The organism is Lysobacter capsici (assembly GCF_018732085.1).
Classification (GTDB): domain Bacteria; phylum Pseudomonadota; class Gammaproteobacteria; order Xanthomonadales; family Xanthomonadaceae; genus Lysobacter; species Lysobacter capsici_A.
This window is the reverse complement of record NZ_CP076103.1, coordinates 2,182,933-2,644,305: the sequence shown is the minus strand read 5'-3', so window position 1 is coordinate 2,644,305 and position 461,373 is coordinate 2,182,933. Positions and strand designations below refer to the sequence as shown.

The window sequence follows — 461,373 nt, the reverse complement described above, 5'->3', positions numbered from 1 at the left end:
CTGCTGGGCCAGGGCGTCGGTGAACAATTGCGCGGCATGCAGCGGCTGCATCAGATCATGGCCGACCGCGGCGAGGAAGCGGCTCTTGGCCTCGTTGGCGCGCTCGGCCTCGCGGGTGGCGACCTGCAGATCGGCGGTGCGTTCGACCACGCGTTGTTCTAGAGTTTCGTTGGCCTGGATCAATCCGGCTTCGGCGCGACGGAACGCGGTGACGTCGGTGAAGGTCGCGACGAACCCGCCGCCGGGCATCGGGTTGCCGCGGATTTCGATGATGCTGCCGTCGGCGAACACACGTTCGGACAAGTGCGCGGTGCCGGCGCGCATGAACGCCAGGCGCCGCTGCAAGGCGTGTTCGAGATCCTCGACCGGCGGCAGACGCTGCATCGCCCAGCGCGCGAGATCGGCGATCGGCCGGCCCACCTGCAACAACTCGGGCGGATAGCCGAACAGTTCGGCGTAGCGGCGATTCCACGCGACCAGGCGCAATTGCGCGTCGACCACGCTGATGCCCTGGCTCATGTTCTGCAACGCCGCTTCCAGCACGCGCTGGTTGAAGCGCAGGTCGGCCGAGGCTTCGCCGACGATCGCCGCGACCGTGTCCAGATCGCGCCCGGCCTCGCGCCGCGCCGCGTCCAGCAGCACCCGCGCCGAGGACGAGCCCAGCACCGCGGCGAGTTCGCGCTCGAGTTCGGCCTCGATCGCCGCCGCGACCGGATGCCCGGCCGGCGCGTCGTGCAGCAACTGGGCGACGCGTTCGCGCGGCAGGAAACGCAGGCCGGCATCGCGCAGGGTCTGCGCATCGAGCCCGCGCCGCGCGCTGCGCGGCAGTTCGCGCCGCCACATCGCCGCGAGCACGGTCGCCAGCGCGCCGAGAAACAGGCTGGCGCCGACCGCGCGGCCGAGCCGGCTCCAGCCGGTCAGACCGAACAGGCTTTCCGGCGCGAGCCACGACCAACCCAGCGGCCCCTCAAACAGCCACGCCGGCGCCAGGCCGCGCGCTTCGTACAGCATCGGCAGCAGCAACACCCAGGCCCAGGCGGCGAACCCGACGGCGATACCGACGATCGCCGCGCGCGGCGGCGTGTGCGGGCGCCACACCGCGAACGCCAGCGCCGGGGCCAAGGTCGCCAAGGCCGAGAACGACACCGCGCCGACATCGGCCAGCGCCTCGCTGCCGGCGATCAGGCGGCTGTAGCCCCACGCGAGCAGCATGATCGCGACGATGCCGGCGCGCCGCAGCGCCAGCACGCGCCCGCGCAGGTCGCGGTTGCGCGCCCACGAACCGCGCAGCAGATTCGGCGCGAACCAGTGGTTGCCGATCATCAGGCTCAAGGTCAGGGTGCTGACCACGACCATGCCGGTGGCCGCGCTGAGCCCGCCGAGGAAGGCGAACAAGGCCAGGCCCTCGTGCCCTTGCGACAGCGGCAACGCGAGCACGTACAGATCCGACGGCACCTGCGCGCCGAGCAACGACTGCCCGACCTTGGCCAGCGGCAATACCGGCAAGGCGATCAGCAGCAGGTACAGCGGGAACTGCCAGCGCGCGGTGCGCACGTCGTCTTCGTCGCGGCATTCGACCACGGCGACATGGAACTGATGCGGCAGGATGAACATCGCCAACCCGCCGAGCAGCACCAGCGGCGCGAACCCGCCGGCCGGCGGCGTCGGCGCGGCTTCGATCGCGGCCTTGGGCAGATCGTCGAGACCGAACCAGACGAACGCGCCGAGCGCGAGCATCGCGGCGAGCTTGAACACCGACTCGAACGCCATCGCCAGCACCAGGCCGCGATTGTGCTCGGCCGCGCTGGCGCGGCGGGTGCCGAACAGCATCGCGAACAAGGCCATCGCCAGCGCGACGTACAACGCGCTGTCGCGCCACGCCGGCGAGGCGACGCCGTCGGTGGCCTGGGTGGTGAGCATCGCGAAACTCATCGCCACCGCTTTCAATTGCAGCGCGATGTAGGGAATCAGGCCGAGCGCGGCGACCAGGGTGACGATCGCGGCCAGCCACGCATCCTTGCCCAGGCGCGTGGCGATCAGGTCGGCGAGCGAGGTCGCATTAGTCTCGCGCGCCAGCTTGACCAGCTTGACCATGAAGCTCAGCGCGAGCGCGTAGAACAGGATCGAACCGAGGAAGGTCGGCGGCAGCGGCCAACCGTAGCGCGCGGCCTGGGTGACGGTGCCGTAGAAGGTCCACGAGGTGCAATGCACCGCGAGCGACAGCGCATAGATATGCCGCCAATGTTTGGCCAGCACCGCCGGCCGGCGTTCGGCGAACAACGCCGTGCCGAACATCAGCGCCAGCCAGGCCAGGCTGGCCAGGGCGACGGTGGTGAGGCTCAGCATGGCGGGGTGCGGGGGCGCATCGGCGGAGGATAGCGCGGGGAGTGGCCTTGGGTGCTGTGTGGGTGCTGTGGGTTTGGGTGCTGATGCGGGAGGAGATTACGTAGTGGCTTGAGCGGAAAGCGAATCCCCCCTGCCCCCCTTTTCCAAAGGGGGGAAAAGCACGGGCTGAACCAGGGCGCTAGGTACTGCAATCGCCTTCGCCGTCGCAGTCGCAGTCGCAGTCGCAGTCGCCGTTGGTATTGCCATCGCTATTCCGGTTGCTACTGCAGTTGCTATTGCCGTTGCTATTGCCGTTGCTACTGCTATTGCCGTTGCTATTGATCTCGTTATTGCTATTGCCATCGCAACGAAACACCACATCCCACCGAACCCACCTACCGGGTTCCCCCCTTTGGAAAAGGGGGGCCAGGGGGGATTTGCTTTTGCTTTTGCTGTTACCTCGCAAACGACAACCACCCAAAAAGCAAAACCCCCGCTCTTCCAAGCGGAGGTTCGCCCAACCCGATGATCGTCACCCCACGACCGCGAACACCGCGGCCGCCTCAGCCGATCAGAAGTCGTACTTCATGGACAAGGAATACTGCCGCGGCGCACCGTAGAACCCGGTGTAGACGCCCAAAGCCGAATTCAGGCTGTAACCGGTGGTCCGGTATTCCTTGTCGGCCAGATTGCTGCCCTGCAGGGACAGGCTCCACGGCCCCTTGCTCTTCCAGGTCACGCCGGCATTGATCAGGCCGTAACCGTCCTGGGTGATCGGCAAGGCGCCGGTGCGCACGATCTCGGTGGTGGCGACCACGTCGCTTTGATAGCTGTAACCCACCCGCGCCGACAGGTTGCTGCCGTCGGACAGCTCGGTGCGGTATTCCACGTTCAAGGCGCCGGAGAACTCGGGCGCGTTGGTGAACTCCTGCTCGTTGGCGATGTTGACGCCGGCGTACAGGAATTCGTCGTACTTGGCGTCGAGCCAGGCGAGGTTGCCCGAGATCAGCCAATGCTCGTTCGGCAGCCATTGGTACTCGACTTCCAGGCCCTGCACGGTGCCGGAACCGGCGTTGGTGAAATCGCCGAAGAACGCGTCGTTGGTGCCGTCGCCGTTGCTGTCGTAAGAGGTGAACACCGACAGCTGGATGTCCTTGTACTTGTTGTGGAAGTACGACAGGTTCAGGAACAGGCGCTGGTCGAAGAACGCCATCTTGCTGCCGACTTCAAAGCTGTCGACGACCTCGTCGTCGAACGGCTCGGCCGAACGCGGCACCGCCGTGGCCTGGGCGCGGATGTTGTAACCGCCGGACTTGAAGCCGCGCGTGGCCAGGCCGTACAGCAGGATGTCGGGCGCGATCTGGTAATCGAGCGAGACCTTCGGCGAGGTGTTCTTGAAGTTGATCTTGCGGTCGAAGTTGGCCGCGACCGCGCCGTTGGGAATGGTGAAGCTGGCATCGCGATAACCGCGGTTGAGCACCTTGGCGCGCTTGTCCTCGTCGGTGTAGCGCGCGCCGACGTCGAGCTTGAGCTTGTCGGTCAGGTCGAAGGTCCAGTCGGCGTAGGCGGCGATGGATTCGGTATAGACCGTGCCCTGGGTGTCGCCGAAGCTGAGGTTGAAGAAGTTGTTGAGCACCTGGCCGCCGGCTTCGCCGTCGAAGGCATAGATGCCCATCACGCCGCGGGCGCGGCCGCCGCCATCAAAGTTCGCCTGCAGTTCGTGGCTGACCTGCTGATCGCTGTAGAACGCCTTCACGTCGGCGATCTTGTTCTGCAGGGTGTCGAAGTCGATGTTGGTCTCGGTGTCGGACTCGCGCTTGGCCAGCACGTACTTGAAGCTCCAGTCCTCGCTGGCGCGCCAGTTGACCGTCGCCGAGGCGCCCTTGATCGTGGTGTCGTTGACGTTGGGCATGCCGCTGCGGATGTCGTAGCGCGAATCCAGCGGCGCGGTGCCCGGGGCGAAGCGGTTGGGCGCGAGCATCTTGGCGCCGCGCACGCCGGACTGGTCGTCCATCCAGTCGAACGCGAATTGAATGTCGAGCGCATCGCTGACGTAGGCGCCGAGGTTGCCGCGCAACGCCAGCACTTCCTTGTCGCTGACGTCCTGCTTGGTGACCACGTTCTCGCCGAAGCCGTCGCGGTTGAGGCTGGCGACCGAGATGCGGCCGCGCAAGGTCGCGTCGCCGCCCTGGGTGCTGCCGCCGATCGGGCCGGCGACCGCGGCCTTGACGTCGAGCTGGCCGTAGTTGCCGACCGTGACCGAGGCGAAGCCGTCGAGCGAGGTCGGCAGGCCGCGCGAGATGTACTTGATCGCGCCGCCGATGGTGTTCTTGCCGTACAGCGTGCCCTGCGGGCCGCGCAGCACTTCGATGCGCTCCACGTCGAACACGTCGAGCAATGCGCCCTGCGGACGGGCGATGTAGACATCGTCCATGTAGATGCCCACGCCCGGGTCCACGCCCCACAGCGGATCGGACTGGCCGACGCCGCGGATGTAGGCGGTGATGGTGCTGCTCGATCCGCGTGCGGCGTAGATGGTCAGGTTAGGCACCTGCGCGTCGAGGTCGCTGATGTCCTCGATATTCATCCGGTCCAGCGACTCGGCCGTGAACGCGGTGATCGCGACCGGCACTTCCTGCAGGGTTTCCTCGCGTTTGCGCGCGGTCACGGTGACCCCGCCGAGGGTCTTGGCCTGCGCCGGCTCCGGCGCGGCGTCCTGGGCCCAGGCGGCCGGCGCCAGCAACACCGCGGCGATGGCCAGGCACAAGCCCTGACGTTGGATCTGCTTGCGCGCTTTCAGCTTGCTCGTACTCACGTATGTCCTCTCCCCTAACCCAAATGGCGCCAAAGCGCGCGGCTTGAAGCCTGCGCGCGAGCGGTCGCATCGCCGCCACCGCCGTCGTTGTCGCGTGCATCGCCCTGCGACACAAGCCGCGACGTTCGCGCCTGCCACGCGATCGGCGACCCGCATCCGTGCGCGGCCTCCATGCCGGTCCTGCAACGACGGTGGTGGAGGCGAGCTCCCCCGTTACCGGGCAAAGCCTAGGAGTCCGCCGCCGCCACCGGCAGCTGTACCTTCGGACAATGCCCCGCCCGGCCGCGCATGCCGACACTGCGCGCAGCGTTGGGCGCCGCAGCCCGCGGTGTCCGCTGGGGAATCGAATCGATGGCGTTTTTGATCGTGCTGGCCGCTCTGTGCTTCCTGATGTACGTCGCCTACCGCGGCCACAGCGTGATTCTGTTCGCCCCGGTGGCCGCGCTCGGCGCGGTGCTGCTGACCGACCCGACCCTGGTCGCGCCGATGTTCACCGGCCTGTTCATGGACAAGATGGTCGGCTTCCTCAAGCTGTATTTCCCGGTGTTCCTGCTCGGCGCGATCTTCGGCAAGCTGATCGAGCTGTCCGGGTTCTCCAAGTCGATCGTGGCCGCGACCATCCGCATGCTCGGCCGCGAACGCGCGATGCTGTCGATCGTCGCGGTGTGCGCGCTGCTGACCTACGGCGGGGTGTCGCTGTTCGTGGTGGTGTTCGCGGTGTATCCGTTCGCCGCCGAGCTGTTCCGTCAGAGCGACATCCCCAAGCGCCTGATCCCCGGCACCATCGCCCTGGGCGCGTTCACCTTCACCATGGACGCGCTGCCGGGCACGCCGCAGATCCAGAACATCATCCCGACCTCGTTCTTCGGCACCGACACCTGGGCCGCGCCGTGGCTGGGCGTGATCGGCGGCGTGTTCATCCTGATCGTCGGCCTGTCGTACTTGAACTGGCGGCGGCGCGCGGCGCTCAAGGCCGGCGAAGGCTATGGCGAGAACCTGCTTAACGAGCCGGCGCCGTTCGAAGGCGGCAAGCTCGCGCATCCGCTGCTTGCGATCCTGCCGCTGGTGCTGGTCGGCGTGGCCAACAAATGCTTCAGCGTGTGGCTGCCGCAGGCCTACGGCAAACAGCACAGCTTCGATCCGGCGGTGATCGGCGACGCCGCGCCGGTGGTGCAGGACGTGTCCAAGATCGCCGCGATCTGGGCGGTCGAGGGCGCGTTGCTGATCGGCATCGCCGCGGTGATCGTGTTCGCCTGGACACCGGTGATGACCCGCTTCGCCGAAGGCAGCAAGGCGGCGATCGGCGGCGCGCTGCTGGCGGCGATGAACACCGCCAGCGAATACGGTTTCGGCGCGGTGATCGCGGCGCTGCCGGGGTTCCTGGTGGTCGCCAACGCGCTCGGCGCGATTCCCAACCCGCTGGTCAACGAAGCGGTGACGGTGACCGCGCTGGCCGGCATCACCGGCTCGGCCTCCGGCGGCATGAGCATCGCCCTGGCGGCGATGGCCGACACCTTCATCGCCAACGCCAACGCCGCCGGCATCCCGATGGAGGTGCTGCACCGCGTCGCCGCGATGGCGTCGGGCGGCATGGACACCCTGCCGCACAACGGCGCGGTGATCACCCTGCTGGCGGTGACCGGGCTGAGCCATCGCCAGGCCTACAAGGACGTGTTCGCGATCACCTTGATCAAGACCGCGGCGGTGTTCGTGGTGATCGGGGTGTTCTACGCGACCGGGTTGGTCTGACCACGCTTTTTGCGCAACACGAACTCTTTGCCGGAGGGGCTTGAGCCCCGACGCTGTTCAATCAGACGCTGCTTAGCCCGCGGCTGTCTGAGAGAACGGCGTCGGGGCTCAAGCCCCACCCACAAAAACTATGCGCCTTCCGCTTGCCTGAGAAAAATCCCGCGCCCGCATCGCCCCGCGCTTACGCCCGACACCCGACCTTGGTTATGCTGGCGCCCTCTTCGGCAGTTCAGGCAAGGAGCCCTACGTGACCATCGGCGAATACTCGCAGATCTTCCGCGGCAAACGCGTCGTCAACTTCAGCATGGGCGACAAGCCCGCCGGCGGCGATGTGGTGTATCGCCTCACCCAGGATTACGACAGCGCCGAAAGCCAGCGCGACTTGCTCGACAGTTTCCTGGCGCAGATCGATCCGTCCACCCTGGAAGCGCTGATCATCGGCGCGTGGAGCGAAGCGCAGGAGCAAAGCCCGCAAGGCTATCTCGACGCGCTGATCGAATACCGCGACCGACTGCCCGCGCTCAAGGCGCTGTTCGTCGGCGACATGACCTTCGAGGACTGCGAGATCTCCTGGATCATCCAGACCTCCTACAACCCGCTGCTGGCCGCGTTCCCGCAACTGCAGTCGCTGCGCATCCGCGGCTCGAGCGACCTGGAGCTGCAGGCGTTCCAGCACGACGCGCTGGAAGAACTGGCGATCGAGTGCGGCGGCCTGCCCAAGACCATCGTCGAGGCGATCGCAGCCTCGACCCTGCCGGCGCTCAATCATCTGGAACTGTGGCTGGGCAGCGACAACTACGGTTTCGACGGCGGCCTGGAAACCTACCAGCACCTGCTCGCGCAGATCGGCCCCGAGCGTCTGCGTTACCTGGGCCTGCGCGATTCGGAAATCAGCGACGAACTCGCGGTATGGCTGGCGCAACAACCGTGGCTGGGGACCTTGCGCACGCTCGACCTGTCGCTGGGCACCATCGGCGATCTGGGCGCACAGGCGCTGGCCGAAAGCCCGAACCTGGGCACGATCGAACGCATCGACCTGAGCCATCACTACATCTCGCCGGCATGGCAGCAGCAGCTGCTGGCCCTGCCCTGCGCGGTGGTGCTCGACGACCCCGAAGAGCCCGACGACGATGGCGACCGCTACGTGGCGGTTTCCGAGTAGTTCATGCCCGCCACGCCCTGGCTGCTGATCGGTCCGCGCGGCAGCCGCCGGATCGACGGCCTGCAGCAGGCGTTGCGCGCGCGTGGCCTGGCCGACGCGCAGGTCGTCGACTACGCGAGCTTGCTCGACGAACCGGCGCGCGCGCTCGAGGCGATCGCGCGTCATCCGCAGGCCATGGTCAAGATCGAATCGCCGGGCGAAGCCCCGGCCCTGCACGCCGCGCTGATCGAGCGCGGCTGGCGGCGGCTCGGCGAGCCGGGGCCGAAACCGCATGAGCTCGAACATGGCGAGCTGGCGCATCAGCACTATTGGTATGCCGGTTTTTCCGAACTGCTCGAACGCCTGCCGGCCGATGCGCACTACCTCAATCCGCCCGACAACATCGCCGGCATGAGCGACAAGCTCGCCTGCCAGCAGCGTTTTCAGGCCCACGCCGTCGCGATCCCGCCGCTGCTCGGCGCGATCGGCGGCTACGACGACTTGCACGAACGCCTGCGCGAACACGCCTGCAGCCAGGTCTTCATCAAGGCGCGTTACGGTTCCTCGGGCGCGGGCGTGCTGGCGTACCGGCGCAACCGCCAGGGCCGCGAAGCGCTGTACGGCTCGGCCGAAGCGGTCGAACAGGCCGGTCGCCTGCGCATATTCAACTCGCTGCGTCCGCGCCGCTGCAGCGACGGCCGGCAGATCGCCACGCTGATCGACGCGGTGGCCGCGCAAGGCGCCTACCTGGAACGCTGGATCGCCAAGCCGCGCGCACCCGATGCGGCCGGCGGCCATTACGACCTGCGCGTGATCGCGCTCGACGGCCGCCCGCGCCAGCGCATCGCGCGCGCCAGCCGCAGCCCGCTGACCAACCTGCACCTGGGCAACCGTCGCTTCGCGCCGGAGCAATGGCTCGACCACGCGGCCATGCACAGCCTGGAAACCGCGACCGAACACGCCGCGCAAGCGTTCGCGCGCAGCCGCATGATCGGTTTCGACCTGATCGTGCGCGACGGCCGCAGTTGGGTGCTGGAAGCCAACGCCTTCGGCGACCTGTTGCTCAACCTGCACTGGCAGGGCCGCACGCCTTACCAGGATCAAGCCCAGTTGCAGACGCGGCGCAGTCCGCAACCCGCGAAGGCATCGCCCCTGTCCGAGCCGGCCCATGTCTGAGCACGAGCATCCAGACATGCGCGCGATCGTCGGCGATCACGACCTGCTGCTGATCACCCTCGACACCCTGCGCTTCGACGCCGCGCAGCGCTGCTTCGAACGCGGCGAACTGCCGGTGCTGGGCGCCCATCTTCCGGCCAGCGGCTGGGAACGCCGGCATACCCCGGGCAGCTTCACCTACGCCGCGCACGCGGCGTTCTTCGCCGGTTTCCTGCCCACGCCGGCGCGGCCGGGCCCGCACCCGCGCCTGTTCGCGCTCGATTTCGAAGGCAGCGAAACCACCGCGCCGGGCACGTATGTGTTCCGCGATCGCGCCGATATCGTCTCGGGCCTGCGCGATGCGGGCTATCACACCATCTGCATCGGCGGGGTCGGCTTCTTCAACAAGCGCAACCCGCTGGGCTCGCAATTCCCCGATCTGTTCGACGAAAGCCACTGGCAGCCGGCGTTCGGCGTCACCGCGGCGGATTCGACCCAACGCCAGATCGCGCTCGCCTGCGAACGGCTGCGCAGCGACGAACTGCGCGAGCGGCGCAGCTTCGTGTTCATCAACGTGTCGGCCCTGCACCAGCCCAACCGGCATTATCTGGCCGGCGCCGAGCACGACAGCTTCGAAAGCCATTGCGCCGCATTGCGTTACGTCGACGCCGCGCTCGCGCCGCTGTTCGCCGCCTTGCGCGAACGCGGCCGCGCCTTCGCGATCGTCTGTTCCGACCACGGCACCGCCTACGGCGAAGACGGCTACCACGGCCACCGTCTGGCGCATGATGTCGTGATGACCGTGCCGTACGCGCACTTCCTGATTTCACCGTGAGCGCCGCCCCGATGAACCCTGCCGTCTCCGCGAGCGCCCTGTCCAGTCACACGAGTGATCCGATGCCGCGCCTGGCCGACCTGCTGCGCCTGCCGCCGTATCAGGCGTATTCGTATTCCTACCCGCACAAGACCGCGTACCGGCCGATCGAACCGCCGCGGCCGCTGTCGCAGTTGTGGGCCGGCGAACGCCGCGACGCCTTGTTCCTTTACTTGCACGTGCCGTTTTGTTCGTACCGCTGCGGCTTCTGCAATCTGTTCGCGCTGGCGCGACCCGACCCGGCCAAGGTCGAACGCTATCTGCAGCAGATGGAACAGCAATTGCGCGCGACCGCCGCCGCCTTGGGCGAACACCGCTTCGTGCGCTTCGCCCTCGGCGGCGGCACTCCGACCTATCTGGACGCCGAGCAATTGCGCCAAGTGTTCGCGATGGTCGAGCGCCACGCCAATATCGACCTGCGCGCCACCCCGGCCGGGATCGAGGTGTCGCCGGAAACCGTCGATGCCGAAAAACTGCGCGTATGCCGCGAGGCCGGCATCGACCGGGTCAGCATGGGCATCCAGAGTTTCAGCGAAGCCGAGGTGCGCGCGCTGGTGCGGCCGCAGCAGCGCGAGGTGGTCGAACGCGCGATCGCCGCGATTCGCGAAGCCGGCTTTCCCACGCTCAATCTCGACCTGATCTACGGCATCGCCGGGCAGACCGTCGCCAGTTTCCTGGCTTCGATCGACAGCGCGCTGAGCCATGCGCCCGAGGAGTTGTATCTGTATCCGCTGTACGTGCGGCCGCTGACCGGGCTGGGCCGGATCGAGGCCAAGAACGGCGGCAAGACCGGTTTCGTGTTGCAACCCGAACCGCTCGACGAACGCCTGGCGTTGTATGAGGCCGGACGCGACCGCCTGCTGCGGGCCGGCTACACCCAAGTGTCGATGCGCATGTTCCGCGCGCCGCACGCGCCCGACCTGGCCGCGCCGGTGTATTGCTGCCAGAGCGACGGCATGGTCGGCATCGGCTGCGGCGCACGCTCGTACACCGGCCGGGTGCATTACTCCAGCGAATACGGCGTGGCCCGGCGCAGCGTCGCCGAGATCCTCGATCACTATCTCGCCCGCGACGAAGCCTCGTTCGCCTGCGCCGATTACGGCATCGAACTCGACGACGACGAGCAACGCCGCCGCTACGTGATCCAGTCGCTGCTGATCCGGCCCGGGCTGGAGCACGCCGGCTACCGCGACCGCTTCGGCGTCGACTGCCTCGACGACTTACCGCAACTGCGCGAGCTGATCGAACTCGGCCTGGCCGACGACGACGGCGCGCTGTTGTCGCTCAACGACGCCGGCCTCGCCCGCGCCGACACCCTCGGCCCGTGGCTGACCTCGGCCGCGATCGCGCAACGCATGCGCGATTACCGGCTGGGCTGAGCATGCATCTGTCCGTGCTTTATCGCGGTCGCCTGAGCAGTTGCAATTACGACTGCGGCTATTGCCCGTTCGCGAAAACCTACGACAGCCGCGCGGCGCTGCGCCGCGACGCCGCCGACCTGGCGCGTTTCGTCGACTGGGCGGCCGCGCAGAGCATGCCGTTGTCGATCCTGTTCACGCCCTGGGGTGAAGGCCTGGTGCGCCGCCATTACCGCGACGCGATCGCGCGCCTGAGTCATTTGCCGCATCTGCGCCGGGTCGCGATCCAGACCAATCTGTGCGTCGGCATGCGCTGGCTCGACGAAGTCGATCGCGACAAGCTCGCGCTGTGGTGCACCTATCACCCCAGCCAGGTCGCGCGCGACGCGTTCGTGGCGCGCTGCCGCGAACTCGACCGGCGCGGCGTGCGCCACAGCGTGGGCATGGTCGCGATGCACGAACACCTGGACGAAATCGAGGCCCTGCGCGCGCAATTGCCCGCCGCCACGCCGCTGTGGCTCAACGCCTACGACGAGCGCCCGGCGGATTATTACGACGACGCGCAGATCGAACGGCTGCAGGCGATCGACCCGCATTTTCGCTACAACCTCGACCCCGCGCCGAGCCTGGGCGCGCCGTGCCTCACCGGCGAGAGCGTGATCTCGGTCAACGGCGACGGCGACGTGCGCCGCTGCCATTTCGTCGCCGCGCCGCTGGGCAACCTCTACGACGGCAGCTTCGCCGCGCACCTGCGCGCGCGCGCCTGCCCGAACGCGCGCTGCGACTGCTACATCGGCTACGCGCATCGCAGCGATCTGCCGTTTCAGCGCGACTATGCAGGCGGCGTGCTCGAGCGGATTCCCGCGATGCTCGGCGCGGGCGCTGTCGCCGGCGCGGATTCGGCGCGAATCGCGACCGCGCTCTAACTCGCCGATCGCCGAGTTCGCCAGCCCTTGCATCGCCCGATCGCCGGCCAATCTGTACGATGACGGCTCGGCCGCGCGCGCCGGCGCGCGTACCCGCGACGACTGCATCGACCCGTGCCATCGCGAGCGACGGCCGTCGCAAGCACCCGCCGCGGTACGGCAACCGTCGCCTTCGTCCGTCATCACCCTGGTGACGGGCATCGCGGCCACTACCGCCGCGCGCGCCACGCCTGCGAGACCAACACTCCCTTCTGCCAAGGAACGCACCATGCTTCGACACTGGACCCGCCCCACCGCCCTGGCCGCCGCGCTGTGCTCGGCCGCGATCGGCCTGAACGCCGCGCCCGCCTTCGCCGCGCCGGCTGCGACCGCGCTGACGCCCGAACAGGTGGTCGAGCTCTACATCCGCGTCGCGCTGAACCAGGACGTCGCCGCCACCAAGACCCTCAACGAGTACCTCAAGCCCGCCTACAACGGCGAGGACGCGCTCGACGTGCAGGCCGTGACCGATGCGCCGGCCAACCTGGACAAGCAGCTCGAGGAAATCGCCACCGGCCTGATGCAGGAACTGCCCAAGGTCGATCCCAAGCAGGCCAAGGCCGGCCTGATCGCGGCGATGAAGCGCCAGAACCAGGCCACCGGTTCGGCCAAGTGCCGCAGCCTGTCGAGCAGCGAACGCGCCAACGACGTCGCCGAAGGCCAGCGCATCACCCAAGTCACCTACGAATGCGTGGTGCCCGTGCCCGGCGCCGGACTGCAGGAGCTGCTGGCCGACAAGGGCCCGCCCGCTTCGCTCACCACCGAGGTCTTCCTCGCCCAGCTCGACAAGTTCCAGCACTCCTTCGACAAGGCCGGCACCCGCACCGTGCAAGGCACGATGGACCTCTACGGCGAAGGCAAGGGCAAGCCGTGGTTCACCGGCAACTTCAGCAGCGTGATCGACGTGGTCAACAACGGCATGTTGACGCAGAAGTCCGGCGAGTGATCGCACAGGCGAGCACGGCCCGCGGGCCGGCGCGCTTGCACGCATGCGGGCGAGCGGCCAAGGCTCGCCTTATCCAACCGATCGTTTCGGTCACTGCTCACCGCTGACAGCGCGGCGCCGCGCGCCCGCTCACTTGCGCACTGGCAACGCCCAACGCACCGCCTCGGCCTCGACGCTGCGATAAATGGTGCCGTGGCGCAGGTCCGGCCGGGGCCGGTAATCCCAGCGCAAACCCTCGGGCGCATGCGCCTTCAGCATGTCCGCCAGTTGTTGGGTTTCCGGCGCGATATTGTCCTCGTTGGCCGAATACAGCAGCAGCGCCGATTTGCGCTTGCTGGGCATCGCGTCCAGCCGCGCCGTGGCCGTATGCAGCAGCGCGCGATCGTTCCACCACAGGCTGGGACTGATCGCCACCCAGGTGTCGAACAGATCCGGCTCAAGCAAAAAAGTCTCGACCACGAACAACCCCGCCAGCGATTCGGCGATCACGCCGCGCCGGCCGTTGATGCGGAACCTGCGTTCGAACTGCGGGATCAGCTCGTCGCGGATAAACGCGCGGAACTGCGCCGACCCGCCCACCTCCGGCACGATCTTGCGATCCTGGGCGACCTGCGTCGGCCCGGTCATGTCGCGCCCACGCCGGGTGTTCTCGATCCCGACCACGAACACCGGCTCGAGCTGTCCGGCGGCGATCGCCTGATCGACCGCGTTGCTCAGATGCGGGAAATCCTCCTTCACGCCACCGTCGAGCATATACAGCACCGCGTACTTGCGCTTGGCCTTCGCATCGAAGCCCGGCGGCGCATAGACGTTGATCCGTCGGGTTTCGCCGAGCGTTTTGGATTCGATGGTGAAGGTTTCGTAGAGCTTGTGCGGCTCGGGCTCGGCGGCGTACGCAGTGCCTGCACAGAGCCATATCGCCACCATCAAGCACGCGGCGCGACACATCCATTCGATTGATTTCATCGTGTTTCGATCCTTGCTCGCGCGCGGTGGTGGTATCTGCGCAAACGATGCTAGCAAGCGGGTTCGATCCGAACACGCTGCGTCGCAACGATCGCAGGCGACAACGCGGCGAATACGCGCATTTGCCTAATCGGGCGAAATGGATCTGGCGCTGTACGGCGCGCCGTTGCGAAGGCATCGCATTGGTCCGATTCTTGTCGTAGTTACACTGATGCAGCCGATGCATCGGATCGCTATCGCGCGAGAAGCGAGAAGCATCGCGGTCCTGCGGACCAGATGCATGCAAATCGTTTCTTGAAGCGCGATGCACTTTCAGGCGCGCAAACTCCGACGCACAAACCAGAAACGCAAAAATCAGGGCCCGGTTTCCCGAGCCCTGATTCTATTTGGCGTCCCCACGGGGATCCCTCGTTAAGTCCCGAATTGAATTGCGTTACAAATCAACTATTTGCATTCTCCGGGTAAAAAAGGGCGCCCGAATCGCATCCGGCGCAACTTAAGGACGATGCCGCCGACCTGATCCAGCCGCCTATCCGTGCAAAACGAACATCCGGGCTGGTGGCGTCTCGTCACTTAAGTACGGAACTGATCGCCTTAAACAGATTCGCGAATCGCTTCAGTGTTTGGTCGTCCAAAGCAGGCGGCGAGGCGGCGAAGGTTGACGCTACCAAGTAGTGATTAAAGCCACCCGAGGGTCGAACCTTTTCACCTCGCTTCTGCAGCGCACGTTCGATTCGTTGGACGATTCGACTTCCCGACTCAAGTTCGCTCTCAAGCAATGGACTACTGAGCTCCTTCGCGTATGCCTTGTTAAAGCAGCCCAAATAGATCGAGGGAGAGAATAGATCCTCTATATCGCTTGGCACTGTGTCCTGGCCCGGATTCTCAGCCTCCCGGAACTGCGATGCATTAAAGACAGCCTTCTTTTCAAGAAGCTTGTTACGGATAAGCGATTCCAACTTCTGCTCCGGCCCCCCGGAATAATCGTGCAGAACGGCAAACTGCAAGCCATTCGCTCCGAGCAGGAGGATAAAGGTGGCAACGTTGGTAAGTCCGTCCGCCGGGACGATCGTGATCTTGTCAGACAGCCCTTTCCCGCCTGATGCCTCCACGAACGCAGACATTGCCTTCAAGTAGGCCAGCTCAGAAGGTCCCTCGACTAGCAAGTTGTATTTGCCTATGAAGAGATTCTGAGCAAGGGTCCATCCGAGTGCTGCCTGAAGCGGAAATATTGTTCGATCGTCATATCCAGCCATGTTCTTGGATATGACGGTTCCAACGGTCGCTCGATCCTCCACAACTCGCACCTGCTCCAAGCGATCCGAATGCACCATGAAGGGCGAGTGCGTTGTGTAGATAACTTGGTGCTGGTTAGACAGCGAATCGATATAGCGCAGGAAATCGGCCTGCGCCAACGCATGGAGGGCTAGTCCTGGTTCATCCAAGAGCAGAATCAGCGGAGCACTTTCAGGTTCACCCGCCGCATTGAGCTGGTGTTGGACGCTATCAAACCAGACGAGGAAACTAAAAAACCAAATAAAACCGCGGCTTCGCTGGTCGAACGGGGTAGTTACTCCACGATGGCGCCGATTCTTTATTCGCAAATAGAGGTTAGGACCATCATTGAATGGTGGTTCGTCCGTCGGGTCGGACCTGATGTCGACCTCAACCTCTAAGTCTTCGTTCTGCTTCCAAAACTCCAGAACCTGATCCGTGAGACTGATTGAAACCGCCTCTACTTTGGACTTGAGCACTTCGTAGCTGGTATTCCCCGAGAACTCAGAAACCTCAACATCAGCCATCCTCAACAAAGCAAGAACAGCCTTATGCTGAGGCTTCACTTGGTGTTTTTGCGCGGCATCAGCTTTCGCAGCGGCCGTTCGATTAGCCAAATCCTTCAAATTCAGCTTGCCAGGGAGGAGGTCGTAGTCGCTGAAGTAAAGGAAACTTGGCACCTTCTTTGACAGCAGGCGCCAAACTTCCAATGAAAGAACATCTGTCCAATTGGTTTTAGCCAGCTTCGCTGCTCTCGTATTGAGCTGCTGAAGCAAGGATTCGTCTGCTTCGTTCCGCGTCTCTACCGCAGCCAATTTCGCCGTTGCGGCTGACACGGTTTTCGCGGTCTTCACGGCAGAGGCTGCCGGGTCGCTCAATCCAGGAAACTTCGCAAGGGCAGCAACGGCAGGCGCCTGATCGATCTGCGAATCGATCGTCAAATCGATCATCTTCCCATTGTCGTACTTATGATCGATGGCAAACTTCCAACCGTGCGGTATCCGAATGCCCAACTGTTGGTTGATGTCATCAACCTCCGCATTGGTCAGTTGGTATACCAATTTGACCGCTAAATCCGGCGTGCTGGCATGTCGCTTTAGGTAGGCGGTTAGATCCTTTCTCGGATAATCTTCCGTCGGCTCAAAGTCCTCAGCGCCCAAAGCATCGCGCGCCTTCTCAAGAGCTTTCAGAAAGACCGTCTTGCCAGCTTCGTTCATGCCGACGAGCACAGTCACCTTCTCGTCGATCTCAATTTCCTGCCGTGAATTGATAGAGCGGAACGGCCCAACAAATGCAGTTACAAGAATCACGACTTCCCCCTTCCGTGATCGCGATAGTCGCGTAGAGATGTCTGGACGTGTCCGCCCGCCTTACTCACCCTAGGCTTGCGGAAACGTTTCTAGCCTATCACTGCGGCCCGGTTGCGCGCATGAGCCCCCTCTTGCCCCCCTGGGCGAGCACCGCGGTTCCCCGATAGAGTCCATGCACTAGGCAGACCGGGGGGGCTTATGAGCTTACTTAACGTGGTAGTTGGAGACGGCATCGCCTGGCTTTGCGTCGACACCAACAGTCGATCCGTTGCGGGTGACCACAGTTTCCAACAAAGCAAGATGGTGTCCCTTGCACACCACAGCGCGGTTATCGCCTGTCGTGGTGAACTCAGCTTTCTAGCGCATGTGTTTTTGAACTGCTTCCTGACACCCGAACAAGATTTCGACTCGCTCTTGGAGTCTTGGCGCCGCCGGTTGGCCGAGGCAACGGCGGGCTACCTACAGATGGCCGAAGCAAACAAATGGGAAGCGGCCGCAGTAGGACATGAAGTTGTTTTGCTCGGATGGTCCAACACGCGCGGGCAACCCGTCTGCTTGGCCGCTCGACGCCAATCGGCGAAGGACGAGTTTGAAACGACGGAAGTGACGTGCCGAATTGCGCCTGACCCGGGCCGCAAGGTATCGAACCTCTCCAATCTGTCAGAGATAGAGGCCCTAGCACGGGATCAGGTACACGCTGTTAGACGCGACAATCCCGGTGAGCCGACGGTGGGAAGTTGTTGCTGGCCGAAGTGTCGCGCGGCAAGGTGGCGTTTCGAGAATTGGCGACGCTGGACTGAGGGCAACAGAAGAAGCAAAGCAAATCGCCGGAAGGCGAAAACAATTTTCGCTGGAACCGATCCGAAAAAAATCCCGAATTAAAAAAGAAAAAAGCCCTGAAAAATCAGGGCTTTATCTTTACATCTGGCGTCCCCACGGGGACACCTGCTTAACCCCCGAATTACGCTGCAGCACAGGCGGCCGTTCAGAGTCCTAGTTGGTCGCCGGGCAAGATCGCCACGTGTGGCTTATGAATCAGTGACTTAGCGGGACACATCCACAGTGATTGAGGCCGGTCTGAGCCCGGATCCACGTTAGTATTCACGCGTCCAGGGCAAGGCTAGGCATGCCAGCGTTCAAAAATCAGCATTTCGTCCCGAGAGTCCACCTGAAGCCTTTCTCGGTTCAAGGTGAAGGGCTGGCGATCAGCCTTTACAACTCCGGCAGCCAGCGCATCATTCACAACGCACCTACGAAACATCAGTGCTCCCGCGACTATTTCTACGGCGAAGCCGGCGACGTAGCCTTAGAGGACAACCTCAAAGAGCTTGAGGGTCGCTATGGCACCTTAGTCCAGGAACTGGTCGGCGCTTCCGCCAGCCGGGAGTCTGTGTCACGCCAAACCGTTGCTTGGCTCAGACTCTTCTGGGCGGTCCAGTGGGCTCGGACCGAAGCAGCCGAAGAAGAAGCAAAGCAGCTCAGCTTGCGCGCAGCGAGCATCTTCGAAATACCTCAGCTTGCTGAAGCCCCACCCGGTAACAAGTGGGTCCTGATTCCTCTCAGTCTCTTCGCCAAGGCCTACGAGCACGCGACGGATCTGCAGCATGTATTTGTACGCAATCAAACCCAAACCCCCTTCATTACCTCCGACAATCCGGCCGCGGTCACCAGTAAGCTCCATATTCTGGACAAACGCGCACAGCACGTGGCGTTTGGAATCGGATCCGCCGGAGCCATTTTGTTCCTTCCGCTAACCCCTCATATAGCGTTGATCTTCTATGATGCCGACGTTTACAAAGTGGACGATCGAAATGGTTGGGTGGACGTCACTCGGGCATGCGACATCGATGCGATCAATGAGCATCAGATTCTAAATTGTCGATCAAACGTTTACTTTTCGTCGCACCACAGTTTTGATTGGATTCCTTTAGCGTTTGATCGCTTCGCGGAGCAACGCGCTCAAGAGTTATGGAAGTATGAGTACGCGGTTCTACACAGCGAAAAGAATGGGACGAAAACCTATAAGGTCGTGCCAGCTCGCGACGCGGAAAACGATCGCGAAGCGCTAATCAAATATTCAGCCATTCAGCGTCACCCAGCCGGGTGGCCAAGCTTTCTGCGGTGGCGGCCGAGAGGTAGAGCGTTCGATACGGGCACCGGCGCTGGGATCGTCCGAGCTAAATACGTGCGAGAGAACCCTCTTGTTCGCTGCCGGCCCTTTCGAATCGACAAATAGCGCAGCGCCGGCGCTGTTGGCGCGATCGTAGCGGCGGGCTACACGGCCGCAGCTCTCAGCCTTCCCGACCGTCTGCGCTGACCAGCGCAGCCCGGTGAATCGCCCGGCATAGTGGACATCTCTTAGCTGTAAAACAGCCGACGACTGTCTACAGATGCCTGGGCGATTCATCTCGATCACTCGTCTTCGTCAAATATAAGCTTACCGATTAGCCAGAGTGTGCTGCCAAAGTTGTAGATGAGTTGTTGCCCTTGCCCGAGGAAGGACTGACTTGTATCGATCCGAGCCAAGGCCAAAGCATCGGCAATCGTGTCGCTAGTCGGATGCGCATCCGCTACCCTCATGTCATACACCCCAGCGATCACGCCAAATACACTGCGAGCCTTATCGACGCCGACCTTCTGAGCAAGCAAGTCTTGAAGAAGTTTGTTAGACCCAAGCTTCTCTTTTTCAGCATGAGTGGAAATCTTACGGAGCTCACGCACATTAAGCCTGTCTGAAAACACGCGAATCAGCTCCTTTGCAAGGCGGAGCAGCGTTGCTCGATCAGCACTGACAAATCTTGAGACAATCTTCGTTGCCTCTTCCTCATCTAACTCATGAGTAAAGAGAGCGAAGCCATACTTGCTCTTGAAGCTATGCTCAAGCAGTCGCATCGTTTTGAATAGCAGCTCCTCGAATGCGTCTGTTGAGGCAGGCTTCGCCTCGACTTGGGACATTAAGAGTTCGGCAGAAACCTTCCCATCCGGTGCAACGTTATGAGATGCCCAGACGTGCTGCTCCCAAGTAGGCAACTTGGCAATGTCGTAAGCGTACACAGTGATTAAGTCTGCTGAATTGACTCCGAAATGCGTCTGATAACCGGATGTAGAAATGATCGCCCCCGTCTGCTCGGTGTACCATTTTAAAGTAAAGCCTCGACGCGCCAGTAGCTGATTCACGACGCCTGGACGGAACCAGAGCCATCGACCGATATCCTCGTGGTTCAGATCACGGGAAGCTATGCGAGTTCCGTCAGTTTCCGCAATGAAATGGGGACGTGCTGAATCCTCGTCCCCTCTGACGCGCACGCTACGCTCTTGGTGATCGATCCATTCGTCCCGCCAAAACTCTCCCTCGACTCTGACGCCGGCGTATCCGCTTCGATGGCCCTCCCGCTGCTCGGACTCTGTATTGTCATCACGCTCAGGCCCCATCACCGGCGCATCTTCGTCGGGGTCAACGTCCGTCCTCCAAAAACGAAATAAAGCCCAGCTCCCTCCAAAGACGTTGTCTAGCTCGCGAATCCTGAGCTCGAACCTCCCCCCGTCCCTTTGATCCTCAATGTCGGCGAGCCCTTCATAGTCGCTTCCCATTAGTGATGGGATGTTCTCGACGCGCTGGCGGTAATACGAAAGTTTTAATGCCAAGCCCCTGGCAGCCAAATAGTCCAAGAGAAACTCGCGCTTTATCTCGATGGACGTGTGGCTTCCGTCCTTATCTACCTTTTCTCGAACCACCTCAACAAAGTCCTCCTCAGGCCGAACCCAACTATTACCAATCCTCACCAGGCGAAGGGCGATAATCAGGTCTGGACTGAGCATCCACTGTCTGCCACCAATCACAGGTTGATCGTGCTCGTACACGAGCTCGACCCCTAAAGGCTGCTTATCGTTGTACTGGAACTCCTCCACGGGGGAGTAGTGCCCATCTTCGTAGGCGTTCGGACGCGCGCTATGACTAATCCCTATTTCACCCCACCGGAAGCGCTCTGCCTCCTCACGGTTCTGCGGAGGAAATGCGACAGATCCGCAGCCAAAGTATTCGCTCACGTAGCCGACATCTTTCACGTCGCCGCGCCCCTCCTCACGCGTCTCCGACGCTCGCAACGGAACCCATGTGGAATTGTCAAACCGGCGGCGCGTGTCCCGGCTCTGAAGTATCCATTCTCTGTTCAAGATCTAGGTCCTATCAGTAGGTAAAAAACAGAAAATCGTTGCCACAATTGAGATTAGCACTCACGTAACGACCTCTCGAATTGCCCTGATTGTGCGATGTCCTCTCGATTGAAAATATTCGAATGATCGACGCGCGTTAGCGTCCCTACTCTTAACGCAATACGGGTCACCAATCGGGCACTCACCGCTAATCCGATCCGCGGTTACGAACGGCACGTCCGAACGCGGCCAAGATGCTGATCGACGAAGCTGCAGCGACTCCTTCGCCAATGCCGGCGCTGGCCAGCGCAGCCGCGCTGCGGCCGTGCCTGGCGCCTAACGCGGCCAGGAACGCGCCGGTGGGTCGTACGTTGGCGGCGAGAAGCGCCGGCCGCGGTCCGAGTGGGTCATTCAACGCGACACCCACCCTGCCCTTATCTCCGACACCGACGCGCAGTTGCTGCTCGATCGTCTTGAGAAAGCGTCAAGCGCAAAAGACGAATCATCGTACGGAGCAGCGCGATCGCGACTCGGCCGCCTTGCTCGGCGGCATCCTTTTCGTACCGGATGGCACTAAGTGGTGGTCGGAATCAGACCGTTATCGGTACGAACACAAAGGCCAAGCGCGCTCGGTCTCGCGCTCGATGATCGAGGCGCAGTTCGGTGAGCAGGTAATGGCGGATCTAAATTCGCCCGACTTTGCACCTGCAATCCTGGCCGGCACGAAGGCCTCGCTTGCGGCGGAAACAGATCTGGCCGAGATACGCAAAGTGGCTGCTGCAGCGCCGAGCTGAGCGAGCGCATCAGCAAGACCCTAGACATGGCGGCGCAACTCGCCGACCCGTCGCCAGCGCTACGCAAGATAGAAGTCATTGAAAAAGCAAGAGCCGAAAAGGCCCTGAGCCTGCTGGTACTCGAAGCGGAAGCTGAGCGTGCGAGTTGCATCAACGAGATCAGCGTGACGGACGTCGTGCGAATGATCACTCGCATCGGCCGCGAAGCAAAAGAAACGGGCCGGAGCGATTTGCTCTGGTCCGTCATTGCTTCCCTCGTTGAACGCGTAGACATGGATCCTCTAACGCTGTGCGGTGGCATCTGCTACCGCATCAACTTCCCCGATTTTCGACGCGATCACTACATGGCAAGCATAGAAAAGCAGAAGGCCGCCTTTCGGCGGCCTTCTGCTTTGCTTGGCGTCCCCACGGGGATTCGAACCCCGGTCGCTACCGTGAAAGGGTAATGTCCTAGGCCTCTAGACGATGGGGACAAAACCGATTTGTTCTTGCAGCTAACTCTTTCGAAAACCCTTTCAATTCCGAAGAGTGGTGGAGCCAGCCGGGATCGAACCGGCGACCTCTACAATGCCATTGTAGCGCTCTCCCAGCTGAGCTATGGCCCCACGTGCTGGAAAGACGAACATCTTAGCGGGCGTTCAGCGATGTCGTCAAGCATTCATCGCTAGATTTTTTCCCGCTCCCCCGTCACCGCTTCCCGAAGGATTCGACCCTTCCGGGTCCGGTTGCGAGGGGCCTTGTTCGACCGGGCGCAATGTTGCCATGCCATGACCACGTTCGGCTAGATACTCGAGCCACTTTCCTAAAAAAGTATTCATCCGCATGCGGTGGCCGATCACTTCGGCCGGCGGCGGGTACAGGCCGATCACGTCCTGCCAGCGGCGGCCGACGTAGCAGTGGGTGGCCTCGACCTGCTCGGTGTCGTGGTACAGGCGCAGATACGCCGAAGGATCGGGCTCGCCAGTAAGCGGATCGAGCACGGCGTAGGTCAGGCGCAGTTCGGTGGTGTAGCGATGTTGCTCGATCACGTCCAGGCGCAGGTCCAGGCCGTCGCCGATGTCGGACAGGTAGGTGCCGGGGGTGAGTTGGGCCGGCGCGAACAGGCGCGAAAAACGTCCGTGATTCTCCGCGTACAAGCCCATCAGCCAGCCGAAACGGCTGAGCTTGGGCAGACGTGCGAAACGCGATGCGGTATGGGTCATGCAGGCGATCCTACACGCCTGCAGCGGATCGCGGCAGGATTGACGAAATCGCGAAAAAGGCCTAATTTATAGGCTCTTTCGCGATGATCTTCGCAGCCGCCTCGGGCGTTTCCCGCCAGCCGCCGTTCAGTATCCGCGGCGCCCCACCCCACCGTATATGAATCTGCCGATCTGCATCGGTGTCTGCGACGTGGGTGTGGATTCGCGGTCGCGGCTCGCGCCGCTCCTACAGTCGCAAGCCAGCCCCACGCGGCGAACATGAAAAAACCCGCTGAAAAGCGGGTTTTTCATTACTGCAGCCTCGGCCCTTCCCGATTCCCGATTCCCGATTCCCGATTCCCGAATCCCGAATCCCGAATCCCGAATCCCGAACATCAAAACATCTCGCGATGAATCCCCAGCGTCGTCAGCACCTTGCTGGCGATCTCCTCGATCGAGGTGTGGGTGGTGCTCAGGGTCGAGATGCGTTCGGCGCGGAACATCATTTCGGCCGCTGCGACCTCGCGCTTGCAGGTCTCGAACTGGGCGTAGCGCGAGTTGGGCCGGCGTTCCTGGCGGATCTGCTGCAGCCGGACCGGGTCGATGGTCAGGCCGAACAGCTTGTTGCGGTACGGGCGCAGCCGCGGCGGCAGGCGGTCGTGTTCGAGGTCTTCCTCGGTCAGCGGGTAGTTGGCCGCGCGGACCCCGTAATGCAGGGCCAGGTAGACGCAGGTCGGGGTCTTGCCGGCGCGCGACACCGCCACCAGGATCAGGTCGGCCTCGTTGTAGTCCACGCTCTGGCCGTCGTCGTGGGTCAGGGCGAAGTTCATCGCGTTGATGCGGCGGTGATACGTGTCGAAATCGGCGATGCCGTGGGCCTGGCCGATCCGGCGCTGGCGCAGTTCCTGCAGTTCGCGCTCCAGCGGCTCGATGAACGGCGCGAATACGTCCAGCATCAGCGCCCCGCTCTCGGCCAGGGCCGCGCCGACCTCGCCGTCCATGCACGAGTTGATCACCACCGGGCGTACACCGTAGGACACGGCGGCCTCGCGGATCTTGGCCGCGACCTCCTGCGCCCGCTCGACGCTGTCGACGAACGAGATGCGATCGGTCACGAAACGCGTTTCGGTGAACTGGGTGAGCAAGCTGTGGCCGATCGTCTCGGCGGTGATGCCGGTGCCGTCGGAAACGTAGAAAACCGGTCGGGTCCCTGCCATCGATAACCTCGTCAGAAAGCTGCACCAATACGAAAAACCTCGCCGGATCAAGCTTGTATGCACCCGACACCCGGGCGATCATATCCGCTTGGCCGCGCCGGACGCGTCCTCGCCCCCCTCGGAGATAGTGTGCCTTGAACGAGAACATCCTCTGGCTGCACGCGCTGCGCCTCAACGATCTGGCCCGCGTAGGCGGCAAGAACTCCTCGCTCGGCGAGATGATCGGCAACCTCGCCAACCTCGGCGTCTCGGTCCCGGGCGGCTACGCCACCACCTCCGAGGCCTTCAAGGCTTTCATCGCCCATAACAACCTGCACCAGCGCATCTTCGACAAACTGGCCACGCTGGACGTGGAAGACGTCCCGGCGCTGACCCAGGCCGGCGGCGAGATCCGCGGCTGGGTGATCGAGGCCCCGCTGCAGCCCGACCTGGACCAGGACATCCGCACCGCCTACCGCCAGTTGTGCGCCGAAAACGGCGGCGGCGACGTGGCGGTCGCGGTGCGCTCCTCGGCCACCGCCGAAGACCTGCCCGACGCGTCGTTCGCCGGCCAGCAGGAAACCTTCCTGAACGTCACCGGCGAAGACGACGTGGTGCGCAAGGTCAAGGAAGTCTTCGCCAGCCTCTACAACGACCGCGCCATCGCCTACCGCGTCCACCACGGCTTCAAGCACGAAGACGTGTTCCTGTCGGCCGGCGTGCAGTTGATGGTGCGTTCCAACGTCGGTTCCTCCGGCGTGCTGTTCACCCTGGACACCGAGTCGGGCTTCCGCGACGTGGTGTTCATCACCTCCAGCTACGGCCTGGGCGAAATGGTCGTGCAAGGCGCGGTCAACCCGGACGAGTTCTACGTCTACAAGCCCACCCTGGCCCAGGGCAAGCCGGCGATCCTGCGCCGCAGCGTCGGCGCCAAGCAGTTGCGCATGGTGTATTCGGATACGCCCGGCGAGCGCGTGCGCACCGAAGATACGCCGGCGGAATTGCGTTCCAGGTTCTCGATCAACGATGCCGACGTGCATGAGCTTGCGAAGCAGGCCTTGGTGATCGAAAAGCATTACGGCCGTCCGATGGACGTCGAGTGGGCGAAGGACGGCGTCAGCGGCAAGCTGTTCATCGTGCAGGCGCGCCCGGAAACGGTGAAGTCGCGCGGCAAGGCGACCCAGATCGAGCGTTACCAGCTGGAAAAGCGCGGCGAAGTGATCTGCGAAGGGCGCGCGATCGGGCAGCGGATCGGTTCGGGCGTGGCGCGCATCGTGCGCAACCTCGACGACATGAGCCGGGTCCAGCCCGGCGACGTGCTGGTCGCCGACATGACCGATCCCGATTGGGAGCCGGTGATGAAGCGCTCGGCCGCGATCGTCACCAACCGCGGCGGCCGCACCTGCCACGCGGCGATCATCGCGCGCGAACTCGGCGTGCCGGCGGTCGTCGGCACCGGCAATGCGCTGGACACGATCAAGGACGGCGAAGTCATCACCGTCAGCTGCGCCGAAGGCGATACCGGTTTCATCTACAACGGCGAACTGCCGTTCGAGCGCCACGTCGCCGACCTGGAAAAAATGCCGCCGGCGCCGCTCAAGGTGATGATGAACGTCGCCAACCCCGAGCGCGCGTTCGACTTCGCGATGCTGCCGCACGCCGGCGTGGGCCTGGCGCGTCTGGAGATGATCATCGCCAGCCACATCGGCATCCACCCCAAGGCGCTGCTCGAATACGCCTCGCAGGATGCGGCGACCAAGAAGAAGATCGACGAGAAGATCGCCGGTTACGACGTCGATCCGGTGCAGTTCTACGTCGATCGCCTGGCCGAGGGCATCGCCACCATCACCGCCGCGTTCGCGCCGCATCCGGTGATCGTGCGGCTGTCGGACTTCAAGTCCAACGAATACGCCAACCTGATCGGCGGCTCGCGCTACGAGCCGCATGAAGAAAACCCGATGATCGGCTTCCGCGGCGCCAGCCGTTACGTCGATCCGAGCTTCACCGACGCGTTCGCGCTGGAATGCCAGGCGGTGCTGAAGGTGCGCGAGCAGATGGGCCTGACCAATTGCTGGGTCATGATCCCGTTCGTGCGCACGCTCGACGAAGGCCGCCGCGTGGTCGAGGTGCTGGAGAAGAACGGCCTCAAGCAGGGCCAGAACGGCCTGAAGATCATCATGATGTGCGAAGTGCCGTCGAACGCGTTGCTGGCCGACGAATTCCTCGACATCTTCGACGGCTTCTCGATCGGCTCCAACGACCTGACCCAGCTCAGCCTGGGCCTGGACCGCGACTCGGCGATCGTCGCCCACCTGTTCGACGAGCGCGATCCGGCGGTCAAGAAGTTGCTGGCGATGGCGATCTCGGCCGCGCGCGCCAAGGGCAAGTACGTCGGCATCTGCGGCCAGGGCCCGAGCGATCACCCCGATCTGGCCGAGTGGCTGATGGATCAGGGCATCGAGTCGGTATCGCTGAATCCCGACACGGTGGTCGACACCTGGCTGCGCCTGGCGAAGGCCAAGGCCAAGCAGACCTGAGCGCGGCATGGCGGGCGACACGGCAAAACAGGAGATCGCGCAGGCCATCGTGCCCAAGTCCCTGCTGGGACTTGAGGCCGGCTTCGACATCGACAAGCTGACCGCCTGGGCGCAGACCAAGGGCCTGACCCTGCTCGGCGCGCTGGCGATCCTGCTGATCGGCCTGTGGGTGGCCAAGTGGCTGTCGCGGGCGCTGGAGCGGGTCATGACCCGCGCCAACATGGAAGTCACCCTGCGCGGCTTCCTGCGCAACATCGCCTATGCGGCGATGGTGGTGATCGTCGCGGTCGCCGCGTTGCAGCAGGTCGGCGTGCCGATGACCTCGGTGCTCGCGGTGCTCGGCGCCGCGGGCCTGGCGATCGGCCTGGCGCTGAAGGACTCGCTGTCCAACATCGCCTCGGGCGTGATGCTGATCGTGCTGCGTCCGTTCCGCGCCGGCGACTACGTGCAGGCCGCGGGCGTGGAAGGCACGGTCGAGCAGATCCGGGTGTTCCAGACCCGCCTGCGCACCATCGACAACCGAGTGATCGTGCTGCCCAACAGCCTGATCACCACCGCGGTCATCGTCAATTTCACCGCCAACCCGAAGCGCCGGATCGACCTCACCGTCGGCGTGGGCTACGACGACGACCTCAAGACCGCCAAGGAAACCCTGCTGGCCCTGGCCAATGCGCACGCGAACGTGTTGCCCGACCCGGCGCCGGAAGTGCTGGTCACCGCGCTGGCCGAAAGCAGCGTCAATCTGGAACTGCGCGCCTGGGTCAAGACCGCGAACCTGATGCGGACCAAGAGCGATCTCACCGAAGGCATCCGCAACGAACTGATCGGCAAGGGCCTCAACATCCCGTATCCGCAGCGCGATCTGCACGTGTATCACCACGACGCGGATGGGCGGCCGATCGCCGAGTTGCTGACCAAGTCGATCGCCGACGACGGCGACGTGCCGAAGCCGGCGCCACCGGCAAAGAAGTAAGCGCATGTCCATCGCCCTGCCCGGGCCGGCCGACGTCGCCGAATTGCTGACGTTTTTGCCGCGTTTCCGCGAAGCGGGATTCCAGGCGTGGCTCGGATCGAATTCGACCACCGATCCGGTTACCGGGCGCTATATCTGGATCGGCCCCCTCTATCATCCGGCGGTCGTAGAGTTTTTCAAGGTTCTGAATCGACCGTGCTGGCTGGATAAGCGCTACCAGCCCGAGCAATGCGAGGTGTGGATTCGCGATCGGCAGATCATCGCCACCGCCGACCTCGCCGCGATCCGCGCGATGCTCACCTACTGCAATCGTCTGGAGCGCGTCAGCGAGGGCACCTGGGGCACGAGCGTGCAGGAAGGCTATATCGACGCCTTGCTGGTGCGGCTGGAGCAGTTGGCCGCCGAATCGCGCAACCAAGTCGCGACACGGCGAAGCTGACGATTTCCACGCACCAGAACGACGAAACCCGCCGAGGCGGGTTTCGTCGTTCTGGTCAGCGCAATAGTCGTGTTACCAAGCGGGAACACACACCGCACGCGACTGATCGGCGCCCAACCGCGGCTTGTCCTGCTGCAGACTCCGCGCCGAGGCAGGCGTCGATTCCTGCCCTGCCGCAGCGATTACAAGCCCGCGCGATCTCAGCCCAGGCCGCCGAGCTTTCCCATCGCCGCGCGGTAATGCTTGAGCTCGGCGATCGAATCCATCACATCGCTCAGCGCGGTGTGCTTGCTGTCCTTGCTCATCCCGGCCAGCACCTCCGGCGCCCAGCGGCGCGCGAGTTCCTTGATCGTGCTGACGTCGAGGTTGCGGTAGTGGAAGTAGCGCTCCAGGCGCGGCATGCAGCGATGCAGGAAACGGCGGTCCTGGCAGATCGAATTGCCGCAGATCGGCGAGGTGTTCGGCGACACCCAGCGGGCCAGGAAATCCACGGTCCGGCTCTCGGCCTGCGCCATCGGCACGCCGGCTTCGAGCACCCGCTTCCACAGCCCGGACTTGCCGTGCTGGTTGCGGTTCCACTCGTCCATCGCCTGCAGGCGTTCGAGCGGATGGGCGATCGCCAGCTCCGGCCCTTCGGCCAGCACGTTGAGCTGCGCGTCGGTCACCACGGTGGCGATTTCCAGGATGGAATCGCGGTCGGTGTCCAGCCCGGTCATCTCCAGATCGATCCAGATCAGCCGGTGCTCGGGTCCATTTTTCTCGGTCATAGCCTCGCCGTCGTGCCCAGGTCGCGGCATCATAGCCCACGCCCCCGCCCGACGACCCCACCGCGATGAGCCAGAACGCCACCCTCGCCCACTACGCGATCCTGACCGCGATGCTGGCTCCCGCGTTCTTCCTGACCGCGACCGCCTCGCTGCTGCTGTCGGCCAACAACCGCCTGGCGCGGGTGATCGACCGCGCCCGCGTGCTGCTCAAGGAACTGGCCGACAGCGACGACGCCGAGGAGCGCGACCTGATCGAGCGCCACATCCTGCGCCAGAAGAAGCGCAGCCGGATCATCCTGCGCGGCAGCCAGCTGCTGTACACCGCGATCAGCTTCTTCGTCGGCACCAGCCTGACCGTCGCCGGCGACGCGGTGCTCGGCTATCGCCTCGGCCTGGTGCCGACCGTGCTCGCCGCGTTCGGCGTGCTGTCGATGTTCGCCGCGAGTCTGCTGCTGGCGCGCGAATCCTCGCTCGCGGTCGAGGCGGTCAACGAGGAAATGGACCACGGCCACGCCAGCGCGATGAAGCGCTGGGCCGCGCGGCCGCCGCAGCCGTGATCCGTCGATCCGCACCCGTCACCCGCGTTCGCACACGGCGCCGTTGCCTCATCATGCCGATCCGGACGCACCGAACGCTCGCAATACGGACCCCGCCATGGCCGATCCCCTGCAACTGAGCACCCACTACACCGTGGTCTCGGCGATGATCACGCCGGCCTTCTTCCTGACCGCGACCGCCTCGCTGCTGGTGTCGTCCAACAACCGGCTCGCGCGCGTGGTCGACCGCATGCGCCAGCAGTTGGCCTTGCTGGAGGACACGATCGACGAGCATGCACGCGACTACCTGGAAGCGCGGATAATCCTGCACCGTCGCCGGGTGCGGCTGATCCTGATCTGCCTGCAGTTGCTGTACGGCGCGATGACCGCCTTCGTCGCCACCAGTTTGTCGATCGGCATCGACCAGTTCACCGACTACCGCATCACCGGCGTGCCCACCGGCCTGGCGATGTGCGGCGTGCTGCTGGTGCTGGCGGCATCGATCAACCTGGGCCGCGAGGCGCGCATGAGCGTGAGCATGCTCGACGCCGAAGTGAAGCGCGAGTTCGATCGGGACAACCCGCGCAAGCAAAAGAGCTGAGCGATCGCGCGGCTCGCGTTGGCCGTCGTGCATACCCGCCGTCGCGTCTGCACGGCCGCTATCGCCGCGAGCGCATGTGCATGAGCGGTTGTGTCCGATGCGACGGAATACTCGCTGCAACGCAATGCGCGGCGAACACCGCATCCCTCGCGCGCTTCCACTTCGCCACGCAACAAACGAGCGCCGCCTCGATCGCCAACACCGCTTCGCAGAAGCGCGCGACCGCCCGCACTGGCGCATGGCGATAACGCAAAACCGTGCATCGGTCACGATTCACCCCTGACTGGCGAGCCGGTGCGCCGTCCGGCGCGGCCGATCTTCGCCGAACGACAGGTGGCCGACAGCCAAATCACCACAATGGCAAACAAACGCCACATAGATTGCATCGGGATTTTCGGCCGAACCCTTGCAGTACGGCGCGACGCCATCAGCTCGCAAACTTTCGTCGTATATGCGGATCGCACACTGGAAATTGCATGCGCGTTTGATGCCGGCACCTCGCTTGCACCATCAACGCACAAATAAAAAACCACGCCGTTTCGGCCGCGAAAATCGCCCGTGACAACCCGAATCGATCGGCTATCGTACGGTCGAAAATCGCATCCGTTCGAGCACGATTCGAAGCAACGGCAGCGCTCGCGGCGCGATGAAACACGCTCATGCGGCAACGCATAGACCCTCTTCATCACTATTGCGTTCGGGGAGAATGCGATGATCAGTCACTCGTTGCGGGTACGCCTGCTGCTGCCCATTCTGGCCCTGGTCCTTGTCGTGGTGGTCGCGCTCACCGTGGTGCTGGCGATGGTCGAAGCCAACCGCGTGCGGGCCAACGCCGACCAATCCATCGACCGCCAGACCAGCGCGTTGCAGAGCCTGTTCGCGGTCACCCACTCGATCATGCTCGAACGCGTGCAGGGCTCGATGCGCCTGCTGCGCCATGAAGCCGACCGCGTCGGCAACCCGAGCATCGGTCCGCAAACCCGCGTCGATACCCGTTCCACCAACGATCTGTTGCTGGGCGGCACGCCGCAAGCCAACAACTTCGCGCTGGTCGACACCGTGACCTCGATCGCCCAGGGCACGGCGACGATTTTCTCGCGCAGCGGCGACGATTTCGTGCGCATCGCCACCAACGTCAAGAAAGACGACGGCAACCGCGCGATCGGCACCGTGCTCGATCCGCAGGGCAAGGCGATCGCGCAAATCCGCAAGGGCCAGAGCTTCTACGGCGTGGTCGACATCCTCGGCAATCCCTACGTGACCGGGTATGAGCCGGTGTTCGCCGGTTCCGACACCTCGCGCGCGATCGGCATCTGGTACGTGGGCTACAAGACCGACTTGCAGGCGCTCACCCGCGTGATCGACGACAGCCGGGTGCTGGAGTCGGGTTTCATCGCGGTATTCGACGGCAAGGGCAAGCTGCGTTTCCAGTCCAAGACCGGCGCCAGCCTGGATCCGGCCAAGATCAACAGCATCGTCACCGATCTGCCGCCGGACTGGGTCGTGACCAAGCAGGACGTCGCCGACTGGGGGTTCACCCTGGTCGCGGCCTATCCCAAGAGCGACGTGAACCGGGTGATCGTCAAGCAGTCGTTGTGGATCTCCAGCATCGGCCTGCTGGTCTGCGCGTTGCTGCTGGGCCTGCAATGGAGCCTGATCCAGAACCGGGTGCTGCGTCCGATCCAACGCCTGACCGCGGTCGCCGAGGAACTCAGCGTCGGCAAGTGGAACCACACCATCGCCGAGGCCGACCTCAAGGACGAAATCGGCAAGCTCGCCCGGGCGATTTCGCGCCTGTCGTACAGCGTGCGCGTGGCGATGGAAAAACTCAGCAAGCAGCGCTGAGACGACCGGTCCCGATCCCATTGCGCGATGCGAGGTAGACGACGTCATGAGCCATGAGTTCCGACCGCTGATCGAAGTGCTGCGCGAGCTCAATGCGCTGGTGCAGATAGAGGCTTCCGGCTTTGTGTTCCTGGTCACCGAGGAACTGCACTCGGGCATCATCCGCCTGCACAACGGGCAGGTGAAGGAAGTGACGTTCCGCATGCTGCGCAACGACGAGGCCGTGCAGGGGCTGTCGATGGTCTCGACCGCGAAGCTGCGTTTCCAGCCCAACGACATTCCGTCCTACGGCAACAAGATGGCCTTGAACCCCGCATCGATGAAGTGGCTGCTCGGCGGATTCGAACAGGAATTGGCCGGGCGTTCGGAAACCACCGCGGCGATCGCCGCGGCCACCGCGCGCGCGCCCGCCGCCCCGACGGACGCGGCGCCGGCGTGGGTGGACAAGCGGGTGCGCGAAACGATCGAACAGGTGGCGCTGAACTACCTCGGACCGATCGCCGGCATGCTCTGCCAGGAGGCCTTCGAGACCCGCCACGATCCCAAACAGGTCGTGGCGCACCTGGCGACGTATCTGAACTCTCCGCAGGAGTCGCGCCGATTCATCGACGACGCGCACAAGGCGCTCGGCGCGCTGCGTTGAATGATCCCGTTCGCGGGGAACGAGCGGATGCGACAGACCCCGGACGGTCGCCGGTACGCCTTGAACCAGCACGTCTTCACCTCGAACCCGCATAAGCGAGCGACGCCGCACAATCTCCTACGGGAGGCGCTTGAGCCCCGACGCCTTCCGCTCCGGCGCGGCGACCCATCGATCGCACCGCGCCTGAAACCACGCCCCAAGCACCCACGCCGGATTCTCATCCCACGACGCTTCGAATCAAACCGGCTTGCCGCGCTTACGCCGGAAATACGTAGTCAACCGCGTACCCGCCTCATCGCCCAGCACCCCGCCGTGCACCACGACGCGATGGTTATGACGCGGATCGGTCAGCAGATCGAACACGCTGCCGGCCGCGCCGGTCTTGGGATCGCTCGCACCAAAGACCACCCGCGCGACCCGCGCATGCACCATCGCCATCGCGCACATCGCGCACGGCTCCAGGGTCACGTACAAGGTCGTGCCGATCAGGCGGTGATTGCCGATCCGGCCGCCGGCTTCGCGCAAGGCGACGATCTCGGCGTGCGCGCTGGGATCGTGACTGCGGATGTTGCGGTTCCAGCCTTCGCCGAGCACCGCGCCGTCGGCCGACACCAGCACCGCGCCGACCGGAATCTCGTCGTCCTCGCGCTCGGCGCGATCGGCCAGCGCCAGCGCGTGGCGCATCCAGCGCTCGTCGATGGATGCCTGCTCGCTCACGCCATCCTCGCTCATTCTTCGACCCAGGCGGTCGAGTTGGAGCGCTCGCTGAAGACCCGGCCGTTGCGGCGGATCAGCCGCTCGGTCCACTTGGTCACGCCCAGATCGCGCGCGCCGACCGTCATCCGGCCTTCGGCCTGTACGGTCGCGCTGTGGCGGTCGTCGGCCACTTCGATGTTCTTCACTTCGATGGTCCACGACGGCAACGGCAGGCCGATCTTGGCGTCGCGGATTTCGACCAGCTCGGCGACCGTCTCGCGCGTGCGCTTGCACGACTCGGCCTTGTTCAGCCGCTCGTCCTTGCGCTGCTTGCCGGTGTAGGTGATTTCGACGACTTCGTAGTCGTCGGTCATGCTGCTGCAGAACCAGTCGCCGTCGAAGCGGTAGTAGGCCTGCATCTGTTCGTTGTAATAGTCGCGCACGGCGGCCTCGTCGATGCGGCGCGCCAGTTCGAAGTACCAGAACGCCAGACCGGCCAGCAGCAGCGGCACCAGCATCAGCAGTCTTTTCACGTCACGTCCTCTGTGCAGATCGCCCGGGCGGCGCCGGACCCGTTCCGGCGCGCCAAGGGCGACATGCTAAATCAGAAGACGCCGCGAACCCGAACCCGGGTCGCCGTTCCGGCCGATCGGCGGCCGCGCTGGCGGTACGGGCGCGCCGATCGGAGCCTTCGCCGGCCCCGGCCGGCAGCGCTCAGGCCGGCGACGCCGCGCCGCGCAGGTAGTCGAGCTTGCCGAGCGGTACGCCTTGGTGGCGCAGGATTCCGTAGGCCGTGGTCAGGTGAAAATAGAAGTTCGGCAGGACGAAGCCGCGGATGTAGTCGCGGGCGACGAACTTGAGTTCGCGGCCGCCCGGGCGGATCACGATCTCGCGTTCCTCTTGGCCGTCCATGCTCTCGGGGCTGACGCTGCGCAGGAATTCCTGGGTCTTGGCGATGCGCGCGCGCAGTTCGTCCAGGGTGGTTTCATTGTCGGGGAAACTCGGCGGCGCGATGCCGGCCAGGCGCGCGGCGCCGAACTTGGCCGCGTCGCTGGCCGACTGCACCTGGCCGATCAGGGTGTACATGTCGGGCGCCAGACGCCCGCCGATCAGCTGCGAAGGGTCGATGCCCTGCTCGTCGGCGTAGGCGGCGCCCTTGTCGAGCAGGTGGGACAGCGTGTCGAGGCCGCGGCTGAAGGCCGGCACCGAGATGTCGTAGAGCGAAAAGCTCATGGGGAAAGTCCTGTTTGCGTGGCGGGGAAACAGACGGGGTCGCGGGCGCACGGGCCGCGGCGGCATGGCGAACGCAGCCGGCGGCGAGGGCCGCGGCCGAGTCTGAGCGCTTGTCCGGGGCCGGTCAATGAATTTAGTATCGATCGCTATGGAAATCAGCGATGCATCTCCGGCACCGGCCGACAGCGCCGACGCGGGCAGCGAAACGCCCCCGCGCCGACCGCGCGGGCGACCGCGCGCGTTCGACCGCGAGCAGGCGCTGGAAACCGCGATGCAGCTGTTCTGGCGCCAGGGCTTCGAAGCGACCTCGCTGAGCGATCTGACCGCGGCCATGGGCATCGCCCCGCCCAGCCTGTATTCGGCGTTCGGCAGCAAGGAGCAGTTGTTCCGCGAGGCGCTGCAACGCTACCTGCAGCAGTTCCGCGCGCGCCACGCCGCCACCGTGCAGGCGCCCGGGCTGAGCGCGCGCGCAGCGTTCGAGCGCCTGTTCGACACTATCGCCGACGGCTTCGCCGGCTGCGGGCAGCGCAGCGGCTGCATGCTGGTCGCGGCCGAGGTCGGCAGCGTCGGCGCGTCGGCGCCCTTGCGCGAGGAAATCGCCGCGCATCGCCGATCGATCGAAACCGGTTTTCGCGCCCGCATCGAACGCGGCCAGCGCGAAGGCGATGTCGCCGCCGATTGCGACGCCGCAGGGCTGGCCAAATTCCTGGCCACCGTGATCCAGGGCCTGTCGATCCAGGCCCGCGACGGCGCGACCGCGGCCGAGTTACGCGACGTGCTGCGCGCCGCGCTGCGGGCCTGGCCCGAGAGCTGAGCCTCGCGCGGCTCAGGCGCTCAACGCTGCGAGTAGTAGCGCACCGCGAGGCCGGCGCCGCGCGCACCGTCGCGGCCGACATCGACGCACCGACAGCGCTCGAACGCAGTGACGTGCTGCTGCGCCCGCGCCGAGCAGGCGCCGTCGGCGCGAACCGCCGCGTCGTTGCGCGACGCCGCCACCGCCAGCAGGTGCGGCAGGGCCAACAAGGCGGCGGCGATCGGCAGAGTTCTCGACATGGGCGTTCTCCTGGGCGAGGTCGGACGGCGCAGGTTCCGCGCGCGCAGCGCACGGATTCGGCCGCCCTTGTCTGGAACGACGAACCGGGCGGGCGCGAATCGACATGCGGATCGCGGTTGGGGGATATCGGCGTCGGACGCCGCGGCGGGGCGCGGCCGTCGGCCGGTTCGAGCGCAGATTACGCCGCCTTGCGGACAGTAACGGTCCTAATGACGAGCGCCCGAGATGGGACGCGACACCCACCTTTCGGCCGCCAGCGTGTCGCCGCGCGGGCTCGCGCAGTCGCTGCGGATGGCGTGGCCAAGTCGCTTCGCTGAGCGCGCGGCGCCGGGCGCTGCATCGAGCACCCACTGATGCGAATGCATGCGGCGAGCAGCGGACTGGAGCTCAAGCGCCGCCACCCCGCGGCAAACTGGCGAACGGATCGTATACGCAATATCGACACCGGCCCGGCGATCGGCCGGGTGGACACGGAAAGAGGCGGTCGCCCGCCCCTTTCCGCATTACCGCAATCAGCAGCCGGGCGAGCAGATCGCCCAGCAACGCGAATCCGGATCGTCCGGATCGCAACTGCTGCAGCACGGGCGCGCGACCGCGCTGAGGCTGACGCTGAGACCCAGTCCGAACGCGAAGCACGCAAGGATCAACTTGGCACGAGACTTCCTGATCATCGTTCTCTCCAACGTGGCGAGGCGGCCGAGGCACTCCTTCCTCCAGTCGCCGAGGACGCCGACGGCGAATGCCGTCGCGCGTGGGTTGCCGCGGCTCCTTCCGCGGCCAATGCGGGTTCGCGAGCCGGGCACCGAACCCGCGGGCTCATGCGAACGACCTCGGAGGCGCCGCGCTCGCGCGGCGGCGATGCGACACCCTCGCCGGCATTCGCCACCCGAGCGTGATCGAACGCAATGGATAAACGTGGCGGGCGCGGTCTATGCACCTCTGCAAGACGATCCGGGCTATCGCCGATCACGGCACCGGCGCGGACGCGCCATTGCTCGACCCACGCATCGCGCGGATGCGAATCGCAGTCGAACAAGCTACCGATCCCTTCCGTGGCGGACATGCTGCGTTCTTGACGGCGGCGCCCGACACGGGCGCGGGCGAGTGAGTCGAACCCTAGCCCGGTCGACGCGCGCGAACCGCGTCAGTTGTCACAGCCCGGCGCATACGTCGCCACGACGGCGCGGACACGTCGGCTTCAACCGAGCAACGCTTCGACCTGCCCATCGGCGAGCACGACGAGAATCTTGCTGAAGTCGCTGGCAATGCGCAGTTGCGAATAGACGTGCCGATACGTCTCGATCCGCGCGGAGCCTTGTTCATCGGCGATCACGAGCCAGCGATCGCCGCTGAACGCCACCGGCGGGCGTTGCTCGGCCGCCGCGCCGATGCGCTTGAGCAAGCCCGTGGTCAGATCGAAAAGAACCCGCGGATCGGTATCGGGGTTATGCACGAAAACGATCACTTTCGACGCCGGCCCCGCGATGCCTTTCGCGAATCGAACCCGGGTCTGATTCGCGCAGATCGTGTCGTTGATCTCGCCATTCATGGCGCCGCGCCGAAGACATTCGCCGATATGGCGTTCCAGCTCGGCGGCCGTCTTCGCGGGCAAACGGATGGGCGCGGTGACGGTGAGTATCACCACCTTCCCATCCGGGACACGCGGCGAGAGCGCGGCCTGCAAACGCGAAATCAAGCGCAGTGCGACCTTGTCGAAGCGCAGGCGAGGCGCGGTGGCGGCATGTTCCGCGACGACAGGATCGATCGCCGCGACGTCGACGGCGATACGTCTTGCGTCAAGCGTCAGATAGGCATCGGGCGACGTCGCCCCGCCGTCCTCCCAGGTCGCACCGAAGTGTCTGGCGACCTGCTCGATCGCCGCCGTCTCGCGTTTGCCTGACCTGGACATACGCCGTACCTCTCACAGGGCCGAACTCACTCCCACTCGATCGTCGCCGGCGGCTTGCCGCTGATGTCGTAAACCACCCGCGACACGCCGCGCAGTTCGTTGATGATGCGGTTCGACACCGTGCCGAGGAAGTCGTACGGCAGATGCGCCCAGTGCGCGGTCATGAAATCGATGGTCTCCACCGCGCGCAGCGCGATCACCCATTCGTAGGCGCGCGCGTCGCCGACCACGCCGACCGATTTCACCGGCAGGAACACCGCGAAGGCCTGGCTGGTCTTGTCGTACAGGCCGGCCTTGCGCAGTTCGTCGATGTAGATGTGATCGGCCTGCGCGAGCAGGTCGGCGTATTCGCGCTTCACTTCGCCGAGGATGCGCACACCCAGGCCCGGGCCGGGGAACGGATGGCGGTAGACCATCTCGCGCGGCAGGCCGAGTTCGACGCCCAGGCGCCGCACTTCGTCCTTGAACAATTCGCGCAGCGGTTCGACCAGGCCGAGCTTCATGTGCTCGGGCAGGCCGCCGACGTTGTGATGGCTCTTGATGACGTGGGCCTTGCCGGTCTTGCTGCCGGCGGACTCGATCACGTCCGGGTAGATCGTGCCCTGCGCCAGCCATTTGGCGTTGGCGAGTTTCTGCGATTCTTCGTCGAAGATCTCGACGAACAGGTTGCCGATGATCTTGCGCTTGGCTTCCGGGTCGCTGACGCCGGCGAGCTTGTCGAAGTAACGGTCGGCGGCGTTGACGCGCACGACCTTGACGCCCATGTGCTCGGCGAACATCGCCATCACCTGGTCGCCTTCGTTGAAGCGCAGCAGGCCGGTGTCGACGAACACGCAGGTCAGCTGATCGCCGATCGCCTTGTGCAGCAGCGCGGCCACCACCGAGGAATCGACGCCGCCGGACAGGCCGAGGATCACCTCATCTTGGCCGACCTGCTCGCGCACGCGCGCGATCTGGTCGTCGATGATGTGCGCGGCGGTCCACAAGGTCTGGCAACCGCAGATGTCGACCACGAAGCGGCGCAGCAAAGTCTGGCCCTGCTTGGTGTGGGTGACTTCGGGATGGAACTGCACGCCGTACCAGCGGCGCGCGTCGTCGGCGAACGCCGCGACGGGAATGCGGTCGGTCTTGGCGGTGACGACGAAACCGTCGGGCGCCTTCGACACGTGATCGCCGTGGCTCATCCACACGTCCAGGCGCGGCGGCGAGCCGGGATGATCCTTCAAACCATCGAACAAGCGATCGTGCGCGACCAGCGACACTTCGGCATGACCGAACTCGCGCTGATCGGCCGCTTCGGTTTCGCCGCCGAGCTGCTTGGCCATGGTCTGCATGCCGTAGCAGATGCCCAGGATCGGCAGGCCGGCGTCGAACACCTGCTGCGGCGCGCGCGGCGAACCGTGCTCGGTGGTCGACTCGGGGCCGCCCGACAAAATGATGCCCTTGGCGCCGTACGCTTCGATTTCGGCCGGATCGTGATCCCAGGCCCATATCTCGCAGTACACGCCCAGTTCGCGGATGCGTCGCGCGATCAGCTGCGTGTATTGCGCGCCGAAGTCGAGGATCAGGATCTTGTCGCTGTGAATATCAGTCATTGAGCCGGGAATCGGGAATGGGGAGTCGGGAATGGGTAAAGCTGCGCGGTCATCGATTCCCGATTCTCGATTCCCGAGCGCCGGCATCAGCCGGCGCGATAGTTCGGCGGTTCCTTGGTGATCTGCACGTCATGTACATGGCTTTCGCGCGCGCCGGCGTTGGTGATGCGCACGAAGCTGGGCTTCTTGCGCATTTCCTCGATGGTCGCGCAGCCCACGTAGCCCATCGTCGCGCGCAGGCCGCCGGCGAGTTGGTGGACCACGCCGCCGAGCGAACCGCGGTACGGCACGCGGCCTTCGATGCCTTCGGGCACGAGCTTGTCGGCGTCGGAGGCGTCCTGGAAATAGCGGTCTTTGGAGCCCTGCTCCATCGCGCCCAGGCTGCCCATGCCGCGGTAGCTCTTGTAGCTGCGGCCCTGGAACAGTTCGATTTCGCCCGGCGCTTCCTCGGTGCCGGCGAACAGGCCACCGACCATCACCGTCGATGCGCCCGCGACCAGCGCCTTGCCGATGTCGCCCGAGTAGCGGATGCCGCCGTCGGCGATCAGCGGAATACGATCCTTCAACGCCTCGGCGACCATCGCCACCGCGGTCACCTGCGGCACGCCGACACCGGCGACCACGCGCGTGGTGCAGATCGACCCCGGACCGACGCCGACCTTGACCGCGTCCGCGCCGTGATCCATCAACGCCAAGGCCGCCTCGCCGGTGACGATGTTGCCGCCGATCACCTGCAATTGCGGGAAGCGCTTCTTGACCCATTGCACGCGGTCGAGCACGCCCTGCGAATGGCCGTGCGCGGTATCGACCACGACCACGTCCACGCCGGCCGCGGCCAGTGCTTCCACGCGCGCCTCGGTGTCGCCGCCGACGCCGACCGCCGCGCCCACCAGCAAGCGCTCGGCGCTGTCCTTGGCGGCGTTGGGGTTGTCGGTCTTCTTCTGGATGTCCTTGACCGTGATCAGGCCGCGCAGCTCGAAGCCGTCGTTGACCACCAGGATCTTTTCGATGCGGTGCTTGTGCAGCAGCTGCAGGACTTCCTCGTCGCTGGCGCCTTCGTGCACGGTGATCAGGCGATCGCGCTTGGTCATGATGTGGCGGACCGGATCATCGAGCTTGGTCTCGAAGCGCATGTCGCGGCTGGTGACGATGCCGACCAGCTGGCCGCCGTCGACCACCGGCACGCCGGAGATGTTGCGCGCGCGGGTCAGCTTGAGCACTTCGCCGATGGTGGTTTCCGGCCCCACGGTGAACGGTTCGCGGATCACCCCGGCCTCGAACTTCTTGACCTTGGCGACCTGCGCGGCCTGGGCTTCCAGGCTCATGTTCTTGTGGATGATGCTGATGCCGCCGAGCTGGGCCAGTGCGATCGCAAGGCGGGCCTCGCTGACGGTGTCCATCGCGGCCGACAGGATCGGCAGACGGATCGACAGGTCGCGGGTCAGGCGGGTGGAGAGGTTTACGTCCTTAGGCAGGACGATCGAATGCGCGGGGACGAGAGACACATCGTCGTAAGTAAGCGCTTCAGCCTGGATGCGCAGCATGGGCGGGCCCGGGAGGATGAAGCGCGCCATTCTAACCCGAACCGGGGGTCCGGCGCTGGGGTTGCGGGCGGAAAGGGGCGTTCTGCTGGCGGGGTTTGGTGGGGGGTTTAGCGGGGCTTTGGCTGGGGGGCGGTGAGCAGCTGGCGCCTCACACGCGTGCTTTTTTGCTCGTCATTCCCGCGTTCGCGGGAATGACGGCCCCGGGAAGATGACGCTGAAGTCTCTGGATTCCCGCGTTCGCGGGAATGACGGTCTGGGAAGATGACGCTGAAAGTCTCTGGATATTCGGCTTCGCCGAAGTAAAGCAGAGCCCGCGTTCGCGGGAATGACGAGCAAAAGCAGAGGTGGCCGGGTCAAAGGTCCCTTAACCCCGATCCCCCGCCTCCGCGGCTTCCAACGTGTTCTGCATCAACGTCGCCACCGTCATCGGCCCCACCCCGCCCGGGACCGGGGTGATCCAGCTGGCGCGCTGGGCGGCGGCGTCGAAGCCGATGTCGCCGACCAGGCGGCCGTCGTCCAGGCGGTTGATGCCCACGTCGATCACCACCGCGCCGGGCTTGACCCATTCACCCGGAATCAGGCTCGGGCGGCCGGCCGCGACGACCAGGATGTCGGCGCCGCGTACCGAGGCTTCCAGCACCGCCGGCGGGGTGAATTTGTGGCAGCTGGTGACGGTGCAGCCGGCGATCAGCAGTTCCAGCGCCATCGGCCGGCCGACGTGGTTGCTGACCCCGACCACGGTCGCGCTCTGCCCGCGCACCGGCCGGTCGGTGTAGCCCAGCAAGGTGGTGATGCCGCGCGGCGTACACGGACGCAGGCCGAACTGGCGCAGCACCAGATGGCCGACGTTCTCGGGATGGAAACCGTCGACGTCCTTCCGCGGGTCGATGCGGTGGATCAGCGCGGTGGCGTCGCGGCGATCGGGCAGCGGCAGTTGCACCAGGATGCCGTGGACCTGCGGATCGGCGTTGAGCCGGTCGATCAGCGCCAGCAGTTGCTCGTCGCCGGTATCGGCCGGCAGGTCGTAATCGATCGCGCGGATGCCGACCTTCTGCGCTGCGCGGCGCTTGTTGCGCACGTAGACGCTGGAGGCCGGATCGTTGCCGACCAGCACCACCGCCAGACCGGGCCGCGACAGGCCGGCGGCGACGCGCGCGTCGACCTGGGCCTTGAGGTTGTCGAGCAGGTCCTCGGCAATGCGTTTGCCGTCGAGGATGCGGGCCGGGTGCGAGGGAGGCGTCATGCGGGGTCGTCGGCGCTGCGCTAGAGTCGGAGCCGCGCATTATCCCCCATTCTTTCGCGCGATTTTCGCCACCTGCGCCGCCGAATCGGCGCGAGCCGGCCTTGATCGCAGTCGCTGCGCCGCCATCGCGCCCTTCCAAGTCCGAACGAGACACCGCCATGACCCACCCCGCCCCGCCCGTCGATCCCACGCCGCAGGACCACGACACCATCGCGATCCAGGCCGCCGCGTTCAGGCGCCTGCTCGCCCACCTCATGCACGAGCGCAGCGACGTGCAGAACATCGACCTGATGATCCTGGCCGGCTTCTGCCGCAATTGCCTGGGCGACTGGTACCGCGACGCGGCGCAGGCGCGCGGCATCGACATGAGCAAGGACGAGGCGCGCGAAGCGATCTACGGCATGCCGTTCGCGCAATGGAAGGCGCAGTTCCAGCGCGAGGCGACGCCGGAACAGCTGGCGGCGTTCGAGGCGGCGCAGAAAAAACACGGCTGAGCGGCGGTGGGTATCTTCCTGTAGGAGCGGCGCGAGCCGCGACTGCGACATCGCAACTACGGCGTTAGTTTCGTCGTAGCCATGATGTCGCAGTCGCGGCTCGCGCCGCTCCTACAGGGGGCTATCGATACCGCCGGCTCAGTTCTGCTCCGGCCGGATCCCCGGCGTATTGGGATTCGGACAACGCGGCACGCCCGAGCCCACCACGCACTGCACGCAGCAACCCGACGGCTGCAACGGCGCCGGCGCGACCTGCGGGGCGAACAACGGCGTCGGCGGCGCGAGCTGGGCCAGGGCCGATTCGGACTTGAGCTTGAGCAGCACCGCCCAGTCGAGCTTGCTCATGTCGCAGGCCGAGGCGGTGTCGGGCGAACACTCGACCTGGGTTTCGCTGCGCAGCGGCAGCGGCCAGAACTGGCCGTTGCGGTTGACCGCCATCAGCCGCATGGTCGCGCCCTGCTGCACATTGCCGCCGATCAGATACGCCTTGCCGTCGTTGCCGGGATTGACCGCGACGACCACGTCGCAATGCATGTTGAGCGAACCGTTGTTGGCGTCGAGCGCGGCCATCAGGCCCGAATAGCCGTACACCCGGTTGCTCGAACGCACCGCGCACAGCAGGTCGCCGGGCGAGGCGGTCGCGCTGGCCGGATCGAGGAACTGGAACGGGCTCTGGTCGGCGCCGCGGTAGGCGTCGCGCACGTAGTCGTAATGGCTGGCCGACGGCCGGAACCCGGGCACCGCCGCCTTCATCATCACGTAGGAAATGAACGCCGCCGACCACGGGTTGTCGATCAGGAAGGCGCGGCAGGACACCGCCGAATAGCCGCTGCCGTAGGGGTCGAAGCATTGCTGCGCGCCGGCGAAACCGCTCATGCGCTGGAGCAGGCCGGTGTCGCGCCAATAACTGGCGGTGCGGCGCCAGGTCTCGGTGGCGCCGTCCTGCAGGCGCGAGGTTTCCGCTTCGCTGACCACCGCGCTGGCGAGCCGGCCCTGGGTGTCGATGAAGGGCCGGAACCACAGCAGGTTCTCGGTGCAGGCCGCGGCCGCGATTCGGGTGGCCGCATCCGCGGCCGCGCCCTGATCGCGCAAGGCGGGACAGGCGTCGGCGGCGAACGCGGGTCGCAGCGGCCACAACGTTGCCGACAGACTCAGCAAAACCAACAAGGCGCAGCGGTACATCGGCGATCTCCGGGTGGCGATGCGGCCGCGATGCTGGGCGGCCACAGGGTTTCTCGGCACGACCCCAACGAGCCCGCCTGTTTCCAGCCTAGTCATCTTCCGTGCAAACGGCGTGATCGCGCCAGCGCTGGCGAGACGGCACCGTCGCGGGTTATCGTCGCGGCAACGCATCGCGGCACACGGTTTGTGCGGCCGCAGTCGGCGCTCCCCCGCCCCGCAAGGAAGGCTCTCGCATCGATGGCTCGCAACCCCCGTCTGCTCCAATCCGTCACCGTGCTCGCCGGCGTCGCCGCGGCCGGTTATCTCAGCATCTGCGGCTGGCTGTACTTCAAGCAGCGCGAGCTGATGTATTTCCCGCAGAACACCCGGCTCGGCTCGGACATGACCGATTACGCGGTCGATCGCGGCGACGTGGTGCTGCGCGGCTGGCGGCTCAATCCGGGCCGCGAAAAAGCCCTGATCTATTTCGGCGGTAACGCCGAACGCATCGAGAACATGCGCGAATCGCTGGCGCAGTGGTTCCCCGATCGCACCATCTACCTGGTGTCCTACCGCGGCTTCGGCGCCAGCGAGGGCCAGCCCGAGGAAGCCAAGCTGTTCGCCGACGCGCTGGCGATGTTCGACCAGGTCGCGCGCGAGCATCCCAAGCAGCCCATCGCGGTGATCGGGCGCAGCCTCGGCAGCGGCGTGGCCAGTTATGTCGCCGGCCAGCGACCGGTCGAACGTCTCGCCCTGGTGACCCCGTTCGACAGCCTCAGCGAAACCGCGCAGGCGCACTACAACTGGCTGCCGACGCGTTGGCTGGTCCGCGACCGTTACGACTCGGTCGCGCATCTGCGCGGTTATTTCGGCCCGATCCTGGTCGTGCGCGCGAGCGCCGACGACGTGATCCCGCCGGCCAACACCCAGCGTCTGATCCACTCGTTGCAAACGCGTCCGCAGGGATTGGACGTGGTGCAGTTGAACGGCGCCGATCATCACAACATCGGCCAGTACCCGCAGTACGGTCAGGCTTTGAGGGATTTCATCCACTGATCCATCAACCCGAGGTGCGACATGGAACGCCAAGTGATCCATCCCACCCAAGTGTCTTACTCGCAGGCGCACCAGATCACCGGTTTCAAGCGCCTGCTGTTCATCAGCGGCCAGTTGCCGCAGTGCGATGCCTGCATCCTGCCCAAGGACTTCGACGGCCAATGCCGCCGCGCCTGGGCCAACGTCGAACGCCAGCTCGAAGCGGCCGGGATGGATTTCAGCAACCTGGTCAAGGTCACCACCTTCCTCACCGACCGGCGCATGCGCAAGCGCAATTACGAAATCCGCCATGAAGTGCTGGGCGAGCATTCGCCGGCGCTGACGGTGGTGATCGCCGAGTTGTACGAGGAAGGCTGGATGGTCGAGATCGAGGCGATCGCGGCCGATTGAGCAAGCGTCGTGCAGCGACCGGTTGCGGCCATCGCCGGCGACCGGTCGCCGAACATGCAAGTCGACCGAATGGATCGGTCCCACCGATCACATGGGTTGCTGCGCGCGAAGGATTGGCGCGAACGATCTCGACATCGCCATCTGACCTACGGCTTTCGCCGCTCACGGCAAGCGGCAGATATCCCCGAACGAACGCGCCAATGCGGTGCGATGCAAGGCATCCAGACGATGCCGGCGCGCGGCTTGTTCCTGTTCCTGATACGCGCGCAGCACGCAGTCCTCGGCGCGCGCCTCGCGCAACGCCGGCGCCAACGCGTCGAGCATGGCCTGATTGATCTCGTCCAGGCGCGCGCGCACCGGTTCCAGATCGATCGCTCCGATCGCCGCCTGCCGCCGACGCGAGGGCTGCGCCAGCAGGCGGTACTGCACCAGCTTGTTGGCTTCGATCTGGGCCTTGAAGAATGCATCGGATTGATCGCGCGACACGCCGCGCGACGCGGCTTGAGCGCCCAGGCGATCGAGCTGCGAATGCTCGCGTGCCGCGTCCTCGACCGGCTTGCCCGATGCGCGCTTGCTGGCCGCGACCGTATCGGCCAGTAGCAAGCGCTGCGCGCTCAATTCGGCCACCCGCGCCATCGCCGAGGTTGCCGGTTCCGCGGCGACGGCGGTCACGGCAAACGTCAACGCGAGCAGCATGCCCGCACAGGCGCGCGCCACGGAAACCATGACCGATGCCCGCGCTTCGGTCTCACTGCGCATTGCAGAACGCCTGGTAATCGATGTATCCGGGGAACGCGCGACCGGCCGCGCACACCGGGCAGTCGGGGTCGGGCCGCAGCCGGGTTTCGCGAAAGCGCATCGCCAGCGCGTCGAAATGCAGCAGGCGGCCGGCCAGCGATTCGCCCAGGCCGAGGATCAGCTTGACCACTTCGGTCGCCTGGATCAGTCCGACCACGCCCGGCAACACGCCGAGTACGCCGGCCTCGGCGCAGTTGGGCGCGGCTTCCGGCGGCGGCGGCTCGGGAAACAGGCAGCGATAGCACGGGCATCGGCCGCGATGGCGGCCGGCATCGAACACGCTGACCTGGCCTTCGAACCGGTGGATCGCGCCGTACACCAGCGGCTTGGCCAGTTTCACGCAGGCATCGTTGAGCAGATAGCGCACCGGGAAATTATCGGCGCCGTCGAACACCACGTCGGCCTGTCCGATCAGGCGCTCGACATTGTCGGAACTGATCCGTTCGGCGAAGGTTTCCACCCGCACCCGCGGGTTGAGCGCGTTCAACGCGATCCGCGCCGACTCGACCTTGGCCACGCCGATCCGGTCCTCGGTGTGCAGGATCTGCCGCTGCAGATTGCTGCGATCGACCACGTCGTCGTCGGCCAGCACCAGGGTGCCGATCCCGGCCGCGGCCAGGTAGAACGCGGCCGGCGAACCCAGCCCGCCCGCGCCGACCATCGCCACGCGCGCGGCCTGCAGCTTGCGCTGGCCGGCTTCGCCGACTTCGGGCAGGCGCAGGTGGCGCGAGTAGCGATCGTAGAAGTCGCGTTGTTCGTCGGACTGCTCCAGCACCGCCAGCGGCAGGCCTTCGGCGATCCAGCGCGTGGTGCCGCCTTCGACCGAGGCGACCTGCGCGTAACCGGCATCGAGCAGAGTCTGCGCGGCGCGCAGCGAACGCGCGCCGGTTTGGCAGATCAGCACGATCTCGGCTTGATGATCGGGCAGACTCGCACCGGGATCGGCCTCCAGCGCGTCCTTGGCGATGCCGAGCGCGTGCTCGGCGTAACCGCTTGCCCGCTCGTGCGGCTCGCGCACGTCGATCAGGATCGCGCCGGCTTGCTGCCGTGCGCGCGCTTGCTCGGGGGAAATTTGTTCGATGCTCATGTGGGGATTATCGCCGGTTGCGGTGGGGCTGGCGGGCGCGGGGCGCGATGCTGTGTTGCGTCGCGGGCCCTCACCCCAACCGCTCTCCCGCAGGCGGGAGAGGGGCTTCAAACGTCGGCGCGAACAAACGCCTGGAGAGAGGCTTCAAACGACTGCGCCAGCGAGCTCCCTCTCCCGCTTGCGGGAGAGGGCTGGGGTGAGGGCACCCGCCACCCCACTCACCCAAACGAATAAGGCATAACCTCCATCACCGTCCCCTCCTCCAGTCGCTGCGGCCCTTCCGGCACCACCATCAGCGCATCGGAATCGGCCGCCGCGCGCAGGCGATGCGAGCCGGTGGCCGGATTGGGATCGACCCGCAACACGCCGCCGTCGTCGCTGAGCAGGCGCGCGCGGATGAATTCGCGCCGCGGATGGGTTTTCTCGATCGATCCGACCAGCCGCGCGCGCCACACCGGACGCGGTTCGGCGCGGCCCTGCAAGCCATCGATCAGGGCGCGGCCGAAGCTGAGATAAGTCGCCATCACCGACACCGGATTGCCCGGCAAACCCAGCATGCGCGCCTGATCCATGCTGCCGAACAGCAGCGGCATGCCCGGGCGCATCTTCACTTTCCAAAAATGGATCGCGCCGAATTCGCCGAGCACCGCGGGGATGTGGTCCTTCTCGCCGGCCGACACCGCGCCGCAGGTGAACACCAGGTCGAACGCGCAGGCCGCGTCGCGCAACGCGATTTCGACTTGCCTGGGATCGTCGGGCAAACGCGGCCACGCGGTCGGCTCCAGACCATCGGCGCGCAACAGGCCCATCAGCAGATCGCGATTGCTGTCGTAGATCTGACCCGGCGCCAGCGGCATGCCCGGTTCGACCAGTTCATCGCCGCTGGTGAACACCGCGACCGTGGGCTTGCGCCGCACCTCCAGCGACGCCAGGCCCAGCGAAGCCGCCAGCGACACCCGCGCGGGCGTGAGCACCTGCCCGGCGCGCAGCACGCGCTCGCCTTCGCGCACGTCCTCGCCGGCGTAGCGCACGTTCTGGCCGAGCGCGGTCGCCGGCACCCATACGCGATCGCCGTCGATGCGCACGTTTTCCTTGATCGCCACGGTGTCGGCCCCGGCCGGCAGCGGCGCGCCGGTGGTGATGCGCACGCATTGCCCGGCGCCCAGGCTCAAGCCCGCGGCGAGGCCGGCGAATTGTTCGCCGACCAGGGCCAGCGCGGTGTCGTCGTCGCCGAGATCCGCCTGACGCAGGGCGAACCCGTCCATCGCGCTGTTGTCGAACGGCGGCAGCGACAGCGGCGCGTCGATGTCGCGCGCCAGCACCCGGCCGTGGCAACGCGGCAGCGACAGGGATTCGGTGGCGAGCCGATGCGCGGCGGCGACTTCGGCGACGATCGCCATGGCGTCGTCGAACAGCAGGCCGGTGGGGAAATCGCTCATGGCTGGGGACTCATCTAAAACGCGTGGATGGACGGGAGTGATGGAGCGCGCGCCGCCGGCAACGAGGGCATCGCACGGATGCCGCGCTAATCCGGCTGCGGATCGCAGCGCGCCGGATCGGCCTGAAACCTGGCCACGGCCAGATCCTGCGGCGTATTGAGATTGCCGAAGCGTAGGCCATCCAGGCGCAGCGCGGCCATGCCCAGTTCGGCCTGCAATGCGCGCACGGCCAGGCGCCGCTGTGGCAAGGCCTCGCTCAACCCACGCCGCAACGGCGCCACCGGCCACAGTGCGAACAGCGGCTGCACGCCGTCGTCGTCGATCGCGTAGGCGCCCTGCCCGCGCTGCGCGGCGATCAGCGCCGGCAACAGACGGTCGTCGACGGTGACCGCGTCCACCGGCATGGTGAACAGCCACGGCGTGGCGCAGGCCGCGGCCAGCGCGTCGAGGCCGCCGAGCGGCCCGAGGTCGGGCGTCGCATCGGCGAACGCCTGCAATCCGGCGGCGGCATAGCGCGGCAGATCGCGATTGGCGCTGACCAGCACCTGCGCGACCCGCGGCGCGCACAGGCGCGACAGACGCAGCACCTGGGCGACACCGTCGCGCTGCAACCAGGCCTTGTCGAGACCGCCCAGTCGCGATGCGCGGCCGCCGGCCAACAGGCCCAGGGTCAGCTCGGAGGCGGCGATGCTCATGAGGGGCGCGGTCGGGGCTTGCGGGAGTCGGCTCGTATTGTGCCCGTTGGCTCGTACCGGCGCGGTGGAAGGGCATTGCACGACGGGATGCGATCAATCCCGAGGCGATTGAAGATCGGCCGGACTTGACGCCCGTGTCGCAGGCGAGATTTCTCGTCGGGGCTCAAGCCCCTCCCACAAAAGACTTCGGTGCTTCGCGATCGCGAAAAACAAGAACCCCGCAAGCCGCGAGATTTTTTTGTGCGAGGGAATTTTTGTGGGAGGGCTTTCAAGCCCGACGCTCTTGTTTCAGATAGCGCTGATCTGATCGAAAAGCGTCGGGGCTCAAGCCCCTCCCACAAAAGACTTCGATGCTTCTCGATCGCGAAAAACAAAAAACCGTGCAAGCCGCGAGTTTTTTGTGGAAGCGTTTTTTGTGGGAGGGCTTTCAAGCCCGACGCTCTTGTTTCAGATGGCGATGACCTGATCGAAAAGCGTCGGGGCTCAAGCCCCTCCCACAAAAGACTTCGGTGCTTCCCGATCGCGAAAAACAAAAAACCCCGCAAGCCACGAGGTTTTTTGTGGGAGGGGCTTCAGCCCCGACACGAAACTCGACCCAACGTCGAGCGAGAACGCACCCGCCGAAGCCGCCAGCCTTACTTGCCGCGCTTCACATGCCGGATCAAGCGCTTCTTCTTCGCCACCTGCCGCTCGGTCAGCACGTTCTTCTTGCCTTCGTACGGGTTGCTGCTGTCCTTGAAGATGAAGCGCACCGGCGTGCCGACCAGCTTGAAACGCTTGCGGAAGAAGTTTTCCAGATAGCGCTTGTAGCTGTCGCTGAGCGTGCGCAAGCGCGTGCCGTGGACGACGAAGGTCGGCGGGTTCAGGCCGGCCGGATGGGCGAAGCGCAGCTTGGCCACGTGCCCGCGCACCACTGGCGGCGGGTTGGTTTCGTAGGCGACTTCCATCGCCTTGGTGACTTCGCTGGTGCCGATCTCGGTGGTCGCCGAGGCATGCGCACGATGGATCGCGGAGAACAGCTCGCGCAGGCCGGAGCCGTGCTTGGCGCTGATCCGCACCGGTTCGGCCCACTCGACGAAGGCGAGCTTGCGCTTGAGCAGGTTTTCGGTCTGCTGACGCTGGTATTCGGTCTGCCCGTCCCACTTGTTGACCGCCACCACCAGGGCGCGGCCGGAGTCGAGCGCGTAACCGAGCACGCTGGCGTCCTGATCGGTCACGCCTTCGCCGGCGTCGAGCATGACCACCGCGACCTGGCAGTTCTCGATCGCCTGCAGGGTCTTGATGATCGAGAACTTCTCCACCGCTTCCTCGACCCGCGCCTTGCGCCGCACGCCGGCGGTATCGACCAGCCGGTACAGGCGGCCATCGCGTTCCATGTCGATCGCGACCGAATCGCGGGTGGTGCCCGGCACTTCGGAGGCGATCATGCGCTCCTCGCCGAGCAGGCGATTGACCAGGGTCGACTTGCCCACGTTCGGGCGGCCGATGAAGGCCACGCGCATGCGCTTGGGGTCGTTGTCGAGCTCGGTGGTCGTGCCCTCTTCGGGCAGACGGCCGTAGACCTCGGCGAGCAGTTCGTCGATGCCCTGGCGATGCGCCGAGGACACCGCGATCGCGTCGCGGATGCCGTAGCGGGCGAAATCGTTGATCGCCTGGCGCGCGTCGAGGCCGTCGGTCTTGTTGACCACCAGCAGGGTCGGCCGCGCGGTCTTGCGCAGCCAGGCGAGGATTTCGTCGTCGAGCGCGGACGCGCCTTCGCGGCCGTCGACCACGAACAGGACCAGATCGGCTTCCTCGGCGGCCGAACGCGCCTGGCGCGCGGTCGCGCCGGCCAGGCCTTCGTCCACGCCAGCCATGCCGCCGGTGTCCACGATCGCGAACGGGCGCTGGCCTTCGGGCCGGCACACGCCGTAGTGGCGATCGCGGGTGACGCCGGGCTCGTCATGGACGAGCGCGTCGCGGGTACGCGTGAGCGCGTTGAACAATGTGGATTTTCCGACGTTGGGGCGGCCAACGAGGGCGACTAGGGGGAGCATGTGTTTGGAGCCGGGAATGGGGAATGGGGAGTCGGGAATCGCAGGCAACGCGGCCGCCTGATGCGGCGCCGGCCTTCGGATTGCCTCGGGACGAGCCTTTCGACAAGCCGTCAGAGGGCGCCATAGTGCCAGACCGGCCGCCGCGACGCTTTGGCGACGCAAAAAGGGGCGGTTGACGGCCCGGCCGGACGCCGGATCAGGCACGCAAATACGCAAGAGCATTCAAACAAACGGCCCGGGACGGCTGATCGCCACCCGGGCCGCGAAACATCATGAAACAAGGAGCGCGAACCGAACCGGAGACTGCGCATCGACAAGCCGCGCCGAACCACCGATTCCCTATTCCCGACTCCCCATTCCCGGCCTCACTGCAACTTGAACGCCGTCAGCTCGCCCTTGATGTTCTGCACGATCAGCACGCCGTCGGCGACCACCGGGGCGGCCCGCAGCGACTTGCCGCCGACACGCGCGCGCGCGGCGAACTCGCCGGTATCGAGCTTCATCCAGTGGACGTAGCCGTCGTAATCGCCGACCACCGCGTAATCGCCCTGCACGGCCGCGCCGGTCAGGTTGCGGCGCGCCAGCGAGGGCTGCGACCACAGCGCGCTGCCGCTGGAGCGGTCCAGGCCGTAGACGGTGCCGGCCGGGTCGCTGACGATCAGGCGATCGCTGGCCAGGCCGACGCGGCCCGCGCCGCCGTGTTCGCTGACCCAGATCGGACGGCCGCTCGGGGCGTCGATGGCGACGGTCTGCTTCTTGAAGCTGCTCGCGTACAGCACGGTGCCGTCCAGCACCGGGGTGCCGTCGACGTCGGCCATGCGGTCGAGTTCGCTGCGGCCCTCGGGCTGCGCGACCGGCTGGTCCCAGGTCGGGCGGCCGTCGCTGGCGGCCAGCGCGCTGAGCGTGCCGTCGTCGTTGCCGACGAACACGAAGCCCGGGCCGATCGCCGGCGAACCGTTGCCGCGCAGCGACAGCATCGGCACTTCATGGGTCCAGAACCAGCGACGCTCGCCGCTGGCGGCGTCGAACGCGGTGACCCGGCCGTCGTTGGAACGCACGAACACCAGGCCCAGGCCGATCGCCGGCGCGGCGATTACTTCGTTGGTGACCTTGGCGGTCCACTTCTCGGCGCCGGTGGCGGCATCGAGCGCGATCACTTCGCCATCCAGGCCGCCGATCACGACCAGGCCGTCGCCCGCGCCGGGGCCGCCGGACAGGCTGATGTCCTTGTCCTTCTTGTCCTTGTCCTTGCGCTTGGGGATGTATTCCCAGACCTGCTTGCCGGTCTGCAGGTCGTAGGCATGCACGCCGCCCTTGATCGCCGCGGCGTAGACGCGGCCGTCGGCCACGACCGGGCCCTGGCGCACGCCGATGCGGTCCTCGCCCTTGCCGGCGTTGACCGACCAGATCTTGTCGACTTTGACGCTGGCGGTGAAATCGGTGAGTTCGGCCGGCTCGTTGGGCTTGCTGTCGTCCTTCTTCTTGCCGCCGAACCAACCCTTGACCGTGGAGCAGCCGGCCAGCGCGAACGCGCACAGCACCACCGCGGCGACGCGAACGGCCGGACGCAGGTTGCGACCGGTCTTCTGAGCTTGCTTCATCTTCAAGATTTGGCCTCGGGCTTGGCCGGCGTGCCGCCGGCTTCAATGAGCTTGAGTTCGAGCAGACGGCGACGCTGCGAAGCCTCGTCGAGCTTGCCGAGCGCGGCGCTGTAGTCGTTGCGGGCCAGCTCGCTCTTGCCGAGCGCGAACTGCGCGTCGCCGCGCACTTCGATCGCCATCGGCGAGGTCGATTTGTCGAGCAGCTTGACCGCTTCGGCCGGCTGCTTGGCGTCGATCAGCAGACGCGCCAGACGCTGGTTGACGATCTCGGCGATCGCGGCGTCTTCGGTCTTGATGCTGCGCAGGGTCGCGATCGCGGCGTCGCGCTGGTCGCTGTCGACCTGCGACTTGGCCAGGTCGAGCTGGGCCAGGGTCTGGTAGGTTCCGGCCGGCAGCGCCTTGACCTTGGCCGCGGCGGTCTTGTCCTTGGCTTCGACCGCATCGGCGGCGGCCTGGAACTGCGCGGCGGCCTTGCCGTGTTCTTCGAGCTGGTGGTTGCCCCACCATTTCCAGCCGCCGATCGCGGCCAGGCCCAGGGCGATGCCGCCGATCAGGCCGGCGCCGTTGGCGCGCAACCACGCCAGTACGCGTTCGCTTTGTTCGTGTTCGTCGAGCAGGTCGTCTATCGCCATGATGCGCCGTCGCTAAGCTGCTTGAACGCCCCAACGCCGCGCAGCGCGCGAGGATGGGCCGTAATGGACCGGCCCGATGCCGCACTCAATGCAGCGTCGGGCCGATGAAGGTGTTCGCGGACCCGCAGCGCGGGTCAGTCGGAGACTGGCGCGAGGGAACCGTCAGAGGATAGCGTAAAGCGCGCGACGTTCGCGCGGCTGAACGGCGCCAGATCGAGCGGTTGGCCGGCGGCGCTGACTTCCACCGCGGCGGTGTTGCCCAGACGCACGCTGGCGACTTCGCCCGGGCCGTAACTGCGCTCCTGGCCTGCGCCGAGGATGCCTTCTTCGAGCTTGCTGCCGTCGACGCCGACGATCTGCACCCAGCTGTCGCCGCTGAATTTCAGCACCAGGGTCTTGGCCGGGGCGGCGGCGGCCGACGACGGCATGATCGAGGCGGTGACCGGGGTACGCTGCGGCGGCGTGGCCGACGACGGCCGTGCGGCCGGCAAGGCGCTATTGGCCGCGCCCGGCGCGACCGCCGCCATGTCCAGCGACTGCACGGTGGAATTGCTGGCCGGATGGCGGGTCGCGATCCAGATCGGCACCGCGATGGCCGCGGTCATGACGATGTAGACGGCGCGGCGCGTGGTCTGTTCGAACACGCGGCGATAGCGCGGGGTGTGGGTGTGGCTGATGAGTTCCGACGGCGCGGTCGAGGCGACCGAGGTGCCGCTGAGCTGGCTTTCCAGATCGATGCCGACCAGCCGCGCATAGCTGCGCAACTGCCCGCGCACGAACACCGGCGCGCCCATGCTGGCGATGTCGTCGTTTTCCAGGGAATACACGACGCGCGCCGGCATTTTCAGCCGCGCGGCCACGTCTTCCACGGACAGCCCCGCGGCTTCGCGGGCCTGCTTGAGACGCGCGCCGCAGCTTCCGCTGCCTTCAGGCGCGAATTCGTTCGACTGCATCATCACTTACCGCCATCCCCTATTCCGGAGCCCTGCGTGTCAGGGAACTCCGCCCTCATTCGCTGAACGTATCTCGCGGCGGCAGCCGTGTCGCCGAGTTTTTGTTCGATTTGTGACGCAGTCATCAGCGCTTCAGCTGAAATAGGCTCAATGGCCAGTCGCCGTTCAGAAAACGCCCTCGCCTCGAAGGCATTGCCCAGGCGCAACTGACGCTTGGCCATCGCGCTCAGCGCGAGTGTGGATTTGGGATCGAGCGACAGCGCCAGGCGCAGGTCGCTGTCGGCGCGGTCGTTCTGGCCCAGCTTGTCGGCGCAGGCGCCGCTGTTGGCCAGCGCCACCGCCGGGCTGCCGTAGCGCGGATCGGCCAGGGTGCGGTCGAAATAGCCCATCGCCTCGGCGGCGCGGTTGTTGTCGCACAGCCACACGCCGTAGTTGTTGAGCGCCGCGCCGCGATCGGGCGCGTACTCGGCGGCCTTGCGGTAATAGCCGCCGGCCTCGCTGGTCTTGCCGTCCATCTCGGCCATCACCGCCATCAGGCTGTAGGCCTCGGCCGACTTGGAATCGATCTGCAGCGCCTGCTTGAGCTCGGAGCGGGCCTTGTCGCGGTCGCCCGATTCCAGGTAACGCTGCGCCGACTGGACCCGGCCCTGGGCGGCGGCCGCGCCGTCGGGCCCCTTGCGCCGGTCGCCGACGTCGTACTCCACCGCGGTCTGCTTGAAGCCCTTGCGGTCCATCTTCGGCCGGATGAAGCTCAGCCGGTTGCAGGCGACGGTGGCGAACACGATCAGCGTCAGCAGGCCCAGCAGGCGCAGGACGCGTCCGCGGGCCGGAGCGTTGCGGAGGGTCAGACCGGACAGCACGGAATCAAGCCGCGGCATCGCCGACGCTCCCGTCGGGCTGGCTCAGGCCCTGGGCCTGCAGTTGCTTGCGGAATTCGGCCTGGCGCCGGGTGCGGTCCATGACCTGGCCCTTGAGTTGCCCGCAGGCCGCGTCGATGTCGTCGCCGCGGGTGCGGCGCACCGGCGCGATCATGCCGGCGTCGTTGAGCAGTTTCTGGAACGCGCGGATCGCGACTTCGTCGGGTCGCTCGAAGCGCGTGCCCGGGAACGGGTTGAACGGAATCAGGTTGACCTTGGCCGCGTCCTTCATCTGCACCGCGTTGTCGAACTGGCGCAGCAGCCGCACCAGTTGCCGCGCGTGGGTCGGCTGGTCGTTGACGCCCTTCATCAGGGTGTATTCGAACGTCACCGAGGTGCCGCGCTTGCGCAGTGCGTAGCGCACGCACGCGTCCATCAATTGTTCGATCGGGTATTTCTTGTTGAGCGGCACCAGCTGGCTGCGCAACTCGTCGTTGGCCGCGTGCAGCGACACCGCCAGCGACACGTCGCTGACTTCGCCGAGCTTGTCGATCATCGGCACCATGCCGGCGGTCGACAGGGTCACGCGCTTGTTGGCCAGGCCGTAGCCCAGGTCGTCGCGCATGATGCTCATGGCGCGCACGACGTTGTCGAAATTCATCAGCGGCTCGCCCATGCCCATCATCACCACGTTGGTGAGCTTGCGCTGCTGGTGCGGGACGTTGCCGAGGTGACGCGCCGCGACCCAGACCTGGCCGATGATCTCGGCAGTCGACAGGTTGCGGTTGAAGCCCTGGGTCGCGGTCGAACAGAACTGGCAGTTCAGCGCGCAACCCACCTGCGAGGACACACACAAGGTGCCGCGGCCCTTGTCGGGAATGAACACCGCCTCGATCGCGTTCTTGGCGTCCATGCCGAGCAGCCACTTGTGGGTGCCGTCGGTGGAGGGTTTGTCGAAGATGACCATCGGCGCGCGCACTTGCGCGTGCTCTTCGAGCTTGGCGCGCAGCACCTTGCCCAGGTCGGTCATGTCGTGGAAATCGGTGACGTAGCGGTGATGGATCCACTTCATCACCTGGTGCGCGCGGTAGCGCTTCTCGCCCAGGGTCTGCTCGAAGAAGTCCTCGAGCTGGGTGCGGTCGAGATCGAACAGATTGGTCTTGCCGTTGTCGGGCACGAAGACGCCGGCCGAAGCCGGCGCCTTCGCGCTTTCAACGTTCGTGCCTTGAGCACTCGCGCCGTCGACGCTGAAACTGTCGACTTGGGTGATCGCGATCGCCGCGCGCGTACCGGCCTCCGTCGTGGGCGTGTCGCCGGGCAGCGGAAGGTCGTTGGCGTTGTCGCGGATATCGTTCACTGCGTTACTCGATGTGCTTGCGGCTTAGCGCGCGTACACGTCGGTGGCCGGGAAGAAGTACGCGATCTCGATCGCGGCGTTCTCCAGGCTGTCCGAACCGTGCACGGCGTTGGCGTCGATGCTGTCGGCGAAGTCGGCGCGGATGGTGCCCGGCGCGGCGTCCTTCGGATTGGTGGCGCCCATCAGGTCGCGGTGCTTGAGCACGGCGTTCTCGCCCTGCAGCGCCTGGATCACCACCGGACCGCTGATCATGAATTCGACCAGCGCGGCGAAGAACGGGCGCTCGCGGTGAACGGCGTAGAAACCTTCGGCTTCCTGCTTCGACAGCTGCTTCATCTTGGAAGCGACGACCTTCAGGCCGGCCTTTTCGAAACGCGAATAGATCTCGCCGATGACGTTCTTGGCGACAGCGTCGGGCTTGATGATGGACAGGGTGCGCTCCAGCGCCATGGAAAGTCTCCGGGTAGGCGGGCCGCTTACGGTCGGCCCTGAGAATAACAGAAAACCCGCGACGAAACGCGGGTTTAGCCGATATGGCTCCCGTAATTCTACATGTAAAGGGCGGGAGTCGGGAATGGGGAATCGGGAATCGGAAGGCCTCGTCGGGGAGATTTTGGCGCCTTCGGGACTTTGCCGGTTAGCGCAATTTCGCGAAAACCGGATTCGAGATTAGGAACGCGGAAGGCAGCGAATGGGGCCGATCGCCACGCCTGCGCTTTTCCGATTCTCCATTCCCCATTCCCGATTCCCGCCCCCACCGATTGACGCACCCGCACCCTGCGGACTAGCATCAAACAAGCGTTTGATTCATGCCGCCGCTTCAAGACCGGCGCCCCGGCCGGTCCCAAGGCCATCCCCTGCTCCCGGAGTCCGCCCGACCGCATGTCCACTACCGCTCATTTCTCGACCAAGGACCGCATCCTCGGCGCCGCCGAGGAACTGTTCGCCCAGTTCGGCTTCACCGGCACCTCGCTGCGCCAGGTCACCAGCCGCGCCGACGTCAACATCGCCGCGGTCAACTATCACTTCGGCAGCAAGGAAAACCTGGTCAACGAGGTCTTCCGCCGGCGCATGGACGAGATGACCGAGCAGCGCATGAGCGCGCTCAAGGCCGCGGTGCAGGCGCATCCGGGCGAGCTCGAGCCGATCCTGGCCGCGTTCGTCCAGCCCGCCCTGGCCCTGGCCCAGGACCGCAACGGCGGCGGCGCCTTCGTGCGGGTCATCGCCCGCGCCTACGCCGAAAAGAACGACAGTCTGCGCAAGTTCCTGTCCGACCACTACGGCCACGTGCTGCGCGAGTTCGCCAAGGCGATCGCCGTGGCGGTGCCGGGCCTGAGCAAGGAAGAACTGTACTGGCGCCTGGATTTCCTGGCCGGTTCGCTGACCTACGCCATGGCCGACTTCGGCCTGATCAAGCGTCCCGCCGGTGTCACCGAGGCGGCGCATCGTGAACGCGCCGCCCGCGAACTGATCCGTTTCGCCGCCGCCGGCTTCAAGAGCTGAGCGGCGCGGGCGCCGGTCCCGGCGGGGACCGGCGCCGCCGGAGTGCCCAGTGCCCCGGTCCGGTACACCCGCCCGCTCTCACCGAGCACGCCCCTCCCCTCGCCACGTCCCAAGATTCTCGAATTCCTTCAAGGAGTTGTAGACGATGTCCAACCAATTGCTAGTCCGTCGCGCCGCGGTCCTCGGGGCCGGCGTCATGGGCGCCCAGATCGCCGCGCACCTCACCAATGCCGGCGTCGACACGGTCCTGTTCGACCTGGCCGCCAAGGAAGGCGCGCCCAACGGCATCGTCGACAAGGCCATCGCCAACCTGGCCAAGCTCAGCCCGGCGCCGCTGGCCAGCAAGGCCCTGGCCGAGCGCCTGACCGCGGCCAACTACGACACCGGCCTGGAACTGCTGCGCGACTGCGACCTGGTGATCGAAGCGATCGCCGAACGCATGGACTGGAAGCAGGACCTGTACAAGAAGATCGCCGACCACGTGCCCGACCACGCCGTGCTGGCCTCCAACACCTCGGGCCTGGGCATCAACAAGCTCGCCGAAGTGCTGCCGGAAAAACTGCGCCATCGCTTCCTGGGCGTGCATTTCTTCAACCCGCCGCGCTACATGCACCTGGCCGAGCTGATCCCGGCCAAGACCACCGACGCGGCGGTGCTCGAAGGCCTGGAAACCTTCCTGACCACCACCCTGGGCAAGGGCGTGGTGATCGCCAAGGACACCCCGAACTTCATCGGCAACCGCGTCGGCGTGTTCTCGATGCTGGCCGCGATGCACCACACCGAACAGTTCGGCCTGGGCTTCGACACCGTCGATGCGCTGACCGGTCCGGCGATCGGCCGTCCGAAGTCGGCGACCTACCGCACCGCCGACGTGGTCGGCCTGGACACGATGGCCCACGTCATCAAGACCATGGGCGATACCCTGCCCGACGACCCGTGGCATCAGTACTTCAAGTCGCCCAAGTGGCTCACCGCGCTGGTCGAGAAAGGCGCGCTGGGCCAGAAGGCCGGCGCCGGCTTCTACACCAAGAAGGGCAAGGACATCCTGGTGCTCGACCTGAAGGCGCAGGATTATCGCGTCTCGGCCGGCGAACTCGATGCCGACATCGCCGCGCTGCTGAAAGAAAAAGACCCGGCCAAGAAGTTCGCCGCGCTGCGCGCCAGCACCAACCCGCAGGCGCAGTTTCTGTGGGCGGTGTTCCGCGACAGCTTCCACTACAGCGCCTTCCACCTGGAATCGATCGCCGACACCGCGCGCGACGTCGATTTCGCGATGCGCTGGGGCTACGGCTGGTCGCTCGGCCCGTTCGAAACCTGGCAGGCCGCGGGCTGGAAGCAGGTCGCCGACTGGATCGCCGAAGACATCGTCGCCGGCAAGGCCATGGCCAACGCGCCGCTGCCGAACTGGGTGTTCGACGGCCGCGACAGCGTGCACAACAAGGACGGCAGCTACAGCCCGGGCCGCAACGCCCAGGTGCCGCGTTCGTCCAACCCGGTGTATGCGCGCCAGCGCTTCCCCGACGCGCTGATCGGCGAGAAGTTCTCGCAGGGCCAGACCGTGTTCGAGAACGACGGCATCCGCCTGTGGGCCGACGACGGCGACGACATCGCGGTGATCAGCTTCAAGACCAAGATGCACACGGTCAACGACCATGTGCTCAACGGCATCCAGGAAGCCATCGCCATCGCCGAGAAGAAGTTCAAGGGCGTGGTGATCTGGCAGCCGAAGGAACCGTTCTCGGCCGGCGCGGATCTGTCCGGCGCGCTGGGCCTGCTGCAGGCCGGCGATCTCAAGGGCTTCGACGCGATGGTCGCCAACTTCCAGGCCACCAGCCAGCGCATCAAGTACTCGCTGGTGCCCGTGGTTTCGGCGGTGCGCGGTCTCGCGCTGGGCGGCGGTTGCGAATTCCAGATGCATTCGGCGCGCACGGTGTTCGCGCTGGAAAGCTACATCGGTCTGGTCGAGGCCGGCGTCGGCCTGCTGCCGGCCGGCGGCGGACTGAAGGAATTCGCGGTGCGCGCCTCCGAAGCCGCCGGTCCGGGCGGCGACGTGTTCGCCGAACTCAAGACCGCGTTCGAGAGCGTGGCGATGGGCAAGGTCTCGACCTCGGCGTTCGAAGCGCGCGAACTCAAGCTCGCCCGCGACGGCGACCGGGTCGTGTTCAACGCCTTCGAACTGCTGCACGTGGCCAAGGCCCAGGCGCGCGCGTTGGCCGAAAGCGGCTACCGCCCGCCGCTGCCGGCGCGCCGCATCCAGGTCGCCGGCGATGTCGGCATCGCGACGTTCAAGATGATGCTGGTCAACATGCTCGAAGGCCGCTTCATCTCCCCGCACGACTATGAGATCGCGACCCGCATCGCCACCGTGATCTGCGGCGGCGAAGTCGATCGCAACGCGCTGGTCGACGAAGAATGGCTGCTCAAGCTCGAGCGCGAGCACTTCGTAGCCTTGGCGCAGATGCCCAAGACCCAGGAGCGCATCGCGCACATGCTCAAGACCGGCAAGCCGCTGCGCAACTGAGCGCAGGCGGGAATCGGGAATTGAGAATCGAGAATCGTTAAAGCGGGATACGGCGATCGGGCGGGAATCGATGAGCGCAGGCTCTTACGACTCCCGATTCCCGATTCCCGATTCCCGCCCTTGGAGAATCTAATGAGCAAGCAAGTTCAAGAAGCTTATATCGTCGCCGCCACCCGCACCCCGGTCGGCAAGGCCCCGCGCGGCGTGTTCCGCAATACCCGTCCCGACGACATGCTCGCGCATGTGCTCAAGTCGGTCATCGCGCAGGCGCCGGGCATCGACGTCAACCGCATCGACGACGCGATCATCGGCTGCGCCATGCCCGAGGGCGAGCAAGGCATGAACGTGGCGCGCATCGGCGTGCTGCTGGCCGGCCTGCCGAACACCATCGCCGCGCAGACCATCAACCGCTTCTGTTCGTCGGGCCTGCAGGCCGTGGCGCTGGCGGCCAACGAGATCCGCCTGGGCAATTCCGACCTGATGCTGGCCGGCGGCACCGAGTCGATGTCGATGGTGCCGATGATGGGCAACAAGGTCGCGCTGTCGCCGTCGGTGTTCAACGACGACCACGTCGCCATCGCCTACGGCATGGGTATCACCGCCGAGAAGGTCGCCGAGGAATGGAAGATCTCGCGCGAGGATCAGGATGCGTTCGCGCTGGCTTCGCACCAGAAGGCCATCGCCGCGCAGCAGGCTGGCGAGTTCAAGAGCGAAATCAGCCCGTACGAAGTGATCTCGCACCAGCCCGATCTGTCCGGCAACCTGATCAAGCTGCGCAAGACCCTGGTCGAACTCGACGAAGGCCCGCGTCCGGATGCGTCGCTGGAAGCGCTGGCCAAGCTCAAGCCGGTGTTCCGCAACGGCCAGTTCGGCGGCAGCGTCACCGCCGGCACCAGCTCGCAGATGAGCGACGGCGCCGCCGCCGTGTTGCTGGCCTCTGGCCAGGCGGTCAAGGACTACGGCCTGACCCCGCTCGCGCGTTTCGTCAGCTTCTCGGTCGCCGGCGTGCGTCCGGAAGTGATGGGCATCGGCCCGATCGCGGCGATTCCCAAGGCGCTCAAGCAGGCCGGCCTGACCAAGGACCAGATCGACTGGATCGAACTCAACGAAGCCTTCGCCGCGCAGGCGCTGGCGGTGATCCGCGACAGCGAACTCGACCCGTCCAAGGTCAACCCGCTCGGCGGCGCGATCGCGCTGGGCCACCCGCTCGGTGCGACCGGCGCGATCCGCACCGCGACGATCGTGCATGGTCTGCAACGCCGTAAGCAGAAGTACGGCCTGGTGACGATGTGCATCGGCACCGGCATGGGCGCGGCGGGCGTGTTCGAGTCGCTGTAAGCTCACGCCATCCGATCACGCAACGGCCAGGGAGGCCGTGGCCATGACCTTCAAACCCGGCGCGTTCGCTGTGGCCGTTGCGTTGATCCTGGCTTATTGCACCGTGCCCGTATTCGCCGGGCACGGGATGGGCGTGATGGGCTTGCTGCTGCTCGGCGGCGGCCCCGGTGCGACGATGGCCTGGTTCGGCATCTTCGCCAGCCTGGGCGCCAGCTTCCTGCGTTGGGAGCTGGCGTCGTTGCTTGGACCGGTGGTGCTTGCGGCTGCGCTATGGTCGGGCTTCGTCGATCTGTACGGCGAGGACAAAATCCTGAGCGCCAAAGGCATAGGGTCCTGCCTGGTGTGGAGCGTGCTGTTCCACTTGATGCTGTTGATCTCGATCGTCCGCACCGTGCTGGTCTGGCTGGAGCGACGCGAATACGAACGACAGCGGTGATCCGCGACGCACCTGCGGCCGCATCCGCCGCTTGCTCGATGCAGGCGTCGTGATGGGATGTTCCGCACTCGCACTGATGCCGTTCGGAGAAGCGCCCGTATGAGCCAATCGGCCGTGCCCACCGCAGCGCCCGCCTGGGCCGTCGCGATGCGACGCCTGACCACCTACCTGTCGCAGGATTTCCTCGGTGGCCCGCGGCCCTGGAAACTCGCCTGGGTGGTCAATTTCCAGAAGGCCGGCACCTTCGTGTTTCTCGGCGCGTTGATCGCCTGGTACCACAACACCTCGACGGCGGCGTGGATCTATCTGGCGATGCACGGCAGCTACGGCCTGGTCTGGATCATCAAGGACCTGGCGTTTCCCGATCCGAGCTGGCAGGTCAAGGTGACGATCGGCGGCGGGATCAACGCGTTCGCAAGCGTGCTGGCCTGGTACTGGGTGTTCGGGTGGTTGCTGATTTCAGGCGCGTCGCAACCGGACTATCCGCTGCCCGACGCGGCCTGGTTTTGTCTGTGCATCAGTCTGTGCATTCTCGGCTGCGCGATCATGATCGCCGCCGACGCGCAGAAATATTTCACCTTGCGCCTGCGCGGCGGCCTGATCACCGACGGCATGTTCCGCTACGTGCGCCATCCGAACTATCTGGGCGAGATCATGATCTACGGCAGCTTCGCGCTGATGGTCTGGCATTGGCTGCCGGTGGTGGTGCTGGCCTGGGTCTGGCTGGGCCTGTTCGCGGTCAACATGGCGATGAAGGAAGCGAGCATGTCGCGCTATCCGCAGTGGCCGGAATACAAGCGGCGCAGTTGGTGGCTCATTCCAGGGCTGTTCTGATCCGGGCCGAATCGGCGAGGAATCCAGCAAGCATCGCTTACGCAGAAGTTGGCGCGGATGCGCGCGCACGACGATCAGGCGCGGCCGTGCCGCGCGGATCGTCGCTGTCGTGAAAGCGCGGCTGTCGTGGAGCGCGGTCCGGTGAAGCAAAACTACCGGGCCCGCGCGCAAGCGCACGGACCCGGCCGTGAAAGCTTACTTCGGGCAGGCCGTGAACTTGCCCTTGGCATCGCGGCAACGCTTGGTCTCGGCCTTCTTCGCGCAGGCGATGAACTTGCCCTTGTCATCGCGGCAACGTTCGGTGGCGGCCTTGGCGGGCGCGGCCTTCGGCGTGGGCGCGGCGGCGGGCTTGGCGGACGGCATCGGGGCCGGGGTCGGCTTGGTCGTCGGCGTCGGCTGGGTGGCGGGAGCGGGCTGCGGCGCGGCGATCGCGCCCAGGCTCAGGGACAGCAGGACGGTGGCGAGCGAAACGGCGAGCGTACGGCGCATGGCGAGGTCTCCCGAGAACGCGACCGCAAGGTCGATCGCAGCGCGATGCTAGCAATCCCGATGCCGCCGCTGTGTGTTGGCGGGATTAAATTTACTTAATCTGCCCCGCCCTGCCCGCCGGGTTCGACCCCGGCGGTTGGTGGCTCAGGCCATCCGGGTGCCGTTCGCCACTGGCCGCTCGATCGTGGTGATGACCACGCCCTCGTCGGTCGGAAAGCCGGTCAGCAGGAACTCCGACACGAACGGCCCGATCTGCTTGGGCGGGAAATTGATCACCCCGACGATCTGGCGCCCGACCAGATCTTCGGCGGCGTACAGATGGCGGATCTGCGCGCTGGTCTTGCGGATGCCGTACGGGCCGAAATCGACCCACAGTTTCCACGCCGGCTTGCGCGCCTGCGGAAACTCCTCGACCTGGGTCACGGTGCCGGCGCAGAGCACGACTTTTTCGAAATCGCTCCACTCGATCGTCGCGGTGGGTTCCGGGGGTGCCTGGCTCATCGTCTGATTCCTTCGCTCATGTCTTTCCACGCGTCCTTCCATTGCGCCCAGCTGTAACTCAGCTGCGCCGCCAGCAGACCGGCGGGTTTCATCGCCGAGACCAAGCCGTAATCGGACAGCTCGCGCCAGCGCTCATCGCCCTCGGCGATCGCCGAGGCGAGCAGTTCGCCGGCGAAGGTGGTCGGCGCGACGCCGTGTCCGCCGAACGCCTGCGCCAGCCACAGGCCGGGCTCGACCTGGCCGATCTGCGGCATCTGGTGCCGCGCGTAACTCATCAATCCCGACCAGGCGTAATCGATGCGCGCGCCGCCCAGTTGCGGAAACACCTTGAGCAGATCGCGATACAGCAGCCGCTTTACCTCGCCCGGCGAGCGATCGCGCACCGAGATGCGGCCGCCCCACAGCAGGCGCGTATCGGGCAGCGGCCGATAATAGTCGAAGGCGAAACGGGTGTCGTAAACCGCCGCGTTGGTATGCAGGGCTTCGTGCAAGCGCGCGCCGAGCGGCTCGGTCACCATCACATAGGTCGCGATCGGCATCACCGCCGCGTCGACCCGGCGCCGCAGCCCGGCCAGATACCCGCCGCAGGCCAGCACCACCTGCTCGGCATGAATCTCGCCATGTTCGGTGCGCACCCGCCAGCCGGCGCCGTCGCGCTCCAGCGCGAGCGCCGGGCTGCGCTCGTGCACGCGTACGCCCAGGCGCGCGGCCAGCGCCGCCAGGCCGTGCGCGTACTTCAACGGATGAAAATGCAGCGCCTGCGGTTCGAACAAGGCCTCGTGATAACGCTCGCTGCGCACCCGTTCGCGCACGCGCTCGCGCGACCACCACTGCCAGTTGACCCCAAAATGCTCGGCGAGCAACTGCTGGCGCGAGCGCAGCACCTGCGGATCGCGGAACCAGTTGGCCCAGATGATCCCCGCCTGGACCGCATCGCATTCGATGGCGTGGCGATGGATGCGGCTGCGGATCAGTTCGACCGCATCGGTCGTGCCCGCGTACAGCGCGCGCGCGCGTTGCGGCCCCAGTTCGCGCAGCAACGCATCCTCGCCGCGCGAGAAACCGCCGAACACGAACCCGCCGTTGCGCCCGGACGCGCCGAAGCCGATCTGCTGCGCGTCGAGCAGCAGCACATCGGACAGCCCGCGCTCGGCCAGGCCGAGCGCGGTGTTGAGGCCGGCGAAGCCGCCGCCGATCACGCACACGCGGGTCTGCGCCCGGCCCTCCAACATCGGCCATTGCGGGCGGTGTTCGAGGCTGGCGCGATAGTAATTTTCGGCGGGTATGGACATGGACGAAGCGCAGCGGTTTGATGAGGGCGGCCGAGCGCGTGCAATGCGCGGACCCGCCGCGCCGACGCCGACCACCTGCCTTGAACGATCGCAGCGAACCATGCAGCCAAGCTGCGAAATCCACCGCGCCGACCTAGCCTACCGCAGACGCAGCCTGTGGCTGCTCGCCGCGACCGTGCTGGTCTGCGCGATCGGCCTGTGGCATTGGCACGAGTGGCTGCTGACGGTGCGCGGCCAGATCGTCGCCGGCCCGCCCGAACACGCGCGGCGCTGGTTGGCCCGGGCGATCGTGCTGATGCTGCTGGCGCCGGTGTTGCCCTTGCTGGGATGGGGTCGCGGCCTGCGCCGACTGGGCCGGGCCGCGCGCGCGCAAGGCCGGTTTCCGCCGCGCGACTGGAAGACCTATCGCGATGTGAGCGTGCTGCGCGAACGCGCCGCACTCGACTGGTCGCGGCGCAGCGAACGGCTGGGCCGTCTAGCGCAGAACGCCGCCGGACTGTTGGTCGCGGCGGCGTTGGCGGTATGGCTGTGGTTGAACTGAGCCGACTGGCTCAGCCGAGACCAGCGAACACGATGGCGAGGCCCGGGCGTTACCCGATTCTCCGCGTAGCGTCCGACCTCAGGCCAGGTCTTCCACGCCCAGTTCGTTCAACGCGTTCTGCATCAACTGGCGGGCCGCATCGCTGAGCTTTTCGTGATCGAGCGCATAGCGGATGGTCGCCTCGATCAGCCCCAGGTGGGTGCCGCAGTCGAAGCGGGTGCCCTGGAACCGATACGCGTTGACGGTTTCGCGTTCGAGCAGGGTCGCGATCGCATCGGTCAGCTGGATCTCGCCACCGGCGCCCGGCGTGGTCGTTTCCAGCAGTTCGAAAATGCCCGGATTGAGCACGTAGCGGCCGACCACGGCCAGATTGCTCGGCGCGACGTCCGGCGCGGGTTTCTCGACGATCGCGCGGATGCGGCCTTGGCGCGCATCGAAGCCGTCGGTCGCGACGATGCCGTAACTGGCGGTCTGCGAGCGCGGAACGTCCTGCACCGCGATCACGCTGGCGCCGGTGGTTTCGGCCGCGTCGGCCATCTGCTTGAGCGCACCGGGGCCGCGGTTCCAGATCACGTCGTCGGGCAGCAGCACCGCGAACGGTTCGTTGCCGATCACGTCCTTGGCGCACAGCACCGCATGGCCCAGACCGAGCGCTTCGGCCTGGGTCACGAACACCGCGCGCACGCCCGGCGGCAGCACGTTGCGGATCAGTTCGAGCTGTTCCAGCTTGCCGGAGCGTTCGAGCTTTTGTTCCAGCTCGTAGGCCTTGTCGAAGTAATCGGCGACCGCGTGCTTGTAGCGATTGGTGATGAACACCAGGGTGTCGCACCCGGCTTCGATGGCCTCATCGACCGCGTACTGGATCAGCGGCCGATCGATGATCGGCAGCATTTCCTTGGGAACGGTCTTGGTCGCGGGGAGAAAGCGGGTGCCCAGACCGGCAACCGGGAAGACGGCCTTGCGGATACGTGGCGGCATCAAATCTTCCTGGCGTTACGGGCGGGGAATGCGACGACAGTACCCGACTCTTTGTAATCGGGATGTTCACCCACCGGGTGGAACTCCGGCACGGCGATGCGCAGCAACACCGCGAGCGCATCGCGGTCGTAGCGGATCGAGGCTTCGCGCAGCTGTTGCAGCGAGTGCTCCAGCGCGCTGGTCGACACGTCGCGCGGCTCGGCCTGCAGGATCTTGGGATGCACGGTCGGGCGATAGCGCTCGTCGGCGTGGAACAGCGTCTCGTGCAGCTTCTCGCCCGGGCGCAGGCCGGTGTAGACGATCGCCACGTCGCGGCCGGGCTGCTTGCCGGCCAGGCGGATCATCTGCTCGGCGAGCAGGCGGATCGGCACCGGCTCGCCCATGTCGAGGGTGTAGATCGCCTCGTGGGTGCCGATCGCCGAGGCCTGCAGGATCAGCTGGCAGGCTTCGGGAATGGTCATGAAGAAACGGGTGACTTCCGGATCGGTGACCGTGACCGGGCCGCCGCTGCGGATCTGTTCGCGGAACAGCGGCACCACACTGCCGGCCGAGTCGAGCACGTTGCCGAAGCGCACGGTGACGAAGCGGGTCTTGCGCTGGTCGGCCAGCGAGGTGCAGGTCATCTCGGCCAGGCGCTTGGTCGCGCCGAGCACGTTGACCGGATCGACCGCCTTGTCGGTGGAGATCAGCACGAAGGTGCCCACGCCGGCGGCGCGGCAGGCGCGCGCGACGGTTTCGGTCGCCAGCACGTTGTTGCGCACCGCTTCGCGCAGTTGCGCTTCCAGCAGCGGCACCTGCTTGTAGGCGGCGGCGTGGAAGGCGGCGTCGGGTTCGGCCAGCTTGAGCGCGTATTCGATCACGGCCTTGTCGCCGCAGTCGCCGAGGATCGGAATGAATTCGACGTCGGGGAAATCGCGGCGCAACGCGGTTTCGGTGGTGACCAGGGCGAGTTCGTCGATTTCGATCAGGGCGATGCGGCCGGCGCCGTGGCGCGCGCACTGGCGGCACAACTCCGAACCGATCGAGCCGCCGGCGCCGGTGACCAAGACAGACCGCGCGCCCAACCAGCCACGGATCGCTTTCCAATCCGGCAGTACGGGTTTACGGCCGAGCAGATCCTCGATCGCGACTTCCTTCAACTCACCCGGCAGCGAACGGCCTTCGAGCACGTCCTGCAGGCGCGGCACCATCCGGAACGGCACACCGGTGCGTTCGCAGGCCATGACGATGCGCTGCATCGCATTGGCGTCGGCCGACGGCATCGCGATCACCAGCAGCTTGGCCGCGGTCTCGCGGGCGATCTCGGCCACGTCGTCGACCCGGCCCAGCACCGGCACGCCCTGCACCTTGCTGCCGCGCAGGCGCGCGGCGTCGTCGAGGAAACCGACCGGGTGATAGGTGCCGAAGCGGCGCAGATCGCGGACCAGCGCCTCGCCGGCGCGGCCGGCGCCGAGGATCAGGATGCGCACCGACACCGCGTTGGCGCTGTCGATCCGGCTGTCCTTCCAGGCGCGATACAGCAGACGCGGCGCGCCGAGCATGCCCATCAGCACCAGCGGATACAGCACCAGCACGGTACGCGGGACCTGTTCGACGCGGTTGTACAGGAACAAGCCGAGCACGATCGCGAACAAACCGAGCATGCAGGCTTTGAAGATATTCCAAAGGTCGGGAACACCGGCGAAGCGCCACAGGCCGCGGTACAGGCCGACCTGCCAGAACACCAGCCCCTGCGCGAGCAGGACGAGGGCGATCTCGGTCGACCACAGCGGCAGCGGCGGCGGCGTGGCGGTGATGCCGAAGCGCAGCTTGTGCAGCGCCTGCCAGACCAGCCAGACCATCGCGAGATCGTGCGCGACCACCGCCATGCGCGGCAGTCCGCTTTTGAGACGATCACGCCATGAGCTCATTCTTGCCTCGCCTGATGACTGGTACTGATTGGGGTCGCGTCAGTGGCTCCGACCGTCGGATCGGGTTCCGGTCTTCTGGATCAGCCACCAAAAAAAAGCGCCGGATATATACCATCCGGCCCCCATACACAGCATGAAACCGATTCGGACTTCGGTCACAAGCCGCATGGAGAGTAAGGCCAGCAATGTGAAAAGCGCATAGGCAAGGGTGACGCGTGTGTGTCCGATGTGCCTCGCCCAGACCTGATAAGCATGCTGAGTGTGCGGAGTCCACCAACGCTCACCGCGCCTCACCCGCCGCAGCAGGGTCAGCGAGGAATCGACCATGAATGCGGCCAGCGGAATCATCGCCATGGCCAGGCCGGTCGCCAGTCCGCCCTGTGAACGCAGCCCCAGCAGGCCGGCGCTGACCACGGTCAAGGCGGCCACGGCGTAGCCGATCGCGCCGCTGCCGACATCGCCCATGAAGATCCGCGCGCGCGGGAAATTGAACGGAACAAAGCCCAGGCAGGCCGCCATCAAGGCCAGCGCCAGCCAGTTCCAGACCGTGCCGCCGAGCCCGACCAGGGCGAACCCGACCAGCGCCGCCTGCGAAGCGGCCAGGCCGTTGATCCCGTCCATGAAGTTCCACACGTTGGTCAGCCCGACCGCGAGCACGAACGCGGCCAGCCCTAGCCACGGGTCGCCGAGTACGTACCAAAGCGCGAAACCGAACACCGCCGCGGCCGCCACATGCACGCCCAGCCGCAGCCACGGCGACAACGGCCGGTGGTCGTCGACCCAGCCGATCGCCGCGACCATCAGCAGGCCCAGCGCGAACGCCCACAGTACCGGCGCATGCGAGGGAAAACGCAGGCCCAGCGCGACCGCGGCGATCAATACCGCCGCGACGATGGCGATGCCGCCGCCGCGCGGGGTCGCCTCGCTGTGGCTGCGGCGCTCGCCGGGCTGGTCGATCATGTTGCTGCGCACCGCGTACATGCGCGCCAGCCAAGTCCCTGCCGCGCCCAGCGCGGCATAGATCGCGATCCACTGCCACATGGTTCAGACCACCGCGTAGTTCAACAGCGGCTTGATCGTGCCCCACTCCTTGCAGCTCGGGCATTGCCAGTGGTGGCTGCGCGCGCCGAAGCCGCAGCTCTTGCAGCGGTAGCTCGGGTTGCGCACCAGCAGTTGGTCGGTGATGTGCTTGAGATCGTGCAGGGTCGCCAGCGGGTCGGCGTTTTCGGCGATGGTCAGGTCGATCAGCGCCGCTTCGCCGCGCACCGACGGGCGGTCCTTGAGCTGCCGCGCCAGGTAGGCGCGCGCGGCCGGCACGCCGTCTTCGGCCTCGACCATCCGGGTCAGCGCCAGCACCGGGGCGATGCCGCGGTAGTGTTCGCACATCTCGGCCAGGAACGCGCGCGCGCCGGTGGCGTCGCCGTCGCGTTCGTAGCAGCTGAGCAGGGACGGCAGCACTTCGGGCAGGTAGTCCGGATCGGCGCGGGCGACCCGCTCGAACGCGCGGATCGCGGCGGGATCGTTGCCGGCCTCGACCTCGATCCGGCCTTCGAGCATGCCGGCCCGCACCGAGTTGGCGTCGGCCTCGTAGGCGCGCTTGACCGCGGCGCGCGCGGCCTCGCTGTCGCCGGCGGCGCGGTGGCGGTCGGCCAGTTCGCATTCGAACTGGGCGATCAGCTTGCCCATCGGCTCGCCGGTCGCCGCTTCATAGCGCCGGGCGTTCTCGATCGCCTTGTCCCAGTCGCGCTCGGACTGGTAGATGCCGATCAGGTGGCGCAGCGCCAGCGGCGCCAGGTCCAGCGCGACCAGATCGCTGAATACGGTCTCGGCGCGGTCGAGCAGGCCCGAGCGCATGTAGTCCTCGCCCAGCGCCAGCAGCGCCTGCACCTTCTGCTGATCGCTCAGCCCCGGCCGCTGCACCAGCGCCTGGTGCAGCCGGATCGCCCGGTCGACCTCGCCGCGGCGGCGGAACAGATGGCCCAGTGCGACCTGGGTCTCGAAGGTGTCCTTGTCGAGTTCGGCGATATGCAGGAACAGCTCGATCGCCTTGTCGGGCTGTTCGTTGAGCAGGTAGTTGAGGCCGCGAAAGTAAGTGGTCGACAGGCGGCTGACCTGGTTGTCGCTGTGGCGCTCGCCGCCGCGCCGGCCGACCACCCAGCCGCTGACTGCGGCGATCGGCAGCAACAGGAAGAACCAGAACCACTGGCTGATGAATTCCATGCTCAGACCTCGGGGCCGGCGATCGTGGGCGGCGCCACGGTGACGCGCTGGGCGCGGGCGAGCCGGCGGCGCAGCGGCAGGACCACGCTGGCGCTGATCGCCAGGCCGCCGATCAGCGCGCCGATCAGCAGCGCCACGATCAGGGCGATGCCGAGCGAAGTCGCCGGGATGAAGCCCACGCCCAGATCGATGCTGACGATCTGGCGGTTGAGGGCGCCGAGAATCGCCCCTGCCGCGAGGCAGACCAGGGCGATGAGAAGGCGGATCACGCGCATGGGGAGGGTTCCAACGGTCTTGCACGGTCTCGTGCGTGTCGCGCCTAGCTTAACGGACGCGCATGCGCGCGGCGTGTGGGCGTGGCAGGAACGAGTTTAGAAGTGTGAGGCGTGAGTCAGGGCGCGGGCGCCTGCTCCTCGGCCGGTGCGGCCAGTGCCGGAAACACGAGTTTGAAGAAGTGAGGCGTGAGTCGGGGCGTGATCGCCCTGCCCCTCGGCCAGCGCGGCCGGTACATACAGAACAAGGAATCGGGAGCGGACCGGCGGCGATGCCGCTCGTTCCTCACTCCTCAAGGCGACGCAGCCGCCACGCATTCCCAGGCTTTCAGCTTTCCTCGTCCAACGGCGTAACGCCGCTGACGCGCTCGCGCAATTCCTTGCCGGGCTTGAAATGCGGGACATGCTTGCCGGGCAGCGCGACCGATTCGCCGGTCTTGGGGTTGCGGCCCAGGCGCGGCGGACGGTAATGCAGCGAAAAACTGCCGAAGCCGCGGATCTCGATCCGCTCGCCGGCCGACAAGGCGCCGCCCATCATTTCCAGCAATGCCTTCACCGCCAGATCCACATCGTCGCCCTTGAGATGGGCCTGACGCTGCGAAAGGATCTCGATGAGCTCGGACTTGGTCATGCGGAGTGTTGCCTGGCCTTATGAAGGTCGTTGAAGAGTGCCTGCGACATCGCGGAACGCCGCGATCCCCTGCCGCAGACCGAAGACGGCCGGCATGGCCGGACCGTCCCGGTGTCGCATCGCGGCCGGCACTGGGCCGGACCGCGACGCGGATACCGCCGGCCGGGACGAATCCCGGCCGTATTGCGATAGAACGTAAAGCCTGCGATTACTCGGACTTGCCGCCCAGACGCTCGCGCAGCAACGCGCCGAGGCTGGTGGTGCCGCTGGAGGCTTCCGAAGCGCGGTGGTTGTAGTCCGACAGCGCTTCCTGCTGCTCGGCTTCGTCCTTGGCCTTGATCGACAGCTGCATGCTGCGACCCTTGCGGTCGGTGCCGATGATCTTGGCTTCGACTTCCTGGCCGACCTTGAGGTACGTGGAGGCGTCTTCGACGCGTTCCTTGGCGATGTCGCGCGCAGCGACGTAGCCCTCGATACCATCGGCCAGTTCGATCGTGGCGCCCTTGGCGTCGACTTCCTTGACCACGCCCTTGACGATCGAGCCCTTGGCGTTGGAAGCGACGTACTGACCCATCGGGTCCTGCTCGAGCTGCTTGACGCCGAGCGAGATGCGCTCGCGCTCCGGATCCACGGCCAAAACCACGGCTTCCAGCGTGTCGCCCTTCTTGAAGTTGCGCACGATGTCTTCGCCGGTGGTGTTCCAGCTGATGTCCGACAGGTGCACCAGGCCGTCGATACCGCCGTCCAGGCCGATGAAGATGCCGAAGTCGGTGATCGACTTGATCTGGCCTTCGACCTTGTCGCCCTTCTTGTGGATGGCCGCGAAGGTCTCCCACGGGTTCGAGGTGACCTGCTTCATGCCCAGCGAGATACGACGACGCTCTTCATCGACGTCGAGCACCATGACCTGAACCTCATCGCCGACCTGCACGATCTTGGACGGGTTGACGTTCTTGTTGGTCCAGTCCATTTCGGACACGTGGACCAGGCCTTCCACGCCCGGCTCGATCTCGACGAACGCGCCGTAATCGGTGACGTTGCTGACCTTGCCGAACACGCGGGTGTTGGCCGGGTAGCGACGGGCGATGTTGTCCCACGGATCCTCGCCCAGCTGCTTGAGGCCGAGGCTGACGCGGTTGCGCTCGCGGTCGTACTTGAGCACGCGCACATCGAGTTCCTGGCCGACTTCGACCACTTCCGACGGGTGACGCACGCGCTTCCACGCCATGTCGGTGATGTGCAGCAGACCGTCGATACCGCCCAGGTCCACGAACGCGCCGTAATCGGTGAGGTTCTTGACCACGCCCTTGAGGATCGCGCCTTCCTGCAGCTTCTCCATCAGCTGTTCGCGCTCGACGCTGTACTCGCTCTCGACCACCGCGCGGCGGGAGACGACGATGTTATTGCGCTTGCGGTCCAGCTTGATCAGCTTGAACTCGAGTTCCTTGCCTTCCAGGTAGGCGGAGTCGCGCACCGGGCGCACGTCCACCAGCGAACCGGGCAGGAAGCCGCGGACATCCTTGATGTCGACGGTGAAACCACCCTTGACCTTGCCGCTGATGCGGCCGGTGATGGTCTCGTTCTTTTCGAGCGCCTCTTCGAGCTCGTCCCACACCATCGCGCGCTTGGCCTTCTCGCGCGACAACACGGTTTCGCCAAAGCCGTTCTCGATCGAGTCGAGTGCGACCTTGACCTCGTCGCCCACGGCAACGTCGATCTCGCCGGCGTCGTTACGGAACTGTTCGATCGGCACAATGCCTTCGGACTTCAGGCCGGCGTTGATCACCACCACGTCGCTGCGGACTTCCACAACGGTACCGGTGACGATCGCGCCCGGCTTCAGCTTGGCCAGGTATTGCTGGCTGGCTTCGAACAGTTCGGCAAATGATTCGGTCATTGGATTGAATATCTCGGTTGAACACACGGGCCGCACCGTTTGACATCGTTGCCGTCGTGGCAACGCAAGCAGAACGTGGTCGACCCACCCGTTATGTGGCGCGATGGAACTGCACCATGTGTTGTTGGTTGATCCGCCGCAGGATTGCGACGGGGTTTTTGTTGCTGAGATTTTTTGTGAAACGTTTGTTGCGTATCTCTGCCGCGGACGATCGGCTCGCGCCGTGCTCGATGGCCGTTCAGCGCGCAGGCAACAAAGCCAGCACCTGTTCGACTACCGTGTCGATTCCCAGACCGGTGGTATCGATGCGGACGGCGTCTTCAGCCGGTCGCAAAGGAGCCACCGCGCGCTGGGCATCGCGGGCGTCGCGGGCCAAAATCTCCCGCAGCAGACCGTCCAAGGTAACGCAAACTCCTTTGTCTTTCAACTGCTTATAGCGCCTGTCCGCGCGCTCGTCGGCGCTGGCGGTCAGGAAGACCTTGAACGGGGCGTCCGGGAAGATCACCGTGCCCATGTCCCGTCCGTCGGCGACGAGGCCGGGTGCCTGCCTGAATGCGCGTTGGCGATCCTTGAGCGCGGCCCGGACCTCCGGAATCGCGGCGATCGCCGAGGCGGCCGCGCCGGCGGTCTCGGTACGCAGCTCGTCGGTGGCGTCCTGCTCGTTGACCAGCACCCGCAATTCGCCGGACGGGTCGTCGCGAAAGCCGATGCGGGTGTCGAAGGCGCAGCGGACCAAGGCCGCCGGGTCGGCCAGATCCAGGTCGGCCCAGCCGGCGGCCACGCCGACCGCGCGGTACAGGGCGCCGGAGTCCAGGTAATGCCAGCCCAGGCGCTGGGCGACCAGGCGGCTGATGGTGCCCTTGCCCGAGCCCGAAGGCCCGTCGATGGTCAGGACGGGGATGGTGGTGCTGTCAGAGGGTGCATTATTCATGCCGCCTATTATGCGGCGGCTGGAAGCGGTTTCGGTTCGGCCGGTGCCGACGCGCGAGCCGGCGAACCGGTCCACGCGTCCACTGCGCCGACCCGGCCCGCCGGCCAGCAGCAGGCGGCCGCCCGACCGCGGGCCCGCGAGCCGATTCGCCCATGAATTTGGCCGTATCGCCCCGCCCGACCCACGCCGAGTGAATTTTTTCCCTGCAAGCGCTTGATCGGACGAAGATTTATCCGGTACAATCGCGGGCTAACTTTTCCACCCCGTTTCTTTCACCTATTTTTTGCCGAGGTCTGTCATGAAGGTCCTGTCCTCCCTGAAGTCGGCGAAGGCCCGTCACCGCGACTGCAAAGTCGTCCGCCGCCGCGGCAAGGTCTTCGTGATTTGCAAGTCGAACCCGCGTTTCAAGGCGCGTCAGCGCTGAGACCCGCCTGCGGCCCAACCGGCCGCATGAGGTTCAAGTCGAAAGCCGCCGCAAGGCGGCTTTCTTCGTTCTCCCACCCCTCGCGCCCAACCGCTTCGCAAAAACGTGACGGCCGCACGCTGCCGTTAAGCGTCACCTTGTGCCTAGAATCCCGCGTCCTTTGACGAGGTGGATTTGCCATGAAACTGCGCATTGCCGTTGCACCCCTGCTTGCCCTGCTCGCCCTGTCCGGCGCCGCCTCGGCCGAGACCCTGTTGATCGAGCGCGTGCAGCACGAGGGCAAGGCCCTGCTGCCGGTGCGCGGTCAAGGCATGGACCAGGTCAAGGCCCGCTACGGCGAGCCGACCCAGCGCCTGGAAGCGCGCGGCGGTCAGAAACGGCAGTGGCCGCAGATCAACCGCTGGGTCTATCCGGCCTTCACCGTGTATTTCGAGAAGAGCCGGGTGATCGACGTGGTGGCGAACAAGGCCGACGCGAACGAAGTCGGGCCGAAACCGCCTATCCTTTGAGGTTATGACTAACAACGCATTGCGCTTCCCCGCGGAGTGGGAACCCCAATCCGCGGTCCTGATCGCGTGGCCGAACGCCGACACCGACTGGGCCGATCGCCTGGGCGAGGTCGAGGAAACCTACATCGCCCTGGTCGCGGCCATCACCCGCTTCCAGCCCGTGCTGATCTGCGTGGCCGACGACGACGTGCAGGCGTATGCCCGCGCGCGCCTGTCCTCGGCGCGGATCGACATGGGCGCGGTGCGTTTCATCGACGCGCCCTACGACGACACCTGGCTGCGCGACTCCGGACCGATCACCCTGCAACGCGGCGACGGCGGCTTCCGCCTGCTCGATTTCCGCTTCACCGGCTGGGGCGGCAAGTTCGACGCCAGCCAGGACGATCTGCTGGTGGAACGGCTCAGCGATCAGGGAATCTTCGCGAACAGCGAGCGCCAAAGCATTGATTTCGCTTTGGAAGGCGGCGGCATCGAGACCGACGGCGCGGGCACCTTGCTGAGCACCTGGCAGTGCCTGCACGAACGCCACCCCGACGCCAGCCGCGAAGACCTCACCGCCAAGCTGTCGGCCTGGCTGCGGCAGGACCGGGTGCTGTGGCTGGACCACGGCTACCTGGAAGGCGACGACACCGACGCCCATATCGACACCCTGGCCCGCTTCGCCGCGGTCGACGCCATCGTCTACCAAGGCTGCGACGATCCGTCGGATTCGCACTACGAAGAACTGCAGGCCATGGCCGCCGAACTGGCCGCTCTGCGCACCCGCGACGGCCAGCCGTACCGCCTGTTCGCGCTGCCGTGGGCGCAGCCGATCATCGACGAAAACCGAAGGCTGGCCGCCAGTTACGCCAACTTCCTCATCGTCAACGGCGCCGTGCTGATGCCGGCCTACGGCGACGCCCGCGACGGCGAAGCTCAGGCGGTGTTGGCGCAGGCCTTCCCGGATCGCGAAATCGTCGCGGTGCCGTGCCGGCCCTTGATCTGGCAGAACGGCAGCCTGCATTGCGTGACCATGCAGTTGCCGCGGGGCGTGGTGGCGGGCTAGGTCTCGCTTCGTCCTGAGCCAACGCAGACATCGGCCGCCGCTTCGGCGGCCGATTTGTCTGTAACGGGCCACGGGCCATTTGGCTCCAGGCCATCCACGGCCCTAGGCGCCGCGAGGCTTGCCGAACGGATACCACTGCGACAATCTCCGGCCTCTATGCGCCACCCTCCATTCGCGCGCGACTCAGGGGATCTCATGCGTCGAACCATCCTTGCTACCGGTCTGGCTCTCGCCGCGGTCGGCCTGCTCAGCGGCTGCGGCCCGCGCTACTACAAGCCGCAATCGCCGGGCTCCGGCACCGCCACCTTGAACATGAGCCGGGGCGCCATGCACCTGGGCGGCCGTTCGTTGCAGGTGTATGCCGGTTATCGCGACAGTCGATGCTCGCGATCTGCGGGAACCGGACGCCTGGGCTGGATGCTCACCTACGCGACCGTCGACAAAACCGCCGTGGTCGACGCAGGCCAACGGCTCTACCTGATCGCCGGATTGCACGAATACAGCGTCGGCGGCCCGCCTGATCAATCCAGCGAGCCGGGCATGTACATGACCCACGGCACTTGCCGCAATCTGGCCAGCTTCATTCCACAGGCCGGCCACAGCTACGAAATCATCCAGGAGCAACACCGGCCGCACACCTGCGAGCTGCGGGTGCTGGACCAGGGCACCGACGCAGCGCCGTCGGACCTGACCGTCGAGAATCCCCGCAACTGTCCGCTCGAAGCCGCCGGCTGATCCGGCGCCCGTCGCGCGAGGCCGATCGCGCGACGGAGCAGTCGCGGTCTTCGGCTTTACAATGATCGGCCCCACGCTCGTGATTGCGACCCGACGATGAAGCCCACCACCCTCCCCGTCGCCCTGATCCAGGACCGCGACCACGGCTCGCGCGAGGCCAATCTGGCCAATATCGAAAGCCGCGTCGCCGAAGCCGCGAAGCAAGGCGCCAAGCTGGTGCTGCTGCAGGAACTGCACAACGGGCCGTATTTCTGCCAGCATGAATCGGTGGCCGAGTTCGACCTGGCCGAGCCGATCCCGGGCCCCAGCACGCAGCGCCTGGGCGCGTTGGCCAAGCAGCACGGCGTGGTCCTGGTCAGCTCGCTGTTCGAGCGCCGCGCGGCCGGGCTGTACCACAACACCGCGGTGGTCTACGAAACCGACGGTTCCATCGCCGGCAAGTACCGCAAGATGCACATCCCGGACGATCCGGGCTTCTACGAAAAGTTCTATTTCACCCCGGGCGATATCGGCTTCGAGCCGATCGACACCTCGGTCGGCCGCCTGGGCGTGCTGGTGTGCTGGGACCAGTGGTACCCGGAAGGCGCGCGGCTGATGGCGCTGGCCGGCGCCGACCTGCTGCTGTACCCGACCGCGATCGGCTGGGACCCGGACGATCAGCAGGACGAAAAGGATCGCCAGCGCATGGCCTGGATCCTCAGCCACCGCGGCCACGCGGTCGCCAACGGCTTGCCGGTGCTCAGCGTCAATCGCGTGGGGCACGAGCCTTCGCCGATCGGTGCTTCGGGCATCCAGTTCTGGGGGTCGAGCCACGTGCTCGGGCCGCAGGGCGAGTACCTGGCCGAAGCCAAGACCGCCGAGCCGGAGATCGTGATGGCCAACGTCGACCTGGGCCGCAGCGAGCACGTGCGGCGGATCTGGCCGTTCCTGCGCGACCGCCGCATCGACGCCTACGCCGACCTGCTCAAGCGGTACCGCGATTGAGCCCCGCCGCGCCCGCGTCGTTGCAGCTGCGCCCGGCGGTCGAAAGCGACCTCGCTGCGATCCACGCGTTGTACGCGGTCGAGGTGCGCGAGCACCTGGCGACTTACGAATACGACGTGCCCGACCTGGCCGAGATGCGCCGCCGCTGGCGCGCGATCGTCGACGCCGGCTATCCCTATCTGGTCGCCGAATGCGAAGGCGCATTCGCCGGTTACGCCTACGCGACCAGTTATCGCACCCGCATCGGCTATCGCTGGACGGTGGAGAACTCGGTCTACATCGAACCGGCCTTCCACGGCCGCGGCATCGGCCGCGCGCTGATGCTGCGCCTGATCGACGATTGCACCGCGCTGGGGTTCCGGCAGATGGTCGCGGTGATCGGCGACGGCAGCAACGCCGCGTCGGTGGCGCTGCACGAACGCCTGGGCTTCAAGCTCGCCGGCGTGTTCCACGGCCTGGGCCGCAAACACGGGCGCTGGCTGGACACGGTGCAGATGGTGCGCCCGCTGGGCGACGGCAATCTCGGCGAGCCCGATGAGAACGTGCCCGGGCTGAAATAGCCTCGCTCAAGCCCGAAGTGCCTTGAACTCCGCTGAGGGACGTCCCTGTCGGAATTCTTTATGGGAGGCTTTTTGTGAGAGGTCTTTTGTGGGAGGGGCTTCAGCCCCGACGCCTTCCGTTCCGATCGCCTCGATGCTTCATCGCAAACCGATCGAAAATCGATGCTGCATCGTGAACTGATCGAACAGCGTCGGGGCTGAAGAAGCCCCTCCCACAAAAGACCTCCCGCAACACTTCGGGCCGCACTGTCACGGCCCGAAGCAGTTCGCCCACACCCCATCAAACCTCGGCGACGCGCACCACCAGCTTGCCGAAGTTGCGCCCCTCGAGCAGACCGATGAACGCCTCCGGCGCGTTCTCCAGCCCGTCGATCACATCCTCGCGCACGATCACGCGACCGGCGTCGATCCACTCGCCCATGTCGCGGCGGAACGCGTCGAAACGATCGGCATAGTGGTCGAGGATGATGAAACCCTGCATGCGGATGCGCTGCTGCAGCACCGTCGCCATCAGCAGCGGCAGCCGGTTCGGTCCGGCCGGCAGATTCTGGCGGTTGTAGTCGGCGATGTGTCCGCACACCGGCACGCGGGCACCTTGGTTGAGCAACGGCAGCACCGCATCGAACACCGCGCCGCCGACGTTCTCGAAATACACGTCGATGCCGTCGGCGCAGGCCGCGGCGAGTTGCTCGGTCCACTGCGGATCGTGGCGGTCGAGGCAGACATCAAACCCCAGCGTTTCGACCGCATACCGGCATTTGTCGGCGCCGCCGGCGATGCCGACCACGCGCGCACCCTTGAGTTTGGCGATCTGCCCGACCACCGAACCGACCGCGCCGGTCGCCGCGGCCACCACCACGGTCTCGCCCGGGCGGGGCTGGCCGATATCGAGCAGGCCGACGTAGGCGGTAAACGCCGGCATGCCGAGCCCGCCCAAGGCGCGCGACGGCTGCGCCATCTCGCCGAGCGCGGTCAGGTCCTGGCCGTCGGACAAGGCGTAGTCCTGCCAGCCGGCGTTGCCGAGCACCAGCTCGCCGACCTGGAACCGCGGATGCCGGGACGCGACCACGCGGCTGACCGTGCCGCCGATCATCGGCGCGTCCAGGGCCACGCCGGGCGCATACGAGGTGCCGCCTTCTTCCATCAAGGTGCGCATGTAGGGATCGAGCGACAGGTACACGGTGCGCAGCAGCACCTGCCCGTCGGCCGGCACCGGCACGGCGGCCTGATCGAGGCGGAAGTCCTGCGCGGTCGGCAGGCCCTGCGGGCGGGCGGCGAGGAGGAAGCGGCGATTGACGGTGTCGCTTTGCGGCATGGGATGAGGTCCTGTCGGGGGTGGGAGTCGGGTGAATCGCGGTGGGTGTATCGACGGACGGCGGCTTCAGGCAGCGCCCAGTTCGCTGACCGGCGCAAGCTTGAATAGACCAGTCGTCTACTAAACAGGCGAAGAAAAAGCGGGAAGGCCTGCGCCTGCCCGCTTCAAGCGGTCGCGAGCAGACCCAGCGCTTGCCGGGTGCTGGCCATGGCGGTGTCCAACGGCGCCCGGTCGCGGGTGATCTTGGCCAGCAGGCTGGCGCCGAGCCAGTTCTGGTAAAGCTCCGCTCCGGCCAGGCAGGCATCCCGCGTGGCCGCCAGGGAACCGTCCACCCGCCCCGCTTCGATGCAGCGGGCGAGCCGGTCGGTGATCCCGCGGGTGCCGCGCGCCAGGGCCGCGCGCATGCTTTCGGACAGATCGCAGACCTCGGCCCCGAGCTTGACCACCAGGCAGCGGCTCTGCGCCTCGTCGCCGGTCTGCGAATCGAGCCAGTCGCGGAAGTAGGCGGTCAGCCGCTGCGCCGCGGTGCCCGGTTGCGCCAGCAGTTCGTCCATCCGGCCCAGGTAGTCGGCGAAGTAGGCTTCGAGCACCGCCTCGCCGAACGCTTCCTTGGAGCCGAAGTAGTGATAGAACGAGCCCTTGGGCACCTGCGCCGCGCTCAGGATCTCGGCCAGGCCGACCGCGGTGAAGCCCCGGCGCAGCAGCAAGGGATGGGCGATGTCGAGGATGTGCTGGCGGACGTCGGTTGCGGCGGGGGTGGCGTTCATGGGGTTAGATTAGCGGCCATTAGACCGGTCGTCTAGGCGCGAATGAGCAGATCGATATGCGCTTTTCTGGTTATTGGCTGGGCTGGGCTTGATCGCGATCTGATCGAACAGCGTCGGGGCTTAAGCCCCTCCCACAAAAGACCTCGCGGCCTTGGAGGTCGGTCGCAGGTTGATCGCGCCGTTATCGGTTGCGCGACGTGGGGCGGCCGTTGCCGATGCATCGGCGGCGGGTTTGTTGCACCGTTCCGCGCCCTAGCTGCGGTCTGTCCTTTCACGAAACATGCGCTCCACGGCACATGCTCTGGCGCGATACCCCCTGCATTCCTGCGGCCGTCGCGCCCACTGCCTGCGCCTAAAGACCGATGGCCCGGCCACACGAATAACGCACTCTCGACACCAAGCCAGTGCTCGGCTTTACTCGATCCGTGCCCTTGCGGCCGACGAACGGTGACAATAAAACGAACGGACGTGCTATTTTTCATCCCATGTCGACCCTGACCGCCACCAACAAAGGCGCCGCCACCCGCGACGCGATCCTCGAGCAGGCCTACGGCATCGCCTGCTCGGCCGGGTTGGAAGGGCTGTCGATCGGTCCGCTCGCGGCCGCGGTCGGCATGTCCAAGAGCGGCGTGTTCGCCCACTTCGGCTCGCGCGAGGATCTCCAGCTCGCTGTGCTCGACATGGCCGGACAGCGTTTCGTCGGCTATGTGCTGCTGCCGGCCTTGCAGCAACCGCGCGGCCTGGTGCGCTTGCGCGCCATCGTGAATGCCTGGTTCGACTGGTCGCGGCACACCGACGGTGGCTGCGTGCTGCTCGGCGCGGTCAGCGAGTACGACGACCGGCCCGGCTCCCTGCGCGACTGGGTGGTCGAACAGCAGAAGCGCTGGCGCCAGGTCCTGGGCCAGGCCGTGCAACTGGCCATCGACAGCGGCGAACTCGGCGCCGACACCGATACCGAGCAACTTGCGTTCGAAATCTACGGACTGGCGCTGATCGTCCATCACGACGCCGGCTTGTTCGGTTTCGACGCCGCCACCGAACGCGGCCGGCGCGCCTTCGAGCGCCTGATCCGCTCCTACGCGTCCTCCCCCACCGCCTGAGCGCCCGACGAGGTCCGTCATGTACCCGCTTATCGCCAAAATTAGCACGACCGTTCGTAACGCAATCAAGCTATACGGCCTGCGCCTGGGCTTCGTTTTCGGCGGTTGGTTCGCGCCCGAGGCGACCATGCGCCGCGCCGCCGACCTGTTCTGCACCCCGTTCGCCTCCTCGCGGCGGCGCGCGCTGGCCGCGCCGACCTTCGATGCGCGCCAGGACACGCTCGACATCGACGGCCACGCCATCGCCGCCTATGTCTGGGGCGATCCGCAGCGTCAGCCGTATGTGCTGTTCGCGCACGGCTGGTCCAGTCATGGCACCCGCGTGGCCAAGTGGCTGCCGCAGTTGCGGGCCGAAGGCTATGCGGTGGTCGCGTTCGACCAGCCCGGTCACGGCCGCAGCGGCGGACGCCTGGCCACCCTGCCCGACTTCACCCGCCATCTGTACAAGGTCGGCGAACACTACGGCCCGGCCGCGGCGGTGATCGGCCATTCGCTCGGCGGCGCCGCGGCGCTGCTGGCGATGGCGCGCGGCCTGCGCGCCGACCGCGCGGTGCTGATCGCGCCGGCGGCCGACCCGGTCGCCGCGGTCAAGCGCTTCGCCCGGTTCCTGTGGGTGGGCGAGGATCTGTGCCGGCGCATGTTCGCGTACTTCGAGGCGCGCATCGGCATCAGCTTCGATTCGCAGCAGGCGCATCGCAACGCGCCGACCATCGCCCGCCCGGCCCTGATCGTGCACGACCTGGACGATCGCGAAGTACCGTGGGCCGAAGGCGAGCGTTATGCGCGCTACTGGCCCGATTCGCGCCTGCTCAGCACCAAGGGCCTGGGCCACAACCGTATTGCCGACGACGGCGGCGTGATCGTCGCGGCGCTGCGTTTCCTGCACGGCGAACAGGTCGGCGAGAAAGTGGTGTCCAGCGAGAACCTGCCTTATGGCTTTGCGTGAGTAAGGCCGTTCGGTCGATCGAAAACGAATAGAGAGCCGTGAGTAACGAGTAACAGCCGGTGCAACACGCGACCGGTCTGGCCGGGGCTCCACCCCTCCGGCTTCGGCCAGACCGTTCGCTTTGCGGTTTATGCCGATCGCGAATGCAAGCGTCCGTCGTCAAGCGCCCGCTGGCAGCATCGTCCCGCCGCGCGCCAGATATCGCCCACGCGGCTCATCGTCCCGATGCGCCGCAATCGCCGCGCCCGCATTCGCCGCCACGCCGCCAAGCCCATCGGGCCCGCGCGCCGCGCCGGTTCGCCGTTCCCCGAGCGCCGTCGCGGGTTTGCCGGCACCCCCGCCCGACCTCTATGCTGCGGGCCTTTCTGTGCTCCGGCACAGCTCCTCGCCGCGCGAGCCAGAAGCCCCCATCCGAATGAATGAACCGCTGAACGACGGCCTGCAAGGCCAACCGCACGCCATCGTCGAACGCGACGGCGTCCGCTACACCCTGCTGGGCACCGCGCACGTGTCGCAGGCCAGCGTCGATGCGGTCCGCGATGCGGTCGGCAGCGGTCGCTACGACGCGGTCGCGGTCGAGCTCGACGCGCAGCGCCTGCAGGCGCTCACCGACCCCGACGCACTGGCCAAGCTCGACCTGATCCAGGTGATCCGCTCGGGCAAGACCGCGCTGTTCGCCGCCAACCTGGCCCTGGCCGCGTACCAGCGCCGGCTCGCCGAGCAACTCGGCATCGAGCCGGGCGCCGAACTCAAGCGCGCGGTGCTCGAAGCGCGCCAGCGCGAGCTGCCGGTGCATCTGATCGACCGCGAAGTCGGCCTGACCTTCAAGCGCGCGTCCAGCAAACTGGGGTTCTGGGGCCGGGCCAAGCTCGGCGTCGGCCTGATCAGCGGCCTGTTCGCCGCCGACGAGGTCGGCGAGGAAGAAATCGAGAAGCTCAAGCAGGGCGACATGCTCGAATCGAGCTTCGGCGAATTCGCCGCCGAAAGCCCGCAACTGTACGAAACCGTGATCGCCGAGCGCGACCGCTACATGGCCGCGCGCCTGCGCGAGACCCACGGCGACGCGCGCGAAGTGCTGGCGGTGGTCGGCGCCGGCCATCTGCAAGGCCTGGCCAAGCATCTGCGTGAGGACACCCAGGATCCGGTCGAACAACGCACCGAACTCGAACAGGTGCAGACCAAGAGCAAGGTGCCGTGGGTGATGATCGTGATCACCAGCCTGATCCTGGCCGGCATCGCCTGGGGCTTCTGGAAAGGCGGCGTGGCGATGGGCGCGGACCTGCTGTTGCAGTGGGTGCTGTACACCGGCGGCCTGGCCGCGCTGGGCTGTCTGCTGGCCGGCGGTCATCCTTTCAGCGTCATCACCGCCGCGGTGGTCGCGCCGCTCAAGCCATTCCGCCCCGGCGTGCCGACCGGCGCGCTGAGCGCCCTGGTCGAGGTGCATCAGCGCAAGCCGGCCTATGGCGACTTCATGGCGCTGCGCGACGATGCGCAAACGCTGAAAGGCTGGTATCGCAATCGCGTGGCGCGGGTGGTGTTGAACTTCATGCTGACCAACATCGGCACCGGCGTGGGGGTTTGGATCGCCGGGTTTCGGATTGCGAGCAAGTTGGTTGGGTGATTCGGACGCGCTCGGGTGAGGTGAGTTGAGTTGAGCGGCTTGCCGGGCTGTAGCGCCGCGAACCATGGCCCACTTTGAAAAAGGGGGCGGCGCCCGGCGCAGGATTCGTTTCAATCCGATCTGCGCAGCGCGGGGGATTTGCTTTTGCTTTTGCTTGAGCGTTCGCCCGGCGCTTGCGGGTAAAAGCAAATCCCCCCTAGCCCCCCTTTTTCAAAGGGGGGAAGCGCTAGGTGGGTTCGCGGATAGGTGGGTTCGCGGATCGGCGTGATCGTTGTCGGTACGATCGTTGAGCGAACGCCTGCGAGCGAATGCCACGTCACAACAACCGCCAACGCATCCACACCGATCGCGCATCGCCGCGAACAATGCCCACTTTCCCAATCGCGCATCGCCGCGAACCATGGCCCACTTTCCGATCGCGCATCGCCACGAACCATGGCCCATTTTCCCGATCGTGCATCGCCGCGAACCATGGCCCACTTTGAAAAAGGGGGCGGCGCCCGGCGCAAGATTCGTTTCAATCCGATCTGCGCAGCGCGGGGGGTTTGCTTTTGCTTTGGGGCTGTCCTAGATAAGGGTTATAGCCCAACCCAGTCCCGCAGCGTGTTGAGCTGCTGACGGGGCGTCCCATAGTTGAAACGGAACTCGCACTCTTTCAGGAACAAGAAGAAATTCTTGCGCGGAATGCCGTTGTACTTACGCAAGATCCGCTTGGACTGATTCCAGAAGTTCTCGATGCCATTGATGTGGTTCCCACGACGGGTCACGAACTCATGTCGGTGATTCACCCGGCGATGCTTGAAGCCCGACACATCCAGTATGTTGTAGCTGGCCAGGTGATCGGTGTAGACCACCGAATGGGCCAAAACCCGGGTTTTTAAGGCCGTCAGCAAGGTCTGGCTGCGGGTGTCGGCAATCGGCAAGGCATACACCTTGCCGTCGCGCTTGAGGATGCCGAACACGCAGACCTTGCCCGCGGCGCCTCGTCCTCGCTTGCCTTTACGCGCTCCGCCGAAGTAACTCTCGTCGCACTCGAAGACCGCCATTTCCGGCTCGACTTCGGCCATCTGAGCGGCCATGCATTGGCGCAGCTTGTGGAAGTACAGCGCCGCGGAGTTGCGATGAATTCCCACCAGATCGGCCGCGGTACGGGCGGTCGCTTGGGCCACGAACAGCTCGACCAGCCTGAGTTGGTCTTTTTTCCTTATCCGACAGCGACTTATCGCCATTTCTCATCCTAGATCGAATTCTTATCTAGGACAGCCCCTTTGCTTTTGCTTGAACGTTCGCCCGGCGCTTGCGGGTAAAAGCAAATCCCCCCTAGCCCCCCTTTTTCAAAGGGGGAAGCGGTAGGAGGGTTGCGCAAGGCGGCTGGGAAACGATCGTTGGGTACCGTGTGAGTCCGCGACGCACAGCCCCACACCCAACGCACGCCGATCAGGCGTGCGCGGGTGCCGCAGGCTCATCGCCGGCCGAAGCATCGCCCGACGCGTTCGCAGTGCCCGGCGCGGTCTTGCCCCGCGCCCGCAACACCAACCGCCCGGTGGCCGAACGCAGGTCGTCGAGAATCGCGTAGATGGTCGGCAGGAACAGCAGGCTGACCACGGTCGAGAACGCCAGGCCGCCGGCCACCGCGCGCGCCATCGGCGAGTACGCCAGGCCGCCGAGCACCACGGTGTCGCTGAGCGAAATCGGGATCATCGCCAGGATCGCCGTGCCCATGGTCATCATGATCGGCCGCAACCGCTCGCGGCTGCCTTCGACCAGCGCCTCGGTGCGCGACAAGCCGCGCCGTCGCAGGTTGTTGATGTGCTCGACCATGACGATGCCGTTGTTCACCACCACGCCCATCAGCACCAGGATGCCGATGAAGGCCATCACGGTGAACGAGCTGCCGGTCAGCCAGAACAGCCAGAACACGCCGAAGATCGAGAACACCACGCAGCTCATGATCGCCGCCGGGAACAGCAACGATTCGAACACCGCCGCCATCACCACGTAGATCATCACCAGCGCCAGCACCAGGTTGATCATCATCTGCTTGCCGGCGTCGTCGTCGCGTTCGAACGAGCTGCCGTCGAAGCTGTAGCTGTAACCGGCCGGGAACGAGACCTTCTTGAGTGTTTCCTCCATCGCCTTGCGCGCGTCGGGCGTGGTGACCTTCGCGCCGAGGTTGGCCAGGATGGTCAGCGTGGTCTGGCGATTGTTGCGGTTGATCTGGCTCGCGGTCGGGCGCACGTCGACGTTGACCATGGCCAGCAGCGGCACGCTGCGGCCGTCGGCGGCGCGCACGGTGAACTCCGACAGGTTCTCGATGCTGTAGCTCTCCGCGCCGGCGAACCGCGCCCACACCGGCACTTCGGTTTCGCCGCGCTTGAAGTCGCGCAACTGCGCGCCGCGCAGCGCCAGGCCGACGAAGCGCGAGACTTCCTCGACGCTGAAGCCGAACGCCGCCGCGCGTTCGCGGTCGACGCGCACGTTGAGCTCGGTGTTGCGGTCGCCCGAATCCACCCGCACGTCGCGCAGTTCGGCCCGCCGCGACAGCATCGGCACGATGTCGCGGCCGAGCTCGGCCAGGGTCTCGGTGGAATCGCCGATCAGCTGCACCTGCACGCTCTGGCCGCCCTGGCCGCCACCACCGCCGCCGCCACCGCCACCGTTGTTCTGGCCCATGGTGATATCGGCCTTGGCCGATTTCGGCAGCGCCTTGCTGATCGTGTCGACCAGGGCCTTGGTGTTCTTGACCTCGTCTTCCTTGAACTGCAGCCGGGTGCCGGCACCGCCGCCGCCCTGCTCGCTGAAGAACGAGTAGATCTGCTTGATGTGGTACTCCTTGCGCCGCGCTTCCAGGAACTGCTCGACCTTGAGGATCTCCACCGACATCTGGTCGCGGGTGTAGTTGCCCTTCCACTGGTAATCGATCGACGCTTCCTTGCCGCCCTCGTTGCCGAACATGTCGAACTTGGTCTGGGTCATCGGCACCAGGCTCAGCGCCACCACCAGGACGATGCCGAGCACGCTCAGGCCGCGATGCTCCAGGGTCCAGCGCAGGAAACGCGCGTAGGCGCGCTGCAGCCGCGGGATCAGGCCGGTGGTGGTGTTGACCGCCGGCGGTGTCTTCAGGCGCGCGGAAATCATCGGGATCAGGCTGACCGCGACCAGCCACGAGGCCAGCAGCGACACCGAGATGGTGATCGCGATCTGCGACATGAAGATGCTGATGTCGTTGGTTTCGCCGATCAGGTTGGGCAGGAACACGATGCAGTGGCACAAGGTGCCGGCCGACAGCGCGATGGCGACGTGGCGGGTGCCGATGATCGATGCCAGCTGCGGCTGGTCGGGCATCTTCTCGCGTTCCTGATAGATGCTCTCGACCACCACCACCGCGTTGTCGACCAGCATGCCGACCGCGAGCAGCAGGCCCATCAGCGACAGCACGTTGAGGGTCACGCCGATGAAGTGCATGAAGCCCAGGGTCATCACGAAACAGATCGGGATCGCCAGGGTCACCATCAGCGTCGACGGCCAGTGGCGCAGGAAGAAGAACAGCACCGCGATCGACAGCAGCAGGCCGATCGCGCCGGCCTCGCCGAGTTCGAGCAGCGAGCTGGTCACGTCCTTGCCCTGGTTCTGCACCACCTTGATTTCGATGTTGCGCAAGGACGGCTGGGCGCGGATCGCCTCGACCTCAGCCAGGGCCAGGCGCGAGACTTCCACCAGGTTCGCGTTGCGTTCCTTGAAGATGTCCAGACCGATCGCCGGCCGGCCGTCCAGACGCCGTCCGGTGTTCAGGCGCGCCTGCTTCAGGCGCACGTCGGCGATGTCGCGCAGCTTCAGGCCGCTGGTGTTGATGACCAGATTGCGGAACTGCTCCAGGTCGGTGACCTGGCCGGCCGGCTGCACTCGCAGGCGGCGTCCGCCGTCCTCGATTTCACCGGCGGAAATCGAGAAATTCAGCGCCTGCAGGCTCTTGGTCAGGGTATTGAGTTCGACCCCGTGGGCGAGCATGCGATCTGGCAGGATCGCGATCTCGACCTCGTTCGGCGCGGCGCCGCCGATCTCGACCTTGGCCACGCCGGGAATGCGTTCCAGGCGGCGCTTGAATTCGCGATCGATCAGGTCGTATTCGCGGCTGAGGTCCATGTCGCCGGCCAGCCGCACCTGCAACACCGCTTCATCGGAACTGGACCACTTGAACACGAAGTAGCGCTGAAAGCCCTCGGGCATGTCGTCCATGATCGCGTCGATGCGCTCGCGCGCATCGGACGCGGCGATCGAGATGTCGCGGTCCCAGTCCTTGAACTCCAGGAACACCGACGCGCCGGTCGCGGTCGCGTTGCCGCGCATGCTCTTGATCCCGGTCATCGTCGCCAGCGCTTCCTCGGACGGACGCAGGATGGTGCGCTCGACTTCCTCCGGCGTGGAGCCGTCGTACGGCAGCGAAATGAACAGGAACGGCGCGGTGATGTCGGGCAGCGATTCCAGCGGCAGCCGCACCGCCGCGATCAAACCGATCACGAACATCGACACGAACAGCATGATGGTCGTGATCGGCCGCTTGATGCTGATCTCGGCGACGCTCATCTCAGTGGGCCTCGCCGGTCAGCGGATCGTTGTCGTGGCGGATGTGCTCGGCCGCGACCGCGGCATCGCGACGCACCTTGCGGGTGCGGTTGCGGTAGTACTCGTCGCCGCGGCGATCGAGCAGGTCGTACACCACCGGGATCACCACCAGGGTCAGCAGGGTCGACACCAGCAGGCCGCCGATCACCGTGATCGCCATCGGCGAACGCACTTCCGCGCCCTCGCCCACCGCGACCGCGAGCGGCAGGAAGCCGAACAGCGTACACAGCGTGGTCATGATGATCGGACGCAGGCGCGAACGCGCGCCTTCGATCAACGCCTGCTGCTTGGGCACGCCTTCCTCGCGCAACTGGTTGACCTTGTCGATCAGGATGATCGCGTTCTTGACCACCAGGCCGACCAGCAGGATCAGGCCGATGAACACCACCACCGACACCGCCGAACGGGTCAGCAACAGCGCCAGCACCGCGCCGACCAGGGCCAGCGGGATGGTGAACAGGATCACGAACGGATGCAGCAGCGATTCGAACTGCGAAGCCATCACCAAGTAAACGAGGAAGATCGCCAGACCAAATGCGAACAACAGCGAATTGATCGACTGCTGCAACTCCTCGCCCTGGCCGCCGATGTGCATGCGCACCTCGGGGTTCAACGGCTGCTCGTGCACCATCTTCTCGACTTCGGCGACCGCGCCGCCCAGGTCGATGTCGCGCAGGTTCGACGACACGATCGCCACGCGCACCTGATCGGCGCGGTGGATTTCGCTGGGGCCGCTGGTGGCGACCACGTCGGCCACCGACTCCAGCGTCACCGGACGGCTGCTGTTGGGATTGACGATCAGGCGGCGGATGTTCTCGATCGAGGCGCGATCGGATTCGCGCGCGCGCACCAGCACGTCGATCTTGCGATCGCGGAAGCTGTAGCGGGTGGCGACGTCGCCGCGCACCTTCTTGACCACGATATCGGCGATGTCGCGCGTGGCCAGGCCGAGCGCGCCGGCGCGGTCCTGGTCGAAGCGGATCTGGATCTCGGGGAAGCCCTGCTCCACGGTGGATTTGACGTCGGCGAAATGCGGATTGGCGCGCAGCATCGCCGCCATCTTCTGGCCGGCGCGCTGGATGGTTTCCAGGTCCTGCCCGCGCAGCTCGATTTCCAGCGGCGTGGAGAAGCTGAAAAGCTGCGGACGGGCGAAGTCGACCTGGGCGCCGGGATGCGCCTGCATGGTCTGGCGCAGTTTTTCGGTTTCGGCCGCCTCGACTTCCTTGCTGCCGCCGTCGGCCATCACCACGGTGATCTTGCCGATGTTCTCGCCGCTCTCGGTCGGATTCGCATCCAGCCGCGTGCCGCTGCCGCTCACGCCGAACCAGGCATGGATGCCCGGGTCCTTGGCGTGCTTTTCCTGGATCTCGCGCACCAGCTTGTCGGTTTCGCGCAGCGGCGTGCCCGGCGGCAGCTTGACCGTCATGTCGAAGCGATCCTGCGCCAGCTGCGGGATCAGGTCGGCGCCGAGCAGCGGCACCGCCGCCAAGGTCAGCGCGAATGCCACCGTGGCCGCGCCGAGCACCAGCCAACGGCGACGCATCGCCGCCGGCAGCAGTTTCAGATAGCCGCGTTCGGCGCTCGCATACGGCGCCATCGCCAGATCGCTGGCCTTGCCCATGACCGGGCCGACCACCTTGCCCAGGCCGCGCCAGATCCGCACCACCAGCCAGGCCAGGCCGAAGAATCCGCCGCGCGCGCCGGCGCCGACGCCGCGACCGACCGCCGCGACCGGCTTGGCGAGCTTGGAGTCCGGGTGCCATTGCGGATGCGGCGCTTCTTCCTCGAAACCGAGCGCCGGGCGGCCCTTGAGCGCGCTGAGCATCGGGATCAGGGTCATCGACACGATCAGCGAAATACCGATCGCCAGCGCCACGGTCAGCGCCTGGTCGCGGAACAACTGGCCGGCGATGCCTTCGACGAACACCAGCGGCAGGAACACCGCGATGGTGGTCAGGGTCGAGGCGACCACCGCCATGCTCACCTCGCGGGTGCCGGTGACCGCGGCGTCGAGAATGCCGAGCCCGCGTTCGCGCGCCTTGGCGATCGATTCGAGCACCACGATCGAGTCGTCCACCACCAGGCCGGTGGCCAGCGCCAGGCCGCCGAGCGACATCACGTTGAGGCTAAGCCCCAGGCGGTCCATGAAGAAGAACGTGGCGATGATCGACACCGGCAGCGACAGGCCGATCACGAACGTGCTCCAGCCGTCGCGCAGGAACAGGAAGATGATCAGGATCGCCAGCAGGCCGCCGATCACCGCGTCCTTCTTGACGTCGCTGATGGCGTGGCGGATGAACTGCGATTGATCGTCGATCGTGGTCAGTTCCACGTCCGGCGGGATCTGCGACTTGATCTGATCCAGCCGCGCCTGGATCGCGTCGGCGGTGGCGACGGTGTTGGCGTCGCCTTCCTTGTAGATCGCCAGCTCGACCGCTTCGGTGCCGGCCAGGCGGATGATCGCTTCGCGTTCCTTGAAGCCCTGGCGGATTTCGGCGATGTCCTTCAAGCGCACCGGCTTGCCGCCGGCCGGCGTGGTCTGCTCGCCGGTGTTCGCGCTCTGCACCGAGGCCGCGGCGGCCATCGCGTCGGCCGAACCCGAGGCCGCGGCGACCCGCGCCATTTCCGCCGCCGCATCGGCCGCGGCGTTGCCGCCGGCCTTCTGCGCGGTGACCAGCATCTCTCGGATTTCCGCCACGCTGGAAAATTCGTTGACCGTGCGCACCAGATAGCGCTGCGCGCCTTCTTCCAGGCGACCGCCGGAGACGTTGATGTTCTCGGCCTTGAGCCGCTGGATCACGGTGTCGATCGGCAGGTTGAGCTGCGAGAGCTTCTGCTGGTCGATGTCGACCTGGATTTCGTCCTCCAGGCCGCCGCCGACCTTGACCGCGGCGACGCCTTCGACCGGTTCGAGTTTCTTCTTCAGATCGTCGTCGGCGTAGCGGCGCAGCGCGGTCAGCTGGCGGATCGCCTCGCTGTCGCTGGCCTTGTCGCCGCCCTTGGTCGACAGCGCGATGCGCAGGATCGGCTCGGTCGAGGGATTGAAGCGCAGCAGCACGGGCTTCTTGGCCTCCAGCGGCAGCTGCACGATCTCCATCTTGTCGCGCACCTCCAGGCTGGCCTGGTCCATGTCGGTGCCCCAGGCGAACTCGAGCACCACGTCGCTCTGGCCGGTGCGCGACACCGACTTGAGTTTGCGCAGGCCCTTGACCACGCCGACCGCTTCTTCCAGCGGTTCGGAGATCAAGGTCTCGATCTCGGTCGGCGCCGCGCCGGCGTACTCGGTACGCACGGTCAGGGTCGGATAACTCAAATCGGGCAATAGATTGACCTTCAGGCTGTTCAGCGCGATCAGGCCGAACAACAGGAAGGTGATCGTCACCATCGCCACGGTCACGCGGCGACGGGTGGAAAACTCCACCAGGTTAAAGGACGTCGCGTCCGGAAGCTGAGCCACAGTCAGTCCCCACGTTCAATAAGTAGTGCGAAGGACGCGGCCGTGTGCGGCCGCGTCGGGGGCGTGATCGCCGGTTTACTGCTTCAGCGGAGCGGTCGCGTTCGCGCTCGCGGCCACTTCCTTGGGCTTGGCGGCGTTGATCGGCAACACTTCGGTGCCTTCGCGCAGCGCGGTCTTGCCGGCCACCACGACCTGGTCGCCGAGCTTGATGCCGTCGCGGACCTCGGCCCAGGCGCCGTCGAGGTAGCCCAGCTTGACCGCGACGCGCGCGACCTTCTTGCCGCGCACCACGAACACCGCCGGATCGCCTTCGTCGTCGAGCAGCGCCGCGCGCGGCACCACCAGCGCATCGGCGCGGTTGTCGTAGTCGATGCGCAGGCGGCCGAACATGCCCGGCTGCAACACCCCGGCGCCTTCGAAGCTGCAGATCACCCGGAAGGTGCCGCTGCCCGAATCGACCACCGGGGCGACCCGGTCGACCTTGCCGGTGAAGCTCTTGCCGGGCATCGCGTCGACCAGCATCTGCACCGGCAGGCCGGCCTTCAAAGTCGCCAGCTCGCGCTCGGGCACGTTGAGGGTGGCCTCCAGCTTGGAGGTGTCGACGATGCGGATGATCGGCGAATTGATCTGGACGAAGTTGCCGGTCTTGATCGAACGCGAGGCGACCACGCCGGAAATCGGCGCTTCGACCTTGGCGTAGGACAGTTCCAGGCTCGCCATGCGGTTGGCCGCGCGCGCGCTTTCCAGGTCGTAACGCAACTGGTCGGCGTCGTTGGCGCTGAGCAGGCGCTGCTCGGCCATCTGCCGGGCGCGCGCGTAGTTGGCCTCGAGCTTGCGCATGGTCGCGTTGGTCTGCGCGGCCTGCTGCTCGGCGCGGGCCGAGTCCAGCCGCACCAGCACCTGCCCGGCCTTGACGAACTGGCCTTCCTCGACCATCACGTCGAGGGCGACGCCGGAGGTCTTGGCGACCACCTGCGATTCGGCACGCGCTTCCAGCGGTGCGGTACCGGTATAACTGGCGGCGATCGCGCGGCGGCTGGCCGCGGCGACCTCGACCGGCACCGCTTCCGACGCCTTGTCCTTGGCCTCCTTGGCCTGCGCCTCGGCGGCGCCCGCTCCGCCCTTGCAGGCCGACAGTCCCATGAGGCAGGCCAGGGCCAGGGCGGCGATAGCCACCGTGCCGCGCACTGCCGGACCGCCCTTGCGGTTGTTGGTGAGTTGACGCATTCGAGACGACCCCAAGCTACTAAAGTTTTTTCGTCGGTTTCCGGTCGTATGCCGGTGTTGTATATAGGTATATCACCAGCCCCCAAAGCCAACATCCGCCGAAGGTCATGATGACTGGAGCCATGGATTTATTCTGAGGCACGGTGCGCGCGGACGAGGTGCGTCGCGCGCGCCGCCGTGTCGTGCGGCGCAAATCCACGCCGGGCCCGGAGCGTCCGGAAACCGGCGCAAGTATGGATGCGCTCAAGGACGGCTTCGTTGCAGTCGTCTGCCCAGCTATACTCGGCGGCTTGTGCGCGGCTCCGGCCCCGCAGAGCCAGCCACCACCTTTCGCTAGCCATTCGAGATTGCGGACTACGACATGATGCGACCGCTGACGATCGCCGCCTGCTTTGCCCTGACCCTGGCCGCCCTGAGCGCACATGCTCAGCCCCAGGATCCCGCCAAGGCGCCGGCTTCCACCCCGACTGCCCCCACTCCGACGGCTCCGGCCGCCGCCCCGGCCGCCGCGCCGTCTTCCAAGGGCAACGCCGAAACCGGCCGCCAGCTCACCTACACCTGCCAAGGCTGCCACGGCGTGCAAGGCTACAAGAACGCCTACCCGAACTATCACGTTCCTAAGATCGTCGGCCAGTCGCCCGAGTACCTGGTCAGCGCGCTGACCGAATACAAGAAGGGCACGCGCAAGCACCCCACGATGCAGGCCCAGGCGCAGAGCTTCTCTGACCAGGACATCGCCGACATCGCCGCCTTCCTTTCCAGCGCCAAGTGAGCCGCCTCATGACGAATCCCAGCTTCTTCAAGCGCGGCCTCGCCATCGCCTCGCTCGCCCTGGCCCTGGCCGCCTGCTCCAGCGGCGAAGTGCCCGCCGGCCATTCCTCGGCCGACCGCAACGAAGGCCACACCAAGTCGTCCTCGGGCCTGCCGGCCGGCAACATCGCCGCGGGCGACAAATTCGCCAACGCCAAGCGCCCGCCGACCAATCAGGCCTGCGTGGAATGCCACGGCACCAACGAAGACGACAGTCACCCGATCGACCCGGTGACGCCGCGCCTGGCCGGCCAGTACCACGACTACCTGGCCCACTCGCTGCAGATGTACCGCGACGGCGACCGCGCGCACCCGCTGATGTCGTTGCAGGCGAAGGATCTGACCGACCAGCAGATCGCCGACGTGACCGCCTACTTCGGCTCGCTGCAGAGCGACAAGCTGCGCGATCTGCACGGCGTGCATTGATCCATCGGTGGATCGGGCGCGCGGCTGGATCGCGCGTTTGGATCGCGCTGCTGAAAACGGCCCGCATTGCGGGCCGTTTTTGTTTATGCGGTTATTGAATGGCTCAACCCAGACGTGGGACCCGCTGCTAGGTCCAGTCGTCACAGCATTTTTCACGTGCGACGCTCCCCTCTCCTACCGTCATGTCGGCGAACGCGGAAACGACGAGCAAAGGCCATTCAACCTGCAAGCCCAGGCTTCATATATCGACATTTCGCCATCGAATCGTCCAGCAACCACGTCCTCCCCTACCGTCATTCCCGCGAACGCGGGAATCCAGTGACTTTGACGGAGCAATGGAAACGACGTGACCTGCATGCCCGCGCAAAAGCCACTGGACTCCCGCCTTCGCGGGAATGACGATCCAAAGCGGCTCAGTCGACTTACAGGCAAGCACCCAAACGCGGGAATGACGAGCAAATGCGGTTCGCTCGACTACTGGCAAGTACGCAGAAGTGGCGACACGCGCGAAATTCAAGGCCCCGACTTCAGCGGCGCTCTCCTAACCGCCCCTCAAGCTCAACCCCTCACCCACCCGGCGGCGGCCTGACGCTGCCGTTGTCTTCCTGCAGATGCGGCTTGAACGGGATATCCGGCGGCGGGCGCGCTTCGGCCGGCTGGTCGTTGAGGTTGGGATCGTCGATGCCGCAGCCGCCTCCGGCCATCAGCAGCACCACCGAGCACTGGATGCGCTTGCCGGTGCCCGGGATCGGAATCAGCACCGTCTGCACGCTGCGCCGCACCCACTCGGCCAGCAGGGTTTCGTTCGGCCGCCAGTATTTGTCGAGCGCGGTCGCTTCGTAGTCGGTGGGCTTGCGCCGCAGCCAGGTGCCGGCGCGGTCGAGGTCCTTGATCTCGGCGGTGATCGTACCCGGCGGCTTGCCCGGCGAGGCCGAACCCGGCGCGTCGGCGATGCGCGGGCTGCCGTCGCTGTTGTACAGGCCCGGGCTGTCGCCGCGTTGCGCGCCGGGACGATTGCGGTTGGAGCCGCCCCAGTCGTCGTCGGTCTTCAGATTCGACCAGGTGCCGGGCGCGCGAGTTTTCGCCCGGCCCCCCGGCGCCGCTGCGTCGTCGGCCGCGAGCGGCGCGACGCGGGCGCTGGAGCGCTAGCACTGGGATTGGCGCTGGGTTTTGTCGCCGCGGCGCTGGCTGAGCGGCGGCCGGCGAACGCGACGGCGTCGATTGAACTGGCTGGCACGAGGCGTCGCAGCGGGCCGCGGAAGGGCGAAGACGTGCCCGCGCGGGGCGCGCGCGGCGTCGCGACCTGCGGCGTGGGAATCTCGGCGATGCGCACCTGCGGGGTCGTGGTGCGCAATTGCGGCGCCGCGATCGGTTGCGTCGGCAGTTCGCGCACCTGCAATTGCGGCAGCGGCGCCGGCACTTCGCGCACCGCGACCTCGCGCGGCTGCGCGTTCACCGTCGGCGCGGCGATCTGCGGCCGCGGCAGTTCGCGCGACAGCGGCTGCACCGGGGTCGGCACGTCCTGGGTCGGCACCGGCCGGGTCGCGATCTCGATCTGCGGCACCCGCGGCGTGTCGTCCAGGCGCTTGCGCGTGGGCGGCAGCACGAAGATCTGCGGCGAATCGGGCACGTCCTTGCTGACCATCACCGGTTGTTCGACCGTCGGCGGCGGCAGTTGCGGCTCGGGCACGTCGCGTTGCGGCACGTCGGGCACGCTCGCCTGCAGTTCCGGCACCGGCGGTGCGCTGACCGCGACCTGCGACGGCGGTTGCGCCGGTTGTGGCGGCGCCGGGGTGGAGGGCGGCTGCGGCGGGGTCGGTTCGGTCTGCGGCTGATCGGAGGGTTGCTGCGCGCCGCCGCCGGGGTCCTTGGGCGTGCCGTCGCCGATGTATTCGATCATCGTCACGTCCTCGCCCTGCGGCGGCGGACGGGTGGCGAAGAACTGCAGGTACATCAGCCAGATCAGCGCGGCCGCGACGAAGATATGCCACAGCACCGAAAACGTGGCGGCCACCCAGCGCAGGCGACGGTCCTCGCGTTCCGGAGGCTGCCATTGCTGGCGCCATAGGGTGGCAAAGGCCTGCCAGCGCGTGAGATTCGCCGCGCGCCGCGGCGGCGAGGCCAGCGGTCGCTGCGAGAGCGTGGCGACCATCGCCTCGGAGGTCGCGCCGACCACCGCGCCGGGGCGCTCGCCCAACGAGTCGAACCACTGCTGCCAGCCCGGCGGAAATTCACCCGGGGCGGGCGACTCACGACGCAGCGACAGCCGCAACCGGCGTTGCAGGGCCTCGATGAGCGATGCGGCGGTGGGCATGGGCGCTGCGCCGCGCGGGCGTCAGGCCGCGGTGTCGCGGGGAATGTACGGCGCGTCGCCGGTCTCGTGATCGGTCGCGTCGCGCACCGCGGTCACACCCGGCACCTTGGTCATCAAGGTGGTTTCGATGCCCTGCTTGAGGGTCACGTCGGCCATGCCGCAGCCCTGGCAACCGCCGCCGAAGCGCAGCACGACCACGCCGTCGGCGGTCACTTCCTGCACCGACACGTTGCCGCGGTGCTGGGCGAGCTGCGGATTGACCTCGTGCTCGACCACCCAGCGCACGCGTTCGACCAGCGAGGCCGAATCGGCCGGCGCTTCGCCCTTGATCTTGGGCGCGCGGATCTGCAACTGGCCGCCGGTGGCCTTGTTTTCGTAATCGATCTGCGCCCCGTCGAGGTACTTCACGCTGTCGGCGTGCAGCCACAGGGTGAAGCCTTCGCAATCGATCGCCCATTCGTCGCCGACCAGATCGGCCGGTTCGGCGAACTCCAGGCGCACGTCGGCGCGCGGCGTCCCGGCATGCACCGCCGACAGCCGCACGCCCAGGCCCGGCAGGGCCTCGCGCTCGATCAGTTTGCGGAAGTGCGTTTGCGCGGATTCGGAAATATTGATCATCGGGCTATTCTAGCGGGGTCAGTGCGGCGCGTAGCTGTGCCTGCATCCTACGACCGTCGGCGATACGATTCCGTTCATATGGAGCCGCGCCGGCGCAAACGCAACGCCGCCGCGCTCGCTGCAGGCCGCCAGGAGTCATCGCATGAACGATCTGATCCCCCTTTCGCAGGCCCACTGCATCGCCCGCCGCGGCAGCGAGCACCGGCTCAGCGAAGCGCGCGTGCGCGAACTGCTGCCGGAAGTCCCCGGCTGGGAGCTGGCCGAGGACGGCCACGCCCTCACCAGAACCTTCCGCTTCGACGATTACTATCGGACCATGGCGTTCGTGAACGCGCTGGCCTTCATGGCCAACCGTGAAGACCACCATCCCGATCTGGGCGTCCATTACGACCGCTGCGTGGTGCGTTACTCGACCCACGACGTCGGCGGACTGAGCGAAAACGACTTCATCTGCGCGGCGAAGGCCGACGCTCTGACAGGTTGATCGCCATGAACCTACTACCCCGCAGTCTTTTCATCGTCTCCCCGCGCCTGGGCGCGCTGCTCGCCACCGGACTGCTCGCGGCGCTGGCCGCCGGTTGCGGTCCGCGCGACGCCGACCAACCGATCATTCCGTCCACCCCGCTGCGCGCGGTCGACACGCCGCCGCCGGAGTACCCGATCGAAATCGGCTGCGATCAGATCGGCGGCAAGGTCGTGCTGCAACTCACCGTCGGCCCGGAAGGCAAGCCGACCAAGGCCACGGTGCTGACCAGCAGCAAGACCCAGGCGCTCGACGATGCCGCGCTCAAGGGCGTGCAGCGCTGGCGGTTCGAAGCGGCCACCCGCAACGGCAAGCCGGTCGCCACCGACATCCAGGTGCCGGTGACCTTCAACGCGCCCGCGTCGCGTCCGGAGCATTGCGGGCCGGCCTGAGGCGACGCGCGCCGTCCGCACGCCGGCTTGGGGGAGCTATCGGAATGCAGGGTTTTCGTCGTCTGAGCGGCTTGGCCTTGCTGCTGCCGCTCTCGATCGCCTGCTCTGTGGACGCCTATGGCCAGGTCGCCGAGGATCCGGTGCCGATAACGCCGTCCTACTACGACGACCTGCCCCGCCCGCCGCCGTCAACCACCTATCCGAACAACCTCCAGCGCCGCTCGAAAGCGCATCGCGACCGGCCACCGAAGTATCCCGAGGCCGCCGCCTGCGCGGGCGTGGAAGGCACCGTCGTGTTGATCCTGACCGTCGACATGCAAGGCAAGCTCGTCGACAAGCAGATCGAACGCAGCAGCCGCCATCCCGAACTCGACCGCGCCGCGATCGAGGCCGCGGGCCAGTGGCGTTTCGACTATGAAATCCGCAACGGCGAGCCGGTCATGTCGAGGCTTCGGATAGCGGTGGACTTCGTCAAGGGCCCGACGCCACCGAGTTACTGCGCGCCGCGCATCGAGTTGCGCAAGCTCGGCAGCGACAAGACGAGCGGGCAATTCGCCTCCAGCGATGCCATCGAGGCCGACCTCACCCAGTACGCGTTTGCTCCCACTCCGGTCGTGGCGAGTTGGCGACGCGTGGCCGCGAACGGCCAGGCCGGCGTCACCATCCACCAGCAACGCCTCAGCCTGAAACCTTCCAAGGCGCGCCAGCATTCGCGTTTGCGGTTGCCCGCCGGAACCGTCGCCGGCAGCTACCTGCTGGAGGTCGCGATCGACGGCCAGCCGATGCCGCCGACGCGCTTCGAGATCAAATGAACCGCCGCATCGCGACACTCACCCCAGGCGGTCCAGCACCTCGACCAGCTCCGGCGCCAGCGGCGCATTGAGCGAATACGGCTCGCGTCCGCCGTCCAGCGCGAACTCCAAAGTCGAGGCATGCAGGAACAGGCGACGCAGGCCGAACTGGTCGCGCAGCTTCTTGTTGACCTCGGGCTCGCCGTATTTGTCGTCGCCGGCGACCGGATGGCCGATGTGCTGGGCATGCACGCGGATCTGGTGGGTGCGGCCGGTTTCGATCCGCACCTCGCAATACGACTGCCCGCCGCGCCGTTCCAAGGTCCTGAAATGACTCAGCGACGGCTTGCCCTCGCGATGGACTTGGACGTGGCGCTCGCCGCCCTGGCGCAGGCCGATGTGCAGCGGCGCGTCGACGCTCATCACGCCCTCGGGCATGCGTCCGGTCACCAGCGCCAGGTAGCGCTTGGCGATGCCGCCGTCCTCGCGCATCAGCGCCTGCATTTCGGTCAGGGCCGAACGCTTCTTGGCCACGATCAGCAGCCCGGAGGTGTCGCGGTCGAGCCGATGCACCAGTTCCAGGGTGTGGCCCGGACGCGAGGCGCGCAGGGTCTCGATCGCGCCGAAACTGATCCCGCTGCCGCCATGGCTGGCGACCCCGGACGGCTTGTTCAGGGCGAGCAGGCGCGCGTCCTCGAACACGATCGCCGCGTCCAGCGCGTCCATGAAGCCCTTGGGCGGGGTCGGCTTTTCTCCGGTCTCGTTGAGACGAACCGGCGGGATCCGCACCTCGTCGCCGGCCTCGAGCTTGCGCTCGGCCTTGGCCCGGCCCCCGTTCACGCGCACCTGACCGGAGCGCACCAGCTTGTAGATCAAGGACCTGGGCGCACCTTTGAGTTGGCCCAATAGAAAGTTGTCGAGCCGCTGGCCATCGCGGTCTTCGGGCACGCGCACGGTGTGGGCACCGGCATTACTGGAGTTTGCTGACTGGGTCATCCCGAAGCGTTATCTGTTACACTCGCGACGCGAGATAAGGTTTTGATTTCGCTGGGAGTTGTGCCAGTCGTCCGCCTCAACAGCGTGCGGCCCGGTACGGGGCCGAAAGCCCCTCCCGCGATTCCGGTCCGCGTCTAACCACTGCCCACGGGGTAGCCATGTTAGCAGCGACGGACCGGCGGAACCGGCCTTCGCCCGATGGGTCAAACCATCGCGATGAACAACCGTGCGGCGCCAAGGCCCCTCAAAGAAGAGTTGGCTCGAAGCTGCCGCCGCCCGCCCCGAGCGACGTTCGCGTCGCCGGCCCCGATAGTTTTTGCATAGGTAAGAAGCGCTCCCGCGGCGTGCCGTGGTGATGTAGCGCTGGTAGTGGAGGCTCGCCGGCGCGCGGGCGGCCCGCACACGATGCGGCCGACGATCGCGACGGCGTGGCCTCAGTTCCCAGATAGCGAAACGCCATGGCGTTCCGCGCGGTAGAGCGCGCGAGGAACGCAACAATGAAGCGCATGCTGATCAACGCGACGCAGGCAGAAGAACTGCGCGTCGCCATCGTCGACGGGCAGAACCTGTACGACATCGATATCGAACAGCCCTCCAAGGAACAAAAGAAGTCCAACATCTACAAGGGCCGCATCACCCGGCTCGAGCCTTCCCTGGAAGCGGCCTTCGTCGAATACGGCGGCGACCGTCACGGCTTCCTGCCGCTGAAGGAAATCTCCCGCGACTACTTCCAGCCCGGCGTCGACCATAACAAGGCCGGCCTGCGCGAAGTCCTGCGCGAAGGCCAGGAGATCGTGGTCCAGGTCGACAAGGAAGAACGCGGCAACAAGGGCGCCGCCCTGACCAGCTTCATCTCGCTGGCCGGCCGCTACATGGTGCTGATGCCCAACTCGCCGACCGCCGGCGGCGTCTCGCGCCGGATCGAAGGCGACGACCGCGCCGCGCTCAAGGAGGCGATGGACAAGCTGCAGATCCCCGACGACATGGGCGTGATCATCCGCACCGCCGGCGTGGGCCGCGACGCGGAAGAGCTGCAGTGGGACCTCGACTACCTGCTGAGCATCTGGAAGGCGGTCACCGACGAGGCGCTGAAGAAGCCCGCGCCGTTCCTGCTGTACCAGGAGTCGCGCCTGATCATCCGCGCCCTGCGCGACTACATGCGCCCGGACATCGGCGAGATCCTGGTCGACACCGACGAGATGTACGCCGAAGCGCGCGAGTTCGTCGAGCAGGTGATGCCGCACAACCTGCGCAAGCTCAAGAAGTACGCCGACGAAACCCCGCTGTTCAACCGCTTCCAGATCGAATCGCAGATCGAGAACGCGTACGAGCGCACCGTGCGCCTGCCCTCCGGCGGCGCCCTGGTCATCGACCAGACCGAAGCGCTGACCGCGATCGACGTCAACTCCGCGCGCGCCACCAAGGGCGGCGATATCGAAGAAACCGCGTTCAACACCAATCTGGAAGCGGCCGAGGAAGTGGCCCGCCAGATGCGCCTGCGCGACCTCGGCGGCCTGGTGGTGATCGACTTCATCGACATGTCGTCCAACCGCCACCAGCGCGAAGTCGAGAACAAGCTGCAGAACGCGCTCAAGCAAGATCGCGCGCGCGTGCAGATCGGCCGCATCTCGCGCTTCGGCCTGCTCGAACTCAGCCGCCAGCGCCTGCGCCCGTCGCTGGGCGAATCCAGCCAGCTGGTGTGCCCGCGTTGCGACGGCCACGGCCGCATGCGCAGCGTCGAATCGCTGTCGCTGTCGATCCTGCGCGTGGCCGAAGAGCACGCGATGAAGGAAAACACCGGACAGGTGCTGGTGCAGGCCCCGGTCGAGATCGCCAACTTCCTGCTCAACGAAAAGCGCCGCGCGCTGACCGAGATCGAGCTGCGCCACGATTCGCCGATCGTGATCGTCGCCGACGACCAGCTCGAAACCCCGCACTACGAAGTCACCCGGGTGCGCGAGAACGAAATCGGCGAAGAGACCACCAAGCCCAGCTACCAGCGCGGCACCCCGCGCAAGCTGCCGGTGCATGCGCTGACCAAGGCGCATCTGAACATTCCGGACGCGCCGGCGGTCACCAACGTCAAACCCCTCCAGCCCGCGCCGCTTCGCGAACCCCGCGAGCCGTCCGTGGCGGTGGCGCCCGTCGCCGCCCCGGCGCCCGCCCCGGTCGCCGCGCCGACCCATTCGGTCGGCCTGGTCGAGCGCATCCTGCGCATCTTCCGCGGCACCCCGCAGCCGACCGTGGCCCAGCCCGAACCGGCCGCGCGCAGCAGCGAAGGCCGTGGCGGACGCAACGATCGCAGCGACCGCAACGGCCAGCGCCGCGGCGAGAACCGCAACGGCAAGGGCGGCCGCGACGGCGCCCGCCGCGACGAGCCGCGTCGCGACGAGGCCCGTCAGGAGTCGCGCCGCGACAAGCCGCAGCAGGCCAACGCGCCGGTGCAGGTCCCCGCGGCCGCGCAGGCGCAGCAGCCCAAGCAGAAGCAGCCGCAACCGCAGCAGCCCAAGCAGGCCCAGCAGCCCAAGCCGCAGCCGCAAGGCAAGCCCGAGCGCGAGGAACGCGCCGCGCAGCAGGCCAATGGCAACAACGGCCAGACCCCGCGTCCGCCGCGCGAGCCGCGTCCGCCGCGTCAGGACGCCGCCGCGAGCGACAGCGTCGCCGCAGCGGTGGTGCCGGCCGCGATCGCCGCCGCCTCGGCCAACGCCGGTGCGCCGGTCGCGCCGCCGGTCGTGAGCGACGACGCCGCGATCAAGCTCGATACCACCGCTACCGAAGCCACCGTGGCCGAAAACGCGCACGCCGAAACCCATGACGGCGATGCCGGCACGGCGGCGGGCGATACCGGCGAAGGCAGCGGCCGTCGCCGTCGCGGCCGTCGCGGCGGTCGCCGCCGTCGTCGTGGCAACGGCGAAGCCGGCGCCGCGGGCGAAGGCGAAGGCCAGAGCCAGGACGAGAACGGTTTCGACGACGAAGACGAAGCCTCCGGCGAGCCGGGTTCGGCTCCGGCGGCCGCGAACCGCTCGCAGCCGGAGTTCGATTTCGACGACGAGTCCGGCGCGCAGCCCGCCCCGGCCGCCACGCCCGCCGCCGCGGCCGCGGTGGTCGCCGCCACGGTGAGCACCGCCGCGAGCAGCGTGTTCGCGCCGTCGAACCCGAGCGAAACCCGCAGCGAGCCCAAGCCCTCGTTCGAGAACTTCGACCACGCCAAGCCTGCGGACGTTAAGCCCGCGCCGGCCAAGGCTCACGCCGAAGTCGAACGTAGCGACGCCGAACCGGCCGACACCAAGCCGGCCAGTGCGTTCGCGGCACCGTCGACCTCGTTCGTGGCGCCGCAGTCCGCGTTCGCCACGCCGGCGACTTCGTACGCCACGCCGGCGTCCGAGCCGGTGGCGCAGATCACGCCGGCCCAGGCCGCGGTCGAGTCGATCGAACACGCCCAGCCCGAACCGATCGTGGTTACCGGGCAGGCCGTCGCGGCGCAGACCGCGGCGCCGGTGCAGGCACAGGTCGTCGACAACGACGAGCCGGCCTCGGTGGTGGTCGAGCCCGAAGTGGTCGAACCGACCCGCATCGCGCCGCCCGCGGCGATCGAGCCGACCGTGGTCGAGCCGGTCGTGGTCGAACCCGTGGCGGTTGCACCGGTCGCGGTTGAGCCCGTGCCGGTCGAACCGGCCCGTCCGGCGCCGTTCGCGGCCGAACCGTCGGCAAACCATGTGGCCGAGCCCGTCGTGTCGGCGCCCGAGCCGGTCGTCGCGGACGAGGTCGTGACCTCCGCTCCCGCGGCGGTCGAACCGGTCGTGGCAGCGGTCGAACCGGCCAGCTCGGTCGAAACCGCGGCCGTCATCGAGACCGCACCTGCGGCCGCGAGCACCGAGTCGATCGAACCGGCCTCGCCGCTGACCCCGCGCACCGGCGGTCTGTTCGACACCCTGCCCCACCCGGCCGAACCGGCGCAGGCCGATGCGGCGCAGGCCGCGGTCGAAGGCGAGCAAGGCGCCGAAGGCGATTCGAACGACGCCGGTCCGGACGACCACCACGAGCGTCGCGCCTGATCGCGCCGTTCGCGGATCGAACGCAGTAGACGGAAAACCGGCCGCGCGAGCGGCCGGTTTTCTTTTGGGACGAACGCGGCGACGAATGCGCGCATCGCGAAGATCGAACTGCCGCCGCATGCTTGCGCCGGCCTGTGCGATCACACGGTCGCAGCTTGCGCAGCTCCTACAGGGGGCTTCGGGTCACAACGCCTGATCGGGTCAGACTGTAGGAGCGGCGCAAGCCGCGACCGCGGAACTCCCGGCCACGACGCAATTCCTGGCCACGACGCAACGACACGCCGCCGGCGCCGGTACAAATCGCAACCGCCAGCGCTCATCGCGAAGATTCGACTACTGCAAGATTCGGCTACTGCACGCTTACGCCGGCTCACGCGATTTCGCGGTCGCAGCTTGCGCAGCTCCTACAGGGGGCTTCGGGGTCACAACGCCTGATCGGGTCAGACTGTAGGAGCGGCGCAAGCCGCGACCGCGCAACTCCCGGCCACGACGCAATTCCTGGCCACGACGCAACGACACGCCGCCGGCGCCGGTACAAATCGCAACCGCCAGCGCTCATCGCGAAGATTCGACTACTGCAAGATTCGGCTACTGCACGCTTACGGCGGCTCACGCGATTTCGCGGTCGCAGCTTGCGCAGCTCCTACAGGTGGCTTCGGGGTCACAACGCCTGATCGGGCCAGACTGTAGGAGCGGCGCAAGCCGCGACCGCGCAACTTCCGGCCACGACGCAATTCCTGGCCACTACGCAACGACACGCAGCCCGCACCGGTACAAATCGCAACCGCCAGCGCTCATCGCGAAGATTCGACTACTGCAAGATTCGGCTACTGCACACTTACGCCGGCTCACGCGATTTCGCGGTCGCAGCTTGCGCAGCTCCTACAAGGGGCTTCGGGGTCACAACGCCTGATCGGGCCAGACTGTAGGAGCGGCGCAAGCCGCGACCGCGCAACTTACGGCCACGACGCAACTTCCGGCCACGGCGCAACTCCTGGCCGCGACGCAACGACACGCAGCCGGTGCAGGCACGAACCGCGGCGGCACTTTTTTGCCACAACCCAACGCGCATCCCCGCGCAAACCCTCAAAGCGAATGCGCCGGATCCGCCAGCCCGTACTGCGCCGCCAGACGCGCCAGCGCGATGCTGTCGTTGATCGCGAGTTTCTCGAACAAGCGCGTCTTGTGGGTGTTGACCGTCTTCGCGCTCAGGCTCAGGCGCTTGGCGATCTCTTCCTGGCGGAAGCCCTGCACCAGCAACAAGGCGATTTCCAGCTCGCGCGAGGACAATTCGTCGAACGGCGACGCGCCGCCGTCGAGGTTCGACAAGGCCAGGTTCTGGGCGATATTGCTCGCCAGGTAGCGCTTGCCGCGGGCCACGTCGCGGATCGCGCGCAGCAGTTCGCTGGCATCGCCGCCCTTGCCGACATAACCCGATGCGCCGGCTTCGAGCAGACGCTTGGGCATCGGCCCGTCTTCGAGCACCGAGACGATGATCACCCGGGTGCCGTGATCGCCCTTGACGATGCGCTCGGTGACTTCCAGACCGCTGACGCCGGGCAGGTGCAGATCGCACAGCACCACGTCGGGCTTGAGCTTGCGGATCTGCGGCAAGGCTTCTTCACCGCTCTCGACATCGCCGAGTACTTCGATATCCGTCTCCGCCGACAGGATCATGCGCATGCCGGTTCGCACCAGAGCATGGTCGTCCACGATGAATACACGGATGGTCATACGGTCCCCAGAAAACACGTTCAGCCAACGTAAGCGAGGCTACGCGGCAGTATGAAACCGCGCAAGGCGTTGATATTTATTGACTCAACGGCGCTGCCCCGATGCCGCATAAACTCCGGCTTCGCCTACGCGAAAAAGCATCCGTGCCGTGCAAAGTCGATCGCCTCGAATGATCTGCGTCACAACCCGGCATAGGCATGCCGCAGTTGCCAGCGCTGACACGCGGTAATGGTATCCGAGTCGCGCCGTTCAAACCCGACTACAGCCGAGAATGGCGGAAAACCGGTGCTTCGTGTCGGTTACGCGGCAATCGGCCGATATCGGAAAACCAAACGCGCGCCGCGTGAAGATGCGATGCGCGTCGCTTTTTATCGAGACGCAGGCGACGCTTTCTCAGGTAAGTTCACGACCGAAAACGGCCGGCAGCTCGATGGCACGCATGCCATGCTGGCCGCACGCCCCTGACCCGTATCCGGAAATCCATCCATGAGCCGTCCGCAAACCGAACTCGCCCGCCAGTTCCATGGCCTGCACCACGACGGCCTGCTGCTGCTCGCCAACGCCTGGGACGCCGGCAGCGCGCGCATGATCGAAAGCCTCGGCGCCAAGGCGATGGCGACCACCAGCGCCGGCGTGGCCTGGTCGCACGGTTATCCCGACGGCGACCTGCTGCCGGTGCGGCGGCTGGTCGCGACGGTCGCCGACATCGTGCGCGCGATCCAGATACCGCTCACCGTCGATGCCGAAGGCGGCTATTCGGACGATCCGACCGCGGTCGCCGAAACCGTGTCGGGCCTGATCGACGTCGGCGCGGTCGGCATCAACCTGGAAGACGGCGACCAGGACCCCGATCTGCTGTGCGCCAAGATCGAACACATCAAGCGCGCGAGCGCGCGCCTGGGCATCGCGCTGTACCTCAATGCGCGCACCGACGTGTACCTGCGCGGCCTGGTGCCGCCGGAACAGCGCGTCGAGGCGACCCTCGCCCGCGCCGCTCGCTATCGCGCCGCCGGCGCCGACGGCCTGTTCGTGCCCGGCCTGACCGACGAAGCGCAGACCCGCGCGATCGCCGGCGACGCCGGCCTGCCGCTCAACCTGCTCGCGCGTGCGGCGCTGCCGTCGGCCGAGGTCCTGCGCAGTTGGGGCGTGCGCCGCCTCAGCGCGGGTTCGGATATCGCCCAGTCGATGTACGCGCGCATGTCGACGCTGGCCAGCGGTTTCCTGCGCGACGGCGATTCGCGGCCGCTCGCGGCCGAGGCCACCGCCTACTCGCAACTCAATGCCTTGTTCGAAGGCCGTTGAGGCGATAGGCGCGGATACGTTGCGACGATGGCATTCGCATCTGCCCGCCAGCGTTGAGGAAAGCACCGGCAACGAATGCGTCGCATCGCGATGAGGCGATGCATTCGTTGATTTTTCGCCGTGCATGCGGCGGCATGTCTAGCTACATCCGACTATTTCGCCGCGATCGGCGCCCACGTACCGTGCCGCCCAAGCTGGCGCGGCGACGGATCGCACGGTACGCCGTACAGTGAAGACACCACGGTTCAATGGATGGACTTGCGGAGGATTGTCATGAGCGATCCGGACACTGCGGCGACGGACGCCGCGCAATGGACGAAGCAACAAAAAGACTTGTGGGAACGCTTGCGCGAGCATCGTTTCGACGAACCCGGTTCCGACGAATTCGCGCTGCGCGTGGCCAAGGACGCGCGCTTGCACCTCGACGATGCGAAGGCCGCGATCGAGGAATACCGGCGCTTTTGCTTTCTCGCGGTGGCCGCCGGCCATCCGGTCACGCCGAGCCAGCGGGTCGATCAGGTCTGGCATACCCACATCACCGACACCCGCGGCTATCAGGCGTTCTGCCAGCAGGTGCTCAAGCAGCCGCTGCACCACGTGCCTTCGCGTGGCGGGGTCGCCGAAGACCGGCGCCATGAAGCGCAATACGCCGACACCCTGGACAGCTACCGACGCTATTTCGGCCCGCTGCCCGAACGCATCTGGCCGGACGCGCGCATCGCCCAGAAAGTCCGCGCGCTCGGCGCGGGATCGCAGCGCGAACCGTCCAACAGCCTGCGCTGGCTGGTGCGCATGGGGTCGATCACCGCCATCGCCTACATCCTGCTGGCCTCGTATTGCGAACGCCTCAATCCATTGCACTGGACCGGCGGCGCGTTCCTGCTGTGGTATCTGACCTTGATGTTCGCCTCGCTGCGCCTGAGCGGCTGGCTGCTGCGACAAGGCGGCGATCACGGCGACCGCGCCGCGCGCAAGGCCGAACCCTGGGAACTGGCCTACCTGGCCGGCGGCGCCAGTCGCGTCGCCGACGCGGTCGTGGCCGAGTTGCTGGCGCGCGATCTGGTCGTGCTCGAATTCGACCGCAAGGACCTCAACGCGGCGCGCTACAACGACCAGGTGTGGCTGCGGCCGCAACCGCCGATACCGGCGCAGATGGACGCGCTGCCGCCGATCCTGCGCGAAGCGATGGATACCATCATCGCCTCGCGCAAGAACCTGTCGCACATCCTCGGCCTGCTGCGCCAGAAATACGAACACATGGACGAAGAACTGCAGCGCGTCGGCCTGGCCAACACCACCGAGCAGCGCTTCAAGGCCAAGCTGTGGTCGCTGGTGCCGCCGGTGGCGGTGATCGTAGTGGGCCTGAGCAAGATCATCATCGGCCTGCAGGGCGATCATCCGGTCGCGTTCCTGGTGGTGCTGACCGTGCTGATGATGCTGATCACCCTGGTGCGCATGGCGATCCCGGCCGAGGCGATCAGCCGCGCCGGCGAATGGGAGCTGTTCCGCGCCCGCCGCCGGGCGAACGAAGCGCCCGGCGATGCGATGACCTACGTCGCGCTGATCGGCCCCGCGGCGCTGATGGGCACGCCGCTGGACAGCTACAACCTCGTGCGCGAGCCCGGCGGTCATGGCGGCGTGGGCGGCGGCGATGGGGGTGGTGGTGGCGGCGACGGCGGGGGTGGCGATGGCGGCGGCGGGGGTTGCGGCGGCGGCTGTGGGGGTTGCGGCGGCAGTTGATACCGCTGTTTGGCTCTCTGCAGCTCGGTCCAAGCCCGTCCGGCCCGAGCCGTCGAACCCTCGGTCATCCCGACGCCGGCAGCCTGTCCCCACGGCATCGCGGGGACAGGCTGCTTTTGACTCTTCCGATCATGCCGCCGGATTGATGGCGAGCGGTTGCGAGCGGCTCATGTTCGAGCAAGCGCGCACTCGTTCCAGGAGGCTTCGATCCACTCGCGCCGAGCCGCCGGATCAGAACGTCCCCGCCGTCGGCCGCACGATCACTTCGCTGACATCGACATCGGCCGGCTGTTCGATCGCGAACGCGATCGCGCGCGCGATCGCATCGGGCTGGATCGCGATGCGGCGGAATTCCTTCATGCCCTGCGCGGTGGCCGGGTCGGTGATGGTGTCGGCCAGTTCCGACTCGACCACGCCGGGCGAAATCGTGGTTACCCGGATCGTGTCGTGCTCCTGGCGCAGGCCGTCGGAGATCGCCCACACCGCGAACTTGGTCGCGCAGTACACCGCCCCGGTCGGCACCACGTAATGCGCGCCCAGGGACGCTACGTTGATCACCTGACCCGATCCCTGCGCCTGCATCACCGGCAAGATCGCGGCGATCCCGTGCAGCACGCCGCGGATGTTCACGTCGATCATGCGATTCCATTCGTCCAGCTTGAGCGCGCTCAGCGGCGACAGCGGCATCACTCCGGCGTTGTTGACCAGCACGTCGACGCGGCCGAATTGCTGCTGGGCGTAGGCGACGAACGCGGCGACATCGGCCGCATCGGTGACGTCGAGCAGGCGATGGCGGACCGAGCCGCCGGCGGCGGCGATGGCCTGCTCCAGCGCCTGCAGGCGTTCGCCGCGGCGCGCGCCGATCACCACGTTGGCGCCGCGCTGCGCCAGCAGCGTCGCGGTCGCTTCGCCGATGCCGCTGCTGGCGCCGGTGATCAGTACGGTCTTGCCGTGCAACGAGTTGGAAGTAGTCGTGCTCATGTCGGTGTCCTCGGTTCGGATGGCGGACGCGGGTCGTCCGGCCTGCGGCGAACTTTGGGGACCCGCGGCCTCGCGGCGATAGCACGATCGCCGCGCACTCTTGCACGATCCTCCAGACCCACCCGCGAAGGCTTGTCCGGCCATCGCCGCGCGCGGATCATCGCCGCATCGGGCCGATCGGCAGAATTTGCTGAGAACCAGGGCCCGCACCCCACCGAGGCGATGTTTCCGTCATGAATCCCGCACACCTGCTCGCCCGCACGATTGACCGATACTCCGACGGCGACGGCCTGCACCCGACCGCGTTGCCGCGGGTGCAGCTGATCCGTTGCAGCCGCCCGGTCGATGCGCTGCACGAACTGCACCGGCCGGCGGTCTGCATCGTCGCCCAGGGCCGCAAGCGGGTGATCCTCGGCGACCGCATCTACGAATACGATCGCCAGCGCTACCTGGTGGTGTCGGTCGACGTGCCGATCATCGGCGAGATCGTTCACGCGAGCGACGACGAACCCTACCTGTGCCTGCGCATCGACCTCGACCCGGCGCTGCTGAGCGCGCTGTGGATCGAATCGGGCCTGCCGCCGGCGATCGAGACCGCGCCCGGCCCCAGCCTGATGCTCAGCGATGCCACCTCGGATCTGCTCGACGCCGCGGTGCGGCTGTTGAACCTGCTCGACACGCCCGCCGACATTGCGATGCTGGCGCCGCTGATCGAACGCGAAATCCTGTATCGCCTGATCAAGGGCGAACAGGCCGCGCGCCTGTACGACATCGCCCACGGCGAAAGCCGCAGCCGCCAGGTGCATCGCGCGATCGACTGGATCAAGCGCAATTTCCGCGAACCCTTCGACATGGCCGAACTCGCCGCGCACGCGCGCATGAGCCCCTCGGCCCTGCATGCGCATTTCAAGACCGTCACCCGCATGAGCCCGCTGCAGTATCAGAAGCAACTGCGTTTGCAGCAGGCGCGCGGCCTGATGCTGGGTCAGGCGATGGACGCGGCCAGCGCCGGCCACGCGGTCGGTTACGACAGCCCCTCGCAGTTCAGCCGCGAATACGCGCGCCTATTCGGCGCGCCGCCGCTGCGCGACGTGGCGCGACTGCGCGAGATGCCGGCGAGTTTTCGCGGCGCTTGAACCGCCTCGCCGCGCGCGGCGCGCGGCTCAGTCCACGCGCAGCGCCTGCATCGGGTCCGAGCGCGCCACCCGCAACGCCGGCAGCGCGGTGGCCACGGCCGCGGCGAGCGCCAACACCAGCGCCACCGCCAGCATCGCCAGCGGATCGGCCGCGCCGACGCCGAACAGGAAACGCCGGATCACCCGCGCCGCCAGCAGCGCGGCGATCAAGCCCGCACCCAGGCCAATCGCGACCTGCAGCGCGCTGTCGCGGAACACCAGCGCCAGCAGACGGCGCGCACTGGCGCCGAGCGCGGCACGCACGCCGTACTCGTGACGGCGCGCGGCCACGTTGACCGACAGCACCGCGTACAGCCCGATGCAGGCCAGCGACAGCGCGAGCAGCGAGAACAACCCGACCAGCAGCAACTGCAGCCGGCTCTCGCCCATCGTTTCATCGACCACCGAGCGCATCGAACGGATATCGCCGATGGGTTGCAGCAGCGCGGCCTCGGCCACCGCCTTGCGCAGCATCGGCTCCAGGTTCGCCACCTGTCCGTGGGTGCGCACCGCGTAGTTCAACGGGCCGAACTCGCGCATCGTGTTCCACAGCTTGGGCGGCATCTGCGCCAGCGGCACGTACACGATCGGCGGCGCCGGTTCGGCCGGCCCGAACTGGCGCACATCGCCGACCACGCCGACCACGCGCATCGTCGGCATCGCGTTGCCGTCGCCGCGGCCCATGCGCAGGGTCTGCCCTAACGGATCGCCCTTGAGATACGCGCTGGCGAACGCGGCGCTGACCACGCACACCGGTTCGGCGCCGTGGCTGTCGCGCGCGTCGAACACGCGTCCGGCGCTGCTGGCGATGGCGAACAACGCGAAGTAATCGCCGTCGACCGGGCGGTACTGCGGCTGGATCGAACGTCCGTCGGCCAAGGTCGCCGGCAGATTGAGCTGCGAGCCCAGCGGCAGGTTGCCGGTCACCGCGACCCGCTGCACGCCCGGCAACGCGCGCAGGCGATCGAGCACCGCGCGCGTCTGCGCGTTGACCGCGTCGATGTCGGTGTAGATGCGCCGCACCGGCGCCAGCTTGAAGGTCTCCACCGAAGTCGCGTCGAACCCCAGCGGCACCGAATTCAATTCGTACAGGCTGCGCATGAACAAGCTGGCGATCACCAACAGCAAGGCCGCCAGCGCCACCTGCACGATCACCAACACCCGCCCCAGGCGCCCGGCATGCCGGCTCAATCCGGAGCGGCCGCCGCCGACCAGTTCGGCGCTGAGGCTGCGCACGCGGCCGCGCCACACGCCCAGCGCGGCCGCGAGCAAGGCCACCAGCACACCGATCGCCAACGCGAACCAGCCGCCGGCCGCGACCAGCGCGATGCGTCCGCCCGGCAACCACTGCGGCGGCACCGAGCCGGCCAGCAGCCGCAAGCCGGCCCAGGCCAACGCGATCCCGGCCACGCTGCCGCAGGCGCCGATCAACAACGCTTCGGCGAACGCCGGCATCGCCAGGCGCAGGCCCGTCGCGCCCAGCGCCGCGCGCACCGCGCTGTCGTGGGTGCGCACGATCGAACGCTGGATCACCAGGTTGGTCAAGTTGATCGCGGCGATCGCCAGCACGCACAGGGCCGCGGCGAAGAACAGCCACAAGGTCGCGCCGGTGGCGCCGGTGTAGAACTCGCGCAGCGGCATGGCGATGTAGCGCTGGCGCGACAGATGCTGGTACGCCTCGGGCGGCATGCCCGAGCGCAGATCGCCGATCAGAGCATGGATGCGCGCGTCGATGCGCGCATTCAAACCCGCGGCCGGGCCGCGCAGGCGCGCGATCGCGTACTGGTTGGTGTCCATGTCCTGGCTCGCGGGCGCGAGCCGCATCGGCACCAGCAGATCGAAGTCCTCGACCCAGGCGAAATCCTTCGGCAGCACGCCGATGATCCGCGCCGGCTTGCCTTCCAGCACGATCGAGCGGCCGAGCACGTTCGCATCGCCGCCGAACTGGGCGATCCAGAAACCATGGCCGATCACCACCACCCGATCGCCTTCGGGGCGATCCTCGGCATCGCTGAAATTGCGGCCCAGCGCCATGCGCACGCCGAGCGTTTCGAGAAATCCGTGGTCGGCCAGCAACAACGGGCTGACCAGCAGCGCATCGTCGCGCACGACATTGACGTTGCGCACGAACGAGGACGCGATGCCGCTGGCGGAGAATTCCGGCAGTTCGCGCAGGCTGCGCTGGATCGCCGGCGCGGCGACCACGCTGCCTTCGTAGTCCATGCCGATCGCCAGCAACTGCTGCGGCTGGGCGAACGGCAGCGGCCGCAGTAAACCTTGATAGAGCAGCGAGAATACCGCGCAACTGGCGGCCACGCCCAAGGCCAGGGTCAGCGCCGCGACCAGCAGATAGCCCGGCTTGCGCAGCAGATTGCGCCACGCGCGCAGCCATTCGCCCAGGATCAGCATCGCGGCCATGCTCAAAGCGCTTCCGCGTTGTCGGACTGGATGCGGCCGTCGAGCATGCGCACCACGCGCCCGGCGCGCGCGGCGAAACTCGGATCGTGGCTGACCATGCACAAGGTCGAACCGCCGCGATGCAGGTCTTCGAGCAGGCCCATGACTGCCTCGCCGTTGTGGCTGTCGAGGTTGCCGGTGGGTTCGTCGGCGAGCAGGATCGCCGGCTCGCCGACCAGCGCGCGCGCCACCGCCACGCGCTGCTGCTGGCCGCCGGACAACTGCCCCGGGTAATGCCGCGCGCGATGCGCCATGCCGACGCGTTCGAGCGCCTCGCTCACGCGGCGGCGACGCTCGTCGCGGCCGATCGCGCTGCGGTAGGTCAACGGCAGTTCGACGTTTTCCTCCACGCTCAGATCGGCGATCAGGTTGAACGACTGGAAGATGAAACCGATCTCGTCGTTGCGGATCTGTGCGCGCGCCGCGCGACCGAGCCCGGCGACATCGCGGCCGTTGAGCCAGTATTCGCCGCCGCTGGGCGCATCGAGCAGGCCGAGGATCGACAGTAGGGTCGATTTGCCGCAGCCCGACGGCCCGGTGATGGCGACGAAATCGCCGCGCGCGATCTCCAGCGACACCGCCGCCAAGGCATGGGTGCGCACTTCGTCGGTGTCGAAAACCTTGTCCAGGCCGCGCAGCCGGATCAGCGGCGCGGCGACCGCGGCGGCGTGTACGGCCGATGCCTCGCCGGCCGCGGCGGCGCCGTCGCCTTGAAGCGTCTGGAAACTGGCTGCTGCGTTCATGCGCGCTCCGTAGTGATCAACGCACCTTGAGGGTGTCGTAGCGGTCCCACTGGCTGGTTTCGGAAAGAATCACCTGATCGCCCGGGCGCAGGCCCGAACGCACTTCGATGCGATCGCCCGACGCGCGGCCGTAGGCGACCTGCACGCGCCGCGCCACGTCGCTGCCGGCCGCCAGCACGAACACGCGCGAGCCGGACTGCGGCGTCGCGCTCGCGGCCCGGCCGATGCTCAGCACGTCGTGCAGGCGCGCCAGCACGATGCGGCCGTCGACCGACAAGTCCGGCCGCGCGCCCGAGGGCAGCGGCCGCGCGAAACCGACGTCGACGGTGACCCGGCCTTCCTTCACCGCCGGGTCGATGCGGGTGATCCGGCCCTCGGCCACGCCGTTGTGGGTATCGACCTGCACCGGCAGGTCCAGGCTCAGGTCCTTGGCCTGCACCTCCGGCACCTGCAGGCGCGCGATCAACACTTCCTGCCGCGCCACCCGCGCCAGGCTGGTGCCGAGCGGAACCTGCTGCCCGGGTTCGACATCCATCTGCTGCAGGATGCCGTCGATGCCGGCGCGCACTTCCAGCGCGGCCACGTCCTGTCGCGCCAGTTCGAACGCGCTGGCGACTTCGTCGCGCTTGGCCTGCGCGGCGCGCATCTGCGCATCGAAGTTCTGCCGCGCCGCGGCGGCGCGGCGTTTTTCCACCGCGACCAGATTGCCGTCCTGGACCAGGGTGATCTGGCTCTGCCGCAGTTCCATTTTCGACGAAGCCCCGGCGGCCTCGGCGCGAGCCTGCGCTTCGGTCTTGGCCTTGCTGATCTGATAGACCGACTCGGCCTTGGTCAGGGTCGCTTCCTGATCGAGCAACTGCGACTGCAAGGCGGTGCGCTGGGCGGCGACATCGGCGTCGGCGCCGGCCAGCGACGCGCGGGCTTTTTCCAGCGCGGCCATCGCGGCCGGATTGCCGAGCCGCAGGATCAAGGTGTCCACGCCCACTCGCGCGCCGGGAAGCACCAGCACTTCCTGCACGGTTCCGGCGGTCGCCGCGGTGATCCAGCGCACGTCGCGCGGCACCAGGGTGCCGGTGGCGCGGATCTCATGGACCATGTCGCCGCGCGTGGCCGCGTCGATCCACAGGTCCGAACGCTGCGCGCTCGGCATCGCTTCGCCCAGGCCCATCAGCGCCGCGCTGACCGCGACCAGGGCCACGCTGCCGCCGGCCAGCCACCAGCCGCTGCGTTTGCGCATGAATCCGGCTTTTTTCGGTTTGATCACATCCATGACGCTTACTCCACCATGGTCGAGCGGGGAATCGGGAGTCGGGAATCGGGAATCGAAAAAGCAGTTCGCGTCGGGGCCGGCTGTTCCGACTCCCGATTCCCCATTCCCGATTCCCGGCCCGTCGAGGCCACCGGCTCGGCCACCGGCTGCGGGTTCTGACGTGTATGCAACGCGACCGCCAGGCCATGGTCGCGAGCGATGAATTCGGCGTAGCTGGGACGTTCGACGATGCGTCCGTGCTCCAGCACCAGGATCACGTCGGCATTGCGCACGGTGGCCTGGCGGTGCGCGACCACGAAGGTCGTGCGCTCGCGCTTGAGCCGTTCGATCGCCTGCTGGATCAGCGCCTCGGCCGCGCCGTCGACCGCCGAGGTGGCCTCGTCCAGCAACAGGATCGGCGCGTCCTTGAGCAGCGCGCGGGCGATCGAGATGCGTTGGCGCTGACCGCCGCTGAGCTGCAGCCCGCGTTCGCCGATCTGGGTGTCGTAGCCCTCGCGCAGACGCTCGATGAACTCGTGCGCGTGCGCGGCGCGCGCGGCGGCCTCGACCTCCTCGTCGCTGGCGTCGAGGCGGCCGTAGCGGATGTTCTCGCGCACGCTGGTGCCGAACAGGAACACGTCCTGCGAGACCATCGCCACCGACTGGCGCAATGATTCGAGCGTGTAGTCGCGCACGTCGCGGCCGTTGATCCGCACCGCGCCCGCGCCGACGTCGTACAGGCGCGGAATCAACCGCACCAGGGTCGACTTGCCGGCGCCGCTGTGGCCGACCAGGGCCACGGTCTGGCCGGGCTCGGCGCGCAACTCGATGCCGTGCAGCACCGGTTCCTCGGCGCGGTAGGCGAAGTCGACGCCGTCGAACTCGACCACCGCGCTGTGCGTGCGCAGTTCCACCGCATCGGCGCGTTCGCGCAGGCTCGGTTCGATGTCGAGGATCTCGAACACCCGCTTGGACGCGCCGGCCGCCTGGCTGAAGCTGGAATACTGCTGCGACAAGGTGACGATGCTTTGGGTGATGTTCTGCGAATACAGCAAGAACGCGACCAGGCTGCCGGCGCTGAGCTCTCCGGCCATCACCTGCAGGCCGCCGTACCAGAAGATGGCGATGGTCGAGCTCGCGGTGAGCAGGGAAATCAGCGCATTGAAGAAGGCATCGGTGCGGCGCGCGCTCAGCACCACCGCCAGGTAGCGATTCATGCCGCTGCGATAGCGCTGGGCCTCGCGCGGCGCGCGCGCGTAGGCCTTGATCAGCTCGATCCCGGTCAGCGATTCCTGGGCGATGGTGGTCGAATGGGCCAGCTCGTCCTGGATCTTCGCCGACAACCGGCGCAGCACCGGACCGAAACTGCGCGTGACCACGGTGGTGAGCGGCGTCACCGCCAGCACCAGCAGGCCCATGCGCCAGTTCATGCCCAGCATCACCACCGCCGCGCCGATGAACTGGAACAGGTTGATGACCACGTACACCGACAGATTGGCGACGATGTTGCGCACCGCGGCGACATCGTTGCCCAGCCGCGACAGCAGATCGCCGATGCGCTGCTGGATGTGATAGTCCAGGCCCAGCGTATGCAGGTGCTCGAACACCTGGACGCGCAGCGCGGCGACCACCTGGTCGCCGACCAGTTGCAGGCGGAACTGGCCGATGAAGCTGAACACCGCGCGCAACACGAAGATGCCGAGCAAGGCCAGCGTGACCAGGTGGATGGTCGTGGTGTCGCGCTCAGCCAGCATCTGGTCGAACAATCGCTTGATCCCCAGCGGCAGCAGCAGCCCGATCGCGGTGGCGAGCATGATCAGCACCAGCGACAGCGCGATCGGCCCGGCGTACGGCCGGGCGAAGGCGTAGATTCGCCTCGCCTGCGCGCTCAGCTCCAGCCCGTCCTCGCCCGCCTTTGCGCTCATCGGTACGCGCACCCCGCGGTTCGTGCCATCGGCGCCGGCCTCACGACAAGGCCTCGTACGCCGGCTCCGGACGATCCTGCGGCGACCAGTCCGGCAGCAGGTCGTCGAGCATGAACGAGGCGCCGTCGCGCTTGCGATAGCGGTCCATCACCAACGCCACACCCGCGCCGCCGGTGCCGAAGTCGCAACTGATCCGGGTCAGCGATTCGCCCGGAAACGCCAGCCCGCCCTCGCGTTCGACCGGGAACAGCATCGCGCCGGCCAGCAACCGCCGCGTCGCCGCCATCGCCATCGCTTCCCAGCGCGGGAAGCGCGCCATGTCCAGGTACATTTCCGCGATTCCGGCGATGCCGAAGAAATACCCGGGAAAGATCGTGTACTTGCGGTCGCATTCGATATGGATGTGCTCCATCGGCTCGGCATAGTCCGCCTCGCCGGTCGCATGCCAGTAGCGCAGCAACACCCGGCCGATGCCGGAACTGCCCCAGCGCCAGTACGGGGTGAAGGTCGCGGTGCGGTCGCGCGCGCGCCAGGTCAGGCCGCCTTCGACGTTGCGCACGGATTTGTGCATGACCCATTCCATGGCCTGCCGCCCGGTCGCCAGGAAGCGCTCCTCGCCGGTGGCGTAATGCAGATACAGCAGGAACAGCGCGATCCCCGCCGCGCCGTGCGCCAGGCTCGACGACACGCCCTCGGGCGCATTCCAGAAACAACCGGGAAACAGTTCGGGATCGACCTCGCGGCTTTCGATCAGGAAATTGCCGACCTTGCGCGCCGCCTCCAGATACGCCTGGTCGCCGGTCTCGCGGAAGAACCGCAGTTGCGCCATGCCCCACCCCGATGCGCCGTCGAACAACGTCGGCGAATTCCACAGCAAACGATGATCGCGGGTGTGTTCCATGGCCTCGATCGCTTCCTCGCGCAGCCCCAGTTCCAGCATCGACCAGGCGATGCCGGCCAGCCCGGTGTACAGGCCCGGCGAATAGGTGCGCCCCTTGAGGTTGAGGTTCTGCGTGCGGATCCATTCGATCACCCGCGGGTCCAAGGTGCCGCGCGCGCGCTGCATCACATAGGCCACGCCGCAGGCGCCGTGGGCGATGCTGAGCGGATTGGTGTCGAACACCATCGCATCGGCCGGATACAACCGGTCGCTGCGTTCGAAATCGGCGACCGAGTCGGCGTAGCCCAGGATGCGCTCGATGGTCTGGTCCAGGTCGATCCGGTCCAGTTCGTAGGTGCCGATGTTGGGTTCGCGCGGCTCGTGATCGACCGACAGCACCTCGATCACATGCTCCATGCCCGGCCGCTGTTCTTCATCGGGATGCAGCAGCGCCAGGATCAGTTCGGCCAGATCGTCGGGCAGATCGAAATCGCGGCGGCACGCGTCGATGTAGCGCCGGTGCGCATCGCGATCGAGCACCAGCAGCGAATTCATCGGGAACAGGCCGGCCATCATCAGCCCGCCGATCGAATAATAATCGTCGCGCTTGGTCGACATGCCGCGATCGGCCGCCTGCTGGGTCGAAAAGCCCGGGGTCATCAGATGGGTGGGCAGATCGATGCCTTCCTCGTAAGCGCCCTCGAAGTCGATCAGCTTCAGCGTCGGATACTGGTCGTCGCCGTCGCGCATGAACACCATCACGTTGGCCATCGACAGATCGCTGAAGACGATGTTGCGGTCGTGCAGCGCCTTGACCATCTTCGCCAGCTCGATGAACAGATGGCGATAACGGCGGTAGTACTCGCGCGCGTACTCGGCGGTGGGCCGGGTGCGCAACAGCAGGCCGATCTGCAGCAGATGGCCGCGCAAGGTGTGGCTGCCCTCCAGGTATTCCTCGACCAGGTAGGCGTGTTCCCAGTCGAGGAAGAAATCCAGCGGCTTGGGCGCGATCTCCAGATCCGCGATCAGGCCGAGCAGACGGTGCTCCTTCTTGAGCAACTGCATCGCATCCAGGCCGCGCGCGGAGACGTTGGTGTAGGGCCGGCCTTCCTTGATCACGACCTGGCGCTCGCCGTGGCGGTCCCAAGCCAGGTACACACTGCCCGGATTGCTCGAGGCCAGCACCTCGCGCACTTCATAGCGTCCCTTGCACAAGGTGCCGTCCTCGCCTTCGTCGGCGGTCGCCGCGGCGGGCTCCTCGAACGGGTCCTGCACGCCGTCGGGCAGATGGAAGAACGGCGTGCGCTCGTCGTCGATGTAATTGCCGTCCTGATCCTGGATCACATGCACGGTGCGGCCGCTGACGTCCAGGCGCTTGACCGGCAACAGACCGCCATAGCGGTAATGCACGATCCGGCTGTCCTTGTAGCGACGATCCGACAGGATGTACGGCCCCCAGTAACCGATGGTCGCCCGGTGCAGATCCTCCAGCAGTTCGGCGCAGTGCTCGGTGCTGGTGGGATAGACGGTGATGAACTTTCCGGCCGCGCCGCGCGACCAGCGCTTGCCGTTGGACAGGTGCAGCAAGGTGCGGTCGACCAGGAATTTGAAGGTGACCCGGCGCTCGATCATCATCCGGGCCACGGTCATCAGGATCGCCGGCGAATGCGCGGGCGTGGCCGACAGATGGATCTTCCAGCCCTGCGCCGGAATCTGCGCGCCTTCGTAGTTGCAGCCCCACCAGACATTGTGCTGGTCGATCCGCCAGTCGGACGGAAGCAGACGCTGCACCTGCGCGTGGTAGTCGCCCATCAGGGGTTGATAGCGCGACATGGGTTCGTAGAACTCCTTGCTCGCCATCGAGAACAGCTGTTTGTCCTGTATCAGCAGCTCGCCCATGCCCCATCCCCTGGTTGATTGATTGTCCGCGCGCGCTGTCGCGATCCATCATCGCGACGAGCGATATTGGTTGCCTGCTCGAAAACCACGCGCTGCCCGAACACGCGACAGATCGCGCGACGCTGTTCGCCTCGTCAGCGGCATTGCATCAATTGGAGCCCGGGGAGGCGTTACCTCCCCGGGGCTCCGACCACGACTCAGACCGCGATGGTCACTTCACCGCTGCACAGGCAGCCGCCGTTGCTGCTGGTCGAACAGTTGCAGCCGGCGAAGCTGCTGGTGCTGTCGGCGGCGGCGCCGTCGCTCGGATCGGCGCTGACGGCGAGTTTCTGCAGGTTCAAGATGCGGTTCATGGGTCTATCCTCCTTGAGATCATCGATTGAAGGACGCAGCGATTGCGTCCCCGCGTGATCCCGCCCGCCTCCGTCCTGGAAGCGTGCAGGCGTGCCGGCTCCGGCGCGCGCTCAGTCCCGGCGTGCGTTGCATCAAGCGCCGGAGCGCTCGACTTCTCCCCCGGCTGTCCATGGCCGGCGAATTTCATGCACGTGGATCCACACGAGTCTCTTCGCTCGGCCGCCTTATCCGGCCGGAGCGAGGAAACCGCATAAAAAAGCCCCGATTTCAGACCCGGGGCCGCGTTCGTTGGGACACAGGGGACATGACGCAGAGCGCACGACAGCACGCGCGGCGCGAAAGCGCGCACGCACACTGCAGGCTCGGCGGAATCGCCGGTTCAGGCGCATCGAGCGCGATAGAAAAAGAAACGAGCGCGTCCATAGAACGAGTGATCCCTACTCGCCGTCCTTATCGACGCCGCATCACGGCGCCGCCCCTGTAGCGAGTCGCTCTGATCGCTGCATCGCACAAACAAACGCGGCCTTCGGCCTGTTTGCATGTGCGAGCGAATCACCTCGCCGTGAAGCATTCAAGCACGCACAAACACACGCATCTGCGACATCGGCAACAATTTCGGCAATGAATCGAGAACTGGCCTGCACATTGCAAAACGCATTCGAGCGCGAACGGCGCGAACGGCGAAACCTCATCGCATCGCAGGCGGTGTCGCGCGAAAGTTAAATACGCTGACTGACGCGAACCACGGATCGAACATCGCGACACCGACACCATTTCTATAGAGAGCGCACGATAAGGACGCGTGTTCATTCAGCGCCAGTCGATCCGCGAGCGTGACGTGCCGCAGCTGATCGTGTTGCGTGCACGCAACGCCAGCGGCAACGAGATCGACCGCCATCCCGCGCGGACCGCATACACGGCCACCCTCGCGTCCCGCATGCCCGCGCCGCCTCGGCGCGCTCAGGCCTGCGAACGCAGCCAATCGAGCAACTGCGCGGCGTCGGACTCCGGCGCGATCGGCGCCGGCGACAGCAGGTGATACGCGCTGCCGTCGGCGACGAAACCGAACGGCGCGTCGAGCAGGCCGGCATCGATCTCGTCGCGCACCAACTGCCACGGCCCGATCGCCACGCCGACTCCGGCCGAGGCCGCCTGCAAACTGAAGTAGAAATGTTCGAAGCGCTGCGAAGGCGCTTCGGGCAGGCCGCGGCCGCTCGCGCGCGCCCAGTCGCTCCATGCGCTCGGCCGCGTCGCGCTGTGCAATCGCGTCGCATGCGCGCGCAGGCGCAGGCGCGAGCCGGCGCCGCTCACGGCCTGGGCGCGCGCGCGCGGGCTGCATACCGGGCCGATGCGTTCTTCGAACAGGAACTGCGCATGCACCCGCGCATCGCGTTCGAAATCGTCGCGCCGGATCGCCAGATCGACCTCGCCGAAACCGACCGGCCCGCCGCCGGCCACCAGTTGCAGCGCGATCCGCGGATGCAGGGCATGAAACGACGGCAGCCGCGGGATCAGCCAACGCATCAGCAAGGTCGGCTCGCACGACAGCACCAGCACCGGCGAGCGCGACGTGCTGCGCAGCTCCTGCACGGCCGCGGCGAGTCCATCGAAGGCCGACGCCGCCGCATCGCGCAACCTCGCCCCGGCCGCGGTCAGATGCACGCGCTGGTTGCGACGTTCGAACAAGGCCACGCCGAGCGTGTCTTCGAGCGAACGCACCGCGCGGCTGATCGCGCCGTGGGTCAGGTGCAGTTCTTCGGCGGCGCGGGTGAAGCTGCCCAGGCGCGCGGCAGCCTCGAAGCAGCGCAAGCCGCCCAGCGGCGGCAACGCAGCCCGGATCGATCGTGAATTTTGCTCACCATTGTCGTGACTATTCATCGTTTGCCGCCCTGCCCGCAGGCAACTAATTTAGCGCTTATCCTCCGATCCGCGACGAACCGCCCATGCAGGAACTGTTAGCCGTATTCACCATCACCGTACTGGCCGTGATCAGCCCCGGGCCGGACTTCGCGATGGTGTCGCGCAACAGCCTGCTGCGTTCGCGCCGCGCCGGCCTGTTGACCGCGCTCGGCATCGGCCTGGGCGTGTGGGTGCATGTGGCCTACACCCTGCTCGGGGTCGGGCTGGTGATCCAGCAATCGCTGCGCCTGTACGCAGCGCTCAAGATCGTCGGCGCGCTGTACCTGATCTACCTGGGCTGGAAAATGCTGCGCGCGCCGGCGGCCGACGCGGCGGCGACCGATGCCGACACCGCGGAGCTGTCGGATTTCGCCGCATTGCGCACCGGTTTCCTGACCAACGCCTTGAACCCGAAATGCACGGTGTTCATCGTCAGCCTGTTCCTGCAGGTGGTGCAGCCGAGCACGCCGCTGGCGGTGCGAATCGGCTACGGCGCGTTCGTATCCGCGACCCACGTGTTTTGGTTCGGCCTGGTGGCCTTGCTGTTCTCGGGCGGCCCGCTGAAGACGCGATTGCTGGGCGCGCGCCGCTGGATCGACCGCGCGTTCGGCGCGGTGCTGATCGGGTTCGGCGGGTTGTTGGCGGGGTCTGCGCTCAAACGCTGAGATCGGTACTGTGGCGATGGTCGTCGGCGCTTGCATCGCGATCGCCGACCATCGGATGGCGCAACGCCATCAGGCCAAAAAGCCACGCACGTACTCGCCATACGCCTCGCCGAGCGGCAATTCGAGATTACGGCTCAGCCGCCTTCGTTGCGCGGTGACCGCTTCACCGGTCCTGGGATGCAACGCAGGCTTGTTGTAATCCTCCCAATGGATCGCCGTACCGCGCTTCTGCCAGGCCGGCAGGTCGTTGAACTGGATGCCGTGCTGAAACAGCAGCTCGTTCTTGCCGGCGGTGGACAGGCCGAGCAAGGCCTGGGTCGCGGCCTGCGCGCTGTCGCCGCGCTTGCGCAGCAGCCAATAGCAATGCGCGCTGAGCGCATTGCGATGGGCGTCCTCATGGCGCCAACGAAAATACTCGACCACGCTCGCCGCTGAAGGCAATTGCGACACCCGCGCATCGAACACGCCCACGCCGCCCAGACCTAGACTAAATTTGGCGCTGGCCTCGCCGGCCAATACCGAGATCAGCTTGCGGGTCTTACGGCCAAAGCTGTTGTCGTCCTGGCGCAGCAGCAGCGAGATTTCATCGCTCTGGGTATAGCCGTACACCGCGTTGACGCCGCCGCACTCCATCAGGTGGGTCACGGTGTCGAGCATCAGGTCGCGAAAACGTGGGTCGAACGGTGCTTCGAACGGCCAGGTTTCCTTGGTCAGACGGGTGAAGTTCTTGCCGTCCAGGCGCACCACGATATGCAGGCCCGGCAGTACGCAGTGATCGTGAGCGGTTTCGTAGATACGCATGCGCGCATCGAGATTTTCGAACTTCATCGCGCGCCTTCACTTTCAGATTCATAGTCGGTCACGATACAGCCGCCATCGCGTACCCGCACTGTGTGGAGCTGTTCGAAACCTTCCGCCCAGGCGGGCGGTTGCAATCGTTTCAAGGTCGCGCGTATCGCGACCTCCGACACCCTCGCCTTGCCCTCGCGCTGCGCGTTGCGCGACAGCAACTCGTCGTAGGGCACGTCGAAGTAATAACCTCGCACCGCGAAACCATGCTCGCGGGCCTGGGCGATGTAGGCGGCGCGTTCGTCGCAGGTCGGGTTGGTGTTGTCGACCACGAAGCGCTGCTTCATCTCGAAACAGGCGCGCAGCAACAGCCGTTCGCGATGACGGGTCTTGAGCATGTCCAGATTGACCCGCAGATGGGTGGCGAAGAATCGGTCGAGATAAAAACGCGACTTACCCGCGCCCTGGGCGCCGATGAACAGAACTATTTCCATGTCGCACCCGCCCGCCCCTGATCGTGTGACGACTGTAGCCGAGCCTGGCCGGGTGGCGCGACCGCCTAATCCGCCTCGGCCGCCGCCTCGCGCCCCTGCTGCCGGATCAGCGCTTCCTCGCGCGCGTCGTTGATCGCGTGGCGCACGCTGTCGAGGTCCACCGCCGATTCGTCATGCGCGAACACGCCGGTCAATTCGCTGTCCGGGTGCAGATCGCCGGCGACGAACAATGCCCACATTTCCTCGCCGTACCAGGTATCGAGCAGTTCCGGCGCCCATGCGCCCAGGCTGGCGGTGAGGTTGTTGACGTCGCGCAGCAGCATCGTGCGCGCGGCGTTGTTGCCGGCCGCGCTGACCACCTGCGGGAAATCGATGATGACCGGGCCGTCCGGCGCGACCAGCACGTTGTATTCGGACAGATCGCCGTGGATCAGGCCCACGCACAGCATCTTGACCACCTGGCGCACCAGGAAACGGTGGAAGCCGCGCGCCTGGTCCGGCGCCAGCTCGACCTCGCCCAGGCGCGGCGCGGAATGGCCGTCGGCGTCGGTGACCAGTTCCATCACCAGCACGCCGTGGAAATAGCCGTGCGGCTCGGGCACGCGCACGCCGGCCTCGCGCAACTGGTACAGCGCGTCGACCTCGGTGTTCTTCCACGCGGTTTCCTGCTGCTTGCGTCCGTACTTGGTGGCCTTGCCGATCGCGCGCGCCTCGCGGCTGCCGCGCACCTTGCGCCCTTCCTGGTACTGCACGCGCTGCTGGAAGCTGCGCTGGGCCATGTCCTTGTAAACCTTGGCGCAGCGGATCTCGTCGCCGCAGCGCACGACATACACCGCGGCTTCCTTGCCGCTCTTGAGCGGGCGCATCACTTCGTCGATCACGCCGTCGTCGATCAGCGCCTGCAAACCGGGTGGAGTCTTCATATCGTCCTGTGAGTGAAGCCGTCGCCGGTTGCGGGGGATTTCCGGCGCGACAGGCGTATATCTTTACACTTGCCGCTTCCCACATCGACTTTCCTCATGTCCGAACCCGCCCGACTCGACAAATGCCTGGCCGAATTGATCGGTTGTTCACGCGCGCAGGCCCAGCAATACATCGAGGGCGGCTGGGTCCGGGTCGACGGCAAGGTGGTCGAGGAGCCGCAGGCGCCGATCGTGGCCCAGCGGGTCGAATTGGACCCGGATGCGCGGGCCGAGCCCGCCGAGCCGGCCACCATGCTGCTACACAAGCCGGCCGGATTGCCGCTGAATGAGAGCGCACGGCTGGTCGTTCCGGTCAACCACACGCAAGGCGATATGTCCGAGGTGCGCCTGCTCAAGCGCCATTTCCAGCACCTGGCCCCGCTGATGGCGCTCGATGCCGACGCCAGCGGGCTGGTGGTGCTGACCCAGGACCCGCGCGTCCGGCGCAGGCTGAACGAGGATTACGCCCAGCTCGAACAGGAGTTCGTGGTCGAGATCAGCGGTCAGCTCGCGCCGTACGGGCTCAAGAAGCTCGCCCACGGCCTGAGCTATCGCGGCCGCCCGCTGCCGCCGTGCAAGGTCAGCTGGCAGAACGAGACGCGGCTGCGGTTCGCGGTCAAGAACGTGCAGCCGGGCCAGTTGCGGCATGTCTGCGCCGAGGTCGGGCTGGAGGTGACCTCGACCAGACGCCTGCGTATCGGCCGCATCCCACTAAGCAAGATGCCGGTCGGCGAATGGCGCTATCTGCCGGTCGGTGAACGTTTCTGACGCCGATCCGCCGGGGCCGTCGCGCCCCGCCCCTCGCGCCTTGTGCGTCCGCGCGCGCATTCGCCGGTGGCAGGCACTAAACTGCCGGCCATCGCCCAGTGACGAGGTAATCGAGTTGATCATTCAGCCCAAGGTTCGCGGCTTCATTTGCACCACCACGCATCCGCTCGGCTGCGAACTCAATGTGCGCGATCAGATCAACGCCACGGTCGCCCGCGGCGTGCGCGCCGACGGCCCGAAGAAGGTGCTGGTGATCGGCGCGTCCAGCGGCTACGGCCTGGCCGCGCGCATCAGCGCCGCGTTCGGTTTCGGCGCCGACACCCTGGGCGTGTTCTTCGAAAAGCCCGGCACCGACAAGAAACCCGGCACCGCCGGCTGGTACAACTCGGCCGCGTTCGACAAGTTCGCCAAGGCCAAGGGTCTTTACAGCAAGTCGATCAACGGCGATGCGTTCTCCGATGAAGCGCGCGCCCAGGTGATCGAACTGATCAAGAACGAAATGGGCGGCCAGGTCGACCTGATCGTCTACTCGCTGGCCTCGCCGGTACGCAAGCTGCCCGGCGGCGGCGAACTCAAGCGCTCGGCGCTCAAGACCATCGGCGAGCCCTACACCTCGACCGCGATCGATACCAACAAGGACACCATCATCCAGGCCACGGTCGAACCGGCGACGCAGCAGGAAATCGAAGACACCGTCACGGTGATGGGCGGCCAGGACTGGGAGCTGTGGATCGATGCGCTCGAACGCGCCGACGCGCTCGCGCCGGGCGCGCGCACGGTCGCCTTCAGCTACATCGGCACCGAAATCACCTGGCCGATCTACTGGCACGGCGCGCTCGGCAAGGCCAAGGTCGATCTTGACCAGACCGCGCAGCGGCTCGATGCGCGTCTGGGCCAGAAGCTCGGCGGCGGCGCCAATGTCGCGGTGCTCAAGTCGGTGGTCACCCAGGCCAGCTCGGCGATTCCGGTGATGCCGCTGTACATCTCGCTGGTGTTCAAGGTGATGAAGGAAAAAGGCCTGCACGAAGGTCCGATCGACCAACTCGATCGCCTATTGCGCGAGCGCATGTACCGCCAGGACGGCCAGTCGCCGGAAACCGATTCGGAAAATCGCCTGCGCCTGGACGACTGGGAACTGCGCGAGGACGTGCAGAGCGAATGCAAGGCGCTGTGGCCGCAGGTCACCACCGAGACCTTGTTCCAGCTCACCGACTACGCGAGCTACAAGCACGAGTTCCTCAAGCTGTTCGGCTTCGAGCGCGACGATGTCGATTACAGCGCCGAGGTCGATCCCGAGGTCACGTTCGACTGCATCGAGCTGTAAGCCGCGCATCGACCTTCCGGCACCCTGCTACCGCGGGGTGCCGGAGTTGGTTTGGCGGCGCCTTTTTCGTCCGCCACTTCTCTACGTGCTGCTACACGCCGCGACCGCCAGTCGCCGCCGCATCGCCGCGACGACTCGCGCACGGATCGCGCGCGCCTCACGCCATCGAATGCACGCCGATCAGGTTGCCCTCGGTGTCGGTCAGCAAGGCCGCGAAGCCGTACTCGCCGAGCGCGAACTTGTCCTTGCTCACCTTGCCGCCGTGCGCGACCGCGCGGCCGGCCTCGACCGCGCAATCGGCGGACATGAAATACACGATCGTGCCGCTGCCGCCGACCGGCGCGCCCTGCATGTGCACCAGCGCGCCCGAGGCGCCGTGGCTCTGGTCCATCGCGCCGGGGAACGCCCACAGTTCCGAGTCCGGATCGGGACTTTCGAGCTTCTCCAGCTTGAGCGCGAATACGCCCTCGTAGAACGCACGGGCGCGCGCGATGTCGTGGACGTAAATCTCGAACCAGCCTACCGGCTTGACCTGCATGGCCTTTCTCCTTGACGGGTGGGAATCGGGGAAACCGCGTGGTCTCCATCAATACGACGATCGAGGGGCGACCGAATCGACACGACTGCGAAAAAACTTCGCGTCGACACGGCGGTCAGAACCCGCACCACGCCAGGCCCCGCTCATTGCAAGCAGGCGATTGCACGATTGGGCGGCGGTGCATTCGAAGCCGATTCGAAGCCGAGCCGACGCCGCGCCAGCCCGCCGGGACGCCGAATCCGGGCGCTACAAGGCATCGACGATCCGCTGCCGGCCGCTTACCTCAGCGACGCCAAGCAACGGCAACCCAAACTCAGCTCGTGAACGTCGGACTCATCCCGAGACTCGCGACACGTCCTGCACCGCCGCTCGACCCAACTCACCAATATTCACTCTACAACGCGAGTCACGTCGCGCGATCCAGCCGCTTCCTAAGCTGGCGACGGCGATGCGCAGCGCAGTCGCGCACCGCACGCAACTCGGGCGCGTCGCCCGCACGGCCGTCGCCCCGCGATCGCCGCGCGGACCGTGCGCGCAGGAAGATCCATCCCTTCGTCAAGGAGACCTCGCATGAACCGCATCATCGCCACCGTGTGCCTGTTCGTTCTGACCGCGGTTTGCAGCACCGGTGCACTGAGCAAGCAGGAGTTTGTCCGCCAGCAGGGCGGCGCCTGCGGCGAGGACTCGAAGATCATCGCCACCTGCGCCGCGGGCCTGACCTGCAAGAACGGTTATTGCGAGCAGAAAAGCTACCTGTCCCCGGCCTCGGCGAGTTGCCGCGAGATCATGATCAAGGCCGGCGTCATCGGCGCGCGCGAGACCGTCCCGGTGCATGACGGCTTTTGCTACAAGCACTGCGACGGCATGTACGAACGCGCGATGGCCGCCAGCGAAGTCACCACCCGCCTGCTGCTGCGCGCCTCGGCCGGCTCGCAGGCGTTCGCGGACGAATTCGCGAAACTGTCCGACTCCGAAAAAGCCGTGTTCAAGGCCGCCGAAGACAAATGCGACTCGTGCGGCAAGCAATGCACGATTGGGGCGGGGTTCCTGGGGCGTGGCGGCTATTGAACGAAGCGTGGAATACGGATCTGCACAAGATCACGATCCAGGCGCCGCATTACGATGACGCTGGAAGTCTGAGAATTGGCGGAGAGAGTGGCCGAACGGGCCAGCCCATGTTGATCCGCAACGTTCCGCAAAACCGCTGAAAAAGCCAAAAAAACTTACAATTTCGCTCAGATTGTTCCGCAACGTTCCGCTACAATCCGCCATCAATACATGGGTGGAGACATGGGTGGCTAGAGTCATAAATCGTCTAACGGCACGCCAAGTAGCGACCGCTAAACCGGGACATCATGCCGACGGCGGCGGGCTGTATCTCCAGGTAACTGACAGCCTGGCCAAGTCATGGGTCTTCCGCTATGAACGATTGGGTAGACGGCGGGAAATGGGGCTGGGATCGGTCCAAGTCGTCACCCTCCAGGAAGCGCGCCAGAAAGCCATGGAGCAAAGGCGCCTGCTCGCTCGTGGAGAGGACCCTCTCGCATTGCGCGTGTCTTCGCGTGCTAGTGGTTTGCGCACTTGGGGCGAATGCGTCGATGAATACATCGCCAAATGCCAGCCCGAATGGAAGAACGATGCTCAGGCGCATCAGTGGGAGCAATCGCTGCGGGATTACGGCCCAGACCGAAAATTGCCGGTCACAGCGATCGACACTCCAACAGTAGTCGCTTGCCTGAACAAAATTTGGACTACAAAAACCGAAACGGCGACGCGCGTGCGAAATCGAATCGAGCGCGTTTGGGATTGGGCGAAGTATTCAAATCTAGTCGCGGGTGAGAATCCGGCCAGATGGAAGGGCCACCTAATCCATGTGTTTCCCAAAGCCTCGAAGGTGAAGAAGGTTAAGCATCACGCCGCGATGCCTTACGCGGAAGTCCCCGCACTTATGCGCCAGTTGCGCAAATCCGACATCAAGACCTGCAACGCGCTGCGCTTCACCATCCTGACAGCCGCTCGTACCGAGGAAACCGTCGGAGCGCGCTGGGAAGAATTCAATTTCGCCAAAGCCCGGTGGGTGATACCCGCGGAGCGCATGAAAGGTGGAGAGGCTCATGTCGTCCCCTTGTGTACAGAAGCACTCGCTATCCTGAACTCCCTTCCCAGAGATCGTCCGCCGTTCTCACTCTCCGAAAACACGATGCTCTTCTATCTGCAGAAGCCCAAAAATCTAGGCTTGCCGTACACGGTGCACGGGTTCCGATCGACCTTTCGCGATTGGGCCGCGGAGGAAACGGACGTCGAGAACCATATCGTCGAAATGGCGCTCGCTCACAAGATCAAGGACAAGACTGAAGCGGCCTATCGACGTGGACAGCTAATCGCCAAGCGCCGAGAGCTGATGCAGGCTTGGGAGGCCTACCTCTCTACCGGTTGATCAGCTCGAACCTTGTTACTACCCTGGTTACCGGAAATTACCGCAGCACGGTAACGTCAAAAATTATTATAAATCAATGTCTTAAGCAGAGTTTTCGATACAGGTTACCGATGTTACCGTTTTCCGATGACCTGCCAAATTGGCTGCGCGCGGACTTGCGACTGTGAATGAGCGATACACACTCGGTCCTGGATGACGCCACTGCGTGGATGAGAAGAATAGGAAGCCGCTAGACACCTCCTGAACTCCAGGGGTGTTCCGTTCTCCTCACCCCGCAACCACACAGGCGGCCATGCTCGACACGTCCTCTTCCGATCACTCACAGTCCAATCGCACCAGCGCGCCCCATCACAGCACCTCGCCTCGTCATCTAATGTCTCAACCGCAGGAACGCTTTCTCCGGCTGCCGGAGGTCATGCGTATCGCGGGCATCTCCCGCACGCAGATCCATCGGCTAGTGGTCGCTGGTTCGTTCCCGAAGCCAATCCCGCTCGGTGTGCGCACGTCCGCATGGATCGCGAGCGAGGTCGATGCGTGGGTGCAAGCACGAATCTCGGCTGCACGGGGGCGTCGAGCATGAGCCGGGTACGGTCGATGGCCTGCCCTCACTGCTCAGGTCCAGCTGCAGCGCGATCAAGCCGTGAGCTTTCGCGCCTTTATCGTGAAGCCTCGTTCCAATGTAAAATCTGTCTTGCGGATTCACCTGGGTTGCGGGCATCGAAGCACTTCGAGAACTCAGCCCAAGCGCGGACCCTCACCCGGACATCGACCTTCCCTCTCGTCGCGCATACGGAACGCAGCCGGACTTTGCACCAAGCGCGGGTTAACGACTTCGCTGAAGAGTGCTGACACGAAAAAAGCCGAGCCTCTTGAGAGCTCGGCTTTTTTCATTCTAAGAGAACGCATGTAGCGTAGAGCAAAAGATTAAAAGTTTGATCTACTATGCTTATCTTTCAGGCGCTTACGCCCGATAATTTTACCGGCGATGCGTTGAACGAGAGCAATTTGCAAGGGAACTGGCCGCTAATTTTACCGGTACTTTTGGTCAGTCTGCCGCGCAGTCCGCGGGCGCCCACAACACCGGCCCGTCAATCTTCGCCCCCGCATCTAGAGCGCTTGTGGAGCGCGATGCACTGACAGAATCGAAGGCTTCGCTACTTCATTACCGCAAGAAAAAAAGCCCCTGCTGTCTCCAGCAGGGGCTTTCTACTTTCATTATCAAAAACTTATCGCTATACGACAGAGATAACCAATTGCTTCCCCATCGCGCTCAACGCCTGAGCGATGGTATCTATTTTTGTTGCGTGATGAAGATCGACAATTCGATTAATAACCTGCGGGCTGGTCTGCATCCTTCTAGCCAATTGGGCTGGGGTCACGCTGTTTTCCAGCATCTGATTCAACAGCAAGACCTTAGCAGACACGCTCGCCGACAAGGCCACCAGGACCTCATCTTTCTTAGGTTTAGACGGTATGGGAACCGTCCTTCGATCTTCAAAATAAAAATCCATTGCCGTGGCCAGTGCATCGCTGGCCATTTCTAGCGCCTCATTTTGGGTGCTACCAGACGTTAGCGCCTCCGGGATATCCCGAAAGGTCACCAAAAACCCTGCACCGTCTGGTTCAATGCGGGCGGGATACTTCAACATTACTGGCCTGATTTCCGTTTGTGTGGGTTGTCTGTTGGGGTGGGTTGTATTGCTTCGCTTCTGGGGTGATTGTGGTCACTACTTACTTGGGATGATCAACTACTGAGTTACCGCAGGCGCTTACCTGCGCGGTATTGCGGGATATCGCCGCCCCAATTTGGGGCGGCCTATTCAATTCCGACAGCGTCCTTAGACACCTAATTGCTTCTTAATGGCCTTGACTAGACCCTCGCCCAGCTCCTTTGTTTTGTGCCGGGGGAGTGTGGATTGCTTTCCGTTCAGGTAAACCTTGGTATGCCGCTTCCCGTCCTTAAACACCGCGCCTTGGTCCTGCAGCCAACGCCGAAACTCACTCGTTTTCATAGCTCTCCTATTTGGGTGAGCCGTGACTATAAGCATTTTTGTTTACAAAGTCAACCCCCAACGGGACCGACCTTCCCGGGGCAGACCCAAGCGCAGCAACGCTTGCAAGCTCATTGAGCCGGGCATCAGGCCCCGCTCATGCGCCATAAGGGCGAGCGGCCCTGCAAGTCGAGGTAGCCCCCGCCCTCGCCCTACGCAGCTCAATCACGACGCTACGCCGCACGCAGCGACAAGGGTTCCCCATTTCATCGGGCTCACATTCCTCATCGACCAGGGCACTGCCGGCGACGCCCGTGCGCGGAATCGGCGCCCCCCAACCCGGCCCAGGCGATCCCCGACCAAGCGGTTAGAGCAATATCTAAAAGGGCAGCTTGACTCGAACGAAGTGCTTCTCAACTAGGCTCAATCGACTGTTATCCCAGTCCAGAAGCAGTGGGATAGCTTCCGATGTCACCAACTCCGATTCCTCTGGCGATGATCTCGTGAGGCGGGCAGAAATCACCCCTGCTCCCGTGACAGATACTTTCGAGGGCTCTTTCTGGGCCGCGCGGTAATCGAGGATCGCCGCTTCAATGAGTTTTCGACAACGGTCAACTTCCTCGTTCACCAGTTTCCGAAGTGCGAGGTGTATGCCGCTGAGCTCGCGCATATAGCCGCGAAGTGTCGTGTTGAGAAAAATCTTATCGGGAAGATCGGTCAGCTTTTGCTGATCTACCCTTGTGTCCTTGGAGAGCATCTCCTTTGTTGTGTAGAACCAAGTGCAATCCCTATCTTCGTTAGCCGGGCCAGGCCCATAGCCAGTGATGGGCATTGCAAAGTGCTGGCTGGAGTTTCTTAGTTGCTCAGCCGCACGATAGTGGATCGACCTATCGCTAGCTTCTTTGGTCTGCTTTTTCACTTGCTCCATAAACCAACGCTTCTCACCAATGTCTTTGAAGTCGGACAACGCGTGGTCGACGTAGGCCTTGGCACTCGTGAAGAAATTAATGGCATGACGGTTCCCCTCCATAAGCACTAGATCACTTCCCTCGTAGCTGAAATTCAAGGTCGCCATATCCCGAAGGAACGAGACGGCCGCATACTCCTCGAACGCAAGGAAGTTCCCTAGCAGCAGTGCATAACGGCGCTCGAAGTCGCCCGCATCAACTAAGCAACGCCTGGCACGAGCCAGGTTGTCATGGCGTTCCGCGTCAATCGTTACAGGATTGTGCGGGTCTAAGTAAGCGACCTTGAGCTGATAGATGTCCATTCATTCCCCTCTCTGGAAGAGGAATGATTAACCGTCCAGCTTGTCAAGCCAAGCTTGGCAATCGTGTAGGCTCGGGTTGGGCCAGGATCATTCCCAAACCCGGCGCGGCCCCGTACGCGGTCGAGGTAGCACCCGCCATCATCTCCGCGCAGTTCCAACAGAGCGCGACGCCGCACGCAGCGGCCAGGGTCGCCCCAGTCGTCGGGCTCCCATTCCTTATCGACCAGGGCGGTGCCGGCGACGCCATGCGCAGGATCGGCGCCAAGAGGGCCGCGCGACGCGATCACGACCTGGTATCGAACAAGACAGGAAGACATGGCGCCATCGTAGCCGCCAGCGTCTTACAGCCTGAGATTGTGCGGACTTTGGCCGGAGCTATTGGGGCCTAGAACATTTGGGGGGCCATCGGAAATCGGTAACATCGGTAACGTGGACTAAGAACCGCCACTTTCCATAGCAGTTACAATGACTTACAGCGATGGGCGGCGGTAACCATTAAGGTAACTAGAAGGTAATTAATTACCTTTATATATAGGTAATGTCTTGGCCTTAGCCCCCCCCTTTAAAATCAATTACTTACGCATTAGTTACCGGCCGGGTTACCGAAAATTACCGCTCTGCGGTAACCTGAAAACTCTTTTTTAAATCAGATGCTTATGGGCGAAAAACGCGCCTTTCCGATGAGGTTACCGTTTTCCGATGCCCCCTCCCCTCGCCTGGGAAAGCGCCACGAATTCCGCTCATTTCATCGACCGATCGAGCGTGCGAAACCAGCACCCCCCGCAGCCCTAAAAAACCGCCTTGCGTGCGTCTATTCGCGTCGAAAAAGTGCTCCCGTTGATCGCAGCTATCGCCATTACGGGCGGGGCTCCCGGCCGGCTCTACGATTTGAGTCGAAAGGCGCACAAGTAGCGGGAAGGCGTGGCGGGGTCTCGACCGCGCGCCAGCGTCCTAAATCGACGCTCCTCACTATCGGGCGCCGGCCGCCGCCCCTCGCATCGCCCCTAGTCAAGGGTTACGCGGAGAAGTAACGTCGCAGTCACTGAGGCAATGGACCCTCAGAGTTCAATGGACCGCCGCTCATGGCCCGCAATGGAGATGCCACCGCCCCTGACGTTGATTGAACCTGTTTGAAGAGACGGGGGCATTGCTGTGCGCCACGGAGGCCGCAGCCAGCCCCCATTCGGGCGCCTGATCGCCCATCAAGGAGACTGGAATGTCGAGAAGAAAAGGATGTTCATCCGCTGGCCTGCACCGACAGGTCCACATGGCGACGCTGGCCGTCGCGGTTGGCCTGGCGTTGTCCACAAACGCCATGGCCCAGGAAAGCGGCAACAAATGGAAGATCAGCGATCCCGCGCAACCCACCGAATACGGCACGCAGCAAGAGGCCGTCGCCGGCATGAGCACCCTCCCGGCACCGTTCCCCGGCATCTGGGAGACGGCCAACAAGATCAAGGATCGCCAGGTCGACGCCAACGGCAACATCACCTTGACCTACTGGATGGGCAAAGAGCAGCCCAATGATCCGGACTGGTCCTACTACCCCAATGCGAACCTGGGCAGCCCGACCGTCACAGAGCAGGACGCTTACGACCTGATCCTTGCGGAAATCGAAGCGGTCAATCCGGTGTGCCCGGGGGCGACGCTGACGCAGACGGTGGATTGGGAGCCTTTGATTCCTGGCTATGAGGGTCGCTTTGAGCAAAAGAAATTCCTTGGCACGTATATGCGTGGCGACAACACGCCCGACTTCCCTTGTGTCACCGAGGAATACGGTGAACAAGTGATTGTTCGCAAGCGCCGCACGGAATGCCCCAATCAGTTCGCCGAATGGAAGGATGAATACGCCGCGTGTGTGAACACCGACTTCGTCGCCAAGATCACCGGCAAGGGCGAAGAATGCGATGCGCAAGCTGGAACGGGTAGCGGGAAAACCAGTGGTCTGGTCGGCAATCCGTGCAACGTCAAAACCGGTGAGAAATTCGAGACCGAGTCCGACATTGAGTTGGGTTGGATCAGTCTCGCGCGTTACTACCATTCGGGTGTTGCCAACGAAACTGGTGGTTTCGGCCCCGGCTGGACCCACTCCCACGGCATCAAACTTGCGATCACAGGCGCATCCATTGCTCTTATCGATGGCAGCGGTTATCAGCTGCGCTTCCGCCAAGACGGTTCCAACTACTGGGCCACCGATAACAGTGGCGAGCGCTTGGTGGCCAATAGCAGCCAGTGGGTGCTTTATCGCGCGTCCAGCGTGATGACCTTCGACGGCGATGGCTTATTGCTCTCCCAGCAGGGCGAAGACGGCACCAGCCTGACTTACGCTTACAACAGCATCGGCCGGTTGGACAGCATCACCCATTCCACTGGGCGGGCGTTGACTTTCCATTACAACGGTGAGGCAGCGGACGACACGATCGCGTCGGTGTCTTCGGCTGGCATTACCCTGGCTAGCTACGGCTACGCTGCCCCAGGCCAGGTGTCATCGGTCACGTATCCCGACAGTGGCACGCGGATGTATCACTACGAAGACACGCGTTTTCCGCTGCATCTGACCGGAATCACGGCAGAAGACAACGTGCGGTTCAGCACCTTCGCTTACGACGCCAAAGGCCGGGTCACGTCCAGCCAGCACGCCGGCGGTGCAGATGGTGTGACCCTGGCGTACACCACGCAGGGCGGGGCGGTGGTCACCGATGCACTCGGCCATCAAACCAATTACGGACTGACCGCAGCACCGGTGGGTGATGGCGTGCCGCGTAAGGTGGGCGACATTGCCGACAGCCGCGGCACGCTCAAACAGTCCTACTACGACGAAACGACCGATTTCCGCCGCCGCCTGAGTTTGGTGGAGGACCGACGCGGCATCAAAACCGAGCACACATATGCGGAAGCAGCCGACGCGGTGACCGGGCAGCCAGCTCGCACGCACAGCATCAAAGAGGCACAGGGCTTGGCGCAAGAGCGCACCACGCAAGAGCGCCACGACATCGCGAGCAACCGTTTAATCTTTACCAAGCTAGGGAATCGCGAGACCCGCATCACACGCAATGCGCGCCTGCAACCCCTCACCGTTTCTGTCAAAGACACCGCGACCAGCGAAACCCGCACCACCACTTACGCTTACTGCGAGGCGGCGGATGTGTCCGCACCAAGCAGCACGTGCCCGACACTGGGCTTGGTCAAGAGCATTGACGGCCCGCGATCGGACGTCAGTGATGTGGTGACGTTCAGCTACTACGGATCGGATGATCCGGTGTGCGTAACCACGCCTGCCGCGTGTTCACATCGCAAGGGAGATTTGTGGAAGGTCACCGATGCGCTGGGCCGATCGGTCGAAACGTTGGGTTATGACGCATTGGGCCGCCCACTCTCGCGCCTTGACATAAACGGTGTGGCAACGGACGCCAGCTATCACATTCGCGGATGGCAGTTGTCCAGCAAAGTCCGGGGGCCCAACAACGCCAGCGAAACGGACGATCAAGTCAACGCCTTTGAGTACTGGCCCACCGGTCTGGTGAAAAAAGTGACGCTGCCGGATGGATCGTTTACGAGTTATGTCTACGATGCGGCCCAGCGGTTGACCGATGTTTCCGACAGCACGGGTGCCTCAATCCATTACACCCTGGACAACGCGGGCAACCGCCTTGTGGAAGACAGCAAAACCTCGGGTGGCACGGTCAAGCGCACCTTATCTCGCGTCTACAACACGCTGGGCCAACTGGAAGCAGACAAGGACGCGGCATTGCACGCCACCAGCTATGGCTACGATGCAGACGACAACGTCAGCAGTGTGACTGATCCCTTGCTGCGCCAGACCACGCGCCAGCATGATCCGTTGAACCGTCTGAGCGCCACCTTGCAGGATGTGGGTGGAATCGAAGCCGCCACCGCTTTGGCTTACAACGAGTTCGATCAAGTCACCAAGGTGACCGATCCCAAGTTGCTGGAAACGGTTTACACCTACAATGCTTTCGGCGAGCGCACACAGCTGACCAGCCCGGACACCGGCATCACCGCCTACACCTTTGATGCGGCCAGCAATGTCAAAACGGCCACCGATGCGCGTGGAGTCACCCGGCAATACAACTACGACGCTTTGAACCGTCTGACTGCTGTCACTTACCCGGACACCAGCCTCAATGTGGCGTTCACCTATGACACCGCGCCCGGTGCGTGTCCCGCTGGTGAGCAATTCGCCTTAGGCCGTCGCGCAACGATGACCGATGGCAGCGGGAGCACTGCGTATTGCTACGACCGGTTTGGTCACTTGGTGCGCAAGGTCCAGACCACCAATGGCGTGGGCTTGACGGTCAAATACGCCTACAACCTCGCAGGCCAGCTCACGGCGTTGACCTACCCGGACGGCTCGGTGGCGGACTACACCCGCGATGCGCAGGGCCGGGTGGCCACCATGGGCGTGACCCCGCCTGGTGGCGCCAGGGAGTTGTTGCTCACCGTCACCGGCTACAACCCGTTCGGGCCGGAACAGGGGTGGACCTATGGCAATGGGCGGACCTTGACCCGGACCTATGACCTGAACTACGCGGTGCAATCGCTCCGCGATACGGCATCAGGTGGCCTTGACCTGGGCTTTGCCAGGGATGAACTGCTGCAAATCACCGCGATCCACAACGCAACCTTTTCAACACCAGCGCGGGTCAAATTCGGCTACGACGCGCTCAGCCGCCTCACCCAGTTCCGCGACGGACCAAGCAACACGGTGTTGGAGAGCTACGACTACGACAAGACCGGCAACCGCGAGGCTTTCACCAACTCCGGCGGCTTGCAGGACTATGTCTATGCGTCCACCAACCACAAGCTCAGCTCAGTTGCCGGCATTGCCCGTGGTTACGACGCAGCAGGCAACACCACATCGATTGGAGGCACCGCAAAGGAGCTTGTCTACGGCAACCACGACCGGATGACGCAAGCGAAGCAGTTGGGGGTGCCAGTGATGAACTACGCCTACAACGGCGCGGGAGAGCGGGTCAGGCGCTACGCCGGCTCGTCCGACACTTATACGGTGTATGACGAGTCAGGGCACTGGCTGGGGGACTACGGCACGGATGGCGCGGCGATCCAGCAAGCGATTTGGTTGGGCGACCAGCCAGTAGGATTACAGGTCGGCCCCACCACCGCGATTGCGCGATTGCATTACATCCAACCGGACCATTTGGGCACGCCGCGCTCCGTAATCGATCCCGTCCGAAACGTGGCCGTGTGGACCTGGGATCTGGCCGGGGAAGCATTCGGCAACAGTGTGCCCAATCAGGACCCCGACCTCGATGCCGTTCCGTTCGTGTTGAATATGAGATTCCCCGGCCAACTTTTCGATCCAGTCACAGGTCTGAGCTACAACTACTATCGTGACTATGAAGCGGCGACGGGTCGCTATGTTCAAAGCGACCCGATCGGGCTAGGCGGCGGAACCAGCACTTACGGTTACGCCGATGGCAATAGTCTTACTGGCAAAGATTCTTTGGGCCTTCAAACCGCTTCCGCCGCCGCAGCCACGGCCACATCCACTTGGAACCTTCTGCGTCCGCCATCTGGCCCCATGTCTCCGGTGGGCAACCAATCACAAGACACATATGGTCCTGCGCCGACGAGCGCCAGTTGCCGAACTCCACAATTGAGCCCCCGTGTTCATTCGTTTTTAGCGGAACTGGTCGGAGGGCCACTGTTTGCCTGGGCGGTGTCCAGGCGATATTCTGCGGAGTGCCAGAAGGCAGATGACGATTGCAGCGATGAGTGCGAGCCCAATCTCGGTATATCAAGAACGAGTCAAGGGATTCCATTCCGCGTTTGCTGGATGCAGTGCATGGCCGACAAAGGCTGCTATGACGGAGATGGAAATGTCGACAGAAAACGCTGAGTTGTTTTTGGCCGCTCTCAATAGAGCTTGCGGAGAGGTTGACGAAGCTGCAAAGCTCAGCAAGACGATCTTTGCAGATGAAGAGGAAATCAGGGAAGTGCGTCGCGAGCTAGGAAGACTGATGACGCAAATCGACTCGCGAATCATCCCTGTTCTTCGTAAGCATTACCCAGATATTCCTGGGTACTTGCCTCTTCCGGAGTGAATCTCGCAAATCGAAAAGGGGCGAGCCCCGCCCTTTTTCGCTTGCCGCCTCACAATACGAAGCGAAGTTCGAGCAACTTTTCAACGGCAGCTCTTAAATTTTTTATTACAGAACTGCGCTGATGAATTCCCAGAGAAAGCAGGAAGCTCAGGAATATGATTACGGATAAACGCGTCGCGCAGGAAGTCAGCGAAAAGTTGCTTAAAGCAAGTTTCCTGATGAATCAATCTATGCTGCTTGTGCAGGAGAAATGCTCCGAAGGTGAACTACATGTTTTGCGAGAAGGGTTGAGCAAGGCAATGGCGGAGCTCCTGTTAGAGGTGTTAAATCCACTCTACCAAGAGCACCCCGATCTGGCGCCCGAGGGGCTCAGAGTTCCTCCGAAGGCGTCTTTTCAACAACGTCCCAACAACACCTGACCACCAAAGGGCGCCCTTTTTTATGCCAACGAAAGATCATAAGGAAGAAACTTCACTACTTCATCGCCGATCCATTCATTGATTCGTCGGAATCGTGTTTGCAATGGCAGCAGTTCATTTCGCGCGAAGACCCGAGCTGCTTTCTCCACGTCACCAAAGCCGCCCGTGTTGTTCGGCACGATTCCCAGCAACTGTGGCGGCACGCGATGTGCGGCGAGCACGTCATCGCGCGTCGCGCCCTTTATGTCTAGAAATTCATCCTTCGCCGCGACTTCGCTAATCGGGATGACCTGCACACCGTCCTTTTTTCCGTTCGGCGAGTACAGGAACAGGTTTCGGAAGTTTCCGACACCTTTTGCATCCCGCAGCGCATTTCGCATCGCATCGATGTCGGCCTGATCCTGCGCCGCGTCGTTGACGTACATGATGAATCCGGCATGGCTGCCGTTGAGGTAATATTTACGCCTGAACAGCGTCGCCGATTCGTTCAACAGCGCCGATTGCAGCGCGCTCACGTACTGCGGAACGCCGTAAATCTCTTGATTGATATCCGGTTCCATGACGTGAAAACGCTGTCGGCCGCGAATTCATGCTCATCTTCCCAGCCGCGCACGAAGAAGTATCGGCCATCGTCAACGCCCCGCCGAACGAATTTTGCCAATGCATGTTTGAGCGCAAGGGGCTTGCGGCTCCGGGCGTCCCGCCGCTCTAGGTAGCCATTGCCGAGAGCAATTGTGTCAAGCGCTAGCTTTTCGAACTGATCGCTACTAAGCAAACGATGCGGGACGAAGGTGGACACTAAGATGTTGCACTTCGTATACATGGCGGACGCGTGGTGCGGGCTCGACCGAAACGCCCGCGCGAGTCCGTCCAGCGACACCGGGGGTTCGTACCACTTGCCGGCGCGCACGCATTCTAGATGCTCCAGCAAACCGCGCTTGTCCAGCACGGGCACCGGCTCGCCGAAGCTGAAGGCTTGCGCCTTGGCCTTCGTAGTGATTTCCGTTTCCGCAGGCGCAACAGCAGTCATTAAATAATCTCCACAATGGAACGATGGCGGGCGGTCATGCCCTCTAAGGGTTCGTTGTCCAGCGCGTGCATCACGGCCCACGCCAAATCGGCGTGACCTATGTCGTCGCTGCGGCTGGCTTCGTAGGTGGCCTGCCGGCCGGTCGCGGTCAGGGTCTTGCGGATCGACATGAACGCCTGCGCGATATCCGTCCACGCCGCATCGAACTCCAAACGTCCGCTGGAAATCACGTCTTTGGCTTTCAACACCATCCGGGGTTTGGTCTCCACCGAATACGTGATGTTGCGAACGGTGGGGAAGAAGTCGCGCACCAGCGGGAACACGCCTGCACCGACGCCGGTTGCGTCCACGCCGATATAAGTCACGTTGTATTGCTGCGTAATCTTGCGGATGCGTTCGGCCTGGGTCTTGAAATCCATGCCGCGCCACTGGTGTTTTTCCAACAGCCGGAACTTACCGCCCGGCACAAGTGGCGGCGCGACCACGACGAGCCCGGCGCTGTCGCCGGTCAACGCCGGGTCGTAGCCGACCCATACCTCACGATGACCGAGCGGGCGCGGCGCAAACGGCTTGAAGTCGTCCCATACGCTCCACGAATCGACAAAACAGCGTTGCATCTCCGCGAGCGGAAACACCGAAAGCGTGTCGTCCACGAACTCGCACATAAGCAAGTTCGCCCATTCGGCCGGGCTATACTCCAAGCGCAGTTGATCGAGATCGAACAGGTTGCAGCCTTGGCGTAGCGCGTCCTCAATCGTGACGATCTGCCGCCACTGACCATCCGCACACATGCGACCGTCGCGCAGCGCTTCGTGCGATACGTCAACCTTCACCCGGTCCTCTTTCCTGCGCCCCTTATTGAAGTGGGCGCCCGTCCAGAACGCATAGGCTTGATGCGTGACGCTAGACGGCGTAGAGAAATACGTTTGTCGCCAGTGTTTGTGCAGCGCCATACCGGCCGCGACCTTTCGCAATTCTTCGAACTGATGCGTCCAAAAGTATTCGTCAAAGTACAAGTTGCCGTGATAGCTCTGCGCCGTCCGCACGTTGGTGCCGAGGAAATACAGCGTCGCACCGTTCGGCAGAATGATGGGGTCGCCGGTCAGGTCTACATCGACGGTCTGCGCGAACTGCGCAATGTACTGTTTGAACACGTGCGCCTGCGCCTTTCTGGCCGACAGGAAGATTTGATTCCGCCCGGTCTCAAATGCATCGACCAACGCCTCACGCGCGAAATAAAACGTCGCGCCGATCTGGCGCGACTTGAGGATGTTTCGGATGCGCTCGCCGAATGCGTTCTTGCGCCAGTACCGTTGATAGCCGAATAGCTGATCGTCAAACGACGAAATCAGCTTGGCTTGCTGTTCCTCGCTGAACGCGTTACGCACCGGCTTACGCTTCGGCTTTGCGTTTCGGTTCGCGATGTTCGGATTCAAGTCACCTTCATGCCCGCCCGGCTCGCTGTAACGGCGCACCCGCGCCGCGCGCTCGATCTGGCGGCATAGGAGGTCTATTTCTTTGTAGTCAGCGCCGGTCTTCGGGTCTTTGTGGACGAGCTGCACCAACACCGACGACAAGGACCGCGAGACCGCCGACCCGACCGGCATCGATGCTACCGGCTACGAATGCACCCAGACTAACAGCGACACCCACATCAAGTATTCCAAGCTGGACGCGTGGGCGAAGTTCAAGGACTTCCAAGCCCGTGTGCGCAATAGCCTGCTCCAACGGCAGGCCCTGGATCGCATCATCATCGGCTTCAACGGTACGAGTCGCGCCGCGAACTCGGATCGCGTGAAAAACCCGCTCTTGCAGGACGTGAACAAGGGTTGGTTGCAGAAGTACCGCGAGAACGCTTCCGCCCGCGTCTTGAACAAGGGCAAGGCAGGCGGCCCGATCCTGGTCGGCGGCGAGAATGCCGATTACGGCAACCTGGACGCACTGGTATTCGATGCGGTCAACAACCTGACTGCGCCGTGGTGGCAGGAAGACGCCGGGCTGGTGGCGATCTGCGGCCGTCGCCTGCTGGCCGACAAGCTGTTTCCGCTGCTCAACCAGAACGTGCCGACCGAGAAGCTGGCCGCCGACATGATCGTGAGTCAGAAGCGCATCGGCGATCACGGCGCGGTGCGCGTGCCGTACTTCCCTGCGAACTCGATCTTTATCACCCGCTTGGACAATCTGTCGATCTACTGGCAGGAAGGTTCGCGCCGCCGAACCATCACCGACAACGCAAAGCGCGACCGCATCGAGAATTACGAATCGTCTAACGACGCGTATGTGGTCGAGGACTATGCGGCCGGTTGCCTGATCGAAAACATTCAGATTGCACCGGTCAAGTAAGCGATGACGCTCGCACGCCATCACTTCGAACGCGTGTCGGCCGCCGAGGCTTCGGCGGCGGCCGATCCCGGCGAGCCAATCAACGCCAACGCTTACGAACTCATGTTGATGAAGCTCGCCGAGGATCGGCGCCGCCTAAAGCTGGTGCAGTCGATCGAACGCAAGATTGAAGTCAAACGCAAGCTGCTGCCCGAGTATGCGCCGTGGGTCGATGGCGTGCTGAGTAGCGGGCGCGGCGGTCAAGATGCGGTGTTGATGTTCGTCATGGTTTGGCACATCGATGCCGGCAACTACGCCGACGCGTTGCGTATCGCCGACTATGCGTTGCGCTTCGATCTGGCGATGCCCGACGCGTACCAACGCACGCCCGCGACCCTGATCGCCGAGCAAATCGCCGGAGCGGCGTTCATCGCGCAGGACACCGGCGAACCGTTCTCGCTCGGCGTGCTGTCGCACACCGAGGAATTGACCCGCGCCAAGGACATGCCCGACGAAGTGCGCGCCAAGCTGCATAAGGCGCTGGGTATTGGCTACATGGCGAAGGCCGGCGAGGCGCCGTTTTCCGGCGCCCCGCGTGGCTGGGCCGAAATCGCCCGCGACCATCTGCGCCGCGCCTTGCAGTTGCACGACCGCGCAGGCGTCAAGAAGGAAATCGAACGTCTCGACCGCGCTTTGAACAAGCCCGCTCCCGCTTTGCGCCAAGCCGAGAGCGGCGGGCCGGAAACCGCACCCGCGTAATCCGCCCGCCGTCTCGGCCCTTCCCTGGCTCTACCGAGTCGCCCACCCGCGCGCACGGCGGCGGGGCGAGCGTGCGGGCCTCTCTCCCCAATCGCTCGCCCCCCACCGCCGTTTTACCTGGACCCCGCATGAGCGCTTTTATCGCTGTCGCCCCGGACACCACCGCACCCGAGCGCGACACCTTGATCAACGAGGATTGGTTCCCCGATCTGTCGCTTTCGAACCTGCGCTAGATCGGCCGCATAGACGGCACCGTGACCGGCGAACGCTTGCGCGAACTGGCGCTCTACGCCGCCATGTCGATCAATGCGCGCCTGCGCGAGTTTCGCGCAGGCAATGAAGGCGCCGGCTATCGCTCGCTTGCTGCGGTGCCAGCGAGGCGCATCAACGGCGAATCGCGGCTGTTGGTGCTGTATCGCCGCGCCGTCGCATGCCTGCTTAAAGCCGACGTGATGGAGCGCTACCCGGATTTCGACAGCACCGGCAGCGGCGAGCGTCGCACCGAGGACGCGCACGACCACGCCGGCACATGGCGCCGCAATGCATCCTGGGCCGTGAGCGATATCACGGGCGCGACGCGTTCGGTCGTGGAACTCATCTGATGCGCGTCTACGCCGCGCAGGGCGAAACCCTGGATGCGCTGTGTTGGCGCGTCCTGGGGCGCACGGCGGGCGTTATAGAGGCCGCGCTCATCGCGAACCCGGGGCTTGCCGACCTGGGGCCAATCCTGCCGCACGGCACGGCCGTGGATCTGTTGCCACCCGTCGCCACCGCGCCGGCCCACCAAACCCTCATCCAACTTTGGGACTGATCGACCGCATGACGCCACCGACCGAACCCCTGTTGTCCATTCCCGCACTGACCGGCACGGCCGCCGCGTCTTCATCGCTGGGCGTCATCGCCTGGACTTCGCCACTCGCCCACGTCGGCGTGCCGGCTGCGGTGCTGTGCATGGCGTTTACCGGCGTCGCCTGCGGCTTGCTCGCCAGCCGTCCCGGAGGCACCCGTAAGCGGCTGTACGGCCTGGCACTCGCCTATGCCGCCGTATCGGCGTGCATTGCCATTGTTGTGCCGACATTCCCCGGCCTGGACTTCCTGCAATCCGTCGCGCCGGCGCTCGCGCTGCTGATCGCGTTTTTTTCGCAATCCCTGATCCCGGTCATTGGCGAGGCATTGGCCGAACGGTTGAAACGCGTCATCGGAGGCAAGCCGGAATGATCCTTTTCGATTGGCTGTGCGCCCTGGTCGCTCTGTTGACCGCCCTGGCGATGCTCAAGGACACCCCGACCGGCGCCGATCTGCGCGACGAACTGCGAATGATCGTCGCCCAAAACCTCGCCGCCTACGGCGCGGGCGGTTGGCGCTCGATCGATCGCGCCGACATTGGTGCGGTCCTGCGTTTCGCCCTGCGACTGTTCGCCCTGGTCGCGGTCGTGTCCTGCGCGGGCGCCGCGGTCATGTGGCCGCCGTGGCTGGCGATTGCCTTTCCGTCTGAGCGCGTACTGCGCTGCGCCCTGTGCATTTTCCTGGCGCTGCAAGCGCCGTGCCCATGGTGGCGCTACATCGCCCACGGACACCCCCGCGCGTCCCGTCTGTCGATTCGGAGTCCCCGCCGTCATGTTTACTGAAACCCAATTGGCCGCCGCCGTTCAATGCCCGCCCGCCCGCGCCGTGCGCTGGTTGTCGCCGCTGCTGCGCGCCATGCACCGCCAAGGCATCACCACGCCGCGCCGGGCCGCGCACTTCCTGGCCCAACTCGGGCATGAAAGCGCCGGCCTGTCGCGCCTGGAAGAAAACCTCAATTACTCGGCTTCGCGTCTGCTGGAAGTCTTCGAAGACCATTTCAACCCAGCCACGGCCGCGCAGTACGCCGGCCAGCCCGAACGCATCGGCAATCGCGTGTATGCGTCGAGCAATGGCAACGGCAACGAGTCCAGCGGCGACGGCTATCGTTTCCGAGGCCGTAGCCCGGTGCATCTGACCGGCCGCGCAAATTACCGCTGGATCGGCGAATTGCTGGGCCTGCCGTTGGAAGCGCAACCCGACCTTGCAACCGGCGTGGAAGTCGGCGCCGACATTGCGGCGGCCTACTGGCGCGGACGTGGCCTCAACACCCTGGCCGACGAAAACGACACGCTCGGCGTGAGCCGCAAACTCAACCTGGGCCGCACCGACACGCGCCGTCTGCCGAACGGCTGGGTAGACCGCGCGGCGCGCACCAAACGCGCCCTGGCGGCGTTCGGGCTGGCCGCATGACCCGTGCGCTTGCGCTGCTGCTGGTGCTAGTCGCCCTGGTCGGCGGTTTCGTCCTGATCGAGAACGGACGCCGCCACGCGGCCGAGGAACGCGCCAGCCGCGCCGAGGACGCCCGCCGCGAGGCCGAGGCCACCCGCGATCTGGCGTTGGCTTCTGAGCGCGTTGTGGTGCGTTACGTGGACCGCGTGCAGGTCGTGCGCGCCAACGCCCAAATCATCACCAAGGAAATCCCCATCTATGTCACTCCGACTGCCGACGCTGCTTGCACTGTGCCTGTTGGGTTTGTGCGCCTGCATGACGCCGCCGCAGCGAACCAACCCACCGGCACAAGCCCCGGAAATCTTGATGCGCCCGCCGCTGGCGTTGCGCTCTCTGACGTTGCCGGCGCCGTCGCCGACAACTACGCCACCTGTCACGCCAACGCCGAACAAGTGATCGGCTTGCAAGACTACGTGCGCGAACTGCTGCGCCTTCGCAATCCATGAACAAGCCGGCCAGTTTGCGCGCTCATCTCGCCAAGGCGATTCCCGAACTGCAACGCAACCCCGAAAGCCTGCTGGTGTTCGTGGAAGAAGGAAGCCTGATTAGCACCGCGCAAACGAGCGAGTCATTCGAACTGCGTTATCGGCTGTCGCTGGTTCTGGTGGATTTCGTCGGCGACGCCAACCGGCTATTTTTGTCGGTGCTGCGCTGGGTCGCGCTGCATCAAAACGAACTGCTCGCCAATCCCGACCGGCGCAGCGATATCGCGTTTGAAGTGGACGTGATCGACCACGAACGCGCGGACGTGGAAATTCGGCTACCGCTGACCGAGCGCATCGGCGTTGAAACGCTACCGAATGGCGAGGACCGCATTACGCCCTGGCCCGAGCCGAGGTTCGACGCCGAGTCGTGGACGAACTTCGGCATGGTGCCATGAACGATCTTGAGCAATTGGAAACGTGGGCGGCGCCGCTGATTGCGGCGCTCGCCCCGTCTGCGCGCCGCAGACTGCTACAAGCGCTGGCGATCGATCTGCGGCGGTCGCAACAGAAGCGCATCGCGCAACAACGCAACCCGGACGGCAGCGCCTACGCGCCGCGCAAGCCGCAGCGCGAGGATCGCGCCGGCCGCATCCGTCGCGGCGTCATGTTCCGTCGCATCCGACAGGCCCGCCATCTGCGCGCGACCAGCGACGCGAACGGTCTGCGCGTCGGCTACGCCGGCCGGGTCGCGCGGATCGCCCGTGTCCACCAAGACGGCGGCATAGACAGCGCGAAGCGCGGCGGCGCCCTGGTCCGGTACGCCCGGCGCCAGTTGCTGGGATTCAGCGACGCCGGCCGCGAGCGGGTGCGGGAGCTGTTGGTGGCGCATCTGACAGGCGGCGCGATTTAGCGACGCCCCGCACAGTTCAGCCGAAAAAGCGTGACCCCGGCCGCCGACGCCCCGTAAACCAGGCGGTATTCTCGCTGGGTGAGACAGGGGCATAAACATGGATCGTTTCGGGCGTCGGTCAATTCAAATTGTGGCGTTGCTGCTGGCGTCGTTCTTTACCGCCTGGGCGGCGCCTTCAAGCGTGTTCACATTGGCGGAGTACCGGGCGGATGCGAAAGACCAGTCCCCCGCATTCGTGCGCTCTGCTAGCGCACGCGACCTGTTCAAAACGATACCCGGACATTCGGTCCTGCCGCGCGACCAGCGGTCGCGCTGGTGGCGGCTCACAGCGACGCAGGATATTAGCGACGCCGAATCGCCGCAGTTCGTTATGTCCCAGCCCTTCGCAAAAGAACTAGAAGTGTGGCGCCCTGGCGATGCTTCGCCCGTTCGTAGATCGCTGTACGGCGCCGACAGCGATCTGAGTCATTCCGCCGTCGCGCATGTTGTTCCGCTCCCCGATGGCCTGCGGGCGGGCCAATCGATCTATGTCCGCGTGTTCTCTAACGCGAACTTCGCATCCGAATTCTCAATCCTTCCGCTCCGCGCGGTGTACGAACAAGACAACGCATACAACCGCGTCCGCACTTTCGTATTGACCGCGCTGGCAGCGGTGGCGTTGCTTGCGATTGGCTTTGCCGTTGCACTTCGGCAACGTGGCTATGCCTATCTCGCCGCAACATTGGTCGCGCAGATAATCAGCCTCGCAATCGAGGGCGGCGATTTCCGGGGAAATGCCTGGCTGGCGGCCTTCGCGATGGATCGCCGCACCAACATCCTATTGAACACCGCCGCGGTTCTCGCGAGCGTGCGATTCCTGATGTTCTTCCTGAACTTGCCGATGACCCAGCCACGGGCCGCGCGTATCCTCAATCTCTGTAGCGCCGCCCTCGGCGTTGTGCTTGCGATATCCACGTTTCAGGTTTGGCGCGAATCGGCCATCGCCGGCAATCTCGTTTTGCTGACGATCATCGCCACGATTATTCCCGCCTGCCTTTACGCCATGCGCCACCGGCAACACGAGGCATTCATTCTGTTGGCCGCGTGGACGCCTCTAATGCTGGTGCTGGTGATCAAAATCGGCAGCCTGCAACATTGGTGGCAGACCTACGAATGGCTGCAATACGGCTACCCCGCAGCACTGGCCTTCGGTGGGCTTAGCCTGCTGTTGGGATTGACCTACAAAATCCGACTGCTGAATCACGCTTGGGACTCAGCGCGCCAACGCGCGGACTACGACGGATTGACGGGCGTACTTGCTCGACCGGCGTTAGAAGAAGCGCTAGAACTGGCAGGCGCACAGGCCCGAGCGGGTGGAAATCCGCTCTCCATCGCGTTCGTCGACGTTGATCGATTCAAAACGATCAACGACACCTACGGTCATGCGATAGGCGATGACGTCCTTCGCATCATCGCAAGACGGGTACGCAATCGTCTGCGCACCGCCGATATTCTCGGCCGATACGGCGGCGATGAAATGGTATTGATTTTCCCCAATACGCCACTTGCGGACGCCGTGAGGCTTTCGGAATACTTGCGTCGGTCGGTCGCCGACAGTCCACTTTCCATTGACGGAAAAATAGTCGAAGCGAACCTAAGCGTGGGCGTAGCGCAGCTACGCAATCACGAACCTGTATCCGAGCTACTGAAGCGGGCTGACAACGCGCTCTATGAGAGCAAGCGGGACGGCCGAGGCCGGGTTACTGGGCATGGAGAGCACGCCGAAGCCATGCCCTAAGCGTGTGTAGTGCGCTGTACATCGCATACACATCGGCGATTCTCAAGCAGTCTCAATCAACACAACGGAGAATCGCACCATGAAAACGACCCGCCACGTTCTGTTCGCCCTCGCCATGCTCGCAGCTCTGTCTTTGACGGCCTGCACGCTGCCGACTGATCCGACCTTCGCCAACCGCGCACCCGACACCCACACGGCGCCCGCTACCGCGACGGTTGCGGCGGAGCAAGCCGAGTCCTGACAGAAACGCACCGCGCCCGCCCACAATGGGCGGGCGCTGGTCGTTCAAAGGTAAACCGTCGGCGGGGTCTTTAGCGCCGCAAGCGCATTGCGTATGAGCGTGAATCGATACTGCTTAATCGCTGGGATTTGAATCCGCAACTCGTTTACGTAGTCCGTCAAGCTGCTGTGCTGGCTATCGAGATTGTTCTTGATGATCGTGTTCAGAGACGGCGCAGTAGTCGGCAGCACGCGCGACGGGTTAGCGGTGATCGTTTCAAGCACTGCCGATAGCGTCGAACCGGGTTTCAACTTCATCGCCAAGAACGTCAGATTGATCGCATGGAACAACTCGCGATTCAACGGCGCCCATGCCGCTGTTGATCCGCCAGGACCCGTACCACCACCCCCAGAGGCACTAGATTGTCCGGTGATCGGATCGAAGTGCGGCAAGTCCGTAATCGTCGTATCCGTGGAAGTCGAAAAGGCCATAAGCGTCCGTCCGCAATGTTCCCCCGCGTACAGGAACGTTTGCGCTCCCGTCGCCCGATTGGTGGCTTCGAACATATAGAAATCCGTCCCAACCGACTGAGGGCAACCACAACAAGGGTACTTTCTCCCATCGAGCAAGACCGTGTGCTGTACGGTCTTCAATTTGTAATCGCGCAACAGTTCCTGCTTGCGAGGATCGTTTCGACTTCCTGTTGACTGCGTGGCCATCTGGCTCCCTTTGAGTTGACGCGTGGTGTTGCCCCTACTAAACCCGACGCATGTCGTCTATGCAAGAAACGAAAATCCGGACGCCCCCGGAATCAGGTATTTCATCGAACAAAACAATAGTTTCGCGACCTCAAAACCCCACTTTCGGGGACGCAAAATCGACGTTTCGCTGCCGCGAAATGGGTGTTTCACAATTCGTTCATCCTCGCCGCCGGTAGCCCCAGCGTGGCAGCTTCGTCAGTTCATCCAACACCATGCGCAACCCTTCGTCGCTTTTAGTTGCGAGGTCGTCGGGTTTCTTTCCGTCAATACGGATATCGATCCGCCACGCCTCGCGATTCTTGCCGGCCGCTATGTCGAGCGCACGAAGGTACGTCCGATAGCGTGAGTTATGGACATGGCGCAAATGCCATTGCATGAATTCGTTGACTGATATGCGCCCCTCACCCTTTGCAGAGTATTCGGGATTTCCCGGCATGTACTCGCTCAAATCTAGCGCGGACCCCGCAGCGGTCAACAAATAAGCCGTATCCAGTGCAAGCGCACCGCGTTGCTCGGGCGTTCGCTGAACGCCGCGCTCGCTCAGCTCACGCGCGCGCGCGCGTCATGCACCGCTCGGCAAGCTTGATCAAATCGTGGTCGAGGTAGGAATTTCTCGGCGCGTTGCGCATGGTGGCACCCTCAAGACTCGACGCCCGCAGTCTACGTCCGCTCGTCGCACCCGATGAGACGGTAAATCCCGCATACACACAGCCCATTCGTAGGCCCATCGGCGCGCACGCGCGAGTCTGACCCGAGTTCATACCGGGTCCGCTATGTCCACCTTTACCGCCGTCGATCTGTCGCGACTGCCGCCGCCTGCTCTGGTCGAGCCGCTGGACTTCGAAACCATCCTGGCGAAGCGCATCGCGAAATTCCGCGAACTGTTCCCGGAGTTCGACGCGCTCACCGAGTCCGATCCGTCGATGATCCATTTGCAGGAAAGCGCCTATCGCGAATTGGTGTTCCGCCAGCGCGTCAACGATGCCGCAAAAGGCGGAATGTTGGCCTATGCCGTGGGGAGCGATCTGGATCATATCGGCGCACGCGACAACATCACGCGTTACATGCTCGATCCCGGTGGCCAACGCGATCACCGCCTGCGTGAGCGAAGACTCATCGCTGCGTGGCTGCGAAACATAGCGAACCGACGAGCGGGTGACGTGCAATGCCCGACAAATCCGTCGCTGTGCGTAGCCCAGATGCGCGTGCACATGGGCCACCGCTTGACGACGACGCATCGGGCTTAGAAGTTTCCCTTGCTGACCTCGCGCAGAATCTGATTATCGATCACCGCGTCCGACAAGGCTCGGCGTAGCCGCGCATTCTCCGTCTCCAGATCCTTCAGACGCTTGGCCTGGTCTACCTTCAAACCTCCGTATTCCTTGCGCCAACGGAAGTAGGTCTGCTCGGTCACACCCAACTGACCGACTGATCTCCGCGATCGTGCGGCCTTGCGCCGACAGAACTTTGGCCTCTCGCAGCTTGTGGATGACCTCTTCGGAACTAAAGCGCTTCTTGGGCATGGTCCAAATCTCCTTGGTCATAGTTTATGAACAATCGATCTGGATCAGTTTTTTCAGGTCAGGTCATCACCTACGATGGACTTGACAATCCCGACCGCACCACCGACGCCTTGGGCCGCGTAACCGACCAGGATTACGACCCGCTGCAGCGCTTGGTGCGCTCCATGCAAGATGCCAACGGCCTGAAAGCGCAGACCGATGTGAAGTACAACGCACGGGATCAAATTACCCAGGTCACCGATCCCAATCGATTGAATACGTTCTACCGCTACAACGGCTTCGGCGAGCAGATCCAGTTGGAGAGCCCGGACACCGGCATCACCGACTACGGCTATGACGCTGCTGGCTTGCTGGCGACCAAGAAGGACGCTAACGACGCGACAGCGCATCGTTACACCTATGACGCTTTAAACCGCCCGAAGGCGATCTTCTACACCGCCAGCGGTCCGGCCGATGTCGAGTACGACTACGACACCGTTAACAGCCTCTGTGCGAGCGGCGAAACGTTCGCTCTGGGCCGCGTCACCGCAATGCGTACCGATGGCACTGAGCTGAAATATTGCTACAACCGTTTCGGCCAGGTGGCACGTAAAGTTCAGACGGTCGGCGCGCGAAGCCTGATGTTGCAGTACGCCTACACCTTAGGCGGCCAACTGCGAGCTATGACCTATCCCGATGGCGCTGTGGGCGATTACATCCGCGATCCCCAGGGCCGAATCCAAGAGATCGGCGTCCAACCGGCTAGTGGCGTTCGCACGGTGCTGCTCAGTAACGCCACGTACGAACCGTTTGGTCCGGTCATCAGGACGACACCGTGAGCCGAACACGGCGGCTCCCAGGATCAGCCGCTACGAGCGAGGCCTGTCCGAGCCCAATCTCGAAGTCGTCCGTCAACTGGCCAAAGCGCTCGATCTGCCTGAGGCTTACTTTTTTGCGACCTCGGATGTGCTTGCTAAGGCCATCCTGGTGATCGCCTCGCTCCCCGTTAAAGGGCAAGCCAAGAAAAGTTTCGCCCCCGCCCGCCTGCCCAGTACATTGCGGCTGCTGCATGTGAGTGATCCTACCTAAACTGTGCATCGGATAACATGCCCAGTATGGGGCGACCGGGGTCAATTGTAGCCCGCAGGAATAGGCGGACGAACCCTTGCGCCGCGCTTCGAGCTCGGGGCCCCCCTCGCGCTGCTAGTGGTTCAGCAGTTGGTATTCTTCCGATATTTGCAGAGGCATTCATGGGCTCGAAGCGGTGAGCAGGACTTCAGGCGGGGAAACCAAGCGATCCCCAGCCAAGCCTTCGGCCCCATCCAAGAAGCCAACCGTAGCGGGTCTCTTCGCGGGGGTGGGGGGCCTGGAAGCAGGCTTCCATGAGGCCGGCTATGAGGCAGCCCTCCTCTGCGAGATCGACGCCGCGGCGCGAAAGGTTCTGGAGTCGCGGTTCGCGGGGACTGATGTCGTAGGCGATGTCAGGACGATCAAGCGTCTTCCTCCGTGCACCGTGCTCACTGCTGGCTTTCCTTGCCAAGATCTCAGCCAGGTTGGGCGTCGTAAGGGCATCACCGGGCCCAATTCAGGACTCGTCCATGTCCTTCTCGACCTCCTCAAGATAAGGCGTGATGCGCCGGAGTGGGTGGTCATCGAAAACGTGCCCTTCATGCTGAATCTGCATGGGGGGCGCGCGATTCGATTCATAGCCGATGAGCTGGAGTCCATGGGCTATTCGTGGGCATATCGCACCATTGACGCACAAGCATTTGGCCTGCCCCAACGGCGCCGACGCGTTGTTCTCATCGCCTCGCGAGACCACGACCCCCGTCCTGCCCTCCTCGGTCAGGACGCGGGCGCTCCCGAAAAGAAGCCGAGGGGATCGCATGCGTGCGGCTTCTATTGGACTGAGGGCAACACTGGTTTGGGCTGGGCCATCGATGCAGTTCCTCCGCTCAAGGGCGGGTCTGCGCTGCACATCCCATCGCCACCCGCCGTCTGGTTTCCGCAGCGCAGGTTAATTGCCATGCCGTCCATCGAGGATGCGGAAAGACTCCAAGGATTCAAGGCCGGATGGACATTGTCCACAGGCGACGCAACTCGTGAATCGAGGGGACAGCGGTGGCGCATGGTCGGCAATGCCGTGAGTGTTCCAATGGCGAAATGGATCGCTGGACGCCTTTCCAAGTCTCACGGCACCTACGACGATTGCGGAGCAATGCTTGCAGAAACCGGAGGCTGGCCCAGCGCGGCTTGGTCCGTCGGCAAAAAGCGTCGCTCAGCCGATGTGTCCGAATGGCCGGTTTCGGTTCAGCGAAAACATCTCGCGGGATTCCTTGAGCATCAAGTGATTCCATTGTCGAAGCGAGCTACGACGGGTTTCCTTTTCCGACTGAAGAGGAGCAGCCTGCGTTACGAGGAGCAGTTCGCAAACGACCTCGCCCACCATGCCAAGAACGCCGACTAAGCACCTCACGGGCGTTGCAGTCGCGACATCCGCGCGGATGGCAAGGGTCGCGCAGCGGGACAACATCAACGAACGAAAGCTTCGGAGTGAACTACACAGACGAGGATTTCAATCTGCCCCTTTTCCGGAGATTGATCACCCGATTGGGGTCGATTTTGCGCGCCGCCGCGAAACGCACGGACCCGTACCCACGCCCTGAGTCCTGACCATTCCGTCAGGGGCCGAGTACTCGACAGGTCACAAAAATGTGTCCGCCTGCCATCACTCTTCAACTCCCCACAGAGCTTCTCGTATTCCGAGTCGAACAGAGCGTCTACGTCAACACAGGGCTTCCCCAGGCTCGCTCAAGCACGCGATGCACCAGGATTCCGACAGCAGCTTCAGGTCCGGCGGCGAGCCGATCCATTCGGCTGGACCCCAATGTAACCTTGAGCTTGCACGCCCCCGCCGTGATCAGCGAAGTCGGCGAGAACATCGCCGGCACTGCGACCGAATCAAACGACGCGGGCAACGCTCAATTTCCCTCAAGAACCGCAAGACGAATGGTTCCTGCCCGCCGAGAGAAATTGAACGAGTCGGCGATCACGAAGGCTCCATCCATCTGTTGGATGGCTTCGAGCAGGACACCCGACGGCTGAGTGGGGTCCCAAAGCGGATGAGCAATAACCACCCATTTCGATGTGCCGTCGAACTTCACAGCCCAAATGGGCCCCACCTGTCGCGTTTGTAGCCGCGAAAACTGCCGCTTGACGCGCATAACGTCAGCTGCGACGAGCCCAGGCCACGTTTTGAGTGCGGGTGAATCGAATTGCCCATCGAGACCGCAGTGATACGCTGCGTCATGCAACGCGCTCAAGAATGAGAGCCCTAAGCGCCAATCCAGCAGTCCGTGATATGGCTGATTGCGGTATCGCATCAGACACCGATAACAAGCATGCTCGCACGAACTCTCGTGGTCGGCGCGAAGGAACTCATTTAGTGGATACGATGCTTCGTCTTTCAGGATCGAGCCGAGAATGCCATTGATGCGCGGGTTTTCTGGCGGCGATCCGAGCGCAACGCAGAAGCCCGCGCCGTTGACGAGATGATCGACGAACTGAAGAACTGGCTTCGCTTGGCCTCCCGCAGGACGCATCAATCTTGGCTCGATGACGTCGAACTCTTCGGGATCGACATCCAACTCGAGCGCAGCGCGATTTACGAGAATAAACGTGGCCGACATGGCAGCGGCTCGCACGGCCGTTCGTCCCAAGACGTCGAGCGTATTCGCGCCATTTCCGAGTGATCGGGGCCCAACAACTCTTTCAATACTGAGTCCGGGTGGGGAAACTGATGGCGCTAGATAGAGCGCGTCAGTTGTTTTCGGGGCAGCCAACCATACCTGCTGGACTCCTCCCTGACCCGAACCAGATTGAGTGAAGTCCCACGGCTGACGGCCCTGTCCCTGAGCCAGGATGTCTGTCGAGATCACTTGTCGCTCAAGCGTCGCTACCCCCTTCCCGCGGTTGAGCTTTTGTTCGCCAACCACACCTGTAAACCCAAGATTTCCACCGGGCCGGCCAGGGTCCGTCGCGCCTCGATTCAAACGATAGGTTCGAATGCTCTTTGAAAAGACCTCAAGGTTGGATTCCGCGCAGGGCCGAAAGGCAAGCGCCCGTGCTTCCGACTGAATCGAGCGATGACGCCCGCTTGGAGAATCACTGTCCACGTCGGACGAGGGTCGGAAGTTCGTTCGGAACCCAAGTGGTTCTCGGCACTCTTTCGACCGTTCTCGGGCCAGAGGATCGCCGCAGGAAACACAATCGCCCACGTTTTCGTCAGGTTTGATGTCGTGCCGGAACCAAGAACCGCACCGGGCGCACTCCAGCATCCAGAATGGGTCACCGAACGCTGCAGACATTGGCGTCACCGTAGTGCCTGGGCTCTTGGAATACCGAAAATCCGGAAGTGGCCCGCTGAAACCTACGCACAGGTGCTCCAGTTTGTCTTTGACGATTACTGAACCTGGAGCAAATTCGTAAATAGCAAGATCGAGATCTCGATCGACGACATTCCATTCGGTCGCACGTCCGCGGGGACCGCTCACTGGCTTCGTTCCTGTATACAAATTACGGACCCGTGTGGGCATCCCATACATGGGGAGGCTTCCCTGCTCCGCTAGCGAATGGGCGAGCCCGTATCGCTTTGACTCCTCGCGCTCATTGATCTGCCTGATCTCTTCAAGTAGCCCGTCTGCGCTCAGCCAAACCTCCTCGAACGGGAGCGATGACTCATCGCAAAGCAGGCGCGCAAACTCGCGCGCCGAAGCCTCCGTTTCGGTTAATGCCAATTGGAGGCGTTCCTCCCACGCTTCGCCAAAGTACTGATCCGTCACGAGGAATTCGCCATGGATGTCGGGTGGACGCATGTCATCGCCCGGCCACGGCACGTTCGCGTCACGAAGCACAGCGAACGCCGAGTTCAACCACCTCTTGCGAAGGAATCGACGAGCGATGCTCGGCATGTGCTTCGTTAAAAATGGGGGCGGCGGAACGTCGCCCGTGATCTTGTGAGGCTCTCTGAAGTAATAGAGATCGTGGCTCTTGGTTCTGCACACGGTCAGCACGAACGAAAAGGCCTGCTTCCTCCGACCTGCTCGGCCGACGCGCTGCTGATAGTTGAAACGCTGTGGCGGCATATTTGCCTGCAAGACGGCCTGAAGCGGACCAATGTCGATACCCACTTCCATGGTCGTAGTGACCGCTAGCAAATCGATCTCTTCTCGCGCAGGAAGAAAGAATGGATCGGGCTCGAAAAGTGGCTCGTCGTCTTCGTCATAGACGGCCTTTCCGTCCGCATCGAACTTCTGCGTGAAGTCTGGAAGCATGATTCCGCGAAACTTTCGTTGCCGAACTGCACCGTCGTCCGTTTGACCCGTGAGCTCCTCGCAATGGAGTCGAAATGCCCCACTACCAATTCGATTTAGCCTCTTCGAAAGGAAATTGGTCGCTACTACCTCGCGCACGCATCCGTTCGCATTCTGGGGAAGTGGAGCCAAACAGCGCGTGCAGATTCCCGCCCCCCTGTGCAAATGCACGCGAGCACACCTTTCACAGCGCCACAACGGGTCGTCTACCTTCGCCAACTGAACTCGGAGCGCGGCGGTCGACAAGAATCCGTCCTTGTGTCCAGCCCTAGAAAAGGCCTGCAGGACTTCATCAAGCTTCTGCCTCCAGGCGGAGCCCCATAGCTTCTCTGCGAAACGATAGACGCGAGTCCTGGTCGAAACACTGTTGGCGTTTGGCCATGGCGCTGGCTTGTCATAGTCCGTATCCAAAAGACGATACGAATCACCGAATACACGGACGAACGCCGAGGCGAGGTTGAAGTCGAGGTTCTGCCCAAGGTCTGACTTCGATAGGCACAGAAAACCGAGTCCGGATTCTTCCAGTGAAAAATATGTGCGGCTTAATAGGATCTCGGTGACAAGGCTCTGCATTCGCTCTACGACATGACCTCTAGCCTTGTCCAACCAGTCCTGTTCCGCAACGTTGTCGCGCCAGTCGAACTGACCGTCCTTTGACTCAAAGAGCTGTGGCCATTCGAACGCGCGCCAGACGTTCTTTACCTCTACGCGGATCGATCCGGCACCAGTTGGATTGATTGGGTGAATCCCGCGCTCCACGAACGCACGAATCACAGGCTTTAGAGGTTGCCGTTCCTCCGACGCGCCCACGTAGGCGCTCGCGTTTCGACTGTCCTCCACTACAGTCCCGATCCGCACCGTTCGCTCTTTCGCGCTGTCTTCGAGCGCGAGAATCTTGTCTAGCTCCTCGCTGAGCCTCCGTTCTTCGGCACGATCGTTCCTATCCCCTGCTTCGTTACGGTATTTGCGAAGCGTGGAGGCTCTCTCTGCGATCTGCTCCACCGTGGGCAAGTCCGCCTGAGCACGTCGAAGTTCGCCAATCAACACATCTCGCCTCAGGTCCTCATGGTGTCGCTTCTCGATATCGAGCGACGCCTTGGCGGCATCCTGTCGACTGTCTGAAAACGAGACCAACTTCGGAGACTTGGTTGAAAGCTTCAGCAGATGAAAGAGTTCACTCGCGAGCAGCTGGGTGGTCTTGGCAAAGCCCGTACGAAAGTGGCGAATCGGTGAGAGTCGGAGTCCGCTGCCTGATTGCCTGGGCGCGTAGTCCGTTGCGCACGCTGGGCAGGCGTATGCAACATTGGTTCCCCCGTCTTTGCTGGTCCGCTTGTGCCGGTCTTGACCGTGCGCTCGTGTGTACAAATACCCAGCTACGTGGTCGGGCGGAAACGTCGCCGTCAGGGACACGCTAACGTTCGCGGTCGCGGGATCGAGAGCAGCGCGGCCCCAGCCGTCGATGACGCCCGCTCCACTCAAGGAAAGTTGTGGATCGTTACGATCCGTTGGCCAGAAGACCGCATATTCTTCGAACGAAAGGTCCTCGAACCTACGCCCGGTGGCAGCGTCCGGCAGACCATCAAGCTCCGCCTCTGTGGGAAGCAATTCCCACGCTGTCGAGCTTCGTTTGCGGCGCATCCCGCCGACAAATAGTTCACCGCAGCATTCGCAGTAGAGAAGCTCAAGCAGTCGCATTGGAGGGCCTGAGGCACCCGCAATCAAGCCCGTACTAACGGCCCGCTCCAGCGTTAGCTTGCCTACCTTTCTCGCGCCGTCTCGAAATGCTTCCTCTGCGCTTGCGCCTTGATCTACGGGAACGAAGAGTCCCTCGATGCTCCGAAAGAACGTGTGCACACGAAACGATGGGGCATCCAGCGGCGAGTTGGCTGCCTCCTCCGCAAACCAAACCGAAAATGCATCACCCAAGCCACGCGCCAACAACAACCCTCTAAGCGCTGTCGTATTCTGCGCAGACTCTCCGAAGATTGACTTAGCCAAGTCATTGATAGCAGTTGCGCGCGGCCGGCCTTCGGCGGCCGACCAGCACGCCGTAGCGACGTGGCGCCCTGCTTCTTCGATTGCATCTCTAACTATGCGTTCGAGAGACCCTTGTCTATCTAGTCCAAGTGCAGCCCCCAGAGCACGCCAAGCGTCCGGCAGGAGAGTTGGCGTTTCAAGCTCAGTAGCACATGCAGGCTCTGTTTCGCCGCCTCCATGCTGTGCAAGGAAGTCAATGAATGGTTGGGTATCAAGCACGGGGGTGACAACCTTGCGCTCCGCCTCCGGCTCTCCAGGGACGATGGCGTCTCGCCAGTCCGCAGGACCGCTCGCCCCTTTACCCTGCGCAGTCCAATGTCCAAAGCTCCCAAACATGTCCCACAAGTAGTCTTGGCTCCTAACTCCTTCTTCCCCATCCACAGGCAATGACGCGCTCGATGCCAGGATTCTCAATTTGTGGCGATGTGAAGGCTCGCTCAAGCCAAGCCGATCGAGAAGCAGGCGAAGCAAGTAGGCTACTTCAGTCCCCGCTGCGCCCCTTTGAAGGTGTAGCTCATCTAGAACCAGATAGAAGTAGGCATCATCGTTTTCCATCAGCCACTTGCGGGTCGTCGAGAACAGAGGGGCGTCAACCTCGCGATTGAGCATCGCACCGAGCATGCTCACGTTCGTGATGAGTATGTCTGGCGGCTGTCGTTGCATATCCCAACGCGACAACATTTCAGCGCCATCCACGCTCGGGAACAGAAAGCGGTCGTCCGGTTTCAGCGATGGCGGGACCTCGTGGCTTCGCTTTTCAATTTCCTTTTGCGTACGTTCGACTTCCACCATGTTGTCGAACAATTTTCGAAGCTGCTTTGTTCGACGTTCGCGGTCGTCCTCCGCGGACGTGCGAGGATGCGCGTTGAACCCCGTTACTGGCGTCGCACTCGTGTATCTGCCGAAAAATATTCGGTTTCCCAGAATTTCTTCATCCAAGACGGTTCTGGCAGCCTCAGAGTCCAGAGCTTTGCGTAGCCGAGTGAGCTGATCTTCGACGAGCGCGTTCATCGGGTAGAGCACGAGACACCGAACGGCTGCGGGACGGCGCTCTCCGTCTCGATGAGGCACGAAGGGATCGGCACCGGGGTTTTGCTTCAGGGGGCGCCTGGCCTTTGGAATGGCCGTAAACGATTCGAATGCACGCCCCGAGCTGTCATGCCACCAGCGCCTCTTTAGATAGTGGCTTGCCGGAGCCGCCCATCCAGACGCCTCTTGTATGATTGCCGCCAGCACCGGCAGCAGAAAGGACTCCGTTTTGCCCGAACCGGTGCCGGAGGTGACGATGCCCGGCTTTCCGCTCACCGTGCCGCGCTCCAGCATCTGAAGCTGGTGCTTGAAAAGACGAACGTTCACGTCGTCGAATAGACCGGAAGCGGCGAGACGAAGGAACGACGCGCGCGTCTTTCGTTCGAACTGCGCGAGGGCGCTGCTCTCATCTGATCCGAGGTCACTCAGCAGAAACTCGCTTCGAACGTATCGAGGCACAGGCTCAACGAGTGGAATTGTGCATAGCGCGCCAGGAGTCTCAAGCAGTGAGCGGCGTTCCTTGCTTACCGCCCCATTCCCGATGCGAAACGCGGTCTCGAGATATGTGATGTAGAGCTCTCGAATTCTGAGAAATCCGCCGATCGGATCGAACATCCTTCCTTCTCCTTAGCAATACTTGGCTACTCGGCAGCCTGGAGTCATGTGAGCGCGGCTACCACTCTTCCTCTCAGCTGAGCACCGGCTGGGTAACGATACTCTCCCCCGCCAGTCGGACCTGATAAGCCTTGACCTAGGACGTTGACGAAGCGGGCCACTGGCAGCGGCAGATATCCATGAAATGCAGTCACGTCATCCACTCCGCTTAACGACACCAATGGCTCCCGCAAGCGCCGGGCCGACCAGGCTCGAATTGGATTGAGCTCGTAGGACCAAAAAGAGGCGCCTTCGTGATGCGCGACCCAGTAGTCAGGGCGATCGGCGCGAAAATAGTGCTCAACCCGAATGTCGCTTCTCGGTTCACGAAGAAGCGACCAGAATCGCCACTCACCCCCAAATTCGTATTGGGTCGGCGCATCTCCCTGCGTAACATGCGTGCAGTCCACTTGTTTCATCGTGTCGACGGACAGCCAAGCGATGGGGAACCCGAACTCCTTCGCAAGAGTAGTCACCGCTTCCTCGTCATGACCGACGACCCTCAGAACTGGAGGCACTAACCCGGACACAGATCCACAATCCAACTGTAGAAGATCCTCCTTGTGCGCTGCCTCTCGAATCGAGTCCTGGGTTACTGGAAGAATCAATCCAGAAACTACCGCGTTGACCATGCCACCCGTACGAAATGCCAATAGCCTTGGGGATCTCACGAATACAGCGCGGTTTCGCCAGCGTGCGGAGGACGCGACATCAATGAATCCTGCTTCCATCCAGGCCCGGGTGAGATGACCCAGCTGCTGCGCGTCGATTCGTAAAATCGATGGTACCAGTTCCATCCACTCACGCCAGGGAAGTCCTGCACGACTAGCAGCTCTACCTGCGATCACGCGCACCAGGCGATCAACGGATGCTCTAGGTGACTCAAATCTTCGCGGCGCGATATTTGGCACTATCTGGGAGAGACTACGGCTCGGAAGGAGGACACCCGAGGCAACGATTCCCTTGACCCGACGCCTAACGACACCGAACTCTGGGTCGCTGGGATCGACCTCCGACTTCAACACCAGATTTAGCCACCGACGGCGGGCATTCTTGCTATCGACTCGAAAAGTCGGCAGCGCGGCCTCTTCGCGCAAGGCTCCTCGCCGACCCGTGATCTTTTTCCCAATTGCTCGAACGGACCAGGCTGCGCTGGCCGGATCGCTTACGAACTCGCCAATTCCCGCTCCTAGCAAGATCGGCTCATCCAAGCTGATTTCCGCGCCGCCGTCTCTAGATGCGTGCTCCTCGGCAAGAGTCGAATCGAGGGTCGCTGAAGCACACATGCTTTCAACTAGCCACGCGCAAGGTTCTCGCGGCGACTTGAATGACTCGCTAGAAGTGGTCGAGTTGAATCGAATCGTACGCCTGATCTCAAAATGGTCAGATTTGGCGACGATCTCGAATTGACCATCCCAATCTTGAATCGGAAAGCGCCATGACCCCTCGGCGTCGCGTACCAAGTCAACCCTGCCAGTCTCCGTATACAGCCAAACGGATGAGCAGGAATCGACCACGACAGCAGGCAACACCTCTGAAACCCCCAGCCACCCCTCTTCGGTACGCACCCCTCCTCGAAGGCCAATCGTTGGCTGCGAAAGCGACTCTTGAAGAATCCATGATCTCTCTAGGTTTGAATTCTGGAAAACCGACGACGGCAATGCATGCAGCCTAGGCTCACTTATTTCCCTCCACCCCTCGTACGACGACGACCGAACACGCCCCTTAGGATAGTGTTTGAGCAGATCGCTCACCTTGTCTTGGTGAACGAGAACTGTTGTCGCTGCTGCGAGCTGGTCTCTGTCCACGAGTTCCAGAATTCCATGCGAACCAAGTGCAAATGGCAAGATCCCCTGGTCAATGAAATTTGAGATGCGCGGCAATTTCGTTCGACCCGCGAGAGTCGAGGTGACGATGGACTGCAACCCACCGCTCTCGAAAGTCTGCCCCTGGGGGACTAGCCCAAATTGCCACCGGCCGCATGGAGCAAGGAGCGGCACTGCTTCGCGACCAAGCGACGATTCCGCTCGGTCGCTGACGGCAAACAGGCTTAGCGCATCATCGGACTCTTCAGCGAGAATTGAAAACCGAGTCCACGAAGCCGAGCTTTCAACACCTCGCCCGCGAAGAGCGGCATCGACTACCGCGGCCCAAAATCTGTGGATGGAAAGTTCAGCGGAATTCGAACGATGCGACTCGAATTGGCGTTTGAAGTCATCGAAGGCGAGCTGAAATGCAGGCCCGAAGCGTCCTCTCTCTGCGCCAACGACGGATAACGCGCGCCCCGTCGGCGGAACCATTCCGGCGATCCCAGCGTCATCCAGCAGCTGGGATAGGCGCTGTTGATCTCGACGATCCGGGAATGTCAGCTTCACCGTGTAGCCAATCCGAGTAAGGCCACCGGGGTCAGGAAGGACCAGGCGCCTATACGACCTATCGTGCTGAGACAGCCATTTGGCAAGCTGAACCCAAAGAGTGGGCAGCATTGAAAGCGAATTCGGGGGAACCTCGACAAGCCTGCAGAGCCTCGCAATAAAAGAACCTTCGTCGGCCAATTCCTCGGACGATTCCGATGCGGCCAAGCAGGTCAATACGAGGTGCGCAATGAATTTGGGGCGCCCTACCGGCGGCTGGGTAGGCCATCCCCGATAGTTGGATGCATCCTCAAGCAAACCTTTCGCTTGCACTGCCCGCCTGACGGAATCGACGAAGCACAAGCGGGCAAGGTCAGCGGTTGCCAAGCTGTCTCCAGTCGCTCTTGCAATCTCATCTGACGTGACGAGCATTACCACGACGGGAGGATCGTCATCGCAGTTCGAGAAGAAATACTCCAAAAGGTGATCGTTCCACTGTTCGACCCCCCAAGTCTTCCAGTCGTGGGTCACCACCCATGCACCCTCTTCTCAAGGAACAAGGAAAACATTCCTTCTATGGAATGCCAAGAATTCGCGCGTTGCTTCCGAGAAACTTGCAACCACGTCTGAGCAAGCTTGCGCCAATCCCAACTTCTCAAGCTCTGCGGGAGACAGCGCCAAAGAAACCTTAGCCGCGCCATCGTCGGCAAATGTAAGGAGACCTCGATCGAAAAGCCGATCGGCGTTAGGCGTCAGAAGGAGTCCGTTTTCAGCACTCAAGCGCTCGCCTGAGTCGGAACATGCGCGCCAAGGCTTGATGTGGCTGGCGACCAACAGCTCGGGAGACTCAACCCCGGTGAGTACGCATTTCTTGTAACGGCCTATCACTCGCGAGCGAAAACTGCCTTGTCCATGCCGAGCAAGAATGAGCTGCTGCTTCGTCGTAGCGTCGAGGCTTTGATCCGTGGCAATTGAGTCCTGCAATGCGTCGTCAACCCTTACGAGCGCATCCATACCATGCACAGGATTTGGAATCGGGGGCGCTTCGATGACCGGAATGAGCAGCTCAAAAGTCTCCGAGCTTATTTCGGCGAAATACGCCTTCTGATTTCCGTCGCCGGTCACAGGATTGAACGGGGAGTACTTCTTTGGCAGCAAAGGGCCCAGCTGTTCGACTAGCTCTCGCGGATGGACGGGCTGAGGGAGCACCTTCCATTCAACTGGCAATAACCAACCGATCTCGCCCCAATGTTTTCCCAGCTCGTGAAACCCGGGCGGCCTCGGCGCCAGTCGCGCGAAGTCCTGTACAACGCCGACGTACTTGATTAGCCGGTTTGCGTAAGAGACAACCCTATCGCCAGGGGCTGCGACTCGCATGTTGTCGTAGAACTGACTGCGCTTCCCACCAGACTCCGTCTGAGGCGACCACAAATAACCATCAGCGATCTCCTGCTTGACGGTCTGCTTGTGATTAACCCACCAAAAGCGAGTCACCTTATTTTGGTCCGAGCCCTGGCCAGAGAGATTGTGCACGTCCCAGGTTAAACGAAACGGAAGGCGAATTCAGGCCACGGGTTCCGGGCGCTTTGCGTCGATCCGCCCCGCAGGGGCTGAGCAGAGGTTTCGGGCAAATTGGCCGCCACAGGTCGTTCAGCCAAAGCCGATGCCTGCTTCGGCACTGATCAGCGAACCGCTGCCCGCACCGCCGGCCGTGCTGCTGATCGCTAAATCCCTCGGATCTCATTGGAAATGTCGCGCGACACTGCGCTGAATCCTTCCCTCTTCACGCACGTCAATACCCCACATCTCGAAGGAGCTGCGATGGCTCGGCGCCCAGTCCATTGGCGACTCTAAGTAGCGTCATTAGGGTTAGATTTCGCTCCCCTTGGAGTTACCAGGATTTCGTGGACACCCCCCCTGATATCCGCACTGTTAGCTGAAGTAATTCCGATGTGTGCGCACAAGGCGCAAGACCAAGCTAGGTCAGCATGTGAGCGGGCTGACGCGCATCAGGTTGGGGGTGGCGTCCAATTAATGCTCGAAATACTGTGCATTGCTCGCGTGAACCATCGCGTACGACTTCCCGTTCGATGCTAAATCGAGCTAAGTAGATCTAGCTCGATGATGTCAGCGCGAATGTGTTCGGAACGATGGACCGAGCGCGCTGAGCAACTGTCCACGAAATCCTGGTAACTCCAGTTCTAGAACTACGTCTCCTGAGTCCTAACCGCCTGCAGCCCGACCACGGACACTAAAGCCAGCAAGCCCAGCGATGCTTTGCGTGGACAACGGCGGCCAGCTCGCCTTCGTTGGAACATGTGGTTTGGCGAGGGCAGCCAAGACATGGGTGAAAACATTGGTCCACAGAAAATTTGAATTTTTAACCAAAAAAATCAATAACTTGCAATATCAGTGGCGGAGAGAGTGGGATTCGAACCCACGGAAGGTTTGACCCTTCGGCGGTTTTCAAGACCGCTGCCTTAAACCACTCGGCCATCTCTCCGTAACTACAGCTCCCCGGATACCCGCGAAAGCGGTACGCGGCGATCGATCATCGCGCGTTCGGCGGCCATGCCGAACGCCGGATCGATCGGGGACGGCCCATTGCGGTGCCGTCCCCTGCGCCCGGCCTGCACCGGGCGCGGGGCATTCTCTCATGCCGAAGCGGAAATCTTCACCGGCTTGTCGTGCTTCTTGCCGTCGCGGCCGGCGATGCTGTCGGGGCACGGCACGCCCTTGATGTCGCTGCATTGCAGGCGCGCGGATTCCACCAACGACGGGGCCTTCTCGGCCAGGAAGTCGATGAACACCCGCACCGCCGGCAGCAGGCCGCGGCGCGAGGCGAACACGGCGTGGAAGATGCCCTGCGGCAGGCGCCAGTTCGGCAGCACCACTTCCAGTTCGCCGCGGCGCACGGCCTCGGCGCAGACGGTCTCGGGCAGCAGGGTGATGCCCACGCCCTGCTCGGCCAGCGCCATCAGCATCGGGAAATCGAAACCCATCACCCGCGGCTTGAGTTCGACCTTGCGCACCTCGCCGTCCGGGCCGTGCAGTTCCCAGCGCTGGCGGGCGTCGTCTTCGCTGATGCTCAGGGTGACGTGATCGGACAGTTCGTCGGGATTGGTCGGGCGGCCCATGCGGGTCAGGTACTTCGGGCTGGCGACCAGCAGCTCCTGGATCTGGCCGAAGCTGCGCATCACCAGGCTGCCGTCGTCGTCGAGCTTGGAACGCACGCGCAAGGCGACGTCGATGCCTTCGTTGATGATGTCGACCCGGCGGTTGCTGACATGCAGCTGCACGCGCACCTGCGGGTACTTGGCCAGGAACTCGGGCAGCAGCTTGGGAATCTGCTGCTGCGCAAGGCCGACCGGCACGCTGACCCGGATCACCCCGCGCGGCTCGGCGCTGAGGCGGTCGACCACTTCGCGCGCGGCCTGGGCCTCGGCCAGCATCGACTGGGCGTGGCGATAGACGCTGTTGCCGACTTCGGTGACGGCGAAACGGCGGGTCGACCGTTGCAGCAGGCGCACGCCCAGGTCGGTTTCCAGCTGGCTGATGCGGCGGCTCAGGCGCGACTTGGGAATGCCCAGCGCACGTTCCGCGGCGGCGAACCCGGCGTGGTCGACGACCATGGCGAAGTAGTACAGGTCATTCAGATCGTGCATGACGAAAGTTCCAATAATAGAACAATTAGTGATATTGAAGCAGCTTTATCCCACTGACGCAACGACGCAGACTTTGCTCCAACGCGGCGAGGCCCGCATCAGACGACCCATCGAGGTCATAGACATGAAGCTCCTGCACATCGATTCAAGCGCCCTGGGCGCAAATTCCGTGACTCGCGAGCTGTCGGCCGCGGTGGCGACGCGCTGGCTGGACGCCCTGCCCGGTCTGAGCATCGATTACCGCGACCTCGATGCCGACCCGATCCCGCATCTTACCGGTCGTTCCCTGGCCGGGACCGATCCGGCCGAAACCGAGGCTTCCGCTCATATCCTGCAACAATTCCTGGACGCCGACGTGATTGTTTTGGGCGTGCCGATGTACAACTTCGGCATTCCTTCCACGCTCAAGGCGTGGATCGATCGGGTCGCGGTCGCGGGCAAGACTTTCCGCTACACCGCCGACGGCCCGGAAGGCCTGGCCAAGGGCAAGCGCGCGATCATCGTCAGCGGTCGCGGCGGCCTGCACAGCGGTCAGCCCAGCGATTTCCAGGAGACCTACCTGCGTCACGTCCTCGGCTTCATTGGCGTGACCGATGTCGAGTTCGTGCGTGCCGAAGGTGTGGCTTACTCGCCACAGCATCGTGCCGACGCGCTCGCTGCGGCGCACGCTTCCATCCCGCTGCCGCAACGACAGGCGGCGTGAGGCTCTCCGCGTTTGTCCCGCGAGTCCCGTGTCCCACCGTGTAAGTGCAAGGCCGGCGTTCCCTCCCCCATGCCGGCATTGGCCGGGTCCTGACGGGCCCGGCTTTTTTGTGGGCGGCGATAAGGCAGGAAGTCGCGCTGAAATCGCAGGTGGCCGGAACTCGAATCGCTGCACCGGATCGACGCGGCGTGCCGATCGATCTGCTGTCTGAGTCACGCGCTGCGAGGCGATCGGAAAAGAAAGCGCCGGGGCTGAAGCCCCTCCCACACGAAACCTCGCGGCAGCGAAATCTTTTGTGGGAGGGGCTTCGGCCCCGACGCTGTTGGCTCAGATCGCCGCGCTTCAACCATGCGGCGCTGGAATGCGGGAATCGTGGCAATCAATCGCCGCAGTCGAAGCCCGACCGCGGCTTAAGCCAGGGTCTCAACCCCACCCATATACCGCCGCAGCACCTCAGGCACCGTGATCGAACCATCGGCGTTCTGATAGTTCTCCATCACTGCGATCATCGCGCGGCCGATGGCGACGCCGGAGCCGTTGAGGGTATGCACCGGTTCGGGCTTGCCGGTCGCCGGGTTGCGCCAGCGCGCCTGCATGCGCCGGGCCTGGAAGGCCTCGCAGTTGGAGCACGAGGAAATCTCGCGGTAGCTGCCCTGGCTCGGCAGCCACACTTCCAGGTCGTAGGTCTTGGTCGCGGAGAAGCCCATGTCGCCGGTGCACAGCAGCATGCGCCGGTACGGCAGGCCGAGGCTTTCGAGCACCACCTCGGCGCAACGGGTCATGCGCTCGTGTTCTTCGTAGCTCTGGTCGGGTCGGGCGATGGTGACTAGCTCAACCTTCTCGAACTGATGCTGGCGAATCATGCCGCGGGTGTCGCGGCCGGCGCTGCCGGCCTCGGCGCGAAAACACATCGAGTGCGCGGTCATGCGCAGCGGCAACGCGGACTCCTCGAGAATTTCGTCGCGGACGATATTGGTCAGCGGCACTTCCGAGGTCGGGATCAGGTAACGCTTGCTCGCCGACTCGCCTTCGCCGACGTGGGTCGCGAACAGATCGTCCTCGAACTTCGGCAACTGGCCGGTGCCGCGCATCGCATCGGCGTTGACCAGCAGCGGCACGTTGGTTTCCTGGTACTCGTGCTGCTCGGTGTGCAGGTCGAGCATGAACTGGGCCAGCGCGCGATGCAGCCGCGCCAGGCCGCCGCGCAGCACGGTGAAACGCGCGCCCGACAGCTTCGCCGCGGTCTCGCCGTCGAGCCAGCCGTTGCGCGCGCCGAGTTCGACGTGGTCCTTGACCTGGAAATCGAATTCGCGCGGGTTGCCCCAGCGGTGCTGTTCGACGTTGCCGGTTTCGTCCGGGCCGAGCGGCACCGAGTCGTTGGGCAGGTTCGGGATGCCCAGCGCGATCGCCTCGATCTCGGCCTTGATTTCATCCAGACGTGCTTCGCCGCGCTTCTGCTCGTCGCCGAAGCTCGACACCTGCGCCATCAGATCGGCGACGTCCTCGCCCTTGCTCTTGCGCTTGCCGATCTCGCCCGACAGCTTGTTGCGCGAGGCCTGCAGTTCCTGGGTCCGCACCTGGACCATCTTGCGTTCGCTTTCCAGCGAAGCCAGCGCCGCCGGATCGAGCAGGTAGCCGCGGGTGGCGTGCAGGCGGGCGGCGAGTTCGGCGGGCTGTTGGCGCAGCAGGGTCGGATCGAGCATGGCGGTGCCGGAGGACGTGGCGGGAGAACCGCAGATTATCGCGGCTGGCGGTCTTTTTAGCGAACTTCATGGCGCCGCGCCGCGAATCGGCGCCACGCGCGCTCGGCGCGGCGCGGCGTTTCGATGCAGAATGCGGAGCATCACGAATCAGATCCACGAGCAGCCGGCCCCATGTCGACACCGTCCCCCGCACCTCGCCGTTCCTTCAATTTCGCCGCCTGGCTGCCGTCGGGCAAGGCATGGCTGTGGGTCGTGGGCGCGTTCGCCATCGGCCTGGCCTTGTTCGCCTGGGTCTGGTCGAGCAACCGCAATCGCGGCGATGGCTTCTATCGCAGCGGCGACACCCCGCCGACCAGCGCGCAGCCGTTCTATGCGCCGCTGCCCGCGCCGGCCTCGGCCGATGGCGAGGGCGTGGCGCCGGCCCCGTCGCCGCAGCCCTCGCCCGCCGCGGCCGGCGGCGAGCCGCAGGAAACCCCGCAACTGGTCGAAAACCCGAACCCGCCGGCACCGCCGCAGAGCATGCCGAGCGCTCCGCAAGCGCCGGCCGCGCCGAACGCGGCCTCGGGCGCGCAGACCGCCGCCTCGCCGCTGCCCGGCAACCGGCCGCCGCAGTATCCGGCGGCCTCGCTGCGCCGCGGCGAAGGCGGCACGGTGCGCATTCGCGTCGAGGTCACCGAGCAAGGCGGCGTCGACGGCGTGGACGTGGTCGAAGGCAGCGGCTCGCGCGCGCTCGATCGCGCGGCGCTGAGCGCGGTGCGTTCCTGGCGTTTCAAGCCGGCGATGCGCGGCGGCCAGCCGGTGGCGGGCGCGGTGATCGTGCCGATCACGTTCAATCCCAATCAGTGAGGCTCGGGACGGGAATCGGGAATCGGGAATCGGGATTTGGGAATCGGAGAAGCATTGCGTCCTCGTCTCGATGCCGCCTCTACGTTTTTGTGAAGCCCCAAGTCGCGGATCGCGCATATCTGCATTTGCACAAGCCTGTCGCGCGACTGAACCGCATGCACGCGCTGTTCACCACCCGCTAACGACGCCGCTAAGAAGCTCGGCCTCCGATCCCATCCCCCGGGGACGGTCAGAAGGAGGCCGACATGAGCACCACATCACATTCCATCGATCCCAACGCGTCCGATCGCGACACCCCGGCGCCTGAAGCCGCCGCGATCCAGGCCGCGCCCAGCCGCACCGGCCTGTGGCTGCTGATGATCCTGCTCGCCGCGACCTTCCTGGGTTGGTATCTGTACGGCAAACGCGCCCCGATCGCGCCGCCCGCGCCGTTGCCGCCGATCGTGGCGCTGCCGCCGCTCGATCGCGGCGCGAACGATGCCGGCGCGATCGCCAACGCCGCGAACACCGCGAACAAGCCGAACGCCGCGAAGCCCGCATCGGCCACCAAGCCGGTCGCTGCCAAACCGCGTGCGACCCAGGCCCGCCCGATCGCCAACCGCAGCCCGGAACCTCGCTACCCGGCCGCGGCGCTGCGTCGCGGCGAAGGCGGCACGGTGGTGCTGCGGGTGAACGTCGGCGCCGACGGCGTGCCCGACGATATCGCAGTGAGCCGCCGCAGCGGTTCGCGCGATCTCGACCGCGCCGCGATGACCGCCGTGCGCGACTGGCGCTTCAAGCCGGCCACGCGCAACGGCCGCGAAGTGGCCTCGGTGGTGGAACAGCCGGTGGAGTTTCGGCCGATGCAGTGAGGCTTGATCGGCGTCGTTTCGGGTCAACGAGCGAGGCGACGGATCGAAAGTGAGGTCGAAGCACGGAACGGCGGCCATGGGTCGCCGTTCTTCGTTTGGGTGTTCGCTTGGCAGACCCGGATCTATTCGCTGCGATCAAAGACAGCGCAACGATGCAACCTTTTGTGGGAGGGAGCTTTAGCCCCGACGCTTTTGTTTCCGGTCGCCGCGCAGCAATCCGCAGGAGTTCGCAACGACTCGACAGCCAAGCGACGCCGCGCCGCGATTTCACCGAAAAGCGTCGGGGCTAAAGCTCCCTCCCACAAAAGACTTCGATGCCGCCGCCGTAATTGCTGTTGCTCGAATGCCTCTACCGATGCTGCCCTCGCAACTGGCACACCCCACGCAAGCCACGGAATCTTTTGTGGGAAGGGCTCGAGCCCCGACGCTTTTGTCTCCGATTGCGCCGCACCACTTCGTTCGCCTTGCAAGAGGCTTGCCTGACTGAGAACGGCAAAGCGACGGCGGCCGAAGCCGCCGCCGGATCGCCGAATCGCCGGATATTCCAACTCAGCCCCGAGCAGCGCTATCGCGCCGCGTCGACCCGCATCCCCGCCTTCGCCGCCAAGGCTTCGAACCCCGGAAACGAGGTCGCGACATTGGCCACGTCGCCGATACGCACTTCGCCGCTCGCCAGCTGCGCGGCGATCGCGAAACTCATCGCGATACGGTGATCGCCATGGCTGTCGATCGCGCCGCCGTGCAAGGCGCCACCGTCGATGATCGCGCCGTCGGGGGTTTCCTCGATCCTCGCGCCGAGCGCGCGCAGGCCGGTCGCCATGCTCGCGATGCGGTCGGATTCCTTGACCCGCAGCTCGGCCGCACCGCGAATGACGGTGCGTCCTTGCGCCACGGCGGCGGCGACGAACAAGGCAGGGAACTCATCGATCATGTCCGGCACCAGCGCTTCGGGCACGTCGACGCCCTGCAGCGGCGCGTAACGCACGCGCAGATCGGCGACCGGTTCGCCGCCTTCGGCGCGTGGATTTTCTTCGACGATGTCCGCGCCCATCAGTCGCAGCGCGGACAACAAGCCGGTGCGGCGCGGGTTCATGCCGACCGCTTCGAGCAGCAGCTCAGAGCCCGGCACCACGCTCGCCGCGACCAGGAAGAACGCGGCCGAGGAGAAATCCGCCGGCACCGCGACATCTGCCGCGCGCAGCACGTGGCCGCCGCTGAGCCGGGCGTATCCGGGCGAGAACTCGATCGGCCAGGCGAACGCGGCGAGCATGCGTTCGGTGTAGTCGCGGGTTGGATGCGGCTCAAAGACGACGGTATCGCCCTGCGCGTACAGACCGGCCAGCAACAGCGCCGACTTCACCTGCGCACTGGCGACCGGCAAGGTGTATTCGATGCCCTGCAGGGCGCGACCGCCGCGGATGCGCAACGGCGGCAGGCCGCCTTCGTCGGTGTCGATGTGCGCGCCCATCGCCGCGAGCGGCTCGGTGACGCGGCGCATCGGCCGCTTCGACAAGGACGCGTCGCCGATCAGCACGCTGTCGAACGCCTGCCCCGCCAGCGCGCCCGCAAGCAGGCGCATGCCGGTGCCGGCGTTGCCGCAATCCAGCGGTTCGGCGATGCCGCGCAGGCCGTGCAGGCCGACGCCGTGGACGATGCGTTCGCTCGCGCTGGGCGTTTCGATGCGCACGCCCAGGCGTTCGAACACGCGCGCGGTGGCGCGGGTGTCCTCGCCTTCGAGAAAGCCGGTGACACGAGTGACGCCTTCGGCCAGAGCGCCGAGCATGACCGCGCGATGCGACACCGACTTGTCGCCGGGCACGCGCAGCGAGCCGCGCAGTGGCGTGCCGGTGCCGGCGGTCCAGGCTTGCTGCGCTTGCGCCTGGGTGTGCTGCGTATCCGCCGAACCACTCATGCCAACACCCGATCCAATGCGCTCAACAAACGACGATTGTCATCGGGCGAGCCGACGCTGATGCGCAGGCAATCGGGCAGACCGTAGCCGCCCATCGGCCGCAGGATCACCCCGAGTTCGACCAGGGTCGCTTCGATCTGCGGCGTGCGCGCGCCGAATTCGACCAGCACGAAATTGGTCTGCGACGGAAACACCCGCAGCCCGCGCCGCGTCAGCGCATCGGCCAGGGCCGCACGTTGCTCGGCGTTGCGCGCGCAGGCCCAGTCCAGATGCGCGACGTCGCCGAGCGCGGCCTCGCACGCGGCCAGCGCCGGGCCGTTGACGTTGAAGCTTTCGCGCGCGCGATCCATCACCGCGATCAAACCCGGTTGCGCGATCAGATAACCGACCCGCAAGCCGGCCAGCCCGTAGGCCTTGCTGAACGTGCGGGTGACGGCGAGATTGCGATAGCGATCGAGCAAGGACACCGCGCTGGCGTAATCGGGCGCGTCGGCCATTTCCGCATAGGCTTCGTCCATCACCACGATGACCTGCGGCGGGACGCGTTCGAGGAAGGCGATCATCGCCTCGCGGCCGAACCAGGTGCCGGTGGGATTGTTCGGATTGGCCAGATACACCAATCGCGTCTGCGGCCCGATCGCCGCGGCGATCGCATCGAGATCGTGGCCGCAGGGCATCGCCGCATCGCGCGGCAGCGCCTCGACCACGCGCATGCTTGCGCCGGCGCATTGCGTCGCCAGGGCGAATACGGCGAAGCCGTAACGCGAGAACACCACCTCGTCGCCGGGGCCGGCGAACACCTGCGCCAGTTGCATAAGCAGTTCGTGCGAACCGTTGCCGAGCTGCAACTGCGCAACGTCTACCCCATGCCGCGCCGCCAGCGCGCGCTTGAGGTCGGCGCCGAGCGGATCGGGATAGCGGTGCAGCGCATGCAGCGATTCGAGGATCGCTTCGCGCGCGGCCGGCGACGGGCCGTAGGGGTTTTCGTTGGAGCCCAGTTCGGCGAGATTCGCCTCGCCGAAACGGCGCCGCAACGCGACCAGATCGTGACCGGGGTCGTAAGCCTTCAGGCGTTGCACGCCGGGCTGCGCGCGCGCGGCGAACCAGGCTTCGTCGAAGGCCGGGGTCGACGACGACGGCGACGCCTGCTGCGATTGCGCGGCCGCCTGGCTCATGCGATCGCCACCGGGTAGGAGCCGAGCACCTTCACTTCATGGGCGAGGTCCTGCAGCTCGTCGAGCGCTTCGCGCATCGCCGGTTCCTGCACGTGCCCGCCGATATCGACGAAGAACGCGTACTGCCAGCGGCCGGTGTGGCCGGGACGCGACTCGATCCGGTTCATGCTCAGGCCGCGCTTGGCGAACGGCGACAGCACGTTGTACAGCGCGCCCGGCTCGTCCTTGATGAAGATCAGCAGCGAGGTGCGGTCGTTGCCCGAGGGCGTGAACAGTTCGCGACCGATCACCAAGAATCGCGTCGTGTTGTCGGGACGATCCTCGATCGGCCCGGCGACGGTACGCAGGCCATACACATTGCCCGCGCTGGCCCCGGCGATCGCCGCCGCATCGTCGGCATTGCGCGCGCGGCGCGCCGCCTCGGCGTTGCTCGACACCGCGATCTTCTCGGCCTTGGGCAGGTATTCGCGCAGCCACGCCTTGCACTGGGCGAACGACTGCGGATGCGAGTAGACCCGTTCGATGTCCTCGATCCGGCCGCTGCGCGACAGCAGGTGCTGATGCACGCGCAGTTCGACTTCGCCGCTGATCTTGAGCTTGGAGGTCAGGAACATGTCGAGCGTGGACTGGATCGTGCCCTGGGTCGAATTCTCGACCGGCACCACGCCGAAGTCGGCGTTGCCGGCTTCGACTTCCTGGAACACTTCTTCGATGCTCGCCAGCGGCAGGCCGTGGATCGAATGGCCGAAGTGCTTGAACACCGCCTGCTGCGAATGGGTGCCTTCCGGGCCGAGGAAGCCGATCTTCAGCGGCTCCTGCTGGGCCAGGCAGGCCGACATGATTTCGCGGAACAGGCGCACCAGCACTTCGTCGTGCAGCGGGCCGTCGTTTCGGTCGACGACCCGGCGCAGCACCTGCGCCTCGCGTTCGGGACGGTAGTAATCCACCGCCGCGGCGAGCTTGCCCTTGGCCTTGCCGACTTGATTGGCGAACTGCGCGCGTTCGCCGATCAACTGCTGGATATGCAGGTCGATGCCGTCGATGCGCTCGCGCAAGGTGGCCAGGTCCGGGCCGGCGACGACCGGCGCGACGTCCTCGACCTTGGCGGCCTTGGATTTGCCTGCGGCCTTCTTGTCGGTCGCGCTCTTCGCAGCGGCGGCGGGCTTGTTCTTGCCGGGCTTGGCCGGCTTCTTCGTGTCTTTGGTCGCCATCTCAGCCGTGTCGCTTCTGGAAGTCTTGCATGAAGGTGGCCAACGCCTGCACGCCGGCTTCCGGCATCGCGTTGTAGATCGAAGCGCGCATGCCGCCCAGCGCGCGATGGCCCTTGAGCGAGATCAGCCCGGCCGCTTCGGCTTCCTTGAGGAACGGCTTGTCGAGCGCTTCGTCCTTGAGGAAGAACGGCACGTTCATGCGCGAACGCGCGGCCGCGGCGACTTCGTTGCGGTAGAAGCCGCCGGAGTTGTCGATCACCCCGTACAGCAGCGCCGACTTGCGCGCATTGCGCTTGGCGAATTCCTCGACGCCGCCTTCGGCCAGCATCCACTTGAACACCAGCCCGGCCAGATACCAGTTATAGGTCGGCGGCGTGTTGAGCATCGACTCGCCCTTGACGTGGGCGCGGTAGTCGAAGATTTCCGCGCGCGGCTGGCCGGCGCGTTCGAGCAGTTCGCGCTTGACGATGACCACGCTGACGCCGACCGGACCGAGGTTCTTCTGCGCGCCGGCATAGATCACGCCGAACTTGGACACGTCCAGCGGCTCGGACACGATCGAGGAACTGAAATCGGCGACGAGCGGGACATCGCCGACATCGGGAATGTCGCGGAACTCGACGCCGTGGATGGTCTCGTTGGCGGTGTAGTGGACATAGGCCGCGTCCTTGGACAGGTTCCATTCGCCGCGCGGCGGCAGGTCGCGGAAGCCGCCGGGCTCGCCGTTGGCGGCCACGTTCGCATTGACGTAAGGCTTGACCTGTTTCAATGCGGTCTTGCCCCAGTGGCCGCTTGACGATGGTAGGGGGGGGGTCTGGCCCGGGAGTTGGCCCGGACGAAGTTCAGGTTGGCCCCCCCGGGTCCGGCGATCAGCGCGAATCAAGCGGCCCCCCCTGCTGCGGCGGGTCCGCGGGCCGCCTTGCAGGGAACAGCCAAAAAACCGCGTAATCGTCCGGAATCGACATCAGCGTGCGCAGGTTGCGCTCGGCCTCGGCGGCGAGACCTGGATTGAAAAACTCCGGGGCCGCGGTTGGGCTGAGTTTTCCGACGATTTCGAGGGGCCCCGGGCGTTGTTTTTTTCCCACTCCAAGCAGTTTCCGACTGCCGGCCTGCAGCAAAGAACCGATTTCGGGGCAGGGTTCGCGTTCGCGGGAACCGGCAACTAAAGTTGAAGGCGCGGGACATCGGGAGGCTCCGGGGTGTGGGGTGGACCCCAAGTATGCCGCAGTGCAACACCGTGTGTACCTGTCGTTACGCGCGCAACTTTTACCCCGGCAGCTGCCTCTATGTGGGTATGCGGTCTCGTATCACTCAAGCCACGTCCCGTTCTCGAAGTCCGTTCGCAGATCCTCGCTCGTCCCCCGCCCCGGAGCCGTCCCATGTCGCTGCGCCAAGTGCTCAACCTTCCCGCTTCTCAAATCACCGATGAAGCGATCTACCGCGACCGGCGTCGCCTGCTGACCGCGCTGGCCCTGGCCCCGGCGCTGGGTCTGTCCGGCTGCGCCGAGGCCGAGGCTCCGCCGCCGGCCGGCAAACCGGTCAGCCCCGAGCAGGCCAAGGCCGGATTCCGCACCGACGAAGTGCTCACCCGCTTCGAGGACGTCACCAGTTACAACAACTTCTACGAGTTCGGCACCAACAAGGGCGATCCCTCGGCCGCGGCCAAGACCCTGCGCACCAGCCCGTGGACGGTGGCGGTCGGCGGCGCCTGCGCCAAACCCGGCAAACTGTCGCTGGAGGACCTGATCAAGGGCCTGGCGCCGCAGGAACGCATCTACCGGCTGCGCTGCGTGGAGGGCTGGTCGATGGTGATCCCGTGGCTCGGCGTGCCGCTGGCCGACGTGCTCAAGCGCTTCGAGCCCACGTCCAAGGCCAAGTACGTCGCCTTCACCACCCTGTCCGACCGCAAGCAGATGCCCGGCACCGCCTACGACTCGATCAACTGGCCCTACCGCGAAGGCCTGCGCATCGACGAGGCCATGCACCCGCTGACCCTGCTCGCCACCGGCCTGTACGGCAAATCGCTGCCGCAACAGAACGGCGCGCCGCTGCGGCTGGTGGTGCCGTGGAAATACGGCTTCAAGAGCATCAAGTCGATCATCGCGATCACCTTCGTCGAAAAAATGCCGGTGACCAGTTGGAACCAGCTGCAGCCCAGCGAATATGGGTTCTTCTCCAACGTGAACCCCAACGTTGACCACCCGCGCTGGAGCCAGAAGACCGAACGCCGCATCGCCGGCACCGGCAGCAAGCTGTTCGCCGACCGCATCGCGACCCGGCTGTACAACGGCTACGCCGATCAGGTCGCCGGGCTATACACCGGCATGAACCTCAAGACCTGGTTCTGAGATGAGCGATTTGACGAATACCGCAACCGGGGATGCCGACGCGGCCCGGTCGCCGGCCGCCGCACGCGCGTCGCGGCCGCTGCCCAAGCGCAAGGCCCCCGCGGGCGTGATCGCCGCCAAGGCGCTGGTGCATGCGCTCGCGCTGACGCCCGCGGCGATCCTGGCCTGGCAGATCCGCGAGGAATTCCTCACCGGCAGCGGCGGCCTGGGCGCCGATCCGATCGCCGCGATCGAGCACCGCCTGGGGCTGTGGGCGCTGCGCCTGCTGCTGATCACCCTGGCGATCACCCCGCTGCGCCAGCTGACCGGCCACAGCGTGCTGCTGCGGTTCCGGCGCATGCTCGGGCTGTACGCGTTCTTCTACGCCAGCGCCCATCTGGCCGCGTACCTGCTGCTCGACCTGAAAGGCTATTGGACCCAGATCTTCGAAGAGATCGCCAAGCGGCCGTACATCACCGTGGGTTTTCTGGCCTGGCTGCTGCTGATCCCGCTGGCGGTGACCTCGACCCAGGGCATGATGCGCCGGCTCGGCCGGCTGTGGGGCAAGCTGCATCGGCTGATCTATGCGATCGCGGTGCTGGCGGTGCTGCACTTCTGGTGGCTGGTGAAGTCGGACATCCGCGAGCCGCTGCTGTATGCGGCGATTGTGGCGGTGTTGCTGGGATGGCGGCTGTACAAACGAGTAGCCGACACACGAAGCCGCACCAACCCGGCCACAGCGCGGCCGCCGAAGCCCCTGTAGGAGCGGCGCGAGCCGCGACCAACCGAAGCGACGTACGCAAGCGATCCAACCGAAGCCCGGCAGCCTCATCGCCAAACGCGGATCGCCGTCAGAAGTTTTCGCTTCGGCGAGATGAGTGGTATTCGGCCTCTTCGGTTGGTCGCGGCTCGCGCCGCTCCTACACGCACCCACCTGACGTTGACGCTCAACGCACTCCGTAGAGCAGCAATAACCCCAGCAACCCCGCCATCACCACCGCGGCCAGCAGCAGCCACGGCATGCGTCGCACCGACGCCGGCAAGGCCGACGGCGGCGGCGGACGGTCTTCGTTCGCGGCCGCTTCCTGGGCCAGTTGCGCCTGCAAGGCTTCGGCCGCGCTGAACTGACGGGTCGGCGCTTCGATCACGAACCGATGCTGGCCGTCGAGCAGCAACTGATCGCCCGGCTTGAGCAAGGCATGCCGCACCGGCTGGCCGTTGACCACGCTGCCGTCGACCGAGCCCACGTCGCGCAGCACCACGCCGTCGGCATGCGCCTCCAGGCGGGCGTGGCGGTCGGCGAAGGCCGGCTCGTTGATGCGGATATCGCAGTCGCCGGCGCGGCCGATCACCCGCGGCTGCTCCAGCGTGTAGCAACGCCCGTGATGGATGCCGCCGACGCCGCGCACGACCATGCGCGAATCGGCCGGGATCTCGACCCCGAACGGCGGCGCCGCTTCGGGCTTGTCCGACACCAAGAGCAGCTCGACACCATCCAGAAAGATCGCATCGCCCGGCCGCAGCATCGCCATGCGCTTCACCGGCCGGCCGTTGACGTGCAGCCCGCGCAGGCCTTCGCGCACCTGCAGCCACACGCCGCGCCGGTCGACGCTGAACTGCGCGATCGCCGCGCCGGCGTCCTCGACCAGGACGGTGCGGCCGGCGGGATCGCGGCCGATCGCATGCACGCCGGGTTTCAGCGGCAGGTCGGCATGTTCGCGGTTGGGGTATCGAAGTTTGAGTGCGCTCACCCGGCAGGAATCTAGCAGGTTGTGAGGATAGGCACATCCGGGGTGCGGCAACGGACTGAACGGATACGCGCGCGCGCCGCCGAGCGGCTTCCCTGTCGGACGCGATGGGCACGCGTGCGTCGCGAACAGCAGGCCGAAGCTCGAAAACGCCGCCCTGGCATGAGCACGGGACGCATCGATCCGGCGGCCGCCTGGGCGGGCGGATGCGTCGTGCCCGGGCGAGGCTTGGATGCGCCCGCCCCTGCCCGCACAATAGTCGGTTCCAGGGAAACCCAGACTTCGACGAGCCGACCATGTCCAGTATCGATATCCAACATCCGCACTCGCTGGCTCCGGCCAAGGCCCGCAAGGCCGTCGAAGAAGTCGCCAAGAAGCTCGCCGAACGTTTCGACGTCGAATACGGCTGGGTCGGCGACACCCTCAACTTCAGCCGCAGCGGCGTGGACGGCAAGATCGCGCTGCAGCCCAATCAGCTGCACGTGTCGGCCCAGTTGGGCTTCCTGCTCGGCGCGCTGAAGGGGCCGATCGAGTCGGAGATCCGGCGGGTGCTGGAGGAGCGGTTTAAGTAAGGCCGGGATTGGGGAATCGGGAATCGGGAATCGGGAATCGGGAATCGAAGCCTAAGCTCTTGAAGACTCGACGTTCTCTCCAATACGACGTCTTCTCTCAGACCGTCATTCCCGCGTTCGCGGGAATGACGGTCCGGAGGAATGGCGCTAAGGCCTCTGGATTCCCGCCTTCGCGGGAATGACGATCTGAAAGGATGTCGCGTAAGGCCCTGGATGTTCTGAGAGAACACGAACGCACCAAAGACGCCAGCGTCAGGCGCGCTCCGCAACGGCCCATCACCCCGCCCCGCATCACTCCAAATGCGGAAACGGATCGCCATCCTCCTCGAACAAGCGCCGCGCCACCTCGCGCTCGTCTTCTTCGATCTCGGCGATGAATTCGCGCACGTCGCCCAGTTGCGAGAACGCGGCGAAGCCGCGCTCCAGGAACCCCTGCAGTTCCGACAGGCCCGCGGCCTTGGCCGGGCCGCGCGAGAGTTTGAGCAAGGTCATGATGCCCGGCATCCGCAGCGCCTTGCCCAGGCCCAGGCCGACCCGGGCGATCAGGTCGATCTGATGGTCGCGCAGCCGAGGCAGGCCGCAAGCGCGATACGCCTGCGCGTACAGGCGGCCGTCGAGCTTGCGCCGGCGCGGCGCGATCTCGTGCAGGCACTGGCTGATGCGCAAGTCGAAGGCATGGGTCAGCAGGCCCAGTTCGATCGCATCGGCGACGGTGCTCAGCAGCGCGCCCGGCAACAGCCGCTGCATCATCGGCAGGACCTTGGCGATGTCGGCGTCGCGACGGCTGAAGTCGCGATCGTTGTAGACGTCGCTGAGGAAGAACTGCGCCGCCGGGCGCCGGCGCGGATCGCGCAGGAAGCGGTCGAAGCTGGCTTCCAGCCGCCGCGCCTGCCAACTGCGCAGTTCCGGCAGCCAGCGCAATTGGTTGCGCGGCTCGCGGCGCGGGTCGTGCAGGGCCTGGTGGCGGGCCAGCAGGCAGCCCAGTCGTTGGCTGAGGTCGGTCGTCCTGGACATCGTCGAGGATGATCGCGGCGACGGCGCCGTACCGCAAGCGCCGCGCTCCCGGCGTGCGGCGCTGACCCCGACATACAGCCAACAAGCACATCGAAGGTGCCTGATCGCACAGGATCGAATCACCTTCCCGCCCCTGCGACCTTGGTCCTAGCCCGCTGGACGCTTGCCCCAGCTGGGCTACACTCGGCCGATTCCGCCCAGGACGTGCTGCCGATCACATGCTGTCACTTCATGCCGCCCAGCATCGGGCGAACCGCAAACGCACGGCCAACGGCTCCTCCCACCCGACAGCGCCCGAAACCGGCAAATACAAGGCCGGCGCGACCAAAACCGGCGCCTCCAAAGCGAGCGCTGCCAAAGCCACCGCGCCCACTGCCAAGCCGCGGATCGGCCTGGCCATCGCCGGCGGCGGCCCGATCGGCGGCATGTACGAACTCGGCGCCTTGCGCGCGCTCGACGAAGCCATCGAAGGCCTCGACCTGACCCGGCTGGATTGCTACGTCGGCGTCAGCAGCGGCGCGTTTCTCGCCGCCGGCCTGGCCAATCGCATGGACACCGCCGAGATGTGCCGGATCTTCGTCACCGGCGACAGCGCCGACGTCGAGTTCCGTCCCGAGACCTTCATGCGTCCGGCCTTCCTCGAATACATCAAGCGCGCCGCGAGTTTCCCGCGCCTGGCGACCGAATGGTGGCGCGAACTGCTGTTCTCGCCGCTGGAAGCGCGCTGGTCGGACCTGATCACCCGCTTCGGCGGGCTGATCCCCAACGGCCTGTTCGACAACGCCCAGGTCGAGCTGTTCCTGCGCGAAGTATTCACCCGCCGCGGCCGCAGCAACGATTTCCGCGAACTCGACGCCGACCTGTACGTGGTCGCGGTCGACATCGACAGCGGCGACGCGGTGCGCTTCGGCGGCGACAACTGGAAGGACGTGCCGATCTCGCAGGCGGTCCAGGCCAGCGCCGCGCTGCCGGGCCTGTACCCGCCGGTGCAGATCCGCGGCCGCCACTTCGTCGACGGCGCGCTGCGTCGGACCATGCACGCCTCGGTGGTGCTCGAACGCGGCATCGACCTGCTGATCGGGATCAACCCGCTGGTGCCGTTCAATCACGCCCAGGGCGTGCCGGTGGCCGAGGACAACAGCCTCGCCGCGGGCGGCCTGCCGGCGGTGTTGTCCCAGACCTTCCGCACCCTGCTGCAATCGCGCATGCAGGTCGGTCTGGCGCGTTACGCCCAGCAATACCCGGACGTCGACCAACTGGTGTTCGAACCCAACGCCGAGGACCGCGAGCTGTTCTTCACCAACGCCTTCAGTTTCTCGGCGCGCAAGCGCATCTGCGAGATCGCCTACCGCAACACCCTGGCCGACCTGCGCCTGCGCGCGGACACGCTGGGGCCGATGCTGGCCGCGCACGGCCTGCGCCTGCGCGAAGACGTGCTGGCCGACACCGAGCGGTCGATCCTCGACGGGATCGAGCCGCCGCAGCGCGATACCGAGACCACCGCGCGGCTGCGGCGGGCGCTGGACGATGTGGATCATCTGGTGGCCGGGCGCGGCAAGGCGCCGCGCGCGGCACGGGCGAAATCTGGAGCTCGCGCTTAATCGCCGATGGTTGGATTCGCCGATTCACGAGGATCGGCCGGCACTCGAGAGCAAACGGCCCGACAGCACCGTCGACCATCGCCATGCGACCTACCCATGCAGGTTCAACCTTCGAGGGGTGGTGGTGTGAATACTCTAGACAGCAACGCCATGGTGGGGGCACAGCACTAACCCCAACTACAGGATGTCCATGGCCGCCAAGTTCAAGAAGACCGCGAAGAAGACTTCCGGCAAGACCAGCAACACCGCCGGCAAGGGCAGCGCGCAGGAACAGGCCGAGCGCCTGTCCAAGACGCTGAGCGAGTCCGCGCAGCAGATCTGGCTGGCCGGCGTCGGCGCGTTCGGTCGCGCCCAGGCCGAGGGCACCAAGCTGTTCGAAGGCCTGGTCAAGGAAGGTCTCAATCTCGAGCAGACCGCGCGCAAGTTCACCGGCGGCCAGGCCAGCGTGTTGCGCGATGCGGTCGAGTCCAAGGTCGGCCAGGCGCGCGAACGCGCCACCGATACCTGGGACCGTCTGGAAAAGGTGTTCGAAGAACGCGTCCAGCGCGCGCTGGTCAAGCTCGGCGTGCCGGGCCGCGATGATCTGGCCGGTTTGAGCGATCGCGTCGATGCGCTGACCGCCGAGCTGCGTCGCCAGGGCGGCGCCCCGGCCGCTCGCAAGGCCGCCAAGGCTCCGACGGCGAAGGCGCCGGCCAAGAAGGCCGCCGCGCCGCGCAAGGCTGCGGCCAAGTCGGCCGCCAAGCCGGTCAAGGCCGCGCGCAAGTCAATCGCGCGTCCGAAGCCGCCGGTCGCACCGTAAGCGATTCACATCGGGTATTGGTAAACGCTCTAGCGTTGCAGCAATACGGCAGTCGCAGTACCGCCCGATCGCAGTTCCTCGCAGCCAAGCATCGGCTGCGAACCGGTTTCAACGCGTCGCCGCGCATCGGCGATGCGACGTTTAAGCCCGCCAGTCCGCGCTTCCGTATGCTCCCCTCCCCTTACGGTTTCGGACTGGCGGGCTTTCTTATTCCCGCCGCGGTGCGCGGACACGCCTCGCAAAGGCACTTCGCCCTGAGTTTCAGCGCCCTGGCCGTGACTTCCCGGCCGTCGCGGGCGCGGCTTCACAGCCCCGCATCTGGGACGTTGAATCAATAACGGCTGATGACGGACACATCGGATTCGCGAAACACGTCTCAATTTTCGTGAATTTCATGTGTCTGAAGCCGTATATCCTCAGCGTCTTTTATGGGCTTCGTGCTGCATGTCGAGTTTCTCCCTGTGGTCCGCCGCCGCCGTCGCACTGACGATCGGCCTGGCGTCCACCGCCTACCTTTGGTCGTACCGCCGTCATCGCACCGAGGTCAGCACCGGCATCGCCGGTCTGTCCAAGATGCGCTGGCGCGAATTCGCGCGCCTGATCGTCGAGGCCTTGCGCGAGCGCGGTTTCGAGGCCGAATCGGTGGAGGAATCGCTGGCCCGCGGCACCCAGGCCGAACTGCGCCTGCTGCGCGCCGGCAAGCCCTGGCTGCTGGCGTGCAAGCTCGGCGACGCGGATTACAAGGTCTCCGCCGCGACCGTGGCCGAACTGGCCGACGCGGTGCGCTTCAATGGCGCCTCCGGCGGCCTGCTGGTCACCACCGGCCGTTTCGACAGCCACTCCGAACGCGTCGCCGACGGCCTGGACCTGTACAGCGGCGAGACGCTGTGGGAACTGGTCGAACCGCTGCTGCCGGCCTCGACCCGGCATGAAGTCATCGCCGCGGCGCAGAAACGCAGCATCCAGACCATCGTCGCGGCGTGGGCGGCGGCGATCGCGCTGGGCCTGATCGTCGGCTTCGTGGTGCCGCTGCTGAGCTCGGGCGCTCCCGCCGAACCGGCGCCAGCCGCGACCCACACCGCAGCGGCTCCGGCCGCGCCGAACGACACCGCGCCGACGCAGGCACCGGTGAACCCGGCCGCTGCAACGCCGGCACCCGCGCCGGCCGCCACCGCGCCCGCCACCGAAGAAACCGCCACGCCCGCGGCCAACGCCGGCGAGCCCGTTCCCGCCGCGACCGCGGCGACTCCGGCGGATGCCGCATCGGGCAATCCTTCGGCCGATCGCGCCCATGTCATCCGCGCGATCGCGACCCTGGACGGCGTCGAACGCGCGCTGTGGTCGACGCCGTCGAATCTGCTGATCTACCGCTTGACCGAGGCCAGCAAGCAGGACGTCGACCGCATCTGCCAGGTGCTCGACGGCTATCCGGAATTGCGCTCCTCGCGCGTGCAACTGCAGCCGCCGCCGGGCAGCACGACGCGGGTGCGGTTCTTCCAGTGCCGGGCGTACTGAGCCCCGCGTACTGAGGTCGGCCGATTCTGCGGATTCGGCCGACTCCGCGCCTCGATGCCGCACTCGCTCGGCGATCCGAAATCGCTTCGACCGTCTGTAGCAACATTTGTCGGACGCCCGAACCGCTCGATGTAGGAGTGGCGCAAGCCGCGACGCGAAACCCGCTTGCGACGCATGTCCTGGGTGAGATACGCGGCTTGGGCTGCGGCGCTCGTGCCTGCGCGAATGCGGCATGTGCGCGCCGACCGTCCACGCAAACGCGCTTGTGCATTTGTGCATTTGCGTACTTGCGTACTTGCAAGACCAATCGCCGCACCCGAAGTCTTCCCCCCTTTGAAAAGGGGGGCTGGGGGGATTTGCTCTTTGCGGGGAGTCGAGTGAAGGCAAGAGCAAAAGCAAATCCCCCCTAGCCCCCCCTTTTCAAAGGGGGGAACGTCTTGGGGATTCGTAGGGTCGGATCGTTGCGTGGCGTCGGCCACCCACTGCGTGGCGTCGGCCACTCGTTGCACGGCGCCGATCACTCACTGCGCGACGTCGGCCACCCGCTGCCTAGTGTCAGCCACGTGAGGCCAAGTGGCTTCGACCGCATGAACTACACCGCCGAAACTTCGGGGCATGCACCGTCCGGCTTCCATCACGGAAGCCGGACCTAGCCCTGAGGCACCGGCCTCACCAGCCCGCCTGACTCACCAATGCACACCACGCATCAACGCCGCGAACGCGATCTGCTCGTTGCTCGCGTGTTCGTCCTTGAGCCCCTTGCGATCGCCCTTGGCGGCGGCCGAATCGGGGAACAGTTCGAACGCGGTGCTCATCACCACTTCGTAGGCCTTCGGCGCCACCGCATTGACCACCGAGGCGAAGATGCCCAGGCGGGTGGCGATGCGGCTCGGCCGTTCGATGATGCCCTTGACCACCAGGTCGGCGGCCTCGTCCGGGCTCAGGGTCGGGATGCTGTCGTACATCTTGGTCGGCGCGATCATCGGCGTCTTCACCAACGGCATGTTGATCGTGGTGAAGCTGATGCCCTTGCCCGACAACTCGCCCTGGGCGCAGCGGCTGAACGCGTCCAGCGCCGCCTTCGAGGCCACGTAGGCCGAGAACCGCGGCGAATTGGCCAGCACGCCGATCGAGCTGATGTTGATGATGTGGCCCTTGCGGCGCTCGGTCATCTTCGGCATGAAACCCATGATCAGGCGCAGGCTGCCGAAATAATTCAGCTGCATGGTGCGTTCGAAATCGTGGAAGCGGTCGTAGCTCAGTTCGATCGAACGGCGGATCGAGCGGCCGGCGTTGTTGACCAGGATGTCGACATGGCCGTGCTCGGCCAGGATCTGCTTGACCAGGCGGTCGCAGTCGGCCATGTCGGCCAGGTCGGCGGTGTAGGCGAAGACCTTGCCGCCCTGCGCCTTCATCGCATCGCGCGCCTTGAACAGTTCGTCCTCGCCGCGCGCGACGATGACGGTGACCGCGCCGGCCGCGGCGACCTTCTCCGCGGTCGCCAGGCCAATGCCCGAGGAACCGCCGGTGATCACCACGACCTTGTTGCGGACCTTGCCCTTGAGGGTGCGGTCGATGAACAGGTCCGGGTCCAGATGGCGTTCCCAGTAATCCCACAAGCGCCAGGCGTAGCTGTCCAGGTTCGGCACCTTGATCCCGCTGCCGCGCAGCGCGCGTTCGGTCTCGCGGTTGTCGAAGCGGGTCGGATAGGTGATGAACTTCATGACCTCCTTGGGGATCTTGAAGTCGCGCAGCAGCATGCCGATGAAACGCTTGACCGGCGGCAGGTTGGTCACCGCGCCGCGGATGCCGGCCGGCACGAAGGCGAACATGCGCGCATCGATGCGCATGGTCATCTCCGGGGTGTGGCCGGCGCGGGCGAAGGTGTTGAGCACCTCGCCGACGCGCTGCGGCTCCGGATCGGTCAGGTGGAAGCAGTGGCCGTCGAGCTTGGGCTTGTGCGCGATGTGGTCCATCGCGTCGACCACGTAGTCGACCGGGATGATGTTGATGCGGCCGCCTTCCAGGCCGAGCATCGGCATCCACGGCGGCAGCATCTCGCGCAACTTCTTGAGGAAGGTGAAGAAGTAGTACGGGCCGTCGATCTTGTCCATCTCGCCGGTCTGCGAATGGCCGACCACCATGCCGGGCCGGTAGATCCGCCACTTGATCCGCTTCTCGTTGCGCACCAGCCCCTCGGAATCGTGCTTGGTGCGCAGGTAGGGATCGTCCAGGCCCTCGGCCTCGTCGAACATGTCCTCGCGGAACACGCCCGAGTACAGGCCGGCGGCGGCGATCGAACTGGTGTGGTGGAACACGAGATTGGACCCCGGGCCGGCGCTGAGCGCGGCGGCCAGGTCCAGCGCGTGCTGGGTGCCGTCGATGTTGGACTCGCGCTGCGCGGCGGCGCTGGCGGTGAGGTCGTAGATCGCGGCCAGATGGAAGAAATGCTTGATTTTTCCACTCAATGCGCGGACCTGCGCGACGGTGAGGCCGCACTTGGGCTGGGTCATGTCGCCCGCGACCGGAATCACGCGCTTGAGATCCCAGCCCATCTTCTTGGCTGTGGCGTCGAACTTCTTTTGCGAATCCTTGCGCACCAGCACGTGGATCGTGCCCTTGCGTTTCAGGAGATTACTGACAAGGAAGCGACCGATGAAACCTGTCGCGCCGGTGACGAAATAGCTCATACCCCTCTCCTGGATGGCCGATCGGCCGCCACGTGCGGCGGCGAGCCTCTACGGTGCCAGAGCCCACGCCGAGTAACAATTCCTTTCCGTATTGACCGCTCGTCAGGGCGCATGCTGTGATGCCGCCTCAGCCCGGCGCCAGGAGAAGCCCGTGTCCGATATTCAATCCGCATTCGAACAAGCCGCAAAAGACGTCCAGGCCCTGCCCGAGCGCCCGGACAACGACACCCTGCTGCGCCTGTACGCGCTGTACAAGCAGGGCGCCGACGGCGACGTCAGCGGCCCCAAGCCGGGGTTCTTCGATTTCGTCGGCACCGCCAAGTACGAGGCCTGGGAAAAGCTCAAGGGCACCAGCCAGGACGAGGCGAAGAAGAAGTACGTCGACATGGTCAAGAAGCTGCGCGGCTAAGCCGCGCCGCCTCCGGCCCCGGCCCGCTCAATGGCGAAACAGACCCGCCAGCGCATCCTCGATGCCGCGTTGACCATGTTCAACGCGCAAGGCGAGCCCAATGTAACCACCAACCATATCGCCGACGAGCTGGAGATCAGCCCGGGCAATCTGTACTACCACTTCCGCAACAAGGACGACATCATCGAGCAGTTGTTCGCGCGCTACGAAGAGCGCATGGACACCGCGCTCGCCGCGCCGCAGGGCCGCCTGCCGGGGCTCGAGGACATCTGGCTGCAACTGCACCTGGTGTTCGAGTGCATCTGGGACTACCGCTTCCTGTACCGCGATCTGGTCGAGATCCTCAGCCGCAACCGCCGCCTGCGCCTGCGCTTCGCGCGCATCCTCAAGCGCGCCGACGAACAGGCGCACATGGTCATGCGCGGGCTGTCGCAGGCCGGAGTCATGCGTGCGTCCGGGGACGAACTGGCCGCGACCGCGACCAACGTGCTGGTGATCGCGACCTTCTGGCTCAACTACGCCGCCGCGCGCGGCGACAAGGACGAGCACGCCGCGATCCGCGACGGCATCGTCCAGGTGATGATGCTGCTGGCGCCGTTCCTGCGCGACGCCGAGCGGCTGCATCTCAACACGCTGATCCGGGCTTATCTGGATTGAAGCCGCCGCTGCGCACGCGCGCATGACGCGCCTGCCGCGGGCGCATGCAAGGCCCGTTCCAGCCCCCTTCGAAAGGTGTCGCCCCAGCCCGTGGCGTCGCGCGGTTGCGCGACCTGGGTCACGAACGGCCGCCCCGGCTCCGACCCGCGGCCGCTTCGATCGACGCCGCCCGCGCTAGCCTGGAAGCGCCCGTCGCGCCGCGGCGGGCCGCCAACCACACAAGGAAGCGACCCATGCGCGCCATCGCCGACAAACTGCCGTTGTTCGCCGTTCTCGCCGTCTGCCTGTCCTACGCCTCGATCGCCGACGCCGCCGGCTGCGACGTCAATCAATGCAAGCGGGTCTACGACTATTGCATCAGCACGCTCGGCGATGTGCCGATCTGCGAGGTGCGCCGCAAGCGCTGCGAGGACATCTGCGGTTTCAGCAAGTAAGCCACGGCCCGACCTGACCGGCCGCGCAGCGATCGCCACCGTAGCCATCACGGCGCGGCGCACCGACTGCATCGGCCGAGCTCACCACCGACGAAAAGGAGTTCCGCATGAACATCGCCCGTACCCGCACCGCCCTGCTCGCCGCGCTCGCCCTGCTGGCCTGTTCCAGCGTCGTCTACGCACAATGTCGACCGAACGACTGCATCAACGTGCGCGACCAGTGCCGCGCCAGCGGCGGCAGCCATTGCGAGCTTGCGTACTACGACTGCCTGTACGCCAACGGCTGCGACATCCCGTGAGTGTGTAGATCGCTGCCGGCAAGTAATGCCTGGCGGCGGTGCTCATCGCCATAGAGGCGTAAACGACAAGGGGCGCCATCGGCGCCCCTTGTTTCGATCTGCTGCCGCGGTCGCGAGGACCGGACCGCTCAGGCCTTGCGCGCCCGACGCGCAACCGGCTTGCGCACCGTGCGGCGCGATTGCGGCTTGGCCTTAGCCGCCGGCTTGCGCGACTTGCGCTGGCCGCGACCCTTGCCGTCCTTCTTCAGGCCCAGCTTGTCGAGCACCGGCGCCAGGCGCGCTTCCACGTCGGCGCTGAACTTCACCACCTTGGGCTCGACCTGGTCGCGCACGGTCTCGATGCCGCCGCGCACATTGCTGCGCGCATCCACGGCCAGATCGCGTACCCGCTGCTGCAGCGACTGCACGCTGCCGGCGGCGCGGCCGGCCGAGGCGATCGCCTCGCGGCGCGCGATCACGGCCAGGCCCAGGCCGGCCAGCCAAAAATGACGCAGCGTGGTTTCGCTCGCCGCCGCCTGCTTCTTGCGTTTCACAGCTGCCATCGTTTGCTCCGCTGACCGCCCGGGACTGGGCGGTTTCACCAGGCCACTGTGGCCGCGCCCCATCGAGCAATCACACTAAGCGCTTCAGCCGGGCAACAGCTTCGCGCTGCCCCTTGCCATCGCGCGGCCACGGCGGGATGCTGCCTTCCCGACCTGTCGACAAGGACCGCAGATGGCCGCCAAAACCGCTTGGGCCACCTTTCCCCACGATGCCAAGGGCTACGCCTACGCCGGCGACGCCCTCAAGAAAGCCTGGCCCAAGCTGCACGCGGGCGACGCCGAGCCGTATCCCGACGCCAAGCGCGCCGCCGCGCTGATCAAGGCCGCCGGCAAGGCCGCGCCCAAGGGCCTGGACGCCGACGCGCTCGCCACCGCGCTGCAGGACGCCTGGCGCGCGTTCCACCGCGGCGACTTCAAGGCCGCGTTCGACGCCGGCCAGGCGCTCGGTCCGGCCGGCGCCTCGGTCGCGGTCAAGGCCCTGGGCATCCACGCGACCTACCTGGTCGACGACGAAGACGAACAACTCAAGCGCTACGAACAAGCCGCCAAGCTCGCCGAAGCCGCGGTCGCGGCGCTGCCCGACGAAGCCAACAGCCACTATCGCCATGCGTTCGCGCTGGGCCGCTACAGCCAGGGCATCAGCATCGCCAAGGCGCTCAAGGCCGGCATCGCCGGCAAGGTGCGCAGCGCGCTCGACACCACCTTGGAACTCGAACCCAAGCACGCCGAAGCGCATACCGCGATGGCGCTGTACCACGCCGAGATCATCAACAAGATCGGCGGCATGATCGGCGGACTGACCTACGGCGCAAAAGCCGCCGAAGCGGAAAAGCACATCAAGAACGCGGTCAAGCTGACGCCCGATTCGCCGATCGCCCACATCGAACACGGCAACGTGCTGATGCTGTTGCACGGCGACAAGCAGGAAGCCGCCGCGGCCGGCGCGTACGAAAAAGCCGCCAAGCTCAAGCCGCTCGATGCGATGGAAGCCCTCGACGCGGCATACGCGAAGGAACAACTGGAATAATCGCGTTGCACTGAACGCGGTCGCGAATAAATGCGCGTTCGTATACGAGCCATGCACTGAAAACCGGCGAACCGCGCTCGACGCGGTTCGCCGGTAATCCGGCTCGATCGCGCCAACGCAGTCACCCGGCCCACGCGAAAGACAGCGCTGTCATCGCCGTCGTGATGCGCATCACGCGCCTGTGCGCGTTTCTCGGGTTTTCCCCAGATGCACCCGGCCCCTGCCGCAGGCACCGTCGTTACATCGACCGTGCCCACACAGGAGTCGCTCACCATGGCGATCGAAGCCACCTCCCGCGCCGTGCTGGCGACCTTGGCCGAATTGCAGCGCAAGGACGAAGCCCCACCGGTCGCCAAGTCCAACGGTCCGACCAGCGGTCCCGGCCACGAGCCCTACCAGGGCCCGCCGAATCCGGTGACCCAGGGCAAGGAAATCCACGAACGGGTGACCGAAGGCGGTTACGAATTGGTCCCGCGCGACGCGCAGATCACCTACGAGGACATCCGTTCGGTCGACATTCCCGGCGAGATCCAGCCCGGCTACATCCGCTTCACCACCAACGACGGCGCCAAGCACGTGGCCGCGCAGATCGGCAATCCGTCGGTGTTCGCCGCGGCCGAGCAGAAATACCTCGACATCGGCGCGCCCACCGTCGATCTCGCGCGCGACAAGGCCGGCTTGCCGCCGAAGGGCGAGACCGATGCGTTCTCGCTCAAGACCGACATCGAAAGCGGCGACGAAAAACTCACCATCGGCCAGGCCGCATACAAGGAACTGGTCGACCAGTACAAGGACGCCGACCTGGAGCCCGACAGCAACGAGGCCAAGCTGGTGCGCTTGCTCGAAGCGCGCGACGCGGTCAGCAACGGCAAGTTCATCAAGCCGACCTACGAAGCGCTCAAGCCCTGGACCGGCACCAAGACCGAGGTCGAAAGCCTGACCCAGCTCGAACCGGCCGACATGAAGGACATCTTCGACAGCGCCGCGATCAATCGCGAGATCGAGTACCTGATGCGCCAGGAACCGATCGCGACCGACTTCGCCGCCAAGCTCGACGAAGCGGTCAAGGCCGTGCCGGAGGCCGATCGCAAGGCGATGGTCGACAAGCTCGCCGGCGTGGTCGAGAGCGCCGACTACGTCGACCAGATTTCCAAGCTGCCGGCCTGGGACGCGCCGCGCGCGCGCGCCGACGTCGAGGACGCGATCAGCCAGTTGTCGCTGCTCGACCCCGACCGCGCCCGCAGCGCCGGCCAGACCTTCACCGCCAATGCGCTGGCCCGCGATTTCGACAGCGCCTTCGCCGATCCGACCAAGGTCAGCGACGAAGCCAAGGGCGGCGGCGTGGCCGACGTGCTGGAAACCGTCAAGGGCACGCTCGACACCGTCACCGGCCTGCCCGGCGACATCGGCGAACAGATCGACGTGCTGCTCGGCAAGGACGGCGCCGATGCGCGCGTGGATGTCGCCAACGTCGCCGCCGAATTGCGCGCCAACGGTTATAAATCCGAGGACATCGACAAGGCGTTTTCCAAGATCGATTTCAGCAGCGGCGACAAGGATTCGATCCGCAAGTTGTTCGACCAGCTCGACTCGCAAGGGCTGCTGCCGGCCGTGTCCGGCGCGTTCGGCCTGGCCGGCGCGGTGCATTCGCTGAGCACCGGCGAGTTCGGCACCGCCGAGGAAAATCTCGCCGTGGCCGGTGGCCTGATCGGATTCGTCGGCTCGCTGCCCGACGCGGCGAAGGTGCTGCCGAACCTGGTCGGCATCGACGCCTCGGCGCTGAACCTGCTCGGCGTCGACGGCAAGACCCAAAGCGCGCTGGGCGTGGGCTCGGCCGAACCGAACAGCATCGTCAGCAAGGTCGGCGAACGCGTCGCCGCCACCGACGTGCCGGCGCCGACCGGCTTGAGCAATGCCGATACGATCACCGACGGCTTCCGCGGCCTGATCTCCGGCGGCGACGCGGGCGCCGATCCCTCGCGCCTGAGCCGTTCGGCCAACGCGGCGGTCGATGTGGTGTCCAAATTCACCGGCGTGGCCGGCGGCGTGCTCGATGTGGTCACCGGCGGCATGGCGGTCAAGGAAGCCTTCGGCGAGGACGGCAGCCCCGGCGACCGCGCCGAAGCGGTGCTGAGCCTGATCTCGGGCTCCAGCGAGCTTGCCTCGGCCGGCGCCAACGCGCTCAGCACCTTCGCCAGCGCCGCCCAGGGCGGCCAGGCCAGCACCGCCTCGCGGGTGCTGTCGACGCTCTCGCGCGGCCTGTCGGCGGTCGGCGTGGCCGCGGGCGTGGTCAGCCTGCTGATCGGCACCTGGGTGCAGAGCGCGAAGGACAAGAGTTTCGTCAAAGACCAGTACGAGTGGTTCAAGACCCTGGCCGAGGACGGCATCGCGCGCCCGGACTGGAACCTCAAGTACGACTACGCGGTGACCACCCTGGCCGAGTTCCGCAACGCCGGCAGCAAGAGCGAGGCGATCGCCTCGCTGCGCGACGACGACTGGGGCGGCCGGCAGGCGCCGGGCGACCGCAGTATCTTCGACTTCCATCGCGAGGAGTTCGCCGACTTCCGCGAGAAGTGGGAAAAGGATCGCGGCGCCGACAGCTATGCCCCGTTCCTCGACAAGAGCAAGCGCGAAGCCGACTTCAAGCGCGAAAAGGACCAGATGGACGAGGTCAAGGCATACCGCGAGGCCCACCCCACCCATTTCGCCGGCCACAACGACTGGGTGCTGGACCTGTAGGCGACGCCCGGGCCGATTCCCGATTCCCGATTCCCGATTCCCGATTCCCGAATCCCGAATCCCGAATCCCGAATCCCGAATCCCGAATCCCGAATCCCGGGCGAGGCTTGCCTGTTCCGCAAAGGCCCATTAGAATCTGCGGCCCGATTCAACATCGGGCGGTTAGCTCAGCGGTAGAGCATCGCCTTCACACGGCGAGGGTCGCAGGTTCGAACCCTGCACCGCCCACCAGTTTCACGGAAAGGCCGGCGAAAGCCGGCTTTTTTCGTTTTGGACGGGCACCGCCCGAGGCGGTTGCGCGGCCGGCGACGCGCACGCCGCGGACGCATTGCCGGCGGTTGCGCCGTCGCGACCGGATCGACGCGAGCCAGGCCCCGACCGAATGCGCCGGCCCGCCCAAGTCGACTCGGCCAGGACCGCGAACCCTCATCGGCCGCGCCCTGCGCCACCGAAACCGCACAGGAGATCGCTGGATGAACGACGCCCACCTCGCCCCGACCCGGCTGTACCACAACCCGCGCTGCTCCAAGTCGCGCGGCGCGCTGGAGCTGTTGCACGAACGCGGCGTGCAGCCGACGATCGTCGCCTACCTGGACACACCGCCCGACGCCGCCCAATTGCGCGCCCTGCTCGCGCTGCTGGGCCTGCCCGCGCGCGACCTGCTGCGCAGCGGCGAGGATGAGTACCGCCAGCTGGGCCTGGATGATGCGTCCCTCGATGAGGAAGCGCTGATCGCGGCGATGGCCGAGCATCCACGCCTGATCGAGCGGCCGATCTTCGTACACGGCGGACGCGCGGTAATCGGCCGGCCGCCGGAGCGGGTGCTGGAGTTGCTCTGAAGCCCGCAAATGGCGTTCGCTCGCGACAGCGGCGACAAAGGGCCGCAGTGATAGCAACAGATCGCGGTCCCGCCCGAGGTCTTTTGTGGGAGGGAGCTTCAGCCCCGACGCTTTTCGATCAAGTCACCTGGATTATCGGACGACGAAGCGGCTTGCTTGAACAGTTGTCGCGATCGGAGCGAAGAGCGTCGGGGCTCAAGCCCCTCCCACAAACGACCTCGGGGCCTCGCGAAAGCTCGTAATAACTCACGCTTCCTGATCTGAAGGCAGCAAACGACGTTGGATCGCCACGAAGATAGCGACAGCACCAGATCGCGATCCAGCCCGAAATCTTTTGTGGGAGGGAGCTTCAGCCCCGACGCTTTTCGATCCAGTCACCTGGATTATCGGACGACGAAGCGTCTTGCTTGAACAACTGTCGCGATCGGAGCGAAAAGCGTCGGGGCTCAAGCCCCTCCCACAAACGACCTCGGGGCCTCGCGAAAGCTTGCGCGAAGTCGAGCCTCAATCCAGGCCGCAACTCACGCCTGATCCAGACCGCGATCGGCAGCGATCAAAACGACTTGCTCGCCCGCATCGCCAGCAACCGCTCCGGCGCGGCGAACGAATCGCTGCGCGCGTTCGCCCAGAACGATTTGAATACCGCGTGGTCGGGCACCTTGCCGAGCAGGTCGCCGGGCGCGAGGAAGTTGTACAGCGCGCCGAGCGAGCGCACTTCGGTCGGCGACACCCGGCGCAGGATGTGCTCGGGGCCGATTTCGCCCGGATGGCTCAGGCCGGCGGCGCACAGCAGATCGCGCAGGGCCTTGAGCGTGTTGTCGTGGAAATGGAACACGCGGGTCGACTTGTCCGGCACGTCGAGCTTGCGCCAGCGGCTCGGGTCCTGGGTGGCGATGCCGGTCGGGCAGCGGTCGGTGTGGCAGCTCTGCGCCTGGATGCAGCCCAGCGCGAACATGTAGCCGCGTCCGGCGTTGCACCAGTCCGCGCCCATCGCCAGGGTGCGGGCAATGTCGAAGGCGCTGGTCACCCGGCCGGCCGCGCCGATGCGGATCCTGTCGCGCAGTTCCAGCCCGACCAGGGTGTTGTGGACCAGCATCAGCGCCTCGTGCATCGGCACGCCGACGTGGTCGATGAACTCCGCCGGCGCCGCGCCGGTGCCGCCTTCGGCGCCGTCGACGACGATGAAATCCGGCAGCACGCCGGTTTCCTGCATCGCCTTGGCGATGCCGAACCACTCCCAGGGATGGCCGATCGCGAGCTTGAACCCGGTCGGCTTGCCGCCGGACAACGCGCGCAGCCTGGCGACGAACTGCAGCAACCCTTGCGGCGAATTGAACGCAGTGTGCGCGGCCGGCGACACGCAGTCCTGGCCCATCGGCACGCCGCGGGTGACCGAGATCTCGGCGCTGACCTTGGCCGCGGGCAACACCCCGCCGTGGCCGGGCTTGGCGCCTTGCGACAGCTTGATCTCGATCATCTTGACCTGCTCATCGCGCGCGTTGGCGATGAAGCGTTCCTCGCTGAACATGCCCTTGTCGTCGCGGCAACCGAAGTAGCCCGAGCCGATTTCCCAGACCAGATCGCCGCCGTTTTCGCGGTGGTACGGCGAAATCGAACCTTCGCCGGTATCGTGATAGAAGTTGCCGAGCTTGGCGCCCTTGTTCAAGGCGCGGATCGCGTTGGCCGAGAGCGAACCGAAACTCATCGCCGAGATGTTGAACACGCTGGCCGAGTACGGCTGCGCGCTGTTCTCGCCGATCACCACGCGGAAGTCGTGCGAGATGTGCGCGGTCGGCGCGAGCGAATGGTTGATCCATTCGTAGTCCAGGCTGTAGACATCGGCCTGGCTGCCGAACGGGCGCACGTCGTTGACCGACTTGGAGCGCTGATAGACCAGCGCGCGCTGCTGGCGCGAGAACGGCACCTCGGCGGTATCGGCTTCGATGAAGTACTGGCGCATCTCCGGGCCGATCGATTCCAGGCCGTAGCGGAAATGCGCGAGCACCGGATAGTTGCGGCGCAGGGTGCTGCGGGTCTGCAGCAGGTCGACCGTGCCCAGGGCGGCGATGGCGCCGAACACGGCCACGCCCCACCACCAATCGACGTGGTGGGTGAACACCAGCACGATGGAAATCAGGGTCAGGATCAGGCTGGCAAGGTAAGCGGCATAGCGCATGGCGATCGGATGGGTTCACGAGCTGAGGCCGAGCATACCCTTGCGCGGGTGGATTGGCTGTACGGAGGTGGGTGGCTGGTCCCGTAAGGGCGAGCGATGAGGCCATCGCCTACCGTCATTCCCGCGAAGGCGGGCTCCGCCCTGCTCCGGCGTAGGCGAATATCCATTGCCTTTCGTGCGAGAACGGTTGAAGTCGCTGGATAGTCGGCTGCGCCGAAGTGAAGCAGAGCCCGCGTTCGCGGGAATGACGATCTGAAAGATGGCGCTGAAGCCTCTGGATTCCCGCCTTCGCGGGAATGACGATCCGAAAGATCGCGCTGAAGGTTCTGGATATTCGGCTGCGACGAAGCAAAGTGGTTCGTGACAACAACTACCGGCGCCCTCTCCTACCGTCATTCCCGCGCAGGCGGGAATCCAGTGCCTTTCGTGCGAGAACGCTTGAAGTCGCTGGATACTCGGCTGCGCCGAAGTGAAGCAGAACCCGCGTTGGTGGGAATGACAATCTGAAAGATGGCGCTGAAGCCTCTGGATTCCCGCCTTCGCGGGAATGACGATCCGAAAGATCGCGCTGAAGGTTCTGGATATTCGGCTGCGACCAAGCGACGTGGTTCGTAACAACAACTACCGGCGCCTTCTCCTACCGTCATTCCCGCGCAGGCGGGAATCCAGGGCCTTTCGTGCGAGAACGCTTGAAGTGGCTGGATTCCCGCCTTCGCGGGAATGACGGCTTGAAAGATGACGCTGAAGTCTCTGGGTTCCCGCCTTCGCGGGAATGACATTCTGCAAAGATGCCAGCTAAAGCCGCGCATCCACCTCATCGCGCGGATACAGACTCTTGATGTCGTACAACAGCGCGCCCGGTTTGCCGTAGGCGCGCGCGCCGCCCGCGCCGAGCGCGCGGAACTGTTCGTGCGCCACCGCCAGCACGATCGCGTCGTAGGCGCCGGCCTGCGGGTGTTCGACCATGCTCACGCCGTATTCGCGTCGCGCTTCTTCGTGATTGGCCCAGGGGTCGTGGATGTCGACCTGCGCGCGGTACTCGCCGAACTCGCGCGCCAGATCGACCACGCGGGTGTTGCGCAGGTCGGCGCAGTTTTCCTTGAAGGTGATGCCCAGGATCAGGATCCGCGCGCCGGCCACCGCGGTGCCGCGCTGGATCATCCGCTTGACCACTTCACCGGCGACGTGACTGCCCATCGAATCGTTGATGCGCCGGCAGGCGAGCAGGATGTCGGGGTAGTACCCGGCGCTCTGCGCTTTCTGGATCAGGTAATACGGGTCCACGCCGATGCAATGGCCGCCGACCAGGCCAGGCCGGAACGGCAGGAAATTCCATTTGCTGCCGGCCGCTTCCAGCACTTCGGTGGTGTCGATGCCGAGCCTTTGGAAGATCAGCGCGAACTCGTTGATCAAGGCGATATTGGCGTCGCGCTGGGTGTTTTCGATGACCTTGGCCGCCTCGGCCACGCGCAGGCTGGAAGCCTTGTGGGTGCCGGCCGGAATGATGCTGCGGTACAGGGCGTCGACCCGCTCGGCGGTCGCGGGATTGGAGCCGGAGGTCACCTTCGGAATATCGACCAGACGACGCTTGCGATCGCCCGGATTGATCCGCTCGGGGCTGTAGCCGACGAAGAAATTCTCGTTGCAACGCAGGCCCGAGACGCGCTCGAGTTCGGGAATGCAGATTTCCTCGGTCGCGCCGGGATACACGGTGGACTCGTAGATCACCGTGTCGCCGGGTTCGAGCAGCGCGGCCAGCGCGCGGCTGGCTTCGATCAGCGGGGTGAAGTCCGGTCGCTTGTGTTCGTCGATCGGGGTCGGCACGGTGATCACGTACACGTCGCGATCGGCCAGGTCGTCGATGCTCGCGCTGAAACGCAGCCGGGTCGCGGCGGCGATCTCCTCGGGATCGTTCTCGCGATGATGATCCTCGCCGACGCTGAGCTGGGCCACGCGCACGGCATTGATGTCGTAGCCGACCGTGTCGTACTGCTTGCCGAACTCCAGCGCCAGCGGCAGGCCGACATAGCCCAGGCCGATCACGCCGATGCGCGCTTGCGCGATGCCCGCTTGCGAGGTGGTGCCGCCGTGCTGTGTCATGCCCTGCCCTGATGTCGGGATCGGGCGCCGGGGCGGCCGGACCCCCGGTGCGGGGATTCTAGGCAGCCGCGTCGCGCACTGGCAAATACCGGCGGCGCAGTTCGCTCACGCTCGCGCCGATCGAGGCGAACGCAGCCTCAGGCCGGCCCGTCGTCCGGCGCCGACGGATCGGCGTGCGCCGAGGCGATCAACCGCAAGCGCGGTCAGCGCCAGGAAATGCCGCTGCGCGATGCCGCCGCTGGTCTGCAGGGCGACGATGCGGTCGTCACGGTATTCGATCACGATCGCGCTGCCGTCCTCGCGCGCTTCCCAGATCGACAGGCCGCCGGCCGGATTGAGGTAATGCCATTCGGGCTCGGACACGCTGTCCCAGATCGCATCGGACAATACCCGGTGCGCGTCGAACTCGGCCCACGGCTTCGCGGGCGTCCACTGCGTCCAGATCACCGGCCGCTCCGGTTCCCCGCTCATCAATCCTCCGCCACCGCCACCGTGTTGCGTCCGAGTTGCTTGGCCCGATACAGCGCGGCGTCGGCATGACGCATCCACATCGCCGCGCTGATGGTCTTCGGCCCCATGCTCGCCACGCCGATACTGACCGTGCAGCGCAGCGCCGGCGCTTCCTCGAACCGTGCGTCCTCGACCGCGCAGCGGATGCGCTCGGCGATCGCCAGCGCGCCGTCGAGGTCGATGTCCATCAGGATCAGCACGAATTCGTCGCCGCCCAGGCGGCTGGCGGTATCGGTCATCCGGGTCGCGGTGCGCAGGGTACCGGCGACCCGGCGCAGCACCGCATCGCCGACCAGATGGCCGTGGAAATCGTTGATCTCCTTGAACCGGTCCACGTCGATCACGATCAGCGCCGCGTCCTTGGACGAACGCGCGCAATAGGTCATGGTCGCGGTCGCCGAATCGTCCCAGTGCAGGCGATTGTGCAGGCCGGTCAGCGGGTCGGTGCGGCTGATGTGGGCGAGTTGCTTGTTCTGGCGCACCACCTTGCGCGCCAGGCCGTAGGCGGCGCTGCTGATCGCCATCGGGTAGACGAACATGAAAGGCAGGCTGGCGAGGATCACCGGCATCGAGCTGTGCGGCCGGAACCCGAAGCCCAGCAACGCCCAGGTCGCAAGGCAAGTCACGGCCTGGGCGATCGCGGTGCGGGCGAAAAAACGCCAACCGCCGACCCCGATCTTGTCGGCCGACAGCATCACCGCGAGCAGCGCGCTGGGCACCGCGTTGAATTGCATCACCGCGATCCACACCCCGCCGGCGGCCGAATCGATCAGCAGATTGCGGTATTCGGCGTATTCGGGATCGCGGCTGCGCCGGGCCAGCAGATAGGCCAGCGGCGGCCACCCGAAGCCGTTGAACACCAGCGCCGCCCACAGCCACGGCGAGGCGCCCTGCTCGTGCAACACGCCGGCCACGGCGAAGAATCCGACCCCGAGCCCCAGGGTGCGCATCTGGTAGATGCGGCGCACGAAGCGCAAATGCTCGCCGGCCAGATGATCGGGCTGGAGCGGGCTGTCGGCGATTCCCGTCACGCGCACTCCCCACGGGCTGGATCAACGATGCAAGTGCCGCAGCGCCTGCGGCGCGCACAGCATACCCCGCCTCCGCCTGGCCGGCCGGAGCCTGTCGAGCCGCGCGCCTACGACCTGCATCGCAGTTTTTTGGAGCGCCCCGCCAACCGCCCGAGTCGGCATGCGCCGGCGCGGCGCGCATAGCGGGACTTGAACATTCCCTACACAAATCGCTAACGCCAAAATTTGGCACCATTCAGGCACAGGGGGTTCCCGAGTGGAGCCTGTGTGATGACGACCAGCCTGCAAGGCCGCCCCGCCCCGACCACGCCCGGATTGAGCTACTGGGCCAGTCATTTCCGCGATGCCGAGTTCTACCGCGACGGACTGCGTTTCAGCGATTACGCACCGGCGTTCTACGTCGGCATCTCCGCGCAACTCGAACACCCCGACCGCGATTTCGACGACCCGCGCCTGGACCTGCGCGACCGCTACCAGCGCATCCGCCTGGGCTCGGCGCTGGACTGGGAACACGCCGAACACGCGGCCCGCTCGGCCTGGCGGCGCGCGCGCGAAAACGCCGAAGCCGCGCACATGCGCATCCAGCGCCACATGGCCGAACTGGCCGCGCAGCCCTGATCACGCGCGCTACAGCCGACGCCCGCGGCGCAATACCGCGGGCATGATGCATCTCGATCGTGGGTTTCGTTGGTTCGCCGGTCGACTGCCGCGACGCCTGAGCTGCCGAATCAACCGTTGAACTCGACCAAGGTGTGATCCTCGCCGGCCAGCGCCGCGTCGATGATCGCCGATATCCGGCTCCAGTCGCCGCCGGCGAGGCCCGCGCCGATCAAGGGATAACCGATTCGCTTGCCATGGAATTGCCTGGCGATCGATGCCATCGCCCGCTCGATCGCATCGTACTCGGCGCGCACGCCGGGGCCACGCCAGTGAAACTGGGTGTAGGCGTTGACGACGACGAACGCGTGCCCGTTCTCGCTCACCTCGGCCTGGCTGTAAGTGCCCAGCTTGTCGCGCGAGGCTTTTTCAGTCTGCAGGTCGGCCCGATACGCCGCGGGGAACCGGCGCTTGATGCTCAAGGCAATGCCCTTGCCCATCTGGCACTGGCAATTGCAGCCGTGCACGATCACGTCGAAACGGCCGTCGGCCGCCAATTGCAGCAAGTCGCCCTGGATGATCTTCATCTGCGCCCTGTAAATGATTCAACCGGTGAATTCGACCAAGGTGTGATCCTCGCCGGCCAGCGCCGCTTCGATGATCGCCGATATCCGCGCCCAATCGCCGCGCGCCAGCCCGGCGCCGATCAGCGGATAGCCGATGCGACGTCCGTGGAACTCACGCGCGATCGCGCGCATCGCCCGCTCGATCGCATCGTAGTCGGCGAGCACGCCCTCGCCTTGCCAGTCGAACTGGGTGTAGGCGTTGACCACCACGAATTCGTGGCCGTTCTCGCGCACTGTCGCCTGGCTGTAGCTGCCGAGCTTGGCGCGCGAACCCGGTTCGGTGCGCAGGTCGGCGTCGCGCGCGGCCGGGAAGCGTTCGCTGATGCTCAGGGCGATGCCGCGGCGCATCCGGCACTGGCAGTTGCAGCCCTGCACGATCACGTCGAAATGCCCGTCGGCCGCCAGTTGCAGCAAGTCGCCCTTGACGATCTTCATGTGCGTCCTTGTCGTTGAATGCGATGCGCGCCGCTCAGAGTTTGAAGCGCCCGCCGTCGACCCGCAGGATCTCGCCGGTGATATACGTCGCGTCGCGCAGGTACAGCACCGCCTGCACCACGTCGTCGACCGAGCCCATGCGGCCGAGCACGGTGCGCGCGGCGATCGCTTCCTCCTGCTCGGCGCGCTCGGCGGGATCGCGCACCGACGGCAGCACCGTGCCGGGCGCGACCGCGTTGACGCAGGCCGGCGCCAGTTCGGCGGCGAGCGCGCGGACCATGCCGGCGCCGGCGGCGCGGCTGACCTGGTAGGCCGCATGCCCGGCGAAGGAGCGGTCGAGATACGTATCGAGCAGCATCACCACCGAGCGCAGCGGCGACTGCGCATGCAGGCGCACCACCAGTTCCCAGGGCGCGAGCAGATTGACCCGCAGATGGCGCTCCAGGCGCTCGCGCTCGTCACCGACCTCGGCCGCGCCGAGCGCACCCCAGGCATAACCGCGTTCGAACAGCGAGGCGTTGAGCACCACGTCGGTGACCGGCGCCGACGGCAAGGCCGGCAGCGCCTGAGTCATGTCCCAGCACCAGTCGATCACCGGCGCCGAATACGGCGCGCATTCGCTGGTCGCGCTGCGCCGATGGGCCACCACGGTTTCGCCGCGGGCCAGGCAGGCTTCGGCGATCGCGCGTCCGATGCGGCGCGAGGCGCCGGTCACCAGGGTCGTGCGTTGGGTCATCGCTGCATCTCCGTTTGCATGGACGGCCGCGTCGCCGATGCGGCCAGATAGCGTTCGACGAACGCCGCGCTCGCCAGTCCGTAGAACCCGCTCGCGTTTTGTTCCGCCGCGAATCCGCGCTGCGCGACGACACGATCGAGTTCGCGCTGCAAGACCGGCAGCGGCAGCTGGTGCAGGCCGTGGTAGAGGTACGCCCGGCCCGGATCGTAGCGCGGCTGCCATTGCACGCCGTCGCCGATGCGACCGAGCAGATCGATGTCCAGCGGCACCGGCATCGCCCGGCGCGGATCGCGTTGTCGGCCGAATGCGGCTTCGATGCGTTTGAACTCGTGTTCCAGGGCCTCGATCGTCAGCCCCGCCTCGACCTCCAGCGCCAGCATCAGATTGACCGTCGCGCCGCCGCGATGCGGACGATGGCGATCGCCGAACAGTTCCGAGCAAGCACGCAGCGCGCGCGCCTGCGGCAACGCGAGCAAGCGCGTCGCCGATTCCAGCAGATTCTCGACCCGCGCGCCGTCGCTGGCGCCCAGGCAGATCAGCGCGATCCAGTTCATGCGCCGCCCGCCGCGCGGACGGGCGCGGCGCAGACGCCGCCATGCATGCTCGTGTCGGTCCTGATCGTCAACGCTACGCCTCTGCTAGCTCGTCTACCGCGCCGTTGCGGCCGCGGTCGCCGTGGGGATGGGCGCATTCTAGCCGGCAAACCGACGATCGCCCGTGACCTGCACGTCGCGACGCGAGCGCCGTCAGTGCCGATCCGACGCCGGCCGCCGCGCCGCCTGCCGCTGCGCCAGCTCAAAGGCTTCGGCCAGCAGCGGCTGCAGGCGTTCGAAGGTGAGCCGGCTCGGGTTGAGCACGCTGACCCAATGCATGCGCGCATACATCGGATGCGGCATCAACCGGTCGAGCGCGGTGTAGTCCCAGGCCTCGTCCTGCGCGGTCTCAAACACGGCCGCGAAGCCGGGCTTGCTCAGGCCGAGGTTCAGGCGGAACACGCCGTCGCGGTCGAGCCGGGACAGGTGATCGAAGTCGTTGTCGCGGGTGACCACGGTGGCGAACGGAAAATGGCGTTCCGCGCCGAAGAAAAAGAACCAGTCGCCGCCCTCGCCCTCGACCGCCTGGACCGCTTCGACCGCATCGAAGGCCGCGACGATGCCGTCGATCACCTGCTGCTGGGTCATCGATTCGGCGCCGGGATCGATCGGGTGCATGGCATTACCTGCGGGTGAAAACGGGGCCGATACCTTAGCGCAAGGCCGCGGCGGCGAACGTAACGCGGCGCCGGCGCGAACGCCTACTCCACCGGATACGGAATGCCTTCGAACGCGGTGGCGTGATAGCCCTTGATGCCGACCTCGTGCGCGAGCGGGCTGCGGAAATCCAGGCCCGCGCTCAGGCAGTCGAGCACGTAGCTAAAACCGTAGCGCGGCTCCCAGCGCAGATCGCGCCGGGCCGCCTCGTTGACGTAGACCCGGTCCAATCGTGGAAACAGGCGCCAGCCCTTGGCCGCGTACAGATCGCGGCACTGCGGGAACAAGCGCTCGACCACGCCGGCGGCATCGTCGTGCAGCGCCTGCAGATCGGCCTGCGCGAACGGCGTGGTCGCCGAGACGATGTAGCGGCCGAAGCCCAGCGCGGGCGCGCGTTCGATCGCGCACAGATGCGCCTGGACCACATCGTCGAGGTCGGCGCGACGGTACAGCAGCTCGTTGGCCTGGACGTTGGCCGGCGCATACACGCTGCGCACCGCGGCATCGTCGTCGTCCTCGGGAAAGAAGCGCGAGGTACGCAGCACCAGCAGCGGCAGCCCGTGCTTGCGATGGAACAGCTCGCACAAACCTTCGGCGGCGATCTTGGTGGCGCCGTAGATGTTCTTGGGGATGGGCGCGACCTGCTCGGTGATCCAGGTCGCCGGCCCGTCCGGCGGCGGCTTCAACGCCGCGCCGAACGCGCTGGTGGTGCTGGTGAACACGAACGATTCGACCCCGGCCTTCAATGCCGCCTCAAGCAGGTTCAAGGTGCCCGAGACGTTGGTGTCGACGAAGTCCTGGTAGCTGTGGGTCGCCACATGCGGCTTGTGCAGGGTCGCCGAATGGATCACGCAGCGCACGCCGTGCATCGCCTCCTCGACGAAGCCGCGATCGGCGATCGAACCGACCCGGTCGGTGAATGCGGACGGCTTGATGTCGACGCCGCGCGCCGCGCGCGACTGCGCGCGCAGGCGGCGCATCAGCCCTTCGCCGAGGTGGCCGGCGCTGCCGGTAACGAGGACGGTCATTCGAAGGCTCCGCAAAGAGTGACGCGCCGAGGTCGGCGGACCTCGGCGATAGCGTGCGTGGATGGCGCGCAGATTAACAAGCGTGCGGGCGTGGCGTCATCCCTGCTGGCGCGATGGCGCGCTGACGCGGGTGATGCGAGCGACTGCGCATGCGAACGCGCTGCGCGCAGCGTGGTCATCCGGCGATGGGCTGTGCTGCTTTGATGAGTGCTCGATGCGTGTCGATTGAGTTTCCATTTCGTAAACGGGGCCAGCAAGGGGTTCGCTTGTGCTTTTTCTTGGTTGCTTGGGCGCGGGTGAAAAGCGAATCCCCCGCGCTGAGGGTTCGATCCGACTTCGTACCGGCGCCGGGCGCTCGCCCCTTTTACAAAGTGGGCGACGGTTGACGCGATGGCCTGCTTCGCCAATGGCGTCATGCCGGGAGCCCGGGAGCCGTCGATGCCTCGCCTGCAACGACGCCACGACTGCCACGGTCGCCCCGCCCCGAAAGCGTCTTGACGCACCGCCAGATCACCTGGAGCCAGGCATGGCGCTCCCATTGACTACCCGCCCAATCGTCTCGTATAAAAGACGAAATGAGTACATTACCAGACGAAACCAGCCACCGCCTCGCCCGCCGCATCCGCCACGAGCGCGAATCGCGCGGCTGGTCGCTGGCCCAACTCGCCGATCGCTCCGGCGTGTCCAAGGCCGCGATCAGCAAGATCGAACGCGGCGAAACCAGCCCGACCGCGGCGCTGCTGGTGCGCCTGGCCGCGGCCTTCGACCTGACCCTCGCCGGCCTGCTGCTGCGCGCCGAAGCCGCCGACGCCAGCCGCGTATCGCGCGCCGCCGAGCAACCGCTGTGGCGCGATCCCGACAGCGGTTATCTGCGCCGGCAGGTGTTCCTGCGCGCCGATCACCCGGTCGAGATCGTCGAAGTCGAGATGCCGCCCGGGCAGCGCGTCGCCCTGCCCGCCGCGTCGTACGCGCGCATCCGCCAGGCGATCCGCGTGGTGTCGGGTGAACTGGCGATCGACGAAGGCGGCGAGCGCCATGTCCTGGCCGCGGGCGATTGCCTCGGCTTCGGGCCGCCGTGCGACGTGGTCCTCGCCAATACGGGCAAGGTCGCCTGCACCTACCTCGTCGTGCTGGCGCGCAGCTGAGCCATGTCGTCCATCCTCATCGCCCCGTTGTCGTCGTCGCCGCAGCGCAGCGACGACCTCGCCCGCCTGCTGATCGAGGTCGTCGCCGACGGCGGCTCGGTCGGCTTCATGCATCCGCTCGCCTACGACAGCGCGCAGCGGTTCTGGCGCGACGCCCTGGCCGCGGCCGACCGCGGCGCGCGCATCGTGCTGGCCGCGTTCGAGAGCGACACCCTGGTCGGCACCGTGAGCCTGTTGCTCGATTGCCCGCCCAATCAGCCGCATCGCGCCGAGCTGGCCAAGATGATGACCCACCCGAGTCATCGTGGTCGCGGCATCGCCGCCGCACTGGTCGGCGAGGCCGAGCGCCTGGCCGCGCGGCATCGGCGCAGCCTGCTCGTGCTCGACACCGCATCCGAGCAAGGCGCGGCCGGCTTCTACGAAAAACTCGGCTACACCCGCGCCGGCGAAATCCCCGACTACGCGCTCAAGCCGCATGGCGGGCTGACCGGCACGGTGCTGTTTTGGAAACGCCTCGGGGCCCTTGCCGATGCGACGGCGTTCCCGCCTCGCGCCGGCCATGACCGGGACGATCGCGCGCAAGCGCAAGCCTGACGCGCGCTACGCGCCGCGCTCGCGTCGCTGCGAAAGTCGCACCGCGACTGCGCGCAGCCTCCTTCTACACGCCGCGACAACACGCTTGTTACGAAGCCCACACAAAGCCGAACGGCGGCTCGCGCGATGACGCTCGTCCCCGCGGATCAGACGTCGCCGTCACGCCGCGCACCGCAACGTCGGCCTGCCGCAACGACGCGGCGCATCGCGGAGACCCGCTCATGATGGGCATCATCATCTGGCTGGTCGTCGGCGGCATCATCGGCTGGATCGCCAGCTTGCTGATGCGCACCGACGGACAGCAAGGCATCTTCCTCAATATCGTCGTCGGCATCGTCGGCGCCTTCATCGGCGGCTGGCTCGGTTCGATCCTGGGCATGGGCGGTTCGGACATCAACGACGGCAATTTCAGCCTCGGCGGCCTGATCGTGTCGCTGCTCGGCGCCATCGTGCTGCTCGGCGTCGTCAACCTGTTCCGCCACGGGCGCGTGCGCTGATACGCGAACGCACGCCGCCCGACGGCTCGCACCCCGTGCGCGCACCCGCTTTCCGGAGAACGTAATGCATACACCGCAAGAGCTCGAAACCAAGCTGTGGAAGTCGCTGCAGTCCGACCGGACCTTGATGCTCGGCCTGCACGGCGTCGACGAAGGCCACACCCGGCCGATGACGGCCAACGTCGAGGACGGCAGCCGCATCGTCTGGTTCTTTACCTCCACCGACAACGCCCTGGTGCAGGCGGTGCAGCCCGGCAGTCGCGCGATCGCCGCGTTCGCATCCAAGAACCACGACCTGTTCGCCAGCCTGTCCGGACGCCTGACCGTCGACACCGACCGCGCGGTGATCGAGCGCCTGTGGAACCCGTTCATCGCGGCCTGGTACGAAGGCGGCAAGACCGATCCGAAACTCGCGCTGTTGCGCCTGGACGCCGAGCACGCGGAGATCTGGCTCAACGAGAACAATCTGCTGGCCGGGGTCAAGATGCTGCTCGGCATCGACCCGAAGAAAAGCTACGAAGACAAGGTCGCGAACGTCGACCTTCGCTGAGTTCGCACGCTTACCCCGCAGCAACGACACCCGCCGACACGGCGGGTGTCGCGCATGAGCGCCTACTGCGCCTGCAGCTTGTTGACCATGCGCTGATAATCGCGCCGGTATTGCTTGCCCAGCTTGAGCTTGTCGCCCGCGCCGATCAGCCTGCCCGAGACCTGGAAGAACTTGGTTTCCTCTTCCTTGAGGTGATGGTGGACCTTCTTCGACAGCTTGCGCATGGTGTTCATCCAGCCGCGATCGCCCGGCGCGCGCTCGCGCAGGTCCTCGACCAGTTCGTCCAGTTCGTGATGCTCGTGCAGCGCATGCCGCGACGAATCCAGGCCGGCATCGTTCATCAGCATCGGCACGTACAGATAGCGTTCTTCGGCCGCCTCGTGCGCGGCCAGTTCGATGCGCAGCGCGGTGAACAATTCCTGCCGTCCCTCGCCTGGCTTGGAACGCAGCAGTTTCCTGCACAGCGAGCGCTGCACCTCGTGGCTTTCACGTAGCGCGTCGTAAAGGGTGTCGGGCATGGCAGGCTCCTTGGCTGGCTCACGCGAGCATCGCCTGGCGGACGTGGCGACGCCGTGAGCCCGCGCGCGACCTCAAGCCCGGCGCCATCGCCGCGACACGTGGCGGCGCTCGGCGTCAGCTGTATTCGTAGCCCGCTCGCCGCTGCGCCGCGCGGCCCCGCAGGATCGCGCGGAACAACGGTCCAGTCAGCACGGTCGAAAGCACCGCCAGGGTGACCAGCGCGGCGAACGCGTACTCCGACAACAGGCCCTTGTCGCGAAGAATGGTGGCCGCGACGATTTCCATCAGCCCCTTGCATTGCAGCAGCGCGCCGATCGCCAGCGCCTGCCTGCGGCTGAACCGCGGCGACGGCGGACACAGCACCAGCGCGGCCAGCTTGGCCAATACCGACAAGGCCAACAACGCGAACGCCGCCTGCAGCGAGGCCCAACCGAGCGCATCACCGTCGATGCGCAAACCGCTGTGGCCGAAGAACAGCGGCGCCAGGCCGATCAGCGCGAACTGGCCCATGCCGTGCAACGGCAACCGCCGCGTCCAGCTGGGCGGAATGATCGCGCCGGCGAAATACGCACCGAGCAAGGCGTGCAGCCCCAATTGCGAACTCGCCCAGGCGCAGGCGGCCAGCGCGACCGGCAAGGCCAGCCACACCAGCGCGATCGGCGGCGTTGCGCCGCGACGCTCGGCCACCACGCCGAATGCGGCGAGCAACAACGGCAACGCGATGGCCACGCCGTCCAGGCCCGACCAGCCCGCCAAGCCGGCGCCGCCGTCGGCGAGCAACAACAAGGCCGCCAGACCGATCCACAACACCGCGTCGTCGACCACGGCGATGGCGACCGCGGTCTGGGTCAACGACCGATGCAGCGAGCCGAGTTCGCGCACGATCCCGATCAACACCGGCAAGGCGCTGACCGCCACGCACAGGCCGATCGCGACCGCGCCGAGCCAGCCCGGCGCGCGCGGCGCGGCCCAGCCCGGCAGGCCGATGAAATGCCAGTACGCGGCGAGCGTGCCGACCAGGAACGGCAGCACCAGCGCGAGCGCGGCGCTGAGGGTGAAACGCGACAGCGACAGCGCGCCGCGCGGGTGTGGCGGTTCGCTCCCGGATTCGGATTCGGATTCGGGCGCGGCCGGGCTGTGGCGCGTCTCCAGTCCGGCGGTGAAGGCGAGCAGCAGCACGCCGACCCAGCCGACCTGATCACCGATCTTCGACGGCACGCCCAGGCCCGCGGGCAGCCAGCCGGTCGCGGCCAGCACCAGGCCGATCACGATCGGCACCACCGCCAACGGGATCGAGCGCCCGAGCGCGCGCCAGAGGCCCCACGACAGGAGAATGAAGATCAGGGCATCGGTCAGGGCGGCGAGGATGGGCTGCATGCGCGGCATGATATCGGCGTTGACGCCGCGCGGGAGCCGTCGCGCGGTCGGAGCGTGCGAAGTCGCCGCTGCCTCGGACCTGCCTCGCGCCATGGCCGAACCCATCGACTCACTCAAACTCACCGCCGTGCCGGCGCCCGAGCGGCCGTTGCGATCGGCACAGATGCAGATTCGATTCGAGCCAACCGCAAAGCGTCGCGGTCGAGGCTGCTCTCACCCAGACCACGTGGATTTGCGCGCGACGACCGGCGAGCGCCCGTCGTGTTTTTTGTCGGCTAGGTCGTGTTTCAGTTTGGTTACTCCCGAGTAGGCTGAAGCCGCAGGGACGACTGCGCGACGAAGGGACGACCATGACCCGCGACGATCGCGTCATTACCTGGGCGATAGCCATCACCTTCGTCCTGTCCGCGCTGGCCATGGCCGGCATCGTGGTGAAGAGCCAGGCCCTCCACGATCGTTTTTTCATGGCGGACGAGCCCGCCGCGGCGTCGGTCCGCGCAGCGGATGGATCGACGGCTGTCTCGCCGGGTCCCCGGTCGCGGCATCGGCCGATCGATGCCGCGGCGATGACGCCGTTCGTACATTACTGGTCGAGCGCACAGCGCTCCCACCATCGGGTCGTACCCGATTCGGCCGTAATCGAGCTTGCGAACGACGAGCGGGCGCTCTCGTTCGAAGCCGATCACCGACGCCGCGACGAACGTTGATTCGACAGCGGCCGTCATCGAGATGGAATAAACCCATCGCCGCGATCCACGCACCGCAAGACACGCATCCCAAGCCACGCGCTGCACAAAGCCCAAAGCGTTTTCGCACGTCGTGTAAACGCAAGACCGTTTTCTGCGCACCGACATTTCGGCGTGCATACGCAATGCATGACGGGCCGAACACCGCCTTTCCCGCTCGGCCTTCCATCGAATCGCCCATCGCCCTGGCATCGACGAAAACCATCGGCAACAGCGCCGAGTGCTCAGAAAAACAGCGGCGCAACAAGACTGTTCTTATCGGTTTTCGACCCACACAATCCGGCTCCCCGTACGGAGCGAAACATCATGAAATCGTTGATTTTCCTGGGTATTGCAATTATCGCAGAAGTAGTGGCAACGTCCGCGCTCAAGGCGAGCGACGGATTCACCAGGCCGGTGCCGTCGCTGATCGTGGCGGCCGGCTATATCGTGGCCTTCTACTTTCTCTCGCTCGCGTTGCGATCGATTCCGGTCGGCGTGGCGTACGCGGTCTGGGCCGGCCTGGGCGTGGTGCTCGTAAGCGTTTTCGCCTGGTTCCACTACGGCCAGAAACTCGACGCCGCCGCCGGCATCGGCATGGCCTTGATCGTGTCCGGAGTGGTGGTCATGAATCTGTTCTCGAAGTCCATCGCGCATTGAAGGCGCGATCGCCGATACCGCCATCGCGTTTCCGCCCCGTGCAGGAGGCATCGCCATGCTAGCCACCGCGGCCGCCATCCATTGCACGGTGCTCGGTTCGCGGACGGTCGCGAACGCGCCCGCCGCGCACCTCATCGAAGGCTCAGGCGCGAAGCAGGCAAGCTCCGACGACGACATCGCCGCGCCGTCGCCGATTGCGACAGCGACGACGGTCACAGCGGTGGATCGTTGACGACCTTCCAACCCGCCGACTTGAGGTTTACGCTCTGTACAAGCGAACGGTCGCCGCCGATTCCTTCGGCGACCGGGCGCCGCCGAAGGAATCGGAACGCGCCGCATCGCGCACCTGCCGGGCAACGTGCATCGTCACAAGGAGCTTCACCATGAACACGCGAAACACGATCGTCAGCGCCGTGGTCGCGTTGCTCTCGGCGGGATGGCTGTTTCCGATGTGGCTGGGAGTTTCGACCTGTCTTTCGTTCTGGTCGCTGGAAGGCGGGCCGATGCTGCCCGGCCGTCAAACCGGCAATTCGTTTCCTTTCCTCGCGTTCGCCGGCGATTGCTTCGCCTGGGGTTTCGCCTGGCTCGGCGTGGTCGTCGTGTTCTGGTCGTATGTCGGCTTCTCGGCGGTCCTGCGGCTGGGCGAAGTTCGCGCCTAGCCTTCCAACAACTGCACAGCTGCATCCCGGAGGCCCATGGCCATCAGGAACTCAGGCTGGACCATCTCGGCGGTGAACTCGAACGGCTGGCCGTGCCAGCTCACCTGCATACGCCAGGTCGACGTCACCACCCTGCCCGACGGCTCCGAACAGGTCCGGCAGTTGTCGCTGCAGATCCGCGACACCCGCGGCGTGGTGCTGCGGCCCAAATCGACCGGCGTGTACGTCAACGATTTCGAAGCGGTGACCTATTGGTCGGTGGACGTGCATGCGCCCTAGCGGCAGCGACCGGCGAAGGTGAAGATCCGATCGCCGCGCTCGCGCGTCGGATGCTTTGAATCAGGCAGCGGAAAGACCAGTTCAACCGGCCTTGCGTTGCGATAGAGTTCACCGCGCGGCGGCCGCTCGCCGCCGCGCGAGGCCGCGCGAGGCCGCATGCAGTTTTTCTCGCGGCGATCGAACTCTCATCGAGGTGGCATGTCGTTCAAACGCTTCGTCTGGCTGATCCTGGGCTCGTTGCTGGCCATGAGCGCGGCCGTGTTCGCGCTAGTGGCGATCAACCTCGTCGGCGGCACGCTGGCGCCATGGCTGGGATTTTCGCCGGGCGGCGCCGTCCGCCTGGTTTGGGACCTGGCCTGGGCGATCGCCGGCGGGATCGCCGCGATCGCGACTGCGAGCTGGTGCGCGCCGGCGGCGCCGCGTCGCCATGCGCTGGTCGGTTTCGCCGCCTTGCTGATCGCCGCCGTCTACGCGGTGCTGCAACTGGGCGGCGACTTTCCGCCATGGTTCTGCGCCGGCCTGCTGCTGAGCCTGCCGCTGCAAGGCTGGCTCGGAGCGAGCTGGGCGCTGAAGCTGAAAAATCAAGCGCTCTTGCCTGCGCGTCCACGGCGTCCTCAGCAAGACAACGCATAAGCGCTTCGCCGCAATCCGCCACAACCGCTAGGGCAACGGCGCCTGGTCCATGCCGTGTTCGACTTCGACGATGCGCTTGCGCCGCTTGATCTTTTCCAGTTGCAGCGACTTGTCGTCGAGGCAGGCATGGATCCGGTCGAACTCCGCCTGCTCCACTTCGCGGCACCTGCCCGAACGCAGGATCACATTGGCGATCAATCCATCGAAGTTCGCCTTTGTGACGATGCGATGGTGAATCGTATTGTTGACGGTGCGGCCCAAGCTCATGCTGAAATCGAACAGGATGCGACGGGCCTGCAAACCGTGTTCGACCGGCTCGATCTTCCACATCACGAATACGTCGTTTCGGTCCAGTTGGATCGATCCTTCGTCGAGGATGGCGCTGTCGAGAAAATGACGGTTCATCGCTGAAGTATGGGCATTTGCGCCAACCCGGCAAGCGATCGGGCATTCGGGCCGGCGACCTCGCGGTGTCGCTTCGCCCGAATGCCCATGCCGGCGGCGCGGATGGCCGCCGCACTCACCCCCACGCCGCCCGCGCCGCGGCTCAGCTCTGGTGGATCTCGATCCCGCCATCGAAACCGTTGCCTTGTGCGCCCGGGAAATTGATCGGCAACGCACCGAGCACCGGGCCGCCGGCAACGTTGCCGGCCGGCAGCGCCTGGCGGCCGTTCATGGCTTGCGGCAGCGCGGGCCGCACGAAACCCTGCGGGAACGCCCCGACCGCCGTGCGCGGGTAATTGCCGATGTTCGCCGCGGCGACCTGAGGCGACACATTCACCGGCTTGGCGATCCGCACCGCGCGCCACAGGATGCGGATGAATTCCGGCGCGTAGGAATACAGGTTCTGGTTGTTGGTCGTCGCCGGATGCGAGAACGGACTCGCCGAGGCCTGCACGCAGTAATAGACGCCGTACCACGCATCGCGCTGACCTCCCGTCTCGTATTGGTAACTCGCTGCGAGATAAGCGTCGATATAGCTTTCGACCGTCGCATGGTTGGAGTTGGCCACGCCGGTGAGCGGCACCAGGTTGTTCCACGAGCCGCCCGGGCCGCCCCAGCGCCCGTTGACGAGATGGCCGCGAATCCATGCGTAGGTGCCGTCCTGTATGAACGTCACCGGCGGTCCGCCATTGAGCAAGCGATCCCATGGCGCACCCGTGGCGGTCGGGACGTTGCTGCCCTGCTGCCCGGGCATGATCAGGTCCGGCCCGAGTATCGCCGACGCGCAGGTTCCGGCGAAGTTGGCGATCTGCCGGACCGCGAGCGCGCCGGCCTGGTATTGCGTGGTGGTGAACATCGGCTGGTTGGTGCTCCAGTGCGGATTGCCGGGCGCGCCGGTGTAGATGATTCTGCTCATGCGGGTTACCTGCCGGGTCGTAGGTCGAGGGTGGGTCGGGTCGTGGAATCGGCGAACCAGGACGCCGCGCGCAACGACACATCGACGACGGACCCGAATCCGCGATCGCGCAACGGCTCGTCGGGGATAACGCGCGAACCGATTCGCTTGTGAAGGCGAAGCGGACCGAAGCGCGAATGCGCGGCGCAACCGCGCTAGGCACCTTCGACGCGACATGGCACGATCCCGCCGATGACCCGCCCGCCCACCGAAGCCGTCCACCTGCGCGATCTCGCGCGACTGCGTCGCGTGCGCGACCGGATCGACCGCGACTACGCGCAGCCGCTCGACGTCGAGGCGCTCGCCAGCGGCGTGGGCATGTCGGCCGGGCATCTGAGCCGCCAGTTCCGCCTCGCCTATGGCGAATCGCCCTATTCCTATCTGATGACCCGGCGCATCGAACGCGCGATGGCGCTGCTCGATCGCGGCGACCTGAGCGTCACCGAGGTCTGCTTCGAGGTCGGCTGCTCATCGCTGGGCACTTTCAGCACCCGTTTCACCGAACTGGTCGGGGTGCCGCCCAGCGTCTACAAGCAACAGGCGGCGCGCGCGAGCGAGGGGCTGCCGCCGTGCGTGGCGAAGCAGGTGGCGCGACCGATCAGGAATCGAGAAGCGCCCGGCGGCGGCTCGACCTAGCATGACGTCTCGCCCCACCCCACCCAGGACATCTGCCATGAACATCAGCATCCACGCGAGCTTTCTCCCGCACAACGACGCCGACGCCGCGCTGGCGTTCTACCGCGACACCCTCGGTTTCGAGGTCCGCAAGGACGTCGCCTTCGGCGGCATGCGCTGGATTACCGTCGGTCCGGTCAACCAGCCGGCCACCTCGATCGTGCTGCATCCGCCGGCGGCCAGCCCCGGCATCACCGACGAGGAACGCCGCACGATCGCCGAGATGATGGCCAAGGGCACCTACGCGATCATCACGCTCGCCACGCCCGATCTCGACGGCGTGTTCGCGCGCCTGCAGGCGGGCGGCGCCGAGATCGTGCAGGAGCCGATCGAGCAGCCGTATGGCGTGCGCGATTGCGCGGTACGCGATCCGGCCGGCAACTTGATCCGCATCAACGAGCTGCGCTGAGCCGCGCGCGCGTTGCAGCACCTCGCGTTGCGGGGTGCTGGGCGCTTGCCGTGCTTAGGTGGGGGCTTGAGCCCAGACGCTTTTGTCCGGGATCGCGATGCAGTCGGTTACAGGCCAACGCAAAACAACCTGGTCTGATCGCAAAGCGTCGGGGCTCAAGCCCCCCACAAAAGACCTCGAAGCTTCACGCCACTGTCGACATATTCATCGGCGCATTCGATGCACCGTCATTGGCGCTGCAATCCGCAACGCCACCGCCATCGGCATCGCGAGCGACACCGCATCTCAGAACGCCGGCAACACCGCGCCGCGGTACTTCCTGGTGATGAAGTCCTTGACCTGCGGGCTGGTCAGCGCGGCCGCCAGCTTGAGCACGCGCGGGTCCTTGAGGTTGTCGGGACGACCGACCAGGAAGTTCACGTACGGCGAATCGGAGCCTTCGATCGCCAGCGCGTCCTTGGTCGGGTCCAGGCCGGCGTCGAGCGCGTAGTTGGTGTTGATCAGGGCCAGGTCGACCTGACTGAGCACGCGCGGCAGCATCGCCGAATCGAGCTCGCGGAACTTGAGCTGCTTCGGGTTGGAGGTGATGTCGCGCAGCGTCGCCAGCGAATCGGTCGGATCGCGCAACTGGATCACCCCGGCCTTGTGCAGCAGGATCAGCGCGCGGCTGTTGTTGCTCGGGTCGTTCGGGATCGCCACGTCGGCGCCGCTCGGCAGTTCCTGCAGCGACTTGAACTTGCGCGAGTACGCGCCGAACGGTTCGATATGCACCCCGACAATGGTGGTCAGCTGGGTGCCGCGGCTCTTGTTGTAGGCGTTGAGGTAGGGCTCGGTCTCGAAGTAGCTCACATCGATGAGCTTCTGCGCGACCTGGTCGTTGGGCTGCACGTAATCGTTGAACACCCGCACGTCGAGTTCGACGCCTTCCTTGGCCAGCAGCGGCTTGACCACTTCGAGGATTTCCGCGTGCGGCACCGCGGTGGCCGCGACGGTGAGTTTCGACGACGCCGTGCCGGACGAACCGCAGCCGCCCAGCCCGACGGTGGCGAGCAGCAACAGCGCAAGAAGCTTTTTCATCGGGGTAATCCTCTTTCGAATGATGTGATGCGGCTCAGCGGCGGCTGAAACGTGCGACCAGCTTGTCGCCCAGGGTCTGCAGCGCCTGCACCAGCAACAGCAACAACAGCACCGTCACGAACGCCACGTCGGTATGCGAGCGCAGATAGCCGTCGCGGTAGGCCAGATCGCCCAGGCCGCCGGAGCCGATCGCGCCGCCCATGGCGGTATAACCGATCAAGGCAACCGTCGTAACCGTGGCGCCTGCGATCAATCCCGGCAAAGCTTCGGGCAACAGCGCGCGCAGCACGATCTGGCGGGTCGTCGCGCCCATCGCCTGGCAGGCCTCGATGATGCCGCGATCGACTTCGCGCAGCGCGGTTTCGACCAGGCGCGCATAGAACGGCGCCGCGCCGATGACCAGCGGCAGGATCGCGCCGCGCACGCCGAGCGAGGTGCCCATGACCGACAAGGTCAACGGGATCATCACGATCATCAAGATGATGAACGGCACCGAGCGCAGGATATTGATGACCAGCGACAACGCGCCGTACAGGCGCGGCTGCGCGCGCAGCTGGCGCGGCGCGGTCAGGAACAGGGCGATGCCCAGCGGCAGGCCGATCGCCAGGGTCAGCGGCAACGCGCCGGCCAGCATCAGCAAGGTGTCGAGCGTGGCCTGGCCGATCTCGGCCCACTTGCCCGCGTCGAGATGGGCGAACCAACCGGTGTCCGGCGTCATCGCGCGATCTCCTCGATGTGGACGCCGGCCGCGTTCAACGCGGCGATCGCCGCGTCGCTGTCGCCGCCGACCAGGGAAATGGTGAGCTGCCCGTACGGCAGGTCCTTGATGCGGTCGATGCGGCCGGCGAGGATGTTGTAGTCGACTCCGGTCTCGCGCGCGATGCGTCCGAGCAACGGCTCGTAGGTGTGCTGGCCGAGAAAGGTCAGGCGCAGCAGGCGCCCGGCGACCGCGGCGAAATCGCTGTGCAGCGCGCCTTCGTTGACGTGCTCGGCTTCGGAGACGAAACGGCGCGTGGTCGGATGACGCGGATGCAGGAACACGTCGGCGACCGTGCCGCTTTCGACCAGATGGCCGGCATCGAGCACGGCGACGCGGTCGCAGACCCGGCGGATGACTTCCATCTCGTGGGTGATCAGCACGATGGTCAGGCCGAGCTCGCGATTGATCTGCGCCAGCAGCGCGAGCACCGAGGCGGTGGTCTGCGGATCGAGCGCGCTGGTGGCTTCGTCGCACAGCAGGATGCGCGGGCGGCAGGCCAGCGCGCGGGCGATGCCGACGCGTTGTTTCTGCCCGCCGGACAATTGCGCCGGGTATTTATTGGCGTGATCGTTCAGGCCGACCCGCGCCAGCAGTTCGGCGACGCGGCGGGCGATGTCGGCCTGCGGCGTGCCGGCCAGTTCGAGCGGAAACGCCACGTTGGCCGCAACCGTGCGCGAGGACAGCAGATTGAAATGCTGGAAGATCATGCCGATGCGCCGGCGCAACGCGCGCAGCCCGGCCGGATCGAGCGCGCTCGGGTCCTCGCCGTCGACCAGCAGGCGGCCGCCGCTGGGGCGCTCCAGGCCGTTGATCATCCGGATCAGGGTGGATTTGCCGGCCCCCGAATGGCCGATGATGCCGAACACCTCGCCTTCGACGATCTGCAGATCGAGCGGTTGCAACGCCGAAACGTCGTTGCCGCCGACGCGGAACGATTTGTGGACCTGCTGGAATTCGATCATGGACCGTCGCGTGAGCACTTGGGTGCGGGGAAGGACAACGCGCCGCGAACGGCGTAGGAACCGGGGCGCCGAAGCGCCGTGCCGTCAGCCTATCATTCCGTGGATCGCCCGCCCGCGCATTGTAGGACGGGCCGAGCACCGGCGCCCGAGTCGACGGTTATGTGCTTATTCCGTGCGATCCCTTGCACTGGGGACACAAGTCCTTCAAGCGGTTCGAGCGTCCCGGCGGCAGTCTGAACACCCTGTCGGCTCGGGCCGGACCTCACCGGATCCTCCTGGACATCGGCGCCGGCCGTCCGAACTTGCCGGTCGCGCCCATCCGGCCGTCGCGCCCTGCGCGGGTTTGTCTGCGGATTGCCTCGAAGCCTTCCGGCGGCACCGAAGTTACCCATCGAAGCGACAGGCAAGTAATGAGACAATGACCGGATGCCCAACGCCTCCATTCCCGGCCCCTCCGCGGGACGCTTCGAAGAGCTCGACAGCCTCAGAGCCATAGCCGCGCTCGGAGTCATCTGTTGGCACTACGTAAACGCCTTCAAATCAGCTCCTTTTGGGCATGTACTGGCTCCCTTCTACGGGCGCGGCCTGCTCATGGTCGACTTCTTTTTCGTCCTGTCCGGGTTCGTGCTCGCCAAGGCGTTCTGGACCGACGGCCGCTCGGTCAAGTTCGGCGAAAACCTCGTTGCCCGGGTGGCGCGGATTTATCCCTTGCACCTTGCGATGCTGATCTTCGTCGCGCTGCTGCAATGGGCGTTGGTTCATAGGCTCAACGCGCCACCGTTCGTCTATGTCAACAACGACGCATACAACTTCACCCTGAACCTTCTGCTGTTGAACGGATCGGGGCTTCAGAACGGGTATTCCTTCAACGCGCCGTCGTGGTCCATCTCCACCGAGATGATCGTCAACGTCGTGTTCCTTGCCTTGATCGTGATGCCCCGTAAAGCCGCGTCGGTCGCCATGACCCTGGTCGCCGCCGCGGCCATCGCGACGGTGGCGGTGCGCGGCGTGCTCAACGGCACCATGGCGTTCGGGTGGATCGACAACGAACTGGTGCGAACGGCCGCCGGATTCTTCGTCGGTGTCGGAACGTACGCGCTTTTTCGCCGCATTCGCCCGCTGCCGTCGATCGCCGCCGACCTTGTCGTCGTGGTGGTTTCCGCCGCCGCCTACGTATACATGGCCACGCCCGGCATCACGGGAAAAGCCGGTGATTTCCTGCTGTGCCTGGTCGGCTTCCCGGTCCTGATCATCGCCGTAGTGCACAGCAGGATGGTGAAAGCGGTCCTGTCGACTCGTCCGTTGGTCTACCTTGGGGCGCTCTCGTACTCCATCTACCTGGTCCACTTCCCGCTGCAACTTTCCATACACCTCGCGGATGTGTCGGGCCTGGCAGATCCCAACTATGCCAGCCGGTGGTTCTTCGTTCTCTTCATCGGCCTGGTGATCGCCGTTGCCCACGTTACTTACCGAGCGATCGAAATGCCCGGCAAGGCGGCGATCCTGCGCGCATTCGCCAGCCGGCGATCAAAGCCGACCCGGGAGCGGGCAGCGGCCGATTCTTCAGGCTCATAACGAACTTGACGCCGCCCATCGGAGACAGCGCCGATGGCGGGAACGAAGCGGAATCAACCATCGAATCGCACCGGCGATCCGGGTGAAGGATCCGGGCGATCTTGACGCCGTCTCGCCGCGACGCTGCGCGTGCCCGCTGCAACTGACCCGGCTGCTCGCAATAGCGCCATCAACAGGCCCGGCCTCGACATAGGGCCGACCCCAGCTAGGTTCTCGATCGGCCTCGGCCTACGGTGGAAACGAGTCGTCGTTTCAACCGATGCACGGGACAGACAACCAGCAAGGAGCACGATCATGTCGATCAACGGAACCGACGCGGGCCGGTCGAACGCCGCCCAGAACGCCGCCGACGCGGCGCGATGCACCAACCCGGCCGAGAATCGGGCCTGCACCAAGGCCGAGGTCGATGCCCTGGATGCGCTCGGGGCCGCCGTGAACGCGGCCACCGACGCGGCCGAAGCCGCCGCGGCCGCCAAGGCCGCCACCGACCCCTGCAGCGCCGAGGCCGCGGCCCAGCAGGCTCAAAATGCCGCCGAACGCGCACAGGACGCCGCCAGAGCGGCGGCATCGGACCCGTCCGCGGCGGCACAGAACACCGCCAAGAATGCGGCCGATGCCGCCGCGTCGGCCGCCGCATCGGCCGCGGAAGCCAAGAACGCGGCGCGCAGCCTGTCCAATGAACGCGGCGTGGGAGCGTGCGTATCGCAGGCGCCCGGCCCGGCGCCGTCGCTGTCGTTGAACACCGTTGCCCAGCTCAACGCGATCTCGGTCAATCCCAGTACGACCGCCGGCCTGCCGTCGACGTATGCGAATGTCGCGCTCAATGCCTGACGCGGGGCGATAGGCTCGGCGGCAACAGGCTCGGCCGAAACAGCGCGCCTGTCGGCGGCGAGCCGAAGCCCGGCATGCGTCCTCAATCGGACCGCCGCCTGACGGCAGCGGCCGCTTCGCTCGCGCCCACCGGGCCCGCCGCGCTTCGCGCCTCGACCCGCTTCATGGGCTGACCTGCGCGCGACGCACCGATCCATTGACATGCCGCCGCGCCGGGCAAATGCTCGCACGGCCATCGGGCGCCCCACAGAAGGCAGCTGTCGGTCCGGACCCACGCGCGATCGCAGCCGTTCCTATCAATCGACAAGGAGAGTACGAGTGATGAACACATTGACCCGCCGCACCTTGCTGTTTTCGGCCGTGGCCCTGTTCGGGTTCTCGGCCACGGTGGTGGCCGCATGCCGGGATCGCTGGTGCACGACGAACTACTACGCCTGCCTGACCGACGCGAACGCCGACGGCGTCATAACCTATCCCGAGCGGCAGCATTGCTTCGACGAATGGAGCAACTGCCTGATCGCCAACGGTTGCCAACCGCCGTAAGCCGGACTCCTTACCAGCGTCCCGTTGAGGGACGTGCAACGAAGGCCGGCGAAAGCCGGCCTTTTTGCGTTTTCGGTGCGGGCAGATTCGACGCGATCGCGCCGCCGAAGTGGCAGCGACCGCGCGAACCCGTTGCGTATTCGTATCGTCCGCCTTGATGGGGACGGGCCACCTGCCCGGCTTGCATGACACTGATGGCGCCGCACGCACTCGTGCCCGGCATGGCGATCCAAGCCGTGACCGCGCCGCGATCGGTTGCGTTCGAGCCCGGCAGACATTCGATTTTTCCGTATAGGCTTACCGACAGTCGAGTAATTCGAATGGACACGACGACCATGACTGAAACGATGCTTGACTGGAGCGGCCCCGATCTGCTCGATGCCGCCGAGGTCCGGCGCGTGGACGGCGATCTGTTGGTCCTCGACGCCGCCGGCGGCATTTCATGCATCGACCTGGAATCAGGCGCGGTCGCCTTGCTGGGCACGGTGATTCTGCGCGAGCAGGCCATCGAAGATGACGGCCGGTACGGCGTCGCCTCACGATGGCGACTGCATGCATCCGCCGACGGTGCGTTCGCGGCGATCGTCTTCGATGGAGCAAGCCACGGCGTCGTGGTCGATCTCGACGATTTCAGGATCACCCTGACGCTCGACGGCGGCGAGTATTACCCGCAAACGGTCGCGTTCTCGCTGTGCTTCCTGTCGCTGCGCGGCAATGCGGTCGTGGTGCACCGCACCGCGTGGAATCGCCTCGACGCGTCCGACCCGCGCACCGGCGCCCTGCTGACGCAGCGCGGGCCGACCACCTACGTCGACGGCCAGGCGCCGCCGCATTACCTGGATTATTTCCACGGCCGGCTGCATCCCAATCCCTCCGGATCGCGCCTGCTCGACGACGGCTGGGTCTGGCAGCCGGTCGGCATCCCGCGCGTGTTCGATGCCGTGGCCTGGTTGACCGGCAATGTGTGGGAATCCGAAGACGGGCCGTCCGTGCTGGCGCTCACCTATTGCGACGATTGGAATGTCCCGGCCTGCTGGATCGACGACGACCGCATCGCCTTGGGCAGCATGAGCGACTGGAACGACGAGGAGTTCGCCAGCGATCCGGCGCCTGCCGGCATACGCATCGTCGACCTGAGCCAGCCGAGCACGACGCCCGACCGCAAACTGCCGATGAGCGCCGCGCCGCAAGCCTTGTTCGCGAACGCCCGCTCGATTTTCGCCGCGCATGGAACCGACACTTCGGTCTGGTCGGTGGACAGCGGCGATTGCACGCAGGTGCTGCACGAATTCCAGGCCACTCACCATCACCGGCGACGCCAGGAGCTGCTGGAAGTGACGGCTCGGCGAATCAGGCGCGTGTCGATCGCCTGAAGTTCGACGCCGTGCGAGCGCGCGCATGCGAACGCGCCTTCGCCTCGCCTCTCGGACGACAGCCCCGCTTCAACCGGATCGATACGACGATCTGTGCTCAGCCCTGCCCGCAACGCGCCACCGGCGATCAGCCCTTGCCGAACGTTTCATCGATCTTGTCGATAGCCGCCAAGGTTCCGGCTTCAAGACTCGCCTCCTGAACCTCACGCACCGTCCAGGTCGCGCCGCAGTGCGCGCAAGTGATGATGTCGTCCGGATGCGGGTCCTGAGGCTGGATGAGCTGCTCGCTTCCGCAATCGCCGCAGCGATAGTGGGTGATGGTGGTTTCCATGGTGATGTCCCTTGGTCGTTTGTCGAAGGCGATCGGGCCGCACTCGAACCGGGCCGCCGCGCGTTCGCTCACTTGGCGCCGTCGTGCCGATGCCCGCTCCAGCGCAACGGAATAATCCGCCGCGTCCACCGACACAGTTGCGCTCAACGCCATGTACGCCACGTCGTCGCCGTGCGAAGGCGCGCTTAACAAGCCGCGCAGCGGCAAACGGGCCGTCTCTACATGGCGTCGGCCGATGCCGGACAAATCACGAGACAGCGCTCAGCCGGACGCTCGGGCATAAGGAACGCCGTGGCCGGCTAACGCCACTCATTACTGCAACAGATAATCGCCGACGCCTGCGCAAGTCCCGGCGTCCACACTTGCGCCGATCAGTAATCAGCCTGCACCGACGCTTCCAGCGGCACCTCATGCGACTTCAGCCAGGCGACGATCGCGCGCCGTTCCGCCAGCGCGCGCTCGTTGAGCGCGTTGCGCGGGAACTTGAAGTAATACGACTGGAACGACGCGCCGCGCGAATTGTTCACCAACGGATTCGCGCCGCGTTCGAGCAGCAGCAACAGCGCGGCGCCGGCATTGGTGCGCGCGGCCACATGCAGCGCGGTGTCGCCGTTGCGGTCGGCCTGATTCGGATCGGCGCCGGCATCGAGCAGGATCTGCAACTGGGTCGGGTTGCCGCCCAGCAAGGCCGATTCCAGCGGCGTGGCATCGGTCTGGGTGTTGCGCACATCCGGCTTGCCGCCATGGGCCAGCACGGTGCGCAGCAACTCGGGATCGTCGGCGAACGCGGCCAGATGCACCGGGGTCTTGCCGTCGGGGCCGGCGCGATTCGGGTCGGCGCCGCCTTCGAGCAAGGCGCGCGCACTGTCCGTGTGGCCCTGCGCGATCGCCAGCATCAGCAGAGTCGACCCGTCGGCGCCCGGCGTATCGGGCGCGACGCTCTGCAACTGGCGGCGAATCTCGGCGGCGTCGCCATTGCGCACGGCGTCGGCCAAGGGCGCAAGCGTCGGACTGGCGAACGGCTCATTGCTCATGGAGGACCGTGTGCATGCGGGAAGACCGATGGCCCAAAGGCCGACAAGAACGACCGCACGATAACGCATACCCGCATGCCGCCGCATCGCCGGATCGGCGCGATCGCTGCGACGGCCGCGGGCGCGCATGAACGACGCGATCAACGTCCGGTCAGCCAACCGACGAAGTCGCTGCCCTTCTGGGCGACGAAGCCCGCGCCATCGGCGACGATTTCGACGCCTTGTCCGGCGACATCGGATGCCACCTGCGCGACATCGCCGCTGCCGGAGATCGCCCCGGACAGCAGATCGCCGAGCGGACCGCCCACGTTGTCGTCGACCGACTGCGCCAGCGACTCGGTAGTGCGATTGGCGGTATCGCCGACCGAATTCCACACGCCCTCGCCGAGATCGCCGGCGAGGCTGAAGCCGCCTTGCACGTAGTCGCCGTTCTTGAAGTCGGTATCGATCACCTCGCCGACGTCGGAAATCAGATCGTGGGTATTGATCGCGAAATCGTCCTTGAGCGGATCGGGCACCAGATTCTGCAGGTCCTTGCCGAAGTCGGACGGATTTTCGTAGCCCGCCTGCCACGGCTGCTGCTCGATCATCGCCGAGGTCAGCACGTTGGGGTTGTGGCTGAAGGCGCTGTAGGCCAGATCGCCGACGCCGTTGATCAGCGGTATCGGACTGTTACGCGCCGCTTCGCCGACCGCGTTCAAAGCCGCCAATGCGGCCGGCGGCAGATCGGGGAATTCGACCGCGGCGGCGCGCGCCAGCAAGGTGTGCTCGGTGATCGGGCCGGGCTCGACCACGATGCTGGTGCCCAGCGCGTCGGGCGCGATCAGGCCGAGCGGGCCGCCTTCCTGGGTCTGGGTCAGCAGATCGGAGTCCAGCGAGTAGGCGCGGATTTGCCCGCCCTCGGCGATGTCGCGCGCCTTCTGCGGATCGGCGAACCCCATGCGTTCCAGGGTATTGGGATGGATGCCCGAGGCGTCGAAGGTCACCGCCGGTATGCCGGTGGCCAGCGAGCCCACGGTGGCGAGGCCGCCGCCCTGCGAATGCCCGGTGATCGCCAGATTGCTCGAGGTGCCGTCGGCGCCGGGCTGGCCGAACACCGCCGCAAACTCGGTCGCGGTGTTGACCGCGGTTTCGCTGAACTTGTCCGCGGGGTCGGTCTTGAAGCCGGTGCCCTGCTCGAAGTTGTTCATCCAGTCGTCGGCGCCCTCGGCGGTGCCGCGGTAGGACAGGACGAAGTTGCCGGCGCCGTCCTGGTAGATTTCAGCGCGGTATTCCTGCGAATTGGTCGCGACCGCGTCGTTGGCGCCGAGGAACTGCAGGCGCCAGGCCTGCGGGTCCTGGATGCCGCGCGCGCTCAGGTCCTGATCGCTCACCGCGCTCCAGCCCGGCGGCGGATCGCCGCGCGTGCCGTACACCGCGGTCGCCAGCTGCGACATGGTCACGTCGAACGGCTGCGCCTGGGTGCCGCCGACGGTCTGCGCCAGCGTGCTGCCGGGCGGCAAGGCATACGGACCGCCTTGGCTCTGCGGCGGCGCGCTGGGGACCGGCAACTGCGGGTGATAGGACGGCTCGAGCCGATACGGACCCGGCGCGGGCCCGGTCGGCAGCGGCACCGTCGTGGCGGTCGTCGGCGGCGGAGGCGGCTGCCAATAGCGGGCCGCGCCGGCGTCGTTGAAGGGAGAGATGCCCATGGCCCCAGACCCCACAGCATTCAAGATCGTATCGACTCTAACCGTGTCCCGGGCCGAAACAACTGGGGGCCGCCCTAGGGGAATGACCACTTCATGCCGGATGCTTCATCGGATCGGGCATGAACAGGCCGGACGTCGTCGCGAATTGACGGGTTGTTCAAGCGTCAGGCAATCCATCTCGGTGTCCGGGGGCGCAATCGAGCCCGCAACCTGGACGAGGTTCTTTTTGCAGGCCGTCATCCCCGGCTATGGATAGTCGTCTGCGTAGTGTTCCGCCATCTCCTTCCAGAAGCGATCTTCCGCCCTCGAGGTTCGATCCACGTTCTTCGACCGCAGCCAGAAGCCCTGCGCACTTCGTTCGTCAACACGGGTCAGGACGTGATCGCGAACATCCAGATTGGCCGTCTCGTCGTCGTGCCGGAAGATCAGAAACTGCCCCTCTCCGGTAGGAACGACCAGGCGCTGGCCGACAAAACCGGCCTCTCCGATCACCTGCAAGCCATCGGCCCTGAGAAGCTCAACCGCATGTACGCCGTCATTTGCAGCGACATACATTTCGAAGTCGTCATACATGTGATCGTCTTCGCCATGGTACTCCCGCACCTTGACGACATGGATCTGCGCCTTCGCGTACATTCTTTTCCCCACCGCCTTTCTCCGTGTTTGCCGCCAGGTCTCCGGATGGATCCGCTCTGGCGCCTTGCATGCTTTGGCGATGCAAAGTTCACCACATTTCAAGACAGTGTCAACGCGGCAGGCAGTGCAGCGGCGATCCGGCGACGCTATACGCGCGTCGAAACAATTCCGCCAACATCCGGTGATTGCACGCGCACAGGGCATCACGTCTGGAAGCCACACGTGCCGGACTGGCAAACTTCGAACATGACCGAGCAGCGCTGATCTTCCGCAGTCCCGCGCCCGCACATCAGACACTCGGCCTGCGCCCGATGGCCGCAGCAGTATTCCGGCTCTCAATGGCATCATGGTCGCAACGACAGCGATGATCCTCTCGCTGTCTCGACCACAAACCCGACGACGCGCACGATGAGCGATGTAATCTGGCGAGCCATCACGTTCTATCCTTTTCCGTATTGGCTGACGTTCGCCACGGCGGAGGGCACCGATCCCGATGGCGACGAGGCCGATGGCGTCGCGAACTGCTGGACAGTGCGAGTCTTCGGCCCGCAAGGCGAGTCGCTCTACCGCATGTCGAAGGGCTGGTACGGCGACAGGGCATCAGGGACGATCTACGGCACCGACGATCCGAGCGCACCGTAATAAACGCCGGCACGCCGCGCCATCGAGCCAATCAGACAACGATCGGTGCAGGCAACAAAAAGCCCCAGTTAACGGAGCTTGTGTAAGTCGCGCGGGCCGCAGCTAAACGCCGGCAATGGAGTCGCGGCGCCGAGCCGGCTACGCATAAACGCCCTATCCACTTGATTTACCTTGCAATAAATCAAGTTTTCGCAGTCGCATGCCCCATCCATGACCCCGGACAAAGCGCGCCGCGCCAGACGCGTGCGGTCAATTCACGAAGCGCCGAACGTCCATCAATCCCATTGTGAATGGCTCGAACCGATGCATGCCATCGGGCTAGCGTATGGTCACGGGATGATGCATCAATTCCTGACCGCGAATCGAACCGAGCTGATCGCTCGCTGTCGCGAGAAGGTGGCCCAGCGCGGCGCGCCGGGCGCCAACGAGGACGAACTGGCGCATGGCATCAGCAAGTTCCTCGACCAGTTGATCAAGACCTTGATCGTGGAGACGACCGCGACGCCGATGCAGAGCCGGCAAGTCTCCGGACCTTCGGGCGGCGGCAAACCCAATCTTTCCGAGATCGGCGAATCGGCGACCCAGCACGGTCGCGAACTGCAGCTGCATGGCTTCACCGCCGAGCAGGTCGTGCATGACTACGGCGATCTTTGCCAGGCTATTTCGGATCTGGCGGTCGAGCGCGGCCAGGCCATCGAGGTGGATGAGTTCAGAACCCTCAATCGCTGCCTGGACAACGCCATCGCCAGCGCGGTCACCGAGTTCGGCTACCAGCGCGATTTCGTCGTCGCCGACAAGCAGGCGATGCACTTGAACGAGCGATTGGGATTTTTCGCCCATGAACTGCGCAATCAACTCTGCACCGCCACGCTCGCGCTTTCGATCATCAAGGAAGGCAACGTCGGTTTGTCCGGTGCGACCGGCGGGGTGCTCGACCGTGCGCTGCTGGGCCTGGGCAACCTGATCGACCGTTCGCTGGCGGAAGTGCGGATGCAGGCGGGCATGCCGATTCAGCACCATCTGTTCTCGCTGTCGGATTTCATCGGCGAACTCAAGCTGTCCGCATCGCTGGAAGCGCAGGTCTCGGGTTGCACGCTGACCGTATCGGAGGTCGACCCGCTGCTGGCGGTGGATGTGGATCGCGATCTGCTGTTGTCCGCCGCGGGCAATCTGTTGCAGAACGCCTTCAAGTTCACCCATCCGCACAGCGAAGTGATCCTCAACGCCTATGCCCTGGCCGACCGCATATTGATCGACGTGCAGGATCACTGCGGCGGACTGCCTGCCGGACTGGCGGAAGAGATGTTCCTCCCGTTTACCCAGGGCGCTGAAAATCGCAGCGGACTGGGACTGGGACTGTCCATCGCGCGGCGCAGCGTCGAAGCCAACAGCGGGACGCTAAGCGCCCGCAACAAACCGGGCTCGGGCTGCATTTTCACCATCGACTTGCCGCGGCACGCGCTGCCCGAGAAACACAGCGCCGCCTGAGAAGTGACGCAGACGCGATGTCGTCTGTGCGATCGGTGCACAGGGGATGGCCTCCCGATCCGAAATGCTCCGAACGCCAAACCCCTTTTCTTCGCTGCTGCGCGGGCAGTTCATTCGCCGGTAGCGCGAGTTCTTCGGCATCACTTCAAAGACAGCCGCCCCATCTGAAAACGCAGCGGCTTGTCTTCCGTTTTCGCGTTCTTGGCAGCGTCTGCCTTCGCAGAGACTCAGATCGGTGGCGGCAACCCCTTCTGCAACACAAGTCGCAGACGCAATCCCAACCCCATCGCCAAATCAGCAATTGCCGTTGCGATTGCACCGCAGAACGGTCCGTTTCCGACCCCGCTTTTGCGTGTCAACTATTGAGCCCAACGAATGCGTTGGCGCCGTAAACAAGGAGATCAGCGCATGGTCGGCATCAGCAGAATGCTTATTTCGCTCTTGGCCTTGGCGACGCTGTTTGTTTCGACATCGGCATCAGCACAACGGCTCCAGGTATGGAATGGGAGCGCTTGGGTCAACAACGGCGTGGTGAACTACACAGGGCCAGTCATAGTCAAGCATCTCGGCAATTCAGTGCCATGCACCGCGAATTGGACGCTGACGATATCGGGCGGCTTTGGGAAGTCAGGGGGCGTTGGGAGCATTACCAATATGGCGGAAAGTGGCTCTGCGACCTGCACTGGTAGCGCCCCCCAAAATTTGCCTTGGCCAACAACCGAGAGCGCATACAGCGGACCCAATCCACCGATCTCCAACGCCCCCACCCTTACGCTGCCAATTCATGCGATAAGGATCAGCGGCGTTCGAGTCTACGTTCCCGCTCCGCTCAATGTGCATTGTCCTAGCAGCACCGGCTCAGGCACGATCGACGGATTTATGGAAGACGGCGGCGCCATCGTCTTCTATGCAATCTTGGGGCCCTGCATCTTCCAAACCCGGCCAGGTTTTCGCCTCATTCCGAACATGCCGGTACGGGTCACCTGGATCTGAGGCTCCAGGCGTTCTGCCCGGATTCCATCTACCGTTCCAGCGCCGCCAAGCCGAGTCGGGCACCTCATTCAACCAATTGAAATCCATGTGCATTTGCTGAAGCAGGCATAGATTTCTGAGATACACGCTCAAAGACGCGGGAACTGGCCAACTGCCCGACGTGCAACTCCACGCACGTCGCAGCGTCCCCTCCCGCGATCGGGCTTTTCATCGGCGCCTCGTGACGCTCCACAGCCGCAGCGGCGATAGCATTCGGAAATTTACGAACTCATCGGGTCACGTGGGCGACGCCACAATCGAAGCGCGTGCACCGGATGTGCTTGCACCGCGATATGTCATCGACGCTGACGGACGGCGGGCAATAAAAAAGCCCCGTATACAGGGGCTTTGTCTGCTATCCGCGGACTGCTGCGAACGCGTGCGAACTGCACCGTGGTGCCCGGAGCCGGACTCGAACCGGCAAGGGGTTGCCCCCGGCGGATTTTAAGTCCGCTGCGTCTACCGATTTCGCCATCCGGGCAGGATGCGGTGACCGCATCAGCTTACCGCATCCGCGTTTCGCTGGCGCCTCACGGGCCTTCCCGGCCGGCGTTGCGGGGTCGTGGAGCCGGGCGTCGGCCGGGCCCGGCGGCGGTCACCAATCGCGCGTGGCGATCAGTTCCCCGGTGTCGGCCTGGAAGCCGTAGGCGGCGGCGATGGCGGCGAAATCGGCGCCGATGTTGTCGCGCGCGGCGGTCTCGATTTCGCTGTCGTTGTCTTCGAATTCGCCGGCGAGCGCGTTGAATTCGTCGGTCGCGGCGTGGGTCAGCGCATACAGCGCGTCCAGGCTGGCCGGACGCCGCGCTTCGATGGTTTCGCACAGCCGGACCAGGATCTGCTGGCCTTTTTGCACCAGATGCGGCGGGAAGTAGCTGTCGCGCTGCATTTCGTCGAGGAAGCGGTGGGCTTGCAGTTGTTCGTTCGCGATGGCCATGCGTTGCCTTCCTTGGTGGGATGCGCGGATGGTAGCGCGCTCAAGGTCGATCGATCGTCCGGTGCATGCTTGCGCGCAAACAAGAACGGCCGGCTCGCGCCGACCGTCATGCGGTATCAATCGTGCGGTATCGATGGAGGCCTGGACGGGAATCGAACCCATCTCTACGGATTTGCAATCCGGTGCATAACCAATCTGCCACCAGGCCGGTGACGCACTCACTCTACCGCAGCGCTGCCTGCTTGCAACGCGCCGCATCACCACGCTGCCGGACGGCCGTAAACCACGACGGCCGCGCCGGAAAAACGAAACCCCGCTTGCGCGGGGTTTATCGTCATGCCGCGCGTGGCGCCGCATGCAGAATTGGAGCGGGAAACGAGACTCGAACTCGCGACATCTACCTTGGCAAGGTAGTGCTCTACCAACTGAGCTATTCCCGCTGAAGCTACTGCTGAAAACTTTTACTGAAAACTTTTTTGAAACTACCGATGGCGAGGTGTTGCATCGCTATCGAGATTGGAGGCCGAGGTCGGAATTGAACCGGCGTACGCGGATTTGCAGTCCGCTGCATAACCACTCTGCCACCCGGCCGATGACTGCTGCAACCTTACTTGGTACTGCCCATCTACTGCAACGTCGACCTGCGAACTGCATCGCCGGCCTTCGTCCTAAAAAACAAAACCCCGCGAAGGGGGCTTTGTCCACAAGCGACTTCGTTGCCGAAGCGCCTGGAATCTGGAGCGGGAAACGAGACTCGAACTCGCGACATCTACCTTGGCAAGGTAGTGCTCTACCAACTGAGCTATTCCCGCTGAGGGAAGCGATATTTTAGGCATCGAAAGAAAAGTGTCAACTCTTTTCTTCACACCCCGGCCCTCGCAAAACCGGCCGTGAATGCGCCGGAAACAGGCCCTTACGCGACATTTGCGCTTGCGCTGCTCGCCGCTGAAGGCTCGGTTCGCGTGGACCGTTTCGTTGCCGATCAGGTCGAGGGCTTGTCCGCGTCGGCGCGCATTATAGGCCAGGCGGCGCGCAGATAGGCCAGCCCCGACCACAGGGTCAGCAGCGCCGCGGCGGCGAGCAGCCACTCGCCGAGGGTGAAGATCGGCAGGCCGAACACGGGTTCCTGGTACAGCAGGCAGACCAGCGCGACCATCTGCACGATGGTCTTGATCTTGCCGATCGAGGCGACCTTCACCGCCGCGCGCTGGCCCAGTTCGGCCATCCATTCGCGCAAGGCGGACACCGCGATTTCGCGGCCGACGATGACCGCGGCCCACAGGGTCATCCACACGGTCGGGTGCTTCTGCACGATCAGCAGCAGGGCCACGGCGACCATCAGCTTGTCGGCGACCGGGTCGAGGAAGGCGCCGAACGCCGAATACTGGTTGTAGCGGCGGGCGATCCAGCCGTCGAGCCAGTCGGTGACCGAGGCGAAGGCGAAGATGAACGCGGCGGCGAAGTTGGTCCAGGGGTAATCGAGGAAGAACACCACCACCAGCACCGGGATCAGGACGATCCGCGCCAGGGTCAGCATGGTGGGTATGGTCAACTTCATCCTTCACTCCGCTTGCGATCTGGCGCCGTTTCGGCGGCGCCGGCTGGGCCGTTGCCGGCGTTCTTGCTGCCCGCGGCCTGGGCCTTGGGAAGGGTATTGGGTGCGACGGGCGGCTCGGCGGGCGCATCCAGCCCGTGCAGGGCGGCGTAGATGCGCTCGGCCAAAGCCGCGTTGACGCCCTCGACCCGGGAGATTTCCTCGATCCCGGCGCCCTTGAGGCCGCCCAGACCGCCGAAATGCTTCAACAGACTAGCGCGTCGACGCGGGCCGATGCCCGGAATATCTTCCAGCCTACTGCTGTTGCGCGTCTTCTGACGACGCCCCCGATGGCCGGTAATGGCGAAACGGTGCGCCTCGTCGCGAACCTGCTGGACCAATTGCAGCGCCGGCGACTGGGCGCCGGGGCGCTCGACCCGGCCGTCGGGCAGCAGCAGTTCCTCGTCGCCGGGGCGCCGGGCCGGGCCCTTGGCGACGCCGACCAGGAGCAGCCCCTCGACCCCGAGCTCGGCCAGCGCCGCGCGGGCCTGCGCCACCTGCCCCGCGCCGCCGTCGATCAGCAGGATGTCGGGCAGAACGCCGTCCTCCTCGACCGCGCGGCGGAATCGCCGGGAAATGGCCTGGTTCATCGCGGCGTAGTCGTCGCCCTCGGTGATCCCGGTGATGTTGTAGCGGCGGTACTGGCCGCGCACCGGACCTTCGGCGTCGAACACCACGCACGAGGCCACGGTGGCCTCGCCCATGGTGTGGCTGATGTCGAAGCACTCGATACGCTGCGGCAGCGCCGGCATGCGCAGCAGGTCGCGCAGCGATTGCGCGCGCGCCAGCTGCGCGGCGTGGCTGGTCAGCTCGGTGCCGAGCGAGAGTTCGGCATTGCGCCGCGCCATGTCGACATAGCCGGCGCGTTCGCCGCGCACGTTGCTCTTGATCTGCACGCGGCGTTCGCCGGAGGCCGAAAACGCCTGCTCGAACAACTCGCGATCGGGCAGGTCGCGGTCGAGCACGATCTCGCGCGGCGGCGTCTGTTCGCCGTAGTACTGCGAAATGAAGGCGGTCAGCACTTCCTCGGGGTTGTCGCTGCCGTTGGTCTTCGGGAAGAACGCACGCGTGCCCAGGTTGCGGCCGTCGCGGAACGCCAGCAGCAGCACGCAGGCCGACACGCCCTGCATCGCCACCGCGAGCACGTCCAGGTCGGCGGCGCGGCCGTCGACGTACTGGCGCGCCTGCAAGGTGCGGATGCCGGTGATCAGGTCGCGCAGGCGCGCGGCGTCTTCGAAATCCAGGCGTACGCTGGCCGCTTCCATGTCGCGGCCGAGTTCGTCGGTGAGCTCGTCGCTGCGGCCGTCGAGCAGCAGGCCGGCACGGCGCACGCTCTCGGCGTAATCGCGCGCCGGCACCAGGCCCACGCACGGCGCGCTGCAGCGGCCGATCTGGTGCTGCAGGCACGGCCGCGAGCGATTGCGGAACACGCTGTCCTCGCAGCTGCGCAGGCGGAACAGCTTGTGCATGAGGTTGAGCGTGTCGCGCACCGCGCCGACGCTGGCGTAGGGGCCGAAGTAACGGCCCGGCACCGCGCGCGGACCGCGGTGCATGGCGATGCGCGGCCAGGCCTCGTTGGTCATCAGCACGTAGGGATAGCTCTTGTCGTCGCGCAGCAGCACGTTGTAGCGCGGCTTGAGCGACTTGATCAGCTGGTTTTCCAGGATCAGCGCTTCGGCCTCGGTGCGGGTGACCGTGACTTCCATGCGCACGGTCTGCGACAGCATCGACATGATCCGCGCCGACTTGGGCGTGGCGTTGAAGTAGCTCGACACCCGGTTGCGCAGCGCGCCGGCCTTGCCGACGTAGAGGGCGTTGTCGTCGGCGCCGATCATGCGGTATACGCCCGGCGCGGTGCTGAGCTTCTTGACGAAGGCCTTGCCGTCGAACGGCGCGGGCGCGGCGGCGGTCATGCGCGCGGGGCCCCCATGCGCGGCGCGGGCAGCGAGGCGGCGACGAAACGAAGCAGGCGGGCTGGCAGGGTGGCGGGCGTCGCGGTCACGGACATCGTTCGGCTGGCGGCTTGAGGCCCGGAGGCCGGCGAAATGGATACTAGGCTTGAATTGGGCTGATTATGCGCGAGCGCAAGGGTTGCGGCCGGGATCGGGGCCGGATGCACGGCGGGCCCGCGAGCGGCAAGGCCGTGAAGCCGCCCGATAGCGAATGGTCGTGGCTGCGCCTGTAAGAGCGGCGTGAGCCGCGACCGCGCTGTATCCGTCTCGCGCCGCGAGCTGCGCAGTAGCTGCGATGGCGCGGTCGCAGCTTGCGCAGCTCCTACAGTCGGGCTTCGGTGCTGCGAAGCGGTCCGATGGTGCGATCCAGGGTGGCCCCCTGTAGGAGCGGTGTGGGCCGCGGCCGTGCTGTATCCGTCTCGCGCCGCGAGCTGCGCCGTAGCTGCGATGGCGCGGTCGCAGCTTGCGCAGCTCCTACAGTCGGGCTTCGGTGCTGCGAAGCGGTCCGATGGTGCGGTTTACGGCAGCCCCTGTAGGAGCGGAGTGAGCCGCGACTGCGCTGTATCCGTCTCGCGTCGCAGGTTGCGTCGTAGTCGTGATGGCGCGGTCGCAGCTTGCGCAGCTCCTACCGTCGGGCTTCGGTGCTGCGAAGCGGTCCGATAGTGCGCTGCACGGCGGCCCCCTGCAGGAGCGGCGCGAGCCGCGACCGCGATCTGTCCGATCGCGCCGTAACCCACGAAATCCAGTTCGACACCGCAATCACCACGCGCCCGGAACATCGAAAACCGCCCCACTCTACCCGCGCAATCCCAACTCCTCGCGCAATCGCGCAATCGCCCCATCCGCCGCGCGATCGAGCAACTGGAACACGTGCTCGAACTGCGCCGGACCGCCGGTGTAGGGATCGGGCACTTCGCCGTCGGTGACGGTGTTGCACCAGTCCAGCAGCAAGGCGCTGCGCGCACGGGCGCCCTTCGGCGCGCGTGCGCGCACGTCGCGCAGGTTGGCCTTGTCGGCGCACAGCAACCAGTCGAAATCGCGGTAATCCGACGCGGCCAGCTGGCGCGCGCGCAGGCCGGAAATATCCACGCCGTGTTCGGCCGCATTGGCGATCGCGCGCCGGTCCGGCGGATCGCCGACGTGCCAGTCGCCGGTGCCGGCCGAATCGAGTTCGATCCGCCCGGCCAGCGACGAGGCCTCGATGCGCGCGCGCAGCACTCCCTCGGCGACCGGCGAGCGGCAGATGTTGCCCAGGCAGACCACGAGCAGGCGCACGGCTCAGGCGCCCTCGCCGCTCGCCGGCTCGCCCGCGCTCGCTTCGTCCTGGCGCGTTTGCGCCAGATGCGCTTCGGCGCGGGCCAGGTCCTCGGGCGTGTCGACACCGGGCGGGAACGGCTCGGGCGTGATCCCGACCGCGATGCGATAACCGGCTTCGAGCACGCGCAGTTGCTCTAGCGATTCGATCTGCTCCAGGCGGCCCGGGCGCAGCTTGGCGAACTTGCGCAGAAACCCGGCGCGATAGCCGTAGATGCCGATATGCCGCAGCCATTCGTCGCCGCCGGGCATGCGCTCGCGGTCCTTGGCGAAGGCGTCGCGCGGCCATGGAATCGGCGCGCGGCTGAAATACAGCGCATCGCCGTTGCCGGCGCGCACCAGCTTGACCGCGTTCGGGTCGAACAGCACCTCGACCTGGGTGATCGGCACGGCCAGGGTCGACATCTCCGCGCCGCTGTCGCGCAGGGTCTGCGCGGTGGCGACGATGCCGGCGGCCGGCGCGAACGGTTCGTCGCCCTGCAGATTCACCACCACGGTGTCGTCGCGCCAACCGGCCAGGTCGGCGCATTCGGCCAGACGGTCGGTGCCGGAGGCGTGGTCGGGCGAAGTCATCGCGACCTGCACGCCGCTGTCCTTGAGCGCCTGGGCGATGCGTTCGTCGTCAGCCGCGACCCAGACCTCGCGCGCGCCGGCCGCGAGCGCGCGGCGCGCGACGTGCAGCACCAGCGGTTCGCCGCCGATTTCGCGCAGGGGCTTGCCGGGCAGGCGCGAGGCGGCGTAGCGGGCGGGGATGGCGACGACGAAATCCTGGCTCATGGTTGGGCTCCGAAACAGGTGATGCGGATGCGGCTTTGGTGAGGTCGAGGGCTTGCGCGGCTAACGCGGTGATTGTGGATTCGCGGTCGCGGCTTGCGCCGCTCCTGCAGTCGCCGCATTCGGGAGCGGCATGAACCGCCACCACAATCGCTCCCTGTAGGAGCGGCGCAAGCCGCGACCGCGTCACTACGACTACGACCCCAACGAATCAGCGCCGCGCAAACGGCTGCAGCTTGTCCAGCAACGACACCCAGAACGCTTCCGGCAACTCCGCGCGCACCGGCACGCTGTAGTAAGACTCCGAAGCGAACGCGCCCTCGCCGGTCAGCGGAATCTTGACCGCGTCCTTCTCGGTCATCAGCACCGGCAATTTGCTGCCGAAGCCGAAGTCGGCCTGCGTGTAGCGGTGATGGTCGGGAAACGCGTGCGGCACGATCGCGATGCCCAGACCGCGCAGCATGGCGAAATAACGCTCGGGGTCGCCGATGCCGGCGACCGCGTGCACGCGTTGGCCGACGAAGGCCTCGAGCTTGAGCGCGCGCGCGCCGACCAGCGGCAGCGCCTGATCGGCGACCAGGCGCATCGGCCATTCGCCGAAACCGCTGCTCGCGGCGGGATCGCCGGACGCGGCCTGCGGCATGTTGACCACGCGGAAATCGCAATCGGCGGCGCGCTCGGGCGGCTCGCGCAGCGGACCGGCGGGCAGCAGCTGGCCGTTGCCGTAACGACGGCGGCCGTCGACCACTTCGATCTCGATGTCGCGCGCCAGCCGGTAATGCTGCAGGCCGTCGTCGCAGATGACGATGTCGCAGCCGGCCTCGGCGAGCGCCTTGGCCGCGGCGGCGCGATCGCGGTCGGCGCGCAGCTTGACCCCGGTGCGGCGCGCGATCAGCACCGGTTCGTCGCCGCCGATGCGCGGATCGGTATCGCGATCGACCCACAGCGGCGTGGCGATGTCGTCGCGGCCGTAGCCGCGGCTGGCGACGCCGGGGGTCCAGCCTTCCTGCTTGAGCCGCTGCACCAGGGCGATGGTCAACGGCGTCTTGCCGGCGCCGCCGACGGTGATGTTGCCGACCACGATCACCGGCACGCCGGGATGGCGGCGGCGCTTGAGGCCCTTGCGGTAGAGCGCGCGGCGAAACGAGGTGACCGCGGCGTACACGCCCGACAACAGCCGCGCGTGCATCGGCACCGCACTGTCGTCGTACCAGTACGCCGGCACGCCGCTGCGGCGATCGGGCGCGCCGCTCATCGCGCGCTCCCGCGGTCGCACCGGCCTTGCAACGGGCCGCGGCCGATCATCGCTGCACTCGCGAACGCATGCATCGGACCGCTCACTCGGCGTCCCGGAACTGCATGCGGTGCAGGTGCGCGTACAGGCCGCCCTGCGCCAGCAGTTCGGCATGCGAGCCGCGCTCGACGATGCGGCCCTGATCCAGCACCAGCACCTGATCGGCGTGTTCGATGGTCGACAGGCGGTGCGCGATCACCAAGGTGGTGCGGTCGGGCATCAGCCGTTCCAGCGCGTCCTGCACCAGGCGTTCGGATTCGGTATCCAGCGCCGCGGTGGCTTCGTCGAGAATCAGGATCGGCGCGTCCTTGAGCATCGCGCGCGCGATCGCCAGGCGCTGGCGCTGGCCGCCGGAGAGCTTGCCGCCCTTGGCGCCGATCGAGGTGTCGACGCCTTCGGGCAGGCGCTCGATGAACTCGGCCGCGTTGGCGCCGCGCACCGCGCCGTCCAGCGCGGCGGCATCGGCGTCCTGCATTTCGCCGTAGGCGACGTTGGCCGCGACGGTGCCGTCGAACAGCATCACCTGCTGGCCGACCAGCGCGATCTGGCGGCGCAGGTCGAGCAGTTTGTAGTCGTCGAGCGGATGGCCGTCGAGCAGGATCTGCCCGGACTCGGGATCGTAGAAGCGCGGAATCAGCTTGATCAGGGTCGACTTGCCGCTGCCGGAGCGGCCGATGATCGCGGTCACCGTGCCGGGCCGCGCGGTGAAGCTGATGTTCGACAAGGCCGGCGAGGCCTGCCCCGGATAACGCGCGCTGACGTCGCGGAACTCGATCAGGCCCTGGCTGCGCGCGAGTTCGCGCGTGCCGGTGTCGGGTTCTTCGACCGCATCGAGCACTTCGAACAATCGCTCGGCCGAGGCCACGCCGCGCTGGAGCATGTTCTGCACGTTGGTGAGCTGACGCAGGTTCGGGATGATCGCCATCATCGACACCATCAGCACCACGAAACCGCCGGCGTCCAAACGACCGTTGAAGGCTTCGTAGCCGGCGACGAACAGCAGCAGCGCCAGACCGACCGAGCCCATCAACTGCACCATCGCCGAGGCGATGCTGCGGGTGGACTCGACCTTCAGGCTGAGCTTGAGGTAGTTGTCGGCAATTTCGCGATAACGCCCCAGCTCGGAGGTCTGCGCGCCGTAGACCTTCACTTCCTGCTGGTTCGACAGCGCCTGATCGGCGGCCAGCAGCAACTGCGCGCCGCTTTCCTGGATGCGATGGCTGATGCGGCGGTAACGACGGCCGACCTTGTCCATCACCCAGGCCAGCGGCGGCGCCATGATCAGCACCGCGAAGGTCACCTGCCAGCTGGTCCAGATCATCACCGCGAGCAAGGCGATCGCCTGGGTCGATTGCTGGACCATGACCTTGAGCGCATCGACCGAAGCCTGCGCGACCTGATCGCTGTCCGAACCCAGCCGCACCAGCATCGACGGCACCGGTTCGGTGTCGAAACGCGCGCCCGGCAGGCGCAGGTATTTGCCGAGCACCTGCACGCGCAGATCGCGGGCGACGCCGCGCCCGGACTTGGCCATGTAGTAGTCGGTCACGTAGCCGGCGATGCCGCGCAGCACGAACAAACCGACGATCGCCAGCGGCAACCACACCGCGATCCGGGTGTTCTTGACGATGAAGGTCTGGTTGATGACCGGTTCCATCAACTTGGTGAAGCCGGCGCCGGCGGCCGCTTCGATCAGCATGCCGATCACCGCCAGCCACAGCAGGTTGCGGTACGGCAGCGCGAATCGGAGCAGCCGGCGGTAGGTCTGCCAGGGCGACGCGGTGGCGGTCGCGGTCACCGCGCCGGCTCCGCCGCGGGCTTGCCGCTGCCGCTGACGCCGCCGGTGTTCTGCGGCGGCGCGGTCGCGCTCATGATCTTGCGGAAACCCAGCTGGCCGAGCGCGTCGTAGACGGTGACCACGGCCTGGTACGGCGTGCGCGCATCGGCGCGCAGCATCACGCTGCGGTCGCGGTCGGTGCCGGCGACTTCGGCGATGGTGGCCTTGAGCGATTCCAGATCGTCGCGCAGGACCTCGCGGTCGCCGACGAAATAGCGGCCTTCGGCGTTGACTAGCACGATCAGCGCCTTGCTCGCATCGCCGGACGGCTCGCCGGTGGCGCGAGGCAGCTCGAGCTTGAGCACCGAGCGCGCGTCGAAGGTCGCGGTGACCACGAAGAAGATGATCAACACCAGGATCACGTCGATCAACGGAACCAGGTTGATCTCGGGCTCATCGTCGGCGCGATGGTCGCGGATACGCATCGAGCGCGCCTCAGCCGGCCTGACCGGCCAGCCGCACCGGCGCGCGCGCCGCTTCGGCCTGGCGCGCTTCGGCGGTGCCCGGGGTCAACACGTCGATCAGGGCGATGGCCTCGTGCTCCATCGCGACGATGTATTCGGAGATGCGACCGCGGAACCAGCGGTGCGCCATCAGCGCCGGGATCGCCACGATCATGCCGGTCGCGGTGCAGACCAGCGCCTTGCCGATGCCGCCGGCGAGCTGGTTGACGTCGCCGATGCCGTGATCGTTGATAACCATGAACATCTGGATCATGCCGACCACGGTGCCGAACAGGCCCAGCAGGGGACCTGCGGCGGCGATGGTGCCGAGCGTGTTCAGGTAACGCTCCATGCGGTGGACCAGATGCCGGCCCACGTCCTCGATGCGTTCGCGGATTTCCTCGCGCGGACGGTTGCGCACGTCCAGCGCGGCAGCCAGCAGCGCGCCCAGCGGCGCGGTCGCGCGCAGGGACTCGATGTGCGCCGGGTCGAGCTTTCCGGTCGCCGCCCAGGCCCGCACTTCCTGGCCCAGCTGCGGCGGCAATACGGCGCGCCGGCGCAGGGTCCACAGCCGCTCGATGATGATCGCCAGCGCCAGCGCCGACAGGATCAACAACGGAATCATCGGCCAACCGCCGGCCTTGACCAGTTCCAGCACTCGCGAACCTCCGGCCTGTGGCCGACTTCAATCCGGCCGATAGGATAGCCCAGGGTCCGTGCGCCGGGTCGCATCCCACAGACGCGGGTGTGCCTGGCGTCGCGTTTCGACCGTGGTGCCGCCGGCGCGCAGGCCGACCCGCAGCGCGCCATCGGCCGCGGTGTCGCGGGTTTGCGCGCCGGCGCGGCGCCAGCGTTCGAGCACGTCCGCGCGTGGATGGCCGAAACGGTTGCCGTGTCCGCTGGACACCAGCGCATGGCGGGCGCCGGTGGCCTGGACGAAGGCCGGATCGGACGAACCGCCGCTGCCGTGATGGGCCACCAGCACCACGTCGGCGCGCAGGTCGTCTTCGGCCGAAACCGCGGCGCGACGGACCAGGTCGCGTTCGATCACCTCGCCGATGTCGCCGGTCAGCAGCGCCGAACCGTGGCGGCTGTCGATCCGCAGCACGCAGCTCGACTCGTTGCCCAGATAGGGAAAATGCCGCGGCGGATGCAACCAGCGCAGGCGCACGCCGTCCCAGGTCCAACTGCGGCCGGCCTCGCAGGGCCGGGTCGCGATGTGTTGCAGCGCCTCGCCTTCGACCTGCGCCGGGGCCGACACCTCGTGCGCAGGAAACGATCGCAACACCGCGGCCAGGCCGCCGGCGTGGTCGTTGTCGGCATGGCTGGCGACCGCGCGATCGAGCCTGCGCACGCCCAGGGCATGCAAAGCCGGCACCACCGCGCGTTCGCCGGCGTCGAAGCCGTCACGCACCGCCGGCCCGGCGTCGAACAGCAAGGCGTGATGCGCGGTACGCACCAGCACCGACAAGCCCTGCCCCACGTCGACCACCACCAGCTCGGCCTCGCCGTGCGCGGGCAAATGGCGATCGGGCCACAGCAACGGCAGCCACAACAGCGCGGCCAGCGCCTTGCCCGGCACGCCGCGCGGCAGCAGCAACCAGAACGCGCCGACCAGCGCCAGCGGCAAGGCGAACCAGCGCGCTTCGGGCAACCACCACAAGGCCAGGCCGCTGTCGGCCAGCGCTTCGAACCACGGCCAGCCCGGTTCGAAACAGGCCGCGGCCCAGCGCCAGGCGAATTCGCCGGCGCCGGCGTGGACCGCCTCCAGCCCGGTGCCGATCAACGCCAGCGGCACCACCAGCAGACTCCACCACGGCACCGCGATCAGGTTCGCGAACGGCCCCGCCAGCGAGGCCTGGCCGAACAGCAGCACGCCCAGCGGCAACAGCCCCAGGCTGGCGACGCCCTGCGCCGACACGAACGCGCGCAGCCGTTCGCGCCAACCGCGGGTATCGGCCTGATCGGGCAGACACCACAACAGCCAGGCCACGCCGAGGAAACTCAGCCAGAACCCGGCCCCGAGCACCGCCAGCGGATCGGCGAGCAAGACCGCGATCGCCGCCAGCGCCAGCGCGTCGAAGGCATGAAAAGGCCGCCGCGACAGACGCAGCCCGGCGATCACCGCGATCATCAGCCAGGTGCGCACGGTCGGCAGGGCGAAACCAACCGAAGCGGCATACAACAAACCGCCAAGCATCGCCGCGACCGAAGCCGCCACCGCTGCCGGCACCCACCGCCCCAACCCCGGCCACAGCCACCACGCCCCACGCACGAACAAGGCGAAGAATCCCGCCACCAGCCCGACATGAAACCCCGAGATCGCGATTAGATGGGTCAACCCGTTCGCGCGCAACACGCTCCAGTCGCGTTCGCCGAGCGCGCGCGTGTCGCCCAGCGCGAGTGCGCGCACGAAGCGCGACGCATCCGAGTTCACCCGTGCGGCGATGCGATCGCTGATCGATTCGCGCCACGCCTGCAGGCCGCGGGCTTCGGCCAGGCGTTGGGCATTTTCAGGATCGCGCAGATAACCGGTCGCGCTGAGCCGCTGCATCAGCGCGTATTTTTCCGCATCCGGTCCGCCCGGATTGCGCAGGCCGCGCGGCGCGCGCACTCGCGCCGTGAGTCGCCAACGCTGGCCGGCGGCGAGCACCTGCCGCGGTTCGATGCGCTCGTCGTACCAGGCCAGCCGCAGCAGACGTCCGCGCAGCGGCGGCGGTTGCGCGGCATCGTCGTCGACGCGGAATTCGAAACGCGTGCGGCGCGGCTCATGCACTGGCAACTCGACGATGCGGCCGGTCACCACGACGTCGCGCTTTTCCCAGTCGGGCGGCAGTTGCAGGCTCAGCGCATAGGCCGCGTGCAGGCTGACCAGGGCGAAGCCGAACCCGGCCGCGGCGATCACCCGCCAACGCGGCGAGCGCCACCACATGAGCGCCGCCAGAATCAGAATCGGTAACGAAAGTCCCCACGGGCAGGCACGCGGCAAGGCTAGGCCGGCACCGATGCCGGCCAACAATGCGATCGCGATGAGTTTTCCGAAGGGCGGCGTCCTTGCCGCGTCGAACATGTCTACACCTCGGCGGCGTCCAGTTGCCGCAGTTTGCCTTCGTGCAATTCCAGCACGCGGTCCAGGCGCCGCGCGAGGCGGCGGTCGTGGGTCACCAGCACCAGGCTGGTGCCCTGCTCGCGATTGAGCGCGAGCATCAGCTCGAACACGGTCGCGGCGGTTTTTTCGTCGAGATTGCCGGTGGGTTCGTCGCCGAGCACGCAGGCCGGGCGATTGATCAGCGCGCGCGCCACCGCGGCGCGCTGGCGCTCGCCGCCGGACAATTCGCCGGGCTTGTGGTGCAGCCGATGCCCCAGCCCGACCGATTCCAGCAACACGGTCGCGCGCTCGCGCGCCTCCGCCACCGACGGCGCCTGGAACATCTCATCGACCACCGAATGAAATATCGCCAGCGGTATATCCACGAAAAGGAAATGGGCCAGGCCGAACACCAGGCTGCCGCCCGAGAGCACTTGCCGCAGCTGCATCGAGCGTCCGCTCAACAGGATCGGCAGCATCACGTTTTCCAGCGCGGTGAACTCCGGCAGCAGATGGTGGAACTGATAGACGAAGCCCAAGGACTTGTTGCGCACGATGCCGCGAGCCCGATTCGACAGCGCGCTCATGCGATGACCATCGACATAGACCTCGCCCTTGGTCGGCGTGTCCAGGCCGCCGAGCAGGTGCAGCAAGGTGCTTTTACCTGCGCCCGAAGCGCCGAGGATCGCCACGGTCTCGCCGCGCTTGACCGAGAAGTCGAGCCCGTCGAACACCGGCGTGCGCAGCTTGCCTTCCGAATAGATCATGGTCAGGCCGGTGCAGCTCAACACCACATCGTCGGCGCCGTGTATGGCCGGATCGCGCTGTTCCATGTTCGACTTGTGAGCCTCACTCATAACGCAACGCCTCCGCCGGAGCCGTACGCGCGGCGCGCCAGGCGGGATAGATGGTGGCCAGGAACGCCATCGCCAGCGCCACGCAGGCGATGACGATCACGTCGCTGCTGCGCAGGTCGGTCGGCAGGCCGGTGATGTAGTAGACGTCCTCGGGCAGCAGTTGCACGCCGAGCACGGTCTCGATGGCCTTGAGGATGTGTTCCAGGTTCAAGGTCAGGGTGATGCCGCCGATGACGCCCAGCACGGTGCCGATGACGCCGATCAAGGTGCCCTGCACGACGAACACGGCCATCACGCTCATCGGGGTCAGACCGAGCGTGCGCTGGATCGCGATGTCGGCCTGCTTGTCGGTGACCAGCATCACCTGCGAGGACACCAGGTTGAACGCGCCCATCGCGATGATCAGCGACAGCAGCACCGCCATCACCACCTTCTCCATCTTCAAAGCGCGGAACATGTTGGCGTTGTCGCTGCTCCAGTCGGTGACCCGGTACGGCCCGCCGAGGCTCAGCGCCAGATCGCGCGCCACGTTCCAGGCCTGATCCATGTCGTGCAGGCGCAGGCGCACGCCGGTCACGCCGTCGCCCATGCGCAACACCCGCTGCATGTCGCGGATGTTGACCACCGCCAGGCCCTTGTCGAATTCGTTGTAGCCGGCTTCGAAGATGCCGCTGACGGTGAAGCGCTTGAGCTGCGGCATCGCGCCCATCGGCGTGCTGCGGCCGTCGGCGGTCATCACCACCACGCTGTCGCCGACCTGCGCGCCCATCCACAAGGCGAGTTCCTTGCCGAGCACGATGTTGAAACTGCCGGGCGTGAGCGAGCTCAGCTTGCCCTCGACCATCTTGTCGGCGAGCACCGAGACCTTGTGGTCTTCGACCGGATCGACGCCGCGCACGATCGCCGGTTGCTGGCGCGTGGCCGACAGCAGCGCTTCCTTGTCGACGTAGGGCGCGGCGCCGGCGACGCGCGGATCGGCCATGGCCTTGTCGACCGCGACCCGCCATTCGGTCATCGGTTCGCCGTAGGCGCTGACCGTGGCATGCGCGGCCATCTGCAGCATGCGGTCGCGGATCTCGCGCTGGAACCCGCTCATGACCGCCAGGGTCGTGATCAGCGCGGTCACGCCCAAGGCGATGCCGCCGATCGAGGCCAGCGAGATGAAGGAGATGAAGCCGTTGCGCCGTTTGGCGCGCAGGTAGCGCAGGCCGATGGCGACTGAAATGGGTTTGAACATTATGGAGCCGGGACTCGGGATTCGGGATTCGGGATCGGGTTCATCGTCTTGAGCCTGTGTCGGGAAGGGTTGGCGGATCGGTCGGAAGTGGGTTCGCTTTGCGCGAATCCCGAATCTCCAATCCCGAATCCCGGCCTCGTCTCATGGTGCCACCGAACGCGTATCGCGCGCAGGGGCTGTGACCGCGACGGCCAGCCGCAGTTCACGGCGAGCGGCCGCGTCCAGGGTGTCGGGCCACCACAGCAGCCGCTGCCGGCGGCCGTCGGGGCCGGTGAAATCGAGCCGGGCCAGCCAGCCGCGCCAGTGCAGGCGCAGGTCCGCGATCGCCTCGCCGGCCAGCGTGGCGCGGCCGCCGCGGATCACCAAGAGTCGCGCCGGACACCGCAATTCCCGTCGGGCGCCGACGATCGCCCAGAGCAGCGCGAGCCCGGCGATCGGCAAGGACAGCGACTGCGGCAGTTCTGACACCCACGCCGAAACGCCGCCGAGCGCGCCCAGGAGGATCAATGCAAGCGCGAGCCAGCGCGAGGGCCGCCATTGCAGCTCGCAGTCGGCGGCGGCGTGGCCGCGGAGAGATTCGCCTGGCTTGGGCGACGACGGCGCATTGCCGCGGACTGCCGACACCCGCAGTTTGAAACCGTCGTCCTGCAACTGCCGCTTACTGCAGCGACCTTGCGGTAACTGCGGCTCAAGGCGGCAGTTGGCGAATCGACTCAACCAATTGCTGAAGCTGCGCATCGCCGGAAGTCTCGTGGCCCATGAACCAGTGCCAGAGCTTATCGTCCTCGGTTTCCAGCAACCGTAGGAAAACCCCGCGCTGCGCTTCGGAAGCCTGCTTCCATTCGCGGTCCAGGTAACGGCCGAGCAGTTGATCGAGTTCGCGCATGCCGCGCCGGCAGCGCCAGCGCAGGCGGCGCAGTTCGATTTCGTCGCGTTGCTCGGCCGACAATTGTTCGCTCATGAGCCGCCCTCGGCCGGCGCGGCGCCGACCATCGCGCACAGGCCGGTGGGCCGACGCTTGCAGTACCGCGCCACGTCGCGCTTGAGCGCGGCATCGCCATCGAGCGCCGCGGACGCGGCGGCGAACAGTTCGGGACCGAACGAATCGCCGAGCACGTCGCCGATCGTGTCCTCGATTGCGCTTTCAGCGAAGGCCCGATGCGCCTGCAGTTGCGCCTTGCCGCCGCGCTGTTCGATGCAGGCCGACACCGCCGGCGTAGCGGCGGAATCGCGCACGCAGCTCAATTCGGTCTGGCCGGCGGGGCTGCGGAAATAGGCCAGGGCTTCGTCGATCTGCTCGGCACCGGCGCGCCCGGCCAGGCGTTGCGCGGTCTGCGCCGCGACCGGCTGCAAGCGCGTCGCCGCCATCCAGCGCTGCAGCAGGGCCTTGTCGCCGTCTTCGCGCGGCTCTTCCGGCAGGGTCTGGTCGTTGACCAGCACCATCATCTGCCGCAGCACGTCCTCGAAGCCCATGGTGTCGAGCAGGCTGCGCGCGTGCGCGATCGCCTTGTCCGACACGGGCGCCGCGGCGGGCGCGGCCTCCTCCTCGGCCGGTCGCGCGCCCGCGCCGGCACTCAACACCAGCAGCGCCAGCGCGGCGCAGACGCGAAGCGGCAACGACGGCCGCAGTGGATTTCGAAGCGAGCCCATCATGCGAGCAATCCTATTCCAAGACGAATCCACAGCGCCCACAGCGCGAACGCGCCGCTGGTGTAGGCGAAGAAACGATGCATGACCTTGTTGTAGCTGCACTGGATCGCGCTGTGGACGACGCGCGTGATCACGAACAGCCAGGCCAAGCCGAGCGTCGCCGCATCGGCCAGACCGGCGACCGCGGCCACGGTCAAGCCCATGTAGAACAGCACCGGCAGTTCGAACAGATTGCGGAAATTGTCGGCCGCACTGCTCTGGGTCAGCCGCGCGCTGACCTGGGCCGAGGTCGCCACCGCCTGCGGATGGATGCGGTCGCGGCGCATCTGGCCGATGCGGACCACGTACATGCGCAGCCACACGACCAGGGTCAACGCGACCATCGCCAGCGCGGGAAGGAAAATCGCTTTCGAGTCCATCGATCGCCTCGCTCCTGAGCAGGCCGCGCACTGGCGCGGCGGTTCGACTGCCGATACGGCGCCGCGAGCGCCGATGACGCCGCGCATGCCTTGCGCGGCCGGCGGCCAGGCGTACTCGCGCCGGCCTCAGCCGCGCCGACGCCCCACCAACACACCGCCGATCGTCAACACGGCGCCAAGGCCCAGCAGGAACATCGCCAGAGCCTCGCCGCCGATTTCGTTCTCGTTCGCCGCGCTGATCGCCCGCGCCGCGCCGGCCGCGTCGGTCGCGATGATCATATGCGCGAACGCGGCTTCCTCGCACTTGTCGCGCAGGGCCGCATCGCTGCCGCGCTTGTCCATTTGCGCGCGGCATTTTTCGACCACGGCGATGTCCACGTCGGCCGGGCCAGCGGAGAATTTCAGCCAGGCGCCGGCCACGAACACCAGCAGGCCGGCCAGCACGAGCAGCAAGGATTTCTTGTTCATGCGACCGGTTTCACCTCTCCATGGCGACGCAATCGATTCGCAAGGCCCGCGCTGCGCGAAACCTCCGCGCTCGCTCGCCCGCCGAAGCCTCCACGCGGGAGGCCACGACGGTAGCGCGAGGTCTGGATCAGACCCGCCGTGCCAGCATCAGCTTCTTGATCTCGCCGATCGCCTGCGCCGGGTTCAGCCCCTTCGGACAGGTGCGGGCGCAATTCATGATGGTGTGGCAGCGGTACAGCTTGAACGGGTCTTCCAGATCGTCCAGGCGCGCGCCGGTGTCTTCATCGCGCGAATCGATGATCCAGCGGTAGGCCTGCAGCAGGATCGCCGGGCCGAGGTAGCGGTCGCCGTTCCACCAGTAGCTCGGGCAGCTGGTCGAGCAGCACGCGCACAGGATGCATTCGTACAGGCCGTCGAGCTTCTTGCGATCCGCCGGCGACTGCAGGCGCTCGCGGTCGGACGGGGTCGCGCTCTGGGTGCGCAGCCACGGCTTGATCGAGGCGTACTGGGCGTAGAAGTGGGTCAGGTCGGGGACCAGGTCCTTGACCACCTGCATGCTCGGCAACGGATACACCGGCACGTCGTTCTTGGCGTCGCCGCAATCGGCGATCGCGCGGGTGCACGCCAGGGTGTTGGTGCCGTCGATGTTCATCGCGCACGAACCGCAGATGCCTTCGCGGCAGGAACGACGGAACGTGAGCGTGGGGTCGATCTCGTTCTTGATCTTGATCAAGGCGTCGAGAACCATCGGACCGCAGGCCGCCAGATCCACCTCGTAGGTGTCCACGCGCGGGTTCATGCCGTCGTCGGGGTTCCAGCGGTAGACCTTGAAGGTGCGCGGCTGCTTGGCGCCCGGGGTCGGCCAGTGGCGGCCCTTCTGGATCTGGGAGTTCTTGGGTAGGGCGAATTCAGCCATGCTGGCGATCTCTCGGCTTGCGTCGTACTGAAGTGGGTTCGTTGCCGGCGCGCGGCAAACCGCGCGCCATGATCGAAAGATCAGTACTTGCGTTCTTTAGGCGGCACGTAGGCCACGTCGTCGGTCAGGGTGTAGTTGTGCACCGGACGGTAGTCGATGCTGGTGGCGCCCTTCTCGTCGACATAGCACAGGGTGTGCTTCTGCCATTCGTCGTCGTTGCGCGTCGGGAAATCCTCGCGCGCATGCGCGCCGCGCGACTCGGTGCGGTTCTCGGCCGAGACGATCGTCGCCAGCGCCTGCGCGAGCAGGTTCGACAGCTCGTAGGTCTCGATCAGGTCCGAGTTCCAGATCAGCGAGCGGTCGCTGACCTTGACGTCGGCGAACATCGCATGGATCTCGCGCATCTTGCGCACGCCGTCGCTCAGGGTCTCGCCGGTGCGGAACACCGCCGCGTCGGCCTGCATGGTGCGCTGCATCTTGTCGCGGATCACCGAGGTCGGCGTGCTGCCGCTGGCGTTGCGCAGCTTGTCCAGGCGCGCGAGCGCCGCGTCGCAGGCATCGGCCGGCAACTTGGCGTGCGGGCCGCCTGGCTTGATCGTCTCGGCGCAGCGGTTGGCCACCGCGCGACCGAACACGACCAGGTCGAGCAGCGAGTTCGAACCCAGGCGGTTGGCGCCATGCACCGACACGCAGGCCGCTTCGCCGATCGCGTACAGGCCTTCGACCACCGCGTCGGGATTGCCGTTCTTCAACTGCACGACTTCGCCGTGGTAGTTGGTCGGAATGCCGCCCATGTTGTAGTGGACGGTCGGGATCACCGGGATCGGCTCCTTCTCGACGTCGACGTTGGCGAAGATGCGCGCCGACTCGGCGATGCCGGGGAGTTTTTCGTGGATCACTTCCGGGCCCAGATGGGTCAGGTCGAGCAGGATGTGATCCTTGTGCTCGCCCACGCCGCGGCCTTCGCGGATTTCGATGGTCATCGAACGGCTGACCATGTCGCGCGGGGCGAGGTCCTTCACGCTCGGAGCGTAGCGCTCCATGAAGCGCTCGCCGTTGCTGTTGCGCAGGATGCCGCCCTCGCCTCGCACGCCTTCGGTGATCAGGCAGCCGGCGCCGTAGATGCCGGTCGGGTGGAACTGCACGAACTCCATGTCCTGCAGGCCCAGGCCCGCGCGCAGCGCCATGCCGCCGCCGTCGCCGGTGCAGGTGTGGGCCGAGGTCGCGGAGAAATAGGCGCGGCCGTAGCCGCCGGTCGCCAGCACCGTGCCCTGGGCGCGGAACAGGTGCAGCGTGCCTTCGGCCATGTCGAGCGCGAGCACGCCGCGGCAGGCGCCGGTCTCGTCCATGATTAGGTCGAGGGCGAAGTATTCGATGAAGAACTGCGCGTCGTGCGCCAGCGACTGCTGGTACAGCGTGTGCAGGATCGCGTGGCCGGTGCGGTCGGCGGCGGCGCAGGTGCGCTGCGCCGGCGGGCCTTCGCCGTACTTGGTGGTCATGCCGCCGAACGGGCGCTGATAGATCTTGCCCTCGTCGGTGCGCGAGAACGGCACGCCCTGGTGTTCGAGTTCGATGATGGCCGGGATGGCCTCCTTGCACATGTACTCGATCGCGTCCTGGTCGCCCAGCCAGTCCGAACCCTTGACGGTATCGAAGAAGTGATAACGCCAGTCGTCCTCGCCCATGTTGCCCAGCGCGGCGGAGATGCCGCCTTGCGCGGCGACGGTGTGCGAACGGGTCGGAAACACCTTGGTGATGCAGGCGGTCTTCAGGCCCTTCTGGGCCAGGCCGAAGGTGGCGCGCAGACCGGCGCCGCCGGCGCCGACCACGATCATGTCGAACTTGTGTTCTTGAATCTTGTAGGCAGAGGCCACGACTCAGGCTCCCAACGCGATGCGGATGATGGCGAGCACGCTGGCCAGGGCCGCGATTACGCAAACGAAAACGACGGCGATCTGCGATGCGGCCGCCAGAATCGGGGTATGCACGTAATCCTCGATGATCACCTGCAGGCCGAGCTTGGCGTGCCAGAACATCGCGACCACGAACGCGCTCAGCAGCACGGCGTTGAACGGGGTATGCACCGAGGCGCGCACGCTGGCGTAGTCGCCGCCGATCCACGACACGATCAGGCCCAGCACGTACACGGTCAGGCCGATCAACGCGATCGCGGTGACGCGCTGGACGATGAAGTGGTGGGTGCCGTCCTTCGCCGAACCCAGGCCGCGCGCGGTCTTGAGCGGGTTGCGCAGGTTCTTGTTGTTGGTCGTGCTCATGCGCCACCTCGCGACATCATCGCCACGATCCAGATCAGCGCGGTCAGCACCAGGCTGCCGATGACGCTGATCCAGCCGTTGCGCACGAACGTATCGACCTTGTAGGCGTAGCCCGCGTCCTGGACCAGATGGCGGATGCCGTTGATCAGGTGATAGGCGAAGGCCCAGGTCCAGCCGAACAGGACGATGAAGCCCGGGACCGAGCGCGCGCAGGCGGTGAAGCTCGCCCAGGCCTGCGGACCGGCCGCCAGGGCGAGCAGCGCCCAGGCGATCAGCAGGGCGCCGACGGAAAGGATTACACCGGTGGTCCGGTGCAGGATCGAGGTCACCATCTGTATCTGCCAGCGATATACCTGCAGATGCGGTGACGTGGGTCGTTCGCGGTTCGCCATTAGCGTGGCAATCTCGGCTGGGCGGCGGCGCCGCGTGGCGGGAAGCGTGGGAGCGCTGGGTGGGGGTGTTGAAAAGCGGGACCGGGGATCGGATCTAGACACTCATGCAGGACTCGCCTCGTACAAAGCACGCTCATACAAGACACATCATGCAAGCCGGACTAGAAGTCGATGCAGCGGCCGTTCTTTTCCCAATCGCCGTAGCGGGTCGGTTCGAGACCCTCGCGACCACCGTGCTCTTTCGGAGCGTCCTTGGCGGAAGGCGAATGGCCTCCCGTTTCGGTAACGGGAGTCGCCGGGTTCTCGGACGCGAGGTCCGAACGTGCTTCCGGGGTGGTTTCGCCTATCATCACAGCGTTAAATATTAAGTCCCGCCCCCCATGCCTGACAACCCGCAAGCCTTGTACGGACAAGCATTCGCCCTGTCCGGTCAACAACTGATCGCCCTGGCAGGCCGCGATGCGGCCGCTTTTGCCCATTCGCAGTTCATGAACGAGGTCAAGGCGCTGGCCGACGGCCACTGGCAATGGAACGGCTGGCTGACGCCCAAGGGCCGGGTGATCGCGCTGTTCGCCTTGCTGCGCCTGTCTGAGCAGCGGATCTGGCTGCTCGTGCCCGACGCCGATGCGGCCGCCTTTGCCGAATCCTTGAAGCGGTTCGTGTTTCGCAGCAAGGTCCAGATCGGGCTGCGTGAAGATCTTGTGATCGAGGGACGTTTCGCCGCGCCGGCCTCGGCGCGCGACGCCGCGATCGGCGGCGACGAGGCGTCCGGGCTCGAAATCGACCTGGGCAGCGCGCAATCGCCGCGCAGTGTGCGCATCCACGCCGGCCCGGCCGCGGCCGAAAATGCCGCCGCGCTGGCGCTGTGGACGCAGACCGACCTGCGCCACGGCCTGCCGCGTCTGCCGGCCAGCCAGGCCGAACAATGGACGCCGCAGCAGCTCTCGCTGGAACGGCTGCGCGCCTTCAGCGTCAAGAAGGGCTGCTACCCGGGCCAGGAAATCGTCGCGCGCACGCATTTCCTCGGCAAGGCCAAGCGCGGCCTGGCGTTGTTCGAAAGCCCGGCGGCCGTCGCCGCCGGCGCGGAAGTACGCGGCGAAGCGGCGGTGCTGGGCACGGTCGCCGCGAGCGCGGATCACGACACGACCCATCTCGCGCTGGCGGTGCTGCCGCTGGAACGCGGCGAAACCGCGGCGAGCATCGATGGGCATGCGGTGGTGGAAACGCCGCTGCTGGACGGGTTGGCGCGCTGAGTCTGGTTGCGTCTTATCTCATGCAGGAGCGGCGTGAGCCGCGACCGCGACATCACGAACGGCGACGAAGCGATCCGGACGCTGCGTGGTCGCAGCTCACGCAGCTCCTACAGGGGCATGCGCACCTGCACCGCTCGTTGTAGGAGCGGCGCGAGCCGCGATCGCGACACCACGAACAGCGACGAAGCGATCCGGAAGCTGCGCGGTCGCAGCTTGCGCAGCTCCTACAGGGGCATACGCACCTACACCGCTCGTTGTAGGAGCGGCGCGAGCCGCGACCGCGACACCACGAACAGCGACGGAGCGATCCGGAAGCTGCGCGGTCGCAGCTTGCGCAGCTCCTACAGGGACCATCCGTACACAAGCTGCCTCTCGTAGGAGCGGCGCGAGCCGCGACCGCGACACCGCGAACGGTAACGAAGCGATCCGGAAGCCGCGTGGTCGCAGCTTGCGCAACTCCTACAGGGGCATACGCACCTACACCGCTCGTTGTAGGAGCGGCGCGAGCCGCGACCGCGACACCACAAACAGAGACGAAGCGATCCGGAAGCTGCGCGGTCGCAGCTTGCGCAGCTCCTGCAGGGACCATCCGTAAACGAACCGCCACTCGTTAGCTACAGCGGCGCGACCTCGACGGGGCTACAACCCACCCTCGCCGCTCGACGACAACCCGATCGCCTCGCCCGCCGCATCGCGCTGACCACGCCAGTGCTCGTGCCAGGCCTGGAACATCAGCACGTTCCACAAATGCGTATGCCAGCGCTTCTCGCCGTCGAGGAACGCGCGCCACAGGCCATGCACCAGATCGGCATCGAAATAGCCTTCGTCGCGCAGACGTTGCCGATCGAGCAAGGCGTCGGCCCAGTCGCGCAGATCGCCGCGCAGCCATTGCGATACCGGCGCGCCGAAGCCGCGCTTGCCGCGATCGACCATCGCATCGGGCAGATAGCGCTTCAGCACGCGCTTGAGCAGGTGCTTGCTGCCGCCGTCGCCGCGCTTGTAGGCCAGCGGCAGCGACCAGGCGAATTCGGCGATGTGGGTGTCCAGCAACGGCGCGCGCGCTTCCAGGCCGACCGCCATGCTGGCGCGATCGACCTTGCACAGCAGATCGTCGGGCAGGTACACGCTGTAGTCGGCCAGCATCATCGCGTCGGCCGGCGTGCCCAGCCCTTGCAGCGGCTCGGCCTGGTCGTACAAGGTCGGCGGCAGCACCGCGCCGGGCACGGCGGCTTCGGGAAAACGCCAGCGCACGATCCGGTTGCGGTACACATCGCCGATCCCGCGTGCGCCCATTTCCGCGGCGAAGGCGGCGAAACCGCCGGCGCGCGAGGCTTCGCCCCGGCCGCGCGCGACCGATTGCAGCGAATGCCGCGCGAGCCAGCGTCGCATCGGCGCCGGTACGCGCTGCAACAGTTTCAGATTGCGCAGCGCGCGCTCGTAGCGCTTGTAGCCGAAGAACAATTCGTCGCCGCCGTCGCCCGACAAGGCCACGGTGACCAGACCGCGCGCCAGCTTGCAGACCAGCGCGGTCGGCACCTGCGAGGCATCGGCGAAGGGTTCGTCGAACATCGCCGGCAACCGCGGCACCACCGCCAGCGCATCGGCGCCGCTGACGTACAACTCGGTGTGGGTGGTGCCCAGATGACGCGCCACCTGCAAGGCCAACGGCGCTTCGTCGTGGTGCGAGCCTTCGAAGCCGATGGTGAAGCTCTGCACCGGCGTCGGACTGAGCGCCTGCATCAGCGCGGTCACCACCGACGAGTCGGTGCCGCCGGACAGGAACACGCCGACCGGCACGTCGGCCACCATGCGCAGACCCACCGCGTCGCGCAGCAGATCGTCGAGCCGGCTTTCGGCCGCATCCAGGTCGCCTTCGAACGGACGCTCGATCGCCGCGGCCATGCGCTCGCCGGCGTGCCAGTAACGTTGCTGGTCGCGCGCCGGATCGTGCGCGGCCGCGCCGCGCGCGACCGTCGCCGCATCCAGTCGCAGCAGCGCGCCGGGCATCAGCTTGAAGGTGTCGACATGGATCGCGTACGGCGACGGCACGTAGTCGTAGCGCAGCAACAGCGCAAGCGCGTTTCGGTCGACGCCGTTGTCGAACTGCGGATGCCGCCACAACGCCTTGAGTTCGGAGCCGAACACCAGGGTGTCGCCGGCCCAGCCGTAATACAGCGGCTTCTTGCCGACCCGGTCGCGCACCAGCCACAGCGCCTGTTCGCGGGTGTCCCACAGGGCGATCGCGAACATGCCGTTGCAGCGCGCGATCGCGTCGCGCACGCCCCATTGCACGATCGCCGCCAGCAGCACTTCGGTATCGGAGTGACCGCGAAACGCGTGGCCCAGTTCGAGCAATTCGTCGCGCAGCTCGGCGAAGTTGTAGACCTCGCCGTTGTAGGCGATCACATAGCGCTCGTCGGCCGAGGCCATCGGCTGATGGCCCAGCGGCGACAGATCGAGAATGCTCAGGCGCCGGTGCGCGAGCGCGATCCCGGCCGCGGCGTCGGTCCACACGCCGTCGTCGTCGGGGCCGCGATGGCGGATCGCCTCGCCCATCGACGCGGCGATCGCGAGCAGATGCTCGCGATCGAGATCGGCGTGCGGGCGCAGCAGTCCGGCCAGTCCGCACACGGCCGGCTCAGTCCTTCGCCAGCAGGTCGGCGGCGCGGACGATGTCGTCCTCGCCCGGAATCACCAGGAACGCGGCGCCGGCCAGCGGGGTGTAGGTGTCCACGCCGACCACGCGCTGCATCGGCACGCCGCCAAATCCGGCCTCGGCCAAGGCGGTGATCACGCCCTCGCCCACGCCGGCGCTGCGCCGGCCTTCGTCGACCACGATGATGCGCTTGGCGTTGGTGGCCTGCTGCGCGATGTAGGCGTCGTTGAGCGGCACCAGCCAGCGCAGGTCGATCACCCGCGCTTTCCAGCCACGGGACTGTTCGATCTGCCGGGCCGCACGCAGGCTCATCGGCACGCCGTTGCCATAGGTGAAGATGACCAGATCGTCGCCGTCACCGCCTCTTTCCGGCAGATACGCGCGTCCCTCGCCCAGCGTCATCGCCTGATCGGCGGACGGATATTGGGTCAGCCAGCGACCATCGCCGGCTTCGTACAAGTCCTTGGTCATGTACAACGCGATCGGCTCCAGCAGCACCGCCACCCGGCCGTCGACCTTGGCCAGCGCGGTGAGCGTGCGCAGCATCGTCGCCGCATCGTCGCCGCGCGAGGGACAACCGACCACCAGGCCGGGAATATCGCGCAGCGCGGTGATCGAGTTGTCGTTGTGGAAATGCCCGCCGAAGCCGCGCTGATAGCCCAATCCGGCGATGCGCACCACCATCGGGTTGCGGTACTGGTTGTTGCTGAAGAACTGCAGCGAGGCCGCTTCGCCGCGAATCTGGTCGCAGGCGTTGTGGAAATACGCCAGGTACTGGATTTCCGGAATCGGCAGCAGGCCGACGTTGGCGAAGCCCTGGGCCATGCCCAGGATCATGGTTTCGTCGAGCAAAGTGTTGAACACGCGGCGCGGGCCGAAGGCTTTCTGCAGCCCCTTGGTCACCGTGTACACGCCGCCCTTCTGGGCCACGTCTTCGCCGAACAACAGCGTTTCGGGGTACTTGGCGAAGATATCGTGCAGCGCGTTGTTGATCTGGATCGCCAGATGCCGCGGCGGCTGATTTTCCGGCAGTTTGGCTTCGCCGCCGAACACTTCCAGGCGACGCTCGGCGTAATCGGCGCGCGCGGCTTCTTTCGCGACGGCCGCGGGCGTGTACGGCGCGAGCGGCGCGATCACTTCAGCCAGATCGTCGAGCTTGGGCCGGCGATCGGCCTCCTCGGCCGCGGCGAAGCAGCGCTTGCGCGTGGCTTCGTACAGATCGAGCACATCGGCCTTCGACATCAGCCCCGATTCCAGCGCGATCGCCGCGGATCGCAGCAACGGATCGCTGGCCTCGACCGCGCACAACTCTTCGACCGAACGCCATTCGATTTCGAAATCGGTACCGGCGTGGCCCATGATGCGGGTGGTGCGCAGGTGCAGGAAGGTCGGACGGCGGGTGCGACGGCAATGCTCGACCGCGCGCTGCACATCGCCGTAGCCGTTGGCCAGGTCGAGGCCGTCGGCGGCGAAATAGTCCAGCCCGTCCATGGTGCGGAAACGATTGCCGATCCAGCCGCCCGGGGTCTTCACCGAGATGCCGATGCCGTTGTCCTCGCACACGAACAGCACCGGCGCGGGCAGCTTCTGGTACGCGGTCCAGGCCGCGGCGTTGAACGCGGTCTGCGCGGTGGCGTGATTGGCCGAGGCGTCGCCGAAGGAACAGATCGCGATGCTGTCGTCGGGGATCGGCATGACGTGGCCGAGGCGACGCGCGGTCTCGATGGCGACGGCGGTGCCCAGCGCTTTCGGCAGGTGCGAGGCGATGGTCGAGGTCTGCGGCAGCACCCACAACGGCTTGCTGCCCCACACCTTGTGACGGCCGCCCGAGGCCGGGTCGTCCTTGCTCGCGGCGAACGACAGCGCCGAATCCATCACCGGGTCCATGCCGGGCAGCTTGCGGAAACGCTCGGCCATGAAACCGCCGCTGCGGTAATGCAGGAACGCCGGATCGGTGTGGCGCGCGAGCCGCGCGACCATCGCATTGCCTTCGTGGCCGCTGGAACCGATGGTGTAGAAGACCTTGTTCTGCACCCGCAGCACGCGCGCCATCAGATCGAGGTGGCGGCTGATCAACTGCGATTCGAACAACTCGCGAAAGCCGCGCGCATCCAGCGCGCTGCCGTCGAGAATGGCCTCGTCCGCCGCCGGACGCGCATCGGCGCGGCCGTTCCAGGCCTGCACGAACTCGACGAAATTGACGTCGCAGATCTCGGCCCGGTTGAGGCCCTTCATGCGCGCCGGAATCGGGCTCGCGACGGGATTGAAGTTGGGCACGCTGCTGAAGATCGAAGACTGCGGTTGCGCTGACATTGCAAGCTCCGCCGCCCGCATGCGGGTCGGCTCATCGGTAGGAAAGATCAGGACGTGAGGGCGATCCGCTGCGCGGCCTGCGCATCGGGCTCGGGCAAGGCGACGAAGCCGGGGGTCGCGCGCACGCGCGCCAGCCAGGCCTGCACCGCCGGATACGAAGACAAACCGATGCCGCCGTGCTCGGCCACATCGGTGTAGGCGAACAGCGCGATATCGGCGATGCCGTAGCGTTCGCCGGTGAACCAGGGATTGTCGTGCAGATGCCGCTGCATCACCGCCAGGGCCTGATGGCCGCGTTCGCGCAAGCGCGGCAGTTCGGCGCGGCGCGGCGAATCCAGCGGCGTCCAGCCGGCGATGAAACGCGCCACCGCGATGCAGGGCTCATGGCTGTACTGCTCGAAATTCATCCAGCTCAACGCCTGCGCGCGCTGCCACAGGTCGGCGGGCAGGAACTCGCTGCCGTCGGCGAGGTAATACAGGATCGCGTTGGATTCGCTGAGCGTGCGGCCGTCGTCGAACTCGACCACCGGCACCTTGCCGTTGGGATTGAGCGCGAGAAATTGCGGCGTGCGGGTCTGGCCCTGGCTGCTGTCGACTTCGACCCAGCGATAGCGCTCGCCCAACTGCTCCAGCAGCAGGCGCAGCTTGTGGCAATTGCCCGACGGGGAAAAGCCATGCACGGTGATCACAGTCAGGCTCCGGCCTCGCGCCGCGCGCGCCATTGTTCGACCGTCTGGCCCCATACCTCGACTTCCTTGTCGGTATAAGGTTCCGGCAAGAAACGCCCTTGACGCAGATAGCGCGAGCCGAGCTTGGCGGCGACGGCCTTGGAGCCCAGGTTGTCCGGATCGATGGTGTGGATGATCTCGCGCCAGCCCAGGTGCTCGAACGCCCACTGCATCGCCGCGGCCGAACCCTCGCTCGCATAGCCCCTGCCGTTTTCCGAAGCGACGATGCCCCAGCCGACTTCGGTGCCGGGCCAGCCTTCCGGATACCAGGGCCCGAGCCGGCCGATCCAGCGGCCGCTGCTCTTTTCGATCACCGAGAAGAACGCGAAGCCCTGCACCGCCCACGAGCCGATCACTGACATCATCGCGCGCCAGGCCAGCGGCCGCGGCTGCGCGCCGCCGACGTAGCGCACGTGCTCGGCGTCGGCCATGAATCCGGCCCAGGCGTCGAAATCCTCCAGACGCGGCGGACGCAGGATCAGGCGCGGGGTTTCCAGTTGGATGTCGGGAATCGTCATCACGGTCGCGTACTCCTGCTGCTGCGCATTCGAAGTCCCTCTCCGCCTTTGAAAGCCCCTCTCCCGCTGGCGGGAGAGGGGTTGGGGTGAGGGCGCGCGAAACTGCGCTTGCCGCGCATATCGTTGCCTGGCGCGTGCCCTCATCCGGCCCTTCGGGCCACCTTCTCCCGCAAGCGGGAGAAGAAAGATGGTGCTGCCTGCGGCAGCAAAACTTAAAAGGCGTTGATCCCCGTCAACTCGCGCCCGACCACCAGTTGGTGAATCGTCTCGGTGCCTTCGTACGTGATCACCGATTCCAGATTCAGCGCATGACGGATCGCCGCATGCTCGGTGGTGATGCCGGCGCCGCCGAGCAGATCGCGGCATTCGCGCGCGATGTCGATGGCCATGCGGCAGTTGTTCCACTTCGCCAAGCTGACCTGGGTCGGCTGCATGGTGCCGGCGTCCTTCAGGCGGCCGAGCTGCACCACCAGCATCTGCGCCAGGGTGATCCGGCGCGCCATCTCGGCCATCTTGATCTGCGCCGACTGGGTCGCCGCGACCGGACGATCGAACAGGATGCGTTCCTTGGTGTAGCCCAGCACTTCGTCCAGGCAGGCGATGGCCGCGCCGATCGGGCCCCAGGTGATGCCGTAGCGGGCCTGGGTCAGGCAGCCCAGCGGGCCCTTGAGGCCTTTCACGTTCGGCAGGCGATTGGCTTCGGGCACGCGCACGTTGTCGAAGAACAGCGACGAGGTCACCGACGCGCGCAGGCTCATCTTGTGCTTGATCTCCTGGGCGGCGAAACCGGGCATGCCCTTCTCGACCACGAAGCCCTGGATGCCGTCCTCGGTCTGCGCCCAGACGATCGCGATGTCGGCGAGGTTGCCGTTGGTGATCCACATCTTGGAACCGTTAAGGACCCAGTCGCCGCCGTCCTTCTTGGCGTTGGTCTTCATGTTGGCCGGATCGGAACCGCCGTGCGGCTCGGTCAGGCCGAAGCAGCCGATGATCTGGCCGCGGGCCATGCCCGGCAGCCAGCGCTCGCGCTGTTCCTCGGTGCCGTAGGCGTAGATCGGATACATGCACAGCGAGGACTGCACGCTGACGAAACTGCGGATGCCGCTGTCGCCACGCTCGAGCTCCTGGCAGATCAGGCCGTAGCTGACCGCGTTGAGGCCCGCGCAGCCGTACTTCTCAGGCAGCGAGGAGCCCAGCAGGCCCAGTTCGGCGATCTCGGGCACCAGTTCCTTGGGGAAACGGCCCTGGTCGAAGGCATCGCCGATGATCGGGATCACGCGCTCGTCGGTGAAACGGGCGACGGTGTCCTGTACGGCGCGCTCCTCTTCGCTGAGCAGGGAACGGACGTCGAACAGATCGTAGGGATTCAGGGCCATGGCGCGCTTTGGGAGACCTGGGGGGCAGAAAGACCGCCATTGTAATGGTCGGGCCCGGCCGGAGTAGCCCTATCGGACCGGCCCGTCGCATTACGCAAGTTTCCCGCATCCCGGCCGTGGCACGCGCAAAAAAGAACGGGGCTGGATGATCCGGCCCCGTTCGGGAGCTGCTTGCCTGGCGAGGATCAGCCGCGGCTGGGCACCGAGGCGGTCGCGGTCTGGGTCACGACCTGACCGTCGATGACCGGCAGGCGCTGGGCCGGACGCTCGTTCATGCGGATGGTCTGTTCCTGGCCCTGGTAGCGGTAGGTCACGTCGTAGCCGACCACCTTGTTCTCGTTGCCCAGGGCGATGCGGCTGCCCGGCTTGGACTCGGTACGCATCGTGCCGGTGGTGCCGTCCGGGTTGCGGAAGGTCACGTTGTAGGCGACCACGCGCGAGGACTGCGAGCTGTCGGACACGGTGTGGCACTGACGCTCGGTGCGGTTCACGACCCGGCCGCCGACATGGTTGCGGTCGACCCGGTTGCCGATGAAGCCGCCGGCCACGGCGCCGGCCGCGGTCGCGGCCTTCTTGCCGTTGCCGCCGCCGACCTGATTGCCGAGCAGGCCGCCGATGACCGCACCGGCGACGGTGCCGCCGACGTTGCCGTCGCGCTCGGGCAGGCGTTCTTGCACGACCACGTCGTTGCAGACTTCGCGCGGGGTCGACACGGTATTGGTCTCGCGCACCGGATCGGTGCCGATCACGGTCGCGTAGAGCTTTTCTTTCTGGTTGATCGGCTTGACGTTGACCACGTCGGCGTATTCGACCTGCGGCGCCGGGGCGTTGATCGCACCGTTCGCGGCGATGTTGTCGCCCTCGGCGGTGGCGCCGTTGATCGGCAACTGCGCGTTCGGCGCCGGCACCAGGCCGGCCTGCGCAGTGGCGGCATCGTTGCCGCGGAAGCTCTGGAACGCGGCAACGGCCACGCCGCCTACCAACAGCGACGCAATCGCGACTGCAATCAAGTTCTTGTTCATTTGGAGCCTCCTGCAGCGGGGTCACCGCGGTGATGATTCGATCCTGACAGCGGCCGCGAACGAGGCGTCGCCGGACAATGCAGGACCGCGTTGTGGACGCCGTCATTGCACCACCGGGATGCTGAACCGGTGCCTATTGATTTTCGCCAATCTGTCCCCTGTCTGAACCGTCACGCCGCTACGTGCTAGCGTGTTTGCCAACCCGGTCACACCTCAATCGCCATGGCCAATCCGCTGCTCGCTCCCCTGATGGGTTTTCTCGGACGCTTGAGCTATCCGCGTCTGTTCATGCTCACCGCGGCCCTGTTCGCGTTCGATCTGGTGATTCCGGACTTCGTGCCGTTCGCCGACGAGATCCTGCTCGGCCTGGGCACCTTGTTGCTGGCCAACTTCAAGAAGCGCAAGGAACCGCAGCCGCCGACCGTGCTGCCGCCGTCGCGCTGAGCGCATGTCCGCGCTGGTCGACAGCCACTGCCATCTCGACGCGCCGGAATTCGATCCCGATCGCGCGCAAGTGATCGCACGCGCGCGCGACGCCGGCGTGACCCGGCAGGTCGTGCCGGCGATCGACGCCGCGGGCTGGCCGAAACTGCGCGAGGTCTGCGCGACCGATCCGGGCCTGCATCCGGCCTACGGCCTGCACCCGATGTACCTGTCGTCGCATCGGCCGCGGCATCTGGATGAACTGCGCGATTGGCTCGATCGCGAGCGTCCGTGCGCGGTCGGCGAATGCGGGTTGGACTATTTCGTCGAAGGCCTGGATCGCGACGAGCAGTCGCGTTATTTCGACGGCCAGTTGCAACTCGCGCGCGAATTCGCGCTGCCGGTGATCGTGCATGCGCGTCACGCGGTCGAAGCGACCATCGCCGCGATCCGTCGCGTCGGCAACCTGCGCGGCGTGGTGCATAGCTATTCCGGCAGCGAGGAACAGGCCGAGCAGTTGTGGAAACTCGGCTTCATGATCGGCCTCGGCGGACCGGTCACCTACGACCGCGCCAAGCGCCTGCGCCGCATCGTCGCGGCGATGCCGATCGAATTCCTGCTGCTGGAAACCGACGCGCCGGATCAGCCCGATGCTGACATTCGCGGACAACGCAATGAACCGGCACGTCTGGCCGGCGTGTGCGAGGTCATCGCGCAATTGCGCGGCGTGCCGGCCGAACAAGTCGCCGAGGCCACTTCGGCCAATGCGCGGCGGTTGTTTGGACTGGCGGATTGATCGCGCGGCGCGATCTGAACGAAAAGCGTCGGGGCTGAAGCCCCTCCCACAAAAGACTTCATGGCCGCGTCGCGGACGGTGGGCCAGTTCCAGATGCGGGGGGGGGCTAGCAATCGTTCTTATCGTAGCGACGCTATGCGCTTTCGGACCCGATATCGCGCGTTCGCTCGACTTCGTAATCATGTCGCGATGGAGCCCTGGATCCCCGCCTTCGCGGGGATGACGGCTTTGGGGAAGCGCGGGCTGTGCCGATGCATTGTTGGCGCGGTTGCCGGCAACGATCGCGAAAATTTCCGCGTAAAACGTCGGCGCGGCTGAATTCGATGTGGCTGAAACGGCGCGGTCGCGGCTCGCGCCGCTCCTACAGGTAGGCCATGTGCCTTCGGCCTGAGCCTGAAGTCGTGCAGTTCATCCAGCGCTGCGAAGCACCTAACTCGCGAGAACGAAAGAACACCCGGAGGGCGGCGCACATGGATGTGCGCCGTGCGCCACCGAGACAGGATGTCTCGTGTGGCGCATGCCCGCGTCGGCACCGATCGTGCGGGCCTTTGATTCAAAGAAAAGCGTTTTTCTTTGGTTACCTTTCTTTTGTCGCTTTTGACAAAAGAAAGTGACCCGCCGCTTTAGTGGCGGAAGCTTTTGATCCTGCTTGAAGCTTTGCAGCTTTAAGGCTTCAAAGCTTTTGAGCTTCAGAGACTTCGAAGCGCAATAGCCTTCGCGGCAAAAGCAAAACACCCAAGAAACGACAGACCCTCGTCCCTCAAGCCACCGGCACCTTAGGCTTAAGCAAAATCTCCAACGCCCGCGCGACCGCAGCAAACGCAAACACCCCCGTGATGTGCGTAGCCGCCCCCAATCCCGCCCCACAATCAAGCTTGAGCGAAGCATCCCCATCAAGCTTGGGCCGCAACCCGCACACCGTGCCGTCGGCCTGCGGATACTTCACGTTTTCCAGCGAATAAATCGCCGAGACGCCGAAGTAACGATCCGGATTCTTGGGAAAATTGAACTCCCCTCGCAGCTTCTTGCGGATCAACGCCAGCATCGCATCGTGCTCGGTGCGCGACAGATCGCGCACCCGCACCAGGGTCGGGTCGGTGCGCCCGCCGGCCGAGCCGACCGCGATCACCGGCAGCTTGCGCCGCCGGCACCAGGCGATCAGCTCGACCTTGCTGCGGAAACTGTCGCAGGCGTCCAGCACCAGGTCGAAGCCGCGATCGAGCAGCTCATCGAGGTTGGACGGGGTCAGGAAGCTCTGGATCGCGTCGACCTCGATCGCCGGGCTGATCGCGCGGCAGCGCTCGGCCATCGCCTCGACCTTGGCGCGGCCGTAATTTCCGTCCAGGGCCGGCAACTGGCGATTGGTGTTGGACACGCACAGGTCGTCGGCGTCGATCAGGGTCAGGTGGCCGATGCCGGTGCGGGCCAGGGCCTCGACCGCCCAGGAGCCGACCCCACCCATGCCGACCACGGCGATGCGGCATTGGCGGAAACGGGTCACGGCGCCTTGGCCGTACAGTCGGTCGATGCCGGCAAAACGCTCTTGCCAGACGGTATCGGAAGTGGATTCGCTCATCGCGCCATTGTAGTGGCGAAGGCCGGCGATTCCGGCCGTGGCGATGGAAAGCAGCGGCTCATGGCCGCAACCGCGACGCGCGGCCGCATGCCGGTACCCAGCCGCCGCGGCTCCGTCAAGCGCGCTGAAACCGTCCCGTCGGCGCCGATTCAAATCGCTCGCCATCCACCACCCGCATCGCCTTCGGCCGCCCCCGCGCGCCGCGCCGCTGACCCCGGCCTCACATCGCTGCATGCTATGGTTCCGCGATCTTGGATGGAGGCCAGGCAATGAGCGAAACCCAGCCCACCAATGCCGCAGTCAAACGCAAAGGCAATGGTTCGAAGTACCTGTTCCTGTTTTTGTTCGGCCTGGTCGGCGGCGCGGTCGCCACGGTCATGGCCGTACGCGCGCTCGAGCAGCGCAAGGACCATTTCCCCGACAGCGTCATGCACCTGCAGCAGTGGCACCTGGGCCAGCTCAAGGGCAAGGCCGAGCAGAACCGGTGCGGCGCCACCGACACCCTGCCGCACCTGAAGTCGCTGCGCATGCTGGCCGACGACCTCGACCCGGCCTTCCCCGACCTCAAGGACGACCCGCGCTTCGCCCAGCATTCGGCCAAGATGCGCGCCGCGCTCGACAGTGCGCTGACCAGTCCGCCGGTAAGCTGCGCCGGGGTGACCGAGGTGTCCAATCAGATCGGCGAGGCCTGCAAGGCCTGTCATCAGGATTTCCGCGGCTGAGGCGGGAATGGGGAATCGGGAGTCGGGAATCGCCGCGGCGATCGTGTCGGTTCGTCGGTATTCGCGCTGACGAATGGCGGGCCGGCTCCTTGCTCGCTTCGCAATCCGTGCGCTCCGATCGTGTTCGACGCAACCGGCTGCGAATCGCGGGTTAAGCGCGAACCCGCTGCGTCGCCGCGTCCCATCGCGGCGTTCGCAGCCCCTGCCCCAACCTGAACGCGCCTGCAAACAAAGCGCAAGCAGCCACATAAATTGAACACGTGTTCACACGCCGGCTTATAGCGTGTCCAGCGCGTGGCGACTTCCGCCACTCGCTCACAGCGCAGGAGCCTCGAATGAATACCAAGAATTTCCGATTGCTGGCCGTAGCCGCCGCAGCTTCGCTGGCGCTCGCCGGCTGCGCGACCTCGCCGGGTTACGGCGGTGGCGGCGGCTACAACAACGGCGGTTACAACAACCCGCCGCCGTCGGGATACGGCAACCAGAACAACAGCTGCTACGACTGCGGCGTCGTCACCCGGATCGAGCAGATCAGCACCCAGAGCAACGCCCCGAGCGCCACCGGCGCGGTGCTGGGCGGCCTGGTCGGCGCCGTCGCCGGCCGCAAGATCGCCGACGACCACACCGACAGCAAGGGCCGCAAGAACACCGCCACCGTCGGCGGCGCGGTCGCCGGCGCCATCGCCGGCAACGCGATCCAGAACCGGGTCGGCGCGCCGAGCTACAACGTCTATGTGCGCATGGACGACGGCCGCACCCAGGTCGTCACCCAGAAAGATCTCGGCGGCATTCGCGAGAACACCTATGTGCGCGTCAACAACGGTCGCGCCTACGTTCGCTGATCCGCGTCACGCACATGCATCGCGGCGTTCGCAACGCCGGCATTATTGAAACAATGTAACGAAGAAAAACGGCCCGCAATGCGGGCCGTTTTTCTTTTGCCGCGAGCACGATACGAGTTCACAACAGGCATCACGATTAGCCGCGGAACTGGAGCACTTATTGGGGTCTTCATGACGAAGGCGTTGCGCTAGGGTCATTCGCGTCCGCCTCGCGGGCCTCGTCAACGCAAGATCAGGAGATCGTGGAATGAACCTTCGCTTCGTGCATGTGGTTTCCGCGGGTGCCGTATTGGCCGGCGCCATCGCCGCCGCCATCGCCGCGCCCGGCGCGGTACAGAACAATCCGCTGCGTGTCGGCATGGTCGCCGTCAACGGCGCCGCCGACGATTTCCTCGGCTCGGTCGAGGTCAGCATCACCAACACCAGCCGCAAGGCGGTGCGCCTGCCGAAGTGGCAACTGCCTTCGGACCAGTTCGATTCCAAGCTGTTCACCATCAGCTACAACGGCCAGCCGGTCGCGTACGAAGGCGCGATGGTCAAGCGCGGCCTGCCGCAGGCCGAAGACTTCGCGATCCTGCAGCCGGGCGAAACCTATCGCCGGGTGATCGATCTGTCGGCGGGTTACGACCTGTCCCGGACCGGCCAATATGTGGTGGCGTTCAACACGCCGCTGCAACATGCCTCGACCTCCGACCGGGTGATGCTGCATCAGAACAACGGCCTGCCGATGTCGGCGCAGAGCGCGCCGCTGAGCCTGTGGGTCGACGGACTGGATCAACTCGGCGGCGAAAAGATGTCCGCCGTGGCGAAGAAGCCGGTAGGCCCCACCGCCGTGGTCAACGGCGTCAACTACGTCGGCTGCACCACCGCGCGCACCAGCACCGCCGGCCAGGCGGTCAACGCCGCGCGCACCTACGCCGAAAACGCCAAGGGCTATCTCAACGCCGGCAACATCGGCCCGCGCTATACCACCTGGTTCGGCGCCTACACCTCCAGCCGTCTCAACACCGCGCGCAGCCACTTCGTCAACATCGATTCGGCGATCGACCAGAACAACGGCCAGATCACCATCAACTGCGGCTGCACCAGCAGCGCCTACGCGTATGTCTACGCCAACCAGCCGTATCAGATCTATGTGTGCAACGCGTTCTGGAATGCGCCGTTGACCGGCACCGACTCCAAGGCCGGCACCTTGATCCATGAAATGAGCCACTTCACCGTGGTGGCCGGCACCGACGACCACGTCTACGGCCAGACCGGCGCGAAGAACCTCGCGATCAGCAATCCGACCAACGCGCTCGACAACGCCGACAACCACGAGTACTTCGCCGAGAACACGCCGTTCCAGAACTGATCGGTACAGCGCGACGCTCGCGCGTCGCAATCGCCTGCTGCGACAGGCGACGACGGCCCGCTTCGGCGGGCCGTTTTTTTTTGCGCATCGATGTTGGGTTCGGGTTTGCGCGACTGCCCACCTGACTGATTCAACTACCTGTCTTGCGCGCAGCTCTTCGCCACTCAAGGCTTCACGCCTGCGGCGGCGCACAGACGATCATCGATCGCACGGCTCAACCCCGTCGCCACGATCCATGCGTTGGATACCCACGAGCCTGGCGCAGGATGCGATCGACAGACAGGACGCGGTGGCATGCGATGGGAGACGAGGCCCGTCGCATGCCGCGCCGCAGGCTCCTTCCGCCCGGACGGGCGGACGCGCGGAACCGGCGCGATCGGATTGGAGCGCCGGTATCCGCACTGCCATGGACAGCGCCGCCGCCACAAGGACGTGCGGCGGCCGGCGAGGCGATCGGGGTGGCCGGGGGCATGAAGTCCCCGGCCTTTTTCGTCTTGACCTGTCGATGATCCAGCCGCGTCGAAGTCGGCAAACCAACGCGACCATCGGCATTGGACCGACCGCGGCGGATCATCCGCAAAATTTAAATCGATATAAATTCAGCCCCATCCAGCGTCGTAACGCCCAGGAATGCGTCGACGCTTGGCGGCGGGACGCACAGGCACGTTTCGTAGCGACTAGCGACAGCCGGCGAACGAGTATTTCGAAGTGTGACAAACATCAAAAATACACAAAAGAAAAACCCGGCCTGGGCCGGGTTTTTCTGACGCGGATGCGGCGCGGCGAAGCGTCGCGATCGAGCTTGTCTGCGTCGTATTACAGCGGTTCGACCGCGTCCGCCTGCAGGCCCTTCTGACCCTGCACGACGGTGAAGGAAACCTTCTGGCCTTCCTTCAAGCTTTTGAAGCCCTGGGACTGGATAGCACGGAAATGCACGAAGACGTCTTCGCCATTTTCACGGCTGATAAAGCCAAATCCCTTGGCGTCGTTGAACCACTTAACGGTACCGGTTTCTTTGGACATCGTTACTCTCTCCTTGGAACGAGGTGTTGTTAACGCGAGCATCGCGTGCTGGTTGCAAGGAGGAAGCGAGGTGCAACGATGTAGCGGATCGATGGATCAACCGCATCGGGCCACGATTCACGGTGACCCTTGGCAAACCAAGCGCCCGCAACGTACCCCGACATGGGCCAAAATGCAAACAGCCCGGACAGCCTGTCCGGACGGGGATTGCGCATGGATTTGACTACGTTTTATTACATCTTGGCGGGCGTACTGGTGGTGCTCGGAATCGTCGGCACGGTGCTGCCCGCCCTGCCCGGCCTGCCCCTGGTTTTCGGCGGCATGCTGCTGGCCTCGTGGGCGTCGGGTTTCGAGAAAGTGGGCTGGGTCACCCTGGTCGTGCTGGGCCTGCTGACCGCGCTGTCGATGGTGATCGACTTCGCCGCCACCGCAATGGGGGCCAAACGGGTCGGGGCGAGCAAGCTGGCGATCATCGGCTCGATCATCGGCACCTTCGCCGGCCTGATGTTCGGCTTCATCGGCATCTTCATCGGCCCGTTCGTCGGCGCGCTGATCGGCGAACTGATCCATACCCGCAAGCTCGACCAGGCCACCAAGGTCGGGGTCGGCACCTGGGTCGGCATCCTGGTCGGCACCGTGCTCAAGCTCGGCCTGGCGTTCGCGATGCTCGGCCTGTTCGCGATCTTCTGGTTCTTCTGATCGGCGCGCCGGCTCCGGCCTCGCCGGCCGGAGTCCGCGATCGCGCCGGCACCGGGCTGGTGCGGCACCGACACGATTCACGCTTCGTTCGCAGCGCAGTGCAAGACTGCTGCGGCTTTATCCACCTGCCTTCCGCATCACCAGCGAGTCGCCCGATGCCCTATTCCCCCACCGCTCCCATCCGCGCCGCGCTGCTCCTGGCCGCGACCGCGACGCCCTCGCTCGCGTTCGCGCAGACCGGCGTGCAACCGGCCACGCCCGAAGCCTGCCTGGCGATCAACGTCGACGCCGATCGCCTGGCCTGTTACGACACCGCGCTCGGCCGCCAAGCCGGCGACGCGCGCCAGGCCGACATCGCCGCCAAGGAGGCCAAGGCGATCCGCAAGAACCTGGAAGTAAGCGACGAACTGGCCGGCGAAGCCAAGCCGAGCGTGCGCGAACGCGCGCGCCGCGCGGTGGCGGGCAATTTGTTCAGTCACGAAGAACCGCTCGCCGACGCGATCGCCAACGCCGGCAAGGGCGGCCTGCTCGACAGCCGCTGGGAACTGGCCAAGGACTCCAAGCTGGGCCTGTTCAACTTCCGCGCCTACAAACCGGTGTACCTGCTGCCGGTGTTCTGGAACAACGATCCCAACGAATTGCCGCATTCGCCCAACCCGCGCAACACCGTGACCGAACCGCAGTCGCTGCAGAGCGTGGAAGCCAAGTTCCAGATCAGCTTCAAGACCAAGGCGGTGGAAAACCTGTTCGGCGACAACGGCGATGTGTGGTTGGGCTACACCCAGTCCTCGCGCTGGCAGGTCTACAACGGCGACAACTCGCGTCCGTTCCGCGAAACCAACTACGAACCCGAAGCGATGCTGGTGTTCCGCAACAACTACCACATCGGCGGCTGGAGCGGCCGCATGGCCGCGATCGGGCTCAATCACCAGTCCAACGGCCGCGCCGATCCGCTGTCGCGCAGCTGGAACCGGGTGATCGGACAGGTCGGCCTGGACCGCGAGAACTGGTCGATCGTCGCGCGCCCGTGGTGGCGCATCTCCGACGGCAACGACGACGACAATCCGGACATCGAGGATTACATCGGCCGCGGCGACCTGACCATCGTGCATCGTCGCGGCGGTCACGAGTTTTCGCTGATGGCGCGGCATTCGCTGCGCGGCGGCGATCGCTCGCACGGCGCGTTGCAGTTCGACTGGGGCTTTCCGATCTACAACCAGTTGCGCGGCCATCTGCAGGTGTTCGACGGCTACGGCGAAAGCCTGATCGACTACAACCATCGCGCGACGTATATCGGCCTGGGCGTGTCGTTGCTGGAGTGGTATTGATCGCAACGCGAAACTGCGACCGAGTGTGACCCGGGGCGTCGACCGGCTGCGTTAACCTGCGCCGGTTCGACGGAGAACCCGATGAAGATGCAGCGCATCCTCTCGCTGGACGGCGGAGGCATCCGCGGCCTGGTGAGTTGTCACTGGCTGGCCGGCGTGGAACAGGCGCTGGCCGCCACCGGAAAACCCGGCTTGTTGAAACATTTCGACCTGATCGCCGGCAGTTCGACCGGCGCATTGGTTGCCTGCGGGCTCGCCCACGGCATCAGCCCCGACACGCTGGCGCAGTTGTATCGCGCGCAGCGCCACGTGATCTTTCCCAATCTCGCCGGGCGGTTGTGGTCGCGCGCCAACCGCCTGATCAGCGACGGCTTGTCGGCGCCGCGCTACGACGGCGTCGGCATCGAGAAAGTGCTGCGCAAGGTGTTCGGCAAGACCACGCTGGGCCAGCTCAAGGCGCCGGTGCTGATCACCAGTTACGACACGATTTCGCGCACGCCGGTGATCTTCAAGAGTTTCGATCCGAAGCATCGCGACCTGCCGGTGTGGGAGGTCTGCCGCGCGTCCAGCGCCGCGCCGACGTATTTCCCTGCGCATGCGATGAAGGTCGAGGGCAAGCAGTGCGCGCTGATCGACGGCGGCGTGGTCGCCAACAATCCGACCGCCTGCGCGATCGCCGAGGCGCTGCGCAAGGACGCCCGGGTCGACAACAGCCGCGATCTGGTGGTGCTGTCGGTCGGCACCGGCGAGCGCACGCGCAGCATCGACCTGGACTCGGCGCGCTCGTGGGGCGCGCTGGAATGGGCGGTGCCGATCATCGATGTCTTGTTCGACGGCAATACCGATTCGGTCGACTACATCGCGCGGCAACTGGTCGGCGACGGGTATTACCGTATGCAGGCCGAGTTGCTGATCGGGCTGGACGATCTGGACGATACGAGCGAAACCAATGTGCTGGGGTTGGAGACCTTGGCCAAGGAGTATCTGGCCCGGCCGGCGACGAAGAAGATGCTGGCGCAGTTGGTCAAGCGGCTTTGATCGCGCTTGCGTGATCGCGATCAAAGCCGCGACAACCCACTGCAGGAGCGGCGCGAGCCGCGACCGCGACATTACGGTTACGACGCAAGCGCGATGTCGCGGTCGCGGCTCGCGCCGCTCCTACAGCCAGGCATCGAAACATTCGCTGTAAACAAAAAACGCCCGGATAACCGGGCGTTTTGTTTGCGTCGACGCGACTTATTCAACCACCACCGGAATCTTGCCGATCCGCGTCTGCCATTCCTTCGGCCCGGTCTTGTGCACCGATTCGCCGGTGCTGTCGACCGCAACCGTCACCGGCATGTCCTGCACGGTGAATTCGTAGATCGCTTCCATCCCCAGGTCGGCGAAACCGACCACGCGCGAGGCCTTGATCGCTTTCGACACCAGATAAGCCGCGCCGCCGACCGCCATCAGATACACCGAACGATGCTTCTTGATCGCATCGATGCCGGCCGGGCCGCGCTCGGCCTTGCCGACCATGCCCAGCAATCCGGTCTGCGCCAGCACCTGTTCGGTGAACTTGTCCATGCGCGTGGCGGTGGTGGGGCCGGCCGGGCCGACGACTTCGTCGCGCACCGGATCGACCGGACCGACGTAATAGATGAAGCGGCCCTTGAAATCGACCGGCAGGGCTTCGCCCTTGTTGAGCATCTCGACCATGCGCTTGTGCGCGGCGTCGCGGCCGGTCAGCAGCTTGCCGTTGAGCAGCAGCACTTCGCCGGGCTTCCAGCTGGCGACGTCTTCGGGCGTGACCGTGTCGAGATCGACGCGACGGCCCTTGGACGCGTCGTAGGTCAGCGTCGGCCAATCTTCCAGCGACGGCGGATCGAGCATGACCGGGCCGCTGCCGTCGAGGGTGAAGTGCGCGTGGCGGGTCGCGGCGCAGTTCGGAATCATCGCCACCGGCAGATTGGCGGCGTGGGTCGGGTAATCCTTGACCTTGATGTCGAGCACCGTGGTCAGGCCGCCCAGGCCCTGCGCGCCGATGCCGAGCGCGTTGACCTTTTCGTACAACTCAAGACGCAGCTCTTCGGCGCGATTGCTGGCGCCGCGCGCCTGCAGGTCGGTGATGTCGATCGGCTCCATCAGCGATTCCTTCGCCAGCAGCATCGCCTTCTCGGCGGTGCCGCCGATGCCGATGCCGAGCATGCCCGGCGGGCACCAGCCCGCGCCCATGGTCGGCACGGTCTTGAGCACCCAGTCGACGATCGAGTCCGACGGATTGAGCATCGCGAATTTCGACTTGGCTTCCGAACCGCCGCCCTTGGCCGCGACGATCACGTCGAGCTTGTTGCCCGGCACGACCTTGACGTTGATCACCGCCGGCGTGTTGTCCTTGGTGTTGCCGCGCTTGCCGGCCGGATCGGCGAGCACGCTGGCGCGCAGCTTGTTGTCGGGATGCAGGTAGGCGCGGCGCACGCCTTCGTTGACCATGTCGTCTACGCCCATGGTCGCGCCGTCCCAGCGCACGTCCATGCCGATTTCCAGAAATACGGTGACGATGCCGGTGTCCTGGCAGATCGGCCGGTGGCCTTCGGCGCACATGCGCGAGTTGATCAGGATCTGCGCGATCGCGTCCTTGGCCGCGACGCTTTCCTCGCGCTCGTAGGCGGCGGCGAGGTTCTTGATGTAGTCGACCGGATGGTAATAGCTGATGTACTGCAGGGCATCGGCGACGGACTGGATCAGGTCGTCCTGGCGGATGACGACGGGGCCGCTGGAAGCGGCTGGGGACGGGCTGGCGGTCACGGCGGGCATCAAGGCTGGCGGTGGGGATCGTTATTCTACCCGTCCGCCCCGCTCGCGGCCCTTGCCGGGACGGGCGAGGCGCCGGCGGTTAAGCTGCCCCGGCCGTCATTGCCCCAGCGCTTGCGAGCCCGACGCCATGCCCTACACCGCGCCTCGTTCCGAACTGCCGGCGCCGCCGGCGAACCGATCGCGCCCGCTGCTGCTGGCGCTCGGCCTGATCGTATCGGCCTTGTGCGGGCTGCTGCCGTTGCTGGTGGTGCCCGCGTTCGCGCAGACCTTCACCGCCTTCGGCGCCGACCTGCCCTGGGCGACCGCGCTGCTGATCGCCCGACCCTGGCTGGGCTGCGCGCTGCCCTTGCTGGTGCTGGCGCTGTGGTGGCTGTGGCCGCGGCCGAGACGCGATCTGGCCGCCTGTGTGTTCGGCGTGGTCGGCGGGCTGGGCCTGCTCGCGCTGATGGCGGTGGTGTTGTACCTGCCCATCTTCAAGCTGGCCGCGACGGTCTGACGGGCCGGTCGAGCGAGCCCGATGAGCAAGTGCGACCCGCCGCCCCATGATCGGGACCGCGGGCCGCGATCGCGCCTGCTTCGATAACCGGCGTCAGCGCTTTACTGCGGGCAAGCGTCCAGCACGCAGCCGCGCCACAGCATCTGGCAGTAATACTCGTCCTGGCCGGACTCGCGGCAGGTCTCGAGGACATCGTAGTAACAGTAGACACCGCCCGCGCACACGATCAGATCGCGCGGCGCCGCGCTGGCGCCGAAGGCGAACGCAAAGGCGAACGCGGCCAGGGCGACGGTGACGCGGCGATGGAGGGACAGCTTGCCTTTCAACGGCTGGATCTTCATTCGAACTCTCCTTTTCGATGGATGGATCAGCACTGCAAGATCGATGGCTCCTCGCGGAGCCGGGCCACGTTACGCCAGCGCCCGCATCGGCGACAGCGCCGGCGCGGCGGTTTGTGCGCCATTGAGCAGTTCGCGGGCGACGCGGCGGACCATCGCGCAATACGCTCAGGTTCCCGATATCACTTGCGCGCGTGTCCGCGCCGGTTAGATTGATCCGGACCCCACTGCGGAGCATCCCGTGATCACCTGCTTCCTGCGTTACGTCATCGACCCGTATCAACTGGCCGAGTTCGAGCATTACGGCCGACTGTGGATACCCCTGGTAGAGAAATTCGGCGGCACCCACCACGGCTATTTCATGCCGTCCGAAGGCGCGAGCAACATCGCATTGGCGATGTTCTCTTTCCCCAGCCTGGCCGCCTACGAGGACTACCGCACGCGCTCGCTCGAAGACCCCGAGTGCCAGGCCGCGTTCGCCTACGCACGCGAGAACCGCTGCATCGTCAGTTACGAGCGCAGCTTCTTCCGGCCGGTGTTCGGCGGCGAGGCGTAGACCTCGCATCGCCGACATGCAGCGCCGACGTCATGCGGCGTGGCGCCACTGGGCTCACTACTCGTTGCGATCCTTATGGGTATCCGCCTCGTCCTGCAAATGCAGCCGGTCCTTCGCAGGACCCAGCATCCCCCACAACACCAGCCAGATCACCGCGATGCTGACCACGATACTGAGCAACGCGATACCGCGGCCTTCATCCACGAACAGCATCACGCCCGCGGGAAACACGCCCAGACTGAACGAGGGCGCGAAAAAGAAGCCGAGCACGACCGCATGCACCAGCATTCGCCGCGCACGCGACTTGATCAGCGTGGACAAGGCCCACGCCACCGCATAGACCGCGACGAAGCAGACATAGAACATACCGATCAACGCATAAGCCAAACCGGTGAAATCCGATGCCGCCGCTTCACCCGCGTGCAACGCGGCGGCCGCCGCGGCGATGGTCGAAACCGGCTTCAAGCGCGTATACATGCAGGTCATCCCTGTGTTGCGTTCCATTGCTGCATCCCAAGTTCGCGCGCGTAGCGAACACCGGCGCGCGCCCATGCCTGACCCGGGGCCCTGACCGGCGGCGTCAGCATCGCACAGCCCTGCCCGCGCCGCCGAGCCACGCCCGCGACCGCCATGGCCGCGATCGAAACACGACCTTGACCCCGGACTTGGGCACAATCGCCGCATGAGCACTCCCAGCGACGCCGCCAAGCCGTCCCGCAACGCAAGCCCCGGCAACGGCGGCAAACCGTCCCTGCGCGAGCGCTTCGACGCGCTGCGCAACCTGCGCCCGTTCCTCAAGCAGATCTGGGCAACCAGTCCGTCGCTGACCCTGCTCACGCTCGGCCTGCGCCTGATCCGCGCGCTGCTGCCGATCGCGACCTTGTACGTCGGCAAGCTGATCATCGACGAAGCGGTGCGCCTGGTCGCGACCGGGCACGGCTTCGGCTCCTTGTCCGAAGCCTGGGCGAGCGGACAGCTCGACACCTTGTTGGCGCTGCTCGCGTTGGAGTTCGGCCTCGCGATCGGCTCGGACTTGCTCGGCCGGATCGTCAACTACGGCGACTCGCTGCTGTCGGAGCTGTTCACCAATGCCACCAGCGTGCGCCTGATGGAACACGCGGCCACCTTGGACCTGGAGGATTTCGAAGACCCCGACCTGCAGGACAAGCTCGACCGCGCGCGCCGCCAGACCATGGGCCGGATGAGCCTGATGAGCCAGTTGTTCGGCCAGTTGCAGGACACCATCACCGTGGTCAGCTTCGCGGTCGGCCTGTTGGTGTATGCGCCGTGGCTGATCCTGCTGCTCGCGGTGGCGCTGATCCCGGCCTTCGTCGGCGAAGCGCATTTCAACGCCTTGGGCTATTCGCTCAACTTCGCCTGGACGCCGGAACGGCGCCAGCTCGAATACGTGCGCCAGATGGGCGCCAGCGTCGAGACCGCGAAGGAAGTGAAGATCTTCAATCTGCACCGTTTCCTGATCGCCAAGTACCGCGAGCTCGCCGACAAGTTCTTCGCCGCCAACCGCGCCCTCGCCCGCCGTCGCGCGCTGTGGGGCACCGTGCTCGCGGGGCTCGGCACGCTGGGCTACTACATCGCTTACGGGTACATCGCGTGGCGCACGGTGCGCGGCGATTTCAGCATTGGCGATCTCACCTTCCTGGCCGGCAGCTTTCGCCGGCTGCGCCAGTTGCTGGAAGGATTGCTGGTCGGTTTTTCGCAGGTCGCCGGACAGGCGCTGTACCTGGAAGACCTGTTCTCGTTCTTCGAAATCCAGCCCGAGATCACCTCGCCGGCCAACCCGGTCGCGGTGCCGAAACCGATCGTGCGCGGCTTCGTGTTCGAGAACGTGGGCTTTCGTTACCCCGACGCGGAACGTTGGGCCTTGCGCGGCCTGAACTTCGAACTGCGCGCGGGCGAGGTGCTGGCCTTGGTCGGCGAGAACGGCGCCGGCAAGACCACCCTGGTCAAGCTGCTCGCGCGCCTGTACGACCCCGACGAAGGCCGCATCCTGCTCGACGGCCGCGACCTGCGCGATTACGACCTGGACGAATTGCGCGCGAGCATCGGGGTGATCTTCCAGGACTTCGTGCGCTATCACTTGACCGCCGGCGAAAACATCGGCGTCGGCCAGATCGATGCGATGACCGACATCGAGCGCATCCGCAACGCGGCGCGGCGTTCGTCGGCCGACGAGGTGATCGAAAGCCTGCCGCGCGGTTACGACCAGCTGATCGGCCGGCGCTTCAAGACCGGCGTGGATCTGTCGGGCGGGCAATGGCAGAAGATCGCGATCGCGCGCGCCTACATGCGCGATGCGCAGGTGATGATCCTCGACGAACCGACCGCGGCGCTGGACGCGCGCGCGGAGTTCGAAGTGTTCCAGCGCTTCAAGGAATTGTCCTCGGACACCACCGCGGTGCTGATCTCGCACCGCTTCTCCAGCGTGCGCATGGCCGACCGCATCCTGGTGCTGGCCGAGGGCCGGCTCGAAGCCAGCGGCACCCACACCGAACTGCTCGCGCAGGGCGGCCGCTACGCCGAATTGTTCGAACTGCAGGCCGCGGGTTATCGCTGAGCGGCCGCGCGCCGCCGCTCAGCGCGGCGCGGGCGCCGATCCGAGCGCGGGAATGAATTCTTCCTGCACGCGCGAGGCGCCCGGCTCGCTGACGACGTTCGCCGCGAGCACGCCGATGTAACCGCCGTGCCGGGCAACTTCGACCGTGCAGCGATCGTAGGGGCCGTTGAGCATGCTCATGGCGTCGCCTTCGGCCAGCAGCACGAACGCCTGTTCGACCGCCTGGTCGTCGTCGCCCGGACGCAGTTTGCCGTTGCGCGTGCGGTAGGTCCGGGTGTCTGCGGTCTCGCCCTTGAGCCGGACCGATACGGCCGAATCCGCCGCCGCATCGAAATACACACGCACGCCCTCGGGCACGGATTCGATCCGGTCGATGAAACACGAATGCCCTGCGGCGCGGGCCGGCGTCGCAATCGCGCTCAGTGCGATCACGAGGCTCGCGGCAAGAGCGCACGCGACAGGGTGAGCCGACAACGGCATCAATGAACTCCTTTTCGTTGGACCGCCGTGCGGACGATGATCGGCCCCGCCGACGACGCATGGACGAAGCCGCGCCGGCTCCCGGCGCGGCTGCGAGCATGCCGCCGCAGGCCCGCGGCTGGCAAGCCGCTGCCGTGCGGGATCACGTTTTCGCCGATGTTGTCGCTCGATCACGCACATCGCGCGGCGCGTTTGTCCGACCCGCGGCCAGCGGCTATGGTGTGGATCGCCGAAGCCTTTCCCTCACAGGAGCGACTGCATGACGACTGCCCTCACCCGCACGATTCCGGCCCTGATCCTGCTGCTCGGCCTGTCCGCCTGCCAGCGCGGCGGCCAGGCCGAAGCCGCCGCGGCCCAACCCGTGCCGGCGCCGGCGCAACGCGCGTCCCACGAAGTGCCCAGCGAAGCCGGACCGGTGCGCGTACACGAGATCGCGTCGGGACTCGAGCATCCGTGGTCGGTGGCGTTGCTGCCCGATGGCGCATTTCTGGTCACCGAACGCCCCGGGCGCCTGCGCCGCGTCGGCGCCGACGGCGCGATCTCCGCACCGATCGCCGGCGTGCCGGCGGTGTGGGCCAAGGGCCAGGGCGGCCTGCTCGACGTGGTGCTCGCGCCGGATTTCGCCAGCAGCAAACGCATCTACCTGAGCTACGCCGAACCCGGCCCGGACGACAGCGCCGGCACCGCGGTGGCGTCGGCGATCCTGGGCGATGCCGCGTTGTCGGACGTCAAGGTGATCTATCAGCAACAGCCCAAGCTGGTCGGCCCGAATCACTTCGGTTCGCGCCTGGCCTTCGACAACAGCGGGCATATCTTCATCACCCAGGGCGAGCGCCAGCAGCGCATGGCCTCGCAGGAACTCGACAAGCTGCAGGGCAAGCTGGTGCGGCTCAATCTCGACGGCAGCGTGCCGGCCGACAACCCCTTCGTCGGCCGCAAGGATGCGCGCCCAGAGATCTGGAGCTACGGCCATCGCAACATGCAATCGCTGGCGGTCGACCCGCGCACCGGCACGCTGTGGGAAGCCGAGCACGGCCCGCGCGGCGGCGACGAAATCAATCTGCCGCAGCCGGGCAAGAATTACGGTTGGCCGTTGATCACCAACGGCATCGATTACAGCGGCCAGAAGATCGCCGAGGCGGAAGGCAAGGACAAGCCGGGGCTGGAGTCGCCGTATCACGTCTGGGAAGTGTCGCCGGCGTTGTCGGGCATGGCGTTCTACACCGGCCATGCCGGGTCGCCGTGGAACGACAGTCTGTTCCTGGGCGCATTGGCCGATGGCAGCCTGATCCGGCTGACGCTGGATGGGGACAAGGTGGTCAAGGAGGAGCGTCTGCTGCGGTCGCTGGGATGGCGGATTCGCGATGTGCGGGTGTCGGGCGACGGCAAGGTGTATGTGTTGACGGATGAGGATCAGGGGAAGTTGTTGCGGTTGGATCCGCCTGCGGGGAAGTGAAGTTTCCGTTGCGTGCGACATTCGGCATTGATGTACGTGGCGACATCGCAGCCCCTGTAGGAGCGACGCGAGTCGCGACCGCGACATTTCGACAACGTCGAAGCCCACGCCGTAGTTGTGTTTTCGCGGTCGCGGCTCGCGCCGCTCCTACAGGCAGGCCATGTGGCTTCGCCCGAGGTCAGGTTTCGTCCCCACTGTAGGAGCGACGTGAGTCGCGACCGCGACATTTCAACAATGTCGAAACCTACGCAGCAGTTGGGTTTTCGCGGTCGCGGCTTACGCCGCTCCTACAGGTAGGCATGTGGCTTTCGCTCGAAGTCCCGCAGTTCATCCAGCGCTGCGAAGCGGCCGACTCGCGTTAGCAAAAGCACACCCGGAGGGCGGCGCACAGGGATGTGCGCCGTGCGCCACCGAGACAGGATGTCTCGTGTGGCGCATGCCTGCGCAAGCACCGATCGTGCGGCTTTTGATTCGAAACAGGAACGCCTTTTTCTTTGGTGACTTTCTTTTGTGGCTCTGGACAAAAGAAAGTTACCCGCCGCTTTAGTGGCGGAAGCTTTTGATCCTGCTGGAAGCTCCTGAAAGCTGCAAAGCTATAGAACCTTTGAAGCCGAAGGCAAGATCAACAGCTTTCGTCCGCAAGCGGCCGAGTTACTTTCTTTTGTCAAAAGCGACAAAAGAAAGGTAACCAAAGAAAAACGCTTTTCTTTGAATCAAGGGCCCGCAAGTTCGGGGCTTACGCGGGCATGCGCCACACGGGACATCCATGTCCCGGTGGCGCACGGCGTGCATCCCTGCACGCCGCCCTTCGGGTGTGCTGTTGCTAACGCGAGTTACAGGCTTCGCAGCGCTGGATGAACTGCGCGGCTTCAGGCTTAGAGCTGAAAGCGATGGCAATGGCAATGGCAATGGCAATGGCAATGGCAATGGCAACTGCAACAACCTAAGGTCGCTGCGACAATAGATCAGACAATAAAAAAGCCGCTTGCTCCTCGGAGCAAGCGGCTTTCTTTATCGGGCGAGCCCGATCAACCGACGATCAAGACTTCTGCTTCGCGCGAGCGAACGCGTCCGCCAATGCCCCGCCCATCGGCGCCGCCGCCTTGCCCTGCGGCGCGGACGAACCACCGCGCTGCGGCGGTTGATCGCGACGTGGGCCGCGATGGCCGTCGTTGCCGCGCGCACCGCCGCGATCGTTACGGTCGCCGCGGTCGTTGCCGCGGGTCGCCGCCTCGCCCGGCGGACGCGGCGCCGGCACCGGGTCGTCGAGACGGCGGGTCAAGGCGATGCGCTTGCGCGGCAGGTCGACCTCCAGCACTCGCACCTTGACCACGTCGCCGGCCTTGACCACCTCGCGCGGGTCCTTGACGTACTTGTCCGACAAGGCCGAGATGTGGATCAGGCCGTCCTGATGCACGCCGATGTCGACGAAGGCGCCGAACGCCGCGACGTTGCTGATCACGCCTTCCAGGATCATGCCGACCTTGAGGTCGCGCAGTTCCTCCACGCCGTCGGCGAACTTGGCCGCCTTGAACTCCGGACGCGGGTCGCGGCCGGGTTTCTCCATTTCCTTGAGGATGTCGCGCACCGTCGGCACGCCGAATTTTTCGTCGGTGAACTGCTCGGGTTTGAGGCCGCGCACGAACTGCGGATCGCCGAGCAACTGCTTCACCTCGCGGCCGCACTGCTGGACGATGCGCTCGACCACCGGGTAGGCCTCGGGGTGGACCGCCGAGGCGTCCAGCGGCTGCTCGCCGTCGACGATGCGCAGGAAGCCGGCGCATTGTTCGAAGGTCTTGTCGCCCAGGCGCGGCACTTTCAGCAGCGCCTTGCGCGAGGCGAACGGGCCGTTTTCGTCGCGGTGGCGGACGATGTTCTCGGCGACCGTGCTCGACAGGCCCGACACGCGCGCCAGCAACGCCGCCGAAGCGGTGTTGACGTAGACACCGACCGCGTTCACGCAGTCCTCGACCCGCGCATCGAGCGCGCGCGCCAGGCGGTATTGGTCGACATCGTGCTGGTACTGGCCCACGCCGATCGCCTTGGGTTCGATCTTGACCAGTTCGGCCAGCGGGTCCTGCAGGCGCCGCGCGATCGAGACCGCGCCGCGGATGCTCACGTCCAGATCGGGGAATTCCCTGGAAGCGAATTCGGACGCGGAATACACCGACGCGCCGGCCTCGCTGACCACGGCCTTGGTCAACTTGGTGTCGGCCATCAGCTTGATCAGATCGCCGGCCAGCTTGTCGGTTTCGCGCGAGGCGGTGCCGTTGCCGATCGCGATCAGTTCGACCTGATGCTTCGCGCACAGTGCGCGCAGCGTGTGCAGCGACTGGTCCCACTGCTTGCGCGGTTCGTGCGGGTAGATGGTGTCGTGCGCGACCAGCTTGCCGGTGGCGTCGACGACCGCGACCTTGACCCCGGTGCGCAGGCCCGGATCGAGGCCGAGCACCGCGCGCGGACCGGCCGGCGCGGCCAGCAGCAAATCCTTGAGGTTGTCGCCGAATACGTCGATCGCCTCGGCCTCGGCCTTTTCGCGCGCCTGTCCGAACAGGTCGAGCAGCAGATGCAGGTGCAGCTTGGCCCGCCAGGCCAGGCGGCAGGCATCGAGCAGCCAGCGGTCGGCGGCGCGGCCCTGATCGGCGATGCCGGCGTTGAGCGCGACCCGGCCTTCGCCGTAGGCGTGGCCGGCTTCGGCGTCGCTGCCCGGGTCGAGTTCGAGGAACACGATTTCCTCGCGGCGCGCGCGGAACAGCGCGAGCAGGCGATGCGAGGGAATCTTGGCCAGCGACTCGCTGTGATCGAAATAGTCGCGGTACTTCGCGCCTTCGGTTTCCTTGCCCTCGGCCACGCGCGCGCGGATCACCCCGACTTCGCTCAGCCAGGTGCGCAGCTCGCCGACCAGGCGGGCGTCTTCGCCCCAGCGTTCCATCAGGATCGCGCGCGCGCCTTCGAGCGCGGCCTTGACGTCGGCGACCTGTTTTTCCTCGCTGACGAAACCGGCCGCGAATTCCTCGGGCTTGCGCGTGGGATCGGCAAGCAGACCGTCGGCCAGCGGCTCCAGGCCGGCTTCGCGCGCGATCTGCGCCTTGGTCCGGCGCTTGGGCTTGTAAGGCAGGTACAGGTCTTCCAGCCGCGACTTGGTGTCGGCCGCTTCGATGTCGGCGCGCAGTTCGTCGGTCAGTTTGCCTTGCTCGGCGATGCTTTCGAGCACCGCGGCGCGGCGTTCCTCGAGTTCGCGCAGGTAGGACAGGCGCGTTTCGAGATCGCGCAACTGGATGTCGTCGAGGCCGCCGGTGACTTCCTTGCGGTAGCGCGCGATGAACGGCACGGTCGAGCCTTCGTCGAGCAAGGCGATCGCGGACAGGGCCTGGGCGGTCTGGGCGCCGATCTCGACGGCGATGAGTTGGGCGATCTTCTGCGCGATGTGCGCGGACTGCGTGTTCTTGACTTGCATCGTTTCCAATCGTTTAGCCCCGCAGGCGGGGGACGCGGGGATTGTCGCAATGCTGAGGTGAAGGGGGAACCCGTTGACACGGGGCGGGAATCGGGAATGGGGAATCGGGAATCGGCAAAGCGGCGGCGGCGCAGTCGAGTCTCACGGGACTTCGAAGGCGGCATGACTGCTTTTCCGATTCCCGACTCCCCATTCCCGATTCCCGACTCCCGGCTCCCGGCTCCCGGCTCCCGGCCCCCAGATAAGAACCGCTCTCATCCCTCAGGTACAATAGCCGCCCCGCTCCACCCGAAAACCCCGGCAATGTCCTCCGCTTTTGGCACCGAGACGGTGCTGGACGTCCGTCACTGGACCGACGACTACTTCAGCTTCACCACCACCCGCGACGACGGATTCCGCTTCGAGAACGGCCAGTTCGTGATGATCGGACTGAACGTCGAGCAGGCGGACGGTTCGTCCAAGCCGCTGCTGCGCGCGTATTCGATCGCCAGCGCCAACTGGGAAGAGCAGCTCGAGTTCTTCAGCATCAAGGTGCCCAACGGCCCGCTGACCTCACGGCTGAAATCGATCCAGCCCGGCGACAGCGTGCTGATCGGGCGCAAGCCGACCGGCACCTTGCTGATCCACGACCTGCATCCGGGCCGCAATCTGTACCTGCTCGGCACCGGCACCGGGTTCGCGCCGTGGCTGTCGGTGATCAAGGATCCGGAAACCTACGAGCGCTTCGAGAACGTGGTGCTCTGCCACGGCGTGCGCAGCGAGCAGGATCTCGCGTATCGCGACTACATCGTCAACGAACTGCCGCATCACGAGTTCCTCGGCGAGCAGATCGCGGCCAAGCTCAAGTACTACCCGGCGGTGTCGCGGCAGGCGTTCGAATTCGCCGGACGCGACCAGCGCGGCCGTTTGACCGAGATGATGGCCAGCGGCCGGATGATGGAGCAACTGGGCATCGCCCCGCTCGACGCCGAGCACGACCGCGCGATGATCTGCGGCAGTCCGCAGATGCTGGCCGACTTCCGTGAAATCCTCGACGGCCGCGGTTTCACTGCGGCGCCGCGCATCGGCACGCCGGGCCAGTACGTGTTCGAACGGGCCTTCGTCGAGAAATGAGCGGCCTGGCCAGCGGCTGGGCTTGAACGGGCTGAGCGCCATGCAGGCGATGCGAGCGAGGTTCGCCATGGCCTTGTCGATGCGGCATCACGCGGGCGCGGCGGCGGCTGCGTTCGTGCTGGCGTCGCTGAGTCTGGTCGCAACGTTCTCGGCGTTCGCCGCCGGTCCGGCGCCTGCGCGGTCGGCCGATCGACCTGCAACGCAGCAACTCGCCAGCACCCAGGCCAGCGCGCGGATCGCGAAGCCTGATGCGTCTGCCGGCACGTCCAAGGCCACAACGCCCGATCCGCAATCCCGACGCAGCACCCGCACCGCGCCGCAGCGTGGCGATATTCCGCCGGATTTTCTCGGTGTGGATCGCGACGGCCGGCCCATCAAGGTCAGCGACTACCGCGGCAAGCTGGTGGTGATCAGCTTCTGGGCCAGCTGGTGCGCGCCGTGCCGGCGCGAACTGCCGATGCTGTCGGCGCTGCAGGCCGGGGTCGGACGCGAGCATCTGCAGGTGATCGCGATCAATCTCAACGAGCCCCGGCGCGATTTCGACGCGTTCCTCAAGCTCAACCCTTCGCTGGAGATGAGCCATATCCGCGACGCCGGCACCGTGGCCCGCCATTACGGCGTCACCGCGGTGCCGAATCTGTTCGTGATCGATCAGCGCGGCGCGATCGCGCAGGTGCATCGTGGATATTCGCCGCAGCAGTTGCGGCAGTTCGCCGAGGAGATCGCGGCGTTGTTGCCGCCCGAGGCCTTGAAGCGGCCGGCCGCGGCCGGCAAGCAAACACAGTAACCCGAGCGACAGACCTGCCTGGCCTAGCTGTAGGAGCGGCGCGAGCCGCGACCGCGAAACCCGCTTGCGTCGTAGCCGTGAGGTCGCGGTCGCGGCTCGCGCCGCTCCTACAGGGGGCGCTCGCAGCCCCGTCAGCACTCAAGCCGCCCGCCGCTCCTGCCGCAAGGCGCCGCGATAGCGCCGGCTGCACGGGATCTTGCTGCCGTCGTGCATGGTGATGCGCGCGTCGCCGCTTTCCAGCGGTTCGATTTCGCCCACGCAGTCCAGGTTGACCATGTAGCTGCGATGCACGCGCACGAAACGCGCCGGGTCGAGCTGGGTCTCGATCGCGGCCATGGTGGTGCGCAGCGGGTAGTCGCGGCCGCGCAGGTGCAGGTTCACGTAGTTCGACGAGGCCTGCAGCCATTCCACCTCGCTCGCGGCGATCAGGAACTCCTTGCCGAGCTTGCGCACCAGGAAGCGCTCGGGCCGTTCGGGGACGGCCGGCTCAGGCACGTCGTCCGGGGTCGCCAGCACGCTGGCCTCGCCCTGCCAGCGCCGCATCAGCAGGCGGTAGCCCTCGATCCACAGGATCATGTAGGTATAGGAGCGCACGTCCTTGAGGTATTCGTAGACCAGGTTCATGCCCCAGGCGCCGAAATCGTAGCTCTCGCCCAGGCCGACATAGACCAGCTTGCGGATTGCGACCATCCCGACCACGTGCGCGACCGACCACACCACGCTGCCGAACAGGTGCATGACCAGCGCGCGGCGCCAGGTGTCGATATGGAACGGGACCTTGCGGGTGTACCAGATCAGCAGCGGCGCCAGCGCCAGCGCGGTCACGCAGCTGCTGGTTTCCCATACCGCCGGCGCCCAGTCGGGGATGTCCACGTTGTAGCGGTGGATGTCGATCACCGCGGTCAGGGTGCCGGCGACCGCGTTGACCGTGAACAGGATCACCCAGGCCAGCACTTCGACGGTGCGGCGCCAGGGCTGGTAGCGGTCCCAGGCGCTGGCCGGCGCGGCGGCGCTCGGGTCGTTGGCGGGCGCGGTCGAAGGGGGCGCGGAAACGTCGTGGGTCATGCGCGCATTCTCGCCTGCGCGGCGCCTTCGGCGGCAACCGATCGTCCCCGGGGGCCGCGATTCGTCCCCGCCGGACCGCCGCCGGTCACCCCGCGGTGTCGCGCAAACGCCCGCCGCCACAGGCTTTGCGCCACCTCACCGCCACGGACCCGCCCATGCAACGCCGGTACGACATCGACGCCCTGCGCGCCCTCGCCTTCGTCCTTCTGATCCTCTATCACTGCGCCATGTTGTACGTCGCCGACTGGGGCTGGCACCTCAAGAGCAGCCACCTGTCCGAGCCGCTGCAGATCCCGATGCTGTTCGTGAACCGCTGGCGCATGGACCTGATCTTCCTGATCTCGGGCCTGTCGGTGCACTTCCTGCTGCGCGGCACCTCGCTGGGCCGCTTCGTGGTCCAGCGCAGCTGGCGGCTGCTGCTGCCGCTGACGTTCGGCTGCCTGGTGATCGTGCCGATCCAGCCGTATGCGCAGGGCGTGGCCAACGGCCTGGTCGAGCCGGGCTTCGTCGATTTCCTGCTGCGCTACTACCAGTTCCAGCCCTGGCCCAAGGGCGCGTTCGACGGCTGGGAGTACGGCTTCACCTGGAACCACCTGTGGTACCTGATCTACCTGTGGGTGTACACGATGGTCTTCGCCGCCGTGCTGCCGCTGTTCCGCAACGGCGTCGGCCGGCGGTTGCTGAGCTTGTTCACCGGCCTGCGCGGCTGGAAGCTGCTGATCCTGCCGGCGCTGCCGCTGGCCTTCTACACCATGACCCTGGCGCCGCTGTTCGACGAAACCGGCGACCTGATCCACGACTGGTACCGCCACGCGATGTACTTCACCGTGTTCCTGTACGGCTATTGGATCGGCAACGACGCCGGCCTGTGGGCCGAGCTGACCCGGCTGCGCAAGTGGAGCCTGAGCCTGGCGCTGGGCCTGTTCGGGTTCTACCTGAGCCTGGTGCTGCTGATCCCCGAACAGATTCCCGACTGGCTGCAGAACAGCGTATGGCTGCTGCGCAATCTGTACGTGTGGTTCGCGCTGACCGCGATCCTGGGCTGGGGCCATGCCCTGCTCAACCGGCCGTTCCGCTGGCTGCCGTGGGCGACCGAAGCGGTGTACCCGTGGTACGTGCTGCACCAGAGCCTGATCGTGCTGATCGCGTACTGGATCTTGCCGCTGCATTTCGGCCCGATCAGCGAGCCGGCGATCGTACTGTCCGGAACGGTGGCCGGGTGCTTCGTGCTGCACGAGATCATCCGGCGGGTGCCGGTGTTGCGGCCGGTGTTTGGGTTGAAGGGGAAGCGGCGTAGCGCGGTGGCGCGTGCTGCTCGAACGGGCGCTGATAGGTCGGTGGCGGGTGTGGCGAGCGATACGGCTGTGACTACGACCGCGGTGATCGATGTTACGCGGCCTGCGGCTACGGATATGGCTTGAGGTGGGGATTGGATCGTGACTCGGGCGATGGTCCGGGTCACGGTTCGTGTTTCGGGGTTCGACTGGGTTGAATTTTTTGACGCGTCTTGTCGGCGCGTACCGGCCAACGACTACGTCCTCTCTACCGTCATTCCCGCGAAAGCGGGCTCTGCTTTACTTCGGCGAAGCCGAACATCCAGAGACTTCAGCGCCATCCTTCCAGATCGTCATTCCCGCGAAAGCGGGAATCCAGTGACTTCAAACGTTAGTGACTTCAAACGTTCTCGCACGAAAGGCCCTGGATGTTCGGCTTCGCCGAAGTAAAGCAGAGCCCGCGTTCGCGGGAATGACGGTAGGAGGGAACGGTCGGAGCTAGAACAAAAAAGGCTTCGGCTGTTTGAGCCGAAGCCTTTCTTCAACCGCGAAGGCGGGAATCCAGAGACTTGCATCATCCTTCCAGATCGTCATTCCCGCGAAGGCGGGAATGACGGTAGGAGGGAGCGGTCGGAGCTGGAACAAAAAAAGGCTTCGGCTGCTTGAGCCGAAGCCTTTCTTTCAACACTGAACTTTCGAGCAATTCAAGCCGCTCAAACCCATCAAGCCAACGCCTTCTCGATATCCCCAGCGATCGACTCGGGCTTGTCCGTCGGCGCATAGCGCTTGATCACCTTGCCGTCGCGGCCGACCAGGAACTTGGTGAAGTTCCACTTGATCGCGTCGATGCCGAGGAAACCGCCCTTCTCGTCCTTGAGCCATTTCCACAGCGGGTGCGCCTTGTCGCCGTTGACGTCGACCTTGGCGTACATCGGGAAGGTCACGTCGTAGGTCAGCGAGCAGAATTCCTTGATCTCGTTCTCGTCGCCGGGTTCCTGGTGGCCGAACTGGTCGCAGGGAAAGCCTAGCACTTCGAAACCGCGCGCCTGATACTCGCGCTCGAGCTTCTCCAGGCCGGTGTACTGCGGGGTGAAGCCGCACTTGGACGCGACGTTGACGATCAGCAGCACCTTGCCCTTGTAACGGTCCAGCGACTGGGACTGGCCGTCGATGTCGGTGGCGGAAAAATCGTAGGCGGTGGTCATGAGACGGCGCTCGGATGTGGGTTGGGCGCACGATAGCGCGTCGGCGCGGCCTTGTCCGGCCGCCGCGCGGGTTGTCCGGCGGCGCATGCGCAGATGTCCGCATCGATCACGGTTTGGCGAAGTGACGGCAATTCGCCGCGAAGGGAGACGGTCATGGCATTGCAGCCGGCGCGGCGCGCTTGCGAGGCCTCTTGTGGGAGGGCCTTCAGGCCCGATGCCTTTCGTTCAGACCTTGGCGACCTGAGCGAAGAGCATCGGGCCTGAAGGCCCTCCCACAAAAGACCTCGGTGCATCGAACAGGAAAAAGCCCGAGACCTGGGTGCATCGATCAGGAAAAAGCCCGAGACCTCACCGCATGGACCAGAAAAAAGGCCCGCACTGGGCGGGCCTTTTCTCAGATCAGGTGAAGCCGGCAGCCATCAGAACGAGGCCTTGAACTCCGCACCCACGATGCGCGGGTCGTTGACGAAGCCGACCAGGTTGTTGAAGTCGATGCCGCCGACCGCGCGCACTTCGTCGAGGATGTTGCGGCCGTACAGCGCCACGTCGTAGCGGCCGTTGTCCCAGGTGTAACCCACGCGCAGGCCGCCTTCGAGCAAGGGCTTGCCGCGGAATTCCTTCGATTCGTACAGGAAGAAGTTGACGCCGCTACGATAGGCCCAGTCGGTGTAGACGTAGAACTCGTTGCCGTTGGCCAGCGGCAGGGTGTAGCGCGCGGTGACGTTGTAGACCCACTTGGGCGCCTGCGGCAACGGGTTGCCGTCGATCGCCGCCAGGGTCACGCCGTTGCGGACCACGGTCGGGTCGGTCACGGTGCAGCCGCCGCCGCAGGGCGCGACGAACAGGTTGGCGTCCTGGATTTCGGTGTCGTTGTAGCTGGCGCCGAAGGTGACCATCAGGTTGTCGGTCAGGTAGGCGTCGAGGTCGACTTCGAAGCCCTGGCCCAGGGTCTTGTCGGCGTTGACCAGGATGGTCTGGTTGAGCGCGCCGCCGACCGCGTTGAGCTGCTGGTTGTCGACGTTGTAACGGAACAGCGCGAAGCCCAGGCGCGCGCGCTTGTCCCACAGGTCGGCCTTGAGGCCGGCTTCGTAGGAGATCACCTTCTCGGCGTCGGCGACCGACGGCTGCGGCGGCACCTGGAACAGCAGGCGGCCCTGGATGCTGGGCGCGCGGAAGCCCTTGGCGACGCGGGCGTACAGGTTGATGTCGTCGGTGGCCTGGAACACGCCGCTGATATCCCAGCTGACGTCGTCGACATCGGTGTTGACCTTGAACGGGCCCGACACCGGCGCGCCGAACGGCGCGCTCTGCAGCACGCTGGCGCTGAAGTCCTTCTTATCCTGGGTGTAGCGCAGGCCGCCGCGCAGCTTGAAGCGGTCGGTGACCGCGTATTCGAGCGAACCGAACGCCGCCCAGGCCTTGTTGCGCTGCTTCTGCTGGGCGTGACCGGCCTGGATGCCGCCGGCCAGGGTGTCGTAGTTGAGGCTGTCGACGGTGATGTCTTCGTCGAAATAGAACAGGCCGGCCTGCCAGTTCAGCGGGCCGCTGTAGTTCGATTCCAGGCGGAATTCCTGGGTGATCTGGCGATGGTCGGGCAGACCGTCGGCCGATTCGGCGGTGAACGGAATGCCGGCCGGGGTGCTGCCGCCGGGCAGGAACATCGCGCCGACGCCGCCGTCGATGTCGCCGCGGCTGAGCGAATCGGCGGTTTCGTAACCGGTGATCGAGTACAGGGTCAGATCGTTCGACAGGTCCCAGCTCAGGCGCGCGCTCGCGCCCCAGGTGTCGAGCTTCTGGAAGTTGCGTCCGTCGATGCCGACCTTGTCGACGTCGAAGCCGTCGACCAGATCATTCGTGCCCTTCTTGAACAGCATCGCCCGGAACAGGCGCGCGGTGCCGTTGAGGTGGCGCGCGTGGAGGTTGAACAAGGCGTGGAAGGTGTCGCTGCCGTCGTACTGCAACTGCAGGCGCGCGGCCGACTCGTCGTAGCCTTCGAGCTTGGGATTGGTGCGCGCGTTCGGGTTGGTGTTGTCGACCCAGTCGTCGCGGCGCTGGTACATCGCCGAAGCGCGCGCCGACCAGTTCGGGCCGAGCGGGCCGCTGACCGCGCCTTCGAAGTTGGTGGTGCCGTAGGTGCCGTAGGAAATCTGGCCGTAGCCTTCCAGTTCGCGGGTCGGCTTGGCCGATTCGAACTTGACCACGCCGGCCGGGGTGTTGCGGCCGAACAGCGTGCCCTGCGGGCCGCGCAGCAGTTCGACGTTCTCCAGGTCGAACACCGGGAAGCCCTTGAGCAGCGGGTTTTCGAGCACGATGTCGTCGTACACCAGCGACACCGGCTGCGAGGCGTTCAAGTCGAAGTCGGTGTTGCCCAGGCCGCGAATGTAGAAACGCGGGAAGGCGCGGCCGAACGAGGACTCGATGTTGAGGCTCGGCAGGCGGCCGGACAGGAAGCGGATATCGCCGCCGCCGGAGCCGAGCACGTGCAGCTTTTCGCGATCGACGGTGGTGAGCGCGACGGGCACGTCCTTGGCGCGTTCGACCTTGCGCTGGGCGGTCACCATCAGCGCGTCGAGGGTCTTGGCTTCGCCTTCGGCGGGCGCGGCCGGCGCGGCGGCCGTCGTGTCCTGGGCGAACGCTGCGGTGGAAACGAGGGTCAGGCCGATGGCGAGCGCGAGAACGTGGCTGCGCGGGGCAAGACGACGGGGAGCACGGGCGTGCTGGGACATGGTCGGGGTTTCTCGGTGGACGCGGCGCGTGGGGCGCCAGTGCTTGGGAAACCGCCGCGGCGTCATGCTCCCCTCGGGCATGGGCTGACGGCGATGGGCGATCGGACCGCCCCTTGGCGGTTCTGGCGCGGAGCTGCCCGCGCCGTGGTCGGCTCATTGACCGGCGAATGTTACCAAATCATTAAAGAGTCGGTGCTCGAATGGGTGGGTGAAGCACAAGCTCCCGCTCCCGACCATTTACTTTCGCAACCCTCCTCTCCCTCTCCCGCTTGCGGGAGAGGGCCGGGGTGAGGGCCCGCGAGCCGGTTCGAGCTGCGTCCTCGTCCCTCCCTCACCCCAACCCCTCTCCCGCAAGCGGGAGAGGGGCTCTTCCATCTGATTAGCGAAAGTTATTCAGCGACCGTCACCTTCGCCGCCGCCGCGAACGGCTTCACCCCGAGCGCTTCATGCACCTCGCTCGGGTAGTACGCAGTATCGCCGCGCAACACCAGCGAGACCTTGCGGATGTCGCCGATGTCCCGGGTCGGGTCGCCGTCGATCAGGATCAGGTCCGAGCGCTTGCCCACCGTCACCGAGCCGCGGTTGTCGAGCACGCGCGCGACCTTCGCCGCGTTCCAGGTCGCGACCTGCAAGGCCTGCGCCGGGGTCAGGCCGGCGCGCACGTACAAGGCCAGTTCGTGCTGCAGGGTGAAGCCCGGGATTTCGTCGGTGCCGGCGAGCAGCGGCACGCCGGCCTTGTAGGCGCGGCCGACGAACTCGACCAGCTTGTCGTAGGACTTGGTGTAGCGCGCCGCGGTGGCGTCGTCGGGGATGTTCATCTCGGCCGAGCGGCGGCCGCGCTGCACGTCCGGCGGCAGATGGTCCTCGATGCCGGCCACGATCGGCGACAGCTCGCCGTCGCGCTGATGCAGGAACTCGAACGTCGCCAGGGTCGGATCGATCGCGATCTGCTTCTTGGCCAAAGTCGCGATGAAGTCCTGCACCGGCTTGGAATCGAAATCCAGGTCCGCGGTCTTGTCGGCGACCAGGTAGAACCGCTGCAAGGTGCGCGTATCGGTCTTGTCGTCGACGAAGAAATTCAGCATCAGCTGATTGATGTGCTGGATCTCGTCGAAACCCTGGTCGATCACGTCCTGCGCGCGCAGGAACGCAGGCACGTGGCCGCTGACCCGCATGCCCTTACTGTGCGCGTAGGCGACGGTGTCGCGCAGCACCGCCTTCGGGAACGAGTTGTAGATCTTGATCTGCGGGTAACCGTGTTCGGAATACCAGTCGACCGCCTTCTTGGCTTCGTCGAGGTTCTTGATCACGAAGCCGTTGCGCGCCGAGAACTGGCTCTCGCCTTCGATGAAACCGGCCGGCACCACGCCCGGCGACATCAGCGTGCCGTCTTCGATTTCGCCGATCATCTGCTGCAAGGTCGCGTTGTCGTTGCCCATGTCGCGCACGGTGGTGACGCCCGCGGCGATGTTGAGGCCGCCGTCCCAGCGCGACACGTGCCCGTGCATGTCGAACAGGCCCGGCATCAGCACCTTGCCGCCGCCGTCGACGACGCGGTCGGCCTTGAGCTTGGGATCGGCCTTGCCGACCGAAACGATCTTGCCGTCGGCGATCACCACGTCGGTGGCCGCGCCCAGGGTGGCGTGTTCGCTGTCGAACACGCGCACGTCGCGCAGCACCGTGGTGCCGGCGAAACGGTGACCGAGCTTCTTGCGCAGGTCGACCAGCAACTTGCCTTCGGCGGCTTTCTGCTGGGTTTCCAGGGCCGCGGCGTTGGCCTGCCAGCCTTCCTCGATCAACTGCAGATAGCCCGGGAAGATGAAGGCGAACAGGCGCGGCTGCGCGTCGCTGGTGGCCCAGACGAAATTCGGGGTGAAACCCTGCCCGGTCAGCGCCAGCAGCTGCACGGTCTGGGTCTTGCCGTCGCGCGTTACCTTCGCTTCGCCGAGCTTGCTCGAACTCAGCGTGCCGTTGGGCAGCAACGGCAGCTTGCCGTCGTGCTTGGCCAGCGCGCCGAGCGCGACCGAGATCCCGGCCGGCGTGCCGCCCAGCGGCGCGTACAGGCCAACGCCCGGCACCGTGGTCTGGCCCGAGTCCGACTTGGATTTCCAGCTGACCTGATCGCCGTTGCGCTGGAAGCTTTCGTCGACCTTGGCGCCGAAGGTCGAGGTGCCCTGCACCGCGTACGTGCGGTAGGTGCCGTCGTCGGCCAGGGTGTAGGTTTCCTTGAGCTCGGGCCCGCGGCCGTTGTCCTTGAACACGAACTCGACCGTGGTGGTGCCGTCGTCGGCGCGGGTCACGACCTGCTGACCGGCCTGCTTGCCGCCGTCGACCAGGGCGAGGTAACGCGTGGTCTGCGCCGCCAGCGCGGTCGTGGCGAAGGCCACCGACAGGCCGGGAACCAGGCACAGCGCGAGCGCGAAACGGGTAACGGACTGCGGACGCGGGGATTTCATCGGGTGCGGCTCCGGTGTCGGATAGAGGAATGGGTTTGAGAGCAGACGGTCAATCGCCGGCGTGTGTGACCATCAGGACGTAACCGTCCGGATCGCTGAGGCGGAATTCGCCGTTGGGACGGTAGAACGGATAGGTCAATTCGCCGGCGGCCAGGCCGGCGGCGAGCACGCGCTCGCGCATCGCCACCACGTCGTCGCAATAGACGTAGAACAGCACGCCCTGGACGCCGTCGTCGATCGGCGCGTCGGCCTGGACCAGCATGAATTCGGCGCCGCCGGGGCTTTGCATCCACGCCCAGGTCGGGTCGTCGCGGCCGGGTGGCTGATGCAGGTCGGTCGCGCGGAAATCCAGCGCCGCATAGAACGCGATCGCCCGCGGCACGCTGGCGACGTGAAGCATCGGCACGAAGGCGCGCGCGGTCGGCGTGGTCATGAGCACTTCCCTGATGGACCGTGAGGAGTCCGCATCGCCCGCTCCCCGGGTGAAGGTCGCCGGAGTGTAAACCGGTCGCGGCGGCGTATCCGTGGGTGAATGGTCATGCCCCGGTCCACGCACATCCGGCCGGCGCGTCGGGCCGCGAGCCCCTGCCGAACGCGGGTTTCGCCGGCCCATGCCTTTCGTCATGGGCTGGCCACGGCCCCATCGGGTAGGCTTCGGGATTCCTTTTGACGAGGTTCGTACCGATGAAGCATCCGCTCGCGCTGGCGCTGGCCGTGGCCCTGATCGCCACCGTTCCCGGCCTGGCCCACAATGCCCAGGCCCAGGCTCCCCAAGCCGCCAAGACCGATAAAGCCGTGACCAACGCCCCATCGACTTCGAACCCGTTCTTCCAGCAAAGCCCGCTGCCGCTGCAGTTCCCGCAGTTCGACAAGATCAAGGACAGCGACTTCGCCCCGGCCTTCGATCGCGGCATGGCCGACCAGATCAAGGAAATCGACGCGATCGCCAACAACCCCGAAGCGCCGAGCTTCGACAACACCATCGTCGCGATGGAGCGTTCGGGCCAGATCCTCAGCCGTTCGGTCTCTACTTTCTTCAACCTGACCGGCACCGACACCAACCCGACCCGCGAGAACCTGCAGCAGGAATACGCGCCCAAGCTGTCGGCGCACCGCGATGCGATCTCGCTCAACCCGAAGCTGTTCGCGCGGATCAAGGCGCTGTACGAAAAGCGCGACACGCTGGGCCTGGACGCCGAGGGCGTGCGCCTGATCGAGCGCTACCACGCCGACTTCGTCCGCGCCGGCGCCAACCTGACCGAAGCGCAGAAGACCCGGGTCAAGGCGATCAACTCCGAACTGGCCGAACTGGGCGCGAAGTTCAGCAAGAACGTGCTGGCCGAGGTCAAGGATTCGGCGATCGTGGTCGACACCAAGGAAGAGCTGGCCGGCCTGTCCGACGAGCGCATCGCCGCCGCCGCCGAAGCGGCCAAGGCGCGCAAGCTCGAAGGCAAGTACCTGCTGACCCTGCTCAACACCACCGGCCAGCCGCCGGAAACCGACCTGACCAACCGCGCCCTGCGCGAGAAGCTGCACAAGACCTCGGTCGCGCGCGGCAGCCGCGGCAACGCGTACGACAACACCGCGATCGTGTCCAAGGTCGTCGCCCTGCGCGCCGAGCGCGCCAAGATGATGGGCTTCCCGAACTACGCCGCGTTCGTGCTCGACGACGAAACCGCCAAGACCCCCGAAGCGGTCAACCACATGCTCGGTCAGCTCGCCCCGGCCGCGGTCGCCAACGCCAAGCGCGAAGCGGCCGACCTGCAGGCGATGATCGACAAGGAACAGGCCGCCAAGGGCGAGAAGAGCTTCCAGCTCGAGCCGTGGGACTGGGCGTTCTACGCCGAGAAGGTGCGCAAGGAGAAGTTCGCGTTCGACGAAGCCCAGCTCAAGCCCTACTTCGAAATGAAGAACGTGCTCGAGAACGGCGTGTTCTACGCCGCCGGCCAGCTGTACGGCCTGAAGTTCAAGCAGCGCACCGACCTGCCGCTGTACCGCGACGACGTCACCGCCTACGACGTGTTCGACGCCAACGGCAAGCAGCTGGCGATCTTCATCGCCGACATGTACGCGCGCGATTCCAAGCGCGGCGGCGCGTGGATGAACTCCTACGTCGACCAGTCCGAACTGTTCGGCACCCTCCCGGTCGTGGCCAACCACCTCAACATCCCCAAGCCGCCGGCCGGCAAGCCGACGCTGATGACCTGGGACGAGGTCACCACCATGTTCCATGAGTTCGGCCATGCCCTGCACGGCATGTTCTCGAACGTGAAGTACCCCTACTTCTCGGGCACCAGCGTGCCGCGCGACTTCGTCGAGTTCCCCTCGCAGGTCAACGAGATGTGGGCCGACTGGCCGTCGGTGCTGGCCAACTACGCCAAGCACTACCAGACCGGCGAGGCGATGCCCAAGGAACTGCTGGACAAGGTCCTGGCCGCGTCCAAGTTCAACCAGGGCTTCACCACCACCGAGTATCTCGGCGCGGCGATGCTGGACCAGAACTACCACCAGATCGGCGACATTTCCAAGGTCCCGGCGCCCAAGGACGTGATGGCGTTCGAAACCGCCTCGCTCAAGAAGGACGGCATTTTCTACCCGCCGGTCCCGCCGCGTTACCGCACCCCGTACTTCAGCCACATCATGGGCGGCTACGCGGCCGGTTATTACGCCTATATCTGGTCCGAGGTGCTCGACGCCAATACCGTGGAATGGATCAAGCAGCACGGCGGCCTGACCCGCGAAAACGGCGACCGCTTCCGCGCCACCCTGCTCTCGCGCGGCGGCAGCAAGGACGCGCTGCAGCTGTTCCGCGACTTCTCCGGCCACGATCCGCAGATCCAGCCGCTGCTCGAACGCCGCGGCCTGACCGCGCCGGTCGCTCCGGCCAAGGGCTCGAAAGAATAAATAATTCAGCCCCGCCCTCGCGGCAGTAACACGAAAAGGCCGTCCACCTGTCCGGTGGGCGGCCTTTTCTGCGTTTCAGGGCTCATCGAGGCACATAATTTTTGTTATCTCGATCTAATTATCGAGACTTATTTCCCCATCAATTCAATACTTTGTATAAACCCCGATCTATGTCACATTAGATTTCGAGGGAGCCCGTAACCTGATATTGGACATCGACCGGCACTGTTTCCACATAAGAAACAGTTGGTAGTTCGATCAAAACAGGGGACACCAGGATGGCCGCAATCACTGCGTTTCAGGCCAACAGTTCCAGCAGCGCGTCCGGCGCCGACAACCGCAACGCCCGGCGCATCGCCGTGGTCGAGCGCGATCCGGACCTTCGCCAGCAGATCCTGCATTCGCTGCAGACGCGCCAGTTCGCGATCGTCGAATGCGCCAACGCGACCGCGCTGTACCGAAACCTGCTGACCGCGCCGTGCGACATCGCGGTGATCGCCAGCGACCTGCCCGACGACAATCCGCGCTCGGTCGCGCTGCATCTGCGCCAGCACTCCGACATCGGCATCATCATGCTCGACGCGCAGGCCGGCTGCCACGGCGAGGCCGATTCGTACCACGAGATCGCCGACGCCTGTTTCGCCAAGCCGGTCGACCTGGACGGACTCGCCGCGGTCGTCACCGCGATGCACAGCCTGCAACACCACATGCGCGCGATGCCGGCGCGCGCCAGCGCCGGACAGCCCGAATGGGAACTGGCGCTGGACGGCTGGACCCTGCGCACGCCCGACGGCGCGTCGATCGACTTGAGCGCGCCCGAACGCAGCGTGCTGCTGCGCTTGGTCAACACCGGCGCGGGCGGGCATCCGGTCTCGCACGACAGCCTGATCGGTTCGCTGACCAGCGACGTCTACGACTTCGATCCGCACAGGCTGGAAATGCTGATCTACCGACTGCGCAAGAAAGTCGCGCTGATGAGCCCGTTGCCGCTGCCGCTGCGCGCGGTGCGCGGCATGGGCTATCTGTGCACGATCGTGAGATCGTCCCACTGAGCCGCGCCGCGATCGCGGCGTCCTGATCGCGATGCCCAAACGCAGAACGGCGGCCACTGCGGCCGCCGTTTTTCGTTGCCTGAGCGTCAAGCTGAAGCGTGAGCAGCGGTGAGTGTATTGCACCCCGCGCCGCGCCTAGCCTGAAATCGCCGATGCACTGACCGCGCCAGCGAACACGGCAGTCTCGGCATCAGGGGGAAAGGGGAACACATCGCGGCCCCGCGGCCAGCTTGCAACGCATTCACCACCACCCGTTCCGCCCCCGATGTCGATCGGCCTACCGCTATCGAATGACGGAGGCTGTCATGACCACACGCAACCCGAACCACGGCAAGCAAACGCCCCTCGCCTACCAGGCGCCGGAACGCGCACGACGCATGCGCATGGGTCTGTTGAGCGGATGCATCGCCGTCGGGCTGATGGGGCTGCTGCCCATCGCCGCGAGCGCGGCCGACCTGGAATCCGCGGCCAAGAGCGAGGCCGAAACCGCGGCGTCCAGGATCGTCGGCGACGACACTGCCAAGTCCGAAGCCAGCACCAGCGATGCCGTGCTCGACAGCGAAGCGCCACTGCTGCCCTTGGTCTTCGACGGCATGCCCAACCGCGCCAGCTGGAGTTCGGCCAGCGCCTTCGACGGCGGCGGCATGGTCTCGCCGATGAGCGTGATCGAACCGCCGCCGGCGTTGAACAACACCCTGCCCGGCATCAGCGCCTACCTGAGCAACTGGCTGCTGGGCAACGACTATCAAGCCTGCGGTCTGCTCGGCAGCGGCTGCCTGACCATCGATCGCGCCAATTTCAATTACTCGTACCTGTCGCTGATCCTCAACCTGGTGCAGGCGCCGAACGTGCTCGATCTGGACGGCAACCAGCCGGCCAATCACCTGACCCTGATCGGCGCGGTGCAGTCCGACAGCTACATCCAGTTCCAGGACAGCAACTACACCGGCAACAACAACAGCGCCTCGTGCATCATCATCGGCCTGGCCTGCACCTGGCGCACCAACGCCGCGCAGAACAACCAGACCATCATCGGCGACGGCAGCTACGCCAACGGTTCCAACACCATCGTGATGGGCACCAACGCGCGCCATCAACTGCCCACCATCACCGCCGCCGCGGCCGGCTTCACCGGCGGTCCCGACACCAACTACGCCGCGCGCCTGGGCAATTCGGTGGTGATCGGCGACAACAGCTTCGGCAACGCCAACCGCCAGACCATCCTGGGCTTCGGCGCGACCTCCACCCACGCCAACAGCGTCGCGCTCGGCGCGGGTTCGAGCACCGCGGTCGGCGCACAGGCCGGCTACACCGCGTTCGGCCTGGTCGCGCCGCAGACGTCCTCGGGCGAGGTCTCGATCGGCGCGGCCGGCGCGACCCGCAAGCTCACCAACGTCGCCGCCGGCAGCAACGGCACCGACGCGGTCAACCTCGCCCAGTTGCAGGGCGCGTTGTCGACCGCGGCGGCCGATCCGTTCGCGGTCAAGTACAACGACCTCGGCGGCACGCCCGACTTCGCCAACGTCACCCTGCAAGGCGCAGGCGGCACGACGATTTCGAACGTGCGCGCCGGCCTGGTCAACGCCGGCAGCACCCAGGCGATCAACGGCGCTCAGGTGTTCGCGATCAGCGCCTCCAACGCGCAACGCCTCGGCGGCGGCGCGGGCGTCGCCGCGGACGGCACCGTGACCGCGCCGAACTACGTCATCGAAGGCAACGGCTACAACAACGTCGGCTCGGCGCTGGCGGCGATCAACACCGGCCTGGCCAATGCCGATGCGTTCTCGGTGCAGTACAACGACGACGGCGCCGGCAATCCGAACTACGGGGCGATCACCCTACGCGGGCCGGCCGGCACCGGCACCTTGATCGGCAATCTCGCCGCGGGCCAGATCGCGGCCGGCAGCCTGGAAGCGGTCAACGGCGGGCAGATCTTCGCGGTCGGCGGTGCCACCGCGGCGGTGTTCGGCGGCGGCGCGGCGTTCAACGCCGGCGGTACCTTCACCGCGCCGAACTACGTCATCGGCGGCACCGGCTACAACAACGTCGGCGCCGCGCTGGCCGCGCTCGACGGCGGCGTCAGCGGCGCCAATGCCTTCGCCGTGCGTTACGACGACGACGGCACCGGCAATCCCGACTACGGCAACATCACCCTCGCCGGCCCGGCCGGCACCGGGACCGTGCTCGACAACCTCGCCGCCGGCCAGATCGCCGCCGGCAGTCTGCAGGGCGTCAACGGCGGGCAGATCTTCGGCCTGGGCACCTCGATCGCCAACCTGTTCGGCGGCGGCTCGGTGTTCAACGCCGGCGGCAGCTTCACCGCGCCGAATTATCTGATCGGCGGCAACACCTACAACGACGTGGGTTCGGCGCTGAGCGCGCTGGACGGCAACATCAACGCCGGCAACGCCTTCGCCGTGCAGTACGACGACGACGGCACCGGCAATCCCGACTACGGCGCGATCACCCTGCGCGGACCGGCCGGCACCGGCACCACGCTGGACAACCTCGCCAACGGCCAGATCGCCGCCGGCAGCCTGCAGGCGGTCAACGGCGGCCAGATCCACGACATCGGCGCGGCGGTCGCCTCGATCTTCGGCGGCGGTTCGCTGTTCAACGGCGGCGTGTTCGGCGCGCCGAACTTCACCGTCCAGGGCGGCAACTACAGCAACGTCGGCGCCGCCTTCGCCGCGGTCGATGCCAGCCTGACCAACATCAACAACCGCATCGACAACCTGCCGCCGGGCAATCCCGGGCCCGATCCGCGCATCGCCATCGACGGCACCGGCAATGCCTCGGTCGCGGCCGGCTCGCGCGGCGTCGCGGTCGGCGCCAGCGCCAACGCCGGCGGCACCCACGCCACCGCGATCGGCGGCGACAGCTACGCCGCCGGCGCCAACGACACCGCGGTCGGCGGCAATGCGCGGGTCAACGCCGACGGCAGCACCGCGGTCGGCGCCAACAGCAACATCGCCGCCAGCGCGACCAACGCGGTCGCGATCGGCGAAAGCGCCAGCGTCACCGCGTCGGGCGCGGTCGCGCTCGGCCAGGGCGCGGTGGCCGATCGCGCCAACACGGTTTCGGTCGGCAATGCCGGGCAACAGCGGCAGATCGTCAACGTCGCCGCCGGCGCGCAGGACAACGATGCGGTCAACGTCGCTCAGCTCAAGGCGTCGCAGTCGGGCACCGTGCGCTACGACACCAACGTCGACGGCAGCGTCAACAACACCCAGGTCACGCTCAACAACGGCGGCGCGGCGGTCAACATCCGCAACGTCCGCGCCGGCACCGCCAACACCGACGCGGTCAACGTGCAGCAGCTCAACGAAGGCGTGAACCGGGCGATCAACACCTCCAACCAGTACACCGACAACTGGGGCAACACCCTGCGTCGCGAGATCGGCCAGCTCGACGACAAGGCCAGCGCCGGCGTGGCCTCGGCGATGGCGGTCGCGGGCCTGCCGCAGTCGTACATGCCCGGCAAGAGCATGGCGGCGATCGCGGCCAGCTCGTTCCGCGGCGAAAGTGGCTTCGCGATCGGCATCTCGACCATCACCGAGGACGGCCGCTATGTGTACAAGGTGTCGGGCAACAGCAATTCGCGCGGCGATGTCGGCGTGACGGTCGGCGCGGGTGTGGTGTGGTGAGCGATGTGGTGCAGTGAGCGGCGTGAGGCGATGAGCGATGTGGTCCGGTGAGCACCGGCACGCGCCTGGCGCGCGCGACCGGAGCTCGACCTTCCCCCGGCGGTCCGCGAACACCCCTTCGCGGTCGCCAGGCCGCCCGGAGCGATCCGGGCGGCCTTCTTGTCGCCACACGCCTGCGAGCTATGATCGAAAGCCTCGCGACTGCCGCGTCCAGCCCATGATGTACGTCGGATTGTCCAAGTCACCGGACCGCGCCGCGGTCGAGGCCGCGATCGCGCGGCATGCGCCGGATGCACGGCTGCAGTGGGGCGAGCCTGCATGGGAGCGTCTGGAGGAGAACGATGCGGCCAACGTATTCCTCACCGTGCGGTCCAATCCCAGCGAGTTCGGGTTCCTGCTCGATATCCTCGATCTGTCCGGCCGCGATGCCTACGAATTGGGCCTGCAACTGGCGCGCGAACTGTCGATCGCCCTGCAATGCTCGACCGTCTGCGACGGAACCCGGCACGGTCCGAGCCAGGCGCCTGGCTGGTGCATCGTCTGGATCGAAGGCCGCGCCTTCCTCGGCGACGACTACGGCAGCGTGTTCTTCGATCACGACCCCGACGACAGCGATGCCGAACGCGACCGGTTGGGACCGGTGAAGCTGATACGTCCGCTCGACCTGTAATCGACCGCGCGCGGCCAACGGCAATGGCCGAGGCCGTCCAGGTTCGCGCCACGCCCCATCCGGCTTGGATTGGCCTGGAACGCCACCATCTCCCATTCAGCCCTCCGCCACGATCCGGCCGTCCGCCGCATGAACACCGACGCATCCGCCTTGCCCATCGACACCGACGCCGCGCAGAGGCTGCGCGATTGGCTGCGTCCGCATCGGCGCGTGTTCGTGCTGACCGGCGCCGGCATCAGCACCGATTCGGGCATCCCGCATTACCGCGACGAAAGCGGCGCCTGGCAGCGCAAGCCGCCGATCGATTTTCGCGCCTTCGTCGGCGATGCGCGCGCCCGCGCCCGCTACTGGGCGCGCAGCTTCGTCGGCTGGCCGGGGTTTGCCGGTGCGCAGCCCAACCGCGGACACACCGCCTTGGCGCGCTGGCAGCAAAGCGACGATACCCACACCACCCTGGTGACCCAGAACGTCGACGGCCTGCACGCGCGCGCCGGCAGCCGCGACGTGGTCGACCTGCACGGCCGGCTCGACGAAGTGGTCTGCCTGGATTGCGGCGCGCGGCGCGACCGCGAGTCGTTGCAGGCGGAACTGGCGCAGCGCAATCCCGACTGGCTCGACCTGGGCGCCGCGGCGCTGCCCGACGGCGACGCCGACCTGGAAGGCCTAGCGTTCGAACGCTTCGCCACGCCGGTGTGCGAGCAGTGCGGCGGACTGATCAAACCCGATGTGGTGTTCTTCGGCGAAAACGTACCGCGCGCGCGCGTCGCCGCGGCGCAGCAGGCGCTGGCGCAGGCCGATGCGATGTTGGTGGTGGGTTCTTCGCTGATGGTCTATTCGGGCTTTCGCTTCGCCCGCGCCGCGCGCGAAGCCGGCCTGCCGCTGGCCCTGCTCAACCGCGGCGTCACTCGCGCCGACGATATCGCCACCTTGAAGCTGCAGGCCGATTGCGGTGCGACCTTGCAGGCTGCGCTGGGCTGAGTTGCGCAGGTCCCGCGTGGCTGCCCGTATCGCGACATGGCCACGCGGCCCCCTGCAGGAGCGGCGCGAGCCGCGACCGCGCATCCAGCAGACGCCGCGCAAGCGCCGCGAACGTGTCAGCACGCGGTCGCGACTTGCGGCGCTCCTACAGTCGGCTGACGCGACTACGCGAGTGTGTGAGCCACGGCGCAAACGACATCGGCCCCCTGTAGGAGCGGCGCGAGCCGCGACCGCGCATCCAGCAGACGCCGCGCAAGCGCCGCGAACGTGTCAGCACGCGGTCGCGACTTGCGGCGCTCCTACAGTCGGCTGACGCAACCACGCGGGTGCGTGAGCCACGGCGCAATCAGCATCGGCCCCCTGCAGGAGCGGCGCGAGCCGCGACCGCGCATCCAGCAGACGCCGCGCAAGCGCCGCGAACGTGTCGGCACGCGGTCGCGACTCGCGGCGCTCCTACAGTCGGCTGACGCGACCACGCGGGTGCGTGAGCCACGGCGCAATCCGCATCGGCTCCCTGTAGGAGCGGCGCGAGCCGCGACCGCGCATCCAGCAGGCGCCGCGAACGTATCGGTCCGCGGTCGCGGCTCACGCCGCTCCTACAGGGGGCGAATGTCGCCGCTACACGGCGTGGCTATCACGCCGATCAACGCGATGCCGGTGCGACGATCCGGCTCTGCTCCAGAAACAACTTGCGCGCCGCCACGCCGATATCGGGCTGGTCGATGAAGAACCCTTGCACGCCCAGGCCGTACAGCTGCAAGGCCTGCGCCAGCGCGCTCTGGTCGACGCCGTTCGCGGTCTGGGTCAGGAACGGCTCTTCGGCGCGCACCGTGTACGGGTGGACCTGCAATCCCAGCGCCAGCGCGCGGCCGAGCACGGGATGGACGAAACCGGTGTTGCGCGTACCCAGCAGCGCGCGGCCGTCGCCATCGGCGTCGCGCTTGGCCGGCAGCGGCGCGCGCGAAATCAGGCTGGCGGTCGACGGGCCCAGGCCCGACACGTAATGCTGCTTCATCCACGCCAGCGCATCGGCTTCGGTCAGCGCCGCGAACGGTGTCTGGCCGTCGAGGCCGCCGGGGATCGCCTCGATCAAGCCGCCGTAGATCGCCTTCAGATCGGCATGCCGGCCTGCGTTGTAGACGAAGTCGTAGGGCCGATCGCGCTGGAAATCGCCGTACAACTGCACCAACGGCAGATCGATGCCGGCCTTGGGCAGGATGCGCTGCTTGAGTTCGATCAGGTTGGCGACTTCGAAACTCTGGATGTACACGCGGCGCGGATCGGTGAAGCCTTCGCTGACCAGCGTCGCCACCAGTTTCTCGCCGAGCGAAATCCCGATCGGCGTACCGTCGAGGTGCTTGCCTTCGCTGGCGAACCAGGTCGGGTGCTTGGTTTCCGGGTAGATACCGATGGTGCGGCCGTCGCGGCTTTCCTGCCGCGCCAGCGCGATCACTTCCTTGAACGTGGCGATCTGGAACTGCCCGTCGAAGCGGGTATTGCCCGGGCGGATCTGCGGTATGCGTTCCTTGGCGCGCAGGGTCTTGAGTTCGGCGAGGGTGAAGTCCTCGGTGAACCAGCCGGTCAGGCTCTCGCCGTCGATGAGCTTGGTGGTCTTGCGCGCGGCGAATTCGGGATGATCGGCGACGTCGGTGGTGCCGGAGATTTCGTTCTCGTGGCGGACCACCAGTTCACCGTCGCGGGTGGCGACGAGGTCGGGTTCGATGAAGTCGGCGCCCATCTGGATCGCCAGGCGGTAGGCCTCCAGCGTGTGTTCGGGCCGATAGCCGCTGGCGCCGCGGTGGGCGATCACGATCAATCCGTGCTGGCCGAGCGCGGCGGCGGGCGGCGAGGCGTCGGTCATGGCGGGGGTCCGGTCGAGGGCGACGGCGGCCAGGCTGGCGGTCAACAGCGCCAACGCGGCCAGGGCCCGGCGCGGTGCATGGGAAAGCGGCATGCGGGAATCCTAACTCGGACAAGCGAAGGACGCGCGGCGACAGCGCCGCGCGTCCAGTCTGGCCGGGTTGGATGACAATCGACGCATCGGTGGATAAGCCGGTGACGTTGTCGCGGCAGCGCTGCGATGCTGGTTCACGCAATAAGCCGGGCGTCACCGGAACAGTGGCGGCCGGGCGAAAAGCGAATCTCCCACAACTCCTCTTTTCCAAAGAGGGGAGCCGATTTTGGCGATCTTGAGGCCGCCTCGCTGTGCTTATGGTTTACGCGCGCGGCGGCGGCACGGCATCCGCACACGGTGCGACACGCGGATCGAACCGGGCGGCCACGCGGCGCCGCGTGTAGACCGCACCGATCAGTGCCGACTGACGCCGACGTCCTGGATATCAACCACGCCGTCGGACACCGACATCATGATCCGGTCTTCGTTCTTCTTGCCGCTGGGATAGACCTCGATCAGGGTGCCGCCGCCCTTCCACTTCTGCGCCATGATCTCGCTCTGGGCGAGCAGGCCCAGCCACTGATTGATCTGATCGCCCTTGACCGGCTCGGTCTGCCCGGCCAGGGTCTCGATTTCCTGCAGCACCGCTTGAGTGGCCTCGGGGTCCTGCATTTTCTGCAGTTTCTTCGGGTTGAAGCTGGTTACGTATTCGTACGGCATGAGTTTCGACTCCCGGCCCCGGCGCGTCGCGCGCCGGGGCCCTACGTTGTTGATGTGATATCAGCCGCCGCTCTGCGGCTCTTCGCGCACCGAGAACTGCGTCGCGCCCGGCCACACGCCGTACATGTCGATGTGGCGCTGCCCGGTCAGCCACTGGCCCAGCGGACGCGCCCAGCTGCGCTCGTAGGTGTCGCTGTTGATCACGCCCTTGAAACGCGCCTTGACCCGGATGTCGGTGGCGTTCAACGGAATGTTGCCGACCGTGCGCGACAGGCCGCCGCTGATTTCGAACGAATCGTTATGGGTCTTGTCGCCGACCTTGTAGCTCAGTTCGATCGCGACGATGTAGGTGCTGCCGGGCCGGTTGCTGAAGAAGATCTCGAACCCGCCGATCTTGCTGACCCAGTTCGGGATCAGCAGCTTGCCTTCGAACGAGGCGAAGGTGTACGCGATCGGCACCGGGCCCGACGCGATCGTGTTGGCGTGATCCGGCCACAGGTGCTTGTCGATGCTCTTGGCCTTGCGCACCGAGGTGAACGAACCCTTGGCGGTCGCGCCGCCGAGCATTTCATGCACCGCGCTGGCGCGGCCGGCGATCGCGAACGCCGAGTCCTTCGCCTGCGAGCCCACGTTGAGGCCGCTGTTGGCGTACAGCACGCCGGTGATCACGCCGAAGCCCTGGGCGATCTCGCCGTTGCCGCCGAAGCCCACGCCGGCCGCCTGCTGGGCCAGCCAGGCCTGGTTCTTCTCGACCTGGGTCAGTTCTTCCAGATAGGCCTCTTCGCGCAGCGAGAACTCCGACGCGATCGAGCCTTCCTGCGACATCGACCAGCTGACCTCGACGCCGGCCTCGCCCTTGACGCCGGTATCGGGATCGGTGACTTCACCGCTGATGTCGGCCTTGGCCTCGGTGCGCGAGACCTTTTCCGACAACAGCTGCCAGGAGTTGGACACCGGCAGGCGTTTGACCTTGAGGTTCGGCATGGTCTCGGCCACCAGACGGAAGTCGCCCGATTGCGGGTCGACGATGCCGATCGCACCGGGCTGGACCTGCGCGTTGAGCGCCCAATTGCCCCAATAGGCCGGGCGGCTGCGCCGGATCAGTTCGGAAAAAGATCGGTTCCACTTTTCGTTCATTACTCGCTCCTGTCGTGTTGATTGGACTTGCGAGCTACACAAACGAACCGACTTGGAAACTGTGAGCGACGCGGGCTGCGGACCATGCGCCACCGTCCGGCCCGGCAGCGGCTATGATGCGGCGTCACTCGGGGAGAGCATTCGATGAGCCTGGTCGCGAAGATCCTGCGGCACAAATCGGTTGAACAATTGCAGGCGGAGGCCGGCAAGCGCACGGACTTCCGCCGCGTGCTGGGGCTGTGGCAGCTCACCGCGATCGGCATCGGCGGCATCATCGGCGTGGGCGTGTTCGTGCTCGCCGGCCAGCAGGCCGCGGAGAACGCCGGTCCGGCGGTCGCGCTGGCGTTCCTGATCGCCGGCATCGCCAGCGCCGCGGCGGCGCTGTGCTACGCCGAGTTCGCCGGGATGATCCCGGTCACCGGCAGCGCCTACACCTACAGCTACGCCACCCTGGGCGAACTGGCGGCGTGGCTGATCGGCTGGGACCTGTTGCTGGAATACGCATTGATCGTCGCGGTGGTGGCGATCGGCTGGTCGGGCTATGTGCAGGTGCTGCTCGAAGGCGTCGGCATCCATCTGCCGGTGTGGGCGCAGGGCGCGATCGGCACCGGCGAAGGCCGGGTGTTCAACGTGATCGCCGCCGGCGTGACCCTGGCGGTCTCGGCGCTGCTGGTGTTCCGCACCGAATGGGGCGCGCGCTTCAACACCATCATCGTGGCGATCAAGGTCCTCGCGGTGCTGCTGGTGATCGGCGTGGGCGTGTTCTACATCAATACCGCCAACTGGACGCCGTTCATTCCCGAGCGCGTGATCGATGCGAACGGCGTGGGCCACTTCGGCTTCGCCGGCGTCGGCACCGCCGCGGCGGTGGTGTTCTTCGCGGTGTTCGGCTACGACACCCTGACCACCGCGGCCGAGGAATCCAGGAACCCGCAACGCGATCTGCCGCGCGCGGTGCTGCTGTCGCTGGGCGTGTCGATGGTGCTGTACCTGGCGGTGTCGCTGGTGCTCACCGGCATCGCCCACTACTCCACCCTCGGCGGCGACGCGCCGGTGTCGGACGCGTTCGCCGCGCTCGGCCTGCCGTGGATCGCCAAGGCGATCGCGTTCTCGGCGGTGATCGGCATCGCCAGCGTGTTGTTCGCCTTCATGCTGGGCGCGGCGCGGATCTGGTTCTCGCTGTCGCGCGACGGCCTGCTGCCGGGCTGGTTCGCCAAGATCCATCCGAAGTACGGCACCCCGCACCGCCCGACCATCGTGCTGGGCGTGTTCACCGCGCTGGTCGCCGGCTTCCTGCCGATCGGCGAAGTCGCCAAGCTGGTCAACATCGGCGTGCTGTCGGCCTTCATCATCATCTGCGCGTCGGTGTGGGTGCTGCGCGTGCGCAAGCCGGACCTGTTCCGTTCCTTCCGCACCCCGCTGGTACCGCTCATTCCGATCGTCGGCATCGGCTTCTCGATCTGGCTGCTGTCCGAGCTCGCCGCGATCACCTGGCTGATCTTCCTGATCTGGCTGAGCCTGGGGCTGCTGGTGTATTTCGGGTATGGCATTCGCCATAGCAAGCTGGCGCAGGAACAGCAGACCTGAGATCGAAGCGACGGCGGCGGCGCTGAGGTCGTCGTCGCCTTCGTGAAGCGATCGTCGTTGTCGTAAGTTCGCGGTCGCGGCTCGCGCCGCTCCTACAGGGGCGAGTCCGCAACGACATGACCTACCTGTAGGAGCGGCGCGAGCCGCGACCGCGACACGTCAGCTACCGCGAAACCCCGGCCACCGCCTCGCCCCGCTCACCGCGGTGCGACGTACCCTCCCGGCACGCCCTCGGGCGACAGCACCACCTGCCACAGCTGCGCGTGGCGGCTGCGGAAGGTCGCCATCGACGCGGCCAGGTAGAACCGCCACATGCGCCGGAAGCGTTCGTCGTACCGCGCGTCCAGATGCTCCCAGGCCGCTTCGACGTTGTCGCGCCAGGCCTGCAGGGTCAGGTCGTAGTCGGTGCTGAAGTTATGCCAGTCCTCGATCACGAAGCGGCCTTCGACCTGCTCGGCAATCTGCTGGGCCGAGGGCAGCATCGAATTGGGGAAGATGTACTTGGCGATCCACGGGTCGGTGTGGGTCACCGATTTATTGCCGCCGATGGTGTGCAGCAGGAACAGGCCGCCGTCGTCGCTGTCGCGGTCCAGGCAGCGCAGCGCGACGTCGAAATAGGTCGCGTAGTTCTTGTAGCCGACGTGCTCGAACATGCCGAGCGAAAAGATCCGGTCGAAGCGTTCGTCGGCGTGGTTGCCGCTGAGGTCGCGGTAGTCCTGCAAGCGGAATTCAATCGGCAGGCCCCGGCACAGCTCGCGGGCGAAGTCGGCCTGCTCGCGCGACACGGTCACGCCGACCCCGACGATGCCGTAGCGCTCGGCCGCGAACTTCAAGGCCTCGCCCCAGCCGCTGCCGATGTCGAGCACGCGCATCCCAGGTTTCAGGCCGAGCTTGCGGCAGACCAGGTCGAGCTTGGCTTCCTGGGCCGAGTCCAGGTCCGGCAAGCGCCGGCCGTCGCGGTCGCGCCAATAGCCGCAGCTGTAGACCAGCCGCTTGCCTAGCATGGCCCGGTACAGATCGTTGCCTAGGTCGTAGTGGCGCTCGCCGACGGTGAAGCTGCGGCGGTGGCTTTGCAGGTTGATCAGATGCGCGCGCAGGCCGTCGAGGATCGCGGCCCAGCCATGCACCTGCTCGTCGACGTGGGCGCGCAGCAGCCGCACCAGCATCCCGTCGAGCGAGGCCGCATGCCAGCTGCCGTCCATGTAGGTTTCGCCCAGGCCGAGCGAGCCCTGCGCGATCACCCGCGCATAGAACTCCTCGTCTTCGACCTGGATATCCCAGGGCCGGTCGCCGCCGATGCGCACATCGGCCAGCGCCAGCAACCCTTCGACTCGTTTACGCAGCGACGCAACGGACATCTCGGCCTCGTTCGACGTGGTGGGCTCGGTCGGTTAACGGTCGGCGGCGCCCTGCGTGAGATCGCATGCGGCGCGCCGGTGCTCATCCTGAGGCGGCTGTCCGGGTGGGATGACCCGGGTGGCGCGGGGTATCGCGCTTGTCGGCACGATAACAAACCGCTTGTCGCGCGATGTGCCCGAACGCGCTGTTTGGGCTGAACACTCAGTTGCGCGGGAGGAGCGTTGCGGAGCGTCGCTACGGGGCTGATTTGGAGGCTGGTTTGGAGGCCGGTGTCGAGACCGATGCAAGTGTCGCGGTGGGCGCGGTGCCGCGGTCGCGGCTCGCGCCGCTCCTACAGGGGCTCGCGCCGCTCCTACAGGTAGGCCATGGCGGTGACGCGTTTTTTGCTCTTCTCCCTCTCCCGTTCACGGGAGAGGGCCGGGGTGAGGGCCGCTCAAACCCCGCCGACGAACAAGGCCCGATACTCCGGCGCCACATGCGGCAGCAACACCGCCGCCGGCACTTCGACCATCTGGGTGCCGTCCGAATACGGCCCGACTTCGTACGGCGCGAACACGAACTTCAAGCCGGTGAGCTTGCCGTCGGCGGCCTTGATCGGCTCGAACATGGCGAAATTGGCCGCGTCGGCGCCGGTGCCGTCGTCGATCATGCGCGCGCCGGTCTCCATCTGCTCGGCGCGTACCGCAGGCTCGGGATCGTCGGCGTCGATGCGCTGCGACAGCGCCGAATGCAGCTGCTCGCGCACGTAGCGCGAGACCGCGTCCCAGCCGGCCTTCTGCGGGATCAGCTCATTGGCCTTGAGCAGCTTGTTTTGCTTGGGCAGCCAGACGAAGCGCGCGATCAGCGGCGCGGCATGGGCGCCGCCGGTGTAGCTGCTGCCGTCGGCGGACACCGCGACCATCTCGGGCGAATCGAGCACGTCGTTGAAGGTCAGCGACAGTTCGTACGGCGAAGGGTTCTCCTTCGCGGTGCGGCCGTTGGCCGACTCGACCAGCTCGGCGCGCGCGCCGTCGGCGAAACGCTTGAGCTCGCGCGCCAGGCCCGGGTACTTGGCCGCCTGGGTGTCGTAGGTGATGCCGACCACGTAGTTGGGCGTGGTCTCGACCACTTCCTTGAGCTCGACCGCGCCGTCGTCGGTCGCGACCGGCGCCGGCAGCGTCGCGGGGGTGGCCGGCGCGTTGGCGGCCGGCGGCGGCGTGGCTTCCTTCTTGCAGGCCGCCAGGGCCAGGGCCAGGGCAAGCAGACAGACGGCGGTGACGCGCTTCATGCAGCAATCCTTTTGACTGACGTCCATGGATGTTTCGCGCGACATTATCGCGCAAAGCGTGACGCCGACATCTAGATCGCCGAGCCAATCCGATCAGTGCGCGCGCCCGCTCGTGGCGGTTGTGTGCCGGTTCACCACTCGGTGCGGTGCGGCAGCAGGCCCTGCAGTTCCGGATCGGTCAGATTGCGCCATTGGCCCGGCTTGAGATGGCCGAGCTTGACGTTGCCGATGCGCGCGCGCAGCAGCTGCTTGACCCGGAAACCGAAGTGCGAGGCCATCAGCCGGATCTGCCGGTTGAGGCCCTGCACCAGCACGATCCGGAAACCGAAGCGGCCGAGCTTGCCGGTCTTGCACGGCAAGGTGGTCTGGCCGTGGATCGGCACGCCGCGGGCCATGCCGCGCAGGAATTCGGGGGTGACCTCGTGGTTCACCGCGACCAGGTATTCCTTTTCCAGCTTGTTCTCGGCGCGCAGGATCTCGTTGACGATGTCGCCGTTGCTGGTCAGCAGGATCAGGCCCTCGGAGTCCTTGTCGAGGCGGCCGATCGGGAAGATGCGCCGGTCGTGGCCGACGAAATCGACGATGTTGTCCTTGACCCCGGATTCGGTGGTGCAGACCACGCCGACCGGCTTGTTCAAGGCGATATAGACGTGCTGGCGCTTGCCCTTGACCGCGACGCGGGCGCGCACGATCTCGCCGTCGATGCGGACCTCGTCGCCCTCGCCGACCTCGCTGCCGACCCGGCCGCGGATGCCGTTGACGGTGACCCGGCCTTCGGCGATCAGCCCGTCGGCCTCGCGGCGCGAGCAGAAACCGGTGTCGCTGATGTGTTTGTTCAGACGCATGAGGCAAGCATGCCGGAAAACCGGCTGGCAGGTGGCGGGGGGCGCGTAGGCTGGCACAGACGCCGCGGATTGGCGAGCGTGGCGGCCTGGGCGGGGTCATCGGGGCCTTGTCCGATTCAGAAAATACTGCGGCCGCAAGCACCGCGCCACCACTCCCGACGCCCCTACCCGAAGGATTCCCCCCTTTGAAAAAGGGGGGCCAGGGGGGATTTGCTCTTAGCCTGGGATCGCAGCGCAATGCGCCAAAAGCAAATCCCCCGCGCTGAGGTACTACGCCACCTCGATTGCCGCCGGGCGCTCGCCCCCTCTACAAAGTGGGCGATGGTTGGCGCGCTTGGGTGCGGCGGGATCAAGCACCGCACTCAGATCGATAGCGCTCGGCCCAGGCGCTCGCAGAACCCCTCTTCAATACGGTTCTCGCCGAATCAAGCCGAGCCGAGCCGAGGCGTTACGCCAACAACTGCGAATACTCAGGATGCCGCTCGGCCCAGGCGGCGGCGTAGGAACACGCCGGACGCACCTTGTAGCCGCTGCTGCGCGCGTATTCGAACGCGGCCTTGACCAGGTCGCTGGCGACGCCGCGGCCGCCGATCGCCTCGGGCACGCCGGTGTGGGTGATGACGAGCTGGTCGTCGCGCATCTGGTATTCGAGCAAGGCCTGCACGCCGTCGACGACGACGGTGAAACGCTGCTGCTGGGGTTCGTGCTGTACGGAAGCGGTCATCGGGCGGTCCTGTGCGGTAAGGAGACGGAGATGCTCGGATGCCGGGGCGCTTCGGCGATGAAGCGTCGTGCGCCGAGCATCGCCACAAAGCGGCAAGGCGCGCATGCGCCGCGCCGCCAGGGAACGAAGCGGCATGCACTGCGCCGCGCTGCAAGAGGGCGAAGCCTGCATGCACCGCGCCTCGCCTCGCCTCAAGGTGGCGAAACGGCATGCATCGGGCGTCGCTACAAGCTTGCCAAACCCGCGGTCGCCGGGATCGCCGCGAGGCGACGATCCCGGCGGCACGGCTTATCCGCGATTGTCGCGCTTGCCCTGGTTGTGGCGGTCCTGGGTGCTGTTGGAGCCCTGGATCGCGTCCATCCGGCTTTCGGCGGCATGCAGTTCGCCGGCCTTCTGCGCGGCGCTGTCGGACTGCGGGCCGGGCTGCGGGACGTGACCGCCATGGCCGCCGTCGAGCTGCTGCCACGGCTGCGGCGTGCGCGCCTGTTCCTGTTTGGCTTCGAGCAGGCGACGGGTGTTTTCCAGCGCCTGCTCGGCGCTGATGTGGCCCTCGCCACCGGCATGGCCTGCATCGCCTTCGCCGGAACCCTCACCGGAACCTTCGTCGTCGGAGTCGTCGCTCGAAGCGGCCGGCGCGGCCTCGTCGGCGGCGTCGCTCGCGGCCTCGTCTTCGCGCTGCGGCGACGTCGCGGTGTCGGACCCGGACGCGGCGGTCTCGGCCTCGACCGCGGTTTCGGCGGCGCCCTGCGCGGCGACGCTGCCGGCGGCATCCGCCGACTGACTGGCGCGGCCCTGGTGACGCTCGGATTGCAACGCAGGCGCGGCGGCCTCGCTGCCCGATGCGGCGGCCACCAGCGAACCGGCCGGCACCGTCGACGGCGCTTCCACGGCCGGCGCAGCCTTGGGCTTGCGTTCGGCCTTGGGCTTCGCCGCGGCCGGCGCCTTCGTCTCGACCGGCGCTTGAGCCTGCGGCACCGAAGTCGCAGTCGCGGCAGCGTCAGCGGGCTTGGCGGCGGCGCGCTTAGGCGCGGGCTTCGGCTTAGGCGTCGGCGCGGAGGTCGACTCGAACTTGGGTGCAACGACGACCGGCGCCGCGGCTTTCGGCGCGGACTCGGCGGCCGGCGCGCTCGCGCGCTGCGGCTTGGCCGGTGCGGCCGGCTTGCGCGCGCTCGTCGTTTGCGGCTTCGCCGCGGACGCAGTCGCCGCCGGCTTGCTCGCGGTCTTCGTTGTGGCCGGCTTAGGCGCGGCTTGCTTGGTGACCGCCGGCTTGGACGCGGCCGGCTTGGAAATCGCGGGCGTGCTCACCGGCGCAGCCGACTTCTTCGTCACCGCGGGCTTGGCCGAGGCGCGCTTGTCCGCCGCCGGGTTGGCGACGACCGGTGCCGCCGCGGGCTTGCGCGCGACGACAGGCTGCGCGGTGCGCACGGCCTTTTGCGGCGCAGCCTGCTTGCTCACCGGCTTCTTGGTGGCGATCGGCTTGCCGACCTTCTTGGACGCCGCCTTACCGCTGGCGACCTTCTGCGGCACGGCTTTCTTGGCGACCGCCTTGCTCGGCGCGGCCTTCTTCACTGCGATCTTTTTCGCTGCCGGCTTCTTGGCGACCACGTTCTTGGCGGCAGCCTTGCTCGAAGCAACGCTCTTGCCGACCCGCTTGTTGCCCAGCGCGGCCTTCTTGGCGACGACCTTCTTGCTCGCAACCTTCTTGCTCGCGGCCTTCTTGCTGGCCGCGACCTTGCCGGCGACGGATTTCTTGGCCGGCGACTTCTTCGCCACGGCCTTCTTGCCGGCGAGTTTCTTGGCCGCGGCCTTCTTGCCGGCCGCCTTGGCGAGGGTCTTGTTGACCGCCGGCTTGGTCGCGACTTTCTTGGCTACAGCCTTCTTCGTCACGGCCTTGTTGCCCGCCACTTTCTTGCCCGCGGCCTTCGCCACGGTCTTCTTGCTCGCGCTCTTGCCGGCAGCGCTGCGCGCGGTCTTGCTCACCGCGGCGCGCTTGCTGGCGGAGGTCGCCGATTTACCTGCCGACTTGCCGGTTTTCTTGGTCGCCATACTTCACTCCTCATCGAATTTTACGAATGCGCGAATGATAGCGGCTGCCCCCATCAACACATCAGCCTGCGTGCGTACGCAGTGTCGTGTTAGCACGCGGCACCTTCATGGCGGGTGAGCGACGGTGAGAGTCGCCGCATCGCGTCATGCGCCTGATCCTGGCCGACCGCTGTTGACGCCGCGCGTCACTTCGCCCCCTCGAAAACCGCCGAAACCGCTGGCATGAAAGATGCGTGGAACTGTGAGTAAGTCCACATGGAAACAGAGAAGGGGATTCCAGATGACTCGCCACATCGACCAATACAGCGACAACGTCCATACCCAGGCGGTGATCGCCCGTCTTTACGAAATCGCCCGCAACGGCGAAGCCGATGGCAGCGAACTGCGCGAACTCGACGCCGAAATCCAGGCCGGCCTCGCCGCCGCCTACGGCGAAAGCGAACCGTTGCCCGAGCACCCGATGGCCGCCTGAGCCGGGCCGATCGAATCGCTCCATGCGCGCCGCGACAATGCGCGCACCACGAAAAACGGCGGCCCATGGCCGCCGTTTTCGCATTGCAGATGCCTGCCCGGCCGCAGCCGCAGGACTCAGCCGAAGAAACTCGGCAAGCTCGGACTGGCCAGCTTCTCCAGGAACACCAGGCCCATGCGCGGCTCCATCAGCAGCATGAACAGCAGGCCGTAGATCGCGCCGGACAGATGCGCGCTGTGGTTGATGTTGTCGCCGCCGCGCTTGTCCATCCAGTACGAATAGGCGACGTAGGCGATCGCGTAGACCACCGCCGGCACCGGGATCACGAACACGATGATCCAGCTCCACGGCGACACCAGCACGAACGCGAACAGCACCGCCGAGACCGCGCCGGACGCGCCCAGGCTGACGTAGGCGCTGTCCTTGCGATGGCGCAGGTAGGTGGGCAGGATCGCGACCACGATCGCCGACAGGTAGAAGAAGGCGAACACCACCGGCCCGACCAACTGGCTGAACACGCTCTCGACCGCGCGGCCGAAAAAGTACAGCGTGATCATGTTGAACAGCAGGTGCATCCAGTCGGCATGCACGAAACCGTGGGTCAGCAGGCGGTCGTACTGGCGGAAACGCTCCACGCCCGGGGGCCACAGCACCAGGCGTTCGTACAGGCGGCGTTTCTCGAACGCCTGCCACGACACCAGCACGGTCACGGCGATCAGGACATAGGTGATCATGGTCGGGTCGGACTCTTGTTATCGGATCGGGTCATCGATGCGGGACGGCGGCGTTCAGACCGCGCGGTAATGGTCCTGCATCGGGTAATTGCGTGCGTACAGGCCGAACGCCGCCGCGGCGACGAAGGCGAAACCGGCGAAGAAGAACATCAGGAAGGCGTTCTCGCTCAGGCCGGTGGCGGCGATATGGCCGATCACCGTCTCGTTGCGCACCGCGGCGTTGGTCAGCATCACCCACAGGTTGCCGAAGGTGCTGGTGAGGTACCACATGGCCATGATCACGCCCTTCATCGCCGGCGGCGCCTGGCTGTAGGCAAACTCCAGCGCGGTGGCCGAGACCAGGACCTCGCCGAGGGTCAGCAGGATGTAGGGAAGGATCTGCCATGCCAGCGACATGGGGTGGCCGGCGTCCATATACAACTGCAGCACCGCGGCGATCACCCACGACAGGCCGGCCATCACGATGCCGAACCCCATGCGCCGCAGCGGCGTGGGGTTCAGGCCGATCCGGCGCAGCGCCGGGTACAGCAGCAGGTTGTTGAACGGGATCAGCAGCATCACCAGCAGCGGGTTGATCGCCTGCATCTGCGAGGCCGCCGCGCGCGAGCCGCCTTCGCCGGAGATCAGCCAGCTCGGCCACCACCACAGGTCGGTCGGCACCAGCATCTTCTGGCCCTGCAGGACCCAGGTCGAGGCCTTCTGGTCGAACAGCGACCAGAACGGGGTCACGAAGGCGAACACGATCAGGATGCGCAGCACCGCGCGCACGCCGTCGACCGCGGCGTCGGGATGCTTGCCGCGGGCGCGGTCGAGCTGCAGCGAAATGCCGTAGCCGCCGAAACCGATCAGCAGGCCCAGCGCCAGGCAGGCGCTCTTGACGAAGCCCATCGCCGGCAGCACGGTCAGCGACAGCGCCGCCACCGCCAGCACCACGCCGAGCGCGGCCACGATCAGGCCCGGATTGCCCTGCCCCGGCGCCTGGGCGGTCAGCGCGGTGCGGGCGACGTTGAAGAACGAATCCGGATCGGGCGCGTAGCGCGTCGGCGGCACCCGCACGTAGCGATGCCGGCCCAGCCAGAAGATGAAGGTGGCCAGGAACATCAGCGCGCCGGGAATGCCGAAGGCGACGCTGGGGCCGTATTCGCGCAGGAAGATCGGCATCAGCAAGGAGGCGAACAGCGAGCCGAAGTTGATCGTCCAGTAGAACGCGTCGAACACCAGCTTGGCCTTGTGCTTGTTGCTCTGGTCGAACTGGTCGCCGCAGAACGACACCACCAGCGGTTTTATCCCGCCGGCGCCGAACGCGATCAGGAACAGGCCGGTGTAGAAGCCGGTCTGGTTGTGTTCGAACAGCGCCAGGCAGGCGTGGCCGGCGCAGTAGATCAGCGAGAACCAGATGACGGTGTTGTACTTGCCGAAATAGCGGTCGGCCAGCCAGCCGCCGAGCAACGGGAAGAAGTAGGTGCCGATCATGAAGCTGTGGAACACCTCCTTGGCCAGGTGTTCGCGCTCGGCCAGGTCGGAGGTGGACGCCAGCAGCAAGGTCCCGACCAGGAACGAGGTCAGGATGTTGCGCATGCCGTAGAAACTGAAGCGCTCGGCCGCCTCGTTGCCGATGATGAAACCGATCTGGCGGGGCATGCGCCCCTGCGAATCGACGGTGGCGGTGGCGGCTTGGCTCATCTACGGTCCTCGGCGGTGTGTCGGGGGCGGTCGGGCGCGCTCGTCAGGGGCGCGGCCTGGAGCCGTCGCGGCATCGCCCCGCGCAAGGCGCGGACGCAACAGGGCCGGGGCGGTCCAGCCCCACAGCCTAACCGATCGACCGCGCAGCCGGTTTGGCCCGGACAGGCGCCAGGGCGGGCGCGCCCGTTCAGCCGATCAGATCGCCGACTCGCCGATCTGCAGCTCGTATTCGAAGTTCTGGATCATCCGGCCGAAGTCGGCATCCTGGTCGTTGCCGTAGTTGGCGCCGATCACCAGGCGATGCTTGCCCGGCGTCAGCGGCGGCAGCAGCAGCCAATAGCCGTCGGCGGCGGCGTGGTAAGGACCGGGATGCTTGCGGTCTTCTTCGTCGCCGTCGGGGTCACCATCGGGAAAGGGGTCGAAACAGCGCGAAGTCAGCCGCGCGGGCCGCGGCAGCGCCTTGCCGTCGAGCACGACCACCGCGCTGACCAGGGCCTCGTTGTTGACCATGACCTGCGCCTTGACCTGATCGCAGCGGTGCGCGTACTCGCCGATGCGCGGCGCGTGGAAGTACATGTTGATGACCGGCACCAGCAGGTGCTTGCCCGCCGGTATCCGGCAGCGGCGCCGGACCTGCGAGCGGCCGTCGGTGCCGGCCAGGAACCAGACCGGACCGTCTTCGTCCTGGCCCAGCGCGCAGCGGCTGCCGTCGGGGTCCTGATACGGCCGCGCGCCGTCGACGAAACTGTGGGCCCAGCGCCACCAGCGCACGGTCCATTCGGCCGGGCTGAGGCCGCCGACCGCGGTGCCGACGGCGGCCACGCTGGCCGGCGCGGCCTTCGCGGGTTTCGCATCGGCAGACGCGTCGGCCGCAACGATCATGGACAAGCCGGTCGCGCAGGCGATCGCGAATACGGCAGCCCAGCCGCCCCTTCTCACGCCCATTCGCTCAAACCTTCGCGCTGATACAGCACGGCGAAACTCGGCCGCGCCTTCATGCGCTGGGCGAACGCGCCCAGATGCGGCCAGTCGTGCGCCGGCCTGGGCATCTTGCGGGTCCAGCGCATCAGCATGGTCAGATAGAAATCGGCGACGCTCAGCCGCTCGCCGAGCAGGTACGGGCCGTGCTGCGCCAGGTGCGCGTCGAGCCGTTCGCAGGCCGCCTCGATCCGCGCCTGCGCGCCGAGCCGCACGGCCTCGTCGTCGGCCTGCAGGTCGGAGGGATACCACCACAGCCGCAGCGGCGATTGCAGGGTGTTGGTCAGGTTGAACATCCACTGGTTGTACTGCGCGCGCCGCGGATCGGCGATGCTCGGCGCGAGGCCGGCCTCGGGGTGGCGATCGGCCAGGTACATCGCCAGCGCCGCCGCTTCGTAGCGCGGCTCGCCGTCGACGATCAGGGTCGGCACCAGGCCGTTGGGATTGAGCGCGAGGTACTCGGCGCGCTTGTGGTCGCGCGCCTCGATGTCGACCGGTCGCAGCTCGTGGGCCAGATCCATCTCGATCAGCAGCCAATGGACGACGAGGCTGGCGGTGCCGGGTGAGTAATACAGAGCGTACATGCGGGCCGTCCGGACGATTCAAAGCGAGAGGCGATGCGCAAGTCTAGGTCATCGCCCGCGTTGCCCGCACGACGGCGACGGGCGATGCACGGTCGCGGCATGACTGCTGTCACCGGTTGGCAGCAGCACCGATCCTGCACAGGCGCAGCGCGGCGCGATCCCGTAAATTAGCCCACGCCATGCGCCCATCGCCGACGGTGCGCATGCTCTCGACCAGGAACCGCTCCCATGTCGCAACGCCTGCCCCGATTGCTGCTGATCACCGGCCTGAGCCTGGCGATCGTCGGCTGCGATTCGATCAACCGCGCGTTCGAATACGCCTCGCGCCCCGCCGACGACAAGCCCGCGCAGGCGCCGCCCGCCGACGCGATGGTCCCGCCCGACCGCTCGACCCCGGCCGCGCAAAACGCGAACACGCAAAACACCGACGCGCCCGGCAGCGGCGCGTCCGTGCCGATGCAGACGGTCGCCCACGCGCGCCGCGCAACTGCGCCCGAACCCGCGCGCAACGCGAGCAAGCCGCAAGGGTCCGAACCGGTGGTGCCGATCGTCCCGATCGAACCGCCCGACACCCGCCCCGGCGGCGAAGCCGGGCTCGCGCTCGGCGTGCGCGAAGGCTATCTGCGCGAAGCGCGCAACAGCGACATGAACGAATGGCTGGCCACCCAGAAACCCGGCGACGGGCGTGGCGATTCGTCCGCGTTCGCGATGCACAACGCCTACGTGGTGCTCAAGCCGTATCGCGTGCCGAGCGGCCTGTACGGCGCGCATTCGGCCAAGTTCTACGTACCGCGCGGCGTGCCGCGCCCGACCGGCGAACTCGGCCACTCGGCGATCTACGACTTCAACACCCGCACCTGCGCCGGCGTGACCTGCAATCTCGATTGATCAATCCCCTTTCCGCTTGCTGGATGTCCGCAATGACCCATAGCCGCTCGCCCCTGTCCCTCGCGCTGCCGCACGCCACCGCCGCGTTGTGTCTCGCCTTGACCTGCGCACTCGCCGCGCCCGCCGCGAGCGCCGCCGCGCCGCAGGCGCTGAGCACCGTGTCCGAGCGCAGCGGTTTTCTGAAAACCGGCCGCTACGACGAAGTCATCGCGTTGTGCAAAGCCTTCGCTCAGCGCTATCCCGATGCGGTGCGTTGCGAGGATTTCGGCACCACGCCGGAAGGCCGGCCGATGAAAGTGCTGATCGCGACCCGCAGCGGCGCGTTCACCCCGCAACAGGCGCAGGCCAGGCAATTGCCGGTGACCTTGATCCAGGGCGGCATCCACTCGGGCGAAATCGACGGCAAGGACGCGGGCTTCCTGGCCCTGCGCCAGATCCTCGACGGCGAAGCGGCGAAGGACGCGCTCGACAAGCAGGTGCTGCTGTTCGTGCCGGTGTTCAACATCGACGGCCACGAACGCTTCGGCCGCTGGAACCGCCCCAACCAACGCGGCCCGGAGGAAATGGGCTGGCGCACCACCGCGCAGAACTACAACCTCAACCGCGACTACCTCAAGGCCGATGCACCCGAGATGCAGGCCATGCTCAAGCTGGTCGAGCGCTGGGACCCGCTGGCCTACGTCGACCTGCACGTCACCGACGGCGCCAAGTTCGAACACGACGTCTCGATCCAGGTCGAGCCGGTGCATGCCGGCGACGAAGCGCTGCGCGCGGTGGGCACCGCATGGCGCGACGGCGTGATCGAACGCCTGTCGACGCAAGGTTCGCTGCCGCTGTCGTACTACCCGTCCTTCGTCGAATCCGACGACCCGACCTCCGGCTTCGAGGACAGCGTGCCGCCGCCGCGTTTCTCGCACGGCTATTTCCAACTGCGCAATCGCCTGGGCATGCTGGTCGAGACCCACTCGTGGAAGGACTACCCGACTCGCGTGCGGATCACCCGCAACACCATCGTCGACCTGCTCGAACTGATCGCCGCCCACGGCGCGCAATGGCGCGGCCAGGCGCTCGCCGCCGACCAGCGCGCGCAGTCGCTGGGCGGTCAGCCGGTCGCGCTGGACTACAAGGCCAGCGACAAGACCCGCACCGTCGCGTTCCGCGGTTATGCCTACACGCGCACGCCGTCGGACGTGTCCGGCGCGCTGATGACCCGTTACGACGAAACCAAACCGCAGATCTGGAACATCCCGCTGAAGTACGACATCCAGCCCAGCCGCGTGGTCGACGCGCCGCGCGGCGGCTATCTGGTGCCGGCCGCGCAGGCGGCCTGGGTCGCGACCAAGCTCGATCAACACGGCGTGAGCTATCGCCGCCTCGATCACGCCCTCAAGCAAGCGCCGGTGCAGAGCTTCCGCGCCGACAAGGCCGAATTCGCCGCGACCTCGGTCGAAGGCCATCAGCGCGCGACCCTGACTGGCGCCTGGAAAGCCGAGCCGCAGGACCTGATCGCCGGCGCGCTGTTCGTGCCGATCGCCCAACCCAAGGCGCGGCTGGCGATGGCGATCCTGGAACCGCAGGCGCCCGACTCGCTGGCCGCATGGGGCGAGTTCAACAACGCCTTCGAACGCAAGGAATACATGGAGGACTACGTCGCCGAGGACGTGGCCCGCGAGATGCTCAAGGACCCGAAGGTCAAGGCCGAATTCGACGCCAAACTGCAAGATCCGGCGTTCGCCAAGAGCCCGCAGCAGCGCCTGGACTTCTTCTATCGCAAGCATTCGGCCTGGGATACGCATTACAACCAGTATCCGGTGCTGCGTATTGAGTCGGTTCCGCGCTGAGGTTGGTGCCGCGCTGATTCTCACGCGGTGAACGCGATGCACCTCGAACGCGCGAAGCTTCGGCTTCGCGCGTTTTTCTTTTTTGCGCGACGACGCCCGCGGCGGTCTCGGGAAAAAGCAGCGTCCCACGCGGATCTTCTTCGATCGCGAGTGGCGATAGCGACCTCACGCCGTCGACGTAAGCGAGGATTCGCGGTCGCGGCTTGCGCCGCTCCTACAAGGCGCGCCCGATCCAGCCGAAGGCGACTGTAGGAGCGGCGCAAGCCGCGACCGCGAAATCCCGCCAACGACAAACCTCCCGGCACCATCACGCACCCCGCAACCATCGTTCTAGAGGCGTCCGATCCAACCAAAGGCGACTGTAGGAGCGGCGTAAGCCGCAACCGCGAAATCCCGCCAACGACAAACCTCCCGACACCATCGCGCACCCCGCAAACATCGCCCTACACGCCGCGCAACACCCCACGCGTTATCCTGGGCCTGCGTTCCGAACACCGAGAGACACCGCATGCGTTCGCGCCTCATCCTGCTGTGTACCCTGCCCGCGTTGCTGCTCGCCGCCTGCGCCGACAAAACCGCACCGACCGCAACACCCAAGCCCGCCGCCGCGCCGCACACCGCCTCCGGCCTGGCATTGCGCGCCATCGGCACCGAACCGGGCTGGGTCGCCGAAGTCGGCGCCGGCGCGCAGCCGAAGATCTCGCTGCAACTCGACTACGGCCAGCGCAAGCTCGAAGTCCCCAAGGCCACGGTGATCGAGGAAAGCAACGGCTTCGCCGGCGACACCCGCGACGGCACCGCGGTCTCGCTGACCTACAAGCGCGAACAATGCAGCGACGGCATGAGCGATCGCGATTACCCGGCCAGCGTGATCCTGCAGGTCGGCGATCAGCAGTACCTGGGCTGCGCGGAGTTCCCGACGCCGTGATCGCTGTCCATGCCCCGCGTTCCCCGCGCGAGCGGATCGGCGGCCTGCGCAACGCCGCATTCGCGCTGTCGCTGACGTTGCTCGGCGTATTCGCCATTCCGCCGCAGGCCCTCGCCGCGGAGCGCACCGCAAACATCGCGCTACGCCCGGTCACCCTGACCGTGCTGAGCCTGAACCTGTGGCACGACAAGACCGACTGGCCCAAGCGCAGGGCCTTGATCGTCGCCGAGATCAAGCGTCTGCAACCCGACGTGATCGCGCTGCAGGAAGTGCTGCAGCACGAAGGCCTGCGCAATCAGGCGCAGGATCTGGCCGATGCCCTGGGCTATCAGGCGCAGTTCGTCTCGGTCGATGCGGCCGATGCGCCACGCCGCTACGGCAACGCGATCCTGACCCGGATGCCGGTCGCCGCACGCGACATGCACAAGCTCGCGCCGTTGAACGACTACCGCACCGTCGCGCACGCACTGCTGCGCGTGGGCGCGCAACACCGCGGCATCAATGTCTATGCGACCCACCTGCACAACGACGCGGGCGGCGGCGAGATCCGCCGCGAACAGATCGCCAGCCTGCTCGGCTTCGTCGACGCCACCGCGCAAGGCGCGCCGACGATCGTCGCCGGCGACTTCAACAGCAATGCCGACTCGCCCGAACTGCGCGCGCTCGCCGCGCGCTATCGCGACGCCTACGCCCAGGCGCATCCGCGCGAGGCCGGCGATGCCGCCGCCAGCACCACGCTCAACCCGGCCTATCTGCCGGCGCAGCGCATCGATCACGTCTTCTACGACCCGGCCGCGTTCGAGCTGATCCAGGCGCGCATCGTCCTCAACCGCAGCCGCGACGGCGTGTGGGCCTCGGATCATTTCGGCCTGCTGGCGACGCTGCGGCTGCGCGGCGGCACGCCGTCCACGCCGTCACCGAACTGACATATCGGGCCCCTAGCGTGGCGGGTTCCCCCGTTGTGCCTGGAGCCCCGCATGATCCGTTCCGCTCTCACCGCCGTGCTGCTCGCCTGCGCCGCGCCCGCTTTCGCAGGCAGCGTTCCGGCTTCGCAGTGGACCTTGACCGATATCGAAGAAACCCCGGCGACCACGCGCGACGCGGTGCGCCTGCCGCCGGGCACGCCCGACCAGGCCAACCTCAACCGTTTCGGTTTCTACTCCGACCTCACTTACAACCCGCGCGACGGTTATTGGTATGCGTTGTCCGATCGCGGTCCCGGCGGCGGCGTGATCGACTACGCCACTCGCGTGCAGCGCCTGCGCATTCCCTTCGATCGGCGCAGCGGCCGGATCGGCCAGCCCATCGTCGACAAGACCATCGTGTTCAGCGCGGGCCGCGGCGAGAGCTTCAATGGCCTCAATCCGCTGCTGCTCAACGGCGATGCATCCACGCTCGGCATGAGTTTCGACCCGGAAGGCTTCGCGATCGGCCGCAACGGTCACTTCTTCGTCGCCGACGAATACGGGCCGAGCGTGTACGAATTCGCCCCGAACGGCCGCTTCCTGCGCGCGTTCGCCACGCCCGACAACCTGTTGCCGCGCACCGCGGCGGGCGCGCTCGATTACGTCGGCGACCGCAAGTCGGTGGTCAGCGGCCGTCAGGACAATCGCGGTTTCGAAGGCCTGACCTTCAACGCCTCGGGCGACAAGTTGTACGCGGTGATGCAGGACCCGCTGACCCAGGAAGGCGCCAGCAACGACGGCCGCCGCAGCCGCAACGTGCGCATCGTCGAGTTCGACGCGCGCAGCGGACGTTCGCAGGCGCAGTACGTGTACCAGCTCGAACCGATCGCCGCGTTGAACGCGATCGATCCGTCCGGCGACGACGATTTCTCCGCGACCAACCAGGGCCGCAGCATCGGCCTGAGCGCGATCCATGCGCTCAGCGACCGCGAGTTCCTGGTGCTCGAACGCGACAACCGCGGCCTCGGCGTCGAGGTCACCGCCGCGCCGCTGCACAAGCGCGTGTATCGCATCTCGCTGCGCGGCGCGAGCAACGTCGCCCAGCGTTCGCTGGCCGGCAGCAACGAGTTGCCCGCCGATGTGCGGCCGGTCGCCAAGGCGCCCGAACTCGACATCCTCGCCGCGCTGCGCGACGCGGGTGCGCGCGACATCCCGGAGAAACTGGAAGGCCTGGCGATCGGCCCGCGCCTGCGCGACGGCAAGCATCTGGTGCTGATCGGCAGCGACAACGATTACAGCGTGACCCAGACCGGCGCCGGCGAGCAGTTCGAAGTCTGCGTGAACCGCGGCAGCGGCGAACGCGCGCAGGTGGCGTTGGATGGCGATTGCCCGGCTGGCATGAGCCGCATACCGGGCACGTTGATCGCGTTCGCGGTGGATTTTCGGCGCTGAGGCGAAGGCGTTTTCGCTTACGCCAAGATCCGGTGTCTGCGTACATCGATATCCCACATCGTCTGCATCGCCCCAAGCGTCGCCTGCATCGTCCCAAGCCCCGACGCAACAGTTCCCCCCTTTGAAAAAGGGGGGGTTAGGGGGGATTTGCTTTTGCTCTTCTCGCTTACACGACGAACAAGCCAGAGCAAAAGCAAATCCCCCGGCGCACGTACCCAAGCGCTTCTAACAGCCACGCCGGGCGCCAGCCCCCTTTTTCAAAGGGGGCGAATCGACGGCGCTTTTTCGGGGATTCGGGATTCGGGATTCGGGATTCGGGATTCGGGATTCGGGATTCGGGATCAAGCCTGCGCGGTATCATCGGCAGCATGCAACTTTCGGCGACCGGCAGCAGCGATAGCTTCGCGGCGGTCACGCGCAAGCGTTGCGCCAACACCGGCGCATCCGTCTCATACGCAACAACCTCATCGAACGTTCCAAAATCCACTTCCGCCGCGCACGCAACTCACGCCGCGCACCTACTTCGCCACATACTTCCAATTGCGAATCTTGCCCTGCGCCATCCACTCCACCGCCTGGGCAACGCAGCCGCTGCGGGTCTGCTCGCGCTTGGCGCTTTCGATCCACTCCACATATTCGCGCTGCTGGCTGGGCGGAAACGCGGCGTAGGTGGCGCGCGCCCTGGGGTTTTTCTTGAAGGCCACGGCCAGATCGTCGGGGATCACCACCGGCGGTTTGGGCACGCGGGCCTTGCTCGCTGAGGCCTCGCTCGCTGGGGTCTGACTCGCCGGGGTTTTGCTCGCCGCTGTCTTGCCAGCCGTTTTCTTGCCGCCCGCATCGATCAGCGCCATCGCCTGCTTGAGCAGTTTCGACAGCTCGCGCTTGCCCGGCAGGTCGCCGACCTGGGTCAAGCGGCCGAACTGGCCCATCGCCTCGCGGCTGCGTTCCGCCGACGCGCCGACGACGCTCGCGCCCTGCCAGAAACCGAAGGTCGCGTGTTGCTTGAATGCGCCCATGCCGCACAGGATCTTGCCGCCGTAGACGAAACTCGGCATGCCCCACTTGATCGTTTCCTCGACCTGCGGACAGGCCGCATGCACCACCGCGCGCAGGTGCTCGAGGATCGGCTGCGCGAACGACGCGGCCTGGGCGATGTAGGCATCGATGCGCGGATCGGTCTGGCTCATGGCGGCCTCCGGGGCGGACACCGGCCTATTGTGCGCCGCTCACTCGTGCAGCGACCACTGCCCCAGCACGGTGTAGGCGTTGCGCGCGCCGAGCTGGCTGTGGATCAGGGCGAACTCGGCGACCCACCAGTCGATGGCCTCGATCGCGACCGGCGGATGCAGCGCCGCGGCGGCATCGCGCACGATGGTCACGTGCGGGGTCAGGCTGTGCCCGCCTTCGACCCGCACGCCGCGCTTGGCCAGGGCGACGCCGAGCCGGTCGAACAAGGTCTGCAAACCGGCCGGCGTTTGTCCGCAACCCAGCCACCACGGGATCGAGCGATTGCGGAAACTGCCAGCGCGATCCAGGCGCAGTTCGAACGCGCTCGCGACCACCTCGGCGGCCGCGGCCTGCGCCGCTTGCGCGCGCTCGGCCTGGAATTCGTGGGCGTCGCCGAGGAACTGCAGGGTCAGGTGATAGCGATGCGCGCCGATCAGGCGGCCGCCGCCATCGTGGCGGGTGTGGATGTCGGCGGCCGCGCTCGCCATGCGCTGGCGCGTCGCGTCGTCGGGCAACAGCGCGAAGAACAGGCGATGGAGGTCGGTCGAAACGGGCGGCGCGGCGCCGAACAGGGAGTCCTGGTGCATGGGGTAAGTTTACCTGCGCGGTCGCGGGGGGCGTGCAGGCGCTGGGATTTTTCGGTCGATCCGGGGTTGGTTTCGGCGCGATCGGAGCGGAAGGCGTCGGGGCTCAAGCCCCTCCCACGCAGAACTCGAAGCCATATTGAACTCATGTCGCCTAGCTCGACGACATGAGCGTGAGTCCGTCATCCCGATTCATTCGCCGATTCACTACGCCGCCCTACTGCGCCGGCTTGCCCGCGTTCGATGCAGGCACAGGCGGCGTTTCCGCCTCGCGCTTGCGCGTGTCCTCGACCAACACCTCGCTCGCCGCCTTGCGCACCGCGGCAGGATCGGCCTTGCGCAAGTCGGCATCGGCGGCCAGGCCGAGCCGGCTCGTCACCGCCGCGATCACCCGCTTGTTGGCGTAGGGATGCGGGTGATCGGGTTCGTCGTCCTGGCTGCGGTAGAACTTGTCCAGCAGCTTGATCCGGGTGTCGTCGGCCTTGGCCAGCTCGACCAGTTTGGCGCGGTATTCCAAGGTCCACGACGGCATCTGCGGCCAGCGCTTCATGTCGGCGAAATGCTGGGCTTCGTGGCCCAGGAAACTGACCCGGAAGTCTTCGCCCTTGAGATCGCCGTAGGACGAACGCACCGCATACAGGCCCTCGGGTTTGGCCCAGCCGGCCGCGCCGGTCGCGCCGCAGGCGGTGTGATGGCTCCAGCCGCGGCTGAGCCAGTCGTCCATCAGGAACACCCGCACCGGTTGTTGCTCACCGTCGGGCAGATCGACGGTGTAATCGCGTTCGTCCTGCTTGCCCCACAGGAACAGGTCGTACAGCGGCGGCGTGCGGCCCTGCAGCGGATGGAAGCCGCGCTTGCGCAGTTCGACGTTGAGCGGTTCGACCATCGCATCGAACGCGTCGTCGCCATCGGCCGGCGGCGGCTGGCCGGTCAATGCGGCGAGTTCGGCCTTGAGTTTCGCGTCGAAGGCCGGACGCGTGGCCGGATCGCGCACCGCGTGCCACCAATAGCGCTGGTAGATTTCCAGCACCTGCCGCGCCAGCGGATCGGTGGTGGTGGTATCGGCCAGGTACGGCGGCGCGCGACGGTCGTGGCGGGCCAGCATGCAGCCGCGGAAGGTCGCGTCCTTCGGGTTGAGTTGTTCGGCCGGCGCGGCCTTCAGCACGGTCAGCGCAGTCGGCACGTCGGCGCGCAGCACCGCGCCGAGGGCGTCGCTGACCGCCTTGGCGGCGGCCGGGCCGCTGTCGCGCGGCGGCGGCAGGGTCGCGGCCGAACCACCGACGACCCAGGCCATCAGCACCGGCAATGTGGTGACAACGGGCAACAAGCGATTCATGGGGGAGGCTCCGTGTGCGCCGGGCGGCGCGTTGGAGTCATTAGGCGGCGAGCGCGGGGCGCCGGTCTTGTACGTACTTGATCTGCCGCCGCAACTGCACCGGGGTGCAGCCGGCATGGGCGACGACGACGCGATGCAGATGGCTCTGGTCGGCGAAACCGGCGGCGGCGGCGATCTCGGCCAGCGACTGCGCGCCAGCGAGCAGATGCAGCGCGCGGCGCCAGCGCGCTTCGCGACGCAAGGCGCGCGGCGACATGCCGTAGCTGCGGCTGAGCGCGCGGCTGGCGTGTTCGGCCGACACGCCCAGGCGCCGCGCGAGCAGCGCGATGTCGTCGTCGCTGTCGGCCATCGCGCGCAGCAGCGCGGGCTGCCAGTCGGGTTGTTCCGCGGCGGCCTGCGGCGTGGCGATCGCCAGCAATTCGGGCAGGCGCTGCGGACAACGCGCGAACACCTCGCACGCCTCGCGCAGGTCGTGCACCTGCCAGGCGCTGGCGGCGAGTTCGAGCGTGGTCTCGGGCAGTTCGATGTTCAGCGCGCTCGCGCCGAGCCGGCCGAAGCGATCGCCGTGGGCGTGATACGCCGGATGCAATATCAGCGTGCCCGGACGACACGGCAGCGGGCCGTCGAGACTGGTTTCGGTGTAGTCGCCGTCCAGCACCAGCGCGGCGTAAGGCGCGCGATGGCGATGGGTCGCCAGGGTCGCGCCGCGCGCATGGCGGGTGCTGTAGGCGCCGCTGTCGCTCATGGGGTCGCGTCCGCCTTCGGTTTGGGCGCACCCGCCGGCTTGTTCAGGTAATCGGCGAGCCCGGCCAGTTGCAGGCCCTGGACCTTGTCGATCACCGGCACGAACTTGCTCAGATCGTCGGGGGTGTAGCCACCGGCGCGGTAGAACAAGGTGATGCGGGTGCCGCCTTGCCGGGCCGGCGCGAGCCGGAATTCCATCGCCCCGCTCAGGCCCATGCCCTGCAGCGGGCCGAGCCCGCCGAGCAGGCGCAGGGTCTTGCCGGGATCGACGAAGGCCACGGTCATGTGCAGCGCCTGCTGTTTGCCGTCGCGGCCGATTTCGCAGAAACAGCCGCCGGCGCGCGGGTCGATGCTCAGGGTGGAGCCGGCGCCCCACCACGTGTGGTCCTTGGGCCACCAGCGATCGACCTCGCCGACCAAAGCATTCCACGCGGTAGCCGGGTCGATCGGCACCGTGCGTTCGTTCTCGATCGTGAAGCCGTTCGCGGCGACGTCCTTGACCGCGGCCGGAGCGGCCGTGCAGCTCGCGAACAGGCCGATCGCCAGGGCCAGGGTGGGTGTGATTCGCGCCATCGCCGTTCTCCGCGCCGGCCCGGTCCGGGGCCTGTGGGGCGATTAAGGACCGTGGCCGCGAGGGCCGCAAGGGACGGAAGTTGGGGTGAGCGGACGCGCTTGCGAGCCGCAGGCTCGCGCGTGCGCGAACGCCAGGGCGACCAGCCCTGGTCGGGGTCGTAACGGCAGGTCGCTGACGCAATGCATCGAAGCGATGCCACGGGGTTGCTCACGGTGGCATGTGCGCTGACTTAAGGTTGTTTACGGTGGCATGTGCGCCGGAGGATCGGCCGCAGAACGGTCGCGGTCCACCTCCCCCGTCATCCCCGCGAAGGCGGGGATCCAAAGACTTCAGACTCATGCCGCGGTGAAGCCCTGGATCCCCGCCTTCGCGGGGATGACGACTTGTGAGGGCGCAGATAGGAACAAACCAAGGAGGACGCAACTTTCATAACCGTCATTCCCGCGAACGCGGGAATCCAGCGACTCTGGCGCGGGCACCCGCGCTAACTGCCATGTGGGAGTGACGAACAAAGTCACTGGATTCCCGCGTTCGCGGGAATGACGTTCTGGAAGATCGAGAAGTGCTGGCGGTTCAGTGCGTAGAACGCGGACGGAAGATCAACGCGAACTTCACCCCCGTCATCCCCGCGAAGGCGGGGATCCAGAGACTTCAGAGTCATGCCGCGATGAAGCCCTGGATCCCCGCCTTCGCTGGGATGACGACTTGTGAGGACGCAAGTAGGAACAAACCAAGGACGATGCAACTTTCATCACCGTCATCCCCGTCTCAGCAGCAACGACGATCCGCGACAAAACAACGCAACCAAAGCCGCGCCGCGCCCTCACCCATCCAACTCCGCCCACCGCGCAAACGCCGCATCCAACTCGACCTGTGTCTGCGCCAAGCTCGCGTTATGCGCATTGATCGCCGCCGCATCGCGCTGATAGAACGCCGGCTGATTCATCTGCGCGGTCAGTTCGGCCAACCGGGTTTCCAGTTGTTCGATCTTCAGCGGCAGTTGCTCCAGTTCGCGCGCGTCCTTGTAGCTGAGCTTGCGCTTGGGCGCGGCCGGCACCACCGGCGCCGCAGCCACCGGCTCGGGTTCGGATTTCGACCCCGCGCCCTTGGCGACGAGGCTGCCCTTGCTGGCGCCGATCGACGCCACCGGCCGCTGCCGCAACCAGTCGCTGTAGCCGCCGACGTATTCGCCGACCCGGCCGTTGCCTTCCATGACCAGGGTCGAGGTGACCACGTTGTCGAGGAAGTCGCGGTCGTGGCTGACCAACAGCAAGGTGCCCGGATAGTCGCCGAGCAACTCTTCGAGCAGCTCCAACGTTTCCACGTCCAGGTCGTTGGTCGGTTCGTCCATCACCATCAGGTTGGACGGCTGGGCGAACAACTTCGCCAGCAATAGGCGGTTGCGCTCGCCGCCGGACAGGCGGGTGATCGGCGCGCGCGCGCGTTCGGGGGTGAACAGGAAATCCTGCAGGTAGCCGATGATGTGCTTCTGCTTGCCGCCGACCTCGACGAATTCGCGGCCCTCGGCGACGTTCTCGATCGCGTTCCAGTCCTCGCGCAAGGTCGCGCGGTATTGGTCGAAATACGCGATCTGCAGCTTGCTGCCTTCGCGCACTTCGCCGGCGGTCGGTTGCAGGTCGCCCAGCAGGACCTTGAGCAAGGTGGTCTTGCCGCTACCGTTGGGGCCGATCAGGCCGATCCGGTCGCCGCGGAAGATCGTGGTGGAGATGTTGTCGAGCATGATCCGCCCGCCGTAATCGAACGACACCTCCTTGGCTTCCACGACCTTGCGGCCGGAGGCTTCGGACTGGGCGAATTCCATGCGCACGTTGCCGACCGTGTCGCGCCGCGCCTGGCGTTCGTTGCGCATCGCCTTGAGCCGGCGCACGCGGCCTTCGTCGCGGGTGCGGCGGGCCTTGATGCCTTGGCGGATCCACACCTCTTCCTGCGCCAGCATCTTGTCGAAACGCGCGTTCTCCTGCGACTCGGCGTGCAGCCGTTCTTCGCGGCGACGCACGTAGTTGGCCCAGTCGCCCGGCCAGCTGGTGACCTGGCCGCGGTCGATTTCGACGATGCGGGTCGCCAGCGCGCGCAGGAAGCGCCGGTCGTGGGTGACGAACAGCAGCGCGCCCTGCCAGGACTTGAGGAATTGTTCGAGCCAGTCGATGGCTTCGATGTCGAGGTGGTTGGTCGGTTCGTCGAGCAGCAGCAGGTCCGGCGACGACACCAGCGCGCGCGCCAGCAGCACGCGCCGCTTCATGCCGCCGGACAGCCCGGAGAACAGGCCTTCGCCGTCCAGGCTCAGGCGGTCGAGGGTCTCGGTGACGCGCTGATCCAGGCCCCAGCCGTTGGCGGCCTCGATCTTGGTCTGCACGTCGGCGACCGCATCGGCGTCGTAGGTGTCGGCGTGGGTGAGATGGTGGTACTCGGCCAGCCAGTGGCCGAGTTCGCCCAGGCCGTCGGCGACCACGTCGAACACGGTGCCGGTCGCGCCGGGCGGGACCTCCTGTTCGAGCCGGGCGATGCGGACGTTGCCTTCGCGGCGAATCTCGCCGTCGTCGGCGTGGATTTCGCCGGCGAGCAGCTTCATGAGCGTGGACTTGCCCGCGCCGTTGCGACCGATCAGGGCGATGCGTTCGCCCGGTTCGATGGACAATTCGACGTTTTCGAGCAGGAGCGGGCCGCCGACGCTGTAGTCGACGTTTTGGACAGTGATCAAAGGCATCCGCCCATGGTATCAGGCGCTGCCGCTCCGGCGCTGAGCGGATTCCAGGGCGGGCCGGGTGCCGCGGACCACTGGCCAGGCAGCGGAGTCTGAAACTACTTCACCGACGTGCAGATCCGGCTCTGGAACCAAAGCTCGAATTCGGCGCCGGCCACCCGCCAACGGGCCACTTCCAGGCCATGATCGAAACTGGTGAGGTCCTGCTTCGGCAGCCCGAGGTAGAACTCCACCTCGCTCAAGGGCAGGTCCACGACCAGGGCCGAAAGCATCGCCGCATCGATGGCTTGGCGGTCATTGATCGCGGCCGACAGCATCTGCGCCTGCCGATTGGCGTTTTCCACGCGCTGCCTGAACCGCGCGAGCGCGGGTCGGTAATCGGGCGCGGTGACAAACAGGACCGAGCAATGGACACAGACCGCCGCCGCATCCTCGGCCAACCCGCGGCTGTCGCACAAGGCAAACCCGCACAGGAAACAATCCCGCTGCGCGGACGGCCGGGCGATGGCGACCAGATCGATCTCGAAACGGCGACTGTCCGGCGCGGCCCGGACTTGCTCGATCCGGGCGGGCAACGACGCGAAATCGACGACCCGGTTCTTGACCACTGCGTTCTTGCTCACGCCCTCGCCCTGGCCAGTCGCCGAGCCGGCAGATTAGCCCGCGCCGCGACCGCCGGCGATAGCGGTCCGCACACACGAACGCCTGCGCGGGCGCATACTGCGCCCAGGCGTCCGGCATCCGCCGCGCCGCACCGTCATCCAGCGAGGAAAACGTCATGAGCAAGGGCATGGACCGCAAGAAGGAAACCAAGAAGAAACCGGCCAAGACCATGAAGGAAAAGCGCACCGAGAAGAACGAAAAGAAGACCACCAAGGGCTTCGCTCCGGTCTGAGGGTCGCTCCAGCGCCCTGCCCGGCGGTTGCCGCGACGGCCGCAACCACCGGGACCGCATCGCAGCGGCTACACGCACGCGGCGATCGGGCTCAGGTCCGCGCCAGCAGCGCAAACCGGTTCGGCGACGCCGGCACCGCCAGATTGCGCACGAACAGGCCGGCATCGGCCTCCTCGCCGAGCACCCGCGCCTGCGGCCAGTCGCGCTCCGGCGTGAAGCCGAAGCGCAACTCGCGAATCGGCTGGTCGATCAATCGTCCGATCGCGGCCGGCCAATCGACCGGCTCCGAGGCGAACACATCCTCGATCGTCAGCACCCCGTCCTCGGCCTGGGCGAAGACCCAGACATCCTCATCCAGCCGGTGCAGCGCGCTGGCGTAGCCGTTGGCGGCGTACCAGGTCGCGGTGCGGCCGTAGTCGCGCGCGCCGAAACGCTCGCTGACCGGCCGCGCCGACGCGGCGGCGCGCAGGAACTGCGCGCGCACCGACGGATCGGCCAGATCGAGCACCGGCGCTTGCTCAGACCCGGGCTGCGCCTGCCAGTCGAGCGCGAACAGGCTCTGCGGCGCGGGCGCGAAACCGAAGCGCGGATAGAAATCGAGCACCCGTTCGTTGGCGAACAGCAATATCGGCGCGTCGCCGCAATGCGCCAACGCGGCGTGCATCGCCGTGCGGGCCAGGCCACGCCCGCGCAATTGCGGCAGACAACCGACCGCGCCGAGCTGCCAGCCGTCGACGTGCGCGCCCTCGATCACCAACCGCATGCGCATCGCCGAGGCATTGGCGACCACGCGTCCGTCCTGAAACACACAGAACGCGAGATAGTCCTCGTTCCACTGCCGCCATTCGCACCAGCGGCGGAAGTCGGCCTGGGTGAAGACCTGCGCGACGTAGTCGCAGTACGCGGCATGAAGATCGGTATCGCGGTGGCTGACCACGCGCAAGCTCGGTGCGGGATTCATGCAGTCGATCGAAAGCGGATGAGGTGCGTCAGTTTGCTTGAGTCGCCGCGGCAAAATCCATTTTCATGTGTGCGACACGAAGGCGACTGTAGGAGCGGCGCAAGCCGCGACCGCGAAACCTCACCCACGACGCATCCCACCAGAACGATAGCGAGCGGCGACGGTAGAAACCCCGCCGTCCACGACAACTGCTCCACCACGCGAACTCAAGAACTGCAAGACAACATCGAACACCCCGCCTTCTCCCGCGCCCAATCCGGCCGCTTCGCCGCGAACGCCTCGCGCCCGGGCTGATCCTGATACGGCCGCCGCATCACCTCGAGCAGTTCGGCGATGCCGTCGAAATCGCCTTGTTCGGCCCGATCGATCGCTTGCTGGGCCAGATAATTGCGCAGCACATAGCGCGGGTTCGCCGCGTTCATGCGCTCGACCCGCTGCGCCGCCGGCATCGCATCCTCGCGCGCACGCGCGGCGTAACGCGCCAGCCACGCGCGCAAGGCCGGCTCGCCCGCGCCGGCCTTGTCGGGGTCGTAGTACGCATCGGCGAACACGCCCACATCAAACGTTTCATGCTCGACATCGATCAGCGCCAGCGCACGGAAGAAAATCGTCATGTCGACCTCATGCATCTGCAGCCATTCGCGCAGTTCCTGCATCAGCGCGACATCGCCGTCGCCGCATTCGCGCAGGCCGAGCTTGCGCGCGATGCTGTCGCGCTCGGCCTGGTTGTAGGCCTCGACGAAACCACGCAGCCCGTCCTGCAATCGTTCCACCGCGATCAACGGCGACAAGGCCCCCGCCAGTCGGCTCAGGTTCCAGTACGCCACCTGCGGCTGCTGACCGAAGCGATAACGACGGCGACCGGCGTCGGTGGTATTCGGAGTCCAGTCCGGGTCGTAGTTGTCGACCCAGCCGTAGGGACCGTAATCGATGGTCAGGCCGAGAATGGACAGGTTGTCGGTGTTCATCACCCCATGCACGAAGCCGACCCGCTGCCAATGCGCCATCAGCACCGCGGTGCGTTCGCACACCTCGAAGAACCAGCGCGCATACAGCGCCTCGCCCTCGCCCGACAGATGCGGAAAATCGCGACGGATGCAGAAATCGAGCAATTGCCGCAGCACTTCGTTTTCGCCGCGCGAGGCCGGCAGTTCGAAATTGCCGAAGCGGATGAACGACGGTGCGACCCGGCACACGATCGCGCCCGGTTCGGCCTGCGGATGGCCGTCGTAGAACATGTCGCGGACCACCGATTCGCCGGTGCCGACCAGACTCAGCGCGCGCGTGGTCGGCACGCCGAGGTGATGCATGGCCTCGCTGCACAGGAATTCGCGTATCGACGAACGCAGCACCGCGCGGCCATCGGCGCTGCGCGAGTACGGGGTCGGTCCGGCGCCCTTGAGTTGCAGTTCCCAGCGCTCGCCGGCCGCGTTGACGGTTTCGCCGAGCGAGATCGCGCGGCCGTCGCCGAGCTGCCCGGCCCATTGGCCGAACTGATGGCCGCCGTAATTGGCCGCGTACGGCTCCATGCCGTCTAGTAACGCATTGCCGCCGAACACCGCGGCGAAGGTGTCGCTGGCGATGTCCTCGGCGTCCAGCCCGAGGGTCGCGGCCATTTCGGCCGAATACGCCAGCACGCGCGGCGCCTGCACCGGCGTGGGTTCGACCCGCGAGTACAGGGCGCCATGCACCTGGCGGATGCCCGGCGCGGTGTCCGGGTCGCCGGGCAGTTCGCGGACGAAGGCGTTGTCGAATCGCAGTGCGTGCATGCTGACCTGAAAGCCGATGGCGAAACCCGTCGAAGCGACGGCACCGGTTTAATGGGTGCGCGGCCCCGGCAATCCAAGCCGCCCGGGCTCGCCGCGCGCGGATCGCCGCCGCAATCGCCTCAGCTCAGCTCAGCAACGAATACGGCCCGCCCTTCTCCAGCGCGCGCTGATACGCGGGCCGGGCCTGGATGCGCTCGACGAAGGCCTGCATGCGCGGACGCTGGCCGTCCTTCGCCCGCGCCATCGCCGCTTCGACCGGAAAGCTCATCTGGATGTCGGCCGCGGTGAAGCGTTCGCCGGCGAACCACGCGCGCTGACCCAGTTCGCTTTCGATGTAGTCCAGGTGCAGCTTCAGCTGCGGCCCGACGAACGAGGACAGCGCCTTGTCGGCGATGCCGCGCGCCACCGGCTTGACGAAGAACGGCATCGGCGCCTGCTTGAGCCGCGAGAACACCAGGCTGAGCAGCAGCGGCGGCATCGCCGAACCCTCGGCGTAATGCAGCCAGTAGCGATAGCGCATGCGCTCCTCGCCCTCCAGCGGTTGCAGCGGCGGCGACACCCGGTGCTCGCTGTCGTAGCGTTCGGTCAGGGTTTCGATGATCGCCGCCGATTCGGCCAGCACCTGGCCGTCGAGTTCGACCACCGGCGATTTGCCCAGCGGATGGATCGCGCGCAATTCCTTCGGCGCCAGCATGGTCTTGGGATCGCGCTGGTAGCGGATCACCTCGTACGGCAGCTCGAGCTCTTCCAGCAGCCACAACACGCGCTGCGAGCGGGAATTGTTGAGGTGATGAACCTTGATCATGAGGCGCGTCCGGCGTGGGCGATGCGGCATGGTAGCGGGGAAACGCGGCCGCGGCCGTGACGATCCGTGGCGCCGTTTGCGCCCTCGGCACGGCCCCGCGCGCGAACTGCCTCAAGCGCTGCGCGTGACGATCACCGACTGGATCAGGCGCTGCCGCCAGGACTCGAGATCGCCCTGCACCCAGGGATATTCGCGCTGGAAATTCTTCCAGTCGATCTGCCACTCCATCACGCTGGACATCCCGAACACCCTGCCCTGCGAGATCCAGTCCTTGTTCATGTCCAGCACTTGCCGCAGCAGGTCCATCGACAACACCGTGTGCTCGGCCAGCATCACCGCGTCGTACAGGTCCTTGCCCTGCGGATAGCTGTCGGTCTCCAGCCACAGGATCTTCCAGGCCAACGACAACTCGGCGCTGGCGCCCAGCAGATAGATCGGCTCGCCCGATGCGGCCGGGACCGCCGTGACCACCGGTTCCTGCGGCAGTTTTTCGCCGAACACGAAATCGAGCTGGATCGTCCCGGCCGGCAGCCCTTCGACCGACCACACGAAGCTCAGGCGGATGCCGTCGGCGCGTTCGTAGGTCCAGATCTCGTCGCGTCCGATCGGCTCGGCATGCAGTCGCGCCGGTCCGGCGATCGGCTCGGCGAGCACACGCGCGGTCAGCTCCTCCAGCATCGTATCGGCCTGGGCGTCGTCGGATTTGAGGTGCGCCGGCAGCACCACCCAATCGATATCGCCGGGCGTGCGCGCCTTCTCGCCGATGAACGCATGCAGCAGCACGCTTCCGCGCAGCAGCAGGCGTGCGCGCCAGGGCGAGGCCGCGACGGTGCGCAGCACGTGATCGATCACCGAGGCGCGCGCTTCGTACCAGCGGCGCCGGTCGCCGCCGTCGGCGAACACCGGCTCGCCGGGGCGGAATGCGCGGCCGTAATGTTTCAGCGCCGGATCGAAAATATCCGGGCGCTGATCGCCGCCGAGCAGGAAGGTGCTGGGATAGCCGGAAGGCGGCGGGCTGATCTGGCTCATCTCATGATCCTGGGGGTGTGGTTCGCGTCGAACGCCGGCGCCGGGCTGGCGGCGAGCGTGGTGGCCGGCACGATCCAGCCGTCGTCGATCGCCAGATTGCTGTCGTGCACGACGTATTCGGTCTCCACGCTCAGCTGGCGATGGCCCAGCGGCCGTAGCGCGTCCAGTAAATTGCGCAGCGCCGCGTCGACCGCGCGAAAGCCGCCGCGCGCATAACGCTGGGTCACGAAGCGCTCGTGGCGGCCATCGTCGCGCCGCCGCAGCGCATTGCGCGACAGGTGCGCGCCGTGGGCGATCGCCAGCGCGGCCAGTTCGCCGGTATCGGCCTGCGCCGACAGCAACAGCTTGATGTGGCTTTCGAAATAACGGCCCGGCTGCGCTTCGTGTTCGTGCTGGGGAATGCCGGCGTTCGTCGGCGAGGCTTCGATCTTGGTCCGGCACACCGCGAAACCGGCGTCGCGCAACTGCGCGGCCAGGCGTGCGGCGATCGCGAGTTCGCCGGCCAGATCGCCTCGGCCGCGACGGGTGAGCATCGGCTGGAAAGCATGCGTGCCGCGCGCGAGTTCGATCTGCAGGCACTTGAGTCCGTGCGCCTGGGCGAAGCGCAGCAGGCCCTCGCCATCCAACTCGCCGCGTTCGCCCGCGACGGTCAGGTGGGTTTCGAATTCGCCTTCGAATTGCGGCGCGGCCTCGCTCATCGCCGCCGCCCGCGAACACGAGACCGGCTCGCGCAAACGCGCGCCGGCCGGCGATTGGGGTGACGCGGAAAGTCGCAATCCATGACGGTTCCCCTGCCCCGGATCGGCGCCGTTCGCCGTATCCGCAGGCTCCAGGCCGATGCCGTGGAAGCCAGGCATCGAGAATACCAGCCCGCTTGCCGTGGCCGATATCGCGAGCTGCGCGCCAGCGCGGAACCCGCCGCCGGTGCAAGCCGATGACGTGTCCGGCCAAGGCGGTCACACTGCCGGCCTCGCCCTCGACACCGGCTTCGTTACGCCATGACCGCCACCGCTTCGCCGCAAATCTGGGTCGACGCCGACGCCTGCCCGGTCGTGATCAAGGAGATCCTGTTCCGCGCCGCCGAACGCGCGCAGGTGCCGCTGACTTTGGTCGCGAACCAGTGGCTGCGCACGCCGCCGTCGCGCTTCATCCGCGCCATCCAAGTGCTGGGCGGACTGGATGCGGCCGACAACGAAATCGTGCAGCGCCTCGCCGCCGGCGATCTGGTGGTGACTCAGGACATCCCGCTGGCCTCGCTGGCGCTGGAAAAAGGCGCGGTCGCGCTCAACCCGCGCGGCGACCTGTACACCCGCGACAACATCGCCGAGCGACTGTCGGTGCGCAATTTCATGGACGAACTGCGCGGCGCCGGCATCCAGACCGGCGGCCCGCCGGCCTTCCACGCGCGCGACCGGCAAGCCTTCGCCGCGCAACTCGATCGCTGGCTGGCGCGGCGCCCGCGTTGAGCGCCACGCGCAACGGATTCAGCGCCTGGCCGCGACGATCCGCGCGCTGGCCGCGACCGCGATCAAGGCCAGGCCCAGCACCACGAACGCCAGCGGCAGGCTGCTGATCTTCGCGATCCAGCCGATCCCGGCCGGACCGGTGAGGATGCCGGCATAGCCCAAGGTGCTGATCGCCGAGATCGCCGGACCCGACGGCATGGCCTTCTGGTTGCCGGCGGCGGTGAACAGCACCGGCACGATGTTGGAACAGCCGAAACCCACCAAGGCAAAGCCGATCAAGGTCGCAGTCGCGGAAGGCACCAGCGCGGCAAGAAGAAACCCGGCCGCCGCGCAAGCCCCACCCACCATCAGAATCGGCCGCGGACCGAACCGCTGCACGATGCGGTCGCCGTTGAAGCGGCCGATGGTCATCGCCGCGGCGAACACCGCATAACCGATGCCGGCCACGCTCGCGTCGACCGCGCGCTGCGACACCAGCAGCAGCGCGCTCCAGTCGAGCATCGCGCCCTCGGCCAGGAACACGATGAAACACAGCACGCCGAGCACGATCACGATGCCATGCGGCAACACGAACATCGAGCCGCCGCCGTGGCTGTCGTCGCCATAGCGCAGCAGGCCGCGGCCGCCGAACAGCATCAGCAGCGCGAGCAATACCGCGATGCCCAGCGCCGCGTTCAACGGCGCGACCTGCCACCACAGCATCGCGCTGACCAGGCCCGCGCCGGCGATGCCGCCGACGCTGAAAAAGCCATGGAACCCCGACATCAGCGCGCGGCCGCTGGCTTTTTCGACGATCACCGCCTGGATGTTGATCGCCACGTCGATGCTGCCGATCGCCGCGCCGAACACGAACAAGGTCAGCGCCATCGATGGCACGTCGGAGAAATGCGCGAGCAGCGGCAGGCTCGCGCACACCACCGCGCTGGCCAGCAGGATCACCCGGCGGCAACCGTAGCGGCCGGCGATCGCGCCGGTCAGCGGCATGGTCACCAGCGAACCGGCGCCCAGTGCGAGCAGCAGCAGGCCCAGGGTGCCGTCGTCGACGCCGGTGCGCGCTTTTGCGTAAGGCACCAGAGGCGCCCACGCAGCCATCGCCAGTCCGGCGATGAAGAAGGCGATGCGGGTCGACAGGCGCTCGACTGCGCCGATCGGTGCGCGCTGTGCGGCGCTGGCTGGATGGCCGGATGCGGCGGCCGTGGCGGCGGCGCTGGGGTCGGATTCGCTCATGAGGGGTTGGAACTCCGGGGCAGGCATGGGATCAGGTGGGGGTTTGCAGGTTCAAGTCGGGGGGTGCAGGTGGGATCGGCGGCGGCGGCGGCGGAACGGAAAGCGTCGGGGTTGAAACCCCTCCCACGAAAAACCTCGGAGCTTCACAAGAGATTGCAGGTTCAAGTCGGGCTTGCAGGTGGGAGTGACGGCGTCGGAAGAGAAAGCGTCGGAGTTGAAACCCCTCGCACAAAAAACCTCGGGGGTTCGCACGGCGTTGCGGATTCAAGCGCTGCGGATTTCCAGACAGATTTCCAGTCGCGCTGCGGCAACGATTCAAATCGCGTCGCCTGAGAAAATTCGAATTGAGTCGAGTCCAAGAATGCGAGCCGCTTTGCGAGAGCGCTTTAACTGCGCAGTCATTTGTCGGGAGGGCGCTTGGGTCCGCGGCATTTCAGATAGAACTTCGGCTTCGAGATCCAGTGCGATCAACCTCGAGATCCAGTGCCAGAGGCGCTTCAGCCGCGAGGTTTCTTGTGGGAGGGGTTTCAACCCCGACGCCTTTCGATCCGACGCCGGCCACCCACACCGCCCTCACGCCACCGCCTCCGCCCGCACCACCCGCACGCCCAGGCCCTCGAACGCGCGCGACTGCGCCGCATCGGCGCCGCGCTCGATCACCAGCGCATGCAGATCCTCGGCCGCCGCCACCGCGAACGGCGCGGCCGTGCCGAGCTTTTCGTCGGTCGCCACCGCCACCACCGCGCGACTCGCCCCCGCGACCGCCTGCTTGAACTGCGCGTCTTCGTAGTCGAGCGCGCTGATACCGGCCTGCGCATCCGCGCCGCAGACACCGGCGAAGTACATGTCGCCGCGGATCGCCTGCGCATCGCGGATCGCCACCGCGCCCAGGCTCGCACCGATTCGCGCGTCGACCCGGCCGCCGATCACGATCAGTTGCAGGTCCTCGCGCAGCGCCAGCACGGCCGCGATCGCCGGCGCATTGGTCGCCACGGTGAGGCCGTAGCCGTGCGGCAAAGCCTGGGCGATGGCGATGTTGGTCGAACCGGCATCGAGAAAGATCAGCTGGCCGCGCTCGATCAGTCCGACCGCGACGCGCGCCAGCGCGGCCTTGCGGCCCGGCGCCTGGGTCTGGCGCAGCGCGATCGGGCCGTTGTCCGGCGCCAGCGGCAAGGCGCCGCCGTAGACGCGCCGGCATTGGCCGGCGGCCGCCATTTCGCGCAGATCGCGGCGGATGGTGTCGTGCGAGACCTCCAGTTCGCGCGCCAGATCGACCGCGATCACCCGGCCCTGGGCCAACAGGCGCTCGAGGATCAGGCGGTGGCGCTGCTGCGGCAGCAGTTCTTCGGCGGACATGATGGGGCTCAATCGTTATTGATTGAGTGTAATTGTGCATAATCGTGCAGAAGCTGCAAGCACGCAGACGGGCCGATGCTTAACGGCCCGATACGGCACAGGAGGGGCTGAAGGGGTCAGGAGGCCCCCATGGCTGAAATGAAGAACCGGCGATGCCGGGCCGATTCGACATGCCCTCGCGGCGTCCTCAAAGCACCATGCCAGTCGCATTAATCAAGGTGTTTTTTACCGATCATCGGTACTCGGCCCTGCCCGCATCGCACCGATAATCCGCGCGAACGCTCGCGCCGATCACGCGCAGCACGCAGGCGGCCGCGCCCCGCGATCGTCCGAAAACCGCCCCGATCGCCTGTCTTCACCGCCTTGATTTCCCGGTTTTCCTGAACTCCCCCGCCCGCAAGAGCCTTCGCTCCACACGCATGCGAGTAAACTGGTCGGTCTTCCCGACCGGCCCTGCCGGCGCTGCTGGAGCCTCGTCATGAGCGCCGACATGCCCAATACCCCCTCCGATTCCCCCGCTACTCCCAAATTCACCGACCTCGCCCTGTCCGCGCCGCTGCTGCGCGCGCTGGCCGATGTCGGCTACGAGTCGCCCTCGCCGATCCAGGCCGCGACCATTCCGCCGCTGCTCGAGGGCCGCGACCTGCTCGGCCAGGCCCAGACCGGCACCGGCAAGACCGCCGCATTCGCGCTGCCGATCCTGGCCCAGATCGATCCCAAGCAATTCAAGCCGCAGGCGCTGGTGCTGGCGCCGACCCGCGAACTGGCGATCCAGGTCGCCGAGGCGTTCCAGAAGTACGCCGTGCATCTGCCCGGCTTCCACGTGCTGCCGATCTACGGCGGCCAGAGCTACTACCCGCAGTTGCAGGCGCTCAAGCGCGGCGTGCATGTGGTCGTCGGCACCCCGGGCCGAGTGATCGATCACCTCGACCGCGGCACCCTGGACCTGTCCGAGCTGCGCTGCCTGGTGCTCGACGAAGCCGACGAAATGCTGCGCATGGGCTTCATCGACGACGTCGAGAACGTGCTCAAGAAGACCCCCGAATCGCGCCAGGTCGCGTTGTTCTCGGCGACCATGCCCTCGCAGATCAAGCGCATCGCCCAGACCTATCTGAAAGACCCGGTCGAGATCGCGATCAAGTCGACCACGACCACCGCCGCCAACATCCGCCAGCGCTACTGGTCGGTCAGCGGCGTGCACAAGCTCGACGCGCTGACCCGCATCCTGGAAGCCGAATCCTTCGACGCGATGATCGTGTTCGCGCGCACCAAGCTGGGCACCGACGAACTGGCCGAGAAGCTGTCGGCCCGGGGCATTTCGGCCGCCGCGATCAACGGCGACGTGCAGCAGCAGCAGCGCGAGAAAACCATCCAGAACCTCAAGGACGGCAAGATCGACGTGCTGGTCGCCACCGACGTCGCCGCGCGCGGCCTCGACGTGGACCGCATCAGCCACGTGCTGAACTACGACATTCCCTACGACACCGAAAGCTACGTCCACCGTATCGGCCGCACCGGCCGCGCCGGGCGCAAGGGCGAGGCGATCTTGTTCGTGACTCCGCGCGAGCGCGGCATGCTGCGCGCGATCGAACGCGCCACCCGGCAGCCGATCGAGCCGATGGAGCTGCCGAGCGTGGAGACGGTCAACGAGCAGCGCGTTTCGCGTTTCCTCGGCAAGATCAGCGACGCGCTGGAAAGCAGCGACCTGAGCCTGTTCCGCGACATGGTCGAACGCTACGAGCGCGAGAAGAACGTGCCCGCGGTGGAGATCGCCGCGGCCCTGGCCAAGCTGGTGCAGGGCGACAATCCGCTGCTGCTGACCCCGCCGCCGGCGCCGCCGAAGTACGCGCGCGAAGAACGCGACGGCCCGCGCGAGCATCGCGGCCAGGCCACGCGCAAGTTCAACGAGCGCGACAACGCCTCCAACTCCGGCGCGCATCGCCAGGACTACCGGCAGGACGCGCCGCGCCCGGACACGCGCCGCGCCGATCCGCGACCGCCGCGCGAATACGAGCGCGCCGCGCCGACCCCGCGCCATGAAGAACGCCAGTACACCCCGCCCTCGGCCACGCGCCCGGCCAACGCCGCCGAAGCCTTCTTCGACGACGAGGCACCGGCGCCGCGGCAGGAACGTTCGCATGAGCGCTCGCAAGAGCGCGCGCCGCGCGGCGAATCCGATGTCGGCATGGAAACCTTCCGCATCGAAGTCGGCCACAGCCACGGCGTGCAGCCGGGCAACATCGTCGGCGCGATCGCCAACGAAGCCGACCTGGAAAGCCGCTACATCGGCCGCATCGACATCCGCGACGACTACACCCTGGTCGACCTGCCCGAGGGCATGCCGCGCGAACTGATGGAGCACCTCAAGAAGGTGCGCGTGTCCGGCCATCCGCTGCGCATCCAGCGCGCCGCGCCGGGTGACCTCGAAGGCGGCCGTTCGCGCCGTCCCGCCGGTCCGGGCGCACCGCGTCCGGGCGGCCACAAGCCGCACGGCGGCCCGCGTCCGGGCGGCCCCGGTGGCCCGCGCGGTCCGCATACCGGGCCGAGGAAGCCGTTCAAGCCGCGGTGATTGATTCGGGAATCGGGAGTCGAGTTTCGATTTGAATCCTTCTCCCGCTCGCGGGAGAAGGTGGTCCGAAGGACCGGATGAGGGCACGCGACCTCGTGACTACGTCGCTACCACAAGCACCCTCACCCCAGCCCGCCCCGGCCCAAGCGACAAGCGCTTGGGCGTTCGCGGATGCGCGAGCCAATGGCTCGCAAGCAGCATCCGCTCACCCCGCAAGCGGGAGAGGGAGAGGACGTGGGAGAGGGAGCTTGATCGCCGCGGCATATCGGCACCGAAGCAACCACACCGAAATTCATAAGCCGCAGCGCCCACACACGCGCCGCGGTTTGGCATAGTCGTGAGCGCAAGCCGCAACGCCGCCCCTCATGTCCCGCATCCTGGTCTTCCAACACGTCGCCGCCGAACCGCTGGGTACGCTGGATCCGTTGATCCGGCGGCGCGGCCATCGCATTCGCTTCACCAATTTCGACCGCGACCCCGACGCCCAGCCCAATGTCGACCGCTACCGCGGGCTGATCGTGCTCGGCGGGCCGATGAACGTCGAAGACCAGGCCGCGCGCCCACATCTGCGCACCGAGCTGCTGGCGATCGAACGCATGCTCCAGCAAGGCAAGCCGGTGCTCGGCATCTGCCTGGGCGCGCAGTTGCTCGCGCATGTGCTTGGCGCGCCGGTGCGCAAGCACCATCGCCCCGAGATCGGCTGGTATCCGCTGCAGACCACCGACGCCGGCCGCGACGACCCGGTGCTCGCGCCGCTCGCGCAAGCCGCGCCGGTGTTCCAGTGGCATCGCTACAGCTTCGAGATCCCGCAGGGCGCGCAGCACCTGGCCTGCACCGACAGCTGCGAGCAGCAGGCCTTCCGCTGGGGCGACAACGTCTACGGTTTCCAGTTCCATCTGGAAATGGACGTGCCGCTGATCGAACGCTGGCTGGCCAATCCGGTCTACCGCGAGGAACTGGCCGAACTGGGCCAAGACACCAGCGAGGCGGTCATACGCGCGCAGACGGCCGAGCATATCCAGGCCATGCAGACGCGCGCCGATGCGGTGTTCAACAACTTCCTCGACCTGATCGGGCGGCCGCAGCGTCGCTACACCCTCCCCTCGCGGGAATGGGTTTAGTCCGGGAGCACGGGCATGGCGCGATGCGCACCTGGAGATGCATCGGACCTCGGTCGGGGCTGAAGCGCCCTCCCACCAAAGACCTCGCGGCCGTCGCAGTCATTGAAACCGTCGTACGAGGCCCATAAGGCGTGCGAATTGAACCATCGCGCGCACACAACGAAGTCTTTTGTGGGAGGGCGCTTCAGCCCCGACCGCGACACCTCGAGCACGGCGAAACCCGCAACACCGCGATCAAACTCAAAGCTCGAAACCACTGACGAAAGAACGCTCCAGCCCATCGAACGGATCGACGAACCGCAACGACCGCGCCAGCAACTTCAACGGCCGCTCGAAATCGTCCTGCGCCTGCGCCGCCAGCGGATAAAACCCGTCGTTCGCGATCGGCGCGCCGAGCGACGCCATATGCACCCGCAACTGGTGCTTGCGCCCGCTCACCGGTTCCAGCCCATACCGCCACAGCGGCCCATCGCGCGCGATCACCTCGATCCAGGTTTCGCTGTTGGGCTCGCCCTCGACCTCGCGCATCAGAAAGAACGGCTCGCCCGGCGCCATGCGCGAGCGATGCAGCAGCGGAAACTGCAACCCCGGCAACGGCGCGGCCAGCGCTTCGTAGCGCTTGAAAATGCGCCGCTCGCGAAACAAAGCCTGGTACGCATCGCGACTGGCCGGCTCGCGCGAAAACATCACCACGCCGGCGGTGCCGCGATCGAGCCGATGCAGCGGCGCCAGCCCAGGTTCGCCGAACTGCCGCTGCAGACGCCCCAGCAGGGTTTCGTTGACGAACGCGCCGGCCGGCGCGACCGGCAGGAAATGCGGCTTGTCGACCACCAGCAGGCGCGCATCGCGATACAGCACGCGCTGTGTGAACGGAATCGCCGGCTCGCGTTCGACCTCGCGGAAATACCCGATCTCCATGCCGGCGCGATACGGCGTATCCGCGGCCAACGGCCGGCCCTGCGCATCGTGGACGCGGCCGCGCGCGAAACGATCGAGCCAGGTCGCGCGATCGATCGCCGGAAACCGCGCGCACAGCCCGTCGAGTAAGCTCGCCCAGGGACCGGGCGGCAACTGCAGGCGGCTCGGCGGCACGTTGGCTGACGCGGAATCGGGATCGACGGCGGACATGCCGCTATCTTCGCCGATCGGCGCGGGGCACGAACGCAGCCACGGACAATCCCGCCCGCATTGGCGCGGTCACGCGCCGGTGCGATGGCCGTGGCGCTGTTCGAGCTGTCGCACGCTCGGCGTTGCGGATCGCAACGCAGGCCACGGTCGGTCTGAATGGGGCCGGCCCCGGCTGACCCGGCCCGAATCGAATCGGCGCCGACCCAGGCAAATCCGCCCAAACCGGCAGCACGCGCCGGCAAAGTCTAGAATACGCGCTGTTTTCCTGCAGGCATCTCCATGGCGCCCAATGCCACCATCGTCAAGATCGAACTGCAAATCAGCGACATGGACCGGCATTACTACGCCGCGCATCAGCTGACCCTGGCCCAGCATCCGTCGGAAACCCCGCAGCGGTTGATGGTGCGCATGCTGGCGTTCGCCTTGAATGCGCACGAGCGCCTCGAATTCGGCCCCGGTCTGAGCAGCGAGGACGAACCGGACATCGCCCTGCGCGATTACACCGGCGATATCGAACTGTGGATCGATGTGGGCCAGCCGGACGAATCGCGCATTCGCAAGGCCTGCGGGCGCGCGCGGCAAGTCGTGGTGGTGAATTACGGCGGCAATGCGGCGAACATTTGGTGGGACAAGAACGTCGCGATCCTGCGTCGATTGAAAAACCTCACCGTGCTCGACATCGACCCGGCCTCGGTCGAGGCGATGGCGGCGATGGTCGAGCGCAGTTTCCGCCTGGACTGCCAGATCGCCGACGAGGAAGTCGCGCTCAGCAACGACAAGTCCGCCCTGACCTTCACCCCGACGGTGCGTCAGAGCACGGACGCACGGGCGGCCTGAAGTGGCCGAAACGTTCGACGCGGTGATCGTCGGCGGCGGCGCCGCCGGCTTGATGTGCGCCTTGACCGCCGGCCAGCGCGGCCGGCGCGTGCTGGTGATCGAGCATGCCAACAAGGTCGGCAAGAAAATCCTGATGTCCGGCGGCGGACGCTGCAATTTCACCAACACCGGCACCACCCCGGCCAACTATCTGTCGGCCAACCCGCATTTCTGCAAGTCGGCGCTGGCGCGCTTTACGCCGTGGGATTTCATCGCGATGGTCGAGCGCCATCGCATCGCCTACCACGAGAAAGAACTCGGCCAGTTGTTCTGCGACGAGTCGTCCAAGCTGATCGTCAAGATGCTGGTCGACGAATGCCTGGCGGCCGGGGTGCGCATCAACACCGGCTATTCGATCGAGCGCGTCGTGCGTGGCGAGGGCGACAGCGTGTTTCGCATGCATACCACGCAGGGCGCGGTGTCGTGCGCATCGTTGGTGGTCGCCAGCGGCGGCCTGTCGATTCCGAGCATGGGCGCAAGCGGCTTCGGTTACGAACTGGCGCGCAGCTACGGCCACACCGTGCTGCCGACCCGCGCCGGGCTGGTGCCGTTGACCCTCAGCGGCAAGCATCAGGAACGTCTGCAGGACCTCAGCGGCGTGGCGCTGCCGGTCACCGCCAGCTGCAACGGCCGCAGTTTCAGCAACCAGTTGCTGATCACCCATCGCGGCGTGAGCGGTCCGTCGATCCTGCAGATTTCCTCGTACTGGCAACCCGGCGACGATCTGCGCCTGGACCTGCTGCCCGGCCACGACGCGATGGATTGGCTGCTGGCGCAGCAGCGCGAGCGGCCCGCGGCGGAGCTCAAGACCGTGCTCGGCGACGCGATGCCGAAGCGCTTCGCGCAGCGCCTGTGCGAGCTGTGGCTGAGCAACAAGCCGATGAAGCAGTACAACGCGCCGGAGCTCAAGCAACTCGCGTCGACCTTGAGCGCGTGGCCGTTGGTCGCCAGCGGCACCGAAGGCTATCGCACCGCCGAGGTCACCCTGGGCGGGGTCGACACCGACGAAGTGTCGTCGAGCACGATGATGTCCAAGCGCGTGCCGGGGCTGTATTTCATCGGCGAGGTGATCGACGTGACCGGCTGGTTGGGCGGCTACAACTTCCAGTGGGCCTGGGCGTCGGGGCATGCGGCTGGGGTGGCGGTTTGAGACGTAGGGATTAGGGATTAGGGATTTGAGATTCGGGTTTGAGGTTTGGGTTTGAGGATGACGCTTCCGCTGGCGCTTCTTGCTTTTGCTCGTCATTCCCGCGAAGGCGGGCTCTGCTTTACTTCGGCGCAGCCGAACATCCAGTGACTTCAAGCGTTATCGCACGAAAGACCCTGGATATTCGGCTTCGCCGAAGTAAAGCGAAGCCCGCCTTCGCGGGAATGACGGTCGGGGTAGATTGCAGGTACGCAAGAATTTCTACGCGGCCGCAATGACGCAACCGCAATGACGCGGTCGCCTCGCGCCCACCGACGTGCTATCCCGAAGTCCCTGTAGGAGCTGCGCAAGCTGCGACCGCGAATTCGCGACGATTGCGAAAGCCCCGACGCAACCGAGATGGCGCGGTCGCGACTTGCGGCGCTCCTACAGTCGGTACACGCAGCCACGAAGCGATCGGGCCGAAATCTCCTCCGATCGACGCGCCCTTTGAAGTACCCCAGCAGGAGCTGCGTAAGCTGCGACCGCGAATTCGCACCGATTACGCAAGCCCCGACGCAACCGAGATGACGCGGTCGCGACTTGCTGCGCTCCTACAGTCGGTACACGCAGCTTCGATGCGAGCGGGCCGGCGCCATGCGGCCTTGCTACATCGCCACCGACCCGACTCAATCCTCCAGCACCGCCTCACCAAACAGATCATGCTCATCACTGCCCATGATCTCGACATCGACGAACTGCCCCACCCGCAGCTGCGCTTCCAGACCGTTCTGAATCTGCACCAAGCCGTCGATCTCCGGCGCGTCGGCCATCGAACGCGCGATCGCCAGGTCGCCGTCGAGCGCGTCGACGATGCAGCGCTGCACGCTGCCGACCTTGGCTTCGAGCTTGTTCGCCGAGATCTCGGCCTGACGCTCCATGAAACGCGCCAGCCGCTCCTGCTTGACGTCCTCGTCGATCGGATCGGGCAGATCGTTGGCGCGGGCGCCGTCGACCGGCGAATAGGCGAATGCGCCGACCCGGTCGAGCTGGGCTTCGTCGAGGAAATCCAGCAGTTCTTCGAACTCGGCCTCGGTCTCGCCCGGGAAACCGACGATGAAGGTACTGCGGATCGCGATGTCCGGAGCGATCGAGCGCCAGCGCTGAATGCGTTCGAGGGTCTTGTCGACCGCGCCGGGGCGCTTCATCAGCTTGAGCACGCGCGGGCTGGCGTGCTGGAACGGAATGTCCAGGTACGGCAGCAGCTTGCCGTCGGCCATCAATGGGATGATCTCGTCGACATGCGGGTACGGATACACGTAATGCAGGCGCGTCCAGATGCCCAGTTCGCTCAGACCCTCGCATAGCGCCTTCATCCGGGTCTGGTACGGCTTGCCGCGCCATTCGTGCTGCGCGTACTTCACGTCGACGCCGTAGGCCGAGGTGTCCTGCGAGATCACCAGCAGTTCCTTGACCCCGCCCATCGCGAGTTTTTCGGCTTCGCGCAGCACCTGATCGACCGGGCGCGAGACCAGATCGCCGCGCATCGACGGGATGATGCAGAAGCTGCAACGGTGATTGCAGCCTTCGGAAATCTTCAGATACGCATAATGCTTCGGCGTGAGCTTGACGCCGATGCCGTCGTCGCGTCGCGGCACCAAGTCGATGAACGGGTCGTGCTTGGGCGGCAGCACCGCATGCACCGCGCTCATCACGCTGCCGTAGTCCTGCGGGCCGCTGATCGACAGCACGCCCGGATGCGCTTCGCGGATCAGTTCCGAACGCTTGCCCAGGCAACCGGTGACGATGACCTTGCCGTTCTCGGCGATCGCCTCGCCGATCGCGTCCAGCGATTCGGTCACCGCCGAATCGATGAAGCCGCAGGTGTTGACCACCACCACGTCGGCATCGTCGTAGGTCTGGACGATGTCGTAGCCCTCCACGCGCAACTGGGTGAGGATGCGCTCGGAATCGACCAGGGCCTTCGGGCAACCGAGGCTGACGAAACCGACTTTGGGATTGGCTGGCGAGACGCTGCTGGCGGAAGACATGCGGGAAGAGACCTGAACGAGAGAATCCGGGCGCGAAACGCGAGCCGGCGGCCGGCGAAGCGGCCGGGGGCGCGAATTATAGCCTCCGGGGCTAAACTGACCCTGCCTTGCGGGTGAACGCCCGCCGGGTTTCTCGCCACTGAGGAGTAGCCGATGGCTCACTGGATCGATCTCGACACCCCCGCCGGCCCCGTCCAGGCCTGGCGCGCCGACCCGACCGGCGTGCCGCTGGGCGGCGTGGTGGTCATTCAGGAGATCTTCGGCGTCAACGCGCATATCCGCGAGGTCGCCGAGCGTTTCGCCCAGGCCGGTTACCTCGCGCTGGCGCCGGCCCTGTTCGATCCGGTCGAGGCGGGCGTGGAACTGGACTACGAACAGTCGGCCTATGCGCGCGGCCGCGAATTGCGCGACCGGGTCGGTTTCGACCGCGCGACCGAGATCGTCGGCGCCGCGGCGCACCTGCTGCAAAGCGAAGGATTGCGCACCGCCGCGGTCGGCTTCTGCTGGGGCGGTTCGCTGGCGTTCCTGGCCAATACCCGGCTCGACCTGCCGGCGGTGAGCTACTACGGCGCGCAAACGCTGCGGTTTCTCGACGAGGCGGCGCGCGCGGCGGTGCGCGCACCGATCATGTTCCACTTCGGTCGCCACGACGGCAGCATCCCGCCCGAAGCGATCGAACAGCATCGCCAGGCGCTGCCGCTCGCACCGATCCATGTCTATGAGGCCAGCCACGGCTTCAATCGCGATGTCGGCGACGCCTACGAGCCCGCCAGCGCCGCGCTGGCCTGGACCCGCACCCTCGCCTTTCTCGCGGACAGCCTCAAATGAACCCCTGGCACCTGCACCCGCAACTCGCCGACGACACCCACCCGCTGGCGCAATTCGAACTCAGCGAACTGCGGCTGATGGACGACGCCAACCATCCGTGGCTGATCCTGGTGCCGCGGGTGGACGGCGCGGTCGAACTGATCGATCTCGACGAGGACCAGCAACTCACCTTGACCCGCGAAATCGCCCGCACCAGCCGCGCGCTGCAGGCCGGCTTCGCGCCGCACAAGCTCAATGTCGCCGCGCTCGGCAATCTGGTGCCGCAGTTGCACGTGCATGTGATCGCGCGCTATCGCGAGGACATCGCCTGGCCGCGCCCGGTCTGGGGCATGGCGACCGCGCAGCCGTATTCGCCCGATGCGCTGGTGCAACGCATCCGCCGCCTGCAGGACGCGCTGAACGCGTGAACCCGCGCGCGCAATCCGCCGCGCCGGACGCGGCGATCGAATTCGAAGCGCTGTCCGACGATGCCTGGCTGCTGCGCCTGGGCGAGGTCATCGACGATGCGCTCAACGCGCGCATCCATGCGCTGGCCGCGCGCCTGCGCGCGCAGGCGCCGGCGTGGCTGCGCGATCTGGTGCCCGCGTACGCGAGCCTGGCGGTGTTCTTCGACAGCCGCGCGATCGATGCCGATGCAGTGCGCGACTGGCTGCGGGCGCGTTGCGACGAAACGCGCGACGCCGATCATCTCCAATCGCTCGCGCCGCGCGCGGTCGAATCGCGCACGGTCGAAATCCCGGTCGCCTACGGCGGCGAGTTCGGCCCCGACCTGGTGACCGGCGCGGCCGAACTCGGCCTGTCGGCGTCGGCGCTGATCCAGCGCCACAGCGAAGCGCTCTACACGGTTGCGATGATCGGATTCGCGCCGGGCTTTCCGTACCTGTCCGGCCTGGACTCCGCACTGGCGTTGCCGCGTCTGGCCACGCCGCGCACGCAAGTGGCGGCCGGCAGCGTCGCCATCGGCGGCGCGCAGACCGGCATCTATCCCCGCCCCGGCCCGGGCGGCTGGCGGCTGCTCGGCCGCACGCCGTTGACCTTGTTCGATCCCTCGCGCGCGCAGCCGAGCCTGCTGCTGCCCGGCGACCGCGTGCGCTTCCTCGCCATCGACGCGGCGCACTTCGCGCGTTTGCAGGCGCAGGCATGAGCGCGAGCTACATCGAAGTGATCGCGCCCGGTCCGCTGAGCCACGTGCAGGACCTGGGCCGCGATGGTTGGCGTCATCTGGGCATCGCCCGCGGCGGCGCGCTCGACCCGGGCTGCGCCGCGCTCGCCAATGCCCTGGTCGGCAACCAGGTCGATGCCGCGGTGCTCGAATTCACCCTGCACGGCCCGAGCCTGCGCCTGCCGCGGCCGCTGCGCATCGCGGTGATGGGCGCGGCCTGCGAGGTGCGCTTCGAAGGCGACGCCCTGCCGCAGGCGCGCCCGATCGACCTGCCGGCCGGCCACTTGCGCCTGGGCGGCATGCGCGAAGGCGTCTATGCCTGGCTCGCGGTGCATGGCGGCTTCGACCTGCCGCACGTGCTCGGCAGCCGCGCCACCGATCTGCGCGGCGGCTTCGGCGGATTCGAAGGCCGCGCGCTGCGCGCCGGCGACCGGCTGCCGCTCGGCCCGCACGCGCGCATCGAGGCGACAACGCCGCGGGTGCCGCGCTGGTGGATCGATCCGTATTGCGAACACGAGCCGCAGGCGCCGATCCGTTACCGCGCCAGCCAGGCGCCGGCGGTGCGCGAGGCCGCGCGGCAATTCGGCGAGCGGGTCTGGCGCGTGCATGCGGCGAGCAATCGCCAGGGCCTGCGCCTGTCCGGCACGGCGCTGGCGAATGCAGGCGGCGGCGGTGTGTCCGAACCGGTCGCACCCGGCACCCTCCAACTGCCGCCCGACGGCCAACCGATCGTGCTGCTGGCCGACGCGCAGACCGTCGGCGGCTATCCGCGGTTGGGCCACGTGATCGCGGCCGACCTGCCCCGCCTGGCCCAGGCCGGGCCGAACACCGGCCTGCGCTTTCGCGCCTGCGACGCCAACGAAGCCGCGGCCGCGGCGCGTACCGCCCGGGCCGAGGTCGCCCGTCTGCGCCTGGCGATCGACGCGCGCCTGCGCGGTTGACGGTTGCGGGATCGAGCGAGGGCCGAAGGGCCAAAGGCCGCGGCGGAGCACGGCGGCGGACCGGCATCGCGCCAGTGAAAAACGTGCCCGGTGAGAAAGCGTGAGGGAGTTAATGCGCGCAATACACGCTATTTGTAAGTAAATATTATGCGTAACGTGAATAGCGGCATGGCGCAATGCACCCGGAACAATCGACAAGCCGTACCGTTTGACGTATCAAACGCTTAATCTGGTTATATCGTAGAGACCGCTGCCTCCCGGACATGACTCACGACAGTTCCCGCCTAGAGTCTCCCTCTCCCGGCCCGGCCATCGGTCCGGCGGAGTTCGAGTTCGGCCAGTACACCTTGGATTCGGTCACAGAATTGATCGTCGCCGCGCAAGGCGGCCAGGCCGGCGCCTGGGACAAAGTGTACGCGCTGCTCTACAAGGAGCTCCACGACGCCGCATCCTTGCAGATCCGTCGCCGCTGGGGCCGCGGCAAGCGCTCGCCGACCTCGCTGATCAATCGCACCTGGCTGCGCTTGAACCAGGACAAGCTCAGTTTGAACAACCGGCAGCATTTGCTGGCGGTGCTGTCGCGCGCGATGCGCTACGCGCTGATCGACGAAGCGCGCCGGCTCAACCAGCTCAAGCTCGAGGAAAGCTACGGCGCCGAGCATGCCGAGCCGAGCTACGACCCGGACCTGGAACAACTGATCTCGATCGACCATGCGCTCAATGCGCTCGGCGCAGTCGAACCGCGGCTGATCCAGCTGGTCGAGATGCGCTACTTCGCCGGCATGAGCGATATCGAGATCGGCGAAGTGCTCGGCCTCACCGACCGCACCATCCGCCGCGACTGGCGCAAGGCGCGCGCCTTCCTGGCCGCGCACCTGAGCCACGCGCCCGGCATCGCCGGGCCCGAGCCCGGCCCGAGCTCGCCCTGATCCTTCGGCCCAGCCGTCGCGGCGCCTCATGAACGATCTGGCTGCGCGTGCATTGTCCTTGTTCGACGATTACGTCGAACTGCCGGCGAGCGAACGCGAACGCAAACTGCTCGAACTCGCCGCGCGCGAGCCGGCGCTGCACGACGCCCTGCGCGCGCTGCTCGACGCCGATGCGCACGACGACGATCACCTGCTCGACCGCTCGCCGGCCGACATCCTGGCCGACAAACACAACCGCGCCGAACACAGCGCCGCCGAGCAGGACGAACGCGCCGATGCGCGCATCGGCACCCGCCTGGGTCCGTGGCGGATCGACCGGGTGATCGGCCACGGCGGCATGGGCACGGTCTACGAAGCCCATCGCGACGACGGCGAATACGAGCAGCGCATCGCGCTCAAATGCATCCGCACCGAACTGGCCACCCCGCAACTGCAGGCCGCGTTCCGCGACGAACGCAATCTGCTCGCGCGCCTGGACCACGCCGGTATCGCCGCGCTGGTCGACGGCGGCGTCGGCGAAGACGGACAGCCCTGGTTCGCCATGCGTTTCGTCGACGGCATCGCCCTGGACGCATGGTGCGACCATCGCCGCGCGAGCGTGCGCGAACGCGTCGGCCTGTTGATCCAGGTCTGCGAGGCGCTGGGCTACGCGCATGCGCAAGGCATCGTGCATCGCGACATCAAACCGTCCAATCTGCTGGTGACCGAAGACGGTCGCGTGCAATTGGTCGACTTCGGCATCTCCTCGCATTTCGCCGCGCAAGGCGTCGTGCCGCGCGAACAGATCGCGATCACCCCCGACTACGCCGCGCCGGAAGCGCGCGAATACGGCGCGCATGGCCCGGCCACCGACCTGTACGCGCTCGGCGTGCTCACCTATCGCCTGCTGTGCGCGCAATGGCCGGCGCCGCTGCACAGCCTGCGCAATCTGATTCCGATCGCGGCGTCCGGCGAACCGGTGCCGATGGATCGCCTGCTCGACAACCGGACCGGCGAGGCCGAGGCGGCCGACGACAACGCCGACTTCATCGCCCGCCAGCGCGGCGCCGCCGATGCGGCCGCGTTGCGCCAGCAACTGGCCGGCGACTTGTCGGCGATCGCGCTCAAGGCGGTGGCGACGCGGCCGCAGGATCGTTACTCCAGCGCCAGCGAATTCGCCGACGACCTGCGACGCTGGTGCGAGCACCGCCCGGTCAGCGTCAACCCGGGCCGCTGGCTGTCGCGCGCGCGCAAGTGGCAGCGTCGCAATCCCGGCGCGGTGGCGATCGGCGCGGGCCTGCTGCTGGTCGTGTGCATCGGCCTGAGCGTGACGCTGTGGCAGCAACGACGCGCCCAGCGCGAAGCGGCCGCCACCGCGACCGTCAGCCAGTTGTTCGCCTCCACCCTGGGCACCGCCACCCTGTCCGGACTGAGCACCACCACGTTTTCCTCGAAAGCGCTGCTGGAGAAGACCGAGCGCGAACTGCGCAGGCTGCCGCTGCGCGATCAACCGCGATTGCTGGCTCGCGGCCTGGCGACCTTGGCGCGCAGCTACACCCTCGTCGGCGACTACACCCACGCCGGCCGCCTGACCGACGAAGCCCTGCGCGTGCTCGACCGCGCCGGCGAAAGCGATGCCTTCGTGACCAGCGCGCGGGTGTCGATGCTCAACTTGAACAACCGCTATCGCGAAGCCGCGGCGTTGGCCGCGAAACAACTCGACGCGCTCGGCGATCGCGACGACGAACAGACCCGGCTGACCCGCGTCGCCTACACCACCGAACTGGCTAGGGCCCAGTGGGGCATGGGCCGCACCGAGGAAGCGACACGCACCGCGAATGCGCTGGTCGAGCAGACTGGCACGCTGGGACCGGGAAACCATGAGGTGATCGCGCAGGCGCTGATGCTGCGGGCCGGCTTCTTCAGTCGACTGCTGCGGCCCGAGCAGGCCGAGGCCGACATGCGCAAAGCGATCGAACTGGTGCGGGTGTCCAATCCGGTGTTGGCCGGCGACGGGCTCGACAGATTGGTCAATCTGGTCGCCCGACGCGGCTCGTCGGAGACCTTGCCGCTGGCCGAGGAACTGGTGCGCAACCGCCGCGATACGCTGGGCGAATCGCATCCAAAAACCGCGCAAGCGAAGTTGCGCCTGGCCCTGACCCGTTATCCGAATGTGTCCAACGACGATGTGTCCAAGGCCCTGGCCGTACTCAAGGCCAGCTACGGCGGCGACAATCCGGCCTATGCCTCGGCCCTGAGCGCCGGCGCCTGGGCCGTCGCCCGCGACCCGCGCGAAAAAATCGCCCTGCTGCGCCAGGCGGCGGACACGCTGCAACGGACCACGGGGCCACGCACCGAAGTGACCCTGGCGGCGCAGTACAACCTCGGCAAGGATCTGATCGGCCTGCCCGATGCGATACGCACCCCGCACGATCTGGCCGAAGGCATGGAGCTGCTGCAGTACGTGATGAACGAAATGAGCCGGGCCGGTGTCCCGCCGGTAAACGTGCGTACGATGGTGATCGTCAGTCTGCTGATGTATGGCGACCCCGCGCAATTGCCCAGGGCGCGGGCGCTGCTGGACGAAAACCGGCGCGAAGCCCTGCGTTATTACCGCCCCGGCGATGGCGAGGTAACCAATCTGGAATACATCTCCGATTGGCTGCTGTACCGCCAGGGTCAGCAGGAACAGGCTGATCGTAATTTCGCCCGCCGCATCGAGGACGCCGACGCTTTCATGCGCGAAGCGAATGCCGACCTGGACAGCGAAGGGATCAGGCGCAGCGGTCTGCTCAGTCAATCGCTGGTGTTCAGGGCCTTGTATGCCCATCAGCGATGCGACCGGGCCCAGGCCCTGGCATTTATGCGCCAGGCCGAAAGCTTCGACCTGCGCGTCTTCGGCGCGGACAATCCGATCACCCAAGCCGTAACGAATTCCCTGGACAGTCTGCGCAGGCACGGACGCATGATCGCGACCGCGGATGCGTGGCTGATGCCTCCGGACGAACTCGAACGCATCAATCGACAGGCGCAGGCATGCCCATCGCAGCGCTCGCATTAGTCCGGCGCCGCCTGCCGCGGCGGGATCGCGCATGAGCGCCGCGGCCGCGCGCGCGCTGGCGCTGTTCGACGATTACGTCGACCTGCCCGCGGCCGAGCGCGCGCGCGCATTGGCCGCATTGGCCGCGCGCGAGCCGGAACTGCACGCCGCGCTGTGCGCGCTGCTCGACGCCGATGCGCGACACGACGACGATCACCTGCTGGATCGCTCGCCGGCGCAGGTCCTGGCCGGCAAGCGCGGCGACGGCGAGGACTGCGAATCCGAGCACGACGAGCGCGCCGACGTCCGCCTCGGCACCCATCTGGGCCCGTGGCGGATCGACCGGGTGATCGGCCACGGCGGCATGGGCACGGTCTACGAAGCCCATCGCGACGACGGCGAATATCAACAACGCGTCGCGCTCAAATGCATCCGCACCGAACTGGCCACCCCGCAACTGCAGGCCGCGTTCCGCGACGAACGCAATCTGCTCGCGCGCCTGGACCACGCCGGCATCGCCGCGCTGGTCGACGGCGGCGTCGGCGAGGATGGACAGCCCTGGTTCGCCATGCGTTTCGTCGACGGCATCGCCCTGGACGCATGGTGCGACCATCGCCGCGCGAGCGTGCGCGAACGCGTCGGCCAGTTGATCCAGGTGTGCGACGCGCTGGGCTACGCGCATGCGCAAGGCATCGTGCATCGCGACATCAAACCGTCCAATCTGCTGGTGACCGAAGACGGTCGCGTGCAATTGGTCGACTTCGGCATCTCCTCGCATTTCGCCGCGCAGGGCGTCGTGCCGCGCGAACAGATCGCGATCACCCCCGACTACGCCGCGCCGGAAGCGCGCGAATACGGCGCGCATGGCCCGGCCACCGACCTGTACGCGCTCGGCGTGCTCACCTATCGCCTGCTGTGCGCGCAATGGCCGGCGCCGCTGCACAGCCTGCGCAATCTGATTCCGATCGCGGCCTCGGGCGAACCGGTGCCGATGGATCGCCTGCTCGACAACCGGACCGGCGAGGCCGATGCGGCCGACGACAACGCCGACTTCATCGCCCGCCAACGCGGCGCCGCCGATGCGGCCGCGCTGCGCAGGCAACTGACCGGTGACCTGTCGGCGATCGCGCTCAAGGCAGTGGCCGCCCGGCCGCAGGACCGCTATCCCAGCGTCAACGAATTCGCCGACGACCTGCGACGCTGGTGCGAGCACCGTCCGGTCGGCGTCAACCCGGGCAACTGGCTGTCGCGCGCGCGCAAGTGGCATCGGCGCAGCCCGGCCGCGGCGCTGCTCGCCGCCGCGTTGCTGCTGGCCCTGGTCGCGACGCTGGGTTTGTCGCTGTGGCAGCAGCACCGCGCGACGCGCGAGGCGCAGGCCACCCAGACGGTCGGCAATTTGTTCGCCACCACCCTGGGTACCGCAACCCTGTCCGGACTGGGCAGTTCGCGGTTCTCCTCGCGCGCGCTGCTGGAAAAGACCGAGCACGAATTGCGGCGCCTGCCGTTGGACGACCAGCCCGGCCTGCACGCCCGCAGCCTGGCGACGCTGGCGCGCGGCTACGCGATGATCGGCGACTACCGCAATGCCGAGCGCCTGGCCGCATCGGCGCAGCAGGTCCTGGGCTCGGCCGAGGACGAGTACAGCTTCGTCGCCGCCACCTGGGTGGCGATGCTCAACACCCAGAATCACTATGCGCAGGCCCGGCAACGCGCGCGCGAACAGATCGAAGGCCTGGGCGATCGCGAGGACCGGCCCGCGCAATTGGCGCGCGTGACGTTCGGCGCCGAACTCGCCAAGGCGCAATGGAACGTTGGCGAAACCCTGATCGCGCTGGACAGCGCGGACGCGTTGCTGGGTCAGGCGCGCGCGCTGCGCCCGGAAGAACCGGAGTTGCTGGCGCAGGTGCTGATCCTGCGTTCGGGCTTCCTGACCCGCCTGTACCGGTTCAAGCCGGCCGAGGCCGATGCGCGCGAAGCCATTACGCTCGCGCGTCCGATCAATACCGTGATCGCCGACGACGCACTGGAATTGCTGGTCTGGATTCATAACGTGCGCCGCAGTCCGGGCGAGCATGCGCTCGCGCAGGAACTCGTGCGCGGCCGCGAGGCCAGCCTGGGCCCCACCCATCCGGTCACCGCGCGCGCGCGCCTGCTGCTCGCGCTGAGCGAGTACCCGCTCCCGGATTCGCCGCAGAAAGTCCAGCAGGCGCTCGATGCGATCGTATCGGCGTACGGCCGCGAGCACCTCGACTACGGCTGGGCGCTGTCGACCTCGTCGTGGGCGATCGCGCGCGATCCGCGCGACAACGTGCGCCTGCTGCGCGAAGGCGTGGCGATACTCGAACGCAGCCAGGGCCCGCTGGGGCCGCTCGCCCTCAACGCCAAGGGCAACCTGGGCAAGGACCTGTCGCAACTGCCCGATGCGTATCGCGGCGCAACCGATGTCGCCGAAGGGATCGCGATCCTGGAAAAGACCATCGCCGACAAACGCTCGATCGGCCTGCCCGCGCCGATCGACCGGATCAACCTGATCCGCGCCCTGCTGCGATACGGCAGCCAGGCGCAACTCGACAAAGCCTCGCGCCTGATCGACGAAAGCGGGCAGGACGCGCGGCTTTACTTCGAAAAGGGCGACACGCCGCCCGCGCAATGGGATCTGTTCCGCAACGTGCTGCTGTTCCGGCGCGGCGACTATTCGCGCGCCGATCGCGGGTTCCAAAAACTGGTGCAGGCCGAGTTGGGTTACATCGGCAGCGCAGCGCCGAATCCGCAAGCAAGGCAGCAACGAAATCGCCGCACCCATTCCACCGTCGCCGCCCAGGCCCTGACCTACCGGGCCCTGCATGCGCTCCAGACCTGCCATCGCGACCGGGCGCAATCGCTGCTGCAGCAGGCCTACGAGATCGCCGAAGCGGCCTCGTCGGCGAACGATTCGCTGCTTCGCGTCGTGGGCCGCTATCGCGACCTGACCCGCCATGGCTCGCAGATCGATGCCTCGGTGGCGGACTCGTTCGTGGACCCGTCATCGATCCAAGCCGGCAACCGGCTAGCGCGTTCGTGCGCGGCCGACTCCGGCTGACATGCCCGCGGCCGGGTGCATCCGCGGCCACGCCGCGACGGGCCCGATCGCGTCGGCGCGGCGCCCGCCTGCCATAGGGCAAAAGGCACTGGTCAGTCCTGCCGAGCCGCTCCACGATCAGTGGTCGGGCCGCCCCTGTCTCGTCGTCGCGGCCATGCACGCCCTCGCCGCTTTCCGGAGAAACGCAATGCGTACCCTGCGTCTGCTGTCGTTGTCCGCCTGTGTCGTCGCCGCGCTCGCCGCCGGCTGCAAGTCCGAAACCGCACCGCCCGCCGCGTCCGCCGACGCCACGCCGGCCGCCAGCGCCGCGCAACCGGCCGGCGCGCAATGGGACGCCGCCGTCGACGGCTTCCTGCAAGGCTTCTTCGAACATTTCCCGGTCGCCGGCGCCAACGCCGGCAAGCACGAATTCGACGGCCGCCTGCCCGATTATTCGCCCGAAGGACTGCAGCGCAACATCCAGTGGCTGCACCAGCAACGCGATGCGATCAACGCCTTCGGCGACGATCGCCTGGCCGCACCGCAGCGCTATCAGCGCGACTACGTGCGCGCGGTGATCGACGGCCAGTTGTTCTGGCTCGAAGACTCCGGCTTCGCCAGCAAGAACCCCGGCTTCTACGCCGGCGACCTGTCGCCGAGCATGTACCTGACCCGCCCGTACGCGCCGCTGCCGCAGCGCCTGGCCGCGTTCGTGAGCTATCAGGACAACCTGCCCAGGGCCGCCGAGCAGATCCGCGCCAACCTCAAGGGCCCGCTGCCGGCGAGCTATATCGACCTGGGCACGATGGTGTTCGGCGGCTTCGCCGAATTCTTCAAGAACGATGTGCCCAAGGCCTTCGCCGAGGTCAAGGACGAGGCGCTGCAGGCGCGCTTCAAGGCCTCCAACGCCAAGGCGATCGAGGCCATGCAGGGCCTGTCGGACTACCTGGCCGCGCAGAAGCCGCAGGCGACCCAGGACTTCGCCCTGGGCGCGGAAAAATTCTCGAAGATGCTCAAGGCCACCGAGGGCGTGGACCTGCCGCTGGATCAGCTCAAGGCCGCCGGCGAAGCCGATCTGGAGCGCAACCTGGCCGCGCTGAAAGCCGCCTGCGACCAATACGCCAAAGGCCGGCCGATCGTCGAATGCATCGAGAAGGCCAACGCCGACAAGCCCAAGGGCGGCGCGGTCGAAGGCGCGCGCGAGCAATTGGCCGGGCTGCGCCAGTTCATCGTCGACAAGGACCTGGTGTCGATTCCCGGCACCGAGCAGGCGCTGGTCGAGGAAGCGCCGCCGTTCAACCGCAACAACTTCGCCTACATCGAAATCCCCGGGCCGTACGAGAAGAACCTGCCCTCGGTCTACTACATCGCCCCGCCCGATCCGAAGTGGCCCAAGGCCGAGCAGGACGCCTACGTGCCGGGCAAGGCCGACCTGTTGTTCACATCGGCGCACGAAGTCTGGCCGGGGCATTTCCTGCAGTTCCTGCACGCCAACCGTTCGCAGTGGAAGTTCGCCCAGTTGTTCGTCGGCTATGCCTATGCCGAGGGTTGGGCGCATTACACCGAAGAGATGATGTTCGACGCCGGCCTCGACGGCGCCGGCCCGGAAATCCACATCGGCCAGCTGACCAATGCCTTGCTGCGCAATGTGCGTTATCTGTCGGCGATCGGCCTGCACACCGGCGGCATGACCGTCGCGCAGTCCGAGCAGATGTTCAAGGACAAGGCGTTCCAGGACCCGGGCAACGCGCGCCAGCAGGCCGCGCGCGGCACCTACGACCCGGCGTACCTGAACTACACCCTGGGCAAGTTGATGATCATGCAGTTGCGCGAGGACTGGACCGCGGGCCACGGCGGCCGCAGCGGCTGGAAGGCGTTCCACGATCAGTTCCTGAGCTACGGCGGCCCGCCGATTCCGCTGGTGTACGGGCAGATGATGAACGTTCCGGCGCAGGCCAAGCTGTGGACGGCGCCCAAGCCGGCCGCGGCGGCTGCACCGGCCGCGCCGAATGCCGCATTGCCGCCGGCGACGGGTTCGCCGGACAAGGCGGCGCCTAAGAGCGCGATGTGATCGGTACGCTTTCGCTTTGATTCGCGGGTGAAGATTCGCAAAGTAACGGGGCCGTTCGCGGCCCCGTTTTTGTTTGCGCGACGGTAATTGCCGGCAAAACCTAACTTTGACTTTGACTTTGCTTTGCTTTGCTTTGCTTTGCTTTGGATCGAGCTTGAAGCCGCGCAGTTCATCCAGTGCCGCGAGGCCTGAACTCGCGTTAGCAACAGCACACCCAGAGGGCGGCGCACATGGATGTGCGCCGTGCGCCACCGGGACAGGATGTCCCGTGTGGCGCATGCTTGCGCAAGCACCGATCGTGCGGCTCTTGACTCGAAACAGGAACGCCTTTTTCTTTGGTGACTTTCTTTTGTGGCTCTGGACAAAAGAAAGTTACCCGCCGCTTTAGTGGCGGAAGCTTTTGATGTTGCTTCAAGCTTTGAAGCCAGAGGCAAGATCAACAGCTTTCGTCCGCAAGCGGCCGAGTTACTTTCTTTTGTCAAAAGCGACAAAAGAAAGGTAACCAAAGAAAAACGCTTTTTCTTGAATCAAGTGCCCGCAAGTGCGGTGCTGACGCAGGCATGCGCCACACGGGACATCCTGTCCCGGTGGCGCACGGCGCACATCCATGTGCGCCGCCCTCCGGGTGTGCTGTTGCTAACGCGAGTTACAAGCCTCGCGGCGCTGGAAATGAAATCTGACTTCAAGCGAAAGCTGCATGGCCTCCCTGTAGGAGCGGCGCAAGCCGCGACCGCGAAAACACAACTACGGCGCAGGTATCGACGTTATCGATATGTCGCGGTCGCGACTCGCGTCGCTCCTACAGGGCGATGCCATGCCACTGCGTCGCCTCGTGCTCCAACAAGGGTACGCAACGCATATTCATGCGCACCGCCCATCGACACGAAAAAAAGGCGCTCGAACGATTGCCTGAACAGGCCAAATCCCCAACCCCGGCCCCACCGCGCAGGCAACATCCTCCATCCACCCCACACGCCCCCATCCCCTTGGGCAAACCCACCCAACCCGACTAGACTCACCCCCTGTCCCGACGACGCCCACCCGCGTCGCCCACCGCTTCGAACCGAGACCCGTCCCAGATGAAATCCCATGTTGTCGGCGCCCTGATCCTGATCGTCATCGGCACCTTGTTCCTGCTCAACAACCTGGGCTACACCAACCTCAGCCTGACCAAGGTCCTGGTGACCTGGTGGCCGGCCGCACTGGTCGTGGTCGGCCTGGGCCTGCTGTTCAAGCGCAACTAGCCCGCACCGGCCCATGCGCGACCGCATCGACTTCAACTGCGATCTGGGCGAAGGCTGCGGCGACGACGCGGCGATCCTGCCCTACGTCAGTTCGGCCAACGTCGCCTGCGGCGGCCACGCCGGCGACGATGCGAGCATGCGCGCGACCCTGCGCCTGTGCCGCGAGCACGGCGTCGCCGCCGGCGCGCATCCGGGCTATGACGACCCCGAGCATTTCGGCCGCCGCACCCTGCCGCTGAGCCGCGACGAGATCGGCATGCTGATGCTCGGGCAGATGGCGCGGCTGGCCTCGATCGCCGCCGACGAAGGCGTGCGACTCACCCACGTCAAGCCGCACGGCGCGCTGTACAACCTGGCCGCCGACGACCGCATCGTCGCCGACGCCATCGTCGCCGCGGTGGCCGCGTTCGATCCGAAGTTGATCGTGTACGGGCTGGCCCAGTCGCAACTCACCGACGCGGCGCAGGCCGCCGGGCTGCGCGTCGCGCACGAGGTCTTCGCCGAGCGCGGTTACGCCGCCAACGGCCGCCTGTTGCCGCGCGGACAAGCCGGCGCGGTGATCGAATCGCTGCAGCAGTCGATCCAGCAGGTCCGCGATCTGGTGCTGCACGGCGAAGTCGCCGTCGGCGGCGGCGGCCGCATCGCACTGCGCGCCGACACCTTGTGCCTTCACGGCGACCGCAGCGACGCGCCGACGTTCGCGCGCGCGGTGCATGAGGCGCTGCGCGCCGACGGGATCCGGGTCGCGGCGTTGTGAGGGCGCATTGCACCAACCCATCCGCGCTCCGCTTCGCCCCTTCATCGATATCGTTCTTCGCCCGCGAATCGCGCTGCGAATGTTTCGCGCGCATGCCGCGAAACGCATGATTCCAAGCGCATGAATCCCACGCCCCCGCATCATTTCTTCGAGGACGCGACATGAATTATTGGCCCCTGATCGGCGTCGCGGCGGTCGTGCTCGGTTTCGTGCTGCGGCTCAATCCGGCGCTGGTGGTGGTCGTGGCCGGGTTCATCACCGGACTGGCCGCGCAACTGTCGCCGTTGGACGTGCTCGAAGTGCTCGGCAAGGCGTTCACCGAAAAACGCTTCCTGTTGCTGTTTCTCGCGCCGCTGCCGGTGATCGGCCTGCTCGAACGTCACGGACTCAAGGAGCACGCGCAGCACTGGATCGCGAAACTGCGCGGCGCCACCATGGGGCGCTTGCTGATCGCCTATTTGCTGATGCGCCAGCTCACCTCGGCGTGCGGGCTGACCAGCCTCGGCGGCCATCCGCAGACCGTGCGCCCCCTGCTCGCGCCGATGAGCGAAGGCGCCGCGCAGACCACCCACGGCGAACTCAGCGACGACCAGCGCCAGCGTATCCGCGCGATGGCCGCCGGCACCGACAACGTCGGCCTGTTTTTCGGCGAGGACATCTTCTTCGGCTTTACCGGCGTGCTGATCATCCACGGCTTCCTGATCGAGCACGGCCACACCTACGAGCCTTGGCAGATCGCGGTCTGGAGCATTCCGACCGCGGTGTGCGCGTTCATGGTCCACTCCGTACGCATCTTGCGCTTCGAACGCAGGCTGTTCGTACCTGCGCCCGCCTCCATCGCCACGACCGAGCGCACCGAGCCGCCGCAGGCGTCGCCATGATCACCCTGACCTTCGTCTATTGGTTGCTGGGCGCGTACTTCGCCGCGCTCGCCTGGCGCGGCCTGCGCGATGCGGCCAACCCGCGCCGCCATACCACCGCGTTGTTCTGGGGCTTGATCGCGTTCTTGATGTTCGCCGCCGAACATCTTCCGAACAAAGCCGTCGGCGCTTGCGTCGTCGCGCTCGCGGTGCTCGCCGGTTTCGGCGGGCTTGGCAAGGGCCGCTACGCCGAAACCACAGACGAGCAGAAACAGGCCGAATCGCTACGACTGGGCAATCGTCTGTTCTGGCCCGCGCTGCTGATTCCGGCGGTGACCGTGGCTGGCGCGGTGGGCCTGAAATACGTGTGGATCGGCGATCAGCCGCTGCTGGATCTCCAGAACCTCACTCTGATCGCGCTGGCCCTGGGCTGCATCGTCGCCCTGATCGCCGCGTGCCGGCTGACCCGGCAGACACCGTGGAGCGGCGTTGAGCAATCGCGCCGTCTGGTCGACTCGATCGGCTGGGCCGCGATGCTGCCCTTGCTGCTCGCCGCGCTCGGCAGCGTGTTCGAAGCCGGCGGTGTCGGCCAGGCCGTGGCCGGTGTCGTACGAGCGGTAATCCCGGTCGACAACGCCTTCGCCGTGGCCATGGCCTACGCGCTGGGCATGGCCTTGTTCGCGGCGATCATGGGCAACGCCTTCGCCGCGTTCCCGGTGATGACCGGCGGCATCGCCCTGCCGTTGCTGGTCCAGCACCACGGCGCCGACCCCGCCTCGCTGGCCGCGATCGGCATGCTCTCGGGGTATTGCGGCTCGCTGATGACGCCGATGGCGGCGAATTTCAACCTGGTGCCGGCGGCGTTGCTGGAGTTGAAGGATCCCTACGGCGTGATCCGCGCGCAATGGCCGACCGGGCTGGTGTTGCTGGCCTGCAATGTCGTGTTGATGTACTGGATCGCACTGCGATGAACAAGCCGACCTCTGCCGGAACCGCGGCTGCGCGCAAGCGCGCCACGACCAAGAAAACGACGAAACCCGGCTCAAAAACGCCCTCGAGCGCGTCCGAGCCGATGCATCGCCACACTGCGCCGCGCACGGTATTGCTGACCGGCTTCGCGCCGTTCGGCGGCGAATCGGACAACCCCAGTTGGGATGCGGTGCGCTTGCTCGACGGCGAGATCATCGTCGGTCATCGCATCGCCACGCGCTGCCTGTCGGTGGCGTTCGATCTGTCCTTGCACGAACTCGACGACGCCATCGGCGCGCTGCGTCCCGCACTGGTGCTGTGCGTCGGCCAGGCCGGCGGCCGCGCCCAGTTGTCGATCGAGCGCATCGCGATCAACGTCGACGACGCGCGCATTCCCGACAACCTCGGCGCGCAACCGATCGACCGCGCGATCGCCGCCGACGGTCCGGCCGCCTATTTCAGCGACCTGCCGATCAAGGCCATGCTCGCCGCGGTGCGCGCGGCCGGCATCCCGGCACAGATATCGCAGACCGCCGGCACCTACGTGTGCAACCACGTTTTCTACGGGCTGATGCACCGGCTGCACGAACGCGACGACACCGCCGGCGTGCGCGGCGGCTTCGTGCATATCCCGTATTCGCCGGCGCAGGCCGCGCGCCATCCCGGCGTGGCGAGCCTGGCGATCGAGACCGTCGCGCAGGGCCTGCGCGTGGCGCTACACGCCGCGTTGACCACCCACACCGACCGCCGCATCGCCGCTGGCGCCGAACACTGACACCTTCGCCTTTCGCCCGATCACGGAGCCCTCCATGCACCGCCTGCTGCTCGCTACCTTGCTCACCGCCGCCGCCATCACCGCGCCGGCCCATGCTGGCCTGTTCGACAAGAACCCCGACAAGGTCGCCGACGAAGCCGTGACCCAACGCCTGCGCGCGGTCACCGTGTGGGTCGACGCCAGTTGGGGATTCCGCAACCAGGGCGCGGCTAACGCGCTCAGTCGCGCGCATCAGGCGTTCACTACGCGGGGCTACGATGTGCTTAGCGTGGCGCCGTATATCGAGAATGGGGATTTGCAGGGGTTTTTTGTTACTTATCAGAAGCCGCAGGGACGCTGAGGCGCCGGCTTGAGGCGAGGTGATAAGTGACTTCCCACTTCGGCGGTGGTGGCTTTTTATCCTGCTGGAAGCTTTAACGGCTTTAAAGCTCTGGGGCTTTTAAAGTCGAAGGCAAGATCAACAGCTTTCGTCCGCAAGCGGCCGAGTTACTTTCTTTTGTCAGAAGCGACAAAAGTCCGTCTGGATTCCCTTCGGTCAAAAGGTAACCAAAGAAAAACGCTTTTCTTTGGATCAAGTGCCCGCAAGTGCGGTGCTTACGCGGGCATGCGCCACACGAGACATCCTGTCTCGGTGGCGCACGGCGCACATCCATGTGCGCCGCCCTCCGGGTGTGCTCTTGTTCTCGCGAGCGAGTGGCCTCGCAGCGCTGGGAATGAAATCTGACTTCCTGCGAAAGTCACATGGCCTCCCCGTAGGAGCGGCGCGAGCCGCGACCGCGCCAATACAGCAACGGCGAAGCGTTCGTCGTGGTTGTGTTTCCGCGGTCGCGGCTCGCGCCGCTCCTACAGGGAGGCCATGTGGCTTTTGTTTGTGTCTGAGGTCGCGCGGTTCGTCCAGCGCTGCAAAGCACATAACTCGCGTTAGAAACAGCACACCCGGAGGGCGACGCGCATGGATGCGCGTCGCGCGCCACCGGGACAGGATGTTCCGTGTGGCGCGTGCCTGCGTCTGCACCGCACGCGCGGGCACTTGATTCACAAAAAGCGTTTTTCTTTGGTTACCTTTCTTTTGTCGCTTTTGACAAAAGAAAGTGACCCGCCGCTTTAGTGGCGGAAGCTTTTGATCTTGCTTCGAGCTTCGGACTTCAAGAGCTTTTAAGAGGCCACGCTGCAGACCGCTGGGTCGCGTAAAAGCAAATCCCCCCTGCCCCCTTTTTCAAAGGGGGGAACAGCAAAGGCCGCGGGCCTGCACGCTGTAACCAGACAATCGATTCAGATTGCTCGGCACCATCACCGCTCCGCGATACCGCCATGGCGCCATGGCGCCATGGCGCCGCATCGTCGCACCGCCAAAAAAGAAAACGCGCCGATGCTCCGCACCGACGCGTCCTCGTTCGATATCCAAACCAATCCCCGATCAGCGCGCCACCACCACCTTGGTGCCGGCGATCTGATCGTGCAGACAGCGCCGATCATCGCGAAAGATCATCAACACATCGACCAACTGCATCACCGCGCCCAGGCACGGAATCAACCCGATCCCCTGCGCGAATCCATAACGCTTGCCCAGCAGCTCGGCCAAGCTGGGCTGCAGACCGTCCATGTCGACGATCTTGATCCGCATGACCTTCTTGCCCCAGGTCTGCCCGGTCGCGTTGAGCGGATACGCCTGGATCAGGAACGACACGATGATCCCGATCAAGCCCCACATGAACTGCAGGCCCAAGGTGCTCTCGCCGGTCTGGTAGGCCTGTATCACCTGGTCGAGGTAACCGCCGACCAGCATGATCGGCACCATCACCGCGAATATGATCGCCGCGTCGATCAGCGAGGCGACCAGGCGGATGCCGCGGTCGGCCAGCTCGTCTTCGCCGCCGCTGTAGTGGAATTCGTTCAAAGCCGATTGCGGCGTCTGATAAGGGTTTTGCTGCGGGTCCATGCCTGCTCCGTACGCGAAAGGGCGACGCCCGCGGCTCCCCGCCGCGACGCACCGCTGGAAGATTCCCGCGAGACGATATCAGGCCGCACTACCGGCCGCACACCGTTGCGCATGCGCAGGCGTCCGCTCGTCCGCGAATGCGCCATCGGGGCCAGGACACGGGTCGAATCAGGCAGCGCAGCGACGCGCGCCATGCCGGCCGCGTCGCCGCCGATCGGCCCGACGCCGCGATCAGGTGCGCGGCAGGGTCACGCCGGTCTGGCCCTGGTACTTGCCGCCGCGGTCCTTGTAGGAGGTCTGGCAGACTTCGTCGGACTGGAAGAACAGCATCTGCGCCACGCCTTCGTTGGCGTATATGCGCGCCGGCAGCGGCGTGGTGTTGCTGAATTCCAGGGTCACGTGGCCTTCCCACTCCGGTTCCAGCGGGGTCACGTTGACGATGATGCCGCAGCGCGCGTAGGTGCTCTTGCCCAGGCAGACCACCAGCACGTCGCGCGGGATGCGGAAGTACTCGACCGTGCGCGCCAGCGCGAACGAGTTCGGCGGGATGATGCACACGTCGTTCTCGATGTCGACGAAGCTGCCCGGATCGAAATGCTTCGGGTCGACGATGGTCGAGTTGATGTTGGTGAACACCTTGAACTCGCGCGAGCAGCGCACGTCGTAGCCGTAGCTGGAGGTGCCGTAGCTGACGATGCGCTGGCCGTCGGCGGCGTGCTTGACCTGGCCGGCTTCGAACGGCTCGATCATGCCGCCGGGTTGCTCGGACATGCGACGGATCCAACGGTCGGACTTGATGCTCATGCGGTGTTCCAGTGGAGGGCGGCCGTAGCCGCGCATTGTAAGAGGTGGATGCGGCGGCCCGCTTCTACTCGGTGATTTCGTGGCCGATGACTCAACCCAGCAGCGAAGCCGAGATCGAGGGGCTGACCCGCGGCCGCCGCGCCAGTTGCACGGCCAGCCGCCGCGCCGCGCCGCGGTAGGCGCGGGCCGCGGCCGAATCGGGCTGGGCGACGACCACCGGCACGCCGGCGTCGCCCTGCTCGCGGATCGCGATCTGCAGCGGCAGGCTGCCGAGCAGCGGCACGCCGTACTGCGCGGCCATGCGCGCGCCGCCGCCTTCGCCGAACAGATGCTCGGCATGGCCGCAGTTCGAACACACGTGCACGGCCATGTTCTCGATCAGGCCCAGCACCGGCACCTCGACCTTCTCGAACATCCGCAGCGCCTTGCGCGCGTCCAGGGTGGCCACGTCCTGCGGCGTGGTAACGATCACCGCGCCGGCGACCGGGATCTTCTGCGACAAGGTCAGCTGGATGTCGCCGGTGCCCGGCGGCAGGTCGACGATCAGGTAGTCCAGCTCGCTCCACTGGGTGTCGTTGAGCAAGGTGGTCAGCGCCGAGGTCGCCATCGGGCCGCGCCAGATCATCGGCGTGTCCTGCTCGACCAGCGGGCCGATCGACATCGCCTCGATGCCGTGGGCGCGCATCGGTTCGATGCTCTTGCCGTCGGGGCTGTCGGGGCGGCCGTGCAGGCCGAGCATCATCGGCACGCTGGGGCCGTAGATGTCGGCGTCGAGCACGCCGACGCGCGCGCCGTCGGCCGCCAGCGCCAACGCCAGATTGACCGCGGTGGTCGACTTGCCGACGCCGCCCTTGCCCGAGCCGATCGCGATCAGGTTGCGCACGTTCGGCAGCGGCGACAGCTTGGGCTGCACCGCGTGCGAAACGATGCGGGAAATCAGTTCCAGGCTGGCCAGGCTCAGGCCCTGCGGCGCCAGCACCGCGCCGATCGCCGCTTCGAGCCCGGCGCGCATGCCTTCGAGCGCGAAACCGGCGGTGATCGACACCGCGACCCGGCCCTCGGCCGCGCCGGCGCGCACGCGCGCCTCGCTGTCGGCCAGGCTCAGTTCGGTGTCGGGAAGGAAAGTCGCCGCGATCGCGGCTTGCAGACTGTCGCTCATGCCGGCGATCCGGCCGGGCGCGGGGTGTGGTTGCGCATGGAAGCTCTGGTAGGGGAACGCGCCGCTGGACGGCCGGACCACATGGTAAAGCCTGCCGGTTCGCACGTCCCGGGTCGGCGCGGCGAACGGGCGCGCCGGCGCGGTCCGCGCGCGGCGCGATCGTCGATCCGGGGGCGGCGGTTCGAGCGCCTCCCAGGCCGGCCCCACACCGGGCTTGACGCGTTTACGGCTCCGAGATAAATACAATCTGAAATTGGTAAACTTTCCGACCAAACGGCGGATTTACGGCGCAAAACGGCAGCCTTAATAGGCCTATTGGACGAAAAAAGCACCCAAATAGACCGCCCGATAGAAAATTTAAGCAAATAAAATCAATTACCTACGATCCGTTGACAAGACCGATACACGAACGGATTGGATTTGGATGACATTTCGGTTAACTGCATGTTAAGTTCGAACCTGAAGGGACTGACCAACCGCCAGGATCGGCAAACAGGCTGAAAAATCAGCCGCGCACGTTTCGACGCTTTCAGGGGATCCAAACCGATGCCACACCATCACAGCGGCCTGCGCCCGAGCAGGCTGTCGCGGGCGCTTGTCGCCGCGATTTTCGTCAGCGCCGCGGGGGCGGCGTTCGCCCAGACGCCGGCCGCGACGGTCGACGAGCTGTCCACCAGCAACAAGAAGACCACCGACATCGGCGGCGTCGTGGTCACCGGCTCGCGCATCAAGCGCACCCAGATCGAAGGCCCCTCGCCGGTCACCGTGATCAGCTCCGCGCAGATCCAGCGCGAAGGTTTCGTCACCGTGTTCGACGCGCTGACCACGCTGACCCAGAACGGCGGCGTGACCCAGAACGAGCTCAACTCGGCCGGCGGCTTCACCCCGAACGGCAGCCCGGTCAACCTGCGCGGCCTCGGCCCGGGTCGCACCCTGCTGCTGATCAACGGCCGTCGCGCCGCCGACTACCCGTTCCCGTACAACGGCCAGAGCAACTTCCAGAACTTCGGCAACATCCCCTCGGCCGCGGTCGACCGGATCGAGATCCTGTCCGGCGGCGCCTCGGCGATCTACGGCTCCGACGCGGTGGCCGGCGTGATCAACGTGGTGCTCAAGACCAACTTCAGCGGCGACAAGGTCACCGTGCGCGGCGGCACCTCGACCACCGGCGGCGGCGATTTCGGCAACCTGCAATGGGTCGGCGGCCGTTCCGGCGACAACTGGAGCGTGACCTACGCGCTGGAATACTTCGCCGACGAACCGGTGTTCGCGTTCCAGCGCGACTTCATGGATTCCACCGACGACAACCCGCATCCGGTGCCCGAACTCGGGGTCAACCAGCCTTCCGCCGCGATCCGCCTCAATCGCCCCGGCGGCGCGGCCAATTCCTACATCGCCCCGCCCGCGGGCGCGTGCGACCGCTTCGGCGGCGAGTTCGAGCGATACAACTTCCGCACCGTGGCCGCCGGCACCCGCGCGGTGGTCAACCTCGGCGCGGGCTGCGGTTCGTGGAAGGACGTGGGTTACCAGACCATCGCCAACGGCAACAGCGACTGGTCGGGCTATCTGTACGCCACCTACGATTTCGCCAACGGCATCGAAGCCTGGACCAGCCTGCAGGGCTTTTATTCCAAGTCCAAGCTGTCCGGCGGCACCGAGGCGATCAGCGGCCCGCATATCGACGGCACCGGCCGGGTCACCACCTGGTTCGACACCGGCCTCAACGCCAACATGAACATGCAGCGCATCTTCACCCCGCAGGAAGTGGGCGGACTGGATGCGATGTACCAGCGTTTCACCGAGAAGTCGCTCGACGTCGCCTTCGGCCTGCGCGGCACCCTCGCCGACCGCTTCGACTGGGACGTGACCGTCGGCCGCGCCGAATACCACGCCGACCGCACCCGTCCGCGCCTGGACGGCTCGAAGGTGACCGACTGGTTCTTCGGCCCGCGCCTGAACACCACCGGCACGCCGCGCTACAAGATCAATCTCGATCGCCTGTACACGCCGTTGACCCCCGAGCAGTACCGCTCGATGTCGACGATCCTCAAGTACCAGTCGAAGTCGTGGGTCAACCAGGGCAGCGCGACGCTCTCGGGCGACCTGTTCGACCTGCCGGCCGGCCCGCTCGGTTTCGCCGCGGTGCTGGACTTCACCTCGCAGGGCTACGACCTGCAGTCGCCGCCGGCCATCCTGCCGACGGTGATGGAGGCCTACGGCCTGACCGGCACCAACGGCGGCGGCGACCGCGACCGCTACGCCGCGGGCCTGGAGTTCAGCATCCCGATCCTGCCGTCGTTGAAGGCCAGCCTCGCCGGCCGCTTCGACAAGTACGACGACATCACCGCGGTCGACGACGCCAAGACCTGGGGCGCCGGCCTGGAATGGCGCCCGCTCGACAGTCTGCTGTTCCGAGCCAACTACTCGACCAGCTTCAAGGCGCCGGACATGCACTTCGTGTTCAACGAAGGCAGCGGCAGCTTCAGCAGCCCGCTCGATACCTACCGCTGCCTCAACTCGGGGTTCAACGCCACCAGCTGCGCCAACAACGTCATCTACAACTACTCGATGTTCGCCACCAGCAAGGGCGAGCCGGGGCTGACCGAGGAGACCGGCGAGTCGTGGGGCGCGGGCCTGGTGTGGGACGTCACCGACGGCCTGTCGATGTCGGTGGACTACTACGACATCAAGCTCGACGATGCGGTGACCTCGCTGAGCAGCACCTACATCCTCGACAACGAGGGCGGCTGCCGCACCGGCCTGACCCGCACCCGCCAGCCGTTCCAGTTCGCCGCCGATTCGGCGTTCTGCCGCGAGATCACCAGCCGCGTCACCCGCGTGGCCGCGCCGGGCGAACTGACCGACCGCGTGACCAACATCCGCAGCGGCCCGGTCAACCAGTCGCTGCTGCACGTGGCCGGCCTGGACGCGGCGATGAACTGGCGCCTGAGCACGCAGCGCTTCGGCGACTACCGCATGGAGCTGGGCTGGACCCACACGCTCAAGAGCGAACGCCAGCTGCTGGCGACCGACCCGGTCCAGAAGGACTGGCGCGACGATCCGAGCAACTTCGACTTCCGCAGCCGCGTCCGCGGCTCGGTGTCGTGGCAGAAGGACGCCTGGAACGCGACCGTGTTCATGACCCGCTACGGCAGCCTGCCGAACTGGCAGGAAACCGGCCGCATCGCCCCGTACTTCCAGTGGAACCTGAACCTCGGCAAGCAGATCACCGACAAGGCCAAGGTCACCGTGTTCGTCAACAACGTGTTCAACAAGTTCCACCCGGACGACGACGGCTACGACACGTATCCGTACTTCTATCGCGCCTACAGCCCGATCGGCCGCGAGATCTCCGCGCAGTTGGAATACAACTTCAACTGAGCCGTCGATCGAGCACGCGAAGCCCGGCGCAAGCCGGGCTTCTTTTTGCCCGGCCCCCGCCGCGCCGCGACTTCCATACCCCGGCGGATGCGGTATAAAGATCACAACCGCCACCCGGCACCGCCGGCGCGGTCCGAATCACGCCTTATCCCTGGGAGGGGACACATGCGTACCAAACTGCTTGCACTGCTGTTGCTGGCGCTGCCGACCGCGGCATTCGCCCAGTCCACGCCGGTCGGCTCGTGGACCACCATCGACGACAAGACCGGCAAGCCGAAGTCGGTGGTCGAAATCTACGAAGCCAAGGACGGCAGCCTCGCCGGCCGGGTCAACGAAATCCTGCAATCCGAGCGCGGCCCGAACCCGCTGTGCGACAAGTGCTCGGGCGAGCGCAAGAACAAGCCGGTCAAGGGCATGGTCATCCTGTGGGGCATCCGCAAGGACGGCGACACCTGGGACGGCGGCCAGATCCTCGATCCGGTCAGCGGCAAGGTGTATTCGGTGAAAGTCACCCCCACCGACGGCGGCAAGAAGCTCGACGTGCGCGGCTTCATGGGCTTTTCGCTGATCGGCCGCACCCAGACCTGGATGCGTCACGAATAACCCGGGCCGGTGCGGTGTGATTACACGCAAACCCGGCCTTGGCCGGGTTTGTTGTTTTTGATGGTTTTTAACGGTTCGTCCCGATCTCGCGTCACTCTCGGTTCGTCATTCCCGCGAACGCGGGCTTTGCTTTATTTCGGCGGAGCCGAACATCCAGAGCCTTCAGCGCCATCCTTCCAGAACGTCATTCCCGCGAACGCGGGAATCCGGTGACTTCAAGCGTTCTCGCACGAAAGGCACTGGATGTTCGGCTCCGCCGAAATAAAGCAAAGCCCGCGTTCGCGGGAATGACGAGCAAAAACAAACGCAAGCCAAAGCCAAAGCCCAACCCAAACCCAAACCGCGAAGCCCCCCATCCCCTGCGCAAGCCCCCGCGCAGCCCCATGCCATAATTCACGACCACCCACGGCCACCCCGCCCATGTCTCGCGAAATCGTCGTCTCCAACGCCCTGCCCTACGCCAACGGTCACCTGCATCTGGGCCACCTGGTCGGCTACATGCAAGCCGACATCTGGTGCCGCGCGCAGCGCATGAGCGCGAACACGGTCCACTACATCTGCGCCGACGACACCCACGGCACGCCGATCATGCTGGCCGCGGAAAAGGCCGGGGTCACCCCGGAAGCCTTCATCGCCGCGATCCAGGTCAGCCACGAGCGCGACTTCGCCGCGTTCGGCGTGGCCTTCGATCACTACGACTCGACCCACTCGGCCGGCAACCGCAGCCTGACCGAAGGCTTCTACGCGCGCCTGGACAACGCCGGCCACGTCAGCCGCCGCTCGGTCGCGCAGTTGTACGACCCGGTCAAGGGCATGTTCCTGCCCGACCGCTACGTCAAGGGCATCTGCCCGAACTGCGGCACGCCCGACCAGTACGGCGACAACTGCGAACACTGCGGCGCGACCTACGCGCCGACCGAACTCAAGGAACCGCGCTCGGTGGTCAGCGGCGCGACCCCGGAACTGCGCGAGTCGGAGCACTTCTTCTTCGAAGTCGGCCACTTCGAAGCGTTCCTGCGCGAGTGGATGGCCGGCGACGTCGCCACCGACGGCATCAAGGCCAAGCTGCACGAATGGCTCGATGCCGAAGGCGGCCTGCGCGCGTGGGACATCTCGCGCGACTCGCCCTACTTCGGCTTCGAGATTCCCGGCCATCCGGGCAAGTTCCTGTACGTGTGGCTGGACGCGCCGATCGGCTACCTCAGCAGCTTCCAGGCGCTGGCCGAGCGCAAGGGCCTGGACTTCTGGTCCTACCTCGCGCGCGACAGCCAGGCCGAACTGCACCACTTCATCGGCAAGGACATCGTCACCTTCCACGGCCTGTTCTGGCCGGCGGTGCTGCACGGCGCGGGTTTCCGCGCGCCGACCAAGCTGCACGTCAACGGCTACCTGATGGTCAACCGCGACAAGATGTCCAAGTCGCGCGGCACCTTCATCTATGCGCGTACCTATCTGGACGTGGGCCTGGACCCCGAAGCGCTGCGCTACTACTTCGCGACCAAGACCAACGGCGGCGTCGAGGACATCGACCTCAACCTCGCCGACTTCGTCGCGCGGGTGAATTCCGACGTGGTCGGCAAGTTCGTCAACCTCGCCAGCCGCTGCGCCGGTTTCATCGACAAGCGTTTCGGCGGCCAGCTCGCCGCGCAGTTGCCGGATGCGGCGATGTACGAGCGCTTCGTCGCCCAGCTCGAGCCGATCGCCCAGGCCTACGACCGCAACGAGGCCGCGACCGCGGTGCGCCTGACCATGGCGCTGGCCGACGAGGCCAACAAGTACATCGACGAACACAAGCCGTGGGTGCTGGCCAAGCAAGAAGGCAGCGACGCGCAGTTGCAGGCCGTGTGTACCCAGGGCCTGAACCTGTTCCGCGTGCTCGCCGCCGCGCTCAAGCCGGTGCTGCCGCGGGTCGCCTCGGAAGCCGAAGCCTTCCTCGCCGCGCCGGTCGTGCACTGGGGCGATCTCGCCGCGCCGCTGACCGCCCACACCATCGGCGCCTACACGCCGCTGTTCACCCGTATCGACACCAAACTCATCGACGCCATGATCGAAGCCAGCACAGAATCCCTCGCCCCGACCGCAGCGACCGCCACCGTCGCGACCGAGACCGCGAAAGCCGCGCCGGCCGCAGCCGTGAAGCCCGAGGCCGCGAAGTCCGAAGCCGCCGCCGCGGCGACGATCGGCATCGACGACTTCGCCAAGCTCGACCTGCGCATCGGCAAGGTGCTGGCCTGCGAATTCGTCGAAGGCTCCGACAAGCTGCTGCGTTTCGAACTCGACGCCGGCGAACTGGGCACGCGCCAGATCTTCTCCGGCATCCGCGGCTCTTACGCCGAACCGGAAAAACTGGTCGGCCGCAAAGTCGTCTTCATCGCCAACCTCGCCCCGCGCAAGATGCGCTTCGGCCTGAGCGAAGGCATGATCTTGTCGGCCGGTTTCGACGGCGGCGCGCTGGCCCTGCTCGATGCCGATTCGGGCGCCGAGCCGGGCATGCCGGTTCGGTAACGCGAGAAACGAGTGCGGAAAAGTGAGGGACGAGCAAGAGCCGCAGCGAACACTTGCCGTTCCTCCGCTTTTACTCACGCCTCACTCCTGTGAACTCACTCCTGGCCCCATGGACCTGACCGAACGCCTCGATCGCCTGCTGCCGCAAACCCAATGCGGCCAGTGCGGTTACGCGGGTTGTCGTCCGTATGCGCAGGCGATGGCGCGGGGCGAAGCCGATGTCGATCATTGTCCGCCCGGCGGCGATGCCGGCGCGCGTGCGTTGGCGCGTTTGCTCGGCGTAGCGGCGCGGCCTTACGACCGCAGCCGCGGTGAGCACAAGCCTGCGCCGGTGGCGTTGATCGTCGAGGCCGATTGCATCGGCTGCACCAAGTGCATCCAGGCCTGTCCGGTCGATGCGATCATCGGGGCGGCCAAGCACATGCATACGGTGATCGAGCCGTTGTGCACCGGCTGCGAATTGTGCGTTCCGGCTTGTCCGGTGGATTGCATCGTGCTGGTGCCGGCGACTGCGCTGGCTGGGGCTTCGGTCTAGACGCCCTTGGTCTTTGTTTGAGATTCAAGCTCGCGTGGCCCCTGGCGGGCTGCGGGCTTGGCGCTGGTTGCGATGTTGTCGTGGTGGCGCGGTCGCGGCTCGCGCCGCTCCTACAGGTAGGCCATGCCGCTTCGCTTGAGTTCGAAGGCGCGCAGTTCATCCAGCGCTGCGAAGCCACTGACTCGCGTTAGCAAAAGCACACCCGAAGGGCGGCGCACATGGATGTGCGCCGTGCGCCACCGAGACAGGATGTCTCGTGTGGCGCATGCCCGCGTCTGCATCGATCGCGCGGGCCCTTGATTCAAAGAAAAGCATTTTTCTTTGGTTACCTTTCTTTTGTTGCTTTAGACAAAAGAAAGTGACCCGCCGCTTCAGCGGCGGAAGCCTTTGATCTTGCTTCAAGCTTTGAAAGCTTGAAGGCTTTGAAAGCTTTGAAAGCTTTGAAAGCTATGGAGCTTTTGAAGCCGCAAGCAAGATCAACAGCTTTCGTCCGCAAGCGGCCGAGTTACTTTCTTTTGTCAAAAGCGACAAAAGAAAGGTAACCAAAGAAAAACGCTTTTTCTTGAATCAAGGGCCCGCACGATCGGTGCTTGCGCAGGCATGCGCCACACGGGACATCCTGTCCCGGTGGCGCACGGCGCACATCCATGTGCGCCGCCCTCCGGGTGTGCTTTTGTTCTCGCGAGTTACATGCCTCGCAGCGCTGGATGAACTGCAAGACTTCAGGCGAAAGCCGCATGGCCTCCCTGTAGGAGCGGCGCAAGCCGCGACCGCGCCATCACGGCAACATCGCAATCTGCATCATGGCCGTTACGGCTTGACCGGAGCAGATTTGCCCGGGACCGGCTTGTCCGAGGCCGGCTTGTCGGAAGCCGGCTTGTCGGACTTCGGCGCAGCCGCGCCTTCCGGTGGCGGAACTTCAATCGGCAACGCCACATCCGGCGTACCGATCGCGCAGGCCGAGCAGATGCGCTCGATCTTGTAACCCTTGCCACGCAAACGCTCGATCAGGCCATCGTCGCCGAGCAGGTGCATCGTGCCGACCACCACCAGGCTGTCGCCCTTCTTGGATTCGTCGAGCAGCTTCTGGATCTGCGGAATCCACGCCTCGTTGCGCTCGAGATTGACCATGCGATAGGTCTCGGGCGTTTTCTCCTTCATCTCCAGGCGCGCTTTTTCGTCGAGCTTGGCGATGTCGGCATTGCGCCACGCGCTGTGGATGTCGTCGAGCATGCCCGGCACGTCCTCGGGCTTGTCGAGGAATTCGCGCAACGCCTTGATCTGCTCGGGCAGCGGGCCCGAATCCATGATCTGCAACTGGCTGTCCATGCTCTCCAGGCCCAGCGCCAGCTTGCCGGCTTCGGCCGCCTGCCGCATCAGGTACTGGTCCAGGCCGAGCTGCGGGCTGAACCCCATCGACTGCGACACGCCCAGCACCAGCGACAGATTGACGAACCACGGTTCGAGCGCATCGACCTGGCTCAACGAGCGGCCGTTCTTGGCCAGCACGCGGTTGAGTTTTTCGCGCAGGTCGCCCGGCAGCACCTGGCTGAGGGTGCGGCCATCGTCGTAGCGCGCGCGCTGCATGAAACGCTGCGGCACGCCCGGGTCGAACATCTCCTGCGGCGAGACCTCGAAGATCAGCTTGTCGGAACCGGCGAAGGCCTGATCGATGTCGGGCGACAGCGGGTAATCGTCGGCGCGCAGCAGATGGAACGAACCCAGCAGGTACACCGCGTTGTCGGCGTCGGACACCTTCCACAGCAGCGGCACCGGCGGCGTCTTGGTCGCCGCGACCGCGGCCTGCTCGTCGCCGGCGATCGCGGTGGCGGAGGTCAGCGAAACGCTCAAGGCGCTGGCGACGAACAAGGGCAGGACGAACAACTTCATGAACCGCATCGGCAGAGTGTCTCGGTGGACTCGAGCGACAACGCCCGAAGGTAAGGAAGATGGGTTACGACGCGGGCGCGGCGGCGGTTTCGGGCTTGGCGCCGTGTTGCGTATCGTCACCCGGCGCCGCGGCGGCGCCGGGCTTGTAGGTCTTCTCGCCGGCCAGCACTTCCAGGTTCAGGCGATTTTCCGGCGGCGGCAGCGGACAGGTCGCATACGCGGTGAACGCGCACGGCGGGTTGTAGGCCTTGTTGAAATCCAGGATCACCTTGCCCTGCAGGTTCGGCCGCGCCACGTCGAGGAAACGCCCGGCGCTGTAGCTGGTATGGCCGCTGGTGCGATCGGCGAACACCAGCATCAGTTCGTCGCCGCCCTGGTCCAGCGCTTCGATGCGGTAGGTCTGGCCGTCACGCTCGAACTCGATCGCGCCGGGATTGGGCGTGGCCTCGATCGTGCCGATGATGTTGGCGATGTCGATGGTCTTGCCGGCCGGATGGGCGACGAACTTGCCGCTGATCTTCCAGTCTTCCTGCGCCGGCCAATAATCGATGCCCTTGAATCCGGTCAGGGTCGGCGCTTGCGAATGACGCACCCGCAGCAGGTAACGATCGCCGCGCTTGATCACGGTCAACACGCCCTTGCCCTCGTCGAAGCCGATCTTGCTCGGCCCGGCCGGATAGTCGTCGGCGAGCAGCGTGGCCGCGCCCTTGAGCGGCTGATCGTTGAGGGTGAGTTGCGCGCCGCGCTCGGGCACGAAGCGCAGCTTGTCCTTGTTCAAAGACAACAAGCCGAAATGCTCCGGGCCGGCGCCGACGCGGATGCCGTTGTCGGGATCGCTGCCGAAATAGTGCGAACCCTCGTCGATCGGATGCAGGCCGATCAGGCTGGTCCAGCCGTCGGGCTTGAGCAGTTCCTCGCGGCGGTGTTCGCGCCACAGTTGTTCGTCGCGGGCGAAGGTTTCGCTCGCCGCGGCGACCTGCTCGGCCTCGCGTTTCGCCTGCGCCTGCTGCTGCGGCGAATCGCAGGCCGCCAGCGCCGGCAACAACACGGCCGCGCACAGCCAAGGCTTGGGGATCAGTCGCAACAACGAAGCAGAAGCAGCAGCCATCTCAACGCCCTCGCAGGAACCAGCGGTCGATTTCGGGCAGGCTGAAGCGTGCCCAGGTGGGACGCCCATGATTGCATTGACCGGAGCGTTCGGTGGCTTCCATCTCGCGCAGCAAGGCATTCATTTCGGGCAAAGTGAGACGGCGATTGGCGCGCACCGCGCCGTGGCAGGCCATGGTCGACAGCAGTTCGTCGCGCGCCGCGGCGACCCGGCGCGATTCGCCGTGTTCGCGCAGGTCGGCCAGCACGTCGCGCAGCAGCGCCTCGACATCGCCATGGGCGAGCAGCGCCGGCACCGCGCGCAGGGTCAGCGACTGCGGGCCGCTGCGGGTGACTTCGAAACCCAGCGCGACCAGCGTGGCCTCCTCGCGCTCGGCGACCTCGGCCTCGCGCTCGGACACCGCCAAGGTCGCCGGCACCAGCAGCGGCTGGGTGCGCAGGCCTTCGCCGTCGTGCGCGCTCTTGAGCTTTTCGTAACCGATGCGTTCGTGCGCGGCGTGCATGTCGACCACGATCAGGCCTTCGGCGCTTTCGGCCAGCACGTAGATGCCGTGCAGCTGCGCGATCGCGTAGCCCAGCGGCGGCAGGGTGTCGTCGTCGCTGGGCGGCAGCGCCGGCCGCGGCAGGCCCGGCGCGGGCCCGGCGTAGGCGCTGCCGGCGCCGGCATACAGTCCGGCGCCCGGCGCGGGCCCCGACACCGAGCCGCCACCGCTGCCGTACAAGGCCGCGTAACCGGCGCGGGTTTCGCTGACCTGCAAGCCCAGCGGCGCGGTCGGCCGATACTGATACATGTTCGATGCCGCCACGCCTTCGCCGTTGGCCGACGCGAACGGATCGCCGCCGCCGGGCACCTGCGCCGACGGCAGGCTGCCGGCGCGGGTCTGCGCCAGCGCATCGTTGAGGGTGCGATAGACGAAGTCGTGGATCAGCCGCGCATCGCGGAAGCGCACTTCGTGCTTGGCCGGATGCACGTTGACGTCGACCCGGCGCGGATCGAGTTCGAGAAACAGCACGTACGCCGGCTGGCGGCCATGGAACAGCACGTCGGCATACGCCTGCTTGACCGCATGGGCGATGCTGCGATCGCGCACCGAGCGGCCGTTGCAATACAGATACTGCTGATCGGCGCTGGCGCGGTTGTACGAGGGTTGCGCGATCCAGCCGTGCAGGCGCAGGCCGGCGCCGCTGTGATCCACGCGCAGCGCGTTCTTGGCGAATTCCTCGCCGAGCGCCTCGCCGATGCGCACGTCCGACAGGCCCATGTCGATCAGGTCGCCCTCGCCTTTCCAGCGCCGGGTCGCCTTGCCGTTATGCGACACGCGCAGTTCGACATCCGGCCGTGCGAGCGCGAGCTGGCGCAACCATTCTTCGATATGGCCCAGTTCGGTGCGCTCGGCCTTCAGGAATTTGCGCCGCGCCGGCACGTTGAAGAACAGGTCGCGCACTTCGACCGTGGTGCCTTGCGGATGCGATTTGGGCGTGACTTCGCCGAGCCGGCCGCCGTCGATCTCCAGCACCGCGCCGCGGTCTTCGCCGATCCGGCGCGAGGACAGCGCGAACCGGCTGACCGAGGCGATCGAGGGCAGCGCTTCGCCGCGAAACCCGAGGGTGGTGACGCCTTCGAGATCGTCGAGCGAGGCGATCTTGCTGGTGGCGTGGCGCGACACCGCCAGCGGCAGTTCCTCCGGGGTGATGCCGTTGCCGTCGTCGCGGATGCGGATCAGGCGCACGCCGCCTTCTTCCAGGTCGATGTCGACCCGGCGCGCGCCCGCGTCGAGCGCATTCTCGACCAGTTCCTTGACCACGGACGCGGGCCGCTCGACCACTTCGCCGGCGGCGATCTGGTTGATGAGGGTATCGGGGAGTTGGCGGATGCTCACAGGCGGCGTTTCGGTGCGCGCGGCACCGTCGGGGGACGGGGATCGATGATAGCCGCTGGGTGCGGGTCGCCGCGATCCGGAGCTTGCGGTTTGGGGGTTTGCCGATTCGGGGCTTGCGGGCGGCGGCCCTCATCCGCCCTGCGGGCACCTTCTCAGCCTTGCACTCCCTTCGGTCGCCGCAAGCGGGAGAAGGACTCGATCTCACTCTCCCACTTGGCTCCCGCTTCCGCTTGGCTCCCTCTCCCGCTTGCGGGAGAGGGCCGGGGTGAGGGCCTGCGAGGGCTAGCGAACCACCCCCATCGCGCGACCGAAATCCGCAGCCCGCAGCGGCAACTGCTCGAAGGTATAGACCAAGGCCACCTCCAGACTGTCGAAGCGCTGCCGCTCATAGCGAAAGTACAGATCGGTCGCATCCTCATACCGATCCAGCCAGTCATCGAACCCCAACTGGATCGCGCCGCCATCGAGTGGCTTGAGAAAATACTCGCGCTGCGCAGGTTCGCCCTCGTGCAGGTACGCCTGATTGATCCACAACGCGCGGCGCTCGGCCAGCCAGCGCCGCACCGCGGCGATCAGCGCGGCATCGGGCGCGGCAGGGGGATTCATCGCATCGAACTTGAGGAGTCGAACAGGCAGACGAAGCAAATACGCGGTGATCGGATCAGTTCGAACCCACCGCGTGAGCGATCAGGGGCTTCCGCCGCCGCCGAACCCGCCCGACGGCGCCTGCTGGGCCTCGGCGCGCGCCGCGTACATCGTGCCCGGCGGCGGCTGGCGGGTGAAATAGGTGTTGACCCCGGACAGCACCGCGCGCGCCAGGGCGCGCTGGTGCGAGGGATCGGTCAGCCGGCGCTCTTCTTCCGGGTTGGAGATGAACGCGGTCTCGACCAGCATCGCCGGCATGTCCGAGGTGCGCAGCACCGCGAAGTTGGCGCGTTCGATATGCGGCTTGTGGTTGTTGCCGACATCCTTGAGGCCGTCGAGCACGTGCCCGGCGGCGTCTTCGGACGCCTTCATGTGGCCGCTCTGGGTCAGGTCGAGCAGCACCGAGGCCAGGGTGTTGTCGGTCTGCTGCAGGCGCACGCCGCCGATCAGGTCGGCGGAGTTTTCCTTGTCGGCCAGCCAGCGCGCGCGCTGCGAGGACGCGCCCTTGAGCGACAGCACGTACACCGATGAGCCCTTGGCGGCGCGGTTCTCGGCCGCGTCGGCGTGGATCGAGATGAACATGTCGGCCTTGGCCTGACGCGCCAACTGGGCGCGGCGCGGCAGCGGGATGAACACGTCGCTGTCGCGGGTCATGTAGGCCTTCAGGCCGGGCGTGGCGTTGATCTGGCGCGCCAGTTCGCGGCCGATCGCCAGGGTCACGTCTTTTTCGCGCTTGCCGGTCAGGCCGATCGCGCCCGGGTCCTGGCCGCCGTGGCCGGGATCGATGGCGATGATCAACGGCCGCATGCCGCGGCCGCGCATGACGTCCTTGAGGGTCTTGGTCGCGCCGGGCGGCGGCATCGGCTCGGGCGCCGACTCGGTCGCGGCGGCGCTGGCGCCGGGCATCGGCGTCGGCACCCCGGTCGCGACCCGGGTCGGAATGCCGGTGGCGATGCGGGTCGGCACGCCGGTCGCGACGGTGGTCGCCACCGGTGCCTGCGCGGCCTGTTCGAACACGGCCTGGCTGGCGGCTTGGTTGGCGGCCTGCTGGGCGACGCTCGGCGGCGGCGACACGGGATGGGTGCTGGCCGGCGCGGCGGCGGCGAGCGCCGACGCGGTCTGTGCGGTCGTGGTCTGCGCCGGCGCGTTCGCGGCCGGTATCGACGGCATCGAATTCTGCGGCGGACGCGCCGCCGGCAACGCCGCGTTGGTCTGCGCCGAGGCGGAACCCGCGGCGCCACGCGCGGCGAGTTCGGCGATCAGGCGCTGGGTCGCGGCGTTGGAGGCGACCGCCGGCTCGGCGGCAGTCGGGACGGGCGCGGGCACCGGGTTTGAGGCAGCGGGCGGAGGCGGCGGATTCGACGCAGCCGCGGCGACAGCGGCCGCAGGCGTCGCGACGTGCGCGGGCTCGGAACCGTCGCCCGGCCACTCCAGGATCAGGCGCGGACCCGAGGTGCCCTGCTCGATATGCGGCTTGAGCACCGCGATCGGCTGGGCGAGATCGAACACGACCCGGGCGGTGCCCGGCTGCGGCTCGCCGGTGCGGACGGCTTTGACGATGCCGGTCGCGGCCGGCAGCTTGAGATTCTTGCCCAGGCGCGAGGCCGGCAGGTCGACGACCAGCCGATCCGGGCCCTTGAGGCTGATGACCTTGTACTCGCCGGCGCCGTCGAGGGCGATTTCGGCGCGGGTCCCGGTGGCGCCGTTGCGCAGCTCCAAGCCCTTGATTTCACTGGCGTGCGCGAGATTCCAGGCCAGCGCCGCGAGCAGCGCCAGGCCGAGCAGGAATTTCTGGACAGTGGCCCCTTTGACTCGCATGGGCGTAAGTCAAGCACCGGACCACCCGAATTGCAAGCATTTTTCCCTTGCAAATCCAGGACCTGGGGCGACTTCCTATGGAATCGTTCAGGAGTCGGCCGCAACCTCACGGGCACCCGTCGCGTCAGTCAGCGCGACCAGCCAGGCCCGGCCGCCCTCGCTGGACGCGTTCAGGCGGGCCTGTCGGCCGGCGCCGTCCTGGGCCAGATCGATGCGCAAATCCGGTGCCGGCAGCCAACCCAGTCCGCGCTCGGGCCATTCGATCAGCCACAACGAGGCCTCACCGCCGTCCAGGCCGAGGAACTCCAGCTCGCCGGCATCGCCAATCCGGTACAGGTCCAGATGCCAGGCTTCGCCGCCGTCGCTGAGCGGGTAGCGCTCGACCAGGGTGTAGGTCGGGCTGCGGATCGCGCCCTGCACGCCGAGCGCGCGCAGCAAGGCGCGCGCCAGGGTGGATTTGCCGGCGCCCAGGTCGCCGTGCAGATGCACGATCAACACGCCGGTTTGCGCCGCGTTCGCGCGCGCCGCGGCGAGCGCGGCGCCGAGCGCGTCGGTGGCGTCGGCGTCGCTGAGATGAAGTTGGATCGAATCGTTGGGCATCGTGGGCGCAAGTGCGGAATCGGAGTTCATCGGAACGGTATGCAAGCGCTCAACGCGCGCCGTTGACGGGATTGGCGCGGCGTCGCAGCCACGGCATCAGATCGCTGGGCAACAGGCCGCGTTCGCCGCCTTCGCGCGCGGCCTCGTCGCCGGCCACCGAATGCAGCAACGCGCCGGCGCAGGCCGCGTCGAAGGCATCGAGACCTTGCGCGTGCAACGCCGCGATCACGCCGCTGAGCACATCGCCCATGCCGCCGACCGCCATGCCGGGATTGCCCGCGCCGATCACCTGCACGCCGCGTCCATGCGCCGCGACCAAAGTGCCGGCGCCCTTGAGCACGACCACGCAGCGATAACGTTCGACCAAGGCGCGCACCGCGGCGAAACGATCGGCCTGCACGCGCGCGCTGTCGCTGCCGAGCAATCGCGCGGCTTCGCCCGGATGCGGCGTGAGGATGCAATCGGCCGGCAACGGCTGCGGATCGGCGGCGAGCAGATTGAGCGCATCGGCGTCGAGCAGCAGCGGTTTCGCGCTGGCGATCGCGCGCTCGAACAGCTGTTTTCCCCAGGTTTCCTGGCCCAGGCCGGGACCGATCGCGATCACGCTCGCGCTGTCGATCGCGGCCTTCAATTCGTCGGCGTGCTCGATCGCGCGCGGCATCGCCTCGGGCAGACGCGTCAGCATCGGCGCGACATGCGCCGACCGCGTCGCCGCATCGAGCAGGCCCGCACCGCTGCGCAACGCGGCCTGCGCGCACAGCAACAGCGCACCGCCGTGGCCGTGATCGCCGCCGATGCACAGTACTCGGCCGTTGCGCCCTTTGTGACTGTCGCGTCGGCGCGGTTGCAACCAGCGCGGCAGATCCTCGGCGCGCAGCAGTTCGGCAACCGGCGGGGTGTGATACAGCGTTTGCGGCAAGTCCAGGTTCGCCAGCGCCAACACGCCGGCATGATCGAGCGCCGCGCCAGTCACCAAGCCGGCTTTGGGCGCAATGAATTCGAGCGTGCGCTGGGCGAGGATCGCCGACGGATAGGCGTAACCGCGATCGGCATCGACACCGCTGGGCGCGTCCAGCGCGAGCACCGGCGCGGCGTGCGCGTTGATCGCTTCGATCAGTGCCGAAGCCGCGGCGTCGGGCGCGCGCGACAGGCCGATGCCGAACAGCGCGTCGACGATCACATCGGCCTTGGGCAGTTCGCCGTCGAATTCGAGCGTGCTGCCGCCGGCCGCCGCATACGCCGCCGCCGCGCGCTGGGCGAGTTCGCCGCGCGGCGCGTGGTCGCGCAATCGCACCACCGTCGCCTGGCGCCCGGACAACAGCGCATGGGTGGCCAGCACGTAGCCGTCGCCGCCGTTGTTGCCGGGGCCGCACACGACCAGCAGATGGAAGGCGCGGGTCCAGTGATTGAGCAATTCGCGCCAGGCCGCTTCGCCGGCGCGGCGCATCAGCGCGTAGCGGTCGCCCAGTTCGGCCGCGGCCGCGGTTTCGATCGCGCGCAGCCCGGCCGCGTCGAACAGGCCGCGCGGCGGCGCGGGCGTGGAAGTTTCAGCGGTCGCAGACATGGGTCGATTCTATACTTGCCGCATCGTGACCCCGCCAACCGCCCGCCCCGCCCCACCCGATGCGCCTGTCCCGGCCGCGCCCGACTACGTCGCGCTGGCCGCGCGCATCCGCGCGATCGCGCGCGAGTTCGGCTTTCAGCGCTGCGGCATTTCCGGGATCGAACTGGCCCAGGACGAAGCGCATCTGCTCGACTGGCTGGCGCAGGGTCTGCACGGTTCGATGGACTGGATGGCCCGCCACGGCGAACTGCGCGCGCGTCCGAACGATCTGCTGCCGGGCACGGTGCGGGTGATTTCGGTCGGCCTGGACTACGGCCGCCGCGACGACGAGGACGCCTGGATCACCCTGGCCGACGGCGAACGCGCCTACGTCGCGCGTTACGCGCTGGGTCGCGACTACCACAAGCTGATGCGCCAGCGCCTGCAACGGCTGGCCGAGCGCCTGGCCGAAGTGGTCGGCCCGTTCGGCCACCGCGTGTTCGTCGATTCCGCGCCGGTGCTGGAACGCGCATTGGCGCGCAACGCCGGGCTGGGCTGGATCGGCAAGCACACCTGCCTGATCGACAAGGACGGCGGCTCGTGGTTCTTCCTCGGCGAAATCTACGTCGACCTGCCGCTGCCGGTGGACATGCCGGCGACCGCGCATTGCGGCACCTGCACGCGCTGCATCGACATCTGCCCGACCCAGGCGATCATCGCCCCGCATCGGCTCGACGCGCGCCGCTGCATCGCCTATCTCACCATCGAACACGAAGGCGCGATCCCGATCGAACTGCGCCCGGCGATCGGCAACCGCATCTTCGGTTGCGACGACTGCCAGTTGGTCTGCCCCTGGAACAAGTTCGCCCAGCGCACCGACGAGCCGGATTTCCGCGCCCGCAACGACCTCGACCGCGCCAGCCTGAGCCAGTTGTTCGCCTGGGACGAAGCGCAATTCCTGCAACGCACCGAAGGCTCGGCGATCCGCCGCAGCGGGCACGAACGCTGGCTGCGCAATATCGCGGTGGCGCTGGGCAATGCGCCGGCCACGCCGGAGGTGATCGCCGCGCTGCGCACGCGCAGCGAGCATGCGAGCGAGGTGGTGCGCGAGCATGTCGCATGGGCGTTGGCGCGGCACGGCGCGGCGTGACTGGCCGATTGAGTTGAGGGCGATGTCGTCGGCCGATCGCCGCGCGCGACGATCGGCCGATCGCGTCGAAACAACGAGGTGTTTTGTGGGAGGGGCTTGAGCCCCGACGCCTTTCGATCTGGTCACCGCGATCGGAACGAAAAGCGTCGGGGCTCAAGCCCCTCCCACAAAAGACTTCGCGGCTCGCGCGGCTAGCTTCGCGATCCTCGGAATCTTCCGGCGACTGGATGAATCGCTCAGGCCGGATTCGCGACCTCGACCAGATTCCCATCGGGATCGCGGAAATACACCGATACGATCGGACCGCGGGCACCGGTGCGCGCCACCGGACCGTCTTCGATGGCGATACCCAACTCGCCCAGCCGCGCGATCAATTCGTCCAGGGGCTCGTCGCTGATCACGCAGAAATCGCCGCTGCCGCCGGTCGGTGTCGCCGCCTTGGGCTCGAATTCATGGCCGAGCCGGTGCAGGTTGATCTTCCAGCCGCCGAAGTCCAGCGCTTTGCGTCCGCCCTTGAACTCCACGACGCGCGCATCCAGCGCGTCCCGGTAAAACGCGCAGGTCGCCTCGATCGAGGCCACGGTCAGGACGAAATGATCGAATCGGAGGTTCATGCCGTCGCGCTCATGCATTCATGCTCATTCAACCGGCTCGCGAAAACACGAACGGTGCCGCGGCACCGTTCGATTGAAGCTGCGACCGCGCAGTGCGCTCAGCCGCGCAACTTGCGCAACAACTCGCGCGTCACAGGATCGTCGGCCTGCGCCTCGCCGGCCAGCGCCGGCAGCAAGGTGCTGGCGACCTGCTTGCCGAGTTCCACGCCGAACTGATCGAAGGCGTTGATGCCCCAGAACACCGACTGCAGATACACGCTGTGTTCGTACATCGCCAGCAGCGCGCCGAGCGATTGCGGGGTCAGCGAATCGAGCAGGATCGTCGTGCTCGGACGGCCGCCGGCGTAGGCGCGGTGCGGGTCGTCGCTGCGCTGGCCGTTGGCGAAGGCTTCGGTCTGCGCGAGCAGATTGGCGTGCAGCGCGCGATGGTTCTGCGGGTACGGCGCATCGGAATGGATCACCCCGATGAAGTCGGCCGGAATGATCGAGGTGCCCTGGTGCAGCGCCTGGAAGAAGCTGTGCTGGGTATCGGTGCCCACGCCGCCCCACCACACCGGCACGGTGTCGCCGACCACCGGCGAGCCGTCCAGACGCACCGACTTGCCCAGGCTCTCCATCACCAGCTGCTGCAGATAATTCGACAGCAGTTTCAGGCGGTCGTCGTAAGCCAACACGGCTTGTGTCGCGTAACCCAGGCCGTTGCGGTTCCAGATCGCGGTCAGTGCGTGCCACGCGGCGAGATTGCGCTCCAGCGGCGTTTCCAGCACGTGCGCGTCCATCTGCGCCGCGCCGGCGAGGAAATCTTCGAACGCGTCCATGCCGATCGCCAGCGCGATCGGCAAACCAACCGCCGACCACAGCGAATAGCGGCCGCCGACCCAGTCCCACATCGGCAGGATGCGTTCGTCGGGAATATTGAACGCGCTCGCGGCGCGCTCGACGTTGGCGCTGATCGCGTACAGGCGCGAGTCGTCGCCGAGCCAGTCGCGCAGGATGCCGCCGTTGAGCAGGGTTTCCTGGGTGCCGAAGGTCTTGGAGATCAACAGCGCGGCGGTGCGCTTGGGGTCGAGCCCGGCCAGGGTGCGCTGGGCGGCGTGGCCGTCGACGTTGGACAGGAAATGCACGCGGAACCGGCCCGGCGTGGCGCCGCTGAGCGCATCCACGGCCAGGCGCGGGCCCAGGTCGGACCCGCCGATGCCGACGCTGACGATGTCGGTGACTTCGCTCGCGCTCAGCCGTTCGATCACTTCGCGCATCTGCTTGCGCGCGCCCAGGGCCTGCTGGTGCGCGTCGCGCGCGATCTGGGTCGACGACAGATCGCCGCGCAGCGCGGTATGCAGCGCCGGGCGGCCTTCGGTGACGTTGACGATTTCGCCGTCGAACAGCGCGCGCAGGCGCTGGACGCTGCCGGCGGCTTCGGCGGCCTTGCGCAACCAGCTCAGCGCGTCGCGATCGTAATGCTGACGCGCGAAACTGGCGTAGAGCGGGCCGACCTGAAGCGCGAAATCCGCCGCGCGCGACGGATCGGTTGCGATCAGTTGCGCTAGCGGGGTGACGACGACGCGCCCGACCTCGGCGCGCAGCTCGTGAAGTCGGACGTCATCGCTCATCGGGGGGCGGCTCTCAAGGGGTTGGCGCTCGGGCGATCGGACTCAGGCGGCCTGGGCCGGCATCGAGGTGTTGGTGTGGGTGAGCTGGTTGTTGCGATCCACGTAGACCAGCGTCGGCTTGTACTTGGCCGCTTCGGCCTCGTCGCAGATGCCGTACGCGCAGATGATCACCAGATCGCCCGGCTGCGCCTTGTGCGCGGCCGCGCCGTTGACCGAGATCACCCCGCTGCCCTCTTCGCCGCGGATGGCGTAGGTGGAGAAGCGGTGGCCGCTGTTGATGTTGTAGATGTGGACCATCTCGTACTCGCGAATGCCCGAGATATCGAGCAGACGGCCGTCGATCGCGCAGGAGCCTTCGTAATGAAGCTCGGCGTGGGTCACGGTGGCGCGGTGGATCTTGGCCTTGAGCAGGTTCAGTTGCATGGTCGGGTTACTCCGTCCGCAGACGCGCGGGCGCGAAAGAGCTGAAGTCTAGCAGCGCATGGCGCGCTGCAACATGGGCCGGGGGCGTGCCTGGCGGAACGGAGCTTTCCCGTTCAGCGCTGCGGGTTCGACCCGGATTCAGCAGCCGCTCGCCCCGTTCGTGCGGCCGTCACAGCTCGAATTCAAGGTTGTCGATCAGGCGGGTGCGGCCGAGCCGGGCCGCGATCAGGGCCACCCGCGCCGTGCCGTCGGCGCCGGCCTCGGGCAGGCTCAGGTCGGGCGCGCGCACGACGGCGTAATCGACCGCGAAACCGGCCTGAGTGAGGCGCGCGACGGCCTGCGCCTCGACCGCTTCGCGCGCATCGCCGGCGCGCGAGGCCTCGCGCATCCATTGCAGGCATTGCTGGATCTGCGCGGCCTGCGGGCGCTCGCTGTCGGACAGGTATTGATTGCGCGAACTCATCGCCAGGCCGTCGCTTTCGCGCAAGGTCGGCGCGGCCACGATCTCGATCGGGAACGCCAGATCGCGCACCAGATAACGGATCACCGCCAGTTGCTGGTAATCCTTGCGCCCGAACACCGCGACATCGGGCCGGACCTGATGGAACAGGCGCGCGACCACCGTCGCCACGCCGTCGAAATGGCCGGGACGATGCGCGCCTTCCAGGGTTTCGGTCACCCGCGGCACGCGGATCTGCACGGTGCCGTCGACACCGAAGGGATACATCGTCTCCACCGTCGGCAACCACAGCGCATCGCAACCGGCGGCTTGCAGGCCGGCGGCGTCGGCGTCGGGCGTGCGCGGGTAGCGCGCGAAGTCTTCGTTCGGGCCGAACTGGGTCGGATTGACGAACACGCTGGCGACCACGCGGTCGGCGTGGCGGCGGGCCAGTTCGATCAGCGAATGATGGCCGGCGTGCAGATTGCCCATGGTCGGCACGAAGCCCACGCGCAGGCCCTCGCGGGTCCAGGCCTGGACCCGCGCGCGCAAGGCGGCCAGGTCGCTGACGATCTCGATCATGGGTTTACCTCGAAACAAAGCGCTCGATGCCGGCCGCATCGGCGGCCCGGGCATCGGCTGGAGAAGGTGCGCGGCATCTTAAACGACGCGGCCGGGCGCACGCCCGGCGACGCGCCGGGCAGGCGCCGCAACCGAACCGGCTCAGGCGTAACTGTGCTCTTCGCCGGGGAAACTGCCGTCGCGCACCGCCGCCGCATAGGCGCGGAACGCGCCTTCGACGCTGCCGCCTTCGACCAGGAAATCCTTGACGAACTTGGGCCGGCGATGGCCCGAATTGATCCCGAGCAGGTCGTGCAGCACCAGCACCTGGCCGTCGCATTGCGGGCCGGCGCCGATGCCGACGGTCGGGATATCCAGGTCGGCGGTGATCGCCGCGGCCAGCGGCGTGGGCACGCATTCGAGCACCAGCAACGCCGCGCCGGCCTGCGCGACCGCGCGCGCATCGGCGCGCAGCTTGGCCGCGGTGGCGTCGTCGCGGCCCTGCAATTTGTAGCCGCCCAGGCGCAGCACCGACTGCGGGGTCAGGCCCAGGTGCGCGCAGACCGGGATCTCGCGCTGGACCAGGAACTCGATCACTTCGAGCTTGTGCCCGGCGCCTTCGAGCTTGACCATCGCCGCGCCGGCCTGCAGCAGCCGCGTGGCCGCATCGAGCGCGCGCTCGGGCGTGGCGTCGGACTGGAACGGCAGATCGGCGATCAGCAGCGGCTTGGACAGGCCGCGGGCGACGCTGGCGGTGTGATACGCCATGTCGGCGACCGTCACCGGCAAGGTGCTGTTGTGGCCTTGCGAGACCATACCGAGCGAATCGCCGACCAAGATAAGGTCGATACCCGCGGTATCCATAGTGCGGGCGAAACTCGCGTCGTACGCGGTCAACATCACCAGCTTGCGGCCGTCGCGCTTGGCGTCGGCGAGCATGGGCACGGTCCAGGCTTTGGCAGCCCGCTTGTCATTGGCTTGCGCGTCGGTGGGGGCCGAGGTGTACATGGTTGATTCGTCCGAGCGGTGGCGAACGGACGCTCTGGGGTGGGCGCCATAACTTAGCAGGTTGGCTCCGCCCCGCCAGCGCCGCGCGTGCAACGCTGTCGGTTCGCCATGCGACGACGGTTGTTTCGCCTTGCCGCGACACGATCGCGGCCGTCGCGGCCGCGAGATCGGTCAATTATCGACCGCGACCAGCGCCTCGATCTCGGCCGCGGCGATCCGCGCCAGCGCCTGGCTCGCCGCGCCCACGCCGGCGATGCGCACGTCCGGAGCGATTTCCAGCAACGGCACCAGGGCGAAGGCGCGTTCGTGCAGATGCGGATGCGGCACGTGCAGGCCGGGTTCGTCGATCGTCGTCTCGCCGTACAGCAACAGGTCCAGATCCAGGGTGCGCGGGCCCCAGCGATCGCTGCCGTCGGCGCGGCGGGCGCGTCCGGCCTCGCGTTCGATTTCCAGCATCGCCGCCAGCAGTTCGCGCGCCGGCAGCGCGGTGTCGAGCATCGCCACTGCGTTGACGAAATCGGGTTGCTCGCGCACGCCCCAGGCGGGGGTGCGGTACAGCCGCGAGGCGCGCAGCAATCGCGACCGCGGCAGGCCGTCGAGCGCGCGCAGCGCGGCGCGCAACACCGCGACGCTGTCGCCGAGGTTGCTGCCCAGGCCGATGTAGGTGGTGATGGCGTTGGACGCGGACATTGAATGCGAATGCGCGAATGAAAGGATCGAAGGAACAGATCGCGGTGCAAGTTGCTGAGGATGCGCGCGGCGATCCGCATTCGCTGACATCCGCATGTCCCTCGACGTTGCGAGCGAACGACCACGGGATCGAGAAAAACCAGTCGGGCCTGCGTCGCGGACGCAGACCCGTCATTCGTTCTTCAACTGCGCTGGTTGTGCCTCAACCCTCGGCCACCGGCGCGCCGCGACGACGGCGACGGCGCTTGCGCGGCGCGCGTTCGTCGCCGCCCTCCTCGCCGTCTTCCGAATGCAGGTTCGCTTCCTGATGGGCGATCGCGTCGGGATGCTGCTGCGCCTCGAACCAGAATTCGACATCGGCCATGTGCTCTTCCGACGCCGCCGTGCGCAGGCACAGGAAATCGAACGCAGCGCGGAAACGCGGGTGCGACAGCAGCCGCATCACCCGCTTGCGCTGGCGCTGCTGGAACCGCGACTGCAGCAGCCAGATTTCCTGCATCGGCAGCGAGAACCGGCGCGGCAGCGCGATCATCGACAACTGGTGCAAGGTGACCCGGTCGGCGGCGCGACGCTGCGCCTCGACCGTGTGCGTGCCCTGCGCCTGCAGGCTCATGAGCTCGCGGCAATACGCCGGCCACAGCAGCAGCGCGAACAGGAACGCCGGCGACACCGGCTCGTCGTTGGCCACGCGCGTGTCGGTGCCCTTGAGCCCTTCCAGCAGCATCCGGCGCAGCGCGCCGCTGCGATTGGACTTGAGCGCCTTGGCGCTTTCGGGCAACAAGGCGCCGAGCAGGCCGTAGCGTTCCAGGCCGAGGAAGCTCTGCACCGCATGCCCGGACAGGAACAGCTTCAGGCATTCCTCGAACAATCGCGCCGGCGCGGCTTCGGCGAGCAACGGCGCCAATTGCGGGATCGGCGCGGCGGTGGCCGCTTCGATCTCGAAATCGAGCTTGGCCGCCAGGCGCACCGCGCGCAGCATGCGCACCGGGTCCTCGCGGTAGCGGGTGACCGGATCGCCGATCAGCCGCATCAGCCGGTTCTGCACGTCCTCGAAGCCGCCGACGTAGTCGCGCACCGAGAAATCCTCGACCGCGTAATACAGCGCGTTGGCGGTGAAGTCGCGGCGGACCGCGTCGTCCTCGATGCTGCCGTAGACGTTGTCGCGGACCAGGCGGCCGCCGGTGTCGGTCTCGCGGTCGCCGCTGCCGTCGTCGATATTGGCGCGGAACGTGGCCACCTCGATGATTTCGCGACCGTAGACCACATGGGCCAGGCGGAAGCGCCGGCCGATCAGGCGGCAGTTGCGGAACAGCCCCTTGACCTGCTCGGGGGTGGCGTCGGTGGCGACGTCGAAGTCCTTGGGATGGCCGCCGACCAGGATGTCGCGCACCGCGCCGCCGACCAGATAGGCGCCGAAGCCGCTGTCGCGCAGCCGGTACAGCACCCGTAACGCGTTGGGGCTGATCTCCTTGCGCGAGACATTGTGCTGGTCGCGCGGAATGACCCGCAGCGAGGTTTGGATGGAAGAAAGGTTATCGGATTGCATCGAGCGGGCGTGCCGCCTTATGAGTTCGTGAATACAGCCGTTGCCCAGCGCAACGGCGGCGCATATACTAGCAGGCCGCGTCGAGTTGAGAGCTTGAGCGGTCTGTCCAGGCCCCGTCCAGGGTCTTTCAATCGGACAGAGTCGTACAACTTGCTCCCTTCGTCTAGAGGCCCAGGACGTGGCCCTCTCAAGGCTAAAACACGGGTTCGAATCCCGTAGGGAGCGCCAAACACGCGATCCGTCGCATGAAAGAGCCCGCGCAACCGCGGGCTTTTTCTTGTCCGCGCCGCGCCGCGGGCGCTGTCGCCGGCCTGTCACGGATGGCAATGGCGGTTGCGCCGGTTCCGTTTTCGCCGTTACCCGCGTCGCAGAGGCCAAGCTTCGTCTTGGGTCGCGACGATGCGTATGGCTACACTATCGCCCGCCCGGCCTGTTTCGTACCGGACCACCTCCAGGACCCAGCCAATGCCCTTCGTCGTCACCGAGAACTGCATCAAGTGCAAGTACACCGATTGCGTCGAGGTGTGCCCGGTCGACTGTTTCCACGAAGGCCCGAACTTCCTGGTGATCGATCCGGACGAATGCATCGACTGCACCCTGTGCGAGCCCGAATGCCCGATCAACGCGATCTACCCCGAGGACGACGTCCCGGCCGGGCAGGAAAGCTTCGTCGCGCTCAACGCCGAACTGGCCAAGGCCTGGCCGGTGATCACCACGCGCAAGGACGCCCTGCCCGACGCCAAGGACTGGGAAGGCAAGACCGGCAAGATCGACCTGATCGAGCGCTGAGTCCGCCTCGGCGCGTCGCCGCGGCCCGATCTGGCGGACCTCGCGCACCCGTCGGCCCGAAACGACGGGCATCGATACCGCTAACGATCAAGCCGTAGCGGCTCGCGCACCGGTAGGCACGACAGCGCTCGATCGTGCGCGCGACGCCGAGCATCCATGCTGGAGCCCGGCCGACCCACGCCGCGCGAAAGTTCCGCGCATATCCCCCACGCGGCGGCGAGCGGCGCGGAAAGGTTCATCCGCGCGCACCTAGACTCGGCCGGAAACTCTCTCCGGCCGCCGTCCCATGTCCAAACTTCTGCCCTTCGGCCTGCTGTTGACCCTGTGCCTGACCCCGGCCGCGACCGGCGCTCAGCAGCGCGGTTTCGATCTGTCGCAACTGGATCTGTCACAGTTGGACCTGTCCCAGCTCGACCCGGCCGCGATCGTCGCCAGCGCCAACGACACCCTCATGCGTGCGCCCGACGGCGCGATCGACGACTTGTTCCAGGCCCTGCATCAGGCCTCGCGCACGCCGCGCGACGCGAGCACGCTGTGCGGCCTGTTCGACCCGCAGGCCGATCGCAGCGGACCGGCGCTGATGGCGGCGGCACAGAGCCTGGCGCCGGAGAGCCGGCAACGCTTCAGCGGCGCCCTGATCAATATCGCCACGACCGGGTTGCAGAACCCGCGTCAGGCTTACGACGCCGCCGCGGCCAGGCAAACGCTCAAATCCGCCGGGACCAAGGCGATGCTGCTGCACGACGGCTTCGCCGCCGGCCTGAACGCCGACGGCGGCGACGAGGCCGGACGCCAGGCGCGGTGCCGCTCGTTCGGGTGGCTGCTCGATGCACTCGCGGACTCCCCGCTGCAACAACGCGCGGCGGCGACTCGGCTGATGTTGAACGAAGGGATGGCGCGGCTGGCGTCGAACTGAGCGCGGCGGGCCAAGTCGCGACCTGAGCGGAAAGCGTCGGGCCTGAAGGCCCTCCCACAACAGCAAGCCTGCGCAGCCGTTGGTGGACTGCCAAGCGCCACGGAAACTTTTGTGGGAGGGCCTTCAGGCCCGACGCCTTTCGATCCGCCTAGGTCATTACACGCATCGATCCAACCGGAAACGCAACGGGCGTCGAGTTGCCATCCCTCGCCCCCTGAGCGCCCGCGAGCGCCACGGCCCCTTTTGTGGGAGGGCCTTCAGGCCCGACGCTTTTCGATCCGCCCAGGCCATTGCACACATCGATCCAACCGGAAACGCAACGGGCGTCGAGTTGCATCCCTCGCCCCCTGAGCGCCCGCGAGCGCCACGGCCCCTCGTGGGAGGGCCTTCAGGCCCGACGCTTTTCGATCCGCTCAGGTCATTGCGCGCATCCCGGAAACGAAAACGGGCGCCGAAGCGCCCGTTTTCACCCGCGACAGCCGATCGAAACCGGTCGCGCCAGACCGATCAACGCCCGCCGAGCGTGCCCTTGAGGCTGGCGATCAGCTTGGCCGGCGCGGGGCCGGTGGCCGGCAGGCCGCGCGGATCGACCGCCGACACGTAGGCGCCGGCTTCGGAGGTGCTGATCCGGACCAGGAAGTTGCCGCCTTCGTAATTGACGTCGTAGGCGCCGAGCAACTGCGCGCGGCTGGCGATGGTCAGGCCTTCGACCTTGCCCAGCGCGTCGCCGACCTTGGTGAACACGTCGTCGCGGTTGCCGCTGACGGTGAAGCCGTTGGCCGAGGACGCCGGGGTGCCCGGAGCGGCCTGGGTCGGACGCGACGCGGCCAGGCCCGAAGCGGTCACCGAACCGCCGGCCGGCACGGCCATGGCGCCGTCGGTGCGCGGCTGGTCGAGGTCGGGCGGGACTTCCAGCGGACGGTTTTCCGGGGTTTCGGCATACAGCTTATTGCCCTTGCGGAACCAGCTGCAGCCCGACGTGGCGACCACGGCCAACAGCAGACCGGCGACAACCGCACGGGACAGGGTAACGTTGGAACGCATGAGCATCTCCTGCAGGGGTTCAGGCCGCGAGCGTATCGCGGCAGAGGTGTTCGAGTTCGACAATCAGGCCGGCGGCATGCCGCGCGGCTTCATGGTGGGGCGCCGACAGCGACTGCAACGGCAGGCGCAGGCCATGGCCCAGCCCCTGCGCGGCGAGCAGCGCCTTGACCGGGATCGGGTTGGGTTCCAGGGCGAGAAAATCGTAGGCCGGGCGCAGGCGCGCGTCCCAGGCCTCGGCCTCGGCGCGGCGTCCGCCGCGGGCGAGGTCGGCCAGGCGGCGAAATGCGCCCGGCAGCACGTTGGACCCGACTGAGACGATGCCGTCGGCGCCAGCCAGCATGGCCCGGCAGGCGGTCGGGTCGTCGCCGCTGAGCACCGAAAAACCCTCGGCCTTCAGCGCCAGCAGCGCGTTCATGCGCTCGGGTTCGGATACCGCTTCCTTGATGCCATGGATGCGCGGATGCGCGGCCAGTTGCGCCACCGTCTCGGGCAACAGGTCGCCGCCGGTGCGGCCGGGCACGTTGTACAGCACCAGCGGCAGCGCGCCGTCGTCGGCGATCGCCTGGTAATGCGCGATCAGGCCGGCCTGGGTCGGGCGGACGTAGGGCGGGGTCACGACCAGCGCCGCGTCGGCGCCCAAGGCGGCCACGCGGCGGGTCAGTTCGATGGTTTTGGCGGTATTCGACAGGCCGGTGCCGGCCAGCACCGGGATCTTGCCGGCGATCAGTTCGACCGCGCTGCGCAGCAAGGTGTCGTATTCGGCGTCGTACAGCGCCGCGGCTTCGCCGGTGGAACCGGCCACCACGACCGCCTGGGTGCCGCCTTCCAGCTGTTGCGCCAGCAATGTGCGCCAGGCGTCCAGATCGAGTTCGCCGGACGCGGTGAATGGCGTCGCCAGCGCGGTGATGCTGCCGGAAAGTCGCAAGTGAAGACCTATTGAGTGAGAAGTCGCCGCCGCAGCGGTTGCGGAGCGGTCGTGGCCGAGAGGGAACGTGGAACCTGTGGAACGCTTGCGGGAGGTGCTGGTCGGGATCTCTGGGTGGATCGCGGAACGTCGAACCCGGGAATTCTAAAGCGGGCGGCGGGACACGGAAACGCGCTTTGCCGCCTATACGCAGGGGACGATGTTACTTGCGGCCCGAAAGCGCGGGCAAGTATGCTGACTCACAGCGCGGCCCGGGCCCGGGCCGCCGTTCATTTCCGAGCATTACGCTCCCCTTGCAGGCGCCGCCTTGACCGATTCCGCTTCCCGGCCGTCGCCGAATGAAAACCACCTCCTGATCAACGCCTATACGACGCATCCGGAGTCGCCGCTGTTGTCGGTGACCCGCCGGATCGCCGACTCGGGCTGCAATCTGGTCGATGCGCGCCTGTCCACGGTCGGCCGCGACGTCTCGGTGACCGCGCTGGCGGTCGGCTCCTGGGACGCGGTCGCCAAGCTCGAAGCCATGCTCACGCGCCTGGAGCGCGAGGAAGGGCTCAAGCTGGTGTGGTACCGCACCGGCGCCAAGCAGGTGCAATCCAGCCTGCTGCCCTACATCGTCGAAGTCGTCGCCGCCGACAAGCCCGGCATCTTGTTCCAGCTGGCCGACTTCTTCGACCGCCAGGGCATCACCATCGAAAGCCTGCACTGCTCGCGCTACCGCGCGATGCAGACCGGCGCGGATATGTTCTCCGCCCAGATCACGATCGGCGTCCCCTCGAGCATGCACATCGCCGCGCTGCGCGACGACTTCCTCGAGTTCTGCGACCATCTGAACCTGGACGCCATCATGGACCCGATGAAGTTCTGACCATGCTCGATACCGGCGATCACGCATACGGCAAGAAAGCGCCCGCGCTCACCCTGGCGCTGTCCAGCGGCGAGACGGTGGCGCTGAAGGATTACGCCGGCCAGTGGCTGGTGCTGTACTTCTACCCGAAGGACAGCACGCCCGGCTGCACCACCGAGGGCCTGGACTTCAATGCGCTGCTGCCCAAGTTCAAGAAGCTCGGGGCGACGGTGCTGGGCGTATCGCGCGATTCGATCAAGTCGCACCAGAACTTCTGCGCCAAGCAGGGCTTCAAGTTCGAGCTCGTCAGCGACAAGGACGAAACGCTGTGCAACGCCTTCGGCGTGATCAAGGAAAAGAGCCTATACGGCCGCAAGTACATCGGCATCGAGCGCAGCACCTTCCTGATCGACCCCAAGGGCGTCATCGTGCAGTCATGGCGCCCGGTGAAAGTCGCCGGGCATGCCCAAGCCGTTCTCGACGCCCTCAAGGATTCCGCCGCTCAGTGAGGCGCCCACCCGCCCTGTCCCCTCGCCGTCCCGCCCCGCGGGCCACGGCGGCGCTGCGGTGGCTGCGTTTCGCGCAACCGCCGGTTGCGCCGGTGCGGATGCCGCTCCTGGCGACCTCGCTCATGCGGACCTCGCCCACAGGGACTTCACCGTCCCGTTGCCCACAATCGAGTCGTGCGCGATCGCGTCCTTCGACAGCGCGCGCGCACGGCTTGCCCGCTCCTGTGTTTCCGCCGCAACGTAACGACGTCACCCCCATCCGAGACGAGACTTCTCAATGACCAGAAGCAAGCGGATCTACGTGCTCGACACCAATGTGCTCATGCACGACCCGACCGCGCTGTTCAAGTTCCAGGAACACGACGTCTACCTGCCGATGCAGGTCATCGAAGAACTCGACAACGGCAAGAAAGGCACCTCCGAAGCCAGCCGCAACGCCCGTCAGGTCAGCCGCTTCCTCAACGAGCTGATCCAGATCGAAGGCACCGACAAGATCAGCACCGGCATCACCCTCAACCGCCCGCAGGGCTTGCAGCTGCGCGGCGCGCAGAGCATCGGCAAGCTGCGTTTCCAGACCAACTCCTTCGACGCGGGCAAGCGCTTCAGCGCGGTGATCCCGGACAACCAGATCCTCGGCGCGATCCTGGCGCTGCAGGAACAGGAACCCGGCGTGCCGGTGGTGTTCGTGTCCAAGGACATCAACCTGCGGATCAAGGCCTCGATCGCCGGGATCGTGTCGGAAGACTACGAGAACGACCGCGCGCTCGACGATTTCAGCCTGCTCTACACCGGCGCGACGGCGCTGCCGGACGATTTCTGGACCCTGCACGGCAAGGACCTCAAGTCGTGGACCGAGAAGGGCCGCACCTACTACGAAATCGCCCGCACCGAAGACGACGACTGGTACCCGAACCAGTTCCTGTACCTGCCCGGCGATTCGGAATCCGAGCTCAAGGTCACCAAGGTCGGCGAAGAACGCGTCACCCTGCAGATCGTCGACGACTTCCGCCATAACCAGCATGCGGTGTGGGGCATCATCGCGCGCAATCGCGAGCAGAACTTCGCCCTCAACGCGCTGATGGACCCGGAGATCGACTTCGTCACCTTGCTGGGCACCGCCGGCACCGGCAAGACCCTGCTCGCGCTCGCCGCGGGCCTGGCGCAGACCATGGATCAGCAGCGCTATCGCGAGATCATCATGACCCGCGCCACGGTCAGCGTCGGCGAGGACATCGGTTTCCTGCCCGGCACCGAAGAAGAAAAGATGACCCCGTGGATGGGCGCGCTCACCGACAACCTGGAAGTGCTGACCCACAACCAGGACGGCGGCGCCTGGGGTCGCGCGGCGACCAACGACCTGCTCGCTTCGCGCATCAAGATCCGCTCGATGAACTTCATGCGCGGGCGCACCTTCCTGAGCCGCTGGCTGATTCTGGACGAGGCGCAGAACCTGACGCCGAAACAGATGAAGACGTTGATCACCCGCGCCGGTCCCGGCACCAAGATCGTCTGTCTGGGCAACGTCGAGCAGATCGATACGCCGTATCTGACCGAGACGACGTCGGGCCTGACCTATGCGGTGGATCGCTTCAAGGGCTGGGCGCACAGCGCGCACGTGACCCTGCGCCGCGGCGAGCGTTCGCGTCTGGCCGACTACGCGTCGGAAGTGCTGTAACCCGGTCGCCATGCTCAAGCAGTTCGTTCGCGACAACCGATTCGCGCTGGTCACCCTGGTGGTTGTGGTGCTGGCGCGGATCGGGTTCGACCAGTGGGCCGATGGCATCAGCGCGCCGCCGCTGGATGCGCCGATCGCGGTGTCGTCCGGCGGCGGCGTCGACCAGCGCATCCGCATCCGCGCGCCCGACCGCTATCGCTTGCAACTGTCCTTGTACCCCGATGCGCGCGGCATGGATCACCTGCGCGACCTGCTCGGCGACGGCGGCTACGACGCCCAGGGCAAGCGCATTCCAAGCGGCGTGTCCATCCCGGTGCGCTGGTCGCTGAGCCAGGCCGACAGCGGGACGATCGTGGCCCAGGGCGACACCGAAACCTTCGGCCTGTCGGGTGTGGGCAGCGACGAAATCAGCCGCGAGTTCGACCGCTTCGGCGTACCGCCCGGCGAGTACCGTTTCCGGGCGCAGATCACCCGCGCGGTCCCGGAATTCGCCGGCATCCAGGCCCACATGGTCGCGCGCCTGCATCCCAAGTCGGCCGGCAGCTGGCAGACCTCGCGGGTCTGGGACGGGCGCCTGCTGTCGTTCTTCCTGATCGATCCGGGCCTGGTGCTGCTGGGCTTGTTCCTGCTGTGGCGCGCGTTCGCGCTGGGCCGTTCGCGCTGGCGCGCGTCGCCCGCGCCTCACGCATAAGACTATTGGACGACGACCGCAGCGTATCGACTGCGGCCTCGACCGTCGCCCGGGATGCACCGATGAAACACCTGCCGGCCAGAACTCGCAAGGATCTTGAACCGCTCAGTGCCGATATCGTCCGCTCGACGATGCGCACGCTGTTCCCGAAGCGCAACGACTTCTCCGATCCCGACCAGTTCGACGAAGTGGTGTCCGAGCTCGCGCGATTCGACGTCAACACCCGCAAAGCGTTTCGACTGTTGATGTGCAAGCACCGGCGCGAGTTGCTGATCAACGACAAGGCCCGGCTACCGGCCGCGATGGTGCGCTACTACCGCGATGAGTACGGCGTGGACTACATGAAGGACCGGGTCCGACGACAGTATTGGTTGTCGTATCCCGGTCTGGTTCGCGATGCCGCGGAGCTGGCGTTCGGCGAGGCCGCGGTTGTCTATGCGCCGGCCGACCCGGACAGCGAGCCGCCCCTGCAAGAAGCCCAGGCTTCCCTCCAGGCACGTTTTGGTTAGGCTTGTCCGATGAACCATATCCCCACGGCTTCCGCCCTCACCATCGCCGGCTCCGATTCCGGCGGCGGCGCCGGCGTCCAGGCCGACCTGAAGACCTTCGCCGCGCATCGCGTGCATGGGCTCAGCGCGTTCGCGGCGCTGACCGCGCAGAACACCCGCGGGGTCAGCGCGGTGCATGTGCCCGATACCGGCTTCCTACGCGCGCAGATCGACGCGTGTTTCGACGACTTCGAAATCGGCGCGGTCAAGCTGGGCATGCTCGCCACGGCCGAAGTGATCGCCGCGGTGGCCGATGCGCTGGAGCACTACCGGCCCGCGCATATCGTGCTCGACCCGGTGATGGTCGCGACCTCCGGCGCGCGCCTGCTGGAACCCTCCGCGCTGGACGCGTTGCGCACGCGGCTGCTGCCGCTGGCCAGCGTGATCACGCCGAACCTGCCCGAAGCCGAGCTGCTGCTCGGCCGCGCCATCGCCGATCGCGACGCCATGCACGGCGCGCTCGAGGGTTTGTTCGCGCTCGGCGCACGCTCGGTGCTGCTCAAGGGCGGACATCTGCCAGGCAGCGGCGACGTGGTCGATCTGTTCGCCACGCCCGGCGAAGTGCGCGAGATCGCGCATCCACGCCTGCAACTCGACGCCCACGGCACCGGCTGCACCCTGGCCTCGGCGGTGGCCGCGAACCTGTGCCTGAGCCGCACGCTCGCCGACAGCTGCGTCGCCGCGGCCGACTATGTGCATAGCGCGCTGCGCCTGGGCTATCGCCCCGGCCGCAGCGAGGTGCTGGTGCTCGATCATTTCGCAGCCGCGCCGCGTGCTTGAGTCGACCGTCGCCGAAGAACGCTCGCTGCGCGCCGCCGACGGCCATCGCTGGTCGCTGATCGCCTCGATCCCGCCGCGTCCCGGCGCCAGCCTGCTGTGGCTGCCCGCGCTCGGCGTCGCTGCGCGCCACTACCTGCCGTTCGCGCACGCGCTGGCGGCGCGCGGCATCGCCGTGTTCGTCCACGAATGGCGCGGCAACGGCAGCAGCAACCAGCGCGCGAGCCGCAAGAGCGACTGGGGTTACCGCAGCTTGCTGCTGGACGATTTGCCGGTCAGCGACGCGGCGGTCGCGCGCGCGCTGCCCGGCGTCCCGCGCATCATCGGCGGACACAGCCTCGGCGGACAGATGGCCTGCATGCGGCTCGGGCTGGCGAAGCTGCAGAATGATCCGGCGATCCCGACCCGCCTGTGGCTGACCGCCAGCGGCGCGCCGTATTGGCCGACCTGGCCCATGCCGCGGCGTCTGGCGATGCCGATGATCTACCGCTTCCTGCCGTGGCTGTCGCAGGTCAACGGCACCCTGCCCGGCCGCCGCATCGGCTTCGGCGGCAACGAAGCGCGCAGCCTGATCGCCGACTGGGCCCGCACCGCCTTAAGCGGTCGCTACGCCGCGCCCGGCATCGACGCCGACATGGAAGCCGGCATGGCCCAGGTCGAGGTCGATCTGCGTGTCGTGCGCATGGTCGACGACTGGCTGGTACCGCACGCCTCGCAGGATTTCCTGTTGTCGAAACTGCCGCGCGCGCAGGTCGAGGCGACCGAACTGGGCACGAACGACCTGGGCGTGCGGGCCGATCATTTCGCCTGGATGAAACAGCCCGAGGCGGTGGTGAAGGCGTTGCTGCGCGATTGATTGTCGTACGGCGTGAGCCGCCGATTTCCGCGCGGATGCACCTGCGCGCCACCACGATACCCGGCATGTCGCGTATCTCCCTGTAGGAGCGGCGCAAGCCGCGACCGCGACACCGCGACCACGACGCAAGCCGCCGTAGCCAGCGCAACATCGCGGCAACCTCGCAGAAACGACGCGATCGGCGACAACGCGGTCGCGGCTCACGCCGCTCCTACATCGGCTGCGATTCACCACGATCCACAGCATGTGCGTAGCCCACTGTAGGAGCGGCGCAAGCCGCGACCGCGACACCGCAACCGCGACGCGAACCGCCGCAACGAGCGCGACATCACGCCTACCCCTCAGTGACGACGCAATCGGCCACAACGCGGTCGCGGCTTGCGCCGCTCCTACAGGTAGGCCATGTGGCTTTTGCCCCAATCCACGCAGTTCATCCAGCGCTGCGAAGCGACTAACTCGCGAGAACAACAGCACACCCGGAGGGCGACGCGCAGGGATGCGCGTCGCGCGCCACCGGGACATGGATGTCCCGTGTGGCGCGTGCCCGCGTAAGCTCCGCACTTGCGGGCACTTGATTCAAGAAAAAAGCGTTTTTCTTTGGTTACCTTTTGACCGAAGGGAATCCAGACGGACTTTTGTCGCTCTAGACAAAAGAAAGTGACCCGCCGCTTTAGTGGCGGAAGCTTTTGATCCTGCTTGCTGCTCTAAAGGCTTCAAAGTTTTGAAGCTCTAGAGCTTATGAAGCCAGAGGCAAGATCAACGGCTTTCGTCCGCAAGCGGCCGAGTTACTTTCTTTTGTCTAAAGCGACAAAAGTCCGTCTGGATTCCCTTCGGTCAAAAGGTAACCAAAGAAAAACGCTTTTTCTTGAATCAAGTGCCCGCAAGGCCGTTGCCGACGCGGGCATGCGCCACACGGGACATCCATGTCCCGGTGGCGCACGGCGTGCATCCTGCACGCCGCCCTCCGGGTGTGCTGTTGTTCTCGCGAGCTACATGCCTCGCAGCGCTGGATGAACTGCGCGATACCTGGCAAAAAAGCGGGGTTGCCCTCGCCGCCGCGATTTACGCCGCAACGCCCATTGTTTACGACAAATTTACGCCGTGACCGCCCGCACGAAATAGCGGCTTTACGCCCCATGTTCCGAGAATGACGCCGTGGCCAGACCGGCCTCGTTGCCCATTCCCGGATACCTCACATGTCGTCGTCGCATCACCTGTTCCGCAGCCGCGAGGCCGCCCTTCCGCTGGTCCTGGCGGTCTGCGCCGGCATCGGCCTGCTCGCGCTGGGCACCCGCGCGCACGCGGCCGAATCCTCCGGCGCGAGCTTCACCGGCTCGGCCGCGCTGACCAGCGATTACGTCTGGCGCGGCAGCTCGCAAACCCAGGGCGATCCGGCCGTGCAGGTCGGCTTCAAGGCCGCCGCCGACAACGGCTTCTACGGCTCGATCTGGGGCTCGAACGTCGAGTTCGCGCCGGACACCCACGCCAGCAGCGAACTCGATTTCACCGTCGGCTGGGCCGGCAAGATCGCCCAGGACTGGGCGCTGGACGTCAACGTCCTGCATTACCGCTATCCGTCCACGACCACCGATCTGAACTGGACCGAGCTCAACGGCACCGTGACCTGGCGCGACAACTACTGGCTGTCGCTGGGTTATTCGAACGAAGCGCTGGGCAGCAAGGAGCGCGGCATCTATTCGCAAATCGGCGCGCGCTTCCCGATCAACGACGCGCTGCGCTTCGAAGCCGCGCTCGGCCACTATTTTCTCGACGACGTCTACGACCGCAGCTACAGCCACGGTCAGCTCAGCGCGATCTGGGCGGTGAAAGCGCCGTTCGAACTGCGCCTGAGCGCGCACGCCACCGATCACAACGCCGAGCGGATCTTCGGCGACTCGCTTGCCGGCTCGCGCATCGAAGCGGCCGTGCAGGCGTCCTTCTGACAGGAGCAACGACCATGCCCGGCTGGCTTTCATTGGTGTGCGCGATCTCGGTCCTGGTGGCCGCCGCCTACCTGCTCTACGTCGTGCTGCGTCCCGAGGACTTCTAGTCCGCGCAGCCGCACCGCGGACCACGGAACGATCCGCATCAACTTCCCCAGCGCGGCGACGATCCTCTCGTCGCCGCGCGATCCGTAACGGCGCCGGACGCGCCGCCGCGGATCTCTCACCGCCCGGTGCTTCACCATGATCGAAATCTTTCTCGTATTCGCGCTCGCCGTCGGCCTGGGATGGCCGCTCGGCCTGTACCTGGCGCGGGTCATGCGCGGCGATCGTTCGCGCCTGGACGCGGTGTTCGCGCCGATCGAAGGCGCGATCTACCGCGTGCTCGGCGTCGATCCCGCGCGCGGCATGAGCTGGCGCGGTTACGCGCTGGCGTTCGCGCTCAGCAACCTCGTGCTTGCGATATTGGTCTGGGTGTTGTTCATGACCCAGGCCTGGCTGCCGTTCAATCCAGACGCCATTCCCAACATGCGCTGGGACACCGCGCTGCACACGATGGTGTCGTTCCTCACCAACACCAATCAGCAGCACTACTCCGGCCAGGCGCAGCTGAGCTATCTGTCGCAGATGGTCGGCATCGTCGGCCTGCAGGTGGTGACGCCGATGATGGGCCTGGCGATCGTGGTCGCGACCCTGCGCGGTCTGTTCGGCGGCCGTCAGGCGCTCGCGCATGTGGCCGCTGCCGGCGCTCAAGCCGAAGGCGCGCCGCGCGATCTGGGCAACTACTGGGTCGATGTCACCCGCGCGACGCTGCGCTTCATGCTGCCGCTGTGTCTGGTGTGGGCCGTGTTGCTGACCTCGCAGGGCGTGCCTTCGACCTTGCAAGGCGCCGCAACGGTTTCGCCGCTCGACCAGAGCGCCGGGCTGAAAGATCAGAAGATACCCGTGGGACCTGTCGCTGCCATGGTCGCGGCCAAGCAGCTCGGCACCAACGGCGGCGGCTGGTACGGCCCGAACAGCGCGGTGCCGCTGGAAAATCCGACGCCGTTCGCGAACCTGCTCGAAACCCTGGCGCTGATCCTGATCCCGGTCGCGGTGACCTTCATGGTCGGCCCGTTCACCGGCCGGCGCAAACTCACCGCACTGGTGTTCGGCAGCATGCTGTTGATGTCGGTGCTGTCGACCGGTCTGACCGTGGGTTCGGAAGCGTATTCGTCCACCCGCACGGACGCGGCGTTGATGGAAGGTAAGGAAACCCGCTTCGGCGCCAGCGATACCGCGCTGTGGACCGCGCTGACCACCCAGAGCAGCAACGGCTCGGTCAACGGCATGCACGATTCGCTGGCGCCGCTGACCGGCGCGATGGCGATGGTCAACATGCTGATCAACGCGATCTGGGGCGGCATCGGCTGCGGCCTGCAGCAGTTCCTGGTGTATCTGCTGCTGTCGGTGTTCCTGGCCGGGCTGATGACCGGACGCACGCCGGAGTTGTTCGGCCGCAAGATCGAAGCGCCCGAGGTGCGGCTGCTGGCGTTGCTGATCCTGCTGCAACCGCTGGTGGTGCTCGGCTTCAGCGCGATCACCTTGGGCGTTCCTTCGATCACCGGCAATTCCAATCCCGGCTTCCACGGCATCAGCCAGGTGTTCTACGAGTACACCTCGGCGTTCGCCAACAACGGCTCGGGTTTTGAAGGCCTTGGCGATGCGACTTACTGGTGGAACCTGAGCTGCGCCGCGGTGCTCGCATTGGGCCGCTATCCGGCGCTGCTGATTCCACTCGCGGTCGCCGGCTTGCTCGCACGCAAGCGCGTCGCCCCGGAAAGCGCCGGCACCCTGCACGCCGAAACCCCGACCTTCGCCATGACCTTGATCGCGGTGATCGTGATCCTGACCGTCCTGCAATTCATGCCCGCGCTGGTGCTCGGCCCAATCGCCGATCACCTGACGCTGTCTGCGAGCGCCGCGCCGGCGCTCAGCAGCCCCGCTCTCTGAGGTACGCCCACGTGACCGAACAAACTCATCTCGGTGTACAACGCCGCAACACCGCAATGGCCGGCCTCGACGCCGCCGGCCTGCGCGCGGCGATGCTCGAATCCTTCGTCAAGCTCTCGCCGCGGCATGCCCTGCGCAGCCCTATCATGGCCATCGTCCTGCTCGGCACGGTGCTGGCCGCACTGATCACGATCTTCGTTCCCGGCAATGCCGCGTTCGGTATCGCGGTCACCGTGATCCTGCTGGTGACGGTGTTGTTCGCCAACTTCGCCGAAGCGGTCGCCGAAGCGCGCGGCCGCGGCCAGGCAGCTTCGTTGCGCGCAGCGCGGCGCGACCTGGTCGCGCGCAAGCTCGACACGGTCGGCAAGAACGAAACCCGGGTGCCGGCCTCGACGCTCAAGCCCGGCGACCGGGTGATCGTCTCGGCCAACGAGCTGATCCCGGCCGACGGCGAAATCGTCAAGGGCATGGCCACGATCAACGAATCGGCGGTCACCGGCGAATCCGCGCCGGTGCTGCGCGAAGCCGGCACCGACCGCTCCGGCGTGATCGGCGGCACCAAGGTGTTGTCCGACGAGATCGTGATCGAAGTCAGCGCCGAACCGGGCCACAGCTTCCTCGACCGCATGATCGCCCTGGTCGAAGGCGCCAACCGGCAGAAGACGCCGAACGAAATCGCCCTGACCATGCTGCTCGCGGCGATGACCCTGACCTTCCTGATCGTGGTCGCGACCTTGCCGCTGTTCGCCGGTTTCGTCGGCGCCAAACTCGATCCGCTGCTGCTGATCGCGCTGCTGGTCTGCCTGATCCCGACCACCATCGGCGGCCTGTTACCGGCGATCGGCATCGCCGGCATGAACCGCGCGCTGTCGGCCAACGTGCTGGCGAAATCCGGCAAGGCGGTGGAAGTGGCCGGCGACGTCGACGTGCTGCTGCTGGACAAGACCGGCACCATCACCTTCGGCGACCGTCAGGCGACCGCGTTCCATCCGATCGCCGGCGTCGACCATTCGCAGTTGCGCGATGCGGCGCTGTTGTCCTCGCTCGCCGATCCCACGCCCGAAGGCAAGTCGATCGTGCGCCTGGCGCGCGAGCAACACAGCGTGACGCCGGAACCCGAACGCGCCGACTATCTGCAGTTCACCGCGCAGACGCGCATGTCCGGCGTCGACCTGCCGGCCGATTACCCCGGCGGCGCGCGTGCGATCCGCAAGGGCGCGGGCGATGCGATCAGCCAGTACGTGCGCGCGCTCGGCGGCGAGGTGCTGCCCGAACTCAATGCGCGCATCGAACAGGTCGCGCGCAACGGCGCCACTCCGCTGGTGGTGGCCGAGGGCCGCCACGTGCTCGGCGTGGTCGAGTTGTCGGACGTGGTCAAGCATGGCGTGAAGGAACGTTTCGCGCGGTTGCGGGCGATGGGCGTGCGCACGGTGATGATCACCGGCGACAACCCGCTGACCGCCGCGGCGATCGCGGCCGAAGCCGGCGTCGACGACTACATCGCCGAAGCGCGGCCCGAGGACAAACTCGCGCGCATTCGCGCCGAGCAGGCCGGCGGCCGCCTGGTGGCGATGGTCGGCGACGGCACCAACGACGCCCCGGCGCTGGCCCAGGCCGACGTCGGCCTGGCGATGAATTCGGGCACGCAAGCGGCGAAGGAAGCCGGCAACATGGTCGATCTGGATTCCGATCCGGCCAAGCTGCTGGCGGTGGTCGAGGTCGGCAAGCAACAGCTGATCACCCGCGGCGCGCTGACCACGTTCTCGCTCGCCAACGACGTGTCGAAGTACTTCGCGATCCTGCCGGCGCTGTTCGCCGCGGCGATCCCGCAGATGGCCGCGCTCAACGTCATGCACTTGTCGAGCCCGAGCAACGCGGTGCTCGCGGCGTTGATCTTCAACGCCCTGATCATCCCCGCGCTGATCCCGCTGGCCCTGGCCGGCGTGCGCTTCAAGCCCGCCACCGCGGTCGCGCTGCTGCGCCGGAACATGCTGGTCTACGGCCTGGGCGGCGTGCTGCTGCCGTTCGTCGCGATCAAGCTGATCGACATGGCGCTGGTCGCGATTTTCTAAGCCCTCTCGCGCAAGTAAGCCCTCTCCCGCTCGCGGGAGAGGGTTGGGTGAGGGCCAGCCGCCCGCACCGCCCCAACAGGACATTCCAATGACCACCCAAACCGCCCAACCGCTCACCCTCGACGATCGCGTTTCCCTGCGCGCTCCGCTGCTGTTCGCCGCGATCTCCCTGCTCGGCTTCGGCCTGCTCTATTCCCTGGCCGGCACCGCGCTGGGGCGCCTCGCATTTCCTGCACAGGCCGTCGGTTCGATCATCCGATACGACGGCCACCCGATTGGCTCGGAGCTGATCGCGCAACCGTTCGCCGACGCCAGGTACTTCCAGCCGCGCCCGTCGGCGGCCAAGTACGACCCGACCGCCGCGTCCGGCAGCAATCAGGCGCGCAGCAATCCCGACCTGCGCAAGCGCATCGCCGAGGACACCGCGGCGATCGCGCAGCGCGAAGGCATCGCCATCGCCGACGTGCCCGCCGAACTGGCGACCCAGTCCGGCGGCGGCCTGGACCCGCACCTGTCCCCGCGCGCGGCGCAGATCCAGGCCGCGCGCGTGGCCAAGGCACGCGGTCTCAGTGTGGCCCAGGTGGAGGCCTTGATCGCGGCCAACACCGAGGCGCCTCAGTTCGGTGTGCTCGGCATGGAGCGTGTGAATGTGCTCAAGCTCAATCTGGCGTTGGATGCGGCGCGATGAGTTTCGATGAGTTTCGGCAGGCCCCGCTTCGATGCGGGGCTTTGCCGTTGTAGTCACCGAGGTTCGCGTTCGGTTTCGTCAATAGTTCCGGCTTCCGCTTCCGCCTTTGGCTGTGGCTGTGGCTGTGGCTGTGGCTTTGGCTTTGGCTTTGGCTTTGGCTTGAGCCTGAAGCAACGCAGTTCATCCAGCACTGCGAGGCCGTGAACTCGCGTTAGCAAAAGCACACCCGGAGGGCGGCGTGCAGGATGCACGCCGTGCGCCACCGGGACATGGATGTCCCGTGTGGCGCATGCCTGCGCAAGCACCGATCGCGCGGCTCTTGATTCGAAACAGGAACGCCTTTTTCTTTGGTGACTTTTGACCGAAGGGAATCCAGGCGGACTTTTGTGGCTCTGGACAAAAGAAAGTTACCCGCCGCTTTAGTGGCGGAAGCTTTTGATCTTGCTTGCAGCTTCAAAAGCTTCAAAGCTTTGAAGCTTTTAAGAGCCTGTGAAGCCAGAGGCAAGATCAACGGCTTTCGTCCGCAAGCGGCCGAGTTACTTTCTTTTGTCTAAAGCGACAAAAGAAAGGTAACCAAAGAAAAACGCTTTTTTGTGAATCAAGAGCCCGCAAGAGCGATGCCGACGCAGGCACGCGCCACACGGGACATCCATGTCCCGGTGGCGCGCGGCGCGCATCCATGCGCGCCGCCCTCCGGGTGTGCTTTTGCTAACGCGATTTAGGGGCTCCGCAGCGCTGGATGAACTGCGCGGCTTCGGGCTTAAAACTGAAAGCAACGGCAACGGCAAAAAAAAACATCTTGCGCGGCCTGGACAGCGACAACCAAATACCGCGCAACAACACTCAGCTCCCGACCGAAAACCGCCGCCGCCCAAAACCCCACCTCCCATCACTACACACCCCTCACCCACCCAGCGCACAATTCCCCCATGACCGACCCCCGCAGCGCCCAAGCCGATGCCCTCATGGGCGAACTGCAACGCCAGGGCGCCGGTCGCCTGACCATCTTCCTGGGCGCCGCGCCCGGCGTCGGCAAGACCTACACCATGCTCGGCCGCGCCCGCGAACTGCAGCGCCGCAGCATCGACGTGGTGGTCGGCATCGTCGAAACCCACGGCCGCGCCGAAACCCTCGCCCTGGTCGAGGGCCTCGACGTGCTGCCGCGCAAACGCCTGGAGTACCAGGACCGCACGCTCGAGGAAATGGACCTCGACGCGCTGCTGGCGCGCAAGCCCAAGGTCGCCCTGGTCGACGAACTCGCTCACCGCAACGCGCCGGGCAGCCGCCACGAACGGCGCTGGCAGGATGTGCTCGAACTGCTCGACGCCGGCATCGACGTCTACACCACGATCAACATCCAGCACCTGGAAAGCCTCAACGACGTCATCCATCGCATCACCGGTGTGCGGGTCAGCGAGACCGTTCCCGATGCGCTGTTCGACCGCCTGCGCGATATCGTGCTGGTCGATCTGCCGCCGCGCGAGCTGATCGAACGCCTGCAACAGGGCAAGGTCTACGTGCCCGAACAAGCTGCGCATGCGCTGCAGGCGTTCTTCTCGCCGTCCAACCTGACCGCGCTGCGCGAACTGGCGATGCAGACCGCCGCCGACCGCGTCGACAGCGATCTGCGCGAGGCGCAGACCGCGCGCGGCCTGCCCGGGGTGCCGCTGCGACGCGCGGTGTTGGTCGCGATCGACGGCCTGGGCCAGTCCGAATACCTGGTGCGGGTCGCGCGCCGCATCGCCGAACGCCGCGATTCGCCGTGGATCGTGGTCACGGTCCAGGCCGGCGACGCGCCGGCCGAAGCGCGCCAGTCCGAACTCGACCGCGCCTTCGCGCTCGCACGCCGGCTCGGCGGCGAAGCGGTGGTGCTGCACGGCAATAGCGTGGTCGATGCCCTGCTCGACCATGCCGAACGCGCCGGCGTGTCGACCATCGTGCTCGGCCGCACCCGCGAACGTCCGCTCGCGCGCATGGTCAACCGCACGCTGACCCAGCAACTGATCCAGCGCGGCGCGCATTACGAACTCACCATCGTCAGCACCCCGGAAGCGCGCGCGCGTGCGCGCCGCTCGCTGCGCGACAGCGGCGGCCGGCTGCGCGGCCTGCTGACCCGCAGCGATGCGGGCCTGGCCGTGGTGGCCGCGACCTTCGCCACCGCGCTGGCCTGGGTCGCCGAACGCTGGATCGGCCTGGGCGACCTGTCGCTAATCTTCATCGTCGCGGTGGTGGTGGTCGCCGCGCGCACCCGCATGACCGCGGCGGTGATCGCCTCGGTGCTGTGCTTCCTGGCCTACAACTTCTTCTTCATCGAACCGCGCTACACCTTGCTGATCGGCGCGCGCCAGGGCGTGGCGACGGTGCTGCTGTTCCTGGCCGCGGCGCTGGTCGCCGGACGCCTGGCCTCGAAGCTGCGCATGCAGGTGCTGGCGCTGCGCGCGTCCAACGCGCACGCGACCGAACTGCAAACCCTCGGCCGCGAACTGGCCACCGCCGCCGACGTGGGCCAGGTCGTGCATGCCGGACGCAAGGCGCTCAAGCGTTCGCTCGGCGTGGAAGCCTTCGTCTACATCGGCGCGGCGCCGCTGCGCGGCGAACAGTTGCCGGAGATGAGCGACAAGGATCGCGCCGCCGCCGACTGGAGCTTGAAGCATCGCCAGTCCGCCGGCCGCTACACCGACACCCTGGCCGGATCGGAGTGGTGGCTGTTGCCGCTCAAGGGCGACAGCTCGGCCGATGCGCCGGCGGCCGGCGTAGTCGGCCTGCGTTTTCCGTCTTCGTTGACGCGATTGGGCGCGGAACAACGCCGCTTAGCCGAAGCGATGACCGACGATATCGCGCAGGCGATCCTGCGCACGCGCCTGGTCGCCGACCTGGAAGACTCGCGGGTCAGCGGCGAGACCGAGCGGCTGCGCTCGGCGCTGCTGTCGTCGGTCTCGCACGATCTGCGCTCGCCGCTGGCTTCGATCATCGGCGCGGCCAGCAGCCTGGATCACTACGCCGAGGCGATGCCGCGCGAGGACCGCCACAGCCTGCTGGAAACCATCCGCATCGAAGGCGAGCGACTGGATCGCTACATCCAGAACCTGCTCGACATGACCCGGCTCGGCCACGGCGGGCTGGCGCTCAATCGCGACTGGATCGGCGTGGACGAACTGATCGGCTCGGCGGTCACCCGCCTGCAACGCTACGAGCCGCGCGCGCGCTTCGACGTGCGCCTGCAAGCCGGGCTCGGCCCGATCTGGGTGCATCCGGCGCTGATCGAACAGGCGTTGTTCAACGTGCTCGAGAACGCGGTGAAGTTCTCGCCGCCCGACGCGGCGGTGGTGATCGACGCGCGCCGGGTCGACGCCGAGCCCGGCGCGGCCACCGAGCAGGTCCTGCGCATCGACGTCAGCGACCGCGGCCCGGGCATTCCCGAGGACGAACGCGCGCGCATCTTCGACATGTTCTACAGCGTCGAGCGCGGCGATCGCGGCCGCCAGGGCACCGGCCTGGGCCTGGCGATCTGCCAGGGCATGATCGGCGCCCACGGCGGCAGCGTGGTCGCCCTGCCCGGCCTGGCCGACGAACAAGGTCGCCGCGGCACCACGATCCGCATTACCCTGCCGCCCATCGAACCCGTCGCGGCGCCCGCCTCATGATCGAAGACCACGCCACGCACCCACAGCCACCGGCCGCCACGCCGCCCGCGCGCGTGTTGGTGATCGACGACGAACCGCAGATCCGCAAGTTCCTCGACATCGCCCTGCGCGCGCAGGGCTACGCGGTCGAGCTGGCCGAACACGGCAACGGCGGCCTGGAGAGCCTGGCCACGCGCGGCGCCGATCTGGTGATCCTCGACCTGGGCCTGCCCGATCGCGACGGCTTCGATGTGTTGCGCGAGCTGCGCCAGTGGTCGAGCGTGCCGGTGATCCTGCTGACCGTGCGTTCCAGCGAGGCCGAGAAGGTCGCCGCGCTCGACGGCGGCGCCAACGACTACGTGACCAAACCCTTCGGCGTGCAGGAGCTGATGGCGCGCGTACGCGCCCTGCTACGCGCGCACGGCCCGCAGGGCGAAATCCTGCCGGTGTTCGACGACGGCCAGTTGCGCATCGATCTGGCCCGGCGCGAAGTCCACCTGCACGGCGAACCGGTCGTGCTCGCGCGCAAGGAATACGCGCTGCTGGCGATGCTGGTCCAGCACGCCGGCCGCGTGGTCACCCAGCCGCAGTTGCTGCGCGAACTGTGGGGCCCGACCCATCAGGAGGACACCCATTACCTGCGCATCCTGGTCGGCAAACTGCGCCACAAACTCGGCGACGACGCGGCCGCGCCGCGCTATATCGCGACCGAACCCGGCGTGGGATTACGGTTCATCGAGACGCGATGAGCCGCAATCGCGCAGTGAGCCCGCAACGTTGCGATCGCCGCCTGCAACGCTCCCGCATAACGCGACTGTAGGAACTGCGCAAGCTGCGACCGCGAACTCACGACTACGACGGACGCTCGATACCATTGGAATCGCCCAGCCGCAGCCGCCACAGACTTTCGACGTCAGCGCAACCACGCGGTCGCGGCTCGCGCCGCTCCTACAGAAGGCGACTGCAGGAGCGACGCAAGCTGCAGCCACGAATTCTTGATTGCGACGAAAATTCGATGCAGATGGAATCAGTCGGCCTCAGCCGCGATAGACGTTAGGCATCACCACAACCGCACCGCCGCGGCGTCCGCGGCCGCAAATCCGGTCACGCCCCTCCGTCAGCCTCTCTTGGCGCGAAACTGCGCATGCAACTTCGGCGGCGGCGACTCGAAATAGCGCAGCAACGCCGGACACAGCCAGCCTTCCATGCCGATCGATTCGCAGCGATACCAGTTGCCGCTCAGATCGGCGCGCTGCCAGTCCAGTTCGAGCTGGAAACCGGGAAATGGCTGCGGCGAGAACAACAAGGTGAAGCCGTCCGCGGCGTTGTCGATGGCCGCGGCCATGCGCTCGATGATGTCGTCGGCCCCGGACACGAAGGGCTCCTGGCTCAAGCCGACGGCCGCGTCGTCGAAGACCCACATGCCGTGGGCCTTGTACGGATGGATGGCGATGATCGCGTTCATGGCGGCGGCGTTTTCCTGGCAGGCCGAAGCTGCGGAGTATGCGGCCGCATGAGGCGGCCGCGGAATTGGCGTGCGCGTTGAACGCGGACGAGCCATCGCGACGAACCATGCCGCGACTGGGATCATCTGGCGCCTGCCGCGACAGGCCTACGATGTAGCCGCTGTAGCGCGGTCGCGGCTTGCGCCGCTCCCACAAGGGCGACCGTGAGGTTGCGCGAAGTGCGGCCAGGAATTCATCGCTACGACGATCCGGCATCTTGCCGGGGTCAACCGACGCGGCTGCGACGGGCTTTCGGCGTCAGCGCGGTCACGTTGTCGCGGCGAGCTTCCGACGTCAGCGCGGTCACGCGGTCGCGGCTCGCGCCGCTCCTACAGGGGGCGACTGTAGGAGCGGCGCGAGCCGCGACCGCGAATTCCCGACTGCGACAGACGTTCGAGGCAGTGAGGTCAAACGGTCACCATCGCAGCGAACGCACGAGAACGACAGAGGATGAACACGCGTGCGATATCGCTGAGATCCCGCAACTGCGAGGCTCGGCCGAGGCGCGGATCCCGCGAATGCGTACAGAAACCCGGCGCGGAGAAACCCGGCGCAAACAAAGAAGGGCTGTCCTGGATAAGGATCCGACGCAAAGAAAAACCCGGCAATCTTTCGATTGCCGGGTTTCTTTGTAGTGGCGCGCCCGGAAGGATTCGAACCTCCGACCCCCAAGTTCGTAGCCTGGTGCTCTATCCAGCTGAGCTACGGGCGCCTAGTTGGAAAATTATGACGATAAAACCGCACATCGTCAACATTTTTCAAACCGTTTTTTTGCTTTTCCGTCGGTACCGAATTCGACGAATCCGCAAAGAAAAGCCGCCGTTGGCGGCTTCTTTTACAACTGGCGGAGAGTGAGGGATTCGAACCCTCGATAGAGCTTTTGACCCTATACTCCCTTAGCAGGGGAGCCCCTTCAGCCTCTCGGGCAACTCTCCGCATCGATGAAGCAATGCGGGCGGGAAGCATAACGGCTCACCCGTTTTACAGCAACGCTTGCGGCCAACTTTTTTTATCAGCCGCCCGCGTTTTTACCAGAATCGTCCGACGCGTCCTCACCCCGCTGGATGCGCTGATAGATCTCTTCGCGATGGACTGCGACATCTTTGGGCGCGGTAATACCGATACGCACCTGGTTGCCCTTGACGCCGAGCACGGTGACGGTCACCGAGTCGCCGATCATCAGGGTTTCGCCGACGCGACGCGTCAGGATCAGCATTGAAAACCTCCTCGAGCCGGGACCGCAGTACCGGCGTTGGCATTCTTTTCCATCAGGAAGAATGCTTCAATTTGTACACAAACGTGAACCATCTTAGCGACCGGTCAAACCCGGTCGCAAGCGATAGAAGTCACTGTTCGCCATTCACACAAGCTTACTCTCAACCCACTGCGCAACGCCCGCAAGAGCCTGGACCAGGGCCGGGCCGTCATCGCCACCGCCCTGCGCCATGTCCGGACGGCCGCCGCCTTTACCATTGATCTGACCGGCCACATGCGCGAGTAGTTCTCCCGCTTTGACCTTGCCAACCGCGCTTCCGTTCACTCCGGCGACCAGGGCCGCCTTACCGTCGCTGGCACCCGCCAGCACGATCACCGCGTCGCCAAGCTGCTGCTTGAGGCGATCCACCGCCTCGCGCAACGCCTTGGCATCAAATCCTTCCAGCCGGGTCGCTACCAGCTTGACCCCGCCGATGTCCGCCGCCGAGCCGGCCAGGTCCGAGGCGGCGCCAGAGGCGGCCTTGGCCTTGATCGACTCGAGCTCGCGCTCGAGCTTCTTCTGCCGGTCCAGCAGCGCGCGCAGCTTGTCGGCCACGTCGCCGGCATTGCCGCCCAGCAGGCGCGCGGCCTGCTCCAGGCACTGCTCCTCCTGGGTGACATAGTCCAGCGCGCCCTGCCCGGTCAGCGCCTCGATCCGGCGCACGCCGGCCTGGACGCCGCTTTCGGCGACGATCTTGAACAGACCGATGTCGCCGGTGCGGGTCACGTGGGTGCCGCCGCACAACTCGGTCGAGGCCTCGCCCATGCGCAGCACGCGCACGCGGTCGCCGTACTTCTCGCCGAACAACGCCATGGCGCCGAAGTCGATGGCTTCTTGCATGCCCATCTGGTGGACTTCGGCTTCGTAATTGCGCCGCACGTCGGCGTTGACCTGGCGCTCGATCTGGGCGAGCTCGGCGTCGGTCAGCGGGTTGAAGTGCGAGAAATCGAAACGCAGGCGGTCCGGTGCGACCAGCGAGCCCTTCTGGGTCACGTGGTCGCCGAGCAGGCGGCGCAGGGCCGCGTGCAGCAGGTGGGTCGCCGAATGGTTGAGCACGGTCGCGCTGCGGCGGGCTTCGTCGACGGCGCCCAGGACGCGGTCGCCGCGCTTGAGGGTGCCGGCGGTGAGCCTGCCGATGTGGCCGTGGAACTGGCCGGCGAATTTCTGGGTGTCGTCGACCACGAAGCGGGTGCCGGCTTCGTCGAGCTCGCCGCTGTCGCCGACCTGGCCGCCGCTTTCGGCGTAGAACGGGGTGCGGTCGAGGATCACCACGCCTTCGTCGCCGACCCGGAACTCCTCGACCGGCACGCCGTCGCGCAGCAGCGCGAGCACTTGCAGGCCGCCGTCGGTCAGGCGGTCGTAGCCGAGGAATTCGGTCGGGGCGAGCTGCGCGGCCAGTTCGGCCGGCATCGAGGTTTTGTTGCCGAACGTGCCGGCTTCGCGCGCCCTGCGTCGCTGCTCTTCCATCTCGACTTCGAAACCGGCCATGTCGACCGACAGGCCGCGCTCGCGCGCGATGTCGGCGGTGAGGTCGGCCGGAAAACCGTAGGTGTCGTAGAGCTTGAACGCGTCGGCGCCGGCAATCACGCCCTGCGAGCGCGCGGCGATCTCGTCGAAGATGCGCATGCCCGAATCCAGGGTCGCGGCGAAACGCTCTTCTTCGGCGGCCAGCGCGGCTTCGACGAACTCGCGCTTGGCGGTCAGCTCGGGATAGGCATCGCCCATCACCTCGACCAGCGCCGGCACCAGCTTGTGGAAGAACACGCCCTTCTGGCCGAGCATCCAGCCGTGGCGCAGTGCGCGGCGGATGATCCGGCGCAGCACGTAGCCGCGGCCGTCGTTCGACGGCAGCACGCCGTCGACGATCAGGAACGAACACGCGCGGATGTGATCGGCGATCACGCGCAGCGATTTGTTGTCCAGGTCGTCGGTGTGGGTGTACTTGGCCGCCGCGGCGATCAGGTGGCGGAACAGGTCGATTTCGTAGTTGCCATGCACGCCCTGCAGCACCGCCGCCAGACGCTCCAGGCCCATGCCGGTGTCGACGCACGGCGCCGGCAACGGCAGCAGCGTGCCGTCGGGCTGGCGGTCGAACTGCATGAACACCAGGTTCCAGATCTCGATGAAACGATCGCCGTCCTCGTCGGGCGAACCCGGCGGGCCGCCGGCGATGTGATCGCCGTGGTCGTAGAAGATCTCGGTGCACGGGCCGCAGGGGCCGGTGTCGGCCATCTGCCAGAAATTGTCGGAAGCGAACGGCGCGCCCTTGTTGTCGCCGATGCGAACGATGCGTTCGGCCGGCACGCCGATCTTCTTGTTCCAGATGTCGAAGGCTTCGTCGTCGGTCTGGTAGACCGTGACCAGCAGGCGCTCGGGCGCCAGACCCCAGACCTTGGTCAGCAGCTCCCAGGCCCAGACGATCGCGTCGTCCTTGAAGTAGTCGCCGAACGACCAGTTGCCGAGCATTTCGAAGAAGGTGTGGTGACGCGCGGTGTAGCCGACCTGGTCGAGGTCATTGTGCTTGCCGCCGGCGCGCAAGCAGCGCTGCACGTCGGACGCGCGTACGTAGCCCGGCTTCTCGCTGCCGAGGAATACGTTCTTGAACTGCACCATGCCCGAGTTGGTGAACAGCAACGTCGGGTCGTTGGCAGGCACCAACGGTGCCGACGGCACGATGGTGTGGCCTTTGCCCCGAAAAAACTCGAGGAAATCGCTGCGGATTTCAGTGGTGGTCTTCATGCCTGGGATTGATTTGCCTGGTCGGGAGCGGAGCGCTCGACCGAACCCATGCCACCAGATGGGGGCATCGACTGGAACAGGCAACCCGGGACCCGAAAGCCGCGTAGCCTAGCAGGCCCCGGGGTCTTATGCGCAAGGCCATGCGGTAAAAGTGCCCGTCCGTTCAGTCCTCGGCGCAAAAACGATTCGCATTACGCGCGGTATCGCCGTCGAAGCCGCGCCGCATCAGCAGGTCGGCGGCCTTGCGGCGCAGCGCCGGGTCGCTGGCGAAGTCCTCGCCGAAGCGGCGCCGGAGCAAATCGCGGGCGTTTTCCAGCCAATTTCCTTCGTAGGCGGCCAGCGCCTGGGCGATGGCCTCGCTGTCGAGGCCGTGCATGTTCAGTTCGGCGCGGATATGCACCGGGCCATAGCCGTTGCCGGCCCGGCTGCGAACCAGGCTTTCGGCGAAGCGGTGGTCATTCTGCCAGCCGGCATCGGCGAGCCGATCGACGGCAGCCACGACCTCCTCGCGATCCAGGCCGCGCGAGGTGAGCTTGCGGGTCAGTTCCTTGCGCGAATGCTCGCGGCGGGTCAGCAGGCCGAGCGCGCGCTGGGTCGGGGTTTGTTCGGGGCGTACACGGCGGCGCTCGCGTCGGGCCGGGCCTAGACCTTCGTCGAATAGCGGGCTGTAGGCGACGTCGGGGAGCGTATCGCTGTTCGGGCCGGCGAGCGGGTCGGCACTGTCGCGACTGTCGGCTGTATCCGTCGCGGGTGTCTTTTCGGAGAAATGGTCGGCGAAATCGGCTGCCGTGGGTCGCTTTGGCTCGGCCGATGAACCGTCACCCCGGTCGGGGCGCGCCCGTGGGCTGGCTTGGGTGCCGGAGCCCGACCAGGCTCCGGAACGTTCCGAATCCTGCTCCCGACGCTGGACCCAGCCGCCGCCATCACTGGCGGCGTTGGCTCCAGAGCGGTCGAGCCGGTCTGGCTGCCCAGACGCAATCTCGACGAGGCCGTCCTCCACGACGTCATCGGCCGAAGACGATGCCGATATCGCCCCGTCTTCGATCGCGCGCATCCTTGCCCGCAATTCGGCCAGACGCTCGCCGGCACGACCGGCGGACGGCTTGCCGTCCGGCCCGGTCGTGTCATCGGCGCCGCGGTCGCGGCGCTTGCGTTCGTCCCGATCGGAACTCATCGGTCTCTACAGGCGGTTTCTGTCGGCGCTTACGGCAGGTCAATCCTCGCTGACTTCCTCTTCGCGCGGGGCGTCGGTGGGCACGAACTTCTCGCGCAACGCCGCTTCCAGGCGAGCGGCCATCTCGGGGTTTTCCTTGAGGTACTGGCGCGCGTTTTCCTTGCCCTGGCCGATGCGCTCGTCGCCGCAGCTGTACCAGGCGCCGGACTTCTCGACCAGCTTGGCTTCCACGCCCATGTCGATCAGTTCGCCTTCGCGCGAGATGCCTTCGCCGTAGAGGATTTCGGTGACGACCTGCTTGAACGGCGGGGCGAGCTTGTTCTTGACGACCTTGATCTTGGTCTGGTTGCCGATGATCTCGTCGCCCTTCTTGATCGCGCCGATGCGGCGGATGTCCAGGCGGATCGAGGCGTAGAACTTGAGCGCGTTGCCGCCGGTGGTCACTTCCGGGCTCTGGCCCGGCATCATTACGCCGATCTTCATGCGCAGCTGGTTGATGAACACCACCAGGGTGCCCGAGCGCTTGATGTTGCCGGTCAGCTTGCGCAGCGCCTGGCTCATCAGACGGGCCTGCAGGCCCGGCAGCTGGTCGCCCATTTCGCCTTCGATTTCGGCCTTCGGGGTCAGCGCGGCGACCGAGTCGATGACGACGATGTCGACCGCGGCCGAACGCACCAGCATGTCGGCGATTTCCAGCGCCTGTTCGCCGGTGTCGGGCTGCGACAGCAGCAGGTCGTCGACGTTGACGCCGAGCTTGGCGGCATAGATCGGGTCGAGCGCGTGCTCGGCGTCGATGAAGGCGGCGGTGCCGCCCTTCTTCTGGCATTCGGCGATGGCCTGCAGGGTCAAGGTGGTCTTGCCCGAGGATTCCGGACCGTAGATCTCGACCACGCGGCCCTTGGGCAGGCCGCCGATGCCCAGCGCGATGTCGAGCATCAGCGAGCCGGTACCGATGACCTCGGTGATCTCGACCGCGCGGTCGCCCATGCGCATCACCGAGCCCTTGCCGAACTGCTTGTCGATCTGGCTCAGAGCGGCGGTAAGGGCGCGCTTCTTGTTCTCGTCCATCGTGGTGTTCCTTAAGTCGTGTCGTGGTGAGGGGAAGTTAGAGGACGCGGATCGCAGAGGTTGAGACCGTCGCGCCTGGAATCAAATTATCTGCCTCGGCGGGTCGCGAAAGCCGGGCGACGGCCTGTGCCGGGGTCGGATTTTCCCCTGTCGGCGCCACGGAAACCGCCCCGAGCACCGCGGCGGCCAATCCCTGCAAAGCCGCCTGTACGGCGTGGATCGGCGCGCAGGTGCGGACCGATCCGTAGCGGTCGAGCTGTACGTGCGTGCGATCCATGATCCGGCGATCCATTTCAGCGATTGGGCCGGACCAGGCCGCAGTACAGGCCCTCGATCGCGAAATCCTGATCCGGCTGGACCTCGATCGGCGCGTAGTCGGGGTTGCGTGGCAGCAGGCGGATGCGGTCCTTGCCGATCTTGAGCAGCTTGACGGTGATCTCGTCGTCGATGCGCGCGACCACGATCTGGCCCGAACGCGCATCGTGGGTGCGATGCACGCCGATCAGGTCGCCGTCGAAGATGCCTTCGTCGCGCATCGAGTCGCCCTTGACCTTGAGCAGGTAGTCCGGCGACGGGAAGAACATGTTGCGATCGAGCAGGACGTAGTTGTCCGGCTCCACGCCGGCGCCCGAGCCGATCGGCGAGCCGGCCGCGACCCGGCCCAGCACCGGCAGGCGGATCGCGTCCTCGTTGGCCGACGCCAGCCCCAGCTCGCGCTGGGCCTGCGGCGGCGGCTGCAGCACCCGGATGCCGCGGGCGCGGCCCGGCATGCGTTCGATCGCGCCGGCGGTCTCGAGCGCGTCGAGGTGGTACTGCGCGGCGCGCACGCCCTTGAACCCGAACGCCTTGGCGATCTCGGCCTGGGACGGCGGGAGGCCTTCGGCGTCGATCCGCTCGGCGATCAGCGCGAGGATGGCTTGCTGGGTGTCGGTCAGGTTCATGGTTAGCAGTATTACTACTCATGTTCGAAGTTAGTAGTAATACTACTAACGTACCGGACCGGCAAGGCCGCTCGTCCGGAATTTGTTTGACTAAGTCAAACAACTGACCGACGCTGCGGACTGAGCCCACCGCAATCGCCGATGCCGCCATGGCCACCGAAATCCAGACCGCCCAGGTCGACGCCGTCCGCGCCTTCAATCGTTTCTATACCCGCCGGATCGGGGTGCTGCAGGAAGGCCTGCTGGACAGCCCGTTCACCCTGACCCAGGGGCGGGTGCTGTTCGAACTGGCCCAGCGCGAACCGGTCGCGGCCCGCACCATCGGCGATGCGCTCGGGCTGGACCCGGGGTATCTGAGCCGCATCGTGCAGGGCTTCGTCAACACCGGGCTGGTCGAGAAAACCCGTTCGGCGCACGACGGGCGCAGTTTCGCCCTGACCCTGACCGAGGCCGGGCGCGCGACCTTCGCCGGGCTCGATCGCACTTCGCACCAGGCCACCGCCGATCTGCTCGCGGCGCTGCCGCCGTTCGAACGCGAACGCCTGCTGCGGGCGCTCAGCGAGGCCGAACGGGCGCTGTCGCCGCCGGCCCTGCCCGCGGCGCAGCGGTTGCTGGTCCGCACCCACCGGATCGGCGACATCGGCTGGGCGATCGAGCGCCACGCCCGCCTGTATGCCGACGAGTACGGCCTGAACGAAGAATTCGAGGCACTGGTGGCGGGTTTGTTCGCGCGTTTCGCCAGCGAGCACGATCCGCGCCGTGAGCGTTGCTGGATCGCCGAACTCGACGGCGAACGGATCGGCTGCGTGTTCGTGGTGCGCAATCAGGACGATCCGCAGGCCGCGCAGCTGCGCTGCCTGCTGATCGATCCGCGCGCGCGCGGGCTGGGCCTGGGCCGGCGCCTGGTCGAGACCTGCATCGAGTTCGCGCGCGAGGCCGGTTATCGGCGAATGATGCTGTGGACCAACGACGTGCTGGTCACGGCGCGCAGGATCTATGAGCGCTGCGGCTTCGTCCTGACCGAGGAAGAGCGCCACCACAGCTTCGGGCAGGACTTGGTCGGACAGGTCTGGCGGCGCGAGTTCGATTGAGGTTGGGCGGACGCGTGCGGACGGCTCGCTGGAATGAGCTTCGGCCTCGACTCGGGCCGATCCCGGCGAGCGCGGATGGATCAGCCATCGCGTTGCAGGCGACGACGGACACGCCCGCCGCCCCCGGAACTCAGGCCGCCAGCGCCTGCATCCCGCGCAGCGCCGCGGCCACGCTGTGCCGGCGTACCGCCTCGCGGTCGCCGTCGAAATGGAAGACCTCGGCGCGCGGGTAGCCGTTGCGGCGTTTCCACGCGATCCAGACCGTGCCCACCGGCTTGTCGTCGGTGCCGCCGCCGGGGCCGGCGATGCCGGTCACCGCGACCGCGATGGTGGCGCCGGTATTGGCCAGCGCGCCGGAGACCATTTCGATGACGGTCTCGCGGCTGACCGCGCCGAACTGCTCCAGGGTCTGCGGGCGCACGCTCAGCAGTGCCTGCTTGGCCTCGTAGCTGTAGGCGACCAGGCCGCATTCGAACCAGGCCGAGGAACCGGCGATGTCGGTCAGGGTCTTGGCGATCCAGCCGCCGGTGCAGCTCTCGGCGGTGACCAGCATGTGGTGGTTGAGACGGGCGGATTCGCCGATCTGCTGGGCGAGCCGCTGCAAGGCGGAGTCGGAGGTGTCTTCGATCATGGCGCCCATGATAGCCGGCGACGGGGGGCGGGCTTTGCCTGGGTGGTCGGGATGAGGGGTGGCCCTCGTCCGGTCGGGTTCAGGGCCGGTGGCCTCGGCATCGGTAGTGGCTGGCTGGAGGCGCTGACTCGGGTGTGAGCGCAGCTCAAGCGCCGGAATGACGGCCAGGGGCAAGGGGCGCGTGGTTCACGACCGCACCTTCATCGCTGCAGCACACTTCCAAGCCGTCATTCCCGCGAAAGCGGGGATCCAGGGCTTTACCGTGGCAGGACTCTGAAGTCTCTGGATCCCCGCCTTCGCGGGGATGACGGCAAGGAGCGGGAAGCGCGGTGTTGGAGGGCGCGGTGTTGGAAGGCGGACTGCTGGCTGGGGATTCGACGTTGCCGCAGTGGCGCGGTCGCGGCTTGCGCCGCTCCTACAGTTTGGAACGCGGCATGCGCTCAGGGCTTCACGATCACGGAGCGACTATGGCGCCGGCGAGCGCGCGCGGCTCAGTTCTCGAACATCTTCTTGAGCGCCTGCTTACGCTGCTCGGTCATGAGGTAGTAGTACTTCACTCCGGAATTTTTATCGGCGCCGCTCTCGGCCGCGATCGAATAGGGCCGGTACTGGATCTTCGCCAGCAGTTGCTTGAGCTTGTCGTTGTCCAGGCGCGCGAGCTGGGCGCTTACGCGATCGGCCAAGACCGGATGGAAGTCGTAGCTGATCGAACTCATGCTGCACGAGACCTTGTCGGCCGACAGCCGCACGCAGGCATTCTCGTCGTAGGTGGCGGCGAAATTGCTCGGCACGAAGGCGTCGAGCAGCAGCAGTTCGCCGGGCGCGATCTTGACCGTGGCGAACGGGGTCTTGGCCGAGATCGACGGCATCGCCGCGAGCGCGTCGATCTCTTCGCGTTTGCTGTCGCGCTCCCAGCGCCCGTCCTCGACCACGCGGTCCTCGACGTGCCGCTCGCTCGACCATGAAACGCAGTTGTTGCTGCCGGCGACGACCAGCGAGCAGTAGCTGGTTTCCACCACGCCCGGCATCGTCTGCGGCGGCACCCATCGCTGCCCGTTGTCGACCCAGGTCCAGTCCTTGCGGTCCTCCAGCACCACCATGCCCACGCCGTCGTCGGCGATCTGCTTGAGCAGGCCGTAGCCGCGGCTGTTCTCGTGGGTGATGGTGAAATAACCCGACGCCGCCAGCCGGTACGTGCCCGGCTTGATCGCGTATACGGCGAAGTCCTCATCGAGCTTGAGCACCAGATCGGCGTCGCGGTTCATTCCGAACTGCGTCCTGGGGTCGCCGACTTTTTCCCAAAGCACCTCCAGCGCGGTCGGACTGACGCCTTCGATACGGCGCCTGGCCCGGGTGTCCGACAACATCGGCACCACCACCAGCGCCCTGCCCTCACCCAATGCCTTGCTCAGCGAGTCGGCGGCCGTATCCAGCGACGCGACGTGGGCCATGTCGTCGCGCGGCGCGAATGCACTCGGACCGGCGTTTGCGGCCGTCTGCGCCGACGCGCCGCCGGCCCAGGCCAGGGCGCAACCCGTCATGCATGTCAGCAGCCAGCCGGCCTTCGATTCGGTTTCCATCCGATCCTCCTGATCCATGGCGAAAAACGAAACCTGCGCGGAATTTGGGCGACACGCGCGGGGCTTGTCAAATCGTCGGATCAAGCCGATCGGCCACGCCGCCTGGAGCGGTCTTGATTCGGGATAGTTCGCGCCTGTTTTCGCCGCTGCCTGTTAACGCGGGCACGCGCATTTCGGCCCGAGTCGCACAGTGATCCGGGCGCGCCGAAACCCTGATCGGGCGTGAGCCGGCAGCACGCGCGCAAGACGACGGCGCGACAGGCCGACATCGCAGGAGCGATTCGAGCTCACGCCCGCGCGTCCGCGGTAAATGCGGCGGATGCCGTGCCTGCAACATGAAGCAAAGGCCGCTCTCGCTTCGCGGCGTCTTCGATAACTCAAAGCGCCGAGCGCGCCAGGACGGCGCGCCGGTCGACAAACGATGCAGGGCCGCCGCGAACCGTACGCGAACCGGTCCGACATCGCGCGAGTCCGGGGACGGCATCGCGCCGTCCCCAGCGCGCGTATCAGTACATCATCCGCAAGGTCACGCCATAGGTGCGCGGCGCGCCGAGGAAGGCGTTCCACGAACCGGTCTGCAGCGGCGCATCGAAACCAACCTGCTTGTATTCCTCGTCGAACAGGTTCAAGGCCCAGGCCTCGACCATCCAGCGACGGTTCTTGGCGCCGATGCCGACCCGCGCGTTGACCACGGTGTAGGCCGCCTGGCCCTTCTCCGGGTCCAGGTCCGAGCCGGTGTTGTAGTCGGAGGAATACTTGGCGCCGATGTTGGCGCGGCCGATCAGGCTGGAACCGAAATCCCATTGATAGGTCACCGAGGCCGAAGCCGACCACAACGGCGCGAAGCTCGCGCGCGCGCCCGGCAACTTGGCCAGGTCCGCGTCGGGCAGCGGATCGTTGCCGTACTTGGTGTCGGCGTACATCACGCCGCCCTGCAGCATTAGGCCCTTGATCCCGGGCTGCCAGAGGATTTCGGTGTCGATGCCTTGCGACACCACTTCCGGAATCGAACGCACCACGAAGCTGGTGCCGAGGAAGCTGTTGAGCTGGAAGTCGCTGTAGGTCTGGTGGAACAAGGTCGCGTTGAGCAGCAGGTTGCCGCCGGCCCAGGTGGTCTTGGCGCCCAGCTCGTAGCTGTCGACGAACTCGCCCGGGAACGAGGTGTCGTTGACCGGGGTGATGCCGGCGGTGCCGGCCGACAAACCGTTCGACGACTGCACGCGATCGAGGTTGAAGCCGCCGGCCTTGTAGCCGCGCGCGGCCGAGGCGTAGCCCATGACGTGCTCGTTCCAGCGGTACGCGGCCTTGATCGTGCCCGACCATTCCTTCTCGTCGCGTTCCTGGTTGGTCACCCGGCCGTTGTGCAGGGTGTTGGCCCACGGCAGGCACATGAAGCCGACCACCTGCGGCACCAGCGCGCCGAGCGCCGCGACCGGCACGCCGCGCGCGGCCAGCGCCTGGCCGATCCGGGTCGGATTGCTCAGCGCCGCGCCGCAGCCCAGGCCGCCGTTGGGATTGCTGTAGACCGAATCGAGTTCCTTGTTTTCCTTGGTGTAGCGCAGGCCCAGGGTCAGGTCGAGTTTGTCGGTCGCATGCCAGGTGTTGTTGGTGAACAAGGCGACGCTGTTGCTGTTCTGCTTGTAGCGGTCGAGCGCGCCGAGCCCCGCGAAGCTGCTGCCGAACGGACGGCCGGCGGCCTGCGACAGGAAGGTCGCGGCGTTGGCCATGTTGACCACGCCGGCCGGGAAGCGCGAGGCGATCTGGCCGAGCACCGCGGTCGACAGATACGGCTCGTAGGCGGCGCCGATGCTGTAGGAATCGTTGCGCTTGAGGTCTTCGTCGGCATAGAACAGGCCGAACATCCAGTCGACTTTTTCGGTCGAGCCGGTCAGGCGGAATTCCTGGCTGAACTGCTTGAAGCCGGTGAACGATTCGTTCGGGTCCGGATTGCGGTAGATGATGTCGGCGCTGGTGAAGTCGAAATCCAGGCCGTTGATCGCCTGCCATTCGCGCGAGGCGGTGATCGAGGTCAGGGTCGCGCCGTTGAACCACGGCGTGATCCAGTTGACCTCGGCCGACAGGCCCTTGTCCTTGATGTCCTGGGTGGTCGGACGGTTGCTCCAGGCGCGGCGCGCGAACGGATCGGCGACCGGCGCCACGCCGACGCCGCCGACCAGGCCGTTGATGATCGCCGCGGTCGGGCCGCGCACCGTGGTCAGGCCGACGCAGCAGTTTTCTTCGCGGCTGGTGTAGTCGGCGATCAGGTTGATGTCGAGGTTTTCGGTCGGCTCGAACAACAGCTGGCCGCGCAGGGTGTGGAAGTTCTGGTCGCCGTCCTCGCGCTCGCCGCGCGGGCCGCGGCCGACCTCGACGTCGGTGAACCCATCGCGCTTGCGCTTGGCGCCGTACACGCGGAACGCGGCGTTTTCGCCGATGGTGGTGTTGAGCGACCCGGCCGCGCCGAGCGCGCCGTAGTTGCCGACGGTGAATTCGCCTTCGACCGTGGTGTCGTAGGTCGGGCGGCGGGTGATCACGTTGATCACGCCGGCCGAAGTGTTCTTGCCGAACACCGTGCCCTGCGGGCCCTTGAGCACTTCGATGCGTTCGATCTCGCCCAGGTCGCCGAAGCCCACGCCGTTGCGCGGACGGTACACGCCGTCGATGACCACGCCGACCGAGGATTCCAGGCCGGCGTTGTCGCCGACCGTGCCGATGCCGCGGATGCGCGCGACGGTCTGCACTTCGCTCTGGGTGCTGCTGACGGTCAGGCCGGGCACCAGCACCTGCACGTCCTTGACGTCGCGCACGCCGCTGTCCTGCAGCAACTGCTGCGGCAAGGCGGTGATCGAGATCGGCACGTCCTGCATCGCCTCCTCGCGCTTCTGCGCGGTGACGGTGAGGCCGGCCAGGGTCTTGGCTTCCTCTTCCTGCGCGGGTGCGGCGGCCTGTTGCGCCTGCGCGCTCGCGGCGAGCGAGGCCAGGCTCAATGCGATGGCCCAGGACAAGGCTTTACGACTCGACTGGCGAGCGATCATGTGATTTCCCCCTTTGTATTGAAGCGTTTCGTTGCAACGTGGCTGACGTCAATGTCTGTTGCGGCGATGGCGGACCGGTGCGGCGTGCGGCTGGGCGGTGCGAAGGGCGAGGCAAGGCGATGCCGGCGGCCGGTGTCGGCGTCGCGCGCACTTCCCCTGCGCGCGACGCATCCTGGATTCGATACGCAATACGGGAACGATTGCGGCCTTGGCGTGTGAGGATGTGGATCGTCCGTCGGAACTTAACACGCCATTTGCACACGTCATGCCGCGTCGCAGCACCTTTGTGCGGGCAAGCAATTGCCTCGCCGATGCGGGGGCGATAAACGAACGAACGTTCGGGTTTTAGTTCGATACGATTTGAACAGCCACCGGCCGACACAGGCGTTCTGGCTCAGCGCCAGTTGCCTATCCGATGGCGCAGCCAGCTTCGAGCCAATGCGCCGCTGCGAGGTCTTTTGTGGGAGGGGCTTTCAGCCCCGACGCTGTTCGATCAGGTTGCCCGGAGTCCACCGCTTCTGAGCGAAAAGCATCGGGGCTGAAGCCCCTCCCACAAAAAACTTCGGACTTGCGGGGCAGTTGGCAGTTGGCAGTTGGCAGTTGGCAGTTGGCGGTTGGCGGTTGGCGGTTGGCGGTTGGCGGTTGGCGGTTGGCGGTTGGCGGTTGGCGATGACGTTACATCGCCGATGCTTACGATGAATTCGCCGCTGCGTGGCCGCGAAGTCTCTTGTGGGAAGGGGCTTCAGCCCCGACGCTGTTCGATCAGGTTGCCCGGCATTCACCGCTTCTGAGCGAAAAGCATGGGGGCTGAAAGCCCCTCCCACAAAAAACTTCGGACTTGCGGGGCGGTTGGCAGTTGGCAGTTGGCAGTTGGTGGTGACGCTACATCGCCGGTGCTTACGATGAATTCGCCGCTGCGTTGCCGCGAAGTCTCTTGTGGGAGGGGCTTCAGCCCCGACGCTGTTCGATCAGGTTGCCCGGGGTCCACCGCTTCTGAGCGAAAAGCATCGGGGCTGAAAGCCCCTCCCACAAAAAACCTCGCAGCGGCGCGGGCGGTCCAACCGGGGTTCGACTCGCAGCCGATGCAATCTTCAATCCATGCCGGCGCAAACGATCCCGATTGGCGCAAGCGCTCACCGGCGCGAGCCGCCTAGTCCACTCGCGCACCAAGGTCGACCGGCGCGAGCCGCCCTACCTCACTCCCGCACCAAGGTCGACTTGCCGAACAAACTCTCGACCAGGTCGATCGCCACCAGCGCGGTGCCGTTGTCGCGATCGAGGATCGGATTGAGTTCGACGATGTCCAGCGAACCCATGCGCCCGCTCTCGGCGATCATCTCCATCGCCAGCTGCGCTTCGCGGTAGTTCGGCCCGCCCGAGACCACCGTGCCCACGCCGGGCGCGATGCTGGGATCGAGGAAGTCGACATCGAAGCTGACATGGATGTGGGTGTTGTCGTCCACGCCTTCCAGCGCCTGCTCCATGACCTTCTTGATGCCGATATCGCCGATCTTGCGCATGTCGTACACCGGCAGGCCGTGGCGCTTGATCAACTGCTTCTCGCCGGCATCGACCGAGCGCGTACCGATCTGGCGCATCTCGTCGACCTGCATCGCCGGCGCCGAGCCGCCCAGGTGGGTCAGCGATTGCGGCCCCAGGCCGATCAGGCACGCCACCGGCATGCCGTGCATGTTGCCGGTCGGAGTGATGTCGTGGGTGTTGAAATCGGCGTGCGCATCCAGCCAGATCACCCGCAGCTTCTTGCCGTGCTCGCGGCAGTGATTGGCGACCGCGGTGATCGAACCCAGGCCGAGGCAGTGATCGCCGCCGAGCAGGATCGGCATGCGGCCGCCACGCAGTTCGTTGCCTACCGCCTCCATCACCCGCTGGTTCCAGACCACGACCTCGTCGAGATGACGATAGCCGTCGACCGGTTCGGTCCAGGGATTGGGCGGGCCTTCCAGATTGCCGCGGTCGGCGACGTCCAGGCCGAGCGCGCTCAGCGATTCGGTGAGTCCGGCGATGCGCAGCGCTTCGGGTCCCAGGCGCGCGCCGCGGTAGCCCGCACCGATGTCGGTCGGTGCGCCGATCAGCGTTACGGCCGTTTGACTGGTGCTCATGTGTTGTCTCTTTGAATTGCGGGAATGGGGAATCGGGAATGGGGAATCGGAAAAGCGGATCGACGAGACCGGCGAGAGCGAAGCGACAGCGCTCCGCTTTCCGATTCCCGACTCCCCATTCCCGATTCCCGGCAGTCCCCCGCTCACTTCTCCACGAACGCCCGCTCGATCACGTAGTCGCCCGGTTCGCGCGTGCGCGGCGAGGGCTTGAAGCCGCGGCCTTCGAGCAGCGCGGCGGTGTCTTCGAGCATCTGCGGGCTGCCGCACAACATCACCCGGTCCTCGCCCGGGTCCAGCGGCGGCAGGCCGAGGGTCTGCGCCATCAGGCCGTCGGCGATCGCATCGGTGATGCGGCCCTGGTTGCGGAACGGCTCGCGGGTCACGCTGGGGTAGTAGATCAACTGGCGGCGGATCAGCTCGCCGAGGAACTCGTGCTTCGGCAGTTCTTCTTCCAGGAACTGCGCATAGGCCAGGTCGCTGACATGACGCACGCCGTGGGCCAGGACCACGGTTTCGAAGCGCTCGTAGGTCAAAGGGTCGCGGATGATGCTCAGGAACGGCGCCAGGCCGGTGCCGGTGCCGAGCAGGTACAGCCGCTTGCCCGGGTTGAGGTCGTTGAGCACCAAGGTCCCGGTCGGCCGCCGGCTGACCAGCACCTGGTCGCCGTTGTTGATGTGACGCAGGCGCGAGGTCAGCGGGCCGTCGGGCACCTTGATGCTGAAGAACTCCAGATGGTCTTCGTAGTGCGCGCTGGCGATCGAGTAGGCACGCATCAGCGGCCTGCCGTCGACCTCCAGGCCGACCATGACGAAGTGTCCGCTGTCGAAGCGGAAGCCCGGATCGCGGGTGGTGCGGAAGCTGAAAAGGCTGTCGTTCCAGTGCCTGACTTCAATGACGCGCTCGGTCGCCAACTGCATCGTCGTGACTCCTAGTTATGGGCTTATTCCGTCCGCGCGCGCCGGCCGGGGATATTCGTCATCCGGCCGACGCGCGCTTGTAATTAATAAGTGCCATCGCGTCGCGGCTCGCCGTGGCGGGCGGCGGAATGGCGTGCCAATACCAGCACATTATCTTTCCCGCATGGGAATCAATGTTCGGAAGAATGATCCGCGTCACTGCTAAATCGGGCTTGCTCCTTTGACTGCGGCTCGGGCTTACCCCGAATATTGGCGCCGAGATATTCGAAGACGCCGCACGGCGTTTTTCCATCCGCCGGCATGGATGCGGTGACGCATTATGTCAGCTGACCAATCACGTCACTACGAGGGTCGCATGGACGATTCGGTCTTCCTCTGCGCGTCAACAACCGCAAGGCTTCGCGTAGCCGCGGACGGCGTCGCAGTATCGCCGCGGGCGGTATTCGCGATCGGCCCGGCCCGCGCCGGCATGGAAAACATCCGCGCGAGCGGAAATATTCGCCGGAGCCGGCCATGAATACGGACGCGGATCGCAGTTCAAACCTGACGGACACTGCCCAATTCGACCGTGACCCCGGCCCGATTAATATCGGCGGATTATCTGACAGCGCTGTCACAGAGCGTGTAAACCAAACCCGCGTCACGCCGGTCCGGATAAATCCATTGAGCTTTGTCAGTCATATCGCGCACCCATTATTATTAATTTCCGTAGTTATCTACGTAATCGCCGCGATCGGCCTGGGCTGGGATCCGGGCACCGCCACGGTGAGCTTCCTGTTCGCCACTATTTTCTATCTGGCGACGCTCGAATTAATTATTCCGTACGAGCGCGCGTGGCTGCCGTCGCGGCGCGAGTGGGGCCTGTACGCGGTCTATTTCGTGATCACGATGATCGGCGGCGGGCTGGCGCAGTTGCCGGTGATGGCGGTGGTGTCGATGGTCGCCCCGCTGCATCCGGTGCTGCCGCTGTGGGCCGAGATCCCGCTCGCGCTGCTGCTCAGCTCGCTGGCGAGCTACGCGGTGCATCGCGCCGGCCACGACATCCCGCTGCTGTGGCGGCTGCACGGCGTGCATCACGTGCCCGACAAGGTCAACGTCGGCAACAACGGCGTCAACCACGTGTTCGACATCGTGCTGGCCCAGTTCCTGGTGCAGGTGTCGCTGGCATTGATCGGTTTTTCCGAACGCGCGGTGTTCGCGATCGGCATCTTCATCGTCGCCCAGGGCTATTTCGTCCACGCCAACATCGACGTGCGCCTGGGCTGGCTCAACCACATCCTCGCCAGCCCCGAGCTGCACCGCATGCATCACAGCGCCGACAAGGCCGAGGCCGGGCATTTCGGCTCGGACCTGTCGATCTGGGACCGCCTGTTCGGCAGCTACACCTGGCGCCCCGACCGCAAGCCGCGCGCGATCGGCCTGTTCGATCCGGGCTCGTTCCCGCGCAACGGCGCGATCTTCTCGACCCTCGTCCATCCGCTGCGTGGGCGCAAGAAGCCCGCGCCCACGCCGCCTTGAGCCTCACACGTCTCGCAACCCTCTCCTCGCAATCCACCCCACGTACCGGCGATGTAACAACAAGGACTCGATCATGACGGATTCCAGCAGCAAAGCCTCGACCCGCGAGACTCCGAGCAACGACGCGGCCCACCACGCCGCCAGCACGGACAGCGCATCCACGACACCGGCCGCGGGCGTCGGCGACGACCGCATCGCCATCGTCGGCATCGGTTGCCGCCTGCCCGGCGGCGCATCGGATCACCGCGCGTTCTGGCAGAACCTGATCGAGGGCAAGGACTGCCTGACCGCGACCCCGGCCAACCGCTACGACGTCGGCACCCTCGGCAGCAAGGACAAGAGCAAGCCCGGCCGCCTGGTCGGCGGACGCGGCGGCTACATCGACGGCTTCGACGAATTCGACCCGGCCTTCTTCGGCATCAGCCCGCGCGAAGCCGACTACATGGACCCGCAGCAGCGCAAGTTGCTGGAAGTGTCGTGGGAAGCGCTCGAAGACGGCGGCCTCAAGCCCGCCGAACTCGCCGGCCAGGAGATCGGTGTGTTCGTCGGCGCCTTCACCCTCGACTACAAGATCGTGCAGTTCGCCGACCTGAGCTTCGAGACCCTGGCCGCGCACACCGCGACCGGCACGATGATGACGATGGCGTCGAACCGCATCTCGTACTGCTTCGACTTCCGCGGCCCCAGCCTGTCGATCGACACCGCCTGCAGTTCCTCGCTGGTCGCCGTGCATCTGGCCTGCCACAGCCTGCGCCGACGCGAGACCAGCCTGGCGCTGGCCGGCGGCACCCTGCTGCACATGACCCCGCAGTACACCATCGCCGAAACCAAGGGTGGGTTCCTGTCGCCGGAAGGCAAGTCGCGCACTTTCGACGCCGCCGCCAACGGCTACGTGCGCGCCGAGGGTGTCGGCATCGTCGCGCTCAAGCGTCTGGACGATGCGCTGCGCGACGGCGATCCGATCTATGCGGTGATCGTCGGCACCGGCGTCAACCAGGACGGCCACAGCAACGGCATCACCGTGCCCAATCCCGATGCGCAGGTGACCTTGATCAAGCGCGTTTGCGCGGAAGCCGGGATAGAGCCGGGCAGCCTGCAGTACATGGAAGCGCACGGCACCTCGACCCCGGTCGGCGATCCGATCGAAGCCAAGGCGCTCGGCCGCGCGCTAGGCATCGGCCGCAAACCCGGCGACAAGTGCTTCGTGGGTTCGGTCAAGACCAATATCGGTCATACCGAAGCCGCCGCAGGCGTCGCCGGCCTGATCAAGACCGCGCTGGCGCTCAAGCACAAGCTCATCCCGCCGCACATCAACCTCAACACCGTCAATCCGGACATCGATCTGGCCTCGATGCCGTACGAGATCCCGACCCAGGTCACGCCGTGGCCGGCGCACGACGGCCCGGCGCGCGCCGGCGTCAACTCGTTCGGTTTCGGCGGCACCAACGCGCACGTGCTGCTGGAAGAAGCGCCGCCGCGCGAGGACGCGCATGCCCAAGCCGACGACGCCATCGATGCCGCGCTGCGCTACAACATCCTGCCGCTGACCGCGCGCGATTCGGCCGCGTTCCCGGAACTCGTCGAGGGCATTCGCAAGGAACTCGAACGCGACGGCGACGACGCCGTGTCGCTGAAAGACCTCGCCTACACCCTCGCCCACCGGCGCCAGCACCTGGAAGCGCGGCTGTCGTTCGTCTACGACAGCCGCGAAGCGCTGCACGAACGCCTGAGCGCCTACGCCGCCGGCGAAGCGCATCCGCACATCATCGCCGACGAGCGCCGCGGCACCGCCGCGCCGAAACTGGCCTGGGTGTTCACCGGCATGGGCCCGCAGTGGTGGGCGATGGGCCGGCAGTTGTTCGAACACGATCCGATCTACCGCGAAGTGATCGAGCAATGCGACCGCGAGTTGTCCAAGCATGTCGACTGGTCGCTGATCGAGGAAATGAACGCGGCCGAAGCAGATTCGAAGATGAGCGACACCTGGCTCGCGCAGCCGGCCAACTTCGCGGTGCAGATCGCGCTGGCGGCGATGTGGCGCGCGCGCGGCATCGCGCCCGACGCGATCGTCGGCCACAGCACCGGCGAGGTCGCCGCGTTCTACGCCGCCGGCGTGTACACGCTGGAACAGGCGGTCAAGGTGGTGGTGCATCGCAGCCGCCTGCAGCAGAAGCTGGTCGACACCGGCAGCATGCTCGCGGTCAGTCTTAGCGAGGCCGAAGCGCTCAAGCGAGTGAAGCCCTACGGCGACCGGGTGTCGGTGGCGGCGGTCAACAGCCCGACCGCGATTACGCTGGCCGGCGATCAGGATGCGCTGGCCGAACTCGCGGCCAAGCTGCAGGCCGAACAATTGTTCGCCAAGTTCCTGACCGTGCGCGTGCCCTACCACAGCGCCAAGATGGACCTGATCAAGGACGAACTGCTGCAATGCCTCGACGGCCTGGCGCCGCATCCGGCGCAGGTGCCGCTGTACATGACCGCGCGTCCCGGCATCGCCCAGGGCCATGAGCTCGACGCGAGCTACTGGTGGGAAAACGTGCGCAACAGCGTCGGTTTCCGCGCCGCGATCGATCAGCTGATGGACGACGGCTACGATCTGTTCCTGGAAATCGGCCCGCACCCGGTGCTCGGCCACTCGATCCAGGAATGCTTCGCCGCGCGCGGCGGCAGCGCCAAGAGCGTGCCCTCGATCCGGCGCCAGGAAGACGAAGCCGCGCGCTTCACTGCCTCGCTCGCGAGCCTGCACAACCTCGGCCTGGCGATCGACTGGACCTCGCTGCATCCGCGCGGCCGGCACGTCACCCTGCCGCGTTATCCGTTCAAGCGCGATCGTTACTGGATCGAACCGCGTCCGGTCGAACAGATCCGCCTGGGCCAGCTCGATCACCCGCTGCTGGGCCGGCGCATGGCCAATGCCGAACCGACCTGGGAAGCCAAGCTCGACGTCGAGCATCAGCCTTATCTCGAAGACCATCGCATCCAGGGCAACGTGCTGTTCCCGGCCGCGGGCTACATCGAAATGGCGACCCAGGCGGTGCGCGCGATGACCGGCGGCGCGTCGGCCGCGATCGCCGACATCGAACTGCGCAAGGCGCTGTTCCTGCCCGACGCCGAAGCGGCGACGGTGCAGCTGTCGTTCGCCTCCGACGGCGCGACCTTCAACGTCTCGACCGTGTCGGCCGACGGCAACGACCGCACCGTGCACGCCAGCGGCAGCATCCGCGCGAGCCAGGGCCGCCGCAGCGGTCCCAAGCTGGACGTGGCCGCGGTGCGCGAACGCAGCCCGCTGTATCTGGCGCGTTCGGCCTGCTACGACGCGCTGGCGTCGATGGGCTATCACTACGGCCCGGCGTTCCAGGGCATCGAGGAAGTCTGGGTCGCGCCCGGCGAAGCGCTGGCGCGGATCGCGCCGACCCCGCAGTTGCTCGGCGGCGCGGCCGATCACCATTTCCATCCGGCCATGCTCGACGCCTGCTTCCAGGCGCTGCTGACCCCGCAGATCCTCAAGCAGCACAGCGACGATGCGAGCGACACCGGCATCCGCCTGCCGCTGTCGATCCAGGAAGTGCGCACCGACGCGATCGGCGATCGCGCGCTGTGGGTGCATGCGGTGATCACCTTCGACGGCGGCGACGAATTGATCGGCGACATCTTCGTCTACGACGAACACGGCACGCCGTTGGGCCGGGTCGGCGGCTTCCGCGCGGCCAACGTCGAGAACGCCAGTGCCAAGGTCAGCTTGAACACGATCGACAATTGGCTGGCCGAAACCACCTGGGTCGAAAAGGCCGAAGAACCCGCGCAGGTCGAAACCGGATTGGCGATCGCCGAGCCGGGACTGGCCGGCGAAAGCGAAGGCTGGCTGATCTTCGCCGATGCCCAGGGTGTGGGCGACGAACTGGCCGCGCTGGCGGTCAGCCGCGGCGAGCGCGTGCACCTGGTGCGGCCGGGCAAGCGCTACAAGCTGGAAAAGAATCTGCGCGAATCCACCGTCACGCCCGGCGCGGTCAAGGACCTGCAACGTCTGTTCGCCGATCTGGCCAAGCACGAGCAAGGCCGCTTCGGCTCGGTGGTGCATCTGTGGAATCTCGATCAGCCCACGCTCGATCAGATCGACGCCCCCGGCCTGCAGGCCGGCAACAGCCGCGGCGCGTATGCGTTGATCGCGCTGAGCCAGGCGCTGCAGAGCGCGCATCCGCACGGCAGGCTGCATATCGTCACCCGCGGCACCCAGGCGGTGCGGCGCAATGATGCGGTCGAACCGCTCGGCGCGCCGGCCTGGGGCATCGGCCGGGTGCTGTGGTATCAGGAACTGGTCGCCCAGCGCGGCAAGCTGATCGACCTGCAATCGTCGGGCCATTACGACGCAGCCGCATTGCGCGCCGAAGCGCTCGCGTTGCGCCGCGAAGTGCTGGTGATCGACGAGGACGAAATCGCCCTGCGCGACGGCAAGCGCTACACCAGCCGCTTGATGCCGGCAACGCAGCTGACCAAGCCGCTGCCGCTGCGTCTGCGCGCCGACGGCGCTTACCTGGTGACCGGCGCGTTCGGCGCGCTCGGCCGCCTGCTGTGCCGCACCCTGGTCAAGCGCGGCGCGCGCAAGTTGATCCTGGTCGGCCGCAGCAAGCTGCCGCCGCGCGCGCAGTGGCGCGACACCGATCCGAACAGCCCGGTCGGCCGCAACGTGCGCTTCCTGAAAGAGTTGGAAACCCTCGGCGCCGAACCGATCCTGGCCCAGCTCGACATCACCGACGAAGGCGCGCTCAACGGCTGGCTGTCGGACTATCGCCAGCGCGAACTGCCGCCGATCCGCGGCGCCTTCCATCTCGCCGGCCAGGTGCGCGACACCTTGCTGGCCGAGATGGAACGCGACAGCTTCGATCCGGTGTACGACCCGAAGGTGGTCGGCGGCTGGCTGCTGCACAAGTACCTGGCCGATCAGCCGCTCGAGCACTTCGTGCTGTTCGCTTCGATCGCCTCCTTGGTCACCACCGCCGGCCAGACCAACTACGCCGCCGGCAACGCCTTCCTCGACGCCCTCGCCCACCACCGCCGAGCCCGCGGCTTGCCCGCGCTCGCGCTGGACTGGGGCCCGTGGGCGACCGGCATGATCGAGGAACTCGGCCTGATCGATCACTACCGCAACAGCCGCGGCATGAGCTCACTGTCGCCCGATGCGGGCATGGACGTGCTCGAACGCGTGATCGGGCAGGATCGTGCGCAGTTGTTGGTCGCGACCGTGGTCGACTGGCCGATCTTCCTGGCCTGGTACGCCTCGCCGCCGCCGTTGGTGGTCGAACTGGCCAAGCACAACGCTGGCGCAAGCAATGCCGAACACGGCAGCTTCGTCGACGCCTTCCGCGACGGCGACGCCGAAACCCGCTGGAACCTGCTCAACGAACGTTTCCACGGCCTGATCGCCCAGGTCATGCGGATCAAGCACGAGCAGATCGACACCGACGCCAGCCTCAACGCGCTCGGCCTGGATTCGCTGCTGGCGATGGAGCTGCGCGCGCGCATCCACACCGAGCTGAAGGTCGCGTTGCCGGTGGTGACCTTGCTGAGCAGTTCCTCGATCGGCACCCTGAGCGAGCAACTGCATGCGTCGCTGATCGAACTCGTCGCGGCCGACGGCGAGGACGACGGCAGCGCGCAGTTCATCGCCCACACCGACGACACCCGCTACCCGCTGACCCAGAACCAGAATGCGCTGTGGTTCCTCAAACAGCTCAATCCCGATGGCTTCGCCTACAACATCGGCGGCGCGGTCGAGGTGCGGGCCGAACTGGAACCGGAGCTGATGTTCGACGCGGTGCGCGCGCTGATCGCGCGCCACCCGAGCCTGCGCGCCAACTTCATGCTCGACGAAGGCCACGCGGTGCAGAAGATCTCGGCCGAAGGCAAGCACGACATCGCCCTGATCGACGCGCAGGACAAGAGCTGGGACGAAATCTACCAGCACATCATCCGCGAGTACCGCAAACCCTACGACCTCGAGCACGACGCGCTGGTGCGTTTCCGCCTGTACAAGCGCGGCAAGGATCGCTGGGTGATCATGAAGGCCGTCCACCACATCATCTCGGACGCGATCTCGACCTTCACCTTCATCGAAGAACTGCTGTCGATCTACGAAGGCCTGCGCCGCGGCGAGAAGACTGAACTGGCGCCGATCCGCGCGCGCTACCTGGACTTCCTCAACTGGCAGAACAAGTTCCTCGCCAGCCGCGACGCGGGCAAGATGCTCGACTACTGGCAGTCGGCCCTGCCCGAGGAAGTGCCGATCCTCAACCTGCCGACCGACAAGCCGCGGCCGATCGTGCAGACCCACAACGGCGCCTCGCAATTCTTCGTGCTCGAACCCGAACTGAGCGCGCGCATCCACTCGCTGGCGCGCGAAAACGGCGTCACCGTGTTCATGGTGCTGCTCAGCGCGTACTACATCCTGCTGCACCGCTACACCGGCCAGGACGACGTGATCGTGGGCAGCCCGGTGATGGGCCGCACCCAGGAGGAGTTCGCCCAGGTTTACGGCTACTTCGTCAATCCGCTGCCGCTGCACGTCAATCTGTCGCAGCAGCCGAGCATCGCGCAGATGCTCGCGCAGGTGCAGCAGATCGTGCTCAATGGGCTGGACAACCAGGAGTATCCGTTCGTGCTGCTGGTCGAGAAGCTCGGCCTGCAGCACGACCCGAGCCGCTCGGCGGTGTTCCAAGCGATGTTCATCCTGCTCGCGCATAAGGTCGCGACCGAGAAGTACGGCTACCGTCTGGAGTACATCGAACTGCCCGAGGAAGAAGGCCAGTTCGACCTGACCTTGTCGGCCTACGAGGACGAAGCCGACCAGCGTTTCCACTGCGTGTTCAAGTACAACACCGACCTGTTCCTGCCGCAGACCATGCAGCGGCTGGCCTCGCACTACGTCAACCTGCTCGACGAACTGACCCGGGTGCCATCGACGCAGTCGATCGCCCAGTTGCAGTTGCTCGGCCGCGATGAACGCGTGTCGGTGCTGGAGCAGTGGAGCGGCGCGAGCGAAACCGCACAGGCCACGCGGCCGGTGCATCAGCTGATCGCCGACATCGCCCGGGCCAAACCCGATGCGATCGCGGTGGCGGCGCCGGGCGAAACCGGTCCGGCCCGTCAGCTGAGCTACGGCGAACTCGAACGCCGTTCCAATCGCCTCGCCCGCAAGCTGCGCGAACTGGGCGTGCGCGACGGCGCGGTGGTCGCGCTGTGCCTGGACAAGTCGCCGGAACTGATCGTCACCCTGCTCGCGGTGCTCAAGGCCGGCGGCGCGTATCTGCCGCTCGATCCCGAGTACCCGGCCGAACGCCTGGCCTACATGGTCGGCCACGCCGATGCGAAGTTCGCGGTGATCGACGAGGACCGGCGCGAGCGCCTGGCCTCGTGGTCCGGCGAAGTGCTGACGCTCGACGAACTGCATCTGATCGCCGATGCCGAAACCGACGCCTCGCCGGTCGATTTCCCGGTGCGTCTGGACGACAGCGCCTACGTGATCTACACCTCCGGCTCGACCGGAAAGCCCAAGGCGGTGCGCGTCACCCACGCCAACCTAGCCTCTGCCTATGCCGGCTGGGAGCGCGAGTACCGGCTCGACGAAGCCAATGCGCATCTGCAGATGGCGAGCTTCTCGTTCGACGTGTTCGCCGGCGATCTGGTCCGCGCCTTGTGCTCGGGCGGCAAGCTGGTGCTGGTCACCCGCGAACTGCTGTTCAACACCGCGCGCCTGTATCAGGTGATGCTCGACGAGCAAGTCGATGCGGCCGAGTTCGTGCCAGCGGTGGTGCGCGGGGTCATGGACTACTGCGATCGCGAGGGCAAGCGCCTGGACTTCATGCGCCTGCTGGTGGTCGGGTCGGACGTGTGGAAGGTCGAGGAATACCAGCGCTTGCGCGCGCTGGCCGGGCCGCGCAGCCGGGTGATCAATTCCTACGGTCTGAGCGAAGCGACCATCGACAGCACCTACTTCGAAGGCGCGACCGAACACCTCGAACCCAGCCGCATGGTGCCGATCGGCCGGCCGTTCCCGAACAGCGCGCTGTACATCCTCGACGAACACCAGCAGCCGCTGCCGGCCGGCGTGCCCGGCGAGTTGTGGATCGGCGGCGGCGGCGTCAGCGCCGGTTATGTCGGCGACGAAGAACAGACCGCGCAGCGTTTCGTCTCGCTCACCCTCAGCCCCGGCGCGAAGCCGCAACGCTTGTACCGCACCGGCGACCTCGCGCGCTGGAGCGGCGACGGCGAAGTGCAGCTGATCGGCCGCGTCGACACCCAGGTCAAAGTGCGCGGCCATCGCGTCGAGATCGGCGAGATCGAATCGCAGCTCGCCGGTTGGGAACCGGTCAGGCAAGCGGTGCTGACCGTGCGCGAGGATGCGCGCGGCGAAGCGGCGCTGTGCGCCTACTGCGTGGCCGCCGACGAAGGCGAACGCCTGAACTGGCGCGCGCTGCGCGAACATCTGGCCGCGTACCTGCCGACCTTCATGATCCCGGCGCATTACGTCCAGCTCGACGCGCTGCCGCTGTCGGCCAACGGCAAGGTCGATCTGGCCGCGTTGCCGGCGCCGGACTTCGACGCCGGCCAGGCCGAATTCGAAGCGCCGGTGACCTTGTACGAAGTGCGCATGGCCGAACACTGGAAGCAGTTGCTCGGGCTGGAACAGGTCGGCCTGCAGCACGATTTCTTCGAAGTCGGCGGCAGCTCGATCAAGCTGATCGAACTGATCTACAACCTGCAGACCGAGTTCAACATCGCCATCGCGGTGAGCCAGTTGTTCAAGGTCACCACCCTGCACGGCATGGCCAAGACGGTCGAAGCGATCAGCCTGGGCCGCGTGGCCGGCGCGCAGCCCTACCTGCGCTTCAACCAGGGCAAGCAGCACGAGCAGACGATCTTCTGCTTCCCGCCCGCGGGCGGCCACGGCCTGGTCTATCGCCAGCTCGCGGTGCACATGCCCGAGTACGAGTTCGTTTCGTTCAACTACATCCTCGGCGACGAGAAGGTGGCCAACTACGCCGACCTGATCGAGAGCATCCACGCGCCCGACGGCCACTGCACCTTGTTCGGCTATTCGCTCGGCGGCAATCTCGCCTTCGAAGTGGCCAAGGAACTCGAACGCCGCGGCCGCGAAGTGCCCAACGTGGTCATCATGGATTCCTACCGCATTCCGGAATCCTTCGAACTGGGCAACGAGCATTTCGAAGCCTTCGAACGCGAACTCACCGAGCACCTGCGCAAGCACACCGGTTCGGCGATCGTGGCCCAGGAAACCATGGAGCAGGCCAAGGACTACATTCGCTTCTGCAGCCAGACCCCGAACATCGGCAAGATCGCCGCGCCGGTGAGCGTGATCTCCGACGAAGACAAGCTGGTGTTCTACGGCACCGGCCACCGCGGCACCTGGCATGGCAGCTCGACCACCCACACCAAGGTGTTCAAGGGCTTCGGCAAGCACGCCGACATGCTCGACCACGACTACATCGCGCTCAACGCGGCCCTGGCGCGCGGCATCCTGGTGGGAGACGAGACCAATGTCGCCTGACGCGGACGCGGCCAAACCGTCGAAGTCGGGCCCGGACTGGAGCGCGCGCGAGCGTGCTCCAGGGGCCAGGCCGCGGGTGATCATCATCGGCGCCGGCGTGGCCGGCATGGCCACCGGCAGCTACGCCCAGATGAGCGGCCTGGAAACCCGCATCTTCGAAAAACACGTGCTGCCGGGCGGTTGCTGCACGGCGTGGTCGCGCAAGGGTTATATTTTCGATTACTGCATCGAGTGGCTCAACGGCACCGCGCCGGGCAACAACGCTAACCAGGTGTGGCGCGAACTCGGCGCGCTCGACGGCAAGACGGTCAAGAACTTCGAGCTGTTCAACAAGGTCGTCGACGAGACCGGCCGCGAGGTGCGCTTCTACAACGATCCCGATCGCCTGGAAAAACACCTGATCGAGGTTTCGCCGGTCGACGCGCCGTTGATCAAGGCGTTCTGCGACGACCTGCGCCGCTTCACCAAGCTGGCCTTGCATCCGTTCCTGAAACCGGCGCCGCTGGAAAACTGGCGCGAGAAGCTGGCGATGATGCGCCAGGTATTGCCTGCGTTCCGATTGTTCTGGCGCACCGGCGCGGCGCAGATGGGGCCGTATGCGGACCGTTTCGCCGATCCGCTGCTGCGTCGCGGCTTTCGCAACATGTTCTTCCAGGACCCGCAGAACTTCGCGGTGCTGCCGTACCTGTACAACCTGGCCGAAGCGCACAACGACAACGTCGGCTTTCCGCAGGGCGGCTCGCTGGGGCTGTCGCGTTCGGTCGAGGAGCGTTACCTGGGCCTGGGCGGGATCATCAACTACCGCACCCGGGTCGATCGCATCGTGATCGAGGACGGCCGCGCGGTCGGGGTCGAACTCAAGAACGGCGAGAAGCACTACGCCGACCACGTCGTCGCCGCCTGCGACGGCATGTTCACCCTGCATGGATTGCTCGACGGCAAGTACACCAATCCGCGCCTGGACAAATTGTTCAACGACGTGCTGCATCGGCCCGGCGAACGTTATCCCGGCGTGGTCTCGGCCTTCGTCGGGTTCGAAGGCGACGTGCCGGCCGGCGAATCGCACAGCACGACCTACCTGCTCAGCGCGCAGGAGGCGGCCAGGTTGCCGGGCGCCGATCAAGGCAGCCTGGTGGTGCAACTGCGTTCGCGTTATTCCGACGGTTTCGCGCCGGAAGGCAAGTCGGTGATCCATTGCACCTACTTCAGCGACTTCGATTACTGGAAGACCCTGCGCAGCACCGATCGCAAGCAGTACTGGGCGAAGAAGCGCGAAGTGGCGCAGTTCGTGCGCGAGTTCCTGGAGAAACTCTATCCGGGCATCGGCGAACGCATCGAACTGGTCGACGTCGGCACGCCGGCCACCACCGAGCGTTACACCGGCAATCACAAGGGCGCGATCCTGGCCTGGAAATCGCCGGACGCCGACGATCTGCTCGCCGCCCTGGTCAACAAGGACCGCATGCGGCTCAAGGGCCTCACCGGCTTCTCGATGGCCGGCCACTGGATCAACGGCGGCAGCCTGATCAAGGCCGCGTCCAGCGGACGCTTCGCCGCGCAGTACCTGTGCGAGGAACTCGGCGTGCCGTTCAAGGCCTGGGAAAGCGGCAATCGCGAACCCTGGCATCGCGACAAGCTCGGCCATCTGCCGCAACTCGACAACGACCCGCCGCTCGAACGCCCCCGGCCGCTGCGCCTGGTGGAAACCCCGCCGCTGCCGGCCTTGTCGCCGGCGCCCGCCGCCTGAGCCGCAAGGAAGCCAAGACCATGACGACTGACTCGGGCCACACCCCACACCTCATCGCCACCGCCGCGCAGACACGCGCATGCCGATCCGCGGAGGCCGCCTATGTCGCGTGATACCGGCCCGGACTGGAGCGAGCGCGGCCCGCGCGCGAACGGCCGACCGCGCGTGATCGTCATCGGCGGCGGCGTCAGCGGCATGGCCACCGGCGTCTACGGCCAGATGAACGGCATGGACACGCGTATCTTCGAAACCCATGTGCTGCCCGGCGGCTGCTGCACCGCGTGGTCGCGCAAGGGCTACATCTTCGACTACTGCATCGAATGGCTGATCGGCACCGGCGCCGGCAACGACGCCAACCGGATCTGGCGCGAACTCGGCGCGCTCGACGGCAAGACCGTGCGCGACTTCGACATGTTCAACAAGGTCGTCGACGAACGCGGCCGCTCGGTCACCTTCTACAACGACCCCGACCGGCTCGAACGCCATCTGCTGGAGATTTCGCCGGCCGATGAAGCCTTGATCCGCTCGTTCTGCGCCGACCTTCGCCGCTTCATCAAGATCGAGCTGTACCCGTTCCTCAAGCCCGATCCGCTCAAGAGCGTCGGCGAAAAGATCAAGACCATGCTCGAGATCCTGCCCGCGTTCCGGCTGTTCTGGCGCAACGCGGCCACGCCGATGCACGAGTTCGCCGACAAGTTCCGCGACCCGCTGCTCAAGCGCGCGTTCCGCAACATCTTCTACCAAGACCCCGAATGCTTCCCGCTGTTGCCGTACCTGTACAACATGGCCTGCGCCTACAACAACAACGCCGGCTTTCCGCAGGGCGGCTCGCTGGGTTTGTCGCGTTCGATCGAGGAACGCTACACCGCGCTCGGCGGCATCCTGACCTACCGCGCCCGCGTTGACCGCATCCTGGTCGAGGACGGACGCGCGGTCGGGGTCGAGCTCAAGGGCGGCGCGCGCCATTACGCCGACTTCGTGGTCTCGGCCGCCGACGGGCATACCACCATCTACGGCATGCTCGAAGGCAAGTACAAGAACAAGACCATCGACACCTTGTACGACGAGATGCTCAACAAGCCGGGCATCTTGTTCCCGGCGGTGGTCTCGGCCTTCGTCGGCCTGGAAGGCGATCTGGACCCGAACGATTCGCACAGCACCACCTACATGTTGAGCGAAGAGGAAGCCAAACAACTGCCCGGCGCGCTGCAGGCCAGCATCGTGGTGCAACTGCGCTCGCGCTATTCCGATGGTTTCGCCCCGGCCGGACGCTCGGTGATCCACTGCACCTACTTCAGCGACTTCAACTACTGGCGCACGCTGCGTACCGAAGATCGCAAACGCTATTGGGCGGAAAAGAAGCAAGTCGGCGAATTCGTGCGCGGGTTCCTGGAAAAACTCTATCCGGGCATCGGCGAGCGGATCGAGCTGGTCGACGTTGCCTCGCCGGCCACGACCAAGCGCTACACCGGCAACAGCAACGGCAGCATTCTGGCCTGGAAAGCCTTCAGCGATGCCGAAGATCTCGCCAACAAGCTGGTCAACAAGGGCCGCATGCAATTGCCGGGGCTGGGCGGCTTCTACATGGCCGGGCAATGGGTTGGCCTGGGCGGGTTGATCCGCGCCGCCTCGTCGGGCCGCTTCGTCATGCAGTTCATCTGCAAGGAACTGGGCCGCGAGTTCAAGGCCTGGGAAAGCGGCGGCGCCGCGCCCTGGCACACCGGCAAGCTCGGCCATTTCCCGCAACTCGATAAAACCCCACCGGAACGGCCCGCAAAGCTGCGCCTCGTCGATGCGCCCGTCGCGCTCGAACAAGCCTCCGCCGTCTGACCTCCAAGGAAGCCAGGACCATGTCGCATACGCTGGGCAACAGAGAAAGCATGATCATCATCGGCGCGGGGCTCGGCGGTCTGTCGACCGGCTGCTACGCGCAAATGAACGGATACAAGACGCAGATCTTCGAAATGCACGAAATCCCCGGCGGCTGCTGCACCGCCTGGGAACGCGGCGATTTCACCTTCGACTGCTGCATCAGCTGGCTGCTCGGCAACGGCCCGGGCAACGAGATGCACCAGATCTGGCTGGAACTCGGCGCGCTGCAGGGCAAGCAGATGCGTCACTTCGACGTGTTCAACATCGTGCGCGGCGCCGATGGCCGCGAGGTGTACTTCTATTCCGATCCCGATCGGCTGCAAGCACACCTGATCGAGATCTCGCCGGCCGACACCAAGCTGATCCGCGAGTTCGTCGGCGGCCTGCGCAAGTTCCGCAAGGCGCTCAACGTGTATCCCTTCCTCAAGCCAGTCGGGCTGATGGGGCGTTGGGAACGCTGGAAGATGCTGGCCTCGTTCATCCCCTACTTCAACACCATCCGCAAATCGATCAGCGTGCTGATGACCGACTACTCGGCGCAGTTCAAGGACCCGTTCCTGCGCGAGGCGTTCAATTTCATCCTGTACGAAAAGCACCAGAATTTCCCGGTGCTGCCGTTCTACTTCCAGCTCGCCTCGCATGCCAACCTGTCGGCCGGCGTGCCCGAAGGCGGCTCGCTGGGCCTGGCCAAGTCGATCGAGGAACGCTTCCGGCGCCTGGGCGGCGAGGTGCACTACAACGCCAAGGTCGAGGAGATCCTGGTCGAGAACGATCGCGCCATCGGAATCCGCCTGAGCGACGGGCGCGAGGTGTTCTCCGACATCGTGGTGTCGGCCGCCGACGGCTACACCACGATGATGAAGTTCCTCAAGGGCCAGTACCTCAGCGAGACCTACCGCAAGCTCTACACCGAGACGATCACCGAGCCGCACATGGTGTTCCCGGGTTACTTCATCACCTTCCTCGGCCTGGACAAGCCGTTTCCCGAAGGCGAGCCGTGCACCACCTATCTGCTCGACGAGGAGGAAGCCGCCGAGATGGTCGGCATCCGCCATCCGAGCATCAACGTGCAGTTCCGCAGCCAGCACTATCCCGAGCTCGCGCCGGGCGAGACCACCATCGTCTACGCGACGTACTTCTGCGACATCGCGCCGTGGCGCGCGCTCAACGAAGGCCCCGAGCAGGTCAGCCGCAAGCGCAAGGGCGAGGAGTTCCACACTCTGCCGGTGCGGCGCGGCCACGAGTACCACGCGGCCAAGCGCAAGGTCAGCAACGCGATGATCCGGTTCCTGGAAAAACGCTATCCGGGGCTGAAGGATTCGATCACCGTGCGCGACGTGTCCAGCCCGCTGACCCAGGTGCGCTACACCGGCAACTACGACGGCACCGTGCTCGGCTGGCAGCCGTTCGTCGAAAGCGGCGAGACCTTGGAAGAGGAAATCAAGAAGAACGGCCCGGTGCTGGAGGGTCTGTCGAATTTCTACGTGTCCGGCGTATGGGCCACCACCGGCGGACTGATCCGCGCCGCCGCCGCGGGCCGCCATGTCATGCAGTTCATCTGCAAGGACGACGACAAGGATTTCACCGCCAGCATCGACCACCACAAGCCGCTGCCGACCCACCTGATCCACCCGGTCGGCCCGGCCGCGCCCGCGTATCGACCCGCGAGCGCTTACCCGCAATTGATCACCACCAGGACCTTGAGCACATGAAGATCGAAAAATGGGTAGTGCGCGAGCATGTCGAAGGCGTGCCCGATGCCGGCCGCATCTACGAAAAAGTCGAGGAAGAGCTCGACGTGACCCTCGGCGAGGGGCAGATGCTGCTCAAGACGCTGTACGTTTCGGTCGATCCGTATCTGCAAGGCATTTGCCTGGATACGCCGATCGGCAACCACATGGGCGCCGATTCGATCATGGAAGTGCTCGACGCCGGCCCCGATGCGCCGTTCAAGCCGGGCGACCTGGTGCAGGGATTTGGGGGATGGCGCACGCACTTGGTCAGCGACGGCAAGCCGGCGCTGTGGCAGACCGGTACGTTTCCGATGGTGTTTCCGGCCTATCGCAAACTCGATCCCGCCCACTACGACGAGACCTTGCCGTTGGCGACCGCGCTCGGCGTGATGGGCGGCCCGGGCATGACCGCCTGGGGCACCTTGACCAAGTTCATGGCGGTCAAGCCCGGCGACACCATCGTCATCAGCGGCGCCTCGGGCATGATCGGCAGCCTGGTCGGCCAGATGGCCAAGCGCGCCGGCGCGCGCGTGGTCGGCACCGCCGGCTCGCAGGCGAAGGCGCAGTACCTCACCGGGCTGGGCTTCGACGCGATCGTCGACTACAAGGCCAACGACACCGCCGACAAGATGCGCGAAGCGCTGCAGCAGGCCGCGCCCGACGGCGTCGACAAGTATTTCGACAGCATCGGCGGCATGGTCACCGACGTGGTGTTCTCGATGCTCAACGTCGACAGCCAGGTCGCGGTGTGCTGGCAATGGGCGAGCCAGGTCGAGCAGGACTACACCGGGCCGCGGCTGTTGCCGTACATCATGTTTCCGCGCGCGACCATTCGCGGGATCTTCTCGTTGGAGTGGTTCACCGATTCCAACTGGCAGGCCTTGCACAGCGATCTGGGCGGGATGATCCGGCGGCAGGAGCTGAGTTCGGCCCATACCATCCGCCATGGCTTCGACGACATCCCGCAGGCGTATCAGAGCCTGTTCGTCGGCGGCCAGGACAACCGCGGCAAGGTGCTGGTCAAGCTGTAGTCGCTCGTTCGCAATACCGCATCGCAAGCCCTATCGATTGCGACAGTCGCGCGCGCCGCCCGAGCTCCGGGCGGCGCGCACGGACGGCGCGCGCCACGAGAATCCTCATGTCCCCTGCTCCGTCCGACCGCTCCGGCTTCGATCAATCCAGCATCGACCAAACCGGCGTCGATCAAGCCAACCCTTATCCGTCCAATTCTGATCGGTCCACCGTCAGCCAACTGGCTGCGAACTCACGTGGCTCCAAGCGCGTACTGGCCGGACTGATGCTGGCGCTGTTCCTCGGCGCGATCGAACAGACCGTCGTCGCCACCGCCCTGCCCGCGATCGTCGGCGACCTGCAACGCTTCGACCTGATGGGTTGGGCGGTGTCGGCGTATCTGCTCGCGAGCGCCGCGGCGACGCCGGTGATCGGCAAGCTCGGCGATCTGCACGGGCGCCGGATCATGCTGATGGTGTGCATGGGCGGCTTCCTGCTCGGCTCGGTGCTGTGCGCGCTGGCGAGCAGCATGCCGATGCTGGTCGCCGCGCGCGCCCTGCAGGGCGTCGGCGGCGCCGGCCTGATCATCGTCGCCCAGGCCGCGGTCGCGGAAATCGCCGGGCCGCGCGATCGCAGCCGCTTCGCCGGCTACTTCGCCATCGTCTGGGCGGTGGCCGGGCTGATCGGGCCGCTGCTCGGCGGCGCGCTGACCGACTGGCTGGGCTGGCGCGCGATCTTCTGGATCAATCTGCCGATCGGTCTGCTGGCGTTGGCGATCGCCTGGCCCGGCATGCGCGCCTTCGTCGCCGGCGGCCACAGCGGCCGCATCGATTACCTGAGCACGCTGCTGTTCGCGCTCGCGACCACCGCCTTCCTGTTCGCCCTGACCTGGGGCGGCGGACGCTACCCCTGGACCTCGCCGCAGACGCTGGGCCTGTTCGCGTTCGCCGCGGTGGTCGGGTTCGCGTTCGCGCTGCGCCAGACCCGGGTCGCCGATCCGGTGCTGCCGCCGATGTTCGTGCGCCACGCGGTGATCGGCCCGGCCCTGCTGGTCGGTCTGTTGACCTACGGCTTCTACATCGCGGTGGCGGTGCTGATGCCGGCCTATTACCAGATCGGCCTGGGCCTGAGCGCCTCGCACGCCGGCCTGCTGCTGATCCCGGCGCTGGTCGGCGGCGCGATCAGCGCCCTGCTCGGCGGCCGCCACGCCGCGCGCAGCGGCGACTTCAAGGGGCCGGTGCTGCTGGGCTTTCCGATCGCGATCGCGGCCTTGTTCGCGATGGGCCTGTTCGCCGACCAGTTGACGCCGCTGAGCGCCTCGCTGCTGCTCGGCGCGGTCGGTTTCGGCATCGGCCCGAGCACGGCGATCATCAACGTCGTCGCCCAGAACGCCGCGCCGGCGCGCCAACTCGGCAGCGTCACCGGCGCCATGGCCTTCGTGCGCACGCTCGGGACCGCGGTGGTCGCGACCGCGGGATCGGCGCTGATCCTGCTGCGCCTGGCCGAAGCCGGCATCGGCACGGCGCACGACGGCTCGGGCGCACGCAGCCTGAGCGAACTGGCCGCGCAGGCCCTGTCGCCGTCGGCGCGCGAACTGTTCCGCGCCGCGTTCGGCGGATTGTTCTATGCAGCGTCCGCGGGGCTGTTGCTGGCGGCGATCGTGTTCATGAGCATCCGCTCGCGCCACCTGCGGGTGAGCACCGAGCCGGAACTGGCCGCCGCGGCGGAAGCCTGACCCCAAGCGGCCGCGCATCGCCGGCCGCGTGTGCTCCGCAATCGCCGACTGCCCCGGCCGCAGCGTCGTGCCCGACGCTGCGATGTAGACGCGCGTCACGCAAAAATACAATTTCACAACTTTGGATACAGCGTCGCGGCCCGGACCTTGCTAGGGTCACCACTAGCTAGCGCCGGACGCTGCGGTATCGTGCAATGCCGCGACGCATCGTGACCGAGTTAGCGCCAGGACGGCGCCAGACGGACCGGCTCGCCGGTCGGCAGCAACCGCGGTACGCACCACATAACGATTAGCGCCTTCGCGCGCACCGCCGCCGTGTGCGGCAGATTGATTCGGGACTTCATGAAAACGACACTCGGCGTAGCGCTTACGCCTCCGACAGCGGCTGCGTTGATCGCCGGCGCGTGTGTGCTCGCGGCCGCGTTCCTGCCTACCTACCACGCCTGCGTGCCCGACCAGACGCGCATCCCGCCGCTCGTGGCCAACCCGCCCGCGCTCGAACTGCCCAGGACGCGTTCGATACCGGCCCAGGCGGTCGGCCTGAAGGCCATCCAGGCCAGGCCCGCCGCCAACGAAAACGCGCAGGGCATGATCGGCGAAGCCAAGCCCGGGCAGGCGCGCGCAGCGGCGGCCCCGCCCGAGCCCGGCAACGGCGTGCGCGGCCAGCGCTGACGCGCGACGGCGGCGCGCCGAGTCGGGGCTCACGCCCGCTCGGCCGCGTCGCGCGCCAACTTGCTGTGGCGGATGCCATAGCCGAAATACACCGCGCAGCCGATCACCAGCCAGATCGCGAACCGCTCGAAGGTGAGGTACGGCAATCCGCTGATCAGCCACAACGAGAAGCCGATCCCGATCAGCGGCACCAGCGGCGACCACGGAGTACGGAACGGGCGCGGCAACTCGGGCGAGCGGTAACGCAGCACCAGCACCGCGCTGCAGATCACCACGAACGCGCACAACACCCCGATGTTGACCAGCTTGGCCAGTTCCTCCAGCGAAAACAGCCCGGCCGCGACCGCCGCGACCGCGCCGATCAGCCAGGTCGTGCGCCACGGCGTGCGCCAGCGCGGATGCGCTTTTCCGAACCAGCCCGGCAGCAGCCCGTCGCGCGACAGCGCGAACCAGATCCGCGCGCCGGCCAGCAGATTGGCGAAGATCACGCTGGTGATGCCGCAGATCGAGGCCAGCGAAATCGCCACCATCACCTTGGGCATGCCGATCGCCGCGAACGCGTTGGCGACCGGCGCATCGTTGCTCAGGGTGGTGTAGGACACGATCCCGGTCAGCACCAGGCAGATGCCGATGTACAAGGTCATCGCGATCGCCAGCGACAGCACCACCGCGCGCGGCAGGTCGCGTTGCGGGTCGATCGCTTCCTCGGCCGCTGTGGTCATCATTTCGTAGCCGAACACCGCGAAGAACACGATCGAGGCGCCGGCCACCACGCCGTGAACGCCGAACGGCATGAACGGCTGCCAGCGCTCCGGGTCCACATAGGCCACGCCGGCGACGATGATCAGCACCGCCGCGCCGATCTTGATCGCCACCACCACGGTGTTGAAGCGCGCGCCCCACTCGGTCTTGAACGCCAGCAGCGCGGTGATCGCCAGCGACACGAACACCGCCGGCAGATTCACCACCTGCCCGGCCTTGCCGCCGAACCAGCCGCCCTGCGCCCACGCCGGCAGCGTCACCCCGGCCGCGTCGAGCAAGGCCTGCACGTAACCCGACCAGCCCACCGCGACCACCGCCGCGATCAGCGCGAACTCCAGCAATAGATCCCAGCCGATCAACCAACCGGCGAATTCGCCGAGCACCGCGTAGCCGTAGGTGTAGGCGCTGCCCGACACCGGAATCAGCCCGGCGAACTCGGCGTAGCACAGCGCCGCCGCGGCGCTGGCGATGCCGGCCAGCACGAACGACAACACCACCGCCGGCCCCGCGGTGCCCGCCGCGACCGTACCGGTCAGCACGAAGATGCCCACGCCGATGATCCCGCCGAGCCCGATCGCGGTCAGATGCCACAGCCCCAATACTCGGCGCAGCTCGCCGCGGGTCAGCGCCTCGCGTTGCAATTGCTCGACGGACTTGCGGCGCAACATGCGGGCGGTGAGGTTCATCGAAGCTCCAGCGGCGAAGTCGGGCGGATGCGTTCAAGCGATGCTCGCACCGGCGCGGCGCGCCGGACTAGTCGCGCTTGCCCGGCCGGGACGCGGAAGTCCGCACAATCGGGCGGCCTCGGCCTGCGCGCCCGGGTATCGTCGCGATCCGGCTCGGCTCACCCTGGCGCGACCGGACGACCGCGACTCGGCATCGACTACCATGCGTCTCGGCCGGTTCGCGCCCGGATTTCGCGCACGCTCGATGGCCTGCAGTACACCGACCTTCAATCAACGCCTTCGAACCGCACCGCAATGAATCGACGCCTCCGCCACGTACTGCTGTGCCTGCTCGCCCTCGCCCCCGGCTTCGCGACTGCCACGATCCGGCCCGATCCCGACGCACGCCTGCAGCATCAACTGCGCATCGAATCGCTGCGCTACGGCATCGTCGGCCAGGCGGTCGACATCAGCCACGACGGCAAGCCGCTGTTCCAGGGCGTGTACGGCGCCTCCGACCTCGGCAGCGGCCAACGCGTGGCCGCGGACGACATCTTTCCGGTGTACTCGCTCGCCAAACTGTTCGTCTCCACCTTGCTCATGCAATTGGTCGAACAAGGCCAGATCGACCTGGACCGGCCCGCGAGCGCCTACCTGCGCGACCTGCCCGATCCCTGGAAGGCGATCAGCGTGCGCCAGTTCCTCAATCACACCTCCGGCGTCGCCGAGTACTACACGCCCGAGCAGATGGCCGGCACCGCCGAAGCCAACGCCTCCTTACCCGCGAGCCTGCCGGCGGCCCTGGCCGTCGCCGCCGCCCGGCCGATGCAGTTCGCGCCCGGCAGCCGCACGCGCTACACCCAGACCAACTACCTGGTGCTCACGCACCTGCTGGAAACCCACTACGGCCAGCCTTACCCGCGGATCGCGCGCGAACGCATTCTCGTCCCGCTGAAGCTGCAACGCACCTGGCTGGGCCGCGACGGCCTGCCCGCGCACGGCGTGGTCTCCTCCTACCTCGGCAAGGACGGCAAAGCGCAGCCGGCGCCGGATGTAGCGTGGCCCGCTTACGCGGTGGGCCACAGCGCGCTGTACATGAGCCGCGGCGATCTGTCCGCGTTCCTGCGCGCGGTCGCCGCCGGCGAACTGGTGTCGAAGGCCACGCTGATGCAACTGTGGCGGCCGCTCACGCTGCCGGGCGGCCAACGCGGCGAATTCCTCAGCGGCTGGGAGAGCGGCGACAGCGGTCACTACCGCAACGTCGGCCACGACGGCGGCACCGTGGTGCGGGCGCGGATATTGTTCGGCGACACGCTCGACCGCGACGTCTACACCGTCGTCTACCTGACCAACGGCAGCGCCCGCAACGTCTGGTCGCGCACCTTGGTGGACGATCTGATGGGCGCGCTCGCGCCGCAGCGCTTCCCGGCGCAGGCCCTGGCCGACCGCATCGCCGCATTCGCGCTGCGCGCGTCGGACGACCCGCAGAAGCGGGCATTCGCCAAGACCTTGCGCGCCGATCGCAGCGTCGACAAGCCACAGCTAGAGCGAACGATCAACAACACCGGTTACGCCTTGCGCGAAACCCACGGCGCCGACACCGCCCTGCGCGTGTTCATTCTCAACACCTTGCTGTTTCCCAAGTCCGCCAACGCCTGGGACAGCCTGGCCGAAACCTACGAGGCCAAGGGCGACGACGCCGCGGCGAAAGCCGCCAGGCGCAAGCAAAAAACGCTGTCGGCCCCGACGCGCTGAGCGCCGCGAGCGCAGGCACCAGGCCTTGTCACCAGGCATCGGCTCAGCTCATGCGGCGGCGCTTGTCCGATACATGCGATCAGTCGGCCGGAGCTCCGGCATAAACCTGAGCGCGATGACGCGGCATTCGCCGTTTCATCCCGTAGCCAGCAACCGCATCGCCAGCCAGGCCGGCACGCCCAGGTAGAAGGCCAGACGCCCCAGCCATTCCAGTGCGTCGCGCACGGCGGCCGCGTGCGTGGAGCGCATCGCGATGGCCAGTACGACGACGGTTTCGATCACCACCCGCAGCACCGCGGCGAACAGCATCAGACCGATCGACCACGATGCCCACCAGATCAGCAGGCCGGTGAGATAAGCCGCGAGTCCATAGCTGTAGTACTCGCCGAAGACGCCGCCGAAGGCGATGATCTGGTGCAGACGGAACGCGACCAGCGCCAGCAGCAGCGCGAACAAGGCGAATTTCACCAGCGGGTGATCGAGCCGGCGCCGGCGTGCGTCCGCACGCGTCTGGGCCAGATCGGCCAGAGCGTTCGCGAAGCCGCCTTCCAGGCGAATCGACAGGCCGGTCGCGGCCAACATGCGCTGCAATGCCTGCGGGCGGGTCGCCGCCAGACTCCACCGCCACCAAGGCCCCGCGGCCAGGCGCACATCGACGCCGCTGCCCGGCAGTGGAATGCGCCAGGGCCGCAGCGCGGCGATCGAGGCGACCGGAAGTTCGATCCGTCGCCGGCGTTGATCCAGCACCAACAGCGGCCCTTCGATGCGCGCTTGCGCGGCGTACGCGCGCTCGATCGCCCACGCGGCCACGGCCGGCGCGAGTACGGCGGCGGCGAACAGCCATAGCTGCGACAAGGACTGAATCTGCAGGCCGATGCGGGTCAGCATGTCGTAGGCCAGCCATAGCAAACCCACGCCCGCGCACAACCGCAACGCGCCGGTCAGCGCTCGCCACAGCGGCGTGAGCATCATCACTTCGACGACCGTTTCCACCTGCGGCGCGGCACCGGCGCGACGACGCAACGCCTGCCACGCCGTCAGCGCGGCCAACGCGAGCAGGAACGCCGCACCCGCGCGCCCGACCCAATCGCCCCAGCGCACCATCAAGGTCGGCAACGGATCGCGCGCGCTGACGAACGCGGTCAGCACGGCTTGATCGCCGATCGCGGTGTTCGCGAGCACCTCGCCGGTGTCGTCGATGATCGCGCTGAATCCATTGGTGGTGACGCGCACCTGCGGCAGGCGCGTCTCGATGCTGGATTAGATAGCTGCACACACACACATCTGGGGGGGGGGAAGAGATTGTTTTATCTCACCTGCGCAGGCGCGTCTCGATGCTGCGGAAGGCCGCGACCGCCAGATGCAGGCGCGCGCCCACCGGATACGCGGTAAACCACGAATCGTTGGAAATACCAAGGATGGCCTGCGCGCCGAGACGTGCGCCGTCGATGGCCAGGTCCGGATGCACATCGTCCAGGCAGATCAGCGGCACCACGTTGACCTCGCGCCCGTCCGCGCTGCGCAACGGCAGCACGCGCGCGCCGTCGCCCGGGCTCCAGGTGCCGGTCCACGGCAGCCAGCTGCGCAAGCGCGGCCCGTCGAGCCAGCTTGGCACGTGCTCGGTCAGCGGGAACGGATAGGTCTTGCGATAGACGCCGAGCAGGCCGTTGCCGGGCTGCTTGTGCGGTTCGAGAAACGCGGCCGCGTTGTACTCGCCCTGCGCGTCGCGGTCGTAGGTGCCGAACACCAGGGGCACGCCGGCCGCATCGACGAAACCCTGGATCTCGCGGTCCAGCGCGGCGCCGTCCTCGCTGCGCGGATGGCCGAAGGTGGTGGGATACACGGTCTCCGACCACAGCAGCACGTCGGCCTGGTGATCGCGGATCGCCGACCACGACAAGGCGTAATGGGTGTCGAGCACGCGCCGGACCACGCCGTACGCGCCAATTTCCTTGCGCAGGCGTTCGTAGTCGGTGATGTTGGCCTGGACCATCGCGACGCGCAGCGTCGGCGCATCGGCGAGCGCGGGCGCCTGCAAGGACGCGCGCCGCACCGCGCCGTAACCGGCCATGCACGCCACGATGCCCGCGGCCAACGCGAGCGGCCGCAGCAGCACGCGCAGGCTGCGATCTGCACCTCGGCCGCGATATTTGACGATGGCGAAAGCGATCGCCTCATTGACCAGCAGCAGCAAAACAGTGATGCCGGTGGCGCCGCCGAGGTCGGCGACCTGGCGCAGCACCGCGGACGGAAACAAGCCGTGTCCCAGCGTATCGCCCAAGGGCTTGGCCACCAGCCATTCGCAGGCGACCCATGCGCAGGCCGCGGCCAGCGCGCGCAGCACGGGGCCGTAACGGCGTCCGGCCCACTGGCGCACCAGCGCGAACGCGATGAATTGCGGCTGCACCAGCGGCGCGGCCACGAGCAGCACCACCGTGGCCGTCGTGCCCCCCACGCCGGTGTAGGCGCCGATCGCCGCACCGAACCAGTAGAAAACCGCCGCCACGAACGCCACGCTCATCAACGCGCCGATCGCGAGCACGCGCAGCGCCGTCCTGTCGCGATTGAGCACCAGCAACCACGGCACCAGCGCGACGAAGCCCAGAATCCAGGCGAAGCCACCGAGCGCGTACACGCCGAGCAACACGGCGGTGGCGAGAATGCCGGCGAGGCTGCGCCAGCGGGACAACCGCTCATGGGTCAAGTCGAACGCTCCGTGTCGCTGTGTCAGCGCGGGGGAATCTGGATCTGCCGCCGCGGCATGCCGGGCGGCGCGAGTTCCGGCGGCACCACCCGGTCGGCCGGCATCGCGATCGGCCGGCCCCGGGCGTCGCGCAGGACGAAGTCGGGCGAGAACATCAGGATCGGCTCGATCGGAACGCCCTCGTCGGTCACCTGATGATGGCGGACATAGCCTTGCGGCAACTCATAGCCTTCCGGCACCGCCAGCCCTACCAGCGGCGGACTGGTTCCGGGCGGATTGAACGCGCCCAGGCCGGTGCGCACGCCGGCCTTCTGCAAGGCCTCGATGACCTGCGCGCCGGTGGGTTCCGGATCGCCGGGCTGGAAGTACGCGGCGAGATCGTCGGGATCCTTGCTCGGCATGTCCTGCGCCTGTTGCGGCGATACGGTTCGTCGTGCGGGATTCGTCGATGCGGACCGCTCGTCCATCGCGGCGGCCATCGCGTCGCGATCCCTGCCGGCGTGCGCGACGACATCATCGGAGCCGTGCGCCGGTTCGCGCAGGCCCCACCACCCCGCCAGCGCGACCGCGACCACCGCGACACCCACCACCCACGGCAGCGCGCTGCCGCGGGTGGCGGGCTTGGCGATCACACGCATGCCCTCGCCGTCCGCTCGGGACGACGGGGCATGCGGAGGACGGCGCTCGGTCACAGTCGTTCAGTCCGTCGGACGCGCGATCAGGGATTGGCCGGCTGATACACCGACAACGCCCAGCCCATGCGCTCGTGCCCGTACTGGTTCCAGATCGGGTTGCGGCCGTTGGTGAAGCTGGAATAACGCGGCGCGCCGCTGCCGGTGGTCCCGCCCCACAGACCGGCCGACACGGTGCCGCCGTTATAGGTCGGATGGGTGTCGTCGGACTGGATGTAGTCGTAGGAACTCGACGAGGAAACGAACTTGGTGTTCGCATCGCGCAAAGTGGCACGCAGGGTCACCGAGGTGCGGGTGATGTAGCTGGCTTCGCTTTCCCCGGCCACGTAGCGCAGCGCGTCGGAATCGATCAGGCCGTCGCCGTTGCTGTCGTAGTCCGCGGCCATGTACTGGGCGAAGCTGTCCGCGCACTTGAAGCCCTTCTGGCGGGCGTATTCGCACATCCAGTAGTTCATCTTGGCGATCGCCGGCAGGAAGCGGTCGCGCATGTTGACCGTCTGGCCGGTGCCGGCGTCGCGGCAGGAACTCTGCACGTTGTCGGCGTTGTAGCCGGGATAGTGCAGATTGGAAATCACCTTGAGCCGGGTGTTGGCGTGCGCGTTGGTGTTGATGTAATCCATCGCCGCGGCCACGTAGGTCTTGCACGAATTGATCGCCGCATCCAGCCCGCTGTAGTCGCAGGTGCCGGTCTGCGACTTGAACGCCGAACGCGCCTGCAGGCCGTCGTTGCCGCACATCTCGAAGCTCACCACCCGAGTCGAGGCGGCCTGCATGTAGGACCGCTCGGCCACGATCTTGTTTTCGTACACGTCGCGCGCCACCGCGCCGGACTTGGCGCGACGCACGCTTTCGATATCGGCGTTCCAGCGCGCCGACAGGTATTCGGCGTCCACCGTCGGCGCCGAGTATTTGCCCGCGTTGCTGATCGAGCCGTTGTAGCCGGCGAAGATCGAATCGCCGTAGGCGACGGTCCGATACGTGGTGCTGGTGCCGGCCCGGTCGATGGTCCACGACACGTTCTGGTTGAGGGTATTGGCCGTGGCGGGGGCCGCGAGCGCGATCAGCGCCACAGCCGAAAGCAACCGCCCCGCCTTGTTGCGGAACAGAGTCTTCATCCTTAATTCCCCTTCGAGATGATGTTCGCTGCGGACACCTGATGGTGTCCGATGAGAAGGTTTTCCGACGAAAAAAGCGAAGTCCGACTGACGGCGAGGACGCCCACGAGGTTCCGGCATCGCTCCCCCTGCCATCGCCCCCGCACGCTAGCGTATGGTTTCAGGAGTAAGCAATGTGCGCTGCAACAGCCACGACGGGCTGCATCACGTTTTCGCATTCGTGCGCGTCGAAGCGTGAAACGGACACGCGCGTCGACGCCAATCGACGCGACCGGCGCGCGTTCGCCCGGCGTCGTGGGACGTGGCGCAGTTCGATCCGGCCGAAGCCGAATCGGTGCGTCCGGGCGCCGCCGAAGACCCGATCGCGCTTCCATTCCATATTCAGGGCAAAATTGACGGCCTTGCCCGTGCCGATTACGGGACTACGCGTGAAGCCCGGCGCGCCGGCGCTGACCACGGCGACCGCATCGGGCATCGCCCGCCCGACACATCGAGATAAAGAGCAGCAACCCCTTGAATCAAATGCAGAAAAATCCAAAGACCAGCGCAGAGAAAAGCCAGGAAGAACACACCCCGCTGATGCGGCAGTTCTTCGCCGCCAAGTCCGAGCACCCCGATGTGCTGATGTTCTTCCGCATGGGCGATTTCTACGAGTTGTTCTACGACGACGCCCGCAAGGCGGCGCGACTGCTCGACATCACCCTGACCCAACGCGGCAATTCGGCCGGTCAACCGATCCCGATGGCCGGCGTGCCGCACCATTCGGCCGAAGGCTATCTGGCGCGGCTGGTCGCGCTGGGCG

Annotated in this window: 390 protein-coding genes, 12 tRNA genes and 7 pseudogenes (2 of these 409 cut by a window edge); 190 read left to right on the top strand and 219 right to left on the bottom strand. The window is 66.2% G+C overall.

Annotated elements, in window-relative coordinates; genetic code table 11:
• Positions 1-2,346 carry the 5' portion of a hybrid sensor histidine kinase/response regulator gene (locus KME82_RS11130; RefSeq protein ID WP_215498556.1) on the bottom strand. It extends 1,005 nt beyond the left edge of the window, so 2,346 of the gene's 3,351 nt are visible here — the first part of the coding sequence; it begins with the start codon at positions 2,344-2,346; its stop codon lies beyond the left edge, outside the window.
• A 550-nt stretch (positions 2,347-2,896) separates the two neighbouring features.
• Positions 2,897-5,140 (bottom strand): TonB-dependent receptor, encoded by a 2,244-nt coding sequence (locus KME82_RS11125; RefSeq protein ID WP_430538817.1) that lies wholly within the window; start codon positions 5,138-5,140, stop codon positions 2,897-2,899.
• Positions 5,141-5,491: 351 nt separating this feature from the next.
• On the opposite strand from KME82_RS11125, the gene KME82_RS11120 reads away from it, so the two are divergent.
• The 7 genes from KME82_RS11120 (at position 5,492) to KME82_RS11090 (ending at position 13,328) form a co-directional block, all read left to right on the top strand.
• Positions 5,492-6,889 carry a GntP family permease gene (locus KME82_RS11120; protein ID WP_215498554.1) on the top strand — a complete coding sequence of 466 codons (1,398 nt, stop codon included), beginning with the start codon at positions 5,492-5,494 and terminating at the stop codon, positions 6,887-6,889.
• Between the two features lie 247 nt (positions 6,890-7,136).
• Positions 7,137-8,051: an STM4015 family protein gene (locus tag KME82_RS11115; protein WP_215498553.1), complete on the top strand. Its 915-nt coding sequence runs from the start codon at positions 7,137-7,139 to the stop codon at positions 8,049-8,051.
• A gap of 24 nt (positions 8,052-8,075) precedes the next feature.
• The gene (locus KME82_RS11110) at positions 8,076-9,206 is read left to right on the top strand and encodes an STM4014 family protein (protein WP_215499043.1); all 1,131 of its coding nucleotides are present in this window, start codon (positions 8,076-8,078) and stop codon (positions 9,204-9,206) included.
• Positions 9,199-10,020, top strand: coding sequence for an STM4013/SEN3800 family hydrolase (locus KME82_RS11105; RefSeq protein WP_215498552.1), 822 nt, complete (start codon positions 9,199-9,201; stop codon positions 10,018-10,020). The genes KME82_RS11110 and KME82_RS11105 overlap by 8 nt, the downstream gene beginning before the upstream one ends.
• A 62-nt stretch (positions 10,021-10,082) precedes the next feature.
• Complete coding sequence (locus KME82_RS11100) at positions 10,083-11,438, top strand: STM4012 family radical SAM protein (RefSeq protein ID WP_215498551.1); 1,356 nt, start codon at positions 10,083-10,085, stop codon at positions 11,436-11,438.
• 2 nt (positions 11,439-11,440) lie between these two features.
• Positions 11,441-12,343, top strand: a complete 903-nt coding sequence (locus tag KME82_RS11095) for an STM4011 family radical SAM protein (protein ID WP_215498550.1) — start codon at positions 11,441-11,443, stop codon at positions 12,341-12,343.
• Between the two features lie 268 nt (positions 12,344-12,611).
• On the top strand, positions 12,612-13,328 hold the full coding sequence (locus KME82_RS11090) for a hypothetical protein (RefSeq protein ID WP_215498549.1): 717 nt from the start codon (positions 12,612-12,614) through the stop codon (positions 13,326-13,328).
• A gap of 378 nt (positions 13,329-13,706) precedes the next feature.
• On the opposite strand, the pseudogene KME82_RS11085 reads toward KME82_RS11090, so the two are convergent.
• Positions 13,707-14,255: pseudogene (locus KME82_RS11085) on the bottom strand (alpha/beta hydrolase); the annotation flags it as partial.
• A gap of 608 nt (positions 14,256-14,863) precedes the next feature.
• Positions 14,864-16,879, bottom strand: coding sequence for an AAA family ATPase (locus tag KME82_RS11080; RefSeq protein ID WP_215498548.1), 2,016 nt, complete (start codon positions 16,877-16,879; stop codon positions 14,864-14,866).
• A gap of 198 nt (positions 16,880-17,077) precedes the next feature.
• Here KME82_RS11080 and KME82_RS11075 point away from each other — a divergent pair, with 198 nt between their 5' ends.
• On the top strand, positions 17,078-17,761 hold the full coding sequence (locus tag KME82_RS11075; RefSeq protein WP_215498547.1) for a hypothetical protein: 684 nt from the start codon (positions 17,078-17,080) through the stop codon (positions 17,759-17,761).
• Between the two features lie 244 nt (positions 17,762-18,005).
• Positions 18,006-19,115 (top strand): DUF4238 domain-containing protein, encoded by a 1,110-nt coding sequence (locus tag KME82_RS11070; RefSeq protein WP_215498546.1) that lies wholly within the window; start codon positions 18,006-18,008, stop codon positions 19,113-19,115.
• Positions 19,116-19,291: 176 nt separating this feature from the next.
• Here the strand turns inward: KME82_RS11070 and KME82_RS11065 are convergent, their stop codons facing one another.
• Positions 19,292-20,944: a hypothetical protein gene (locus KME82_RS11065; protein ID WP_252255695.1), complete on the bottom strand. Its 1,653-nt coding sequence runs from the start codon at positions 20,942-20,944 to the stop codon at positions 19,292-19,294.
• A gap of 341 nt (positions 20,945-21,285) precedes the next feature.
• On the opposite strand from KME82_RS11065, the gene KME82_RS11060 reads away from it, so the two are divergent.
• Positions 21,286-21,825, top strand: a complete 540-nt coding sequence (locus tag KME82_RS11060) for a hypothetical protein (RefSeq protein WP_215498544.1) — start codon at positions 21,286-21,288, stop codon at positions 21,823-21,825.
• A gap of 397 nt (positions 21,826-22,222) precedes the next feature.
• On the opposite strand, the gene KME82_RS11055 is transcribed toward KME82_RS11060, so the two are convergent.
• From KME82_RS11055 to ppsR, 4 genes are all read right to left on the bottom strand, one after another.
• Positions 22,223-22,298: transfer RNA gene (locus KME82_RS11055), tRNA-Glu, on the bottom strand.
• A gap of 56 nt (positions 22,299-22,354) precedes the next feature.
• Positions 22,355-22,430, bottom strand: a tRNA-Ala gene (locus KME82_RS11050).
• Positions 22,431-22,475: 45 nt separating this feature from the next.
• Entirely contained in the window at positions 22,476-23,027 is a 552-nt protein-coding gene (locus KME82_RS11045; protein ID WP_215498543.1) for a DUF1249 domain-containing protein, read from the bottom strand.
• A gap of 374 nt (positions 23,028-23,401) precedes the next feature.
• A complete protein-coding gene (ppsR, locus tag KME82_RS11040; RefSeq protein ID WP_215498542.1) occupies positions 23,402-24,223 on the bottom strand; it encodes a posphoenolpyruvate synthetase regulatory kinase/phosphorylase PpsR in 822 nt (273 codons plus the stop codon).
• 134 nt (positions 24,224-24,357) lie between these two features.
• Here ppsR and ppsA point away from each other — a divergent pair, with 134 nt between their 5' ends.
• Genes ppsA through KME82_RS11025 form a run of 3 tightly spaced genes read left to right on the top strand, consistent with a single transcriptional unit; the run spans position 24,358 to position 28,151 of the window.
• A complete protein-coding gene (ppsA, locus tag KME82_RS11035) occupies positions 24,358-26,739 on the top strand; it encodes a phosphoenolpyruvate synthase (protein WP_215498541.1) in 2,382 nt (793 codons plus the stop codon).
• A 7-nt stretch (positions 26,740-26,746) separates the two neighbouring features.
• Entirely contained in the window at positions 26,747-27,712 is a 966-nt protein-coding gene (locus KME82_RS11030; protein WP_215498540.1) for a mechanosensitive ion channel family protein, read from the top strand.
• Positions 27,713-27,716: 4 nt separating this feature from the next.
• Positions 27,717-28,151 carry a DUF6508 domain-containing protein gene (locus tag KME82_RS11025; RefSeq protein WP_215498539.1) on the top strand — a complete coding sequence of 145 codons (435 nt, stop codon included), beginning with the start codon at positions 27,717-27,719 and terminating at the stop codon, positions 28,149-28,151.
• A gap of 200 nt (positions 28,152-28,351) precedes the next feature.
• Here KME82_RS11025 and orn read toward each other — a convergent pair whose 3' ends face one another.
• Positions 28,352-28,918 carry an oligoribonuclease gene (gene orn, locus KME82_RS11020; RefSeq protein ID WP_215498538.1) on the bottom strand — a complete coding sequence of 189 codons (567 nt, stop codon included), beginning with the start codon at positions 28,916-28,918 and terminating at the stop codon, positions 28,352-28,354.
• A gap of 65 nt (positions 28,919-28,983) precedes the next feature.
• Here orn and KME82_RS11015 point away from each other — a divergent pair, with 65 nt between their 5' ends.
• The 4 genes from KME82_RS11015 (at position 28,984) to KME82_RS11000 (ending at position 32,543) form a co-directional block, all read left to right on the top strand.
• Positions 28,984-29,475 carry a DUF2721 domain-containing protein gene (locus KME82_RS11015; protein ID WP_215498537.1) on the top strand — a complete coding sequence of 164 codons (492 nt, stop codon included), beginning with the start codon at positions 28,984-28,986 and terminating at the stop codon, positions 29,473-29,475.
• A gap of 97 nt (positions 29,476-29,572) precedes the next feature.
• Positions 29,573-30,055, top strand: coding sequence for a DUF2721 domain-containing protein (locus tag KME82_RS11010; RefSeq protein WP_215498536.1), 483 nt, complete (start codon positions 29,573-29,575; stop codon positions 30,053-30,055).
• A 711-nt stretch (positions 30,056-30,766) separates the two neighbouring features.
• Positions 30,767-31,900: a Cache 3/Cache 2 fusion domain-containing protein gene (locus KME82_RS11005; RefSeq protein ID WP_215498535.1), complete on the top strand. Its 1,134-nt coding sequence runs from the start codon at positions 30,767-30,769 to the stop codon at positions 31,898-31,900.
• Positions 31,901-31,946: 46 nt separating this feature from the next.
• The gene (locus KME82_RS11000) at positions 31,947-32,543 is read left to right on the top strand and encodes a hypothetical protein (protein WP_215498534.1); all 597 of its coding nucleotides are present in this window, start codon (positions 31,947-31,949) and stop codon (positions 32,541-32,543) included.
• A gap of 237 nt (positions 32,544-32,780) precedes the next feature.
• On the opposite strand, the gene tadA is transcribed toward KME82_RS11000, so the two are convergent.
• From tadA to KME82_RS10985, 3 genes are all read right to left on the bottom strand, one after another.
• Positions 32,781-33,260, bottom strand: a complete 480-nt coding sequence (gene tadA, locus KME82_RS10995; protein WP_430538816.1) for a tRNA adenosine(34) deaminase TadA — start codon at positions 33,258-33,260, stop codon at positions 32,781-32,783.
• Between the two features lie 11 nt (positions 33,261-33,271).
• A complete protein-coding gene (locus tag KME82_RS10990; protein WP_153018898.1) occupies positions 33,272-33,772 on the bottom strand; it encodes a hypothetical protein in 501 nt (166 codons plus the stop codon).
• A 181-nt stretch (positions 33,773-33,953) separates the two neighbouring features.
• Positions 33,954-34,472 (bottom strand): DUF1993 domain-containing protein, encoded by a 519-nt coding sequence (locus KME82_RS10985; RefSeq protein WP_215498532.1) that lies wholly within the window; start codon positions 34,470-34,472, stop codon positions 33,954-33,956.
• 127 nt (positions 34,473-34,599) lie between these two features.
• Between KME82_RS10985 and KME82_RS10980 the strand changes: the two genes are divergently transcribed.
• Positions 34,600-35,286, top strand: coding sequence for a TetR/AcrR family transcriptional regulator (locus KME82_RS10980; RefSeq protein ID WP_215498531.1), 687 nt, complete (start codon positions 34,600-34,602; stop codon positions 35,284-35,286).
• 20 nt (positions 35,287-35,306) lie between these two features.
• Here the strand turns inward: KME82_RS10980 and KME82_RS10975 are convergent, their stop codons facing one another.
• The 5 genes from KME82_RS10975 to folD all read right to left on the bottom strand — a co-directional run bounded on the left by KME82_RS10975 (position 35,307) and on the right by folD (position 41,817).
• Entirely contained in the window at positions 35,307-35,525 is a 219-nt protein-coding gene (locus KME82_RS10975; protein ID WP_215498530.1) for a hypothetical protein, read from the bottom strand.
• Between the two features lie 1,199 nt (positions 35,526-36,724).
• The gene (locus KME82_RS10970) at positions 36,725-37,435 is read right to left on the bottom strand and encodes a hypothetical protein (protein WP_215498529.1); all 711 of its coding nucleotides are present in this window, start codon (positions 37,433-37,435) and stop codon (positions 36,725-36,727) included.
• A 26-nt stretch (positions 37,436-37,461) separates the two neighbouring features.
• Positions 37,462-39,030: a glutamine-hydrolyzing GMP synthase gene (gene guaA, locus KME82_RS10965; RefSeq protein ID WP_215498528.1), complete on the bottom strand. Its 1,569-nt coding sequence runs from the start codon at positions 39,028-39,030 to the stop codon at positions 37,462-37,464.
• A gap of 86 nt (positions 39,031-39,116) precedes the next feature.
• Positions 39,117-40,574, bottom strand: coding sequence for an IMP dehydrogenase (gene guaB / locus KME82_RS10960; protein WP_215498527.1), 1,458 nt, complete (start codon positions 40,572-40,574; stop codon positions 39,117-39,119).
• Positions 40,575-40,938: 364 nt separating this feature from the next.
• The gene (gene folD / locus KME82_RS10955; RefSeq protein WP_215498526.1) at positions 40,939-41,817 is read right to left on the bottom strand and encodes a bifunctional methylenetetrahydrofolate dehydrogenase/methenyltetrahydrofolate cyclohydrolase FolD; all 879 of its coding nucleotides are present in this window, start codon (positions 41,815-41,817) and stop codon (positions 40,939-40,941) included.
• A gap of 158 nt (positions 41,818-41,975) precedes the next feature.
• Here folD and KME82_RS10950 point away from each other — a divergent pair, with 158 nt between their 5' ends.
• Positions 41,976-42,311, top strand: a complete 336-nt coding sequence (locus KME82_RS10950; RefSeq protein WP_215498525.1) for a DUF1244 domain-containing protein — start codon at positions 41,976-41,978, stop codon at positions 42,309-42,311.
• A 138-nt stretch (positions 42,312-42,449) separates the two neighbouring features.
• Here KME82_RS10950 and KME82_RS10945 read toward each other — a convergent pair whose 3' ends face one another.
• The gene (locus tag KME82_RS10945) at positions 42,450-43,493 is read right to left on the bottom strand and encodes a DUF2272 domain-containing protein (RefSeq protein WP_215498524.1); all 1,044 of its coding nucleotides are present in this window, start codon (positions 43,491-43,493) and stop codon (positions 42,450-42,452) included.
• Between the two features lie 237 nt (positions 43,494-43,730).
• Here KME82_RS10945 and KME82_RS10940 point away from each other — a divergent pair, with 237 nt between their 5' ends.
• Positions 43,731-44,528 (top strand): alpha/beta hydrolase, encoded by a 798-nt coding sequence (locus KME82_RS10940; protein WP_252255693.1) that lies wholly within the window; start codon positions 43,731-43,733, stop codon positions 44,526-44,528.
• Positions 44,529-44,549: 21 nt separating this feature from the next.
• Positions 44,550-44,918: a RidA family protein gene (locus KME82_RS10935; protein WP_036103106.1), complete on the top strand. Its 369-nt coding sequence runs from the start codon at positions 44,550-44,552 to the stop codon at positions 44,916-44,918.
• 162 nt (positions 44,919-45,080) lie between these two features.
• Here KME82_RS10935 and aroQ read toward each other — a convergent pair whose 3' ends face one another.
• The 11 genes from aroQ to ndk all read right to left on the bottom strand — a co-directional run bounded on the left by aroQ (position 45,081) and on the right by ndk (position 56,823).
• Complete coding sequence (gene aroQ / locus KME82_RS10930) at positions 45,081-45,677, bottom strand: gamma subclass chorismate mutase AroQ (RefSeq protein WP_215498523.1); 597 nt, start codon at positions 45,675-45,677, stop codon at positions 45,081-45,083.
• The gene (gene moeB / locus KME82_RS10925) at positions 45,667-46,803 is read right to left on the bottom strand and encodes a molybdopterin-synthase adenylyltransferase MoeB (RefSeq protein WP_215498522.1); all 1,137 of its coding nucleotides are present in this window, start codon (positions 46,801-46,803) and stop codon (positions 45,667-45,669) included. Before moeB ends, aroQ begins: the two co-directional genes overlap by 11 nt.
• A gap of 218 nt (positions 46,804-47,021) precedes the next feature.
• Complete coding sequence (locus KME82_RS10920; RefSeq protein ID WP_215498521.1) at positions 47,022-48,242, bottom strand: molybdopterin molybdotransferase MoeA; 1,221 nt, start codon at positions 48,240-48,242, stop codon at positions 47,022-47,024.
• A gap of 86 nt (positions 48,243-48,328) precedes the next feature.
• A complete protein-coding gene (gene mobA / locus KME82_RS10915) occupies positions 48,329-48,937 on the bottom strand; it encodes a molybdenum cofactor guanylyltransferase (protein ID WP_215498520.1) in 609 nt (202 codons plus the stop codon).
• Positions 48,938-49,572: 635 nt separating this feature from the next.
• Entirely contained in the window at positions 49,573-50,973 is a 1,401-nt protein-coding gene (der, locus tag KME82_RS10910) for a ribosome biogenesis GTPase Der (RefSeq protein ID WP_056107825.1), read from the bottom strand.
• Positions 50,974-51,338: 365 nt separating this feature from the next.
• Positions 51,339-52,574, bottom strand: coding sequence for an outer membrane protein assembly factor BamB (gene bamB, locus KME82_RS10905; protein ID WP_215499040.1), 1,236 nt, complete (start codon positions 52,572-52,574; stop codon positions 51,339-51,341).
• A 2-nt stretch (positions 52,575-52,576) separates the two neighbouring features.
• A complete protein-coding gene (locus KME82_RS10900; RefSeq protein WP_215498519.1) occupies positions 52,577-53,206 on the bottom strand; it encodes a YfgM family protein in 630 nt (209 codons plus the stop codon).
• Between the two features lie 134 nt (positions 53,207-53,340).
• Positions 53,341-54,165, bottom strand: a complete 825-nt coding sequence (locus KME82_RS10895; protein ID WP_430538815.1) for a helix-turn-helix domain-containing protein — start codon at positions 54,163-54,165, stop codon at positions 53,341-53,343.
• On the bottom strand, positions 54,162-55,037 hold the full coding sequence (gene pilW, locus KME82_RS10890; RefSeq protein ID WP_215498517.1) for a type IV pilus biogenesis/stability protein PilW: 876 nt from the start codon (positions 55,035-55,037) through the stop codon (positions 54,162-54,164). The genes KME82_RS10895 and pilW overlap by 4 nt, the downstream gene beginning before the upstream one ends.
• Entirely contained in the window at positions 55,024-56,193 is a 1,170-nt protein-coding gene (rlmN, locus tag KME82_RS10885) for a 23S rRNA (adenine(2503)-C(2))-methyltransferase RlmN (RefSeq protein WP_036103704.1), read from the bottom strand. Before rlmN ends, pilW begins: the two co-directional genes overlap by 14 nt.
• 204 nt (positions 56,194-56,397) lie before the next feature.
• Positions 56,398-56,823: a nucleoside-diphosphate kinase gene (gene ndk / locus KME82_RS10880; protein WP_056107843.1), complete on the bottom strand. Its 426-nt coding sequence runs from the start codon at positions 56,821-56,823 to the stop codon at positions 56,398-56,400.
• A 432-nt stretch (positions 56,824-57,255) separates the two neighbouring features.
• Here ndk and KME82_RS10875 point away from each other — a divergent pair, with 432 nt between their 5' ends.
• The 5 genes from KME82_RS10875 to KME82_RS10855 all read left to right on the top strand — a co-directional run bounded on the left by KME82_RS10875 (position 57,256) and on the right by KME82_RS10855 (position 63,005).
• Entirely contained in the window at positions 57,256-57,876 is a 621-nt protein-coding gene (locus KME82_RS10875) for a TetR/AcrR family transcriptional regulator (protein ID WP_215498516.1), read from the top strand.
• A 145-nt stretch (positions 57,877-58,021) separates the two neighbouring features.
• Positions 58,022-60,397 (top strand): 3-hydroxyacyl-CoA dehydrogenase/enoyl-CoA hydratase family protein, encoded by a 2,376-nt coding sequence (locus KME82_RS10870; protein WP_215498515.1) that lies wholly within the window; start codon positions 58,022-58,024, stop codon positions 60,395-60,397.
• Positions 60,398-60,529: 132 nt separating this feature from the next.
• A complete protein-coding gene (locus KME82_RS10865; protein ID WP_215498514.1) occupies positions 60,530-61,735 on the top strand; it encodes an acetyl-CoA C-acyltransferase in 1,206 nt (401 codons plus the stop codon).
• 43 nt (positions 61,736-61,778) lie between these two features.
• Positions 61,779-62,171 (top strand): hypothetical protein, encoded by a 393-nt coding sequence (locus KME82_RS10860; protein ID WP_215498513.1) that lies wholly within the window; start codon positions 61,779-61,781, stop codon positions 62,169-62,171.
• Between the two features lie 99 nt (positions 62,172-62,270).
• Entirely contained in the window at positions 62,271-63,005 is a 735-nt protein-coding gene (locus KME82_RS10855; RefSeq protein ID WP_215498512.1) for a methyltransferase family protein, read from the top strand.
• Positions 63,006-63,200: 195 nt separating this feature from the next.
• On the opposite strand, the gene KME82_RS10850 is transcribed toward KME82_RS10855, so the two are convergent.
• The 3 genes from KME82_RS10850 to KME82_RS10840 form a co-directional block, all read right to left on the bottom strand.
• Positions 63,201-63,494, bottom strand: a complete 294-nt coding sequence (locus KME82_RS10850) for a hypothetical protein (RefSeq protein ID WP_215498511.1) — start codon at positions 63,492-63,494, stop codon at positions 63,201-63,203.
• Positions 63,495-63,638: 144 nt separating this feature from the next.
• Positions 63,639-63,995 carry a tRNA-binding protein gene (locus tag KME82_RS10845; protein ID WP_215498510.1) on the bottom strand — a complete coding sequence of 119 codons (357 nt, stop codon included), beginning with the start codon at positions 63,993-63,995 and terminating at the stop codon, positions 63,639-63,641.
• Complete coding sequence (locus KME82_RS10840) at positions 63,992-65,287, bottom strand: NAD(P)/FAD-dependent oxidoreductase (RefSeq protein ID WP_215498509.1); 1,296 nt, start codon at positions 65,285-65,287, stop codon at positions 63,992-63,994. Before KME82_RS10840 ends, KME82_RS10845 begins: the two co-directional genes overlap by 4 nt.
• 100 nt (positions 65,288-65,387) lie before the next feature.
• Here KME82_RS10840 and KME82_RS10835 point away from each other — a divergent pair, with 100 nt between their 5' ends.
• Positions 65,388-65,828: a hypothetical protein gene (locus KME82_RS10835; protein WP_215498508.1), complete on the top strand. Its 441-nt coding sequence runs from the start codon at positions 65,388-65,390 to the stop codon at positions 65,826-65,828.
• A 78-nt stretch (positions 65,829-65,906) separates the two neighbouring features.
• Here the strand turns inward: KME82_RS10835 and galU are convergent, their stop codons facing one another.
• The 8 genes from galU to cmk all read right to left on the bottom strand — a co-directional run bounded on the left by galU (position 65,907) and on the right by cmk (position 74,667).
• Entirely contained in the window at positions 65,907-66,806 is a 900-nt protein-coding gene (galU, locus tag KME82_RS10830) for a UTP--glucose-1-phosphate uridylyltransferase GalU (protein WP_215498507.1), read from the bottom strand.
• Positions 66,806-68,716 (bottom strand): polysaccharide biosynthesis protein, encoded by a 1,911-nt coding sequence (locus KME82_RS10825; RefSeq protein ID WP_215498506.1) that lies wholly within the window; start codon positions 68,714-68,716, stop codon positions 66,806-66,808. Before KME82_RS10825 ends, galU begins: the two co-directional genes overlap by 1 nt.
• A gap of 39 nt (positions 68,717-68,755) precedes the next feature.
• The gene (locus KME82_RS10820; RefSeq protein ID WP_215498505.1) at positions 68,756-69,757 is read right to left on the bottom strand and encodes a lipopolysaccharide biosynthesis protein; all 1,002 of its coding nucleotides are present in this window, start codon (positions 69,755-69,757) and stop codon (positions 68,756-68,758) included.
• Between the two features lie 3 nt (positions 69,758-69,760).
• A complete protein-coding gene (gene lapB / locus KME82_RS10815) occupies positions 69,761-70,936 on the bottom strand; it encodes a lipopolysaccharide assembly protein LapB (protein WP_215498504.1) in 1,176 nt (391 codons plus the stop codon).
• 2 nt (positions 70,937-70,938) lie between these two features.
• Positions 70,939-71,211 (bottom strand): lipopolysaccharide assembly protein LapA domain-containing protein, encoded by a 273-nt coding sequence (locus KME82_RS10810; protein WP_215498503.1) that lies wholly within the window; start codon positions 71,209-71,211, stop codon positions 70,939-70,941.
• 325 nt (positions 71,212-71,536) lie between these two features.
• Positions 71,537-71,839, bottom strand: coding sequence for an integration host factor subunit beta (locus KME82_RS10805; protein WP_036103140.1), 303 nt, complete (start codon positions 71,837-71,839; stop codon positions 71,537-71,539).
• 208 nt (positions 71,840-72,047) lie between these two features.
• Positions 72,048-73,736 (bottom strand): 30S ribosomal protein S1, encoded by a 1,689-nt coding sequence (rpsA, locus tag KME82_RS10800; protein WP_036103144.1) that lies wholly within the window; start codon positions 73,734-73,736, stop codon positions 72,048-72,050.
• Between the two features lie 238 nt (positions 73,737-73,974).
• Positions 73,975-74,667, bottom strand: a complete 693-nt coding sequence (cmk, locus tag KME82_RS10795; protein WP_215498502.1) for a (d)CMP kinase — start codon at positions 74,665-74,667, stop codon at positions 73,975-73,977.
• A 298-nt stretch (positions 74,668-74,965) separates the two neighbouring features.
• Here cmk and ykgO point away from each other — a divergent pair, with 298 nt between their 5' ends.
• The 6 genes from ykgO to KME82_RS10765 all read left to right on the top strand — a co-directional run bounded on the left by ykgO (position 74,966) and on the right by KME82_RS10765 (position 78,924).
• The gene (gene ykgO, locus KME82_RS10790) at positions 74,966-75,091 is read left to right on the top strand and encodes a type B 50S ribosomal protein L36 (protein WP_010342887.1); all 126 of its coding nucleotides are present in this window, start codon (positions 74,966-74,968) and stop codon (positions 75,089-75,091) included.
• A gap of 179 nt (positions 75,092-75,270) precedes the next feature.
• Positions 75,271-75,600, top strand: coding sequence for a hypothetical protein (locus KME82_RS10785; RefSeq protein ID WP_215498501.1), 330 nt, complete (start codon positions 75,271-75,273; stop codon positions 75,598-75,600).
• 4 nt (positions 75,601-75,604) lie between these two features.
• On the top strand, positions 75,605-76,645 hold the full coding sequence (locus KME82_RS10780) for an agmatine deiminase family protein (protein WP_215498500.1): 1,041 nt from the start codon (positions 75,605-75,607) through the stop codon (positions 76,643-76,645).
• A 195-nt stretch (positions 76,646-76,840) separates the two neighbouring features.
• On the top strand, positions 76,841-77,380 hold the full coding sequence (locus tag KME82_RS10775; protein WP_215498499.1) for a hypothetical protein: 540 nt from the start codon (positions 76,841-76,843) through the stop codon (positions 77,378-77,380).
• 96 nt (positions 77,381-77,476) lie between these two features.
• Positions 77,477-78,364: a carbon-nitrogen hydrolase gene (locus KME82_RS10770; protein WP_215498498.1), complete on the top strand. Its 888-nt coding sequence runs from the start codon at positions 77,477-77,479 to the stop codon at positions 78,362-78,364.
• Entirely contained in the window at positions 78,361-78,924 is a 564-nt protein-coding gene (locus tag KME82_RS10765; RefSeq protein ID WP_215498497.1) for a GNAT family N-acetyltransferase, read from the top strand. The genes KME82_RS10770 and KME82_RS10765 overlap by 4 nt, the downstream gene beginning before the upstream one ends.
• Before the next feature lie 280 nt (positions 78,925-79,204).
• Here the strand turns inward: KME82_RS10765 and KME82_RS10760 are convergent, their stop codons facing one another.
• On the bottom strand, positions 79,205-80,239 hold the full coding sequence (locus tag KME82_RS10760) for an NADP-dependent oxidoreductase (RefSeq protein ID WP_215498496.1): 1,035 nt from the start codon (positions 80,237-80,239) through the stop codon (positions 79,205-79,207).
• Positions 80,240-80,403: 164 nt separating this feature from the next.
• Complete coding sequence (locus tag KME82_RS10755; protein WP_215498495.1) at positions 80,404-81,006, bottom strand: TetR/AcrR family transcriptional regulator; 603 nt, start codon at positions 81,004-81,006, stop codon at positions 80,404-80,406.
• Positions 81,007-81,491: 485 nt separating this feature from the next.
• Here KME82_RS10755 and KME82_RS10750 point away from each other — a divergent pair, with 485 nt between their 5' ends.
• The 3 genes from KME82_RS10750 to KME82_RS10740 all read left to right on the top strand — a co-directional run bounded on the left by KME82_RS10750 (position 81,492) and on the right by KME82_RS10740 (position 84,673).
• The gene (locus tag KME82_RS10750; RefSeq protein WP_215498494.1) at positions 81,492-82,106 is read left to right on the top strand and encodes a TetR/AcrR family transcriptional regulator; all 615 of its coding nucleotides are present in this window, start codon (positions 81,492-81,494) and stop codon (positions 82,104-82,106) included.
• A 19-nt stretch (positions 82,107-82,125) separates the two neighbouring features.
• Entirely contained in the window at positions 82,126-83,052 is a 927-nt protein-coding gene (locus KME82_RS10745; RefSeq protein WP_252255691.1) for an alpha/beta hydrolase, read from the top strand.
• A 415-nt stretch (positions 83,053-83,467) separates the two neighbouring features.
• A complete protein-coding gene (locus KME82_RS10740) occupies positions 83,468-84,673 on the top strand; it encodes a TraB/GumN family protein (protein WP_215498493.1) in 1,206 nt (401 codons plus the stop codon).
• A gap of 578 nt (positions 84,674-85,251) precedes the next feature.
• Here the strand turns inward: KME82_RS10740 and KME82_RS10735 are convergent.
• The 4 genes from KME82_RS10735 to KME82_RS10720 form a co-directional block, all read right to left on the bottom strand.
• A complete protein-coding gene (locus tag KME82_RS10735) occupies positions 85,252-85,902 on the bottom strand; it encodes an IS1595 family transposase (RefSeq protein WP_215498492.1) in 651 nt (216 codons plus the stop codon).
• Positions 85,903-86,110: 208 nt separating this feature from the next.
• Positions 86,111-89,257 carry an efflux RND transporter permease subunit gene (locus KME82_RS10730; RefSeq protein WP_215498491.1) on the bottom strand — a complete coding sequence of 1,049 codons (3,147 nt, stop codon included), beginning with the start codon at positions 89,255-89,257 and terminating at the stop codon, positions 86,111-86,113.
• A gap of 1 nt (position 89,258) precedes the next feature.
• Entirely contained in the window at positions 89,259-92,759 is a 3,501-nt protein-coding gene (locus tag KME82_RS10725; protein ID WP_252255794.1) for an efflux RND transporter permease subunit, read from the bottom strand.
• 69 nt (positions 92,760-92,828) lie between these two features.
• On the bottom strand, positions 92,829-93,980 hold the full coding sequence (locus KME82_RS10720; protein ID WP_430538814.1) for an efflux RND transporter periplasmic adaptor subunit: 1,152 nt from the start codon (positions 93,978-93,980) through the stop codon (positions 92,829-92,831).
• A gap of 364 nt (positions 93,981-94,344) precedes the next feature.
• Between KME82_RS10720 and KME82_RS10715 the strand changes: the two genes are divergently transcribed.
• Both KME82_RS10715 and KME82_RS10710 read left to right on the top strand, forming a co-directional pair.
• Positions 94,345-94,752: a c-type cytochrome gene (locus KME82_RS10715; protein ID WP_215499037.1), complete on the top strand. Its 408-nt coding sequence runs from the start codon at positions 94,345-94,347 to the stop codon at positions 94,750-94,752.
• Positions 94,753-94,760: 8 nt separating this feature from the next.
• Positions 94,761-95,216 carry a c-type cytochrome gene (locus tag KME82_RS10710; RefSeq protein WP_215498489.1) on the top strand — a complete coding sequence of 152 codons (456 nt, stop codon included), beginning with the start codon at positions 94,761-94,763 and terminating at the stop codon, positions 95,214-95,216.
• Positions 95,217-95,782: 566 nt separating this feature from the next.
• On the opposite strand, the gene KME82_RS10705 is transcribed toward KME82_RS10710, so the two are convergent.
• The 3 genes from KME82_RS10705 to KME82_RS10695 form a co-directional block, all read right to left on the bottom strand.
• A complete protein-coding gene (locus KME82_RS10705; RefSeq protein ID WP_215498488.1) occupies positions 95,783-95,998 on the bottom strand; it encodes a hypothetical protein in 216 nt (71 codons plus the stop codon).
• Between the two features lie 266 nt (positions 95,999-96,264).
• Complete coding sequence (locus KME82_RS10700; RefSeq protein WP_215498487.1) at positions 96,265-97,530, bottom strand: hypothetical protein; 1,266 nt, start codon at positions 97,528-97,530, stop codon at positions 96,265-96,267.
• 21 nt (positions 97,531-97,551) lie between these two features.
• Positions 97,552-98,148 carry an NfuA family Fe-S biogenesis protein gene (locus tag KME82_RS10695; RefSeq protein WP_215498486.1) on the bottom strand — a complete coding sequence of 199 codons (597 nt, stop codon included), beginning with the start codon at positions 98,146-98,148 and terminating at the stop codon, positions 97,552-97,554.
• A gap of 142 nt (positions 98,149-98,290) precedes the next feature.
• Here KME82_RS10695 and KME82_RS10690 point away from each other — a divergent pair, with 142 nt between their 5' ends.
• The 3 genes from KME82_RS10690 (at position 98,291) to KME82_RS10680 (ending at position 99,875) form a co-directional block, all read left to right on the top strand.
• On the top strand, positions 98,291-98,632 hold the full coding sequence (locus KME82_RS10690; RefSeq protein ID WP_031371686.1) for a 4a-hydroxytetrahydrobiopterin dehydratase: 342 nt from the start codon (positions 98,291-98,293) through the stop codon (positions 98,630-98,632).
• A gap of 5 nt (positions 98,633-98,637) precedes the next feature.
• Positions 98,638-99,063: an energy transducer TonB gene (locus KME82_RS10685; RefSeq protein ID WP_215498485.1), complete on the top strand. Its 426-nt coding sequence runs from the start codon at positions 98,638-98,640 to the stop codon at positions 99,061-99,063.
• 71 nt (positions 99,064-99,134) lie between these two features.
• On the top strand, positions 99,135-99,875 hold the full coding sequence (locus KME82_RS10680; protein WP_215498484.1) for an energy transducer TonB: 741 nt from the start codon (positions 99,135-99,137) through the stop codon (positions 99,873-99,875).
• Between the two features lie 18 nt (positions 99,876-99,893).
• Here the strand turns inward: KME82_RS10680 and KME82_RS10675 are convergent, their stop codons facing one another.
• Positions 99,894-100,850 (bottom strand): RluA family pseudouridine synthase, encoded by a 957-nt coding sequence (locus KME82_RS10675; RefSeq protein WP_215498483.1) that lies wholly within the window; start codon positions 100,848-100,850, stop codon positions 99,894-99,896.
• A gap of 497 nt (positions 100,851-101,347) precedes the next feature.
• On the opposite strand from KME82_RS10675, the gene KME82_RS10670 reads away from it, so the two are divergent.
• Positions 101,348-104,905, top strand: a complete 3,558-nt coding sequence (locus KME82_RS10670) for an Rne/Rng family ribonuclease (RefSeq protein WP_215498482.1) — start codon at positions 101,348-101,350, stop codon at positions 104,903-104,905.
• Positions 104,906-105,991: 1,086 nt separating this feature from the next.
• Here the strand turns inward: KME82_RS10670 and KME82_RS10665 are convergent.
• Positions 105,992-106,639, bottom strand: coding sequence for a response regulator (locus KME82_RS10665; protein WP_215498481.1), 648 nt, complete (start codon positions 106,637-106,639; stop codon positions 105,992-105,994).
• A 486-nt stretch (positions 106,640-107,125) separates the two neighbouring features.
• Between KME82_RS10665 and KME82_RS10660 the strand changes: the two genes are divergently transcribed.
• Both KME82_RS10660 and KME82_RS10655 read left to right on the top strand, forming a co-directional pair.
• Positions 107,126-107,941 (top strand): isocitrate lyase/PEP mutase family protein, encoded by an 816-nt coding sequence (locus KME82_RS10660; RefSeq protein ID WP_215498480.1) that lies wholly within the window; start codon positions 107,126-107,128, stop codon positions 107,939-107,941.
• Between the two features lie 273 nt (positions 107,942-108,214).
• On the top strand, positions 108,215-109,681 hold the full coding sequence (locus KME82_RS10655; protein WP_215498479.1) for a TIGR04222 domain-containing membrane protein: 1,467 nt from the start codon (positions 108,215-108,217) through the stop codon (positions 109,679-109,681).
• 231 nt (positions 109,682-109,912) lie between these two features.
• Here KME82_RS10655 and KME82_RS10650 read toward each other — a convergent pair whose 3' ends face one another.
• Positions 109,913-110,662, bottom strand: coding sequence for an SDR family oxidoreductase (locus tag KME82_RS10650; RefSeq protein WP_215498478.1), 750 nt, complete (start codon positions 110,660-110,662; stop codon positions 109,913-109,915).
• Between the two features lie 233 nt (positions 110,663-110,895).
• Here KME82_RS10650 and KME82_RS10645 point away from each other — a divergent pair, with 233 nt between their 5' ends.
• On the top strand, positions 110,896-111,798 hold the full coding sequence (locus KME82_RS10645) for an AraC family transcriptional regulator (protein WP_215498477.1): 903 nt from the start codon (positions 110,896-110,898) through the stop codon (positions 111,796-111,798).
• Between the two features lie 27 nt (positions 111,799-111,825).
• Here the strand turns inward: KME82_RS10645 and KME82_RS10640 are convergent, their stop codons facing one another.
• The 7 genes from KME82_RS10640 to KME82_RS10610 all read right to left on the bottom strand — a co-directional run bounded on the left by KME82_RS10640 (position 111,826) and on the right by KME82_RS10610 (position 123,222).
• Positions 111,826-114,255: an ABC transporter permease gene (locus KME82_RS10640; RefSeq protein WP_215498476.1), complete on the bottom strand. Its 2,430-nt coding sequence runs from the start codon at positions 114,253-114,255 to the stop codon at positions 111,826-111,828.
• A 2-nt stretch (positions 114,256-114,257) separates the two neighbouring features.
• Positions 114,258-115,037, bottom strand: coding sequence for an ABC transporter ATP-binding protein (locus KME82_RS10635; RefSeq protein ID WP_215498475.1), 780 nt, complete (start codon positions 115,035-115,037; stop codon positions 114,258-114,260).
• Between the two features lie 16 nt (positions 115,038-115,053).
• Positions 115,054-116,307 carry an efflux RND transporter periplasmic adaptor subunit gene (locus KME82_RS10630; protein WP_215498474.1) on the bottom strand — a complete coding sequence of 418 codons (1,254 nt, stop codon included), beginning with the start codon at positions 116,305-116,307 and terminating at the stop codon, positions 115,054-115,056.
• 5 nt (positions 116,308-116,312) lie between these two features.
• A complete protein-coding gene (locus KME82_RS10625; protein WP_215498473.1) occupies positions 116,313-118,211 on the bottom strand; it encodes an ABC transporter ATP-binding protein in 1,899 nt (632 codons plus the stop codon).
• A 40-nt stretch (positions 118,212-118,251) separates the two neighbouring features.
• A complete protein-coding gene (lanKC, locus tag KME82_RS10620; protein WP_215498472.1) occupies positions 118,252-120,990 on the bottom strand; it encodes a class III lanthionine synthetase LanKC in 2,739 nt (912 codons plus the stop codon).
• A 197-nt stretch (positions 120,991-121,187) separates the two neighbouring features.
• Positions 121,188-121,343 (bottom strand): class III lanthipeptide, encoded by a 156-nt coding sequence (locus KME82_RS10615; RefSeq protein WP_157753924.1) that lies wholly within the window; start codon positions 121,341-121,343, stop codon positions 121,188-121,190.
• A 961-nt stretch (positions 121,344-122,304) separates the two neighbouring features.
• A complete protein-coding gene (locus tag KME82_RS10610; protein ID WP_215498471.1) occupies positions 122,305-123,222 on the bottom strand; it encodes a LysR substrate-binding domain-containing protein in 918 nt (305 codons plus the stop codon).
• Between the two features lie 65 nt (positions 123,223-123,287).
• On the opposite strand from KME82_RS10610, the gene KME82_RS10605 reads away from it, so the two are divergent.
• Positions 123,288-123,908 carry a LysE family translocator gene (locus tag KME82_RS10605; protein WP_215498470.1) on the top strand — a complete coding sequence of 207 codons (621 nt, stop codon included), beginning with the start codon at positions 123,288-123,290 and terminating at the stop codon, positions 123,906-123,908.
• Between the two features lie 69 nt (positions 123,909-123,977).
• Here the strand turns inward: KME82_RS10605 and KME82_RS10600 are convergent, their stop codons facing one another.
• From KME82_RS10600 to KME82_RS10590, 3 genes are all read right to left on the bottom strand, one after another.
• Complete coding sequence (locus tag KME82_RS10600; RefSeq protein WP_215498469.1) at positions 123,978-124,736, bottom strand: tRNA(His) guanylyltransferase Thg1 family protein; 759 nt, start codon at positions 124,734-124,736, stop codon at positions 123,978-123,980.
• On the bottom strand, positions 124,733-125,191 hold the full coding sequence (locus KME82_RS10595; RefSeq protein ID WP_215498468.1) for an AAA family ATPase: 459 nt from the start codon (positions 125,189-125,191) through the stop codon (positions 124,733-124,735). Before KME82_RS10595 ends, KME82_RS10600 begins: the two co-directional genes overlap by 4 nt.
• A gap of 65 nt (positions 125,192-125,256) precedes the next feature.
• A complete protein-coding gene (locus KME82_RS10590) occupies positions 125,257-126,114 on the bottom strand; it encodes a PA4780 family RIO1-like protein kinase (protein ID WP_215498467.1) in 858 nt (285 codons plus the stop codon).
• A gap of 96 nt (positions 126,115-126,210) precedes the next feature.
• On the opposite strand from KME82_RS10590, the gene KME82_RS10585 reads away from it, so the two are divergent.
• The gene (locus KME82_RS10585) at positions 126,211-126,921 is read left to right on the top strand and encodes an rRNA pseudouridine synthase (RefSeq protein ID WP_215498466.1); all 711 of its coding nucleotides are present in this window, start codon (positions 126,211-126,213) and stop codon (positions 126,919-126,921) included.
• A 115-nt stretch (positions 126,922-127,036) separates the two neighbouring features.
• Positions 127,037-128,245 carry an enoyl-ACP reductase FabV gene (gene fabV, locus KME82_RS10580; protein WP_215498465.1) on the top strand — a complete coding sequence of 403 codons (1,209 nt, stop codon included), beginning with the start codon at positions 127,037-127,039 and terminating at the stop codon, positions 128,243-128,245.
• 157 nt (positions 128,246-128,402) lie between these two features.
• Here the strand turns inward: fabV and KME82_RS10575 are convergent, their stop codons facing one another.
• Positions 128,403-128,783, bottom strand: a complete 381-nt coding sequence (locus KME82_RS10575) for a VOC family protein (RefSeq protein ID WP_215498464.1) — start codon at positions 128,781-128,783, stop codon at positions 128,403-128,405.
• 570 nt (positions 128,784-129,353) lie between these two features.
• On the opposite strand from KME82_RS10575, the gene KME82_RS10570 reads away from it, so the two are divergent.
• The 4 genes from KME82_RS10570 (at position 129,354) to KME82_RS27100 (ending at position 132,069) form a co-directional block, all read left to right on the top strand.
• Positions 129,354-129,851 carry a hypothetical protein gene (locus tag KME82_RS10570; RefSeq protein ID WP_215498463.1) on the top strand — a complete coding sequence of 166 codons (498 nt, stop codon included), beginning with the start codon at positions 129,354-129,356 and terminating at the stop codon, positions 129,849-129,851.
• Between the two features lie 226 nt (positions 129,852-130,077).
• Positions 130,078-131,220, top strand: a complete 1,143-nt coding sequence (locus KME82_RS10565; protein ID WP_215498462.1) for a tyrosine-type recombinase/integrase — start codon at positions 130,078-130,080, stop codon at positions 131,218-131,220.
• Between the two features lie 292 nt (positions 131,221-131,512).
• Complete coding sequence (locus KME82_RS27105; protein ID WP_215498461.1) at positions 131,513-131,800, top strand: helix-turn-helix transcriptional regulator; 288 nt, start codon at positions 131,513-131,515, stop codon at positions 131,798-131,800.
• On the top strand, positions 131,731-132,069 hold the full coding sequence (locus tag KME82_RS27100; RefSeq protein ID WP_430538812.1) for an ogr/Delta-like zinc finger family protein: 339 nt from the start codon (positions 131,731-131,733) through the stop codon (positions 132,067-132,069). The genes KME82_RS27105 and KME82_RS27100 overlap by 70 nt, the downstream gene beginning before the upstream one ends.
• Positions 132,070-132,452: 383 nt before the next feature.
• Here the strand turns inward: KME82_RS27100 and KME82_RS10550 are convergent, their stop codons facing one another.
• From KME82_RS10550 to KME82_RS10540, 3 genes are all read right to left on the bottom strand, one after another.
• Complete coding sequence (locus KME82_RS10550; protein WP_215498459.1) at positions 132,453-132,869, bottom strand: type II toxin-antitoxin system HicB family antitoxin; 417 nt, start codon at positions 132,867-132,869, stop codon at positions 132,453-132,455.
• 189 nt (positions 132,870-133,058) lie between these two features.
• Entirely contained in the window at positions 133,059-133,232 is a 174-nt protein-coding gene (locus tag KME82_RS27095; RefSeq protein WP_215498458.1) for a type II toxin-antitoxin system HicA family toxin, read from the bottom strand.
• Between the two features lie 358 nt (positions 133,233-133,590).
• Positions 133,591-134,481, bottom strand: a complete 891-nt coding sequence (locus tag KME82_RS10540; RefSeq protein ID WP_215498457.1) for a hypothetical protein — start codon at positions 134,479-134,481, stop codon at positions 133,591-133,593.
• 1,267 nt (positions 134,482-135,748) lie between these two features.
• On the opposite strand from KME82_RS10540, the gene KME82_RS10535 reads away from it, so the two are divergent.
• The 3 genes from KME82_RS10535 to KME82_RS10525 all read left to right on the top strand — a co-directional run bounded on the left by KME82_RS10535 (position 135,749) and on the right by KME82_RS10525 (position 140,986).
• Positions 135,749-140,362, top strand: a complete 4,614-nt coding sequence (locus KME82_RS10535) for an RHS repeat-associated core domain-containing protein (RefSeq protein ID WP_215498456.1) — start codon at positions 135,749-135,751, stop codon at positions 140,360-140,362.
• Complete coding sequence (locus KME82_RS10530; RefSeq protein WP_215498455.1) at positions 140,343-140,567, top strand: hypothetical protein; 225 nt, start codon at positions 140,343-140,345, stop codon at positions 140,565-140,567. The genes KME82_RS10535 and KME82_RS10530 overlap by 20 nt, the downstream gene beginning before the upstream one ends.
• A gap of 155 nt (positions 140,568-140,722) precedes the next feature.
• Positions 140,723-140,986 carry a hypothetical protein gene (locus KME82_RS10525; protein WP_215498454.1) on the top strand — a complete coding sequence of 88 codons (264 nt, stop codon included), beginning with the start codon at positions 140,723-140,725 and terminating at the stop codon, positions 140,984-140,986.
• A gap of 20 nt (positions 140,987-141,006) precedes the next feature.
• Here the strand turns inward: KME82_RS10525 and KME82_RS10520 are convergent.
• Positions 141,007-142,016, bottom strand: a pseudogene (locus KME82_RS10520) (phage portal protein).
• Complete coding sequence (locus KME82_RS10515; RefSeq protein ID WP_430538838.1) at positions 142,016-143,584, bottom strand: terminase large subunit domain-containing protein; 1,569 nt, start codon at positions 143,582-143,584, stop codon at positions 142,016-142,018. The pseudogene KME82_RS10520 and the gene KME82_RS10515 overlap by 1 nt, the downstream one beginning before the upstream one ends.
• On the opposite strand from KME82_RS10515, the gene KME82_RS10510 reads away from it, so the two are divergent.
• From KME82_RS10510 to KME82_RS10455, 12 genes are all read left to right on the top strand, one after another.
• Complete coding sequence (locus KME82_RS10510) at positions 143,562-144,359, top strand: phage major capsid protein, P2 family (protein WP_215498452.1); 798 nt, start codon at positions 143,562-143,564, stop codon at positions 144,357-144,359. The two genes, KME82_RS10515 and KME82_RS10510, sit on opposite strands and share 23 nt — an antisense overlap.
• 3 nt (positions 144,360-144,362) lie before the next feature.
• Entirely contained in the window at positions 144,363-145,097 is a 735-nt protein-coding gene (gene gpM / locus KME82_RS10505) for a phage terminase small subunit (protein ID WP_215498451.1), read from the top strand.
• 233 nt (positions 145,098-145,330) lie between these two features.
• Complete coding sequence (locus tag KME82_RS10500; protein WP_345777991.1) at positions 145,331-145,699, top strand: head completion/stabilization protein; 369 nt, start codon at positions 145,331-145,333, stop codon at positions 145,697-145,699.
• Complete coding sequence (locus KME82_RS10495) at positions 145,699-145,908, top strand: tail protein X (RefSeq protein ID WP_215498449.1); 210 nt, start codon at positions 145,699-145,701, stop codon at positions 145,906-145,908. Before KME82_RS10500 ends, KME82_RS10495 begins: the two co-directional genes overlap by 1 nt.
• A gap of 8 nt (positions 145,909-145,916) precedes the next feature.
• Positions 145,917-146,315 (top strand): hypothetical protein, encoded by a 399-nt coding sequence (locus tag KME82_RS10490; RefSeq protein ID WP_148648959.1) that lies wholly within the window; start codon positions 145,917-145,919, stop codon positions 146,313-146,315.
• A gap of 35 nt (positions 146,316-146,350) precedes the next feature.
• A complete protein-coding gene (locus tag KME82_RS10485; protein WP_215498448.1) occupies positions 146,351-146,725 on the top strand; it encodes a hypothetical protein in 375 nt (124 codons plus the stop codon).
• The gene (locus KME82_RS10480) at positions 146,715-147,353 is read left to right on the top strand and encodes a glycoside hydrolase family 19 protein (RefSeq protein WP_215498447.1); all 639 of its coding nucleotides are present in this window, start codon (positions 146,715-146,717) and stop codon (positions 147,351-147,353) included. The genes KME82_RS10485 and KME82_RS10480 overlap by 11 nt, the downstream gene beginning before the upstream one ends.
• Entirely contained in the window at positions 147,350-147,838 is a 489-nt protein-coding gene (locus tag KME82_RS10475) for a hypothetical protein (RefSeq protein WP_215498446.1), read from the top strand. The genes KME82_RS10480 and KME82_RS10475 overlap by 4 nt, the downstream gene beginning before the upstream one ends.
• Complete coding sequence (locus KME82_RS10470; protein WP_215498445.1) at positions 147,835-148,272, top strand: phage tail protein; 438 nt, start codon at positions 147,835-147,837, stop codon at positions 148,270-148,272. Before KME82_RS10475 ends, KME82_RS10470 begins: the two co-directional genes overlap by 4 nt.
• A complete protein-coding gene (locus tag KME82_RS10465; RefSeq protein ID WP_215498444.1) occupies positions 148,269-148,727 on the top strand; it encodes a phage virion morphogenesis protein in 459 nt (152 codons plus the stop codon). Before KME82_RS10470 ends, KME82_RS10465 begins: the two co-directional genes overlap by 4 nt.
• Before the next feature lie 97 nt (positions 148,728-148,824).
• Positions 148,825-150,504 carry a diguanylate cyclase gene (locus KME82_RS10460; protein WP_215498443.1) on the top strand — a complete coding sequence of 560 codons (1,680 nt, stop codon included), beginning with the start codon at positions 148,825-148,827 and terminating at the stop codon, positions 150,502-150,504.
• A gap of 79 nt (positions 150,505-150,583) precedes the next feature.
• The gene (locus tag KME82_RS10455; protein ID WP_215498442.1) at positions 150,584-150,745 is read left to right on the top strand and encodes a hypothetical protein; all 162 of its coding nucleotides are present in this window, start codon (positions 150,584-150,586) and stop codon (positions 150,743-150,745) included.
• A gap of 44 nt (positions 150,746-150,789) precedes the next feature.
• On the opposite strand, the gene KME82_RS10450 is transcribed toward KME82_RS10455, so the two are convergent.
• On the bottom strand, positions 150,790-151,290 hold the full coding sequence (locus KME82_RS10450; RefSeq protein WP_215498441.1) for a hypothetical protein: 501 nt from the start codon (positions 151,288-151,290) through the stop codon (positions 150,790-150,792).
• A gap of 352 nt (positions 151,291-151,642) precedes the next feature.
• Positions 151,643-151,921, bottom strand: coding sequence for a hypothetical protein (locus KME82_RS10445; protein WP_215498440.1), 279 nt, complete (start codon positions 151,919-151,921; stop codon positions 151,643-151,645).
• A gap of 337 nt (positions 151,922-152,258) precedes the next feature.
• On the opposite strand from KME82_RS10445, the gene KME82_RS10440 reads away from it, so the two are divergent.
• Positions 152,259-152,732, top strand: coding sequence for a hypothetical protein (locus tag KME82_RS10440; protein WP_215498439.1), 474 nt, complete (start codon positions 152,259-152,261; stop codon positions 152,730-152,732).
• Here the strand turns inward: KME82_RS10440 and KME82_RS10435 are convergent.
• Positions 152,729-152,899 carry a transposase gene (locus KME82_RS10435; RefSeq protein WP_215498438.1) on the bottom strand — a complete coding sequence of 57 codons (171 nt, stop codon included), beginning with the start codon at positions 152,897-152,899 and terminating at the stop codon, positions 152,729-152,731. The genes KME82_RS10440 and KME82_RS10435 overlap by 4 nt on opposite strands.
• Before the next feature lie 135 nt (positions 152,900-153,034).
• Here KME82_RS10435 and KME82_RS26570 point away from each other — a divergent pair, with 135 nt between their 5' ends.
• The 3 genes from KME82_RS26570 (at position 153,035) to KME82_RS10425 (ending at position 155,454) form a co-directional block, all read left to right on the top strand.
• Positions 153,035-153,826, top strand: coding sequence for a hypothetical protein (locus KME82_RS26570; protein ID WP_252255689.1), 792 nt, complete (start codon positions 153,035-153,037; stop codon positions 153,824-153,826).
• The gene (locus KME82_RS10430) at positions 153,753-154,076 is read left to right on the top strand and encodes a helix-turn-helix domain-containing protein (protein ID WP_252255688.1); all 324 of its coding nucleotides are present in this window, start codon (positions 153,753-153,755) and stop codon (positions 154,074-154,076) included. The genes KME82_RS26570 and KME82_RS10430 overlap by 74 nt, the downstream gene beginning before the upstream one ends.
• 175 nt (positions 154,077-154,251) lie before the next feature.
• Positions 154,252-155,454 (top strand): DNA cytosine methyltransferase, encoded by a 1,203-nt coding sequence (locus KME82_RS10425; RefSeq protein ID WP_215498436.1) that lies wholly within the window; start codon positions 154,252-154,254, stop codon positions 155,452-155,454.
• Between the two features lie 514 nt (positions 155,455-155,968).
• Here KME82_RS10425 and KME82_RS10420 read toward each other — a convergent pair.
• From KME82_RS10420 to KME82_RS10400, 5 genes are all read right to left on the bottom strand, one after another.
• The gene (locus KME82_RS10420) at positions 155,969-162,040 is read right to left on the bottom strand and encodes a DEAD/DEAH box helicase (RefSeq protein WP_215498435.1); all 6,072 of its coding nucleotides are present in this window, start codon (positions 162,038-162,040) and stop codon (positions 155,969-155,971) included.
• Between the two features lie 44 nt (positions 162,041-162,084).
• The gene (locus KME82_RS10415; protein ID WP_215498434.1) at positions 162,085-164,964 is read right to left on the bottom strand and encodes a hypothetical protein; all 2,880 of its coding nucleotides are present in this window, start codon (positions 164,962-164,964) and stop codon (positions 162,085-162,087) included.
• Positions 164,965-164,982: 18 nt separating this feature from the next.
• Positions 164,983-165,966 (bottom strand): HNH endonuclease, encoded by a 984-nt coding sequence (locus KME82_RS10410; RefSeq protein ID WP_215498433.1) that lies wholly within the window; start codon positions 165,964-165,966, stop codon positions 164,983-164,985.
• Between the two features lie 880 nt (positions 165,967-166,846).
• Positions 166,847-166,936, bottom strand: a tRNA-Ser gene (locus KME82_RS10405).
• 151 nt (positions 166,937-167,087) lie between these two features.
• Complete coding sequence (locus tag KME82_RS10400) at positions 167,088-168,113, bottom strand: LysR family transcriptional regulator (protein ID WP_215499036.1); 1,026 nt, start codon at positions 168,111-168,113, stop codon at positions 167,088-167,090.
• A 109-nt stretch (positions 168,114-168,222) separates the two neighbouring features.
• Between KME82_RS10400 and KME82_RS10395 the strand changes: the two genes are divergently transcribed.
• A complete protein-coding gene (locus tag KME82_RS10395; protein WP_046656401.1) occupies positions 168,223-168,801 on the top strand; it encodes an FMN-dependent NADH-azoreductase in 579 nt (192 codons plus the stop codon).
• A gap of 410 nt (positions 168,802-169,211) precedes the next feature.
• Here the strand turns inward: KME82_RS10395 and serS are convergent, their stop codons facing one another.
• The gene (gene serS, locus KME82_RS10390; RefSeq protein ID WP_215498432.1) at positions 169,212-170,504 is read right to left on the bottom strand and encodes a serine--tRNA ligase; all 1,293 of its coding nucleotides are present in this window, start codon (positions 170,502-170,504) and stop codon (positions 169,212-169,214) included.
• Positions 170,505-170,675: 171 nt separating this feature from the next.
• Between serS and KME82_RS10385 the strand changes: the two genes are divergently transcribed.
• Both KME82_RS10385 and KME82_RS26820 read left to right on the top strand, forming a co-directional pair.
• On the top strand, positions 170,676-171,350 hold the full coding sequence (locus KME82_RS10385) for an energy transducer TonB (RefSeq protein WP_215498431.1): 675 nt from the start codon (positions 170,676-170,678) through the stop codon (positions 171,348-171,350).
• Positions 171,351-171,595: 245 nt separating this feature from the next.
• Positions 171,596-172,201: an energy transducer TonB gene (locus KME82_RS26820; protein ID WP_215498430.1), complete on the top strand. Its 606-nt coding sequence runs from the start codon at positions 171,596-171,598 to the stop codon at positions 172,199-172,201.
• A 565-nt stretch (positions 172,202-172,766) separates the two neighbouring features.
• On the opposite strand, the gene aroA is transcribed toward KME82_RS26820, so the two are convergent.
• The 4 genes and pseudogenes from aroA to serC all read right to left on the bottom strand — a co-directional run.
• Positions 172,767-174,113: a 3-phosphoshikimate 1-carboxyvinyltransferase gene (aroA, locus tag KME82_RS10375; RefSeq protein ID WP_215498429.1), complete on the bottom strand. Its 1,347-nt coding sequence runs from the start codon at positions 174,111-174,113 to the stop codon at positions 172,767-172,769.
• Entirely contained in the window at positions 174,110-175,288 is a 1,179-nt protein-coding gene (hisC, locus tag KME82_RS10370; RefSeq protein ID WP_215498428.1) for a histidinol-phosphate transaminase, read from the bottom strand. Before hisC ends, aroA begins: the two co-directional genes overlap by 4 nt.
• Entirely contained in the window at positions 175,285-176,499 is a 1,215-nt protein-coding gene (pheA, locus tag KME82_RS10365) for a prephenate dehydratase (RefSeq protein ID WP_215498427.1), read from the bottom strand. The genes hisC and pheA overlap by 4 nt, the downstream gene beginning before the upstream one ends.
• Before the next feature lies 1 nt (position 176,500).
• Positions 176,501-177,500 (bottom strand): annotated as a pseudogene (gene serC, locus KME82_RS10360) (3-phosphoserine/phosphohydroxythreonine transaminase); the annotation flags it as partial.
• A gap of 378 nt (positions 177,501-177,878) precedes the next feature.
• Here serC and msrP point away from each other — a divergent pair.
• Together msrP and msrQ are read left to right on the top strand one after the other, a co-directional pair.
• Positions 177,879-178,847, top strand: a complete 969-nt coding sequence (gene msrP, locus KME82_RS10350; protein WP_215498425.1) for a protein-methionine-sulfoxide reductase catalytic subunit MsrP — start codon at positions 177,879-177,881, stop codon at positions 178,845-178,847.
• A 106-nt stretch (positions 178,848-178,953) separates the two neighbouring features.
• Positions 178,954-179,589, top strand: coding sequence for a protein-methionine-sulfoxide reductase heme-binding subunit MsrQ (msrQ, locus tag KME82_RS10345; protein ID WP_252255790.1), 636 nt, complete (start codon positions 178,954-178,956; stop codon positions 179,587-179,589).
• A gap of 184 nt (positions 179,590-179,773) precedes the next feature.
• Here msrQ and KME82_RS10340 read toward each other — a convergent pair whose 3' ends face one another.
• The gene (locus KME82_RS10340; RefSeq protein ID WP_036109735.1) at positions 179,774-180,577 is read right to left on the bottom strand and encodes an FHA domain-containing protein; all 804 of its coding nucleotides are present in this window, start codon (positions 180,575-180,577) and stop codon (positions 179,774-179,776) included.
• 293 nt (positions 180,578-180,870) lie between these two features.
• Here KME82_RS10340 and KME82_RS10335 point away from each other — a divergent pair, with 293 nt between their 5' ends.
• Positions 180,871-181,146, top strand: a complete 276-nt coding sequence (locus KME82_RS10335) for a polyhydroxyalkanoic acid system family protein (RefSeq protein ID WP_057921419.1) — start codon at positions 180,871-180,873, stop codon at positions 181,144-181,146.
• Between the two features lie 291 nt (positions 181,147-181,437).
• Here KME82_RS10335 and KME82_RS10330 read toward each other — a convergent pair whose 3' ends face one another.
• A complete protein-coding gene (locus KME82_RS10330) occupies positions 181,438-182,160 on the bottom strand; it encodes an FFLEELY motif protein (protein WP_215498423.1) in 723 nt (240 codons plus the stop codon).
• A 218-nt stretch (positions 182,161-182,378) separates the two neighbouring features.
• On the opposite strand from KME82_RS10330, the gene KME82_RS10325 reads away from it, so the two are divergent.
• The 3 genes from KME82_RS10325 (at position 182,379) to KME82_RS10315 (ending at position 186,075) form a co-directional block, all read left to right on the top strand.
• Entirely contained in the window at positions 182,379-183,761 is a 1,383-nt protein-coding gene (locus KME82_RS10325) for a patatin-like phospholipase family protein (RefSeq protein ID WP_215498422.1), read from the top strand.
• 190 nt (positions 183,762-183,951) lie between these two features.
• A complete protein-coding gene (locus KME82_RS10320) occupies positions 183,952-184,560 on the top strand; it encodes a phasin family protein (RefSeq protein WP_215498421.1) in 609 nt (202 codons plus the stop codon).
• A gap of 444 nt (positions 184,561-185,004) precedes the next feature.
• Positions 185,005-186,075 (top strand): restriction endonuclease, encoded by a 1,071-nt coding sequence (locus KME82_RS10315; RefSeq protein ID WP_215498420.1) that lies wholly within the window; start codon positions 185,005-185,007, stop codon positions 186,073-186,075.
• 686 nt (positions 186,076-186,761) lie between these two features.
• Here the strand turns inward: KME82_RS10315 and KME82_RS10310 are convergent.
• Complete coding sequence (locus KME82_RS10310) at positions 186,762-188,765, bottom strand: SDR family oxidoreductase (RefSeq protein WP_215498419.1); 2,004 nt, start codon at positions 188,763-188,765, stop codon at positions 186,762-186,764.
• Positions 188,766-188,916: 151 nt separating this feature from the next.
• Between KME82_RS10310 and KME82_RS10305 the strand changes: the two genes are divergently transcribed.
• The 4 genes from KME82_RS10305 to KME82_RS10290 all read left to right on the top strand — a co-directional run bounded on the left by KME82_RS10305 (position 188,917) and on the right by KME82_RS10290 (position 190,564).
• A complete protein-coding gene (locus KME82_RS10305) occupies positions 188,917-189,174 on the top strand; it encodes an acyl-CoA-binding protein (RefSeq protein WP_046656383.1) in 258 nt (85 codons plus the stop codon).
• A gap of 30 nt (positions 189,175-189,204) precedes the next feature.
• On the top strand, positions 189,205-189,831 hold the full coding sequence (locus tag KME82_RS10300) for a TetR/AcrR family transcriptional regulator (protein WP_215498418.1): 627 nt from the start codon (positions 189,205-189,207) through the stop codon (positions 189,829-189,831).
• Between the two features lie 233 nt (positions 189,832-190,064).
• On the top strand, positions 190,065-190,265 hold the full coding sequence (locus KME82_RS10295) for a hypothetical protein (RefSeq protein WP_215498417.1): 201 nt from the start codon (positions 190,065-190,067) through the stop codon (positions 190,263-190,265).
• Between the two features lie 107 nt (positions 190,266-190,372).
• Complete coding sequence (locus KME82_RS10290) at positions 190,373-190,564, top strand: hypothetical protein (RefSeq protein WP_215498416.1); 192 nt, start codon at positions 190,373-190,375, stop codon at positions 190,562-190,564.
• Positions 190,565-190,692: 128 nt separating this feature from the next.
• Here the strand turns inward: KME82_RS10290 and KME82_RS10285 are convergent, their stop codons facing one another.
• Entirely contained in the window at positions 190,693-191,106 is a 414-nt protein-coding gene (locus KME82_RS10285) for a hypothetical protein (protein ID WP_215498415.1), read from the bottom strand.
• 172 nt (positions 191,107-191,278) lie between these two features.
• Between KME82_RS10285 and KME82_RS10280 the strand changes: the two genes are divergently transcribed.
• From KME82_RS10280 to arsC, 4 genes are all read left to right on the top strand, one after another.
• Positions 191,279-192,133, top strand: coding sequence for a hypothetical protein (locus tag KME82_RS10280; RefSeq protein ID WP_215498414.1), 855 nt, complete (start codon positions 191,279-191,281; stop codon positions 192,131-192,133).
• Positions 192,134-192,406: 273 nt separating this feature from the next.
• On the top strand, positions 192,407-194,872 hold the full coding sequence (locus tag KME82_RS10275; RefSeq protein WP_215498413.1) for a hypothetical protein: 2,466 nt from the start codon (positions 192,407-192,409) through the stop codon (positions 194,870-194,872).
• A gap of 156 nt (positions 194,873-195,028) precedes the next feature.
• A tRNA-Val gene (locus KME82_RS10270) sits at positions 195,029-195,103 on the top strand.
• 242 nt (positions 195,104-195,345) lie between these two features.
• Positions 195,346-195,711 (top strand): arsenate reductase (glutaredoxin), encoded by a 366-nt coding sequence (gene arsC / locus KME82_RS10265; protein WP_215498412.1) that lies wholly within the window; start codon positions 195,346-195,348, stop codon positions 195,709-195,711.
• A 553-nt stretch (positions 195,712-196,264) separates the two neighbouring features.
• Here the strand turns inward: arsC and KME82_RS10260 are convergent.
• The 4 genes from KME82_RS10260 to KME82_RS10245 form a co-directional block, all read right to left on the bottom strand.
• Positions 196,265-197,887, bottom strand: a complete 1,623-nt coding sequence (locus KME82_RS10260) for an FMN-binding glutamate synthase family protein (protein WP_215498411.1) — start codon at positions 197,885-197,887, stop codon at positions 196,265-196,267.
• A 795-nt stretch (positions 197,888-198,682) separates the two neighbouring features.
• Complete coding sequence (locus tag KME82_RS10255; RefSeq protein WP_215498410.1) at positions 198,683-199,987, bottom strand: nucleotide sugar dehydrogenase; 1,305 nt, start codon at positions 199,985-199,987, stop codon at positions 198,683-198,685.
• Between the two features lie 105 nt (positions 199,988-200,092).
• Positions 200,093-200,458: a hypothetical protein gene (locus KME82_RS10250; RefSeq protein ID WP_215498409.1), complete on the bottom strand. Its 366-nt coding sequence runs from the start codon at positions 200,456-200,458 to the stop codon at positions 200,093-200,095.
• A complete protein-coding gene (locus KME82_RS10245) occupies positions 200,458-201,528 on the bottom strand; it encodes a diguanylate cyclase (RefSeq protein ID WP_215498408.1) in 1,071 nt (356 codons plus the stop codon). The genes KME82_RS10250 and KME82_RS10245 overlap by 1 nt, the downstream gene beginning before the upstream one ends.
• A gap of 270 nt (positions 201,529-201,798) precedes the next feature.
• On the opposite strand from KME82_RS10245, the gene KME82_RS10240 reads away from it, so the two are divergent.
• On the top strand, positions 201,799-202,146 hold the full coding sequence (locus KME82_RS10240) for a hypothetical protein (RefSeq protein ID WP_215498407.1): 348 nt from the start codon (positions 201,799-201,801) through the stop codon (positions 202,144-202,146).
• A 110-nt stretch (positions 202,147-202,256) separates the two neighbouring features.
• Here KME82_RS10240 and KME82_RS10235 read toward each other — a convergent pair whose 3' ends face one another.
• The 6 genes from KME82_RS10235 to KME82_RS10210 all read right to left on the bottom strand — a co-directional run bounded on the left by KME82_RS10235 (position 202,257) and on the right by KME82_RS10210 (position 206,200).
• The gene (locus KME82_RS10235; protein WP_215498406.1) at positions 202,257-202,712 is read right to left on the bottom strand and encodes a macro domain-containing protein; all 456 of its coding nucleotides are present in this window, start codon (positions 202,710-202,712) and stop codon (positions 202,257-202,259) included.
• A gap of 18 nt (positions 202,713-202,730) precedes the next feature.
• On the bottom strand, positions 202,731-203,186 hold the full coding sequence (locus KME82_RS10230) for a hypothetical protein (protein ID WP_215498405.1): 456 nt from the start codon (positions 203,184-203,186) through the stop codon (positions 202,731-202,733).
• Positions 203,187-203,220: 34 nt separating this feature from the next.
• Positions 203,221-203,922 carry an SDR family oxidoreductase gene (locus tag KME82_RS10225; RefSeq protein WP_215498404.1) on the bottom strand — a complete coding sequence of 234 codons (702 nt, stop codon included), beginning with the start codon at positions 203,920-203,922 and terminating at the stop codon, positions 203,221-203,223.
• Complete coding sequence (locus KME82_RS10220) at positions 203,919-204,476, bottom strand: 2-amino-4-hydroxy-6-hydroxymethyldihydropteridine diphosphokinase (protein ID WP_215498403.1); 558 nt, start codon at positions 204,474-204,476, stop codon at positions 203,919-203,921. Before KME82_RS10220 ends, KME82_RS10225 begins: the two co-directional genes overlap by 4 nt.
• Positions 204,477-204,668: 192 nt before the next feature.
• Entirely contained in the window at positions 204,669-205,133 is a 465-nt protein-coding gene (locus tag KME82_RS10215; protein ID WP_215498402.1) for a DUF6194 family protein, read from the bottom strand.
• An 83-nt stretch (positions 205,134-205,216) separates the two neighbouring features.
• Entirely contained in the window at positions 205,217-206,200 is a 984-nt protein-coding gene (locus tag KME82_RS10210) for an NAD-dependent epimerase/dehydratase family protein (RefSeq protein WP_215498401.1), read from the bottom strand.
• A gap of 575 nt (positions 206,201-206,775) precedes the next feature.
• Here KME82_RS10210 and KME82_RS10205 point away from each other — a divergent pair.
• The 4 genes from KME82_RS10205 to KME82_RS10190 all read left to right on the top strand — a co-directional run bounded on the left by KME82_RS10205 (position 206,776) and on the right by KME82_RS10190 (position 208,986).
• Entirely contained in the window at positions 206,776-207,345 is a 570-nt protein-coding gene (locus KME82_RS10205) for a helix-turn-helix domain-containing protein (RefSeq protein WP_215498400.1), read from the top strand.
• A gap of 3 nt (positions 207,346-207,348) precedes the next feature.
• Entirely contained in the window at positions 207,349-207,939 is a 591-nt protein-coding gene (locus KME82_RS10200; protein WP_215498399.1) for a GNAT family N-acetyltransferase, read from the top strand.
• Between the two features lie 224 nt (positions 207,940-208,163).
• Positions 208,164-208,436 carry a GlsB/YeaQ/YmgE family stress response membrane protein gene (locus tag KME82_RS10195; protein ID WP_215499034.1) on the top strand — a complete coding sequence of 91 codons (273 nt, stop codon included), beginning with the start codon at positions 208,164-208,166 and terminating at the stop codon, positions 208,434-208,436.
• A gap of 64 nt (positions 208,437-208,500) precedes the next feature.
• Positions 208,501-208,986: a pyridoxamine 5'-phosphate oxidase family protein gene (locus KME82_RS10190; protein ID WP_215498398.1), complete on the top strand. Its 486-nt coding sequence runs from the start codon at positions 208,501-208,503 to the stop codon at positions 208,984-208,986.
• A gap of 62 nt (positions 208,987-209,048) precedes the next feature.
• Here the strand turns inward: KME82_RS10190 and KME82_RS10185 are convergent, their stop codons facing one another.
• Both KME82_RS10185 and KME82_RS10180 read right to left on the bottom strand, forming a co-directional pair.
• Positions 209,049-209,504, bottom strand: a complete 456-nt coding sequence (locus KME82_RS10185) for a hemerythrin domain-containing protein (RefSeq protein WP_215498397.1) — start codon at positions 209,502-209,504, stop codon at positions 209,049-209,051.
• 115 nt (positions 209,505-209,619) lie between these two features.
• Complete coding sequence (locus KME82_RS10180) at positions 209,620-210,882, bottom strand: cation:proton antiporter (RefSeq protein ID WP_215498396.1); 1,263 nt, start codon at positions 210,880-210,882, stop codon at positions 209,620-209,622.
• A gap of 350 nt (positions 210,883-211,232) precedes the next feature.
• Between KME82_RS10180 and KME82_RS10175 the strand changes: the two genes are divergently transcribed.
• The 6 genes from KME82_RS10175 to KME82_RS10150 all read left to right on the top strand — a co-directional run bounded on the left by KME82_RS10175 (position 211,233) and on the right by KME82_RS10150 (position 213,838).
• Complete coding sequence (locus KME82_RS10175; protein WP_215498395.1) at positions 211,233-211,589, top strand: hypothetical protein; 357 nt, start codon at positions 211,233-211,235, stop codon at positions 211,587-211,589.
• Between the two features lie 345 nt (positions 211,590-211,934).
• The gene (locus tag KME82_RS10170; protein WP_215498394.1) at positions 211,935-212,267 is read left to right on the top strand and encodes a DMT family transporter; all 333 of its coding nucleotides are present in this window, start codon (positions 211,935-211,937) and stop codon (positions 212,265-212,267) included.
• 55 nt (positions 212,268-212,322) lie between these two features.
• Positions 212,323-212,499: a hypothetical protein gene (locus KME82_RS10165; protein ID WP_215498393.1), complete on the top strand. Its 177-nt coding sequence runs from the start codon at positions 212,323-212,325 to the stop codon at positions 212,497-212,499.
• Between the two features lie 151 nt (positions 212,500-212,650).
• On the top strand, positions 212,651-212,926 hold the full coding sequence (locus tag KME82_RS10160; RefSeq protein WP_215498392.1) for a hypothetical protein: 276 nt from the start codon (positions 212,651-212,653) through the stop codon (positions 212,924-212,926).
• 36 nt (positions 212,927-212,962) lie between these two features.
• Positions 212,963-213,205, top strand: a complete 243-nt coding sequence (locus tag KME82_RS10155) for a hypothetical protein (protein ID WP_215498391.1) — start codon at positions 212,963-212,965, stop codon at positions 213,203-213,205.
• 198 nt (positions 213,206-213,403) lie between these two features.
• The gene (locus tag KME82_RS10150; protein ID WP_215498390.1) at positions 213,404-213,838 is read left to right on the top strand and encodes a hypothetical protein; all 435 of its coding nucleotides are present in this window, start codon (positions 213,404-213,406) and stop codon (positions 213,836-213,838) included.
• Positions 213,839-213,865: 27 nt separating this feature from the next.
• On the opposite strand, the gene KME82_RS10145 is transcribed toward KME82_RS10150, so the two are convergent.
• Together KME82_RS10145 and KME82_RS10140 are read right to left on the bottom strand one after the other, a co-directional pair.
• Complete coding sequence (locus KME82_RS10145; protein WP_215498389.1) at positions 213,866-214,414, bottom strand: hypothetical protein; 549 nt, start codon at positions 214,412-214,414, stop codon at positions 213,866-213,868.
• Positions 214,386-215,198, bottom strand: coding sequence for a hypothetical protein (locus KME82_RS10140; RefSeq protein ID WP_215498388.1), 813 nt, complete (start codon positions 215,196-215,198; stop codon positions 214,386-214,388). Before KME82_RS10140 ends, KME82_RS10145 begins: the two co-directional genes overlap by 29 nt.
• Positions 215,199-215,429: 231 nt before the next feature.
• Between KME82_RS10140 and KME82_RS10135 the strand changes: the two genes are divergently transcribed.
• The gene (locus KME82_RS10135) at positions 215,430-215,873 is read left to right on the top strand and encodes a helix-turn-helix transcriptional regulator (protein ID WP_215498387.1); all 444 of its coding nucleotides are present in this window, start codon (positions 215,430-215,432) and stop codon (positions 215,871-215,873) included.
• 37 nt (positions 215,874-215,910) lie between these two features.
• Complete coding sequence (locus KME82_RS10130; RefSeq protein ID WP_215498386.1) at positions 215,911-216,321, top strand: VOC family protein; 411 nt, start codon at positions 215,911-215,913, stop codon at positions 216,319-216,321.
• Between the two features lie 285 nt (positions 216,322-216,606).
• On the opposite strand, the gene KME82_RS10125 is transcribed toward KME82_RS10130, so the two are convergent.
• Genes KME82_RS10125 through KME82_RS10115 form a run of 3 tightly spaced genes read right to left on the bottom strand, consistent with a single transcriptional unit; the run spans position 216,607 to position 219,120 of the window.
• Positions 216,607-217,398, bottom strand: a complete 792-nt coding sequence (locus tag KME82_RS10125) for a MetQ/NlpA family ABC transporter substrate-binding protein (protein WP_215498385.1) — start codon at positions 217,396-217,398, stop codon at positions 216,607-216,609.
• Between the two features lie 34 nt (positions 217,399-217,432).
• Complete coding sequence (locus tag KME82_RS10120) at positions 217,433-218,116, bottom strand: methionine ABC transporter permease (protein WP_215498384.1); 684 nt, start codon at positions 218,114-218,116, stop codon at positions 217,433-217,435.
• The gene (locus tag KME82_RS10115) at positions 218,113-219,120 is read right to left on the bottom strand and encodes a methionine ABC transporter ATP-binding protein (RefSeq protein WP_215498383.1); all 1,008 of its coding nucleotides are present in this window, start codon (positions 219,118-219,120) and stop codon (positions 218,113-218,115) included. Before KME82_RS10115 ends, KME82_RS10120 begins: the two co-directional genes overlap by 4 nt.
• 426 nt (positions 219,121-219,546) lie before the next feature.
• Between KME82_RS10115 and KME82_RS10110 the strand changes: the two genes are divergently transcribed.
• The 4 genes from KME82_RS10110 (at position 219,547) to KME82_RS10095 (ending at position 223,442) form a co-directional block, all read left to right on the top strand.
• Positions 219,547-220,695 carry an acyltransferase family protein gene (locus KME82_RS10110; protein WP_215498382.1) on the top strand — a complete coding sequence of 383 codons (1,149 nt, stop codon included), beginning with the start codon at positions 219,547-219,549 and terminating at the stop codon, positions 220,693-220,695.
• Positions 220,696-220,989: 294 nt separating this feature from the next.
• Positions 220,990-221,526, top strand: coding sequence for a hypothetical protein (locus KME82_RS10105; RefSeq protein WP_215498381.1), 537 nt, complete (start codon positions 220,990-220,992; stop codon positions 221,524-221,526).
• Between the two features lie 321 nt (positions 221,527-221,847).
• Positions 221,848-222,069, top strand: coding sequence for a hypothetical protein (locus KME82_RS10100; RefSeq protein ID WP_215498380.1), 222 nt, complete (start codon positions 221,848-221,850; stop codon positions 222,067-222,069).
• A 335-nt stretch (positions 222,070-222,404) separates the two neighbouring features.
• On the top strand, positions 222,405-223,442 hold the full coding sequence (locus tag KME82_RS10095; RefSeq protein ID WP_215498379.1) for a hypothetical protein: 1,038 nt from the start codon (positions 222,405-222,407) through the stop codon (positions 223,440-223,442).
• A 127-nt stretch (positions 223,443-223,569) separates the two neighbouring features.
• Here the strand turns inward: KME82_RS10095 and KME82_RS10090 are convergent, their stop codons facing one another.
• The 3 genes from KME82_RS10090 to KME82_RS10080 all read right to left on the bottom strand — a co-directional run bounded on the left by KME82_RS10090 (position 223,570) and on the right by KME82_RS10080 (position 226,498).
• Positions 223,570-223,926 carry a hypothetical protein gene (locus tag KME82_RS10090; protein ID WP_215498378.1) on the bottom strand — a complete coding sequence of 119 codons (357 nt, stop codon included), beginning with the start codon at positions 223,924-223,926 and terminating at the stop codon, positions 223,570-223,572.
• A gap of 218 nt (positions 223,927-224,144) precedes the next feature.
• Complete coding sequence (locus KME82_RS10085; RefSeq protein ID WP_215498377.1) at positions 224,145-224,807, bottom strand: ankyrin repeat domain-containing protein; 663 nt, start codon at positions 224,805-224,807, stop codon at positions 224,145-224,147.
• A 140-nt stretch (positions 224,808-224,947) separates the two neighbouring features.
• Entirely contained in the window at positions 224,948-226,498 is a 1,551-nt protein-coding gene (locus tag KME82_RS10080; RefSeq protein ID WP_215498376.1) for a hypothetical protein, read from the bottom strand.
• A 153-nt stretch (positions 226,499-226,651) separates the two neighbouring features.
• Here KME82_RS10080 and KME82_RS10075 point away from each other — a divergent pair, with 153 nt between their 5' ends.
• The 4 genes from KME82_RS10075 to KME82_RS10060 all read left to right on the top strand — a co-directional run bounded on the left by KME82_RS10075 (position 226,652) and on the right by KME82_RS10060 (position 230,257).
• On the top strand, positions 226,652-227,398 hold the full coding sequence (locus KME82_RS10075) for a hypothetical protein (RefSeq protein ID WP_215498375.1): 747 nt from the start codon (positions 226,652-226,654) through the stop codon (positions 227,396-227,398).
• A gap of 144 nt (positions 227,399-227,542) precedes the next feature.
• A complete protein-coding gene (locus KME82_RS10070; RefSeq protein ID WP_215498374.1) occupies positions 227,543-227,776 on the top strand; it encodes a hypothetical protein in 234 nt (77 codons plus the stop codon).
• A gap of 339 nt (positions 227,777-228,115) precedes the next feature.
• Positions 228,116-229,264 (top strand): sensor histidine kinase, encoded by a 1,149-nt coding sequence (locus tag KME82_RS10065; protein ID WP_215498373.1) that lies wholly within the window; start codon positions 228,116-228,118, stop codon positions 229,262-229,264.
• Positions 229,265-229,672: 408 nt separating this feature from the next.
• Complete coding sequence (locus tag KME82_RS10060; protein WP_215498372.1) at positions 229,673-230,257, top strand: hypothetical protein; 585 nt, start codon at positions 229,673-229,675, stop codon at positions 230,255-230,257.
• A gap of 433 nt (positions 230,258-230,690) precedes the next feature.
• On the opposite strand, the gene KME82_RS10055 is transcribed toward KME82_RS10060, so the two are convergent.
• The 27 genes and pseudogenes from KME82_RS10055 to KME82_RS09925 form a co-directional block, all read right to left on the bottom strand.
• A tRNA-Leu gene (locus KME82_RS10055) sits at positions 230,691-230,777 on the bottom strand.
• A gap of 114 nt (positions 230,778-230,891) precedes the next feature.
• Positions 230,892-231,230, bottom strand: a complete 339-nt coding sequence (locus KME82_RS10050) for a DUF5713 family protein (RefSeq protein ID WP_215498371.1) — start codon at positions 231,228-231,230, stop codon at positions 230,892-230,894.
• A 134-nt stretch (positions 231,231-231,364) separates the two neighbouring features.
• Positions 231,365-231,438 (bottom strand) — tRNA-Cys (locus KME82_RS10045).
• Positions 231,439-231,594: 156 nt separating this feature from the next.
• A tRNA-Gly gene (locus tag KME82_RS10040) sits at positions 231,595-231,670 on the bottom strand.
• A 77-nt stretch (positions 231,671-231,747) separates the two neighbouring features.
• Positions 231,748-231,821, bottom strand: a tRNA-Cys gene (locus tag KME82_RS10035).
• 145 nt (positions 231,822-231,966) lie between these two features.
• Positions 231,967-232,042, bottom strand: a tRNA-Gly gene (locus tag KME82_RS10030).
• 170 nt (positions 232,043-232,212) lie between these two features.
• Entirely contained in the window at positions 232,213-232,788 is a 576-nt protein-coding gene (gene pgsA / locus KME82_RS10025; RefSeq protein WP_215498370.1) for a CDP-diacylglycerol--glycerol-3-phosphate 3-phosphatidyltransferase, read from the bottom strand.
• Positions 232,789-232,907: 119 nt separating this feature from the next.
• Positions 232,908-234,737 (bottom strand): annotated as a pseudogene (uvrC, locus tag KME82_RS10020) (excinuclease ABC subunit UvrC); the annotation flags it as partial.
• A gap of 834 nt (positions 234,738-235,571) precedes the next feature.
• On the bottom strand, positions 235,572-236,051 hold the full coding sequence (locus KME82_RS10015) for a low molecular weight protein-tyrosine-phosphatase (protein ID WP_046656339.1): 480 nt from the start codon (positions 236,049-236,051) through the stop codon (positions 235,572-235,574).
• Between the two features lie 3 nt (positions 236,052-236,054).
• A complete protein-coding gene (gene kdsB, locus KME82_RS10010) occupies positions 236,055-236,867 on the bottom strand; it encodes a 3-deoxy-manno-octulosonate cytidylyltransferase (protein WP_215498368.1) in 813 nt (270 codons plus the stop codon).
• Positions 236,868-237,075: 208 nt separating this feature from the next.
• A complete protein-coding gene (gene lpxK / locus KME82_RS10005; protein ID WP_215498367.1) occupies positions 237,076-238,119 on the bottom strand; it encodes a tetraacyldisaccharide 4'-kinase in 1,044 nt (347 codons plus the stop codon).
• A gap of 82 nt (positions 238,120-238,201) precedes the next feature.
• Positions 238,202-239,956, bottom strand: coding sequence for a lipid A export permease/ATP-binding protein MsbA (gene msbA / locus KME82_RS10000; protein WP_215498366.1), 1,755 nt, complete (start codon positions 239,954-239,956; stop codon positions 238,202-238,204).
• Positions 239,953-240,420 carry an ExbD/TolR family protein gene (locus KME82_RS09995; protein WP_215498365.1) on the bottom strand — a complete coding sequence of 156 codons (468 nt, stop codon included), beginning with the start codon at positions 240,418-240,420 and terminating at the stop codon, positions 239,953-239,955. Before KME82_RS09995 ends, msbA begins: the two co-directional genes overlap by 4 nt.
• A gap of 10 nt (positions 240,421-240,430) precedes the next feature.
• Positions 240,431-241,096: a MotA/TolQ/ExbB proton channel family protein gene (locus KME82_RS09990; protein WP_036109612.1), complete on the bottom strand. Its 666-nt coding sequence runs from the start codon at positions 241,094-241,096 to the stop codon at positions 240,431-240,433.
• Positions 241,097-241,123: 27 nt separating this feature from the next.
• A complete protein-coding gene (locus tag KME82_RS09985; RefSeq protein WP_215498364.1) occupies positions 241,124-243,508 on the bottom strand; it encodes a DNA internalization-related competence protein ComEC/Rec2 in 2,385 nt (794 codons plus the stop codon).
• Between the two features lie 2 nt (positions 243,509-243,510).
• The gene (locus tag KME82_RS09980; protein WP_096418291.1) at positions 243,511-244,293 is read right to left on the bottom strand and encodes an ATP-binding cassette domain-containing protein; all 783 of its coding nucleotides are present in this window, start codon (positions 244,291-244,293) and stop codon (positions 243,511-243,513) included.
• Between the two features lie 82 nt (positions 244,294-244,375).
• Complete coding sequence (locus KME82_RS09975) at positions 244,376-245,620, bottom strand: lipoprotein-releasing ABC transporter permease subunit (RefSeq protein WP_215498363.1); 1,245 nt, start codon at positions 245,618-245,620, stop codon at positions 244,376-244,378.
• Positions 245,621-245,761: 141 nt separating this feature from the next.
• Positions 245,762-246,358 (bottom strand): hypothetical protein, encoded by a 597-nt coding sequence (locus tag KME82_RS09970; RefSeq protein ID WP_252255684.1) that lies wholly within the window; start codon positions 246,356-246,358, stop codon positions 245,762-245,764.
• On the bottom strand, positions 246,309-246,581 hold the full coding sequence (locus KME82_RS09965) for a succinate dehydrogenase assembly factor 2 (protein ID WP_215498362.1): 273 nt from the start codon (positions 246,579-246,581) through the stop codon (positions 246,309-246,311). The genes KME82_RS09970 and KME82_RS09965 overlap by 50 nt, the downstream gene beginning before the upstream one ends.
• A complete protein-coding gene (locus KME82_RS09960; RefSeq protein WP_215498361.1) occupies positions 246,578-247,273 on the bottom strand; it encodes a hypothetical protein in 696 nt (231 codons plus the stop codon). Before KME82_RS09960 ends, KME82_RS09965 begins: the two co-directional genes overlap by 4 nt.
• Positions 247,270-247,689 (bottom strand): MAPEG family protein, encoded by a 420-nt coding sequence (locus KME82_RS09955; protein WP_215498360.1) that lies wholly within the window; start codon positions 247,687-247,689, stop codon positions 247,270-247,272. The genes KME82_RS09960 and KME82_RS09955 overlap by 4 nt, the downstream gene beginning before the upstream one ends.
• A 126-nt stretch (positions 247,690-247,815) precedes the next feature.
• Complete coding sequence (locus KME82_RS09950; RefSeq protein WP_215498359.1) at positions 247,816-248,142, bottom strand: hypothetical protein; 327 nt, start codon at positions 248,140-248,142, stop codon at positions 247,816-247,818.
• 142 nt (positions 248,143-248,284) lie between these two features.
• Positions 248,285-249,073, bottom strand: coding sequence for a succinate dehydrogenase iron-sulfur subunit (locus KME82_RS09945; RefSeq protein WP_215498358.1), 789 nt, complete (start codon positions 249,071-249,073; stop codon positions 248,285-248,287).
• Between the two features lie 80 nt (positions 249,074-249,153).
• On the bottom strand, positions 249,154-250,908 hold the full coding sequence (gene sdhA, locus KME82_RS09940) for a succinate dehydrogenase flavoprotein subunit (RefSeq protein WP_252255788.1): 1,755 nt from the start codon (positions 250,906-250,908) through the stop codon (positions 249,154-249,156).
• 42 nt (positions 250,909-250,950) lie between these two features.
• Positions 250,951-251,349 carry a succinate dehydrogenase, hydrophobic membrane anchor protein gene (gene sdhD / locus KME82_RS09935; protein WP_215498356.1) on the bottom strand — a complete coding sequence of 133 codons (399 nt, stop codon included), beginning with the start codon at positions 251,347-251,349 and terminating at the stop codon, positions 250,951-250,953.
• The gene (gene sdhC / locus KME82_RS09930) at positions 251,346-251,741 is read right to left on the bottom strand and encodes a succinate dehydrogenase, cytochrome b556 subunit (protein WP_215498355.1); all 396 of its coding nucleotides are present in this window, start codon (positions 251,739-251,741) and stop codon (positions 251,346-251,348) included. The genes sdhD and sdhC overlap by 4 nt, the downstream gene beginning before the upstream one ends.
• Before the next feature lie 161 nt (positions 251,742-251,902).
• Positions 251,903-252,091, bottom strand: coding sequence for a DUF1674 domain-containing protein (locus tag KME82_RS09925; protein ID WP_082124256.1), 189 nt, complete (start codon positions 252,089-252,091; stop codon positions 251,903-251,905).
• A 30-nt stretch (positions 252,092-252,121) separates the two neighbouring features.
• Between KME82_RS09925 and KME82_RS09920 the strand changes: the two genes are divergently transcribed.
• Positions 252,122-252,994: a YgfZ/GcvT domain-containing protein gene (locus KME82_RS09920; RefSeq protein WP_252255682.1), complete on the top strand. Its 873-nt coding sequence runs from the start codon at positions 252,122-252,124 to the stop codon at positions 252,992-252,994.
• Positions 252,995-253,633: 639 nt separating this feature from the next.
• Here KME82_RS09920 and asnB read toward each other — a convergent pair.
• From asnB to KME82_RS09890, 6 genes are all read right to left on the bottom strand, one after another.
• Positions 253,634-255,625, bottom strand: coding sequence for an asparagine synthase (glutamine-hydrolyzing) (gene asnB / locus KME82_RS09915; protein ID WP_215498354.1), 1,992 nt, complete (start codon positions 255,623-255,625; stop codon positions 253,634-253,636).
• A 7-nt stretch (positions 255,626-255,632) separates the two neighbouring features.
• Complete coding sequence (locus KME82_RS09910) at positions 255,633-257,885, bottom strand: thiamine pyrophosphate-dependent enzyme (protein ID WP_252255786.1); 2,253 nt, start codon at positions 257,883-257,885, stop codon at positions 255,633-255,635.
• A gap of 125 nt (positions 257,886-258,010) precedes the next feature.
• Positions 258,011-258,649, bottom strand: coding sequence for a glutathione S-transferase family protein (locus KME82_RS09905; RefSeq protein ID WP_252255784.1), 639 nt, complete (start codon positions 258,647-258,649; stop codon positions 258,011-258,013).
• 5 nt (positions 258,650-258,654) lie between these two features.
• Positions 258,655-259,209, bottom strand: a complete 555-nt coding sequence (locus KME82_RS09900; protein ID WP_215498352.1) for a GNAT family N-acetyltransferase — start codon at positions 259,207-259,209, stop codon at positions 258,655-258,657.
• A gap of 212 nt (positions 259,210-259,421) precedes the next feature.
• Positions 259,422-260,585: an acyl-CoA dehydrogenase family protein gene (locus KME82_RS09895; RefSeq protein ID WP_215498351.1), complete on the bottom strand. Its 1,164-nt coding sequence runs from the start codon at positions 260,583-260,585 to the stop codon at positions 259,422-259,424.
• Positions 260,586-260,770: 185 nt separating this feature from the next.
• Positions 260,771-261,607: a glycine zipper 2TM domain-containing protein gene (locus KME82_RS09890; protein WP_215498350.1), complete on the bottom strand. Its 837-nt coding sequence runs from the start codon at positions 261,605-261,607 to the stop codon at positions 260,771-260,773.
• Positions 261,608-261,829: 222 nt separating this feature from the next.
• Between KME82_RS09890 and KME82_RS09885 the strand changes: the two genes are divergently transcribed.
• Positions 261,830-262,051 carry a DUF6116 family protein gene (locus KME82_RS09885; RefSeq protein WP_036109572.1) on the top strand — a complete coding sequence of 74 codons (222 nt, stop codon included), beginning with the start codon at positions 261,830-261,832 and terminating at the stop codon, positions 262,049-262,051.
• Positions 262,052-262,055: 4 nt separating this feature from the next.
• Positions 262,056-262,826: a TatD family hydrolase gene (locus KME82_RS09880; protein WP_215498349.1), complete on the top strand. Its 771-nt coding sequence runs from the start codon at positions 262,056-262,058 to the stop codon at positions 262,824-262,826.
• Between the two features lie 760 nt (positions 262,827-263,586).
• On the opposite strand, the gene KME82_RS09875 is transcribed toward KME82_RS09880, so the two are convergent.
• Positions 263,587-264,402 carry a tRNA threonylcarbamoyladenosine dehydratase gene (locus KME82_RS09875; RefSeq protein WP_215498348.1) on the bottom strand — a complete coding sequence of 272 codons (816 nt, stop codon included), beginning with the start codon at positions 264,400-264,402 and terminating at the stop codon, positions 263,587-263,589.
• Positions 264,403-264,671: 269 nt separating this feature from the next.
• On the opposite strand from KME82_RS09875, the gene KME82_RS09870 reads away from it, so the two are divergent.
• The 3 genes from KME82_RS09870 to KME82_RS09860 all read left to right on the top strand — a co-directional run bounded on the left by KME82_RS09870 (position 264,672) and on the right by KME82_RS09860 (position 267,320).
• Positions 264,672-265,124, top strand: a complete 453-nt coding sequence (locus KME82_RS09870; protein ID WP_215498347.1) for a hypothetical protein — start codon at positions 264,672-264,674, stop codon at positions 265,122-265,124.
• A gap of 335 nt (positions 265,125-265,459) precedes the next feature.
• On the top strand, positions 265,460-265,966 hold the full coding sequence (locus KME82_RS09865; RefSeq protein WP_056108264.1) for a glycine zipper 2TM domain-containing protein: 507 nt from the start codon (positions 265,460-265,462) through the stop codon (positions 265,964-265,966).
• A gap of 247 nt (positions 265,967-266,213) precedes the next feature.
• Positions 266,214-267,320, top strand: a complete 1,107-nt coding sequence (locus KME82_RS09860) for a M35 family metallo-endopeptidase (protein ID WP_215498346.1) — start codon at positions 266,214-266,216, stop codon at positions 267,318-267,320.
• A gap of 816 nt (positions 267,321-268,136) precedes the next feature.
• Here the strand turns inward: KME82_RS09860 and KME82_RS09855 are convergent.
• A complete protein-coding gene (locus tag KME82_RS09855) occupies positions 268,137-268,343 on the bottom strand; it encodes a cold-shock protein (RefSeq protein ID WP_036109558.1) in 207 nt (68 codons plus the stop codon).
• Between the two features lie 213 nt (positions 268,344-268,556).
• Between KME82_RS09855 and KME82_RS09850 the strand changes: the two genes are divergently transcribed.
• The 3 genes from KME82_RS09850 (at position 268,557) to KME82_RS09840 (ending at position 271,408) form a co-directional block, all read left to right on the top strand.
• Entirely contained in the window at positions 268,557-269,042 is a 486-nt protein-coding gene (locus KME82_RS09850) for a DUF456 domain-containing protein (protein WP_215498345.1), read from the top strand.
• Between the two features lie 155 nt (positions 269,043-269,197).
• Entirely contained in the window at positions 269,198-270,370 is a 1,173-nt protein-coding gene (locus KME82_RS09845) for a phospholipase A (RefSeq protein ID WP_215498344.1), read from the top strand.
• A gap of 81 nt (positions 270,371-270,451) precedes the next feature.
• The gene (locus KME82_RS09840) at positions 270,452-271,408 is read left to right on the top strand and encodes a patatin-like phospholipase family protein (protein WP_215498343.1); all 957 of its coding nucleotides are present in this window, start codon (positions 270,452-270,454) and stop codon (positions 271,406-271,408) included.
• A gap of 198 nt (positions 271,409-271,606) precedes the next feature.
• Here KME82_RS09840 and KME82_RS09835 read toward each other — a convergent pair whose 3' ends face one another.
• Positions 271,607-273,169: a fumarate hydratase gene (locus KME82_RS09835; RefSeq protein ID WP_215498342.1), complete on the bottom strand. Its 1,563-nt coding sequence runs from the start codon at positions 273,167-273,169 to the stop codon at positions 271,607-271,609.
• Positions 273,170-273,296: 127 nt separating this feature from the next.
• Here KME82_RS09835 and KME82_RS09830 point away from each other — a divergent pair, with 127 nt between their 5' ends.
• Entirely contained in the window at positions 273,297-273,665 is a 369-nt protein-coding gene (locus KME82_RS09830) for a hypothetical protein (protein WP_215498341.1), read from the top strand.
• Between the two features lie 101 nt (positions 273,666-273,766).
• Here KME82_RS09830 and KME82_RS09825 read toward each other — a convergent pair whose 3' ends face one another.
• Positions 273,767-274,006: a hypothetical protein gene (locus KME82_RS09825; RefSeq protein ID WP_215498340.1), complete on the bottom strand. Its 240-nt coding sequence runs from the start codon at positions 274,004-274,006 to the stop codon at positions 273,767-273,769.
• A gap of 238 nt (positions 274,007-274,244) precedes the next feature.
• On the opposite strand from KME82_RS09825, the gene KME82_RS09820 reads away from it, so the two are divergent.
• Positions 274,245-274,559: an NIPSNAP family protein gene (locus tag KME82_RS09820; RefSeq protein WP_215498339.1), complete on the top strand. Its 315-nt coding sequence runs from the start codon at positions 274,245-274,247 to the stop codon at positions 274,557-274,559.
• A 57-nt stretch (positions 274,560-274,616) separates the two neighbouring features.
• Here the strand turns inward: KME82_RS09820 and KME82_RS09815 are convergent, their stop codons facing one another.
• Positions 274,617-275,111 carry a hypothetical protein gene (locus tag KME82_RS09815; RefSeq protein WP_215498338.1) on the bottom strand — a complete coding sequence of 165 codons (495 nt, stop codon included), beginning with the start codon at positions 275,109-275,111 and terminating at the stop codon, positions 274,617-274,619.
• A 130-nt stretch (positions 275,112-275,241) separates the two neighbouring features.
• On the opposite strand from KME82_RS09815, the gene KME82_RS09810 reads away from it, so the two are divergent.
• Positions 275,242-277,134: an ABC transporter ATP-binding protein gene (locus KME82_RS09810; protein WP_215498337.1), complete on the top strand. Its 1,893-nt coding sequence runs from the start codon at positions 275,242-275,244 to the stop codon at positions 277,132-277,134.
• Between the two features lie 18 nt (positions 277,135-277,152).
• On the opposite strand, the gene KME82_RS09805 is transcribed toward KME82_RS09810, so the two are convergent.
• Positions 277,153-277,794 (bottom strand): hypothetical protein, encoded by a 642-nt coding sequence (locus KME82_RS09805; RefSeq protein WP_215498336.1) that lies wholly within the window; start codon positions 277,792-277,794, stop codon positions 277,153-277,155.
• Positions 277,795-277,873: 79 nt separating this feature from the next.
• Here KME82_RS09805 and KME82_RS09800 point away from each other — a divergent pair, with 79 nt between their 5' ends.
• Positions 277,874-279,070 (top strand): PQQ-dependent sugar dehydrogenase, encoded by a 1,197-nt coding sequence (locus tag KME82_RS09800; RefSeq protein ID WP_215498335.1) that lies wholly within the window; start codon positions 277,874-277,876, stop codon positions 279,068-279,070.
• A gap of 1,039 nt (positions 279,071-280,109) precedes the next feature.
• Here KME82_RS09800 and KME82_RS09795 read toward each other — a convergent pair.
• Positions 280,110-282,527, bottom strand: coding sequence for a Tex family protein (locus KME82_RS09795; protein ID WP_215498334.1), 2,418 nt, complete (start codon positions 282,525-282,527; stop codon positions 280,110-280,112).
• A gap of 303 nt (positions 282,528-282,830) precedes the next feature.
• Between KME82_RS09795 and KME82_RS09790 the strand changes: the two genes are divergently transcribed.
• Positions 282,831-283,640, top strand: a complete 810-nt coding sequence (locus KME82_RS09790; protein WP_215498333.1) for a ferredoxin--NADP reductase — start codon at positions 282,831-282,833, stop codon at positions 283,638-283,640.
• Between the two features lie 67 nt (positions 283,641-283,707).
• Positions 283,708-284,427 carry a TlpA family protein disulfide reductase gene (locus KME82_RS09785; RefSeq protein WP_215498332.1) on the top strand — a complete coding sequence of 240 codons (720 nt, stop codon included), beginning with the start codon at positions 283,708-283,710 and terminating at the stop codon, positions 284,425-284,427.
• 138 nt (positions 284,428-284,565) lie between these two features.
• Here KME82_RS09785 and KME82_RS09780 read toward each other — a convergent pair whose 3' ends face one another.
• Positions 284,566-285,492, bottom strand: a complete 927-nt coding sequence (locus tag KME82_RS09780; RefSeq protein WP_215498331.1) for a LytTR family DNA-binding domain-containing protein — start codon at positions 285,490-285,492, stop codon at positions 284,566-284,568.
• A gap of 155 nt (positions 285,493-285,647) precedes the next feature.
• On the opposite strand from KME82_RS09780, the gene KME82_RS09775 reads away from it, so the two are divergent.
• Positions 285,648-286,913, top strand: a complete 1,266-nt coding sequence (locus KME82_RS09775) for an acyltransferase family protein (RefSeq protein WP_215498330.1) — start codon at positions 285,648-285,650, stop codon at positions 286,911-286,913.
• A gap of 575 nt (positions 286,914-287,488) precedes the next feature.
• Here KME82_RS09775 and KME82_RS09770 read toward each other — a convergent pair.
• The 4 genes from KME82_RS09770 to KME82_RS09755 all read right to left on the bottom strand — a co-directional run bounded on the left by KME82_RS09770 (position 287,489) and on the right by KME82_RS09755 (position 293,586).
• Entirely contained in the window at positions 287,489-287,971 is a 483-nt protein-coding gene (locus KME82_RS09770; protein ID WP_036112644.1) for a glutathione peroxidase, read from the bottom strand.
• Positions 287,972-288,390: 419 nt separating this feature from the next.
• Positions 288,391-290,697 carry a TonB-dependent receptor gene (locus KME82_RS09765; RefSeq protein ID WP_215498329.1) on the bottom strand — a complete coding sequence of 769 codons (2,307 nt, stop codon included), beginning with the start codon at positions 290,695-290,697 and terminating at the stop codon, positions 288,391-288,393.
• A gap of 389 nt (positions 290,698-291,086) precedes the next feature.
• The gene (locus KME82_RS09760) at positions 291,087-293,153 is read right to left on the bottom strand and encodes an amidohydrolase family protein (RefSeq protein WP_215498328.1); all 2,067 of its coding nucleotides are present in this window, start codon (positions 293,151-293,153) and stop codon (positions 291,087-291,089) included.
• Positions 293,154-293,202: 49 nt separating this feature from the next.
• Entirely contained in the window at positions 293,203-293,586 is a 384-nt protein-coding gene (locus tag KME82_RS09755; RefSeq protein WP_215498327.1) for a VOC family protein, read from the bottom strand.
• Between the two features lie 251 nt (positions 293,587-293,837).
• Here KME82_RS09755 and KME82_RS09750 point away from each other — a divergent pair, with 251 nt between their 5' ends.
• From KME82_RS09750 to KME82_RS09730, 5 genes are all read left to right on the top strand, one after another.
• Positions 293,838-296,057 (top strand): M3 family metallopeptidase, encoded by a 2,220-nt coding sequence (locus tag KME82_RS09750; RefSeq protein ID WP_096414230.1) that lies wholly within the window; start codon positions 293,838-293,840, stop codon positions 296,055-296,057.
• A gap of 278 nt (positions 296,058-296,335) precedes the next feature.
• Complete coding sequence (locus tag KME82_RS09745) at positions 296,336-297,109, top strand: response regulator transcription factor (protein WP_215498326.1); 774 nt, start codon at positions 296,336-296,338, stop codon at positions 297,107-297,109.
• 305 nt (positions 297,110-297,414) lie between these two features.
• Complete coding sequence (locus KME82_RS09740; protein ID WP_215498325.1) at positions 297,415-300,756, top strand: YadA-like family protein; 3,342 nt, start codon at positions 297,415-297,417, stop codon at positions 300,754-300,756.
• A 232-nt stretch (positions 300,757-300,988) separates the two neighbouring features.
• The gene (locus tag KME82_RS09735) at positions 300,989-301,426 is read left to right on the top strand and encodes a hypothetical protein (RefSeq protein ID WP_215498324.1); all 438 of its coding nucleotides are present in this window, start codon (positions 300,989-300,991) and stop codon (positions 301,424-301,426) included.
• A gap of 129 nt (positions 301,427-301,555) precedes the next feature.
• Positions 301,556-302,404 carry an NAD-dependent protein deacetylase gene (locus KME82_RS09730; protein WP_215498323.1) on the top strand — a complete coding sequence of 283 codons (849 nt, stop codon included), beginning with the start codon at positions 301,556-301,558 and terminating at the stop codon, positions 302,402-302,404.
• Between the two features lie 643 nt (positions 302,405-303,047).
• Here KME82_RS09730 and KME82_RS09725 read toward each other — a convergent pair.
• The 3 genes from KME82_RS09725 to KME82_RS09715 form a co-directional block, all read right to left on the bottom strand.
• Positions 303,048-304,358: a glycerophosphodiester phosphodiesterase family protein gene (locus KME82_RS09725; RefSeq protein ID WP_252255680.1), complete on the bottom strand. Its 1,311-nt coding sequence runs from the start codon at positions 304,356-304,358 to the stop codon at positions 303,048-303,050.
• Between the two features lie 354 nt (positions 304,359-304,712).
• Positions 304,713-305,018, bottom strand: a complete 306-nt coding sequence (locus KME82_RS09720; protein WP_215498322.1) for a hypothetical protein — start codon at positions 305,016-305,018, stop codon at positions 304,713-304,715.
• Between the two features lie 60 nt (positions 305,019-305,078).
• Positions 305,079-306,155, bottom strand: a complete 1,077-nt coding sequence (locus tag KME82_RS09715) for a hypothetical protein (protein ID WP_215498321.1) — start codon at positions 306,153-306,155, stop codon at positions 305,079-305,081.
• A gap of 144 nt (positions 306,156-306,299) precedes the next feature.
• On the opposite strand from KME82_RS09715, the gene KME82_RS09710 reads away from it, so the two are divergent.
• Positions 306,300-307,742, top strand: coding sequence for an amino acid permease (locus KME82_RS09710; protein ID WP_215498320.1), 1,443 nt, complete (start codon positions 306,300-306,302; stop codon positions 307,740-307,742).
• Positions 307,743-307,939: 197 nt separating this feature from the next.
• On the opposite strand, the pseudogene cfa reads toward KME82_RS09710, so the two are convergent.
• The 5 genes and pseudogenes from cfa to KME82_RS09685 all read right to left on the bottom strand — a co-directional run.
• Positions 307,940-309,103 (bottom strand): annotated as a pseudogene (gene cfa, locus KME82_RS09705) (cyclopropane fatty acyl phospholipid synthase); the annotation flags it as partial.
• Between the two features lie 431 nt (positions 309,104-309,534).
• The gene (locus tag KME82_RS09700) at positions 309,535-310,368 is read right to left on the bottom strand and encodes a DUF3298 and DUF4163 domain-containing protein (protein WP_215498318.1); all 834 of its coding nucleotides are present in this window, start codon (positions 310,366-310,368) and stop codon (positions 309,535-309,537) included.
• 131 nt (positions 310,369-310,499) lie between these two features.
• Positions 310,500-311,213, bottom strand: a complete 714-nt coding sequence (locus KME82_RS09695) for a pseudouridine synthase (protein ID WP_036112674.1) — start codon at positions 311,211-311,213, stop codon at positions 310,500-310,502.
• Positions 311,214-311,661: 448 nt separating this feature from the next.
• Positions 311,662-311,937: a GNAT family N-acetyltransferase gene (locus KME82_RS09690; RefSeq protein WP_215498317.1), complete on the bottom strand. Its 276-nt coding sequence runs from the start codon at positions 311,935-311,937 to the stop codon at positions 311,662-311,664.
• 288 nt (positions 311,938-312,225) lie between these two features.
• Positions 312,226-313,983, bottom strand: coding sequence for a hypothetical protein (locus KME82_RS09685; protein WP_215498316.1), 1,758 nt, complete (start codon positions 313,981-313,983; stop codon positions 312,226-312,228).
• 280 nt (positions 313,984-314,263) lie between these two features.
• Here KME82_RS09685 and KME82_RS09680 point away from each other — a divergent pair, with 280 nt between their 5' ends.
• The gene (locus tag KME82_RS09680; protein WP_215498315.1) at positions 314,264-314,455 is read left to right on the top strand and encodes a hypothetical protein; all 192 of its coding nucleotides are present in this window, start codon (positions 314,264-314,266) and stop codon (positions 314,453-314,455) included.
• 116 nt (positions 314,456-314,571) lie between these two features.
• On the opposite strand, the gene KME82_RS09675 is transcribed toward KME82_RS09680, so the two are convergent.
• The 4 genes from KME82_RS09675 to KME82_RS09660 form a co-directional block, all read right to left on the bottom strand.
• Entirely contained in the window at positions 314,572-315,189 is a 618-nt protein-coding gene (locus tag KME82_RS09675; protein ID WP_215498314.1) for a rhomboid family intramembrane serine protease, read from the bottom strand.
• Between the two features lie 54 nt (positions 315,190-315,243).
• Positions 315,244-316,872: an oligopeptide:H+ symporter gene (locus tag KME82_RS09670; protein ID WP_215498313.1), complete on the bottom strand. Its 1,629-nt coding sequence runs from the start codon at positions 316,870-316,872 to the stop codon at positions 315,244-315,246.
• Positions 316,873-317,067: 195 nt separating this feature from the next.
• Positions 317,068-317,754: a hypothetical protein gene (locus KME82_RS09665; RefSeq protein ID WP_215498312.1), complete on the bottom strand. Its 687-nt coding sequence runs from the start codon at positions 317,752-317,754 to the stop codon at positions 317,068-317,070.
• A gap of 53 nt (positions 317,755-317,807) precedes the next feature.
• Positions 317,808-318,434, bottom strand: coding sequence for a glutathione S-transferase family protein (locus KME82_RS09660; protein WP_215498311.1), 627 nt, complete (start codon positions 318,432-318,434; stop codon positions 317,808-317,810).
• Between the two features lie 228 nt (positions 318,435-318,662).
• Between KME82_RS09660 and KME82_RS09655 the strand changes: the two genes are divergently transcribed.
• From KME82_RS09655 to KME82_RS09635, 5 genes are all read left to right on the top strand, one after another.
• Positions 318,663-319,322 (top strand): hypothetical protein, encoded by a 660-nt coding sequence (locus tag KME82_RS09655; RefSeq protein WP_215498310.1) that lies wholly within the window; start codon positions 318,663-318,665, stop codon positions 319,320-319,322.
• A gap of 65 nt (positions 319,323-319,387) precedes the next feature.
• Entirely contained in the window at positions 319,388-321,163 is a 1,776-nt protein-coding gene (locus KME82_RS09650; RefSeq protein ID WP_430538837.1) for a M14 family metallopeptidase, read from the top strand.
• A gap of 508 nt (positions 321,164-321,671) precedes the next feature.
• Positions 321,672-322,091: a hypothetical protein gene (locus KME82_RS09645; RefSeq protein WP_215498308.1), complete on the top strand. Its 420-nt coding sequence runs from the start codon at positions 321,672-321,674 to the stop codon at positions 322,089-322,091.
• The gene (locus tag KME82_RS09640) at positions 322,088-323,017 is read left to right on the top strand and encodes an endonuclease/exonuclease/phosphatase family protein (RefSeq protein WP_215498307.1); all 930 of its coding nucleotides are present in this window, start codon (positions 322,088-322,090) and stop codon (positions 323,015-323,017) included. Before KME82_RS09645 ends, KME82_RS09640 begins: the two co-directional genes overlap by 4 nt.
• A gap of 51 nt (positions 323,018-323,068) precedes the next feature.
• Complete coding sequence (locus KME82_RS09635) at positions 323,069-324,448, top strand: esterase-like activity of phytase family protein (protein ID WP_215498306.1); 1,380 nt, start codon at positions 323,069-323,071, stop codon at positions 324,446-324,448.
• Between the two features lie 518 nt (positions 324,449-324,966).
• Here KME82_RS09635 and KME82_RS09630 read toward each other — a convergent pair.
• The 12 genes from KME82_RS09630 to KME82_RS09575 all read right to left on the bottom strand — a co-directional run bounded on the left by KME82_RS09630 (position 324,967) and on the right by KME82_RS09575 (position 337,792).
• Positions 324,967-325,635: a YdeI/OmpD-associated family protein gene (locus tag KME82_RS09630; protein ID WP_215498305.1), complete on the bottom strand. Its 669-nt coding sequence runs from the start codon at positions 325,633-325,635 to the stop codon at positions 324,967-324,969.
• Positions 325,636-325,674: 39 nt separating this feature from the next.
• Positions 325,675-326,262 (bottom strand): RNA 2',3'-cyclic phosphodiesterase, encoded by a 588-nt coding sequence (gene thpR, locus KME82_RS09625; RefSeq protein ID WP_215498304.1) that lies wholly within the window; start codon positions 326,260-326,262, stop codon positions 325,675-325,677.
• Between the two features lie 214 nt (positions 326,263-326,476).
• Positions 326,477-327,595 carry a hypothetical protein gene (locus KME82_RS09620; protein WP_215498303.1) on the bottom strand — a complete coding sequence of 373 codons (1,119 nt, stop codon included), beginning with the start codon at positions 327,593-327,595 and terminating at the stop codon, positions 326,477-326,479.
• A 40-nt stretch (positions 327,596-327,635) separates the two neighbouring features.
• A complete protein-coding gene (locus KME82_RS09615; protein ID WP_215498302.1) occupies positions 327,636-328,340 on the bottom strand; it encodes an AraC family transcriptional regulator in 705 nt (234 codons plus the stop codon).
• Positions 328,337-328,912 carry an SRPBCC domain-containing protein gene (locus tag KME82_RS09610; protein WP_215498301.1) on the bottom strand — a complete coding sequence of 192 codons (576 nt, stop codon included), beginning with the start codon at positions 328,910-328,912 and terminating at the stop codon, positions 328,337-328,339. The genes KME82_RS09615 and KME82_RS09610 overlap by 4 nt, the downstream gene beginning before the upstream one ends.
• Positions 328,913-329,736: 824 nt before the next feature.
• Complete coding sequence (locus KME82_RS09605) at positions 329,737-331,638, bottom strand: ATP-binding cassette domain-containing protein (RefSeq protein ID WP_215498300.1); 1,902 nt, start codon at positions 331,636-331,638, stop codon at positions 329,737-329,739.
• A 95-nt stretch (positions 331,639-331,733) separates the two neighbouring features.
• Complete coding sequence (locus KME82_RS09600; RefSeq protein WP_215498299.1) at positions 331,734-332,243, bottom strand: hypothetical protein; 510 nt, start codon at positions 332,241-332,243, stop codon at positions 331,734-331,736.
• Between the two features lie 378 nt (positions 332,244-332,621).
• On the bottom strand, positions 332,622-333,491 hold the full coding sequence (locus KME82_RS09595; RefSeq protein WP_215498298.1) for a GNAT family N-acetyltransferase: 870 nt from the start codon (positions 333,489-333,491) through the stop codon (positions 332,622-332,624).
• Between the two features lie 206 nt (positions 333,492-333,697).
• Complete coding sequence (locus tag KME82_RS09590; RefSeq protein WP_215498297.1) at positions 333,698-335,260, bottom strand: protein adenylyltransferase SelO; 1,563 nt, start codon at positions 335,258-335,260, stop codon at positions 333,698-333,700.
• 124 nt (positions 335,261-335,384) lie between these two features.
• Positions 335,385-336,065 carry a glutathione S-transferase gene (locus KME82_RS09585; RefSeq protein ID WP_096414204.1) on the bottom strand — a complete coding sequence of 227 codons (681 nt, stop codon included), beginning with the start codon at positions 336,063-336,065 and terminating at the stop codon, positions 335,385-335,387.
• Positions 336,066-336,176: 111 nt separating this feature from the next.
• Positions 336,177-337,094: a nucleotidyl transferase AbiEii/AbiGii toxin family protein gene (locus tag KME82_RS09580; protein WP_215498296.1), complete on the bottom strand. Its 918-nt coding sequence runs from the start codon at positions 337,092-337,094 to the stop codon at positions 336,177-336,179.
• The gene (locus KME82_RS09575; protein ID WP_215498295.1) at positions 337,091-337,792 is read right to left on the bottom strand and encodes a hypothetical protein; all 702 of its coding nucleotides are present in this window, start codon (positions 337,790-337,792) and stop codon (positions 337,091-337,093) included. Before KME82_RS09575 ends, KME82_RS09580 begins: the two co-directional genes overlap by 4 nt.
• Positions 337,793-338,092: 300 nt before the next feature.
• Between KME82_RS09575 and KME82_RS09570 the strand changes: the two genes are divergently transcribed.
• Positions 338,093-338,560: a YaiI/YqxD family protein gene (locus tag KME82_RS09570; RefSeq protein ID WP_215498294.1), complete on the top strand. Its 468-nt coding sequence runs from the start codon at positions 338,093-338,095 to the stop codon at positions 338,558-338,560.
• Between the two features lie 18 nt (positions 338,561-338,578).
• On the opposite strand, the gene KME82_RS09565 is transcribed toward KME82_RS09570, so the two are convergent.
• Together KME82_RS09565 and KME82_RS09560 are read right to left on the bottom strand one after the other, a co-directional pair.
• A complete protein-coding gene (locus tag KME82_RS09565; protein ID WP_215498293.1) occupies positions 338,579-339,787 on the bottom strand; it encodes an MFS transporter in 1,209 nt (402 codons plus the stop codon).
• Between the two features lie 573 nt (positions 339,788-340,360).
• Complete coding sequence (locus tag KME82_RS09560) at positions 340,361-341,143, bottom strand: DeoR/GlpR family DNA-binding transcription regulator (protein ID WP_215498292.1); 783 nt, start codon at positions 341,141-341,143, stop codon at positions 340,361-340,363.
• A gap of 478 nt (positions 341,144-341,621) precedes the next feature.
• Here KME82_RS09560 and KME82_RS09555 point away from each other — a divergent pair, with 478 nt between their 5' ends.
• Both KME82_RS09555 and KME82_RS09550 read left to right on the top strand, forming a co-directional pair.
• Positions 341,622-343,712 (top strand): DEAD/DEAH box helicase, encoded by a 2,091-nt coding sequence (locus tag KME82_RS09555; protein ID WP_252255678.1) that lies wholly within the window; start codon positions 341,622-341,624, stop codon positions 343,710-343,712.
• 365 nt (positions 343,713-344,077) lie between these two features.
• Positions 344,078-344,833 (top strand): glutamine amidotransferase-related protein, encoded by a 756-nt coding sequence (locus KME82_RS09550; RefSeq protein WP_215498291.1) that lies wholly within the window; start codon positions 344,078-344,080, stop codon positions 344,831-344,833.
• Positions 344,834-345,073: 240 nt separating this feature from the next.
• Here KME82_RS09550 and KME82_RS09545 read toward each other — a convergent pair whose 3' ends face one another.
• Positions 345,074-345,961, bottom strand: coding sequence for a pseudouridine synthase (locus KME82_RS09545; protein WP_215498290.1), 888 nt, complete (start codon positions 345,959-345,961; stop codon positions 345,074-345,076).
• 279 nt (positions 345,962-346,240) lie between these two features.
• Here KME82_RS09545 and KME82_RS09540 point away from each other — a divergent pair, with 279 nt between their 5' ends.
• On the top strand, positions 346,241-346,798 hold the full coding sequence (locus KME82_RS09540; protein ID WP_215498289.1) for a YaeQ family protein: 558 nt from the start codon (positions 346,241-346,243) through the stop codon (positions 346,796-346,798).
• Positions 346,799-346,850: 52 nt separating this feature from the next.
• Positions 346,851-347,987 carry an NAD(P)/FAD-dependent oxidoreductase gene (locus tag KME82_RS09535; RefSeq protein ID WP_215499028.1) on the top strand — a complete coding sequence of 379 codons (1,137 nt, stop codon included), beginning with the start codon at positions 346,851-346,853 and terminating at the stop codon, positions 347,985-347,987.
• Between the two features lie 665 nt (positions 347,988-348,652).
• Here the strand turns inward: KME82_RS09535 and rimO are convergent.
• Positions 348,653-350,014 carry a 30S ribosomal protein S12 methylthiotransferase RimO gene (rimO, locus tag KME82_RS09530; protein WP_215498288.1) on the bottom strand — a complete coding sequence of 454 codons (1,362 nt, stop codon included), beginning with the start codon at positions 350,012-350,014 and terminating at the stop codon, positions 348,653-348,655.
• Positions 350,015-350,167: 153 nt separating this feature from the next.
• Between rimO and KME82_RS09525 the strand changes: the two genes are divergently transcribed.
• From KME82_RS09525 to KME82_RS09460, 14 genes are all read left to right on the top strand, one after another.
• On the top strand, positions 350,168-350,842 hold the full coding sequence (locus KME82_RS09525; RefSeq protein ID WP_215498287.1) for a dienelactone hydrolase family protein: 675 nt from the start codon (positions 350,168-350,170) through the stop codon (positions 350,840-350,842).
• Entirely contained in the window at positions 350,839-351,249 is a 411-nt protein-coding gene (locus KME82_RS09520; protein ID WP_215498286.1) for an HIT family protein, read from the top strand. The genes KME82_RS09525 and KME82_RS09520 overlap by 4 nt, the downstream gene beginning before the upstream one ends.
• Positions 351,246-351,986 (top strand): 5-oxoprolinase subunit PxpB, encoded by a 741-nt coding sequence (gene pxpB, locus KME82_RS09515; protein ID WP_215498285.1) that lies wholly within the window; start codon positions 351,246-351,248, stop codon positions 351,984-351,986. Before KME82_RS09520 ends, pxpB begins: the two co-directional genes overlap by 4 nt.
• Positions 351,983-352,945: a biotin-dependent carboxyltransferase family protein gene (locus KME82_RS09510; protein WP_215498284.1), complete on the top strand. Its 963-nt coding sequence runs from the start codon at positions 351,983-351,985 to the stop codon at positions 352,943-352,945. Before pxpB ends, KME82_RS09510 begins: the two co-directional genes overlap by 4 nt.
• 263 nt (positions 352,946-353,208) lie before the next feature.
• The gene (locus KME82_RS09505; RefSeq protein ID WP_215498283.1) at positions 353,209-353,874 is read left to right on the top strand and encodes an ECF-type sigma factor; all 666 of its coding nucleotides are present in this window, start codon (positions 353,209-353,211) and stop codon (positions 353,872-353,874) included.
• 28 nt (positions 353,875-353,902) lie between these two features.
• Positions 353,903-356,914, top strand: coding sequence for a serine/threonine-protein kinase (locus tag KME82_RS09500; RefSeq protein WP_215498282.1), 3,012 nt, complete (start codon positions 353,903-353,905; stop codon positions 356,912-356,914).
• A 31-nt stretch (positions 356,915-356,945) separates the two neighbouring features.
• Positions 356,946-359,972, top strand: a complete 3,027-nt coding sequence (locus KME82_RS09495) for a serine/threonine-protein kinase (RefSeq protein ID WP_215498281.1) — start codon at positions 356,946-356,948, stop codon at positions 359,970-359,972.
• Positions 359,973-360,159: 187 nt separating this feature from the next.
• Positions 360,160-362,022 (top strand): DUF885 domain-containing protein, encoded by a 1,863-nt coding sequence (locus KME82_RS09490; RefSeq protein ID WP_215498280.1) that lies wholly within the window; start codon positions 360,160-360,162, stop codon positions 362,020-362,022.
• Positions 362,023-363,101: 1,079 nt separating this feature from the next.
• On the top strand, positions 363,102-363,266 hold the full coding sequence (locus KME82_RS09485; protein ID WP_036115697.1) for a LiaI-LiaF-like domain-containing protein: 165 nt from the start codon (positions 363,102-363,104) through the stop codon (positions 363,264-363,266).
• 13 nt (positions 363,267-363,279) lie between these two features.
• Positions 363,280-364,023 carry a LamB/YcsF family protein gene (locus KME82_RS09480; RefSeq protein WP_215498279.1) on the top strand — a complete coding sequence of 248 codons (744 nt, stop codon included), beginning with the start codon at positions 363,280-363,282 and terminating at the stop codon, positions 364,021-364,023.
• 161 nt (positions 364,024-364,184) lie between these two features.
• The gene (locus KME82_RS09475) at positions 364,185-364,904 is read left to right on the top strand and encodes a DUF969 domain-containing protein (RefSeq protein WP_215498278.1); all 720 of its coding nucleotides are present in this window, start codon (positions 364,185-364,187) and stop codon (positions 364,902-364,904) included.
• On the top strand, positions 364,901-365,854 hold the full coding sequence (locus tag KME82_RS09470; protein WP_215498277.1) for a DUF979 domain-containing protein: 954 nt from the start codon (positions 364,901-364,903) through the stop codon (positions 365,852-365,854). Before KME82_RS09475 ends, KME82_RS09470 begins: the two co-directional genes overlap by 4 nt.
• Before the next feature lie 101 nt (positions 365,855-365,955).
• The gene (gene pcp / locus KME82_RS09465; RefSeq protein WP_215498276.1) at positions 365,956-366,627 is read left to right on the top strand and encodes a pyroglutamyl-peptidase I; all 672 of its coding nucleotides are present in this window, start codon (positions 365,956-365,958) and stop codon (positions 366,625-366,627) included.
• A 34-nt stretch (positions 366,628-366,661) separates the two neighbouring features.
• Complete coding sequence (locus KME82_RS09460; RefSeq protein ID WP_215498275.1) at positions 366,662-366,967, top strand: hypothetical protein; 306 nt, start codon at positions 366,662-366,664, stop codon at positions 366,965-366,967.
• A 1,077-nt stretch (positions 366,968-368,044) separates the two neighbouring features.
• Here the strand turns inward: KME82_RS09460 and KME82_RS09455 are convergent.
• From KME82_RS09455 to apbC, 3 genes are all read right to left on the bottom strand, one after another.
• Complete coding sequence (locus KME82_RS09455; RefSeq protein ID WP_215498274.1) at positions 368,045-368,566, bottom strand: RDD family protein; 522 nt, start codon at positions 368,564-368,566, stop codon at positions 368,045-368,047.
• Between the two features lie 231 nt (positions 368,567-368,797).
• The gene (gene dcd, locus KME82_RS09450; RefSeq protein ID WP_215498273.1) at positions 368,798-369,370 is read right to left on the bottom strand and encodes a dCTP deaminase; all 573 of its coding nucleotides are present in this window, start codon (positions 369,368-369,370) and stop codon (positions 368,798-368,800) included.
• A gap of 91 nt (positions 369,371-369,461) precedes the next feature.
• Positions 369,462-370,529: an iron-sulfur cluster carrier protein ApbC gene (apbC, locus tag KME82_RS09445; RefSeq protein WP_252255676.1), complete on the bottom strand. Its 1,068-nt coding sequence runs from the start codon at positions 370,527-370,529 to the stop codon at positions 369,462-369,464.
• A 546-nt stretch (positions 370,530-371,075) separates the two neighbouring features.
• On the opposite strand from apbC, the gene KME82_RS09440 reads away from it, so the two are divergent.
• The 4 genes from KME82_RS09440 to rnfB all read left to right on the top strand — a co-directional run bounded on the left by KME82_RS09440 (position 371,076) and on the right by rnfB (position 377,553).
• A complete protein-coding gene (locus KME82_RS09440) occupies positions 371,076-373,910 on the top strand; it encodes a TonB-dependent receptor plug domain-containing protein (protein ID WP_215498272.1) in 2,835 nt (944 codons plus the stop codon).
• 165 nt (positions 373,911-374,075) lie between these two features.
• The gene (locus KME82_RS09435; RefSeq protein ID WP_215498271.1) at positions 374,076-374,513 is read left to right on the top strand and encodes a DUF2147 domain-containing protein; all 438 of its coding nucleotides are present in this window, start codon (positions 374,076-374,078) and stop codon (positions 374,511-374,513) included.
• A 420-nt stretch (positions 374,514-374,933) separates the two neighbouring features.
• A complete protein-coding gene (gene metG / locus KME82_RS09430; protein WP_215498270.1) occupies positions 374,934-377,018 on the top strand; it encodes a methionine--tRNA ligase in 2,085 nt (694 codons plus the stop codon).
• Positions 377,019-377,127: 109 nt separating this feature from the next.
• Positions 377,128-377,553 carry an Rnf electron transport complex subunit RnfB gene (gene rnfB, locus KME82_RS09425; protein WP_215498269.1) on the top strand — a complete coding sequence of 142 codons (426 nt, stop codon included), beginning with the start codon at positions 377,128-377,130 and terminating at the stop codon, positions 377,551-377,553.
• A gap of 810 nt (positions 377,554-378,363) precedes the next feature.
• On the opposite strand, the gene KME82_RS09420 is transcribed toward rnfB, so the two are convergent.
• From KME82_RS09420 to KME82_RS09390, 7 genes are all read right to left on the bottom strand, one after another.
• Positions 378,364-379,443 carry a TraB/GumN family protein gene (locus tag KME82_RS09420; protein WP_215498268.1) on the bottom strand — a complete coding sequence of 360 codons (1,080 nt, stop codon included), beginning with the start codon at positions 379,441-379,443 and terminating at the stop codon, positions 378,364-378,366.
• Between the two features lie 64 nt (positions 379,444-379,507).
• Complete coding sequence (locus KME82_RS09415; protein WP_215498267.1) at positions 379,508-380,551, bottom strand: DUF1684 domain-containing protein; 1,044 nt, start codon at positions 380,549-380,551, stop codon at positions 379,508-379,510.
• A gap of 1 nt (position 380,552) precedes the next feature.
• The gene (gene mutL / locus KME82_RS09410; protein WP_215498266.1) at positions 380,553-382,430 is read right to left on the bottom strand and encodes a DNA mismatch repair endonuclease MutL; all 1,878 of its coding nucleotides are present in this window, start codon (positions 382,428-382,430) and stop codon (positions 380,553-380,555) included.
• A 282-nt stretch (positions 382,431-382,712) separates the two neighbouring features.
• A complete protein-coding gene (locus tag KME82_RS09405; protein WP_215498265.1) occupies positions 382,713-383,036 on the bottom strand; it encodes a hypothetical protein in 324 nt (107 codons plus the stop codon).
• 81 nt (positions 383,037-383,117) lie between these two features.
• The gene (locus KME82_RS09400; RefSeq protein WP_215498264.1) at positions 383,118-384,893 is read right to left on the bottom strand and encodes an N-acetylmuramoyl-L-alanine amidase; all 1,776 of its coding nucleotides are present in this window, start codon (positions 384,891-384,893) and stop codon (positions 383,118-383,120) included.
• An 87-nt stretch (positions 384,894-384,980) separates the two neighbouring features.
• A complete protein-coding gene (tsaE, locus tag KME82_RS09395; RefSeq protein WP_215498263.1) occupies positions 384,981-385,493 on the bottom strand; it encodes a tRNA (adenosine(37)-N6)-threonylcarbamoyltransferase complex ATPase subunit type 1 TsaE in 513 nt (170 codons plus the stop codon).
• A gap of 49 nt (positions 385,494-385,542) precedes the next feature.
• A complete protein-coding gene (locus tag KME82_RS09390) occupies positions 385,543-387,057 on the bottom strand; it encodes an NAD(P)H-hydrate dehydratase (protein ID WP_215498262.1) in 1,515 nt (504 codons plus the stop codon).
• Between KME82_RS09390 and queG the strand changes: the two genes are divergently transcribed.
• Positions 387,056-388,186, top strand: a complete 1,131-nt coding sequence (gene queG / locus KME82_RS09385; RefSeq protein WP_215498261.1) for a tRNA epoxyqueuosine(34) reductase QueG — start codon at positions 387,056-387,058, stop codon at positions 388,184-388,186. The genes KME82_RS09390 and queG overlap by 2 nt on opposite strands.
• 90 nt (positions 388,187-388,276) lie before the next feature.
• Here the strand turns inward: queG and KME82_RS27090 are convergent.
• The 8 genes and pseudogenes from KME82_RS27090 to pcnB form a co-directional block, all read right to left on the bottom strand.
• Positions 388,277-388,330, bottom strand: a pseudogene (locus KME82_RS27090) (hypothetical protein); the annotation flags it as partial.
• Positions 388,331-388,422: 92 nt separating this feature from the next.
• The gene (locus KME82_RS09380) at positions 388,423-388,800 is read right to left on the bottom strand and encodes a VOC family protein (protein ID WP_215498260.1); all 378 of its coding nucleotides are present in this window, start codon (positions 388,798-388,800) and stop codon (positions 388,423-388,425) included.
• Positions 388,801-388,898: 98 nt separating this feature from the next.
• Complete coding sequence (gene pgi, locus KME82_RS09375; RefSeq protein WP_215498259.1) at positions 388,899-390,410, bottom strand: glucose-6-phosphate isomerase; 1,512 nt, start codon at positions 390,408-390,410, stop codon at positions 388,899-388,901.
• Positions 390,411-390,452: 42 nt separating this feature from the next.
• Positions 390,453-390,833, bottom strand: a complete 381-nt coding sequence (gene panD / locus KME82_RS09370) for an aspartate 1-decarboxylase (protein WP_215498258.1) — start codon at positions 390,831-390,833, stop codon at positions 390,453-390,455.
• A 169-nt stretch (positions 390,834-391,002) separates the two neighbouring features.
• Positions 391,003-391,854, bottom strand: coding sequence for a pantoate--beta-alanine ligase (gene panC / locus KME82_RS09365; protein WP_215498257.1), 852 nt, complete (start codon positions 391,852-391,854; stop codon positions 391,003-391,005).
• Positions 391,855-391,995: 141 nt separating this feature from the next.
• Complete coding sequence (gene panB, locus KME82_RS09360; protein ID WP_215498256.1) at positions 391,996-392,841, bottom strand: 3-methyl-2-oxobutanoate hydroxymethyltransferase; 846 nt, start codon at positions 392,839-392,841, stop codon at positions 391,996-391,998.
• 171 nt (positions 392,842-393,012) lie between these two features.
• The gene (gene folK, locus KME82_RS09355) at positions 393,013-393,531 is read right to left on the bottom strand and encodes a 2-amino-4-hydroxy-6-hydroxymethyldihydropteridine diphosphokinase (protein ID WP_215498255.1); all 519 of its coding nucleotides are present in this window, start codon (positions 393,529-393,531) and stop codon (positions 393,013-393,015) included.
• Positions 393,532-393,733: 202 nt separating this feature from the next.
• Positions 393,734-395,077, bottom strand: a complete 1,344-nt coding sequence (gene pcnB, locus KME82_RS09350) for a polynucleotide adenylyltransferase PcnB (RefSeq protein ID WP_215498254.1) — start codon at positions 395,075-395,077, stop codon at positions 393,734-393,736.
• Positions 395,078-395,229: 152 nt separating this feature from the next.
• On the opposite strand from pcnB, the gene KME82_RS09345 reads away from it, so the two are divergent.
• The 3 genes from KME82_RS09345 (at position 395,230) to KME82_RS09335 (ending at position 396,782) form a co-directional block, all read left to right on the top strand.
• Positions 395,230-395,305 (top strand) — tRNA-Glu (locus KME82_RS09345).
• Between the two features lie 237 nt (positions 395,306-395,542).
• Positions 395,543-395,866: a ferredoxin FdxA gene (fdxA, locus tag KME82_RS09340; RefSeq protein WP_215498253.1), complete on the top strand. Its 324-nt coding sequence runs from the start codon at positions 395,543-395,545 to the stop codon at positions 395,864-395,866.
• Positions 395,867-396,152: 286 nt separating this feature from the next.
• Positions 396,153-396,782 carry a hypothetical protein gene (locus tag KME82_RS09335; protein ID WP_215498252.1) on the top strand — a complete coding sequence of 210 codons (630 nt, stop codon included), beginning with the start codon at positions 396,153-396,155 and terminating at the stop codon, positions 396,780-396,782.
• Between the two features lie 507 nt (positions 396,783-397,289).
• Here KME82_RS09335 and KME82_RS09330 read toward each other — a convergent pair.
• Positions 397,290-397,826, bottom strand: a complete 537-nt coding sequence (locus tag KME82_RS09330) for a hypothetical protein (RefSeq protein WP_215498251.1) — start codon at positions 397,824-397,826, stop codon at positions 397,290-397,292.
• A gap of 19 nt (positions 397,827-397,845) precedes the next feature.
• Positions 397,846-398,751 carry a 4-hydroxy-tetrahydrodipicolinate synthase gene (gene dapA, locus KME82_RS09325; RefSeq protein ID WP_215498250.1) on the bottom strand — a complete coding sequence of 302 codons (906 nt, stop codon included), beginning with the start codon at positions 398,749-398,751 and terminating at the stop codon, positions 397,846-397,848.
• A gap of 307 nt (positions 398,752-399,058) precedes the next feature.
• Between dapA and KME82_RS09320 the strand changes: the two genes are divergently transcribed.
• From KME82_RS09320 to KME82_RS09250, 15 genes are all read left to right on the top strand, one after another.
• Entirely contained in the window at positions 399,059-399,619 is a 561-nt protein-coding gene (locus KME82_RS09320; protein ID WP_056108510.1) for a glycine cleavage system protein R, read from the top strand.
• Positions 399,620-399,621: 2 nt separating this feature from the next.
• Positions 399,622-400,107 (top strand): peroxiredoxin, encoded by a 486-nt coding sequence (locus KME82_RS09315; RefSeq protein WP_215498249.1) that lies wholly within the window; start codon positions 399,622-399,624, stop codon positions 400,105-400,107.
• A 277-nt stretch (positions 400,108-400,384) separates the two neighbouring features.
• The gene (locus KME82_RS09310) at positions 400,385-401,782 is read left to right on the top strand and encodes a PhoH family protein (RefSeq protein WP_056108516.1); all 1,398 of its coding nucleotides are present in this window, start codon (positions 400,385-400,387) and stop codon (positions 401,780-401,782) included.
• Between the two features lie 10 nt (positions 401,783-401,792).
• On the top strand, positions 401,793-402,473 hold the full coding sequence (locus KME82_RS09305; RefSeq protein WP_215498248.1) for a DUF5625 family protein: 681 nt from the start codon (positions 401,793-401,795) through the stop codon (positions 402,471-402,473).
• Between the two features lie 5 nt (positions 402,474-402,478).
• Positions 402,479-402,982 carry a hypothetical protein gene (locus KME82_RS09300; RefSeq protein ID WP_215498247.1) on the top strand — a complete coding sequence of 168 codons (504 nt, stop codon included), beginning with the start codon at positions 402,479-402,481 and terminating at the stop codon, positions 402,980-402,982.
• A 9-nt stretch (positions 402,983-402,991) separates the two neighbouring features.
• Entirely contained in the window at positions 402,992-403,801 is an 810-nt protein-coding gene (thiD, locus tag KME82_RS09295) for a bifunctional hydroxymethylpyrimidine kinase/phosphomethylpyrimidine kinase (RefSeq protein ID WP_215498246.1), read from the top strand.
• Entirely contained in the window at positions 403,794-404,654 is an 861-nt protein-coding gene (locus tag KME82_RS09290; RefSeq protein ID WP_252255674.1) for an alpha/beta hydrolase family protein, read from the top strand. The genes thiD and KME82_RS09290 overlap by 8 nt, the downstream gene beginning before the upstream one ends.
• A 1,196-nt stretch (positions 404,655-405,850) precedes the next feature.
• The gene (locus tag KME82_RS09285; protein WP_215498244.1) at positions 405,851-406,597 is read left to right on the top strand and encodes a TorF family putative porin; all 747 of its coding nucleotides are present in this window, start codon (positions 405,851-405,853) and stop codon (positions 406,595-406,597) included.
• A 14-nt stretch (positions 406,598-406,611) separates the two neighbouring features.
• Complete coding sequence (locus KME82_RS09280; RefSeq protein WP_036115829.1) at positions 406,612-406,704, top strand: potassium-transporting ATPase subunit F; 93 nt, start codon at positions 406,612-406,614, stop codon at positions 406,702-406,704.
• 136 nt (positions 406,705-406,840) lie between these two features.
• Positions 406,841-408,589 (top strand): potassium-transporting ATPase subunit KdpA, encoded by a 1,749-nt coding sequence (gene kdpA / locus KME82_RS09275; RefSeq protein WP_215498243.1) that lies wholly within the window; start codon positions 406,841-406,843, stop codon positions 408,587-408,589.
• Between the two features lie 56 nt (positions 408,590-408,645).
• Positions 408,646-410,661: a potassium-transporting ATPase subunit KdpB gene (gene kdpB / locus KME82_RS09270; protein ID WP_215499026.1), complete on the top strand. Its 2,016-nt coding sequence runs from the start codon at positions 408,646-408,648 to the stop codon at positions 410,659-410,661.
• Between the two features lie 88 nt (positions 410,662-410,749).
• Positions 410,750-411,349, top strand: coding sequence for a potassium-transporting ATPase subunit KdpC (gene kdpC / locus KME82_RS09265; RefSeq protein ID WP_215498242.1), 600 nt, complete (start codon positions 410,750-410,752; stop codon positions 411,347-411,349).
• A 386-nt stretch (positions 411,350-411,735) separates the two neighbouring features.
• Positions 411,736-411,903: a hypothetical protein gene (locus tag KME82_RS09260; RefSeq protein ID WP_215498241.1), complete on the top strand. Its 168-nt coding sequence runs from the start codon at positions 411,736-411,738 to the stop codon at positions 411,901-411,903.
• A gap of 375 nt (positions 411,904-412,278) precedes the next feature.
• On the top strand, positions 412,279-414,993 hold the full coding sequence (locus tag KME82_RS09255; protein WP_215498240.1) for a sensor histidine kinase: 2,715 nt from the start codon (positions 412,279-412,281) through the stop codon (positions 414,991-414,993).
• Complete coding sequence (locus KME82_RS09250) at positions 414,990-415,721, top strand: response regulator (RefSeq protein WP_215498239.1); 732 nt, start codon at positions 414,990-414,992, stop codon at positions 415,719-415,721. The genes KME82_RS09255 and KME82_RS09250 overlap by 4 nt, the downstream gene beginning before the upstream one ends.
• 368 nt (positions 415,722-416,089) lie before the next feature.
• Here KME82_RS09250 and KME82_RS09245 read toward each other — a convergent pair whose 3' ends face one another.
• The 9 genes and pseudogenes from KME82_RS09245 to lexA form a co-directional block, all read right to left on the bottom strand.
• On the bottom strand, positions 416,090-416,437 hold the full coding sequence (locus tag KME82_RS09245; RefSeq protein WP_215498238.1) for a DUF6717 family protein: 348 nt from the start codon (positions 416,435-416,437) through the stop codon (positions 416,090-416,092).
• A 675-nt stretch (positions 416,438-417,112) separates the two neighbouring features.
• A tRNA-Arg gene (locus KME82_RS09240) sits at positions 417,113-417,189 on the bottom strand.
• 130 nt (positions 417,190-417,319) lie between these two features.
• A tRNA-Ser gene (locus KME82_RS09235) sits at positions 417,320-417,412 on the bottom strand.
• A gap of 77 nt (positions 417,413-417,489) precedes the next feature.
• A complete protein-coding gene (csrA, locus tag KME82_RS09230) occupies positions 417,490-417,693 on the bottom strand; it encodes a carbon storage regulator CsrA (protein ID WP_036111509.1) in 204 nt (67 codons plus the stop codon).
• A gap of 144 nt (positions 417,694-417,837) precedes the next feature.
• Entirely contained in the window at positions 417,838-420,471 is a 2,634-nt protein-coding gene (gene alaS, locus KME82_RS09225; protein WP_215498237.1) for an alanine--tRNA ligase, read from the bottom strand.
• A 163-nt stretch (positions 420,472-420,634) separates the two neighbouring features.
• A pseudogene (recX, locus tag KME82_RS26560) lies at positions 420,635-421,111 on the bottom strand (recombination regulator RecX); the annotation flags it as partial.
• A gap of 573 nt (positions 421,112-421,684) precedes the next feature.
• Positions 421,685-422,713, bottom strand: coding sequence for a recombinase RecA (gene recA / locus KME82_RS09215; RefSeq protein WP_056108547.1), 1,029 nt, complete (start codon positions 422,711-422,713; stop codon positions 421,685-421,687).
• Between the two features lie 37 nt (positions 422,714-422,750).
• Positions 422,751-422,990: a hypothetical protein gene (locus tag KME82_RS09210; protein WP_215498236.1), complete on the bottom strand. Its 240-nt coding sequence runs from the start codon at positions 422,988-422,990 to the stop codon at positions 422,751-422,753.
• 16 nt (positions 422,991-423,006) lie between these two features.
• Positions 423,007-423,654, bottom strand: coding sequence for a transcriptional repressor LexA (gene lexA / locus KME82_RS09205; RefSeq protein WP_036111519.1), 648 nt, complete (start codon positions 423,652-423,654; stop codon positions 423,007-423,009).
• 149 nt (positions 423,655-423,803) lie between these two features.
• Between lexA and KME82_RS09200 the strand changes: the two genes are divergently transcribed.
• On the top strand, positions 423,804-424,745 hold the full coding sequence (locus KME82_RS09200; RefSeq protein WP_215498235.1) for a bifunctional helix-turn-helix transcriptional regulator/GNAT family N-acetyltransferase: 942 nt from the start codon (positions 423,804-423,806) through the stop codon (positions 424,743-424,745).
• 130 nt (positions 424,746-424,875) lie between these two features.
• On the opposite strand, the gene KME82_RS09195 is transcribed toward KME82_RS09200, so the two are convergent.
• The 5 genes from KME82_RS09195 to KME82_RS09175 all read right to left on the bottom strand — a co-directional run bounded on the left by KME82_RS09195 (position 424,876) and on the right by KME82_RS09175 (position 433,028).
• Positions 424,876-425,376, bottom strand: coding sequence for a CinA family protein (locus KME82_RS09195; RefSeq protein ID WP_430538836.1), 501 nt, complete (start codon positions 425,374-425,376; stop codon positions 424,876-424,878).
• A gap of 491 nt (positions 425,377-425,867) precedes the next feature.
• Positions 425,868-426,956: a hypothetical protein gene (locus KME82_RS09190; RefSeq protein WP_215498234.1), complete on the bottom strand. Its 1,089-nt coding sequence runs from the start codon at positions 426,954-426,956 to the stop codon at positions 425,868-425,870.
• Between the two features lie 506 nt (positions 426,957-427,462).
• Positions 427,463-429,991 (bottom strand): TonB-dependent receptor, encoded by a 2,529-nt coding sequence (locus tag KME82_RS09185; RefSeq protein ID WP_215498233.1) that lies wholly within the window; start codon positions 429,989-429,991, stop codon positions 427,463-427,465.
• Between the two features lie 1,196 nt (positions 429,992-431,187).
• Complete coding sequence (gene rocF, locus KME82_RS09180; protein ID WP_215498232.1) at positions 431,188-432,111, bottom strand: arginase; 924 nt, start codon at positions 432,109-432,111, stop codon at positions 431,188-431,190.
• A gap of 143 nt (positions 432,112-432,254) precedes the next feature.
• Positions 432,255-433,028: a ferredoxin--NADP reductase gene (locus tag KME82_RS09175; protein WP_215498231.1), complete on the bottom strand. Its 774-nt coding sequence runs from the start codon at positions 433,026-433,028 to the stop codon at positions 432,255-432,257.
• Between the two features lie 663 nt (positions 433,029-433,691).
• Here KME82_RS09175 and KME82_RS09170 point away from each other — a divergent pair.
• From KME82_RS09170 to KME82_RS09135, 8 genes are all read left to right on the top strand, one after another.
• The gene (locus tag KME82_RS09170; RefSeq protein ID WP_215498230.1) at positions 433,692-434,546 is read left to right on the top strand and encodes a sterol desaturase family protein; all 855 of its coding nucleotides are present in this window, start codon (positions 433,692-433,694) and stop codon (positions 434,544-434,546) included.
• A 73-nt stretch (positions 434,547-434,619) separates the two neighbouring features.
• Positions 434,620-444,108 carry an HSAF biosynthetic non-ribosomal peptide synthetase/polyketide synthase gene (locus KME82_RS09165; protein ID WP_215498229.1) on the top strand — a complete coding sequence of 3,163 codons (9,489 nt, stop codon included), beginning with the start codon at positions 434,620-434,622 and terminating at the stop codon, positions 444,106-444,108.
• Complete coding sequence (locus KME82_RS09160) at positions 444,098-445,855, top strand: phytoene desaturase family protein (RefSeq protein ID WP_215498228.1); 1,758 nt, start codon at positions 444,098-444,100, stop codon at positions 445,853-445,855. The genes KME82_RS09165 and KME82_RS09160 overlap by 11 nt, the downstream gene beginning before the upstream one ends.
• 102 nt (positions 445,856-445,957) lie before the next feature.
• The gene (locus KME82_RS09155; protein ID WP_215498227.1) at positions 445,958-447,685 is read left to right on the top strand and encodes a phytoene desaturase family protein; all 1,728 of its coding nucleotides are present in this window, start codon (positions 445,958-445,960) and stop codon (positions 447,683-447,685) included.
• A gap of 20 nt (positions 447,686-447,705) precedes the next feature.
• Positions 447,706-449,439: a phytoene desaturase family protein gene (locus KME82_RS09150; RefSeq protein ID WP_215498226.1), complete on the top strand. Its 1,734-nt coding sequence runs from the start codon at positions 447,706-447,708 to the stop codon at positions 449,437-449,439.
• A complete protein-coding gene (locus KME82_RS09145) occupies positions 449,436-450,491 on the top strand; it encodes an MDR family NADP-dependent oxidoreductase (protein WP_215498225.1) in 1,056 nt (351 codons plus the stop codon). The genes KME82_RS09150 and KME82_RS09145 overlap by 4 nt, the downstream gene beginning before the upstream one ends.
• Before the next feature lie 107 nt (positions 450,492-450,598).
• Positions 450,599-452,206 (top strand): MFS transporter, encoded by a 1,608-nt coding sequence (locus KME82_RS09140; RefSeq protein WP_215498224.1) that lies wholly within the window; start codon positions 450,599-450,601, stop codon positions 452,204-452,206.
• A gap of 342 nt (positions 452,207-452,548) precedes the next feature.
• Complete coding sequence (locus KME82_RS09135; protein ID WP_215498223.1) at positions 452,549-452,878, top strand: hypothetical protein; 330 nt, start codon at positions 452,549-452,551, stop codon at positions 452,876-452,878.
• A 29-nt stretch (positions 452,879-452,907) separates the two neighbouring features.
• On the opposite strand, the gene KME82_RS09130 is transcribed toward KME82_RS09135, so the two are convergent.
• On the bottom strand, positions 452,908-454,326 hold the full coding sequence (locus KME82_RS09130) for an amino acid permease (RefSeq protein WP_215498222.1): 1,419 nt from the start codon (positions 454,324-454,326) through the stop codon (positions 452,908-452,910).
• Between the two features lie 294 nt (positions 454,327-454,620).
• Between KME82_RS09130 and KME82_RS09125 the strand changes: the two genes are divergently transcribed.
• Positions 454,621-456,060, top strand: coding sequence for a serine hydrolase domain-containing protein (locus tag KME82_RS09125; protein WP_215498221.1), 1,440 nt, complete (start codon positions 454,621-454,623; stop codon positions 456,058-456,060).
• Between the two features lie 135 nt (positions 456,061-456,195).
• Here the strand turns inward: KME82_RS09125 and KME82_RS09120 are convergent, their stop codons facing one another.
• The 5 genes from KME82_RS09120 to KME82_RS09100 all read right to left on the bottom strand — a co-directional run bounded on the left by KME82_RS09120 (position 456,196) and on the right by KME82_RS09100 (position 461,046).
• Positions 456,196-457,293: a hypothetical protein gene (locus KME82_RS09120; protein ID WP_215498220.1), complete on the bottom strand. Its 1,098-nt coding sequence runs from the start codon at positions 457,291-457,293 to the stop codon at positions 456,196-456,198.
• A gap of 79 nt (positions 457,294-457,372) precedes the next feature.
• Positions 457,373-458,764: an apolipoprotein N-acyltransferase gene (gene lnt, locus KME82_RS09115; RefSeq protein WP_215498219.1), complete on the bottom strand. Its 1,392-nt coding sequence runs from the start codon at positions 458,762-458,764 to the stop codon at positions 457,373-457,375.
• A 23-nt stretch (positions 458,765-458,787) separates the two neighbouring features.
• A complete protein-coding gene (locus tag KME82_RS09110; RefSeq protein ID WP_215498218.1) occupies positions 458,788-459,402 on the bottom strand; it encodes a hypothetical protein in 615 nt (204 codons plus the stop codon).
• Between the two features lie 80 nt (positions 459,403-459,482).
• Positions 459,483-460,571, bottom strand: coding sequence for a hypothetical protein (locus tag KME82_RS09105; protein ID WP_215498217.1), 1,089 nt, complete (start codon positions 460,569-460,571; stop codon positions 459,483-459,485).
• A 160-nt stretch (positions 460,572-460,731) separates the two neighbouring features.
• A complete protein-coding gene (locus KME82_RS09100; protein WP_215498216.1) occupies positions 460,732-461,046 on the bottom strand; it encodes a hypothetical protein in 315 nt (104 codons plus the stop codon).
• A 47-nt stretch (positions 461,047-461,093) separates the two neighbouring features.
• On the opposite strand from KME82_RS09100, the gene mutS reads away from it, so the two are divergent.
• A protein-coding gene (gene mutS, locus KME82_RS09095; protein ID WP_215498215.1) for a DNA mismatch repair protein MutS crosses the window boundary here: on the top strand, positions 461,094-461,373 show its beginning. It continues 2,339 nt past the right edge of the window; 280 of the gene's 2,619 nt are visible here — the first part of the coding sequence; the start codon lies at positions 461,094-461,096; its stop codon lies beyond the right edge, outside the window.

What these genes read in the sequence shown, in the direction of transcription:
- KME82_RS09470 (WP_215498277.1), top strand. Translation starts at nt 364,901, where the DNA reads ATGATCACCCTGACCTTCGTCTATTGGTTGCTGGGCGCGTACTTCGCC.
- KME82_RS10085 (WP_215498377.1), bottom strand. Translation starts at nt 224,807, where the DNA reads ATGAGCAATGAGCCGTTCGCCAGTCCGACGCTTGCGCCCTTGGCCGAC.
- KME82_RS11075 (WP_215498547.1), top strand. Translation starts at nt 17,078, where the DNA reads ATGAGCTTACTTAACGTGGTAGTTGGAGACGGCATCGCCTGGCTTTGC.
- KME82_RS10335 (WP_057921419.1), top strand. Translation starts at nt 180,871, where the DNA reads ATGTCCAGTATCGATATCCAACATCCGCACTCGCTGGCTCCGGCCAAG.
- KME82_RS09130 (WP_215498222.1), bottom strand. Translation starts at nt 454,326, where the DNA reads ATGAACCTCACCGCCCGCATGTTGCGCCGCAAGTCCGTCGAGCAATTG.
- KME82_RS09110 (WP_215498218.1), bottom strand. Translation starts at nt 459,402, where the DNA reads ATGCGTGTGATCGCCAAGCCCGCCACCCGCGGCAGCGCGCTGCCGTGG.
- KME82_RS10185 (WP_215498397.1), bottom strand. Translation starts at nt 209,504, where the DNA reads ATGCCCGACACCCTTTACGACGCGCTACGTGAAAGCCACGAGGTGCAG.
- KME82_RS09575 (WP_215498295.1), bottom strand. Translation starts at nt 337,792, where the DNA reads ATGAGCGAGGCCGCGCCGCAATTCGAAGGCGAATTCGAAACCCACCTG.
- KME82_RS09670 (WP_215498313.1), bottom strand. Translation starts at nt 316,872, where the DNA reads ATGAGCCAAGCCGCCACCGCCACCGTCGATTCGCAGGGGCGCATGCCC.
- KME82_RS09845 (WP_215498344.1), top strand. Translation starts at nt 269,198, where the DNA reads ATGCCCTATTCCCCCACCGCTCCCATCCGCGCCGCGCTGCTCCTGGCC.
- KME82_RS09875 (WP_215498348.1), bottom strand. Translation starts at nt 264,402, where the DNA reads ATGAGCGAATCCACTTCCGATACCGTCTGGCAAGAGCGTTTTGCCGGC.
- KME82_RS10125 (WP_215498385.1), bottom strand. Translation starts at nt 217,398, where the DNA reads ATGAAAAAGCTTCTTGCGCTGTTGCTGCTCGCCACCGTCGGGCTGGGC.
- KME82_RS09420 (WP_215498268.1), bottom strand. Translation starts at nt 379,443, where the DNA reads ATGAAGTTGTTCGTCCTGCCCTTGTTCGTCGCCAGCGCCTTGAGCGTT.
- panD (WP_215498258.1), bottom strand. Translation starts at nt 390,833, where the DNA reads ATGCAACTGAACCTGCTCAAGGCCAAGATCCACCGCGCCACCGTGACC.
- KME82_RS09685 (WP_215498316.1), bottom strand. Translation starts at nt 313,983, where the DNA reads ATGGCGACCAAGAAAACCGGCAAGTCGGCAGGTAAATCGGCGACCTCC.
- KME82_RS10935 (WP_036103106.1), top strand. Translation starts at nt 44,550, where the DNA reads ATGGAACGCCAAGTGATCCATCCCACCCAAGTGTCTTACTCGCAGGCG.
- KME82_RS10590 (WP_215498467.1), bottom strand. Translation starts at nt 126,114, where the DNA reads ATGAAGACTCCACCCGGTTTGCAGGCGCTGATCGACGACGGCGTGATC.
- sdhA (WP_252255788.1), bottom strand. Translation starts at nt 250,908, where the DNA reads ATGATCGTGGTCGGCGCCGGCGGCGCCGGTCTGCGCGCCACCTTCGGC.
- KME82_RS10850 (WP_215498511.1), bottom strand. Translation starts at nt 63,494, where the DNA reads ATGCGCCGTACGCTCGCCGTTTCGCTCGCCACCGTCCTGCTGTCCCTG.
- KME82_RS10395 (WP_046656401.1), top strand. Translation starts at nt 168,223, where the DNA reads ATGAAGCTCCTGCACATCGATTCAAGCGCCCTGGGCGCAAATTCCGTG.
- KME82_RS09870 (WP_215498347.1), top strand. Translation starts at nt 264,672, where the DNA reads ATGAGCGAAACCCAGCCCACCAATGCCGCAGTCAAACGCAAAGGCAAT.
- aroA (WP_215498429.1), bottom strand. Translation starts at nt 174,113, where the DNA reads ATGAGTGGTTCGGCGGATACGCAGCACACCCAGGCGCAAGCGCAGCAA.
- KME82_RS09495 (WP_215498281.1), top strand. Translation starts at nt 356,946, where the DNA reads ATGAGCGCCGCGGCCGCGCGCGCGCTGGCGCTGTTCGACGATTACGTC.
- KME82_RS10155 (WP_215498391.1), top strand. Translation starts at nt 212,963, where the DNA reads ATGGCCATCAGGAACTCAGGCTGGACCATCTCGGCGGTGAACTCGAAC.
- KME82_RS10225 (WP_215498404.1), bottom strand. Translation starts at nt 203,922, where the DNA reads ATGACCCAACGCACGACCCTGGTGACCGGCGCCTCGCGCCGCATCGGA.
- KME82_RS09505 (WP_215498283.1), top strand. Translation starts at nt 353,209, where the DNA reads ATGACTCACGACAGTTCCCGCCTAGAGTCTCCCTCTCCCGGCCCGGCC.
- KME82_RS10115 (WP_215498383.1), bottom strand. Translation starts at nt 219,120, where the DNA reads ATGATCGAATTCCAGCAGGTCCACAAATCGTTCCGCGTCGGCGGCAAC.
- KME82_RS09245 (WP_215498238.1), bottom strand. Translation starts at nt 416,437, where the DNA reads ATGAACGCGATCATCGCCATCCATCCGTACAAGGCCCACGGCATGTGG.
- KME82_RS10130 (WP_215498386.1), top strand. Translation starts at nt 215,911, where the DNA reads ATGAACATCAGCATCCACGCGAGCTTTCTCCCGCACAACGACGCCGAC.
- KME82_RS10980 (WP_215498531.1), top strand. Translation starts at nt 34,600, where the DNA reads ATGAATTTAGTATCGATCGCTATGGAAATCAGCGATGCATCTCCGGCA.
- KME82_RS10530 (WP_215498455.1), top strand. Translation starts at nt 140,343, where the DNA reads ATGTCGACAGAAAACGCTGAGTTGTTTTTGGCCGCTCTCAATAGAGCT.
- KME82_RS09665 (WP_215498312.1), bottom strand. Translation starts at nt 317,754, where the DNA reads ATGATCGTTGCGGCCGACGCGTCTGCCGATGCGAAACCCGCGAAGGCC.
- alaS (WP_215498237.1), bottom strand. Translation starts at nt 420,471, where the DNA reads ATGAAGACCACCACTGAAATCCGCAGCGATTTCCTCGAGTTTTTTCGG.
- KME82_RS10785 (WP_215498501.1), top strand. Translation starts at nt 75,271, where the DNA reads ATGAAACTGCGCATTGCCGTTGCACCCCTGCTTGCCCTGCTCGCCCTG.
- KME82_RS09255 (WP_215498240.1), top strand. Translation starts at nt 412,279, where the DNA reads ATGACCGACCCCCGCAGCGCCCAAGCCGATGCCCTCATGGGCGAACTG.
- KME82_RS10385 (WP_215498431.1), top strand. Translation starts at nt 170,676, where the DNA reads ATGTCGACACCGTCCCCCGCACCTCGCCGTTCCTTCAATTTCGCCGCC.
- KME82_RS09765 (WP_215498329.1), bottom strand. Translation starts at nt 290,697, where the DNA reads ATGTCCCAGCACGCCCGTGCTCCCCGTCGTCTTGCCCCGCGCAGCCAC.
- KME82_RS09710 (WP_215498320.1), top strand. Translation starts at nt 306,300, where the DNA reads ATGAGCCTGGTCGCGAAGATCCTGCGGCACAAATCGGTTGAACAATTG.
- KME82_RS09490 (WP_215498280.1), top strand. Translation starts at nt 360,160, where the DNA reads ATGCGTACCCTGCGTCTGCTGTCGTTGTCCGCCTGTGTCGTCGCCGCG.
- KME82_RS10575 (WP_215498464.1), bottom strand. Translation starts at nt 128,783, where the DNA reads ATGCAGGTCAAGCCGGTAGGCTGGTTCGAGATTTACGTCCACGACATC.
- KME82_RS26570 (WP_252255689.1), top strand. Translation starts at nt 153,035, where the DNA reads ATGAACAATCGATCTGGATCAGTTTTTTCAGGTCAGGTCATCACCTAC.
- KME82_RS10490 (WP_148648959.1), top strand. Translation starts at nt 145,917, where the DNA reads ATGACGCCACCGACCGAACCCCTGTTGTCCATTCCCGCACTGACCGGC.
- KME82_RS10070 (WP_215498374.1), top strand. Translation starts at nt 227,543, where the DNA reads ATGAGCGATGTAATCTGGCGAGCCATCACGTTCTATCCTTTTCCGTAT.
- KME82_RS09435 (WP_215498271.1), top strand. Translation starts at nt 374,076, where the DNA reads ATGCGTACCAAACTGCTTGCACTGCTGTTGCTGGCGCTGCCGACCGCG.
- KME82_RS09980 (WP_096418291.1), bottom strand. Translation starts at nt 244,293, where the DNA reads ATGATCTATTCGGAAGGCAAGCTGCGCACGCCGGTGTTCGACGGGCTC.
- KME82_RS09700 (WP_215498318.1), bottom strand. Translation starts at nt 310,368, where the DNA reads ATGAAGCGCGTCACCGCCGTCTGTCTGCTTGCCCTGGCCCTGGCCCTG.
- KME82_RS10970 (WP_215498529.1), bottom strand. Translation starts at nt 37,435, where the DNA reads ATGTCCAGGTCAGGCAAACGCGAGACGGCGGCGATCGAGCAGGTCGCC.
- KME82_RS09610 (WP_215498301.1), bottom strand. Translation starts at nt 328,912, where the DNA reads ATGGCGCGAATCACACCCACCCTGGCCCTGGCGATCGGCCTGTTCGCG.
- pilW (WP_215498517.1), bottom strand. Translation starts at nt 55,037, where the DNA reads ATGCCGCGGCTTGATTCCGTGCTGTCCGGTCTGACCCTCCGCAACGCT.
- KME82_RS10870 (WP_215498515.1), top strand. Translation starts at nt 58,022, where the DNA reads ATGTCCAACCAATTGCTAGTCCGTCGCGCCGCGGTCCTCGGGGCCGGC.
- KME82_RS11010 (WP_215498536.1), top strand. Translation starts at nt 29,573, where the DNA reads ATGGCCGATCCCCTGCAACTGAGCACCCACTACACCGTGGTCTCGGCG.
- KME82_RS09785 (WP_215498332.1), top strand. Translation starts at nt 283,708, where the DNA reads ATGGCCTTGTCGATGCGGCATCACGCGGGCGCGGCGGCGGCTGCGTTC.
- KME82_RS09140 (WP_215498224.1), top strand. Translation starts at nt 450,599, where the DNA reads ATGTCCCCTGCTCCGTCCGACCGCTCCGGCTTCGATCAATCCAGCATC.
- rnfB (WP_215498269.1), top strand. Translation starts at nt 377,128, where the DNA reads ATGGACCTGACCGAACGCCTCGATCGCCTGCTGCCGCAAACCCAATGC.
- KME82_RS10190 (WP_215498398.1), top strand. Translation starts at nt 208,501, where the DNA reads ATGCATACACCGCAAGAGCTCGAAACCAAGCTGTGGAAGTCGCTGCAG.
- KME82_RS09545 (WP_215498290.1), bottom strand. Translation starts at nt 345,961, where the DNA reads ATGTCCGCCGTCGATCCCGATTCCGCGTCAGCCAACGTGCCGCCGAGC.
- KME82_RS09280 (WP_036115829.1), top strand. Translation starts at nt 406,612, where the DNA reads ATGCCCGGCTGGCTTTCATTGGTGTGCGCGATCTCGGTCCTGGTGGCC.
- KME82_RS09975 (WP_215498363.1), bottom strand. Translation starts at nt 245,620, where the DNA reads ATGTTCAAACCCATTTCAGTCGCCATCGGCCTGCGCTACCTGCGCGCC.
- KME82_RS10535 (WP_215498456.1), top strand. Translation starts at nt 135,749, where the DNA reads ATGGCGACGCTGGCCGTCGCGGTTGGCCTGGCGTTGTCCACAAACGCC.
- KME82_RS09160 (WP_215498228.1), top strand. Translation starts at nt 444,098, where the DNA reads ATGTCGCCTGACGCGGACGCGGCCAAACCGTCGAAGTCGGGCCCGGAC.
- KME82_RS10200 (WP_215498399.1), top strand. Translation starts at nt 207,349, where the DNA reads ATGTCGTCCATCCTCATCGCCCCGTTGTCGTCGTCGCCGCAGCGCAGC.
- kdsB (WP_215498368.1), bottom strand. Translation starts at nt 236,867, where the DNA reads ATGAGCCAGGATTTCGTCGTCGCCATCCCCGCCCGCTACGCCGCCTCG.
- KME82_RS10165 (WP_215498393.1), top strand. Translation starts at nt 212,323, where the DNA reads ATGCTAGCCACCGCGGCCGCCATCCATTGCACGGTGCTCGGTTCGCGG.
- KME82_RS09830 (WP_215498341.1), top strand. Translation starts at nt 273,297, where the DNA reads ATGCCCTACACCGCGCCTCGTTCCGAACTGCCGGCGCCGCCGGCGAAC.
- ppsR (WP_215498542.1), bottom strand. Translation starts at nt 24,223, where the DNA reads ATGGCAGGGACCCGACCGGTTTTCTACGTTTCCGACGGCACCGGCATC.
- KME82_RS09200 (WP_215498235.1), top strand. Translation starts at nt 423,804, where the DNA reads ATGGCCACCGAAATCCAGACCGCCCAGGTCGACGCCGTCCGCGCCTTC.
- KME82_RS09695 (WP_036112674.1), bottom strand. Translation starts at nt 311,213, where the DNA reads ATGCGTCTGAACAAACACATCAGCGACACCGGTTTCTGCTCGCGCCGC.
- KME82_RS10230 (WP_215498405.1), bottom strand. Translation starts at nt 203,186, where the DNA reads ATGAAGATCGTCAAGGGCGACTTGCTGCAACTGGCGGCCGACGGGCAT.
- KME82_RS10250 (WP_215498409.1), bottom strand. Translation starts at nt 200,458, where the DNA reads ATGAGCGGGGAACCGGAGCGGCCGGTGATCTGGACGCAGTGGACGCCC.
- KME82_RS09615 (WP_215498302.1), bottom strand. Translation starts at nt 328,340, where the DNA reads ATGAGCGACAGCGGCGCCTACAGCACCCGCCATGCGCGCGGCGCGACC.
- KME82_RS10280 (WP_215498414.1), top strand. Translation starts at nt 191,279, where the DNA reads ATGGCCGCCAAAACCGCTTGGGCCACCTTTCCCCACGATGCCAAGGGC.
- KME82_RS09590 (WP_215498297.1), bottom strand. Translation starts at nt 335,260, where the DNA reads ATGCACGCACTGCGATTCGACAACGCCTTCGTCCGCGAACTGCCCGGC.
- kdpA (WP_215498243.1), top strand. Translation starts at nt 406,841, where the DNA reads ATGATCGAAATCTTTCTCGTATTCGCGCTCGCCGTCGGCCTGGGATGG.
- KME82_RS09620 (WP_215498303.1), bottom strand. Translation starts at nt 327,595, where the DNA reads ATGAATCGCTTGTTGCCCGTTGTCACCACATTGCCGGTGCTGATGGCC.
- KME82_RS10655 (WP_215498479.1), top strand. Translation starts at nt 108,215, where the DNA reads ATGAGCGATCCGGACACTGCGGCGACGGACGCCGCGCAATGGACGAAG.
- KME82_RS10495 (WP_215498449.1), top strand. Translation starts at nt 145,699, where the DNA reads ATGCGCGTCTACGCCGCGCAGGGCGAAACCCTGGATGCGCTGTGTTGG.
- KME82_RS09520 (WP_215498286.1), top strand. Translation starts at nt 350,839, where the DNA reads ATGAACCCCTGGCACCTGCACCCGCAACTCGCCGACGACACCCACCCG.
- KME82_RS10755 (WP_215498495.1), bottom strand. Translation starts at nt 81,006, where the DNA reads ATGAACGCCACCCCCGCCGCAACCGACGTCCGCCAGCACATCCTCGAC.
- KME82_RS09155 (WP_215498227.1), top strand. Translation starts at nt 445,958, where the DNA reads ATGTCGCGTGATACCGGCCCGGACTGGAGCGAGCGCGGCCCGCGCGCG.
- KME82_RS09970 (WP_252255684.1), bottom strand. Translation starts at nt 246,358, where the DNA reads ATGCGCAGCTTCAGCAATTGGTTGAGTCGATTCGCCAACTGCCGCCTT.
- KME82_RS10625 (WP_215498473.1), bottom strand. Translation starts at nt 118,211, where the DNA reads ATGAGCGCAAAGGCGGGCGAGGACGGGCTGGAGCTGAGCGCGCAGGCG.
- KME82_RS09310 (WP_056108516.1), top strand. Translation starts at nt 400,385, where the DNA reads ATGACCAGAAGCAAGCGGATCTACGTGCTCGACACCAATGTGCTCATG.
- KME82_RS09555 (WP_252255678.1), top strand. Translation starts at nt 341,622, where the DNA reads ATGAGCGCCGACATGCCCAATACCCCCTCCGATTCCCCCGCTACTCCC.
- KME82_RS10310 (WP_215498419.1), bottom strand. Translation starts at nt 188,765, where the DNA reads ATGAGCTATTTCGTCACCGGCGCGACAGGTTTCATCGGTCGCTTCCTT.
- KME82_RS10940 (WP_252255693.1), top strand. Translation starts at nt 43,731, where the DNA reads ATGGCTCGCAACCCCCGTCTGCTCCAATCCGTCACCGTGCTCGCCGGC.
- KME82_RS09210 (WP_215498236.1), bottom strand. Translation starts at nt 422,990, where the DNA reads ATGGATCGCACGCACGTACAGCTCGACCGCTACGGATCGGTCCGCACC.
- KME82_RS09960 (WP_215498361.1), bottom strand. Translation starts at nt 247,273, where the DNA reads ATGATGGGCTCGCTTCGAAATCCACTGCGGCCGTCGTTGCCGCTTCGC.
- KME82_RS10735 (WP_215498492.1), bottom strand. Translation starts at nt 85,902, where the DNA reads ATGGCGATAAGTCGCTGTCGGATAAGGAAAAAAGACCAACTCAGGCTG.
- KME82_RS09285 (WP_215498244.1), top strand. Translation starts at nt 405,851, where the DNA reads ATGTCGTCGTCGCATCACCTGTTCCGCAGCCGCGAGGCCGCCCTTCCG.
- KME82_RS10135 (WP_215498387.1), top strand. Translation starts at nt 215,430, where the DNA reads ATGACCCGCCCGCCCACCGAAGCCGTCCACCTGCGCGATCTCGCGCGA.
- KME82_RS10900 (WP_215498519.1), bottom strand. Translation starts at nt 53,206, where the DNA reads ATGGCGATAGACGACCTGCTCGACGAACACGAACAAAGCGAACGCGTA.
- KME82_RS09125 (WP_215498221.1), top strand. Translation starts at nt 454,621, where the DNA reads ATGAATCGACGCCTCCGCCACGTACTGCTGTGCCTGCTCGCCCTCGCC.
- KME82_RS11045 (WP_215498543.1), bottom strand. Translation starts at nt 23,027, where the DNA reads ATGACCCATACCGCATCGCGTTTCGCACGTCTGCCCAAGCTCAGCCGT.
- KME82_RS09985 (WP_215498364.1), bottom strand. Translation starts at nt 243,508, where the DNA reads ATGTTCGACGCGGCAAGGACGCCGCCCTTCGGAAAACTCATCGCGATC.
- KME82_RS10730 (WP_215498491.1), bottom strand. Translation starts at nt 89,257, where the DNA reads ATGAGCGTCGCCGAGATCAGCATCAAGCGGCCGATCACGACCATCATG.
- KME82_RS09100 (WP_215498216.1), bottom strand. Translation starts at nt 461,046, where the DNA reads ATGCCCGATGCGGTCGCCGTGGTCAGCGCCGGCGCGCCGGGCTTCACG.
- KME82_RS10715 (WP_215499037.1), top strand. Translation starts at nt 94,345, where the DNA reads ATGCGACCGCTGACGATCGCCGCCTGCTTTGCCCTGACCCTGGCCGCC.
- KME82_RS10675 (WP_215498483.1), bottom strand. Translation starts at nt 100,850, where the DNA reads ATGACCCAGTCAGCAAACTCCAGTAATGCCGGTGCCCACACCGTGCGC.
- KME82_RS09645 (WP_215498308.1), top strand. Translation starts at nt 321,672, where the DNA reads ATGCGTTCGCGCCTCATCCTGCTGTGTACCCTGCCCGCGTTGCTGCTC.
- KME82_RS09335 (WP_215498252.1), top strand. Translation starts at nt 396,153, where the DNA reads ATGTCCAAACTTCTGCCCTTCGGCCTGCTGTTGACCCTGTGCCTGACC.
- KME82_RS09800 (WP_215498335.1), top strand. Translation starts at nt 277,874, where the DNA reads ATGACGACTGCCCTCACCCGCACGATTCCGGCCCTGATCCTGCTGCTC.
- pheA (WP_215498427.1), bottom strand. Translation starts at nt 176,499, where the DNA reads ATGGCGACCAAAGACACGAAGAAGCCGGCCAAGCCCGGCAAGAACAAG.
- KME82_RS11025 (WP_215498539.1), top strand. Translation starts at nt 27,717, where the DNA reads ATGTCCATCGCCCTGCCCGGGCCGGCCGACGTCGCCGAATTGCTGACG.
- folD (WP_215498526.1), bottom strand. Translation starts at nt 41,817, where the DNA reads ATGACGCCTCCCTCGCACCCGGCCCGCATCCTCGACGGCAAACGCATT.
- KME82_RS11100 (WP_215498551.1), top strand. Translation starts at nt 10,083, where the DNA reads ATGCCGCGCCTGGCCGACCTGCTGCGCCTGCCGCCGTATCAGGCGTAT.
- KME82_RS10275 (WP_215498413.1), top strand. Translation starts at nt 192,407, where the DNA reads ATGGCGATCGAAGCCACCTCCCGCGCCGTGCTGGCGACCTTGGCCGAA.
- KME82_RS10975 (WP_215498530.1), bottom strand. Translation starts at nt 35,525, where the DNA reads ATGTCGAGAACTCTGCCGATCGCCGCCGCCTTGTTGGCCCTGCCGCAC.
- metG (WP_215498270.1), top strand. Translation starts at nt 374,934, where the DNA reads ATGTCTCGCGAAATCGTCGTCTCCAACGCCCTGCCCTACGCCAACGGT.
- KME82_RS10660 (WP_215498480.1), top strand. Translation starts at nt 107,126, where the DNA reads ATGAGCCGTCCGCAAACCGAACTCGCCCGCCAGTTCCATGGCCTGCAC.
- KME82_RS10330 (WP_215498423.1), bottom strand. Translation starts at nt 182,160, where the DNA reads ATGTCCAGGACGACCGACCTCAGCCAACGACTGGGCTGCCTGCTGGCC.
- KME82_RS11060 (WP_215498544.1), top strand. Translation starts at nt 21,286, where the DNA reads ATGCTGATCGACGAAGCTGCAGCGACTCCTTCGCCAATGCCGGCGCTG.
- KME82_RS10320 (WP_215498421.1), top strand. Translation starts at nt 183,952, where the DNA reads ATGGCCGCCAAGTTCAAGAAGACCGCGAAGAAGACTTCCGGCAAGACC.
- bamB (WP_215499040.1), bottom strand. Translation starts at nt 52,574, where the DNA reads ATGAAGCAAGCTCAGAAGACCGGTCGCAACCTGCGTCCGGCCGTTCGC.
- hisC (WP_215498428.1), bottom strand. Translation starts at nt 175,288, where the DNA reads ATGAGCCAGGCGGCCGCGCAATCGCAGCAGGCGTCGCCGTCGTCGTCG.
- KME82_RS10480 (WP_215498447.1), top strand. Translation starts at nt 146,715, where the DNA reads ATGTTTACTGAAACCCAATTGGCCGCCGCCGTTCAATGCCCGCCCGCC.
- KME82_RS10585 (WP_215498466.1), top strand. Translation starts at nt 126,211, where the DNA reads ATGTCCGAACCCGCCCGACTCGACAAATGCCTGGCCGAATTGATCGGT.
- lpxK (WP_215498367.1), bottom strand. Translation starts at nt 238,119, where the DNA reads ATGAGCGGCGCGCCCGATCGCCGCAGCGGCGTGCCGGCGTACTGGTAC.
- orn (WP_215498538.1), bottom strand. Translation starts at nt 28,918, where the DNA reads ATGACCGAGAAAAATGGACCCGAGCACCGGCTGATCTGGATCGATCTG.
- KME82_RS10985 (WP_215498532.1), bottom strand. Translation starts at nt 34,472, where the DNA reads ATGAGCTTTTCGCTCTACGACATCTCGGTGCCGGCCTTCAGCCGCGGC.
- KME82_RS09480 (WP_215498279.1), top strand. Translation starts at nt 363,280, where the DNA reads ATGCGCGACCGCATCGACTTCAACTGCGATCTGGGCGAAGGCTGCGGC.
- KME82_RS09680 (WP_215498315.1), top strand. Translation starts at nt 314,264, where the DNA reads ATGACTCGCCACATCGACCAATACAGCGACAACGTCCATACCCAGGCG.
- rimO (WP_215498288.1), bottom strand. Translation starts at nt 350,014, where the DNA reads ATGTCTTCCGCCAGCAGCGTCTCGCCAGCCAATCCCAAAGTCGGTTTC.
- kdpB (WP_215499026.1), top strand. Translation starts at nt 408,646, where the DNA reads ATGGCCGGCCTCGACGCCGCCGGCCTGCGCGCGGCGATGCTCGAATCC.
- KME82_RS10170 (WP_215498394.1), top strand. Translation starts at nt 211,935, where the DNA reads ATGAAATCGTTGATTTTCCTGGGTATTGCAATTATCGCAGAAGTAGTG.
- KME82_RS09475 (WP_215498278.1), top strand. Translation starts at nt 364,185, where the DNA reads ATGAATTATTGGCCCCTGATCGGCGTCGCGGCGGTCGTGCTCGGTTTC.
- pcnB (WP_215498254.1), bottom strand. Translation starts at nt 395,077, where the DNA reads ATGCAATCCGATAACCTTTCTTCCATCCAAACCTCGCTGCGGGTCATT.
- panB (WP_215498256.1), bottom strand. Translation starts at nt 392,841, where the DNA reads ATGTACACCTCGGCCCCCACCGACGCGCAAGCCAATGACAAGCGGGCT.
- KME82_RS10825 (WP_215498506.1), bottom strand. Translation starts at nt 68,716, where the DNA reads ATGAGCTCATGGCGTGATCGTCTCAAAAGCGGACTGCCGCGCATGGCG.
- KME82_RS10690 (WP_031371686.1), top strand. Translation starts at nt 98,291, where the DNA reads ATGAACGATCTGATCCCCCTTTCGCAGGCCCACTGCATCGCCCGCCGC.
- KME82_RS09635 (WP_215498306.1), top strand. Translation starts at nt 323,069, where the DNA reads ATGATCCGTTCCGCTCTCACCGCCGTGCTGCTCGCCTGCGCCGCGCCC.
- KME82_RS10240 (WP_215498407.1), top strand. Translation starts at nt 201,799, where the DNA reads ATGACGACCAGCCTGCAAGGCCGCCCCGCCCCGACCACGCCCGGATTG.
- KME82_RS10640 (WP_215498476.1), bottom strand. Translation starts at nt 114,255, where the DNA reads ATGGCCGCGATGCTGATCCTGGGCGAATGGCTGCGCGCGTGGCGCAAT.
- KME82_RS10465 (WP_215498444.1), top strand. Translation starts at nt 148,269, where the DNA reads ATGAACGATCTTGAGCAATTGGAAACGTGGGCGGCGCCGCTGATTGCG.
- KME82_RS10750 (WP_215498494.1), top strand. Translation starts at nt 81,492, where the DNA reads ATGTCGACCCTGACCGCCACCAACAAAGGCGCCGCCACCCGCGACGCG.
- KME82_RS09485 (WP_036115697.1), top strand. Translation starts at nt 363,102, where the DNA reads ATGAAATCCCATGTTGTCGGCGCCCTGATCCTGATCGTCATCGGCACC.
- KME82_RS09380 (WP_215498260.1), bottom strand. Translation starts at nt 388,800, where the DNA reads ATGAACCTCCGATTCGATCATTTCGTCCTGACCGTGGCCTCGATCGAG.
- KME82_RS09925 (WP_082124256.1), bottom strand. Translation starts at nt 252,091, where the DNA reads ATGATAGGCGAAACCACCCCGGAAGCACGTTCGGACCTCGCGTCCGAG.
- KME82_RS09175 (WP_215498231.1), bottom strand. Translation starts at nt 433,028, where the DNA reads ATGCAGTTGGCGACCGAGCGCGTCATTGAAGTCAGGCACTGGAACGAC.
- KME82_RS09900 (WP_215498352.1), bottom strand. Translation starts at nt 259,209, where the DNA reads ATGACGATTCCCGACATCCAACTGGAAACCCCGCGCCTGATCCTGCGT.
- KME82_RS11030 (WP_215498540.1), top strand. Translation starts at nt 26,747, where the DNA reads ATGGCGGGCGACACGGCAAAACAGGAGATCGCGCAGGCCATCGTGCCC.
- KME82_RS10845 (WP_215498510.1), bottom strand. Translation starts at nt 63,995, where the DNA reads ATGAGCCAGGCACCCCCGGAACCCACCGCGACGATCGAGTGGAGCGAT.
- KME82_RS09775 (WP_215498330.1), top strand. Translation starts at nt 285,648, where the DNA reads ATGCAACGCCGGTACGACATCGACGCCCTGCGCGCCCTCGCCTTCGTC.
- KME82_RS11095 (WP_215498550.1), top strand. Translation starts at nt 11,441, where the DNA reads ATGCATCTGTCCGTGCTTTATCGCGGTCGCCTGAGCAGTTGCAATTAC.
- KME82_RS10460 (WP_215498443.1), top strand. Translation starts at nt 148,825, where the DNA reads ATGGATCGTTTCGGGCGTCGGTCAATTCAAATTGTGGCGTTGCTGCTG.
- KME82_RS10160 (WP_215498392.1), top strand. Translation starts at nt 212,651, where the DNA reads ATGAACACGCGAAACACGATCGTCAGCGCCGTGGTCGCGTTGCTCTCG.
- KME82_RS10300 (WP_215498418.1), top strand. Translation starts at nt 189,205, where the DNA reads ATGGCGAAACAGACCCGCCAGCGCATCCTCGATGCCGCGTTGACCATG.
- KME82_RS09535 (WP_215499028.1), top strand. Translation starts at nt 346,851, where the DNA reads ATGTGCGCCTTGACCGCCGGCCAGCGCGGCCGGCGCGTGCTGGTGATC.
- KME82_RS10095 (WP_215498379.1), top strand. Translation starts at nt 222,405, where the DNA reads ATGACTGAAACGATGCTTGACTGGAGCGGCCCCGATCTGCTCGATGCC.
- KME82_RS09855 (WP_036109558.1), bottom strand. Translation starts at nt 268,343, where the DNA reads ATGTCCAAAGAAACCGGTACCGTTAAGTGGTTCAACGACGCCAAGGGA.
- KME82_RS09595 (WP_215498298.1), bottom strand. Translation starts at nt 333,491, where the DNA reads ATGAATCCCGCACCGAGCTTGCGCGTGGTCAGCCACCGCGATACCGAT.
- serS (WP_215498432.1), bottom strand. Translation starts at nt 170,504, where the DNA reads ATGCTCGATCCGACCCTGCTGCGCCAACAGCCCGCCGAACTCGCCGCC.
- KME82_RS09835 (WP_215498342.1), bottom strand. Translation starts at nt 273,169, where the DNA reads ATGCCCGCCGTGACCGCCAGCCCGTCCCCAGCCGCTTCCAGCGGCCCC.
- KME82_RS09810 (WP_215498337.1), top strand. Translation starts at nt 275,242, where the DNA reads ATGAGCACTCCCAGCGACGCCGCCAAGCCGTCCCGCAACGCAAGCCCC.
- rocF (WP_215498232.1), bottom strand. Translation starts at nt 432,111, where the DNA reads ATGAGCACCAGTCAAACGGCCGTAACGCTGATCGGCGCACCGACCGAC.
- KME82_RS09840 (WP_215498343.1), top strand. Translation starts at nt 270,452, where the DNA reads ATGAAGATGCAGCGCATCCTCTCGCTGGACGGCGGAGGCATCCGCGGC.
- KME82_RS09570 (WP_215498294.1), top strand. Translation starts at nt 338,093, where the DNA reads ATGACCGCCACCGCTTCGCCGCAAATCTGGGTCGACGCCGACGCCTGC.
- KME82_RS10295 (WP_215498417.1), top strand. Translation starts at nt 190,065, where the DNA reads ATGCGCGCCATCGCCGACAAACTGCCGTTGTTCGCCGTTCTCGCCGTC.
- KME82_RS10120 (WP_215498384.1), bottom strand. Translation starts at nt 218,116, where the DNA reads ATGACGCCGGACACCGGTTGGTTCGCCCATCTCGACGCGGGCAAGTGG.
- arsC (WP_215498412.1), top strand. Translation starts at nt 195,346, where the DNA reads ATGAACGACGCCCACCTCGCCCCGACCCGGCTGTACCACAACCCGCGC.
- KME82_RS09890 (WP_215498350.1), bottom strand. Translation starts at nt 261,607, where the DNA reads ATGAACAAGAACTTGATTGCAGTCGCGATTGCGTCGCTGTTGGTAGGC.
- KME82_RS09895 (WP_215498351.1), bottom strand. Translation starts at nt 260,585, where the DNA reads ATGGCCCTGAATCCCTACGATCTGTTCGACGTCCGTTCCCTGCTCAGC.
- KME82_RS10065 (WP_215498373.1), top strand. Translation starts at nt 228,116, where the DNA reads ATGCATCAATTCCTGACCGCGAATCGAACCGAGCTGATCGCTCGCTGT.
- rpsA (WP_036103144.1), bottom strand. Translation starts at nt 73,736, where the DNA reads ATGACCGAATCATTTGCCGAACTGTTCGAAGCCAGCCAGCAATACCTG.
- KME82_RS10110 (WP_215498382.1), top strand. Translation starts at nt 219,547, where the DNA reads ATGCCCAACGCCTCCATTCCCGGCCCCTCCGCGGGACGCTTCGAAGAG.
- KME82_RS10145 (WP_215498389.1), bottom strand. Translation starts at nt 214,414, where the DNA reads ATGGCGGGATCGAGATCCACCAGAGCTGAGCCGCGGCGCGGGCGGCGT.
- pgi (WP_215498259.1), bottom strand. Translation starts at nt 390,410, where the DNA reads ATGAGCGATGACGTCCGACTTCACGAGCTGCGCGCCGAGGTCGGGCGC.
- KME82_RS09400 (WP_215498264.1), bottom strand. Translation starts at nt 384,893, where the DNA reads ATGCGAGTCAAAGGGGCCACTGTCCAGAAATTCCTGCTCGGCCTGGCG.
- KME82_RS11105 (WP_215498552.1), top strand. Translation starts at nt 9,199, where the DNA reads ATGTCTGAGCACGAGCATCCAGACATGCGCGCGATCGTCGGCGATCAC.
- KME82_RS10775 (WP_215498499.1), top strand. Translation starts at nt 76,841, where the DNA reads ATGCGTCGAACCATCCTTGCTACCGGTCTGGCTCTCGCCGCGGTCGGC.
- KME82_RS10090 (WP_215498378.1), bottom strand. Translation starts at nt 223,926, where the DNA reads ATGGCGTTGAGCGCAACTGTGTCGGTGGACGCGGCGGATTATTCCGTT.
- KME82_RS10595 (WP_215498468.1), bottom strand. Translation starts at nt 125,191, where the DNA reads ATGGAAATAGTTCTGTTCATCGGCGCCCAGGGCGCGGGTAAGTCGCGT.
- KME82_RS09745 (WP_215498326.1), top strand. Translation starts at nt 296,336, where the DNA reads ATGGCCGCAATCACTGCGTTTCAGGCCAACAGTTCCAGCAGCGCGTCC.
- msrP (WP_215498425.1), top strand. Translation starts at nt 177,879, where the DNA reads ATGTCGCTGCGCCAAGTGCTCAACCTTCCCGCTTCTCAAATCACCGAT.
- KME82_RS10420 (WP_215498435.1), bottom strand. Translation starts at nt 162,040, where the DNA reads ATGTTCGATCCGATCGGCGGATTTCTCAGAATTCGAGAGCTCTACATC.
- KME82_RS11000 (WP_215498534.1), top strand. Translation starts at nt 31,947, where the DNA reads ATGAGCCATGAGTTCCGACCGCTGATCGAAGTGCTGCGCGAGCTCAAT.
- KME82_RS10060 (WP_215498372.1), top strand. Translation starts at nt 229,673, where the DNA reads ATGGTCGGCATCAGCAGAATGCTTATTTCGCTCTTGGCCTTGGCGACG.
- KME82_RS09150 (WP_215498226.1), top strand. Translation starts at nt 447,706, where the DNA reads ATGTCGCATACGCTGGGCAACAGAGAAAGCATGATCATCATCGGCGCG.
- KME82_RS10630 (WP_215498474.1), bottom strand. Translation starts at nt 116,307, where the DNA reads ATGGATGTGATCAAACCGAAAAAAGCCGGATTCATGCGCAAACGCAGC.
- KME82_RS09715 (WP_215498321.1), bottom strand. Translation starts at nt 306,155, where the DNA reads ATGAACGAAAAGTGGAACCGATCTTTTTCCGAACTGATCCGGCGCAGC.
- KME82_RS10255 (WP_215498410.1), bottom strand. Translation starts at nt 199,987, where the DNA reads ATGACACAGCACGGCGGCACCACCTCGCAAGCGGGCATCGCGCAAGCG.
- KME82_RS10695 (WP_215498486.1), bottom strand. Translation starts at nt 98,148, where the DNA reads ATGATCAATATTTCCGAATCCGCGCAAACGCACTTCCGCAAACTGATC.
- KME82_RS10100 (WP_215498380.1), top strand. Translation starts at nt 221,848, where the DNA reads ATGAACACATTGACCCGCCGCACCTTGCTGTTTTCGGCCGTGGCCCTG.
- KME82_RS09725 (WP_252255680.1), bottom strand. Translation starts at nt 304,358, where the DNA reads ATGCCGCTTTCCCATGCACCGCGCCGGGCCCTGGCCGCGTTGGCGCTG.
- pgsA (WP_215498370.1), bottom strand. Translation starts at nt 232,788, where the DNA reads ATGAAGTTGACCATACCCACCATGCTGACCCTGGCGCGGATCGTCCTG.
- KME82_RS09655 (WP_215498310.1), top strand. Translation starts at nt 318,663, where the DNA reads ATGTCGCAACGCCTGCCCCGATTGCTGCTGATCACCGGCCTGAGCCTG.
- KME82_RS10180 (WP_215498396.1), bottom strand. Translation starts at nt 210,882, where the DNA reads ATGCAGCCCATCCTCGCCGCCCTGACCGATGCCCTGATCTTCATTCTC.
- KME82_RS11070 (WP_215498546.1), top strand. Translation starts at nt 18,006, where the DNA reads ATGCCAGCGTTCAAAAATCAGCATTTCGTCCCGAGAGTCCACCTGAAG.
- KME82_RS09910 (WP_252255786.1), bottom strand. Translation starts at nt 257,885, where the DNA reads ATGAAGGGCCTCAACCGGGCCGAGATCTGCGACGTCAATTTCGTCGAG.
- KME82_RS10605 (WP_215498470.1), top strand. Translation starts at nt 123,288, where the DNA reads ATGCAGGAACTGTTAGCCGTATTCACCATCACCGTACTGGCCGTGATC.
- KME82_RS09190 (WP_215498234.1), bottom strand. Translation starts at nt 426,956, where the DNA reads ATGGAAACCGAATCGAAGGCCGGCTGGCTGCTGACATGCATGACGGGT.
- KME82_RS09780 (WP_215498331.1), bottom strand. Translation starts at nt 285,492, where the DNA reads ATGACCCACGACGTTTCCGCGCCCCCTTCGACCGCGCCCGCCAACGAC.
- KME82_RS09390 (WP_215498262.1), bottom strand. Translation starts at nt 387,057, where the DNA reads ATGTCTGCGACCGCTGAAACTTCCACGCCCGCGCCGCCGCGCGGCCTG.
- KME82_RS10670 (WP_215498482.1), top strand. Translation starts at nt 101,348, where the DNA reads ATGAAGCGCATGCTGATCAACGCGACGCAGGCAGAAGAACTGCGCGTC.
- lapB (WP_215498504.1), bottom strand. Translation starts at nt 70,936, where the DNA reads ATGGAATTCATCAGCCAGTGGTTCTGGTTCTTCCTGTTGCTGCCGATC.
- KME82_RS09455 (WP_215498274.1), bottom strand. Translation starts at nt 368,566, where the DNA reads ATGGACCCGCAGCAAAACCCTTATCAGACGCCGCAATCGGCTTTGAAC.
- KME82_RS09860 (WP_215498346.1), top strand. Translation starts at nt 266,214, where the DNA reads ATGAACCTTCGCTTCGTGCATGTGGTTTCCGCGGGTGCCGTATTGGCC.
- KME82_RS27095 (WP_215498458.1), bottom strand. Translation starts at nt 133,232, where the DNA reads ATGAAAACGAGTGAGTTTCGGCGTTGGCTGCAGGACCAAGGCGCGGTG.
- KME82_RS09580 (WP_215498296.1), bottom strand. Translation starts at nt 337,094, where the DNA reads ATGAGCCAGATCAGCCCGCCGCCTTCCGGCTATCCCAGCACCTTCCTG.
- KME82_RS10645 (WP_215498477.1), top strand. Translation starts at nt 110,896, where the DNA reads ATGAATCCCGCACACCTGCTCGCCCGCACGATTGACCGATACTCCGAC.
- KME82_RS10445 (WP_215498440.1), bottom strand. Translation starts at nt 151,921, where the DNA reads ATGCCGGGAAATCCCGAATACTCTGCAAAGGGTGAGGGGCGCATATCA.
- KME82_RS09770 (WP_036112644.1), bottom strand. Translation starts at nt 287,971, where the DNA reads ATGACCACCGCCTACGATTTTTCCGCCACCGACATCGACGGCCAGTCC.
- KME82_RS09880 (WP_215498349.1), top strand. Translation starts at nt 262,056, where the DNA reads ATGTCCGCGCTGGTCGACAGCCACTGCCATCTCGACGCGCCGGAATTC.
- KME82_RS10710 (WP_215498489.1), top strand. Translation starts at nt 94,761, where the DNA reads ATGACGAATCCCAGCTTCTTCAAGCGCGGCCTCGCCATCGCCTCGCTC.
- sdhD (WP_215498356.1), bottom strand. Translation starts at nt 251,349, where the DNA reads ATGAGCACGACCAACAACAAGAACCTGCGCAACCCGCTCAAGACCGCG.
- KME82_RS10820 (WP_215498505.1), bottom strand. Translation starts at nt 69,757, where the DNA reads ATGTGGCAGTGGATCGCGATCTATGCCGCGCTGGGCGCGGCAGGGACT.
- queG (WP_215498261.1), top strand. Translation starts at nt 387,056, where the DNA reads ATGGGTCGATTCTATACTTGCCGCATCGTGACCCCGCCAACCGCCCGC.
- KME82_RS10235 (WP_215498406.1), bottom strand. Translation starts at nt 202,712, where the DNA reads ATGAAGATCATCCAGGGCGACTTGCTGCAATTGGCGGCCGACGGCCGT.
- KME82_RS10315 (WP_215498420.1), top strand. Translation starts at nt 185,005, where the DNA reads ATGTCGAGTTTCTCCCTGTGGTCCGCCGCCGCCGTCGCACTGACGATC.
- thpR (WP_215498304.1), bottom strand. Translation starts at nt 326,262, where the DNA reads ATGCACCAGGACTCCCTGTTCGGCGCCGCGCCGCCCGTTTCGACCGAC.
- KME82_RS11120 (WP_215498554.1), top strand. Translation starts at nt 5,492, where the DNA reads ATGGCGTTTTTGATCGTGCTGGCCGCTCTGTGCTTCCTGATGTACGTC.
- KME82_RS09305 (WP_215498248.1), top strand. Translation starts at nt 401,793, where the DNA reads ATGCTCAAGCAGTTCGTTCGCGACAACCGATTCGCGCTGGTCACCCTG.
- KME82_RS09945 (WP_215498358.1), bottom strand. Translation starts at nt 249,073, where the DNA reads ATGGCTGAATTCGCCCTACCCAAGAACTCCCAGATCCAGAAGGGCCGC.
- KME82_RS10860 (WP_215498513.1), top strand. Translation starts at nt 61,779, where the DNA reads ATGACCTTCAAACCCGGCGCGTTCGCTGTGGCCGTTGCGTTGATCCTG.
- KME82_RS09250 (WP_215498239.1), top strand. Translation starts at nt 414,990, where the DNA reads ATGATCGAAGACCACGCCACGCACCCACAGCCACCGGCCGCCACGCCG.
- KME82_RS10770 (WP_215498498.1), top strand. Translation starts at nt 77,477, where the DNA reads ATGAAGCCCACCACCCTCCCCGTCGCCCTGATCCAGGACCGCGACCAC.
- KME82_RS09135 (WP_215498223.1), top strand. Translation starts at nt 452,549, where the DNA reads ATGAAAACGACACTCGGCGTAGCGCTTACGCCTCCGACAGCGGCTGCG.
- KME82_RS10685 (WP_215498485.1), top strand. Translation starts at nt 98,638, where the DNA reads ATGAACCTACTACCCCGCAGTCTTTTCATCGTCTCCCCGCGCCTGGGC.
- KME82_RS09510 (WP_215498284.1), top strand. Translation starts at nt 351,983, where the DNA reads ATGAGCGCGAGCTACATCGAAGTGATCGCGCCCGGTCCGCTGAGCCAC.
- KME82_RS10440 (WP_215498439.1), top strand. Translation starts at nt 152,259, where the DNA reads ATGTCCACCTTTACCGCCGTCGATCTGTCGCGACTGCCGCCGCCTGCT.
- KME82_RS09795 (WP_215498334.1), bottom strand. Translation starts at nt 282,527, where the DNA reads ATGCAAGTCAAGAACACGCAGTCCGCGCACATCGCGCAGAAGATCGCC.
- kdpC (WP_215498242.1), top strand. Translation starts at nt 410,750, where the DNA reads ATGACCACCCAAACCGCCCAACCGCTCACCCTCGACGATCGCGTTTCC.
- KME82_RS09145 (WP_215498225.1), top strand. Translation starts at nt 449,436, where the DNA reads ATGAAGATCGAAAAATGGGTAGTGCGCGAGCATGTCGAAGGCGTGCCC.
- KME82_RS09585 (WP_096414204.1), bottom strand. Translation starts at nt 336,065, where the DNA reads ATGATCAAGGTTCATCACCTCAACAATTCCCGCTCGCAGCGCGTGTTG.
- KME82_RS10665 (WP_215498481.1), bottom strand. Translation starts at nt 106,639, where the DNA reads ATGACCATCCGTGTATTCATCGTGGACGACCATGCTCTGGTGCGAACC.
- KME82_RS10945 (WP_215498524.1), bottom strand. Translation starts at nt 43,493, where the DNA reads ATGTACCGCTGCGCCTTGTTGGTTTTGCTGAGTCTGTCGGCAACGTTG.
- KME82_RS10720 (WP_430538814.1), bottom strand. Translation starts at nt 93,980, where the DNA reads ATGCGTCAACTCACCAACAACCGCAAGGGCGGTCCGGCAGTGCGCGGC.
- KME82_RS10835 (WP_215498508.1), top strand. Translation starts at nt 65,388, where the DNA reads ATGCAGCCAAGCTGCGAAATCCACCGCGCCGACCTAGCCTACCGCAGA.
- KME82_RS10260 (WP_215498411.1), bottom strand. Translation starts at nt 197,887, where the DNA reads ATGCGCTATGCCGCTTACCTTGCCAGCCTGATCCTGACCCTGATTTCC.
- KME82_RS10650 (WP_215498478.1), bottom strand. Translation starts at nt 110,662, where the DNA reads ATGAGCACGACTACTTCCAACTCGTTGCACGGCAAGACCGTACTGATC.
- KME82_RS10700 (WP_215498487.1), bottom strand. Translation starts at nt 97,530, where the DNA reads ATGCCCACCGCCGCATCGCTCATCGAGGCCCTGCAACGCCGGTTGCGG.
- KME82_RS09760 (WP_215498328.1), bottom strand. Translation starts at nt 293,153, where the DNA reads ATGAAATCCCCGCGTCCGCAGTCCGTTACCCGTTTCGCGCTCGCGCTG.
- KME82_RS09750 (WP_096414230.1), top strand. Translation starts at nt 293,838, where the DNA reads ATGAAGCATCCGCTCGCGCTGGCGCTGGCCGTGGCCCTGATCGCCACC.
- KME82_RS10760 (WP_215498496.1), bottom strand. Translation starts at nt 80,239, where the DNA reads ATGCCGCAAAGCGACACCGTCAATCGCCGCTTCCTCCTCGCCGCCCGC.
- lanKC (WP_215498472.1), bottom strand. Translation starts at nt 120,990, where the DNA reads ATGGGCGAGCTGCTGATACAGGACAAACAGCTGTTCTCGATGGCGAGC.
- KME82_RS10875 (WP_215498516.1), top strand. Translation starts at nt 57,256, where the DNA reads ATGTCCACTACCGCTCATTTCTCGACCAAGGACCGCATCCTCGGCGCC.
- KME82_RS26820 (WP_215498430.1), top strand. Translation starts at nt 171,596, where the DNA reads ATGAGCACCACATCACATTCCATCGATCCCAACGCGTCCGATCGCGAC.
- KME82_RS10805 (WP_036103140.1), bottom strand. Translation starts at nt 71,839, where the DNA reads ATGACCAAGTCCGAGCTCATCGAGATCCTTTCGCAGCGTCAGGCCCAT.
- KME82_RS10540 (WP_215498457.1), bottom strand. Translation starts at nt 134,481, where the DNA reads ATGGACATCTATCAGCTCAAGGTCGCTTACTTAGACCCGCACAATCCT.
- KME82_RS10745 (WP_252255691.1), top strand. Translation starts at nt 82,126, where the DNA reads ATGTACCCGCTTATCGCCAAAATTAGCACGACCGTTCGTAACGCAATC.
- KME82_RS09185 (WP_215498233.1), bottom strand. Translation starts at nt 429,991, where the DNA reads ATGATCGCTCGCCAGTCGAGTCGTAAAGCCTTGTCCTGGGCCATCGCA.
- KME82_RS27105 (WP_215498461.1), top strand. Translation starts at nt 131,513, where the DNA reads ATGCTCGACACGTCCTCTTCCGATCACTCACAGTCCAATCGCACCAGC.
- KME82_RS09675 (WP_215498314.1), bottom strand. Translation starts at nt 315,189, where the DNA reads ATGATCACCTATGTCCTGATCGCCGTGACCGTGCTGGTGTCGTGGCAG.
- KME82_RS09560 (WP_215498292.1), bottom strand. Translation starts at nt 341,143, where the DNA reads ATGTCCGCCGAAGAACTGCTGCCGCAGCAGCGCCACCGCCTGATCCTC.
- KME82_RS10220 (WP_215498403.1), bottom strand. Translation starts at nt 204,476, where the DNA reads ATGAACTGGATCGCGCTGATCTGCCTGGGCGCCAGCGACGGCGCGCGG.
- KME82_RS10215 (WP_215498402.1), bottom strand. Translation starts at nt 205,133, where the DNA reads ATGCACCCGATCGATCCCGGCGCCGAATCGATGACCCAGCAGCAGGTG.
- KME82_RS10290 (WP_215498416.1), top strand. Translation starts at nt 190,373, where the DNA reads ATGAACATCGCCCGTACCCGCACCGCCCTGCTCGCCGCGCTCGCCCTG.
- KME82_RS10780 (WP_215498500.1), top strand. Translation starts at nt 75,605, where the DNA reads ATGACTAACAACGCATTGCGCTTCCCCGCGGAGTGGGAACCCCAATCC.
- KME82_RS10105 (WP_215498381.1), top strand. Translation starts at nt 220,990, where the DNA reads ATGTCGATCAACGGAACCGACGCGGGCCGGTCGAACGCCGCCCAGAAC.
- KME82_RS10740 (WP_215498493.1), top strand. Translation starts at nt 83,468, where the DNA reads ATGAATGAACCGCTGAACGACGGCCTGCAAGGCCAACCGCACGCCATC.
- KME82_RS10920 (WP_215498521.1), bottom strand. Translation starts at nt 48,242, where the DNA reads ATGAGCGATTTCCCCACCGGCCTGCTGTTCGACGACGCCATGGCGATC.
- KME82_RS10150 (WP_215498390.1), top strand. Translation starts at nt 213,404, where the DNA reads ATGTCGTTCAAACGCTTCGTCTGGCTGATCCTGGGCTCGTTGCTGGCC.
- KME82_RS09790 (WP_215498333.1), top strand. Translation starts at nt 282,831, where the DNA reads ATGTCCTCCGCTTTTGGCACCGAGACGGTGCTGGACGTCCGTCACTGG.
- recA (WP_056108547.1), bottom strand. Translation starts at nt 422,713, where the DNA reads ATGGACGAGAACAAGAAGCGCGCCCTTACCGCCGCTCTGAGCCAGATC.
- KME82_RS11015 (WP_215498537.1), top strand. Translation starts at nt 28,984, where the DNA reads ATGAGCCAGAACGCCACCCTCGCCCACTACGCGATCCTGACCGCGATG.
- KME82_RS10570 (WP_215498463.1), top strand. Translation starts at nt 129,354, where the DNA reads ATGAACCGCATCATCGCCACCGTGTGCCTGTTCGTTCTGACCGCGGTT.
- fdxA (WP_215498253.1), top strand. Translation starts at nt 395,543, where the DNA reads ATGCCCTTCGTCGTCACCGAGAACTGCATCAAGTGCAAGTACACCGAT.
- KME82_RS10195 (WP_215499034.1), top strand. Translation starts at nt 208,164, where the DNA reads ATGGGCATCATCATCTGGCTGGTCGTCGGCGGCATCATCGGCTGGATC.
- sdhC (WP_215498355.1), bottom strand. Translation starts at nt 251,741, where the DNA reads ATGGCGAACCGCGAACGACCCACGTCACCGCATCTGCAGGTATATCGC.
- KME82_RS10610 (WP_215498471.1), bottom strand. Translation starts at nt 123,222, where the DNA reads ATGAATAGTCACGACAATGGTGAGCAAAATTCACGATCGATCCGGGCT.
- galU (WP_215498507.1), bottom strand. Translation starts at nt 66,806, where the DNA reads ATGCCGCCACGTATCCGCAAGGCCGTCTTCCCGGTTGCCGGTCTGGGC.
- KME82_RS10865 (WP_215498514.1), top strand. Translation starts at nt 60,530, where the DNA reads ATGAGCAAGCAAGTTCAAGAAGCTTATATCGTCGCCGCCACCCGCACC.
- KME82_RS09525 (WP_215498287.1), top strand. Translation starts at nt 350,168, where the DNA reads ATGGCTCACTGGATCGATCTCGACACCCCCGCCGGCCCCGTCCAGGCC.
- KME82_RS10855 (WP_215498512.1), top strand. Translation starts at nt 62,271, where the DNA reads ATGAGCCAATCGGCCGTGCCCACCGCAGCGCCCGCCTGGGCCGTCGCG.
- KME82_RS10600 (WP_215498469.1), bottom strand. Translation starts at nt 124,736, where the DNA reads ATGAAGTTCGAAAATCTCGATGCGCGCATGCGTATCTACGAAACCGCT.
- moeB (WP_215498522.1), bottom strand. Translation starts at nt 46,803, where the DNA reads ATGAGCATCGAACAAATTTCCCCCGAGCAAGCGCGCGCACGGCAGCAA.
- KME82_RS10950 (WP_215498525.1), top strand. Translation starts at nt 41,976, where the DNA reads ATGACCCACCCCGCCCCGCCCGTCGATCCCACGCCGCAGGACCACGAC.
- KME82_RS27100 (WP_430538812.1), top strand. Translation starts at nt 131,731, where the DNA reads ATGGATCGCGAGCGAGGTCGATGCGTGGGTGCAAGCACGAATCTCGGC.
- KME82_RS10175 (WP_215498395.1), top strand. Translation starts at nt 211,233, where the DNA reads ATGACCCGCGACGATCGCGTCATTACCTGGGCGATAGCCATCACCTTC.
- apbC (WP_252255676.1), bottom strand. Translation starts at nt 370,529, where the DNA reads ATGAGCGACAGTCTGCAAGCCGCGATCGCGGCGACTTTCCTTCCCGAC.
- aroQ (WP_215498523.1), bottom strand. Translation starts at nt 45,677, where the DNA reads ATGCGCAGTGAGACCGAAGCGCGGGCATCGGTCATGGTTTCCGTGGCG.
- KME82_RS09995 (WP_215498365.1), bottom strand. Translation starts at nt 240,420, where the DNA reads ATGCGTATCCGCGACCATCGCGCCGACGATGAGCCCGAGATCAACCTG.
- KME82_RS10325 (WP_215498422.1), top strand. Translation starts at nt 182,379, where the DNA reads ATGCTGTCACTTCATGCCGCCCAGCATCGGGCGAACCGCAAACGCACG.
- KME82_RS09885 (WP_036109572.1), top strand. Translation starts at nt 261,830, where the DNA reads ATGGCCAATCCGCTGCTCGCTCCCCTGATGGGTTTTCTCGGACGCTTG.
- KME82_RS09720 (WP_215498322.1), bottom strand. Translation starts at nt 305,018, where the DNA reads ATGCCGTACGAATACGTAACCAGCTTCAACCCGAAGAAACTGCAGAAA.
- KME82_RS09550 (WP_215498291.1), top strand. Translation starts at nt 344,078, where the DNA reads ATGTCCCGCATCCTGGTCTTCCAACACGTCGCCGCCGAACCGCTGGGT.
- panC (WP_215498257.1), bottom strand. Translation starts at nt 391,854, where the DNA reads ATGATCGAGATCGTCAGCGACCTGGCCGCCTTGCGCGCGCGGGTCCAG.
- KME82_RS09740 (WP_215498325.1), top strand. Translation starts at nt 297,415, where the DNA reads ATGACCACACGCAACCCGAACCACGGCAAGCAAACGCCCCTCGCCTAC.
- KME82_RS09850 (WP_215498345.1), top strand. Translation starts at nt 268,557, where the DNA reads ATGGATTTGACTACGTTTTATTACATCTTGGCGGGCGTACTGGTGGTG.
- thiD (WP_215498246.1), top strand. Translation starts at nt 402,992, where the DNA reads ATGAACCATATCCCCACGGCTTCCGCCCTCACCATCGCCGGCTCCGAT.
- ykgO (WP_010342887.1), top strand. Translation starts at nt 74,966, where the DNA reads ATGAAGGTCCTGTCCTCCCTGAAGTCGGCGAAGGCCCGTCACCGCGAC.
- KME82_RS09865 (WP_056108264.1), top strand. Translation starts at nt 265,460, where the DNA reads ATGAATACCAAGAATTTCCGATTGCTGGCCGTAGCCGCCGCAGCTTCG.
- folK (WP_215498255.1), bottom strand. Translation starts at nt 393,531, where the DNA reads ATGTCCGCGTCCAACGCCATCACCACCTACATCGGCCTGGGCAGCAAC.
- KME82_RS09805 (WP_215498336.1), bottom strand. Translation starts at nt 277,794, where the DNA reads ATGTGCGTGATCGAGCGACAACATCGGCGAAAACGTGATCCCGCACGG.
- KME82_RS10080 (WP_215498376.1), bottom strand. Translation starts at nt 226,498, where the DNA reads ATGGGCATCTCTCCCTTCAACGACGCCGGCGCGGCCCGCTATTGGCAG.
- KME82_RS09690 (WP_215498317.1), bottom strand. Translation starts at nt 311,937, where the DNA reads ATGACCGCTTCCGTACAGCACGAACCCCAGCAGCAGCGTTTCACCGTC.
- cmk (WP_215498502.1), bottom strand. Translation starts at nt 74,667, where the DNA reads ATGAATAATGCACCCTCTGACAGCACCACCATCCCCGTCCTGACCATC.
- der (WP_056107825.1), bottom strand. Translation starts at nt 50,973, where the DNA reads ATGCTCCCCCTAGTCGCCCTCGTTGGCCGCCCCAACGTCGGAAAATCC.
- gpM (WP_215498451.1), top strand. Translation starts at nt 144,363, where the DNA reads ATGACGCTCGCACGCCATCACTTCGAACGCGTGTCGGCCGCCGAGGCT.
- lexA (WP_036111519.1), bottom strand. Translation starts at nt 423,654, where the DNA reads ATGAACCTGACCGACACCCAGCAAGCCATCCTCGCGCTGATCGCCGAG.
- KME82_RS09460 (WP_215498275.1), top strand. Translation starts at nt 366,662, where the DNA reads ATGCACCGCCTGCTGCTCGCTACCTTGCTCACCGCCGCCGCCATCACC.
- KME82_RS10475 (WP_215498446.1), top strand. Translation starts at nt 147,350, where the DNA reads ATGACCCGTGCGCTTGCGCTGCTGCTGGTGCTAGTCGCCCTGGTCGGC.
- KME82_RS10635 (WP_215498475.1), bottom strand. Translation starts at nt 115,037, where the DNA reads ATGAACGCAGCAGCCAGTTTCCAGACGCTTCAAGGCGACGGCGCCGCC.
- KME82_RS10550 (WP_215498459.1), bottom strand. Translation starts at nt 132,869, where the DNA reads ATGTTGAAGTATCCCGCCCGCATTGAACCAGACGGTGCAGGGTTTTTG.
- dcd (WP_215498273.1), bottom strand. Translation starts at nt 369,370, where the DNA reads ATGAGCATCAAGTCCGACCGTTGGATCCGTCGCATGTCCGAGCAACCC.
- KME82_RS09605 (WP_215498300.1), bottom strand. Translation starts at nt 331,638, where the DNA reads ATGCCTTTGATCACTGTCCAAAACGTCGACTACAGCGTCGGCGGCCCG.
- tsaE (WP_215498263.1), bottom strand. Translation starts at nt 385,493, where the DNA reads ATGCCCAACGATTCGATCCAACTTCATCTCAGCGACGCCGACGCCACC.
- pcp (WP_215498276.1), top strand. Translation starts at nt 365,956, where the DNA reads ATGCATCGCCACACTGCGCCGCGCACGGTATTGCTGACCGGCTTCGCG.
- KME82_RS09660 (WP_215498311.1), bottom strand. Translation starts at nt 318,434, where the DNA reads ATGTACGCTCTGTATTACTCACCCGGCACCGCCAGCCTCGTCGTCCAT.
- ndk (WP_056107843.1), bottom strand. Translation starts at nt 56,823, where the DNA reads ATGGCGCTGGAGCGCACCCTGTCCATCATCAAGCCCGACGCTGTCGCC.
- KME82_RS10470 (WP_215498445.1), top strand. Translation starts at nt 147,835, where the DNA reads ATGAACAAGCCGGCCAGTTTGCGCGCTCATCTCGCCAAGGCGATTCCC.
- KME82_RS10450 (WP_215498441.1), bottom strand. Translation starts at nt 151,290, where the DNA reads ATGTTCGAAGCCACCAATCGGGCGACGGGAGCGCAAACGTTCCTGTAC.
- KME82_RS09105 (WP_215498217.1), bottom strand. Translation starts at nt 460,571, where the DNA reads ATGAAGACTCTGTTCCGCAACAAGGCGGGGCGGTTGCTTTCGGCTGTG.
- KME82_RS09315 (WP_215498249.1), top strand. Translation starts at nt 399,622, where the DNA reads ATGCTCGATACCGGCGATCACGCATACGGCAAGAAAGCGCCCGCGCTC.
- KME82_RS09630 (WP_215498305.1), bottom strand. Translation starts at nt 325,635, where the DNA reads ATGAGCCAGACCGATCCGCGCATCGATGCCTACATCGCCCAGGCCGCG.
- KME82_RS10205 (WP_215498400.1), top strand. Translation starts at nt 206,776, where the DNA reads ATGAGTACATTACCAGACGAAACCAGCCACCGCCTCGCCCGCCGCATC.
- KME82_RS09955 (WP_215498360.1), bottom strand. Translation starts at nt 247,689, where the DNA reads ATGGACTCGAAAGCGATTTTCCTTCCCGCGCTGGCGATGGTCGCGTTG.
- KME82_RS09500 (WP_215498282.1), top strand. Translation starts at nt 353,903, where the DNA reads ATGAACGATCTGGCTGCGCGTGCATTGTCCTTGTTCGACGATTACGTC.
- KME82_RS09825 (WP_215498340.1), bottom strand. Translation starts at nt 274,006, where the DNA reads ATGAAGATCCAGCCGTTGAAAGGCAAGCTGTCCCTCCATCGCCGCGTC.
- KME82_RS09565 (WP_215498293.1), bottom strand. Translation starts at nt 339,787, where the DNA reads ATGAGCGAATCCGACCCCAGCGCCGCCGCCACGGCCGCCGCATCCGGC.
- KME82_RS09755 (WP_215498327.1), bottom strand. Translation starts at nt 293,586, where the DNA reads ATGACCACGCCGACCGCGCGCGCCTTCGTGCCGATGCTTCACGTCGCC.
- KME82_RS09965 (WP_215498362.1), bottom strand. Translation starts at nt 246,581, where the DNA reads ATGAGCGAACAATTGTCGGCCGAGCAACGCGACGAAATCGAACTGCGC.
- KME82_RS09330 (WP_215498251.1), bottom strand. Translation starts at nt 397,826, where the DNA reads ATGCGTTCCAACGTTACCCTGTCCCGTGCGGTTGTCGCCGGTCTGCTG.
- KME82_RS09920 (WP_252255682.1), top strand. Translation starts at nt 252,122, where the DNA reads ATGCCTGACAACCCGCAAGCCTTGTACGGACAAGCATTCGCCCTGTCC.
- KME82_RS09540 (WP_215498289.1), top strand. Translation starts at nt 346,241, where the DNA reads ATGGCGCCCAATGCCACCATCGTCAAGATCGAACTGCAAATCAGCGAC.
- KME82_RS10455 (WP_215498442.1), top strand. Translation starts at nt 150,584, where the DNA reads ATGAAAACGACCCGCCACGTTCTGTTCGCCCTCGCCATGCTCGCAGCT.
- guaA (WP_215498528.1), bottom strand. Translation starts at nt 39,030, where the DNA reads ATGACTGATATTCACAGCGACAAGATCCTGATCCTCGACTTCGGCGCG.
- KME82_RS09415 (WP_215498267.1), bottom strand. Translation starts at nt 380,551, where the DNA reads ATGGCTGCTGCTTCTGCTTCGTTGTTGCGACTGATCCCCAAGCCTTGG.
- KME82_RS11005 (WP_215498535.1), top strand. Translation starts at nt 30,767, where the DNA reads ATGATCAGTCACTCGTTGCGGGTACGCCTGCTGCTGCCCATTCTGGCC.
- KME82_RS10210 (WP_215498401.1), bottom strand. Translation starts at nt 206,200, where the DNA reads ATGACCGTCCTCGTTACCGGCAGCGCCGGCCACCTCGGCGAAGGGCTG.
- csrA (WP_036111509.1), bottom strand. Translation starts at nt 417,693, where the DNA reads ATGCTGATCCTGACGCGTCGCGTCGGCGAAACCCTGATGATCGGCGAC.
- KME82_RS10615 (WP_157753924.1), bottom strand. Translation starts at nt 121,343, where the DNA reads ATGAACCGCATCTTGAACCTGCAGAAACTCGCCGTCAGCGCCGATCCG.
- KME82_RS10285 (WP_215498415.1), bottom strand. Translation starts at nt 191,106, where the DNA reads ATGGCAGCTGTGAAACGCAAGAAGCAGGCGGCGGCGAGCGAAACCACG.
- guaB (WP_215498527.1), bottom strand. Translation starts at nt 40,574, where the DNA reads ATGCTGCGCATCCAGGCTGAAGCGCTTACTTACGACGATGTGTCTCTC.
- KME82_RS09815 (WP_215498338.1), bottom strand. Translation starts at nt 275,111, where the DNA reads ATGGGCGCGCGCCGGTGTTCGCTACGCGCGCGAACTTGGGATGCAGCA.
- KME82_RS10140 (WP_215498388.1), bottom strand. Translation starts at nt 215,198, where the DNA reads ATGAGCAGAATCATCTACACCGGCGCGCCCGGCAATCCGCACTGGAGC.
- KME82_RS09440 (WP_215498272.1), top strand. Translation starts at nt 371,076, where the DNA reads ATGCCACACCATCACAGCGGCCTGCGCCCGAGCAGGCTGTCGCGGGCG.
- mobA (WP_215498520.1), bottom strand. Translation starts at nt 48,937, where the DNA reads ATGAGCATCGCCGCCTCCGAGCTGACCCTGGGCCTGTTGGCCGGCGGC.
- KME82_RS10810 (WP_215498503.1), bottom strand. Translation starts at nt 71,211, where the DNA reads ATGCGCGTGATCCGCCTTCTCATCGCCCTGGTCTGCCTCGCGGCAGGG.
- KME82_RS10840 (WP_215498509.1), bottom strand. Translation starts at nt 65,287, where the DNA reads ATGTCCATACCCGCCGAAAATTACTATCGCGCCAGCCTCGAACACCGC.
- KME82_RS09165 (WP_215498229.1), top strand. Translation starts at nt 434,620, where the DNA reads ATGACGGATTCCAGCAGCAAAGCCTCGACCCGCGAGACTCCGAGCAAC.
- KME82_RS10525 (WP_215498454.1), top strand. Translation starts at nt 140,723, where the DNA reads ATGATTACGGATAAACGCGTCGCGCAGGAAGTCAGCGAAAAGTTGCTT.
- KME82_RS09730 (WP_215498323.1), top strand. Translation starts at nt 301,556, where the DNA reads ATGAACACCGACGCATCCGCCTTGCCCATCGACACCGACGCCGCGCAG.
- KME82_RS09405 (WP_215498265.1), bottom strand. Translation starts at nt 383,036, where the DNA reads ATGAATCCCCCTGCCGCGCCCGATGCCGCGCTGATCGCCGCGGTGCGG.
- KME82_RS10050 (WP_215498371.1), bottom strand. Translation starts at nt 231,230, where the DNA reads ATGGCCATCGCGAACGAACAACTGCAAGCCCACCGCTTCCTCGACGAA.
- KME82_RS11090 (WP_215498549.1), top strand. Translation starts at nt 12,612, where the DNA reads ATGCTTCGACACTGGACCCGCCCCACCGCCCTGGCCGCCGCGCTGTGC.
- KME82_RS09195 (WP_430538836.1), bottom strand. Translation starts at nt 425,376, where the DNA reads ATGATCGAAGACACCTCCGACTCCGCCTTGCAGCGGCTCGCCCAGCAG.